Source organism: Rhizobium viscosum (genome assembly GCF_014873945.1).
GTDB classification, from domain to species: domain Bacteria; phylum Pseudomonadota; class Alphaproteobacteria; order Rhizobiales; family Rhizobiaceae; genus Rhizobium; species Rhizobium viscosum.
Genome location: NZ_JADBEC010000001.1, coordinates 1122544 through 1575899, shown reverse-complemented (window position 1 = coordinate 1575899; position 453356 = coordinate 1122544). Strand labels below are relative to the sequence as shown.

The following is a 453356-nucleotide window of genomic DNA, read 5'->3' as shown; positions in this document are numbered from 1 at the left end:
CTGCTTAATCCTTCATCTGACCCTCCAGACACCCTTACCCCACCGGCCTTCATGCGTCATCACATCAGGCATTTCATTCATCGCCACGAGCCGAAGGGCGCGTTCCATGCACATCTGAAGTCCGGAATTGGTGCCGTCATCGGCATGGTTTCGGTCGGCACACTTGCTGTTACGACCGGCATTCCGCTGCTGATCGCGCCCTTTGGCGCAACGGCGGTGCTGATCTTTGGGCAGCCGAAGAGCCCGCTTGCCCAGCCGGCAAATGTCATTGGCGGTTACGTTCTTGCTGCTGCGGTCGGCGCCGCAGCCGCTTTCTTCTTTCCGGGTCTCTGGTGGGTCGCGGCGATCGCCGTCGGTATCGCAATCGCGGGCATGCTGGCGCTGAGGGTCACGCATCCGCCGGCAGGTGCCGTGCCGCTTGTTGCTCTCGGCTCGCATCTCGGCGGATTGACGCTTTTTGCCGTGGTGCTGTTTGGCGGCGTCCTGCTGGTTGCGATCGCCGTCGTGCACCACTTCATCCCACCGCGGCATCAATATCCGTTGCGGGCGCCGTCGCCGTAAGGCTCAGGCTTTTCTTTTGAGGCGGCAGAAGAAGAAGCCGTCCGTATCCGTCGAGGCCGGCGTCAGCGTGATCGTCTTGCCGTCGGAAGAGCGTGGGCGCGTCCCCGATTTGCCGTACAGGCTGTCCCAGGTGGGCAGGGCGCTGACGATTTCGAAATCGCCGTTCTCGGTGGCAAAGCGCCGCACCTGCTCTTCGTTCTCCTGCGGCAGCACCGAGCAGGTAACGTAGATCAATTCGCCGCCGGGCCGCACGAAGCTGCTCGCCTGCGTCAGCGCGTCCTGCTGCTGGGCGGTGCGCTCGTCGAGGTTCTTGGCCGTCAGCCGCCATTTCGTATCCGGGCGTCGGCGCCATGTGCCTGTGCCGGTACAGGGCGCGTCGACCAGCACCTTGTCGCAGCGGCCGCGCAGGCTGGACAGGCCCCTGACATCGTCATGGACCTGAACGTTGCGTGTGCCGGCGCGCTTCAGTCGCTCGATGATCGGCGCAAGACGTTTACGGTCGGCATCATAGGCGTGAACCTGGCCCTTGTTGTGCATGGCAGCAGCCATGGCGAGCGTCTTGCCGCCGCCGCCGGCACAATAATCCAGCACCTGCTCGCCATCCCCAGGCAGCACGAGATCGGCAACGATCTGCGATCCCTCGTCCTGGACTTCGAACCAGCCTTTCTGGAACGAAAGCTCGGCGGTGACGTTAGGAAGACGTGAGGCACCTTCGCCGGCGGCTATCCGGATGCCGTAGCGCGCGATCTTCGCCTCGTTAGCGCCGGCGCGTTCCAGCGCCTTGACGGCCTTTTCGCGGGTGGCCTTCAGGATATTGGCGCGCAGATCAAGCGTCGGGCGTCCGGCAAGCGCCTGCGCCTCGGAAAGCCATTCGCCGCCGAAAGCCTGTTCGAAGGAGGATTGCACCCATTCTGGAATATCGCCCTGCACGTGCGGGGCTGCGTCGGAAAGAGAGCGGCTCGCAAAGGTCGCGAGTGCAGCGGCCGAAAGCGGCGTCGGCGCGAACTTGTCGTCGGCAAGTTCGGCGGCCAGCGTTTCCGGCGTAAAACCCCATTGGCGGAACATGACGGCATGGGCAATGGCAACGGCGCTGTCGTCGTCCATCAGATAGGCATGGGACAGTCGCATGCGCAGCGCATCGTAGACGATGTTGCCGATCGCCGCCCTGTCGCCGGAACCGGCGAAACGGTGGGCGAGGCCCCAGTCCTTCAGCGCATCGGCGACAGGCCTTTTACGGGCATCGATATCAGCCAGAACCGAAATCGCCCCTTCGAGGCGGCCGCCCAAACGCATTCAAACTTCTCCTGTTGCCTTGGCTAGTGAACGACCCGCGCGGAGAAAACCTCAGGAAGCCTGATCGGCAGGGCAGATTGTTCAAAAGTCTCAACCGCGTGGTTACCCGCGATTGACGGCAAGAGCAAGCGCCGCATCCGGCGCAGGGATTTCGCGGAGGACGTAGCCTCAGCTGATGACTTGGTAGCAGACCTTCGCAGTGCCCGAGGAGACCATGCCGATATTCTGCGCGGCTGCGCGCGACAGATCGAGCACGCGACCGCGGATGAACGGACCACGATCATTGATGCGAACGACGACGCTGCGGCCGTTGTTGCGGTTGGTGACCTTCACCTTGGTGCCGAACGCGAGAGAGCGATGTGCGGCAGTATAGATGGCCGGGTTCATGCGTTCCCCAGAAGCAGTTTTGGAGCGAAGTGCGTACCACGAAGCACCGCCACATCCGTTAGCAGCAAATCCTTCGGCCGGGAGGATGAAAGAACAGGCTGCAATGGCTGCGGTAGTGATTAGAGAACGGCAGATTTTCTTCAAAACGGATTGTCCCTCAACTGTTGAACTTGCGCCTTCACAGGCGGTGAGGCTTCAATCCGGGGAAAAGTGGCGAAAAAGTGCCGAGGGCGATCACGGAACGTTACGGTCTGTAACATTTGTGATTCCGATAACATTGCGGTAGCAGGACACCGCTTCGCCGAGTTGTGGAAAAAACCTAATGAAATCAGCTAAAATCCGAACGATTTTTTCGGGAAAACGGTAAACATTTGATAGCCGTCAGAAATCACAAAAAATTTTTGCTCACACCGCCATATTTGCTGCCACATTTGAGCAAATTTAGAGGCCGTTAACCATAAATCGGAGCGAAATTCAGTTCGCTAAAATAAGAAAGTAGGAAATTTCTACTCTTTTTGAGTTATAGCCCTCTCACCCGAATGGGAGGGTGTCGTTAGCCCGCCACCCGTCATTTTGCCTGAGCTGGGCAAGCGACATCGGATAGTTCGGGAAGGCAAAACGAAAGCCCGTGGCCTTCAGTTTGGCATTGGAAACCCGCTTGTTCTCTCCATAAAAGGAGCGGGCCATGGGCGTCATCTCGGCCGTCTCGAAAGGTTGCTCTGGCGGCGGTGCGACACCCATCAGGCGGGCGGCTTCGACGATGACATCCTGCGGCGGGCCGGGCTGATCGTCAGTGACATTATAGATGCCACCGAGCGCATGCTCCGACAAAAAGCGGGTGGAAGCGCCGATGTCCTCCACGCGGATGCGGTTGAAGACCTGGTCCTTTTTGATGATGCGGCGCGCCGTGCCGCGATCCAGATTGATGAAGGCGTTGCGTCCTGGTCCATAAATGCCGGAAAGACGCAATATCGCGGCCGGCACATCGCGGGCACGCCCGAGCGCAAGCCAGGCGTCCTCAGCGTCCAGACGCTCTTTGGAGCGGCCCGAGACCGGTACACAAGGGGTTTCCTCGGTCACCCAAGAGCCTTTGTGGTCGCCATAGACACCGACCGTGGAGAGATAGCCGATCCATTGCAGGTCAGGCAGAAGCACAGTGCTGTCTTTGCCGAGCAATGCAAGCAGCGGATCGGCATCGCGCGGGGCGATCGACTGTACGAGATGCGTAACGCCGGCCATCGCCGTACGCAGATCGTCGCTCAGGGTCTCGCCGTCGAAGATGAAGGCTTCGATCCCGGATCTCCGCAGCTCTTCCGCCTTTTCCTCCGAACGGGTCGTGCCGGAGATGCGCATCCCGGTGTCAGCAAAAGCTCTGGCGATCGCCGTACCGGAATAACCGCAGCCAAAGATCATCACATGCATCAGCTCACCTCCGCCAATCGCCATTCATTGAGGACGTCTTCGTCCGACTCATTTTGCCTTTGTGCTGCAAAGGCTTCGAATTCGCCAGCCTCCATGAGCCGCGACAGCGCCCAAACTGCCATGCCGCGCACGACCGGCGAGGCATCGGCGGCGAGCGCACGACATCGCTCGATCAGGCTCCGCTCGCCGGAATTGCCGGCGGCGATCAGCACATTGCGAATGAAGCGGTCACGCCCGATGCGCTTGACCGGTGAACCGCTGAAGAACGTGCGGAAGGTTGGGTCGTCGAGCGACAAGAGGAAGGCGATCGAAGGCTCCTTCAGATCCTCACGTGCCTTCAGCTTCATTTCCGACGCTTCGTTTGCGAACTTGTTCCAGGGGCATGCGGCAAGACAATCGTCGCAGCCGTAAATACGGTTGCCGATCAGCGGCCTGAACTCGGGATCGATCGACCCCTTGTGCTCGATCGTGAGATACGAGATGCAGCGGCGCGCATCGATCTGGTAGGGTGCAGGAAAGGCAGCCGTCGGGCAGGCGTCGAGGCAGGCGCGGCAGGAGCCGCAATGATCGGTCTCCGAGGCATCTATATTGAGATCGGCTGTCGTGAACATCGATCCAAGAAAAAGCCAGGAACCGTGCTCGCGGCTGACGAGATTGGTGTGTTTGCCCTGCCAGCCGAGACCGGCCGCCGCGGCCAGCGGCTTTTCCATGACGGGTGCGGTATCGACGAAGACCTTAACGTCCGCGCCAGCCTTGGCGGCGAAGCGCGTGGCTATCTCCTTCAGTCGGCCCTTGATAACGTCATGATAGTCGCGATTGCGGGCGTAGACGGAGATTGCCGCCTTGTCCTTCTTGCCGAGAACGCCGCGCGGATCCTCGGCCGGCCCGTAATTGAGGCCGAAGACGGCAACAGAACGCACATCGCTCCAGAGCGTGCGTGGATCGCCGCGGCGCTCGCGCGTTTCCGCCATCCATTCCATCGTTCCGTGCCTGTTGGCATCGATGAATTGGCCGAGCCGCTCCTTTGCCTCAGGGATCGAATCCGGACGGGTGACACGACAGAGATCGAAGCCGAGAGCGGCCGATTCCGCCTTCAGGAAGGCGGTCAAATTGTCGCGGCGCTTCCGCTCCTTGATATCTTCGACTTTCGGTTCGGGCATCAAAAGCCCTCGTCAGAAATCCAGATCGGCGTAATGGGAAACCGGCGTCAGACCACGCACGCGCTCGGTGAGCAGCGGACGGAACGAGGGGCGCGATTTCAGCCGCTGGTACCAGTCCTTGGCGAGCGGCGATTCCGACCAGTCGATCTCGCCGAGATAATCGAGAATGGAGATCGAGGCTGCGGCGGCAAGATCGGCATAGCTCATCCGCTCGCCGGCGAGCCATTGGCGCGAGCCGGCTAGCCAGGTGAGATAACGCATGTGCTGGCGGATATTGGCGCGTGCCGTGCGCAACATCTTGGAGTCAGGGGCGCCGCCGCCCTGGTCGGCCGTCATTTGCAGCTTGTAGACGCGCTCGCGGGCCAGCGGCTTGGTGACGTCGTTTTCCATCTTCTGCATGAACCATTCCGTCAGGCGACGGATTTCCGCGCGTTGGAACGGATCCTCGGCGAGCAGCCGGCGGTCACGCTTCAGCACGCCATGCGTCTCGTCGAGATATTCCGAAATGACGGTCGCGCCACAGAGCGCCCGCATGCTGTCATCGACATAAACAGGCAGCGTGCCGGCCGGGTTGAGCGCCAGGAAGTCGCGGCGCTTCTCCCAGGTCTGTTCCTCGATCAGCTCCGCCTGATAGCCGTATTCCGCCAGAATGAGCCTGACGAAGCGGGATGCGGACGACATGGGATGATGATAAAGCGTGGGCATCGATACTCGGACTTTTGATTGTGGTGCATGGGCTCAAGGGCTCGCCACTTATACCGCCCTAGTCATGACTCATTAGTTGAAGCTATAGGAGCTTGCCCCCGCCAATACAAGCGAATCGGCTCACCTGCCTGACAAGGGACAAAACATGGCTGCCTGAATCATCGCAACTCCCCCTCTCGCCTTTTCTTGCCTCCCGCTCTGGCGAATGATGATTGTGCAGTGCAATATAGCCTGACCGCTATTCCAGTCCGACCGAACCCCAAACCGGAGACACTTTATGGACTATATAAACTCTATAATTCTGGGCATTATAGAAGGGATCACAGAGTTCCTGCCGATTTCGAGCACTGGCCACCTGATCATTGCGGAACAGTGGCTCGGCGCCCGCACCGACACATTCAATATTGTCATTCAGGCAGGCGCGATCCTCGCCGTCACGATCATCTACTGGCGTCGGCTGCTCGATCTGCTGCTTGGCTGGCGCGATCCGCAACACCGCGATTATGCTTTTAAACTGATCGTCGCCTTTCTGATAACGGCGGTCCTTGGACTGGTGGTCAAGAAACTCGGTTTCGAACTGCCTGAGAACGCAACGCCGGTTGCCTGGGCGCTCATCATCGGCGGTATCTGGATGATCTTTGCCGAATGGGCCGCTGCCCGCCGTCCTCCGAGCTCTCACATCACCTGGCTCGTTGCCATTCTGGTCGGTATCGCCCAGGTCGTTGCCGGCGTCTTCCCCGGAACGTCCCGCTCCGGCGCCACGATCTTCGTCGCCATGCTGGCCGGCACGGCTAATCGCGCTGCGGCAACTGAATTCGCCTTCCTCGTCGGCATTCCGACCATGTACGCGGCAAGCGCCTTTTCGCTGCTGAAAACTTTCGAGGATGGCGGTGCGGCGAACGAGGATTGGACAGCGCTCGGCATTGCCTTTGTCGTTTCGACGATCGTTGCCTTCATCGCCGTCAAGTGGTTGCTGGCCTACATCAGGAGCAACCGCTTTACGGTCTTTGCGATCTATCGCATCATTTTGGGTATTGTGCTGCTCGGCATGGCGATGACCGGCATGATCGCCTGAGTCGCTAGACCTGCGAGCGATCGAATACGTCGCTCGCACCGGGAAAAAATTAAAGCCGGTTCGAAAGGACCGGCTTTCTGTTAGTGGGTAATGGAGGCCGTCGAGCAGGGATCGACGCCGTAGGCCGGCGAGCAACCGCCCTTCACCGCTGCGACGGAGCCCGGCGCAATGAAGGAGCCTGCGAGGATGACCAGTGCCGCACACGCAAAAAGAAGCGCGATTGACTTACCCATTAGAAATAGCCTTTCACAGTGATTGCCGCACGCCTGCGAGGCGCTTGAGTCTGTCTGAAGACGCGCGGGGGTGTTTAGTCAGTGGAGTGGGAAATAGCAATAAATGTTCCTGCTAAATTTGGTGTTAATTCCACTAAATTTCCTATGCGTCTTTTATGCAACGTCACACACTCTGAAACGCGTCGTAACACGCCAAGCTTGCGCCGGATTTGCACTTCATGGAAAAGAAAACGCCGCCCGTGAACGTTCACGAGCGACGCTTGAACTGTCATCTATCGATTGTCAGGCAGCCTTGCCGGAGCCGGTATACTGACCGTGCGGGCGGTACTGTACGAGGTAGGAGTCGAGCACCGAAGTCGCCATCGTCGGCGCGATGCCAAGGCCCTTCAGCGTGCGGCCCTCGGCTTCGGCTTCCCTCGAAACGACATTGTCGTGCTTGAGAAGCTTGACTTGGTCCGGCGTGATCGGCGGCGTGATGAACGGCACGAGCGAGGCGATGCTGCCGATCATGGATGCGATGCCGAAGGGCAGGGAAACGAGCCGGTTTTTGCGGACCGTGACCTTGAGCATGGTCTCGAGACATTCGCGGAAGGTGAGGACTTCAGGACCGCCAAGCTCATAGACCTTGCCAGGTTCGACCTTGCCGTCGACAGCACGGGCAACAGCCTCGGCAACATCTTCGACATATACGGGCTGGAACTTCGTCTTGCCGCCGCCGACGAGCGGCAGAACCGGGAACATGCGGGCCATGTCGGCGAACTTGTTGAAGAAGCTGTCCTCCGGACCGAAGACGATCGACGGACGGAAGATCACCGTATCCGGCTTGATCGACAGGATGGCCGCTTCCGCGCGGCCCTTGGTCCGGCCGTAATTGGACTGCGAGCTGGAATTAGCACCGATAGCCGAAAGGTGGGTCAGCGTCGCACCGGCATTGCGGGCAGCTTCCGCCACGGCGCGACCACCGAATTCCTGCACGGCATCGAACGTGTTGCGGCCGCTCTCGAAAAGGATGCCGACGCAGTTGATGACATGGTCGGCGCCTTCAACGGCCCGGTCGATCGAGTTGCGGTAGCGCAGGTTGGCCTGGACAAAGGAAATCTGACCGACATTGCCGAGCGGCTGCAGGAAACCGGCAAGGTCGGGACGGCGAACGGCGACGCGGATGCGATAGCCGCGCTTGGCAAGCGCCCGCACGACGTGTCTGCCGATGAAGCCGGACCCTCCGAACACGGTAACGAGTGGCGGCAGGTTGGCAAGGGTCATGGCAGGCTCCTCGAAAGGCTTTGGAAATGCTGTGATGGGTTTCGTCTTAGCCGAATACCGACGCGACGAAAAGGGCCATCGCGCCGCAGTTTTTACCCATTCGAAACTGGCTCAGACGCCTTCGACCACGACCATTTCCGCGTCGGCCACCTCATGGCGGATTTTTGCGGCCGCCTGGTATTCGGGCGAATTATAGCAGTCGACGGCATGCTGCATCGAGGGAAATTCGATGACGACGTTGCGGGCGCGCGCCTTGCCTTCAAGCTCGGTGATCGCACCACCGCGGGCGAGGAAGTTCGCGCCGTATTTCTCGAAGGCCGGCTTTGCAGTTGCGACGTAATCCTTGTAGCGCTCGAGGTCGCGTACATCGACGCGGGCGATCCAGTATCCCTTGGCCATTCTTGTCTCCCTCCCAGCGGACATGTCAGCGGTTCGCCGGCCAGAGCGCGGCAACCATTTCATTGAGGATTGCACGGGCCGCTTCCCGCGGCTCCGGTGCCTTGACGATCGGGCGTGCGACGACGAGATGGGTGGACCCGGCCTTCAGTGCATCCTTAGGCGTCATCACCCGCTTCTGGTCGCCCTTCTCGGCACCCGTCGGGCGGATGCCGGGTGTCACGATCGCCATATCAGGCCCAACGATCTCGCTAACAGCAGCGGATTCCTCGGCGGAGCAGACGATGCCGCCCATGCCTGCAGCACGCGCCTGTTCGGCACGACGCGCGACGAGCGTCTTCGGATCATATTGGTAACCTGCCTCGAGGAGGTCCTCGGCATCCATCGAAGTCAGCACGGTCACGCCGAGCAGACAGAGGCCGGAGCCCTTCGCCGCCTCGACGGCCGCCTTCATCGCTTTCGGATAGGCGTGCAGCGTCAGCATCGACATGCCCATCTTGGCGATATTTTCGACACCTGACGCAACCGTGTTGTCGATGTCGAGCAGTTTCATGTCGAGGAAAATCTTCTTGCCGCTGGCGGCAAGGTCGCGGGCAAATTCCAGCCCGCCGGCAAAGACGAGCTGATAGCCGATCTTGTAGAAGAGAATGTCGTCGCCGAGCGTGGAAACCAGTCTTTCCGCTTCGCCAATCGTTGGAACATCCAGGCCGACGATCAACCGCTCGCGTGCGTCCATCTCAAATCACCCCCGCCAGTCTTCGATGGGTGTCCAGTCGCATGATAAACGCCTGTCCGCAAGACCGAAAGCATAGAGATTGCCGCCGCCGCCCGGTTGGTCGCGGTCACGCGCAATCGGTACGCCTGCAAGATGGCATTTGAGCAGGGTTCCAACGCCGCCGTGCCCGACAAAGGCGATCGGCGCATTCGCATCATGGGAGGACAGGATCGCTTCGACTGCCGAGCTAATGCGAGCCTGAGCATTTGCGGCGCGCTCCCATCCCTTGAAGCTCTCCAGCGGGTGGGCGAAGAACCAGTTGGCCGCCTCTTCGAATTTGTCGGGCGGCAGGAAACCGGTGGCGGAGCGGTCGTTCTCGTGCATGCCATGCACGATCTCGATTTTCCCGCCTGAGGCCGCAGCAAGGATTTCCGCCGTCTCGATCGCCTTCGTCTCATCGCTGGAGACGATGCGGGTCAGCCGCTTCGCCCAGTCGCTCGAGGCGGCCTTGCGGGCGCGCTCGGCGCCGATCTCGGAAAGACCCCATTGGGGAACGGGAACCTGCGGGTCGATCTTGACCTGAGGGTGGGTGATATAAAGTCCGAACATTTATCCGCGCCGATAGATCCAGAGTTGAGCTGGCGGAATATTGCGTACGATGAAATCAAAATGATGAATGCTGTAACGATCGGCATTGGCGACGATCGGCGAAACTGCGCCATAAGAGATCTGCACCATCGGCCGACCAGCCGGCATGCGGTCGAGCAGGCTTTCCAGGAGCGCGATGCGCGCCTGCATGGGAAAGTTCAGGAGCGGTATGCCTGAGATAACGGAATCGAATTTCTGATCCTTGAGCGAGCCGAGCGTTTTGTCGAGATCGAAGGCATCGCCATTGATGAAGCTCACGCCGGGGTAAAGCCGCATAAGGTGCTCGTAGAAGTCCGTCGAATATTCGATGGCGACGAGCTTTTCCGGTTTCACGCCATGGGCAAGGATCGCCTTGGTGATAGCGCCGGTGCCGGGACCGAGTTCGAGCACGGGCAGGTCCGAATGCGGATTTGCGACGCTTGCCATCCTGCGGGCAGTGATCGAGGAGGTCGGAACGATGGAGCCGACGGTCTTCGGCCCCTGCATCATGCCCTTGAAGAAGCGGATCTCCTCGTCAAACTTCCTGCCGAGCCGTTGTTTGAGCCGCAATGCCATGCCGTCCTCCCATGCCTGCTGTCAACTTTCCCTTAATTGCAGGAGGGGGAAGCAAAAACAAGAGGCGATGTCGCGATCAGGAAAGTTTTGAAGGCAAAAGCGACGCGCGTTTAAACGCGCATCGGCATCAGCACGTAGAGAGCGTCATCGCCGGCTGTGTCGCGCACAAGTGTCGGCGAACCGGCGTCGGCCAGAAGGAAGATCGCCTCGTCGCCGGAAAGCTGCGCGGTGATGTCGAGCAGGTACTTGGCATTGAAGCCGATTTCCATCGGATCCGTATCATAGCCGACCGCGACTTCTTCCGTAGCACTACCGGAATCCGGATTGTTGACGGTGAGCAGAAGCTGACCATCGGAGAGCGCGAGCTTCACGGCGCGGCCACGTTCGGAAGAAATGGTGGAGACGCGGTCGACGGCCTGTGCGAAGCTCGTGCAGTCGACACGCATTTCCTTGTCGTTATTGGCCGGGATGACGCGCTGATAATCCGGGAAAGTACCGTCGATCAGCTTCGAGGTCATGACGATGGAGCTGAGGGTGACCCGGATCTTGGCATCGGAAACTTCGATGGTGACGATTGCGTCAGGCGTATCGACCAGCTTCTGCAATTCGCCGACCGTCTTGCGCGGAATAATGATGCCCGGCATGCCTTCCGAGCCGGAGGGGGCATCGACATCGGCGCGGGCGAGACGGTGGCCGTCGGTCGCAACGGCGCGCAGCTTCAGGTCGCCGCCGCTCTCGATTGTGTGGAAGAAGATGCCGTTCAGATAGTAGCGGGTTTCTTCGGTCGAGATCGCAAACTGCGTGCGGTCGATCAGCATCTTCAGGTCGCTCGCCTTCAACTTGAAGGAATGCGTGAAGGTGCCGGCGGTCAGATCCGGGAAGTCGGATTCCGGCAGGCACTGCAGCGAGAATTTCGAACGGCCCGACTGAACGGTCATCGAACCGCCGTCCTGGGAGGTAGCAAGCAGCACTTCTGCGCCATCGGGAAGCTTGCGAACGATGTCGTAGAGAAGATGGGCGGGAACGGTGGTGGCGCCGGCCTGTTCGACATTGGCAGGCGTCGCTTCGGTGATTTCCAGATCGAGGTCGGTCGCCTTCATGTCTAGGCTCTGTCCATCGGCCTTCAACAGCACGTTTGACAGGATCGGGATCGTGTTCCGGCGTTCGACCACGCGGTGCACGTGGTTCAGCGACTTCAAAAGGTTTGACCGCTCAATAGTAATACGCATGGGATGCTACCGCTCTCGACCTTTATTGTCCGGGCGTCATAAGGCGCCGCGTCACTGCTTTCCCCTTCGGGAGAGGGGAGTGGACGGGCAAAATGGCAGAACTTTGCCAGCGATTGCAAGAGGCATGGCCGCCCACAGGCCCGCAAATGCCGTTTTGCAGTGCAATGCTCACAGAAATCGCGGCCCCTTGTCGAAGAAGCACCGCTCGCTCATAAAGGGAACGGGCCGGCGGGACGAAAGCGAGTGACATGACGGAAGAGACGACAGTGGAAACCGGCACCCGGCGCGGTTTTCGCCTGCACAATATCGCGGTGCCGGCGCGCCCGCTCGAACCGGCTCTCTATCTCGTCGCAACGCCGATCGGCAATCTCGGCGATATCACGCTGCGGGCGCTGGAAACGCTTGCCGGCGCCGATGTCCTGGCTTGCGAGGATACACGCGTCACCCGCGTCCTGCTCGATCGTTACGGCATTCAGAACCGCCCCTTCGCCTATCATGAACATAATGCCGATGAGGCCGGGCCGCGGCTATTGCAGGCGCTCGACGCCGGCAAATCGGTGGCGCTCGTTTCCGACGCCGGCACACCCCTTGTCTCCGATCCCGGCTATCGGCTGGCGCAGCAGGCGATCGAGGCAGGTTACCGCGTTATCCCCATTCCCGGCGCTTCGGCGCCGCTTGCGGCCCTCGTCGGTTCGGGCCTGCCGAACGAGGCCTTTCTCTTTGCCGGTTTCCTGCCGACCAAGGACAAGGCCCGCCGCGACCGTCTCGCAGAATTCGCAAACGCACCGGCCACGCTGATCTTCTTTGAATCGCCCCATCGCATCGGCGCAACGCTTGTTGCGGCAGCCGATATACTCGGTGGTTCACGCGAAGCTTCGGTCTGCCGCGAACTGACGAAAACCTATGAGGAATTCCGCCGCGGCACGCTCTCCGAGCTCGCCGCCTATTATGAAGAGCATGACAATGTGAAGGGTGAGATCGTTCTCGTCATCGGCCCGCCGAAGGGCGAGCCGGCAACTGAAGCAGATGTCGACGCCATTCTCGCGGATCTCTCAAAATCGCTGCCGACGGCCAAGGCCGCGACTGAGGCTGCCCGTTTGACCGGCCTGCCGCGCAAGGTGCTCTACCAGAAACTTCTCGACATGAAGGCAGCGAATGGCTGACGGCGAAGCCACGCTCCGCAGGAGAAAGGCGCTGCGTCGCGGCTCGCGGGCAGAATATATTGCCGCCATTTTCCTGATGCTGAAAGGATATCGCATCCTCGCGATGCGCTACAAAACGAAGCTCGGCGAGATCGATATCATCGCCCGCAAGGGCGATCTGTCCGTCTTTGTTGAGGTCAAGGCGCGCGCCGACGAAATGGGCGCGGTGGATGCTGTGTCCTACGCCTCGCAAAAACGCATCCGAGCTGCGAGTGATCTCTGGCTCGCCCGCCAGCGGGACTATGCCCGGCTCTCACAGCGCTATGATATCGTCGCGATATTGCCAGGCAAACTGCCTCGTCATTTCCCGGATGCTTTCTAGGGGAGGGGGCTAAATTCCGGTGGCGCCTGACTGACGAACAAGCTTTCGTTAAAATTTTAGTGTCTGCTTGAACGGGCTTTTATGACTCTTTTGTTATCCACGGCTCAGCTAGGGGTAGCAAACTGGGGGTAATTCATGGCCTTGAAGATGATGCTTGCAACCGCCGTCGCCATGGCTGCGCGGTCCGTGCCTTATGCCGCGTTGAAGCCATCAGGCAAATCTTTCATTGCACAAGCAAGCGACCGCATGGTGCTGAAGTCGACACCGATCAATCCGGACTGGATCATCAGCGGCAATCCGCAAGCGCGCACTGCAGAACATTCCCGCGGCCATGACGAAGCATCGCTGACGGCGATCTGGGATTGCACATCGGGCGAATTTCGCTGGCGTTTCGGCTGGGACGAGACAGTCATGATCCTCGAAGGCGAGGTGCACGTCACCACCGAAGATGGCCTGGAACGCACGCTGCAGGTAGGCGATGTCGCTTTCTTTGCCGGCGGCACCTGGGCCAACTGGCGGGTCGACAATTACGTTCGCAAGGTCGCCTTCCTGCGCAAGCCTTTTCCAAAGCCGCTCGCCATTGCCTATCGCCTGCGCAACCTCTTGCGAAACGGCGGCAGCACAGGCATCGCGGCCTGAAAATTGCGCCAGCGGAGGCACGCGAAGCCATTGATTGCCGTTGCGTTTGACGCCTGACCGACCTACATCTGAGCGGCATCAGCTCAAGGGACGGAAATGGCCAAGATCAAGAACGTAGCGGTCCAGATGGACCATGTCTCCGGCATCAATATCGCAGGTGATTCCACCTTCGCCATGAGCCTAGAGGCGCAGGCGCGTGGCTACAGGCTCTTCCATTATACGCCCGAGCGCCTGAGTTTCCGCGACGACAAGCTCTATGCCGCCGTCGAGCCGATGGTGCTGCGCGACGTCAAGGGCGATCACTATGAGCTTGGCGCACCCGAACGGGTCGATCTGTCGACCATGGATGTCGTCCTGCTGCGCCAGGACCCGCCTTTCGACATGTCCTACATCACCTCGACGCATCTGCTGGAGCGCATCCATCCGAAGACGCTCGTCGTCAATGACCCGGCCTGGGTACGCAACTCACCGGAAAAGATCTTCGTCACCGAATTTTCCGACCTGATGCCGAAGACGCTGATCACCAAGGACCCCGGCGAAATCCGCCGCTTCCGCGACGAGATGGGCGACATCATCCTGAAGCCGCTCTACGGCAATGGCGGCGCCGGCGTTTTCCATTCCACCAAGGACGATCGCAACCTGTCCTCGCTGCTCGAAATGTTCGGCCAACTCTTCCGCGAGCCTTTCATCGCTCAACAGTACCTGCCTGACGTGCGCAAGGGCGATAAGCGCATCATCCTCGTCGACGGCGAATTTGCCGGCGCCATCAATCGTGTCCCCGCCGAGCATGACAGTCGCTCCAACATGCATGTCGGCGGCCGCGCCGAGCCGACCGAACTGACGGCACGCGAAAAGGAAATCTGCGAACGCATCGGCCCAGCTCTGCGCGAACGCGGCTTCCTGCTCGTCGGTATCGATGTGATCGGTGATTACATGACCGAGATCAACGTGACTTCGCCGACCGGCATCCGCGAAGTGAAGAAGTTTGGCGGCGCCGATATCGCAAGCCTGTTGTGGGATGCGATTGAGCGCAAGCGCGGCTAAACCAAAGCCAAGAGCACTTCCGGACTACAAAAAGTGTTCTTGTCGTTCCGCCTTTGATCGCCTCCGTTCCAGGATTGCAACCCGCTGCAATTTGATTGCAGCGGATAGCTGAATTCGTTCGCTTATCGTTCTTGTTTTATTCCGATTTCCATGCCAGATTGTGACCGCCTTCATAGGTTGGGTATCGGGGTCACGAGGCAGGGGCATGGTCGCGCGCGTCAGCACGGTTGCATTTCAGGGCATTGAAGGTGTTCCGGTCGAGGTCCAGGTCATGGTCGCTCCCGGTAAAATGGGAATCCAGATCGTCGGGCTTCCCGATAAGGCGGTTGCGGAGAGTCGCGAGCGGGTGCAGGCAGCCCTGCACGCTTCCGGCCTGGCGTTGCCATCCAAGCGCGTGACGGTCAACCTCGCACCCGCGGATCTTCCCAAGGAAGGCAGTCACTTCGACCTTCCGATCGCACTCGGTCTGATGGCAGCCCTCGGTGCTATCCCGGCGGATGCCTTGTCCGACTATGTCGTCGTCGGCGAACTTAATCTCGATGGCACGATTGCCGCAATCGCCGGCGCTCTGCCGGCTGCAATCGGTGCCAACGCCAGTGGAAAAGGCCTGATCTGCCCGGCCGAGAGTGGCTCGGAAGCCGCTTGGGCCGGTTCCGACGTCGACATTCTGGCGCCGCGCAGCCTGATTGCGCTCGCAAATCATTTTCGCGGCACGCAGATCCTTTCGCGCCCGGAACCGTCCATTCGCCCGAATGCCGCCAATCTGCCTGATCTCGCCGAGATCAAGGGACAGGAAAGCGCCAAGCGAGCGCTGGAAGTGGCTGCTGCCGGCGGCCATAATCTCTTGATGGTCGGGCCGCCCGGCTCCGGCAAGTCGATGCTGGCCTCGAGACTGCCCTCCATCCTGCCGCCGCTTTCGGCTGCGGAATTACTGGAAGTCTCGATGATCCATTCCATCGCCGGCCAGTTGTCCGGCGGCAAGCTGTCCGATCGCCGGCCCTACCGCACGCCGCACCATTCCGCGACGATGGCAGCCCTCATCGGCGGCGGTCTACGCGCCCGGCCGGGCGAAGCCTCGCTTGCCCATCATGGCGTGCTTTTCCTCGACGAGTTTCCGGAATTCGCACCACAGGTACTCGATGCCTTGCGTCAGCCGCTGGAAAGCGGCGAATGCGTCATCGCGCGTGCCAATCACCGCGTCTCCTATCCCGCGCGGATCCAGCTTATTGCGGCCATGAACCCCTGCCGCTGCGGCATGGCGGGCGAGCCCGGCCATACCTGTGCCCGCGGGCCGCGCTGCATGACGGATTATCAGGCCCGCATTTCCGGCCCGCTGATGGACCGCATCGATATCCGCATCGACGTGCCGGCCGTTTCTGCCGCCGATCTCATCCGGCCGACGGTCGCCGAAGCGAGCGCCGATGTTGCCCGTCGCGTTGCGCGTGCCCGCGACGTCCAGCGCGAACGCTATGCTGTTGCAGGCGCTGTGGGTATTTCCACCAATGCCGGATGCTCGACGGCGATGATCGAAAAATTCGCCGAGCCGGATGCGGCAGGATTGCAGCTGTTGCGAGATGCCGCGGACAAGATGAAGTTTTCAGCGCGCGGTTACCACCGCGTCCTGAAGGTCGCCCGCACCCTTGCTGATCTCGACGGCAATGAAATGGTAGGACGTATTCACCTCGCCGAGGCGATTTCCTACCGCGTTGCCGGTGCGCGGCTGACGGCAGCGGCATGAGGTTGGGTGATTAGTGAGCAGTGATTAGTGAGTGGCGGCTCACAATGATTGGCAAGCCAAAGCGATTTGCGGCAGGCACCGAAAGCAGCCTCATTCACCACTCACTACTCACGAATTCCCGTCTCAGCTTCCCAACCCTTCAAACAATGCCGTCGAAAGATACCGTTCCGCGAAGGACGGAATGATGACGACAATGTTCTTGCCGGCGTTTTCCGGACGGCGGCCGACCTCGATCGCGGCAGTCAGTGCCGCACCTGAGGAAATACCGACCGGCACGCCTTCGAGTCTGGCGACGAGCCGCGCCAGCTGGAAGGCCTCATCATTGCTGACGGTGACGACCTCGTCATAGATGCTGGTATCGAGGATTTTTGGGGCGAAGCCGGCGCCGATACCCTGGATCTTGTGTGGGCCGGGCGTACCGCCTGACAGTACCGGTGAATCGCTGGGCTCGACGGCCACGACCCGGATGTCCGGCTTGTGGCTCTTCAGCACCTGGCCAACGCCGGTGATCGTACCGCCGGTGCCGATGCCGGCAACGAAAATATCGACATTGCCGTCGGTATCGTTCCAGATTTCCTCGGCCGTCGTCTTGCGGTGGATCTCAGGGTTGGCCGGGTTTTCGAACTGCTGCGGGATGACGGCGTCGGGCAGTGAAGCGGCGAGTTCCTCCGCCTTGGCAATCGCCCCCTTCATGCCCTTCGGTCCTTCGGTCAGCACCAGCTCGGCGCCGAGCAGTGCCAGCATCTTGCGGCGCTCGACGGACATGGTTTCCGGCATAGTGAGGATCAGCCGATAGCCTTTGGCAGCCGCAGCGAACGCAAGCGCGATGCCGGTATTGCCCGAGGTCGGCTCGATCAGCACGGTCTTGCCGGGCGAGATCTTGCCCTGCGTTTCCAGGCTCTCGATCATGGCAACGCCGATACGATCCTTCACCGAGGCGATCGGGTTGAAGAATTCCAGTTTGGCGAGGATGTTGGCGACTACGCCCTTTTCCTTGGCGAGCTTGTCGAGGCGAACGAGCGGCGTATCGCCGATTGTGTCCGTTATCGAGGAATAGATGCGGCCGCGGCCCGGTTTGTGCGACATGGTGCTCTCCCTTTGAAATCCATTCTGAAATCTGCAGAGAGAATAGGGTCAAAGTGGCGATGAGACCAGAGTGGCTTGATCCCCCGACCGTTCTAGCCAGAGAAAAAATCCTTTGAAAACCGTCCGTTGCCGAATGTTTATTTCAGGCGGCGCGCGTGGCGATGAAGGCTGCCGTGCCTGCGAGGATGCTTGCGGCGACGCGGTTCAGCGCCCGCAATGCACGCGGTTGCTTCAGCATCGTGCGAGCTCGCGATGCCAGCATCATGTAGGGAATGAGCACGATCATCAGTACCGCGAAAGTCACGGCAAGCAGCATCAGATAGTCGCGCATGCCAATGCTGCCGAGATCGATCAAGGTCGGCACCAGCGCCACGTAGACAGCATGGTCTTCGGATTGCCGAGCGTCACAAGCAGGCCGGAAAGGAACGACATGCCCGCACTGCTGGATTTCTTCGCGGCGATATCCTGCGGCAGCAGGCCGGCAGTCCAGAGCTTCCAGGCGATGTAGCCGAGATAGAGGGCTCCGGCGATCTTGATGACGAGGAAGATCTCAGTGAAGGTCTGTGCCACGAAGGCAAGGCCGAGGACGACAGCGGTAAGATAGGTCATGTCACCGAGCACGAGGCCGAGCCCCATGAAGAAAGTCTCGCGGAAGTTCGAGCCGAGTGCACGCGCCACGATCGCCGTGATCCCCGGGCCGGGAATGGCGGCGGCGATAAAGAGGGCTCCGGCATAGGCGATCAGGACGGTAAGGCTCATCTTCGGATCCACTGGCTAGCGCAGCCTCTATAGCCGCGCAAGGCAGGTCTCATCAATCGCCTGGCGCTGATCTGTCCATAACCATAAAGAATAGGTCGGTTGAACCATGATCTACTTGGAAAGCACTTCGGCCTTGCTATTTTCCCTGTCGCAAGCGGCCGCAGAAACGGCCCGCCAGGGCCATCCACCGGCCGACGGCGCAGAAGGTTTTCATCACCAAGGAGAGAATGCATGTCGCCTACCTCAGCTGAAGCCCGCAGACGTTCGCCGCTCAAGACCCCTTCCGACCTGCCGACCAACGCGATCACCGACATTTCGGCCGCGCTGACCGCGCTGCTCGCCGATGTCTTTGCGCTTTATGTGAAGACTAAGAACTTCCATTGGCACATGTCCGGCCCGCATTTTCGCGACTACCATCTGCTGCTCGATGAACAGGCGGAACAGATCTTCGATATGACGGACGAGGTTGCCGAGCGCGCCCGCAAGATCGGCGGCACGACACTGCGCTCAATCGGCCAGATCGCCCGCCAGCAGCGCATTCCGGACAATGATGCCGACTACGTCACCCCTGAGGACATGCTGTCAGAGCTGCGCGAAGACAACCTTCACCTCGTTTCCATCCTGCGCGAAGTGCACGAAGTCTGCGACGAACATAATGACGTTGCGACCGCAAGCCTGATCGAGAACTGGATCGACCAGAGCGAGCGCCGCACCTGGTTCCTGTTTGAAACGACGCGTCAATCGAAGTAACAAATAGGGCGAAGTAGCGGCTCAGCTTCTGGTCACAGGCAGGCCAATGAGTCTGCTCGGTGACCAGCCGAGATTCATACCGGCGGCGGCAAGCAGAATGACCGCCGCCCCGATGATCTGCATCGGCTGCAATGCATGGCCGAAGGCGAGGCGGTCGACCAGGATCGCAGCGACCGGATAGATGAAGGACAGAGCGCCGGTCAGATGCGTCGGCAGCTTCTGGATCGCGCCATAAAGCAGCACATACATCAGGCCGGTATGTATGACGCCGACGGTGATCAGGATCAGCCATGATCCCGCGTCGATCGGAAGGTTCGTAAAATCGGTCATCGGCGCCAGCATGACGATTCCGGTGGAAACCTGGATCAGCGCGATCAGATGCGGCGGCGTGCCGCGCAGCCATTTGGCGGCAAGCGCTGCCAGCGCGTAGAAGAAGGCGGCACCCAGCGCCATCAGGATGCCGAGACCGTAGCTGCCGGAGACGGCATCGGTATCTGGTTTCGCCTCGACGATAGCAGCCATGCCGGCAAAGGAAAGCCCGAGCCAGAAGAGCTTGGTGCCCGTGATCTTCTCCCCGAGAAAGAGTGCGCCGAGCGCAAGCAGCATGAAGGGCTGGGTGTTGTAGACCGTCGTGGCGATCGAGATCGAGGCGTGCGAATAGGAGGCGAACAGCAGCAGCCAGTTGGAGACGATTGCTATGCCGCCGAAGACAGCTATAGCGAGCGACCGCAGGCTGATGATACCGGGCCTGAGCAGACCGAGCGCGGTGCAGATGACAAGCAGGGTCAGCGCGCCGAAGAAGCAGCGCCAGAAGACCACGCCGCTGACCGGCTGGCCCGATATGACGACGAACCAGCCGATCGTTCCCGAGATCAGCATCGCTGCCGTCATCTCTGCTGTGCCTCTTCTGATGTCACTCTGCATCGCCATCTCCATTCGTTAGCGGGAAATTGTATTGCGGCATCGCAGCATTTTCTATAAGCTGAAATAGGGAAAGGCTGGATAAACCTAATCTTGTTAGGAGTTTTTGCCATGTTGGCTAACGAGATGCAGGCAGTCGACGATATTGACCGTGCAATGATAGAGGCGCTGGCAGGAAACTCGCGTATTTCCCTAAAGGAGCTCGCGCAGGCTGTAGGACTTTCTTCGCCGAGTGCCGCGGAACGCCTGCGTCGGCTTGAGGATCGCGGTGTGGTGACGCTCTTCACCATCGATCTCGATCCGGCAGCGATTGGCTACCCGCTTCAGGCGATCGTGCGAGTGCGCCCGCTGCCCGGCCAGCTCCACATCGTCGAGCGTATCATTCAGGACACGCCCGAATTTATCGAATGCGACAAGGTGACCGGAGATGATTGTTTCATCGCCCGTCTCGTCGTCCGTTCCATGGGCGAGCTCGACAGCATTCTCGACAAGGTCGCCGAGCGCGCGGAGACCAATACGTCGATGATCAAATCCTCGCCGGTCAAGCGGCGCCTGCCGCCCCTGATACGAAAAAAATAGCCTCAGAAATCCGCCATTGGCGACAGCATGGCGGGATGATCGGGGCTCATCTCCTCCAGTCCACGCAGCATCAGCCGTGTTCCGCCTCCGGAAGGCGTCGCCTCGCCGGACCATCCGAGCTTGTCCGGCCGGAACAGCGTTTCGACTGTCGTTGCCTGGATGTCCAGACCGGAAAGGATTGTGGCGAGTGAAGGAATCTCCGCCGCGACCACGTCGAGAAGAGCGACGTGGTCTGGTGCCGGCATCTTCCATGCGATGACGGCCTCGCTCTCTTCCAGATAGCTCAAGCGGACGTCGGGATCGAGCTGCGTGTTGATGAGGAACATCGCGGCGCTGCTGGCGACAGCGAGCGTCTCCGAAACTGGCTTGCGGTTCCTCAGCAGGCCCTGAAGCAGAGCGAGATCATCGGCATCGCGCGGCTGAAGAGGTCGTGATGAGGCGGCCCCTTCAGACTTTGGTGCAGCGCCGGCATACTTGTGAAGCGGAAGTGAGCGGAAACCGTAGGGCTCGTAAAGCGCCGGCTTGTCCGTGTAGAGGATGATGGCCTCGAAATCCCGCGCTTCACACCAGGCAAGCGCCTTGCCCGTCACATCGCGGTAAAGGCCGCGGCCGCGCCATGGCGGGCGGACCGCACCGGACTGAAAGGCGGCGGCTTTGACGAGCCTGCCGTTGAGGACAAAAGGCATGGCGAAGGCGGAGAGATTGGCGGCGAGCAGGCCTTCATCCGTAAACCAGCCGAACGGCATGCTGGTCGGGTCTGGGCCGCCAAGTTCGCGCAGCGGATCGATATCGATGCCGAATGTATCATCGAGCAGAGAAACGAGAGCGCTCCAGGCCGCCGGATCGCTGAAATAATCCTGCCGGAAGGTAAGCTCGTCGGAATCGGCGACGCTCATACCCCGGTCGACCCGAAGCCACCGGCGCCGCGCGCAGTTTCGGTCGTCTCCGAGATTTCGGCAATGCGGGTCTGGATGAATGGCGCAATCACCATCTGCGCGATGCGCATGCCGCGCGTGATGGTGAAATCCTCCTCACCATGATTGACCAGAATGACCTTCACTTCGCCGCGATAATCGCAGTCGACGGTGCCGGGCGCATTGAGGCAGGTAACGCCGTTCTTGGCGGCAAGACCGGAACGCGGGCGCACCTGGCCCTCGAAACCCTCGGGGATTTCGAAGACGAAACCCGTCGGAATGAGCGCGCGTTTGCCGGGCGCCAGCACCAGCGGCTTGTCCTCGTCGATAGCCGCCCGCAGGTCCATGCCGGCCGCACCGCGCGTTTCATAGGCAGGCAGATCCAGGCCCTTGCCGTTCGGCAGGCGGATCAGATTGAGGGTCGGGCGGGTGTCTGTGTGAATGGTCATGCGGCATTACTTCGTGCCTCATGCCGCAAGGTCAATTGCAATGGCGCGCTTTAATCGCTAGATACGCCGCAATTCCACAGGATTCACATCATGGCCGAAAGTCTCGCCGAGGCGGTCTCCCGCCGCCGCACATTCGCTATTATCGCGCACCCGGACGCGGGTAAGACGACGCTCACCGAAAAGCTGCTGCTTTTCGGCGGCGCCATTCAGCTCGCCGGTGAAGTGAAGGCGAAGAAGGATCGCATGCAGACCCGCTCGGACTGGATGAAGATCGAACGAGAGCGCGGCATCTCGGTCGTCACGTCAGTCATGACCTTCGAATATGAAGGCAATGTCTTCAACATTCTCGACACCCCCGGTCACGAAGACTTCGCCGACGATACCTACCGCACGCTGACGGCAGTCGATGCCGCGGTCATGGTCATCGACGCCGCCAAGGGTATCGAGCCGCGCACGCTGAAGCTTTTCGAAGTTTGCCGCATGCGCGACATTCCGATCATCACCTTCATCAATAAGATGGACCGCGAAAGCCGCGATCCCTTCGAGATCCTGGATGAGGTCGAAGAAAAGCTCGCGCTCGACACGGCCCCGATCACCTGGCCGATCGGCCGTTCCAAGACCTTCTGCGGCTCCTATCACCTGAAGGAAAATACGGTGCGAGGCTCCGACACCGAAGTCGACGTCACCGTCGTCAATGGCCCGCAGAGTGTCGCCGACCGCCTGCCGGAAAATGAGCGCGATGCCTTCATCGAAGAGGTGGAACTGGCGATCGAGGCCTGCCGGCCCTTCGATCGGGAATCCTTCCTCGAAGGCCATATGACACCGGTTTTCTTCGGCTCCGCCCTGCGCAATTTCGGTGTGCGCGACCTCATCAACGCGCTCGGTGATTTTGCTCCGCCGCCACGTGATCAGGTGGCCGATGTCAGAACCGTGCATGCCGCCGAAGACAGGATGACGGCCTTCGTCTTCAAGATCCAGGCGAACATGGACCCGAACCATCGCGACCGCATCGCCTTCGCCCGCATCTGCTCGGGCAAACTGGAGCGCGGCATGAAGGCCCGCCTGGCACGTACTGGCAAGCAGCTTGGCCTTACCGCGCCGCAGTTCTTCTTCGCCTCGCAGCGCCAGCTCGCCGATACGGCCTTCGCCGGTGATGTGGTCGGCATTCCCAATCACGGCACGCTGCGCATCGGCGATACGCTGACGGAAGGCGAGAACCTTGTTTTCCAGGGCGTGCCGAATTTCTCGCCGGAAATCCTGCGACGCGTGCGCCTGGAAGACGCCATGAAGGCCAAGAAGCTGAAGGAAGCGCTGCAGCAGATGGCTGAAGAAGGTGTTGTCCAGCTCTTCCAGCCGGAGGATGGTTCGCCCGCGATCGTCGGTGTCGTCGGCGCGCTGCAGCTCGATGTCCTGAAGGAGCGCCTGATGGCCGAATATGGCCTGCCGGTCTCCTTCGAAATGTCGCGCTTCTCTGTCTGCCGCTGGATTTCGTCCGACCAGGCTGCCGAACTCGACAAGTTCCTCACCGTCAAGCGCGGCGATATCGCCCGCGATCTCGATGGCGATCCGGTCTTCCTGGCGCAGGACGGTTTCTCGCTGCGCTATGAGGCGGAACGCTATCCGGCGATCAAGATGGTGGCGATCAAGGAGTATCACGCGGCCAAGGCCGCCTGATCATCCCGCCAGCCGCTCGGCAAGGAACTCGACGACCGCGCGCGCGGAGGGCAATTGCCCCCGTCGGTGCGGCATCAGGATCATCGTGGTAATGCTGTCGGCGGTCCAGCCGGGCAGCAGACGCACCATCCGGCCGCCCTTCCGGTCGTTCGCTTTGCGCATGCAATCGAGCATCAACAGGAGGCTGAAAGCAGCGGTCGCTTTCTGGGGGAAATCGAGCTGGAAGAGGCGCTCGGCCTGCTGCACCAGGCTGCTTGAACATCCCATGGTGCCGCCTTGTCCAAACAAGGCGGCATTTTATCCGGCAGCGATGATTTCGATTTCCACCAGCCAGTCCTTCTGAAGCGTTTGAACGACGACGGCCGTGGTCGGTACGATATGATCGCCGAGTGCGGAGAGCCGCGCATTCTGGTTTGCTTCGGCATAGTCAGCATCCCCAAGATAGCTGGTCAGCCGCACGATATTGCTGATATCCATATCGGCATCCGCAAGGATCGCCCGCAGGTTCGCCCAGATGAAGTCGAGCTGGACCGACAGATCTCTGCCCGGCGCACCCGCCGCATCGAGGCCCATCGTGCCGCTCACGAACAGAAAGCGGGCGGGATTTCTAACCTCCATCGCGTGGATATAATCTGATGTTGCCGCATAGATGCCGCTGCTCGGACTGTGCTTCACGAGTTTCATTGAAAGTCATTCCTCGAATATCTGAAAGCTTGGCGCTATTATTGCCGAATATTTTTCGACACTAAGGCGGATTTTCCGAATGATAAAAGAAACGAATGGCATTCGAGGCGGCAGACGAGGGCCCGAGCAGCTGGACCTTTTCGACCGAAAGATATTAGGCGCGCTGGCAGAGGATGCCCTGCAGAGCTATGCGGTCCTTGGTAAAGCCGTCAATCTGTCACCGCCTGCCGTGCATGAGCGCGTCAAGCGGCTGCGCCGGTCTGGCGTCATGAAAGGCGCGCACGCTGCGCTCGATGGCACGGCGCTCGGCAAGCCGCTGCTGGCCTTCGTGCATGTCGAGGCTGCGGGCTGGGGTAAAAGCGAAAGGCTGATGCAGCTTTGCCGCTTTCCCGAGGTGGAGGAGATGCATTCGGTTGCCGGCGACGCCAGCGTTATCTTCAAGGTGCGTACGGGGAGCCCTCGCGCACTGGAAGCCTTTCTCTCGCAAGTTCATGCCGTTCCCGGTGTGACAGGTACAAAGAGCTATGTGGCCCTTTCCACTTATCTTGAACGGCCGGTTCAAGCCGAGATGACGTCGGACTGGCCGGAATACCCGTTACCGGCTTAAGGGCGGAGCGCTTCATCCTCCGCTTGCTGGGTTTTGCAAGACGACTGGCCTGTGCGCCTTGTCAGGCAAACTGCTCAGGCGGCGAGATCGCCGAGGAAGTCATCGCACCAGCGCGAGACGTCGTGCTCCAGCAGGTGGTCCATCATCCGCAGCCAGCGGTCGCGGCGCTCATCAAGCGGCATGTTGAGTCCCCGCGCCAGCGCATTGGATGTGCCGACGATGTCATAGGGGTTGACAAGCAGGGCGCCGTTCAATTCCCGTGCCGCTCCGGCAAAACGGGAAAGCACCAGCACGCCCGGATCCTCAGGGTCTTGCGCGGCAACATATTCCTTGGCGACGAGGTTCATGCCGTCCCGCAACGGCGTGACGAGTCCGACTTTGGCAAGCCGATAGAGGCCGGCGAGTACCGGGCGGCTCACGGAGCGGTTGATATAGCGGATCGGCACCCAGTCGACCGTGCCGAGTGCGCCGTTCACGCGGCCGGCCTGTTCGGCGACCATCCGCTGCATCGCCTCGTATTCAGGCACCTCGGAGCGGGATTTCGGCGTGATCTGCAGGTAGGTGACCTGGCGCCGGTGCGCTGGGTTGTTGGTGACGAAATGCTCGAAGGCATCGATACGTTGGGTAATGCCCTTGGAATAATCCAGCCTGTCCACGCCGATGATAAGGCTGCGGTCTTCGATACTATGACGTGCCTTCAACACCATGCTGTGCGTGCCGGCCTTCCTGGCGAATTCGGCGAAGGCGGCCGTCTCGATGGCGATCGGATAGGCGCCGCCGCGAAACGTGCGCTCGCCGGCGACAAAACGCCCTTCGCCGATCATGTCACCCATCTCCTCGCGGCGCAGGCAGCCCGCGAAGTTTTCCAGGTCGTGATCAGTCTGAAAGCCGACAAGATCATAGGCGGCAAGCCCCCGCATGATTTCCTCATGAACGGGCATGGCGAAGAGTACGTCGGCCGGTGGCCAGGGAATATGCAGGAAGAAGCCGATCTTGTTCTTGATGCCCATCTGCCGAAGTTCGGCGGCGAGCGGGATCAGGTGATAATCGTGGACCCAGACGATGTCATCAGGCTTGATCAGCGGCGCCAACCGGTGGGCGAAGAAGCGGTTGACGCGGAAATAGCCGGCCATCTCGGTGCGCCCATATTCTGCGAGATCCAGCCGGTAATGACAGATAGGCCAGAGCATGCGGTTGGCGAAGCCGAAGTAATATTCGTCGACATCTTTGGATGTCAGGTCGGTCAGCGCATAGGTGATGTTGCCGCGCTGCTCGATCGCAAGTGGACCGGGTTCGCCCTCGTCGTTGACCTTGCCCGACCAGCCCATCCAGACGCCCCCTCGTTTCCCAAGGGCGGCCTCCAGTGCGACAGCGAGTCCGCCGGCAGACGCCGCCCCTTTCTTCTCCGGAACAGGCACGCGGTTTGAAACGACGACAAGGCGGCTCATGGCAAATTCCTTTCATTAGAAATAACTGCAAAAAAACAATCAGCCGGCAAAACGCGCGACGATCTCGCGGACCATCTCCGCGGAAGGCAGAGTGCCGCGGGCGGCAGTATCTGCAGACGGCGGGCCGACGCGGATGGAGTAACCGCCAAGCCGGTTTGCCATGCTGAACATCGTCTCATCGGTGACATCGTCACCGATGGCGATCGGATGACGACCGCGGAAGGCTGGAGCTGCGAGAAAGCTCTCCAATGCATCGCCCTTGTTGGCTCTGGCGGGCCGGATTTCGAGAACCATCTTGCCGTGCTGCAGGGTCCAATCCGGCCCCGCACGTTTCAGGAAGTGCTGCATCAGTTCGGTCAGTTCCGCCTGCCGTGCCGGCGCAAGGCGGAAATGGGCGGCGACGGCCGCGCCCTTATCCTCGATGAGGATGCCGGTCCAGCCTGCCGTTTCTGCCCGAAGCTCGATCTTCAGTCTCTCGAACTCGGCCGTTGGCTCCATCTTGAAGATACTGCCGTCGGGGTTGCGGCGTTCGGCTCCGTGTAGTCCGGCGATGGGAAACGGATAGGGGGCGAAGAGGCGGTCGGCATAGGTAAGCCCACGTCCGGTCACGAGAGCCAGTGCCCCGCCGAGTCTCTGCGACAGCGCGTCGAGCTGCGCAGGAAGCGATGGCGGCACGAATATCTCGTCCGGCGTCGGCGCGAGGTCGAGGAGCGTGCCGTCGATATCGAGGAAGAGTGCACCGTTTTGAAGATAGGAAGAGAGTGTGGAGAGGGTTTCGTCCTGCCGGGAAGCGCTGCCGGATGGCGGAGCTTCTGGTAGCTGATTGCTGTTTGCCATGCCGGAGAAACTAGGTCAGCACGCCCCTCCGGCAACCCTCGATCGTCTTCAATCTGCCGGCGCGCTGGCGGGATGCTCGGCATAAAAGGCCTTTGCATCCGCCGTGAATGCGGCGCGCTGGCCGGCGGTCGTGTAGAACATATGCCCGCCGCGATAGAGCTTCAGTGATATGCGATTTCCCGCCAGCGACGGCGGCAGGTGATCGACCACATAGCGGCTGACGCCGTAGGGCGTCACGAGATCGCTGTAGCCATGGGCGATCAGCAGGTGGAAGGACGGGTTGGAGGCAAGCATTTGCCTGATATCGTCGGTGGCGCTCGCCTGGAACCGTGAACCGCCGCCGCGACCGCTGCCCCATTCCCACCGCTGGCTGATATCATTTTCGAGCAGCGTGTAGGTCATCTCGGTCTTGAAGCCGAGTTCATTGCGGGCGTAGTCGGCGAAAGCGCCGCCATAGGCGCGGGTAAAGCCGTCAAGGATCGCATCGTCGCCCCGGTCGTAGTCGGATTCCGGATAGGGGTCGGGCGTCGCGAAGGCAGCGTCGTATGGGCTCATTACCTCGCCCGCCTGCTTGCCGGAATGCTTGGCGTAGGCATCGCCGAGGAAGCCGCGATTGCGGGTGACGACTTCGGGCGGAATGCCCGTAAGACCGGAGATCTTGTTGTAGAAGGCTGTTGCCGCTTCGCCCGTCGGTGCAGGACCGGCAAGCGTCGTGAGATATTCGCCAAGCGCGAAACTCTCGGCATCGCGCTGGCCGGATTCGCTGAAGCTTTTGCGCCGGTCGGCCTCGGCAGCTGCCAATGAAGGGAATTCCAGCGCAGCACCCAGCGCGAACTGGTCAGCATTGAACATCAACTGACCTTCGAGCAGCGGCGAAAGCATGATGGTGCCGGCGATGATGATGCCCTGGCTCTGCTGCAGGGCCGAGGCGACCTTGGCGGCGCGAAAGCCGCCATAGCTTTCACCGAGCAGATATTTCGGTGAATTGCCGCGGTTATTACGTGCGACGTAGAGGGCGATCACCTTCGCCATCGTCTGCGCGTCGGTGCCGACATTGTAATAGTTCGAGGCGTCGTCCGCCTTTACCGTGCGGCTCCAGCCGGTACCTATAGGGTCGATCAGCACGAGATCGGTGAAATCGAGCCAGCTATACGGGTTGTCAACGAGCTTTGCATTGGCGCCGTCGCGGCCATCAGGCCCGAAGTCGAGTATCTTCGGCCCTACAAGGCCGAGATGCAGGAAGGCGGAAGCCGCACCAGGCCCGCCGTTGAACACGAAGGTGACTGGCCGGTCCGGCCCGGCATCCTTGGCAACATAGGCGGTGTAGAAGATCGCAGCGTTCTGCCCGCCATCCTGACCGAAGAGATCAAGCGTGCCTGCCGTGGCCGTATAGGCGATCTTGCGCCCGTCGTCCGTCGTCAATTCGTGATCGGTAACGGAATCGCCCGGCAGCAGCTTGAGGACGCCCTCGCGGGAAGAGCCCTGTGCCGAGGGGGCATGACGCTCGCCCGCCTCCTGCGCAAAGGAGAAAGCGGGTGCGAGCGTAGCGGTCAGCGCGGCGAACAGAAGCAGGGATCGGAAGCGCAAGGATTTTCCTCCGGCGGGTCAGAATGCGGCTGAGATAGGGTAGCAGCCGCATTCCTTCGATGGAGATCAAGAGATGGTGATACGCAAGTGAGCCTGGCTCAGTCGCCCTTCTCGATCGTGCGCGCATTTACGTGCAGCGCCCGTCCGGCCCGCCACCCATTGAAGGCGGCGCCAAGGCCGAGTGCGACGAAAAGCACTGCGCACCAGGCGAAGCTTCCCGTCCAGCCGCGGATCAGACCGACGATGAACGGGCCGATGGCGGCAAGCAGATAGCCGACGCATTGCGCCATGCCCGAAAGGTGAGCGGCGACATGCGGATCGCGCGAACGCAGGACGATGGCTGTCATCGCCGCAGCGATCAATCCGCCCTGACCGATACCCTGCAGGACGGCCCAGACCCAGACAGTGGAAAGCGGCGCAAAGAGGAGGCCGAGAAGTGCGGCGACGGCGAAGGCGCAGAGGGTCACGTTGATGAGGCGCTGATCCTTACCGCGCACCGCGATATGCGGCACGACGAGACAGGCGGCGGCCTGTACCATGACTGAGACCGAGACGATGCCGCCGGCCACAACACCGTCAAGACCGCGTTCACGCAGGATCGGCACCAGCCAGCCGAAGACGCAATAAGCAAGCGCCGATTGCAGGCCCATGAAAAGCGTGACCTGCCAGGCGAGCCTGTCTCGCCACAGACCTTCGACACGGAAACCGCTGCGCCGCGCCTGTCGACTGCTCGCAAAGACCTGCGGCAGCCAGATCAGCCCAACGATGAGGGCAGGCAGAGCCCAGATGGCGAGCGCGCCTTGCAGCGAGCCGCCGAGCGCATGTTCGATTGGTAGCGTCAGGCCGGCCGCACCGGCGGCGCCCGCGCAGAGCGCCATCGTATAGAGGCCGGTCATCAGAGCCGCATTCGTGGCGAAGTCGCGTTTCACCAGTCCGGGCAGCAGCACGTTGCCGACGGCGATCGCAGCACCGGCAAGCGCGGTACCGAAAAAGAGCAGAGAGACGGAGGAAACGCCGCGCAGCGCCGTACCGAGCGTCAAAAGCATGAGCACGCCGAGTAATGTCCGCTCCGAGCCGATGCGCTGGGCAAGCCGCGGCGCCAGCGGCGAGAAGGCGCCAAGGCAGACGACCGGAAGCGTCGTCAGAAGACTGGCGCCGAGCGGCGACAGGCCGAGTTCAGAACGGATTTCCGGCAGCAGGGCGGAAGCGCTGGAAAACACGGGCCGCAGATTGAAGGCGATCAGTACGAGGCTGATCCCCAGCAGGAAACGGGCCGTCGGGCTCTGTTTCTGCGGCGGCAGCGGCGCCGGCACGCTGTCGATTTCGGCATCGATCATCGTCTCGTCGACGGCGTCGAACGAGGATGTGGCATTCTGTATGGGCATCGTCATGAAAGAAGCATCCGGTCGAGCGCGGAAAGGATGGGTGCCATGAAGTCGCGCACGGCTGCGTCGGCCTTGTCGGGGCTGCCGGTTTCGATGGCGTCGACGATCGCCTGGTGTGCTTGCATGTCAGGCTCGGGAATGGCCTTGTCGAGTGTGGCGGCAATCGTCTCCGCGATCGAGGTGGAGAAGAAATCATAGATCTCGATCATCGCCCGGTTGTTGGAGGCAGCGATGACCGCCCTGTGGAAAGCAAGGTCGCGTTCGATGAAGCCTGCCGGATCGCCGCCTTCATAATTGCCGCGTTCGGCAAGCAATGCGCGAAGCCCGGCGATGATGGCGGGTGTCTTGCGAATGGCGACGAGCCGCGCGCCCTCGACATCGAGCGCGCAGCGGGCCTCGAACTGGTCGCGCAGGCTGGCGCGCCGCGCCATGGTGAGCGGTCGGCTGCTGTCGGTGGTCGAAAGCACATAGGTGCCGGAGCCTTGCCGCGTTTCCAGAAGACCCTGCGAGACGAGAACGCGCACGGCCTCGCGCACAGTGCCGCGGCTGACCGAAAGCATGGCCGAAAGCGAGGTCTCGTTCGGCAGTTTCTCGCCGACAGCCCAGCGTTTGGCGAGTATCTCGCTGCGGATCGCTTCGGTGGCCGTGTCGGCAAGGTTGGTCTTATTGAGAGGTTGCATGGGCTTTATTCGTAAAGTCATCAGATGATTTTACGAATAAAGCCATTCCGCTCGAGCGTCAACGGGCAATGAAGGCAATAAAAAAGGGCCGCTTTCGCGACCCTTTCCATGAGGTTTGGCCTGTAACTGGCCCGGACCGTCTGATGCGGCCCTAGGAAGGTGGGTTTAGAGCGAGGGCTGCCTCGCCTTCATCACCACTTCCATGCCTGTTACGAGGTCCGAAAACTCATTAGACATTGGATCACCTTCCTTTCGTTACGTTGACGATGAATCAAAACTAGCCCGATTCCCTTGAGATGCAAGAAAAAATCGCATGGCTGTTTTTTAGCCGGCGTCTGGTTATGTCGTTCAATTGCCTGGTTTTCTGCTGCAGCGATCACGCAAGTCCCTACGACTTTTGCGGAAAGTGATCTGAGATAGCGTCAAGAATTCGTCATCTTCGCCTTGCAAATCGGGTGGCTGTTAAGCCCTTATTAGCCGTAGCAACAGACAATCGAAGACGTTTTCAGCATTCCTGTCGCGGCATGCGGTGGGCCGGAGCAAGAGCATGTGTCGCTGGGCAGCCTATCGCGGAGACCCTCTCTATCTGGAGGAACTGGTATCTTCGCCTGCCCATTCCCTGATCGAGCAATCCCATTGCGCCACCCGCGCCAAGACGGCAACGAACGGCGATGGTTTCGGCATCGCCTGGTATGGTGACCGGCCCGAGCCGGGGCGCTACCGCGATATCCTGCCGGCATGGTCCGACTGCAATCTGAAGAGCCTGGCGCGGCAGATTCGCTCGCCGCTGTTCCTTGCGCATGTGCGGGCCGCGACCGGCGGCGGCACGCGGCGTGACAACTGCCATCCCTTCACGCATGAAACCTGGTCCTTCATGCACAACGGCCAGATCTCCGGTTTCGAGCGTCTGCGTCGGCCGATGGAAACCATGCTGGATGACGAGCTCTTCAATGCCCGCAGCGGCACGACGGATTCCGAGCTTCTGTTCCTGCTCGCTCTGCAGTTCGGCCTCCGCGATGCGCCGATCGCCGCTGTGGCCCAGACCATCGCCTTTGTCGAAGGTTTGGCGGAGAATATTCTGGGCTCCGTGCTGTTGCGTTTCACCGCGGCCTTCTCGGACGGCAAGTCTCTTTACGCGGTCCGCTATGCCACCGACCACAAGGCGCCGACGCTCTATGCCTCGCCGCTTGCCAAGGGCTACTGCCTCGTGTCGGAGCCTTTGAATGATGATGGTGATGCCTGGCAGGAAATACCGGATGGGAGTGCTGTGATCGTCAGCGCCGATGGTCTGGGGATCACGTCTTTCCAGCCGGAAAAGCCTGCGGCTACGAGGCCGGAGCCTCTTTCTATCCCCGCATAAGCTGTTCAGCGATCAGCGCGGCCAGCCGTTCCGCCACCTCGTCCTTGGATAGATCCGGCCATTGCTCGATGCCGTCGCGGCGGATGAGCTTCACACTGTTGCGTGTACCCCCCATGATACCGGTCGACGGCGAGACGTCATTGGCAACGATCAGATCCGCGCCTTTGCGCTCCAGTTTCAGCTTGGCATTGGCCTCGACATCCTGTGTCTCTGCCGCAAACCCGATCACGAGTTTCGGTCGTGTCGTATGATGGCCGACGGTTTTGAGAATATCCGGGTTCTCCGTTAGCGCCAGCGTCGGAATGGATTCGCCCGGATGCTTCTTGAGCTTCTGGTCGGCGGCCGAAGCCACCCGCCAGTCGGCGACCGCAGCCACCATGACGGCGACATCCGCGGGAAGGGCAGCGAGCACGGCATCGCGCATCTCCTCGGCACGCTCGACATGCACCATCCGGACGCCGACGGGATCGGGGATCGTCACCGGGCCGGACACCAGCGTCACATCCGCACCGAGCCGCGCCAGCGCTGCGGCAATGGCATGACCCTGGCGGCCGGAGGAGCGGTTGGCGATGTAGCGCACCGGATCGATTGGCTCATGCGTCGGACCCGAGGTGACGATCGCTTTTTTGCCGGCAAGCGGTTTCGGACCATCGTCGAGCAGGGCGTCAGCAGCTGCGACAATCTCCAGCGGTTCCGCCATGCGGCCTGTGCCGGCTTCCCGACTTTCCGCCATCTCACCAGCGGCAGGGCCGATGAAACGGATGCCGTCGCGCCGCAGCGTTTCGATATTGCGTTTCGTCGCCGGATGCGTCCACATTTTCGGGTTCATCGCGGGTGCGGCAAGCACCGGCTTGTCTGTAGCAAGCAGCACCGTCGAGGCGAGGTCATCGGCAAGCCCATGCGCCATCTTCGCCATGAGATCGGCGGTTGCAGGCGCGATCAACACCAGATCGCAGTCGCGCGCCAGCCGGATATGGCCGACATCCTGCTCGTCCTGCCGCGAAAAGAGATCGGTGAAGACATGGTCTGCCGCAAGGGCACCGACGGCAAGCGAGGTCACGAATTCCTGCGAACCCTTCGTCATGATCGGCCGCACGGAAGCGCCGTGTTCCCGCAGGCGTCGGATAAGATCGAGGCTCTTATAAGCGGCGATGCCGCCCGAGATGATGAGGAGGACGCGTTTGCCGCTGAGAGCCATGGTTTTTTCCTCCGCTTTTTTGACTACGCGAAACCCTAAGCCTTTGGTGGAAAACATGCAATCGCGGCACTCACGCTTGTTTGACCCGCTTCGGCGTGAAGATCGCAATCGCCATGCCGACGCCGATCAACTGGAGGATGGCGCCGCCGGCTTCGGGCACGGTCGGCATGCGCTGTTCGAACAGAAAGCCGTAGAAAAGGCCGAAGACGGTTTCTGCGACGATCAGCTGGGCGGCAAGCGCCAGCGGCAGAAGGTGCGAGGCAATCATCCAGCACAGCGTGGCGAGCCATGAGCCGGCAATGCCCATGACGGCTGCCCAGAGCACGAAGTGAAAGGTCTGCGCGCCGGTGAAGCTGACTGTCTCCCCGAGCGAGGTGAAGGGCAGGAGGACGAGTGCGCCGATGCCGGCGCCGATCCCCTGCAGAGCGGTCCAATGCATGGCGCTTGGCGTATCCTGCGACTGCATGACGGCAGCGCTCATCATGCCATAGGTGACCCAGAGCGCCAGTCCGATCAGAGCGGCGACGATCCCGAGCAGGATCCCCGTCTGATCGCCGGCGGATGTCGTGGCGAAGATCGAGACATTCACCCAGCCGATGCCGATGGCTATCAGGATCAGCGGTATGGCCAGTGCTCTCCAGCCGATGACCTGATCCCTGAGATTGGCGATGATGGCAAGCAGTACGGGCATCGTGCCGATGACGAGCGGTGGGATGGCAGTGCCCGCGTAACGCACGGCATAGGAAATACTCATGAAATAACCGACATAGCCGACGCTGCCGAGCGCGATGCCGGTCAGAACAAGTGACCGCCGCAAACCGACTGGACGAAAGCGCGGATTGATCATCAGGATAAGGCTGACGACGGCAAAGAGCCCGTAGCGTGCCACTGTCAGGTCGATCGCCGTATAGGGCGCGACGACGCGCGGGGCGACAAAGCTTAGGCCCCATAGGGCACAGGTGGCCAGACCGCAGAGGATGCCGATCAGCATGTGAGACTCCGAGGAGATGGGACTGGGCTCCGGCAGGAAAGGGATGTGGAGCGGTCGCGAAGAGATATCACCTAGCCGATATGCCCTATCGCGAGCGGAAACAAGAGTCTGCCTGAGACATGGCGGAGACGGGCTTGGCAAAACGAGTCGCAATTGCTGCTTTGGTGTCATCAATCATATGACGTAAGCGCACTTCAGTCAGAGATAGTGCGGCAGCATAGTGGGCCAACCCAAATAAAGGAGTTGCCCCGTGTTTGCTGTAACCGGAATGACAGGACAGGTCGGTGCCGCCGTTGCCGATCATCTGCTGAAGAATGGCGCCGAGGTTCGTGCCGTCGTCCGAAATCCCGAGAAGGCCGCCGGCTGGAAAGAGCGGGGCTGCGAGATCGCTGTCGCCGACATGAATGACGCTGTATCGCTGACTTCAGCGTTCAAAGGCGCGGAAGGTGTCTTTCTCGTCATCCCGCCGCTTTTCGATCCCACGTCGGGCTTTCCGGAGGTGAAAGGCATGCTGGCAACGCTGAAGACCGCGCTTGAGGCGGCAAGGCCCGGAAAACTCGTCTGCCTGTCGACGGTCGGCGCACAGGCCATGCAGCCGAACCTGTTGAGTCAGCTCGGCATCGTCGAGAAGGAGCTTTCGACACTCTCCATACCGGTCGCTTTCCTGCGCGCCGCCTGGTTCATGGAAAACGCCGCCTGGGATGTCGCGCCCGCACGCGAAACCGGCGTCATCCCGAGCTTCCTTCAGCCGCTCGACCGTGCCGTGCCGATGGTTGCCGTGGATGATATCGGCGTGCTCGGTGCGAAGATGCTGCGCGAGAACTGGCAGGGCGTGCGGGTGGCGGAATTGGAAGCGCAGGAGCGTGTCAGCCCGGCCATGATTGCCGCCGCCCTCGCCAAGGCGCTCGGCAAACCTGTGACGGCGGAAGTCGTGCCGCAGGAAAGCTGGGAGCAACTATTCCGTGCCCAGGGCATGAAGAATCCCGAGCCTCGCATCCGCATGCTCGACGGCTTCAACGAAGGCTGGATCGACTTCGAGGGCGGCCGCGAGAAATCGCTGAAGGGCACAACCAGCATTGAAACAGCAATCCGCCGCCTCGTAGATGGCGCATAAACGAAAAGGCCGCGATGGATGAACCGCGGCCTTTCTCAGCATATGAGATGTTACATCACCCTTAGGTGCGGGTGATCGATACACCGCCATCGACCAGCGAGGCCGTGCCGGTGACGAAGCTTGCATCGTCGGATGCGAGATAAAGCACCGAGCGGGCGAGCTCTTCCGGCGTTGCGACGCGCTTCAGCGCATGCAGGTTGGTGATGAAGGACTGTTTATCCGAGGTATCATTCATTTCGCGATACATGTCCGTATCCACGGCACCGGGCAGGACGGCGTTGATGCGGATGTTCTGCGGGCCGTATTCGGCGGCGAGTGCCTGCGTGAGTCCGATGAGACCGGACTTGCTGGCGGCATAGGCTGCCACACCCGGGAAGGAGAAGCTGTAGCCGACGAAGGTCGAGGTGAAGATCACCGAGCCGCTGCCATGCTTGATCATTTCGGCGATCTGATGCTTGGCAGCGAGGAAGGAGGCCGTCAGGTTGATTGCCAGCGTTTCGGCAAAGCCTGCTTCCGAAACTTCGGTGCTCGGGCCTGCCTCGCCGATCGTGCCGGCATTGTTGAAGGCGATATCGAGCTTGCCGTAGTTCTCGACGGCGGCTGCGACCAGCGCCTTGTGATAGTCTTCCGAGCGCACGTCGCCGGCCACGGCAACAGCATCACCACCGGCAGCCTTGATTTCGGCAACCAGGCTCTCGAGTTCGGCCTGGCGGCGGGCGCCGATGACGACCTTAGCGCCTTCGGCCGCAAAAAGCTTGGCGGTAACGCGACCGATGCCCGAGCTTGCGCCGGTGATAATTGCGACTTTGTTGATCAGACGATTCATTGTTCCATCTCCTGAATTTGGGTTGGATCGGCATTGCCGTCCCGTTTCGATGACTGGAAGATGGCATTCTTCTTTCGTTCGGATTAGTCTCCTGATCGCGGAGTTCGAATTCGGAAAAGCCGAACGATGATGAAAATCGAAGGGATTGCGGCTTTCGTCGCCGTAGTGGAGGCGGGCTCGGTGAGCGAAGCCGCCCGGCGGCTGCGCCTGTCGAAGTCGGTCGTCAGCGAAAGACTGGCGGAACTGGAAAGGGCATTGGGCGCTATGCTCGTCCATCGCACCACGCGCAAGCTGACCTTGACGGAGGATGGAGCCGCTTTTTTGGAGCGCGCTAGGCGTATCGTCCGCGAGATGGAAGACGCCGCGGCCGAGATGGCCGAGCGCCGCGGCACGCTTTCCGGCCCGCTGCGCATCGCAGCCCCCGTCACCTTCGGCCGCCTCCATCTCGGGCCTGCCCTCTATCCGTTTTTGAAGGCACATTCGCAGATAGCGCTGACGCTCGACATGGATGACCGGCGCGTCGATCCGGCTTCGGACGGTTATGATGCGATCATCCGCCACGGCGCTATCGCCGATTCTCGGCTCGTCGCCTGGAAGCTCGCCCGCAGCCGCCGGCTGCTGGTCGCCTCGCCCGATTATATCACGCGTCACGGAAAGCCTGCCTCATTGTCTGATCTCAACGATCATCGCGGTGTCTTCTATACCAACCGCGGTGCAGCCGACTGGCGATTCCAGACGGATGACGGCACCGTCATCATCCGCGCGATGCTCGGCCTCGGCATCAACAATGGCGACATGCTGCATGACGCGGCAATATCAGGCCTCGGCATTGCGCTTCTGCCGACCTTCATTGCCGGCCCCGCCATTCGCGACAGTCGGCTGATCGAGATCGATGTCGGCGCCAGGCCGGAGCCGGAATTCATCTACATGGCCCATCCCGAGGGCCGAAACCCTTCCGCCAAGCTGCGCGCCATAGCCGACCATCTGAAAAAGACCTTTGGCGATCCGCCCTATTGGGATCCGGACTGCTAATTCAGAAGGCCCATGAGATTTTCGGTCACGGGGGAGCGCTGGCTGCGCAGCACCGCAAGTGCCAGCCGCGCCACAGCCGGTGGCCCTTCGATTGGCCGGTAGGCGACGCCGGCAAGTTTGATCTGGGATATCGACGCCGGCACGATCGAGACGCCGAGATCAGCCGCAACGAGGTTGACGACCGAGGAGATCTGCGGCGCCTCCTGCGCGACCGTCAGTTCGAAGCCCGCCTCGCGGCAGGCGCGCACCACATCGTCATAGAGGCTGAGGCCGACAAGACGCGGGAAGAGGATGAAGGGCTCCTTCGCCAGCACGGCCAGCGGCAGCGCCTTCTGCTTTGCCAGCGGATGGCTGGCCGGTACGGCGACGACCATCGGTTCATCCGGCAGTCGCTTCAGCCTGATCCCATCGGGATCGTCGAGGCCGGGCCGCATGAAGGTCGCATCCAGTTCGCCACGTTCCAGCTTCTGCACAAGGCCGAGCGTGTTCATCTCCGTCAATGAGAGCTGCACATCCGGCCATCTGGCCTGAAAGCGGCGAATCGTCGTGCTGACGATGGGATTGAAGGCGGAGGAGGCGGTGAAGCCGAGCGACAGCCGGCCGGTCTCGCCACGATTGGCGCTCTGCGCTGCAAGCCGTGCTTTCTCGGCTGCTGCAAGTGACGCTTTCGCCTCCGGCAGGAAGGCGGCGCCCGCTGCGGTCAATTCCGCCCCATGCGGCACGCGATGGAAGAGCATGGCTCCGATTTCAGTTTCGAGGTCACGGATCTGCTGGCTGAGCGGCGGCTGGCCGATGCCGAGGCGCGAGGCTGCCCGCGTGAAATTACCCTCCTCCGCCACCGCCAGAAAATACCTGAGATGCCGTAGCTCCATCACTATCTCCAAAACCTATCAAGATCGCCTGTCCCATATATTGGACAAATGGAGGCGGTCTGACTAGATCGGGAGGCAGGAAGGAATTGATAATGTCCGACTCTGCAATCCAAGACGTTGCCGGCCTGCAAACGACCGAAGAAAACCACCGCAAACACTATCTCACGCGTGGCACCAGCGCTTACCACCGCGCCAGCCTGGCGCTCTTCCTCTCGGGCTTTGCCACCTTCTCGCTTCTCTATTGCGTGCAGCCGCTGCTGCCGATCTTCGCGCAGGAATTTGCCGTCAGCCCGGCCGAGAGTTCGCTGGCTCTGTCGCTCTCCACCGGCTTCCTGGCAATCGCCATCGTCTGCGCCGCCGCCGTTTCGGAAGGGCTCGGTCGGCGCAGCCTCATGTCGATCTCGCTGGTCGGCGCCGCCGTGCTGACGATCGCCACCGCCTTTGCACCGAACTGGCATCTGATGTTGCTTATCCGCGCGCTGCAGGGCTTCGTGCTTGGCGGCGTTCCGGCCGTCGCCATGGCCTATCTCGCGGAGGAGATCGACCCGCGCGGCCTTGGTGCCACCATGGGCCTCTATGTCGGTGGCACGGCCTTCGGCGGCATGTCGGGCCGCGTGCTGACGGGCATCTTCGCCGAATATCTTTCCTGGCGGCCGGCTCTGTTCCTGATCGGCGCCATCGGCCTTGCCGCCGCGATCGGCTTCATCGCGCTCTTGCCACCATCGCGCAACTTCGTGCGCCGCGCCGGCTTTGAACCGCAATTCCACTTGAAGGCATGGGCGGGGCATCTGAGCAATCCGGCGCTGCCCTTCATCTTCGCTATCGCCTTTTTCGCGATGGGATCTTTCGTGACGATCTACAATTACGCCGGCTTCCGCCTCGTCGCGCCGCCCTACGACCTCAGCCAGACCGAACTCGGCCTGATCTTCACAGTGTACTTATTCGGTATCGGCGCCTCCTCCGTCGGTGGCGTTCTAGGCGATCGGCTCGGACATTTTACCGTGCTCCTAGCCGGTATCGTCATCACTGCCGCAGGCTGCGCTCTGACGCTGTCGGCCTCCCTTCCGCTCATCATCCTCGGCATCATCGTGCTGACCAGTGGTTTCTTCATGACCCATTCGGTGGCAAGCGGCCTCGTCGGCAAACTCGCTGTTTGTACCAAAGGCCACGCCTCCTCGCTTTACATGCTCGCCTATTATATTGGCTCCAGTGTCATGGGTTCGGCTGGCGGCTGGTTCTGGACGATGGAGGGATGGGCGGCGATCGTGATCTTCACGGTGACCATGATGGCATTCGCTCTCCTGTCAGCACTCGTCGCACGCCGGCTCGCTCGACGCTCGACTTGACTTCCCGTTTGTAACGATTAATTTAACCATAGAGTTAAATACGAGCCGGAGGAGCATTATGAAGAAAACCTATCATGGAAGCTGCCATTGCGGCGCAGTCGCCTATGAGGCCGAGCTCGATCTTTCAGCGGGTACTTTCAAGTGCAATTGCTCGATCTGCCGCAAGAAGCGCAGCTGGCTGGCTGTCGTGCAGCCCAATGACTTCCGGCTGGTCTCGGGCGAGGACCGGTTGCGCAAATATCAGTTCGCTTCCGGCTCGATCCATCATCTCTTCTGCGAAAATTGCGGCGTCGCGTCCTTTGCCCGCAACGACAATGAAACGATCGGCCCCTTGGTCGTCGTCGCCGTCAGTTGCCTTGACGATGCCAGCGCCGAAGAGCTTGCCGCCGCCCCGATCGCCTATTTCGATGGCATGCATGATCGTTACGACGCAGCACCTGCCGAAACGCGGCATCTGTGACGACGGCCGTCAGCCAAGCCGGATATAGGGCACATCCTTCTTCGCCACCTCGTCCAGCGCCTCATCATAACCCGCATCGGCATAACGCATGACGCCGAGCGCCGTATCGTTGGTCAGCGCATGGTCGAGCCGTTCGTCGGCGGCCTCAGAGCCGTCGGCAACGACGGTAACGCCGCAGCTCGTCATGTAACCGGCATAACCGCCGCCGCCCGAATGGACGACGACGAGATCGGCCATCGAGGAACAGAGCATCATCGCATCGATGAGCGGCCAGTCGGCAATGGCATCCGATCCATCCTTCATCCGCTCGGTCATGATGTTGGGATGCGCCATCGCGCCGGCATCGAGATGGTCGCGCGAGAAGGCGACAGGAGCCTTGAGCTCGCCGTTGGCGACCAGTTCGTTGACGCGCCGCGCCAGCGCCGTGCGCTCGCCGTGGCCGAGCCAGGCAATACGCGCTGGCAACCCTTCGAAAGGAATATGCTCGCGCGCCAGCCGGATCCAGTTGGTGATGATCTTGTTGTCGGGAAACATCTCCAGGAGCAGGTCGTCGATGCGGGCGATATCGCTCTCCTCGCCCGACAATGCCATCCACCGGAACGGGCCGATGGCGCGGGCAAAGAGCGGGCGCAGATAGGCTTCGGTAAAGATCGGAATGTCGAAAGCGTTGGCAACGCCGCCCTCGCGGGCCTGCGTGCGGATGAGATTGCCATTGTCAAAGACTTCAGCGCCGCACTTTTGGAATTCCAGCATCGCGGTGACATGCTCGACGATCGAGGCACGGCTGGCAGCCATCAGTTGGCCCTGGCCATCGTCGCGCAGTCCCTTCACCTGATCGATGCTCATGCCCTTCGGCACATAGCCATAGACAAGGTCATGCGCCGAGGTCTGGTCGGTGACGACATCGGGCACGATGCCGCGCCGGGCAATTTCCGGATAGATCTCAGCGGCGTTGCCAACGAGGCCGACAGACAGCGCCCGCCTTTCCTTGACCGCGGCATCGATCATCGCGAGCGCGCTGTCGAGATCGGGGGCGATCTCCTGAAGGTAACCGATCTGCTGGCGCTTGCGGGCGCGTTCCGGATCAATGTCGACGCAGAGGATCGCAGCCCCGGCCATGCGGCCCGCCAGCGGCTGCGCCCCACCCATGCCGCCGAGCCCTGCCGTTAGCACGAAACGGCCTGAGAGGTCGCCGCCGAAACGGCGCTCGGCAATGCGCATGAAGATTTCGTAGGTGCCCTGGATGACGCCCTGGCTGCCGATATATTGCCAGGCGCCGGCCGTCAGCCCGCCCCAGCAGATCAGCCCCTTGCGCTGCAACTCGTAGAAGACCTCGGCCTTCGCCCACTGGCCGACGATGTTGCAATTTGCCATTATGACGAGCGGCGCCTTAGCATGGGTCTTCACGAGGCCAATCGGCTTGCCGGACTGGATGAGCAGCGTCTGATCCTCGTCCATTTCGGTCAGCGCCTTGACGATGCCTCGGTGCGCCGCCCAGTTGCGTGCCGCCTTGCCGAGCGCAGCATAGACCACGAGATTATCGGGGTCTTCGCCGACTGCGAGCACATTTTCCAGAAGCCGCAGCAGCGCTTCCTGCCGCCAGCCCCTGGCGCGCAGCTCCGGCCCACCAGGAATTGGAAATTTCGGATGGCGTGGATTGGCCTTCGGCATCTTGGGTTCCTCGTCTTTTGTCGTCGGCGCCTGAAGCACCGTTCATTCACTTGGCAGGCAGCGGCTCCACATACGCAAGCGCGGCGTCGATGAGGCGACGGCGCATGGTGTCGTCACCATAGACATTGGCATTGGCCCGCACCCAGCCATGCATGATCCGCTCGCCAGAGAGCATCTGGATCACGCCGGGCTGCGCCAGCGCCCAGCCATCGTTGCCCTTGCCCAAGCGCAGCAACATGCCGTCATGGCGTGCGCAGCAGAGCAGGTTACCATTGAGCATGAAGGCCCAGCCGCCGAACATGGACTTTTCGCTCAGGCCCGTCCGGTCGCCGAGTTCCTCACGCATCAGTTCTTCCAGACTGGGATCGCGTGCCATGGCTCAGGCCCTCGTCTCCAGTGCATAGCGTGCTATCTCGATACCCATCGCCTTTTCGACGGGCGGATAGACGGTCGGATCGAGCACGCTGGCCGAAAGCGGAATGATGTCCTTCGGCACGTGCAGGACAAAGACATGCATGCCGCCCTTGAGTTGCCCGACGGAGAGCGGTTCACCCTCCTCGGAGAGTGTGGTGATGACGGCGGGGAAGGTTGCGACACGTGTGCCGCTGGCATCATCGACCGCCATATATTCGTTCATTACATGCAGGGTGACGGCCTTGTCGCCAGCGCCGACCGTGATCGTGCCGATGTCGAAGGCTTCCTTCGTATAGACCACATCCTTCTTGGTGATTGTACCCTCGGCCAGGATATGGCCGCCTGTCGTCTTGCAGATCGCGTCGATGATCGCCGATCCGCCTCTCTTTTCAGCCTCGATGATGGCTTCGCCGAGCTTCAGTGCCATCGAGATGCCGCCGAGCGCGGCATTCTTGCGCACATAGGAGGCGCGCAGCGGATTGCGGCAGCTGGCGATGAAACCGCCGGACTGATCGGCGGCCGCCCGCAGCACCGGCGAAATCTTTGCCGTCGCACCCTTCACGACCAGCTCGATATAGCGGTTTTCGGCACGGTTGCCGCCCACAGCCGTCTGAATCATCTGCTCCGGCGAACCCGCCATGCCGATAGAGCCCATGTCGCCGGTCGGATGCGCGCGGATATCGCCAACCGCATCCACGACCTTGGTGCCGAGGATGGCCGAAGGCAGCCAGCCGTTCAGTGTCGAGGATTTGCCGTTCTGGCCGATGATGAGACCGGAGAGCTTTTCGCCGAGAGCCTCCTGCAGAAGCTGCACGGCTTTCACATAATCAATACCCTGCATTTCCCAGGGCGTGGTAGAGGCCGGCGCGCCGATCGCGGCCGCCGTCGCGACCCAGTCGTTATCGCCGAGTTCCTCGATGGAGACGAGTTCAGGCTTCCCGACATTGACGGCGGCATAACCGAGCATGCGGCCGTGATCGGCCCAGCCGCCGCCGCCGGCGGCATAGACGGAACCGCCCTTGACGGCGGCTTCCACGTCCTTCTCAACCAGTATGCGTCCCATTATCCTTCTCCGTCGTAAGTGTCCTGTCCATCTCGCGCACCGCCTCGAAAAGCACGGCGGCGCCGAGCGTTATGTCGTCATTTTCGGCCCATTCATCCGGGGAGTGGCTGCGGCCTTCTCTGCAAGGCACAAAGATCATCGCGGCCGGCGCCACGCGGGCGATCCAAGCGGTATCGTGGCCAGCGCCCGAGGCCATGAAGCGATGTTTGGCGCCGACAGTCTCGCAGGCCCGTTCCAGAGTCGAGAGCAGGCCCTTGTGGCTCGGTGTCGGGAAATTGTCGGAGATACGGTTCGGAGGGGCGATCGTCACGCCAAAGGCCAGAGCGAGCTTCTCCGTATGGCCGTCCAGCCAGCGGCAGAAGGCTTCCATGTCGGCTCGGATTTCGGCGCGCCCGTCGATCAGCAACACGACACGCGACGGCACGACATTGGCGGCATTCGGCTCGATGCGGAATTCGCCGACGGTCGCTGCAAAATGGCCGGGCGTCTTGGCAAGCTCGCTTGCAGCATTGCGGATATCGAGCACCAGCTGCGAGGCAGCAACCAGCGCATCGGAGCGCGTATCCATCGGCGTCGTACCGGCATGATCCGCGCGACCCTCGACAGTGATCTCGATGCGGGTAATGCCTGATATCGCCGTGACGATGCCGATATCCTTGCGTTCGTTTTCAAGGACGGGGCCTTGTTCGATGTGCAGTTCCAGAAAGCCGGCAATATCGGGCTTGTTCTGGTGGGTCAGAATCCCTGGCGATCCACCGACCTCGGCAATCGCTTCGCCAAGATCGCGGCCGTCGACCGCGCGGGAAAGCCATGCCTGCGGCAATTGCCCCGTCATGCCGCGGCTGCCGATGCAGGAAACGCCGAAAATGCTGACCTCCTCGGCCAGGAAGTCGACGATCTCCAGATCATGATCGAGGTGAATCTCCTGTTCCCGCAACGCCCGCGCAACCTCCAGAGCTGCGGCAACACCCGCAATGCCGTCGAAACGCCCGCCATCGGGTACCGTGTCGGAATGCGAGCCCAGCATGATGATGCCTGAACCGGGTTTTGCGCCTTCGCGCCGGCCGATCAGATTGCCGGATGCGTCGATACGGGTATCCAGGCCGATCGCCTGCATGCGCGCCTCCAGATAGGCGCGGCCCTCAAGGAAAAGCGGCGAAAAAGCCCGCCGTGTCCAAGGATGCCCTGGCTCGGTAATATTGGAGAGGGCTTCGATGTCAGCGGATATCCGGCCGGGATTGACGGGCAGGTTGCGGCTCATGCCAGCACCTGTCTGGCAAGCGGTCGCACGAAGCGGCCGGTACCGGGTTCGGCCAGAACCTTCGATCCCTCAGTGATCTTCTCTCCGCGCAGCCATGCGGCCGAAACCGTCCACGGCAGGCGGATGCCGTTATAAGGGCTCCAGCCGACGACATTATTGCCGCTGGACGAGGCGTCGTAGACCATTTCCTTCGGCTCGAGCACGACGATATCGGCATCTTTGCCCGGTGTCAGCGCTCCCTTGATATGGTCGAGGCGGAAATGCCTGGCCGGGTTTTCGGCCATCAGCTTCGCCGCCCAGGTCAGCGGTACGCCGCGTTCCAGCGCGCCTTTGACGAAAAGCGGCACCATCACTTCCAGACCTGGAACACCTGACGCATTCGCCAGCATGTCGGGATTGGTCTTGCGGTTTTCGGACCAGCTCACGTGATCGGTCGAAACCAGCCAGACGTTGCCTTCGGCAACCTTGCGCCAGAGCGTCTCGACTTCGGCGCGCGGCCGCACTGGCGGATTGATCTTCGCCTTGCCGCCGAGCCGCTTCACATCGTTTTCTTCGTCGAGCGTCAGGTAGTGAATGCAGCATTCCACCGTCGCCTCGAAACCGTCGCGGCGATAGGCCCGCGCGATGTCGTAACCGCGCCCGAGCGAGCAATGCACGACGTGAGAGGGGCAGCCGGTATTGGCGCCGGTCTCGAAGATCGTGTGCATGGCAAGCAGTTCGGTAATCGGCGGGCGTGACAGGCCATGCGCCCGCCAGTCGGTGATGCCGCTTGCCTTCACCTGTTCCATATAGGTGCGGACTGCCTCGTCATCCTCATTGTGCACACCGGCTGTGAGCCCAGTCGGGGCAATCGCTGCAAAGCAGGCGTCGAGCAGGGCCGGTGGGATGCGCGGGAAGCGTTTGGGATCGGTGCCGAAAGTTGAAAACTTGAAGGCGGCAACACCCGCTTCCACCATCTCGGCAATGCGGGCAGCCCCCTCCGAGGGATCGACGGTGCCGTAGAGCGCAAAATCGACCCGCGCCTGCGGGTCGGCATGATCGACCTTCTTCTTCACCGCCTCAGCCGAGCAGACGAGGTTGCCTTCGTCATAGGGCATGTCGACGATGGTGGTGACACCACCTGCTGCTGCCGAGCGCGTCGACCAGATGAAATCCTCCTGGTCCTTCTGCGAAAGCGAATGGACCTGCGCGTCGATCGCACCCGGCAGGATCAGTGCCTTGCCAAGCAGGTACCGTTCCTTGGCGGCCGGCGGCACGCTGATACCGACTTCGGCGATCTTTCCGTCGCGAACGGCGACATAGCCGCCCTCGACAATGCGCTCCGGCAGCACCACCGTGCCCTGCAGAACGAGATCGAAATCCATGCCGCGTCTCCCTCGATACGTCGAAATTCAGATGATAGCCGGTTCCCGCGTCAGCCGTTCCTCAATGCGCTCGAGCGAACCGAGTGCAAAGAAATCATCGAAGGAGGCGATTGGCACCTGCTCGATCAGCTTGGAGAGGAATGCATCCGAGCCGAGTTCCTCCTCGATTGCTTCGACCTCGGCCGAAAGCGGCCGGTCTACCGTGTAGAAGGCCGCATGTTTGCGCACGACCTCGTAGAGCATACCGGCAACGCCCTTCGGCGTGTCGCCGATAATGTCGATCGCCTGTGCCGAAAGCAGGGCTTCCAAGGCAGCGAGACGCTTCAGCGCCCGCATCTGCCGGTCGAAACGCTCGATGACGAGCGGCAGGAAGGCCGCCTCGTCCTCAAGGCCCGCCGCAACAACGAGCGATTGCGCCGAAACCGGGTTCGACATGGAGAGTACGCGCGAAAAGATTTCGCCTGCAAGCTTGATGATTGGTCCGAAGCCGGTCGCGATTCGGCCGGGAGGCACAAGATTGACCGGCAGACCGCGCCGCTGGCCATTGCCGAGCAGGACACAGCGGTTGAAGGCGTTGCGCGCCGCATGCGCCATGCAGAGCGCGGCCGATTCCAGCAGGATGGTCACGTCGAGCGGCAGGGAGCCGCCCGACGTCATCACCCGACCCTCGACGACGACGGGATTGTCGTCGGAGCGGCCGGTGGCGGCGAGAATCTTGTGGCCGGTTGAAAGCAGGTTCTCGATAACGGCTCCGAAGACCTGGGCGATCATGCGCAGGCTCAGCGCATCCTGCACGTGGGTCGCGACCGGCCATTCCCATTCGTCCGAGGCATTGCACAGCCAGGCGCCGATCAGGGCCTCTCGCGCCGTGCCGACATGGCGCACAGCCCGCCAGGGATCGCGGGATGCGCCGAGCGCACCCGAGGCCATCATGCCGGTTGCGAGCAGCACACGGATTGATGCAGCAGCATTGCGTGTGGTTTCGGCGGCGGCGGCAAAGCTGACGGCGTTGACGCTGAGCGAGGCGAGGCTGTCGCGGGGCGCCATCTTCACCGGCTCCATGCCCGCTGCCTGGAAGGCTTCGGCCGCCTGCATGCGATTGCCGCGATAGATCGCTTCGCCGACGCCCGTCAGCACCGCGCCGATCTGACCCATCAGGCCGATATCAGCGCAACCGATCGAGCCGGTGCGGCGCACGACCGGGATGAGGTCAGCCCTCAGCATGCGCATATAGGCGTCGATGAGATCGGGCGTACAGCCGACCTGGCCGGTCAGCGCCGTGTTGACGCGCATCGCCATGGCATTGCGCACGACATTGCAAGAAAAAGGTGTGCCGGTGCCGAAGTGGTGGGCGCGTACCAGACCGAGATTGAAGGCGTCGAGATCTTCGGGCGACCATTCGACATCCTTCATGGCGCCCACACCCGTGGTCGCGCCGTAAACGGGCATGCCGGATTCGATGGCATCCTCGACGATCGAACGCGCGATCCTCACGCGCTGCATACCGATCTCCGAGGCGGAAAGCGTAACCCTGCCGGAGCCGATCCTCACCATTTCGGCAAAGCTGAAGGGCTGGCCGCTCAGTTCGATTCCGGGGCGTTCATGCTTCATGTGCTCATCTCCATGGAGGCGAGACTAAGCGAGCCTCACGTCTGGCGGGATATCCCAAATGCCGAACACATCATGCTTTTGTTGCTTTCCGATCAGCTCACCATCCAGGCAATATAGAGAAGCGTGAGCGCAATGATCCAGAGGGCCACTTTTGCCGAACGGTTATGACGGGCTTCCGCCTTGCCGATGGCTTCTGCTGTCTGCTCGTCGAAGCGCAGTCCATGTTCGCTCATATGCAGAAGCTGATGGTGGAATTTCTCGGTCTGGGCGGCGATCTCGGGAGCGGCTTCGGCAAGCTTCACGGCGGCCTTCAGCCCGTCCTTGAGATCGGTGACGATGCGTTTGGGGCCGAGATTGTTCTTGATCCAGTCGCCGACGACAGGCTCGGACGCCTTCCACATGTTGAAACGCGGATTGAGCATGCGCGAGACGCCTTCGACGACGACCATCGTCTTCTGTAGCATCACAAGCTCTGGCCGTGTCTGCATGTCGAAAAGTTCGGTCACCTCGAAGAGCAGCGTTAAGAGCTTGCCCATGGAGATCGTCTCGGCCGGCTGGCCGTGGATCGGTTCGCCAATCGCCCGGATCGCCTGCGCAAAGCTCTCGACATTGTGGTGGCCGGGCACATAGCCGGCTTCAAAATGCACTTCCGCCACCCGGATATAGTCGCGGGTGATGAAGCCGTAGAGGATTTCGGCAAGGAAGCGGCGCTCCTTCTTCCCGAGGCGCCCGACAATGCCCATGTCGACGGCGACGATCATGCCGTCGGAATCGACGAAAAGGTTGCCTGGATGCATGTCTGCGTGGAAGAAGCCGTCGCGCAGCGTATGGCGCAGGAATGACTGGATCAGCGTGTCAGCAAGCGCGTTGAGATCGTGGCCGGCAGCCCGCAACCCTTCGACATCGGACATTTTGACGCCGTCGATCCACTCCATGGTGATGACGTCGCGACCGGTGCGCTCCCAGTCCACCTTCGGTACGCGGAAGCCCGGATCCTTTTCTGTATTCTCGGCAATCTCAGAAAGGGCCGCCGCCTCAAGGCGCAGGTCCATCTCCACTTTGGTGGTCTGTTCCAGCGTCTTCGTCACCTCGACCGGCCGCAGACGCCGGCTGGCCGGCATGAAGCGTTCCTGCATGTGGGCGACGAGATACATTGCCTCGATATCATGGGCAAAACGCGCCCGAACACCGGGTCGCACGACCTTGACCGCGACTTTCTTGGGTCCACCAGATGTGCCGACTTCTGCTGCATGCACCTGCGCGATGGAGGCTGCGGCAATCGGATCGCCGAAGCTCGCGTAGAGATCAGTGATCGATCGCCCGAGCGAGCCTTCGATATTGGCCTTGGCGGCTGCCGCCGGGAAAAAGGCCATCCGGTCCTGAAGCTGTGACAGGTCGTCGGCGAACTCGACGCCGACGACATCAGGGCGCGTTGCAAGGAACTGGCCGATCTTCACATAGGATGGACCGAGCCGCTCGACAGCCTGTGCCAGCCGGTCGCTGCGCTTCTGATATTTGCTGCGCTTGCGCGCAAACATGCCGACAAAGGATTTCGCCAGGCTGACTGATGGCGGCAGGCCCTCGGAAGGCAGCGCCGAAATGACGCCCTCACGCACGAGAATCCAGCCGACCCTTGCGAGCCTGAAATATGCCCCGAAAGCACTCATGCGGATCAGAGCTTCCAGCCGGAATGCAGCGCTGCGATGCCGCCTGTATAATTGGTGTAGGTCACGCGGGAAAAACCGGCCGTGCGGATCATCGCCGCGAAATTCTCCTGGTTCGGGAACTTGCGGATCGATTCCACGAGATATTGGTAAGGCTCTGCGTCACCGGTGATCGCCTTGCCGAACTTCGGAATGGCATTGAAGGACCAGGCATCATAGACCTTGTCGAGAAGCGGCAGTTCCACTTCCGAAAATTCGAGCACCAGCAGACGGCCGCCGCGTTTCAAGACGCGATAGGCTTCCGAGAGCGCGACCTCGATCCGCGGCACGTTGCGGATGCCGAAGGCGATCGTGTAGGCATCGAAGCTGTTTGCCTCAAAAGGAAGGTCCTCGGCATTGGCTTCCACGAAGGTGAGGTTGTCCGAAAGCTTCTTCTTCTCCGCCCGCTCGGCGCCGACGCCCAGCATCGAGCCGTTGATATCGAGCACGGTAGCGTGCGCCTGGCGGTTCGAGGCTTCAACGATGCGGAAGGCGATATCGCCGGTACCACCGGCGACATCGAGCACCTTGTAGCCCGGCTCCTTGCGCGGATTCAGCGCCGCGATCATCGCATCCTTCCAGGCGCGGTGCATGCCCATGGACATGACGTCGTTCATGATGTCGTAGCGCTTGGCGACCTTGTGGAAGACCTCGTTGACGAGGCCTTGCTTTTCACCGGTCGGCACCTCGCGGAAGCCGTAGGATGTTTCCATGCCGCCATTGGCGGAGGTCCGGCTGTCTGACATCAAGTTACTCCGTTCACATCAAGAATTCGCGCGGCGACCATAGCGAAAGCGAGGGCGCGGCGCTATCTGTGGGCCACAGTCCGCCCGCGGCACGTTGGCGCTATAGCGCACATCGCGGGCGGTTGAAACACGTTAGATATAGATGGGTTAAGATGCCGGAATTGCCAGAAGTCGAAACGGTGAAGCGCGGTCTGACGCCGGCAATGGAGGGTGCGCGCATCGAGAGGCTGGAATTGCGCCGCGGCGATCTGCGGTTTCCCTTTCCGCAGGGTTTCGAGCAACAGGTGTCCGGCCGCAAGATCGTCGGCCTCGGCAGGCGGGCCAAGTACCTGCTGATCGACCTCGACAGCGGCAAGACGATCATTTCCCATCTCGGCATGTCCGGCTCCTTCCGGATCGAACAGGGGCCGCTCAGCGGCACACCTGGCGACTTCCATCACGAGCGTTCCAAGGATGAGAAGCATGATCACGCCATCTTTCATCTGGATGGCGAGGGCGGCCCGCGCCGCGTCATCTACAATGACCCGCGCCGCTTCGGCTTCATGGATATTGCCGATCGCTCTGAACTCGACGCCAACCCCTTTCTGTTCGGTCTAGGCCCGGAACCGACAGGCAACGAATTGTCAGCCGGCTACCTGGCCAAACGTTTCGATGGCAAGGCGCAGCCGCTGAAGAGCGCGTTGCTCGACCAGAAGAACATCGCCGGGCTCGGCAATATATATGTCTGCGAGGCGCTCTGGCGGTCGCATCTGTTGCCGACGCGCGCAGCCGGCACGCTGGTGACCAGGGCGGGTAAGCCGAAGGAGGCACTGGACCTGCTGGTCAGCTCCATCCGCGATGTCATCGCAGATGCGATCGCTGCCGGCGGATCGTCGCTGCGCGATCATATCCAGACAGATGGTTCGCTCGGCTACTTCCAGCATTCCTTTTCCGTCTATGATCGCGAAGGTCTTGCTTGCCGCACGCCGGGCTGTGGCGGTACGGTCTCGCGCATCGTGCAGGCTGGCCGGTCCACCTTCTATTGCGCCGCCTGCCAGAAATAGGAGAGCGTCATGGCCTATGAAACCCTTCTTGTTGAAACCCGCGGCAATGTCGGCCTCATTACGCTGAACCGGCCGCAGGCGCTGAATGCGCTGAATTCGACCGTGCTCAAGGAGCTGAAGCTGGCCTATGCGGCCTTTCATGCGGATGATGCCATCGGCGCGATCGTGCTGACCGGTTCCGAGCGAGCCTTTGCCGCCGGCGCCGACATTAAGGAAATGCAGCCGCTCGATTTCGCCGAAGTCTATAAGAGTGATTTCATCAGCGGCTGGGACGAGATCGCCAAGGCCCGCAAGCCGATCATCGCCGCCGTCAGCGGCTTCGCGCTTGGCGGGGGGTGCGAGCTTGCCATGCTTTGCGATTTCATCATCGCCTCGGAGACCGCAAAGTTCGGCCAGCCGGAGATCACGCTCGGCGTCATTCCAGGCATCGGCGGCTCGCAGCGTCTGACGCGGGCGGTCGGCAAGGCCAAGGCGATGGACCTGATCCTGACCGGACGGATGATGGACGCGGCGGAAGCCGAGCGCGCGGGACTCGTTTCGCGTGTGGTGGCGCCCGAGCGGCTGCTGGACGAAGCGATGGAGGCCGCTACAAAGATTGCATCGCTGTCGCGCCCTTCTGTGCTGATGGCCAAGGAGGCGGTCAGCCGCGCCTTCGAGACGACGCTGGAAGAGGGCCTGCGTTTCGAGCGCCGTCTGTTCCAGAGCCTTTTTGCGACCGAGGACCAGAAAGAGGGCATGGCCGCCTTTATCGAGAAGCGCAAACCGGCCTTCAAGAACAGGTGAGCGGACGGCATGCGGAAAGGGGCTTTTCCTTGAAAATGCGCGTTGACGTGGCGCGGCTTTAGCGTTATATGCCCGCCCACGGTTCGGAAAGCCGCTCAGGTTTTCCGCTAATGCTCCCGCATTGCTGAATTGAGTGGCCGCAGGGCCAGCGCGGCAATGGCGGAGTTTTGTTCGAATTCTTGAGAGAGGCATCCATGGCCAATACAACTTCGGCGAAAAAGGCGACCCGCAAGATCGCACGCCGCACCGCAGTCAACAAGGCTCGCCGTTCGCGCGTTCGTACCTACGTTCGCCAGGTCGAAGAGGCACTCGCCGCTGGTGATGCCGCCAAGGCAAAGGAAGCCTTCATCGCCGCTGAGCCCGAGCTGGCGCGCGCCGCAAGCAAGGGCGTCCTGCACGCCAATACGGCATCCCGCAAGGTCTCGCGCCTCGCTGCTCGTGTGAAGGCTCTTTCGGCTTCTGCGAACGCCTAAATATCTCATTAACGAATTGCTCGTTATGATTAGCCCGGTAATTTTACCGGGCTTTTTCGATTCCGCTGTCCGCCGTAGGTATGGTTAATCCGGCGACGATTTCGTGTCAGAGGCATGACAGGAAAAATTGTTTTAAAACAATGGCTTACGCAAGGATCTTTTTAAGGCTTGCGACTCTGGTCACGCAACCCGTGGCCTCAAATGAGTCAAGAAGATTTTTTCTTTTTTCTTTTTATGCGTGTCCAAAATAACCCGGTCGGGGAATCTCCTTGATTCAAAAGCGATTCTTTTTTGACGTTGGTGTGACGCCCTAAAGGCCCCGCCGGAGTCAATGGCCGCGTCTTAATTTTGCGTAAAATTCATCGTTGATCTTGCCTTTTGATCCTGCCTAAATGGCGTCCAGCAAAGGGCGCGGACATCACCTGCAGAAGTCAGTCCAAACTGCCAAGTCGGCAGGATGATGACTCAGTGTCGCTTGCAACGGAGCGGACAGCTTCCGTTTTCTCACGCACTCGACGGCATTGTACCGTGACGTGGCTGTCACGGGACGGGGACGTTTTGTGCGCTCCGCGGTCACACGTTCTGCGTGAGGCCAGGAGAAGGGCAGGGGAAAGTGTAACATTGCGTTCGGGCTTGCGGGCGAAAAACGAGGATCGGCCGCCAGCCTGACATAGAGGCTTTGAGACGGTTGTCGCATGATCGCGACCACCGCAGGGTTTTTGTGTCAGTCCCAGTGGGACAGTGTTTGAGTGAACCGGCATGCGAGAGCGGCTCATGAGGATGCCGCCGGCTTTGTCAAAGCGGGGAATGATCGGGCGGCTGTCAACGAATGACCGCCCGAGGAAATGAAAGGCGGCATTATGCAGATGAATTCGATGACGACGGGTGCACTGGATAACGGGGAAGCTGCACCGCAGTCTTTCGGTTCCATTCACCTGAGCGCAACGGAAGAAAAGGGCGAGATGAAGCATGGTGTTCTCTTCGAACGCGTCAGTGCGCGTCTGAAGGCACAAGTCGGTCCTGACGTTTATGCAAGTTGGTTTGCACGGCTTAAGCTTCATTCGGTTTCCAAGAGTGTCGTCCGTCTCACCGTTCCCACGACCTTTCTGAAGTCGTGGATCAACAACCGGTATCTCGATCTCATTGTCGGCCTGTTCCAGGCTGAAGATCCCGAAATCCTGAAAGTCGAGATCCTTGTGCGCACGGCAACGCGCGTCGGCACGAAGGCGCTGGACGATGCAGTCTCCGTCGAGCCGGTCACCCAGCCCACCCAGCTTCGCCGACCGGCATCTGCCCAGCCGGCGGGGCAGATCGTCCATCAGGCTGTCTCGGCCGCCGCTGCGGCGCGCCCGGCAAGTGTCGGTTCGCCGCTCTTTGGTTCGCCGCTGGATTCCCGCTTCACCTTCGACACTTTCGTTGAGGGAAGCTCCAACCGCGTGGCGCTTGCCGCCGCGAAGACCATTGCGGAAGCAGGTCAGGGCGCCGTGCGCTTCAACCCGCTCTTCGTCCATGCGACCGTCGGCCTCGGCAAGACCCATCTGCTGCAGGCGATTGCTAATGCCGCGGTGCAGAACCCGCGTGGCCTGCGCGTCGTCTATCTGACGGCCGAATACTTCATGTGGCGTTTCGCGACAGCGATCCGCGACAATGATGCGCTGACGCTGAAGGATTCGCTGCGTAACATCGACCTTCTGATCATCGACGACATGCAGTTCCTGCAGGGCAAGATGATCCAGCATGAGTTCTGCCACCTGCTGAACATGCTGCTCGACAGCGCCAAGCAGGTCGTCGTCGCAGCCGACCGAGCGCCGTGGGAGCTGGAATCGCTCGATCCGCGCGTCCGTTCGCGTCTGCAGGGCGGCGTTGCGATCGAACTCGATGGCCCCGACTACGAGATGCGTCTCGAAATCCTGAATCGTCGCCTCGCCGCTGCCCGTCTGGAGGATCCGTCACTGGAAATCCCGACCGATCTGCTGCAGCACGTCGCCCGCAACATCACGGCAAGCGGTCGCGAACTGGAAGGCGCTTTCAACCAGCTGATCTTCCGCCGTTCCTTCGAGCCGAATCTGTCGATCGAGCGCGTGGATGAACTGCTGGCCCATCTCGTCGGTTCCGGCGAGCCGCGTCGTGTGCGCATCGAGGATATCCAGCGTATCGTCGCACGTCACTACAACGTCTCGCGTCAGGAACTGGTCTCGAACCGCCGCACGCGTGTCATCGTCAAGCCGCGCCAGATCGCCATGTATCTGTCGAAGACACTGACGCCGCGCTCCTTTCCGGAGATCGGCCGCCGCTTCGGCGGACGCGATCACACGACGGTTTTGCACGCCGTGCGCAAGATCGAGGAACTGATCTCGGGAGACACGAAGCTGTCGCATGAGATCGAGCTTTTGAAGCGCCTCATCAACGAATAAGCGGTGCATAGCCACCGCGTTTCGGCAGCCGGGAGCAATCCCGGCTGTTTTCTTTTATGAGCTTTTTATTCTATACAGCCCCCACGTGAGAAAAATGCGCCGGTGAGGAACGTCGGCGTTCGGGAGGATATCAATGAGTTTTGAACGGATTGCCGTGATCGGCCTCGGCAAGGTCGGACGGCTGGCGGCGACGCTTTTACATGAGGGCGGCTTCGAGGTCGTCGGCGTCGATGCACAACTGCCCGTAGGCGACCTGCCCTTCAAATGCCGGGCCGGCGATATCACTGATACCTCTGTCATAGGCGAGCTGCTGTCGAGCGTCGAGGCGGTCCTGTCCTGCCTGCCCTATCATTTGAATATCGAGTTGGCTCGGGCCGCCCATCTCGCTGGCATTCATTATTTCGATCTGACCGAGGATGTGCCGACCACCAATTTCATCATCGAGCTTTCCAAGACCGCCCGCGGCCTGATGGCGCCGCAATGCGGCCTGGCGCCCGGCTTCGTCGGTATCGTCGGCGCAAGCCTTGCCGACGGCTTTGATCGCTGCCGCTCGATCCGCATGCGTGTCGGCGCCCTGCCGCAGCACCCGACCGGACTTCTGGGCTATGCCTTCAACTGGTCGCCGGAAGGCGTGGTCAATGAATATCTGAACGATTGCGAAGTCATCGAGGGCGGTGTGCGCAAGCTCGTCTCGCCAATGGAATGGCACGAAACGATCTATGTCGGCGGCGTCAAGCTGGAGGCCTTCACCACCTCGGGCGGCCTCGGGACGATGTGCGACACCATGCTCGGCAAGGTCGATAATCTCGATTACAAGACGATGCGTTATCCCGGCCACATGGAACTGATGAATTTCTTCTTCCATGAGCTTCTGATGCGTGACAAACGTCAGCTCGCCGGTGAAATCCTGACCAACGCCAAGCCGCCGGTCGATGACGATGTCGTCTATGTACATGTCGCGGCTGAGGGTACGATCAACGGTTCCTTGCGCCGGAAGGAATTTGTCCGCGCCTACTATCCGATCGAGATTGCAGGAGCCCGGCGTACGGCGATCGCCTGGACGACGTCGGCCTCGGTGGTTGCGGTCATCGAAATGGTCCGCGACGGCCTGCTGCCGGCGAGCGGCTTCTTGCATCAGGAGCATATCCCGCTCGAGATGTTCCTGAAGACGCCGACAGGCAGCCTCTTCAAGGCAGGCGCTACCAGCCGCGACTAGAGCAATTCCAGCAAAAGTGGGAACCGGTTTTGCGTCCGGAATTGCAGAGAAAATAATAGGCTAGAGCATTGAAGGCGAATCTGTTTTCGCCGGAAATGCTCTAGGTTTTTGCCTCCGAAAGCAGCCAGCGCCGGAAGGCCGCGACCGCCGGCCGTTCCAGCGCTGTGCCCGGATAGACCAGATGGTAGGCAAGCTTGCTTGTCAGTCCCAGTGGAAACGGCGCGACGAGTCTTCCTTCGGCAAGTTCCTTTTCGATGAAGGAGCGGCGCATCAGCGCCACGCCGAAACCTGATTTCATCGCCTCGAAGGCGCCGTTGCCATCACTGAAGATCGGGCCACGGGAGGCATCCACCTTGGTAGCGCCCGCCGCGGCCAGCCAGAGCTGCCAGTCCCGGCGATAGACGTCGTGGATGAGCTGATACCCTGCGAGCAGATCGGGTGAAGGATCGTCGCCGAGGGTTGCCGCAATCGCCGGCGAGCAGACCGGCACCAGCTCGTCATCTACCAGCCGCTCGCTGATTAGTCCCTCATAACCGCCAAGCCCATGGCGGATGGCGAGATCGATCCCGTCGCGCTCGAAATCGAACATGCGATGGGAAGCACTGATGCGAACATCGATATCAGGATGCGTGTCCTCGAAGCGCTGAAGCCGCGGCAGCAGCCAGTGCGTTGCAAAACCTGCGGTACAGGTCAGTGCCAGCGCATTGCCGCGCCGCCGTGCGGTCAGCGATGCAGTCGCCTCGCGCACGAGCTGGAAGGCGGTGCGCAGTGCCGCGAAATAGTCCCGGCCTTCCGCCGTCAGCAGAATCTGCCGGGTTCGCCGCTCGAACAGTGACACGCCGAGCGAGGCTTCGAGATCGCGGATCTGCAGGCTGATGGCGCCTGGCGTGACGTGTAGCTCCTGCGCCGCCTGTGTCATGCTCAGATGACGTGCCGTCGCCTCAAAGGCGCGCAAGGCCGATAGTGAAGGCAGGGGATCGATCATGCTTTAGCTCAGCTCAATCGTACGAGAAGAAATGCTCGTTTGTCAGGTGCAGGAAATACTAATAAAAACCGATAGGTCTGGCAAATCCACGCAGGTGAGCTGGAAAGAACGTTTTAGTAGAACTCGATGAAGGAGATTGTCATGTCCATTCAGAAGTCCATGGGAGCCGTAGAATGGGCCATGCTGATCGTGTTGTCGCTTCTCTGGGGCGGCTCCTTCTTCTTCAACGGCATACTCGTAAAGGCACTGCCGCCGTTCACCATCGTGACTGGACGCGTTCTGCTTGCCGCCATCGCACTCAATCTGATCGTCCGAGCGATGGGCCACACCATGCCGCGAGACAGGCAGAGCTGGATCGCGTTCTTCGGCATGGGACTCATGAACAATATGATCCCTTTCTGCCTGATCGTCTGGGGTCAGACACATATTGCGAGCGGCCTCGCCTCGATCCTCAACGCCACGACACCGCTCTTTGCCGTGGTCGTTGCCCATGTGCTGACGGCGGATGAAAAGCTGACGGCAAACCGTCTGTTCGGCGTGATCGTCGGTTTTGCCGGTGTGGCCTACATGATCGGTTTTGACGCCTTGAAGGATCTCGGCTCGAACGTGCTTGCCCAACTCGCGGTTCTCGGCGCGGCATTCTCCTATTCGCTGGCCGGCATCTGGGGACGGCGGTTCCGCCGGATGGGCCTTGCGCCACTCATTCCGGCCGCCGGGCAGGTGACTGCTTCGACCGTCCTGATGCTGCCGATCGCGCTGATTGTTGACCAGCCCTGGACGCTCGCCATGCCCTCCGCCGAGATCTGGCTGGCGCTATCGGCTCTTGCGATTCTCTCGACGGCCGTGGCCTATGTGCTCTTCTTCCGCATCCTGGCAACGGCGGGCGCTACGAATCTGATGCTTGTGACCTTTCTGATCCCCGTCAGCGCGATCCTGCTTGGCGCGGCAGTACTCGGTGAGCAGCTGCAGCTCAAGCATCTGATCGGCATGGCTTTGATCGCGGTCGGCCTTGCGGCGATCGATGGAAGGCTCGTCAATTTCAGAAAGAGGCGCGCTGCTTGACGTAGCTTAGAGCAATTCCAGCAAAATGTGCAGCGGCTTGCGCCCGGAATTACGTGAAAACAAAGAGATAGAGCAGTCCCTGTTTCGAAGAATAACGGGAATGCTCTAGCAGGCGAGGTCCGCGACGACGGAATCAAGGATCAGCATGCCCGCCGGCGTACAGCGCAGGCGGGAATTGCCGATCCGCTCGATAAAGCCGTGTTCCAGTAAAAATTCTTCGCGCTTCGGATCGGGATCGCGGCCGGAAAGCTGCTGCCAGCGGGCAAGATCGACGCCTTCCTTCAGGCGCAGTCCCATCAGCAGCAATTCATCGGCCTGCTCATCGAAACCAAGGCGCTCTTGCTCGATGATACCGTGCCCGTCGCGTTCAACGAGGTCCAGCCAGGCTTCCGGCTTGCGCTCCGTAGCGGTTGCGATCTTTTCCGGCCCGCGCGTCAGGCGGCCATGCGCGCCGGGGCCGATGCCGGCATAATCGCCATAGCGCCAGTAGGTGAGGTTGTGGCGGCTCTCCGCGCCGGGCCGGGCATGGTTGGATACCTCATAGGCCGGCAATCCTTCACGCTCGGTGATCTCCTGCGTGGCCTCATAGAGTGCGGCGGACTGGTCCCCATCGGGCACAACAAGCTTTCCGGCCTTGTGGAGGCCGTAGAAGGGTGTGCCTTCCTCGATGGTGAGCTGATAGAGAGAAAGGTGATCGACTGCGTAGGAGATCGCCTCCTTCAGTTCACTCTCCCATTCCTCCACCGTCTGGTTCGGCCTGGCGTAGATTAGATCGAAGGACATGCGCGGGAAGATGTCGCGCGCCAGCCTGATCGCCTTCAGCGCGTCGGCAACGTCATGCAGTCGCCCGAGGAATTTGAGATCGCGATCGTTCAGCGCCTGCACGCCGAGCGAGACGCGGTTGACACCGGCGGCGCGATAGCCGCGGAAGCGTTCCGCTTCTACACTGGAGGGATTGGCCTCCATCGTGATCTCGATACCGTCGGGCACATGCCAGTGCCGCGAAATGCCGTTCATGATCGCGTCGACGGTTTCCGGCTTCATCAGCGACGGCGTGCCGCCACCGAGGAAGATGCTGGTCACCGTCTTCGGTCCGCTTATCTGGCGGGCATTGGCGATCTCCTTCAGGAAAGCCGCGACATAGCGCTCCTGATCAACCGATTGATGGCGAACATGGCTGTTGAAATCGCAATAGGGACACTTCGCCGCGCAGAAAGGCCAATGCACATAGATCCCGAAACCGGGCTCGCCGGTATCGGGAAGAAGTTTTGCATCGCGCATCAGCGCAGGCGGTTCGATCATGTTCAAAGCTTGGCCTTATGCTTCCAGGCAGGTTTCGACAAAGAGCTTAAAGGCGCGGGCGCGATGCGACAGCGCCTGCGGCTTGCCGATGTTCCAGCCGTGCTTTTCTTCCGCGCTCATCTCGCCGAAGGTCACATCATAACCTTCCGGCTGGAAGACCGGATCATAGCCGAAACCCTGCATTCCGCGTGGCGGCCAAGCGACCGTGCCTTCCACCTCGCCGCGGAAAAGCTCGGTGTGGCCATCCGGCCAGGCAAGGCAAAGCACGCTGACGAAACGCGCGGTGCGCTGCTCGGGCTTCGTGGCGCCGGCCTTTTCCAGTGCCTTCTCGACCTTTTCCATGGCCATGTTGAAATCGCGGGTGCCGTTGCTGGTCTCTGCCCAGTCGGCGGTATAGACGCCGGGATCACCGCCAAGCGCATCGACGACGAGACCGGAATCGTCTGATAGTGCCGGCATGCCGGAGGCTTGAGCCGAGGCGAGCGCCTTGATCGTGGCATTTTCCTCGAAGGTCGTGCCGGTTTCCTTGGGCTCGATGAAATTGAGCTCGGCAGCCGATTTGGCGGTGAAGCCGAGCGGCCCGATCAGATCCTGGATTTCGCGGATCTTGCCCTGATTATGGCTGGCGACGACAATAGTCTTGGTTTCAAGCTTACGCATAAAATATCCTTATCCCATGCCCCAGATTTTTGCCTCCGCGCATTCCAGGCTATTGCCCGAGGGATCGCGGAAATAAATCGATCGGCCGCCTTGCGGCCAGTGAACCTCGGATTCGATGCCGATGCCGGCAGCTTTCAGCTTCTCCGCCATCGCATCAAGATTATCTCCCGAAACCCTGAAGCAGGCATGGCCTTTTCCGATGGTGCCGTGTGGCGGAACCTGCAGGCTGTCAGGCGCCGGCGGCTTCACCGTTTCCTCCGGGTTGAAGATCAGGAGCACGCCCGGTCCGCAGCGGAAGAATACATGGCGGTTGCCCGAACGTGCGATCTTCTCAAGGCCCAGCACACTCCCGTAGAAGCCTTCTGCCGCATCGAGATCGGTTGCGTAGAGTGCAGTTTCAAGAATGCCTTCGATGGGTTGCGCCATTGCCCGCCCCTTGTCCGGCCTTGCCCCCGGAAGCAGGGACGAGGAAATTCACTAACGAGGCTTGGATGGAAGCCTCAGGCGATCGCCTGCTTCTGCAGGTCCACCAGTTCGGTAATCCCTGCTTTGGCAAGGCCCATCAGCGAAGAGAATTCTTCCTCGGTGAAAGGCGTGCCTTCTGCAGTGCCCTGGATCTCTACGATGCCGCCGGCGCCCGTCATGACGAAATTGGCATCGGTCTCGGCCGAGGAATCTTCGAGGTAATCGAGGTCGATCACCGGTTGGTTGGCGAAGATGCCGCAGGAGATTGCTGCGACATGGTCCTTCAGCACACGATCGGCTTTGATCATGTTGCGGGTTTCCATCCAGCGTAGGCAATCGTAAAGCGCAATCCAGCCGCCGGTGATCGAGGCCGTGCGCGTGCCGCCATCCGCCTGGATGACATCGCAGTCGAGCGTGATCTGGCGTTCGCCAAGCGCGGTCAGATCGACGACGGCGCGCAGCGAGCGGCCGATGAGGCGCTGGATTTCCTGCGTGCGGCCGCCCTGCTTGCCGGCTGCGGCTTCACGCTTCATGCGCTCGCCCGTCGCACGCGGCAGCATGCCGTATTCGGCGGTAACCCAGCCCTTGCCGGTATTGCGCAGCCATGGCGGCGTCTTGTCTTCGAGGCTTGCCGTGCAGAGCACGTGCGTATCGCCGAACTTCACGAGGCAGGAACCTTCCGCATGCTTGGAAAAATTGCGCTCGAAGGAGACCTTGCGCATCTGGTCTGTTTTTCTGCCTGAAGGCCGCATTCTCTTCTCCTGAAACATGATGCCGAAAACGTGAGCGCTTTCAGGCAATGTCTTTGCATGCATTGTATCGTCGCCCGCTTCTACGATTGGCTGCGTGCATTTGCAAATTCCCTTTTGCCACGGGGGGCAGATTGGCTATATTTGCCTGATATCATTCAGTGCGGGTGCGAAAAGTTCATGAGCTACAGGTCGACATCAATTTCGGATGCCGTGGCTGCGCTGGATGAACGATCGAAGGAAATCTTCCGGCGCATCGTCGAAGGCTATCTGGAGCACGGTGAGCCGCTCGGCTCCCGCAATCTCTCGCGTCTTCTGCCGATGTCTCTGTCGCCTGCCTCCGTTCGCAATGTCATGAGCGATCTGGAAGAGCTCGGTCTCATCTATTCGCCGCATGTCAGCGCCGGACGCCTGCCGACCCAGATCGGGCTACGCTTCTTCGTCGATGCCTTCATGCAGGTCGGTGACCTCTCGGCAGAAGAACGCGCGAGCATCGACCGCCAGGTGCGTTCTGAAAGCCGCGACAATCCGGTGGAATCGATGATGAACGAGGCGAGCCGTATGCTCTCGGGCATTTCGCGCGGCGCCGGCCTCGTCATCACCTCCAAGAGCGACCCGGTTCTCAAACATGTCGAGTTCATCCGCCTGGAGCCTACCAAGGCACTGGCCGTGCTCGTCGGCGATCACGACCAAGTGGAAAATCGCATTATAGAACTGCCCGCAGGTGTCACTTCGTCGCAACTCACCGAAGCCGCCAATTTCCTCAACGCGCACATGACCGGGCAAACGCTGCCGGAATTGCGCTTGCAATTGAGCCGGTTGAAAGATGAGGTTCGCCATGAGCTCGACGCGCTGTCGCGCGACCTCGTGGAGCGCGGCGTCGCCGTGTGGGCCGGCAACTCGGACGAGACCAAGCCGGCACAGCTCATCATCCGCGGCCGCGCAAACCTGCTGGAAGGCGTAGGCGGCGCGGAAGATCTCGACCGGCTGCGCCTGCTCTTCGATGACCTAGAGAAGAAGGACAGCTTGATCGAGCTCCTGAACCTTGCCGAAAGTGGGCCGGGCGTGCGCATCTTCATCGGCTCTGAGAACAAGCTCTTCTCGCTTTCTGGCTCCTCGCTTATTGTGGCGCCCTATCGCGATGACGACGACCGCATCGTTGGCGCGGTGGGCGTGATTGGTCCCACGCGGCTCAATTATTCCCGCATCGTGCCGATGGTGGACTATACAGCCCAACTCGTATCGCGCCTTTCGCGCGGATCTCTCTGATCCCTTTCGCGAAACCGGCGGAATTTTAGCTTCTTCGTCACGCAGACTTGATTTTTTCCGGCCAAACATCGATATCGGGCGCATCTGAGAATACACGAACCGGAGACCGTCATGACTGATGAAACGACGAAGAACGGACCTGACGCGGCTGCGGCGGAAGCCACAGCCGACGCCGCCGCAAACGTCGAGAATGAAGCCGTGAAGGAAGCAGCTGCAGGCGAGCCGGATGCGCTTGAGCTTCTGAAGGCCGAGAATACCGAATTGCGCGACCGCTACCTGCGGCTCGCTGCCGAAATGGACAATCTGCGCCGCCGCACGGAGCGCGAGGTCAAGGACGCCAAGTCCTATTCCGTCGCAGGCTTCGCCCGCGACATGCTGGCCGTTTCGGACAATCTGCGCCGTGCGATCGACGCCATTCCGCCGGAAGCCAGGGCTGCCGCCGACGCTGGCCTGACGACATTGATCGAAGGTGTCGAGATGACCGAGCGTTCTATGCTCTCGGCTCTCGAGCGTCACGGCGTTCGCAAGCTGGAGCCGGTCGGCCAGAAGTTCGACCCGAACTTCCATCAGGCTATGTTCGAAGTGCCGAATGCTGAAGTGCCGAACAATACGGTCGTGCAGGTCGTGCAGGCCGGTTTCTCCATCGGCGAGCGCGTATTGCGCCCGGCCATGGTCGGCGTTGCCAAGGGTGGTCCGAAACTCGTGGAAGCAGAAGCCAACTCGGTTCTGGACGAGAAGGACGCTTGAGAGATCAGGATATCTGACAATTAAAAAAGGCCGCGTCAGCGGCCTTTTTGTTTCCGTTGGATAGTAACGGATCAGATCCGCGCGAAGCGCTCGATCAGGAGATCGAAGAAGCCGTCGGCATCCACATGGCGCATGACCTTCGCATTACGCTTGCGGTCGGTCACATGCCACCAGTCGACGACGGTCATGCCGACGGTCAGTTCGGATTTCACCTCGATCTCGACATTGCAGTCCCGGCCCTTGAAAAGTTCGGGTTTCAGCAGATAGGCGACCGTCGTCGGGTCGTGCAGCGGGCCGCCATCCGAGCCGTATTTTTCGATGTCGAAGCGTTCAAAGAATTCCAGCATCTCCACCATAGCCTTGGCAGGCGCCGTGCCGATTTCGGCCATGCGCTTCACGCGGTCTTTGCGGGTCAGAAGCTGATGCGTCACGTCGAGCGGCATCATGACGATGGGCACGCCCGAGCGGAACACGATATCGGCGGCTTCCGGATCAACATAGATGTTGAATTCAGCAGCCGGCGTGATGTTGCCGCCCTCAAAGAAACCGCCGCCCATCATGACAAGTTCGCGGATGCGCGACGCGATATCGGGCGCCTTCTGAAAGGCCAAGCCGATATTCGTCAGCGGTCCGAGCGTGCAGAGCGTGACTGTGCCTTCCGGCTCGCGTCGCAGCGTTTCGATGATGAAGTCGACGGAATGCTGCGCCTGCAGCGGCATCGTCGGCTCCGGAAGCGTTGGGCCATCGAGGCCTGTCTTGCCGTGCACGTGTTCGGCGGTGACCAGCTTGCGGGCGATCGGCCTGTCGGCGCCGGCAAAGACCTTGATATCGGTCCGCTCGCAAAGCTCGCAGATGATGCGCGCATTGCGGCTTGTCAGAGACAGCGGTACGTTACCGGCGACAGTGGTGATGCCCAACACGTCAAGCTCGTCCGGGCTGCCGAAGGCCAGCATGATCGCAGCAGCATCGTCCTGGCCGGGGTCGGTGTCGATAATGATTTTTCTCGGTTCTGCCATCCGGGTAGTTCCATCCTCTGGTGCGCGTCGCTCTAGCATGCACCTTTTCATTGTCTTCACGCTCCCGTCACAAATCAACACAGTGCGCCGGGGCATGTTTTGATGCGGGGCGTTGCGGCCTTTGTCAAGGAAGCGGTCCTATGAGCCTTTACCTTAAAATGCGGGAGGCCCGGTCGGCGGCGATCGCGCCTTGCAGCAGGCAATCGTCGTTCCCATATTAGCGGTATCCGGATGCTCCATATGAGGTCCGGAGAGGTCGCTTGCATCAAGGACTTTGGAAGATGAGCCGTATCACCCCTTTCGCCAGCCCGCTGCTTCTGGGCTTCGATGCCATGGAAAAGACGCTTGAGCGGATTTCCAAGGCGAGCGATGGTTATCCACCCTATAATATCGAGCGCATCGCCGCAGGTCATGACGCGCCGGAACGGCTTCGCATCACGCTTGCAGTCGCCGGTTTCAGCGAGGAAGAGCTTGACGTTTCGACCGAGGAAAACCAGCTGCTGATCCGTGGCCGGCAAGTCGATCAGGGTGAGCGCGACTATCTCTATCGAGGCATTGCGGCGAGACAGTTCCAGCGTACCTTCGTTCTCGCCGATGGTATGCAGGTCCTAGGCGCAAGCCTCAAGAACGGTCTGCTCTCGGTGGATCTAATTCGCCCGGAACCGGCGCGCATGGTCAAGAAAATTAACATTTCGGTTTCACAGTAGCACAACGGTTTGTTGAACCGTTGGTCCCTTCTCTTGGAGGAACAGGAATGTTGATGAAAGAAGCTACGTCGCGTCTCACCAAGTCCGAACTTGCCGGCATCGGCAATGGCGAGGTCGCCTATATCCGCAAAATACGCAATGAAGAGGTCGCCAAATGCTTCCCTGAGGCGCCGGATATCGATCCGAGCGTTGATCTCTGGGCACTGTTCGGCGCCGATGGTACGCCGATCCTGCTGACGGACAATCGCTCCAGCACCTTCTTCAAGGCAGCTGAAGACGAACTGAAAACGGTCAGCCTGCATTGATCGAAACCGGCCCGCCGAGCACGGCTGGCCGCCGAGTGCATGTGCGAAGATCGTAATGGGCGATGCAAGGGACTGACGTCAGTCCCTTGCCCATGCGCTAGCTGCTTTGCGGCATTTCCCTATTCTCTAAAAATGCCATTCAACGGCAACGCCGCCGAAACTGACCCGTCCAGCAGGTCAGACGCGTTTGAAGGTGAGATAAGCCGAAGAGCGGCCCTCACGGCGCGCCTTGGCTTCGTAGCGGGTGCTCGGCCAGCCCTCATAGGGTGTCAGCCAGTCGGCGGCATTCTGCGCCGTCCATTCGAAGCCGCCATGGTCGCGGCATTTCAGCAGCGTCCAGTTCACGTAGGTGTCGATGTCTGAGGCGAAGCAGAACAGCCCGCCCGGCTTCAGCACGCGGTGAAAACGGTCGAGATTGGTCTTGGAGACGAAGCGCCGCTTCCAGTGCTTCCGCTTCGGCCAGGGATCCGGATAGAGCAGGTCGATCTGATCGAGGCAATGATCGGGAAGCCAGTCGAGAAGCTGCGTCGCGTCATCATTATAGACACGCACGTTACGCGCACCTGTCTCGTCGACGCGTGCAAGCAGCTTCTGCATGGAGTTTACAAAAGGCTCGACGCCGATAAAGCCCGTCGAAGGCGTTTCCAGCGCGCGGTGGATGAGATGTTCTCCACCGCCGAAGCCGATTTCCAGCCGCATCTTCTCGACCGGATCAGGGAAAATGCTTTTCGGCGGCTCCGGGGGAGCCGCCGAGAGATCGATGATGAATGCCGGAAGCAGGGTAGCGAGCCGATCGGCCTGCTGTTCACGCAGGGCTTTTCCCTTGCGGCGACCGAAGAAGGCCTCGGTCGCCCGACCCCGGCGTTCCATATCCGTCATGCAGCAGCCTTGGTCTTGACGGCGTCCTTGAGCGCCTTCACGAGATCCGTGCGCTCCCAGGAGAACGAGCCGTCGCGGCCAGCCTTGCGGCCGAAATGGCCGTAAGCCGAGGTCTTGGCATAGATAGGCTTGTTGAGATCGAGATGACGGCGGATGCCCGACGGCGACAGGTCCATGTTCTGACGGATCGCGGCTTCAACCTGATCTTCCGAAACACCCTTGCCCGTGCCGTGCAGGTCGACATAGATCGACAGCGGCTGTGCGACGCCGATGGCATAGGAGAGCTGGATCGTGCAACGGTCGGCAAGGCCGGCAGCTACGACGTTCTTGGCCAGATAGCGTGCCGCATAGGCAGCCGAACGGTCGACCTTGGTCGTGTCCTTGCCGGAGAACGCGCCGCCGCCGTGCGGAGCAGCGCCGCCGTAGGTGTCGACGATGATCTTGCGGCCGGTCAGGCCGGCATCACCATCAGGGCCGCCGATGACAAACTTGCCGGTGGGGTTGATGTACCACTTGCAATCGTCGGCGATCTTCAGGTCGCCGAGCGCTTCGCGGATATAGGGTTCGACGACGCTGCGGACCTTCTTCGAATCCCAGCTGTCGTCCAGATGCTGGGTGGACAGAACGATCGAAGTGGCTTCAGCCGGCTTGCCGTCGACATAGCGCACGGTCACCTGGCTCTTGGCATCGGGGCCGAGCTTGGCGACTTCGCCATCGCCCTTCTTGCGGGCGGCAGCGAGCAACTGAAGGATCTTGTGGGAATAGTAGATCGGCGCCGGCATGAGATCCGGCGTTTCCTTGCAGGCGTAGCCGAACATGATGCCCTGGTCGCCGGCGCCTTCGTCGCCCTGCTGGTCGGCCGCGCTGTCCACGCCCTGGGCGATGTCGGCCGACTGCGAATGCAGAAGTACGTCGATCTTGGCCTTCTTCCAGTGGAAGCCGTCCTGCTCGTAACCGATGTCCTTGATGGCGCGGCGAGCCGCCGCCTTGAACTTCGACGGGTTGATGACGTCGTTGCCGTCCTTGTCCTTCTTCATCAGGCTCGGCGGCAGGCGAACTTCACCGGCGATGACAACGCGGTTGGTCGTCGCGAGGGTTTCGCAGGCAATGCGCACGCCCCACGGATTGATGCCGGTCTTTGCCGCTTCGCGGTAGACCAGATCGACGATCTCGTCGGAGATGCGGTCACACACCTTGTCCGGGTGACCTTCGGCAACAGATTCGCTGGTAAAGAGATAGTTCGCGCGCATTCCGGGATTCCCCTCAAAGAACAAAAGCGGTCTAGTAGGTACTCACTTCGTGCCCAGATGACAAGCACAGAAGGACATAAATATATCTTTATATCCGCGGTGAAATGACAAATTTTGCCTTAAAAACGCAAAAAGGCGGCCTTCTGAGCCGCCTTAAGCATTCCGAGCGTGGGGGCGCTCAGTCGGAGTCGGCTTCCGCCGCCAGTGCCTTCACCAGCTCGACGACTTTGCGACGAACCTTGGGATCGGTGATCTTCACAAATGCGCGGTTGAGCTGGAGTCCTTCCGAAGAGGAGAGGAAATCGACGACGTAGTTCGAACTCGAGGTTTCCGACATGCCAGTCAAGGAACCGGAATGTTCGCCGGGAGCGTCTTCGAAGAAGAAGGAAACGGGAACGTTGAGGATGCTTGAAATGTTCTGGAGGCGGCTGGCACCAACGCGGTTGGTACCCTTCTCGTATTTCTGGATTTGCTGAAAGGTGATGCCGAGGCTTTCGCCGAGCTTCTCCTGGCTCATGCCTAACATGGTACGGCGAAGTCGAATGCGGCTACCGACATGGATGTCGATAGGATTCGGCTTCTTCTTATTTTCAATCATGGTCGTGCCCTAGCAAAGAAAAATTCAACTCTGTTCTAACCGGCATGCCCTGACCTCATTCCGTAACGCCACGTTGCAAGTCGCGATAACCCACCCTGAAGCATACGTTACTAACGCCGATTGCGACCACTATGCAATTTTAGGGGTTTTTGGTCAATTCGGCCTGAAAATAAAACCCCTGCGTGAAATTAGCGCAATGATCATCAGTAACGTTTCAGTCAACCAGAAGTACGTTTGGCGGGGGTATGGCTTTCCTGTGTTTTTTTCCAATCCATCGAGAGTTGCATCAATAAAGCCAATTTCGTCCAATTTTAGACCTGAAACGATTTCGCCGCGCGCGTCTACAACCGCCGAAATTCCACTATTTGCATCACGAATCAGCGGCAGGCCGGTCTCAACCGCTCGTACGCGTGCCTGCTGAAAATGCTGGTAGGGACCCGGTGTTGAGCCAAACCAGCTGTCATTCGTGATGTTGAGAATGGCGTTTGCTTGGCCGATGTCGCCGGTCATTTCGTCCGGGAAGATGATTTCGTAGCAGACGAGTGGATAGAATTTCAGCCCGCTCGGAAGCTCGAGCAGATGACGGCTGGCGGCGGCCGAAAAACCGCCCGGCATCTCCACCACATTCTGGATACCGAGCTCGTTGAGCATGTCTTCGAAGGGAAGATATTCACCGAAAGGAACGAGATGCACCTTGTCGGAGGCGGCGACGATCTGCCCCCGCCCGTCAATCACATAGATCGAATTATAATAGCGGGTGGGATAGCCGGGGCCGAGTTCTTCAGCGCGCACGGCGCCTGCGATCAGGATCTGGTCGTCGTCAAGTGTATCGGCAATCCTTGTCAGCGCATCCTTGTTGTCGGTGAGGATGAAGGGGATCGAGGTCTCCGGCCAGACGATGATGTCAGGCTTCCTGCCGCCTTCCCTGGGAGCCTCCGTCGAAAGCTTGAGATGTGTCTCGAAGATCGCCTCGCGATCCGCATCATTGTCCATCTTGACCGATTGGTCGATTGCCGGCTGGACCAGGCGAATCACAGGCCGCTTGTCCTCGGGTAACGCCTCGGGCTTCGGGGTGAGATAAAGGATATAGGCGCCGTAACCAAGATGCGCCGCAAAGAGGATGGCCGCGAGACTGATGCCGAGTTTCGCTCCCTGCCGCGTTCCGAGTAGGGCAGGGGCAGCAAAGACGAAGACCGACAGAGCCGTCACCCCCATGGTGCCGATCACATGCGCGGACTGCATCATGACAGGCATGGGCATCATGGCATAGCCGATGGCGTTCCACGGAAAGCCGGTGAAGATGAAACTTCGTACCCACTCAAGCAGGCCGAAGCTGGCAGCAAGTGCTGCAATCCGCCCCATACCATCGGACCAGAGGATACGGGCAAGCGCCGCAGCCAAGCCGTAGAAGATGGCAAGGCAGGCCGGTAGGCCGAGGATCGCGAGCGGCAAAGCCCAGGCAAACTCATCTGAATCGACCAGAAGTGCATGCCCAAGCCACCAGAGCCCGGCAACGAAATAACCGAAACCAAACAGCCAGCCCGTGGCAAATGCCGGCCAGAGCCTGCCGGCAAGGCTGCTTTCAGGCGAAGCGGCCGCCCCGTCGATCAGCCAGACGAGCAGCGTGAAGGAAACGAACATCGCCGCGAAGAAGCCGACGGGAGGCAGCGCCAGGACGCCAAAGGCGCCTGCCGCAATTGCAAGCAATGACCGTTTGACCCCCCAGACGAGGATAATCCTGTCCGCAAGCCGCTCCATGCGCACTCCCATCAAAGCCGCGAATCAATCCAATCGCAGTCTTTCAAAAAAGCGCGCGCTTGTCGTCTTGCAGCATCGGCCCGAAAATCGAAATCGATTTGCGGAAAGCCTGATACGGCGTCCCGGTCAGTTTGCGGTCGATTCGGCCGACCGATCATCGTTTCCGTCGCCGATGGGTGGCCCGTCGCCATCCGTCTTGGCGCGGCGGCGGATTGCCTGGCGCTTGCGGGTGATACGCACCCGCTTGATGCGGCGCGGATCGGCATCGAGGATGTGGAATTCGAAATCCGGCAGGGCCTGGACGACTTCTCCGCGCACGGGGATGCGCCCCAGTGCCGAGAAGATCAGGCCGCCCAGCGTATCGACCTCATCGATCTGCTCACTGATGTCGAAATCCGGACCGATGGCTTCGGCAATCTCCTCGAGCTCGACGCGGGCGTCGGCAACGAAGACGTCTTCCGAAACGCGTTTGAACATGACTTCCTCATCGTCATGTTCGTCGTCGATATCACCGATCACCATCTCCACGATGTCTTCATGCGAGGCGAGGCCGTCAGTGCCGCCATATTCGTCGATGACCAGCGCCATCTGTGTGCGGTTCACCTGCATGCGACGCAGAAGATCGGATGCCAGCATGGAAGGCGGGACGAAAAGGATCTGTCTGATAATGCCTGTTTCGGCGAGCGTCTTCTGCAGGTCGACGCGTCCGAGATCGAAGTTCGGCTTGGCCGAACGCGGCGCCTTCTGGATATTTTCCGGAGAGACCTCGATGGCGGGCGCGCCCGCCGCAGGCTTCGTGCCGCTGCGGCGCTTATTGCGCGCCTGCTTGGCGACATAGGAAAGAAGATCGCGGATATGCACCATTCCGCGCGGGTCGTCGAGCGTTTCGGCATAGACCGGCATGCGCGAACGGCCGCTTTCCTCGAAGAGGATCATCAGTTCGCCGATCGTGATATTCTGGTCGACTGCCTCGATATCGGCGCGCGGCACCATCACGTCGGCAACGCGCACCTCGCGGAAGCGCAGGATATTGTGGAGCATTGCCCGCTCGTCGGGCGAAAAGGCGTCGGCTGCAGCCGGGTCGGTCATCAGCGCGTCGGCGATGTCTTCGCGCAGGCGTGAACCTTGTTGCGGTCTTAAGATGCGCGCAGCGCGTGACCAGAAGGATTGCGGTCGGTGTCGACTACTGCCACCCTCATCGGAAGAGGAGGATTGGTCGGAGTCCCTGGCGTCTGACGCCGGCTTCGTTGTAAAGTCGCTCATGGTTCCATTTTAAGGTCTTGACCCTCGTAGGGGTCAGATAGGCCGAGTACTGCCAAAATGCGAGTCTCCAGCCCCTCCATAATTTCGGCTTCGTCATTATTCATATGGTCGTAGCCGAGCAGATGCAAGAAACCATGCACCATAAGATGGGTCAGATGATCGCCAAAGCTCTTTTCGAGCTCTTGCGCCTCCCGCTCCACCGTCTCCCGGGCAATGATGATATCGCCGAGCATCGGACCGGGCATGTTGCCGGGTTTGACCGGAAAGGCCGGAAACGACAGCACATTGGTCGGCTTGTCCTTGCCGCGCCATTCCGCATTGATATCCTGGATCGAGGCATCGTCGGTGAAGACAAGCGAAACTTCCGGCGGCATCTTCGGGAAGGGTTGCTTTTCCTCTTCCCGCAGGTAGGCAACCGCCGCACCCAACACACGTTCGCCAAGAGCATGCAATACATCTTCGGCGGGCCAGCCCGTGTCCTCGATGCTGATCTGTATGTCGAGCTCGGCCATCAGTCCTGCCGGCTGGCCTCTTCGTTTGCTGCGGTATAGGTCGCGTCATAGGCCTTGACGATGCGGCCGACGAGCGGATGGCGAACGACGTCGACATCCTTGAAGCGCACGATCGAGATGCCCTCGACGTCGTTCAAGAGGTGCAGCGCCTCTACAAGGCCGGATTTGACGCCACGCGGCAGGTCGATCTGGCTCGGGTCGCCGGTGATGATCATGCGCGAATTTTCGCCGAGACGAGTCAGGAACATCTTCATCTGCATCGAGGTGGTATTCTGCGCCTCGTCTAGGATGATGGCGGCATTGGCAAGTGTACGGCCGCGCATGAAGGCGAGCGGCGCGATTTCGATGACGCCGGCAGTGATCGCCCGCTCGACCTTGTCACCGGGGATCATGTCGTAGAGCGCGTCATACAGCGGGCGGAGATAAGGATCGACCTTTTCTTTCATGTCGCCCGGCAGGAAGCCCAGGCGTTCGCCGGCTTCGACGGCCGGGCGCGAGAGGATGATCTTTTCGACCGCGCCGCGCTCAAGAAGCTGGGCGGCATGAGCGACGGCGAGATAGGTCTTGCCGGTACCGGCCGGACCAACGCCGAACACCATCTCCGAACGCTCGAGCGCCCGCATATAGGCATCCTGTGTCGGCGTGCGCGCGATGATCGTCTTCTTGCGCGTCGAAATCTGCGCCATCGTCAATTTGGCTTTTTTCTCCATCGTCGGCAGCGTGAGCTGGTCGTCGGCGGCAACCGCCATGCGAATTGCGCCTTCCACATCTGAACGCTCCACACTGCCGCCTTTCTGGAGTTTTTCATAGAGGTAATCGAGTGTGCGCCGCGCCTGATTGGTGGCCAGCACATCGCCGGTGATGACAACGGAGTTTCCGCGCGCCCGTGCGTCGATATGGAGCCGCTGTTCCAGCAGCTTGAGATTCTGATCGAACTGTCCGAAAAGTTCGCTGGCGAACCGGTTGTTCTCGAACGTCAGGACGAAGTGATTGGCGTCGCTCGCAATGCGTGGGTGGCGCGGTGAAGTGGAAACCAATTCCTGTCCGTTCAAGCGGTCGAGCTCCTTGGGTTAGACCTCAGCCTCTGCGCGTTCGGCAAACAGGCTGTTGGTTCCGGTTCCTGTGATTCGCACTTTAATAATGTCACCGATTTGCGATGCTTTTGCATCAACATTCACGGACTGCAGCCACGGTGAGCGGCCAATAAGTTGACCGGGCATACGGCCGGGCTTTTCCAGGAGAAGATCGATTTCCTTGCCGATGCAGGACTCGTTGAATTCCTGCGTCTGCTTGAGAAGCAGCGCCTGCAGGCGTTCCAGCCGTTCTGCCTTGATATTTTCCGGCACCTGGTCCTTCAATTCCGCTCCGGGCGTACCGGGCCGCGTCGAGTATTTGAACGAGAAGGCCTGTGCATAACGAACCTCCTCAACGAGTTTTAGTGTATCCTCAAACTCCCGGTCTGTCTCCCCCGGAAAGCCGGTAATGAAGTCGCCGGAGAGCGCGATATCGGGGCGGGCTTTGCGGATGCGATCGATGAGGGAAAGATATTCGGCTGCCGTGTGGCGGCGGTTCATGGCCTTTAGAATGCGGTCCGAACCGGCCTGGACCGGAAGGTGCAGATAAGGCATCAGCGTGCGAAGGTCGCGATGGGCCTCGATCAGCCGGTCGTCCATGTCGCGCGGATGGCTGGTGGTGTAGCGAAGCCGTGCAAGGCCGGGGATTTCGGCAAGCCGGTAGAGCAGGTCGCCAAGGCTCCACTCTTCACCCTTCGGTCCGACACCATGCCAGGCATTGACGTTCTGGCCGAGCAGGGTGATTTCGCGCACGCCGCCATCAACAAGTTTCATCGCCTCCTCGACGATCTGCGAGACCGGCCGCGACACCTCGGAGCCGCGCGTATAGGGCACGACGCAGAAGGTGCAGAACTTGTCGCAGCCTTCCTGAACCGTCAGGAAGGAGGTCACGCCACGGGCACGGATCTTGGGTGCCTCGGCGATCGGCAGGTGTTCGAACTTGTCTTCGATCGCATATTCCGTATCGACGACGCGGTGGCCTTCCTTCGCACGACGCAGCGCTTCCGGCAGGCGGTGATAGGTCTGCGGGCCGATGACGACATCGACGGCCGGCGCACGGCGCAGGATTTCCTCGCCTTCCGCCTGCGCTACGCAGCCGGCAACACCGATCATCATCTCGCGGCCGTCGGCCGCCTTGCGCTTCTTCATCTCGCGCAGGCGCCCGAGCGCGGAATAGACCTTCTCGGCCGCCTTCTCGCGGATGTGGCAGGTGTTGAGCAGGACGAGATCGGCCTCTTCCATGTCCTCGGTCGGCTCATAGCCGTCGCGGGCAAGAGCATCGCTCATGCGCGTCGAGTCGTAGACGTTCATCTGGCAGCCATAGGTCTTGATGAAAACCTTGCGGCTGTTGGAGCCATCGCGGAGAGAAGCCTCCGGGGCCTGAAGAAGGGCGTTGTCCTGGGTCATGGCGGCTATTTAGTGGTTTTTACCGCGCGAGAAAAGGGACTCTCGGCTCAGCCGATACTACGGCCGCGCAGGCTGCTGTTCAGCAAGTTGCGGATGCGAGCGGAGATCGTGGTGCTGACCGCCTTGCGATTGGTCTTCTCGCCATATTCGATGGCCTCGCCAAAGGAGATTTCGGCATCGATCGCGCCGCATTTCAGGATGTCCTTCAGATGAGGCAAGAGCTCAATGTCGCCGGGCCAGGCCGCAAGCGGACGATGGTAGCGGCCCATGGCGATACCATGCACGTGAGTATAGGCAATCGCCACCGGCTGGACCATCACCGCGCCAGTCGGGGAATGGGGCACAGCCATGGCGGCTGCACCGAAGAGCGACGATTTGACCTCCAGCAGGCGGTTACCATCGGACGTCGTCCCCTCGGGAAACAGCACGACGATTTCACCGTCTGCCATGCGGCCTGCGATCTCGCTCGCCTGGTCGCCGGTGCGGCGTTTTTCCTCACGTACCACGAAGACACTTTTCTGCAGCTTGGCAAGCGTGCCGAAGATCGGCCAGTCGCGCACTTCGATCTTGGCAATGAAGGCGACGTCGGCCACCGCCGACATGACCATGATATCCATCCACGAGGAATGGTTGGAACAAAGCATCAGCGGCCGGCGGCTTTCAAGCGTACCACGAACCCGAATGCGGATGCCGAGACAATAGCAGATAATACGATGCCAGCGCCGGGGCAGGGTGCGCCTGAGTTTCCAGTCGAAACGCAGCGCCAGCACCTGTAGCGGCATGAGCAGGATGCTGACGACAATGATGGCGGTAATGGCGAAGGCGATGCGCAGCCAGACGATCAAATACGGCGCTCCCGGACTGCCATGATATCAGATTTCGTCTTTCTTCAGCGGGATGCCATAGAGTTCCAGGCGGTGATCCACCAGCTTGAAGCCGTGCTCGCGGGCGATCCGCTCCTGCAGCGCCTCGATCTCCGGCGAACGGAACTCGATGACGACACCTGTCTTCAGATCGATCAGATGGTCGTGATGCTCTTCCGGCACCGTCTCGTAGCGGGAGCGGCCGTCACGGAAATCGTGGCGGGCGATGATACCGGCATCCTCGAACAGCTTCACCGTACGATAAACCGTCGAAATCGAAATCTTGGCGTCGACCTTGACGGAGCGGCGATAGAGTTCCTCGACATCCGGGTGATCTTCGGAGTCCTCGAGAATGCGCGCGATCACCCGGCGCTGCTCGGTCATGCGCATGCCGCGTTCAGCGCAAAGCTCCTCAAGGGTTTTGGCTACCTCAGTCATGGCTGCCTTCTCGTTATTCCTGCCGAGAAGGGAACTACCGAAGAACGCGCTTCATGACAAGCGCCGTGGAGGTAGCCCCATTGGCATCCTTATAATAGCCTTTGCGTTCGCCAGCCACCTCGAAGCCAAGCTTGCGGTAAAGGCCGAGGGCGGCGGTATTGCCGTTATCGACTTCCAGGAACATGCTCTCGCCGCCACGAAGGCGTGCTTCGCGCATGGCGGCCTGCATCAGCCGCCAGCCGAGACCGGAATGCGCGACCTTCGCCTGCACGGCGATCGTCAGGATTTCCGCCTCGCCCGCCACCTGGCGCGCCAGGATGAAGCCCGGCAGCGTCTTTTTGAGGATGGCATTGGTCTGGCGGGCGACAAAGCCGAAGACGGTGTTCTGCGATAGCAGGCTGTGGAATTCGCCGTCACCCCAGGGGCGGGCAAAGCGCTCGCCATGCAAGACGGAAACGTCGAGGCAATCCTCCGGTTCCATGGCGACGATTTCGAATTCCGGTTTCAGCGACAGATAGGCTTCCAGCATCGTCATACTCTTGCAATCGCAAACCCGGCCTGCGGTTTGGCATCGGGTCCGCGCAGATAAAGGGGCTTCGGCTTTCCGGCATTCGGGTTCGCGGCAGCACCGAGACGCGCCACGATGGAGATCGGGAAGGAGTTGGCGTATTCGCCCGTTGCATCCAGCTTCAGGATCGGGGTCGCCGAACCGGTGATCTCGCCGTCGAAACCGGCGGCAAAGGCCTGGGCATCCGCAACGCTGACCGCGCGCGCTTCATCGAGCGGCGAACCGTCTGCTGCGAAGGGCTGGAAATAGATTTCGTCCCGCTTGGCATCCATCGCCGCGAGCACTGCGCGGCCAGGCGTCTTTTCGCGCTGGGCGGCGGCCATCACTTCCAGCGTGGTGATACCGACGGCGGGAACATCGAGGGAAAGCGCGAAGCCGCGGGCTGCGGCTACGCCGACGCGGATACCGGTAAAGGAGCCAGGGCCGATGGTCACCGCTAGGCGGCCGACATCCGAAAGTGCAACGCCCGCCTGATCTAGCGCGCGGTCGACGATGCCCATCAAATGTTCAGCATGCCCCTTGCCGATCATGTCCGATGCCTCCCCCAGCACCGCATTCCTGCCGCTGTCATAGATAGCGGCAGCGCAATCCACACCTGCCGTGTCGAGCGCCAGAACGATCATGCCATCAATTTCCGAATAAACTATTGTCGCCTATCTATAAATCCGTCTGGCCGAACCCTAGATGAACGGCCGTCCGTATCAGAGATTTTTAAGCGGCAATCACTTCCTGCACTTCCGGAACGAAATGGCGCAGCAGGTTCTGGACGCCGTGCTTCAGCGTTGCCGTCGAAGACGGGCAGCCAGAGCAGGAACCCTTCATATTCAGATAGACCTTGCCGTCCTTGAAGCCACGGAAGGTGATGTCGCCGCCATCCTGGGCAACAGCCGGACGCACACGGGTCTCCAGCAGTTCCTTGATGGTCAGTACGATCGATTCGTCGCCTTCATCGAAGAATTCATCGCCGGCATCGATGTCTTCCGAGAGGATGGAGGCATCGCCCATGACCGGCTTGCCGGACATGAAATGCTCCATGATCGAGCCGAGAATAGCCGGCTTCAGATGCTGCCATTCGGCATCGTCCTTGGAGACGGAGATGAAATCGTAGCCGAAATAGACGCCGGTCACGCCCGGAATCTCGAAGAGGCGGGCGGCGAGCGGCGAAGCCTGGGCTTCGTCGGTATTGCGGAATTCGGCTGTACCGTTTTCCATGACGACCTTGCCGGGAAGGAATTTCTGCGTTGCCGGGTTCGGCGTGGCTTCGGTCTGAATGAACATCTCGCTCTCCATGCGGCGGGCGTTGCCTCTGCCGTCTTTAGAATTCTTCAAAAGAAAATAAGCCTATTGTCCGACCGATTCAAGAGACTGATACTCAAGAAATGGCTTAACAGAGGGCATCGATTTCTTCATTCGTCAGCGTGTCGGGAAGCACGGTGACGGGAATGGGAAAGGCAGCTCCACGTCCTGCGACGGACGAAACCAGCGGCCCCGGCCCCTCCTTGGCGGAACCTGCGGCCAGCACGAGGATGGCGACGTCCCGGTCTTCCTCGATCACCGCATTGATCTGCTCGGCCGAATTGCCCTCGCGGATGACGATCTCTGGTTCGATGCCGATCGTCTCGCGCACGATTTGTGCGATCTTGGCGACAGTGGCTTCCGCCTCCTCGCGGGCTTCCGCCCGCATGATCTCCTCGACGCCAAGCCATTGCTGGAAATCGCCTTCCGGGATCACGTAGAGAAGGACGAGGCCGCCATTGGAATTCTTGGCACGCCGTCCCGCATAATGGACGGCGCGTTGGCATTCGGGTGTCCCGTCTATCACCGCCATGAATTTGCGGCGATGACCTTCGAGCCGTGAGAGTCGCTTTGATACCATGATGCGAACTCTGACACCTGAGACCAGAAATTTGCAAGCCCCCGTTTTGCACGGGAGCTCTGCATGTCGATCTGATTAGTAGAGGAAGCCGATGATCTCGCGAAGTTCGCGCATCGTCACGTCGGCGCGTGCTCGCGCGCGTTCATTGCCGTTGCGGAGAATCGCATCGATATGGCTCGTATCGCTCATCAGGCGGCGCATTTCGCCCGTTATCGGCGACAGCACCTGGACAGCGAGATCGATCAGCGCCGGCTTGAAGACAGAGAACTGCTGGCCGCCAAATTCGGCGAGGACCTGTTCCCTCGTCTTGTCGGCGAGTGCGGCATAGATCGAAACGAGGTTTTCAGCCTCCGGCCGGTTTTCGAGACCGGCGATTTCGCTCGGCAAGCCATCCGGGTCGGTCTTGGCCTTGCGGATCTTCCTGGAGATCGCATCCTCGTCGTCCATCAGGTTGATGCGCGAAAGGTCCGACGGATCGGACTTCGACATCTTCTTCGTACCATCACGCAGCGACATGACGCGCGGCGCCGGCCCGCCGATCAGCGGTTCGACCATCGGGAAATAAGCATGCACCGGCTCATCGCCGACGGTGATGTCGATCCCGTAATTCGTCTTACGGATGTGCGAGGCGTAATCGAGATTGAACTTCATCGCGATGTCACGCGTCAGCTCGAGGTGCTGCTTCTGATCTTCGCCGACGGGCACATGCGTGGCGCGGTAGACGAGAATGTCGGCGGCCATCAGGCTCGGATAGGCGTAGAGACCGAGCGAGGCCTGCTCGCGGTCCTTGCCGGCCTTGTCCTTGAACTGCGTCATGCGGTTCATCCAGCCGAGGCGGGCGACACAATTGAAGATCCAGGCGAGTTCGGCGTGCTGCGGTACGGCGGACTGATTGAAGACGATATGCTTTTCAGCGTCGATGCCGGAAGCGATGAAGGCGGCTGCGATCGAGCGCGTCTGCGACAGCATGTCATCGTGGACGAGCTGCGCTGTCAGTGCATGCAGGTCGACGACGCAATAGATGCAGTCGTTGCCGTCCTGAAGCTGCACGAAGCGGCGGATTGCGCCGAGATAATTGCCGAGATGCAGGTTGCCCGTCGGCTGAACGCCGGAGAATACGAGCTTCTTGAATTCACCCATGATGCTGTCCTCGATTAGGCTGGTGGAGGGCCCCAGGGCCAAAGGCCCATGTTGCTAACGCGGGCGCTTATGCACGGGCTCCCGGCCGCAATCAAGAGGCCGCGGGCGCGGCCTGTTGAATGAGATCGAAGGTGTTGCCGTAAGGATCCGAAAAAACGGCCACGGTACCGTAAACCTCATGTCGCGGCTCCTCCAGAAAGCGCACGCCGGCATCAAGCATCGCTGCGTGATCGCGCACAAAATCGTCGGTCTTGAGGAAGAAGCCGACACGCCCGCCGGTTTGATTTCCGACGGCGGCTTGCTGTGCTTCATTTGCCGCCTGCGCCAGCAGAAAGGCGGCGCCATCCCCGCCCTTTGGCTTGACGACGACCCAGCGCTTGCCTTCCGGCTGTACTTCATCCTGAAGGCATTCGAAGCCGAGAGCCTCACAATAGAAGGCTTTGGCACGGTCGTAATCGTCGACGACGAGGGTGACGAGAAACAGAGATTGGATCATGAGATCTCCAGATTCGGAAGTTTATTCCATTCGTTTGCAGAAAAATGCCCAGTTTTACGCCAAATTGATCAGTATGTTTAGCTAGAATTGAGTATAAAATTTCACAGAAAAGCTTTCTTTGAACTGAAAATCCTCTCGCCGGGCTGGCGGCCCAAGGGGCCGTCGGGATAACCGATCGGAGGGACCATGCAGAACGCTAGTTTGCTCGCCATGGCAGGCCTTTTCGCCCTACAATCAGCAACGACAGCCGTCGGTCAAGATAATCGACGGCAGACGACCCAACTTCCCAAACACGAGACGCGTATTGCTTACACGATGCAAACTGTCAGCGTTCGCGCAGGCTGTTTCCCGGAGCGATTGCGGGCGGTCTTGTCGCATATCGCGGCAAAGACCGGACGCCGGCCGATGATAACCTCAGGCTTCCGGCCACATCCCCGCCGCCACGGCTCCATGCACGGGAAATGCCTGGCGGCTGACATCCGGATTCCCGGCGTGTCGGAGCGCACGATCGTCGCCGCTGCGAAAACCGCACCCGGCATCGGAGGGATAGGCACCTATTGCAATGGCATCGTCCACGTCGATGTCGGGCCGCAGCGACGATGGGTGGATTGCTAAAGCAGTTCCAGCAAAAGTGCGCAGCGGTTTCGCACCCGGAATTGCGCGAAAAGGGCGTTAGGCATCTTTCACCGGCGCCGGCTTGCGGTTCAGGTTGCGGCGGATCATGCCGAGGTCCGCCCCGCCGATCAAAAAGGCGGTCGCGAAATAGACGACCATCGAAATCGCAATCAGCAGACCAAGCGTGCCGACCTTGGTCAGAAGCGGTGCGCCCGAGGCAAGCCAGGGCGCCCAGTGCTGCTTGAGGTAGAAGATGACGGCGGCCATGACGGCGGACGCGACGATCAGCAGGACGGCGCGTTTGGCAAGCGCCCATTCCCATGTCAGATGGCCGCGGCGTAGAAGTGTGGTGAAGAGCAGCACGGTGCTGATCCAGCCTGCTGTCGCTTCCGCTACCGCAATGCCCGGTGCGCCCATATAGGGAAAGAGTGTCAGCGCCGTAGCACAGTTGACCGCGACGGCAACCGCCGAGAAACGCATGGGCGTCTTGGTGTCCTCGCGGGCATAAAAGCCCGGTTGCAGCGCCTTAATCAGCACGAAGGCCGGCAGACCGATCCCGTAGATCGCCAGGATCGAGCCGACGATGAGGGTGTTCTGCTCGTGGAAGGCGCCGCGCTCGTAGAGCACGCGGATGATTTCGTCCGACAGGATCCACAGCGCAAAGCCGGCCGGGATCGTCAGGAACATCACGAATTCGATCGAGCGGTTCTGCAGGAAGGCCGCCTCGCGCAGCGCCCCGCCCTTGAGTGCGCGGGCGAGTTCGGGCAGCAGCACCACACCGACGGCGACGCCGACGACGCCGAGGGGAAGCTGGTAGATTCGGTCGGCATATTGCAGGGCGGCGATGGCGCCTTCGCGCGAAGAGGCGATTGCCTGGCCGATGAGCTGATTGATCTGCGTAATACCGCCTGTGACGGCCGCTGGAATGGCAAGGATCAGCAGCCGCTTGACGTTGGGCGTCATCTTCGGAAAGCGGAAGCCGATGCTCATGCCGGCATGCAGCACACCGAGATAGACGACGGCGAGCTGCAGGACGCCGGCCGCCAGCACGCCCCAGGAAAGATACCAGGCCGTCGCCAACGGTTCGGCGCCGGTATAGAGCGCGTAGAACAGCGCGGCGATCATCACCACGTTGAGAAAAACGGGCGCGACGGCTGCGGCGAAGAAGTGATGCAGCGAATTCAGCATGCCGCTCATCATCGCCGTCAGCGACATGCACATGAGATAGGGGAACATCACTGCCGCCATGCGGATGGTGATGCCGAATTTCTCGGGATCATCAGCAAAGCCCGGCGCGATGACGAAGCGCACCAGCAGTGGCATGGAAAGCTCCATGACGATGGTGATGAGCAGCAGTACAGAGAACAGAACACCGAAGACTTCTTCCGAAAAGCGCTTGGCGCCGTCAGTGCCGTTCGCCTCGATCTCCTTTGCGAAAAGCGGCACGAAGGCGGCGTTGAAAGCGCCCTCGGCAAAGAGCCTGCGGAAGAGATTCGGGAAACGGAAGGCGGCATAGAAGACGTCAGCCATCGGCCCGGTGCCGAGAGCAGCTGCCATCAGCGTTTCGCGGGCAAAACCAAAGATGCGGCTTCCGAGCGTGGCGCCGCCGACCGTGGCGAATTTCTTGACGAGGCTCATACGGGGGAACCGGCTTTCTTTTCGGCGGCAGTCGCGGCAGGGGCGATGATGCCTGACGGCATGCGTTCGCGCAGTTCGTCCTGCTCCTCGGCCATGACCGCTTTCATACGGGCAGTGATATTGGCGCGCTTGCTGTCACCGGAGATCTTCTGGCCGACGAGATCGGTGACGTAGAAAGTATCGATGACCTTTTCACCGAAGGTGGTGATGCGCGCCGACTGGATGTCGAGCGACAGATCGGACAAGACAGCGGTCATTTCCGACAGCAAGCCCGGCCGGTCGAGGCATTCCACCTCGATGACGGTGAACTTGTTCGACAGGCTGTTGGTGATCGTCACCGACGGCGGAATGATGAAGGCCTTGCTCTTCTTGCGGTTCTTCGCGCGGGTCGCGATCACTTCGGGCAGGCGTTTGCGGCCGGAAAGCACGTCCTCGATCATGCGGCCGATCGTGCCGGCGCGCCGAAGCTCGTCCTCATCGTTCGGAAACTCGCGGCTGACATGGATCGTGTCGAGTGCGCGTCCGTCGGAGGTCGTGAAGATCTGCGCATCGACGATGTTGGCGCCAGCCGCCGCACAAGCGCCGGCAATGACGGCGAGCAGGCGTGGATGATCGGGCGAGAGGACGGTGATTTCGGTAATCGCATGGAAGCTGTCCGTGCGCACTGAGGTCGCCAGTGCCTGGCCAGCCTTGTCCGCCTGGCGAATGAAATGCGCATGGCGGATCTGATCCTCCAGCGGCACGGAGAGCAGATAGGGCTGGTAGTGCAGCTTGGTATAGGTGCGGCGATCCTTTTGGCTCCAGTCGGAAAGCGCGGCGTAGAGCGCTTCGGCCGCAGCCTGGGCGCGTTCCTTGCGCGATACTTCCGAGAAGCCGCCGGCAAGCAGCAGTTCCGTCTCGTAATAGAGCGTGCGCAACAACTGGCCCTTCCAGCCGTTCCAGACACCCGGCCCGACGGCGCGGATGTCGCAGATCGTCAGGATGATCAGCATCTTCAGGCGGTCGAGAGACTGAACGCGGTCGGCGAAATCGGTGATCGTCTTGCGGTCCGTCAGGTCGCGCGTCTGGGCGACCATCGACATGGTCAGATGTTCCTCGATCAACCAGACGACGATCTCGGTCTGCTTTTGCGACAGGCCAAAGCGGGCACTGAGCTTGCGGGCGACACGCGCGCCGGCAATTGAATGGTCTTCCTGCCGGCCCTTGGCGATATCGTGCAGCAACACGGCGACATAAAGCGCCTCGCGGTCCTCGATATGCGGCATCAGCTTGTTGGCAAGAGGATGCAGCTCCTCCGCCTTACCCTTGTCGATCTCCGAGAGAACATCGATGGCGCGGATCAGATGCTCATCGACTGTATAGTGATGATACATGTTGAACTGCATCATCGCGACGATCTTGCCGAACTCGGGAATGAAGCGGCCAAGCACGCCTGCCTCGTTCATGCGCCGCAGGATGAGTGCGGGATCGCGCCTGGAGGTGAGGATCGACAGGAAAAGCCGGTTGGCCTCGTCATTTTCGCGGAGGTCGTTGTTGATGAGGCCGAGCGAACGGGTGACGCGCTTCAGCGCATCGGGATGGAATTCCAGCCCGTTGATATCGGCCACATGGAACAGGCGAATGATGCTGACCGGATCGCGCTTGAACACATCGGGATTGGCGAGCGTGATGCGGCCGCGATCCTCTACGAACTCGACGCTGCCGGGGATCTTGCGATTGCGATGGGTAAAGCGGCTGATGACGCCCGTCAGTCCCGGAATCGATTTCGCCTGCTGGTCTTCGAGTGCCGCGCAGAGGATGCGCGTCAGGTCGCCGACATCCTTGGCGACCAGGAAGTAGTGCTTCATAAAACGCTCGACGGCCGATAGGCCGGGGCGGGAATGATAGCCGAGCGCCTCTGCGATCTCGCGCTGGATATCGAAGGACAGGCGCTCCTCCGCTTTCCCGGTTAGGAAATGCATGTGGCAGCGCACGGCCCAGAGAAAGTCGTCGGCCTTTTCCAGAAGCCGGTATTCCTGCTTCGACAACACGCCGAGCGGCACCAGATCGGCGGGGTCGCGGACATGATAATAATATTTCGAAATCCAGAAGAGGGTATGCAAGTCGCGAAGGCCGCCCTTACCCTCCTTGACGTTCGGCTCGACAAGATAGCGCGTATCGCCGGCCTTACGGTGGCGTTCGTCGCGTTCGGCAAGCTTGGCGGCGATAAATTCCGGTCCTGTGCCGGTGACGATTTCCTTGTCGAAGCGGGATTCCAGCTCCGTTTCCAACGACTGCAGCCCGCAGATAAAACGCATTTCCAGAATGGCGGTGCGGATGGTCATGTCGGACTTGGAAAGCGCGATACATTCATCGATGGTGCGGGTCGCGTGGCCGACCTTGAAGCCCATGTCCCACAGCATATAGAGCATGAACTCGACGGCCTTGTGCGTCTCTTCCGCCGGCTTCGGCAAGAAGAGGAAGAGCAAGTCGATATCGGAACCCGGAGCCAGTGTGTCGCGCCCGTAGCCGCCGACCGCCGTGACCGCGAACTTGTCCTTCTGCTTCGGGAAGACATGGGCGGTGGCGAAATTATAGAGGGCGGTGATGATCTGGTCCTGCAGCCAGGAAATGCGATGAGCGCAATCAAGCCCGCCGCCTTGGGCGTTGAGCAGTTCCCGCGCCTTCCTGCGTCCTTCGACGCTGGCTTTCTTCAGAACGGCAAGAAGATCGTTCCGTAGCACGTCGGGACGATTGCGGTTGGCTTCGGCAATGGCGTCACATTGACCCTGCAGCAATTCCACATCGAGAATTTCGGAAAAATCGATATCGTGCGTCGCCATCGGCCGGGGAGCTGCCTCTTCGGTCCGGGCCGCTTGCTCATGGCGCGCCTCGTGTTTGATCTGCATGCGCTATAGCCTCTTTGCCCGCGGATTGACACGGGCCTTCATATTCCATGAACCTTTAAATTTGGCGAAATGGTGTTGGCAAGCCGCTGGTGACGGACGCTTTGCCGCAAGCCTCAGGCTGAAGCCTGCGTCAGCAGCGTATCGAGAACCTGCCGGGTCTCGCTCATAATGCCGTTAAGCGTCGCCTTGTCGCATTCACGGTAGCCGGCATCGACGATCGCGCCGCTGATCTCGCCGATCTTCAGGCAGGAACCAGTGATCTTCGCCATGCCGATCGGCGTGTTCCAGCCGCGCGCCTCCAGATTACCATCAGATTGTTTCATGATCTCGAGCATCGAGACGATGACGGAGAGGCGCTGGGTTTCCTGAAGCAGTTTTTCCATGAACACGGGCGCTGCTCCTATTTCATCTTCTTTTTAAGGTCGTAAAGCGCATCGAGCGCCTCGCGTGGCGTCATGTCGTCGAGGCTCATCGCCTTCAGGGCTTCTTCGACCTTGGAAGGCCCGCGCGATGTTTCCTCGCGGCGCACCGCGACCTGGAAAAGTGGCAGGTCATCGATCAGCTGGCTTGCCGGGTTCTTGCGATCGGCATCTTCAAGCCGGGTCAGCACATCACGTGCCCGAGCCACGACAGAGGCCGGCAGGCCGGCAAGCCGCGCCACCTGAATGCCGTAGGAGCGGTCGGCCGCACCCGGACCGACCTCGTGCAGGAAGATGACATCGCCGTCCCACTCCTTCACGCGCATCGTCGCGTTCGATAGCCGGGCAAGCTTTTCCGAAAGCACGGTCAGCTCATGGAAATGCGTGGCGAAAAGCCCGCGGCAGCGATTGGCCTCGTGCAGATGCTCGACAGCGGCCCAGGCGATGGAAAGGCCGTCGAAGGTCGCGGTACCGCGGCCGATCTCGTCGAGAATGACGAGGGAACGATCGGTTGCCTGGTTGAGGATTGCAGCCGTCTCGACCATCTCCACCATGAAGGTGGAACGCCCGCGCGCCAGATCGTCGGAGGCGCCGACGCGCGAAAACAGCCGGTCGACGATGCCGATATGCGCTGACGCTGCCGGCACGAAGGAACCCATCTGGGCGAGAATGGCGATCAGCGCGTTCTGGCGCAGGAAGGTCGATTTACCGCCCATATTTGGGCCGGTCAGCAGCCAGATCGCGCCGTCCTTGCCATCGGAGACAGGCGACAGATCGCAATTATTGGCGACGAAAGGACCAATGGACTGGCGCCGCAGTGCCTGTTCGACGACGGGATGGCGCCCGCCCTCGATTGCAAACATCTTCGAGCCATCGACCAGCGGCCGGCAATAGGCCTGTTCCTCCGCAAGCAGTGCCAGACCTGCTGCGACATCGATGACGGCAAGGGCTCGCGCACCAGCCTTGATCGCTTCTGCCTCTGTAACAGTCGCCTCCATCATCCGGTCGAAAGCTTCAAGCTCGATTTGCAGCGCGCGGTCGGCGGCGTTGGCGATGCGGCTTTCGAGGTCGGCAAGCTCCGTCGTGGTGAACCGCATGGCATTTGCCATCGTCTGCCGGTGGATGAAGCGAGCCTTCGCCTCGGCCGTATCAGTCATCGGCCCGGCATTGCCTGCGGTGACTTCGATGAAATAACCGAGGATATTGTTGTGCTTGATCTTCAGCGACTTGATGCCGGTCTCTTCGGCATATTGCAGCTGCAGGCCTGCAATGACCCGGCGCGACTGGTCGCGCAGCGCCCTGACATCGTCGAGGTCGGCATTGGCACCATCGCGCAGGAAGCCACCATCGCGTTTCAGAAGCGGCAGTTCTTCCGCGAGGTTTTCGGCAAGCAGAGCTTCGAGTTCGGATGGTAGAGCCTGCAGCCCCATGCGCGCCTGTCCCAGCTCCTCCGGCAGCATCGCGCTTCCCAGCAGATCGGCGATCTGAGCCGCAGCACCAAGCCCCTGCCTGATAGCCCAGAGATCCCGCGGACCGCCACGGTCGAGCGCCAGGCGGGAGAGGGCCCGCGGCATGTCGGGTACATGTTTCAGCGCGTCGCGCAGGTCGCCGCAGAGCGATGGTTCCTGCATGAGGAAGCCGATCGAATCCAGGCGCTCATTGACGCGGGCGGGATCGGTGAGCGGGGACATCAGCCGTTCGGCAAGCAGGCGCCCCCCACCGCCAGTGGTCGTGCGGTCGATCGCCTTCAGTAGCGTGCCGTTGCGATCACCGGAGAGTGTGCGCACAAGTTCCAGATTGGCACGGGTGGCCGGATCGATGAACAGCGTCGAGGCGCCGCTCTCCCGTTCCGGTCTGCCGAGCGGCGGCCGTTCGGCAATTTGCGTCTTCTCCACGTAGGCGATGGCTGCCGCCGCGGCCGCCAGTTCGGCGCGCGAAAAACTTCCGAAGCCGTCGAGCGTCGAAACCTCGAAATAGCGTGCTATGCGCGTTTCTGCCGTCGCGCTGTCGAAAAGCACAGCCGGCTGCGGAACGGCGGTGCGGCCGAGTACATCGAAGACCGATTTCAGTTCGGCGTCATAAAACATCGTATCGGGAACGATGAGCTCGCGCGGATCGATGCGCAGGATATCGGCGAGCAGTCGCGATGCTTCCGTTTCCGCCAACCGGAAGACGCCGGTGGAAATATCGATCCAGGAAAGCGCCAGCACAGGCTCGGAAGAACCGCGGATGCGCGACAGCGTCATCAGATAGTTCGATTCCGAGGGCGAAAGCAGCTTCTCCTCGGTAATGGTGCCCGGCGTGACAAGACGGACGACATCGCGCTTGACGACGGATTTCGAGCCGCGTTTCTTGGCTTCTGCCGGATCTTCAACCTGCTCGCAGACGGCGACGCGGTAGCCGAGCGAAATCAGCTTCTGCAGGTAGTCGTCGGCCGCATGCACAGGCACGCCGCACATCGCAATGTCCTGCCCCATGTGCTGGCCGCGCTTGGTGAGCGTGATGCCGAGCGCGCGTGAAGCCTCGAGCGCATCCTCGAAGAACAGCTCGTAAAAATCACCCATGCGATAGAAGAGCAGCGAATCCGGATTGTTCGCCTTGATCTCTATATACTGTTCCATCATCGGCGTCGCCGAGGCGCGGCTTTCCTCAGTCGCAAGCTCGGCTGCCGAGAAGGCTTCGTTTCTGCTGTCTATTCGTGCGTTCACGGAGGTGCAGTTTTTCCCAAAAAAACAGGTGCCAACCCTATCCGCGCGCCGCTATAGATGACAACAGCAATTGGGAAAGAGGAAAACGTCACCCACAGACGTTTGGAGGAGGCATGTCGCAGATGGAGAAGAAAGAACGGCCGGTGACCTCTGTTACCGACAAGGAAGCGCTCGAATTTCACGCGATGGGTCGGCCCGGCAAGCTGGAGATCAATCCGACCAAGCCGATGGCGACGCAGCGCGACCTCTCGCTGGCCTATTCTCCCGGTGTCGCGGTGCCGGTCAAAGCCATCGCCACCGATCCGGCCACTGCCTACGACTATACGACCCGCGGCAATATGGTTGCCGTCATCTCCAACGGAACGGCCATCCTTGGCCTCGGCAATCTCGGAGCGCTGGCTTCCAAGCCGGTCATGGAAGGCAAATCGGTCCTCTTCAAGCGTTTTGCCGATGTCGATTCCATCGACCTTGAAGTCGATACGGAAAATGTCGACGAATTCATCAATTGCGTGCGTTTCCTCGGTCCGTCCTTCGGCGGCATCAATCTGGAAGACATCAAGGCGCCGGACTGTTTCGTCATCGAAAGCCGTCTGCGCGAGCTGATGGATATTCCCGTATTCCATGACGATCAGCACGGCACAGCAATCATCGCCGCCGCCGGCCTTATCAATGCGCTGGAGCTGACCGGCCGCGATCTCAAGACCACTAAGCTCGTCTGCAATGGAGCGGGTGCTGCCGCTATCGCCTGCGTCGAACTCATCAAGTCGATGGGTTTTGCGCCTGAGAACATCATCCTCTGCGATACCAAGGGCGTCATCTATCAAGGGCGCACCGAAGGCATGAACCAGTGGAAGTCGGCGCATGCGGCAAAGACCGATACCCGGACGCTGGAAGAAGCGATGAAGGGCGCCGATGTGGTTTTCGGCCTGTCGCAAAAGGGCGCCTTCTCCGAAGAAATGATCGGCTCCATGGCCGACCGGCCGATCATCTTCGCCATGGCCAATCCCGATCCAGAAATCGCGCCGGAAGAAGTTGCCCGCATCCGTGATGACGCCATCATGGCGACCGGCCGTTCGGACTATCCGAACCAGGTCAACAACGTGCTGGGCTTTCCCTATATCTTCCGCGGCGCCCTCGATGTCCGCGCCTCGACCATCAATGATGCGATGAAGATTGCCGCTGTGAAGGCACTCGCCAGCCTTGCCCGTGAAGACGTGCCCGATGATGTTGCTGCTGCCTATCAGGGCAATCGTCCGCGCTTCGGCGCACAATACATCATTCCGGTTCCCTTCGATCCGCGCCTGATTTCAGCCATTCCGGCCGCTGTTGCCGAAGCGGCGATCGAAAGCGGTGTCGCCCGCAAGATCATCACCGACATGGCTGGCTACAAACGCGAGCTGTCGGCTCGCCGTGATCCGATCGCCTCCACACTCGCCAGCCTCTATGAGCGCGTGCGCCGCCATCCCAAGCGCGTGGTCTTCGCTGAGGCTGAAGAAGAGCAGGTGATGCGTGCCGCCATGTCTTACGCCAACCAGCAGCTTGGTACCGCGATCCTGCTCGGCCGCGAGGATCTGATCCGTGCAACGGCCGAACGTGCCGGTATCGACCTCAATCGTCCCGGCCTCGAGATCGTCAACGCCCGTATCTCGACCCGCGTCGAGGCCTATATCGACTATCTCTATGCCCGCCTGCAGCGGAAGGGCTACTTGCACCGCGACGCGCAGCGCCTGATCCACAATGACCGCAACCATTTCGCTGCCACCATGGTGGCGCTCGGCGATGCCGATGGCATGGTGACGGGCATCACCCGCAACTATTCGACGGCACTCGAAGATGTGCGCCGCTGCATCGACCATAAACCTGGCCATCGCGTGATCGGCGTATCCATTGCACTTTGCCGCGGCCGCACGGTCTTCGTCGCCGACACTGCGGTTCATGATATGCCGACGGCCGAGGAGCTTGCCGATATTGCCGAGGAGGCCGCAGGTCTCGCGCGCCGCATGGGCTACCAGCCGCGCGTCGCGTTGCTCGCCTATTCCACCTTCGGCCATCCGTCGGGCGAGCGTTCCGAGCGCGTGCGCGAAGCCGTAAAGATCCTCGACAGGCGCCGCGTCGATTTCGAATATGATGGCGAGATGGCCGCCGACGTTGCGCTGAACCGCAAGGTGATGGAACAATATCCCTTTTGCCGTCTCTCCGGTCCGGCCAACGTTCTCGTCATGCCGGCATTCCACTCGGCATCGATCTCGACGAAGATGCTGCAGGAACTCGGCGGCTCGACGGTCATCGGCCCCATCCTCGTTGGCCTCGATAAAGCGGTGCAGATCACCTCGATGGGCGCCAAGGACAGCGATATCGTCAACATGGCTGCGATTGCGGCCTATGCTGCCGGCTCTTGATAAATAAGAGAGAGCGGACCGCTTATGCGGTCCACTCTCAGACCGGCTTAGCCTGCAAAAGCGATCAGATTTCCATCCGGATCGCATACGATGAATGTTCTCGCACCCCAGGGCTCCAGCCTCAGCGGCTGATGAAACGGGACGCTGTTTGCGGTGTATTCGAGAAAAAGCGCCTTCACATCATCAAGCGTGATCGTCGCGGACAGGATGTCCCTCTCGCGCTGACGAAGTTCGGGATGGAAGGCAGGCATGTCGACGTGGCGAAGATTGAGCCTCGCCGCACCGCGAACGACTTGCGCATAAAACGGCGGTTCGCCGTAGGTAAAGGCGATCGTGAAGCCGAGCTTCTGTGAATAGAAATCGCAGGCGGCCTGGATATCGTCCACAAAAAGCTGCGGCTGTGCGTCAAGCAATGTCGGTTGGGAAGCGGATTTCCGTTGATCGGTTGCACTCATCTCCGTGAGCCCTTTTTTCAGCGCCGCCCAGCTTTCAAATCCCGCCTGTGCAGCCACCAGTTCCTGCGCATCCGCGAGCTTGAACCCAAGATCGAGGATTTGTTGGTCATCGAGATGGCGGTAGCGGGCAAGCCAATGGCGGATCTCTGCGGCGACAGGATAATAACGATCCTGGTGCCAGCGCTTGAATTGCTTGGCTTTCTTCCTGAGGTTTTCAAAATTTGGCATGGCGCAAGGTTTGGTCTTGTAGGCGGGCATAGCCCAGCCGGCACCATTGCCGATGCGCCCTACGGAAAACGCCGAATGAGAATGAATGGATGAGGCATCGCCGTCAAGCGGTGGCCGTCAGCTCGCGAAGCGCCCAGCGTCCGCGCCATAATAATTGAGATACCGGTCGGAGATACTGGAGATCGGCAGCACGATCAGCACGTCGGTCGTATTGAACGCCTGGTCGACGACCGCACTGGAGCCGACCATCGCGCCAAGGCGCAGGTAACCCTTGATGAGCGGCGGTAACGCCATCAGCGCCTTTTTCGGATTGACGCCTTCGGCCGGCATCAGGTCCATATCGCGCGCGAGATGCGGCAGGGCGCCGACGGCCCATTCGCCTTTGGCGAGCACGCTGTGATAGAGGAAGGATAGCGCCAGCGCGTGGCTTTCAGGATGCACGCCCGGGAAGGATGCGCAGCCGAACATGGCGCTCATGCCGTGCTTCAGCGCATAGGCCCAATTACCCTGCCAGAGCAGTTCGACCGTGCGCTTGGTGCGGTATTCCGGCAGCACACAGGAGCGTCCGAGTTCCATGAAGCGCTTGTCGGGATGGCGCGCAATGAGCGCGTCGATCGCAAATTCCGAAGCCGAGTAAAAACCGCCATTCGCCATGGCGACATCTTGCCTCAGCAGGCGATAAGTGCCGACAATCTGGTCTTCAGCATCGCCCTCGATCGAGCGGTCGAGAACGAGAAGGTGGTCGCAAAAGGCGTCATAAGCATCGAAGTCCCGCTCGCGGCGCATCGCTTCCGCAGGCAGCTGGGCCTTCATTTCCTCAACGAAAACACGGTAGCGCACGGCCTGCGCAGCATCGATCTCACGCGCGCTGCGGGCAAGGCGGGTCTCCAGATTGCCGATGCGGCCGAGAACATCGCCTTCCTTCGGGGCGGCAGCCGTCGACGGCCGAGCGGCCTCGGCAGCAGCGTCACAATTAAGGATGTCAACAGACATGGCGATTCTCCCGTCTCCGGCTTATCACACGCCATAAAACACTTATGTACGACAGGAAAGTGACATACCGAATTTGTGCACGCAAGAAACGTGCCGTTTTCCCCAGCTTTAGCGCGCCTCAGCCCGTCGGGCTGAAAGAGCAACAACCGCCTGCACTTCGGTGAGCAACCTGACCGGATCCACCGGTTTTACCATGACGCGATTGGCGCCGTTGAGCAAGACCTGTCGCCGCGATTCATCGCTCTTGTCCGCAGTCAGGACAATGACCGGTACGGGCTGAAGATCAAGCCGTCGTTCGTGTCCGCGCAGGCGTCCGAGCATGTCGATGCCGTTGCCGCCAGGCATGGAGAGATCGCTGATGATGATGTCGGGCCTGTCGTCACCCAGCGCAAAATCGAGCAGGGTTTCGAAATCATCCACATGCCTGACGGAATGGCCGCCTTTTTCCAGCATGACGCGCACCAGCATGGCGTTGATCGGATCGTCCTCGCCGAGGAGGACGGAAAGACCGCCGCCCATCGCCGTCCGTTCTGCGATGGAAGGGCCGAGCCCGGGCTGATTGTCGTTCAGCGCATCGCGCTTTTCCATACCGCGCATGCGTCCGCGCAGCACGTCGATCAGCGACTGCTCGCGCAGCGGCCGGATCAGCCACGCATCGAAGAGGTCGAGCGAATAGGAGTTACGTTCTTCCGGATTGACGAGCAGCACCTTGCGCAGGCCGAGTGCGGCGATCTCCGTGCGATCGGCGATATGCAGCGAGAATTCGTCCGACATGCGGTGATCGACGATGATATCGGTCGGCCGGTCGCCGCTGCGGGCAAGCGACAGCAGGCTTTCGCGCGCCGCCTCGCCACCAGCGACGAGGTGGCAACGCCCGCCGAGCGTCCTGATCGTTTCGGCGATTGCCGTGCGCGCTGCACCGGCCGGAGCGAGCAGCACGATGCTGTTTCCCGCCAGCAATGTATTTCGGGTGGCTGTATCCTCTTCCGAAAACTCGACAGGAAAGCGGATGGTGAACTGGCTGCCCTTGCCCCTCTCGCTTGCAACTGTCAGCGAGCCGCCGAATTCGCGTATGATGCGGGCGGAGATTGCAAGGCCGAGGCCTGTGCCGTTGCTCTTCTGGACAAGCGAGCCGCCCTGTTCGAATTCCCCGAATATGCGCGCCTGTTCCTCCGCCGTCATGCCAGGTCCGGTATCCGTGACGGTAATCGACAGCTCGCCGGCCGCCCTGGAGACGCGAATGAAGACGCCGCCGGTCTGCGTGAATTTCACTGCATTGCCGATGACGTTGAAAAGCACCTGTCGCAACCGTGCCGGATCGAAGCTCATCAGCTCCGTCACATCGGCGGAGACCGTAGCGCCGATCTCGATACCCTTTTCATGGGCGCGATGCGCCAGCATTTCCACGACGCTTTCGACGAGCTTGCGCAGCGATTCCGATCGCGGGCGGAGCTGGAAACGGCCAACCTCGATGGTGGAGAAGTCGAGCAGATCCTCGACCAGTTGCGTCAGTGCATGGCCGGACTGGCGGATGCTGGTCAGATAGTTTTGCTGTTCCTGCGTCAGCTTTGTTTCAGAAATCAGATGCGCCATACCGAGAATGCCGGATAGGGGCGTGCGGATTTCGTGGCTGACAGTGGCGAGCAGCCGAGATTTGGCGGCGCTGTTATATTCCGCCTTCTGCCGCGCCTCCTCGCGGCTTTCGGCCGCAAGCCGCTCTTCAGTCACGTCGCGCGCGATGCTCTGCAGAAGCAGTCGTCCGTTTGCCGGATCACGAGTCACGACATCGTGCCAGAGAAAGATGCGCTGTCCGGCCGGTGTCGAAATCTCCACATCGTACCGATGCGGCTGCGGGCCGGGACGGAAGGCAAGGCCGATCTCCTCACAGGTCTGGCCTTCGGGTTTGGCGCGCCCGGTCAAGTGGCGGAATGTCTCGTTGGCGCCGATGATGCGCCGGTCCATCATGCGGGTGACGACGATATCGCCAAGCACGTCATGGACCGTGCCGAGCAGGCCGGTCGCATCGACGCGGTCCGGCGCTTCCGGGCTACGGCCGCTGGACCGGTTTCCGTTTCTGAAAAGAAGGGCAAGATAGCCTGCAATCGCGGCGATCAGGATAAGGCCGAGGCCTGCCATGAGCGGGCCGCCCCAATGAGAAAGCAATAGCAGCAGGATCGCCGAAATGAGACCTGCTCCGCCGAGCCAATGAAAGAGCAATGGATGCAGGGAGCGAAGGGTAGCCGGCGACATCAATTCACCCGCCGTCCGGCCTCGACAGGCCCTAACGGCGGCTCCGCCGAATGCGGCGGACAATCGTTCCTGTAACTGCGCCATACTTTGCATGCAGTTCAGCTAACATATTGCCCGTTCCGAATGTTTTCAGGAATCTGCTAAAAATTTAGTGATCCGCCTTTTTCGGCTTCTGCAGCATCTCATCGAGAATTACGCAGCCGGCACCGACAGTGATGAAACTGTCAGCGAGATTGAAGACAGCGAAAGACCAGGTTTCTGTGTGGAAGAGGATGTAGTCGATCACATGGCCATAGGCGAAACGGTCGATGAGATTTCCAATCGCTCCCGCAATGATGAGAGCGTAGCCAAGATGCGCCAGCCAGCGGTCCTTGGCCGTGCGATGCCAGAGATAAAGCACGAAGGCAACGATGATCAAACGCATGCCGACGATGAACCATCCATCCATGCCTGACAGCATCGAGAAGGCGACGCCGAGATTATAGGTGCGATAGAGAGCGAGCATCGGAATGACCGGCACCGCCTCCTGAAGCGGTAGGTAATGATCGACGGCGATCTTGACGATCTGGTCGAGGATGACGGCGATCACGATGAAGATCAGGATCGGCAGCGGTCGCGAAAAGAGCGCCGGGCGTGCGGTCGCAAGATCGGTCATTTGCCCTCGGACAGTGAGAGGAGATGGCGGCGCGCCTCGAAAAGCATGACGGCTGTGGCAACACCGAGATTGAGGGAATCGGCGCGGCCCTGCTGCGGAATGCGGGCAAGTGCATCCGCTTCCTTGGCAAGCTGCTCCGGCAGGCCGGATTGTTCGTTGCCCATCAGGAGCACGACCGGCTTCTTCTTGTAGTCGATCGTACGGTAATCGACCGAGCCCGCGAGATGGGTCGCAACGACGGAAACGCCGGCCTGCTTTTTCCAGGCGATGAATTCCTCTGCCGTTGCATGGGCGACCGAAACGGCAAAGACCGAGCCCATCGTGGCGCGCACCGTTTCCAGTGAAAAAGGATCGGTCGTCTCGCCGACAAGGATGACACCGGAGGCTCCGGCCGCATCGGCGGTCCGGATGATCGTTCCGAGATTGCCGGGATCGCGCACGCGGTCGAGCGCCACCCAGGTCTCGCCCTCCTTCGGCCGAATATCCCTAAGCTTTGCCCAGCGCGTTTCGAAAATGCCGACCACCATCTGCGGATTGTCACGCCGAGTGATCGAGGAGATCACCTTTTCGCTGACTTCGAGCACGAGCCCACCGGAAGCAACTGTCTTCGCCGCCATCTGCTCGACGAGCGGTTTGCCCTTGGCGGCTTTGGCGTAGACGAGCGTGCGGATCGTCCAGCCGAGCTCAATCGCATCGATGACGAGCTTCAGCCCTTCGGCCATGAAGGTGCCGCTCTCTTCGCGCGACTTCTTGTTGGTCAGCGCCTTGATATCTTTGATGATGGGGTTGGCGAGCGAGGTGACTTCCTTCACCTGCCCCACCTTGCGAGGGCCGCGATCATGGAATTCGTTCATTTCGGCACCCAGCGGGAAAAGAGGGAGGTGGAGAGCGCCCGGCCCGGCGTTTTGCCATCAAGGCCCGCCTCGCGGATGACGAGTTCGCCTGACTCGACCACGCCGCCGGCCCCGCGCATCGTCTCGCGCATCAGCTCATGAATGGAATAGAAGCTCGCCCGGATCGAATAGGCCGTCAGCACGAGGCCAACCGCCTTCGGCGACAGGATCTCGCGGCAGATATCCAGCATCAGGGGCAGGTGCTCGAAAAGGTGCCAGACCTCACCATTCGGCCCGCGGCCGAATTTCGGCGGGTCGGTGAGGATGATGTCGTACTGACTGCCGCGCCGTTCCTCGCGCAGGATGAATTTCATCGCATCTTCGCAGATCCAGCGGATCGGCAGCTTTTCCATCCGCCCCAGCGCCTGGTTATCGCGGGCCCAGCCGATCGCCTTCTTCGAGGCATCGACATGGGTGACTTCTGCACCGGCAGCCGCGGCGACCAGTGAGGCAACGCCCGTATAGCCGAAAAGGTTCAGCACCTTCAGAGGCCGTCCGGCGCTTTCCACCTGTTGCTTCATCCAGCTCCAGTGGACGATCTGCTCGGGGAAGACCCCGACATGCCGGAAAGAGGTGAAGCGGCCGAAGAAATCGACGCCGAGCAGGTTGAGCGGCCAGGTTTCGCCAAGCGCTTCCTTCGGAAAACGCCAGCGGCCGGTGCCTTCTTCATCCGTATCGCCGGTGAAGGCAGCATCGACCTTCTCCCAGACATGGGCGGGCAGAGATGGCTGCCAGAGCGCCTGTCCCTCGGGCCGCACGATCCGATAAGGGCCGTATTGTTCAAGCTTCTGGCCGTTGCCGCTGTCGATCAGATGGAAATCGCCCGCACCCGTAGATTCCAGAATGACAGGCACCCGCTCTGCCGGCCGCTCGCCGTGGCGTGCCGTGAGCGGGCGTTCGATTGCCGCTGGAACGGCTGCCGGGGGGCGCTGTTCGCGCGCTGGTGCCGTCTTAGCGACCGTCTTTTCCGGCTTTGCAGGCCTCACATCGGAGCGGCGTCCGCCCGAGGGGCCTGTCGCTACCTTCGCGCCAGGCCGGCGTTCTCTTTGTTTCAACGTGGTCTTCCGCGCCTTAAATTCAATTGAGCCAGTGCAAATAGCATTCCGCCCGACCTTGGCAAAGCGCTTTCCCATTATGATATGGTCAGACCATGGAAATGGGGAACTGCTGATGGACTTAATCGGGGAGGAACGCATCGCCGCGCCGCGGGATGTCGTATGGGCGGCCATGAATGATCCCGATATCATTAGGCAATGCATTCCGGGCTGCCAGAGCGTCGAAAAGCGGTCGCCAACCGAATTCGTGGCAACCGTCAAGGTCGGCTTCGGCCTGTTTTCGGTGACCTTCAACGGCGATATCAGGCTTTCGAATGTCGACGCGCCGCGTAGCTACACGATTTCTGCGGAGGGGCGAGGTGGCATTGCCGGTTTTGCCAAGGGCGAGGCCGACGTCACGCTGGTCAATGAGGGCCTGCATACGCTGTTGCGCTACGAAGCCGACGGCGATACGGGTGGCCGAATTGCCGAACTCGGCGGCCGGCTGATCCGCGCCACACTGGAAAGGCTCGCCCGTCGCTTCTGGGGAAATTTCAATGCCGCCGTCATCGAAAAGACGGCCGGCTAGGCACATGGGCTTGGCATGTCAGATAATCCCTTTTACGCAAGATCGATGACCTGGAAAATCCGACCCAACTGCCCCGAAGACGTAATGCAGCTTGCTGATATCTACCTGTCCGTCCGACGCCAGACCTTCACTTGGGTCGACCCCGGCAAGTTTCATAGGGAGGATTTTGCCGCACATACCAACGGCGAAGTCGTTTCTGTCTGCGAGGGGGCTGACGGGAAGATAGCCGGCTTCATCTCGGTCTGGGCGGCGGATGATTTCATCCACATGCTCTATATCCTGCCCGAATTCCAGGGCAAAGGCGCGGGAACCGCGCTGCTGCAATCGCTCCCCGGCTGGCCAGAGCATAAATATCGGCTGAAATGTCTCATCAATAACCGCGACGCCAAGGCCTTCTATCTGGCGCATGGCTTTCAGGTAACCGGCAGAGGCGCCTCACCCGAGGGCGATTATGAAGAGTTGAGTTTCACCCCGGCACCTGCGAAATAGCGGTAATCATCGCGAGGGCAATTGCCCGGCGATCTCCTCCGCGCGTGTCTTGTGACGATCTGCTTCGCCCTGCCAGCGGATTGCTTCCTTGGCTTCGACGCGTGCGCGCTTGCGGTGCTTGCCCTGGTTGAACCAGGTCGCAGCAGAGCCCACCAGCATGCCGATGATGAAAGCGATAAGCAGGAAAACGAAGAACGGCGCTGCCAGGGAAAGAACCTGATCCTCCGGCCGAAACGGATTGAATGCAAGCGTCACACTCTGCCGGTTGGCGACACAGAAGATGATCAGGATGACACCAAGCGGCAGCAAAATCAAAAGGTTGATGTTCTTCTTGGTCATGTCGTTCTCCGCGCCGGTTTAGCGAAGGCAAGCTTCGTGGACGCCAGAATAGAAGGGCAGCGGCGAAGTTCAAGTGCGGCTTGATGCCTGATACCGAGGATCAATCCTCTTCGTCGGCCTGTCCGGGGTTCAGGCGCTCGCGCAGTTCCTTGCCGGTCTTGAAGAAGGGGACCCACTTCTCCTCGACGAAAACGGTATCACCAGTGCGCGGGTTGCGGCCGGAGCGGGAAGGGCGGTTCTTTACTGAAAATGCGCCGAAACCGCGCAGTTCGACGCGGTTGCCGGCGGCAAGCGCATCAGTGATCTCGTCGAGGACCGCATTGACGATATTTTCGACATCGCGGTGGTAGAGATGCGGATTGCGTGCCGCAACAATCTGCACCAATTCGGACTTGATCACGGTCGCCCCCTTAAATTATTGATTTCTTATTCAATCCTGGCCAACCTGCCAAACTGAAAGCAGCCCGTCAAGGAGCAACTTTGGGGGCAGGATGCCGTTAAGATCCTGACTTTTGACAAGATCACCATAACCGAGGATCGTAATCAACCGCGAAACAGCCCCAGCGAGCAGAAACGGCGTGTTGCTCTTCTTGTCCCAGTCGACGACCGGCAGCTTGTCGCTGACGTTTCGCGAGGTCAGATAGGCGCGAATTTCGGGCTGTCCACCGACGGCGTCAATGAGCTTCACCTTGAGCGCCTGCCGGCCCGTATAGATCGTTCCGTCGGCAAGCTTCAGCACCTCGTCGTGCGGCAATTTGCGCCGGTCGGCAACGAGGTTGACGAACCAGTCATAGCTGTCGAGAACCATGTTGCGGATCATGGCCTTGGCTTCTTCACTGGTATCGTGGAACGGCGAGGGCTCGGCCTTGAGCGGAGAGGATTTGATCTCCTGCAGTGAGACGCCGAGCTTGTCGAGCAGCGGCTGGACCTGCGGGTATTGGAAGATGACGCCGATCGAGCCGGTGATCGAGCTTTCGCCGGCGATAATCGTATCGCCGGCCGTCGCAATCATATAGCCGGCGGAGGCAGCAAGTGTCCTGACGTCGGAGACGACGGGCTTCTTCTCCGCAATCGCCCGGATCGCCTTGAAGATCTTTTCGCCGCCAAAGGTCGTGCCGCCGGGCGAGGAGATCGAGATCACGACCGCCTTGACCTGATCATTCTCCTTGATCTTTTCCAACCGCTCGAGGAGCTCGTCATCATCGGTGATCAGGCCGGAGATCGTCACGTGGGCGATATGGGGCCGTGCGGTGCTGCCTTCGCCGAACGCAAAATTATAAAGCGCAAAGCCGAGCGCGACGAGCAGCACGACCGCGGCAAGGCGCCAGAAGCCAAGTCTGCGGCGCAGCAGCCGGCGGTCTGCGATGATCGAGCTGTCCATTCCAACCTCCAGAGACGAAATCCAACGGCGGTGCCCGCCGCTGGGGAGATAAGGTGCAAGCTGGCGCGAGAAAATGCCCCGGGAACCTGCTATTTTCAGTTTAGTTGCTTGTTGCAGAAAAAAATCCATATTGGCAAGCCAATGTAATAATGCGAAACGAACTGTGATTGGCGCCCGGCATTGCTATATAAGCGGCACGATCATCACACACGGACCAGGCATATGCTCGATACCCTCAGGAACAACGGGAAGCCCGCATACGCGGGGCCAAAGGACAGTGCCTATGGCCTTGCCCGGTTCCATTCCGCGCGTGTCCGCCGGCTGAAGTTCTTGCTGCCGGGTGCAGCCATTATCATTTCCCTCATCTTCATTGCGGTCTCGGTGATCCGCACTTACCTGCCGGAAACCATCAAGATCGAGGGCGCCAAAATCGAGAATGGCAAGGTCGTGATGGAAAAGCCGGCAATCGCCGGCCGCAACTCCGATGGCATCAACTATTCGATGCTCGCCGAACGCGCGCTGCAGGATATCCGCAATCCCGACTTCATCACGCTGGAGACGATCAAGGCTGCCGTGCCGATGAATGATGGCTTGATGGCCCGCGTTACCGCGGCGACGGCGGATTTCAATCGTGCCACGGATAGCCTGCATATGACGGCGCCGTTCACGCTCGTTTTGAGCAGCGGTCTCGTTGCGCATTTTCAGTCCGCCCACCTTGATATCAAGGGCGGAAACATGTCGACGGACGATCCCGTCAGAATTACCAAGGACAATGCTTCGATTGTTGCGCAGACCCTCAATATAACAGATAAGGGGCGCGTGATCACATTCGAGGGGAATGTTCGCATGAATGTTGATTCATCCACCATCCATAAACAGGGCACCTAAAGAGCCGGGTCAAATGACAAAAGATTGTCGCATTTCAACTTGCAAGACTGGCGTAGCTTTCATCACCGGCACGCTTGCCTTCGTCCTGTCGGTCGCGGGAGCGACCGCCCAGTCGACGACGATGCCTGGCATGAAGCTTTCGAGCGATCAGCCGATCCAGATTGAAAGCAACAAGCTGGAAATCCACGATCAGGAACATACGGCGCTCTTCACCGGCGACGTCAAGGTCGTCCAGGGCACGACGACGCTGCAGGCCGGCAAAATGACGGTCTATTACAAGGACAAGGCGAAGCAGCCCGCAACGGGTGGCGCTGCAGCACCTGCTGCCCAGCCAGCACAGACCGCCGCAGAACAGTCGAATTCGCTTGCCTCGGGCAGTGCAGACATCGACAAGATCCTGGTGACCGATAAGGTCTACCTGACCTCGGGAACGCAGACTGCGACCGCCGATGATGGCAATTTCGACATGACCTCGCAGACCTTCATCCTCACCGGCAAGAAGGTCGTGCTCACCGACGGCCCGAACGTCTTTACCGGCTGCCAGCTCACGGTTCACATGGCGACCGGTCAGGCAGAGCTTGAAAGCTGCGGTGGTCGTGTCCAGATTCAGCTCGACCCGAAATCGCAGCCGAGTCAGCAGCCAAAGCAGAACTGAGAAGTCGGCCTTTCACGTGAAGTTATTCTCCTTATCCACCAAGTCCGGCAGAGCCGCGACGGAAGCCGCCGCTCCTGTCGACAAGGCCCGTTATCAGGGCACGCTGATCGCACGCGGTCTGACCAAGACCTATGCGACGCGACGTGTCGTCAATGGTGTTTCGCTGGTCGTGCGGCGTGGTGAGGCTGTGGGTCTCCTCGGACCGAACGGCGCCGGCAAGACCACCTGTTTTTACATGATCACCGGCCTCGTGCCTGTTGATGAGGGAACGATCGAAATCGACGGCAACGACGTGACGACGATGCCCATGTATCGTCGCTCCCGCCTCGGCGTCGGCTACCTGCCGCAGGAAGCCTCGATCTTCCGCGGACTGACGGTGGAGGAGAATATCCGCGCCGTCCTCGAGGTTCATGAAAAGGACAAGGCGGCGCGTGAGCGCAAGCTTGACGAACTGCTCGAGGAGTTTCACATCGCGAAGCTCCGCAAGAGTGCCGCCGTGGCTCTCTCGGGTGGTGAGCGCCGGCGCCTGGAAATTGCCCGCGCGCTTGCGACCGACCCGACCTTCATGCTGCTCGACGAGCCTTTTGCCGGCGTCGACCCGATCTCTGTTGCCGATATTCAGAACCTCGTGCATCATTTGACGGCACGCGGCATCGGCGTTCTCATCACCGACCACAATGTGCGTGAGACGTTGGGGCTGATCGACCGAGCCTATATTATCCATGCAGGCGAAGTGCTGACCCATGGACGCGCGAACGATATCGTCAACAATCCGGAAGTGCGCCGGCTCTACTTGGGCGACAATTTCAGTCTCTGAACCGGTCCTGGACGACAGAAAATTGCGGCTGCGACATAGGTTCCGCTTGACCAAATAGGATAAAAAAGCAATTTTTGGGCCAACTCGGAATTCCGTGGCCTGAAACCTTGATCAGACGCGGTTTCCAGGAGGAGTCGAGGGAGTTTCGCGTCCGCCATGGCCCTGTCTGCCAATCTTTTTCTGCGACAGAACCAGTCCCTGGTGATGACACCGCAACTGATGCAATCCATCCAGTTGCTGCAGATGACGCATGTCGAACTCACTCAGTTCATTGCCCAGGAAGTGGAGAAGAACCCGCTTCTGGAATTTCCGTCGGGCGAGGGCGAGACCGGCGAACGCGGCGAGGCTGCAGACGAATCATACCCCCAGCAAACGGATGATGCGGGTGATGGCGAATATGAGGATCGTGGCGAAACGCTGTCCGGCGACTGGTACGATAATGGCAGCTCAAGCCGGCTGAGTGACGAGCTGGATGCCAATTACACCAATGTCTTTCCCGATGACGGCGCGCCGCAGCGACTCGACGCACCCGAACTCATCAGCCAGTGGAAATCCATGCCGGGCAGCACTGAGGGTGCTGACAATTACGATCTCGATGATTTCGTCGCCGGTCAGGTCTCCTTGCGCGACCATCTTGCCCAACAGATACCCTTCATATTGCCCGATATGGCCGATCGCCTGATTGCCCAGAATCTGGTCGATCAGCTCGACGATGCCGGCTATCTGCAGGCAGATGTGGCGGAAGCCGGCGAGCGTCTCGGTACCGATGCAGAAGACATCGAGCGCGTGCTCTCAGCGTTGCAGACGCTCGATCCGCCCGGCGTCTTTGCCCGTAGTCTTGCCGAATGTCTGGCGATTCAGCTTCGCCAGAAGGATCGTCTCGATCCCGCCATGCAGGCGCTGGTCGAAAATCTTGAACTGTTGGCACGGCGTGACTTTGTTACCCTGAAGCGCCTTTGCGGCGTCGATGAGGAAGATCTGCTCGATATGCTCGCCGAAATTCGCCAGCTCAATCCGAAGCCCGGCAGCGGTTTCGAGACTGGCGTTTCAGAGGCGATCATGCCTGACGTCGTGGTCCGCCCCTCCTCGGATGGCGCCTGGCTGGTCGAACTCAATCCGGATACGCTGCCGCGGGTCCTCGTCAATCAGTCCTATTTTTCGCGCGTTGCGAAGAACGGCGAGGATCACGCCTTCCTCTCTGAGTGCCTGCAGAGCGCCAATTGGCTGACGCGCAGCCTGGATCAGCGCGCCAAGACCATCATGAAGGTCGCAAGCGAGATCGTGCGGCAGCAGGATGCCTTCCTCCTGCACGGCGTCGATCATCTGCGGCCGCTGAACCTGAAAACGGTGGCCGAGGCCATCAAGATGCATGAATCGACGGTCAGCCGCGTCACCTCGAATAAATACATGCTCACGCCGCGCGGCCTCTTCGAGCTCAAATATTTCTTCACCGTCTCGATCAGCGCCGTCGAGGGCGGTGACAGCCATTCCGCTGAAGCAGTTCGCCACAAGATCCGCGCGCTGATCATGCAGGAAAGCCCCGATGCGGTACTCTCCGACGATGACATCGTCGAAATGCTCAAGAAGGGTGGCATAGATCTCGCCCGTCGCACGGTCGCCAAATACCGCGAGGCGATGAACATTGCCTCTTCCGTTCAACGCCGCAGAGAAAAGCGCGCACTGGCCAAGGTCGCCGGTTTCTGACTTGCAACGTCGGGGCGAGCCAATGATTGTCGCCTGGAACCGTTGATGGCGCAGATATCCTTATTTCATGGGATATTCAGCGCACGTTTTCCGCGTATGCTAGGCCTCTCTGTGCCGGGCTATTGACTTTCCGGGAGGCTGTCGCTAGAAGCCCGCCGCAATCGGAGCGGCGAAGGGCATCCGTACATTATCCCCATCATCCTCAAGGCACCAGGGACACGCAGACTTGAGCTCATCTTGCTTGAGATTGCGCGAAGTGCTTGGATGAGGTTGAGGCTTGGCGTAAACTGATACTCGCAAACGACCATAAGAAGGGAAACTCCATGAGTGTGCGTGTATCCGGTAAACATATGGAAATTGGTGACTCCTTCCGTCAAAAGATCGAGGACCAAATTGGTTTGGCCGTCACGAAATACTTCGACGGGGGATATTCCGGTCAGGTGATCGTGGAAAAGTCGAACTCTCGTTTTTCCGCCGATTGCAAGCTCCATCTCGATAGTGGCGTCGTGCTGCATGCGGCAGGCGAGGCCATGGATCCGCAGATTGCCTTTGATGCGGCATCCGAGCGTATCGAGAAGCGCCTGCGCCGCTACAAGCGGAAGCTCAAGGATCACCACGCTGGAAATCATGTGAACGGTAACGGCTTTGCAGAAGTCGCTTATACCGTCATGGATGCGGTTCCCGATCATGAAGACGAGGTCCCGGACGATTTCGCTCCGGCCATCGTCGCCGAAAGCACCAAGCAGCTCAAGACGATGTCCGTCGCAACCGCCGTCATGGCGCTCGACATGACCGACGAGCCGCTTCTCCTGTTCCGCAGTCCCGGCAAGGAACAGCTCAACATCGTTTACCGTCGTCATGACGGAAATATTGGCTGGATCGATTCGGCCAATATCAAAGGCTGAGATCAGGACGGGGGAGCAGCGCAAGGTGCTGCTCCCCCGGACGCCTGATCTTGGCGACAGAAGGAAAAAGAAATGGCATTGGCAGATTTGCTGCACCAGGATGCGATCATTCCCGCTCTCAGGGTAAATTCCAAGAAACAGTTGCTTCAGGAATTGGCAGCAAAAGCCTCCAGGACTACGGGGCTTTCCGAGCGGGAAATTTTCGATGTGATCCTGCAGCGCGAACGTCTGGGCTCGACCGGTGTCGGCAACGGCATCGCCATTCCCCACGGCAAGCTCGTCAATATCCACTCCATTGTCGGTATTTTCGCCCGGCTGGAACAGCCCGTCGATTTCGAAGCGCTGGACGACCAGCCGGTCGATCTGGTGTTTCTGCTTCTGGCGCCGGAAGGCGCCGGTGCCGATCATCTGAAGGCGCTTTCGCGCATCGCCCGCGTCCTGCGCGACCACGATCTGGTCGCCAAGCTGCGCGCGACCGATTCCGCTTCGGCGATTTATGCCTTCCTCAATGAAGAGCAGACGTCGAACGCTGCCTGACGACCGGCGATCTACCCGGAATGCAGAAAAGGCGCCTGAGCGATCAGGCGCCTTTTTCTTGTCGTGCGATCAGCAATCAGAACTCTTCCCAATTGTCCTGGGCAACAGCGGCTGAGCCGCGAGACTGGGCAACGGCCCGGCGCGGTGCCGGAGCGGCCGCGCGTGGTGCCGGCGCAGCCGGTGCGCGCATCTGCTGTGCGGTGGAGCGCAGTGCTGCCGCGGTATTTCCCTGGCCGGAGACGCGGAAGCGGGCGACCAGTGTCTTCAGCGTCTGAGCCTCGTCGTTCAGCGTTACGCTGGCTGCAGTGGTCTCTTCCACCATCGCGGCGTTCTGCTGCGTGACCTGGTCCATCTGGTTCACGGCCTGATTGATCTCCTTCAGGCCGACGGCCTGTTCGCTGGCCGAGGCCGAGATCTGACGGATGAGGCCGTTGATGCCCATCACCTGCTCGGCGATCTTGTGCAGCGTCTCGCCCGCTCGGCCAACGAGATCGACGCCTTCCTTGACCTGGACGGCCGAGGTGTTGATGAGCGTCTTGATCTCCTTGGCGGCATTTGCCGAACGCTGAGCGAGTTCCCGGACTTCCTGTGCGACGACAGCAAAGCCCTTGCCTGCTTCACCGGCGCGGGCCGCTTCGACACCGGCGTTCAGAGCCAGAAGATTTGTCTGGAAAGCGATCTCGTCGATAACGCCGATGATGCGCGAAACTTCCGTTGAGGACTGTTCGATACCGTGCATGGAGGCAATCGCCTTCTGCACCACTTCACCTGATTTCTCGGCGTCCTCGCAGGCGAGATTGACGTTGTCAGCTGCCGTACGGGCGTTCTCGGCGCTGGAATTGACCTGGGCGGTCAGCTCGTTGAGCGCTGCTGCCGTCTCTTCCAGGCTTGCCGCCTGCTGCTCGGTACGCTTGGCAAGGTCGGATGCGCTATTGCTGATTTCGCCCGTACCGGAGCCGATATTGACGACGCTGAGGCTCATCGTATTGATGGTCTCCTCCAGGCTTGCCAGAGCGGCATTGAAGTCCTGCTTCAGCTTGCCGTATTCGCCGGGGAATTCCTCTGTAATGCGATGGCCGAGATTGCCTTGCGACAGTTCGGAAAGGCCTGCACCGACGATCGAGACGATGTGACGTTGCAGGCTGACCGATTGTTGGCGCTCCGATTCCGAGCGGCCGCGTTCGGTTTCGGCAGCAAGGCGCTGATTGTCGGCCTCGGCTTCAAGACGCTGCGTATCGGCAAGCGTGAAGCGGAAGCCTTCAAGAGCCTTGGCGACCGAGCCGATTTCGTCGGCGCGGTTCTGGCCGGCGACCGTTTCGTCGTATTTTCCGTCGCTCAGTGCCTTGACGCTGGAAACCAGGCCTGCGAGCGGGCGCTGAACAAACGAGCGGACGGCGAAGTAGAGGGCGAGCAGCACGGCACCGAGCACAATGATGCCGTTGACGATCATCATGAAGGTCTGGTCCTGAACAGGCGCATTCATCGCCATGTGCGGAACGTCGACCAGCACGACCCAGTTGGCATTCAGGCCGGGCACTGCGAAGGGATAGACGACGCGGTCGAACGGATCGAGCCCATCGAAGCTGAGATTCTTGACGAGGCCGACCTTCATGGACGAAAGCGCAGCCTTCACGTCAGCCGAGCCAGGGTTGTCGCCATAGGGCTTGGACATCAGGTCGGGGCTCGGAGCGACGATCCAGTTGCCGTTCTGGGCGATCAGCGTCACGCGACCAGAGCCGAAGGGGCGCAGCGCCTGCACCTTGTCGGTGAGCGACTTCAGCGAAATATCGACGCCTTCCACGCCGATCATCTTGCCTCCGGACATAACCGGATAGGCAATGGACGTCAGCAGGGTCGGAACGTCAGTGCCTTCGGCGAGGTAGGGCGCAGTGATCGCGCCCTTGCCGCTGTTGGCAGCAAGCTTCCACCATTCGGCGGTATAATCGTTGTCAAAGGTCGAGAACTGGATGTCGCCGGTCCTGTTCTTCGACCAGTAGGGCGTGAAGGCGCCGACTTTGTTCGTGCCTTCGTCGTTGTTGTTGGCGATTTCCGTGGTCTTGCCGTCGAAGGCGCCAAGCTGCTCGCAGAACCAGCTGCCGAAGGCGAAAGCGTTCTGTTCGAGATTGGCCTTCAAAATGCTGATGATGCCCTTGCGGTCGAGGATCTTGCCTTCATGCCCGCGTCCGACGACGCCCGACATGGTGCGGGCAGCGCTCGCGAGCTCCCCGACATTGACTGCAATCTCATTGGCGATCGATTTGGCTTCCGAGTTGGCCTGATCCAGCGTCAGGGTCTGGACGCGGTTACGGGTCTGGTCGATGAGGAAGAGGTTCGAAACGACAAGCACCAGTGCAATGGCGGCACCGGTAATGACGATGAGCTTCGCCGCAAGCGATTTCATTCTGAAAATGAACATAGGTTCCTCGGGGCAAGGACGCACCGAAGGGCCATTCTCCGGCGCAGCGGGTAAGGCACGCTCTATCATGGAGCTGCCATTGGGGGTGACCGCCTCGACGATGAGCGAGGCGGTGATCGCCCGAAGGATCGCCAGAAACCTCTTAAATTTGAATGAAATTCTATATGTCTCGGCAGCAAATCCTGCACACCACCCCAAAACTGGGGGCCGTGTTTCATAACCAGTTCGCGGCTGGACTGGACTATATTCTGTCTGCGACTTCGGCTGCCAGCGGAATGGAGGGCTGAGCCCCCGGCTTCAGGCAGGCAAGCGAGCCGGCGACCGCTGCGCGGCGCAGCGCCGAGTCGAAATCCAGCCCCTCATCAAGGCTTGCTGCGAAATAGCCGCAGAACGTATCACCGGCGCCGACGGTATCTACAGGTTCGATGACAAGCCCCTGCGCGCGGGAAATCTGGCCATCCCGGATCGCGATGACGCCATCGCCGCCAAGCGTAACGATCAGCGTCTGACCGGTCTCTGCATGCAGCCGCTCCAACGCCGCCTCACGGTCGCCGGCAGTCATGTTTTCCTGTCCCGCCAGCCGCTCGAACTCGGTTTCATTAGCAATGACGATGTCGGCCAGCCGGCCGAGGCGCGGCGCATCCGGAATAAGCGGAGCAAGATTGAGAATGCTGGTAATGCCCTTGGCGCGAGAGGCAGCAAGGGCACGTTCGACCGCCTCGACTGGAATTTCGAGCTGCAGCATGAGTATATCGCCCTCGTTCATAGCGTTGACGGCAGCCTCGGCATTGTCGTCGCTCACCTTGCCGTTCGCGCCGGGAATGACGGCGATCATGTTCTCGCCGTCGCCGCCGACAAGAATGAGGGCCGTGCCGGTCGGCCCCTCGACACGGTTGACGAGTGAAAGGTCGGTACCCGCGCTGTCGAGCAATTCAAGGGCGCCCTCGGCAAAGGCATCCCTGCCGACAGCACCCGCCATATGGACATAGCGGCCTGCTCGCCGGGCAGCGAGCGCCTGATTGGCGCCTTTGCCGCCGGCAGCCGTTGCGAAGCTGTTGCCGGCAACTGTTTCGCCGGGCTTCGGCAGGCGCTCGGTGGTGGCAATAAGGTCCATATTGATGGAGCCGAAAACTGTGATCATGGCATGTCCGTCCCTTGCTTCGGGCCGCGACACTGCCGAAGCGATCACTCCTCGTCAACCACCCTGAGCTTGAGCAGTCCAGTTCGGCTTTCGACGGATTTCGCTGCTGGCTCGCTCTCGCGAGCCGGCTTGCTGTCGCCGCTTGCCTCGAACTCCAGCGCCTCGATCTTCGCGCCACGCTTGGTGAGCTTGTCTGCCGAGGTAATAATCTGGTCCACGTCGCGCTGTGTCTGGGAAAAATGTCCCTGCAGCTTGCGTACGCGCTCGTCGAGCCGGCCGAGATCGTCCATGAGGAGAGCGACTTCTCCCTGGATGACATGCGCCTGCGCCCGCATGCGCTGGTCTTTCAGCACGGCCTGAATGACCTGGATCGACAGCATCAAGAGCGAAGGCGAGACGATAACGACGCGCGCACGGTGAGCCTTCTGCACGATCGCTTCAAAATTCTCATGGATTTCCGCGAAGATCGATTCCGAGGGAACGAAGAGGAAAGCCGTGTCCTGCGTCTCGCCCTGGATCAGATATTTCTCGGAAATATCCTTGATATGAACTTCCATGTCCCGGCGAAACTGCTGGCTGGCAAGCTTACCAGCGTCCGCGCCGCCCGCATCGCGGATCGCGTTCCACGCCTCAAGCGGAAATTTGGCGTCGATGACGAGCGGCGGTGCCCCATTCGGCATTCTGATCGTGCAGTCCGGTCGCGAGCCGTTGGAAAGCGTCTGCTGGAAGGCGTAAGCGCCCATCGGCAGGCCATCGGCGACGATCGTTTCCATACGCGACTGGCCGAAAGCCCCACGCGTCTGCTTGTTGGAAAGAATGGCCTGCAGCCCGACGACATCCTTGGCGAGCGTTTGGATATTGTTCTGGGCAACATCGATCACCGCCAGGCGCTCCTGCAGCTTCTGCAGGTTGTCATGCGTTGATTTCGTCTGCTCGGTCAGCGTCGAGCTCATACGCTGCGACATGCCGTCGAGCCGCTGGTTGATTGCATGATTGAGCTCGGCCTGGCGTGCGCCGAAGACCTCCGTCATGGTCGAGATGCGTCCCTGCATCTCCGCCTGTATTTTCAGAAGCTCCGCCATGCGCGCCTCGCTTTCGGCGGCGCGAAGACTGGCCTCTTCCGCTTCATCGCGACGGATGCCGGCATTGCGCAAGGCAAACACGATTGTCACGAGGATGAGAACGGCGAGCGCACCGCCGGCAAGTGCAAGCACGCCGGGGCTCAGCATCGGCAAGGAAATGGTGAGTGAGTCGGATGTCATGGTCATGCTGCACCATAACAAAATAAGCGGCAATATCCAGATCAAAACGTGAACAATCCACGCCGTATCACCAATGCGAACGACGCTAATTTGCTGTAGCAGAAGAAAAATCGGCCGCGCACTTAACGATTGCTAAACCATATTCGCCAAATCTGGCGCTGCAATTTCCCTCCGCATTCGCGCCAGATAGAGATCCCCCATGACTTCCCACCAGACCGACAATGCCCTCAGGCAGCGCCTTGACTTCATTGAGCTTGACGATGAGGCGCGCAGGAACCTGCGGGAATTGCGGCCGGCGATCTCGGAACTGCTCGGCGGCGCGCTCGACAAGTTCTATGGCAAGCTTGCAAAGACGCCGGCGGTAGCAGGCTTCTTCTCCAACAAGGCCCATATGGGCCACGCCAAGAAGCGCCAGCAGGAGCATTGGGGCAATCTTTCGAGCGGCAATTTCGACGAGAGTTACGTGAATGGTGTCACCGCCGTCGGCCGCACCCATGCCCGCATCGGCCTGGAGCCGCGCTGGTATATCGGCGGTTATGCGCTTGTCATGTCGGAGCTCGTCCGTGGCCTGATGGAAAAGCAGTGGCCATCGCTCTTTGCCCGCCAGCAGGGAAAGGCGCTCGCCGAAAAGCTGACCGCCGTGATCAAGGCGGCGATGCTCGACATGGATTATTCCATCTCCGTCTATCTGGAAGCGCTGGAGGAAAAGCGCCACGCGCTGGAAGAAGACCGCGCCCGGGCCGAAGCCGATCAGGCACTGGCACTGGATCATCTGCGCCGTGGCCTCGAAGCCCTGTCGCGCGGCGACCTCGAAGCAACGCTTCCCTCGGATCTGCCCGGTAATTTTCGTGAGATGGCAGAGGATTATAACAGGGCTGTCAGCGCGCTCCGTGATTCCTTCACCTCCATCCGCACGACGTCCAGCCACATTCTCGAAGGTGCCGATGTAATGTCCAAGGCGACGGACGACCTCGCCTTGCGTACGGCGCAGCAGGCAGCCGGCGTCGAGGAAAGCTCGGCTGCGCTGCAGCAGCTCTCCGTCAGCGTCAGCCAGACCGCCGCCAATGCCGAAAAAGCGTCCGGCGCAGTGCGCGAAACGCAGGAGAAGGCCAAGAATTCCGGCGAACTCGTCACCAGCGCCGTTTCGGCCATGGCGGGTATCGAGAAGTCCTCCACTGAAATCGCCAAGATCATCGGTGTCATCGATGAGATCGCTTTCCAGACCAACCTGCTGGCGCTGAATGCCGGCGTCGAAGCTGCGCGTGCCGGTGATGCGGGTAAAGGCTTTGCGGTCGTCGCACAGGAAGTCCGTCAGCTTGCCCAGCGCACGGCCGATGCCGCCAAGGCGATCAAGAACCTGATCTCCGAAAGCTCGACACAGGTGAATGAGGGCGTCAACATCGTCAGCAGCACCGGTGAGGCGCTGAGCGACATGATCAGCCGTATCGACATCATCAACAGGTTCGTTGCCGATATTGCGGCTGCCGCCCGCGATCAGGCGACCGGCGTCAATGAGGTCAGCGTCGCGATCCGCAATATGGATACGATCACCCAGCAGAATTCCGGCATGGTCGAGCGTACGTCGGCCGAAACCCGCAGGCTGAAGGACGAGGTCGAAAACCTCATCGAACTGCTGCAGCGTTTCCGCGCTCGCGTTGAAGGTCGACAGGTTGCCGGTACTGGCCGCCGCGCGGCCTGAATAATCCAGGCAAAATCCGGGCAGGCGCTGCAAAAAACCGCAATCCCTGCCCGGCGGATAATTCCCTAGTTTGAAAAGATGGGTTATGGGAACGCCATGACCATCAAGCCACTCATCATTCTTCCCGATCCCGTTCTCCGTCAGGTTTCCAAGCCGATCGAGCGGGTCGACGCCGATCTCCAGCGCCTTTCCGACGACATGTTGGAAACCATGTATGATGCGCCGGGCATCGGCCTTGCCGCGATCCAGATCGGTGTTCCGCGCCGCATGCTCGTCATCGATCTGTCGAAAGAAGGCGAGGAAAAGCAGCCGCTCGTCTTCATCAATCCGGAGATCGTCAGCTCCTCGGACGAACGTTCCGTCTATGAGGAAGGCTGCCTTTCCATTCCCGACTATTATGCGGAAGTGGAACGCCCTGCGAATGTCACGGTCAAGTATCTGGACCGCGAAGGCAAGGAACAGAGCGTCGAGGCTGATGGCCTTTTGGCGACGTGCCTCCAGCACGAGATCGATCACTTGAACGGTGTGCTCTTCATCGATCATATTTCGCGGTTGAAGCGCGAAATGGTGATCAAGAAGTTCACCAAGGCTGCAAAGTCGAAGGCGCTCTGAGAGGGCCGACAGCAGCAACATACGAAAGCTTTCGAACGGGCTTGATGGTGAGCCCGTAAACCCGTTTGAAGACGGTTGATCCTCAATTGGCGAGATAGAATGTCTCTTCGTATCGTTTTCATGGGAACGCCCGACTTTTCCGTCCCGACGCTGCGTCTGCTCGTCGAAGCCGGCCATCAGATCGTTGCCGTCTATACCCAGCCTCCGCGGCCGGGCGGACGGCGCGGGCTCGATCTCCAGAAGTCGCCGGTGCATCAGGCGGCCGAGCTGCTCGGCCTGCCCGTCTTCACGCCGGTCAATTTTAAAGATCCGGAAGAGCGTGAGCGCTTCCGTGCCTTGGATGCCGATGTCGGCGTCGTCGTTGCCTATGGCCTGCTGTTGCCCGAGGCTATCCTCACCGGCACGCGTTACGGCTGCTATAATGGTCATGCCTCGCTGCTGCCGCGCTGGCGCGGTGCTGCGCCCATCCAGCGGGCGATCATGGCCGGCGATGCCAAGACCGGCATGATGGTCATGAAGATGGACAAGGGCCTCGATACCGGCGATGTCGCGCTGACCCGCGAAGTCGAAATCGGCTCGAACATGACGGCGGGCGAATTGCACGACAGGCTGATGCAGACAGGTGCCAAGGCGATAGCTGAAGCCATGGTCAAGTTGGAGATGGACGATCTGCCGCTAACCCCGCAGCCGGCCGAAGGCGTGCTCTATGCCGCCAAGATCGACAAGGCGGAAACGCGCATCGATTTCAGCCGCGATGCCAAGGACGTTCACAACCATATCCGCGGCCTCGCGCCCTTTCCGGGCGCCTGGTTCGAACTTGAAAGCAACGGCAAGGCGGAGCGCGTCAAGGTGCTGGGCTCGGAGCTCGCGGTGGGCAACGGCGCGGCTGGAACGCTTGTGACTGATGATCTCGTCGTTGCCTGCGGCACCGGCGCCGTTCGCCTCACAAAGCTTCAGAAGGCTGGCGGCAAACCGCTCGCCGCTGCCGACTTCCTGCACGGCACGCCGCTTGCTGCGGGCACGAGGCTCGTCTGATGCCGCGATACCGCATGATCGTCGAATATGACGGCGGCCCTTACGTCGGATGGCAGCGACAGGACAACGGACCTTCGGTGCAGGGCGCGATTGAAAAGGCGATCTTCTCGGCAAGCGGCGATACCGTTTCCGTCCGCGGTGCGGGCCGCACCGATTCCGGCGTCCACGCCATGGGGCAGGTCATCCATGCCGATCTTTCGAAGGAATGGTCGCCCTTCAAGCTGCAGAATGCACTGAATGCCCATCTGAAGCTTGCGGGTGACAAAGTGGCGATCCTTGATGTCGAGACCGCAAGCGAATTCTTCGACGCCCGCTTCTCCGCGCTCCGCCGGCACTATCTCTACCGCATCATCAGCCGCCGCGCGCCGCTGGCGCTGGAGGCCGGCAAGGCATGGTGGGTGCCGAAAGTGCTGGATCACGAGGTCATGCATGCGGCCGCCCAGACGCTCGTCGGTAGGCACGACTTCTCGACTTTCCGTTCGGCTCACTGCCAGGCAAACAGCCCTGTGCGCACGCTCGACCGGCTGGATGTGACCCGCAATGGCGAACTGATCGAGATCCGTGCCACCGCCCAGAGCTTCCTGCACAACCAGATCCGCTCCTTTGCGGGAACTTTGAAGCTGGCGGGCGAGGGCAAATGGACGCCCGAGGATGTGCGGGCAGCACTTGAGGCGCGTGACCGCAAGGCCTGTGGCCCCGTGGCGCCGCCGGACGGGCTCTATTTCATGCAGGTGGATTATCCCGAGGTGATCACCGATCGCCGCAAACCGGTGGATGAAAACGATGAAGGTGACGATCTATCATAATCCGGCCTGCGGCACGTCGCGCAAAACGCTGGCCATGATCCGCTAGTCCGGTGAGACCCCGGAAGTCGTCGACTATCTGAAGACGCCGAGGATGCGATGACGAAGTCGTCAATCCACGCAGATCAAGCCGGATAGATGCCGAGGAAGTTCTGCAGATATTCCGACAGCACCATCGATGGCACCAAGAGCACCAGCGTCAGAGCGCCGACCATCACGGCATGACCATGGCAGATCATCCTGAGGATGCGTGCCAGCACGAAGACCTGCGCCAGCATGAAGATGAGAAGCAGCATCGACACGAGGCCGATCAAGCCGGGCAGGAAGAAGACCAGCGCCAGCAGCAGCCCGTTAACATAGGCAAGCGGCACGTTAAGCCAGTTGACGCTGACGACGACGGGCGCGAAGCGCTCACCCATGCGGAAGGCAAGCAACAGCAGGCCGGCAAAGACAAGCGGCACGAACCAGTTCGCAAGCTCGACTAGCCCTAGCCGGAAATAGAAGGGAAAGCCGACATCGGCCTCCGGGGGCATGGACCGGAGAAAGGCATTGCGCCACCATAGCCAGGCGATGCCTGTCGGCGGCAGGCACCAGATGATTGCCCAGAAAGACCGGTTGACACCGCGATCCGATATGTCGAGGAAGCGGAAACCGCGCGGGTCGAGTTTGATCAGCAACCAGATGCCGGCGAGATAATATTGAACCTCTCTAAAGCCCGGCATTCGCAAACCATCGTTCGATAAAGGTCTCGTAGATCGCCGTCAGCGTCTCCAGATCCGCAACGGCGACGCGTTCGTCGACCATGTGCATGGTCTGGCCGACAAGGCCGAATTCCACGACCGGGCAATAATCCTTGATGAAGCGCGCATCAGAGGTGCCGCCCGTCGTCGACAGCGCCGGCGATGCGCCGGTGATGGCTTCGACCGCCGACGACAGCGAGGCGATCAGCGCATTGTTGCGTGTCAGAAAAACATGGCTCGGGCGATCGGCCCAGATGATCTCGTATTTGACAGGTTCGCGGCCGGGTCGGAGCGCACCCTCGGCCGCCGCCGCATCGAGGCGCCGGATGATCTCGGCCCGCAGCGTATCCGCCGTCCACGTGTCGTTGAAGCGGATGTTGAAGCTCGCCGAAGCCCTGGCCGGAATGACGTTTGTCGCCGGATTGCTGACATCAATGGTCGTCACTTCGAGATTGGACGGCTGGAAATTGTCCGTGCCGGCGTCGAAGGGCGGATCCATCAGCGCTTGGGCCAGTTGCAGCATGCCGCGTACCGGATTGTCGGCAAGATGCGGATAGGCCGCATGGCCCTGCACGCCGTGCACGACGATCTTGCCGGAGAGTGAGCCGCGCCGGCCGATCTTAATCATATCGCCGAGCTTGTTCGGGTTCGTCGGCTCGCCGACGACGCAGGCATCCCATGTCTCCCCGCGTTCGGCCGCCCACTGCAGCAGCTTGCTCGTACCGTTGATCGATGGGCCTTCCTCGTCACCTGTGATCAGGAAGGAAATCGAGCCCTTCGGGGCACCATGCTTTTCGACATGGCGGGCAACGGCAGCGGCAAAACAGGCAATGCCTCCCTTCATGTCGACTGCACCGCGGCCGAAAAGCTCGCCATTGGCAATCTCGGCTGCAAAGGGCGGATGCCTCCAGGCGGCTTCGTCACCGACAGGCACCACATCGGTATGTCCTGCAAACATCAGATGCGCCCCCTCGGTGCCGAGGCGGGCATAGAGGTTTTCGACATCAGGCGTGCCAGCTTCCGTCGCGACCATTCGGTCGACCTTGAAACCGAGCGGAGACAGCATTGCTTCCAGCGCGGAGAGCGCGCCGCCTTCTGCCGGCGTCACGGACGGGCAGCGGATCAGGGTTTGAAGATTGGCAACAGGATTCGTGGCGGTCATGGCGGTCGAATTATCCGGTGGGAATGGCAAAGGCGTGGCAAGGCGTGAGGCCGCCTCGCCTAAAAGACGCCGATTGTTTACCGAATCAATCTCGGGCTGTCATCAATCTCGGAGCAGTTCGTTGATGCCCGTCTTGGAACGGGTCTGCTCGTCGACGCGTTTGACGATCACGGCGCAATAGAGGTTAGGCGCCTGCTGGCCGTTTGCCATCGTCTTGTCCGACGGCAGCGAACCTGCAACGACGACCGAATAGGGCGGTACTTCGCCATAGCTGATCTCGCCGGTCGCGCGGTCGACGATCTTGGTCGACTTGCCGATGAAGACGCCCATGCCGAGCACCGAGCCTTCGCGCACGATGCAGCCTTCGACAACTTCCGAACGGGCGCCGATGAAGCAATTGTCTTCGATGATCGTCGGGCCGGCCTGCATCGGCTCCAGAACGCCGCCGATGCCGACGCCGCCGGAGAGATGCACATGTTTGCCGATCTGTGCGCAGGAGCCGACAGTCGCCCATGTGTCGACCATCGTGCCCTCGCCGACATAGGCGCCGAGGTTGACGAAGGACGGCATCAGGATGGCATTCGGAGCGATATAGGCCGAGCGGCGCACGACCGCATTCGGCACGGCGCGGAAACCGGCGGCGCGGAACTGATTCTCGCCCCAGCCTTCGAACTTCGACGGCACCTTGTCCCACCACGTTGCCTGACCGGGACCACCCTTGACGACTTCCATGTCATTGAGGCGGAAAGACAGCAGCACGGCCTTCTTGAGCCACTGATTGACCTTCCAGGCGCCGTCGGCGCCGCGCTCGGCCACACGTGCCTTGCCCTCGTCGAGCAGGTTAAGAGCCGCCTCGACCGCATCGCGGACCTCGCCTTTCGTCGACGTGTTCACATTGTCGCGATTGTCGAAGGCAGTTTCGACGGTCTTTTCGAGGGATGCGAGGTCGATGGCGCTCATGGGAATTCCTTAAACTTCGATCTTTATCGTGGAGACAGCGGAGTCTCCGGAATTGCGGTTGGCGGGCTGTAACCCGATCTACAGCATGCGCCCGTAAAATGGAATGATTTTTCGGACAAGATCATATCTGGATTCAAGGCGTTATAGCGACATATCCGATCACTTGTGACCGGTGATACTGAAAGGCATTTCGATATGGCAAAGGCAAGAAACGGCGGCGGACGGCGCAAGGACGGCGTCTGGGATCCGTTGAAGAGCAGTTCGAGCGATAGGCAGCGCGCGGAAGCGGTTCCGAAGACGCCGCAGACGCTCTCGCCGGCCTATCGTCTTGCTTATGTGGATGAGGATTTCCTCTGCCGCGAGGAGCTGCGCCCGATCCGCCTGCAGCTCGAACTGCTGAAAGTCGAGATGATGATGGCCGAGCGCGGTATCAAATCGACCGTCGTCATGTTCGGCGGCGCCCGCATTCCGGCTCCCGGCCAGAGCGCCTGGGCAGCCCGCAACGAAACCCAGCGTGCAAACCTCGAAGCCGCATCGGTCTATTACGACGAGGCTCGCAAATTCGCCCGCCTCTGCTCGCGTTATGCAGCCGGTTTCGATTTCCACGAATATGTCGTCGTCACCGGCGGTGGCCCCGGTGTCATGGAAGCGGGAAACCGCGGTGCGGCGGATGAGGGAGCCCCTTCGATCGGCCTTAACATTGTGCTGCCGCACGAGCAGGCGCCGAATGCCTATGTGACGCCCGAGCTCAGCTTCAACTTCCATTATTTCGCGATCCGCAAGATGCATTTCATGGTGCGCGCCAAGGCGGTCGCAGTTTTCCCCGGCGGCTTCGGCACGCTGGACGAATTCTTCGAATGCCTGACGCTGATCCAGACCGGCCGCATGGAGCGCATCCCGCTGCTGCTCTTTGGCTCGAAATTCTGGCAGAGCATCATCAACTTCGAGGCGCTTGCCGAATTCGGGACGATCGCCCCCGAAGACGTGAACCTGATCAGCTTCGTCGATACTGCCGATGAGGCCTGGAAGATCGTGCAGGACTTTTACGAACACCGCGAATAGAGCAGTTCAAGTCAAACTGTTCAGCAGCTTTACGCCCGGCACAAACGAAAAACCCTCCTCCCGTGGACGGGAAGAGGGCTTCGGGTGAAGGGCAAACCCCTCGCAATATCCAGGGAATGCTTTGTTATTCTCTTCAAAGGAAGGGCTGGTCCGGCATGTCGTCGATTGAGATTACGCCGTCCTTGTTGCGGTCCATGCGATCGAAGAATTTGTTGAAGGCGGTTTCCGCTTCCTGCTTGCTGATCTGGCCGTTCTGGTCGGTGTCGATGCGGCCCATCATCATGGTGATTGCCTTGAAGTGGGCATTGCCATGCATCCAATGGTGACCGTCGTGGCCGTGACGGCCATGGTCTTTGTCGTCGCCGGCCTGCGGCGTCGCATTCTGATCCGCATCGCCCTGCTTGGCCGATACCGCTTCACGACGCGCCTTGAACTGTGCTTCGCGGTATGCGCGGATTTCGCCCGGCGTCAGCGAGCCGTCATGGTTGGTATCGATCGCGGCAAAAATCTTCTCCATGCCATCGGTCGCCTCCTGCTTGGTAATCTGCCCGTCCTTGTTGGTGTCGAACTGCTTCAGCATGCGCACGAAGGCGATTTCGCGGAAGGCCGCGCCACGCGGACCGCCCATCATGCCATGCTCCATTTTTCCATGGTGGCCTGGATGAGCAGCCTGGTCGCCTGGTGCTGCGAAGCTGGCCCCGGCGGCTGCGCCGAGAAGAAGAACAGAGGAAAGCGCCGTCAGGATAAGCTTGTTGCGGTACATGTCAGTGCGTCCTTTCGTAGGATGTCCCTCGGTACGAAAGGTAGGACCGAACCGTGCCACGGCCCAGTTAAACATCTGTAAGATGGATGAAACTTTGGTAAGTTAGGTCGTAATCTTTTTCAAGAAATCAGCGAGATCGTCGGTGACGAAATCGATGTGGTCATCTTCGCCGCTGGTTTTCTCCCACCATTCGACGACGGTCTCTTCCAGATTGCGCGGCACGAGCAAAACGGTCTGCATGCCGAGTGCCTTCGGTACGGTGAGATTACGCGGCAGGTCTTCGAACATCGCCGCCTTGTTCGTCTCGATCTTCTTCAGCGCCGTGAACTTGTCATAGGTCGCCTGCGCCGGTTTCGGCAGGTAGTCGGCGGCGACGATGTCGAAGATATCGTCGAAATGATCGAGAATACCGAGCGCGCTGGCTGCTGCCTGTGCATGCGGGACACTGCCATTGGTGAAGATGAACTTGCGGCCCGGTAGGGCCTTGATGGCTTCGGCAAGGTCCGGCTGCGGGGTCAGCGCCGAATAGTCGATCGCATGTGCCTTTTCGAGGAAATCGTTGGGATCGACCCCGTGATGGATCATCAGTCCCTGCAGCGTCGTGCCGTGATCGTAGTAGTACTGCTTCTGCAGCTTGCGGGCCTCTTCCTGCTCCATTTGCAGGAGCGCCGAGACATAGGCCGTCATGTTCTTGTCGATCTGCGCGAAGAGATTGACATGATGCGGATAGAGCGTGTTGTCGAGGTCGAAGACCCATTCGGTCACATGCTCGAAATCGTTCTTGGTAGGCGTGCGGTCGATCTTTGTCATAGCCGCCCTTATGGCATGGTCGCGGCCGGAAACCAAAGGCTTTTGCTTGCAGGGCCGGCCTGCCAAGGCTCTCTCAAAAATGCCGCCAGATTTTCACAACTTCAGAGAGATTTTGGCTGACTTTCGCCATTGATCGCTGGTGACCTCTGCCTGCGTCAGACAGGGGGACCCGTAAGGGTGAAGTCGCATGAAGATCGTTCTGATAAACCCACCGCATACCGCAATCGGCAGCCGTATTCCCGATGATCATCTTCCGCCGCTTGGCCTTCTCTCCGTCGGCGGTCCGCTGATCGACGATGGTCATGCCGTCAGCCTCGTCGATGCCGACTTCAGGCCGATGCCCATTCCGGAAATCGTCAGCATGGTTATGGCCGCCAGCCCTGATCTGGTCCTGATCGGCCATTCCGGATCGACCTCGGCCCATCCGACCGCCCGCACCATCGCTGAAGCGCTCAAGCGCAGCGATCCTGCCATTTCCATCATCTACGGCGGCGTGTTCCCGACATATCACTGGCGGGAAGTGCTGGCCGAGACTTCAGCCTTCGACATCCTCGTGCGTGGCGAGGGCGAGGAAACGATGCGGCGCCTCGCCGATGCCCTCGCCACAAACCGTCCGCTGGCAACCATTCCCGGCATTGCCTTTCGCGATGGCCACGGCGAGATCCTGGCAACCCAACCGGCACAGGCAATCGCCGATCTCGATGCCTATCGCATTGGCTGGGAGCTGATCGACCACCGGAAATACAGCTATTGGGGCGGCAAGCGGGCTGTCGTCATGCAGTTTTCCCGCGGTTGTCCGCATCTCTGCAACTATTGCGGCCAGCGCGGTTTCTGGACCCGCTGGCGACACCGCTCGCCCGAGCTTTTCGCCCGCGAGATCGGCAGGCTTTACCGGGAAGAGGGCGTCGAGCTGATCAATCTCGCCGACGAGAACCCGACCTCTTCGCGAAAAGCCTGGCTGGCTTTCCTTGAAGCGATGATCGCCGAGAACGTCCCGGTCCAGATCGCCGGCTCGACGCGGGCGGACGATATCGTCCGCGATGCCGATATCCTGCATCTCTATCGCAAGGCTGGCGTCGTGCGCTGGCTGCTCGGCATGGAAAATACCGATGAGGCAACACTTGCCCTGATCAAAAAGGGCGGCGCCAAGGCAAGCGACCGCGAGGCGATCCGCCTTTTGCGAAAGCACGATATCCTCTCCATGGCGACCTGGGTTGTCGGTTTCGAAGAGGAGAGACTAAGCGATCTCTGGCGTGGATTCCGGCAGCTGCTCTCCTACGATCCGGACCAGATCCAGGCGCTTTATGTCACGCCGCACCGCTGGACGCCGTTCTTCCGCATCGCCCGTGACCGGCAGGTGATCGAGACCGATACCCGCAAATGGGACTACAAGCATCAGGTGCTGAAGATGCGCCACCTGAACCCGCTGGTGCTGGTCCTCTGTGTCAAGCTGATCGAGGTCGCGGTGCAGGCGCGGCCGAAGGCGGTGATGCGCATCCTTTTCCATCGCGATCGACAGCAACGCCATTCCATGCGCTGGTATACGCAGATCGGCCGCCGCGTCTGGTTTCACGAGCTCTTCGAATTCCTCTTCCGACGTCGCCATATCAAGGACGGACCAACGCTTGAGGCCTTCTGGGGTGCACCGCAGGATGCGGAGGAGGAATCGATGCTGCGCCCGCAGCGGCATGTGAGGAGCCTCGACGCTGCGGAATAAAATAGACGCCCGATTTTCGGCGGACGGCTGAGGCGCGGAGTGCTAGAAAGCGGACATGCTTTTCGAACGCCCCGATGATGACACCCTCTATGATGCCCTGATCGCGCGCAGTGCTGATTATGAGGGCCAGGCCTATGTCTGCGTGAAGACGACAGGAATCTTCTGCCGGCTGACCTGCCCGGCGCGCAAGCCGAAGCGGGAAAACACCATCTTCTTCGACACGATCGCCGCCTGCATGCATTCGGGCTTTCGCCCCTGCCAGCGCTGCAAGCCGCTGGAGCAGCCGGGCCGCGAGCCGATCGTTGACGAGCTGCTGGCGCGGCTCGACAGCGATCCAGAGGTGCGCTGGACCGAAGATGAACTCGTGCGCCGGGGCTACGACCCTTCAACCGTGCGCCGCGCCTTCAAGCGGGCGCTCGGCATGACCTTCCACGATATCGTCCGCTATCGCCGGCTTGGCGAAGCGGCACGGCAGCTCGCCGATGGTGCGCGGGTGATCGATGCGCAGTTCGATGCAGGATATGAATCGGGAAGCGGTTTCCGAGCGGCTTTCCAGCGGCTGGTCGGCAAGGCCCCGGCGCTGTCGCAAAACCGCGAACTGCTCTTTGCCGACTGGTTCGATACACCACTCGGGCCGATGATAGCAGTCGCCGACAAGACGCATCTGCATCTCCTGGAATTTCATGACCGCAAGGCGCTGCCGACCGAACTCGAAGCGCTGCAGAAGCGTGTCCGCTCCTCGGTCGCGATCGGCCGCACGCCTGTTATCGACCAGATCGAGGCGGAGATCAGGGACTATTTCGAAGGGCGGTTAACCACTTTCAAGACGCCGCTGGCACTTGGCGGCACGCCCTTCGAAAAGCATGTCTGGGCAAAGCTCGTCGAAATTCCCGTCGGCCAGACACGCGCCTATGGCGATCTCGCAAGAGAGATGGAAAGGCCGGAGGTGGTGCGTGCCGTCGGCCGCGCCAATGGCGCCAACCAACTCGCTATCATCGTGCCCTGCCATCGCATCCTCGGCGCGGACGGATCGCTGACGGGCTACGGCGGCGGGCTCTGGCGCAAGCAATGGCTGCTTCGGCACGAGGAAAAGATCAGTGCACATAACATGGAGAGGACAGCATGAACCAGATTGAGAAGGCCGAGCTTTTCGGCACGCTGCATCGCAAGGGCAATCCCGTTATTCTCTACAACATCTGGGATGCCGGAACGGCCAAGGCCGTGACGGAGGCCGGTGCGAAGGCACTTGCGACCGGAAGCTGGTCCGTCGCGGCCGCCAATGGCTATGGCGACGGCCAGAAGCTGCCGATGGATGTGCTTATCGAGACGGCGCGCTCGATCACGGCCGTCAACGACCTGCCGCTCTCGGTCGATTTCGAAGGCGGCTATTCCACGGAACCCGCCGGTGCCGCGGCCAATGTCGCAAAGCTTATCGAGGCAGGCGTCGTAGGGATCAACTTCGAGGACCAGCGTGTCGGCGAGACCGGCCTTCATCCCATCGAAGCGCAGGCGGCTCGCATCCGCGCCGTCAGGGAAATGGCCGAGGCACGAGGCATCGATTTCTTCATCAATGCCCGCACCGATCTCTTCCTCCAGGAAGGTGACGGCTCCAGGCACGCAGGGCTGGTCGACGCAGCGATCGAGCGCGGCAAGGCTTATGCGGCGGCAGGCGCCAGCGGCTTCTTCGTGCCGGGTCTGATTGAACCGGCCTTGATCGAAAAGGTCTGCGCCGCATCCTCGCTGCCGGTCAATATCATGATGAAGGCCGGTGCACCCGACCCGGCTGATCTCGCAAGGCTCGGTGTTTCGCGCATCAGCTATGGTCCGGGGCCTTATCGGGCGATGATGGAAAAGCTGAAGGAAGCGGCAGCAGCGATCTATTCGGCCAACTGATCGTTGCCGGTGGAGTTTCGCTGCATGGCGATGGCTTGAGCGATGAAATTGCGAACGGTGGGGGAGCGCTCGTCACGCCGGGTGGCGAGTGTCAGGCGTGCCGCTGGCGCTTCGCCTTCAATTGCGATGTAGCGAACACCGGGAACATTGATCTTCATCATTTCAGCCGGCACGATCGAAACGCCAAGGCCGACTGCGATCAGGCTGGCGATCGAGGTAATCTGCGGCGCCGGCTGGCCGAGCTGTGGTTCAAATCCCGCTCGCCGGCATGCGGCGATGATGTCGTCGAAGAAACCGGCACCCGCCTCGCGTGGAAAGAGGACAAAGCTCTCTCCGGCCAGTGCGTCGAGGCGCAATGTCTGCGCCTCTGACAGCGGGTGCCTTGTCGGAAGCACGATGACCATGGGGTCTTCTGCCAGCAGCTGACATCGAGCCTGCAGCTTATCGCCACTGCCCGGGCGGATAAAAACGGCGTCGAGTTCTTCCCCATCGAGCCGCTCCAGCAGTTGCGTGGTGGGCGCTTCCTCCAGGCCGAGTTCGACGGCTGCGTATTTCTCGCGAAAGGCGTTCACGATGGCGGGCACGACCGGATTGAACACCGCAGAGCTGGTGAAGCCAACCCGTAGCCGCCCGCTCTGGCCGCGCGCCGCCCGGACGGCGGATTGCTTGGCCTGCTCCGCCTGAAACAAAATCGCCTGAGCCTCCGGCAGGAAAGCCCTGCCTGCTTCGGTCAGTTCCGCACCGTTCGAGAGGCGGCGGAAAAGGGCCGCGCCAATCTCGTTTTCAAGATCGCGTATCTGATTGCTGAGTGGCGGCTGGCCGATACCGACCTTCCGCGCCGCGCGGGTGAAATTGAGCTCTTCTGCGACAGCGATGAAATAGCGAAGATGACGAAGCTCCATGCGATACTTTTAAGATATCACATGAAGCTCTGCAATATATTGGAACTATCTCCCCTGCGCCGCCACATAACGGAACGCGCAGCCTCCATATGGCGGTGCGCCAGGAAAGGAGTTCACGATGAGTTCAATCGAAAAGCAGTTTCTCATTACCGGTGTCAGCTCGGGCTTCGGCCGTGCTTTTGCGCAGGCTGCATTGGAAAAGGGCCACCGTGTGGTGGGAACGGTGAGGAATGATGAAGCAATGGCTTTGTTCGAGAACCTGGCGCCGGGTCGTGCGACGGCAGTTCGCCTCGACGTCACCGATATAGAGGCAATCGAACCGGTCGTTGCTAGTATCGAGAAAACAATCGGCCCGGTGGACGTCCTCATCAACAATGCCGGCTATGGGCATGAGGGGACATTGGAGGAATCGCCGATCGAGGAAATGCGTCGGCAATTCGAGGTCAATGTCTTCGGCGCCGTCGGAATGATGAAGGCCGTTCTACCGTTCATGCGCGAGCGCCGGGCGGGTCACATCATCAACATCACATCGATGGGCGGGTTCATCACCATGCCGGGCATCGCTTACTATTGTGGCAGCAAATTTGCGCTCGAAGGCATCAGCGAGGTTTTGGCGAAGGAAGTGAAGGCGTTCGGCATCGCAGTCACTGCGGTAGCTCCCGGCTCATTCCGCACTGACTGGGCCGGACGATCGATGATCCGCACCGACAGGTGCATCGCCGACTATGATTCGCTCTTCGATCCCATCCGCAAGGCACGCGAGGAAAAGAGCGGCAAACAGGCAGGCGACCCTCGCAAAGCGGCCGCCGCCGTGCTGGCACTGGTCGAGGCTGAAAACCCGCCCGTGCATCTCCTGCTCGGCGCCGACGCGCTGGCGCTCGTCCGCGACAAGCTCACGAGCCTGAGTTCGGAAATCGATGCCTGGGAAGATCTGACGCTCTCGACGAGCTTTGCCGAAGCATAAGAAAAGGCGCCCGGGAGGGCGCCTTTTTCGATCAGGGAACGATCAGCGTGCCGACGCCGTGCTCGGTGAATATCTCCAGCAGCACGGAATGGGCCGTCTTGCCGTTCAGGATGACGACGCCCTGCACGCCCGCCTTGATGGCGTCGATGCAGGTCTCGACCTTCGGGATCATGCCGCCGGAAATCGTGCCATCGGCAATCAGCGCATGCGCTTCGGCGACGGAAAGCTCCTTGATGAGCTTGCCCTGCTTGTCGAGCACGCCGGGCACATCCGTCAGGAACAGCAGGCGGGTGGCGTTCAGCGCGCCGGCGATCGCGCCTGCAAACGTGTCGGCATTGATGTTGTAGGTCGCGCCGTCGCGACCCGGAGCAACCGGCGCGATGACCGGGATCATCTCGGAACGGGCGAGAAGGTCGAGCAGCGTGCGGTCGACTTCCACGACTTCGCCCACGAAACCGAGATCGAGCACGCGTTCGATGTTGGAATCGGGATCCTTGACGGTCTTGCGCGCTTTTTCGGCGAAGACCATGTTGCCGTCCTTGCCGCAGAGGCCGATCGCCCATTCGCCGGTCTGGTTGATGAGCGCGACGATTTCCTTGTTGATCGAGCCGGCGAGAACCATTTCGACGATCTCGACCGTCTTCTGGTCGGTAACACGCAACCCGCCTTCGAATTTGGATTCGATACCCATCTTCGTCAGCATCGCGCCGATCTGCGGGCCGCCGCCATGCACGACGATCGGGTTGACGCCGGACTGCTTCAATAGTGCGATATCGCTGGCGAAGGCCTTGCCGAGCTCGGGATTGCCCATGGCATGGCCGCCGTACTTCACGACGATCGTCTTGTTTTCGTAGCGCTGCATGAAGGGCAGCGCTTGGGCGAGAAGACGTGCCTGGATTTCGCTTTCGGACTCGTTCATGGGGACCCCGCAGAATTGATCGCGGCCTTTTATCTCAAGTTTTTGACAGAGGGAATAATCCGGCACGCAATAGTTTTTCGTATCTAAGGCCGACCTGGGAACCTGCCAGCGCATATTGAAACTATCGAACTGAAACTATCGTACCGGAAATCGTTCATTCGAGGGCGACATGACTGGGGATTTTGCAGATTTAATCGGCCGCGTAGCGCTCGGCGACCGCAAGGCCTTTGCCGCGCTCTATAACCAGACCAGTCCGAAACTTCTGGCGATCTGCCTTCGTATCCTTGGAAGCAGGAACGAGGCGGAAGAGGTGCTTCAGGAGGTCTATATCAAGATATGGCAGCGCGCCGGCGTCTTTACGGCCGGCTCCTCGACATCGGTCGCCTGGCTTGCGGCAATTGCCCGCAATCAGTCGATCGATGCGATCAGGGCGCGCAAGCCGGTCGCTGATGAAATCGACAGAGCGCTCGATCTTGCAGATGGCGGTCCGGATCCTGAAGCGCAAGTCGTGATTAAGGATGAAGGAAGGCGGATTGACACCTGCATGGAAGAGTTGGAAGCTGATCGTGCGGTCGCGGTGAAACGGGCTTATGTCGAAGGGCTAAGCTATCAGGAACTGGCCGATCAGTTTGGTGTCCCGCTGAATACGATGCGGACATGGCTAAGACGCAGCCTGCTGAAACTGAGAGAGTGCATGGAACGATGACATCGCCGGACAAAAGCAAGGGAGACCGCTCCCGGGATGAGGTTCTCGCCGGCGAATATGTGCTGGGCGTCCTCTCTCTTCAGGATCGCAGGATTGTTGAGGAGCGCATGCGCCGAGACCGGCAGTTTGCCGCCATCGTCAGCCGCTGGGAGGTCAACCTCTCCAGCTTCAACGACGAATATGGCACGGCCACTCCGAGCAGTGAGACCTTCAAGCAGATCGAGGCGCGCCTCTTCGCCAATGCGGAAAGTGAGCCGCGCTTTTCGCACGGCCTCTGGAATTCCGCCGGTTTCTGGCGCTCGCTGACTTTTGCCTCGCTTGCGGTCACCTTGGGCGTCATCGCCTTTGCCTCCGGTCTCGTGCCTCAGCCTCCGGCATCGCCGCCGCTGGTGGCGGACCTCTCAGGACAGAACAACCAGGTCAATCTGACGGCCTCCTACGATATCCAGAGTGGCCGGCTGAAGATCGTGCCGGTTGCGGCCGGCAAGCCGGAGGAGAAATCTCTGGAGCTCTGGCTCGTACCGGGTAGCGGCACGCCCCGTTCTCTCGGCGTTTTCCAGCGCGGTATGAACGGCGAATTGCTGATCCCGACGGATATGCGCGGCCAGATTTCCGATGGCGCGACGCTGGCCGTCAGTCTCGAGCCATTCGGCGGTTCGCCCACACATCAGCCGTCAGGCCCCGTCATCGCCAGCGGTTCGATCCACAGGCCGTGAAAACAAGATCATTTTCCTGAAACTCTTCTGCAGCGTCTTCCGTAGTTGCTGATATCCGGGCGGCGCAGGGCATAAAGCCGGCGGCCGCGACCGGATGCAGAGGAGAAAAATCATGATCAAGTCCGCATTGCGTGCTGCAGCGCTCGCCGCCACCTTTTCCGCTATCGCATTCGCTGCTCAGGCAAAGAACCCGATAGTCGGCGGTGCTGCGATGTATGCGAACAAGAACATCGTCGAGAATGCCGTCAACTCCAAGGATCATACCACCCTGGTTGCTGCCGTGAAGGCTGCCGGCCTTGTCAGCACGCTGGAGGGCAAGGGGCCTTTCACCGTCTTCGCGCCGACCAATGAAGCCTTCGCTGCACTGCCGAAAGGCACTGTCGATACGCTTCTGAAGCCGGAAAACAAGGCTAAGCTCGTCAAGATCCTGACCTGCCATGTCGTTGCCGCAGACGCCATGTCGAAGACCGTCGCCAAGATGATCAAGGACGATGGCGGCGAGCACGACATCAAGACAGTCGGCGGCTGCGTGCTCAAGGCAAAGGAAAGCATGGGCAAGATCACGCTGACGGATGAAAATGGCGATGTCGCGCACGTCACCATCGCCGACGTCAAACAGTCGAACGGCGTCATCCACGTCGTCGACGAGGTGCTGCTGCCGAAGATGTAAATTCAAATACCGGCTGTCAGAGGCGCCCTTCCGGGCGCCTCTTTTATTTCCAGTTGCTGACGCCGACCGTGTCGGCAATCGCCTGCCGCAGTTCGTCCAATCCTTCGTTCTTTTCCGAGGAGGTGGAAAGCACGGCCGGATAGGCGGCGGGACGCTTGCGGATCCTCTCCGATGTTTCGGCCAGCAGCTTTGGCACGGCAGGCGCTTTGATCTTGTCCGTCTTGGTCAGCACGATCTGATAGGAGACGGCCGCCTTGTCGAGCAGCGTCAGGACGTCATCGTCGTTCTTCTTGATACCGTGGCGGCTGTCGATCAGCACATACACGCGCTTCAGCGTCGAGCGGCCGCGCAAATAGTCGAAGACGAGCTTCGTCCAGTTATCCACCTGCTCTTTCGGCGCCTGTGCATAGCCATAGCCCGGCATATCGACCAGCGCCATTGGCGGCAGGTCGTTGCCCTCGCCGGAATAACCGTCCGGAACGAAGTAGTTGAGTTCCTGCGTACGTCCAGGCGTATTGGAGGTGCGCGCCAGACCTTTCTGACCGACCAGCGCGTTGATCAGCGACGATTTGCCGACATTCGACCGGCCGGCGAAAGCGACTTCCAAGGGCCCCTCCGGCGGAAGGAATTTCATGGAAGGCACGCCGCGGATGAAGATCCAGGGGTGGCCGAAGAGCGGCTTTGCGATTTCAGTCATATGAATTCTGCAATCTCCGGGTTCGGTAATGAAACCGGCTTCATGTTTTTAAGACCTATTGTCAAGGTTCGCATCGTTGAGCGTTTCTGCGGCCCGAAACAAAAAGCCCCGCCGAAGCAGGGCTTTTCGACTATTTCGATGGCGCCGGTTTTCGCTTGAACAGGCCCTTCAGATTGTCGAAGAGCTCGATCTTCACGCCGTGACGCTTCATGATCACCGACTGCTGCAGCACCGAGAGCGTGTTGTTCCAGGCCCAGTAAATCACGAGGCCTGCCGGGAAGCTTGCAAGCATGAAGGTGAAGACCAGCGGCATCCAGTTGAAGATCATCGCCTGCGTCGGATCCGGCGGGGTCGGGTTCATGCGCATCTGCACGAACATCGTGACACCCATGATCAGCGGCCAGACGCCGAGATGCAGCAAGGCCGGCGCTTCGAAGGGCAGCAGGCCGAAGAGATTGACGATCGTCGTCGGATCGGGCGCCGAAAGGTCCCTGATCCAGCCGAAGAACGGTGCGTGGCGCATCTCGATAGTGATGTAGATCACCTTATAGAGCGAGAAAAAGATCGGGATCTGCAGCGCCACCGGCCAGCAGCCGGCAATCGGGTTGATCTTCTCTTCCTTGTAAAGCTGCATCATCGCCTGCTGCAGGCCCATCCGGTCGTCGCCGAACTTGGCCTTCAGCTCTTCCATCTTCGGCTGCACGCGCTTCATGTTCGCCATCGAAGCGTACTGCTTGCTGGCGAGCGGGAAGAACAGCGCCTTGACGACGATGGTCGTGCACAGGATCGCCACGCCGAAATTGCCGAAGTAGCGGAAGAAGAAGTCCATCAGCTTGAACATCGGCTGCGTCAGGAACCAGAACCAGCCCCAATCGATCAGGCGATCGAAATTCGGAATGGAATATTTCGCTTCATATTCGTCGACGACGGGCACTTCCTTGGCGCCGGCAAAGACGAGGTTCGTGACGTCGACCGTCGCTCCGGGAGCGATCGACAGGCCTTCACCCTTGAAATCGGCCTGGTAGCGCGGCTGACCGTCCGTGAAATGCGAGAAGCGGGAATCGAAGGGAACGGTCTGGCTCGGGATGAGAGCCGCAGCCCAATACTTGTCGGTAATGCCGATCCAGCCGCCGGTGACCGTCGGGTTGGACTGGTTTTCCTTTTCGATCGCCGTGTACTTGCTCTCGGAAATGCCGCTGCCGGCGCCGAGCACGCCGAGGAAGCCCTCATGCAGCACGTAGACCGAGGGCGTCGTCGGCTTGTTGTAGCGCGTCACGCGTCCGTAATTGGACAACGATACCGCGGCGTCGCCGCTATTGGTGATCTTGTCGACGACAGTGAACATGTACCGATCATCGACGGAAATCGTCCGCGTAAAGGTCAGGCCCTTGTCATTGGTGTAGGTCAGCGTCACCGGCGTCTTTTCGGTGAGCTTCGCACCCTCAGGCGCGGTCCAGATGGTAGATGGGCCGGGAACGGCGCCTGTCGCGTCGGTACCGATATAGCCGAATTCGGTGAAATAGCCGTCCTTGGTTTCAGCCGGCGAGAACAGCGTGATGATCGGGCTCGAGTCGTCGACGGTCTCGTGATAGGCCTTCAGCCTCAGATCGTCGAGGCGCGCACCGGCGAGGTTGATGGAGCCGGAGAGGGCAGCCGTGTCGATGGCAACACGCGGCGTTTTTGCCAGAGCTTCCTCGCGGGTAGCCGTCGCCGTGGCCTGGCCGGTGGGAGCTGCGCCGTTCGGCTGCGCGCTCTGGCCGCCGGCGGCAGGCTGCTGCGTCTGCTCGGTCTGCTGCTGTGCCTTCTGGGCTTCCTGCGCCTTGCGCTGAGCCTCGATGCGCGGGTTCATATAGAGGAACTGCCAGCCAAGGACGATCAGCACCGAGAGAGCGATCGCAATGAAGTAATTGCGGTTGTTTTGCATCATACGTTCCTGGGGCGCTCGTCTTTTGGGCGCCGGTGTTTCGACCTGGTTTCCACGCGGACTTTCAGTTCCGCGGCCAGTTCATCGAAGGACGCTGTCAAGACGTCCCTGCGAGCGACAACCACATAGTCGTGTCCGGGCTGCATTGCAAACCCTGCATGAAGCCGCACCGCCTCTTTCAGACGTCGCCGCATGCGGTTTCTTTCGACCGCGTTGCCATGTTTTTTGGTGACTGTGAAGCCGACACGGGCTTCGCTGTCTTCTTCTTTGCGGTTCAGGACCTCGAGAAGGAAGAGAGGGCCGCGGCGCTTTTCGCCTTCGCGGACTGCAAGAAATTGCGGGCGGCTCAAGAGCCGCCCGACAATCTGTTTGTCTTCTTTGGTCTTCAAGTCGCCCGTCATTTTCTATCGGGCAATTCCGGCCTTAGGCCGAAAGACGCTTGCGGCCGCGTGCACGGCGAGCAACGATGACCTTGCGGCCGCCCTTAGTGGCCATACGCGCACGGAAACCGTGGCGGCGCTTGCGAACAAGCTTCGAGGGCTGATAGGTACGCTTCATTTATTTAAACACCGCGGAGTGCGGCCCTTCTTGAATTTGCATAATGCAAGGAGCGTGGTTTTTCGAACGGACGGGGGCCTGAAAAGACCTTGAATGACCGGACGTGCGGCGGCTTATACGGATGAAGCCTGCCAAAGTCAATTATGACAGGCAGATTCCTCGGATCTGCGTGGCAAGCGCAAGATTTCGCACTCTAGCGTTAACGAATGCGGCTATTCACTATATGGTTGTATATTTCATCCATAAGCTTCCGAAAGCTTTCAGCCGCAACTTTTATTCCTTGAAGATGCTCGGCTTGAGACGAAGCATAACGTGCGCAACAGTAAATATGGGTAATTTCTTGTAGTCGGTATTGTTAATATTCGAAATACAACATTAACGAATTTACCCGATCTTTCAGTACATCGGCTGGGAATTCGCTTTCCAGCCATTGTGCGAAGCGAGGGAGCGTTCAGTGAAAATTCGCGGCAAAATCAATCTTCTTGTCTCCGTCATGGGTGGCGTTGCGCTTTTGATCGGTGCCACCGCGCTGTCGGCGATGAGCAAGTACAACGCGAACCTGACGGCTTATGAGCATGCTGCGGCCCGCGCCTACGCCGGCGAACGTCTCAATCGCTTCGTCACCGCCGTCGTTATGGAATCGCGCGGCATCTATGCTGCAAAGAGCCTGGAACAAACGCCAGCCTTCGCCAAGGGCCTGATGGCCGGTCTGGACGAGATCGACAAGGTCATCGCCGGTTGGGCACCACTTGTGCCTGACAGCGAGAAGGATACTTTCGCCAAGCTCATCGACCGCGCCAAGGAATTCCGTACTTTCCGCACTGAGACAGCCCGTCTCGGCACGCAGGTGAGCCCGCAGGCCGCCAACGAGCAGGGCAACAATGATGCCAACCGCGCCAACCGCAAGGCTTTCCAGGCCGAGATCGATGCGATCGTCAACACCGACAAGGCCGAGCTGACGGCCGTCAACGACGAGATCGAAGATTTCCGCAGCTGGATCCTGATGCTGGTGCTCAGCATTACCGGCATCGGTATCGCGGCAGGTGTCGGCATGGGTTTTTACATTGGCACCAGCCACCTGAGCCGGCCGATCAAGAAGGTGACGCAGGCGATCAAGGAGGTCGCAGACGGCAATTTCCAGGTCGAAGTACCCTTTGCCGGCCGCAAGGACGAAATCGGTGAGATGGCAGCTGCCGTTGCCGTCTTCAAGGAAAACGGCCTCGTCATCCAGCGTATGAACGCCCAGGAAGCGGCAATGCGTGCAAAGAGCGACGACCTGCAGTCCAGCATGTCCGTCGTCGTGGCGGCCGCTGCCGCCGGTGATTTCAGCCACCGTATCGACAAGGATTATGAAGACGAGAGCCTCAACCAGTTCGCCGGCAACATCAACAGGCTGCTGTCGAGCGTCGATGCCGGCGTCGACGAAACCCGCCGTGTCATTGCAAGCCTTGCTGAAGGCGACCTGACGCAGACCATGCGCGGCCAGTTCCAGGGCGCCTTTGCCGAACTGCAGAAAAACGTCAACAGTACGTTCGTGACGCTGCAGACGACCATGCGCGAGGTGCGCGAGACGACCGAAGCGATCAACGGCAATACCAATGAACTCAGGAACGCCAGCGACGATCTTTCCAAGCGCACGGAACAGCAGGCTGCCGCACTGGAGGAAACCTCCGCCGCTCTCGATGAGATCACCGCCGTTGTGCAGAACTCGACGGAACGCGCCCAGGAAGCGACCGTCATGGTCTCCGAGGCGAAGGACAATGCCGGTCGCTCCGGCGTCGTGGTCCGCAACGCCGTTGATGCCATGGGTCGTATCGAGCAGGCCTCTCGCGAAATCAGTCAGATCATCAATGTCATCGATGAGATCGCGTTCCAGACCAACCTGCTGGCGCTGAATGCCGGCGTCGAGGCCGCGCGCGCTGGTGAAGCAGGCAAGGGCTTTGCTGTCGTCGCCCAGGAAGTGCGCGAGCTCGCCCAGCGCTCGGCAACGGCCGCCAAGGATATCAAGGCGCTCATCACCAAGTCCGGCGACGAAGTGCAGGTCGGCGTCAAGCTGGTTCAGGCGACTGGCGAGGCGCTTTCCGAGATCGAGACGCGGGTCATCGCCATCAACGACCATATCCATTCGATCGCAACGGCGGCAAAGGAACAGTCGACCGGCCTCAAGGAGGTCAATACTGCCGTCAACCAGATGGATCAGGTTACCCAGCAGAACGCTGCGATGGTGGAAGAAACCTCCGCTGCGACCCACAAGCTGTCAGCCGAAGCCGATGGCCTCGTGCGCCTCATCTCCCGCTTCAAGGTTTCGAACGAGGCGTCCGTTGCCGTTGCCCGCCAGCAGCATCACCAGCCAGTCGCCTCTCCGGCGCGCCGCGCTATCGGCCGCGTCGCCCGTGCTTTCAGCGGCAGTACCGCTGTTGCGGAGCAGAACTGGGAAGAGTTCTGATAGCATTATGACCGGGATCGTAACGCCGCCTGCGGGCGGCGTTTTCGTTTGTGACGACTTGCCGCTCCTCGCAAAGATTTGAAAGCGGAGCATTCTGGTCTAATATAAGAACGCATTCTGATGGCGGCCTTTCGCCGCACGGACAAGACGAGATGCCGGTTCAAGACCAGGGCGAGACTTCCAGAGCGGAAAACATCGTGGCTAGTGAGGCTGCCAAGGGTTCGTATCCGCGTGCCGGCATGTTCAGCCGCCTTTCCGGCAAGCTGCTCTGGCTCACCGTCTTCTTCATTATGCTGGCGGAAATCCTGATCTTCTTTCCCTCCATCGCGAGCATGCGTGTCCGCTGGCTGGAGGATCGGCTGAATACGGCCGCCGCTGCCGCAATCGTCATCGACGGCCTGCAGCCGGTGGATCTGCCGCGTGCGCTGCAGAAGGAGACGCTGGAGGCGACCGGCACCAAGGCGATTGTACTGCGCAAGGATGGCACCTCCCGCCTGCTTGCCATGAGCGAAATGCCGACTTCCGTCGATGAATCCTACGACCTCACCGACATCCCGCCATTGACCGCGATGCGCGATGCGTTGGACACGCTGATCTTCGGCGGCAACCGCATGATCCGCGTCTATGGTGCGGTAGGCGAGACCAATACCGGCGTTGAAGTGGTGATGAAAGACCGGCCTCTGCGTAAGGCGATGTTGGTCTATGCCCGTAATGTGCTGCTGCTGTCGATCCTGATCTCGCTCTTTACTGGGACACTGATTTTCTTCGCCATCAACCGTATTCTTATCCGTCCGATCCGCAAACTGACAGGCAGCATGCAGCAATTCGCTGCCGATCCCGAAAATCCGCTGCACGTCTATGTCGGCGATGGCGGCCGCGACGAACTGGCTGTTGCCGGCCGCAATCTTACATCCATGCAGCTCGAACTGCAGAAGACGCTGAAGCAGCAGAAAAATCTTGCAGCACTCGGCCTCGCCGTCTCGAAGATCAACCACGACATGCGCAACATCCTGGCATCCGCCCAGCTCATGTCTGACCGCCTCGTCGATGTCGACGATCCCTTGGTGAAAAGCTTTGCGCCGAAGCTGCTGCGCACCATCGATCGCGCGGTCGGCTACACGACCGAAGTCCTCTCTTATGGCAAAGCAACCGAATCGCCACCGCGCCGCCGCCGCCTCCGCCTTTATGAGCTTGTGCAGGAGGTGAAGGACATCCTCGCCATCGAGCCACAAAGCGGCGTCGAGTTCATCGAGCAGATGGGACCCGATCTGGAAGTGGACGCCGATAGCGAGCAATTGTTCCGGATCATCCACAATCTCTGCCGCAACGCCCTGCAGGCGCTGACCTCGGGCGAGCAGGGGGCTGGGATCGTCAGGCGCATCACGGTCGCTGCCCAGCGCGTTGGCAGCGTCGTCAGCATCACGGTGGACGATACAGGCCCCGGCATGCCGTTGAAGGCGCGCCAGAACCTGTTTGCGGCCTTCCGCGGCTCGGCCCGCTCCGGCGGCACCGGTCTTGGTCTCACCATCGCCCGCGAGCTGGTGCTGGCCCACGGTGGCACGATCGCGCTTGTGGAAAAGCCCTCGGTCGGCACGCAGTTCCGCATCGAAATTCCGGATCGCCCCGTTTCGCTGGAAGATTACCGCAGCCGGTCGCACGCCGAAAAGTGATGCAATTTCCGCAGGGGAGCCTTGCCGAACCAAAGTCGCGATTTTTTTCGAATTGCTCTTGCATTGCCCGAAAAGACCCTTTAGAGAACCGCCCACGCAAGCGGCATGGCCGCCACTGCAGACGCACCCGTAGCTCAGCTGGATAGAGCACCAGACTACGAATCTGGGGGTCAGGAGTTCGAATCTCTTCGGGTGCGCCATTTCCTCCGAATCTACGACTGCAGGCGAACGACTCTCCCAGACCGCGATGGCGAACTTCATTGTCGTAAGGCGGTGTGCGTAGCTCTCGGCGTCCGCAATATGAGATACTCTTCAGCACCGGAAACGGGTCGGGCGCGAATCGCTCGCTCCGGCCTCGCTCGCGCCCGATTGGTGCGTGAAGAGGTGATCTTCTTACCAAAGGCGGGGCAACAGCCGGTAGCGTACATTTCGCTGATAGGCTTCGTAGCCCTCCAATTCGTCACGCAGCATTCTTTCCTCGTCGAGGATACGCAAAACCAGGATCGGAATCGTGGCAATCACGAGAATGATGCCCCACCAGGAGCCAAGTGCTAGCGGCGTTCCAAGCACCATGATGAGGACGCCGACATACATCGGATGTCGGACGATGGCGTAGGGGCCGGTGGTGATCACCTTCTGCCCTTCCATCTTCTCAATGGTGGATGCTCCGTAGCTGTTTTCGCGGAAGACACGCAGATCGATCATCAGCCCAAGCGCAACGAGGGCGTTTCCGATGACCGAGAGCCAGGTCGGAACTTGTGACCAGCCAAAGCGGTGGTCGAGCGCCGAAACAATCAGCATAAGGCAGAAAAACGCAAACGACACCGTGATGATGATCTTCTGCACCGGTCTGGTCTCTGCCGCCGGTCCGGCCCTGACACGTCTTTCGAGCAGTGTGGGGTTAGCCAGTGCGAGATAGACGCCGATCATGGTGGTCGAAGCACTGAATACGGCGACGAACGTCCATCCTTGCCAGTAAGTCAGGGTGCCGGCAGGTATGAAGATGAGACTGCAAAAGACGATAAGGCCAACAATAGTCGTTTTGAGGGTGCGCAAGAGCAGTTGCATCATGTCCTCCGCTGGTTTTTACAGGCCCATCAGCGAGAGCCCCACAACTGCCCCCATCAGGCACCAGCCAATATGCCGGCCGCGGCTGGCGACGGCGTTGCCGATTGCTGCATAACTGTAGGCAACGATTGCAACCATGATGATGCATCGCCGCGCGTTTTCAGATCCAAGGGCGGGCGCCGCGATGAGCAGCGCGCCGATGCAGATCCAGTCGATGGTGCTTGCCTGCCAGACCATACGGAGCAGGCGTCGCGTTCGCTTCGACTCGATGTGAGCTTTCGGAAACACCTGCAGTTCGGCAATAGCGCCATGCCCGATAGCGACGAGGATCGCCAATGTGCCGGCGATCTGAAGTGTCAGGTCTCTCATGCGTCACCTCATTCGATCGATAAGACCTCAGCCTCCCGTTGCCGTGTCAGCGCGTCCGTGTCGCAATCCCAACCAGGCGACATCCAATACGACTTCAATGATCTCTTCGCGCGTCGGTCCCGGATTATCGAGCCACCATACGGCAATCGCGTGGAGGCCCTCCTTCAGAAACTCTGTGGTGCCCCGTAAATGCCACGACGACGTTCGACCGGGCAGGAGCTCGGCCAGCAGGACAGAGATGCCTCTGGATGCGCCGGCCTGGACCTCGCGCGAGAGCTTCGCCGCAACCGGGTCTCCCGCCGGAACCGTCAGCAACACGCGGGCGGCATCGGGTGTTTGCTCGACGAATTCAAGGAAGGCGTCGATCGACCGGCGGAACTTTTGCTCTGGGCTGCCGTCGTCTTGCGCGATCGCCTTGCCCCTGGCGATCAGGCTGTCGCGGATCGACTCGAGTACCGCCAGGAAAAGCGCCTGTTTCGAAGGAAAATGATCGTAGAGCACCGGCTTGGTGATCTCCGCGCGCGTCGCGATGCCGTCCATTTTCGTGCCGTCGTACCCGTCGCGCGCAAATGCAGATACGGCGGCCTCGATAATTATGCCCCGCCGTTCTTCCGCGCTCAGACGCTTGCGTACCCTTGACTTCATCGGGGCCAATACTAACCTACCCTGGAGTAGGTTAGCAAGTCATGAGGTGAGCCATGCGCATTTTCGTTGCAGGCGCGACGGGCGCCGTCGGACGCCGTCTGGTTCCCCGCTTGGTTGGCAGCGGGCATAGCGTGATCGGATTGACAAGAACACCCGCGAAAACTGGCTTTCTGCGGGAGCTCGGCGCCGAGCCGGTGGTCGCCGACGCGCTAAATGAGACAGCCATTCACGCCGCGATCGTTGCCGCACGTCCGGATGTGATCGTGCATCAACTCACAGATTTGAAAGGTGCTTCGGACCTGCGCAAATTCGACCGTGCCTTCGCAAGCAGCAACCGCCTGCGCACCGCCGGAACTGACTATCTGCTTGCAGCCGCACGCGACTGCGGCGTGAAGCGGATGGTCGCGCAAAGCTTCTGCGGCTGGCCTTATGCGCGGGTTGGCGGATACGTGAAAGCCGAGGATGATCCGCTCGATCGGGATCCACCACAGGAGCTCCGCGGCACGCTCGAAGCGATCCGTTATCTCGAGCATGCCGTTACGACGGCACCGGGAATCGTCGGCGTCGCGCTACGCTATGGTGGATTCTATGGCTCCGATACAGGCCTCTTCGATCCGCCCGTGATCGAACGGATCCGCAGGCGCCGCATGCCGCTGATCGGCGGCGGCACGGCGTGGTGGTCTTTCCTGCATATCGACGATGCCGCGGAGGCGACCGCACTCGCCGTCGAGCGTGGTGAGGGCATCTACAATATCGTCGACGACGATCCCGCGCCCGTGCATGACTGGCTCACCGAGATCGCTGCAATGCTTGGCGCAAAACCGCCATGTACCGGCATGGCTTGGTCGCCTTGCCGCCGGGCAGCACATCGTCGTCATGATGACACAGTCGCGCGCGGGATCGAACGCCAAGGCCAAGCGAGAATTCGCGTGGTCGCCGCGCCATCCATCGTGGCGGCAGGGATTTGCCGAAATCATCCAAAATGAAGTGCGGCCGGCGGCATAGGTAAGCCGTGCATCCTCGGAGTGGGCTGGCGCCAGCTTCGGAATCAGAGTGCTCCAGCCGAAACGTAGTTCTCAGAGACCGAGGCCGTGCTCGTCTCTAGTGGCTTACGGCCGATCGTTTCGTAGAACAGATGCGAGGTCACGAGCCTGCCTGGATCGGCCAGGTCATACCGCAGCGCTGCGATCAGGTCGTTCAGTTCACTCTCGTCGGCGAATTTCTCATGGATGAGCGCATCGCTGCAGTTGGTTACAAAATCCAGCAGGATCGTGCGCCTCGCATGTCCTGGTGGATATATATTCACGATTGGACTCACCTCGATTTCAACGAGCCCGACATCGCGTAACAGGCGGTGGGTCTTCCGGCCGATGAACAGATCGACCCCGTGCGTTTCGGCATAGGCGGCATAGATCTCCAGCGAACGGTCCCATGCCTGCGACGGCGGATCGCACAGAAGCACACCGAAATCGGCTTCGTAGCTCGCAACAATGCCGCCCGGCCGCACCAACCCAGCCATTTCTGCGACGATGCGCTCCGGCTCCGGCACATTCACGAGAACGAGGCGGGCGGTGACGAGATCGAAGGCGCCGGAAGGAAGTCCGCTTGCCTTGGCGTCGGCCTCGACGATCTCGACATTGGCAATCCGTTCCGCCGCGATCAACCGGCGCGCGGCCTCTGCAAACACCGCATTCCTTTCGACGCCGATGACCTGTCCTTGGATGCCCACGCGCGCTGCAAGGATATCCAGAAGTCCGCGCGGACCGCAGCCAAGATCGACCACCCGAGCGCCCCTGGTGACCTTCAGACGATCGACAAAGCGCTCCGCCTCCGGCACGAGCAACTCGGTCTGTTCCAGGAGCCGGCGGCTTTCGGCTTCGCCGTGCCCAAGCAGGTAGAAATCTTCCTTCAGCATGTCCCCTGTCCTTCGACTGAGATGCCCTGCAGCATCGGTCAACGGATGGCGCATCACAATCGGCCTCGGGCGCGATTTACTCTTCCGGAATGCGGGAGAATATGAGCGAGCTGCAGCGCGCCCTGGAGGCTGCCTTGGGCGTCACCGGGAAGGGCAGTTGGACCGGCACGGTCTGTCTCCTCAGGCCGCTGGCCTACAGCCGCTCGCGCTTCAGCCGGGCCGCCAGCTCATCCACGAACAGGCGTGTTTTGGCGAGAGGTATCTTGCCGGACGGCCACACAGCGTAAATTGGAATCTTGCTATCCTCGAAGTCTTCGAGGACCAGTTCCACGGCGCCCTCATCGACGAGGCTGCGGATTTGCCATAGCGGCGTGAGCCCGATGCCGAGTCCGCCTGCCACGGCGGCATGTGTTGCAGCCGCACTGTCGCTGCCGAAGCGACCATGCACCCGCACGGCTTTCCGTCGCCCACCGATCCGGAACGTCCATGTCTCGCCAGATCCTTCGGCATGGCGCAGAATGCATTGATGCCGTATCAGATCGTCGGGATGCTCGGGGCGGCCATGTGTCGCAAAGTAGGCAGGCGATCCGAAGACCACGGCGCGAAGATCGCCGAGGCGCCGTGCCTTGAGGCTGGAATCGGCCATATCCCTGATCCGCACTGCCAGGTCTAGGCCCTCTTCCAGCAAATCGACCATGCGGTCGGAGACCTTGAGCTGGATCTCGATTGCCGGATGGCGCTCCATGAAAGCCGTGATTGCGGGTAGCACATAAGTGGGCGCGAAGAGGACCGGGGCCGCTATCCTGAGCAGGCCGGCCGGCTCGCTGCGCGCATCGGCAGCTTCTAACCTGGCATCGTTGATTTCGGCCAACGCTGGTTTGACGCGATCGTAGAAGGTTCGTCCGGCTTCCGTCAGATATGAGTGGCGGGTGGTGCGCCGCACCAATTCGACGCCGACGCTCTGTTCCAGTGCCGCAAGCGAGCGGTTGATGGACTGTAGCGACCGGCGCAGGTGACGCGCCGCGGCGGTCTGGCCGCCCTTCTCGGCGATGGCCAGGAAGGCCTCGAGGTCATCCAGTCGCTCCATACGCATTCTCTCGTTTTGCGGAAAAGTATATCGCATTCGCTGCCAATTGTCGCGTCGCAGGACCCTCTCCATCTACGGGTGACGCCCCGGCCCTGTGCCAGATGTCGTTCATACAGGCGGAGACTTCACTATGAGCAAAACATTCGAAGCGTCGCGAATTCCTTATATCAGCGACCGAACTGGCGGCGCCGAATAGGCGCTGTTGCGCTGCGGGCCAGGTTTCGTGCTGAATGCCGCGCCATGCCCGCGTCAAAGAGCTGGAAGCTCTCGACGACCACCTGCTGCGATATCGCGCTGAGCCGCAGCCACTGTGAACTCGGCCATACGGCCAGAGTTCGGACCCGCATGGGCAGCTCCAGCACGCCGGGCGTCAATCGCCACACAGGCATTCTCTCTTACGGAGGCATCTCATGACACTCAATAGACGTAAACTACTCGGCGGCGGCCTCACCTGTGCCGCGGTATTTGCCACGGACGCGACGACGCCAACAGGAGCCGTCGATAGCCCTGGGCTCCCGGCTGGTACATTCACCCGCAGCGCCAAGGCGATCGGCGAAGCGTCGGAAGATTTCGGGCACATCATCCACCGGCCGCCTCGTGCCGTGTTCAGGCCGTCCTCCACCGCCGAAGTCGGAACAGCGATCCGATGGGCGGGGGACAGGGGGCTGAAGGTTGCGGCCCGTGGGCAGGGTCATTCGACCTATGGCCGCGCCATGGCGGAGGGCGGTATCGTGATCGACATGCGCGGGATAAACGCCATCCAGCATGTGGATGCGGATCGCATTGTCGTCGGCGCTGGCGCTACGTGGCGCGAGGTGCTTACGGCAACCCTGTCTAAGGGCCTTACTCCGCCGGTTCTCACGAATTATCTGGAACTATCGGTCGGCGGTACGCTCGCCGTTGGCGGCATCGGCGGAACGACGTCACGCCACGGCATGCAGGCCGACAATGTCCTCGAACTGGATGTCGTGACGGGGGATGGCCGGGAACTCACCTGTTCGGCCGACCTCAACCCCGATCTTTTCGATGCTATCAGGGGCGGGCTTGGCCAGTGTGCCGTCATCACGCGGGCGACGCTGCGCCTGATCCGAGCGCCCGGGCGGGTGCATCGGTTCCAGTTGTTCTATCCCGATTTCAGGTCGTTGACCGCCGATCAGCGTCTTATGCTGGCAGACGGACGCTTCGACCAGCTGCAGGGGGCGATCCTTCCTGATGGAGCGGGCGGCTGGCGTTACCAGCTCGACGGGGCCATCTTCCACGACGGCGACGCGGCACCGGATCTGGAGGTGCTCGACGGATTGTCGGATCAGCGCGACGGGGCGGTGGTTTCAGACCTCACGTACCTTGAGGACGCCAGCGCCTTTGCCAGGCTGGAGGCCCTCCTGCGGTCGAACGGCCAGTGGGCCAATCCGCATCCCTGGTGGCTCACCTTCCTGCGCGGCTCCCATGCTGAGCGTATCGCCGCCGAGATTCTGCAGGATCTGACCAGCGATGATGTCGGCCCCTTCGGGCGCATCACTTATTATCCACTCCTGACAGGCGCCTTACTGAGCCCTTTCGTCCGAATGCCGGCCGAGGACGTCGCCTTTCCCTTCAACATCATCCGTTTTCCTTCCTCGAACGCTGCCGCCGGGAGCAAGGCCATGGTTGCGAAGAACCGTGCGCTTTATGAGCGCGTCCGCAGCGAGGGTGCAGTTCTGTATCCGGTCAGCGCTTTCCCGATGACAGGCGATGACTGGCAGGATCACTTCGGGCCGGCCTGGCCGCGCCTGCGCCAGGCCAAGGAGCGTTATGACCCCCGACATACGCTAACTCCCGGCTACCAGGTTTTCTAATTGCTTGCCTTTGCTGAGGACCGCGGTCGAAGGCTGGTACCGTGGCCGGACATCCATCTTGAGGCCACGGCCCCAAGCTCTGATGGACGTCACGATACCAGCTCCCCACCTCCGCGCCTAGTTTCGCGCAACCTTCGGCGTCTATCTGCGGAAGCGATGGATTGTGTCGGGCGAGAAGCCGGAGGGTTGGATGATGACGAGAATTGTTGGTGTCGTTGGTCTCGTCGCGACGATGGCTGCTCTGGCAGGCTGTATCGATCGCGCCAATGCGCCTGTGCTCGTGCCGGTCGCGTCACCCGTCAATCCGCCTGGTGTCACCCACAGCCTCTGTATGTCCGATGCCAACGCCATGTATGATGAGGCAAACAAGCAGTACGACCTGCGTGCGCAGATGACCGGGCACCGCGACGCGATGGAACGGGAAACCAATGCAAGCAGCGCGGCTCACAGGCAATATGTCTCCTGCGTCGCAAGCCAGGGCTATCGTCCTTTGTACGCGAATTGAGAATGGTGAATTCACGCAGCCGATGAATTGTTGCAGGAGCCCACTCGACCTGCTTCTGCAAATCGCAAATTTTGATTTTTTGTGTCTTTCAGTCACGCCGGATCGCCTGCAATCACAAGTGCAGGAAGCTACGTGTGATGGCGGAACTTCGCGCGCATAGAACGCATTTTTCTTAGGTAAATCCAGTAAGGAGGGTTTATCATGAAAATGCTTAATCTAGCCCCGTCCGCCTTTGCGATCAGCGCTCTTCTCGCCCTCTCGTCTACCGTTCCCGCGCTGGCGGCGCCCGTTCAGCAGGCCCGGATCCCGGTCCCGTCGAATGTGGAAATGGTGCAATATAAAGCACATGCCGGCTATTGGCATGGCTTTCATGGGTTCCGCACGGAACGCCCCGGTACCCGCCGTCACTCCGACGGCTACTGGTATCCGCTTGCTGCGTTCGGCGTCGAAGCCGGCACTACGGGCTCGATTGTCCGCCAACCCGAAAATCGCCCTGCACCCAAAACTATGTGCAACCCCACGTTTACCGGCACGATCGGACCCGGCAGCATGCCGTGCGATAACGGCTACTGAGCCGGCAAAGAAAAAGGCGGCCAAAAGCCGCCTTTTTCGCGTCCGTATTCGGAACTCACGTATCCGTGATCGCTGTTGCGGCCCAGTAGAATATGACAAATCCGCTTCCTAGCTCCTTGGCGTAAATTCCAACCATCCTCCCAAGGAGACAAGAAATGGTCAATATCGTGAAGAATGGCCTCGTGGCCGTAGCCCTTGGCGCAATCGTCAGCGTTTCGGCTTTCGCATCTGCCAACGCAGCCCCGGCGCAACAGCAGCAGGTCGTAAAGCAGCAGAAGAACACGAACGCTCGCAAAGAGCCGCGTACCACCGGATCCGTCAATGGTGCTTCCACCAGCTCCGAATCTTACCAGTACGGCCGGAAGAAGTCGCTCAATATGGCTTGCAGCCTGCGCTTCAACCCGACCAGCAGTTCGGGCTGCAATTACTGAAGCCGCTTGCAGACATAGGCGAGGGATGGCGCCGACATCCCTGTCGCGAAAAGAGGGCAGCCTTCACGGCTGCCTTTTTCGTTCTGGGGGAAAATGGCACATCACAGCATCGAAGGGGAACGGTGAGGTCGCAGCAGGCCTGCCACAGCCTTTATTGGTCGCGGCTCCCCTTGTGCGGGCATGTCTTTAGCCGTGTAAATTGCATCAGGTTTGGCGCGTCGCAGCTATCGGATTACACTTCGTTGCACAAAATGCAAAAATACAGTAAGTACAAATATGCATGAATTATTGTGCGAAAAGCCATGCGTAAAGACGATGGATTGACGGGCCCGCCTTGGAATTGCCATGCTGCGAGAGATCGTCGCTTCGCTAGTCAATCGCATTTCAGACGGTAGGAAAATCATGATCGCAAAGACTGCATGCTCCGATTTCCTGCATTTTTTTCGGTCTTGGCTGAACAACCCGCTGAGGGTTGCGGCCATTGCGCCCTCCGGTGATTCGCTTGCGCGGATCATGACCAGTGAGATCGCAGCGCTCGACGGTCCGATCATCGAGCTTGGACCAGGCACCGGCGTCTTTACCCGCGCGCTGCTTGCGCGCGGTATCAGCGAATCCGATCTGACGCTGATCGAATATGGTCCTGAATTCATCGGGTCGCTTCAGAAGCGTTTTCCAGATGCACGCATCCTGCAGATGGATGCCGCTCAGTTGGCGCAGGCTGATATATTCGAGGGTGAACCCGTCGGCGCCGTCGTCAGCGGCTTGCCGTTGCTTTCCATGTCGCCGCGCAAGATCGCCTCGATCCTTGCCGGTGCCTTCGTCTATATGCGGGCCGGCGGCGCCTTCTATCAGTTTACCTATGGGCCGCGCTGTCCCGTGCCGCGTCCGATCCTTGACCGCCTGGGCCTGAAAGCCACGCGCATCGGCGGCACGGTGCGCAACCTGCCGCCAGCCTCCGTTTACCGGATTTCGCGCCGCAAACCACTGGAGCTTTCGCGTGAGCGTTTCAAATATCGCAGCAGCGGAGCGGATATCGAGATCGCCGCTTTCTCCGAAGCGGATGACTGAATGACACCTGATGGAAATGACAGAGAAGAAACAGGCTGAAGCCGTCGAGGGCAGGCGCGACCGCAAGCGGCGCCAGACCCGCGAACGCATCGAGCAGGCAGCGATGAGCCTCTTTCTGGAGCGTGGGTTCGACGCGACGACGATTGAGGAAATCACCGAAGCCGCAGATGTTTCGAAGCGTAGTTTCTTTGATTATTTCCCGTCGAAGGAAGAGGTCGTCTTCGCCTGGCAGGATTCCTTTGCTGATCGCCTGATGGCGGCGATTGCCGCACGCCCGGCCGCCGAATCCTCCATCAAGGCGGTTGAAGAAGCTCTTATCGTCACCGTAACCGGATCGCTTGACGAGCGCGTTCTGGCGCTCGGTCAATTGATCCATTCCACGCCGACCCTCAAGGCCCGCGATCAGCTCAAATATGCCAAGCTGGAGCAGAAGCTGACCGAGGCGCTGATTGCCCGCAAGGGCGGTGATCCGGATGTGCGGACACACATGCGCCTGCTTTCGGCTGTTGTCATCGGCGCGCTGCGCGTTGGCGGTGAGCTCTGGCAGCAGCGCGTATCCGCTGCTTCGACCGAAAGCGTCGCGATGGAAGCCTTCGCACGTAAGATCCTTGGTGAACTCTGGAAGATGCTGGCCGAATTCGGTGAAGAAGCAAAGTCCGGGTTCTAGGTAATTTTCACGCCTGGACGATTACCCTTCTTGTCGCCGCGGTGCTTCGGATCGATGCCCGTTCCGGGATGTTGGTGACGCGCGCGAGCCGTGCATCCAATTCAAGGTGAATGTTTTTCGCCGGTGGCTGTCATGCAAGCGGTGCTGCACTATATGCGCAAACGCAGCAGCGGCCACTGCTCACATGTCACCTCGATGGGCGGGATCATCGCCATGCCGGGCATCGCTTTTCATCATGGCAGCAAGTTCGCCCACGAAGGCATTTCCGAGAATCTCGGCAAGTGGGGTGGGAGCTTCGGCATCCAAGTGACGGTCGTCGAGCCGGGCGATCCAAAAAGGCAGCTTCTGCAATGCTGACGCTCATTGCATCCGACAATCCGCCGGACCATCTGTTGCTTGGCGTGACGCGATTAGCTCCGTTCGCGAAGGGCTGGGGCCCTCGAGACCATATTTGACGCTTGAGAACAGGTCTCCAGCTCCGCCGATTTTGAGTGATTTTATTGACCAAGAGAGGAAGAGACGATGACTGATTACAATGCAGCGAAATCCGGCACCTTCAAGATCGGCGGCGATCTGGAGGTCAACCGCCTCGGCTTCGGCGCCATGCGCATCACCGGCGACGGTATCTGGGGCAATCCTGCCGATCACGATGAATCGATCCGCACGCTGAAGCGCCTGCCGGAACTCGGCGTCAACTTCATCGATACGGCCGATTCCTATGGTCCCGACATTTCCGAATGGCTGATCAAGGAAGCGCTCCACCCCTACAAGAAGGGCCTCGTTGTCGCCACCAAGGGCGGCCTCACGCGCCACGGTCCGAATATCTGGCTGCCGCTCGGCCGCCCGGAATATCTGATCCAGCAGGTACATAAGAGCCTGCGCAATCTCGGCGTCGAGCAGATCGATCTCTGGCAGCTGCATCGTATCGACCCGAAGGTTCCGGCCAAGGAGCAGTTCGACACCATCAAGTCGCTGCTCGATTCCGGCCTCATCCGTCATGCAGGCCTCAGCGAAGTCTCGGTCGCCGATATCGAAGCCGCCTCCAAAGTCTTCAAGGTCGCGACGGTTCAGAACCGCTACAATCTCGTCGACCGCACCAGCGAGGATGTGCTCGACTATTGTGCCAAGCACAATATCGGCTTCATCCCCTGGTATCCGCTGGCTGCCGGCGATCTCGCCAAGCCCGGCTCGCTGCTCGACACGATCGCCAAGAAACACAATGCCGCCCCGAGCCAGATCGCATTGGACTGGGTGCTGAAGCGCAGCCCCGTCATGCTACCGATCCCTGGCACATCCAAGGTCAAGCATCTGGAAGAAAACGTCGCCGCGGTAAACATCACGCTGTCGGACGAAGAGTTCACTGCCCTCGACGCCGAAGGCAAGAAGCTCTTCAAGGCCGCCTGATAAGCATAGGATCAGTCATGAAACGGCCGCGGCGTCAGCTGCGGCCGTCTTCATCGCCCGCGGATGGCCGGGCCTGTATGGATCCGCGCGTGGGCAATTTGCGGAATATTTTGATCAATTGATCAAAGATGCCGTAAAATGAGGCGCACGTGTGACGCCAACGAGGCAAGCATTGCGCCCAATGCATTGCTGCATTGCGGTAATTTCGCTATTCTCCATCAAATGAATTGGGTATTAATGATCTCGAAGGCAGCGCACTCCTCCTCCCAGCGCTCCCTTTCATCGGACTGACAACACTCCTCCTCCCAGTTGTCAGTCAGGATCAAGAGCCCGACGCACCTCCTCCCGCGTCGGGCTCTTTTCTTTTCAGGCTCAAATCTCTCCTAAAACCTTCGTGAAATTGACTCCGCCCTTGGCCTCAGACTATCTGGAAGCGCGCGGGCAAGCGCATGTCGGTGGCTTGGCGCGATGACGCCTGAACATGCGGAGATGTCATGATCGGCAGATGCGGCGTTTCGTGCAAAGCTCTCGCAGCCCTGCTCGTCTTGTGCCTTGGTCTTGTTTCCTGCGGGCGGCCGATCGGTGTCATGCAGGCGGCTGGCACTGTCCCACCGGGTACGTCGCGCGTTGATTTGCTGGTGGCGACCACGCGTGCTGCTGATGAAAATCCCGCCGTTCTCTTCTCCGGTGAGCGTGGCACCGGGTTGATGGTCGATGCCGTCGATATCTCCATTCCGCCGGACTCCAATCGCAAGGTCGGGCAGGTGCAATGGCCGCGTCGTCTGCCTGGCGATCCTCTCAAGGATTTCGTCACTGTCGCTGTCGATCCGCTCAATGGAGAGAAGGCGGGCGAGAACTGGTTGAGAACGCATATGCCGAAGAGCAAGCGCGTCCTCATCTTCGTTCATGGCTTCAACAACCGCTACGAGGATGCAGTCTATCGCTTCGCGCAGATCGTCCATGATTCGCATGCCGACGTTGCGCCTGTTGTTTTCACCTGGCCTTCGCGCGCCAGCATCTTCGACTACAATTACGACAAGGAAAGCACCAACTATTCGCGCGATGCCCTGGAAGAGCTGCTGCGGCGCACAGCCAACAATCCGGCCGTCGGCGATATCACCGTCATGGCCCACTCCATGGGCACGTGGCTGACGGTCGAGGCCCTGCGCCAGATGGCGATCCGCGACGGCCACGTCGCCTCCAAGATCAACAACGTCATTCTTGCCTCGCCGGATCTCGATGTCGACGTGTTCGGCCGCCAGTTTATGAGCCTCGGCAAGGACAAGCCGCATTTCACCATCTTCGTATCCCGGGATGACCGGGCGTTGGCGCTTTCGCGTCGCATCTCCGGCAATGTCGATCGTCTCGGCCAGATTGATCCTTCTGCCGAGCCCTATCGCAGCAAGCTGGAAGCGGCCGGCATCACCGTGCTTGACCTGACCAAGCTGAAGACCGGCGATCGCCTGAACCATGGCAAATTCGCCGAAAGCCCAGAAGTGGTGAAGCTCATTGGTGACCGCCTGATTGCCGGCCAAACCATCACCGATTCCGAAGTCGGGCTCGGTGAAGCGGTCGGCGCAGTCGCCATGGGAGCGGCTCAGACCGCCGGCGGCGCGGTCAGCCTTGCGGTCAGCACGCCGATCGCCATCTTCGATCCCCGCACCCGTCGCAACTACGACGATCAGGTTCGCCGTCTTGGCCAGTCGATGAACAATACGGTCGGATCCGTGGGCGATAGCGTCGGCGCGGGGCTGCCCGAAGAGGCTCAGTAAAAAATCATAGGCATTCGCTTCGTTGTGATATATCACATCTCCAACGGCAATCGACTCTGCCGTGCGGTGGACAAGACATGGCGAATGAAACGAATAAGACGGTAGCCGTTGTCGGCGCCGGTGTGATCGGCGCTTCGATTGCTTTCGAACTGCAGCGGCGCGGTTTTGAGGTAACGCTGATCGACAAGGGTGAACCGGGCAAGGGAACTTCCTACGGCAATATGGCGAGCATCGCGCTCGACTTTGCAGCCGGCTCTGGTCCCTCGACCTGGAAGAAACTGCCGCGCTGGCTGATCGATCCGGAAGGCCCGGTCTGGCTGCGGCCAGGCTATGCGCCGAAAATCCTGCCCTGGTTCCTGCGTTTCCTCGCCGCCGGCCGTCCTGCGCGTCTCAGGGAGATCGAGGATGCGGGCATGAGCCTCTCCAGGATCGCCCTCGGCGATATCAGCAACATGCTCGATGCCATCGGCGCGCCCGAACTGATGACCGAAGAAGGCTGCCTTGCGATCTACGAGACAGAGGCCGAATTCAACGCGGACCGTGGCCATCTCGAACTGATGCGACGCTACGGCCTCGAATTCGAAGTGCTGAGCAACGGCGCGATCCAATATTACGAGCCGACGCTGTCGCCGAAAGTCGCCAAGGCGGTTCTGCTACCGGATAACAAGTCCATCCGCGATCCCTATAAGCTTGTTGTAAAGCTCGCCGATGCCGCAAAGGCCGCAGGAGCCAACTTCGTGTCCGGCCAGGTGAAGAATGTCGAGCGCAAGAGTGATGGCAGGACTGCCGTGCTCCTCGAAAACGGCAGCCGCATCGAAGCTGATAAGGTCATCCTGGCCGCCGGCGTCCATACGCGTTTCCTCGCAGAGGCCCTCGGCGAGCCGATTCCGCTCGAAACCGAGCGTGGCTATCATACACAGATCATGCAGCCCGGTATTTCCATGCGCTATTCGGTGATCTGGCCGCATCGCGCCTTCATGGTCACGCCGACGGCAGGCGGTATCCGTGTCGGCGGCAATGTCGAGCTGGCCGGACTGACGGCCGCCCCCGATTTTCGTCGCCCGCGCGTGCTCGTGCGCCATGCGCAGCGCATCCTGCCCGATCTCAAGGTCCAGGACACCAGCGAATGGATGGGGCACCGCCCGGCGCTGCCGGATACGATCCCGATCATCTCGCCCTCTTCGAAAATGCCTGGCGTCTTCTATGCCACCGGCCACGGCCATCTGGGTCTCACCTATTCGGCAACGACAGCGCGGCTGATCGCGGATATGGTGGCAGGCGTCAAAACATCGGTTGATATCAAACCATTTCGTATCAGCCGGTATTGAGAGCAATCATGTCGGCGCTTGGGCGCCGACCAGAATATCTGCGGCGATGGCGGCATCCCGCCTCATGTCTGACTGGAGTTTGAAAGATGAGATGGAAGCGCACGATCCAGCTTCTGGATGTTCATGCCGAAGGTGAGATCGGCAAGGTCGCGATCGGCGGCGTGCCGAAGATTCCGGGTGAGACGGTCGCCGCTCAGCTTCACTGGCTGAACACTGATCCCAAGGGTCAGGAACTTCGTCGCTTCCTCTGCCTTGAGCCGCGTGGTGCGCCGATCGGTTCGGTCAACCTGTTGCTGCCGCCGAAGCATCCCGATGCGGATGCGGCCTTCATCATCCTGCAGCCTGACCAGGCGCATGCGAGCTCCGGCTCGAACTCCATCTGTGTGACAACCGCTCTCCTGGAATCCGGCATCGTCGAGATGAAGGAGCCGGAAACCATCGTCACGCTGGAAACCGCAGCCGGCCTGGTGAAGGCGACGGCTACCTGCCACGACGGCCGCTGTGAGAAGGTGAAACTCACCATGGTTCCGTCCTTCGTCCACGAACTGGATGTCGAGATCGACACACCGCACTGGGGAAAGATCAAGGCCGACATCTGCTATGGCGGCATTTTCTACGCGCTGGTCGATGTCGGCCAGATCAACTCGGCGATCGAAAAGGCCAACGCTGCGGCACTCGTGCAGGCCGGCATGGTGCTGAAGGATCTCATCAATCGCCAGATGCCCGTCGTCCATCCGGAAATTCCGGCAATCTCGGGCGTCGCCTATGTCATGTTCCGCGATATCGAGGCCGACGGCACGGTGCGCACCTGCACGACCATGTGGCCGGGCCGCGCTGATCGCTCGCCCTGCGGCACGGGTAACTCCGCCAATCTCGCCACGCTCTATGCTCGCGGCAAGGCCAAGGTCGGCGATGTCTTCAAGTCGAAGTCGATCATCGGCTCCGAATTCGAAGTCGGCCTGCAGGCGGTGACGGAAGTGGCTGGAATACCGGCCGTCATCCCGACGATCACGGGCCGCGGCTTCACCTTCGGTCTGTCGCAGGTTGCCCTCGACCCCTTCGATCCGCATCCCCTCGGCTTTGCCCTGACGGATGTCTGGGGGCCCTCGGCCGGCGAGATCTGATCTCGCGTCTCAGGTATCAATAGACGAAGGGATCGACCTCGGCTTTGGCGACTTCGTCAGCGGCCGAAGGATAAATCACGCCCTTGCGCAGGATGATATTGGCATAAAGCCGCGGCTCGCTGGTCTGGATGACCGCGTGAGCCGCGCGCACCCGACCGTAGAAATCCTGCCCAACGAGGGGGACGACCTCGCGATCCGGCTCATGCCTGGCGCAGCAGGCGATCATTTCCTCATGCACCGGGTTGAGCGTGTCGCGCTCGGCCTTCACGGTCGAGCGGAAGATCGCTTCGTCCACAAAGTCGTCGATCGGCAAAACGCTCAAAACGGCATCGAGAACCGGAATGAGATGATGTCCGTCGAGACGGATCAGCCGCCGCGCATGCTCGATGCCCGGATAGTTGCCATCGACGATGGCGATTTCATCGCCATGGCCCATGCCGCGCAATGTCGCGAGCAGGTCCGGGCTCAGCAGCGGGTCAAGCCCTTTCAGCATTGTCGATCTCCTTGAAAAGTACATTCTGGTCGGTGAGATAACGCGCGAAGATCGGCAGGCTGGCGCCGCCGATGGCACGTGCCTGCGCGCCGACCACGCCTTCGACGATATCAGGCATGACGACGCCTTGCAGGTCGAGCTTTTCAGCTTCGTGGATCGTCGCCTGCACGATGCGCCGGCGCACCCAGTCCGGAAAGCCGCCATCGATGACGGCGGCGCTGAAGTCGATGATCGAGGCCGCGGCCACGATCGCCTGTGCCAGCGCCTTGGCCGTATCCTGGATCCAGGCCTCCATCGGTTCGCCGAAATCCACCCAGTCATCGGCCGAATACCAGAGCGGCTGCGGGTCGATGCCGCGCTCGCGCAGCATGTTTTCCAAGACGAAGATGGAAGCGATCTCCAGAAGCTGCAGCGTCTCGCCGTTCTTGCCGCGCACCGGCAGCGGACCGATGGCTCCTGCCGTTCCCGTCTTGCCGGAAAAGATTGATGAATTCAGAACGATCCCGCCACCAATGAAGGATCCGATGAAGAAATAGACGAAATCCGGATAGGACGGGCCGATGCCGAACACCAGTTCCGCACCGCAGGCGCTGGTCGCGTCGTTCTGCAGGAAGACCTGGTAGGAGACCTGCCTGGCGATTTCTGACTGCAGATCGAAATCGCGCCAGACCTCCATCGCGCCCTCGGGTGCGCCCACCTCATCGGCCCAGTTCCAGAGCTCGAACGGGGCCGCGATGCCGAGGCCGGCGATGCGGCTGCGCTCGCGCTCGTCCAGCTTGCCTTCCAGTTCCTTGATCCCCTGGGTCACGAAGGACAGGATCTCGTCGGGCAGGGGATAGGCATAGATCCTGTGCAGCTGCAGCCGGATTCTGCCGACAAAATCCATCAATACGAGGTCGGCGCTGCGCCGGCCGATCTTTACGCCGAAGGAATAGACGGCATCCGGATTGAGCCGCATGGGTATGGATGGCTGGCCGACGCGGCCGCGGACAGGCTCGCCGCGCGAAAGCAGCCCTTCCTTCTCCAGCACCCGCATGATGACGGAGACGGTCTGGGCCGAAAGTCCGCTGCGACGTGCGATATCGGCCTTCGACAGGGCGCCGTAGAGGCGCACCAGCGATAGCACGAGCCGTTCGTTATAGGCGCGCACCCTGATCTGGTTCGCGCCTCCGGACGGATTCAGAATTGGCGGTGGGGCCGGCATCGAATCCGGACCATCCAAGGACGACATTGGCCACTCCTCCCGATTAACGGCCTATGCCCGATTTCCCGCCAGCATGCCACATCGAATTAATAATTCAATTGGATTTATTTATTGACAAGCCGTTTTCTTTCGCTCTTAATTGCCATCGTCAACGGCACGGGACGGCTTTGGGAGGGGCTCATGTCACATTCTGCAAGTCTCGCCGTGCATGAATTCCGGCACCGCCTTGGGGGCGGGTCGGCTAATCTCTGGGAGGAATTCATGAAGAAATCAGTTCTCGCTTTCGGCGCTCTCGCGCTCGGCGTTGCCTTTTCCGCTCCGGCGATGGCGGCAGATGTTTCTGCATGCCTGATCACCAAGACCGACACCAACCCCTTCTTCGTCAAGATGAAGGAAGGTGCTACGGCCAAGGCCAAGGAACTCGGCGTTTCGCTGAAGTCCTATGCCGGCAAGATCGATGGCGACAGCGAAAGCCAGGTCGCAGCGATCGAAAGCTGCATTGCCGACGGCGCAAAGGGCATCCTGCTCACCGCTTCCGACACCAAGGGCATCGTCTCTTCGGTCAAGAAGGCGCGTGATGCCGGTCTGCTGGTCATCGCGCTCGACACGCCGCTCGAGCCGGCCGATGCCGCCGACGCCACCTTCGCCACCGACAACCTGCTCGCCGGCAAGTTGATCGGCCAGTGGGCTAAGGAAACGCTCGGCGACAAGGCCAAGGACGCCAAGGTCGGCTTCCTTGACCTGACCCCGTCGCAGCCGACGGTCGACGTTTTGCGCGACCAGGGCTTCATGATCGGCTTCGGCATCGACCCGAAGAACCCGAACAAGATCGGCGATGAAGATGACAAGCGCATCGTCGGCCATGACGTGACGAACGGCAACGAGGAAGGCGGCCGCAAGGCCATGGAAAACCTTCTCCAGAAGGATCCGAGCATCAACGTCATCCACACGATCAACGAACCGGCCGCTGTCGGTGCCTATCAGGCGCTGAAGGCTGTCGGCATGGAAAAGAACGTGCTGATCGTATCGGTCGACGGCGGTTGCCCGGGTGTCAAGTCGGTCAAGGAAGGCGTCATCGGCGCCACCTCGCAGCAATATCCGCTGCTGATGGCGTCGCTCGGTATCGAGGCGATCAAGAAGTTCGCCGATAGCGGCGAAAAGCCGAAGCCGACCGAAGGCAAGTCCTTCTTCGACACCGGCGTTTCGCTCGTCACTGACAAGCCGGTCTCCGGCGTCAAGTCGATCGACACCAAGGAAGGCACGGACAAGTGCTGGGGCTAAGCCCCACCTGAATAAGTGTGAGAAGTGGCCGGGGCTTGATCCCCGGCCGTTTTGGGCGGACCATATGCCGTCGCCCGACAAACCGGCTGAACAAAGACCGGAAGACTATCGGCGACGGCTTTCGCGTGAGTTCGGCGCGCGGCTGCGAAGGAGGAACCATGACCGGAGCACAGGAATTTGAACGCGTCCTCGACGAAAGCGACAAGAGCGTTGCTTCGTTCGAGCACGAGAATGTCTCGCTGATCAAACGCGCGCAGCATTTTCTGCACTCGACACCGGCCGCCGTGCCGTTGATCGTGCTGGTGCTGGCGATCATCATCTTCGGGATAACGATTGGCGGACGGTTCTTCTCGTCCTACACCCTGACCCTGATCCTGCAGCAGATCGCCATCGTCGGCATTCTCGGTGCGGCCCAGACACTGGTGATCCTGACCGCCGGCATCGATCTTTCGATCGGCGTCATCATGGTCATCTCGGCCGTGATCATGGGTAATGTCGCCATTACCTATGGCATACCGACGCCGATCGCCGTTGTTGCCGGCCTGCTTGTTGGCGGCCTGTGTGGATTGCTGAACGGCTTCCTCGTCGCCTTCATGAAGCTGCCGCCATTCATCGTCACGCTCGGCACCTGGAACATCGTCATGGCGACGAATTTCATCTATTCCGCCAACGAGACGATCCGCGATACCGACGTGGACGAACAGGCGCCGCTGCTGCATCTTTTCGCCGCGAGCTTCAAGCTCGGCAGTGCCGTGCTGACGCTCGGCGTCGTCGCCATGGTGCTGCTCGTTCTTCTACTCTGGTATGTGCTCAACCACACCGCCTGGGGAAGGCATGTCTATGCAGTCGGCGACGATCCGGAAGCAGCCAAGCTTTCCGGCATCCAGGCCAAGAAGGTATTGCTGACCGTCTACACCATATCGGGCGTCATCGCCGCCTTCGCGGCCTGGGTCTCGATCGGCCGCAACGGCTCGATCTCCCCGTCCTCGGCCGTCACCGATTACAATCTCCAGGCGATCACCGCGACCGTGATCGGCGGCATCTCGCTGTTCGGCGGTCGTGGCTCTATTCTCGGCACGCTTTTCGGCGCCATGATCGTCGGCGTCGTGTCGATGGGGCTCAATATGCTCGGCGCCGACCCGCAATGGAAAGTCCTGCTGACCGGCGTGCTGATCATCGCCGCCGTCGCCATCGATCAGTGGATCAGAAAGGTTTCGGTGTAACCATGGCTGTCGAACCCATTCTCACCGCCCGCGGCCTCGTCAAGCGTTATGGACGTGTGACAGCGCTCGACAATGCCGATTTCGACCTCTATCCGGGCGAAATCCTCGCTGTCATCGGCGATAACGGTGCCGGTAAATCCTCGCTCATCAAGGCGATATCTGGAGCCGTCACCCCCGACGAAGGAGTGATCACCCTGGAAGGCCGGCAGGTGCATTTCAGGTCGCCGATGGAAGCGCGCGAAGCAGGCATCGAAACCGTCTATCAGAACCTTGCCCTTTCGCCGGCACTGTCGATCGCCGACAACATGTTCCTCGGCCGCGAGATCCGTAAACCGGGTCCGCTGGGTTCGTGGTTCCGTATGCTCGACCGGCCGACGATGGAAAGAAAGGCACGCGCCAAGCTTTCCGAACTCGGCCTGATGACCATCCAGAATATCAACCAGGCGGTGGAAACGCTTTCCGGCGGCCAGCGTCAGGGCGTGGCCGTTGCCCGTGCGGCCGCGTTCGGCTCAAAGGTCATCATCATGGACGAGCCGACTGCCGCTCTCGGCGTCAAGGAAAGCCGTCGTGTGCTGGAACTCATCCTCGACGTGCGCGCCCGCGGCATTCCGATCGTGCTCATCTCGCACAACATGCCGCATGTCTTCGAGGTGGCGGACCGCATCCATATCCATCGCCTTGGGCGCCGCTTGACGGTCATCAATCCCAAGGAATACACGATGTCCGATGCCGTCGCCTTCATGACCGGCGCCAAGGCAGTTCCTGCGGAGCCCGTCGCTGCATGAATGCAAGAATAGACGAAATTGTCGGCGAGGTTCTGAACCGCGCCGGCAACATCAGGCGCTTCCTCATCGCGATCGCCGGCCCACCTGGCGCCGGCAAATCCACTATGGCCGACAATGTCGCCAGCGCCCTGAAGGCCAAGGGCGAGAGCGCCTCGGTGCTTCCCATGGACGGCTTTCATATGGACAACGCCATTCTCATCGAGCGTGGTCTGCTGGCCCGCAAGGGCATTCCGGAAACCTTCGATGTACGCGGCTTCCTCGATATCGTCAAAGCCGTGCGCCCCGCCGATCAGGAGGTCCTCGTTCCCGTCTTCGACCGTTCGCGTGAGCTTGCCATCGCCTCTGCCCGGCCGATCGATCCCCAGGACCGCTTCATCATCATCGAGGGCAACTATCTGCTCTTCACCCAGGGCAAATGGGCCGAACTCGACGGCATCTTCGATTATACGATCATGCTCGCCCCGCCGATGGAGGTCCTGGAAGAGCGCCTCTGGGATCGCTGGCGCGGTTATAAGCTGACCGAGGAAGAAGCAAGCGCCAAAGTCTATGGCAACGACCTGCCGAACGGTCGCCTCATCCTCGAGAATCGCCGGCCTGCAGACATCACATTGGAAATCGCGCTGGCCTGAACAGTTGTTTCCGGACCGGTCTTGGTGCTATCGAAGCGAAACCCGCATCGCTTCGGAGGCTCCCATGCAATCGCTCACCATCCGCCGTCCTGACGACTGGCATCTGCATCTGCGCGACGGCGCCATGCTGGAAGGTGTGATCGGGGATACGAGCAGCACCTTTGCGCGCGCCATCATCATGCCGAACCTGGTGCCGCCCGTTGTCACGACCGCCGATGCGACCGCCTATCGCGAACGCATTATGAAGGCGCTTCCGGCCGGCCATCGCTTCCAGCCGCTGATGACGCTTTATCTCACGGAACATACGAGCGCCGACGATGTGGAAGAGGGCAAGAAGAGCGGCCTCATCACCGCCGTGAAGCTCTACCCGGCCGGGGCTACGACAAATTCGCATGGCGGCGTGCGCGACATGGAAAAGGCGATGCCGGTGCTGGAGCGCATGGCGAAGATCGGCCTGCCGCTCTGCGTCCACGGCGAAGTGACGACGCCCGATGTCGATATCTTCGATCGCGAGGCCGTCTTCATCGAGACCGTGCTGGACCCACTGCGCAGGCGCCTGCCGGAACTGAAAATCACGATGGAGCATGTCACGACGGCTGACGGCATCGACTATATCAAGTCGGCCAAGGCCAATCTCGCCGGCTCGATCACCACGCATCACCTGATCATCAACCGCAACGCCATCCTCGTCGGCGGTATCCGCCCGCATTATTACTGCCTGCCGGTCGCCAAGCGCGAGAACCACAGGCTAGCGCTGCGCGCTGCGGCGACGAGCGGCGACGCCAGGTTCTTTCTCGGCACGGATTCTGCCCCACATGTGGATCCGCTCAAGGAATGCGCCTGCGGCTGCGCGGGGATCTATACGTCGATCAATACGATGAGCTGCCTCGCCCATGTCTTCGAGCAGGACGGTGCGCTCGACAGGCTGGAAGCCTTCGCCTCCCTGAACGGCCCGGCCTGGTATGGGCTAGAGCCGAACGAGGAGCGCATCACGCTGGAGCGGCAGGATGCGCCTGTCGTCTTCCCAGCCAGGATCGAAACCGGCGCCGGTCCGGTTACCGTCTTCGATCCGATGTTTGCATTGCATTGGCAGATCAAAGCCTGAGAACCTGTATAGGCTTAAATATTATTCTTCTTATAGTTGCCGCCGAATGTTGAGTTTGTAACGTTCGGCTGCGAAATTCATGTTTTTTAACGGAATGCGTAAGACATTCGTCAGCAATGACGAGATAGATTTCAGAACGTTATCGGCGCGGCAGGAGCCGCGGAGATTTAAAGCATGATGCTTGACTATAACTCATTGCTGCTGGCGCTTGGCGTTTCAGCAACCTGCCTTGCCGTGACGCTCATGGGAAGCTGGCTTGTGCGCCGGGCCGAAACCTTTCTTCTCACCGGCGCATTCGGCCTCGTTCTCGTCGTCGCCGGCATTTTCGCCTATGCCTTCTATGTGGAGCAACCCGAGCGCATGCTTGGTGCAGGCAGCTTCGTGCTGTTTCATGCCGGTTTTGCCACTATCTGGGGCGCTGGCTATCAGTTCCGCACCGGCCGGCTCCCGATATCAGGCATCGTCGTCCGCGCACTTGTCGCCATGGCCATATCCATTCCGCCGATGATCGCCGGGCTGGACGGTCTGGCCTTCATGGCCGATAATCTCGCCATCGCCTTCTTGCTCTTCACCACCGCCCGGCAATATTGGCTCGACCGTGCCGAAGCACCTGCGCCGATATCAGGCATCACCGCCCTCTATACCTTGACGGCGGTTTCCTTCGTCCTCTGCGCGGCCGTGTTGATCTGGGACGGCAAGCTGGTGCTTGGCGCCGCACCCAGCAATTGGGCGGAAGACCTCAGTATCGCCGTGTGCATCGCCGGGATGACCGGCATCGGCGCCCTGTCGCTGGCGCTGCATCAATGGCGGCTTGCCGCCCGTCACCGCATCGATGCGATCACCGATCCGCTGACCGGCTTGCTGAACCGCCGCGCGCTGTTCGACCAATATGGCGTCCGCGCCATGGGTGTTTCGACCGCTGTCGTCGTCTTCGACATCGACCATTTCAAATCGGTCAACGACCGCTACGGCCATGCAGCCGGCGACCATGTCCTGAAGGTCTTTGCCGGCGAACTTTCGGCCAATTGCCGCAGCGGCGATACAGCCGCCCGCCTCGGCGGTGAGGAATTCGCGCTGGTGCTGAAGGAGATCATGCCCGGCCGCGCCGAGCTTGCCGCAGAGCGCATCCGCAAGGCCTTCGAGGAGCGCGACATCTATATCGACGACGAGGTGCTGAAATGCACCGTCAGTGTCGGTGTCGCGCCCGGCCGCTCCAAGCCGCTGGATTTCGATGCCATGCTGGGGGAGGCGGACAAGGCGCTCTATGTCGCAAAACGCGCCGGCCGCAATCGTGTCGAACTCGCCAGCCACTTGCATTCGGTGCCGTCAGAGGATGCGCGATCGGCCTCTTGATCCTTCTTGCGACCTTTCGTAAGTTGACAGCCGGCCGGATGCAGCCAGCCGCCCCGCGATGCGCAAGCATTATGGTGAATGCGTCCAAATCCACCTTCACATCCTTGCTCTTGGCAATCGATGGCGAACGGGTCAGCAGACGCGGGCACTGATCTTCCTGTTTGCCGCCAACGGAAGGATGAACTCATGCGCGATTTTCGCGATGCCAAGCTTATGGCAAAAACCCTGCGGCAGGCGCTTGCCGACCGCGATATTTCCCTCACTCATAGCGAAACCCTGGAGATTGTCGCCAGACAATTCGGCTTCGACCAGTGGAACATTCTCTCTGCAAAGCTGGACGAGGTTGAAGGGGCGAAATCTCCGATCGGCATCCAGCCGCCCGTGCCGATCTTCCGCATCTTCTCGGTCGAGAAAGCCATGGAATTCTACTGTGGCTTTCTGGGTTTCACGCTCGACTGGGAACATCGTTTCGGCGAGAACACCCCACTCTATTGCCAGGTCTCGCGCGAAAACATGCAGCTGCACCTGAGCGAACATTCCGGCGATGCCAGCCCCGGCGCGGGAGCCTTCGTGCGGGTGAGGGATGTCAGAACCTATCAGGCAGAACTCGCCGCCAAACACTATCGTTACATGAACCCGGGTGTCGAGGAGGCGCCCTGGGGCCTCGAAATGGGCGTCATAGACCCCTTCAATAACCGCATCACCTTCTGCCAGCAGAACTGATTGGCGAGGGTGGAGGGATACTCCCTCCGCCCTTTTCAAATGATCATGAGCGCCCGCACGAAAGCGACCGACGACAGCAGCGAGGCGATGGTGCGCACATGGTTCCACCAGGTCCAGTCCCTGAGATAGGTCGTCCAGAGCTGCACCGCTTCGGGGCCGTTGCCGCTCACTTTCGCGAGCGCATCATTCATCGGCACATTGAAGACGATGGTCGAGAGAAAGGACGCGACGATATAGAGCGCCGCGCCGGCGAGCATCATCGAAGAGGCGCCGCCGCGCCAGTTCATGAAGGCCAGCACGCCAATCACGACGCAGAGGATCGCCGTCGGCACGAAAAGCAGCATGAAGGGCGAGCGGACGATGGTCACGTTGATGGAGTTCATCGCAGCAATACCCTGCTCGGCCGGGATGCGCGAAAAGGCAGTCATGATGAAGGTGGAGAAGGCAAAGAAGATGCCTGCGACAAGGCCGCTGCCAACAGCGGCGGCAACGAGGGAAATGACGAGAACGATCTGCATGGTCAGGCGCTCCACAATCCGGTTGCCGCGGTCTCCCGCACATATTGGCTGAAATCCCTTGCGGGGCGGCCGAGTATCTCTGTCACGCCACCCATCACCTCGGAATTGCGCCCATCGAGCACTTCTCCGAAGAGTTCTTCCAGAAGCGCCACGATCTGCTCGGGTATTCCCGCAGCGGCAAGTCCGTCCTTGAAATCCGCCATCGATACCTGCGCATATTCTATCGGACGGTCCGCGGCTGCGGCAATCTCGGCAACGGCTTCGCGGAAGGTCAGGGCGCGAGGGCCGGTCAGCTCATAGATCCTGTTGCGATGCCTGATATCGGTGAAGGCCGCCACTGCCGCATCGGCAATGTCGTCGGCATCGGTGAAGGGCTCCTTGATATCGCCAGCCGGCAGCTCCAGCCTGCCGGCAATGAGCGGCTCCACGAAAGCGCCCTCGCTGAAATTCTGGCAGAACCAGGAGGCGCGCAGGATCGTGTAGTCGATCCCCGCTGCCTTGAGCGCTTCTTCGCTCCGCTGCGCACCGTCTTCGCCGCGGCCGGAAAGCAGCACGATATGCTGCAGCCCGCACTCCCTTGCGAGCTTTGAAAGCGCCTCGATGGCCTCTGCCGCCCAGGAGACGGAAAGGTCCGGCTGGAAGGCGACATAGGCGCTCGTTGCACCCGTGAGCGCATCGCACCAGGTCGCGCGATCTTCCCAGTTGAAGGCCGGTATCGTGGAGCGGGACGCCTTGCGCACGTTAAGTCCCAGCTCTTCCAGCCTGTCGGCAATGCGGCCACCGGTTTTTCCCGATCCGCCGATCAGAACGATTTCGGAATTCTGCATATCGAAACTCCTCTTCGGTTCAGAACAAGAGAAACTCTCTCATTTGCAAAATGAGATAAACTCTCTTATTTTCCTTGTCAACAGTCGAAGGAAGCGGAAATGGCAGAAGAAGTGATCGCACGGCGCAGGCGCCAGCAGGAGCCGACCGGCCAGCCGCGCCGCATCCCGAGCCAGCAGCGCGGCCGCGAGCGCTTCGAAAAAATCCTGGCGGTCGCCTCCGATCTCATCGAAAAGAATGGCAGCGATGCCTTGAAGATGAGCGAGATCGTTGAAAAGGCTAAGCTTTCCTTCGGTGCCCTCTATCAGTATTTCCCCGACAAGACCTCGATCATCCGCACGCTGGCGGAGCGCTTCAACGAGCAGGGCCGACAATGCGTAGCCGACGAACTGGCCAAGGTAAGGGACCCGGATAGTCTTCGAATATCTCTCGGGGTCATCGCAGATGAATATTACGCCTTCTTCCGGCGAGAGCCTGTGATGCGCGATATCTGGCACGCGACTCACACGGACAAGCTGCTTCAGCAGGTCGATGCCGAAGACATGGAATTCCATGCGCAGGCCCTTCATTCGGTGCTCAAACAGCTATGGCCGAAGCGGCCGGAGACTGAGCTTCTGGCCATCGCCCGGCTGACGATGCAGCTTCTTGCCGCCGCGGTCCGTTACGCCGTTTCGCTGGATGAGAAAGAGGGCGCGCAAGCAATAACGCTCTTCAAGAAGATGCAGGTCGCAGATATCGGTCGGCTGCTTGGCTGACAGCCCTCTTCTGTCTGGAAACCGACCGCTCTTGCTGCTATTGCCGCTGGAACGTCAGTCGAAGGAGAGAGCCGCATGATCCAGACCACATTTCCCGACCGCGCCGTCATGGCAGAATTGCTGGCAAAGATGCTCTGGGAGATCAAGGCGGTGCATTTCAACGCCGAGACGCCCTATAAGTATGCCTCCGGCATCATGAGCCCCGTCTACATCGACTGCCGCAAGCTTCTCTCCTTCCCGCGTGTCCGCTCGACCGTGATGGATTTTGCCGCCAGCACCCTGCTGCGCGATGCCGGCTTCGAACAGTTCGATTGCATCGCCGGCGGCGAAACGGCAGGCATTCCCTTTGCCGCACTGCTTGCCGATCGCCTCGGCCTGCCGATGATCTATGTCCGCAAGAAGCCGAAGGGCCACGGCCGCAATGCGCAGATCGAAGGCGACATGAAGGAAGGCGCCCGCGTTCTCCTCATCGAGGATCTGACGACGGCCGGCGGCAGCATGTTCACCTTCATCGATGCTATCAGAGCTGCCGGCGGCATCGTCGATCACGGCATGGCTCTGTTCTTCTACGGCATCTTCGCGGAGGCACATCAGCGCTTTGAAAATGGCAAGGTCCAGTTCCATCATATCGCCACCTGGCGCGAAGTGCTGGCGATCGCCAAGCAGCAGAAGCTTTTCGACGACAAGACACTGCAGGAAGTCGAGGCCTTCCTCGATGCGCCGCTCGCCTGGTCGGCAAGGAATGGTGGCGTAAGTGAGCTTTCGCTCTAGCCTTTTGACAAAAGCTCGCTTAATCGATTGAGAAACGTGCAAGTCCTGTTGGGAGGAATTCGATGATTTTGTGCTGCGGCGAAGCCCTGATCGACATGCTGCCGAGGGATACGACCCTGGGCGAAAAGGGTTTTGCGCCCTATGCCGGCGGCGCGATCTTCAATACGGCGATTGCGCTCGGCCGGCTCGGCATTCCGACGGCTTTCTTCACCGGCATTGCCGATGACATGATGGGCGAAATCCTGCTCGATACGCTGAAGGCGAGCAATGTCGATTACAGCCCTTGCGCCATCACGCCGCGCCCCTCCACGATCGCCTTCGTCAAGCTCGTCAACGGTCAGGCGACCTATGCCTTCTACGACGAGGGCACGGCCGGCCGGATGATCACGACAGACGACCTGCCGACCCTTGGCGCTGACTGCGAAGCCCTGCATTTCGGCGCGATCAGCCTCATCCCGAGCCCCTGCGGCGAAACCTACGAGGCGCTTCTCGACCGTGAAGCCGCCACGCGCGTCATCTCGCTCGACCCGAATATTCGCCCGGGCTTCATCAAGGACAAGGCCGCGCATATGGCCCGCATCAAACGCATGGCCGCCAAGTCTGACATCGTGAAATTCTCCGACGAGGATCTCGAATGGTTCGGCCTCGAAGGTGATCATGACGCGCTCGCCGCCCACTGGCTGAACCACGGCGCCAAGCTCGTCGTCATCACCAAGGGTGCAGAAGGCGCCACCGGCTATACCAGCGCCCGCAAGGTTACCGTCCCGAGCGAACGCGTCACCGTCGTCGACACCGTCGGCGCCGGCGACACATTTGATGCCGGCGTCCTCGCCTCGCTGAAGATGGATAATCTGCTGACCAAGGCACAGGTCGCCAATCTCGACGAGCAGACCCTGCGCAACGCGCTCGCCCTCGGCGCCAAGGCTGCCGCCGTCACCGTCTCCCGCGCCGGCGCCAATCCGCCCTGGGCACGCGAAATCGGCCTCTGAGACCGGGGACAGATCCGCTCTCTCATCTGCCTGCTGACGACTGTAAGGGTCGAGACGCAAGTCTCGGCCTGTCTTCCGTTCTTTCTGCCGTAAGAACGGAGTGGGCCGGCAGCTCCCGGCTATTCCTTCGTGCGGGCGCGCGCCTGGCTTTCCTTCTTGATCGGCCGACCCACCGGGCAGACCTCCTGCACGAAGCCGTTCAGCGTATTGACGAGATTGTTCTCTATCAGGGAATAGTGGACGAACTGGCCCTGCTTCTCCCTCCGGATCAGCCCCGCGGTTTCGAGGATGGAAAGGTGCTGCGAAACGGCCGGCTTCGACATGCTGAAGCGCTCGGCGATCTCACCGGCCGTCAGGCCCGATGCCGAGAGATAGGCGAGAATCTTGCGGCGTGGCGCACTTGATAGCGCGTGGAATACCCGCTGGGCGGCGCCGACGGCACTGTCTTCTGCCGCGTCATCGAAAGTCTCTTCGTCCAAGTCCGGTCTCCGGGCCCTAGGCATCAACATCGATCGATCGTATAATTAGGCAATTAATGTATTGCTTAATTATTTTTCTCGATGCAAAGTAATTAGGTAATTCCTTAATTAACGAATTGACGGGCGATATTCAAGTGTTGAATGCGCCCGAGGGGAGGCTTTTGCCATGAGCAGTATTTCCACCGGACGCATGATCGACGAAAACAGCGATCCAGTGAAGGGCAGGGTGGTCTGGATGCCCGCAAAGTCGATCTGGGTTACTGCCATGACCCTGATCGCCATTATCGGCGGACCGTTGACCTTCACATGGAGCGCGCTTGCCGTCTTCATCGTCCTGACCGCCGTCACGATCTGCCTGGGCCATTCGGTCGGCATGCACCGGCTGTTGATCCACCGCTCGTTCAGCACCCCGATCTGGATCGAGCACCTTCTCGTCTATCTCGGGACGCTGGTCGGCATGGCTGGCCCGTTCGGCATGATCTACGCGCACGACATTCGCGACTGGGCGCAGCGGCAGAAAGACTGCCATGACCTCTTTGCCCACAGGCGCTCCTTCTTCACTGACGCCTTCTGGCAGATGCATTGCGCGGTGGTATTGGATCACCCGCCGCGTTTCGTCATCGGGGCGCGGGAAAGGCGCGATAACTTCTATCGCTTCCTGGAGGCGGCATGGATGGCGCAGCAACTGCCGCTGGCGCTCCTGCTTTTCGCGCTCGGCGGATGGCCCTGGTTGATCTGGGGCATTGCGGTACGCATATCGGTATCGCTAACCGGTCACTGGCTGGTCGGTCATTTCGCCCATCGGGACGGCCATCAGGGCTGGAGTGTCGATGGTGTCGCGGTGCAGGGCTATAACCTGCCGCATTTCGGGCTGGTAACCTTCGGCGAGAGTTTCCACGGCAACCATCACGCCTTTCCGGAATCGGCGCGGCTCGGTATCGAACCGGGCCAGCTGGATCTCGGCTGGTCTTTCATCCGGTTGCTGGCAGGGCTCGGTCTGGCTTCGGCAATCAAGCTCCCGCACATGATTGCTCCAAGACGTGGGCTGAGGCGCGTCAAAGCATCCGACACTGCCGGCGACGCCGTCAATCCGCCCTGGGTACGCGAAATCGTTCTCTGAACCTCATTCGATCCGGTCGAGAAAGGCCCTGATTTCGCGATTGAAGAGATCAGGCTGCTGCAGCGGCGCGAAGTGGCTGACGCCCGGCAACAGGACGAATTCCGCATCCGGGATTGTCTTCGCCAGATAATCGGCATGCTCGAGCTTGATGAATTCGTCATGCTCGCCAAGCACGATGGACACTGGCACCCGGATGCCTGCCAGCTGCTCGGCCGAGTAATTCGGCTCCGTCGCCATCATCTTTGAGACATCGCCGACAAAAGCCTCGAACGCATCAGGCGTCTCGGACAGCGCCTGATAATCCTTCCTGTGACGGCTGAAGCAGCGGTCGATGACGGGCGTCGCCTTGAATTCCCTGGTGCCGCTGGGATCCATATTGCAGGCGAAGAAGAAGACGCCGCAGACGCGCTCCGGCTGTTGGTCGGCCAGGATCAGGGACGTGCAGGCCCCATCGCTCCAGCCAACGAAGGCCGCTTCCGCGATCCCGGCATGATCCATGACGGCCAGCACATCGGAAGCCATCAGGTGATAGGTATAGGGACGGTCGTCACGGGTGCTGCGGCCATGACCGCGGCTATCGATCACCACGACCCGATGACCGGCCTCTACAAGATCGGGAACCTGATAGCCCCAGTTCCCGCTATTGCCGAGCCCGCCATGCAGAAGGATGACGGCCGGGCCGGCGCCGTAACTCGCATACCAGATGTGCGCGCCTTTGTTCTCGACGAAGCGCTGCTCGTTCGAGGGCGGCAATGGCAGCGCCCCCTCGGCTTCGAATTTCACCAGCTCATCATCCGTTGCAGTCATTAGTTCCTCCGCTGTCACTCTCTCCATAGACGACGAGATGCACTGCAATTCGACAGGGTCAAATAAAAAAGCCCACCCGCATCACGGATGGGCTTCGATAGCAGCGCGGTCGCCGGGATTACTTGGCGAGCTTTGCCAGCGCGGCGACCAACCCTTGAGTCGAGGAATCGTGGCCGGCAGCGCTTTCCTTGCCTTCGACGACGGGCAGCAGGCCGGTCGCCAGTTCCTTGCCGAGTTCGACGCCCCACTGGTCGAAGGAGTTGATGCGGAAGAGCACACCTTCGACGAAGACGCGATGCTCGTAGAGCGCGATCAGGCGGCCGAGCGCATAGGGGGTCAGCTTGTCATAGACGAAGGTGATCGACGGGCGGTTGCCGGTAAAGACGCGGTGCGGGGCGATGAAGTCGGCCTTTTTGTCTTCCATGCCCTTGTCGGTCAGCTGCTTCTTGGCCTCCGCGAAGGTGCGGCCCTTCATCAGCGCTTCCGACTGGGCGAGGACATTCGACATCAGAAGCTGATGCTGGTGGCGCAGCTCCGGCTCGAAGCCGTTGGCGGCGATCATGAATTCGGCCGGGATGATGCTCGTGCCCTGATGAATGAGCTGGTAGAAGGCGTGCTGGCCGTTGGTGCCAGGCTCACCCCAGACAACCGGGCCGGAATTGCCGTCGACCGGCGTGCCGTCGATGGTCACGCCCTTGCCGTTCGATTCCATGTCGAGCTGCTGCAGATAGGCCGGGAAGCGTGACAGGCGCTGGTCGTAAGGCAGGATGGCGCGGGTCGGGTAACCCAGAACATTGCGGTGATAAAAGCCGATGAGGCCGAGCAGCATCGGCAAGTTTTCGGTAATCGGCGCTTTGCGGAAATGATTGTCGATGGCATGCGCGCCGTCGAGGAACTTGCCGAAATTCTCGGGGCCGACAGCAATCATCAGCGGCAGACCGATTGCCGACCAGATCGAGTAGCGGCCGCCGACCCAATCCCAGAAACCGAAGACGCGTCCGCTTTCGATGCCGAAGGCCGAGACCTTGTCGAGCGCCGTCGAAACGGCGGCGAAATGGTGCTGAACAGCAGCTTCACCCAGTGCACTGGCGATGAATTTGCGCGCCGTCTGCGCGTTCGTCATCGTCTCGACGGTGGTGAAGGTCTTCGAAGCGACGATGAAGAGCGTTGTTTCCGGCTCCACCAGCTTCAGGATATCGGCGATGTGGGCGCCGTCGATGTTGGAGACGAAATGGGCGCGCGGGCCGTCATGGAAGGGGGCAAGCGCCAGCGTTGCCATAACAGGGCCGAGATCCGAACCGCCGATGCCGATATTGATGACATCGGTGATCTTCTTGCCGGTCGCACCCTTCAGCGCGCCCGAGCGTACGCCGTCGGCAAACTTGCCCATGGCGGCGAGCACGGCATTGACGTCAGGCATGACGTCCTTGCCATCGACCAGGACAGCCGTGTTGGAACGGTTGCGCAACGCAGTGTGCAGAACGGCGCGGTCTTCGGTGAAATTGATCGCCTTGCCGGAGAACATCTCCTCGCGCTTCTTCTCGACGCCGCCTTCTTCGGCGAGCTTGACCAGAAGCTTCAGGATCTCGTCGTTCACGGCCGTCTTGGAAAAATCCATCAGCAGGTCGTCAAGCGATACGGAAAAGCGCGAAAAGCGCTGCGGATCGGCTGCGAATGCGGCGCGCAGATCAGTGGCCTTGGTGGCAGCCGCGGTGCTCTTCAGTTGTTCGACGATGGCATTCATGGGAGACTCCTTTGGAGGCGGAGAGGGTTGCGGAAACTATTCTCTTTCCCGCAGTCAAATCAAGTTCAGCCATCTGACCAAATATGAAAAAAGCCACCCGCGACAAGCGGATGGCCCTCAATTTCACGAGACCGTCAAATTCAGCCGCGCAGGTCCTTGCGCAGGATCTTGCCGACGGGGCTCTTCGGCAGCTCGGTGCGGAATTCGATGAAGCGCGGTCGTTTGTAGTTGGTGAGATTGGCCACACAATGGGCCTTCACATCGGCTTCGGTAAGAGCAGGATCCTTGCGCACGACGAAGAGCTTGACCGCCTCGCCGGAATGCCCGTCCGGCACGCCGATCGCAGCCGCCTCCAGGATGCCGGGATGCATGGCGGCCACTTCCTCGATTTCGTTCGGATAGACGTTGAAACCGGAGACGAGGATCATGTCCTTCTTGCGGTCGACGATCTTGGTATAGCCGCGCTCATCCATGAAGCCCATGTCGCCGGTGCGGAAATAGCCATCCGGCGTCATCACCCGGGCTGTCTCTTCCGGCTTGTTCCAGTATCCGGCCATGACCTGCGGGCCGCGGATGCAGATCTCGCCGATCTCGCCAAGCGGCAGCGAATTGCCGGCCTCGTCTCTGATGTCGAGCTCCGTCGAGGGGATGGGAAGGCCAATCGATCCGGTGAATTCGGGTGAATCAAAGCGATTGGCGGTCGCAACAGGTGACGTCTCGGAGAGACCATAGCCCTCGGTGACATGCGAGCCCGTCACCTTCAGCCAGCGTTCCGCCACCGGCCGCTGCACGGCCATTCCGCCGCCGAGCGACATGACGAGCGAGGAGAAATCGAGCTTGGCGAAATCGGCATTGTTGAGCAGCGCGTTGAACAGCGTGTTGAGGCCGGGGAAGATATGGATGTTCGACTTCTGGAATTCCTTCACCAGCCCTGGAATGTCGCGCGGATTGGCAATCAGCACATTATGGGCGCCGAGCGACATGCCCATCAGCGAATTCACCGTCAGTGCGAAGATGTGATAGAGCGGCAGCGCGCAGAGGAAGTTCAGGACTTCAGGCTGCTTCTTTTTGTCGAAGGCGGATTTCAGCCAGAGCTGCAGCTGCATCTTGTTGGCGAGCAGGTTCTGATGCGTCAGCATCGCACCCTTGGCAATGCCTGTCGTCCCGCCCGTATATTGCAGGAAGGCAATGTCCCTGCCGGTAAGCGCGACAGGGGCAAGCGTCCTGTTCGCCCCCGCCGATAGCACCTGCATGAAACTTTTGTGTTGAGGAATAGACCAGGAAGGAACGAGCTTCTTCACCCGGCGGACGACGAAATTGACGATATGCCCCTTGGGCCCAAGCATTTCGCCGAGAGAGGTGACGACGACATGGCGAAGATCCGTCTTGTTGATGACCTGTTCGACGGTGCGCGCGAAGTTTTCCAGAACGAAGATCGCCTTGGCGCCGGAATCGTTGAGCTGGTGCTCGAGCTCGCGCGGCGTATAGAGCGGGTTGACGTTCACGACGACAAGTCCGGCGCGCAGGATGCCATAGACCGCGACGGGATTCTGCAACACGTTCGGCATCATCACGGCGACGCGGTCGCCTTTCTGCAGGCCTGCACTTTGCAGCCAGGCCGCTACCTTGCGGGTTTGCACTTCGAGCTCGCGATAGGTCATCGTCTTGCCCATGCTGGAAAAGGCTTTGCGATCGGCAAAACGGGCACAGTTCTTTTCCAGAAGATCGGGAAGCGATGCGAATTCCAGAGGGGGGATCTCAGCCGGAACGATGTCCGGATAGGTGGCAAGCCATGGTTTTTCCGGTTTCGCACCACCAGGGTGGACGGAAATACTGTTCATCGTGTCTCTCTCCCATTCGGCCGCCGAAACCGGATGACCCCTGTCGATCGGAAGATCCTCCATCCTCCGTCAAGGCAGCTTATGCCATTGCTCGAGCGGTTCAAGCGGATTGAGGCTACAATAACCTTAACGTAAACGTCAATATCGCGAGTGTCGCATATGAACGGCATGCGGCAGGGAACTTTGAGGCATAGGGCACGTTTTCTCGATGTGGAAGAACCACGAGGAAACGACAAGGAGGTGCACAATGCTGAATCAGGATACTGACGCCACCAGACGCGACCCTGACGTGAAGGATACCCCGACGCTGATCGCCAGCGACCGGGTTGAAGGCACCCGCGTCTACGGCGCCGATGGCAGGCACATCGGTTCCATCGAGCGCCTCATCCTCGGGAAGCAGGACGGCCGCGTTGCTTACGCTGTTCTGAGTTTCGGCGGCTTCCTCGGCATTGGGAGTGATCACTATCCGCTGCCGTGGGAAAAGCTGACCTACGATACCCAGCTGGACGGTTACCGCATCGATCTCACCAAGGAGCAGATCGAAGGCGCACCGAGCTACGCGGATGACGATGACACCTGGTACAACGATAATGGCCGCCGCGTGTATGATTATTATGGCGTGCCGCCCTACTGGATGTAACGTCGCCCGCGAGGACGAGCCGGAAGAGGCCCCGCAAGAGCGGGGCCTTTCAGTTTGCGCTCACGAGATCGTTGGCGCAGCGCAGGACCGGCCCGACCGCAATGTCTTCGATCGTCAGATGTTTATCTTGGTCGTGACGTGGAAGACATGGCTTTCACCGGGCATGAGCGTCACCAGCATTGAACCCGCCACCGCCACAGAGTCGAGCCGATCCGCCATCAGGCAGAAATACTTCAGGAAGCCCCGTACCTTACTGGGGAACGCACGCGAGAATGCCAAGCGCTATGTCCGGCCCGCTCCCCGCCCAATCGACACAGCCGTCGTATAATTGAGGCGGGGCCGGACGCCTGTTGCGTGATGAATATTGACAATATCTGCTACGCTACCCACAGTATAAGAAGAACGAAAGGGTATATGCCAATGGCATCCGGTAGCATTCACGTGAAGGTCAGCGGGCAGCTCCAAGACCACATTCAGCAGCAGATCGGCGAAGGGGGGCTGTATGAAAACGCCAGCGAATATATTCGCGCGTTGATCCGCAACGACTTGCAGACTCGGGATGAAGCATGGGAGGCCTTGCAAAAGGAACTCGCTCCGGCCATGCGTGCCGATGATAGCGAATTCGTCGCCGTGTCGGCTGAGGACGTTATCCGCCGCAACAAGCGCCGCTGAGCATGGCGCGCTATCGGTTCTATCCGCGCGCTGATGCAGCACAGGATAAGATATGGCAGGATACCAGCAGCGCATGGAGCGAGGTGCAGGCGGACACCTACATTCGCGGCCTCCACGCTCACTTGGAGCGGCTTTGCGCCAGCCGCCTCCTCTGGCGACGTTTGCCGCAAAGGCTTAGCACTCCACCAGATATCAGGCGCGAAGCCTACTTCAGCCATTACGAACGTCACTACATCTTCTTCCGTGAGTTGGAAGACGGCGATCTTGGTATCATGAGCATTCTTCACGAGCGCATGGATTTGCCGGTGCGGTTGAAGGAGGACTTGGCCGCGCTGATAGCCAGGCAGGAAAGGGCCGACAAAACCTAGAACGGCTATCGCGAGGGGGTAACGCATCTGAAGTCCGGAAGAGGCCCCGCGGGGCCTTTCAGGTTGCCCTTTCAGTTTGAGCTGACGAGATCGTTGGCACAGCGCAGGACCGGCCCGACCGCAATGTCCTCGATCGTCAGATGTTTATCGGTTGTGACGTGGAAGACATGGCTTTCACCGGGCATGAGCGTCACCAGCATGGAATCCACGACGGCCGCGGGGTCGAGCCGATCGGCCATCAGGCAGAGATCCTTCAGAAAGCTCCGCGCAGTCACCGTGATGTCACAGCCACCTGACGATCTTATCAGGGATATGGAGAGTTCCGGCGAGGGAAGCTTCAGGTCGATATCCTCAACGAAATAATGGAAGGCACGCTTGTCCAGCATCTGGACGACGATGACTTCCTCATCTGCCGAACCGGGCGTTGCGATATCCTCTGGCAAAGGGAATTCCTTCGCTTCGAACCGGTCGCAGAGCAGCCGCCAGAATTCGAATTCCGCCAGCATCGTACCATCAAGCCGCATACGCTTGCCGCTGATCTTCGAGCGCCAGAACAGTGTCTGCTCATTGACCGCGACCGCGGAAAGGCCCTCACCACGCGGCTGGATCGTCAGGAGGCGGGGATGGAAGGCCTGTTGCATCGCATACCAGAGCGGCTTGCGCCGGCCGGCAGAATCGAGCGCGGCCCAGGAGGTGACCGGCCAGCAATCGTTGAACTGCCAGACGACGGCGCCTTTGCAGATATCGCGATGCGAGCGCATGTGCTCGACTGCAAAGCGGATGGCACGGGCCTGATTGAGTTGCGTCGCAAAATGCCAGTCGTCCATCGTCTGCGGCACGGGCAGGTGTCCGGCAAGGCCCTTGATGAGCTTGTCATTGCCCTGCGTCGCCTTCTGATGGTGGAAAACGCCGTGCGATTCCGGCGTCAGCGGTTCGTCATGCACACTTTCCTGAAGCGTCGCCCAGGCCGGCGGCGCCTGCCAGCCGAACTCGGAGCAGAAGCGCGGAATATAGTTGCGATAAACCTCGTAGCCGACGTCGTTCCAGACATCCCAGATATGCTTGCAGCCATGCGCGTCGTCATTCGGCTCGATCTCCATGGAGCCGGAATAGGGGCTGCCCGGATAATAGGGCCGATCAGGGTCGAGTTCGGTGCAAAGCGCCGGCAGCACATCGAGATAGTAGCCGAGCCCCCAGCTGACACCGTCCTTGATGATCGGCCGCCAGCCCCACTCGTCAAAGCCCCAGATATTCTCGTTATTGCCGTTCCAGATGACGAGCGATGCATGCGGCATCAGCCGCACCACATTGTCCCGCACCTCGGCGACGATCTCGCTGCGCAGCGGCTCTTCCTCCGGACAGGAGGCGCAGGCAAAGAGGAAATCCTGCCACACGAGCATGCCGGCCCGGTCGCAGGCCTCGTAGAATTCGTCCCGCTCGAAGATGCCGCCGCCCCAGACGCGCAACAGATTGATGTTTGCGGCCTTCGCCTCCTCGATCCGCGCCGCATAGCGCTTCGCCGTCACGCGCGAGGGAAAGCAATCATCCGGTATCCAGTTGGCGCCACAGGCAAAGATCGGCACGTCGTTGATGACGAAGGTAAAGGCCGAGCCATGCGCATCCGGCGAAGTATCGAGCCGCAGCGACCGGAAGCCGATCTGCTTCGAGTAGCTGTCGAGGATATCGCCCCTCTCGTCTTCCAGCCGGATCTCCAGCGGATAGAGCGGCTGCGCGCCAAGATGATGCGGCCACCAGAGCTGCGGCGAGGGCACGCGAACCTCGAAGGAAACCTCATCGGCATCCGCTTCGACCGTGACCGTCTGCGTCACGCCGCCGATTTCGGCCGTGAGTTTCGTTGGCCCGGCCTCACCGTCTCTTGCGAGCCGCGCATGCACCCTGACCAGCCCATCGCCGCCCGCAAGCGCCGCCGAAACCCTTGTAGCGGCAAGCCGCGCCCGATCCCAGCTTTCCAGCCGCACCGGCTTCCAGAGCCCGGCCGTGACAAGCGTCGGACCCCAGTCCCAGCCGAAATTGCAGGCCATCTTCCGCATCAGATTGCCCGGCCCCGGATAATTGTTGGGCCGGTAGCCGTAATGTTTCTCCATCTCCGCGCCATAGGCATAGGCGGAATGGAAGGTGATGCTGAGTTCGTTCGTGCCTGCCCGCAGGAGAGACGAAACATCGAAGCGATAGGTGCGATGCATGTTGAAGGTGCGGCCGATCTCCCCGCCATTCAGGCGGATTGTCGCGATCGTATCGATACCGTCGAAGACCAGTTCCTGCACCTGGCCCGCATCGGGCTCGGCCTCGAAGTCCAGCCGGTAGACCCATTCCGTCTTGCCGATCCAGTCATTGGTGATCTCATTGATATCGAGATAGGGATCGGGGATCAGCCGGTTTGCGAGCAGGTCGAGATGCACGCAGCCAGGCACCGTTGCCGGAATCGAAACGGGCAGACTGGTTCTTCCTGTATCGTTACAGGAAAGCGTCCAGCCGTTATGGAGATCTCTCCCTACGATCATGTCAGCCTCTTATCTTTTATTGAAAACGGCCGTAGCGCTGCAGCACTTCGATCTTGTAGCCGTCAGGATCGGTGATGAAGAAGAACAGCCCGAACAGCTTGCCGTCGCGGTTGAGTTCCACGAGCTTGCCGGGGTTGAGGCCGAGATCCGTCAACCGCTTGTGCTCGACCTGCACTTCCTGAACGGAAACAGCCAGATGCCCATAGGCATCGCCGAGGTTATAGGGCTCTATACGGCCCTTGTTAACAGTCAGCTCCAGCTCGAAACCGGTCTCTTCATTGCTCATATAGATCAGCGTGAAGGTCTCGAAATCGACGCGGTCGGCAACCTTAAGCCCGAAGACCTTGCTGTAGAAATCGACCGAGCGCGCCTCGTCCAACACGCGGATCATGGAATGGATCATCTTGGCCAAGGCGGTCTCCCAATCGCTGATATCTCCGGCAGCCTTGGTAGCCGTCCTCTCAAGCCGGACGCAAGCCCATTCTGCGCGTGATCGCGCCTTCCAGCATGCCGACGACATCATAGATCAGCACCGCCATCAGGCCGACGATCAGGCCACCTTGCAGAATGAAGGCGGTATTGTCGGAGATCAGGCCGGCGATGATGACCTCGCCGAGACCCTTTGCCGCAACCGTCGAGCCGATCGTCGCCGTGCCGATATTGATGACGGTTGCGACCTTCAACCCTTCGAGGATCAGCGGCAATGCGAGCGGCAACTCGACCTTGAAGAGCCGCTGCGTCCCGTTCATGCCCATGCCGTCGGCAGCATCCAGTACCTGCGGCGACACCTGCTTGAGGCCGGCGACCGTGTTTTCGAAGATCGGCAGCAGACCGTAGAGAAAGAGCGCAATCAGCGTCGGCGCAGCACCGAAGCCGGTGGCGGGAACGGCAAGCGCAAGCACCGCGACGGGTGGAAAGGTCTGGCCGGCATTGGCGATCGCCCGCGACAGCGGCAGGAAATCGGCCCCGCTCGGCCGGGTGACGAAGATGCCGCCGAGCACGGCAAGCACCGCACTGCCGACAATGGAAATGAGGACGAGTTCCAGGTGCCCGAGCGCCAGCGAAGCGAGGCTGTTCTGCGTATAGACCGGCGGCGCATTGTTGTTGGTCAGCGGAACCAGCATGAAGGAGAGCCACTCGGTCCTGAAAATCAGGATGAGCAGCACCACCAGCGCCAGCGCGCGAAACAGGTTGGCGACGAGAAACTTCATGCCTTGCGGCCCAGTTCGAGCAGCCGCTCCATGGAAATCGAACCGACAGGCGCCTTGTTCGCATCCTGCACGGAAGCCTCGTCGACGCCCTGCCAGATCATTTCTGCCAGCGCGTCGCGGAGATTGAGTGACTGCGCCAGCGAATAGGGAAGGCCGGGTTTTGCGGGCTGCATGCTGTCCTTCAACGGCGTCAGCGACATCAGCTTCAGCGCCCGGTCGGATGTGCCGGTCAATTGCTGCACGAAGGGATCGGCCGGTTCCGTCAGGATCTTCTCCGGCGTCGAGCATTGCAGCAGCTTGCCGCCACTCATGACGGCGATCTGGTTGCCGAGATGAAAGGCCTCGTCCATGTCATGCGTGACGAGGACGACCGTGGTGCCGAACTGTTTCTGGATCGCCAGCAGGTCGTCCTGCGCCTTGCCGCGGATGACGGGGTCGAGCGCGCCGAAGGGCTCGTCCATCAAGAGAAGTTCCGGCTCGGCCGCCAGCGCCCGGGCAACGCCGACACGCTGCTGCTGGCCGCCCGAAAGCTGATGCGGGTATTTCTCCGCAAAGGTTGCGGGGTCGAGATTGAAGAGGCCGAGCAGTTCCGTCACCCGGCTGCCGATGCGGGCCGTATCCCAGCCGAGAAGCTCCGGAACGGTCGCAATATTCTGCGCCACCGTCCGGTGCGGAAACAGGCCGTGTCCCTGGATGGCATAGCCGATCTTGCGTCGAAGCTCGGTCGCAGGCACGTCCATGATATTCTGTCCGCCGACGAAGATCTGACCCTCGGTGATCGGCACCAGCCGGTTGATCATCCGCATCAGCGTCGATTTGCCCGAACCCGACGTGCCGACGATAACGGTGATCGAACCCTTCTCGACGCTCATGGAGACATTGTCGACGACGGTTGCCGAGCCGTAGCGCTTGGTGACATTTCTGATTTCGATCATGCTCATGCGGCTGGCCCCTGGATGCTTTCGATGACCGCATCGAGGATGACGGCCGAGGAGAAGGCGAAGAAAACGGTCGGCACGGCGCCGAGCAGGACGAGGTCCATGGCCGTCTGGCCAAGCCCCTGGAAGATGAAGATGCCGAAGCCGCCGCCGCCGATCAGCGCGGCGATCGTCACCATGCCGATCGCCTGCACCAGCACGATGCGGATGCCAGTGAGGATGACCGGAAAGGCAAGCGGCAGGTCGATACCGGTCAGGATCTGCCGGCGCGTCAGCCCCATGCCGGCCGCAGCATCGCGCACCGAGGGATCGACGCCTTCGAGGCCGACGACCGTATTGGCGACGATCGGCAGCAGCGAATAGAGCACGAGCGCGATCAGCGCCGGCGCCGTGCCGATGCCGCGAATGCCGATATCGGCCGCAAGCGGCACGTTCGCGGCGAGATAGCCGAGCGGCAGCATCAGTATGCCGAACAGCGCAAGGCTCGGAATGGTCTGGATGAGGCTCAGCGTCTGCAGCACGATGGCGCGCAGCTTGGGCACCCAGAAACAGAGGATGCCGAGCGGCAGCCCGAGAACGATGGCTATTGCAAGCGAGCCGAAGGCCAGAAGCAGATGGGAATAGGCCTCGGTCCAGAACTGCGCCGAGCGCGTCGAGAATTCCCTGAGGATCGACAGGCTATCGAGCAGGCCGGAGGACAGGCAGATACCGAGCAGGGCCGCATAGGCGACGAGCGCCGCCACCCGCATCCACGGTGTCAGCCGAATCTTCACCAGTGCGTCTGAAATGATGAGGCCGATGACCCCGAATAGGACCCAGAAACTGCCGCCGGGCGTCATGCGCGCCACGGTGCTGCCAGGTGGGGTCGCGGCCGTTGCCGTGAGCCCGATCGCTGTGATCAGGGCGGCAAGGCAGAGCGTGCCGAGCCCGAGCCGGACGATGGCATTGCGCAGGAAGAGCGTTGCCAATGCGGTGGCAACGAGAAGCACCAGCAGGATGATGACGGAAGTCTGGGGAAGAAGCTGCGTCAGCAGCATCGGCTTGCCGGCGGCGATACGGTTTGCCTTCACGTAGATGAAAGGCAGAAGAGCCGTCGCCGCAATGCCGCCTGCCACCAGTACCACGCCGAGCCGGTCCAGCTTGCGGACCGCTAAGGTTTCTTCCATCGATCCAACCCTGTCCGGAGAGTGCCCCGCCCGTGAACTGAGCGGGGCATCAGGCAATTACTTCAGGAAACCTTTTTCCTTCAGATAGGCTTCGGCAACGGACTTCGCCGGCTCGCCATCGACCTGGATCTTGGCATTGAGCTTGCGCAGCTCGTCTGCCGTCAGGCTCTGGAAGATCGGAGTAAGGATTTCCTGGATCTTCGGGTTTGCCTGCAGCACGGCCTCGCGGATGATCGGGGTCGGCGCATAGACCTGCTGCACGCTCTTGTCGTCTTCAAGAACCGTCAGCTCGGCAGCCTGGATCGCACCATCGGTGCCGTAGACCATGGCGGTGTTGACGCCGTTGGTCTGGTCGGCCGCAGCCTTGATCGTCGCAGCCGTGTCGCCGCCCGAAAGCACGACTTCCTGATCCGGCTTCAGCGTGAAGCCATAGGTGGTCTGGAAGGCGGGCAGGGCGCCGGCCGAATTCACGAATTCGGCTGATGCCGCAAGCTTGGCGGCACCGCCGCCCGAAACCCACTTGCCGAAGTCGGACATAGTCTTGAGGTTGTTCGGACCGGCAACGTCGTTGCGCACCGCAAGCGCCCAGGTGTTGTTGGCCGGCGAGGGCGTCAGCCAGACAATCTTGTTGGCGTCGTAATCGAGCTTCTTGGCTTCCTGATAACCCTGCTCGAGGTTCTTCCACGCAGCATCATCGGCCTTGTTGAAGAAGAAACCGGCATTGCCGGTATATTCCGGGTAGATGTCGATTTCGCCAGCGGTGATCGCCTTGCGTACGACAGGAGTTGCGCCTAGTGCGATACGGTCCTGCGTCTTGATGCCGTTGGCTTCCAGTGCGAGTGCGATGACGTTGCCGAGCAGCGTGCCTTCCGTGTCGATCTTCGATGAAACGACGACGTCTGCGGCGTGAGCCGCGCCGGCCGCAAAGGCGGCAAGCGAAACGGCAAGTGCGAATTTCTTCAGCATGATTATCCCCTTGGTTGAACACCGTTAAACGTCGCGAAAGCCCCGGACGCGAAGCTAGCGCGCACCAATTCCTGCCGGCAGGCAAGCCAGAGGCCATCATGCCGGAAATACGTGCGTCATGGAAATAGTGTGCATCACCGAAAAATCGATGCAGTCCCCCTCCAGTATTCGCTCTCGCGGCGCGATTATGGCGGCGAATGCAGGTCCGTGCGCGGAATTGCATTCCCTTTTCCAAGGCCGGCGCGATTTGTTTTTGTCCCCTTGCGTGTTTCCACGGTGTTTCCGGTGCTTTTGATCGGTTCTTTCGCCGCCCGGATTTCTTATTGAGGGAACGATAGCCTGCACCTCTATGGGCAGGGATATCTTTTTTCACGAACACGTCATATCCTCCGCCTTTTCAGTAGTTTCCGGAGAAAGCCTTGCATCTCGGCGCCCTCTTCATCGCAAGCCAGGTCCTGTCCTCAGGCTCGATGCGCGAAACGGCGCGTCGCTTCAACATCTCCGTCTCGACCGTGTCGGCAGCGATCGATAATCTGGAGACGGAGCTTGCCCTGAAACTCGCCGAACGTTCCTCGGGCGAGCTGGTCATTCTGCTTGCCGGAGGCAGGGTTCTGGAGGGATTGGCGCCGATCCTTGCTGCAACAGGGCAGCTTGGCGAAAAGCTTGGTCATCGTGAACCGGACGCTTACGGACAATGGGCCGCCCGCATCCCCGTCAAGCTCGTCACCATGGAGCGTTATCTGGAGGTTGCCGATCAAGGCAGCATCAATCGCGCGGCTCGCCGCCTGCGCCTTGGTCAGCCGCAGCTTTCATTGCAGATTGCCAATCTTGAGAAATTCTTCGGGGGCAGGCTCTTCGAGCGTCAGGCCCAGGGCTCGGCTCTGACGGAGGAAGGCCGTTTCGCCTATACCGTCTTTTCGACCATCAGCCTCGCCTGGAACGAACTGAAATCCGCGGCCGACGAACGCTATCAGCGCACCGCTCGCTCCCTGCGCATCGGTGCCATCATCCCCACGGGCTCGGAAAGCTGGGTTGCGCGCTGCCTCGGCAGCCTTGTTGCCGAGTGGAATGCCGGCCGCAACAAGAACGCTTTATCACTGGTCTCGATGACTGCGGACGATCTGCGCGAGGCGCTGAAATCCGGGCGCATAGACGTCGCGATCCTCGATTCCGTCTTCGGCCTGGAAAGCTTTCGTCATCGCGAATTGCTGCGCACCGATATGGTGGCGATCGCCCCGCTCGACAGCGCTGAAGCAACCGCCGCGGAGCTCGTCGCCAGCCATCCGATCTGCACGCCAAGCCCGCGCACCGGCATCGGCCATGCCGCCATGACCTTCGGCTACGACCGCACCCTGCATCGCCGCCTCCGTGACCGAGACATCACCGCGGCGGATTCTCTGCCGGTCATCGTCGATCTCGTCGCCAATCACGGCTATGTCTCCTTCCTCGGCCGGGTCAGCGCCATGCCGATCGCCGACCGGGTGCGCATCGTCGAACTCGGCGAGCCGATGCTGATGTCCTACCACGTGGCCTTCAATCATCGGAAAGCGGCCGCTGACGCTTGCGACCTGCTGATTGCCACCGCGGCTAAAATTGTCGCAGCGCCTGTCGCGCAAAGTCCCGTCCTCACCTAAATAAGCCGCGGCGGAACGAGAAGGATGAAACGGAGAACTATATCTACTCTATTCCCTCTATGGTTCTCCGAAATAGATATATGAGCAAATGGCTCAAGTTGCGTGGGAAGCGGACAGGCAGCTTTTGACGATAAAAAGCAGATAGCTGCCGTTGCCGGTCAGGACTCGATCCGTTCGAGAAATGATCGCATAAGCGAAATAACCTCATCGAGGTTGGTTTCCAGCAGCCAATGGCCGCCATCCAGGAGATGCAGCTCGGCATCTGGCAGGTCGCGTAGATAGACTCGCGCTGACTCTTCGGGCATGTAATGATCTTGTGGCCCCCACACGATCAATGTCGGCGGCTTGTGCTGTTGAAGATATCGGCGGTGCTGAGGAAACCATTGGCGGTTCGCCTTGAGGCCAAACAGAATGTCTGCGGCGGCGTCCCTCCGCCGCTCGGTCATCAGCGACCAGTGCAATTGCCAAAGGTCCGGCGCGATGAATCCAACCAAATCTGCACGTACATCATTTAAGAACTCGTCGCGGAAGTTTTCTTCAGTGACAGCCTTTCTCATCGCCGCACGCATCTCTTGATCGGGTAGCGACCAGGATTTCTCGATATCGGCATACTTCGGGCCAAGCGCATCTTCATAAGGTATGTCACCGTTCTGAATGATCTGGGCCACAACCCTCTCAGGCCGCATTATCGCCAGCCTAACCCCGATCGGCGAGCCGAAATCATGAAGGTAGATCACGAAGCGCTCGATCTTTAGCTGCGTCACGAACTGGTCGAGCCACATGGCATAGCCGTCGAAGCTATAGTCGAAGTCATCGGGTGTACCGCTGTAGCCGAACCCAGGATAGTCAGGAGCAATCAGCCGCCATTTGTCGGCTAGTCTCGGCATCAGATTGCGAAATTCATAGGATGAACAGGGATAGCCGTGCGGCAGGAGAACGACGGGCGCGCGTTCTGGTCCGGCCTCTCGGTAGAAAGTGTCCACCTGTCCGATCTGGATCCTGCAATGTTTGACGCGCGTGTCCATGTGTGTAGATAAAGCGCTTTTCAGGGTTAGGGTTCCAAGGCATCTGCATCGCTTGAGCATCTGCATGGTTTGGTGGTGGATAAATGACGGGCGGCTCTGACGGAACAATGACCGGAAGCTGCCGTTAAGGAACGATATCGGAAGGGAAGGTCGTTGTGATCCGAGGGCCGTTCGATTTCACGCAGCAGCATTAAAGCAAGGTGGCAGTGACGATGGTGGGCCAGGGCTGCGACCGAATTACGATGCCAACTACTATGGGGCGTTCGTCCGCGATCCAGACGGTCACAAAATCGAGGCTGTGACTTACGCAGCAAAATAGTCGCTAACGGGAGGCGCCGATGCCGACCATTCCCTATGCAATTGTCGAAGCCCCCTCCACGCTGGGCCTGGCGACGGATGGTGTGGAGCGCTTGCCCGACCAACTCCTGGACCTCGGTATTGCGGAGCGCATCCATGCGCGCCGTGCCGGGCGGCTGGCAGTGCCTCAGAAGGATCCGGCACCCGATCCCGAGACAGGCACCTTGAATGTCAGGGCAATTGCAGCGTGGTCGCCCAAGCTCGCCGACGCTGTGGAAGCGCTGCTTGACGCAGGCGAGTTTCCGGTGGTGCTGGGGGGCGATTGCACGATCGTGCTGGGCTCGATGCTCGCGTTTCGACGGCGCGGCCGCTATGGCCTGTTCTTCATCGACGGCAACGCCGATTTCTTCCAGCCCGAGGCGGAACCCAATGGTGAGGGCGCCTCGATGGACCTCGCGCTGGTCACCGGTTACGGCCCATCGCTCCTGACCGACATCGAAGGTCGCGGTCCTCTGGTCCGCCCTGAAGACGCTGTCGCGTTCGCGTATCGCGATCATAAGGATCAGGAGGAGTACGGAAGCCAGCCGCTCCCTAAAGAGCTCAAGACGATTGACCTTCCCGCCGTACGCGCGATGGGCATCGAGGCCGCCGTGCGCGAAGCGGTCGATCACCTGACGCGAGAGGAACTGGATGGCTTCTTCATCCACCTCGACGCCGACTGCCTCGACGATGTCATCATGCCGGCTGTCGATTTCCGTGTGCCGGGCGGATTGTCGTGGGACGAGCTAAGGGCTGCGCTCCGGATTGCCTTGGCGAGCGGCAAGGCAGTCGGGCTCGAGATCACCATCTACAATCCGCGCCTTGATGAGGACGGCAGCGCCGGGCGAGGTTTGACCGATGTGTTAGCCGAAGCGCTCGGAACAGCAGCGCCATGAACACGGCATAACGTCTACTTTCCAGCGAAGGGGGCGCGCTCTGAGCGGTCGAGATGAGGTCGGGAGCCGCCGTTATTACGATGCATTGGTTTGATCCCGGCAAAATAATCAGGCTATAGCGTAGAATCGGCGGTTTTGTATGCCGCTTGGTGGGATGTTCGGTAACCGGCGGCAATATCGCACCATGGCGGACAATCGGCGGTGTTTAGCGGAAGAAGAGGGATTCGGACGATGGCGGTTTTGCTGGAAGTATGCGTCGATAGCGCCCAGGGCCTCGCGGCGGCGATCGAGGGTGGCGCCGGCCGTATCGAGCTCTGCTCGGCGCTGGAGCTCGGCGGCCTAACGCCGCTGCCGAGCCTGATGCGAATTGCTGCGGAAGCGCCGATCCCCGTCTATGCGATGATCCGCCCGCATGCCGGCCCCTTCATCTTCGATGCGACGGACGAGAAGGCGATGCTCGCCGATATCGATGCTGTCAGGGCGGCGGGGCTTGCCGGTGTCGTCATCGGCGCCAACCGGCCTGATGGTACGCTCGACATGCCGCTCATTCATCGTCTGAAGGCGCATGCTGCCGGCCTTGGTTCGACGCTGCATCGCGCTTTCGATCTCGTGCCGGATCCGGATGCGGCACTGGAGCAGGCGGTCGAACTCGGCTGCGAGCGCATACTCACGTCAGGCTGCGTGCCGAAGGCAATGGATGGGCTCGATACGCTGAAGCGGATCTCCGCCAAGGCCGCCGGCCGTATTTCCATTATGCCGGGCAGCGGCGTGCGTCCGACGAACGCTGTCGAAATCCTGCGGGCAACAGGCGCGCATGAGATCCACGGCTCCTGCAGCTCTGCCGTTGCCAGCGCCGATCCGCGCGCCGTCTCCTTCGGCTTCGATGTGCCGACCTCGAACCGCACGGATGTCGAGGTCGTCAGGCAGATGCGCGCGGCTATCGACGCGGCTTAAGCCGCAACCTTGATGACCGCCTTGATGAGGCCGCTCTTCTCATGCGCCCAGCGGGCGAGATCGCGCGGCGCATCGGCAAGCGTCGTGCGGTGGGTGATGAGCTTGTCGACCGGAACGAGGCCCTTGGCGATGGAATCCGCGACATGCTCGAAATCGACGCGCGTCGCATTGCGGCTGCCGATCACCATCATTTCGCGCTTGTGGAATTCCGGATCGGAGAAGCGGATATCGTCCTTCACGACGCTGACCAGCACCAGCGCGCCGCCATGGGCGACAAAGCTGAAGGCTTTCTCCATCGATGGCCCATAGCCCGTCGCGTCGAACACCACATCGAAGCCATCGCCATCCGTTTTCGCCTTCACGGCATCAGGGGTCTCGTCATTGGCGACAATGCCTGACGTGAACCCGAAGCGTTCGGAGGCCATCTGCAACCGTTCAGCACTCGTATCCAGCAGCGTCACCTCATGGCCGGCAATGCGCGAAAAGATCGCCGCGCCGAGGCCGATCGGACCTGCGCCGATAACGAGCGAGCGGGAACCGGCTGATGCCATGGAGCGGCGCACGGCATGTGCTCCGATAGCCAGGAATTCGGTGGTCGCCGCGGCCTCCAGGCTGAGGCCCTTTGCGGCATAGAGATTGCTCGCTGGAACACTGATCTCTTCGCAGAAGGCGCCGTCGGTATGAACCCCGAGAACCTTGATATTGGTGCAGCAGTTCGGCTTGCCCTGCCGGCAGGCGACACAGCTACCGCAGGAAAGGTAAGGATTGACGATCACAGGCGTGCCCGTCGCCATCGCCACCCCGTCGCCGGTCTCCAGCACCGTTGCCGAGATCTCGTGCCCCATGACGCGCGGATATTCGAGGAACGGGTGCTTGCCTTCGAAGATATGATAATCCGTGCCGCAGATGCCGACATGGCTGACGGCGAGCCGCACCCAGCCGGCAACAGGTTTTTCGGGAGAGGGGCGCTCGACGAGATCGAGGACGCCGGGTTCGCGGCAAAGGACTGCTTTCATGGTGGCTCTCGCATTGCTGGAATGAAGAAAGCCGGCCTTTGGGCCGGCTTCGTTTTGTATCTCGCTCAGCCCGCCCGGCGCCGGCGAAGCTGATCGAAGTAGACGATGACGATAATCAGCAGGCCGGTGATGATGCGCTGCCAGAACGAGTTGACGTTCAAAAGGTTTGCGCCGTTGTTGATGGTCGCCAGAATGAAGGCGCCGATCAGCGGGCCGTGCACGGAGCCGACAGCTCCGAAGAGAGACGTGCCGCCGATGACCGAGGAGGCGATCGCCTGCAGTTCCCAGCCGTCGGCCTGTGTCGCGTTGCCGATCGCGATACGCGAGGCGAGCAGCACGCCGACGAAAGCCGCGAACGAGGCCGACAGGATATAGGCTAGGTAGATCATCCCCTTGACGTTGACGCCGGAAAGGCGCGCGGCTTCGGCATTCGAACCGACCGCGAAGAGATAGCGGCCCCAGCGGCTCAGATGCAGGAAGACGAAGGAGGGGATCGCAACCAGGATGACCATCCAGAACAGACTTGGCACGCCAAGGAAATCGGCGCGGGCGAAGTTGCTGAAGCCCTCGTCGGTGATGCTGATCGTCGAGCCGTTGGTGATCAAGAGGCCGATGCCGCGCAGCGATGTCAGCGTCGCCAGCGTGATGATGAAGGGCGGCAGGCCCATATGCACGATGCCGAAGCCATGGAAGGAGCCGATCGCGACACCGATGGCCAGCGTCAGCAAGATCGCCGCCCAGAGCGGTACGCCCGCCTGCAGGAGCCAGGCGATGATGACGGTGCAGAAGCCGACGATGGCGCCGACCGAAAGGTCGATGCCGGCGGTGATGATGACGAAGGTCTGGCCGAGCGCCAGGATTGCTGTCATCGCACCTTGGCGCAGCAGGTTGGAAATGTTGAGCGGCGTCCAGAAGCTCTCGGTGACGAAGCCGAGCACGACCCAGAGGAAGATCAGCAACCCGATCAGCGTCAGGCCGAACAGAATGTTCATCTTCCGGCGCGGCGGCGGCGCGACGATTTCGGTGGGGGTGACAGTCATGAATTTTCTCCCTCTTATTCTTCTGGCTCAGACGCCGATCGCTTCGCTGAGCACTTCTTCATGCGTCGCCGCGTGGAAATCATGGCTTGCAACGAGCTTGCCGCTGCGGAAGACGTGCAGCCGGTCGGCCAGTTCGTAGACCTCGGGCAGGTAGGAGGAGATCAGGATGATGCCTGCCCCCTCCTTCAGCAGCTTGGCGAAGAGCCGGTAGATTTCCGCCTTGGTGCCGACGTCGACGCCGACGGTCGGCTCGTCGAAAATGAAAAGCCGGGCGCCGTGGCTCAGCCACTTGCCGATGACGATCTTCTGCTGGTTGCCGCCCGACATGCTGGAAGCCGGAACACGCCGGCTCGGCGTCTTGATGCTGAGATCGCGAATTTGCTTGTCGGCATTCGTCGATTCTCGTGCGTGATTGATAACCGGGCCGTTGCTGAGGCGTCCGAACACCGGCAGGTTGATATTGAGGCCGATCGGCAGGTTGAGGCAGAGCCCCTGGTCGCGCCGGCTTTCGGGCGCCAGCGCAATGCCGAGCTCCATCGCGGTGCGTTCGTTCCTGATATCGACGCGCTTGCCCATCCAGTGGATTTCGCCCGCACTTGTCGGCTGGCGCCCATAGAGCCCAAGCGCGAATTCGCTGCGCCCGGCGCCGATCAGGCCATAGAGCCCGACGATCTGTCCTGCCTTGACGCTCAGCGACACGTCCTCGAAGCCGGGTCCTGTCAGACCCCTGACGTCGAGGATCGACTGGCCGATCGGAATGTCTTCCTTATGGTAGATCTGCTCGATCGAGCGGTTGATCATCAGCGCGATCAGCTCGGCCTCATTGGTCTCCCCGATCAGGCGCGTGCCGACATGGGTGCCGTCGCGAAGCACCGAGACGCGGTCGGCTAGTTCGAAGACTTCTTCCATGCGGTGGCTGATATAGACGATGGTGACGCCTTCGCCCTGCAGACGGCGGATCAGCTTGAAGAGCTGTGCGGATTCCTGGCGGGTGAGATAGGCGGTCGGCTCGTCGAAGATCAGGAACTGCGTGCCGCGCATGGCCGCACGCGCGGTGGCGACGAGCTGCTGCTGACCGATCGTCAGCGAGCTCAGAAGCGCACCGGCCGGCAGACCGAAGCCGAGATCGTCGAGGACGGACTGCGCCATCTTCTCCATCTGCTTCCTGCGCATCAGCCCGTAGCGGTTGACCTCGTCGCCAAGGAAGAGGTTGGCGGCCACGGTCAGGTGCCGGCAGAGCACGACTTCCTGGTGGACGGCGTTGATGCCGCGGGCGATCGCCTCGTTCGGCGTCGACAGCCCCACCGGATGGCCGCACCACAGTACCTCGCCGGCCGTGCGGGTGATGACGCCGGTGAGCAACTTGATGAGGGTGGATTTGCCGGCACCGTTTTCGCCGACAATGGCATGGATTTCACCGGCAAGGAAGGTCAGCGTCGCCGGCTTCAGCGCCTGCACGTGACCGTAATTCTTCTGCAGGCCCTTCAGTTCGAGGATAGGCGATCCGGCGGGAATTCGATTGGCTTCTTTCAGCGTGGCGCTGTCATCGTGGCGATGACTGACCTCTTCCAGTCCGACCATGGACCTCTCCTCCTCTTGTCACGTCTGCTCCATCCCTGGTGAACCATACCATGGATGAGAAAGGCCGCGCCGGTTTTTGAAACCGCCGCGGCCGCCTGTCTTACTTACTTGATCTTCGGGTTCAGGAGCGCGTCGATCTTCGGCTCGGCCATATTCGCCTTGGTGACGAGGTTTGCGCCGGTATCGACGTTCTGCTCGACCTTCTCGCCCTTGGAGACGGCAAGAGCGGTCTTCACGCCGTCATAGCCCATGCGATAGGGGTCCTGAACGACGAGGCCGGCGATCGCGCCATCCTTGAGGAAGCCGACCGTCTTGTCGTCGCTATCGAAGCCGATGACCTTGATCTTGTCGCCGAGCTTGTTTTCAGCAATCGCCTGGCCGACGCCCTGCGCCATGATGAGGTTCGAGGCGAAGACACCGACGAGCTTCGGGTTTGCCGTGATCAGGTCGGTCATCATGTTGAGGCCGGTCGTTGCCTGGCCGTCGCCGTACTTGTCGGCAATGACCTTGAGGCCCGGATGCTTGGTCTTCACCTGATCCAGGAAGCCTTCGCGGCGCTGTTCCAGCGAGCCGACGCCGGGAAGGTTGGTCAGGATGACGACTTCGCCTTCTTCCTTGCCGGTGGCGGCCTTGATGGCGGCTGCAAGACCGTCAGCAGCGATACGGCCGCCCTGGACGTTGTCGGTGGTCAGGAACGACTTGAATGCCTTGGAGTCGGCGCCGGAGTCGATGCCGATGATCGGAACCGATTTGGCAGCTTCATCGATCGGCTTGCCGAGAGCCTTGAACTCGGTCGGCGAGATGACGATAGCAGCCGGCTTGCCGGCAACGGCGTTCTCGAGAATGCTGATCTGACCGTTGATGTCGGATTCAGCCTGGGCGCCGAGCTCCGGCACGTTGACGCCGAGATCCTTGCCGGCCTTGCGCGCGCCGGCCAGAACGATCTGCCAGTAGAAAGACGTCGTATCCTTGACGATGATCGGGATCGTCACCTCGGCGGCAAAAGATGCTGCCGGCATTGCCGTGGCGATGACGGCAGCGCCCGCAAGTGCCGTAAAGGCGCGGCGAGACAGGATGGATTTCACGATGCTCATAAGGGTTCTCCTCTCAGGGTGCGTTCTCCTCCAATGAAACCGGACCGCTGAACGCTGGCGGACGATTTTTATCGATAAAAAACATTTACGATGAGAAGCTAGCTGAGGTGCAGGCAAATTGCAAGTGTGCTGATTTCGCCTTTTTAACCCGCTGAATTGTCTCCCAAGCAATTGTTTTTATTTTAGTTACATGAAGACCTAAAATAAGGTCCTCAGTCGAATTGCACCTCGTGCGGGTGCACGACGCCCTTCTTCAAAATCAGGTTGCCGTAGAGCCGGAACTCGGTGGTCGCGACGATATAGGCGGCCTTCCGCGCCATCTCGTAGAAGGCGAAGCGTTCGACCGATGCGATGGAAAAATTGCCGGCGCGCCGGGTGACGATTTCCTGGAATTCGGCGCAGACTTCCGGCACCGCCTTGGGGTCGCCAACCACTTCCATCCGCCATGCCGATTGCGGCACGAACGTATCGAGCGGCATGTGGGTAAGGATCGCCTCGGCCATGGCTGTCGCGCTGACGCCGTCGGCGCGGATGACGTCGGGCCCCATGCTGCTTGCAGGGAAATTGGCATCGGCAATGACGATATCGTCGCCATGCCCCATGCTCTTCAGTGCGTAGAGCAGATCGGGGCCGAGAAGCGGATGAATACCTTTAAGCATGGTGTCTCCTTAGACCCGTACGGCTTCTTCGCCGAGCGGCGCGGCGACGAGCGTATAGGGTTCGAATTCGGGATAGATGTCGGCGGGAAGCTGCGGCTCGAAATTCTCCATGTTGCGCACGAGGCTCGAGGGCTTCGCCGTGCCGATCAGCACCGAGGAGACGACCGGGTCGCGCAGCGGAAACTGCAGGGCAGGGGCGGCAAGCGGCAGGCCGTGGCGTTTCGCCACCTCTTCGATCGCACCGACCTTGGCGAGCACGTCCTCGGTCGCCGGCATGTAATCGAAATGCGAGCCCGGCACCGGGCCGGTTGCGAGAATGCCGGAATTGAAGACGCCGCCGACGACGAGCGAGGTACCCTTTTCCCGGCAGAGCGGAATGAGCTCGGCAACCGCCGACCGGTCGAGCAGCGTGTAGCGCCCGGCCATCAGGATGACGTCGATATCACCATTGCGCATCACGTCGAGGCAGACGGGCACTTCGTTGACACCGAGGCCGAAAGCCTTGATCGCACCAGACGATTTCAGCTGTTCCAAGGCCTTGATGCCGCTGTCGAGGAAGTTCTTCAGATGTACGGCATTCTTGGCCGCACCATGCGTATAGGCGCCGATGTCGTGGACAAAGAGGATATCGATGCGGTTCAGGCCGAGGCGCGCATAGCTGAATTCCACCGAACGCATGATGCCATCATAGGAATAGTCGTAATCGGCATCGAAGGAGAGCGGATCGACATAGCTGTAGTCAGGAACGGTGCCTGTCGGCACCGGGCGCAACAGACGGCCGACCTTGGTGGACAGCACATAATCGTTTTCCGGCTTGCCGCGCAGGAAATCGCCGACGCGTCGTTCGGCAAGCCCGAGGCCATACCACGGCGCCACGTCGAAATAGCGGATGCCGTGTTCCCAGGCCGTTTCCAGCGTTTCCATTGCCTGCTCACGCGGGCAGGCGCGGTAAAGGCCGCCGAGGGCTGCGGCGCCGAAGCTGATTTCCGTCACCTCAAGCGCCGTCTTGCCAATCTTCCTCGTCTTCATCATTCCTCCTCGTGAAGACCGAAATTCAATAAGTAATTTAGAGCGTGGCCCCAAGATGCCACGGAACGAATTCGTTATCGCCGTAACCGAAGATTTCACTTTTGGTCTTCTTGCCGGAGGCCGTATCGACGATCAGATCGAAGATCTCGCGACCCTTGCCGCTGATCGTAGCGTCACCCGTGACGATCGTACCGCAATCAATGTCCATGTCCTCTTCCATAGACGTATAGAGCGCCGAATTGCTGGCAAGCTTCAGCGAGGGGGCCGGACGACAGCCGAAGCAGCTGCCGCGGCCGGTCGTGAACGCAATCATGTTCGCCCCACCGGCCACCTGGCCGGTCGCCGAAACCGGATCGTAGCCGGGCGTGTCCATGAAGACGAGGCCAGGCGCTGTGACGCGTTCGGCATAACCATAGACGGCGGTCAGCGGCGAGCGGCCGCCCTTGGCGACGGCGCCGAGCGACTTTTCGAGAATGGTCGTCAGGCCGCCGCGCTTGTTGCCTGGAGACGGGTTGTTGTCGAGCGACGCGCCATGCAGCGCGACATAGTCTTCCCACCAGGCGATCTTCTCGTCGAGCTTCTTGGCGACCTCTTCGCTGACGGCACGGCTGCGCAGCAGATGCTCCGCGCCGTAGATTTCGGAGGTTTCCGAAAGGATCGCCGTACCGCCGGCAGCCGCCAGCAGATCCGCTGCGACACCGAGCGCCGGATTGGCAGTAATGCCCGAAAAACCGTCGGAGCCGCCGCACTGTAGCCCGATGATGATCTCGCCGATCGACATCGGTACGCGCTTTTCACGGCCGACATCGGCCGCAATCTCGCGCAACACGCCCATGGCACGCTCGACCGCGCGGCGCGAACCGCCGGCATCCTGAATGTTGAAATGGCGCTTGGAGGCGCCCGCACCACTCTGGCCGTAAAGGGTGAGCTGGTTGACCTCGCAGCCGAGGCCAATCATCAGCACGCCGCCGAAATTCACATGGCGCGTATAGCCGGCAAGTGTCCGGTGCAGCACGTTCATGCCGTCACCCGTCGAGCTCATGCCGCAGCCCTGGTCGTGCACGATCGGCACGAAGCCGTCGATGCCGTCATAGTGTGGGAGGATCGTACGGTTGGCCTCGTCGGCAATTGCCCGGCAGACCGTGGTGGAACAGTTCACGCTGGCAATGATGCCGATATAGTTGCGCGTCGCCGCCCGTCCGTCGGCGCGGCGGTAACCCATGAAGGTGCGCGCCCGGTCGTCCGCACTTGCTTCTTCCGGAGCGGAATTGGCGGTTGCGGCAAGGCGATCGTTTTCGAAATGCAGATTATGGCTGTGAACGTGGTCGCCGGCTTTCACATCCGCTGTCGTGCGGCCGATCGCCTGGCCGTATTTCACGACCGGCGTGCCAAGCGGAATGTCGGTAAGAGCAATCTTGTGGCCGGGGTCGATCTTCTGGCGCGTCGTAGCGCCGGCAACGGGCGATCCTTCGGCAATCGGGGCCGTTGCGACCGCGACATTGTCTCCGGCCGACAGGATGATCCAAGGCTGTCTGTCCAATTTCATCTCCCTGACGAAACGTTCGCTTCTGCGCCCGTTACATCGACGAATGCGCATTGATTTTGTTTTTTATCTACAATAAACATTTTCAAGTCAACGGGAATATTGATCCTGTGGACGAGGGAGGCAAACAGCCGCAGGCGATCCAAAACTAAGATAAAGGTCGCTTGAAGAGGCTCCTGGTCCGGCTGTGCCCGTTCTTGGCGGCGGGTATCATTGCCGTGTCGCCAGGACCGTCGGGTTTGGGCGGAAAGCGGGGTCTGATGGCAAGGCAGAATACGGTCTTCAAGGAAGCCTATAACCGATATGCGGCGGCATTGCGTATGGACACGGCGCTGCCCTCGGAGCCGGAAATCGCAGCCCAGCTTGGAGTCAGCCGCAGCACGGCGCGCGCCATCCTCACGCGTCTTAGCGATGAGGGCATCATCCGCTGGAACAAGCGCCAGAAGATCGTGTTGCGCCAGCCTGTTGACCGCGACTTCTTCCCCTCGGAGGAAACGGATTCACTGCACGACATCATCGAACGCAGCTTCATGCAGCGCATCCTGTCCGATGAGGCAGCACCCGGCATGCAGATCAACGAACTGGAGCTTGCCCGCGAGATCGGCACGGGCACGACCAGTGTGCGTGAATTCCTGATCCGCTTCTCGCGCTTCGGGCTGATCGAAAAGCGGCCGAACAGCCACTGGACGCTAAAGGGTTTTACCCGCGAATTCGCCTTGGAACTCGCCGATGTGCGCGAAATGTTCGAGCTGCATTCGGCTGCCGAGTTCGGCAAGCTTCCTGCCGACCATCAGGCCTGGGCTGCTCTTGCGACCATCAAGGAAGAGCACCTCTCCATGCTCTCAGACATCAACAACCGCTTCAAGGAATTCTCGGTCCTCGACGAGCGCTTCCATCTCTTGATCCACCGCGCCTCGAAGAACCGTTTCATCGCCGATTTCTATGACGCGATCGCCATCATCTTCCACTATCACTATCAATGGAACAAGACGGCCGCCCGCGAACGCAACGAGCGCGCGATCCACGAACACCTCGATTATATCGCAGCACTCGAAGCTCGCGATCAGGCCAGGATCCAGGCCGCCTGTCGCATCCACCTCCGTTCGGCCCGCCAGACATTGTTGCAATCGCTGCCGCAGGGCGCCACGGAAAGCGCCTGAGCAAAGCATCTGAAAAGATGATCATGAAGGAGGTGCCGTGAGGGGGCCGCATCCACCAATCCCAACCGATCAGCCTATCTCTAATGCGACGCAGCCTCGCTCGCAGCACTACCAGCACCCTGCGCCTTCACGCCGCGGCTGATCGGAATGAGCCAAGTGGTCGCAAAGGTCAGCGCCGCCACGACCACGACACCCCAGAAGCTCCAATGCAGCGCCGCATCGAAGATGCCGCGCACTGCCGCATCGCCCGCGAGCTCCGAAAGACCGGTCGGCTCGTTCAGGACATGATGCAGGCGGTTTGCCGCATCGCCCGTCGCGTAATGATTGATACCGGCATTGAGGATCGCGCCGAGCACGGTGGCGCCGAGCGTATTGCCGAGGCTGCGGGCAAAGATGATCGAGGCGGTGGCGCTTCCGCGCATCGACCACTCCACGCTGTCCTGCACCAGAGCGAGGCTGGTGAGGTTGATGAGCCCCATGCCGAAGCCCATGAAGAAGGAGCCGGCGCCGGCCACCGCCGGATGGCTTTCCGGTGTCAGGAACAAGAGGAAGAAGGCGCCGAAGGGAAACATGAAGCTGCCGACCCGCAGCGTATTGCGGATGCCGAATGCCCTGAAGAAGCGGCTGGAGAGCATCACCGACAGCGGCCAGCCGACGACAAGCATGGTCAGCGTGAAACCGGCGACGATCGGCGAGCGGCCGAGCACGCCCTGCACATACATCGGCAGGATCGTCGAAAGACCGATCAGCGCCATGCCGGCAAGCAGCATGCAGGCATTGCTGGTCGCGACAAGCCGCCGGCTCCAGAGCGCGATCGAAATGATCGGTTCCGGCGCCCGCTTCTCCTGCCGCACGAAGAGAATACCGGTCACGACGAAGACGATGGCGAGCGCAATGAGAACCCAGGCCGGTGCATCCGTCTCCGTCAGGATCGTTAAGAGCGCGACGATGGAAATCGAAAACAGGATGGCGCCGAGATAATCGATCTTCGCTTGCCTGTGTGCCACGTCCTCCTTCAGGAAGATCATGAAGGCGATGATCGAGAAGATGCCGATCGGCAGGTTGATCCAGAAGATCCAGGCCCAGGAGATCGTATCGACGATGATGCCGCCGGCAAGCGGTCCGACGACCGCAGAGGTCGCCCAGACTGTCGCCATCACGCCCTGCACCTTGCCGCGTTCCTCCAGCTTGAACAGGTCGCCGATGATTGTCATCGTCACCGGCTGGATCGCGCCCGCACCTAGGCCCTGCACCAGACGGAACACGATGAGCGAGGCCATCGACCAGGCAAGCCCGCAGCAGAGCGAGCCGACGAGGAAAACCAGGATGCCGCCAATCAGCACCGGCTTGCGGCCGAAAATATCCGAAAGCTTGCCGTAGATAACAGTGGTCGTCGACTGCGCCAGCAGGAAGGCTGAAAAGACCCAGCTGTAATAGGTGAAGCCGCCGAGCTGGCCGACGATCCTCGGCATGGCGGTTGCCACGATCGTGGCTTCGATCGCCACCATGAAGGTCGCGAGCATGATCGTGGCAACCACGAGCGTGCGGTTGGATTGCTTCGATGGTGCGGACATGATGAACCTTTCGGAGCTTTCTCCGTGACGAGAAAACTGCTCTCGGCTGGCGGGGCAGGTGCAACGCGGAGTGTCGGCAGTCTTTTATGCTCCTGCTGATAGCAGGTAAAGCGCAAGTGATATGCTTTCTTTTTTGTCGACGCTTTAAACCGCTTCCGACCCCGGCAGATTTCAAATACAAGGCATTTCGCGAAGGAAGTTTCGGTGGGTATCCGCCGGAAAAAGAGCTCTGGCGGGCCTGGGCTCTCGGATGTCAGGATTGCATTTCCGGCAGGTTATTCCCAATTGAAAACCTGATGCAGGCCTGTGAACCGCTCCATCGCGGCTGCGAAGGATTTCGGTTCCGGGTACGGAAATTGGCGAGCTATGATGACGCATGTTTTGGCTGCGAGCGGCGGCGTTAAACAGGTAATTTGCATCAATTGGGGGACACGATACGGGCCGACCTTTATCAACCGGCTATATGCGGCGGTGGCGCGCAACATCACGCCGCCCTTCACCTTCACATGTTTCACCGACTGCCGGGACAATCTCCATCCCGGCATCCTGTGCGAGGACCTGCCGCCTCTGGATGTCGAAATGCCCGTCAATACGAGGGGCATCTGGCCGAAGGCGAGGCTTTGGGGGCCGAAGCTCGGAAGCCTGAGCGGGCCGGTCCTCTATCTGGACCTCGACCAAGTCATCGTCGCTTCTCTTGATGACTTTTTTGGAGTTGGAGGGCCTGACGATGTCATCATGGCCCGCAACCAGACAACGCCTTTCGAAAGGCTCGGCCAGAGCTCGCTCTTTCGCTTTCCGGTCGGCAAGCTCCTGCCACTGCAGGAAAAGTTCAGGGCCAACCCGCAGAAAGTGGCCGATGAATATCAGTATGAACAGCGCTTCGTCACCCGCAATGCGCCCGGCGGCGTGAAATTCTTCCCGCGCAACTGGGTTCTGCATTTCCGGCAGGACTGCCACTGGGCCTTTCCGCTGAACTATTTTCTCGCACCGCACCTGCCATCCAGCGCCCGCGTCGTCCTCTTCCCGCGCGGCTTCCACCCGCAGAATGCCATCGAGGGCAAATTTGGCCCGAGAGGTCGGGCCGAAACGAGGCTCGCTCATATCAAGGGCGTCTTCGACGTCAGCAAACGCGACGGCAAGCAACCCTTCCGCTACCTGCGCCACTACATATTGCCGACACCCTGGGTTGCCGACCATTGGCATGAGTAGGAACGTTAGTTCCGGAGCAGAGCGGAACAATTTCCCGCGCCGAATGTTGTCAGCCCAGGGGAAAAATCTTGGGTGCTCTCATGCGTCCTCTTCTGATCGCAACATTGCTCTCGTATTCATCTTTGACCGCCAACGCGAATGCGTCCGACGCGGACTTTCTGAACTCGCTTGCAGGCGACTGGGATGGAGGCGGAATGGTCCTGACCAAGATTGGCGGCAAGAAGGTCAATGTGTCGTGCAATCTGAAATCCAACGCGAGTGCTTCTGCAATTTCCATGAACGGCACCTGTCGCGCTCTCGCCATCCTCACAAGAAGCTTCTCGGCAAATGTGAAGGCGGCCGGTCAGCGCTACACCGGCAACTACACGGGGCCCTCGGGCCAGCCTTCCAGGCTTGTCGGCAGCAGGAAAGGCGATGCCCTCAACTTCAATGTCACCTGGGCTCGCGTCACCAATGGCGACCGAAGCGCAATCATGATGATCGAAAAGGTGGGCCAGAACGGGCTTCGCCTGCAGACCGTCGATCGCGACCTTGCCTCGGGCCGATCGGTGGTGACGAGCCGCATCGATCTGCAGCGGCAGTAACCCGTGTCTCGGATTTTGTGATGCCCCCCGGCCCGTCGGGACTTACGACCGCTTCCTGATGGCGGCGTAAATGATGTTGCGGTTGGCACCGAACCAGACCGTCTTTTCGGTGTCTTCCGTCGCACTACGATGGGAAATACGCCACATGTCGGCTTCGGAACGCTGGAGGAGCTCCCAGTTCATGTAGGATTCCATGTACCCGTCATCGGCCATCTCGTCGGAAAAGTTGGCAAATAGAAAGACGCCGCCCGGCTTCAGCATGTCCATGCAAATCTGCGTGAGCCGGATTGCCACTTTGTCGGTGAGATAATCGTACAGTCCGGCTGCGTAGATCAGATCGAACGTGCCGATCCGATGTTTTCGTGCGAGCAAGCCGCGCACGGATCCATTGACAGGCTCGACGGAAGTTCCATGGAATTGGCTCGAGATCGAGCCGATACTTTCCGGATCCTGATCAAGAGCTACCCAGCGTTTAAGGCGGCCTTCCGCAAGTGCCTTTGATGCCTCCGCTTCGCGCAGGTGACCGGCAGCGATGGCCAGGACTTCGGTATCCGAACCCGTTCGCGCAGCGGTCTCGTCGACGTAGCGGGTCAGGATGTCGCGACGTTCTCTTACTGCAACCGGGCCGGGAGCGTTTATCGTGTAGTCGAAGATATCCAGGCCGAGACGGGTGGATCTGGCCACTTCTTCGGCCACTGCCGGATGCCCGTAAATGAAGTCGATAAGACTGGCATCACCGGAATAGCCGCGAGGTTTGTCAAAGGACCAACGAGTGAACGGGCACTGCTGGAGGATCTTTGCCGAGGGATGGTCCTGAATGATCGGGATGAGCTTCTGCCACACGGCAGCGCCGAATTTATGACGGACTTCATGAAGCTGGCCGATCAGCCACCTGACTGCATCAGGCAGGTTCTTGCCCGCGGAGAACCGTTGTATTGCGATGTTGATGACGATCGCAAACTCAGCCTCCGCGGTTCGCAGGAGGTCTGTTTCGTCATCTCGGTTCGGTGAGGGAAGCTTATTGCTGAAGGACTCCGGCGTGATCAGGCTTTGGCCATCAAGAGAAAAGAGCGGCTGAGCCACTGAAACCTCACTGGTGAATAAGAGCTTAAAACATTGCGTAAAATCCTCATCATTTTCACGCAAGTCAAGCGTTAAGGTTGGGCCTCGGAGGCAATGCACGTGTTAGCTTTAGAAAATATTAGGGAACCCGAGAGATAGACCGCCCGCTTTGGGGCCATTCGAGCGTTATCGGTTGATGTGGAGTCTGGGTACAGCTATCCAGCTTCAGTCGGCAGTCTGCGGAGGGCAACTGCTGCAAGATGTTGGGTGGCAGGGGCATGATGCACGTGTTAGCCGAGACCGCAGCTGCTACCGTGTGGCCGACGCTGTCGCCAGAGCGGTTGCGTTGCCTTTATGAGGAGAAGAGCGAGAGCGGCCGAAAGAGCGCGACGCGTAAAGGCCTCTGGACAGCGGTCGCTGTTTACCTCGCATATTCCTTCACGGACTATCTTTTTATCGGCGATGTCGTCCGGTACACGGTCGCCGGCCGGCTGGCGGTTGGCGTCAGTGCGTTATGCGTGCTGGAATTCCTGCTCTACCGCAAAGCAAAAGCCGATACGGTCGACATGGCCGCGGCGGTGTCGGTGCTCGCAGCCTATCTTGTCTGGCTTCTCACCGCCCAGATGACCGCGGCCGGGGATGCGTTCTCATATTATATGGTGTTTGGCGCGATCTTCATGATGAGCGTCAACTTGTTCTTCAGTTTCCGGTTTCCGGTTGCTCTTGCGGCCTCCGCAACGAACGTGCTCATCTTCACTGGCGCCCTCTATCTGTTTGCGCCCATGTTGCTTCTCCACAAGCTCATCCTCGGCGCGTTCTGTATTTCCTGCTTTGTTTTCACGTCTTACGTGAATCTTCAGCTCAACAGGGAGCGCTACAAAGTCTTCCTCAATGCATTTGAAGCGAGTTTGCAGCAAGCTGCCGCCGACGAAAGAGGCAGGGCTCTTTTGCACCTCTCGAACACGGACTCGTTGACCGGCCTCGAAAATCGCCGGGCAGTGGATCAACGTCTGCGTGATCATTGGCAACGCTGGCAGGACGACAGGGTGCCCTTTGCCGTCCTGCTTATCGATGTGGATTATTTCAAACGCTATAACGACTGCTACGGCCATCAGGAAGGTGACCGCTGTCTCATCGCTGTCTCCGAGCTTCTTCGAAGTGTGGCCGAGTCCTGGGACTCGATCATCGGGCGATACGGCGGTGAGGAATTCATCGTCATCACACCGATGCCGAATTCAGAACGAGCGGTCGAGCTTGCAGAAGCAATGTGTGCCGCCGTTATGTCCTTGGCCTGGCCACACGAACACAGGCGGGACGGGACCACTGTCATCACGGTGAGTGTCGGCGTGTCCTATACGCGGGACGAGAGCAAGCAGGTCGAGAAGGTCATTCACGAAGCGGATCGCGCGCTTTACGCCGCCAAGGCTGCGGGCCGCAACACCCTGGTTGTCTTCGATCCCGAAGATCCCGAGAGCAGCGATGACAGCGAGGATATAGCTGCGACCCTGAAGATCGCGCTCGATCACGGCCTTGTCTCTCTCGTGTACCAGCCGATCCGCAACGTCCAGACGGGCAAGACGGACGCTGTCGAAGCCTTGATGCGTTTGAGCATGTTGGATGGAACGTCCGTACCGCCTGTCAAATTCATCCCGGTCGCCGAAAGAACGGGTTCAATCGTCGAACTCGGCCGGTGGGCAATCCGCACTGTTTGCCGGGACTTGCTGGCGGCCGACCTCGTGCAGGTCGCGAGCGTCAACGTTTCCCCGATCGAACTCAAGACGCCGGGTTTCGCCACCTATGTGGCGGCAACGCTGGCAGAATTCGGCGTGACGGGCGCCCGGCTTGCTTTCGAGATTACCGAGGGCGTGGAGTTGGAAATCGACCAGGACGTCGTTCGTTGCATCAGCGACCTGAGAAAGCTCGGTGCTCAGGTCTGGCTTGACGATTTTGGCACAGGCTTCGCAGGTCTCTCGTGGCTCCGTCTCATAGAGTTCGACACCGTCAAGATCGATCGATCCTTCCTCCATGACTGCAATACGGAAAGAGGCAAGAGGATGTTGCTCGACATCATCAGCCTGCTGCGTAATCGCGGCGTGCAGATCCTCATTGAAGGCGTCGAGACCATCGAACATCAGCGGCTGATGCAGCAGTACGGGATCAACCAGATTCAAGGCTATTTCATAGGAAGGCCCGCGCCGGCAGCCCAGCTCGAAGCTGATAACGTGCTGCAGTTCAGCATGATCAGGAACCTTGACTCAAAACGCCTGTTCCGGAATGGGTCATAGGTTCAGCCCGCTTCAGGGCCTCCACGGACGACGGCTGCCGTGCCGGGCCGGCCCGGCCCACCTTGCCTTCCGTGCGGCGAGCCGCCGATAGAGTGAACGTCGCCCTGCGTCGGCTGTATCGCGTCGAACTGCATCGCATTTGTTATGAACAGCCGTCGTCGCGCATTCTGCCTCTGATCGGTCTCAGCGGAACGACCATGACTGGCAGCGCAATCACCCGCACACTGTCGAGCACGAGTCAGGGATGGCAAGTTTCCCGGTCCGATACGGGCGTCGGGACGGGCGCGTCTCACCGCCTCGAACGGCTGCGCCGCCGGTAGGATTATCGCCGTCAGGGGTTTTCGCGAAATTCGAAATGTCAGCCTGTGCCGCGATACCAGAGCGCAGCTCATTCGGCGAGTAGCAAATCTACCGATGATCTCGGTCAAGGTGGGATCGGCCCACCGCTTACGGTCAACGGGCATCCAAACGGCCAGATCAATGACCTGCTGCGGTGGGTCTACGTCGCAAGCCCGAACTCAAAGACGTGACCAGAAAGCACGGCATATCCTACACCAACGTATGGTTATGGAACACACACTAACGGGATAATTTTCATCCATCGCATCACTGCCTTCCCCGGTCGGGTCGGCCGGTTGGCTGAACCTAACTTTGCTGGAATCGCTAAATCCCGGTGCAGCCCAAACCGCCAGTTGGCGATTCAGGGGCAGGAGCCCCCATGACCATGAATGTCACCAATCATCCTGCGAACACAAACCTGAAAACTTCAGATGAGAGCGATCAAGCGGAGACAGGGACACCTGTTCCGCCGACGCGAAAGCCGAAATGGCGAATGCTGGTGCTGGGTACGATAGGGATGGTGGCGCTTGGTGCAGCGGCCTATGGCGGCTGGAAATACTGGACAGTGTGGCAATTCGAACAATCGACGGACGATGCATATGTGCAGGCCGATGTGGTCGCGATAGCGCCACAGGTGGCGGGCTATATCCAGACGCTTCTTGTCAATGACAATCAGCCGGTCAAAGCCGGTGACGTTCTCGCTACGATTGATCCGCGCGACTTTCAGGCGGCGGTCGATCAGGCCAAGGCGGATGTCGCCGAGGCCGAAGCGGCCATCGGCAGTATTGCCGCCCAACTTAGCGAACAAAAGGCCCTGATCGATGAAGCGCAAGCGACGATCAATACCGACCAGGCATCCGAGGTGTTCGCTGAACAGAACAACCAGCGCTTTATGACCCTGTCAAAAACGGGTTCGGCAACAGTGGAAGAGGCCCAACAGGCGGCGTCGCAGGCCGATTCGGCGAAGGCCGTCGTAGTCAAGGACAAGGCTGCACTGGTCGCCGCGCAGAAGCAGATCGCCACGCTCGATGCTCAACAGTCCGAAGCACAAGCAACTCTTGGTCACAATCGTGCCGCGCTGGCTCAGGCCGAACTCAATCTGGGATATACGGTGCTACGAGCACCCGTCGACGGAGTTGTCGGCGCGCGGGCAGTCCGGGTTGGCCTCTACGCCCAGCCTGGTCAACAGTTGCTGGCCGTGGTTCCGCTCCAGGCGGCCTATGTCGTCGCCAATTACAAGGAGACCCAGCTCGCCAACGTCAAGCCAGGCGAACCGGTCAGGATCGACGTGGATACATTTTCAGGTATCACCGTGCGCGGCATCGTAAACAGCCTAGCGCCGGCAAGCGGTCAGGAGTTCGCCTTGCTGCCGCCCGACAATGCGACCGGCAACTTTACCAAGATCGTCCAGCGTGTTCCCGTCAAGATCACCATCGACAAGTCGGATCCACTTGCCGGCCGCCTGCTTCCGGGGATGTCGGTAACGACCACAATCAAGGTTGGACCGGCCGTTGATAGCAACCCTCCTGGGAACGCAGGCAAGTAATTCTTGGGAGGTCTACGGCGATGGCGGGCATGGAGACATCTGGAGTTGAGCGCGAGGCGGGCGCCAGCATGCGCACTTGGATCGCGGTTGGCGGCTGTATGGTGGGGGCGCTGATTGCCGTCCTCGACATTCAGATCACCAATTCCTCGCTTCCACAGATCGAAGGCGGAATCGGTACCGGTTCCGACAACGGCACCTGGATCTCGACCGCCTATCTGATCGGCGAAATCATCATGATCCCGCTGACGGACTATCTGAGCCGCGTCTTCACCTTCCGCCGCGCCTTGCTGGGCAATCTCGGCCTGTTCCTGTTGTTTTCCGTCTGCTGCGCCTTTGCCACGAACCTATCGGAAATGATCATGTTCCGTGGATTGCAGGGCCTCACGGGCGGGGTGATGATTCCGATGGCCTTCACTCGCGTGTTGACGACGATCCCGCGGCGCCAGCAGCCGACGGGGTTAGCGGCTTTCGCGCTGACTGCGACCTTCGGACCAGCAATCGGACCGACCATCGGCGGCTACCTGACCGAAAACTACGGATGGCAGTATATCTTCTTCATCAACCTTGTCCCCGGGGCGTTGATGTTTGGCTTGCTCTATCCGACGCTGGAACGAACCAAGATGAACCTCGCATTGCTGCGTGACGGCGACTGGCTCGGCATCGCATTCATGGCGGTTGGCTTGGCATCGCTGCAAACAGTGCTCGATGAAGGCAACAAGGACGACTGGTTCGGGTCACCCTACATAGTGTACTTGGCCATCCTGGCAGCCATTGCACTGACGATTTTCATCATCATCGAGTTGGTCGTCGAGAAACCTGCTGTCCAACTACGTCTGCTTGCGCACCGAAATTTTGGATTGGGTACGCTCGCCAATATCATTGTCGGCTTCGCCCTCTACGGCTCGGTGTACGTGCTGCCTGCGTACCTAAACGGAGTTCAAGGCTACAATGCCGAGCAAACGGGCTTGGTGCTGGCCTGGGCCGGCCTGCCGCAGCTTCTGATCATCCCCTTCGTGCCTTTGCTGCAAAAGCACTTCGATCGGCGTGCCATCGTGTCCGTCGGCCTGGCTATCTTCGCAGCGAGCTGCTTTCTGAACACGCATCTGAGCTTCGACGACGGTGGTCCCCAGTTCATGATTACCAACATCGTGCGTGCAATTGGTCAGGCCGTGGTGATCGCACCGTTGATCGGTATCGCAACTATTGGAATCCCCAGAGAGCAATCAGGAGCGGCATCCGGGCTGTTCAACATGATGCGAAGCCTCGGTGGCGCAGTGGGAACGGCCACACTGGCAACGATCATCACCAAACGTGAACAATTCCATTCCAATATCATCGGCCAGTCGGTCACGCCCTATGGAAACAACGTCGGGCAGTTTCTGACGGACATGCAGCAGTATTTTTTGGCGCATGGCGCCGGTGATATCGGTCATGCGCATCATGAGGCCGAGATCTTGCTAGGCACGCTCGTCCAGCAACAATCCTTCGTCATGGCATTTTCCGACACATTCTATATACTCGGAGTGCTGCTGTCGCTCGCAGTCGTCGTGGTCCTTTTGACACGAGGGCCTTCGCCGACTTAGGTAAGTTCGGAGATGAGCCGACGCCAGCGATCACGCCTGCATCGCGCGCTTCGATATCGAACTCGAACAATGGTTGGTCGATCGCCAATGGTTCATCAAGCTCAACCTGCTTTCGGGCGAGCTGGAGATCCATCGTGACAGCGGCATCGTTCCCATGGGCGACGCGCGGCTGGCGGAAATTCGCTTCGAGCTCGCCCGCGCGGCCCAGGGCAGGGAGCCGTCCAAGGACAACATCGTCGATGCCCTGGTGCTGATCGGCGAGCGGCGAGCCTATCATCCGGTGCACGACTATCTCGCCCGTCTTCAATGGGATCGAAAGCCGCGCATCGACACCTGGCTCGTCGATTATTTCGGCGCCGAGGACACGCCGCTCAACCGCGCCTTCGGCCGCAAGATCCTTTGCGCTGCTGTTCGCCGCGTCAGGCATCCGGGCTGCAAATTCGATCACATGCTCGTCGTCGAGGGTCCCCAGGGCATCGGCAAATCCTCGGCCATCCTGGCGCTCTGCCATGACAGCGACTGGTTCACCGACCAGCTCGAAATCGGCGCCGATGCCAAAGTGACCATCGAAAAAACCGCCGGCCACTGGATTCTGGAAATGCCCGAACTCGACGGCCTGAGCCGCCGCGACACCAACCGCGTCAAATCCTTCATCCCCACGATGATAGATAGCGCCAGGCTCTCCTATGGCCGCTTTACAACCAAACGCCAACGGCAATTCATCCTCTTCGGCACCACCAACGAAAGCCGCTACCTGACCGACACCACCGGCAACCGCCGCTTCTGGATCGTCCGGGCAACGGCTGCCGATCCCTCGGGCATTGCGGCGGCGCGAGACCCGTTATGGGCGGAGGCTGCGGAGAGGGAGGCGGGTGAGAACCTGTGTCTGGATAATCAGGCATTGCGGAATGCAGCGGCTGGTGTTGCCCATGAATCGTCGGATTTCGGGCCGTGGCTGGAGATCCTTCGCGAGCGCATTCCGGAGGGTCCGCTGAAGATCAAGGCGACGGATGTCTGGAAGATGGTCGGCTTCGATGGTCCGGAAACCATCAATAAGCTGACGAAGGTTCATCACGCCCATATGCGTGCGGCGATGGTCGGCCTGGGGTTCGAGAAGAGGGACAACGGCCTTCGCTTTCGCGACGGCGAGAAAAAGACGGCCTATGTTCGCGGCGATCCGGAGGGGGCCCGGGAATGGAGCCCTGACAGGCATGAGCCGGCATATGGTTACGGCTCGACTTTCTGACGCGCACCGACCCTGACAACCCGGCCATCGAGCCGGGTTTCTTGTTTCCCTAGGGATGGCGAACCTCCTCCAGGCCTGGAACCTCCTCCAGTGAACGCAGATTTTGGAGGAGGTTCATGGAGGTGGAGGGCGTATGGCGGAGGTGACCTCATCCGGATCAAGTTGTTGATTATAAATTGTTATCACCTGCTGGAGGAGGTGGAGGAGGTTGTTTGCTGAAAGGTGCCGGAAGCGGTTTTGCCGGCTTGTACAGGGCGAAATACAGGGTGCTTCCGGCCACTCTTGGAAAATGCGTTCTAACCTCCTCCACCTCCTCCGCGGATCGATGGCTGCGTCAACTTTATCCTGTGCTCGCAAACGTCGCATTCAGCATTTAGCACGCGGAATAAGCGATTTGTTAACGCGCAAAATTTAGAGTTGTGACAATTAATGTCTCGTATTTAGGTTGCTCAGGCATGATGCCCCAAGCTCTTCCGTGCCGCGAATTCCGATGGAGGGAGTTCCGGTACCAGAGGAACGAAAATGACCGCGATCTCTTCAGCGAACAATGCGGCACTGCTCATCCTGCAGCAGACGAACGCATCCTTGCTTCCCACCAAACAGCAAGCCGGGAAATCGGCTGCCGATACAATCGCAGCCATCGCTAACGGCGTTTCCAGTCAAACAAGCGCCGTAAAGACGCAGGCCTCATCGACAATCAACAGCGCGCTGCTCGACGTCAAAGAGAGCAACGACGGGATCGTCTCGAGCGCACTCGATTTCCTGGATTCGGACAACTTCAAAACCAGCGATGCCAGTGTTACCGACGTCATCAAGAAGCTGATCAATGACGATGGGGACAAATTTGCCTCGCTTGTGAAAGCCGAAAAGGCGCAGCATCCCAATATCAGCGATGACAATGCGATCGCCAACGCCATTCAGCGCCTGATCCGGGACAACAGATCCAAGTTCGGCGACGGCGAATTCGTGATCGGCTTCAAGCTTGGAAGCGGTGGCGGGATCATCTCGAACATCGAAGACAAGAATGGAAACAGCACCAGCAAGACCCTTACGGCAGCATTGAAGGCGGCCCAATCCTCGCTGACCGAGGCGGCGGAAGTCATCAACAGCTCGGATGGAACCAATACCGACGCCTTGAAGGCGGCATCCGCAGCTCTGAACAACAGCAATTTTGGCAAGGCCACGAAGGACTTTGGGGCTTGGGTCGACGAGTGGATGAATGCGTTTGGCTTTCGAGGCTGATTATAATCCTGATATCTATGAAAAGGCCCAGATCGAATGTCGATCTGGGCCGATTTCGTTCAGGGGAACCTCGTCGCGGGCCAGCGTCAGTGACACCAGCGCCTGGCAATTGGCGCGCTTGCCCAGCATCGACGCATATTACGGCGCGACCTCTACCGAGTGGTCGCCCTTCTTTGGAAGGCCCGTATCGTCGATCACCAGAAATGCATCTGGGGCCCCGACTATTCTGTCAGCTACACGGCCAATTCCGCCTCAAGAGGGCAGGCGTCCCAAATGCCATCCGAGATGAAATGATGTAGGCGTCGTAGCGATCAGGCGCAAGCCGTTGCGCCCTCGGTTTGATACTCTTGCGGTCTCTCTGCCTGATCAGGCCAGAAACATAGATTGGGCACATCTGCCGACGCTTCTTGTGGTCAAGCTTCTCAACGAACGGCTTCGCCATTCCGTCAGTGCAACATCCTGCTCTGCCATCCTTCGTGCCCCTGTTGGAATACCAAAGATGGTCGATCATCGTTAACCGAGGATTCATCTGCCAAAGTAGTACTATGGTTCCACCAGTCCCAAGCGGACTAAGACAGGAGCGGAAGAGATTCTAAGTTTCGGATAAAGCCGTCCCTTCAGCTGAACCTTTAACCATTAAGAAGCTTTATTCACAAACATAAAATCGTGCGGACTTAGCTGTTCCTGTAACCCGTATCCCATTGAATTCAGGTAAATCGTCAGCTTTGCAATATTCCTACACTCAATACACATATATTTGAACCTAAAAACCTCATGATCTATTCCTTTAAGAACCTCTATTTCTGCGCCCTCTACATCTAAAGACAAGAAATCAATTTGTTTAGGTGCGTTAGACGTGATTAAAAGCTCGTTCAAAGGTTTAGCGACTGCACCGAATGTGAAAATCCTATCAGTGCTTGCTAAAAATTGTTTCCCTATCTCAGCGTGAGCCATTGGGTCCGGTATATCAGACTCAAGTCCAATTGGAGCAGACATAAGGTTTGCAAATGCCATCTCGACAAAGCGATCTTTGTAGTCAAATGAAACGCACGCATTGCAAAAAATATGATTACTTGTTGCTCGATTAGCAAGGCACTTTAGATAGTTATGAGGTGTTGGTTCAACTAATACACCCCTCCAGTTTTTATGGCGCTCGAAATATAAAGTGTTGGACTGATCGACCCCATCATTCGCACCTAACTCCACATAAAATCCATCATTATATGGGATATACTTTTCAATCTTCGCATCCAAACCGTTTAGGCCGTAATACATCTTCGTTAAACTCGCATATTTTAGTTGCGTTTCTTATTGTTGGTGAGAAGGTAGTGCCGTATCATCCACTATTTTTCATCAGTTCACCGAATTTAGATTAGTCCAGAACTTGGCGGCCATAGTTGCTGTTGATTTGCTGTAATAACGCTGGATCATCGGCAAGCTTGAGCCAATTTGTCGAGCCAAGGTATGAATCTCGATGATTCTGTCAATAGTTCTTGGGCGGTACAGGTGTGTCTAGCACTACATTGGCAGATTGAGGCAACGTTGTTGAGATTGTGTCTGCACCTTTGATCGCAGGTGCCGATGACAGATATAAACACAGAGCTTTCGCTGTTTTTACAGCCGTTTATCGATCGGTTTGGGCGGAAAGCGCTGCGCCATGTGCCCGCTTTACATCGCCGGCCTGATCGGTTCGGAAGACCGCAAAAGCATCGAGCCGATGGGTCTCGCGTCTGCAGGGAAGCTTGATCGTCGCGGCTTTTTGATGGGGGTGTAGCTGCTTGGGGCAATGGCCAGCGGAAATAGAATACACCGTGCCGGGACTTGAGAATGTGGGGCGGGCTGTACAAAGAAATGTCTCGCCGGAATGTCCCACCTGTGGAAACCAGTGTTCAAGTCTTTGATTTTAAAGAAAAATGGTGCCGCTTACGTGACTCGAACACGTGACCCCATCATTACGAATGATGTGCTCTACCGACTGAGCTAAAGCGGCAATCCGGCGGGCGAAGCGTTCGGCCCGCGATTTGCATGGGGCTGATACAGGCATTGTCTGAAGATTTCAAGCACCCTCTTATGCCCCGTGGCAAAAAAGCTGAAGCCTGTGGAAAGGCCCCCATTCAGTGGAAAGGCTTGGCACGTCACAGCGCCAGCCGGGTGCGGGCGGCCTGATATTCCGCTTCCAGCCGGTCGACCAGCTTCGCAACCGGTTCCACCGCCTTGATCGCGCCAATGCCCTGGCCGCTGCCCCAGATGTCCTTCCAGGCCTTTGCGCCGCCCGTCGCCTGTTCGAAATCCATCTTCGAGGGGTCTGCGTCAGGCAGGTTGTCGGGGTCGAGGCCGGCGGCACGAATGGAGGGCCTCAGGTAGTTGCCGTGCACGCCGGTGAAATAGTTCGAATAGACGACATCGGCGGCGGCACCTTCGACGATCGCCTGCTTGTAGGCATCGGAGGCGCGTGCCTCCTCGGTCGCGATGAAGGGGGTGCCGATATAGGCCATGTCGGCGCCCATTGCCTCAGCGGCCAGAATGGCGCCGCCGGTTGCAATTGCGCCTGCCAGCAGCAGCGGGCCGTCGAACCAGGAGCGGATTTCCTGCACCAGTGCGAAGGGAGAAAGCGTGCCCGCATGCCCGCCCGCACCCGCCGCAACGGCAATCAGCCCGTCCGCACCCTTGCGGATCGCCGAATTGGCATGGCGGTTGTTGATGACGTCGTGCAGCACGATACCGCCATAGGAATGCACGGCCGCATTCACTTCCGGCACGGCGCCGAGCGAGGAAATGACGATTGGCACCTTGTATTTCACGCAGAGCATCAGATCGTGCTCCAGCCGCTTGTTCGACATATGGACGATCTGGTTGACCGCAAAGGGGGCCGCCGGCCGCTCCGGATGCCTGGCATTATAATGGGCGAGATCCTCGGTGATCATGGCCAGCCACTCGTCGAGCTGGCTTTCCGGCCGCGCGTTCAAGGCCGGAAAGGCGCCGATCACGCCGGCCTTGCATTGCGCCAGCGTCAGCGCCGGATGGGAGACGATGAAAAGCGGCGAGCCGATAACAGGCAGTCTCAGATTGTTCTTGAGGATCGGGGGCAGGGCCATGCTTTCACCGCTTTTTGACGTTTACGAAAACGTCAATTGATTAGCAGAGGCAGCGCCCGAGGAAAAGAGCGGGAACGGAAGAAGCGCGCACTCTTTTCCGTAATCCTGTCCACTTTCATATTATCTAATGAAAGCGTGCGGAGTTTGCCGTAGCGGCCCTTATCCCCCGCCGATGCGCTCCGGAAAGGCTGCAAGGCTTGCGGTTTGCCGCACTTGCCGCTACCGAATTTTGACAGGCATTCAATCTTTTGGGGTTGATGCGGCACGAAACGTGAAGGGCCTGATGTGAGCGGACTAGAAACGGCTATCAGAACTGCGCTGGAAAATTCCGACCGCGACAGCGCGGAAGTTCGTGCACGCATCTATCAGTCCGCGCGTCAGGCGCTGGAAGCCGGCCTGCGCAAGCAGGATGTTACCGATGCCGATATGGTCGCCCATCACCGCCACCGCCTCGAAACCACGATCCACACCATCGAGAGCGAAGAGCGCGCCCGCCTGCACCCGCGGCAGGGGCCTCCGGAAGTTCCGGTCCCGCCTGTCGTGGAGATCCCCGAGCCAGCGCATCACGCGGAAGAGCCCGCCTATCGTGCGGAAGAGCCCGTCTATCGCGAGGGCAGGGATGACAGCCTGGCCGTTACAGGCGAAACGCGCGGCTATGAGCCCACCTCCCGGCGCACGAACGATGCGAGCCTCCATGACGTCCACGCCAGCAGCGCCGACCAGCTGGGGGCGGCCCCCGATGGAGAGATGCGTGGCGAAATGCGCGCAACGCCGGAGAAGCGCGGCGGCATGGATTTTCGCCCCGAACGGGCCGCTGTCCGCCGCAAGCCGCGCAAGTTCTTCTCGCGCCTGCTCGTCTGGTGCGTGGCTCTCGCCTTCATCGGCACGGGTGCCTGGTGGGTTTATAGTTCCGGCCTGCTGATGACGGCGGCTGAGCGCGACACCAGCGTCGCCAATCCGCCGGCCAGCACGCAGCCGGAAGATTTCGATGGCGAGGAGAGTGCCGGTAACGGCGCCCACGCGGATGGCGACCAGCCGGTCGCGATCGACCCGCAAAACAGCTTCTCGGCAGACTGGATCGAGGTCTTCAAGCCCTCGGATGCCGACAAGATCCAGGGTGGCCCGCGCGCCCGCACGGAAAATGTCACGGAAACCGAAGGTCCGGCCGTCCGCCTGACCTCTGAGAGCGGCAATACGGATGGCAATGTCTCCATCACCATTCCAGCCAATGTCCTGCAGCAGCTCGCCGGCAAGTCCTCGACCATTGCTCTGACCCTGCAGTCCACCACGGACGAGCCGACACAGATCACTGTCGAGTGCGATTTCCAGTCGCTCGGCAACTGCGCCCGCCATCGCTTCAACGTCACGCGTGAAAAATCGGATGCGCTGCTGCAGGTGCGCTTCGACCGCTCCCTGGCGCCGAATTCTCCAGGCCGGCTGATGATCAACAGCGATGTCGACGGCAAGGCCCGCGGCATCAATCTCTTTGCCGTGCGGATCCTGCCGGGTCAGTAAGCGGCCCGGCTATTAGAGCAATTCCAGCAAAAGTGTGCAGCGGTTTTGCGAAAGAGACATGCGTAAAAACAAAGAGTGAAAGCGTGTCAAGCGAATCTGAGAGATCGCGACACGTTTTAGCAGGCCGTTGAAGAAGTCCACTTGCGAGCGACGAAGTCTGCTTCGTCGCCGTTGTGGAAGCAGATTTGTCCGATGACGGATCCGTCTGGTTGGATTTCGACCCATCCGTCGCCTTTGGCTTCGTCCATTTCGTCGTTGCCTTGCCAGGAGAAGGCGACGTGATTGCCGTCGCCGGCTCCGAAGATTTGTCCGGTGACGCAGCCGAAGGCGAATTCGCCGGAGCCGTTGGCCGCGAATTCGATGTAAGCAGGCTCCATCATGTCCGGATAGTCCTCGACATAGTCGGGCATCGCGACGATTCGCCAGCGACCGGCGAGGCTCATGCCGGCACCGCCAGGAGCTTGGGCAAGCGGACCAGATTGTAGGCTGCCAGGTTCAGGGTGAAGGCCGCGCCCACACGGGCGCATCCTCGCAGCTTGACCTTGGCCGTACCGGCCGATGGCTTGATCCAGCCAAACACCTCTTCGATCCGCTTGCGGCAGCACTGGCTGGCTGCATAGCCCGGATGGCGCTTCGTACGGCCATCGATGGCCGTTACGCGTGGCTTGCCGTTTTTGCTCAGATGGCCGTCGATGGTGATGTGCGGTGTGACTTTGCGCTGGCGCAGATCCTTTACGAACTGGCCTACATCATAGGCCTTGTCGGCCGCGAGCGTGATGCGCCGCCGCGATGGCCGACGTTCCAACATGGCAAGCGCAGCCTCGCGCTCGGCTTTGCCCGTAGCCTGGGTGACGCCGCCATCCACAACCAGCCCGTGGCGGTTCTCCATCAGCGCATGGCCCATGTAGCACAGCTTCGCCGATTGCCCATCGCCCTTCTTATAGAGTCGCGCCTGCGGGTCACTCGTGCTCTCGTGCGTATCGTTGGAGCGCTTCTCCTTGTGGAAGCCGCGCTCAGCGTTGCGGTCTGCGCTATCCGGATCGTTGTCGCCGCCGTCCTTGCGGCGGAAGCTCTTGATCGAAGCCCAAGCTTCGATCAGCGTCCCATCTACTGAGAAGTGATCCGACGACACCAGCCGCTTCACCCTTGGCTGCGCCAGTACCGTGCGCAGAAACTTTGCTGCGATCTCACCTTCCAACAGCCGATCCCGGTTCTTGGTAAAACTCGAGTGATCCCAGGCCTGCTCGTCAACGCCGAGCCACGAACCAGCGGAACAGAAGATCGAACTCCATTCGCTCCATCAATTGACGCTCGGAGCGAATGCCGTAGAAGGCTACAACAGCATCGCACGCAGCAAGCGCTCCAGCGCGATCGAGGGGCGGCCGAGCCCAGGCGGATAAAGCACCGCAAAATCGCCATCCATCGCCGCAAGAGCCGCGTTCACGATCTCCCGTATCACCCGTAGCGGATGATCGCGCCGAACCCGCGCCTCAAGGTCAACATAGGAAAACAGCGTGCCTGTCCGTTCATCCAATCCGCGCATCCACCGTCCCCAAATCGTGCGGGCGGCAGTGAATCATGCTCCAGACAATCGCGCCAGCACGTCTTCAACAGCCTGTTAGCTCACATTTGTCAGCACTGGTGCTCCAGTTTCTAATCTGAATATTTTCAGTTGTCCCATGATGTCCAGTTCGACATTCTCGCCGGAAACATTGAAACTCCACGGGGGTTCCACGAAGACCGACCAGAGCTTCTCGCCGGTCTTTCTCCAGACCCCAAACTCCAACTCCGCAGACATGAGGACGTAATCCTCTTGCCGCGTCCAGCACCAGAAGCCGAAATTGGTGTGATCCTCGAAGATCCTTTCCCGCCGCTCGATATCGTAACCTAGAAGCTGTTCTCCGGCGCCGATGAACAGGATCGAGGTCTCCGGAACGACAAGAAAGCCGGGATGGAATGTTCCTCTGGCATCCTCGTATCTGTTGACGATGACGATCTCGGGCCACCGGTGCGTGCCGCCTCCTTGGTAGACGCCCAGGAACAGCGTGCGCCCTTCTGGGGTAATTGGTTTGACCTGATCCACGAAGGCGGCGTGTTTGACGTAAGCGTCGTAAATGCGCGGCAAGCTTCCGTCTTCAATCAGCAGTGCCCAGTTTCCAATCGAAACGGTATGCAACGAGCGACCCTCCCTTAAACGATCATTCTGCGCCCAGGAAGTCTATTTCAGGAAGCCGGGACCGGAGCCGATGATCTTGTCGTCGAGGTCGCCGATCGCGTCCTTGTCCTTGCCGTCGTAATCCATGGTCTTCAGCATGTGGCGGATGAGGTTGAGCCTCGCCCGGTGTTTGTCATTGGCGCGGATCACGGTCCAGGGCGCAAACTGCGTGTGGGTTTCCTTCAGCATGCGGTCGCGCTTCTCGCTGTAGTCGCCCCATTTGGTCAGTGCGGCTATATCCATCGAGGAGAGCTTCCAGACGGCGAGCGGATCGTGCCGCCGGTCATGGAAGCGCTTGATCTGCATTTCCCGGCCGATATCCAGATAGAACTTGAAGAAGAATATGCCTTCATGGGCGATGACCTTCTCCACCTGCGGCGCCTGATTGAGAAAGTCCTCGTATTGCCGTGGCGTGCAGAAGCCCATGACCGGCTCCACGCCGGCGCGATTGTACCAGGAACGGTCGAAGAGCACGAATTCGCCCGATGTCGGAAACTGTGCGATATAGCGCTGGAAATACCATTGGCCCTGTTCCCGCTCGGTGGGCTTGGCGAGCGCCACGGTGCGGGCAAGGCGCGGGTTCATGTGAGCCGAGGATGCCTGGATCGCGCCGCCCTTGCCGGCCGCATCGCGCCCTTCGAAGAGCGCCATCACCCGCTTGCCCGTCGCCTGCAGCCAGAACTGCACTTTCACGAGCTCGGCCTGCAGCTTCCTGAGTTCGTCGAGATATTCGTCGTCCTTCAGCTTCTTTTTGTAGGGATAGTCGGCCGATTCCAGCGCATGTTCATCCACCCAGTCGGGCAGCACGGGATCATCGATATTGAAGACGCGTTTCTTGCCCCTGATCTCCAGCTCCACAATCCTGCTTTCGACGCCCGCGGCCATCGTCTCCTCCTGCGCTTGCTGATTTCGCTTTTCAGAAGGCGAGCATATTTATCATTGAAAATCAAATCCTCTGCGTAAGCAAAGCGCAAACCGATGCCGTAAGCTGCGGCTTTTCGTACAAGTTTCAGAAACGGAAAACTTCTGTCATGAAACGCAGCTATCAGGCAGAGTTTGAATATAAAGAAAAACGAATCGACGCCGCGAGGGGCAGCTTGGAAGACGAAATGCCGTGGACGAAAAGCCTGTTGGCGCGCATCCGGCGCGAGCGCCCGGTTTTGCTGGCGACGCTGCTGAGCGCGCTTGTGGCACTTGCTGCCGGCATGAACAAATGGATCGTGCTCGCCCTGCTGCTCGTGATGGTCGTCACCTCGCTCTTCAACGAGGCGCCGGTCATCAAGCCTGATGTCGCCGAGCCGGTCGAACCCGAGCCCGAAGTGCTCCCGAGCCGCCTGCCGGAAGTTTCCGCCACGCTCGCCGGCCTCGATATCCCGGTCATGGTGCTCTCGGAAGATGCCTCGGTGCTGTTTCAGAACCGCGCGGCCGAAAAGGCCTTCGGCGAAGTGGCGCTCGGCTCCCATATATCGGCGCGGCTGCGTTCGCCGGGCGTGCTGGACATGGTGCGCGAAACCATCGCCACCAACGCCCCTAACCAGATCGAACATTCCGAGCGGCTGCCCTCGGAGCGCGTCTATATCGTTCGCAGCGCGCCTGTCGAATTCAAGGACGACGAGGGCCGCAACGAGCGCTACTACATCCTCTCCTTCCGGGATATTTCCGAAGTGCGCCGCATCGATCGCATGCGCTCGGATTTCGTCGCCAATGCCAGCCATGAGCTGCGCACGCCGCTCGCCTCGCTGCGTGGCTTCATCGAGACGATCCAGGGCCCGGCCAGGAACGATCCGAAGGCACAGGCGCGCTTCCTCGGCATCATGTTCGACCAGACGACCCGCATGAGCAGGCTCGTCGACGATCTCCTGTCTCTATCAAGGCTTGAGCTCAAGTCGCATATCGCGCCCGATGAGAAAGTGGATCTCGTGCCGCTTCTCGGCCACGTCAGGGATTCTCTTCTGCCGCTCGCAAGGGATGTCGGCGTCTCGATCAACCTGCATCTGCCCGAGGGCAAGGTCGAGGTGCTGGGGGATCGCGACGAACTCGTTCAGGTCTTTGAAAACCTGATGGAAAACGCCTGTAAATATGGCCAGGAAGGCGAAGTTGTCGATGTCTGGCTGAAGAACGGATCGGGCCAGCCGGTGGAGGTCAGCGTCGTCGACAAGGGGCCGGGCATTCCGGCCGAGCATGTGCCGCGCCTGACGGAGCGCTTTTATCGCGTCAGCATCGAAGACAGCCGTTCGAAAAAGGGTACGGGCCTCGGGCTTGCCATCGTCAAGCATATTCTGACGCGCCATCGTGCACGGCTGGTCGTTAAATCGGAGGTGGGCAAGGGAACGGAGTTTACCGTGCGTTTCTGACGCAATATGTCGCACACAATTTATCGACGTTCTATTTAAGCATTTAAAATCAATAATTTAATCTGTCATAAATGTTTCATCGGTTTGACATAAAAGGAGGGCGCTTAAGGCGCTAAGAGAGTCCTGCCGATGAAAAAAGGCAATGCGAGGGCCTCTTCGAGGCCGCACTCACACAAGCCCAAATGCCGGGAGATTCAAATGAACACCTTTAAACTTACTGTTGCCGCGCTCGCTGCAACCGCCGCTTTCGCTGGCGTTGCCGTTGCCCGCGACCAGATTCAGGTTGCTGGTTCGTCCACCGTCCTGCCGTACGCAAAGATCGTTGCCGAGTCCTTCGGCGAAACCTTCACCAAGTTCAAGACGCCGGTCGTCGAATCCGGCGGCACGGGCGCTGGCCTGAAGGAATTCTGCAAGGGCGTCGGTGAAGACACGATCGACGTTGCCAATGCTTCGCGCCCGATCAACAAGAGCGAAGCCGAAGCCTGCAAGGCTGCCGGCGTAACCGACATTCAGGAAGTCAAGATCGGCTACGACGGCATCGTCTTCGCAACCGACTCGTCCAACCCGGATGTCGCCTACGTTCCGGCCGATATCTACAAGGCCCTCGCTGCCCAAGTCGTTGTTGACGGCAAGCTCGTCGCCAACCCGTACAAGAAGTGGTCTGAAGTCAACCCGAAGCTTCCGGCTGTTGATATCGCCGCCTACATCCCGGGCGAAAAGCACGGCACCCGCGAAGTCTTCGAACAGAACGTTCTCGCTGCAGGCTGCAAGGCTTCCGGCGCTCAGGAAGTCATCGCCAAGGAAATCGCCGACAAGGCTGCCCAGGGCAAGGCTTGCGTTGCAGTTCGCAAGGACGGCGCTGCTGTCGACATCGACGGCGACTATCCGGAAACGCTGGCACGCATCGCTGCCAACAAGACCGGCGTTGGCGTATTCGGCCTCTCCTTCTACGAAAACAACGCCGACAAGCTCAAGGTTGCGACCATGAGCGGCATCGTTCCTTCCACGGAAACCATCGCTAACGGCACCTACCCGGTTTCCCGCCCGCTGTTCTTCTACGTCAAGAAGGCACATCTCGGCGCCGTTCCGGGCCTGAAGGAATATGTCAACTTCTTCGTATCCGACCAGATGATCGGCCCTGACGGCCCGCTCGCTGAATACGGCCTCGTTGCCGCTCCGGATGCAGAGCGCGATGCGATCCGCAAGGACGTTGAGGCTGGCAAGACCATGTAATGACTTTGCCGGCGCGACACTTGGGGGTGTCGCGCCGGCATCGCCTTATCCGCCCGGTTCCATTGCGGTGTCGGGCGGATGAAAACTTCTTCTCCATGATGTCGAAGCCGATGGCATGCTCCTGGAGCTGCCGGGCTCTTTGGGGGCTGTGGGCCTGGGGACGTAACGAATGAGCACATCCATCATACTCTTGTGCCTGGTGGTGATCGGCGCCGTTGCCTATGTGGCCGCGCGCAGCCGTGCCAACGCGCTTTCCGGCGGCAGATCTGCTGCCCTGCATTCGCGGCCGGCCTATTATGGCTCCTATGCCGCGATCTGGGCCGTTCTGCCTTCCCTGATCGTTCTGTTTGCCTGGCTGGCTGTCAGCCCGGGCATCATCTCTTCCTCCGTTCGCGGCGCCTTTCCTGATGACGTGAAGGCGCAACCGGCCGTCCAGCAGGACCTTGCCTACAGCATGGTCGCCACGGTTGCCCGCGGCATGAACATGCTGACCTCGGATGAGGTTTCCTCCCTGTCAGGCAATCCTGCCGGTCTGCAGGCAAAGCTCAGCGAGAAGGGCGTACCGCTCGCCGGTGAGCCGCAGCCCTACATGATCTCTGCCGCAAAGACCCTGAACTCGGAGAGCATGACCAGCCGCACCATCATGACGGCGATCGTCCTGCTCATATCCATTGCAGGTGCTTTCTACGCGCTGCGCTCGGTTGCCCCGCGCTTCCGCGCCCGCAACCGTGTCGAGCGTGTCATGCTCTGGGCGCTGCTCGTTGCATCCTCCATCGCCATTCTGACGACAATCGGCATCGTTCTCTCGATGCTGTCTGAAGCGGCCCGTTTCTTCGCAGTCGTTCCCTTCGCCGACTTCTTCTTCGGAACGGTGTGGGATCCGCGCTTTGCCGGTGCGGGCAGCTCCTCCTTCGGCCAGTTCGGGCTCATCCCGCTTCTGCTCGGCACGCTCTATATCGGCCTCGTCGCCATGCTGGTCGCCGTGCCGGTCGGCCTCTTTGCCGCGATCTACATGGCCGAGTATGCCTCTCCGAAGGTCCGCTCCATCGCCAAGCCGCTTCTCGAAGTGCTCGCCGGCATTCCGACGATCGTCTACGGCTTCTTCGCGCTCGTCACCATTGGGCCGTTCCTGCGTGATTTCTCGGCGCAGATCAGCGGTCTCCTGACCGGCAACTATACGAACTTCATCCAGGCACAGAGCGTCATCACCGCCGGCATCGTCATGGGCATCATGCTGATCCCCTACGTGTCCTCGCTGTCGGACGATATCATCACTGCCGTGCCGCGTGCCCTGCGCGATGGCTCGCTCGGCCTCGGCGCCACACGCTCCGAAACCATCAAGAAGGTCGTTCTCCCGGCCGCTCTGCCCGGTATCGTCGGCGCCCTGCTGATGACGGCTTCCCGCGCCATCGGCGAAACCATGATCGTCGTGCTGGCCGCCGGTGTCGCCGCCCGTATCCAGATCAATCCTTTCGAGCCGATGACGACCGTGACCGTCAAGATCGTCAACCAGCTGACCGGCGACCTTGAGTTCACCTCGCCGCAGACGCTGGTTGCCTTCGCACTCGGCATCACGCTGTTCTGCATCACGCTTTGCCTCAACATTTACGCGCTCTACATCGTGCGCAAATACCGGGAGCAGTACGAATGACGAATATTGTTTCCCCCGTCGCCGGCGTTACCGTTTCCAAGGCCCCCGCACGTCGCGATATCGGCATCAAGCGCCGTTACGCCGCCGAGCGCCGGTTCCAGGCTTACGGCATCGCCGCCATCGCATTCGGCCTCGTCTTCCTCTTCATCCTGCTGTGGACGGTCATCAGCAACGGCTATACCGCCTTCCAGCAGACCGCGATCACGCTGCCGATCGAGTTCACCGAGAAGACCATCGACCCTGATAACAAGCGCGCGACAGATCCTTCGGTTCTGGTTACGGCCAACTATCCGGTTCTCCTGCGTGACGCGATCGTCAAGCAGCTCGGCCTCAATGCGTCGAGCCGCCCAGATGTGCGCGACGCAACCGCCATGCTGTCCAAGGGTGCACCGATCCAGTTGCGCGACATGGTCGTCGCCGACCCCTCGATCATTGGCAAGACCGTCAATGTTACGGTGCTTGCAGATGCCAATATCGACAGCGCCAACAAGGGCCAGATCGACCTCAAGGTCGATGAGAAGAACCGCAAGGTCAACGACAAGCAGGTTGGCTGGATGAACCAGCTGAAGGCGAGCGGCGTGCTTCACAAGACGTTCAACACCGGCCTCTTCGTCAACGGCAATTCCAGCCGTCCGGAAGCCGCAGGCCTCGGCGTCGCCCTCATCGGCTCGCTCTACCTGATGCTGATCGTTCTCGCACTTGCGCTGCCGATCGGCGTTGCCGCCTCGATTTACCTTGAGGAATTCGCGCCGAAGAACAGGCTGACGGACCTGATCGAGGTCAATATCAACAACCTCGCTGCCGTTCCGTCGATCGTCTACGGTCTGCTCGGCCTGTCGGTCTTCATCAACTTCGCCGGCCTGCCGCGTTCGGCATCGCTGGTCGGCGGCCTGGTGCTGACCCTGATGACGCTGCCGACGATCATCATCGCCACCCGCGCCGCATTGCGCGCCGTGCCGCCGTCGATCCGCTCGGCAGCCCTTGGCCTCGGCGCCTCGAAGATGCAGATGGTGTTCCACCATGTGCTGCCGCTTGCAATGCCCGGCATCCTCACCGGCACGATCATCGGCCTTGCCCACGCGCTCGGCGAAACTGCGCCGCTGCTCCTGATCGGCATGGTCGCCTTCGTCGCCCAGGCGCCGACCACTCCGCTCGATCCCTCCACGGCACTTCCGGTTCAGGTCTACATGTGGGCCAACGAAGCCGAGCGCGCATTCGTGGAAAGAACCTCGGGTGCCATCATCGTCCTGCTCCTGTTCCTGATCGTCATGAACATCGGAGCTATCCTCTTGCGTCGTCGCTTTGAGCGCCGCTGGTAAACGGAGTAAAGATCATGAACATGTTGACGGAAGCCGCAGTCGAGAAGGCGCTGGACCAGAAAATGAGCAACGTCCCGTATAAGATGATCGGTCAGGATGTCTCCGTTTATTACGGCGAGAAGCGTGCGCTTTTCGATGTCAATCTGAACATCCGCGAAAACACCGTGACTGCCCTGATCGGCCCGTCGGGCTGCGGCAAGTCCACCTTCCTGCGTTCGCTGAACCGCATGAACGACACGATCGATGGCTGCCGCGTCACCGGCAAGATCACGCTCGACACCGACGATATCTACGATCCTGATATCGACGTCGTCGAACTCCGCGCCCGCGTCGGCATGGTGTTCCAGAAGCCGAACCCGTTCCCGAAGTCGATCTACGAGAACGTCTCCTACGGCCCGCGCATCCACGGCCTCGCCAAGTCCAAGGCCGACCTCGACCAGATCGTCGAGTCGAGCCTGCAGCGCGCCGGCCTCTGGAATGAGGTCAAGGATCGTGTGCATGAATCCGGCACCGGCCTTTCCGGTGGTCAGCAGCAGCGTCTGTGCATCGCACGCGCCGTTGCCGTCAGCCCGGAAGTCATCCTGATGGACGAGCCGTGCTCGGCGCTCGACCCGATCGCGACTGCCAAGGTCGAAGAGCTGATCCACGAGCTGCGTGAGAACTACACCATCGTCATCGTGACGCATTCCATGCAGCAGGCCGCTCGCGTATCACAGCGTACGGCCATGTTCCACCTCGGCAACCTGGTCGAGGAAAACGATACCGACAAGATGTTCACCAATCCGGACGATCCGCGCACCCAGGACTATATCATGGGCCGGTTCGGCTGATTTTGGCGATGTGAAGCCTTCCCGATTTTCGAGGACAAAGCCCCATGGCATCGACACATATTTTTTCCGCCTATGACGACGATCTGAAATTCCTGTCCCGGCGCATTTCCGAGATGGGCGGCCTTGCCGAGCAGATGGGCGCCGACGCCGTCCGTGCGCTTGTTAACGGTGACACCGCACTCGCCCAGAAGGTCATTTCCGACGACGTGATCCTCGATCACGCGGAGCGCGAGATCAACGACAAGGCGATCGTCACGATCGCCCGTCGCCAGCCGATGGCCTCCGACCTTCGTGAGATCATGGGTTCGATCCGCATCGCCGCCGACCTCGAGCGCGTCGGCGATCTCGGCAAGAACACGGCCAAGCGCGTCATCGCCGTCCAGAGCACCGGCGTTCCGCGCAAGCTCGCCCGCGGTCTCGAGCATCTCTCCGAACTGGCACTCGTCCAGCTCAAGGAAGTGCTCGACGTCTACACCAATCGCTCGGCCGACAAGGCCAAGTCCATCCGCGAGCGCGACGATGAGATCGACGCGATGTACACCTCGCTGTTCCGCGAACTCCTCACCTACATGATGGAAGATCCGCGCAACATCACGAGCTGCACGCATCTTCTCTTCTGCGCCAAGAACATCGAGCGCATCGGCGACCATGCGACCAACATTGCCGAGACGATCTACTACATGGCAACTGGCGCCCAGCCGGAAGGCGAGCGTCCGAAGGACGACAGCGCCAATACCGTTGGTGCGGTGACGGAGTAATCCTGAACTGCCGATTATGTGCGCGCCCCGCTGGGGCGCGCATGGGTCGCAGCCCATTCCGAGTTCCTGCATGGTCCCCCCGCTTAAATCACCCCCGGTTTAAGGATCATGCATTAGGAGACTGACACGCATGATCCCAAGAGTTGCAGTTGTTGAAGATGAAGAGGCGCTGAGCGTGCTTCTCCGCTACAACCTCGAAGCTGAAGGTTTCGAGGTGGATACGATCCTTCGTGGCGACGAGGCCGAAATCCGGCTTCAGGAGCGCACGCCGGACCTGCTCATCCTGGACTGGATGCTGCCCGGCGTCTCCGGCATCGAGCTCTGCCGCCGGCTGCGCATGCGGCCGGAAACCGAGCGCCTGCCGATCATCATGCTGACGGCACGCGGCGAAGAGAGCGAGCGCGTTCGCGGTCTCTCGACCGGCGCCGACGACTATGTCGTCAAGCCCTTCTCCACGCCGGAACTCGTTGCCCGCGTCAAGGCGATGCTGCGCCGCGCCCGTCCGGAGGTGCTGTCGACGGTTCTGAAATGTGGTGATATCGAGCTCGATCGCGAAACCCATCGCGTCCATCGCAAGAGCCGCGAAGTCCGCCTCGGCCCGACCGAATTCCGCCTGCTCGAATTCCTGATGTCGTCGCCGGGCAGGGTCTTCTCCCGCTCGCAGCTCCTCGATGGCGTCTGGGGCCACGATATCTATGTGGACGAACGCACTGTCGACGTCCATGTCGGCCGCCTGCGCAAGGCGCTGAATTTCTCCAACATGCAGGATGTCATCCGCACCGTCCGCGGCGCGGGATATTCCATGGAAGCTTAATCCGAGTGATCGGAGGTCCAGACGGGTCGCTCGCTTGCCGGGCGGCCCGTTTGCATATCTGGCACCCCTAGCTCATGAAAGCCGACACCAGGCGCAGAAAGCGAACCTCGAGAGGATCTGCTTTCTACAGACGGATGCGCACAAGAATTCGATCAAGAGCCTTTTGCAAAGCCGCAGTGCCGCCGAACTCGCGAAAGTCCTCGAGCACCTGTTCATTCAATCCGCCCTTGGTCGAATGCTCGCCGATGAGTTCATCAAAACTCGCCACAGGTTTTGATCGGGCAGCATGGGCGAGGCCGGAAAACAATTGACGGAGGTAGGCGTCGCCAGCCGTTCCCGAAAGCCCCTTGCTCTGGAGCCAGGTCGACGTCGCGTCCAGGATGCCGAAATAGCTGGCCATCAGGCAGCTTGCCACCGCGAGAAGCTCGAACTCCTGCTTGTCTTCAACCTGGATCGCCGTTCCGAGCGCCGAAAAGAGGGCGTGGGAAACCTCGTCGGGCGGGTAGATCGCGGTCGCCCCCTGGAGATCTGCAACGAACGGAAGTGGAATTGCCAGGCTCAGGCGAACCGGCTCATCGATCCACGCCAGCAGTTGATCCATTGGCGTGGCCGCGACAAAGCTGATGACATGGTGGCCCGGCCGAAATCGGAGCGAGCGGATGACCTCCTCGGCAATTTGCGGCCTCACTGCCAGAAATACGAGATCGGAGCGGTCGAGAACATCCTGGTTGCCCAAAGCGATCGATACATTCCGGTTTGCCTCCGCGAGGCGGGCCGCGACGCTTGCGCTGCGCGGTGACAGCACGATCGGTGTGTCGCGAAACGCTGTCTTGCCCAATCCGGTGACGACGGCGTCGGTAATCGTGCCCGTCCCGACGAATCCGATTGTCATCCGCTTTGGATCGATCTCCATTGGCACCCCCGAGCGACTGTTTGCGCCGTGCTACTCGACAAGAATACCGCATCTGTATCAGAAAATCGCGCTACGGCGCCATGACCACCATTCCATGCCAGTCTGGGGCTGAGACGCTTGGTGGCCTTGGCCACATAAGTTCGCATTGTCCGGCATGGCGAACGGACGGCAGAGATCGGCCTCCGACAAATAGTCGTGGTCAGGAGCCGTTTTCCAGCCCTCCTGTGCCGGCTAAAAAATCACCCCTCCGCGCAAGGCGAGGAGGGGTGATGGTACTTTGCGTCTGTTGGAAAATCGTGGGTCAGCCGACCCGGACAGCCTTGCGGCGCTCGCTGACCGGCTGGTAGGCGAGGCGCTGGTGATAATTGCAGTAGGGCGAGGAATCCGGGGAGTCGCAGCCGCAGAAATAGAAATCGTCCTTCATCGGATCGCCGACCGGCCACTTGCAGGTGCGCTCCGTCAGTTCCGTCAGGCCGAGGCGGCGGGAGATCGGCACGACCACGTTCTTGGCCGGCACGTATTCCATTTCCTCGACCGTTTCGATCTCGATCTCTTCCTTCAGCATCGTTGCGCCCTGCTGGCGGGTAACGGTGCGGGTGGTGATGCGAGACGCATAGTTCGGCGCGCGCGGAGCCGACGTATTGCGCTTCGGTGCGCGCGCGGCGGTTGCCGTGCCGCCGGCCTTGGCGCGGCCGGGAAGACTGAGCCGGTGAACCTTGCCGATAACAGCGTTTCTACTGACGCCGCCAAGCTGCGCAGCGATCTGGCTGGCGCTCAGCCCCTCCGACCAAAGCTTCTTGAGCTTCTCGACACGCTCGTCTGTCCAGTTCATTGCCCTGTCTCCACCTTTCGCGTTGGTGATGGCAGAATCCCTCACCGTTGCCTCGGAAGTCTCCGAAGCAAGAAACGCCTGATCAATTTTGGTGACTAGTTCCGCCGCATGCAGTCTAGTAATTGAACTTTAACCTAGTGTGAGCCTGACTCTGTGACAAGAGTCGCAGGAATCCGATGAATCCGAATTCGAGGTTTTCCCCAACTTGCTTCCCGAGAGAGTCATTTCTGCAACATTAGCTGTTGATAGACCTGTAAAGCCGATTGCAGGCTTGACGCATGCGCTAAATCCTCAGTTTTGTTGACATTGCAGTGCGAAAAGTAAATAGTGATCCAGGCCGCCGAAAGGCGGCATTTTTAATTTTTCGGACCTGGTTTTCTTAGCCGGAGTCCGGTGCCTCAGAACCTGATCAGGAGATCGCGCCATGGCTGAAGCCTCGCCGCTTTATGACACCTATTCTCGTGCCCCATTGCGGTTCGAGCGAGGCGAAGGCGTGTGGCTGATCACCGAAACAGGCGAGCGATATCTGGACTTCGGCGCGGGCGTTGCCGTTACCTCCGTGGGGCATGGCAATCCGCATGTCGTGGCCGCCCTCAAGGATCAGGCCGACAAGGTCTGGCATCTCTCCAATATCTATGAGGTGCCGGGACAGGAGAAGCTCGCCAAGCGCCTGACGGATGCCACTTTCGCCGACAAGGTGTTCTTCACCAATTCGGGCGCCGAGGCGCTCGAATGCGCCATCAAGACGGCACGCCGGTACCAGTTCTCCAAGGGTCATCCCGAGCGCTTCCATATCATCACCTTCGAAGGCGCCTTCCATGGCCGCACGCTGGCGACGATCGCCGCCGGCGGCCAGGAAAAGTATCTCGAAGGTTTCGGCCCGAAGACCCCCGGTTTCGATCAGGTGCCCTTCGGCGATGTCGAGGCTGTCCGTGCCGCTATCACCGACAAGACGGCCGGCATCCTCATCGAGCCGGTGCAGGGCGAGGGCGGCGTCCGTCCGGCGACGTCGGAATTCATGAAGGCGCTCCGCCAGCTCTGCGACGAGCATGGCCTGCTGCTCATCCTCGACGAGGTCCAGACCGGCGTCGGCCGCACCGGCAAGCTCTTCGCCCATGAATGGTCGGGTATAACGCCTGATATCATGGCGGTCGCCAAGGGTATCGGCGGCGGCTTCCCGCTTGGCGCCTGCCTTGCGACCGCAGAAGCAGCCTCGGGCATGAAGGCCGGCACGCATGGTTCCACCTACGGCGGCAATCCGCTGGCCATGGCCGTCGGTAACGCGGTCCTCGATGTTATCCTGGCCGAGGGCTTCCTGCAGCACGTGCGCGATGTCACTCTGATCTTCCGCCAGGGCCTTGCATCGCTCAAGGATCGTTATCCCGATGTGATCGAAGATATCAGGGGCGAAGGTCTGCTGCTCGGCGTCAAGGCTGCCATTCCCTCGGCAGAACTCTTGAAGGAGATCCGCGCAGCACACCTTCTGGCAATCCCGGCAGGCGATAATGTCATCCGCCTGCTGCCGCCGCTGGTCGTAACCGCCGAGGAGGCGCGCGAGGGTCTTTCCCGTCTCGAACGCGCTGCCGAAAGCATCCGTGCCGCCAAGGTCAAGAAGACCGCTTGATAGGACATTGCCCCGCCCGCCGGCGGGCGTAGCAGGTAACGAACAATGGCTTCCCCCAAACACTTCCTCGATCTCTCTGCAGTCACCACGTCCGACCTCAGAACCATCATGGACGATGCCAAGCTGCGAAAGCAGGCTTTCAAGGCAGGTAGCGGTGACAAGCCGCTCGCCGGCAAGATGCTCGCCATGATCTTCGAAAAACCGTCCACGCGAACCCGCGTCTCCTTCGATGTCGGCATGCGCCAGCTCGGCGGCGAGACCTTGTTCCTGTCCGGCACCGAAATGCAGCTCGGCCGCGCCGAGACGATCGGCGACACCGCCAAGGTCCTGTCGCGTTATGTCGATGCCATCATGATCCGCACGACCGACCACAGCCGTATGCTGGAGCTTGCCGAGCACGCCACGGTGCCTGTCATCAACGCGCTGACGGACGACACCCATCCCTGCCAGATCATGGCCGATATCATGACCTTCGAAGAGCATCGCGGCCCGATCAAGGGCAAGACGATCGCCTGGACGGGCGACGGCAACAACGTGCTGCATTCCCTCGTGGAAGGGGCTGCCCGTTTCGGCTACCGCATGAACATGGCCGTACCCCTTGGTTCCGAGCCGAAGGATCACTATCTGAACTGGGCCCGCAATGAGGGCGCCGAAATCATGCTTTACCATGATGCTGACCGTGCGGTCGCCGGCGTCGATTGTGTGGTGACCGATACCTGGGTCTCCATGAATCAGGAACATCGGGCTCGCGGTCACAATGTCTTCCAGCCTTATCAGGTCAACGCGCATTTGATGGCGCAGGCCGGCAAAGATGCATTGTTCATGCATTGCCTCCCCGCCCATCGCGGCGAGGAGGTGACGGATGAGGTGATCGATGGCCCGCAATCCGTGGTCTTCGATGAGGCGGAAAACCGCCTTCATGCGCAGAAGTCGATTCTTGCTTGGTGCCTGGGCGCGATCTGAACCATAATCGGATGTCGCGAGTCCTAAACTCGCGGCTGCGCAAGCAGCCGGTGCGCTAGCCGGCTGCTCTGACAAAACAGGAGTGAAAGCCATGGCAGAAGCTGCCGCCGCCCTCGGCGAGTTCGATTTCGCCGGCGATGATCATGTCGTCCCCTTCCAGGTGGAAGGGCTGGATGTGCGCGGTCGCGCCGTCCAGCTCGGCCCGATGCTGGATTCAATCCTCGAACGCCATCACTATCCCACGCCCGTCGCCCGCCTTCTGGCAGAGGTGGTGGTGCTCACGGTGCTGCTCGGCACCTCGCTGAAATTCGAGGGCAAGTTCACTGTCCAGACCAAGAGCGACGGTCCCGTCGATCTCCTGGTTGCCGATTTCTCCACGCCGGAAAACGTCCGGGCCTATGCCCGCTTCGATCAGGCCTCGCTCGACAAGGCGATTGCGGCAGGCGAAACCGAGCCGGAACAGCTTCTCGGCAAGGGCGTGCTCGCCTTCACCATCGATCAGGGCAAGTTCAGTCAGCCCTATCAGGGCATCGTGGCACTTGACGGTACCTCGCTGGAAGACATTGCCGGTGTCTATTTCCGCCAGTCGGAGCAGATCCCGACACGCGTGCGCCTTGCCGCCGCTGAACTCTTCGACCGCGACGAGAACGGCAAGCCGCGTCATCGCTGGCGGGCAGGGGGCCTCGTCGCCCAGTTCCTGCCGGAAGCGCCGGAGCGCATGCGCCAGCCCGATCTTCATGGCGGCGATGGCGACACTGCCCGCGCGCATGTCGAGGATGATGCCTGGACGGAAGCCCGCTCGCTCGTCGAAACCGTCGATGCCGATGAACTGACCGATCCGCAGGTCGGCACTGAACGCCTGCTGTTCCGCCTCTTTCATGAGCGCGGCGTGCGTGTCTACGATCCGCGTGCCGTCTTCGATCGCTGCAGCTGTTCGCGGGAAAAGATCGGCGGCGTCCTGAAGGGTTTCAGCGCTGAGGAGATCGAGGAGAGCCAGGAAAACGGCGAGATCGCGGTCACCTGCGAGTTCTGCTCCACGACCTACCGCTTCCCGGTGCACGAGGTTGCCGCGGCGGAGTGACTGGGAACGGCTCTAAAGCATGTCGCGCAAAAGTGTGCGGCGGTTTTGCGATAACGACATGCGTGAAAACAAGGAGCTAAAGCGTGGGAAGCGAATCTGAAAGATCGCGACATGCTTTAGTTCAGCACCCTGAGCAGGCCGGGTGAATCCAGGGAGAAGGCGGGTATGTCGACATCGAACATCTCGCCTTCGTCCGTTTCCATCTGATAGTGGCCGAACATCAGGCCGGACGGCGTATCCAGCGGGCAACCCGAGGAATATTCATAGGTGTCGCCCGGCTGCAGCCGTGGCTGCTCGCCGACGACGCCGGGGCCGCTGACCTCGTCGATCTGCCCGTTCTGGTCGGTAATGTTCCAGTAGCGGTTGACGAGACGCACGGCGATGTCGGAATTATTGCTGATCACCACGCGATAACCCCAGACGTAACGATCGTCCTCCGGATCGGATTGCTCCTCCAGATAAAACGGCTCGACGACGACTTCGATATCTCGTGTGAGGGCGCGATACATGCCTTACACCTTAGTCAGGATATGTTACCCGTATCTTATACGAGGCCTCTCCCGTCAAGAAACGGTACAGTGATCGCGGCCTCACCACCCCCGGTTGGACCGCCTTTCGTTCATTAAGCCTAACTCTCAGTGTTAATTTCAAGGCAAATGCTGCGGTCGCGGCATGATCCTTGGCGCTCTACTCTTTGAAACCCTTCCACGGCCCGAAAATCGATGCCGATTTTCGGGCCGATGGAGAAGAAGATCAGGCCGAGACCTTGGCCAGAGCGCGGGCGAAATCCTCGACCAGATCGTCGGTGTCTTCGATGCCGGCCGAGAGGCGTACCGTGCCCGGCGAAATGCCGAGTTCGGCGCGGGCTTCGTCCGTCAGGTTCTTGTGCGTGGTCGTGGCCGGATGGGTGATCAGGCTCTTGGAGTCGCCGAGATTGTTGGAGATCTTGACGATATCAAGCGCGTTCTGCAGCGCGAAGGCCGCCTCCTTGCCACCCTTCAGCTCGAAGCAGACGAGTGTCGAGCCGCCCGACATCTGCTTGGCGATGATATCGGCCTGCGGATGGTCCTTGCGGCCGGGATAGATGACCTTGGCGACCTTGTTCTGCTCGGCCAGGAAGTCGGCGATCTTCGCGGCATTCTGTGTCTGCTGCTTGACGCGCAGCGGCAGCGTCTCGATGCCCTTCAGCAGCGTCCAGGCATTGAAGGGCGACATCGCCGGGCCTGTATGGCGGAAATAGTCGTGCAGGTTCTCGTCGATCCATTCCTTGTCGGAGAGAACGACGCCGCCGAGGCAGCGGCCCTGGCCGTCAATGTGCTTGGTTGCGGAATAGACGACGATATGGGCGCCGAGTTCTAAGGGCTTCTGGAAGAGCGGCGTCGCAAAGACGTTGTCGACGACGACCTTTGCGCCGATCTGGTTAGCAAGCTTGGCGACACCGGCGATATCGATCACTTCCAGCGTCGGGTTGGTCGGGCTTTCCAGGAAGAACACCTTGGTCTTCGGTGTAACAGCCTTTTCCCAGTTTTCGAGGTCGCGACCGTCGATCAGCGTGCAGTCGATGCCGTATTTCGGCGCCAGCGTCTCGACCACCCAGCGGCAGGAGCCGAAGAGCGCGCGCGCCGCGACGATATGATCGCCCGCCTTCAGCTGGCAGAGGATGGCGGCTGTGACGGCGGCCATGCCGGATGCCGTGGCGCGGGCATCTTCAGCGCCTTCCAGCATGCACATGCGCTTTTCGAACATGTCATTGGTCGGGCTGCCATAGCGCGCATAGATGAAACCTTCGGTCTCGCCCTTGAAGCGCGCTTCGGCGGCTTCAGACGTCTCGTAGACGAAGCCCTGCGTGAGATAGATTGCCTCTGAAGTCTCGCCATACTGCGAGCGCAGCGTTCCGCCGTGGACGAGTTGGGTTGCCGGGCGCCAGGTCTTGCTCATGCCATCACCACTTTCAAACAACAAAAAAACCGGCCGCAAAAGCAGACCGGTTTCACACCCGGTCTTTTTAGCCACTTATTTAACGTGGCTGCAAGCCGACCGGCCAAATCACCACGGGATAAATTTGCAATACTGCCGTTCTGCGCTTGCGTCAATTCCCCGACTTTGGTTTTGTCAGGACCGGATTATGGATGGAGCATGATGGCTCGCGAAACTGGAATTTTGGCTGACCGCGCAATTGCCGCGCTGTTTGAAACGGGGCGTCTTCAAAGCGAGCGCGAGCTTGATCGTGACCAGGTCCAGCCCGCCAGCCTGGATCTGCGGCTGGGCGCCAAGGCTTTTCGCGTGCGCGCCAGCTTCATGCCCGGTCCTTCCCATCTCGTCTCGGACAAGCTTGACCGCCTGAGCCTTCATGTCATCGACCTCAGCGAAGGCGCGGTGCTGGAAACCGGCTGCGTCTATATCGTACCGCTGATGGAGCATCTCGATCTGCCGGCCAACATGTCGGCTTCGGCCAATCCGAAGAGCTCGACCGGCCGTCTCGATATCTTCACCCGCGTCATCACCGATTACGCGCAGGAATTCGACAAGATCCCGGCAGGCTATTCCGGCCCGCTCTATCTCGAAATCAGCCCGCGCACTTTCCCCATCGTCGTGCGCCGCGGCTCGCGACTGTCACAGATCCGCTTCCGCGTTGGCCATTCGGTTCTGAGCGAGCCGGATCTTCTGAAGCTGCACGAGACGGAAACGCTCGTCGCCGCCAAGCAGCCGAACGTCTCCGGCGGCGGCATCGCGCTGTCGATCGATCTGACGGGCGACAAGGACGGCCTGATCGGCTATCGCGGCAAGCACCACACCGCCGTCGTCGACGTCGACAAGAAGGCACAGCACGATATCTACGATTTCTGGGAGCCGCTCTACAGCCGCGGCCGCAACGAACTGATCCTCGATCCGGATGAGTTCTATATCCTCGTCTCGCGCGAGGCCGTACATGTCCCGCCTGACTATGCGGCGGAAATGACGCCCTTCGACCCGCTCGTCGGCGAATTCCGTGTCCACTATGCCGGCTTCTTCGATCCCGGCTTCGGCCACGCCCCCGCCGGCGGGCGCGGCAGCCGCGCAGTGCTGGAAGTGCGCAGCCACGAAGTGCCCTTCATCCTCGAAGACGGCCAGATCGTCGGCCGCCTGATCTACGAACACATGCAGGAACAGCCTTCGAGCCTTTATGGCTCAGGTCTCGGCTCCAACTATCAGGCCCAGGGTCTCAAGCTCTCGAAGCATTTCCGCATCTGATCTGCGGTGATGCCGCGACTTGACAGCGGCGGCCATCTGTTGGAAGTCTCAAACGGTTGGCGGGTGTAGCTCAATGGTAGAGCAGCAGCTTCCCAAGCTGAATACGAGGGTTCGATTCCCTTCACCCGCTCCAACTGCTCCTCTCAATCACGTCCGAAAATGTTGATCGGCCGATATTGGCGGTGTGCGATCGCCAGCGTCCGATCCGGGCGGATGATATAGGTCTCCTCGACCTGCCGGCCGTACTGGTCGATGAAATTGTGCGGGAAGGTCGATCCAATAGGGGATTTCGTGAGTTTGGTGCGCGGCTGGCCGTTGTAGGTGATGCTGCCCGGAATAGGCTCGATGCCCGGGCCGTTATACTCGACAGTGGTGCAGCCGGCGAGCGCCAGCGCGCTGATCAGGCCAAGTGCGATCAGTTTCATGTTGGATGCCTTTCTTTCCGCAGCACGGTGCCATTCTACCGCAAATCGACGAAAGCTCACGACACAAACGGCGCCGGTGTCTTCAACCCTTCGAGAAGAGCTTTGCGACCAAGTTTACTGCTTGGTGAAAGTGAATCGGCCGACCATGTTGCCGCTCGTGGCGCGATCTGCTAGAGCAACGCTGTCGAAAAAGGCAGGACCGGATAAGGTAAGCCCGGTCCCTTCCATCATCGGAAGCTCTGCTCCGTGTTTCACACGAGAACCCGCGACGTGGCCCGCATGCGATGCGGCGTCCCGGCGGCATGCGGAGCGTTAGAGACGCACTCCTCCGGGATTTTATTCTCAAAGGAGACAACATGCGTTTGAACCATCTTGATTTCTACGTGCCCGATATTGCCGCTACGGCGGATTTTTTCCTGCGTTATTTCGGTCTGGAATTGCGGGAGATGAACGAACGGATCGGCCGGGCGATCCTTCATGACGACCAGGGAACGGAGATCGTCTTGAGCCGCCCGCTGCCGAAATTCGGCGGTGCCGATCAGGTCGAGTTGCGATGGCAGACCTATCATATCGGCTTTGTCCTTGCTGAAAGATCGGATGTCGATCAGCTCCATATTCGCCTGGCGGCGGATGACGCCGCCGTTTCCGGACCGCCCGCTGCCATTCGCGGCGGCTGGCTCTTCTATTGCACCGCGCCCGGCAATCTTCTTGTCGAAGTCGGCTGGCGTCCATCATCCTGAACAAGAACCTGAAACGAAATGGGCGGCCGAAGCCGCCCATTCTCATTCAATCATGTCATCAGCTCAGAATTCCGTCCAATCGGCTTCCTGGCTGCTGGCGGGGGCTGAGCTATTCGCACTGAAAGCGCTGGCGAGCTTCTGGCCGAGGGCGCGTGCGGGCGAAGCCTTCGGGCGTGCGGTGCTTTCGGCAACGCGGACCGGGGCTCTGGCGGTCGGCCGTGCGGCAGCGCGCGGCGCGGCCGGTGCCGTCGAGATCGGCGCGCTTGCGACGAAGCCGCCGGTGCCTGTCAGGCGGAACTGGCCGAGCAGGTTGTTCAGCGCCGTCGCTTCCGTGGCAAGGCTATGGCTTGCCGCAGTGGATTCCTCGACCATGGCGGCATTCTGCTGCGTGCCCTGGTCCATGGTGTTGACGGCTGTATTGATCTCCTGCAGGCCGGTCGACTGCTCGCGGGCGGCCTCGGCGATTGCATGGACGTGCTGGTTGATCTCCTGCACCTCGTGGACGATCTCATCGAGCGCCTTGCCCGTTTCGCCGACCAGCGAAACGCCGGTCTGCACATGCGTGCCTGACGTGTTGATCAGCGCCTTGATTTCCTTGGCGGCGTTTGCAGAGCGCTGGGCGAGTTCACGCACTTCCTGAGCGACGACGGCAAAGCCCTTGCCGGCTTCACCGGCGCGGGCTGCTTCGACACCGGCGTTCAGCGCCAGCAGGTTGGTCTGGAAGGCGATATCGTCGATGACGCCGATGATATTGCCGATCTCGACGGAGGACTGCTCGATCTGATGCATGGCAGCGACCGCCTTGCGGACGACGTCGCCGGATCTCTCGGCACCAAGGCGGGTGCGGGCGACGAGTTGGCTTGCCTCTTCGGCACGTTTTGCCGCGTCCTTCACCGTTATGGTGATCTCCTCGAGGGCTGCTGCCGTTTCTTCGACGGAAGCGGCTTGCTGTTCAGTGCGCTTTGAAAGCTCGTCGGCAGACGACCGGATCTCGTTGGCGCCGGCGCTGATGGCACGGGCGTTGGAGCCGACTGTGTGCAGGGTTTCGTTGAGCTTCTCGACCGAATTGTTGAAGTCCTGGCGCAACTCGTCGAGATGCGCGACGAAAGGCGTTTCGATATGCGAGAGTAGGTCGCCCGCCGAGAGCCGGCGCAGGCCGTCTCCGAGCGCATTGACCGCACGCTCGAGATCGGCGGCTTCCGCGGCCTTCTGCGTTTCGCGTTCGCGGCGCTCGTTGTCGCTGAGGCTGCGGTCGGCTTCGGCGCGCGCCTCGATCTGGGCACGCTCGATCGCGTTGTCGCGGAAGATCGAGACGGCCTTGGCCATCTGGCCGACCTCGTCGCCGCGGTCGAGACCGCCGATCTCGCTCGCGGTATCGCCTTCGGCAAGCCGCGTCATGCGCAGGCGCAGCTGCATCATGGGGCCGGCGATGCCGATCTGTGCCACGGCCACGCTGATGCCGACAGCTGCGAGAACCGCAATGCCGATCAGAATGAAACAGAAGACGATCCGCCCGTTAACGGAAGCCGAAAGAGCGTCGCCGCCGTCATTGAGCATCGCCATCATCGCATCGTTGTTGGCGATCATCTTCGGCGTCAGTGCGTTGAGCTTGGCGTTGATCAGGCCGACATTCGCCAGGGCGCCGGCGCTGTCCTTGGCCTTGCTCTGCTCGATGATCTTGTTCGCCAGAGTTTCGATTTCATCGATACCTGCCTGGATTTCATCTATCGCCGCCTTGCGGCTGGGCACAAGCGCCAGCGCCTGCTTCATGCGGTCGCGTGCCTGCGGCAGCTTGCTCGGTGTGGCGAGCGCCGTTTGGAATTCCGGCGTATCGGGCTTCATGTTGGTAAGCAGGCTCACCTGCAGCACCGAGGCGACGACCGATGCGCTGGCGCGCGCGCTCTGCATCGAGGCCAGCGCCTCGTGATCGATGAAGGCGCTGTAGGTCGCGTCCGCTTGGCGGAACTCGGACATGACGTAGACCAGTCCGGCCATGGTGATCAGCCCCAGGAGCGCCACGACCGATATGACTTTTGTGCGGATTTTCAGATGTTTCAGCATGGAAATGTCACCCGATTGGCCGGGTGTGTTGCGCACCCGGCGCTTTTGAAATCATTTGTTGCGGAACAATTCTTCGGTATTGCGGTGGCGGGAGATACCTTGAGAGGTTCGACATGCGCATCATGCGGTCGGCCGGTGAGGTCGGTGTCGTCGCAGCAAATAAGAGCGGATATTGCTTAATTCCGCGCTAACAAGGGCATGTGACTGCTGTTAATTTCAAGGGGCGCGGTTGTGATCCTCGCAGGGATCGCAAGATGCGTTCCCCGGAATATTGAAGTGATCTGTGTTGGATGGCGCTCTTGAAAAGTCAGCTTTGAAGGCAGAGCGAGCTTCTGTTTTGCGCCTCTGGCAGCGAGCGGAACGGCTCGGCCATATTCCCCACAAGGGATGATTCTGTTACAGCTCGGCGGAGCGGCAAACCCGTATGTAATCTCTAGGCAGGTCATAATGGTGCAATCTAAACCGGCGTTTATGGCTCGCGTAGGGATTTTCATCCTCTGCCTGTTCTCGGTTGTCCTGCTTTCGGCTTTTTCCGCTTTTGCGCAGCAATCGGGCCTGTCCGTGCCTCTGCTCTTCGATTCCCGCGAGCGGCTGGCAAAGCCTGATCTCTCCTCGCTCGTGCGCCTGCGTTTCCTGACCTCGGTGGACTTCCCGCCTTTCAATTTCACCGACCAGAACGGCAAGCTCTCCGGCTTCAACGTCGATCTCGCCCGCGAGATCTGCACCGAGCTGGAGATCGCCGACAAATGCCAGATCCAGGCGCTGCCCTTTGCCGACCTGCAGAAAGCGCTCGCCGGCTTACAGGGTGATGCCGTCATTGCCGGCCTTGCCGTCACGCCCGAGCTGCGCCGCGAGTTCCTCTTCTCCCGCCCTTATCTGATGATGCCGGCCCGCTTCGTCCGCAATACGGCCGCCTCGGTGACCGGAACGACGGCTGCCGGCCTCGCCGGCCATTCCGTCGGCGTCGTCAAGGGCACCGTGCATGAGGCGATGCTTGCGGCCTTTTTTCCGGCCATCAAGGCTCAGCCCTTCGACAATAAGGAAGCGCTGCTGACGGCCTTGAAGGAACACAAGATCGATGCTGCCTTTGCCGATGCGCTGCAGCTTTCCTTCTGGGTCGCTTCGTCAGCCTCGGACAAATGCTGCGCCCTGTTCGACGGTCCGTATATGTCCGAGCATTTCCTGGGCGAGGGAATGACGATCATGCTGCGCCAGAACGACAGCGTGCTGACGGCAGCGATCGACCATGCGCTGGCAACGCTCTCGCGCAACGGCCGCCTGCAGGAAATCTATCTGCGTTATTTCCCTTACGGGCTCTACTAGCAATTCCAGCAAAAGTGTGTAGCGGTTTTGCGTCCGGAATTGCGCAAAAACAAATAGATAGAGCATTTCCGTGTTTCGAAGAAAAACGGAAATGCTCTAAACCCGATGAAGCTTTAGCCCTTGCGGAAGCGGGCGATCGCGCTGCGCTCGATGGCGGCGCAGGTCAGCTTGTCGAGGCCGAGACGGTCGCGCAGCAGGCTGAGCAGCCGCAATTCTTCGGCCTTGACGGAAAGGTCGGCCGAGGCGACTTCGACTGCAAGTGCATAAGCCGTGTCATAGAGGCGGGCAGGCAGCGTATCGCGAACGGTCTCCAGCACGACGTCAAGCCCTTCAGGACCGGCCAGCAACGAGGCGCAGTCGCGGGCGATGGAAATCAGATTGTCGTCGTCGAAATCGCGGAAAACCGGCAGGAAGCCGATGAGCTGACCGATCCTCTCCATTTCCCGGTCGTTCATCGTGCTGTCGACAGCGGATGCCATCACCATCACATAGATCAGCGCGTCATGGGCGGAAAGCGGCTTATTCATGTCTGATTCCCTCTTCGATGAGCGGAGATTAGGAATTGGCGGTCTCTATTACAAGGGAGCGGCGGTTTCAGGCCGGGGCGCCGCCGCCGGCCGGCGGCGCGGATCCTCGCCGTGAATGCCTTGTTTTGCCAGTTTTGCCTTTTCGCCGGCAGCGGCAAGCGGTGAGCCCGGCTGCGCCTCCACCCAGCCGTTTTCAACCAGCCATGTGCCGATATCCTGCTGCCCGAGCCGGCAGGCCGCACTTGCCATGTCCTCCCATGCATCGGAAGGCAGATCGCAATCGATCGTGCGGTTGCGCAGGTAAAGCCGCAGCGCCGTCTTCGCCATCATGCCGCACGGCCACTGCTTGCCATCCGATCCGCAGCTCTTGTCGGCGGGCGTCTCGATGATATTGGCAATCTGCAGCCTGCGTTTGCCGAAGGAGAGAATACCGGCGCTCTCCACCGTCGGTCGCAGCAGTTCCACGCTGTCCTTTCCGGCGGGCGCAGCTGATGGCGTCTCCGTCGGTGTCGGAGTGCTTTGCGCGGTTGCCCCCGCTGGCGCATTCTCGGAAGAAGCTCTTGCTGGAGTTTCGGATGGAGCCGCTGCCGGCTCGGTTGGCGCAAACTCCGTTGCCCGGGCGATCAATTCGGCATCTTCATCCGTGAGCGATGCAGGCGGCTTTGCCACATCGGCGGTCGCATCGGGCAGGGCCGCGGCGACATTTCCGGCATCGGCATCAGATGCCGGCCCCCCGCTGCCATTGAGCCGCGCTTGCCCGGCCAAGAGCAGGCCGACCACGACCGCCATCCCCGCGATACCTGTGATCAAGGCTGCAGGGCGCATGATTATTTTCCTATTGGCTGGCCCAGATGATACGGGCAATCCATTCGATGTCAGAAAGCTCGATTGTCCGGTTAGGGTGTTCGGGATTGAGCGACAAAAGTTCGATGGAGCGCGGGCTCTGGCGCAGAAGCACCTTGGCCATGACCTCGCCCTCGCGTGTCTTGACGACGACACGGTCGTTGCGGCGCACCTGCGCGCCGGGCTCCACGATCAGCACATCGCCGTCGCGATAGAGCGGCATCATGCTTTCGCCCTGGACCTCGAGCGCATAGACGCCAGCCTTCTGCGAGGGGCCAGCCGGAAATTCCACCACATCCCAGCCCTGGCCCGCAGGAAAGCCGCCATCGTCGAAAAAGCCGCCGGCGCCCGCCTGCGCAAAGCCGAGCAGCGGAATGGAGCTCCCCTGCGAGGCAAAAATACCTTCCGGCATGCTGGCGGCGGCAGCACCCCCCGGCCGCATGAAGCCAAGGAACTGCTCCATGCTCGCCCCCGTCGCCTCCAGCACCTTGGCGATGGATTCCGTCGAAGGCCAGCGCAGGCGCCCGTCTGCCGAGAGCCGCTTGGATTTGTTGAAGGAGGTCGGATCGAGACCCGCCCGCCGCGCAAGACCAGACGGCGTCAGGTCGTGCCGTTCGGCAAGCCTGTCGATCGCTCCCCAGATCTGGTCATGTGACAGCATATGCGTCCGGTTCCGCGGTCCATCCGGCCGCTTTCTATCGCCGGCAGATTAACCGAGGCACTTCCCCGAGTAAAGCGAAAATGAGGAATAAAATCCTGTCTCGAGGATGCGCAGGCTCAGGCGACCATCGCCATGTTGATCTTGCCGAGCTGGATGACCGCCTGCGTGCGGCTATCGACGTTGAGCTTCAGGAGGATTGCCGAGACATGTGCCTTGATCGTCGCTTCGGAAACGCCGAGTTCGTAGGCGATCTGCTTGTTCAGGAGCCCTTCGCCGAGCATGGTCAGCACCCGGCTCTGCTGCGGTGTCAGCGTGTGCAGGCGATGGATGAGGTCGGCGACATCGGGGTCCTGTTCCTGTCCGTCGCGATAGTTCTCCGGCGTGGCAATGTCGCCCGCGAGCACTGTCAGGATGCCGTGGCGGATATCCTCGATGCCCGAGGATTTCGAAATGAAACCGGAAGCGCCGAGCTCCAGCGCCCGGCGGATTGTCGTGGTGTCATCGGTCGCCGAGATGATGACGATCGGCAGGCTGATGAATTCGGAGCGCAGCGCCATCAAGCCGGAAAAACCGCTGACTCCAGGCATGGCAAGATCGAGCAGCATCAGGTCCGCATCCGGGTGCTCGCCCGCAGCCGTTCTTGCCGCGGAGAAATCCCCGGCTTCGATGATCGCCTGCCGTCCTTCCATGCCGGTCACCGCCTGCCGCAACGCGTCGCGGAAAAGCGGGTGGTCGTCAGCGATGATGATGGTCTGTTCCTGCATCGAAAACTCCCTCCCAAGAGTTCGATCCCGTCGGTCCTGTCCGGCTCCCCCGCACGAACATGACTCCCTACTTATATGAATATAACCAGATCAACTCCGCTGCGGAAGGGGATTGGCCTTGTCTTCCGCCTGGAATTCCCGAACTATACCCATGAAACTGCGCATCATCCGCTCCATGATGCCGATCGAGCGGTCGACTTCCGCATCCGTCGGCAAGGCGGGCCGGGCGGCTATATTCTTCTCCAGCGCGCTCACCCGATCGGCAAGCCGGTCGAGTTCGTCCTCATAGGCGGCGCGTTCATCGGCCGCCATGCGGCAGACCAGCGCCCCGTCTTTTTCGGTGCAGAGCGACATCGCCCCCGTCTGCCGGTCGAGGCGCACGAAATGGTCGCCGCTGCGCTCGAGCTGGAAGCGGGCTGCGTCTGGCTCCGCCGCCAATGCCGCAAGCGGCAGAAGACCGGCGGCAAGCGTGATTGCAAATGCCTTCATCGTCTCATCCTCCGCAAAGCGTGGTGCCTGTCCGTTTTTGCGCCCTGAGGCGTGGACATCGCCGTCTCTTTGGGGCAAAGCCCTCATCAGGAAGGCCAGCCCCCTCTCAACAAGGCGAGCCAACAGGATCATCATGACCGCGACACCGACCCTTTACAAGATCGTGCCGGAGGCGCTCTGGCAGGAAGCCAGACAAACCGGCGTTTTTCATGGCGCCGGCATCGATATCAAGGACGGCTTCATCCATTTCTCGACCGCGGACCAGGTCAAGCAGACGGCAGCCCTGCATTTTGCCGGCCAGACCAGCCTTGTCCTCCTCGCCATCGACGGTCGCAATTTCGGTGACAAGCTGGTCTTCGAACCCTCGCGGGGCGGTGCTCTCTTCCCGCATCTTTATGCCGATCTGCCGCTTTCGGCCGTACTCTGGGAAGCGCCTTTGCCGCTCGACGATGCCGGCCTTCACATCTTCCCGGAGCTTGCCAAGTGATCGATCCTTTCAAGCGCATCGCCCGCCGGGGTCTCTTCCTCTTCGATCCGGAAACTGCGCACGGCATGTCGATCGCGGCGCTGAAATCGGGCGTCGTGCCTGCCTGCCGCATCGCGCCGGACCCGCGCCTGCGCCAGACCGTTGCAGGCATCGACTTTGCCAATCCGCTCGGCATGGCAGCAGGCTATGACAAGAATGCGGAAGTGCCGGAGGCGCTGTTGAAGCTCGGTTTTGGTTTTACCGAAATCGGCACGGTCACCCCGAAGCCGCAGTCCGGCAATCCGCGCCCGCGCATCTTCCGCCTGGTGGAGGATGAAGCCGTCATCAATCGTCTCGGCTTCAACAATGAAGGCCATGAAGCGGCCTTCCGCCGTCTCTCGCAGATCGGTCGTGCGGGGGTCGTCGGCGTCAATATCGGCGCTAACAAAGATAGCGAGGACCGGATCGCCGATTATGTCGCCGGCATCCGCCGCTTCTATTCGGTCGCCCGCTATTTCACCGCCAATATTTCCTCGCCCAACACGCCGGGCTTGCGCGACCTGCAGGCGCGCGAAAGCCTCGCCGCACTCCTGTCGGCAGTCTTGACCGCGCGTGACGAGGAAGCGGAAAAGGCCGGCCGGAAAATCCCGGTTTTCCTGAAGATCGCTCCGGATCTCACCGAAGAAGGAATGGACGATATTGCCGCCGAGGCGCTCTCGCATGTGCTCGACGGTCTGATCGTCTCCAATACGACGCTTTCGCGCGACGGCCTGAAAGATCAGGTTCAGGCGAAGGAGACCGGCGGCCTCTCCGGCGCGCCGCTGTTCGAAAAATCGACGGCCGTGCTCGCCAAGATGCGCAAGCGCGTCGGTCCGGCCCTGCCGATCATCGGCGTCGGCGGCGTCTCCTCGGCCGAAACGGCGCTGGAGAAGGTCAGGGCAGGGGCCGATCTCGTGCAGCTCTATTCCTGCATGGTCTATGAAGGCCCGGGCCTGCCCGGCACGATCGTGCGCGGTCTGTCGAAGTTGCTCGACCGCGAAAAGGTTGCCTCGATCCGCGATCTCAGGGATATCAGCGCCGATTACTGGGCGGCCCGAAACGTCTGAGCCGCGCGCGGCTTGATCAGTACCGCCAGGAAGAAACCGCGGAACAGCAGGAAGGCATTCATCGCCAGCCACAGGCCATGATTGCCGAAGAGCGGCACGAAGACGGCGAGCATGGCGAGATATCCTGCAAAGGACATCAGCATCCGGTTGCGCATGTCGACGGACCATGTCGCGCCGATGAAGACGCCGTCCATCAGGAAGGCAAGCGCACCCGTCAGCCCCGTCACCGCCGCCCAGGGCAGATAGGTCTCGGCCGCTGCCTGGACCTCTGGCGAACTGGTCAGCCCGGAGATCAGAGAGGGGCCGGCGAAGTAGAAGAAGGCGGAAATGATCGCCGCCAGCCCGAAGGACCAGACGGTCGTGAGCTTCAGGCCGCGGTCGAAGGCAGGCCGGTACTGCGCGCCGATCGCCCGGCCGGTGATCTGCTCGGCGGCATTGGCAAGTCCGTCGAGATAATAGCCCGACAGGAGGAAGAAGTTCATCAGCACTGCGTTGGCCGCCAATGTTATGGCGCCGAAGCTGGTGCCAATGCGGGTCATGATCGCGAATGAGCCGATCAGCACAAAGGTGCGGATCAGGATGTCGCGGTTCAGCGCGAAAAGCTCGGCGAGTTTACTGCGCGAAAAGATTTCCGTCCGGTTTGGCCGGTGTGCCCGATCGAAGCCGCGCAGCACGATGAAGAGACCGGCAAGCGCGCCCGCCGTTTCGCCCGCCATCGTGCCCCAGGCGACGCCCGAAACGCCCCAGTCGAGCGAAAGCCCGAGATAGATGGAAAGCAGGATGTTGATGCCGTTGATCAGCGCCTGCAGCAGCAGCCCCGTTCGGCCCTGGCCGCGGCCGAGCACGAAGCCGAGAAGGGCGTAATTGGCAAGCGCTGCCGGTGCCGCAAGGATGCGGATCGAGAAATAAGTGCTGGTTGCCTCGGCAATCCGTCCCTCTGCCCCCATCAGCTTCAGCCCAACAAGGATCAGCAGCGGTGACAGCACGAGAAGTGCCAGGCCGGAGCCGAGCGCGGAGACGATCGCCCGCCAGAAGACGGCCTGCTGTTCATGTGCGTCACGCCGCCCGAGCGCCTGCGCCGTCAGGCCGGTGGTCGAGGCGCGCAGGAAGTTGAAGCTGCCCATGATGAGGTCGAACAGCATGGCGCCGATGGCGAGCCCCGCCAGCGCTTCCGGATCGCCCATATGGCCGACCACGGCGGTATTGGTGATGCCGAGCAGTGGCGTGGTCATGAAGCCGAGCGTCATCGGAATGGCAATCGACAGCACCAGCCGATGCGTCACGTCGAATGCCAATGCGTTTCTGGGTCTGCCGGTATCCATTATTCGCCTCTTGGGGAGAGAGGCGGAATCGCCTCAGCTGGAAAGCACCATGGCCCAATAGGGCAGGTTCCTGGAAGACGTATTATGTGCAACGGCAACGCCGAGACCACTATAGCGCCCGAGCATATTTTCCAGATGGTGGGGAGAGTTGATCCAGGCTGTGACGACCGCATCGACGCTCTGCTGGCCAGAAGCGATATTTTCGGCGGCCGGCAGGGCAACACCGCTCGCCTTCACGCGGGCGCCGAAACTGTCCGTCATGCCCATCAGATGCTTCATCCTGCCCGCACTTGCCATGCGCTTGGCCTGGAAGATCGCGGCGGCACTTGCATGCGGATCGACGCTGAGCGGCGGCAGGCCGTTCTTGGCGCGAAGCTGGTTGACGAGCGGCAATGCGGAAGCGGTCTCGTCTGCGGCATTGGAAGGCGTGGTCGCAAATTTCGGGGTCGTCGTGCAGCCGGCAACGCCGGCCACCAGTGCAAGACCTGAAAGCTGCAGCAAGCCGCGGCGTGAAAGGATGATTGAGCTCATGTTATTTGCGATAGCTGAAAAGACGGATGATGATGAAGATCGGGATGACGATGGTGGCGCCGAGGATCAGATAGTCGCCGACGCGGCCAAGCGCAGAGAAGCCCTGCCGCCATAGATGGATCACGAAATCACGGAAGTTGTAGATAAGTTCCCAGGGCGTCAGCCCGAAGATGGCCATGACGAAGCCGACAATCAGCGAAACCACCAAAAGTTTGATGATCGTGCGGCCAATGGAATCGCCGAGAAACCTGTTCACCTGATCGGACATGCGCCATCTCCTGTTTGCCTTGAGATACGGTCGCGGCGATTCGCCCGCAAGCCTTTTCCGCCAAGACAGCACCGCCTCTGAAATAGGACTTGAGTTTTTTTGTGGCCGAAGCCAAATGCCGCCAGCCAAAGGGTCCAATCATGCAGCCAAGCCAGCTTTCCTCCGGCGACGTCATCGCCGACCGTCGCGCCGATTACGCCAAGATGCTCGATGAGGGCGGCGAAGCGGAAGCGGCGGCCGAACTGATGGAGCAGGCACTGGAACTGACGCCGGCCTGGGCCGCAGGCTGGTATCGCCTTGCCACATACCGCGAAAAGGCAGGCAAGGCAGACGCTGCCGTCGAAGCCTATCGCCGCACGTTGGAACTCGACCCCGAGGATATTTTCGGCGCAGGTCTCAAGCTCGCCTTGCTCGGCGATGCGGAAATGCCGGCGCACCCGTCGAGCCGCTATGTCGAGCGCCTCTTCGATGATTATGCCGATCGCTTCGAGACATCGCTCGTGGAGAAACTGGACTATTCTGTCCCGCAGAAGCTCGCCGCCCTCGTCGCATCCACCGGCCGACATTATCACTGCGCCGTCGATCTCGGCTGCGGCACGGGCCTGCTCGGCCCGGAAATCCACGCTCGTGTCACCCGCCTCGAAGGCTTCGACCTGTCGCAGAACATGCTTGCGAAGGCCGCCGAAAAACATGTCTATGACCATCTCGGCCAGGCCGATCTGTCACTGACATCGGAAGCTTCCGGCATCTTTGCCGACAGCGCACCGCACCGCGCCGATCTCGTCACCGCCGCCGATGTGCTGATGTATCTCGGCAATCTGGAAAGCATTTTTGCGATCGTCGACGACCTAACGGCGCCCGGCGCCGATTTCGTCTTTTCGGTCGAGGATGGCGGCGAGGGTGATGGCTTCATCCTAGCGCCGTCGCTGCGCTATGCCCACTCACAAACCTATGTCGAAGGGCTCGCAGCAGCCCACAGCTTCGAAATCCTCGAGACAGTCAAAACCGTCATTCGCAAAGATGGCGGCAAACCGGTTTCCGGCATTCTGTTCCTTACGTGCAAGACCGACTGAGCGCATATTTCTTGCGATTTTAAAATAGGTCAGCATTGCTTACGTATTTCGCTTGCGTGCAACCTTGTAAGACCTGATAATCCAACCATTCCGCGAGAAGCGACGCGCCGCCAAAGCGTAGCACGTGCCGCATCCATCCTTACAATCCCTCTTCCTCCGGCCTGTCCGGAGCCGCCGCTATTGGAGATCGTGTCATGAGCCAGCTCATCAGTGCCTTCGGCTTCTGGAACACCACTGCGACGCGCCACACGCCGGTCGAGGATGTGCAGGGCATATTCTCCGGCAGCCTCGTTTCCGCGCTCGGTCTTTATGTGCTCGCCAGCGCCGGCCTTCTGACCGGCAGCACCGCGGGCATCGCCTTCCTGCTTCACTACGCTTTCGGCGTGAATTTCGGTCTCGCCTTCTTCCTGCTTAACCTGCCCTTCTTCTATCTCTCATGGAGGCGCCTCGGCACGGCCTTCACGATCAAGACCTTCATTGCCATTGGCCTGACCTCGGCTCTAACCAGCCTGCAGCCGAAGGTCATGGAAATCGCCACCATTCATCCGGCTTGGGCAGCTCTTCTTGGTGGTCTGCTGCTTGGCTATGGCCTTCTTGCGCTCTATCGCCATCGCGCCAGCCTCGGCGGCGTCGGCATTCTCGGCATCTATATGCAGGAGCGTTTCGGCATCCGCGCTGGTCTCGTCCAGCTTGTCATCGACATGTGTGTTCTGGCAGCCGCCTTCTTCGTCACCACGCCGCCGGTCGTCTTCTATTCCGTGCTCGGTGCGATCGTTCTCAATCTCTTCGTCGCGATCAATCACCGGGCCGACCGCTACATCGCGCTCTAGGTTCTAACCTTACAAATCTGTAAGCCATTCTAAACAAAACGTAACTTGCCCGTGATCGGTCCTGGCGCGACACTTCTCCTCGCGCCGGATATGATGAGGTGAGCTATGTCAGATTTGGAAAAGCTTGTCAGACGCCGCATGCAGGAAGAATACGCCAAGGGTTCTTCCGCAGAGGAAATCGTCAAGGTCGTTCGCGACATATTCAACAGCGTCGACCTCTCGGGCAAATGGCCTGGAGCCGTTGCCGCGCGGGCCACGACCGGTCACGAGTGACCATGTAGTCAACCGACCCGAAACCTTCGGGTCGGTCACCGGGATAAATTCCCTGTAAGCAGAATCTATCAGGCTGCCTTCTGTGGCGCATCGATCGGATGCTGGCTGCGGAAGCCGACGGCAAGCCGGTTCCAGATATTGATCGTGCCGATCGCAACCGTGATCTTGGTCATTTCTTCTTCGGAGAAATGCGCCTTCAGGGCTTCGTAATCGGCGTCCGGTGCACCGGTTTCTGCAATCTTCGTCACCGCATCGACCCAGCCGAGCAGGGCGCGTTCACGGGCGTCGTAGACCGGCGATTCCCGCCATACGCACATCAGGTTGATCCATTGTTCGGAAAGCCCGTGATGGCGCGCTTCCTTCGAATGCATGTCGACGCAATAGGCGCAGCCGTTGATCTGCGAGGCACGAAGCTTGATCAGGTGAATGAAGCGCTTATCCAGTCCAGATTCCTGTACATACTGTTCCAGAGCGGCGACGGCCTTATAGGCATCCGGAGCGGCTTTGCCGAAGTTGAAACGTGCTTGCATGGTATTTCTCCTTGTGTTGGGGTTTGTGTTGGGGCTCAGCGAGCCACTTTTCTTTCATGCATTTCCATGAAGGCGCAGCCTCTGGCGGCGATCCCGCCGTCATCATCCGCGGAAAGCTCTGTCAGAATGTCGGCGATGCTGGTGTTTGCGAGTTCGGCGCGATAGGCGCGCTCGGCTCTCAGCATTGCCGCCGTGACCTGGCAAGGCTTGGTGAAATAGCGTTGCGGCAGCGGATTCGGTCCGCGTTGGCGGATCTCCGAACAGCGGAAGGCAGGCGCTGGCCCTTCGACCGCGAGCACGATATCGAGCAGCGAAATATCATCAGGCTTCTTCGCCAACCGATAACCGCCCTTCGGGCCCGGCACCGTCTCCAGAATTCCGGCTCCCGAAAGCGCCTGGAGGTGCTTCAAGAGATAGCTCGTCGATACACCGTGATATTCGGCAAGCGCTGCGGCCGATAGCACGCCGCCCGCCGAAAGCCCTGATAGGACCGCCGTACAATGAATGCTCTGTTCGACGCCATCACCAAGCTTCACAGCCGATCTCCTTTAATCATGGATATTATTTATCTACGATTATGCCAGGGAGTCAATACCGCTTCTATTCGTCCGCGTTTGAACTACATTTGCCCCGTGGATCAGATCGATGCCGAGACCAGCCTTGCCTTGCCCCCACCCTTCCTCCGCTGGTTTGCGGAAAAGGGCTGGCGCCCGCGCGCCCATCAGCTTGAATTGCTGGCCCGCACTGAGGTCGGCGAGAGCACGCTGCTGATTGCGCCAACCGGCGCCGGCAAGACGCTCGCCGGCTTTCTGCCGTCGCTGACCGACCTCACGCGCCGCGGCAAGATCCCGCCGGGCTCAGCCTTCACGGGCATCCACACGCTCTACGTTTCGCCGCTGAAGGCGCTGGCCGTTGATATCGAGCGCAATCTCATGAAGCCTGTCACCGAGATGGGCTTGCCGATATCGATCGAGAACCGCACCGGTGATACGCCCAACGCCAAGCGCCAGCGCCAGAAGCTCAACCCGCCCGACATCCTGCTGACGACGCCGGAACAGGTCGCCCTGTTATTGGCCAACCGGGAGGCCGAACGCTTCTTCAAGGATTTGAAATACGTCATTTTCGATGAACTCCACTCGCTCGTCACCTCAAAGCGCGGCCATATGCTTTCGCTCGGCCTTGCCCGCCTACGTCGGCTGGCGCCCGATCTGAAGACCATCGGCCTCTCCGCTACCGTTGCCGAACCCCTGGATTTGCAGAGATGGTTGGTGGCGCAGGAGGAGGGCAGGGAGAACCATGCCGGCCTTGTGCTCGTCGAAGGCGGCGCCAAGCCCGATATTTCCATTCTCGATACGCAAGAGCACATTCCCTGGTCCGGCCATGCCGCCAAATACGCGATCCCGGATGTCTACCGACAGTTGATCGACCATCAGACAACGCTGCTCTTCGTCAATACCCGCTCGCAGGCCGAAATGCTCTTTCAGGAGCTCTGGACGGTCAACGAGGAGAACCTGCCGATCGCGCTCCATCATGGTTCGCTGGATGTTGCGCAGCGCCGCAAGGTCGAAGCCGCCATGGCCGCCAACCGGCTGCGGGCCGTCGTCGCCACGTCGACCCTCGACCTCGGCATCGACTGGGGCGATGTCGATCTCGTCATTCATGTCGGCGCGCCGAAAGGTGCTTCACGTCTCGCCCAGCGCATCGGCCGCGCCAATCACCGCATGGACGAGCCGTCGAAGGCGATCCTCGTTCCCGCCAACCGTTTCGAGGTCATGGAGTGCCAGGCAGCGCTCGATGCGAATTACATCGGTGCACAGGATACGCCTCCCGTCGGCCGCGGCGGGCTCGATGTGCTCGCCCAGCACGTGCTCGGCATGGCCTGCGCCGAACCCTTCGACATGCTGGAACTCTATGACGAGATTACCAGCGCCTCGCCCTATGCCGATCTTGCCTGGGAGACCTTCGAGCGCGTCGTCGATTTTGTGGCGACAGGCGGCTACGCCCTGCGCACCTATGAGCGTTATGCCCGCATCCGCAAGACCAAGGAAGGTCGCTGGCGCGTCTCCAATCCGCAGGTCGCACAGCAATATCGCCTGAACCTCGGCACCATCGTCGAGGATCCGATGCTGAATATCCGCATGGCCAAACGCGGCGAGGGCGGCAGGCTCGGCCGCCCCGGCGCCGTGCTCGGCAAGGTTGAGGAATATTTCCTCGAGCAGCTTGCACCGGGCGATACGTTCATCTTCTCCGGCAAGGTGCTCCGCTTCGAAGGCATCCGGGAGAACGAGGCGCTGGTCAGCCAGGCCTATTCCTTCGATCCGAAAATCCCTTCCTATGCCGGCGGCAAGTTCCCGCTCTCTACTTACCTTGCCGATCAGGTCCGCTCGATGCTGGACGATCCCGATCGCTGGCACCGCCTGCCGGATCAGGTGCGAGACTGGCTCTCGTTGCAGAAAGAAAAATCTCTCCTGCCGAAACGCGACGAGCTGTTGATCGAGACCTTCCCCCGCGGCAGCCGCGGCTACATGGTCATCTATCCCTTCGAGGGCCGGCTTGCCCACCAGACGCTCGGCATGCTGCTCACCCGCCGGCTGGACAGGACAGGGGCAAAGCCGCTCGGCTTCGTCGCGACGGATTATTCCCTTGCGATCTGGGGTCTGGAAGACCTCGGCCTGATGATCGCCAATGGCCGCCTCAGTCTTTCCGATCTCTTCGACGAGGACATGCTGGGCGACGATCTGGAATCCTGGCTGAACGAATCCTTCCTTCTGAAGCGCACCTTCCGCAATTGCGCCGTGATTGCAGGCTTGATCGAGCGACGCCATCCGGGCAAGGAAAAGACCGGCCGGCAGATCACCGTCTCCGCCGACCTGATCTATGATGTGCTGCGCACCCATGAGCCTGACCACATCCTGCTGCAGGCGACGCGACAGGATGCGTCTACTGGTCTTTTGGATATTTCCCGGCTTGGCGATATGCTGAGACGAATCAAGGGCCACATCACCCACCGGGCGCTGGACCATATTTCGCCGCTTGCCGTGCCGGTCATGCTGGAAATCGGCAAGGAGTCGGTGCCGGGCCAGGCCCACGATGCCCTGCTTGCCGAAGCCGCCGACGATCTGATCGCCGAGGCGATGGCCTGAAATTTTAGGAATGACTGAAGTGATGAACCGCCTTGCGCTCGCGCGCGACATGAACGGCCTTGCCGCAATACCGGGCGTCGAAACCGCCATTCACGGTGTTGCCGCCGTCTGCGATCCGCTTGGCGCGCTCTATCTGCCGGATGCCGGCATTCTCGTCGTTTCCGACCTGCATCTGGAAAAAGGGGCGGCCTTTGCCCGCCGCGGCATGATGTTGCCGCCTTACGATACGCTGGCGACGCTCACTGTGCTCGCCGCCGTCATCTCTCGCTACGATCCGAAACTCGTCGTTTCGCTCGGCGACAATTTCCACGACCGCGTCGGCTCCGAACATCTGCCGGATGCCTTCCGCACGCTGATCGTCGAAATGGCCCGCGGCCGCGAATGGATCTGGATCAACGGCAACCATGATCCCGACGGCACCGTCAACCTGCCGGGCAGCTGTTCCGACGAGCTTCACTACGCCAGCCTGACCTTCCGTCATGAGCCGCGCGACGGCTTGCAGAAGGGTGAGATTGCCGGCCATTTGCATCCCGCAGCTACCGTCCGCCGCCGTGAAAAATCTGTCCGCCGTCCCTGCTTTGCTACCGATGGCGCCCGCTTGCTGATGCCCGCCTTCGGCGTCATGAGCGGTGGTCTCGACCTCGGGCACAAAGCGATGAAGGACCTCTTCGACAAGGCGTCGCTGATCGCTCATCTGCTCGGCCGCGACCGGATTTATTCCGTCCGCTTTGAGAATTTACGGGGCTAGTTCCCGTCAATTACACCCCTGCAACTGCTGCTGATAGCTGCCAGCCATCCGCGCAAATTTCTGCGCCGTCTGCTGCAATTGGCCATTGTTGCGCCAGTCGCCGCGCTTGTATCCGGTCGGGCCGGAATAATAGGCGAGGTAGAGATTGTAGGCGTCGTTCGGTTGAATGCCCGTCGCCTGGCTGTTGCTGTAGTGGTACCAGCCGATGAAATCGATCGCGTCGGCGAAGTTGGTACGCGTTGCGGCCCAGTTGCCGGTCTCCGACTGGTAGTGGTCCCAGGTTCCGTTCAGCGCTTGCGAATAGCCGTAGGCCGTCGAAGGCCGCGTCCAGGGAATGAAGCCGAAGAGTTTCGTGCGCGGCGGCCGCGCATAGGGCTGGAAGCCGGATTCGACATACATGGTTGCCATCAGGATCGGCACCGGCACGCCGTATTTTTTCTCGGCACGCTCTGCAGCTCCTTGCCAGCTGGTGAAGAGGCCGTCCTTCTGGTCGAAGACGGCGCAGATATTTCTCGTCTGGCGGGGCGCTGTCGCGCAGCCGGCAAGCAGGGCCAGCCCGATGACCGCGAGCACGATACGAGTACGCATGATACAAACCTCTCGTTTCCGAGAGATTACTAACTCGTAAACGTTAAAGAGCGGTTTTTATGCGAATACGAGATGTTCCGACGGCTTTTTACCAGGCCAGGGATTGGTGCCGTCCCGCAGCCAGAGCAGAGTATCGAGCCAGAAGCCGGCAGCGTGGCGCGCGTGGAAAAGATCGAAATGCCCGATCTTCGAAAATCCAAGATCTTCAGGCGTCAGTAGCACTTCTTCCACCTTTGCGTTGCGATAATGGGAAAGACCGCGCCTGATGGCGTGGACGGTCGCAATATCGTCATCGGTGACGGCAAGGCTCAGGATTGGCGCATGAAAATTTTCAAAGGGCTTCGACGCGCCGGCCCTTTCGGCAGCCGACGGATAAGGGTCGATCCACCCCCGCTGGAGCGCCCAGTCGAGCGCAACGCCCTTCGGAAGATCCTCGAGCCAGCCGAGACGCCACCCCGGAAAATAGCCGAGCAGCAAGGTCGCCGTTGGCATGAAAAGATGCCATTTCAGGAACAGCCGCCAACGGTGCGCAGGGGCATAATCTCGCCAGTTCCCATATTGTGCGCCGACTGCAAGCATGCGCGTAATGCGATCGGCATGCGCCGAAAGGCCGGGCAGAAAGCCGCCGATGCTGTGGCCCACGACGAAAAGCGGCCGGCCGGGCCGCTGGCCTTCCATGAAAAGCAGCGCCGCATCGAAATCCCGCTCGCCCCAGTCCCGCCAGCGATAGCCGGAGCCCCGTAATCGTTCCGGGCGCGACAGGCCGATGCCGCGATAATCATAGGTCAGCACGTCAAAGCCGCGTTCGGCGAGAAAGCGCGCATAATAGTGATAATAACGTGCCGCAACGCCGGTTGCCGGATTGATGACGACGCTGCCGATGCTGCGGTCGCTGATTGCACTCCAGAGATGGCCGCGAAGTTTGACGCCGTCGCCGCAGCCGATAACGACAGCTTCCGCCTCCCGTGCGGGGTCGCTCTTCCTCCGTTTGCTTGCAGCCGGCATATATCTCTCCCTTGCCTGCACTTTGGCCGGGACAGTAGGCGACGGTTGATGTTGAGGATACTCACTAGTCGGTATACATTGTCGACATGGCCAAATCCGCTTCCGACACACGCGAACGCATCGTCGCCGCTGCCGCCAAACTGTTCTACAGCGAAGGCATCCGGGCCGTGAGCGTCGATGCCGTGGCGGAGAAAGCTGATGTCACGAAACGCACCCTCTATTATCATTTCGACAGCAAGGACGACCTGATCGCCGCTTATCTGGAAACCCGCGACCAGCCCAATCTTGCGGCCTATCGGCGCTGGTTTGCGGAAACGGATGGGGATCTGGCGGCGAAGGTGAAGGGTATCTTCGACAATCTGGCTCGCTCGGCCCGGCATCCGAAATGGAGGGGCTGCGGTTATCTCAGAACGTCGGCTGAACTTGCCAATATGCCCGGCCATCCCGCCATCAAGGTTGGCGCCGCGCATAAGAAGAATGTCGAGCAATGGCTCGCTGCTCTCTTCGAAGAGCAGCATCTTGTCGAGGCGCCAAAGCTCGCCCGCCAGGTCGTTCTGCTGCTCGACGGCTCCTTTGCCGCCGTGCTCCTGCATCGCGATCCGACCTACATGGAAACAGCAGGCGAAGCGGCCGCAGCCCTGGTGACCGCAGCCAGTAAAGACAAATGATCAGGCTGCCCTGACGGGCTCGTAGCGCAGGATCACCGCGCCGCTCTTCGTCACAGACGAGTCGAGCAGCTTCAGCGGCTGCTGTGCATCCGCGGGCTTGAAGTGCGGATTGCCGCGGCCGAGAATGACAGGCACCAGGCAGATGCGGATTTCATCCACCAGTCCCGCCTTCAGCAGGGTATCGGCAAGCTCGGCGCTGCCGAAGATGAGGATCGTCTTGCCATCCTCTTCCTTCAGCCGCCTCAATTCGGATACCGGATCAATGACGACGCGTGTATTGTTCCAGTCCGCCTTTTCCATGGTCCGCGAGACGGCGATCTTGGCAATGCTGTTCATATAGGCCTTGATCTTGTTTTCGCTCTCCGCGCTCGGCCAATAGGCGGCCATGCCCTCATAGGTCTTGCGGCCGAAGACCAGAAGGTCGCTTTCCTCGCCAAACTGCTCGGCATATTTTTCGAGCTCCGGCCCCCAGGCCAGATTGTGGAACTCAATGTCCCACGGCTTTGCCCCTTCGAAGTAACCATCCAGCGTCATCAGGTTCCAGACAACAAGCTTCCTCATCTCATCCTCCATGGATCATGTCTTTCAAAACCAGTTGCTATCAACAACTGGTTTTGAGCCTAACTCGACTGATAGCAAAATGCAAGCAGTCGCGAGCAGAGAGTTTGAATAAGGGCTCCGGCGGGCATCGGGACAAGCGTCTGCCACCGGGCGCGACATTGTCCCCGACGTTTGATAAAGCCTGTTTGAAAGTCATCGCCGGATAGCGGAAATCCGCCGATCAATCCTTGCGGAAGATCAGGCTGGCGCCCCATCCCGTCAGCACGGCCAGCAGCACCGCAAAGCAGCCGTAGAAAATCGGCTGCTCATGCGCCGCATCGGTAATCGTCTGCTCGATGCCCGTCTTGATGACGCGCAGCGGCTGCGATTTCTGCGTCACGAATTTCCCGCTCTTGAACAGATAGGCGCGCACCGTATGCACGCCGTTCGGAATGTTGGCCGGCAGCCGCAGGCTTGCCTTGAAGAGGTTGGAGGACACGAAACGAACGCCACTCGGATCGCGCTCGTAAAGCCCGCCCGACTGCTGCAGACGCCTGAAGGCGTTGCGGAATTCATTGAGACTGTTGAAGTTGCCGGCAAAATCGATCGGCCGCAGCGGAATATGGTCGATGCCGATACCTTCTCCGGTCAGGTCGAGCGGCGTCGTGATATCGTCGATGGAGCGCGAACTCGACATCGAATAGGAATGCGGTACGTCGGCAAAGGTCATTGACGAGGTATTGATCCAGATGCCGAAGACCCGCTCCTTCTTGCGCACCGTGGCGTCTTCGCGCGGGCCTTCCAGAACCACGATGACGTCATACTGGCCGATGGCGAGCAGCAGGTCGTCGGTATTGGTCACTGCGCCGAAAATCGTCAGGTCCGCGCCGCGGAAATCGGAAGTAATGGCGATCTCGCTGGTGGAGGTGCCGATTTCCAGCCCTTCGCGCTCGGCCCGGGTCGTTCCCTGTCCGGGCAACAACACCTGTGCCGAGGCGGCGACAGGCATGAAAAGAGTAAGGAGCAGGAGGAGCCGAAGCATCAGTTCCCCACTCCCATGACCACCGAATAGATGTCTTGCGGTGTCACGACCAGCGCGACTGCGAGGCGCAGTCCGACGGCAAGAACCAGCAGGCCGAGCAGGGCGCGCAACTGTTCGCCACGCAACCGCTGGCCGACGCGCACGCCATATTGCGCACCGATGACGCCGGCGAGCATCAGGAAGAAGGCAAGCACGATATCGACCGAATAGTTGGTCGCCGCCTGCACGATCGTCGTATAAGCGGTCACGAAGATGATCTGGAAGAGCGAGGTCCCGACGACCACGTTGGTCGGGATGCGCAGCAGGTAGATCATCGCCGGCACCATGATGAAGCCGCCGCCGACACCCATCACAGAGGTAAGGATGCCGATCGCAAAGCCGAGTGTCACGATCGGGATGACCGAGAGATAGATTTTCGATTTCTTGAACCGCACCTTCAGCGGCAGCTTGTGCACCCAGTGCTGATGGCCGGGCCGGCGTGGGGCAGGCGCTTCATTGCGGGCCGCACGGCGCATGGCGTTAATGCTTTCCCAGAGCATCAGTCCGCCGACGGTGCCGAGGAAGACGACGTAAAGCAGGGAGATGAAGAGGTCGAGCTGACCGATGGAGCGCAGCAGCGAGAAAATCCAGATGCCAACCGTCGCGCCCGAAAGACCGCCGACAAGCAACACCGTGCCGAGCTTCACATCCAGCGTGCCGCGCCGGAAATGCGTGATCGCCCCCGATATCGAGGAAGCCACCACCTGGTTGGCGCCTGTCGCGACGGCGACGACCGGTGGGATGTTGTAGAAGATCAGGAGGGGCGTGATCAGGAAGCCGCCGCCAACGCCGAACATGCCGGACAGGAAACCGACGGCAGCCCCCATGCCGAGAATGATGAAGATGTTCACCGACAATTCTGCGATGGGCAGATAGATTGTCACAGCCGACCCCGATTATTGCCGCTCCCGCCGGGGCGGCACTCTCACGTCCCCATTCGAATGGCGCATCCTACTGTGAAATCGTTTCCAGAGGCTTTCGATGGAAAAAAGCCATGGTCAACTGGATGCGAGTCCCGATATGTCCCGCATAATCCGGCTTTTTTCAGGTTTTGTGACAGTCGGCGTGAAAGTGCGCAAAGCCCTGCGGCAGGGTACCGCCGGGCTGTCTCAGATGGCTTTCGCGCCTGGTTTGTTACGCTCCAGAAGCGCCTTCACCGTCTCGTCGTTGACCTTGCCGGTCGGTTCCTGGCCGATCGACTTCTGGAAGTTCTTGATGGCGGTCACCGTCTTGGCGCCCATCTCTCCGTCCGGCGGGCCGGCGTCGAAACCGTTATTGTTGAGGATCGCCTGGATGTTGCGGATGGCCTTCTTCATGTCGACGGTTGCCGTCTTCGGCGCGGCGCCGCTTGCCCATGCGTCCGGGATCTCGATGCCGTTCGCCTTGTTGTCGAGCGGCTGCGGCTTCCAGAGGTCGGCTTTGGCACGGGCGCGTTCGAGCTGATCCGGTTTCATGGCTTTCGCCACTTCGTCGCGCTTCTGGGCGGCATCCTTATCGCCGGATCGGGCGGCGATCGCAAACCACTTGTAGGATTCTTCCAGATCCGCCGGCACGCCATTGCCGCGGGCACAGAGGATGGCGAGATTGAACTGGCTGTCGGTAATGCCGAGGTCGGCTGCTTTCTGGAACCACGTGGCGGCCGTCGCATAATCCTGCTGGCCGAGCGCGCCGGAGGCGTAGAGCACGGCGAGATTGTGCATGGCACTGGCATTGCCCTGGGCTGCGGCCTGTTCGTAGAGAGCCTTGGCTTTCTGCACGTCGCGGTCGACGCCATTGCCCTTCTCATACATGCTGCCGAGACGGTATTGCGCCGGCGCAAAGCCCTTGTCGGCGGAAAGCTGATACCAGCTCGCGGCCTGCTTCTGGTCGGCGGCGAGGCCGTTGCGGCCGTCGGTATAACGCGCACCGATCTCGAAAAGCGCCAGCGCATCGCCGTTGCGTGCGGCGTCGGCGAGCGGCTGTGGCTGGATCGTGTCGGGAACGATGATGGAAGCAGCAGCAGCAGGGGTTGCCGGCATCGTTGCCGCCGGTGCGGCGGGCGCGTTCGGGACGAAGCCGGACATCTCCTGTGCCGCCGGTGCCTGGTCGAAGGATTCGGCCCCTTCGCCGTCAAGCGGCGCCGCATCGGTCAGATGGTCGGGTGTCGCCTGTGGCTCTGCTGGAGCGGCCGCCTCGGGTAGTGTTGTCTTCGGCGTCATCGCCGGTGTCTGGGCGCCGATTTCCGGCGCGATTGCTTCCGGCGCAACCGGTGCAGGGGCCGCCATGTTGGCCTGCGGCGTTTCGGCCGCACCGGTCAGGGCCGAGACTTCAGCCGGGGGCGGGGCCTTTTCGCCCGTCGTCAGCGTGCGGGCAAGCGGGAAGGCCATGATGGCAAGCAGTACGGCGCCGACCGCCAGCAGGATCGGCCGGCGGAAGCGCGAGAAGGCGCCACCCTTGCCGGCTTTGTCAGGCTTGGCGGCACGACGCTCGGCGCGCGTAGCAGGCTTTGCGTTGCTGTCGATCTCCATGGCGGCAGCCTGCGCGGCGCGGCGTGCCGCGGCGATGTAGTCGGCCCGATCGTTTTCGGTGGCCGGCTTGCCGCGCTGGGCGTTCTGGCTGGCGCGCACGCGCTCCAGGATCTTCTTCACGTCAGGTGCGCCCGAGCCCGGTTCCAGCAGCTCGTTTGCCGCTTCTGCCGGTACTACGTCGACGGGATCGATCGACGGAGCGGGATCGATGACCGTGCGCTCGGCGACCGCCCTTGCTTCCGGCTTCCGCGATGGCATCAGCTTGCGGCCAAGGCTTGCGAGCAGGCTGCCCTTGGCGGGAACAACCGGCTTTTCCGCCTGGCTGGTAGCTTCGATGGCGATCGCGCTGGTGCTATCGGCCAACGCTGCTTCCGGCACGCGCGACGGGGCCTCTTCGACAATGGCGGCCGTGCGCAGCACAGGCGAAGCCTTCGGCGCCTGCATCACCGGAGCTTTAGCCGGCTCGTGGCCTGCGTCGACCAGTGCATAGGGATCGACGTCGAAATCGACGTCTGCAGCCGGCATCCGGGTGGCGGCCGGGCGCACCCGCTCTTCCATCGTGTCCAGCCTGTCGGCAATGTGCAGCAGCGTCTCGTGCAGGGCCTGGAAGGTCTTGTGGGTGCGCTCCTCGCTGTCGCGGCTCAGATCTTCGAGGTTCCGCAGATCTTCGGCGAGTGCGATGAGGGCCGACATGTCGGCTGCTTCAGGCGCAGCGCCCTGCGCTCCGCCATTGCGTGAATAGGCATCCACTACGGCTTCCGCTGCCTGCCGTGCCGCCTCGATGATATATTCGTCGTTGGTTGCGATGTAATCTTCGATTGCGCCCATGCGACGGTCGAGATCTGCTGATACTTCGGCGTTTTCGCGCGGCGTATTCAGGAGCTCGGAGAGATTTGCAATCTGCTCCTCGAGGTTTTTCAGCGCGCGCGTGTCGGTCGGCGCAGCCGCCGTGCTTTCTTCCAGCCGCGCGGCGATGTCGCTGAGCCGCCCTTCAAGACGCTGAAAGGCGCTGTCGTCGATAACAGCCGCCGGGGCGGGGCGGATTTCCATCTCGTCGATGCGGCGTGCGAGATAGTCGAGCCGCTTGGCGAGCGCATCATTGACCGAGCCGCTTTCCAGCGCATCGATCTTGCGGGAAATGTCGGAGAGCGCGCCGGTCAGGTCCGGCTGCGGCGCGGCCTTCTGCGTGCGTTCGAGCAGATAGGAAAGGTGCTCCAGACGCTCGTCGAGACGCGAAGTGGCTTCGGTCTTGGCGAGGTCTTCAACGCGGGCCGTCAGCGCTTCCAGCCGATCCGCCATGTCGTCGGCTGGGCTGGGCCGGCTCATGGTGGCCCGGCCCATCAGCTCGATCTGGTCGCCAAGCGCGGAAAGGCGGTTTTCCAGCCGCTGCATCAGTGCCGGGTCGGCACCCGTGGCAGTCCGTCCGCTGGCAGCGATCGCGCGGCTGATCTCGTCGAGCCGCGTGTCCATGGCGGCGAACTGTTCGGACATGATCCGGTCGTGCGGCTGGATCAGATTGCCGAACTGCTCGACAGCGGAGGCGATGGTGATGAGCTTGTCTTCCAGTGCCTGCACGGCCGGGCTTTCACCCATGCCGCCAAGATGCCGCTTGATGTCGTCAAGCCGGTAGGCGAGCGACACGAGCTCTCCCTGCAGTCCGGCCGTGTCGAGCTCTGCCAGGCGGTTTTCCACATTGTCCCAGCGCTGCTCCATGTGGCGCATCGAATCCTCGCGCGCCAGCCCGTCCATCAATGAACGCAGCTCTTCGAATTCGTTGCGCAAGCCGGTAGCCTCCGGTCCGGCCGAGCGGCTGGTGAGCTGCGCAATGCTCTGCGACAGACGGCCCATGTCGGCGCGGATGTCGTCGGCGAAATGCCGGTCCTGCGCGCTCGCCTTGATCTCGCGCAGTTCCGTGCGCAGCGTATTCATCTCGCGCGTGACACCTTCGGAAATATCGCGCTTCAGGTCCTGCCGCAGGTTGACGAGTGCCTGGGCGATTTCAGTCATCGTGTCGTCGGAGGCGCGGAAGGCGGGTGCCGCCGGCTGCGGCGCCGGAGCGCGCTGCAGGGCAGGCGCGAGAGCCGGTTCACGCAGAAGAGCCGGTGCCGCTTCGCGCGTATAGGCGCGCTCGCGATTCTCTCTGGTGGCGTCAAGCGCGCGCTGCCGCTGGCGGATTTCCGCAAGCGGATCGGCTGCGCGCGGCGCATAGGAACTGGTATAGGGATCACGTTCGGGCGTCGGATTGCGGGGCCGCTGTTCGCGCCCGCTGCCCATCAGGCCTTCGATCCGCGCTTCCAGCCCTTCGATGGTGCGGTTCAACGCGTCGAGCGAGGTCCTGTCGGAATGCCGGGAAGAATGTGATCGCGATCCGTTCATGTTCTTGCTCGCTTCGATTGCCCGGTCCGGGCCCGATCATTGCCTTTTCCGAAGCGTACCGGGGCACACGTCGGAGAGCGCCATCCGTAAGGAAATAGTCAATTAGACTTTCCTCAAGCTGGATAGTTTTTGGCGGCACTCCTGAAACGCGAGACAAAGAAAAGGAATGCAGATCGCCAATGCTCACCGCGCACCTTTTACGAAACGTGGTAAAGAACTCGTTAACCCGGATGAGAATTTTTTAACTTTTGCGCTCTTCGTGCCAATTCGGGGCGCGCAAATCTTCAGATCGGCCGCTTGTACTGCAGCTCGATCTTCACGCCTTCTGGTCCGTAGATGAACACCTGTCCGAGGTCGGTTTCCGGAATATCGCGATATTCATATCGATAGCCGCTCTCCTTGATACGGGCGAGCGCCGGTTCGAATTCGAAGAGGCTGAAGGCAACATGATTGAATATGCCGGGCGGAAAGTCGGTCGCTCGTGACGCAAACAGCAGATGAATCACCGGCTTGTCGTCGAGATATAGCCAGTGGCCCGGCATCGGGAAGGGGGGCCGATAGCCCTCCTTTACGCCGAGAATGCTTTCGAAAAAGCGGATCATGGTCGGCGCATCGCGAGTATCGATTGTCACATGATCCAAACCCGGCATTGTCCCCTCCCGAACTGTAAGCCGGCTTAATCCTATCGCTTCCGGTGTATTCGTGAAAGTGAATATAATATGTCAGGCTGAAAGACGGTAGGATTAGAAGTTCTCCGTCCAGGGCCGCAACTCCACCTCCTGCGACCAGGCGCTGCGGTGTTGCAGCAGCACGTCGATATAGGACTGTGCGATCGCATCTGGCGAGAGCGTGCCGTCGGGCTTGTCTTCTTTATCCCGCCTCGTGGTAGAGCGCACGGCGCCGTCAATGATGAAATGCGCCACATGGATCCCGAGCGGTCCAAGCTCGCGGGCGGCACTTTGCGCCAGGCCACGCAGGGCGAATTTTCCCATCGCAAACGGTGCAGATTGCGCAAAACCCTTGATACTGGCAGTCGCCCCCGTCAGCAGGATCGCGCCGCGCGCTTGCGGGATCATGCGTCGTGCCGCCTGTTGGGTGACGAGAAAACCGCCGAAGGCACTGGTCGCGATTGCCCGTTCCACGTCGGCAGGATCAAGCTCGGCAATCGGCCCGCGCACCCGGCCACTGGCGTTGTAGACCACGATATCGGGCTCGCCGATCTCGGCATCCACGCGTTCGAACAGTCCGGAAACCGCTCCCGGCTGCGAGGCATCGGTGGCGAAGGCCTTGGCCCCGGTTTCATCGAGCAGCAACCCGAGCTTGCCAATATTGCGTGCCGCGAGGCCCACCTTCACGCCGCGCTCTGAAAGCATGCGGGCAAGCGAACCGCTGATGCCGGAGCCAGCGCCAACGATGAGCGCGCTGCGATAGGGAAACTCGGCCATGATCTTCTCCTTCAGGATGAGCCTTCCGGAAAAGTAGGCAGTCGCGACCCATCAAAAAACCGTCGGCCGGAAATATTTCATTCCTCTGGTGCGTCGATCGAAAGCCCGCAGATGCGCGAGAGATGGGCAAGCGGCAGCCCCGTCTCCGCGGCCCAGCGGTTGAACCTCTGCTGGATCAGCTGCTGGTCCTTCTTGGCGGTTCCAGATGCCGAGAGCGGCACGCCCGCATCCTTCAGGCAGGCGAGCACGTCTGACGTCATGATAAAGCCGTCGCGACCGATACCGCGCAGGAAATATTGACCGGTGGCTCCGCCCAGCCGGTTGCCGCGTTTGGCGAGCACGTCGAGCAGGCCGATATGATCTTCACGCGGCCAGTTCGCGAAAAAGGCGCCGGCGCCGCCCGCCTCTTTCGCCAACTCGCGCACGAAGGCTGCGTTGGCGCGCACCGACATGATCTTCGCGCCGTTCTTGACGATGCGGTCATCGCTCGTCAGGCCATGCCAAAATTCGTCGGGGGCGATGTTGAGGGCGGCAGGATCGAAACCGTCGAAAGCTTCCTCGAAGCCCGGCCATTTGTTATCGATGACCTTGTGCACGAAGCCGCTGTAGAAGATGCGCTTCGTCATCTGCGACAGGATGCGGTCGTCGGGCAGGGCGCGCAACGCCTCATGGTCAGGAATGACCGGCAGCATCGCCTTCAGCGCGTCAGCGCCGCCTTTTCTCTGCTCGGCGCGCTCGCGGATAATATCGAAATCACTCAAGGCTCGGCTCCCGGAATGGACATTGCTGATGCAAGCCTAGTCCGGGAGCGACCTTGTCTTCAAGCCGTCTGGCTTCGAGATCGTCGCTCAGGCGGCGACGGATTCACGAACGTCGTCGAGCAGGAAATGCACGACCAGATAATCGGTCTTGTAATGGCGCCCGCTGTCGCCGACTTTTTCTTCTGAGCCGCCATCGGCCGGGTGCCAGGGGTGATAGTGCGGATTGGTGGCGATCAGCGTCACCGCCTTGCCGGCATACGGGCCTTCGGCCGGCCGGAAGCGCATCTCGGCGAGCGGCCAGATGCGCTCGTAGGTTTCCATGGGAATGCGCACCCTCAGCGCCCTGCGCGGAGCCGGCGGCTCATCATGCGCAACCACTCTTTCGCCATTGACCGGTTCCACAGTCACAGGCTCGATGGTCACGACCTCCGCCGTATCGAAGATGGAATTGAACTCCGCAGGCCACGCTCTCTTCATGAACAGCTCCTCCCAGGCTTTTCCAAAGTCGTTGGGATGAGTGTAGCGCGCTTGGCCGGAGAAGCAACGGACTATTACCGTTCTATGACAACGGCAGTGCATAGTTCACCCCTCTATGCCACCTCACAAAATTGCGCACATGCAGAATTTGACGTTTACGCAAACGTCAATATTTTGTAAGAGAGTGTCAACGCCGGAGCAATCCGGTTGCCGAATTGGAGGAATTCGAACGATGCCAGTCTACAAGGCCCCGGTGAACGACACGCTCTTCGTGCTGAACGACGTGCTGGGTCTCGAGCGTTACAACAATCTCCCGGGTTTTGCCGATGCCACGCCTGACATGGTGGAGGCCATTCTGGGCGAGGCGGCGAAGGTGGCCGAGGAAGCTCTGTTCCCCCTCAATTATTCCGGCGATCAGGAAGGCTGCCTGCGCCATGGTGACGCCACGGTCTCGACGCCGAAGGGTTTCAAACAAGCCTATCAGGCCTATCGCGAAGGCGGCTGGATCGGCCTTGCCGTGCCAGAGGAATTCGGCGGCCAGGGCCTGCCCTACACGCTGCACGCTGCCGTCGGCGAATATACCTCGGCTGCTAACATGTCGCTGATGATGTATCCGGGTCTGACGCAGGGCGCTATCGCTGCGATCCTCGTCCACGGCACTGAAGAGCAGAAGAGCAGCTACCTGCCGAAGATGGTGGACGGCAGCTGGTCCGGCACCATGAACCTCACGGAGCCGCATTGCGGCACCGATCTCGGCATGCTGCGCACCAAGGCAGTGCCGCAGGCCGATGGCAGCTACAGGATCTCCGGTCAGAAGATATTCATCTCCGCCGGTGAGCATGACCTGGCCGACAACATCATCCACCTGGTGCTGGCCCGCATCGAAGGCGCGCCTGAGGGCACCAAGGGGATCTCGCTCTTCATCGTTCCGAAATTCCTCGTTGGTGAAGACGGTGGTCTTGGCGCTCGCAACGGCGTTTCCTGCGGCGCCATCGAACACAAGATGGGCATCCACGGCAACGCCACCTGCGTCATGAACTACGACGAGGCGGCCGGCTATCTCATTGGCGCCGAAAACCGCGGCCTCAACGCTATGTTCGTGATGATGAACGAGGCCCGCCTGATGGTCGGCCTGCAAGGTATTGCCATTTCCGAGATCGCTTATCAGAACGCCGCCAGCTACGCCCGTGACCGCATCCAGGGCCGCTCGCTGTCCGGCCCCAAGGCGCCGGACAAGAAGGCCGATCCGATCATCGTCCATCCCGACATCCGCCGCTCGCTGATGACCATCCGGTCGTTCAACGAGGCCGGCCGCGCCTTCCTGCTCTGGACCGCGCTCAAGTCCGATATCGCCCATCGCGCCACCGACGAGATGGAGCGCCAGACGGCCGACGATATTCTCGGCCTCGTCACCCCGATCCTCAAGGGCGTGATGACCGACAAGGGCTTCGATCATGCCGTCATGGCCCAGCAGGTCTTCGGCGGCCACGGCTATATCGAAGAGCATGGCATGAGCCAGTATGTGCGCGATGCCCGCATCGCCATGATCTATGAAGGTGCAAACGGCATCCAGGCGCTCGATCTCGTCGGCCGCAAGCTGGCGCTGAACGGCGGCCGCGCCGCAATGGCGCTCTTCAAGGAGATTGGCGATTTCTGCGAGGAAAACCGCAACGACGAACAACTCGCCTTCTTCACCAAGCACCTGAAGAAGGGCTTGAACGACGTGCAGAGCGCGACCATGTGGTTCATGCAGAATGCCATGGCCAAGCCCGACAATGCCGGTGCCGGCTCCACCGATTACATGCACCTCTTCGGCCTCGTCATTCTCGGCTATATGTGGGCGCGCATGGCGAAAGCCGCCAACGAACGCCTTGCCGCCGGCGATGCCAGGGAGGACTATCTGAAGAACAAGCTGATCACCGCGAAATTCTTCATGGAGCGCGTGATGCCTGAGACTGCATTGCGCAAGGCCCGCATCGAAGCCGGCGCTGACACGATGATGGAACTCGCCGCCGAAGCGTTTTGATTGCTTTTCCCTTCTCCCCAGTGGGGAGAAGGTGGCCCAAGGGGCCGGATGAGGGGGCCACAGGCGCTGCCTTCTCCGGCTCCTGCCTGCCGGAAGAACAATGCACCGGCGCGTCCGCGCCGCCAGGGAGATGAGACAATGACCGAGGTTTTCATTTACGACCACGTCCGCACGCCCCGCGGCCGCGGCAAGAAGGATGGTTCGCTCCACGAAGTGCCCTCTGTGCGCCTCGCCGCAAAGACACTGGAGGCGATCCGCGACCGCAACGGTCTCAACACCGAAACTGTCGACGACATCATCATGGGCTGTGTCGATCCGGTCATGGATGCCGGCGCCGTCATCCCTAAGGCCGCTGCTTTTGAGGCCGGTTATTCGACGAAAGCACCGGGCATGCAGATCTCCCGCTTCTGCGCCTCCGGCCTCGACGCCGTGAATTTCGGCGCCGGCAAGATCGCCCAGGGCGCCGACGATATCGTGATTGCCGGCGGTGTCGAAAGCATGTCCCGCGTCGGCCTCGGCATGTCCGGCGGCGCCTGGTTCATGGATCCCTCCGTCAACTTCCCCGCCTATTTCATGCCGCAGGGCGTCTCCGCCGATCTCATCGCCACCAAATACGGCTTCTCCCGTGATGACGTCGATGCCTATGCCGTCGAAAGCCAGAAGCGTGCGGCGAATGCCTGGAACAACGGCTGGTTCAAGAATTCCGTCATCCCGGTCAAGGACCAGAATGGCATCACCATCCTTGCTCATGACGAACATATGCGCCCCGGCACGGATATGCAGGCGCTCGGCTCCCTCAATCCCTCCTTCCAGATGCCGGGCGAGATGGGCGGCTTCGAAGCCGTCGCCATCCAGGCCCATCCGGAAGTCGAGCGTGTCAACTACGTCCACCACGCCGGTAATTCCTCCGGGATCGTCGATGGCGCCGCTGCCGTCCTGCTCGGCTCCAAAGCCGGTGGTGAGAGCATGGGCCTGAAGCCCCGCGCCCGCATCAAAGCCTTCGCCAATATCGGTTCCGACCCCGCCCTCATGCTGACCGGCCCCGTCGATGTCACCGAAAAGCTCCTGAAGCGCACGGGCATGACGCTTGCCGATATCGACCTCTTCGAATTGAACGAGGCCTTTGCCGCCGTGGTGCTGCGCTACATGCAGGCCTTCGACATCCCCCATGACCAGATCAACGTCAATGGCGGCGCAATCGCCATGGGCCATCCGCTCGGTGCCACCGGCGCCATGATCCTCGGCACCGTGCTGGACGAGCTGGAGCGCCGCGACCTCAACACCGCTCTGGTCACCCTCTGCATCGGCGCCGGCATGGGCACGGCAACCGTTATCGAACGCGTCTAAGGGAGAGAGACGATGAGCTACACCAACTTCACCGTCGAGACCGATGCGGATGGTATTGCCCTGGTCACCTGGGACATGCCCGGCAAGTCGATGAACGTCTTCACCGAGGAGGTGATGAACGAACTCGACGCCATCATCGATGCCACAGTCGCCGACAGCGCCGTCAAGGGCGTCGTCATCACCTCCGGCAAGTCCTCCTTCTCGGGCGGCGCCGATCTCTCGATGATCAAGTCGATGTTCACGCTCTACCAGCAAGAGAAGGCTGCAAATCCTGAGGGTGCTGCGCAGAAACTCTTCGATCTCGTCGGCCGCATGACCGGCCTCTTCCGCAAGCTCGAAACCTGCGGCAAGCCCTGGGTCTCCGCCATCAACGGCACCTGCATGGGCGGCGCGCTGGAAATGTCGCTAGCCTGCCATGGCCGAGTCGCCTCCAATGCCAAGAGCGTCAAGATCGCCCTGCCGGAAGTCAAGGTCGGTATTTTCCCCGGGGCGGGCGGCACGCAGCGAATCTCGCGTCTGACCGATGCCCAGTCCGCCCTGCAGATGATGACGACGGGTCAGTCGCTGAACGCCTCGCGCGCCAAGGCCATGAACCTCGTCCATCAGGTGGTCGATCCGGACCAGCTCATTCCTGCTGCAAAGCAGATGATCAAGGATGGCCTGAAGCCCATCGCCCCCTGGGACGAGAAGGGCTTCAAGGTTCCAGGAGGCGGCATCTGGACGCCCGCCGCAGCCCAGCTCTGGCCGGCAGCTCCAGCGATCCTGCGCCGCGAAACATCAGGCAATTACCCCGGCGCGCTCGCCATCCTGAAATGCGTCTATGAAGGCCTGCAGGTGCCCTTCGATACCGCGCTGAAGATCGAGCAGCGTTATTTCACGCAGGTGCTGCAGACCACCGAAGCCTTCTCCATGATCCGTTCGCTCTTCATCTCCATGCAGGAACTCGGCAAGGGCGCCCGCCGCCCGGCCGGCGTGCCGAAGACGGAGCTGAAGAAGGTCGGCGTCGTCGGCGCCGGCTTCATGGGCGCCTCGATCGCCTACGTCACGGCCGCCGCCGGTTTCGAGGTCACCCTCATCGACCGCGATATCGAGGCTGCCACCAAGGGCAGGGGCGTCGGTGAAGGCCTCGTCAAAGATTCAATCGGTAAGGGTCGTCTTACGCAGGAAGAAGGTGCCGCACTTCTCGCCCGCCTTACACCCTCCGCCGATTACGCCGATTTGAAAGATGCCGATCTCGTCATCGAAGCCGTTTTCGAGGATCGCGCCGTCAAGAAGGCGGTCATCGAGCAGGTGGAAGCCGTCATCCCGGAAACGACGATCTTCGCCTCCAACACCTCGACGTTGCCGATCACGGGCCTTGCCGAAAATTCCAAGCGCCCGGATCAGTTTATCGGCGTGCATTTCTTCTCGCCGGTCGAGAAGATGATGCTGACCGAGGTCATCCTCGGCAAAAACACCGGTGACCGTGCGCTCGCCGTGGCGTTGGACTATGTCGCCGCGATCAAGAAGACGCCCATCGTCGTCAACGATGTCAGGGGCTTCTTCGTCAACCGCTGCGTCTTCCGCTACATCCACGAAGCCTATGACATGTTGATCGAAGGAGTGCCGGCGGCGATGATCGAGAATGCCGCCAAGATGGCCGGCATGCCGGTCGGCCCGCTGTCGCTCAACGACGAAGTGGCGATCGATCTCTCGCAGAAGATCCTCAAGGCCACCGTCGCCGATCTCGGCCCCAAGGCCGTTGACGAGCGCCACCTTGCGCTCATCAACAAGCTGGTGGACGAACTCGACCGCCGCGGCCGCAAGAACGGCAAGGGTTTCTACGAATATCCGGCCAAGCCCGCAAAGAAGTTCCTCTGGCCGGAGCTGAAGATCCTCTATCCGCAGAAACCGGCCGACGAAATCGACGTCAACACCCTGAAGCAGCGCTTCCTGGTCACGATCGCGCTCGAGGCCGCCCGCACCATGGAAGAGGGCATTGTCACCGATCCCCGCGAAGCCGACGTCGGCTCCATCCTCGGCTTCGGCTTTGCGCCCTATACCGGCGGTGCTCTGAGCTATATCGACGGCATGGGCGTGAAGGCCTTCGTTGAACTCGCCGAAAAGCTGGCTTCCAGCTATGGCGACCACTTCAAGCCGACACCGCTGCTGAAAGACATGGCCGCCAAGGGCGAAACCTTCTACGGTCGTTTCGATCCCTATCCGGCCGCTGACAAGGCCGCGTAAAAAAGAAGCGCCGGCGCTTAATGCCGGCGCTGGCAACTGCCAAGTGGCTCAATGGGACGAAGCCAGCTCCTCACACTCCCCTCATCTCTATGCGTGTCACAGAGATCCATTCACCGCGCGTCTGCGCGGTGAATGGATCTAATCAAATCGATAAATGCAAACTCACACCTCAGACCTGAAGTGTGCGAAGCTTCCCATAATTTGCCCGAAACACTTAGCTCTTGCGCTAACTATCACGTTATGATACTTAGCCTTATGGATTACTATTCACATCAGCTCGACAGCATCTTTTTGGCGTTAGCCGATCCGACCCGCCGTGCCGTCATCGGCCGGCTCGGCACCGGCCCGGCCAGCATCAGCGATCTCGCAAAGCCCTTCGACATGGCCCTGCCGTCCTTCATGAAGCACATCCGCCTGCTGGAGGAGACGGGCCTTATCGAAACGAGAAAGCAGGGTCGTGTCCGCACCTGCACGCTGGAGAAGAAGCATTTCGCGATGGTCGAAGGCTGGCTTTCAGCCCAGCGCACCATCTGGGAAGCCCGCACAGCCAGGCTCGAAGCTTTCGTCACCGCCACGCAATCGAAGGAGGAAGAGTCCCAATGAAGCCAAATGTGAACCCCGACCTCGATCTCACCATTTCGCGTATCATCAAAGCGCCATCATCCGCCGTCTGGAGCGCCTGGACCGATCCGGCAAAGTTCGAAAAATGGTGGATCCCCGCACCGGCGCTCTGCCGCGTCGCCACCATGGAAGTAAAACCCGGCGGCGCCCTCGTGACCGAGATGAGCGAGGATGGCGGTCCCTTTCAACACCATCTCAGCGCCTGCTATCTTGATATTCAAGAGGGCCGCCGCATTGTTTTCACCAATGCGCTCCTTGGCGGCTGGCGCCCTGCGCCAACCCCCTTCATGACAGCCATCATCACCTTCGCCGATCATCCCGAAGGGACCGACTACAACGCCCTCGTCATGCACAAGGACAAGGAGACTCGTGGTAAGCATGAAGAATTGGGCTTCTATGACGGCTGGGGCACGGTCGCCGCGCAGCTGGCAAAGCTGGTGGAGAAATAAAGAAAATTCATGCCCGGTGTAGCAGGCCGGGCTATGGCTAACTGGGAACGGCGGAGAATACCCGGTGACACGGGTCTCTTACCCCACCAGCCGGTGATCCGTTGTGTGGACCTCGTCGAACATCTCGCTCAGCATTTCAAGGATCACATGGACCTTCTCGGATTTGACCGAGTAGTAGATCGTCTGCGCATCGCGCCGCGTCTTGACGAGATCCCTGCTGCGAAGCTTGGCAAGGTGTTGGGAGAGAGCCGATTGGCTGATTCCGATAATATCGGCGAGGTTGTTGACCGCCACCTCGCGCTCGGCAAGCGTCTTCAGCATCCGCAATCGATGGGCGTTTGCCATGACCAGCAGCAGGTCGGCTTTCTTTTCAAAACTATCTGTATTCATCGCTTTCCCTTCACAATTTAGCGGACGGCAATTTATATGACTAATTAAGAATTATCTTAATAGTGTGGCCGGAACAAATTTTTCCTGCTGCTTTTGGGAAGCGTCCGGATGGGCTGCGTTCTGTGCTGCAATTGCGCGGCGCCGAATTCGCATTTGATCAGTCATCCGGTTCAGAAATCTCCCGCGCGCGCCTATATGCCTGTCAGGAATCATGACAAGAAGCGTGCAGGCACACTTCAGTTTAAGCGATGGAATCATGAAGAAGATCGGTTTTCTCTCGTTCGGGCATTGGACGCCCTCGCCGCAATCCCAGACGCGCTCGGCCGGCGATACGCTGCTGCAGTCGATCGATCTTGCCGTCGCAGCTGAAGAACTCGGTGCGGATGGCGCCTATTTCCGCGTCCACCATTTCGCCCGTCAGCTTGCGTCGCCCTTCCCGCTGCTGGCCGCCGTCGGCGCGAGGACCAGCCGCATCGAGATCGGCACTGCGGTCATCGACATGCGCTACGAGAACCCGCTCTACATGGCGGAAGATGCCGGCTCGGCCGATCTGATTTCCCGCGGGCGCCTGCAGCTCGGCATCAGCCGAGGCTCGCCGGAGCAGGTTATCGATGGCTGGCGCTATTTCGGCTACAACCCGCCGGAAGGTCAGAGCGATGCCGATATGGGCCGCCGCCACGCCGAGGTCTTCCTCGAAGTGCTGAAGGGCGAAGGTTTCGCGGAGCCCAACCCGCGGCCGATGTTCCCCAATCCGCCCGGCCTCTTGCGGCTCGAACCGCATTCCGCCGGTCTGCGTGAGCGCATCTGGTGGGGTGCCGGCTCGAACGCTACGGCCGTCTGGGCCGCCAAGCTCGGCATGAACCTGCAGAGCTCGACCTTGAAGGACGACGAGACGGGCGAAGCCTTCCATATCCAGCAGGCCAATCAGATCCGCGCCTATCGCGAGGCCTGGAAGGAAGCCGGCCATCAGCGCGAGCCACGCGTTTCCGTCAGCCGCAGCATCTTCGCGCTGGTGAACGATCGCGACCGCTCCTATTTCGGCTACGGCAATGAAGGGCAGGACAAGATCGGCTTCATCGACGAGAATACCAGGGCGATCTTCGGCCGCTCCTATGCCGCCGAGCCCGATGCTCTCATCGAGGAACTGAAGAAGGACGAGGCAATCGCCGAGGCCGATACGCTGCTGCTCACCGTCCCCAACCAGCTTGGCGTGGAATACAATGCTCACGTCATCGAATCGATCCTGAAATACGTCGCCCCGGCGCTCGGTTGGCGGTGATCATATCCGGTGGCGGATGCTATACCGCCGCCGTTTTCCTCGTTGTCCGCATCAGCATCAGCCCGGTGAGGCTGACGAGAATGATGGCGGTCGCGTAGATGTCCGTCGTCGCACCATAGCCGATCGACTTGACGAGGAAGCCGGCAAGGATTGCCGGCAGGCTGAAGGCGAGATAGCTCTGGATGTAGAAGGCCGAAAGCAGGCCGGCCTGTTCTTCCGGCTTGGCGAGCGGCATGATCGTGCCGATCGAGCCGAGAAAATTGGTGCCGAAACCGGCACCCGTCAAAAGAGTGCCGACGAGCAGCAGCGGCACATTGGCAAGATGCACGCCCGCGACGACCGTCGCGATACCTAGCGTCTGAGAAGCAACGCCGAAGACGAGATTGCTCTTGGGGCTGCGGCTTCGGCGCAGGAATACGGCGATTGCGCCTGATACCATCAGCGCTGCCACGACCGCGCCGCCGGTCAGCGGCGCACGGCTGCCGGTGGTCGAAGCGACCAGCGAAGGCACGAGCGACAGGTAGAAGCCGCCGAGCGTCCAGTTGGCGATATTGATCGGCGTCACCAGCGACAGCGGCTTCTTCACCTGCTGCGGAATGAAAATCGTGGGCTTTAGCGATTTGAAGACTCCAGCGCGTGTGCCACCGGTTTCTCGCGTCAGCCACAGAGCGGCGGCCTGTACCACAAAGGCTGCAAGCAGCAGGACGTAGATGAGATGCAGCGGCTCCGGGCCGTACTGAATCAGCGCGCTGGTGCCGATCGCACCGATCGCCATGCCGGAAAGCGGCGCAATGGAGTTGACGATCTGTCCTTTGGCCCGGTCGACATCGACGAGTGCTGCACCGAGGGAAGCGCCGGCAATACCGGTGGCGATACCCTGAACAGTGCGCGCACCGATCAGCCATTCCGGCCCGCTGGCAACGGAAAACAGCCCCATGGCGATGATTTCGAGTACCAGCGCGCCGAAAATGACCGGCCGCCGTCCGAGATGATCGGAGATGGAGCCGGCAATCAGCAGGGCTGCGAGCAATGCGAAGGCGTAGACTGCGAAGATCACGGTGATCAGGATGGGAGAAACGGCAAAGCTTTCCTGATAGATGCGATAGAGAGGCGTCGGCGCTGCCGATGCGCCGAAGAAGATGGCAAGTGTCAGAGCATGGAAGCCCATGGGCGACGAATTCTTGATGGATTCGGATGCGGCGACCATATAAGCTCCTTAAAGCTAATCTATTGCGTTAGCTCTATCTAGGGTGCGCAAAGTCTAAAAGCAAATAATTTGCGTTTATGAGTGTATGAAAGTTTCTGAACTGTTGGCAGAGTTTTGCACCCGAAATTGCGTAAAAGGACCTGAAGCGTGCTAGAGCAATTCCAGCAAAAGTATGCAGCGGTTTTGCGTCCGGAATTGCGTGAAAACAAAGAGATAGAGCACTTTCGTGATTCGAAGAAAAACGGAAATGCTCTAGGCGAATCTGAAAGATTGCAGCACACTTCACGGCGGAGAAGGTTGGGTTCGAAATGGCAGTGAAAGAGAATATCCGTCCGGGTGGCAGAAGCGCGCGTGTCCAGGCTTCCGTGCATGCCGCCGTGCGTGACCTCCTTGCGGAGGTGAGCCGAACAGAAATCACCGTTCCGCTGATCGCGACGCGTGCAGGTGTCACGCCTTCCACCATCTATCGCCGCTGGGGTGACCTGCAGGAATTGCTGGCCGACGTCGCCGTCGAGCGTCTTCGTCCCGACATGGAGCCGGTCGATACAGGAACTGGCGCCGGTGATCTGCAGGCATGGGCGGAGCAATATGCTGAGGAAATGTCCTCCGGCCCCGGTCGTGAATATGTCCGGGATGTGCTCTCTGCCCAGACAGGCGACAACGCCAATAAATGCTGCAATTTTACCCGACAGCAGATCGAGACGATTGCCGAGCGGGCGAAGGGGAGGGGCGAGAACTTTCCCGCAGTCGATGCGGTGATGGATCGCGTGGTTGCGCCCATCATGTACCGTATCCTGTTCGGCGACGTTCCGACGGCCGCCCGCGTGCACGAGCTTGTCGGCCACGTCTTCGCCCGGCGCAAGGCCGCCTGATCTTCACTCGGCGGCGGTGCGCTTCAAGCCGGAAATCTGCGTGATATAGGCGCGCAGTGCTGCCGGGCGCACCGGCTTGTGCTGCACGGCGATGCCGTGCTTTTCCGCCTCGGCCCGCACCTCCGGCGTCCTGTCGGCCGTGACGAGCAGCGCAGGAATCTCCATACTGAAATGCTGCCTGAGATGCAGGATTGCTTCCACTCCCGATCCGTCGGCAAGATGATAGTCGGCAATGACGAGATCCGGGGGCTGACGCATCGAAAGCGCCTGGACGGCAGAGAGCGAATCCACGGCTGCAGTATCGCAGCCCCATCCGTCGATCAGCAGCCGCATGCCTTCGAGGATCTTCGGTTCGTTGTCGATGCAGAGGATTCGCAATCCCTTCAGCGGCTGGGCCGTGCGATCGACGGGAAGGACGGCTGCCGCGGCTTCCGCGTTCTTCGCGATATCGAGCGGTATGAGGATGCGGAATTCCGTACCCTTGCCATGCGTTGAATAAAGCTCGACCTTGTGATTGAGCACGCGGGCTATCCGGTCGACGATCGAGAGGCCGAGCCCGAGGCCCGATGCGGTCTTGGCACCCTCATCCAGTCGCGCGAATTCCTTGAACACTGTCCGGAATTTCGAAGGCGGAATGCCGATGCCGGAATCCATCACCTGGATCATCACTTGATTGCCACGTCGCCTTACCCCGACCAGCACCTTGCCGCTGACGGTATATTTGATGGCATTGGAAACGAGGTTCTGTACCAGACGGCGCAGCAGGTTCGGATCGGAGCGCACCTGCAGCGAAGTCGGCATGACCTTGAGCTTCAGTTTCTTTTCGCGGGCGATCGGAGCAAAATCGGTTTCGATGCGCTCGAGCAGATCGGAAAGCGGCACGGACGCCAGCCGCGGGCGCATGGCGCCGGTATCGAGCCGGGAAATATCGAGCACGGCGCCGAGAATGGATTCGACCGATTCCAGCGCGGAATCGATATTACGCACGATTGGGCTGTTTTCCGATTGGGCCATGCGTTCGACAAGCGCTGAAGAATAAAGCCGGGCCGCATTGAGTGGCTGCAGAATATCGTGGCCGGCGGCCGCAAAGAAGCGGGTCTTGCCGATATTCGCCTCGTCCGCCGCCGCGTGTGCCTCCGCAAGCTCCTTGTTGACGCGGGTGAGTTCCGCGGTGCGCTCCACCACGCGCTGTTCCAGCGTCTCGTTTGCCTGCTTCAGTGCCCGGTCGGCGGCCACACGCTGGGTGATGTCGGTGAAGGTCGCGACGATACCCTTGTCCGGCATGGCGTTGGAACGCACTTCGATGATGCGCTCGCCGCCGCCGAGCACCAGCGGGAAGGGTTTGTCGAGCGTCAGGAAATGCCGCACCGCCTGGCCCTGGTCGCCCGGCGCGATATCGCCGCGCTGGCTGAGGATACTGACGATTTCCGATAGCGGAAAACCCACTTGGCCGGCATTTTCCGGCAGGTCCAGCAATTGCCGGAAGCGGCGGTTCCAGATCGTCAGCCGATTGGAACTGTCGAAAACGGCGATGCCCTGATCCATCTGCGCGAGCGCCGTCTGCAGCATGTCCTGATTATATTGCAGTGCTTCGCTCGCCTGATCGAGCAGCCAGGCCGTATCCGAGGAAGCATCCTCGATCTTCTGCAGGATCAACGACAACACGAGCCGCGCCGAGGAGGAGCCGATGGCGCTGCCGAGAAGCTGCTCGGTGAAATGGATAAGTGCCATGTCCGCCGGCTGGTCGTCCTCCAGCTTCCGGCCAGACGTCTGCTCATAGGTCGCAAGCGAGCGCTGCATGCGCTCCTCGCCGAGATAGCGGGCGATCGCCGTCTTGAGATCTCCGACGCTGATGCGGGTCTTCCAGCCCCGCGTGGCAAATTGCGAGCGCGAATGGCGCTTGACGAAGATGCCGGCCTGGATGCGTTCCAGCGGCTTGGCATTGCGCGTCAGCGAGCCGACGATGAAGGCGGCGGTATTGACGAGCAGGCTCATTGCCGTCGCATTGACAAGCGAATCGGCATCCGGACCGGTGAAGAGTGTCGTGCCGGGAAAGATGAAGCCGAGGAAACTGCTTGCCACATAGGAATAATCCGGGCCGCCGAAGGAGGGCAGGAAAAGCAGGTAGACCCAGATGGTGAAGCCGGAGGAGAGGCCGAGGATGGCGCCGCGTGCGTTCGCGCGCCGCCAGATCATGCCGCCGAAGAGGGCAGGCGCAATCTGCGCGATGGCGGCAAAGGAAAGCAGGCCGATCGAGGCAAGCCCCGCAGTGCTGTCGGTCGAACGATAATAGGCGTAGCCGAGCAGCAGCACGGCGAAGATGGCGCTCCGGCGGATATTGAGCAGGCTCTTTGCGAAGTCGTCGCGCTGGCTCGCAAGGCCCGCGAGCTTCCGGCGCAGGAAGAACGGCATGACGATGTCGTTCGACACCATGATGGAGAGCGCCACGGAATCGACGATCACCATGGCGGTCGCCGCCGAAAAGCCGCCGATGAAGGTGATCAGCGAGACAACCGGCATTTGCCCTGCAAGCGGCAGGGTAAGAACATAAAGATCGGCATTGCCGTTGCCGCCGAAGATGAGCAGCCCGCCGATGGCGACCGGCAGCACAAAGAGATTGATGGCGATCAGATAAAGCGGGAAGAGAAAACCCGCGAGCCGGAGTTGCTTTGCCGTGCGGTTTTCGACGACGGTGACATGGAACTGGCGCGGCAGCATGATAATGGCGAAGGCCGAAAGCAGCGTCAGTGTGATCCATCGGCTGAGCGGGGTCTGATAGTCGAGTGCGGCGGTGACCAAGGCGTTCTCCGATCCTTTCCGCCACAGGTCGCTTGGCCCATCGAACAGGAACCAGATGACGCAGATGCCCGCCGTCAGGAAGGCAACGAGCTTCACCATCGATTCCATCGATACCGCGAGGATGAGCCCGTCCTGATGCTCGGTCGCATCGGTATGGCGGGTGCCGAACATGATGGCGAAGCAGGCAAGCACCAGCGTCACGATCAGCGGCAGGTCGAGGAAGTAGAGGTTGCCGCTGCCGATGCCATAATCGGACGGATTGACCATGGCCGTGACCGTCGCCGAGATGGATTTCAGCTGCAACGCGATATAGGGGATGGTGCCGATGAGGCAGATCATCGCCACGATGGTTGCGACAGTGGAATTCTTGCCGTAGCGCGCCGCAATGAAATCGGCGACCGATGTCAGCTTTTCGGCCTTGGCGAGTTCGATAATGCGTTTCAAGAGCGGCATGCCGAGTGTGAAGACGAGGATCGGCCCGATATAGATGCCGGCAAATTCCAGCCCGTGATGGGCAGCTAAGCCAACGCCGCCGAAATAGGTCCAGGACGTGCAGTAGATCGCCAGGCTGAGCGCATAGACCACAGGCCGGCCGCCTTCCGGCACGCCGAATTTCCGGCTCCGGCGGTCGCCGTAGCTTGCTACTGCGAAAAGCAGCAGAAGGTAACCCAAGGCAAACGCAAATATGACCCAGCCTGGAAGCATTGACCCTCCGCCGGCGGACTATCCGCCATCCTCCCGGAACAGTTCCGAGATTAGGGCAATTCAGCATGTTTGAAAATTCCCGCGGCCTTGGTCTTAAGTTCTACGCGGAAGAGGGCAGCGTCCGAATATTTCCAATTGCCGATTGATTAATTGAGATGAAGGTGTAGCTAATGAAAACAACGGCATGTCTTTGAAACTGCATCAAGGGGAGACAGATCGGATGCTCAACGAGTTCAAAGCTTTCATCGCCCGCGGCAATGTCATGGATCTCGCAGTCGGTGTCATCATCGGCGGCGCCTTCGGGGGCATCGTCAAGTCGCTGGTCGAAGACATGATCATGCCGATCGTCGGTGCGATCTTCGGTGGTTTCGACTTCTCCAACTACTACATTCCGCTGTCGAAGGAGGCTTTTGGGCAGCCAACCCTTGCACTTGCCCGCAGCCGCGGGGCCGTTTTCGCGTACGGCAATTTCATCACGGTCCTCATCAATTTCCTCATCCTCGCCGTGATCATTTTCCTGATGATCAAGGCTGTGAACATTCTGCGCGAGCAGGTCGAGCGCAAGGAAAAGGAAGCGCCGGCAGAGGTTCCGCCGCCGCCGGCCGATGTCGCGCTGCTGACTGAAATCCGCGATCTTCTCGCCAAGCGTCCAGCCGTCTGATCCGGTCTTAAGCCCGTCCGCTCCGGCCGGGCTCATCCATCACGAAAATCGATATGCCATCACGCATTGTCATAGGATTTGCGTCCGCAAATCCGCTATGAAGGCGTGAACTGGAGATGTGCATGTCGATTATAAGCAGCCTCAGCCCGCGCGCCGTCGCAGCGCCAGAAAGCGGGATCGTCGAAGTCGTCAATTATGCCCGCGGCCGTGAGGGCCTCTTGCCACTCTGGGTCGGCGAGGGTGATCTTCCTACTCCCGATTTCATCAATCAGGCCGCCATGCGGGCGCTCGCCGCCGGCGAGACCTTCTATACCTGGCAGCGCGGCATTCCGGAGCTGCGCCAGGCGCTGTCGGATTACTATTTCAGGCATTTCGGCATCCGACTGCCATCAGAGCATTTCTATGTCACCGGCTCTGGTATGCAGGCGATCCAGATCGCCGTTCAGGCACTGACTTCGCCCGGTGACGAATTCGTCTACCTCACCCCAGCCTGGCCGAATATCGCTGCTGCCTTGGAAATCGCCGGCGCCCGCTCGGTTGGCGTCGAACTGCAGTTCGAAGGCGGTACCTGGACTGTCGACCTCAACCGCATCGAAGCGGCGATCACGTCGAAGACCCGCGGTCTCTTCATCAACACGCCGTCGAACCCGACCGGCTGGACCGCGACGAAGAAGGATCTGGCCGATATCCTGGCGCTCGCACGCAAGCATGATCTCTGGATCATGGCCGACGAGATCTACGCGCGTTATTTCTATGCCGGCGGCCGCGCGCCCTCCTTCCTCGACGTCATGGAGCCCGGCGACAAGGTCATCTTCGTCAACTCCTTCTCCAAGAACTGGTCGATGACCGGCTGGCGTGTCGGCTGGATCGTCGCGCCGCCCGAAACCGGCCAGGTGCTGGAAAATCTCATCCAGTATTCCACTTCGGGCGTCGCGCAGTTCATGCAAAAGGGCGCCGTCGCCGCCCTCAATGAAGGTGACGCCTTCGTGCAGTCCAACATCGACAAGGCAACCCGCTCCCGCGATATCCTCTGCGATGCATTGATCGCCACCAACCGCGTCGAAACACTGAAGCCCGATGGCGCTCTCTACGCCTTCCTCAAGATCGACGGCGTCACCGACAGCCGCAAGGCTGCGATCGACATCGTCGACAAAACCGGCGTCGGCCTTGCCCCTGGCACGGCCTTCGGACCCGGAGGCGAGCTTTTTCTGCGCGCCTGCTTCCTGCGCGATCTGGCGCAGGTGGCAGTCGCGGCCGAGCGGCTCTGCGACTATATCCTGAAGCTCTAGGCGGAGCGTCGCATCGCTTCCGGCAGCACCGGTAGCAGCGTCACATTCCGGCCCTCGACGATGATGACTTCGCCGTCTCTCAGCGGCTGAAAGGGCGTGCCGGCTTCTTCAAGGAAGTTGACGGTCTTTTCGGCAGCTTCGGCCTCGTCATGCGCCGAGCGGTAATGCGGGACGATGGAGAAATCGACGAGGCCGAGACCGTCCCACAGGATTGCTTCATCGTAATCAGGCGCAAGCTGGCGCGGGTCGTCCATGATATCGATGCCCCTGAGCGAGGGCGTTGCAACGACCGCCCCGGCGCTGAAGCCGCCATAGACGATAGCATCCTCGCGTAGCAATTCTCCGATGATGCGATCGAAGCCGCTCTGCCGCATGGCGCGCCGCAGAAGAAACGCATTGCCGCCGACGGCCCAGACGAGGTCGAAACCGGCGAGCGCCGTTTCTAACGCGTGTGGTTGCCCAAAATAGTCTCGCAAATCCAGTTCTTCCGCCTCGATCCCCCAATCGGCAAGTTCTTTCTTGGGATCGTAGATATTGGTCTCGTACGCGCGTCGGGCTTCGGCCGGAATGAAGTCCAGCGCGTTCTGGATGACGGCGGCGCGACGTCCGCCATTGAGAAGTTTCCTCAGCCGGAAGGCGCTGGCGCCGAGCCGGTAGGATGACAGGTATAGTCTCATCGTTGCCGCTCCCTGTTTTGGAGAAGCGGGTTACCAATCGGCATTGAGAGAAGATCTTGTGCCACGAGAAGTCCTTTGCATGGAGCGGACATCGGGGCAGAAACAGAAAACCCCGCGCGTGTCCGGCGGGGTTGGGTCGGGTGCAGTGAACAGTTTCAGGTCACAAGCCGACGCCCCCACCGCAAAGGGTGGTCGTCATGCCCATCGTCATAGCCTGGAACGCGAAATTGTTCATTTCGCTAATTAGCCCCGCCGCGTGCTTGATGTCAACGAACTCGGGGTCACGAGGCGTTTTCGTTCCAAAACCGGCTGGTCGATAAAATTGTAGCAAAGCCTGAAATGCGCCTCTAACCACATGTCAAAACATACCGGCCGCAAAGGCTTTCCGAGGCCGTTTGATAATAAAATCGGAAAGGAAAAACCCGTTCTGATGTTCCCGAAAAAATATAAAACAGGGAATGCAGACATGGCGGTTCTGGTGACAGGTGGGGCTGGATATATCGGCAGCCACATGGTTTGGACGCTGTTGGATGTCGGTGAAGATGTCGTCGTGCTCGACAACCTCTCCACCGGCTTTCGCTGGGCCGTGGCGCCGGCCGCGCGCTTCTATCTCGGCGATGTCGCCGATCCGGATGTGCTGAAGAAGATCTTCATCGAAAACGATATCGAAGCTATCATCCATTTCGCCGGCTCCGCTGTCGTGCCGGTCTCGGTCTCCGACCCGCTTTCTTATTACGACAACAATTCCGGCAAGACACGTGTCCTGCTGAGTGCTGCGATCAAGGCGGGCATCCGTAACTTCGTCTTTTCCTCGACAGCCGCTGTCTACGGTCAGCAGAAGGGCTCTGCGCTCGTGAAGGAGACGGCGCCGCTCAATCCGGAAAATCCCTATGGTCAGTCCAAGCTGATGACCGAAATGATGCTTCGTGACGCTGCCGCCGCCTATGACTTCGGCTACGTGGCGCTACGCTATTTCAACGTTGCAGGCGCCGATCCGCAACTGCGCACCGGCCAGTCGACCTCGGGCGCGACCCATCTCATCAAGGTCGCCTGTGAGGCCGCACTCGGAAAGCGCGACAGCGTCGCCGTCTATGGCTTCGATTACCCGACCCATGACGGCACCGGTGTGCGCGACTACATCCATGTGAGCGATTTAACGGCGGCGCATTTGAAGGCGCTCCAGCATCTGCGCCAAGGCAGGGGGCCACTTGTCGCCAACTGCGGCTACGGAAACGGCTATTCCGTGCTCGATGTGTTGAACATGGTCACCCGCCTGAACGGTCACTCGTTCAAGATCAACATGGCGCCACGTCGGCCGGGCGACGCTGCAAGCGTCGTCGCCGATGCCACGCTTGCCCGTCGTGTGCTGAGCTGGGTACCGAAATACGATTCCCTGGAAACCATCGTCCGCAGCTCGCTCGATTGGGAACTCTTCCTGATGAACAGGAGTGTCGACGATCTGCACAGCATTCATCGCGCGCTGGCTGCGGCTTCTTTCTGAGATGCAACCCAACATTTACCATCCCGGCGCAGTGCGGATGGCCTGACGTTACGTGAATAAGGAATAATCAAGCTTTCTCTGGCTCGGTTCAGCCAAGGGAAAAGGGATCATGAAGAACTTCATAGCGTCACTACGGCTGCAAAAAGATAATCCGAAGTTTCTGGTGGCGCAGTTCGAAGCTTTGTCATCACAGATTCCGATTCTGTACGTTCTCCTCGTCATCAATGCGCTGGCTGTGGCCATCACCCACATCAAATCGGCGCCTCTTTGGCTTTCACTCTACATCCCCGTTGGACTGAGCATTGTCTGCGTCTTCCGCCTCTGCTGGTGGGAAATATCAGGCAAGGAGAATGTTACGCCGGAGCGTGCGCTGCGGCTGATGAAGGTAACGCTAGCAGGCGCGGTTATCCTCACGATTGGCTTCGGCGGCTGGGCCATCGCGCTCTATCAATATGGCGATGCCTCGCAGCAGGGCCAGATCGCCTATTTTCTGGTCGTAACCGGCATTTCCTGCGTCTTTTGCCTGATGCATCTGCCGCTCGCCGCGGCAATCACTACGGTCATCACTTTCACCGCCATGATCGTGACCTTCCTCTTTTCCGGCAATCCGGTTTTCGTCGCGACGGCAGTCAGCGGCCTGTTCCTCGTGCTGCCATTCCTGCGCGTCATCAACAGCTACTTCCAGAATTTCGCGCACCTGGTGCGGCTTGCTGAAGAGCTCAAGCAGAAACAGGCCGAAGCCGAGGAGCTGAACCTCGTCAACAGCCGCAACGCGCTCCAGGACCAACTGACCGGCCTTGCCAATCGCCGAAGCTTCTTCCTGTCGCTCGAAAAGATGCTGCTGAAGGATCCGTCTTCACCGCCTGTCATCGGCATCGTCGATCTCGATGGCTTCAAGCCGGTCAATGATGTCTTCGGCCATGCGGCTGGTGATCTCGTGCTGAAGGAGACGGCACGCCGCTTCGTCTCACTGTTGGGCGATCAGGGCATCGTCTCACGCCTTGGCGGCGATGAATTCGGCATCATCTTCCCCTCCAGCATGACGCTCAGGGCCGTCTCTGATCTCGGCGTGGCGCTATGTGCGACGGTGCGTGAACCCTATGACATCCCGGACGGCTCGGTGCGCGTTTCCGGCTCCTGCGGCATCGTCTATCCTGAGGCGGGCGAGTACACGGCCGAAGATCTCTACGAGAAAGCGGATTTTGCGCTCTATCAGGTCAAGAGCAAGCGTATCGGCGGCGTGGAATTCTTCTCGCCGGAACACGAAAAGATCCTGACACAACGCTACCTGATCGAGCTGGAGCTGCAGACCGATAGTTTCGCCAGGGAGTTGAAGCTCGAATATCAGCCGATCATGGAGCTGCGCAGCGGCCGTGTCGTCGGTTTTGAGGCGCTTGCGCGTTGGGACAGCGCCCGCTTTGGCCGCATCAGCCCGGATGCCTTTATTCCGGCCGCGGAACGCACCGCCGTGATCGGCCGCGTGACGCGCATTCTCTTCGGCCAGGCGCTCGACGCCTTGAAGATCATGCCGGCGCATCTGCGCGTCTCCTTCAATCTCTCGGCCCGCGACATCTGCGATCACGAAACCTCGATGGCCTTGCTCGCGATGATCAACCGGTCGGGCGTCGATCCTAAACGCATCGAATTCGAGATCACAGAGACGGCGCTGCTGTCAGACTTCGATACCGCCGATCAGGTGATCGGCATGCTGCGTGCTGCCGGCATCTCGATTGCACTTGACGATTTCGGCACCGGCTATTCGAGCTTGAGCCATATCCATCGCCTGGCCTTCGACAAGCTGAAGATCGACAAGGCCTTTGTGATGAATTTCGACCGCGATGCACGCTGCATGAACATCACCCGTTCCGTTGCCAACCTCTGCCAGAACCTCGGCATCGCCTCTGTGGCCGAGGGTGTCGAAAGCGAGGATGTGGCCGAGTCGCTGAAAGGCATCGGCGTAAGATTGGCGCAGGGTTATTATTTCTCCCGGCCGCTGCCGCTGGAGCTGGCGATCGACTACGCCGTCAGGCGCGATGTCGCGGTTTCGCAGTCCCTCTCTGCCTGATTGATCAGCAGCCAATCTAACCAGGAAAGGCTCTAGAACCCCGACCCGACCCGGTTTATTCATGGGGCAGGAGTGAGGTGGATCATGGACAACAGTAATCAGAGCGAAGTCATTGTCGAGCGACGGGGCACGGCAGGCATCATCCGGCTGAACCGCCCAAAGGCGCTGAACAGCCTGACGATCCCCATGGTGCGCGCGATCACCGCCGCGCTTGATGAGTTCGCCGCCGATCAAACCGTGGCAAGTATTGTCGTAATGGGCGAGGGCGAGCGCGGCTTCTGCGCTGGCGGCGATATCCGCGCCATTCACCTGAGCGGGCGCGCCGGCGATGGTCTCGCGGAAACCTTCTGGCGCGAAGAATTCCGCCTCAATCACCGGATCGCCACCTATCCGAAGCCCTATGTGGCGCTCATGGACGGCATCACCATGGGCGGCGGCGTCGGGCTTTCCAGCCACGGCCGCCATCGCATCGTCACCGAGCGTACCCGTCTTGCCATGCCGGAAACGGGCATCGGCTATTTTCCCGATATCGGCGCCACCTGGTTGCTGCCCCGCACGCCGGGCGAAAGCGGTACGTGGATGGCCCTGACCGGGCTCGACATCAATGCCGCCGATGCAATCCATACCGGGCTTGCCGATTTCTATATGCCTTCCTCGCGTCTCGAAGAGGCAGTCCAGCGTCTGACGAACCTGCCTGGGGGAAGTTCGTCTGATGATGTCGACGCGGTGCTGCGCGAGCTCTCAGAGCAGCCGGGTGAGGGCAGGTTGCAGGCCAATGCCGCGATGATCGACCGTGCTTTTCACTTCAACCGCGTCGAGGACATCGCATCCGCACTGGGGGCGGAGGAGGGTGAATTCGCCGCCGAAACTCGCCGTGTGATGCTCACACGTTCGCCGACCAGTCTCAAACTTGCCCTGCGGCTGCTAAGAGCCGGCCGCCAGAGCCGCACGCTCGGCGAATGTCTTGCCCGCGAGCTCGGGGCCTGCATGCACGTCCTTCTTGGTCCGGATTTCTATGAGGGCGTTCGCGCAGCCGTCATCGACAAGGACCGCAATCCGAAATGGTCGCCGCCGGCGATCGCCCTGGTCAACGATGAAATGATCGGCCGCTTCTTCGAACCGGCCAAGCCGCCGCTTTCTCTCTGATTGTGCTGGTCGGGAAAGGCGGCTTTTAACGCCACATGCCGCGCATGCGCGCGCCGACATCGATGCGCACCTGCCGCGCCTGCTGGGCAGCCGCCGTATCGGTCTTGACCTGCGGCCAGCCGCAGACCTCGAAGAATTGCAGCAGCGTGGCCGGAATGAAGCGGCTGCGCGACGCATAGACATGCCGATCGCCCTGCGAATTCTGCCCATAGGTGAAGAAGCGCTGCGGCACGACGAGGTCGAGACTGTCCTTGGCGCGGGTCATCGCCACATAGAGGAGGCGCCGCTCTTCCTCGATTTCCGCCGTCGTCCCGACTGCGAGATCGGAGGGAATGCAGCCGTCGATGACGTTCAGCATGAAGACCTTGGTCCATTCCTGCCCCTTGGCCGAATGGATGGTCGAGAGGATGAGGTAGTCCTCGTCGAGCAGCGGCACGCCCGCCTGATCCGAGGTTGCATCCGGCGGATCGAGCGTAAGCTCGGTCAGAAAGCGCTCGCGAGAAGCATAACCGCCGGCGATTTGTTCGAGCTGGATGAGATCGGCAAGCCGGGCACTCGCATCCTCGTACAGCCGTTCCAGATGCGGCTCATACCATTGCCGCACCAGTTCGATCTCTGCGGGCCAGCCGGCCTTGCCGGTCTTCAGCTCCTGCATGGTCGAAACGAAGGAGGTCCAGTCGTCGCCCGAGCGCGGCGGCGCAGGCATGGCGGCGAGCGCCGTAACCGGGCTCGGGTCCTCAGCCATATGGTCCAGCACCTTCTGCGCCGTAGAAGGCCCGACCCCCGGAAGGATCTGCATCAGCCGGAAGCCCGCCACCCGGTCGCGCGGGTTCTGGGCAAAACGCAGTGCCGCCAGCATGTCCTTCACATGCGCGCTGTCGAGGAACTTCAGGCCGCCGAACTTCACGAAGGGAATGTTGCGGCGGGTCAGCTCCACTTCCAGCGGGCCGCTGTGATGCGAGGCCCGGAAGAGCACGGCCTGGCTTTTCAGCTTCACGCCCTCCTCGCGATTGTCGAGGACCTTGTCGGCCACATAGCGCGCCTGATCGTTCTCGTCGCGCACCGTCACCAGCCGTGGCCGTTCCGGCGATTCCCGCTCCGTCCAGAGGTTCTTGGTGAAACGCTCGGAAGCAAGGTCGATCACCGCGTTGGCGGCGGCAAGGATCGGCTGCGTCGAACGGTAGTTGCGGTCGAGCGTGACGATATTGGCGGCCGGGCTGAAGGAGGCCGGAAAATCGAGAATATTGCGCACCGTTGCCGCGCGGAAGGAATAGATCGACTGTGCATCGTCGCCGACGACGGTCAGGCCCTGGCCGGTCGGTTTCAACGCAAGCAGGATCGAGGACTGCAGCTTGTTGGTGTCCTGATACTCGTCGACAAGCACATGGTCGAAGCGGCTGCCGATATCCTCGGCAATCATGGGCTCGGCCACCATCTGTGCCCAGTAGAGCAGCAGGTCGTCGTAATCGAGCACATTCTGGCTCTGCTTGGCCTCGACATAACATGCGAAAAGCTCGCGAAGCTGCTTTTCCCAGGTTGCGCACCAGGGAAAGGCGTCGCGCAGCACCAGCGGCAGTTCCGCCTCCGAATTCACCGCCCGCGAATAGATCGCGAGGCAGGTACCCTTCGTCGGAAACCGGCTCTCCGTCTTGGAGAAGCCGAGCTCGTGGCGCACGAGGTTCATCAGGTCGGCGCTGTCTTCCCGGTCATGAATGGAGAAGGCTGGGTCGAGGCCGATCTGTTCGGCATAGTCGCGCAAGAGGCGCGCGCCGATGCCGTGGAAAGTGCCGCTCCAGGCGAGCGCATCGGCCATGATGCCGGAATTCTTGCCGAGAACCTCGCCGCAGATACGCTCGACGCGCCGGCCCATTTCGGCCGCCGCCCGGCGCGAAAAGGTCATCAGCAGGATACGGCGCGGATCGGCGCCCTTGAGAATGAGATGCGCGACGCGATGGGCAAGCGTATTCGTCTTGCCTGAACCGGCGCCGGCGATGACCAGCAGCGGCCCGGCCACATGGCTGCCGTCTGTGAGTGTGCCGTGCTCCACGGCCATGCGTTGCTGGGGATTGAGTCTTTCGAGATACATCCAGCCGTCCGGTTGGGCTCCGCGGGAGAATCAGCGCCTGCGAATAAAATCAGATGTTCCTTGGATGTTCTCGATTGGCGCCGCTGTCAAGCACGCGCGGGCTGCCCATGCACTATTACGGGAAGTCCGGCACGATCCGGCGCCGCACCAGCTTCAGGCTGCGGTCGGGCTGGAGGATATATGTTTCGTAGACGCGCTGGCCCTGCTGATCGTAGAAGGCATTGTGGACGGCGCTGCCGATCGGCGATTTCGTCAGCTTCGTGCGCGGCTGCCCGCCATAGGTGATGCTGCCGGGAATGGGCTCCAGCGCAGGCGCGTCCGCGGTGGAACAGCCGGCCAGTAAGGGTGCAGCCAAAAGGGTCGTAGCGAGAAAGGCAGGCACCAGCGCTTTCATCATTATCTTCCTCGGCCGCAATTACATGGGACTTCTGCCGATGCTCCGGTAGGGACCGGAGTATCGGGGCACCATCATCACGGCGACTATGCATCCAGCCGGCTGCCTATGGCAACAAACGTCGTCTTCCTGCGTTAGATCTCTATTAGGTAATGTCAGGAACGGTCATGGTGCTGCACGGCTCGCCACCCCACGAGGAAGCCTGGAAGGAGGGCTACAACACGGCCGCTATGCGCACGTCCGTGGAAAGCGCCCTGCATGCCGCGGCCGATCTCGATGCGACCGAAATCATCGTCTCCACCATAGGCCCCTCCATCGTTCTCGAAGGTTTCGTGAGCCGATGGGGTGATAGTGAGCGGGCTCTGGCAATCGCCGAGGACATTGTCGGAAGCGGTTACGTGCATTGCCGCCTGCTGGTGAGATAAATCGCGATCCGCAGCAGGAATTTCCAAGGAACCAACTCCCTGTCCCGCGTGTTGAAAAGCTGATTTCAATTCTGGAGACAATAATGCAAACGCTTATACGCCTGTGGGCCGCGGCCCTGCTCCTGGGGTGCGGCGCCTTTACCGGCTCCGCCTATGCCTCACTCGAAACCGATATGAATTATTCGGCACTGCCGAAAGACGAAATAGCGTTGAACGAATATACCAGCGCCACCATCTGCGAGCCCGCCGAACCGCATTACCTGCCGTCCTTCATCCGTGCCGCAGATGGCACAATCATAGGTGTGGGATATATTCAGGTGGAGGATGAGAATACTTCGGGTTGCTGATAAAATATTCGAAGTTTCTTCCGGACGAGGCTCGTCTGCAGTCTCCCGTAGTGGGTGACGAGCCTCTAGCCATCATCATGATGGCTGACGTCGTTCTATTGATGAACAGTTGAATGGCGCAATGTCTTTCGAGACAAAGCCCTGCGCGAGTTCCGAGCAGGGTTAAGTGAAAATTAAGCATTGCTTCGTTTCGGAACGGATCGGACTTTCATTGTCCGATATCGCGGCCGAAAGCTTAATGCACTTTAAGCTTTGCTTCCTCTGCCGCCGCCATAAACTCCGCGCGGGCCTCTTCGACGGTCTTTCTTCCATCGAGGGCGGCGCGGCAGGCGCTGCGTGCCTTGAGATATTTCAATCCGCGTACAGCAGGCCAATGTTCGGCAAGGCATGCCAAGGCATCGAACGGTCCGTTAACCGTACGTGCTCCTGCGCCTTCGAAACCTACCTTGATCGGACTATTCCATCGTTCAGTTGCCATCGACGCTCCTCCAGCATGTCCCGATAGAAACATTGAATGAAGCCTTCGGGTTCCCTCTCCAAAGGTTTCAGAATGCTAATATTCTAGCGAGATTTTTGCCGGCAGCAATGGTGCCGATTGGCGCGGAGGATAATGCTAAAGGAGAAAACTGGTGCTGCCGAGTGGGATTGAACCACCGACCTCACCCTTACCAAGGGTAAAGGCGGGTATCTGCATCATCCGACGCACGCTTCGACGAAGTACGCTTGAGACGTCCCGGATGGCTTCTTCAATGAGGCGAGGTGGGGGGCTATTCCGCGCACCAATCATTCTTGTGGTGTGGCCCGCCGCTCACGAGCGAACCCCTCCGACAGCAATTTGGCCCCGATATCTTTGTTTGGTAGATGTTGATAAGCGGCCGATGCTTGGGAGTGTTGTCGTAACCCTTGATCTCGATCCATAGGCTATGTTCTTCCAGTAGCTCTCTCAGCCTTCCCTCGGAGATCAACGCCAGCTTCCGTTCCCTGATGTATTTCGCGTGCGATCCGATCTCCGGAGTATCTATTCCCTACTGGAATGGCACTCCTCCTCCCAACAATCGCATAAGCTGACCGTCGCAGCGCACAGTGTCGCCATCAATCGCGGTTAGCGACAAACACATCATCATAGTCGCCATTATTGCGGGCGGACCGGAATGTATTTCGGTTGATATTGGTGACTAATTTTAAGCCTATTCGGTCTCTGGGACCTTGGGCACCGCCGGCTTCTTCTTGATCTGCCGTTTTATGCGATCTTTGGTATTTACAGCCCCGTCACGGATTAATTGAGCAGCTTCCTCGAAGGGATGATGTGGTTCTCTGCCAAAGTCAAATCCCGTTGGCAGAAGAAGGTGCGAGAATGTTCGCATGCTTTTCTCATGTCCTTGGCCGAGGACAATAGCATCCCTCCGCGAGCTGTAAAAAGTAATCAATCGAGAATTGTATCTGTATAGTTGCATTAAGATTTGCACCAAGAAAATAAGCATGCCAAGTATACTAACACGTAAAATTGTACTGCTTACATTAAAGCTTTTACCGTCGTCGGTTCGCTTCTCTATCACGTTTATCATCGCAGCGGTCAGTTTGTCCCTCCCGTCAATGTACGACTTGAAACGTGCATTCTTTTGCTCCTCCGTCAATGTGATCACGGGCTGCTCACGAGTTGAAAAAGGTGTTGTGGACATGGATGCATCTCTTGTCGGATTGCCTTGCTCAATAAGCGCCCAAAGACTGGATCCATAGCTGTCGAGAGATGATAGATACCCAGAAAAGAGTATCAGAACGACGCCCGATACAATCACGAAAATCATAGACCAGTATATAAGCAGAGACCTAGCCTCTAGAATTCTTATTCGTACATTTAAGTTGTTTGCGACCTGAATATAAGTTTCCTCGACGTCAGAGCCTTCTAAATAGTCAAGGTGACTTTCATTTTCTGTTTTGATGTAGAGGAAATAATATGTAGTTATTGACGCCATGATAATAATAAATGTCAACAAGAATTGAATAGCCTGTCTTCCTGTATCATTAAAAGATAGATCAATAGCAAAATAATCGGCTGTCCACGTAAATATCATCCCTCCAAAAATAACAAAAAAAATAGAGAAAACAGTCGAGATAATGGTGATGAGTATCGCCGGATTACGAAAAATCGACAATTTCAAGGGAGGCCTCCCTGATTAAACAAATCCTCATATCAGAGATATTGTACACCACTATTTAAAAGTGTAAATAATACAGAGAATCGGTTTGCAGATGGTTTCCGGCTTCTCATTTATTCAACATCGCAATCAACAATTGGATGGCCGCTTCGGAGGCAATCGCGACAATTGAGATATCACCGCTGTTCCCTCTCAATCTATCGCCGGCTGCCTGGCCGTGAGCTGACCGGTAGTCCGGCTTTCAATGCGGGACAACCACGACGAAAAAGATAAAAAACTCAAGGCGGGAAATTTCGTCTCACTTTTCCGTAACCATTTAAAACAGATCGGTTCTGGTGCGTCGGCATGGAGCCACACTTCCTCCGAAGATTGGAGTGATCGGTGTTGGGGCCGGGGTTGTCGCAGCGTTTGCCATCGCAGCTAGCACGAAGCGGATGCTACCGGGGCGCCCTTGGAGCGGGCCTATGGGTTTTCCCTAAAGTGAGCTTGCATCTGCAACAACCGTTGCTTTTGAGTCGGCCAGTTAGCCCACTCGTGAAACTCATTGAGACGACCTATGTATTGGGCGATGTCATTCACAATGACAGCCAACTCGGCGAGCGAATAGGTCTTGTCCGAATTCTTATGCTTGAAAACAACAGCCTCATCTGAAAGCTGGCTTGCGGAAAAAATCTGGCCATGTGCGATACTGTCTCTCACTGCTTTCAGATTGAGACACTTGGATTTAAGTCTGGCGAACTCCTTCACTACGTTCGGCCTGGCGGCATACTTCTCCTCGACAGCCCTTTCAAGGAACGTAATTTTAGTGCGGAATGCGTCGTCACCAGGGCTGCCGATCGCATTGGCAGGTAGTTCGTGATGCAGCGAAAGCATCCATATTAGCTGGTCTAGCTTTGAATCCAGCACCGTCCACATTAGGACGATTTTGCCTAGCAGCGGCCATGCTTGATCCGGCACTCGAACAGTAAAAGGAACCGCCATCGGCTGAGCGGTTGCTTCAAATCGGGCGCCGCGATCAAGCCAATATTGAGCGATGTCTTCCGCCAAGCACCTGCGCTCCTAACCATTCAAATAGAGAGGGGTACAACATGCAGTATCCCGCTACTCTTGACCTAGTCTGTCTGCGTCGAGATGCCTTGCTGTCGGTGATGTAAGATATTCACCAAAGTTCGGCCGACGCTGTGACCGATTTACAAATTTGTCAATGGATGGTGAAGGAGGTGAGAAACTCGCGTATCTTGCTAGGTTTCTTTGCGCTCTGAGCCGCCGCTCGCGCGTTTTTCGCTTCATCGGCTGCTGCTTCTGCGTCTCTTTTCTTGAGATCTTGGTACCAATCGGGGTTGCGATTATGCTCACGCAGGAACCTATTCTTGATCAGGAAATCTCGATTTCTATCTAGCAAGCCCCATCGTTCCTCTTGATTTGGGCCAATCATTCTTATTGCCCCGGAACGCACTAGTAGTTTTTTAAGTTCGTCATCGCCGAAGCCGCCGATGGTCTCTCGGATAATATTCCATGTCCTCGTGGACTGGGTCTCGATCATCAGCAGGGCGATGATCGCACGCTCTGCAGAAAATTCAGTCCGAAAATCAAACTCGGCTTTCCTCTTGATCGAAGCGAGCGCGACCCTCGATGTAATGAATGAAGTAATCAAAGAAATAAAAGCCGCAACGATGGCGGCTACTACGGCTGCGTTGTTTGATAGCCAATCCAAGGATGTGTGCAACATGCAGCCGTTTCCCCTTCAAGACTTTTCGTTGCCGGTTGTATATTTAATAAGATCAGTATTTATGAGCGAGTCAAATGAAATTTTCTGGCACTGAGCCACGCGTTACGCGTACGCGAGGCAATTTCCTGGGTTAGCGCTAACGCTTGATTGGGACGCGGGTCCAGACTGAGACGGTCGGAGAGATCTGAGGTGCCCTCCCGGGGTGGGGTCCGGTTATCCCATCTCTTCACAAGGGCATCCACAAGATGTTGTGGTCAGCGTTCGGTTACACCTCGACTCTTGACGGAATCAGGTGATTCGCTCTTAATGATTTCCGATGTTGCGGCGGCGACTGGACCGGAGGTAACGAGCCCGGTTCTCAAAAAAATCCGAGGGATTTAACGGCTGGGATTGCTCGGCCGAGCGATGGCTTGCGTCTCGCGGTTGGCCCGTAAGATACAATCTGTACTGCTAAAAATAAGCTGTTAACACTATATTTAGTGTTTGCAGCACACCTTGCCTCGGGTTAACGAATGGTAAACAATGTAATGTTGAGGACTCGGAAGTGCAGATATACTGTGACGAAAGCGGAGGTTTCGACGAGGATAAACACTCCCTCATTCTCTCTGCCGTGCGTATCTCTGCGCACGATGCCGGCCGCATGATGAAGAAGTTTCGAAAGGCCATCGGTGCGAAGGACGAGGTTAAGGGCGGCCTTCTGGACGATGCACAACGAGGAAAGTTTTTCGACATGCTTGGCGAGGAAGAGCACTTTTCGGCTGTGGTCACATGCCACAAGTCTAGCTCACTTGGCTCGGTTGTTTCGAACGTCCATCCAGAGTGTTCGGTTCTCGAGCAAATGGTGATTGAGGCTTGTATGCCTCTGATGGTCTCCGGCACTCAGGCTCGCATCATTGCAGATGGCGGAAGGTATTCCAGACAAGTCTACGACCAAATAGCAGCCAAGATTGCAGCGACGATTGGGAAATTCAACGCCGCACCAGCTATCGACTTTGTTCGCAGTGACATCACGGCAGGCGTACAGATTGCTGACATCATTGCAAACACCATCTACAAGGCAACGCGTGATCACCACGCCAATGTTGCCGAAACTTCGATATGCTCGGATCTGATTAGAGGCGGCAGGCTGCTTGTGTTTTCGGCTAAGCTGGATGTTTTGAAGCCTCGATGGCTTGCTACAGGATAAATTAAAAGGGCTGCCAAAAGGCAGCCCTAAATAGTAGCGTCGACGTTGTAGCGTAAATCCACATCGAGTAACTAACGGTGCCGGTTGGCCCCTCCTGATGGGCGTTACAGCGCGCTCCTCTCACGAGGAAACTTTCCCTGACGCGGTTAGAATATGGTGGAGTCTGACGACATCGTCAAATTCATTTTACATTTTTTGCGTTCGAATTTTCGTCATGAATAATTCATTGCGAATTTCAAAACGCTTTATTTTGGTTCTTTCCCCTCCCGTAGACCGTGGAATAGGCAAAGCCCGTGGAAACCGCGTCACGTGCCCTGGCCCTGGCCATTCCCGACCGGGTGTTCCTGTAGGTAGGTAGTCATCAAGCCAGCCCTCGATGGCAACCCGCCAGTAGTAAGTGAACGCAAATAGAACAAGCTGCACGTATTTTGCACGTATTTTTCGCGCAATTCGCGTTCTGTTCTGCAATTTCGACGTGGTTCACGCAACCGGTGAGGGCGATTGCCCTTCCGTATCGCACTGATTTCTTTGAGGAAAACTGGTGCTGCCGAGTGGGATTGAACCACCGACCTCACCCTTACCAAGGGTGTGCTCTACCACTGAGCTACGGCAGCAGGACCAGACGCGTGAAGCGAAAACGCTCAACTCGCGTGAACGGGGCGGCTATTGCCACAGGTTCGGCAGGAGTGCAAGCCGCAAATTCCAACTTCTCTGGGAATAACGTTCGCAGCACTTTTGGAATGACGCGAATTCGGTTACTTCTGGGACATGAACGAAGAGACTGAAAAGGCCCGGCAGAGCCGGAAAGCGGCCATGGAAGCCCAAGCGGCATTGCGCCGCGAACGGGCTGCCGAAAAGCTGAGAGAAAATCTTTCAAGACGCAAACAGCAGGTGCGTGCTCGCCGGTCCGGCCAGGCGGACGAGACGGATGGCTTGCCGGCGGCAAAGCCTGCTGCCGCAAAAATGGACGAATCGTAATGTTCGGTCCGCGACGAATTGAAGCGTGCGGGGATTTGCTCTAAAGACCCCCACTTCTTGCCTTGCCCCCACAGGCAAAACTTTTGAGGAAAGGCGGGCCTCGCCCGTAAGTGCACATGGATCGTATCAGAATTGTCGGCGGTAATGAGCTCAATGGCATCATTCCGATTTCCGGCGCCAAGAATGCCGCGCTGCCGCTGATGATCGCCTCGCTTTTGACGAGCGATACGTTGACGCTGGAAAACGTGCCCCACCTCGCCGATGTCGAATTGCTGATGCGCATCCTCGGCAATCACGGCGTCGATGTGGCCGTCAACGGCCGCCGGGAGCGTCAGGAAGATTCCTACGCCCGCACGATCCATTTCACATGCCGCACTATCGTAGACACCACCGCGCCCTATGAGCTGGTCTCAAAGATGCGTGCCTCCTTCTGGGTCATCGGTCCGCTGCTCGCCCGCGAGGGCCATTGCCGCGTTTCCCTGCCAGGCGGCTGCGCCATCGGCACGCGTCCGGTCGATCTCTTCATCGATGGCCTGACTGCGCTCGGCGCGACCATGGAGATCGATGGCGGTTATATCAACGCCAAAGCACCGCAGGGCGGCCTCATCGGCACGCATTATACTTTCCCGAAAGTATCTGTTGGCGCGACGCATGTGCTGATGATGGCGGCAACACTTGCCCGCGGCACGACCGTGATCGGCAACGCCGCACGCGAGCCCGAAGTCGTCGACCTCGCCAACTGCCTGAACGCCATGGGCGCCAAGGTTTCCGGCGCCGGCACCCCGACCATTACCATCGAAGGCGTCACCTCGCTCTCGGGCGCGCGCCATCGCGTCCTGCCTGACCGCATCGAGACCGGCACCTATGCCATGGCCGTCGCCATGGCCGGCGGCGATGTCGTACTCGAAAATACCGATATTGCCCTACTGGAAACGGCGCTGGAAACGCTGCGGCGCGCCGGCGCGGAGATTTCGTCGACCAACAATGGCATGCGCATCAAGCGTAACGGCGCCGGCATCCAGCCGGTCGATATCGTCACGGATCCCTTCCCAGGTTTCCCGACCGACCTGCAGGCGCAGTTCATGGCGCTGATGACCCGCTCTTCCGGTATCTCGCATGTCACGGAAACCATCTTCGAAAACCGCTTCATGCATGTGCAGGAGCTTGCCCGCCTTGGCGCGAAGATCTCTCTGTCGGGCCAGACGGCCAAGATCGAGGGTGTCCAGAGGCTGAAGGGCGCGCCTGTCATGGCGACCGATCTTCGCGCTTCCGTTTCCCTCGTCATCGCCGGCCTTGCCGCCGAAGGCGAAACCACGGTGTCCCGCGTTTATCACCTCGATCGCGGCTTTGAGCGGCTGGAAGAAAAGCTGACCCGCTGCGGCGCCATCGTCGAACGCGTCAGCGAATAAGAAAAGGGCGCATATGCGCCCTTTATCCTGGTTGCGTATTTGGCCGTCGCGCCTTATTTCCGTTGTCTGACAGATCGCCGCCGTTGCGGTTGAAAGACACGGGATAGAGGCTGGATGACCGACCTGAAGCTTGTTGCGCTCGATGCCGAGGACCTTGCGGTCATTTCCGCACATGTGCAGGACAGCGTTTTCAAGGTGGCCGATATCGACTGGTCGCCGCGCGACAAGCAATTTGCGCTCGCCGCCAACCGTTTCGTCTGGGAAGAGGCGGCCCGCAAGCGCAAGGGTTTCGAACGACGCCGCGCTGCCCTCGTTTTCAAGCGTGTGCTTTCCGTCCGCTCGATCGGCATCGATCGTTCGCGGCGTGACGATGTGCTGTCGCTGCTCGCTTTGCGTTTCGAGCAGAAGGGCGAGGGACCAGAAGGCACGCTCGAGCTTTCGCTCTCGGGCACGGCCTCGATCGTCCTCGATGTCGAATGCATCGAAATGCAGCTTGCCGATATCGGCGGCGCCTGGGAAGCAGGCGCCAAACCGCGCCACCCCGGCACCTGAGCGCAACAGTTTCGAGTAAAGAAGGAATTCCAGCCTTGGCAATCTGGCTCAATCAGGTATCCGACGGTTTCGAGCAGCGCTTCGCGGTCTTTCTGACCACCAAGCGCGAGGTCTCCGAGGACGTCAACGCCGTCGTGCGCGCCATCATCGATGATGTGCGGGCCCGCGGTGACGTCGCGCTTGCCGAATATTCGAAGAAGTTCGACAGCATCGATTACGCCACCGTACCGATGCGCGTCAGCGATGAGGAAATCGAAAACGCCGTAGAGGTCGTGCCTTCGGAAGTGCTCGGCGCGCTGAAGGTCGCGGCTCTCCGCATCGAATCCCACCATCGTCGTCAGCTTCCAAAGGACGATATCTACGAAGACAATATGGGCGTCGGTCTCGGTTCACGCTGGACGGCGATCGAAGCTGTTGGTCTCTACGTACCGGGCGGCACGGCGAGCTATCCGAGCTCGGTCCTGATGAACGCCGTACCGGCGAAAGTAGCTGGCGTCGAGCGCATCGTCATCGCCGTGCCTGCAACCGGTGGCTCCGTCAATCCGGCGGTGCTGGCCGCCGCGAAGCTTGCCGGCGTGAGTGAAATCTACCGCGTCGGCGGTGCGCAGGCGATTGCCGCCCTTGCCTATGGCACGGAGACGATTGCGCCGGTTGCCAAGATTACCGGCCCCGGCAATGCCTATGTCGCAGCCGCCAAGCGCCAGGTCTTCGGTACAGTCGGTATCGACATGATCGCCGGCCCTTCCGAAGTGCTCGTCATTGCCGACAAGGGCAATAATCCCGATTGGGTCGCCGCCGATCTGCTTGCCCAGGCCGAGCATGACGAAAGCTCGCAGGCGATCCTGATCACCGACGATGAGGAATTCGGCAAAGCGGTGGAAGCAGCCGTTGAGCGGCAGTTGAAGACGCTGAACCGCGCGGAAACCGCAGCGGCAAGCTGGCGCGATTTCGGCGCGATCATCCTCGTCTCCGATCTCAAGCATGCCATCCCGCTCGCAAACCGTATCGCCGCCGAGCATCTGGAACTTGCCGTCGCCAACCCCGATGCCTTCGTGGACAAGATCCGCAATGCCGGCGCGATCTTCATCGGCGCCCATACGCCCGAAGTGATCGGCGATTACGTCGGCGGCTCCAATCACGTGTTGCCGACGGCGCGTTCGGCCCGCTTCTCTTCCGGCCTTTCGGTTCTCGATTTCGTCAAGCGTACCTCGATCCTGCGGCTCGGCCCGCAGCAGCTCCGTGATCTTGGCCCGGCAGCGATCGCGCTTGCCGTTTCCGAAGGCCTCGATGCCCATGCGCGATCGGTCGCGATCCGCCTGAACCTCGAAAGGTGAGGGAATGGTGAAGGGCGACTTCCGGCTCTGCGACGTTGTCCTTGACGATACGATCGGCCGTTCGACTCCTGATGTCGAGCATGAGCGGGCGGTCGCGATCTTCGACCTGATCGAAGAGAATTCCTTCACACCATCAGGCCATGCCGGCGGTCCGTACCGGCTGAATATTTCGCTTGTCGATTCCAAGCTGGTCTTTTCCATCACCACGGAAAAGGGCGATGATGTCGCAACTCATATCCTGTCACTGACGCCCTTTCGCCGGATCGTGAAAGACTATTTCATGATCTGCGAGAGCTATTACGAGGCGATCCGCTCGGCCTCACCGAGCCGCATCGAGGCGATCGACATGGGCCGACGCGGCATTCATAATGAAGGATCGCAGACCCTGAAGGACCGTCTCTCTGGCAAGATCGATGTCGATTTCGACACCGCGCGGCGTCTCTTCACGCTGGTCTGCGTACTCTATTGGCGCGGATGACGGCGATGGAGCCGCACGTCGAAACGGAGGACGGAAAGCGGCCGGGCGCCATCCTTTTCATGTGCGGCCTGAATGTCATCCGCTCGCCGATGGCGGAAGCAATCGCCCGTAGCATTCTGCCTGCCAATACCTATATAAAGTCAGCCGGCGTTCGCGCCGGCGAACGCGATCCTTTCGTCGATGTCGTGCTGGAAGAAATTGGGCTGTCGCTCGGCCGTCGCCAGCCGCAGACGCTGGAGGAGCTTGAGGACGATTATTTCGACCTCATCATCACGCTCTCACCGCAGGCCCATCACGCAGCACTCGAGCTGACCCGCTCAAGCGCCGTTGACGTGGTCTATTGGCCGACCATGGATCCGACGGTCGCGACCGGCACGCGCGAGCAGATATTGGACAGCTATCGCGAGGTTCGCGATCACCTCGCCGGCCTTATCGAAAGCCGGCTACTCAAGAGAAAAGGCATTGCCGCGCAATCGGCGTGAAACAAAAGTCAGAAAGCCCGATCTACGAGGTTCACAAATCCCCGTTGATTGTGTAGTTTCCGCGCAAATTTTCAGGCGCCTTGCGCCTTTTACCCAACACACAGGAAGAAAACCCTTATATGCCGAAAGAAGAAGTCCTCGAATTCCCGGGCATCGTGACCGAACTTCTGCCGAATGCGACATTCCGCGTGAAGCTCGAAAACGAGCATGAAATCATTGCCCACACCGCCGGCCGCATGCGCAAGAACCGCATCCGCGTTCTCGCCGGCGACAAGGTTCTGGTCGAAATGACGCCCTACGACCTGACGAAGGGCCGCATCACCTACCGCTTCAAGTAAGCTTGGTCTGCGAAGCTCCCCCGAGCTTCCGCTCCCGCCTGCCGATGGTCGAGGTTCCATGGCGCTGAAATACAAGCTCATTCTGGCCTCGGGCTCGCCCCGCCGCGTCGATCTGCTCAATCAGGCCGGCATCGAGCCCTCGCGCCTGTTGCCGATGGATATTGACGAGACGCCGAAGAAATCGGAGCATCCGCGCTCGCTCGCCCGTCGCCTCTCCGGCGAAAAGGCGGAGGCGGCACTTGCCGTCATCAAGGGCGACATCACCTGGAAGGGCAGCTATATCCTGTCCGCCGATACGGTGGTCGCCGTCGGTCGCCGCATTCTCGGCAAGGCGGAATTTGCCGATGAAGCCTCAAACTCGCTGCACCTGCTCTCCGGGCGCAACCACGTTGTCTATACCGGCATCTGCCTGATCACGCCTGACCGCAAGGTGCGACAGAAGATTGTCGAGACCAAGGTGCGCTTCAAGCGCCTGTCAAGCTTCGAGATCGAAAACTACATTGCCTCGGGCCAATGGCGCGGTAAGGCCGGTGCCTACGGTATCCAGGGGCTGGCAGGCACCTTCGTGCAGAAAATGGTGGGTTCCTACACCAATGTCGTGGGACTGCCGCTTTATGAAACCATTCTGCTTCTGACCGGCGAAGGCTTCGATGTCCACAGCCGTTGGCCCGAGGGCTGATCTCCCGCTGGAGCATGTCGCGCAAAAGTGTCCAGCGGTTTTGCGATAACGACATGCGTGCAATAAAAAACTAGAGCGCCGCGCGTCCATTCGGACGCACAAAGGACGCTCTACCTTGTTGAATCTACACATCAGGCTTTCCGAAAATCGGAACGATTTTCGGGCCGCTGCTGTAGGAGGAAACCATGTCTGATAAGACGAAGACCGACGGCAAGGTCGAGCCGCTGCGCAAGACGCGCCCCTGCCCGGAATGCGGCAAACCGTCGAACCGCGAACACTATCCCTTCTGTTCCAACCGCTGCCGCGAAGTGGACCTGTCGCGCTGGCTGACGGGCTCCTACGCCATACCCGTGGCCGATGACGAGACGAAGGCGGATTATCCCGACGAGGAAAACTAGAGCGATTCCAGCAACGTTCTACGGGCTTTCCACAGCGAAGCCCTTATTTTTCCTCGCAAATCACCAAAATCTGCGGGACCGTCAAAAAACTATCATTTGATGCTTGCCATGGGCGAACAAGATGCTATAACCCCGCTCGCTTCCGGGGCGAACCAAGGCCCTGACATTCTCAAGCAGGATGTTTCCTAAGAAGCGTGGCTAGCCCAGGTAGCTCAGTTGGTAGAGCAGCGGATTGAAAATCCGCGTGTCACTGGTTCGATTCCGGTCCTGGGCACCATTCAATCTCTGAAGCATTTTGATCTAAATAAATATGGCATTGTAGGGTGCGCTGTATCCACCTTTGTGCGCTCAGTAGGCACGATTCCGTGAGTGGCTACGCCTTCTGAGGCTCGTCATCATGCAGGAACCAAATATTGATCCCCGGAGGAGAAAGTGTCTTCCAACTGGTTGCGGTCTAACTTGTCTTGGATTGTGCGTGCCATAAGTTGAACCCTGCGCCATCTTCACCTCCTTCGCATAATCCTAACTAACCTTCGGACCTTAGTCCGTTTCGGATGGACGTATTTCTGCGCATGATCCGAAATTGGATCGCAACAATGGGGAGGAATACTGTGATCTACGAAAAGCGGAATGTTGCCGACAGCCCGAAAGAACGGACGCTCTTCGAAAAGGAAGCGGCCGATGCCCTCAACAAGCACTACCGGCGTCCGATCGCTATCTGGTTTTCTTGGCAGCCAGGCCGGAAGCCCAACACCATCGATCTGCGGGCTACCCCCCAGATGCTAGCTCAAGCTGAGAGCCGAGGTCCAAGAGGGATTCCGTGATCTGAGAAGCCGCGCCGAACGGACTACGGGATGATGCTTATCGCAGTCTCCCGACACACTCTGCGTTAAGGTTCGATGGCCGCTTCGGCTCTTGTCGGCTGCGACGCCCACACCGTATCACTCAAACGGGAATGTCGTGCGGCTCTTCAACCGGCCGGAATTCCGGCTGACGAGAGAATGGCGAAGGTCCGAGGTCGAAGCTTGAGAACCAGCCCGGTGGTCCATATTTTGTTTCGTCGCTCGAATCCGGTGGTGGAAACAGTCCCGCAAACTTCGCGTAGGATATCATCACGCCAAAAAACAGCGTGAGGACGAGCGCGACTTTCTTGGCTCGGGAGACATCATCTTTTTGCATTTGTTTGCCTGCTCACAACGACATCGAACCAGTTGGTACGAAAATCGTGTCAGGAAATTGTCGAAACGAATATGTGATCGCAGCCGGGCCTCTTGGCCGTTGCATTCTGTTGGAATGTCGCCGGAATTTTCTCTCCAGTATGTGATGGACGGAACCTCTCGCGACCATTTCCGTTTATGGCCCATGGCCCGTCAAACATTCTGGAAAGGTTATCTCAAGCTCTCGCTTGTCACCGCGTCCGTTTCACTGACGCCAGCGACGACGGAGTCGAGCAAGGTGCGGTTTCATGTATTGAACCGCGCAACGACAAACCGCGTCGAAAGCCGCTATGTCGATAGCGTCACACACAAGCCCGTTGCCGAGAGGGATCAGATGAAAGGCTATCCGCGTGGCGAGGACGACTATGTTCTGCTCGAGGATGAGGAGATCGAGGAGGTAGGGCTGGAAAGCACCCGCACAATCGACATCGATACTTTTGTGCCGCGCGGGTCGATCGACTGGATCTGGTACGACAAGCCGCATTTCCTGGCGCCGGAAGACAAGGTCGGCATTGAGGCCTTCTGCGTGATCCGCGAGGCGATGAAAGCCAACGATGTCGTCGGCATCGCCCGGCTGGTGCTCTACCGGCGAGAGCGCGCCGTGCTCCTGGAACCGCAGGGCAAGGGTATCATTCTCTGGACGCTGCGTTATGGAGACGAGGTGCGCGAACCGGCCGCCGAACTCGATATGAAGGCGAAGATCGATAGCGAGTTGCTGACCTTGATGAAAAAGCTGGTCAAGGAAGAGACGAAGGAATGGAGCCCTTCGATGGTGCAGGATCCGGTTCAGAAACGGCTGAAGGCGTTGATCCGCAGCAAGGAAAAGAACCTCAAGAAGGCTGTCCCGGCTCGCAAGCCTGCGCCGGTCAAATCGACGGGCAATGTCATCAATATCATGGACGCGCTGAAGAAGAGCCTGGACGCAGAAGGCGGCCGCGGGAAGTCGCGGTAGCCTCAAGTGATCTCCCTTCCGCACAAGGGGAGAGACTTTCGATCAATGCATAACCAGAGCTCTATCGCTTCCGCTTTTGCAGCGGCTTGGCAGCCGCAAAGAACCCATCCCAGGGATCTTTGCTAAGCGCATCGAGCCGCGCTGGCGTATTATCGACGGTGAAATAGGCAGGGCCGATTTCGGTGGTCAGTTCACTCCATTCCAGCGGCATGGAAACGGCTGCGCCCGGGCGAGCGCGCGCGGAATAGGCGGCAACAGCGGTATTGCCGCGGCCGTTCCGGAGATAGTCGATGAAGATCTTGCCGCTGCGCTTCGCTTTGGTTGCGGTTGCAAGATAGCGCTCGGGATCATCTTGCGACATGCTGTCTGCCAGCCATTTGGCAAAACCCTTCACGTCCTCCCAACCGGCCTTCGGTTCAAGCGGCGTCACCACATGCAAGCCTTTGCCGCCGGATGTCTTGACAAAGGCTGCAAGGCCTTCACCTTCGATGCGCTCCTTCAATTCGTAAGCCGCCGCTATCACATTTTCCCATGGCACATCCTCGCCGGGATCGAGGTCCATGGTGACCATGTCGGGTTTTTCCCAATTATTCGTCGTCGTGCCCCAGGGATGGATTTCCAGCACGGCCGATTGCACCAGCGCCACGAGACCGTCGAAATCGGTAATGCGCAGCAGCTTCTCGCCACCCTTGTCCTTGGGGTCGGTAATTTCGTCGATATGGTCGTTCATGCCTTTCCAGGCATGTTTTTGGAAAAAGCGCTGATGGCCGGAAATCCCATCGGGCAGGCGCAGCAGCGCTAGCGGCCGGTTGACGACATAGGGCGCCATCAGGCGCCATACCTGCGCATAATAATTGGCGAGGCCTTCCTTGGTGACGCCCTCGTCCGGCCAGTAGATGCGGTCGGGATGAGTGAGCTGCACTGCCGATTTCGGCAGGTTTTTCGCGGTCGTCTGTTCCATCTCGCGCACAACGTCCTTTGCCGGCTTGTCCTCTCGCAATCCGCGGAAGGCCGCGTGGCGCAGATTACCATCCGCCGACCATGCGCGGAACTCCACTTCGGCAACGAGTTGCGGCTTGACGTAATGCAGGCCGCGCCGCTCCTCGGCGGTCAGCTTGTCGTCGAAGGAATTCTGCTTCATCTCCATCGCCGAGAGCCGCTCGTAAAGCATCTGCGCCGTCGCGACCGTGTAACCAGTGCCGACGCGGCCGACATGCTTCAGCGCGCCATCCTCGTAATAACCCATGGCGAGCGAGCCGATGGCATTCTTCATCGCGCTCGAGGGCACGTAGCCGCCGATGACGAATTCCTGCCGATGCGAGCATTTCGACTTGATCCATTCACCGTTGCGGCCGGAAATATATTTGCTGTCGCGCTGCTTGGAGACGACGCCTTCGAGGCTGAGCCGGCAGGCGTGATTCAGCACCAGCCCGCCATTCTCGTTGAAATGCGTGCTGTAACGCAGCTTGCCGGCATCTTTCGGGACTACCGTCTCCAGCAGATGTTTGCGTTCGAGGAGACTTGCATTGAGCAGGCTGTAGCCGTCGAGATAGAGCAGGTCGAAAGCATAGAAGACGAAGCGGTCGCAACGACCTTCGCTGAGGTCATGCTGCAGGGCGGAGAAGTCAGATGCGCCGGTATCGCGCTCGACGACGAGCTCACCATCGATGACGGCCGTTTCAATCGGCAAGGATGCAAAGGCATCGACAAGGTCCTTGCCGAATTTCTCCGTCCAGTCGAGGCCGCCGCGCGTCAGCATCGTCACGCGCCCGTTCTTGATCTTCACCTGCAGCCGGTAGCCGTCGAACTTGATCTCATGGATCCAGCGCTCACCGGCCGGTGGCTTCGGCTTCAGCTTGGCGAGCGCGAGCTCGATGAAGTCGGGTATATCGGCTTTTTTCGCGCCCTTCGGCCAATCCCGCTCTTGCGGGGACTTTGCCTTTCTGGCCGGCGCCTTGACCTTTGTGGCAACAGCCTTGCCACCCTCCGGTCTGGAGTGCCAGGTGGCGTTGGGATTCTTCGCCACCTCTTCGAGTCGCCGACCGGTTTTGGCGGATTCGGGGCGCTCTTCGAGGATATCGGCTTCATCCTCACGGCGGGCTTCCTCGTCGTCGCCCTTGATGAGCAGCCAGTTCTCGCGCTTCTCGCCGGGTTTTCCATGCATGCGCACCAGATGCCAGCGCCCCTTCAGCTTCTCGCCATCGAGTTCGAATTCCATATGCCCTTTGCGATAGGCCTTGTGCGGATCACCTGTTGGCGTCCAGCTGCCGCGATCCCAGACGATGACCGTGCCGCCGCCATACTGGCCCTTTGGAATGATGCCTTCGAAATCGCCATAAGAGAGGGGATGATCTTCGACATGAACGGCCAGGCGCTTATCTTCGGGGTTGAGGCTCGGTCCCTTGGTGACGGCCCAGCTTTTCAGCACGCCATCCATCTCAAGGCGGAAATCATAGTGCAGGCGGGTGGCGTCATGCTTCTGGATGACGAAACTGTTGCCTGTCGTCCGGCCTTTCCGGCCGCGCGGCTCCGATGTGATGTTGAAATCGCGTTTGGCCTGATAGGTTTCGAGCGCCATGATCAGCTCGCTTTTCTGCTTGTTCTATCAGAGGTCTTGCGTGCGGCAGGCTTCTTCGCCGGCGCCTTGCCGCCCATTTTCGCACTTTGGCGCAGCGCCTCCATGAGATCGACTACCTTGCGCTCCGGCTCGCGCTTGTGTTTCGGCGGCGCGCGCCCTTCGATCTTGGCTTTCACCAGCTCGACGAGCGCAGCCTCGTAGCGGTCGTGATATTCACTCGGGTCGAAACGGCCCTCTTTGGTGCCGATGATATGGCCGGCGAGCTCCAGCATCTCCTTGTCGAACTTGATATCGGGAATGTCCTTGAAGACGGAGCTTGCCGAGCGCACTTCATAGTCGAAATTCAGCATGGTCGCGATGATGTGGTCGTCATGCGCGCGGACGAGCAATGTGCGGTTGCGGCGGAAGAGCACGGCTTCGGCAAGGGCTGCCACCTCGCTGTCAAGCATGCCTCTGGCAATCAATGCGAGGGCTTCCGCATCATGCTCGTCGACTGGTGCCAGATAGTAGGGGCGGTCGAAATAGAGCTTGTCGATCCCGTCGAAGGGAATGAATCCCTTCACGTCCAGCACCTTGTCGCTTTCGGGCATGATCTGCGAGATCTCATCACCTTCAATGAGGATGTAGTCGCCGCTCTCCATCCGATAGCCCTTGACCTGATCATCGCGCTCCACCGGCTTGCCGGTTTCGCTGTCGACGAACTGCCGCTCGACGCGATGGCCGGTCCTGCGGTTGACGATGTTGAAAGAGACGCGGTCGGAAGAGGAAACGGCCGTATAAAGGCCGACGGCGCAAACAAGGTTGCCGACCTTCAGATGGCCCTTCCAGCTTGCGCGTCCCGCCATCGCTTCCTCCGTCTAGAGCCTGCTGTTGCTTTTGTCGGTTTCGATCGGCTGGAATTTCCAGCCGCTTCCATCCGGCGCGGGATAGGCGAGCAGAGCATCGCCATTGCCGATTTTCTGGCGCGCGGCTGCGTTTCTTGCGCGATCCATCGCCTGTTCTGCCGTGGCGTAGGGCTCAGACAATGTGTCGCCGAGCTTGTAGGCCCAGCCATTGTCATGCGGAACGATCTGATAGGTGATGTTGGCCATGCGCTTTCCTCCTTGTCAGCCGTTCTGGTCATTCATTGCCGGGGCGAGCGGCTGCGCCGCTCGTCAAGCGCGATGATCTTTTCAAGCGATGCGATATCCTCGCTGGTGACGACAGGAACCGGATCGGCGGCGATCGCTTCCAGCACTTCCTTGGATACCGCACCGTTGCGGATTGCCCATTCCAGCGTCTCGCGTGTCTCCCGCTCGGCCCTGAGCTGGGCGTAGAGCGCGACAATCAGCCGGTCGCGAGCATCCATACTTTTGTGCTTGCGGTCGATGTGGCGGACACCGGGCATGGGGAAATCGTGCCTCTTCATGAGGTTGCTCCGGGAAAAACTGCTGAGAGGTAGAAAGGTTCCGTTCGGCAGCGCCCAGCGAAAATCAAATCACCGCATTGCGACTTTGAGCCGGAAACACTATCTGAAACCTATATTTGACAGAGGATTTCAAAATGGCCGATCTCAAGGCTCGCCCCCGTCCCACAGGTGCAAAAGCCGTTCTTGGTCGTACGGGTTTCCCGCATGTCACATCGGTCACCGGCGGTGAAATTGATATCGTCACCAGCCCATCACAGCCGGGCTTCAACCCGCTCGACCTGCTCTATTCCTCGCTTTCGGCCTGTCTCGTGCTGAGTGCCCGCATGGCGGCAAGCCAACTCGGCATCCTCGATAAGATCACCGAGATCACCGCTGATGTGACCGGCGAGAAGGCGACGGAAGGGCTGTCGCGCGTTGCCAAGTTCAACATCGCCTTCTCCATCAAGGGCGATATCGATGAGGAAACGCGCCACAAGATCGCACATATGGCCGAAGACGAGATCTGCACCGTCAGCAACACTATCAGGGGCACTCCGGAATTCGCAGCCACGATCTCCGGCTGATCAGGTCGCCGCAGATTTCTGCATGAAAATTATAGACAATGGGATCGGAGCATTGCATGGCCTTCGTGCTCCACTTATGCTCCGGCATCGATTGAAATGACGCCGGCTGAGATGCAGTTCCAGACAGAACCTTCGACCGAACAGAAATCCCGGCGGCGGCTCGTTGCCATTGTCGGTGGCGGCCTTTCCGGGACCGGTGTCGCCTATCATTTGCTGAAGCTTACCGGCAACGATGCGCCGGATATCGTGGTCTTCGAGCCGCGCCCCATGCTGGGCCGCGGCCTTGCCTACGACACCGCCGATCCGGCGCACCGCATCAATGTGCCGGCCGCCAAGATGAGCCTGCAGCCGGATGATGTGGAAGAGTTCCAGCGCTGGATCGAGGCGAACCATGCCGTGCGCGACGATCCCGAAGCTGCGCGCGAGAACGGTCAGCTTTTCCCGCGCCGACGCGTGTTCGGCGATTATGTCGGCTCGCTTCTGAAGCCCTTCCTCAAGTCGGGCGCAATCACTCATCGCCGCGCCACAGTGACTGCCATCCGTCGCGAGCGCGATGGCTGGGTGATCCTCGACGATAAGGGCGGGCTGACGGAAGCCGATATCGTTGCCATCGCCACCAGTCATCCGCCGCCGGTCGCACCGGGCAGGCTTGCCGCTATTCTTTCAAGCCACCCTCGTTTCGTTGCCGATACCACGAAACCAGGCTCCCTTGAGGTCGTGCGGCCGCAGGACAGAGTCCTCGTCATCGGCAACGGGCTGACGGCGGCAGACGTGATCGCCTCGCTTGCGCGCAACGGCCATGAAGGTCCTGTTGTGGCGATTTCTCGCCGCGGCCTGCGCTCTCGCGGCCATGCTGCCGCTCCGCAGGAACCCTTCGGCGATTTCATCACTGATCCCGCATCCTCGGCAGTCGCGCTGTTGCGTAAGATCCGGCTGACCATTCGCCAGGCAGCCGGGCAGGGCTTGAGCTGGCATGCCGTCATCGATCAGGTGCGCTCCCAGGGGCACGATCTCTGGCGCGCTTTGCCGGTCGCCGAACGGCGTCGCATCGTCCGGCATCTCAGGTCCTACTGGGATGTTCACCGTTTCCGCATCGCCCCGCAGGTGGAGGCGGTGCTCGATTCAGCAATCGAAACCGGCCGGCTGGAAGTGCTTGCGGCATCCGTCGCCGATGCCAAGGTCGAGGGTGAAACGATCCGCGTCACCCTGCAGCCGCGGCATGCCCGCGAAAGATTGGAGCGGACATTCGATGCCGTCATCGTCACGACCGGTCCCGCACATGGTGGCATTTTGCAGACGCAGCCTTGGCTCGCGGAACTCGAGCGCGAAGGCTATCTTGTCCTTGATCCGACCGGTCTCGGACTTGCTTGCTCCGAACGTTCCGAAGCGCTCGGAGTGGATGGTATGGCAATTCCCTCGTTGCTCATTTCCGGTCCGCTTGCACGTGGAACCTTCGGTGAATTGATGGGATTGCCGCAGATCACCGAACATACGGTCTTCGTTGCCCGCGAGATTACAGACAAGCTGCAGGCCGCGGCCTCGAGATAATTGGCGACTTATTTCTGATCGATCTGTCGTTCTCTGACTGTCATCGAGGCGCGACTCCTGATAATCGCTGCTTCAGTCGTGGCTTGCGAGATCAGCCGCGCAGAGAGCATCGAGATCATGTCGCAGGCCGCTTCCTCCGTTTCCGAAACTCCATCCTCCAGCCGCCTCCCGCTAGTCGCCCTTATTGTCGGCGGCGCGGCGATCGGCGGATCGCCGATCTTCGTGCGACTTTCCGAGGTTGGGCCGATGGCAACGGCTTTTTGGCGTGTGGCGCTGGCGCTGATCCCGATCTTCATCTTCTCGCTTTTGCAGAAGGATACTGGCCCCAAGCCAAGGAGCCTTGCCGATTATGGTATGCTCATCCTGCCGGGCGCCGTGTTGGCGCTTGATCTGTCGGCCTGGCATCTGTCGATCACCATGACCTCGGTTGCCAATGCGACACTGCTCGCAAACCTTGCGCCGGTTTTCGTGACCGCCATCGGCTTTCTGTTCTTCGGCGCCAGGGTCACCCGGGTCTTCCTGCTCGGCCTCGTCCTGGCATTGGCCGGCGTGGTCGTGCTAAAGGGCGGACCTGCTGCCTTTGGAAATGGCGACCTGCGCGGCGATGGCGTCGCCATGATCGCAGCCGTCTTCTACGCCTGCTATATCCTGGCGATCGGCGCGTTGCGCAGCCGTTTCAATACGATCCGCATCATGCTGTGGAGCACAGCCTCTGCCGCAGTCGGCGTCTTCCCGCTTGCGTTCTTCTTCGAAGGCCACATGCTGCCGGTAAGCTTTTACGGCTGGTCAGTGGTCTTCGGCCTTGCCTTCGTCAGCCATGCGGGCGGGCAGGTGGCGATCGCTTATGCGCTTGCCTATCTGCCGGCAGCCTTCTCCTCGCTGACCCTGCTTCTCCAGCCGGTCGTTGCGGCCATCCTCGCCTGGGCTCTGCTCAACGAATCGATCACGGCAATGCAGGCCTTGGGCGGCCTGATCGTTCTTGCCGGCATCATGATCGCAAGGCGAGGATAATTCCGCTTAAAGGAAGCTTGACCATTGGCTGCTAGACCTGTCCGGGAGTTCGGACAGGATCGGTCATGGCGAACCTTGATCAGGTATTTTCAGCTGAAGTTCACAAGACGGAAAAGCCGCAGGAAGTCGCTGTGCGGCAGGCGTCGACGGCCCCTCTACTCGTCTTCATGACCCTTGTCGCCATCCTTGTCGCCCTCTTCAAATTTCCGCCACTGCTCGATTATGCGAACCACTATGCCCGCATGTGGCTGCTTGCCGGCGGCATAAAGGAGACACCTTTCCCCGAAATCTATGCGATCGAGTGGAACCGCACTTTCACCAATGTCGGCATCGACCTGCTGGCCCGCTTCATCGGTCCCGTCATCGGCGTCTCTCTGCTCGCCCGCATCCTGCTGTTCCTGGCGATTGTCCTGCCGCCGCTTGGCGCCATCGTGCTGCATCGCCGCCTGTTCGGTGGCAGCTACTATTGGCAGATCGGCATGCTGTATTTCGCCTGGTGCGCCACGCTGATCGGCGGTTTCATCAATTTCCAGATCGGCCTCGGCCTTGCATTGCTGTTTGCAACCCTGGACCACCGCCTGCAGTCCGGTTCTGCGGTCAGGCTCTTCCTGTGGCGGATGGCGGTTTCACTGCTGCTCACCGTCGTCCATATATTCTCCGTTGGCTTCTTTCTCGCAATCGTCTGCGGACTAGAATTTTCCTGGCGCTTTGATGTTCTCACATCCCGCACGGCACTGTTGCGTCTCGTCGGCAGGCTTGCGGCCGCAATGCCTGCCTGCCTGTTGCCGCCGCTTGTGCTGGCACTGACCGCTGCCGACCTCCCGGGCAGTCATGCGGGCGGCATCCTGGCGGCTTGGAACGACGGCCCGGTGCTGCTGATTTTCAATCTGCTGTCGGCCGTCTGGACCTACGTAGCGATCGTCGATGTCATTTTGCTTGTACCGATTCTGCTCGTTTGCAGCAGGGCGATTGCCGCAAAAGACATGCGCGTTCATGCAGGGCTTGTGATCACCGCGGCAGGTCTTCTTGTCCTATCCATTCTTTCACCACGTCATGCTTTTGGCACCGGCTGGATAAGCTGGCGCTTTCCCATCATGGCCGCCCTTGTCGGGATGGTGATGATCTGCCCTTTCCAAAAGATCGGCCGGCGTCAGGCTACCATCCTGTTCCTCGCCTTGAATGTCGTCGTCTTTGGCCGGACGGCCTGGATCGGTTTTAACTGGTGGCGGGGACAGGCCGATGTTGCGAGCGTCGAGAAGGTACTTGAAGATATTCCCTCGGGCGCTGCGATCCTGCCGCTGCAGCACGATCCGGCCTTTGCCGAGATAAAACTCGATCAGCGGCATTTCGCACTTACCGAGGATACGTTCCGGCATCTGCCGACATTGGCCGTTCCACTGGTGCATGCTTTCGTCCCGACGCTCTTCAGCGCGCGGGGCAAGCAGCCTCTTGCCGTCCTTCCATCCTGGTCAAATCGCTCCGTACCGGAGGGAAATCTCTTTTCAACCGGCGTGCTGTCCTGTCCAGGTCTGATGGCGGAGGCCGCCAGCTTCACGCCTTATCTTGTCGACTGGCGCAGCAAGTTCGATTTCATCCTGGTCGTCAACGCCGATACCGTCGATCAGAATGTCGGCGACGTCATGCCGACAGGTACCCGTCTTCTGAGAGACGCAGGATTTGCGAGGCTTTACGGGATCGATCGCAATGCGCCACCGGCGCCGGACGCCGTGCCGGCATCATGCCCGGACAGTTTCCACTGGTAATTTACTGGGTTCCCTGCAGTTTGTTTTCCTGCAGCAGCCATTTCTGAATGATCGGCACGTCGGCATCGCCGAGATCGTGACCGCCGGGGATGACGTCGGAATCGACGGTTGCGCCCGACGTCTTCAGCCGCTCTTCCAGCTCGCCCGCATATTTGCCATAGGCATCCATCTTGCCGCTGATGACGAGCAGATCCGTGCCTTTCAGATCGGCATGCGGATAAGCGCTGAGGACCGGCATCGAACGCAGCAGCACAGCCTTGTGCACGAGATTCGGATGCAGGTAGAGCAGCGAATTCAAAAGGTTCGCGCCATTGGAATAGCCGACATAGACAACCTTCTTCGGATCGAGGCCATAGGATTTGACCGCACCTTCGATGAAGGCGGCAAAGGCTTCGGCTTCGTTCTTGATGTCGTCCTGGTCAAAGGAGAAGGGCGTGATGCGCTTGTACCAGCGCGGGAAGCCTTCCTCGGTCGCCCGCCCACGCACACCGAGAAGGGTGGCGCGCGGAGCAACCTTGTTCAGCAGCGGCATCAGTGTCGTCTCGTTGCCGCCGGAGCCATGTAGTAGCACGAAGACGCTGCCGTCTGGATCGGGCGGGGTATAGAAACGATGGATGAAAGGCAGGTCGCGATAATTGATACGCGGCTGGCCGGGCATGGAAAATTGCGGCAGCACGACTTTCAGGTCGCTGAGATTGGTGATCGAATCCTTCGGCGGAATGAAGAGCTTGGTCCCGAGTGTAGCTTTCGGCTCATCCACCATCATGCCCGGCTGGTTGGTGGCAAGCTCTATCAGCGTACCGCCGGGCTCACGGGCATAGAGCGAGCGGAAGTATTTGCGATCGTGCAGATTGGTCGCCGATGCATTTTCCTTTTCGAGTGTCTTGTGGACGGCAAGCACGGCTTCGTCGTCATCTGCGCGGAAAGCCACATGGTCGATCGTGCCGGTTCCCGGCGCGCCGGACCAGAAGCCACGCGCATCGCGGACGTCGATGATATCGCCCGACTGCGAGACGAGGCGGTCGATCGTGCCACGATTTGCCTGGAACCTGTACCCGAAATGGCTTTCGATGAAATGGCGGCTCTCTGCTGGCTTTTCGGTCAACATGGTCGCGCCCCGCACGCGCTGCACGGCATGCTCGACCGGCACATCGCTGCCGTCCCACACGGCCGGCGATTTCAGATCCTTGGCGCCGGCAAGCTTGACGATGACATTGTCGGGGTCCTTCAACCGCAGCGCCGGCTCGCCGAACTCGTCCGCGGGGCCTTCCGAGCGGAAGCCGAAGCGCATGGCACGCGTCAGCCAGTAACCGATGCTGGAGGGATCGATCGCCAGCGACATTTCGCTGACCTGACCGTATCCAGCACGGCCGGGCGCTCCATCCTCCCAGACGAGGAAGGTGACGAGCGAGCCCGGAGTGCCTTCGGCGTCGCCATAGAAGAGATGAAGCTGTGTGGCGTCCTCGAAGCCGGCCGTCTGCTTGACGAGCCGCATCCCGAGGAATCCGGCATAGAAATCCACATTCGCCTGCACCTTGCGAGTGATCAGCGTGATATGGTGTATGCCTGAAGCCATGGATGAAAGCCCGAATTGAAAAGAGGCCAGGAGCGAGAGTATGAGGGTCGTTGCTAGCGTCATGCCGTTGCCAATGGCCTTTTCCCTAATTTTGTTCCGCAAAAAGTACAAGTGCATCACCGCGCGGCAGGAGCTCCAGCGTGTCGACCTCCTCCAATGCTTCTTCGAGTTGTTGCAACGTCGGCGGCTTGACCATATAGGCGAGCGCGCCGAGGTCTTTTGCCCGTTGCATGTCGCTTTCGTCGCTTGACGTGCTGAGCACGCAGACCGGAATCCGGTTCAGCCGCTGATCGGCTGAGAGTGCGTTCAGCACCTCAAAACCATCCATGATCGGCATGTTGATATCGAGCAGCATCAGGTCGATCTGGGGTTCGTCCGGAACGCCGGCGCGCTGTTCCAGAAGCCGCATCGCCTCGCGGCCGTTGGTCGCCACATGCAGGTTGAAATTCACCTTCTCGCGCCGCATCAACTTGATCTTCAGAAGCTGGATATCCGCCGGGCTGTCTTCCACCAGCAGCACTTCGGCGAGCCTGCCGCGGCTCTCGGTCATATGGTCGGATGCTTTTGCCGTCTGCGGCTGCCCGCGGATGACCGGCTGATCGCCTGATATCTTTGCGAGCGGTACTTCGAGCAGGAAGGTCGCACCCCTTCCGGTCTTCGCCTCGCACCAGATCGAGCCGCCATGCAGCTGCGCGATGCGACGGCATATGGCAAGCCCGAGCCCCGTGCCTTCGATGCCGCGGCCGACGAGACGCTTGAAGGGCTGGAAGATAAGCTCCCGATGATCAGGGTCGATGCCCGGCCCGTTGTCAGCGACCGTCAGGCGGCATATCCCCCTGTCTGCTATGGCCGAAACGCGCACCTCCGGAACGGTATTCTCACAATAGCGGATCGCATTGGAGACGAGGTTCTGTAAAAGCTGGATCAGCAGCGTCGCGTCACCCATCACCTCCGGCAGCTGCCCGCGGATGATGATCGCCTGCCGGCTTTCGATCTGCTGGTGCAGATTGTGCTCCACCTGATCGAGCACGGCCGACAGCGGGACCGGCTTCAGCTCGAGCTCGCTCGAAACCTCCAGCCTCGTGAAGCCCGAGACCTTGACGATCAGATCTTCCATGTGGTCGGCGGCGCTCAGGATATAATCGAGAAGCTCGCGGTCTTCGGCCGGCAATTCGGCCGAGCCGTGCAGGATGCGGCTGAAGGACTTGATTGTGCGCAGCGGCTCTTTGAGATCATGCGCCATGGCTCGGGTGAAGATTTCGAGCGACTGCCGCTTCTGCTCGAGCTTTGCCTCCAGCGCGCCATGCATCAGCGCGTTCTGGATGCAGCGATGCAGGGTCTCGGGCGATAGCGCGTCCTTGGTGAGGTAGTCACGCGCGCCGCCCTTCATGACCTCGACGGCAACAGTCTCGTTGCCCTGGCCAGTCAGCATCACCACATTGGCGGCAGCATCCTGGGCGAGGATTTCCGAGAGCACGCCAAGCCCGTCACGGCCGGGAAGCGAAAAATCGAGCAATATGCACTGCGGGCGCCTCTGGTGGTTGAGGGCAATGCCCTCTTCACCGCTCTCGGCCTCGATGACCGTATAGTTCGTGCCGGAGACGCGCGCCAGCATGCGGCGATAAAATTCCCGGTCGTCTATGTTGTCGTCGATGATGAGAACGCTGCATTCTTCCGCCAAACGTCACCCCTCTAAAGGCAGGATTGCGATTTCGAACCAGTATTCCTTGAGCCGCTGGATGGCGGCGAACAGTCCGTCGAGATCGACAGGCTTCTGTACATAGGTGTTGGCGCCGAGCGCGTAACAGCCCTCGATGTCGCGCTCGTCGTCCGACGTCGTGAGGATCACGACCGGGATCTTGCGCCAATGCGCATTGGATTTGATCGCTTCCAGGGTCTTGCGCCCGTCGAGGCCCGGCATGTTGAGGTCGAGCAGGATGAGGCCGGGCTTCGGCGCCATCGTGGCGAGCACGTCGAGCGCTTCCTGACCGGAGGCGGCCCAACGGATGGGGTTGCGCAGATTGGTGCGCTTGAAGGCGCGCATCGTTGCTTCGAAATCGTCCTCGCTATCCTCGACGATGAGGATCGGTTGCATGTCACGCAGCAGCATTCTGGCCCTCGCGTTTCCTTCCCAGGGTAAAATAAAACGTCGTGCCGATGCCGACGTCCGACTCCAGCCATATCTCACCATTGTGACGCCCGATGATCTTGCGCACGAAGGTGAGCCCTGCGCCGGTGCCGTCCTCCGAATCCTGCGATTTTTCGAGCCGTTTGAAAATGCGGAAAATATCCTCGTAGAATTCTTGGGGTATGCCCTTGCCGTTGTCTTTCACGTAGAAGACGTTGCGGGCCGTCGTTCCGTCCTTGCCGACATAGCGTTCCAGATAGCCGACGCTGACGAGCGGCACGGGCTTATCGTTGTATTTGATGGCATTGGTGACGAGGTTGCGGAATACCTCGGTCAGGCGCGGCGCATCGCAGACGACCTCCGGCAGCACGCCGTCGATGACGACCTTCGCATGCCGCTCCTCCAGAAAAAGCTCCATGGTAGCGACGACGTCGCGGACGATCGAACCGATATCGGTCCTTTTGACCGCGAGCTGCTGGCGACCGATGCGTGAGAAATAAAGAAGATCGTTGACAAGCTTTTCCATGCGCTGACTGAGCCGGACGAGCCGATTGAGCCGGCGTACGCCGTCTTCATCGAGCTTCTCCTCGTAATCTTCGAGCAGAAAACGCGAATGATTGTGCAGGCCGCGCAGCGGTTCTTTGAGATCATGCGAGGCGATATAGGCGAACTCATCGAGATCATGGTTGGAGCGTTCGAGATCCGCTGTGTATTCCTCAAGCTGGGTAAGCGTCGTCTTCATCCGCTCTTCTTGCCGCATGCGCTCGCTGATATCGCGCACGATGCCGACGAAGGTCTTGCCCGAGCCGGCGACGACGGCGCTGACCGAGAGGTCGATCGGGAAGACCACGCCGTTCCTGCGTCGGCCGGAAACCATACGCGTCGTGCCGATGATGCGTTCCTCGCCGGTCCGCCGGTAATTGCCGAGATAGGCGTCATGTTCGGAATGATAGGGTTCCGGCATCAGCATCTTGATGTTGTTGCCGATCGCTTCCTGCGATGTATAGCCGAACATGCTCTCGGCAGCCGGATTGAAGCTCAAGATTCGCCCCACTTCGTCGATGGCGATTACGGCGTCAGGCGTATTGCGCACCAGCGCGCTGAATCGGATTCGTTCGGTTTCCAGGTGCTGGCTGTTGCGCATGAAATAGAAGACGAGAATGGCAATCAGCCAGAGCGTCGCCGCCGTGATTGAGCGATTGGTGGCTTCCCGCCAGTATTCGTTCTCAGCGTGGTTGACGGCGAAGAAGCCGAGCAGGATCAGGACGGTGCAGACAAAAGCGAAGAAGATCGGTGCGTTGCGATTGCCGAACCAGAGCGCCGTCAGCACGAGCGGGACATAGAGAATACCGTTTGCCACGCCAAGCGGCGTATAGAGATCGACGATAACGCCGGTAAAACAGATCGATGCCGGTATCCAGAGAGGGATCTGTGCTCTGTTGGTTGGCAACATCCACCAGGATCTGGCAAGAAGCCCGCAACCGAAAGCCACCAGACCGATAGCCGTAGGCAGGGCCATCGCGGCATAGGGACCCCAGCGATATCCCTGTTCTGCATTGGTGACGTATCCGGCAAGCGCGATCATGCCGAGCGTGATCGCGATATAGCTGGTGAGTTCCTGCACGAGCTGGCCGTGCAGCTCCTTCCCATAGAGCGTAAAGAGAATGGAAAGATTTGATATCAGGAAGATCAGCGCCGTGTTCGGCCCCATGCCGCCGCCGATCTGTTCGACAAAACTTGGAGAGATGAAAAACTGCGTCAGGAACACATCGACATTATGTATCGTTCGGCCGAGCGTGATGATCTCTGTCAGGCGCACCGCGGAAAGCAGGGCAGCAAGGCCGCAAGCAATGACGGGCACGATGCGGTTAGGTTTGCCTGTCTCCATCGACGTGGCAAGCCCGATACCCGACAGCACGAAGCAGATGGCGGTATTGAATGCCATGGACGGAAAGCCGGGCACGATCGAGATGATGATTTCGACCTCCAGCAGCCACCCGGTCAGCGCCGTTAGGCCGAGCAGGACCAGCAGGTAGCCGATGACAAGCGCGACCATGCGGTAGCGACCGCCCTCCGCCCCGTCTCGTCCTGATGTAGCAGTATCCCGCACCTGCATCACCTCTCCGCCATGTCTTGTTGGCGAGCCATCTTTTCCGAAATCGCCGAATACTCAATAGGCAGATTGTTTGGCAAAACATGCTTTTTCGATAGTAAATCCCCAAAGGTCGATATCGAATCTTAGTGAAGTGGCGTTAATGTCTCAGTGAAGGACAGTGCAGAACATCAGAAACAATATCCGGATTGCGGTGCCAGATGTCGATCTTGTTTTACGTCGACGATAGCGGAGATGACCTCTTCTATCTCGAATATATCCGAAAGAAACAACAGGTAGATGTTGATCTATTCTGCTTTTCCACCGCACAAGCTGCAATCGAGGCGCTTGAGGAGCGTCTGGAACGAGGCGAAGGCGTTCCGGATATACTGATCGCCGATCTCTACATGCCCCTCGACAGCGGCAGCGGTCTGATCGCGCGACTGCGACAGGATGATCGCTTTTCCGCCATGCAGCTCGGCGTCTGCAGCGGTTCGGATGCGGTGGAGGACCGAGAACGCGCGCTTGCCGCCGGCGCCGATTTCTACCTGGAGAAGCCGTTGGACTTTGCCAGGATCGGCAGAAATCTTTGATTGCATGCACATAATTTATGCGCGCAAAAGTTTAAAATGCCTGTAGGAAAGCACAATTGACAAGCCTGGCAGTGCATTTCAAACTGCAACCGGAGAAAAGAAAACCAAAAAGCACTGAGAGAGCCGCCCGATCCTTGTTCGCCGCCACGAACGTCAGCCAACCCCTTAGCTGAATGGCCCGACCGGCTCTCCCGCGCTTACTTCTGGCACTGTCTTCCGCATCCATGGATGTTGAATACGGAGAGATTGGGATACCTAGGTAAGAGCTACTATTCGAGTAAACTGTCCTACGCATCACCTGTAGTTGAGATGTTTCCGCCTGCGATATCGAAAGTCCCCATTTCGTTATCGGTCATCAACCATCTCGCAATTTTTGTAGCTGTTCGCGTTTTAGACGTATATCCCAAGATTTCGGGATCGTCGGAATGAGAATTGGGGAGGAGGAAGGGTGGGAATGACCAGTGCTGCCGCAGTTCCCTTTCATGCCGGTCCGGAACTTAGCCGGGCTATCAATCGCACGGATTTTTTTCGCCTCCTGAAGGCGGCCGCACAGCATTACGATTTCGACAATTTTACCCTGGCGCGCATCTCGGAGGCTGCAACTCCTTTCAGCGAACGTGATGTCGTCATTACCAATGTCGCCGAACGACGCATGAGCCTCTTTGTCAAGACTCTCAAGGAAGCGCTCGGAACTGCCAAGGCACGGACGGCGCAGTTTTTGACGACGCCAGTGCATGGAAAAAGTGCAGCGTTAGAAGGCTACCCGTCAGACCTCGTCTTCAATGAATTCAGCGGCAACACATTCCTTTTCATTCCACTGTTTACGCCGGAAGGACGTCGCTACTGCCTAGTGCTCAGCGGCCAGCGTCAGGAGCCGGACCAGGGCGAGGTGGCCGATATTCTGCTCGATGCGATGCGCATCTTCGACAAGCTCTATGAGGAAATCCTGACGCAGGAAATATCCGGTCGGCTCACGCAGCGCGAAACCGAAATCGTCAAATGGACGAGCGAAGGCAAGACCTCTGCGGAGATTGCCATTATCCTTGGCCTTTCGGAACACACAGTCAATTCCCATATCACGGCCGCAGTCAGGAAGCTTGATGCCGTCAACCGCGTTCATATGGTGGCGATTGCGTTGCGAAACGGTCTGGTTTCGTGAGCTGGTTTCATGTCGGGGAAAGCTGAAACGATGAGTGCGGAAGCAACGCGCAGGAATGCGGTAAAGGTATTGTTCGTCGATGACGAGTTTATCGAATTCCGTTCGCTCAAAAAGAAGATCGCCGATCTCTCCGAACCACGTGTCGATATCGAATATTCTCAATCGATCGGCGATGCGCTGGACAAGATAAAGGCCGCTCGCTTCGATCTCATCCTTCTCGACAACCGCCTGTTGCCGAATGCGGATTTTCGCGAGACCGTGCCTGAACTCAGGGGCATCGGCTATACCGGCCCGATCGGTGTCGTCTCGACCGATATATCAGGTAACTATTTCCAGGAATTCCCGGATTACGGTGTCGATTTCCGCATCGGCAAAGATGAGATCGACGTCCAGACGCTACAGCACATCATTCGAGAATACGTAACCTATGATGTTCCGGATTTCTGGAAGGATGACTACAGCATCTGACTAGGACGCTCTAAGCCGGCAGGCGGATCGCAAAGCGGCTGCCGCTCTCATCGGAATGGTCGAGCCTGATGTCGCCGCCGAACGCGCCGAGCAGGTCCCGCGTGGTCGTCAAGCCAAGCCCCGGCCCTGGCACGCTGCCGGCTTTCGGCAGCTTCCAGAAGGCATCGAAGATCTTCTCCCGGTAGGCAGGTTCGATGCCGCAGCCATTGTCGGCAATGATGATGCGCCAATCCGCACCTTCCCGTGTGGCTGTCAGGGTGACATGCGGCGCTGCAGCGCCATGATATGTCAGCGCATTTGAGAAGAGGTGCCTCAGAACAATGGTCAGAAGTGCGGCATCGCTGCGGATGAGAGGCAGATTGTCCGCATCAAGTGTTGCGCCGCTCACTGGAAATTCCTCCAGCGACTGCTTCCAGGCCTCTTGCGCGACATCGGTGAGGCGCACCTCGCCGATGGTGATCTGCGGCGTCGTTCCCGCAAGGCTCATCAATGCCTTGGTCAGCCGCTGCGCCGTCTGGGCCTTGTCCATAATCATCCTGAGGCTCTGCAGCTGTTCACTGTCGAGCGTCGGCTCCAGATCGTCGAGCAGCATTTCCGCATACATGGCGATATGGCGGAGCGGCGATTGCAGGTCGTGCGAGGCGGTCGCGAGGAAGCGTTTGATACGCTCCTCCTGATCCTCGGTGGAACCGGTTTCCGGCTTTTTCGCCGTCGGGTTGGAAGACATGTGGCTGTGCTCCCGATCTCTTTGAATTTAACATAGAAAGAGGGCGCCGGCTGTGCAACCGGCGCCCTCTCCAAGCCCACCTTAAATATCGACGGTTCAGCCTGCGGTCTTGCGCGGCTGACCTGCATCCGGCGGAATGATTTCCACGGCTGCATCGTTCGAAGCTGCGGCTGCCTTGGCGTGGCGGCGGCGCCAGTCGCCGAGGAAGAGCAGGATCGGTGCCGCGATGAAGATCGAGGATGCTGCGGCAACGAGAATGCCGAATGCCATCGGAATAGCGAAGCTCTCGACCGCGCTGCCGCCCCAGATCGCCATCGGCAACAGCGAGAGAAAGGCCGTCGCATTGGTGTAGAGGCTTCGAGCCAGCGTCTCGTTGATTGACTTGTCGATGATTTCGCGCAGCGGCATTGACTTGTAGAGACGCATGTTTTCACGCATGCGGTCGTAGACGACGACCTTGTCGTTCACCGAATAACCGACCAGCGTCAGGATCGCCGCGATGGCCGTCAGGTTGAAGTCGAGCCCCGTCAGCGCGAAGAAGCCGATCGCTTTGGTCACGTCGAGTATGAGGGTGACGATAGCGCCGACCGCGAACGGCCATTCGAAGCGGTACCAGATGTAGAACAGCATCGCGAGGCTGGCGATGACGACCGACAGGATACCGGCCCAGGCAAGCTCGCCGGAAACCTTCGGACCGATGACGTCGGTACCGGTCACGGTCGCCGACGGGTCGATCTTGACGATCTCGGCCTTGAGCTTGGTGACGGCTGCGGTCTGCGCCTCTTCACCACCCTCCTGGCGCTGTGCGCGCACCAGCATGGTCTTGTTGTCGCCGAAGGACTGCAGCGCAACTTCGCCGATGCCAAGGCCGTTCAGACCTTCACGGAAGCGGCCGAGATCGGCAGCGTCCTGCGTCTTCACCGACATCTGGATACCGCCACGGAAGTCAACGCCGTAGTTGAGGCCCGGATAGATGAAGAGGGCGATCGAAGCGACCGACAGCAGCGCGGAGACGGTTACGCCGAAGAAGCGCGCCTTCATGAATTGGATATGCTTGTCGTAGGGGCTGAAGGGGATCAGCGGCTTGATATTCAGGACCTTCATCTTCCGGCGACGGGTGATCTCGATCATCGTGACGCGCACGAAGGCGACCGAGGTGAACATCGAGATGATCAGGCCGAGCGCCATGGTCACGGCAAAGCCGCGAACCGGGCCGGAGCCGAACCAGAATAGGATGGCGGCAGCGATCAGCGCCGTCATGTTACCGTCGATAATGGTCGAGTAGGCGCGGCGGAAGCCGGTATCGATCGCCGCAAAGGCACTCTTGCCCTTACGCGTTTCTTCACGGATGCGCTCGTTGATCAGGACGTTCGCGTCGACCGCAAGGCCGATGCCGAGCACGACGCCGGCGATGCCGGGCAGCGTCAGGGTCGCGCCGACAAGTGTCAGCGCCGAGAAGGTCAGGATCGTGTGGATGAGAAGCGCGATATTGGCGAGAATGCCCCAGGTACCGTAGAGCACGAAGATGAAGGCGGCGACGAGCACGAAGCCGACCACGCCAGCATAGAGGCCCATGCGGATCGCATCCGCGCCGAGGTCGGCGCCGACGGTGCGTTCTTCGATCACGGTCAGCTTGGCGGGCAGGGCGCCGGCACGCAGCATGGCCGCCAGCGTGTTGGCGCTGTCGGTGGTGAAGTTGCCGGAGATCTGGCCCGAACCACCAGTGATCGGCTCGCGGATGACGGGCGCGCTCAGCACCTTATCGTCGAGGACGATCGCGAAGGGGTTGCCGACGTTCTGACGTGTAATATCGGCAAAGCGGGTTGCACCGGCGCTGTCGAAGCGGAAGGTGACGACCGGCTGCTGGTTCTGGTCGAAGCTGACGCGGGCATCCGAGAGGCGGTCGCCGGAAATTTCGACGCGGTCGAGAACAGGATAGGAGTTACCCTCGTCGTCCTTCATGATCGTGACGCCCGGGCCGGCCTGGCCGTTCGGGGCGAGCATGTGGAAGGACATCTTGGCGGTGGAGCCGAGAAGTTCACGGAGGCGGGACGGATCCTGCGCGCCCGGAAGCTGGACGAGAATGCGGTTGGCGCCGATGCGCTGGATCGTCGGCTCGGCAACGCCGACCTGGTCGACGCGCTGGCGGATGACTTCAAGGCTCTGCGTGACCGCATTGTCGACATTGGTTGCAATACCGGCCGGCGAGAAGCCGATGGTGATGTTGCCGCCGTCGGCCGTGACCGCAAGGTCCGACTGGCCGGCGCTGATGCCGCTGGAGATCACATTGCCGAGCGTGCGAAGCTGGGTGACGGCCGCATCGCTCTGCGACGGGTCGGCGAGCGAAACAACGATGTTGTTATTGTTGCGGACAACCGACTTCGGCTGGATGTTCTTTTCGCGCAGCACGCGGCGTGTGTCCTGCAGCAGCGAATTCAGGCGCTCCTTCGTGAGGTCGGCTTCGTCCACCTCAAGCACGAGATGCGAGCCGCCGCGAAGGTCGAGGCCGAGGGAGACCTGGCTGTGCGGCAGCCAGGAAGGGATGCGCTGCAGCACGCTCTGCGGCAGCGCGTTCGGCAGGGCGATCAACAGGCCGAGCACGATGATCACCGTATAGGTGAACACCAGCCATGGTGAATTGCGCATGTTTTAAGTCCTTGGATAATGCTTGGGCCGGCGCAACCGCGCTGCGGCATGTCTACATGTCTATTGGATCAGAAGCACCCGAAGGCGACGTGATTTAGGCAACCTGCGGCGGCGCGCGGGGCTGGTGAGCCCGGCCAGCGGCAGGGCGCAGCGGGGCCTCGAATTCAGGAGCCGGAGCGGCTTGGCGCCGGTCGGCGAATTGCAGCGCCGGAGCGGCATTGAGAGACGCCGGGCCGGCGGCATGGAGCTGTTGTTTCGGTGCAACCTTTCGATCGCTGATCAAAAGCCCGCGGATGGCGTCGCGCGCAGTGATCTGCGTCTGCTGCGAATCTCGACTTGAAGACGAGAGGCTGTTCGGCGCGGATGAAGGGCCGATGACGATATTGCCGCCGAAGAGCAGGCCGAGATAGGCGAAAATCGCAACGACGACGGAAGCGGCAATATGGTTTACCAGACGGCGCTGACCCAGCTCCGTCTCTCCCGTCTCGGCAATTTCACTCCCAAATCGGCTCAAAGGCGCCAATCTCTCATTCTTTTTCCGGCGGAGGCTCCACCGGCGGCAGGATTGTACCAGCCGAAGGTCCGTCTTCATAGGGTGCACTGTCATGATGCACTTGGGCGAGCCGGTCAACCATGCCAAGCGCAATTTCCCGTTCGCCCATGATGACGGTATCGGCGCCGTATTGCCGCAGTTCCTCCACTTCGGCATCGGAATGGGCACGCGCGACGATCAGGATCGAAGGATTGACCGCGCGGCCCTGCTCGGCGATGCGGCAGGCTTCGAAGGCGTTCGGGATGGCGATGACGAGGCTGCGCGCGCCGGCGAGATTGGCGAGATCGAGCGTTTCGCGGACGACAGCATTGCCTGAGAGCACTTCGGTACCCTGGCTCCGTAGTTCGGTAATGCGCTTGTCGGAATCCTCGATAACGAGGAAAGGCGTGCCCGATGACTTGAGATTCTGGCCGACAATGCTGCCGACGCGGCCATAACCGACGAGAATCGCATGGCCGTTGAGAGCCGTCGGATGAACCTCGTCCATGTCAGTCTGTTCCTCTGCATGCGCGGGTCGGGCATCAGTGGCCGGAACAGCAGCTTCGGCTGCCGGCTCTTCATGCTTGGGGCGTTCCAGCAATGGCCGCATACGGTCGCAGACGAAGAAGAGCAGCGGGTTGATGATGATCGAGATGATCGCGCCGGCAAGGATAAGGTCGCGCCCTTCCGCTGGCAGCAGGCCGAGCTCGACGCCGAGGGCGGCGAGAATGAAGGAAAATTCGCCGATCTGCCCGAGGCTCGCCGAGATCGTCAGCGCCGTACTGACCGGCTTCCTGAAAAGCAGCACGATCAGGAAGGCTGCGATCGACTTGCCGATCACGATGATGAAGACCGTCGCAAGAACCGGCAGAGGCCGCTCGATCAGAATATTCGGATCGAACAGCATACCGACGGAGACGAAGAAGAGCACGGCAAAGGCGTCACGCAGCGGCAGGCTTTCCTGCGCAGCACGGTGGCTGAGCTCGCTTTCGGCGAGAACCATGCCGGCAAAGAAGGCACCGAGCGCCAGCGACACGCCGAAAAGCTTGGATGCGCCAAAGGCGACGCCAAGCGCGATTGCCAGCACGCCGAGACGGAAGAGTTCGCGCGAACCGGTGTGAGCGATGCGGTGCATGGTCCAGGGGATGAGTTTGCGGCCGAAGACTAGCATCAGGGCGACGAACAGCGCCACCTTGACCAGCGTCATGGCGATGATGCCGCCGACGCCGAGATCAAGGCCGAAAAGCCGGTTGAGGCCCGCCGAGAGAGGTTCGACCGGGCCATGACCATCGCCGGTGATGCTGGCCGCTGCCGGGATGAGAACCAGCGCCAGCACCATGGCAAGGTCTTCGACGATCAGCCAGCCGACGGCGATACGCCCACGCTCTGTCTCAATGAGACGCCGCTCCTGCAGGGCTTTCAGCAGCACGACCGTCGAGGCGACCGAAAGCGCCAGGCCGAACACGAGGCTGCCGCCCGTCGGCCATCCCATGAAAGCGCCAAGACCCCAGCCGAGCAGCGTGGCAAAACCGATCTGCACGACCGCTCCCGGCACCGCGATGCCGCGCACGGAAAGCAGGTCCTTGAGCGAGAAATGCAGGCCGACGCCGAACATAAGCAGGATCACGCCGATTTCGGCCAGCTCGGGAGCAAGGCTCTGATCTGCGACGAAACCCGGCGTGTGCGGGCCGGCTAGAACGCCTGCGACAAGATATCCTACGAGAGGCGGTAGCCGCAGGCGATTGGCGATCGCGCCCAGGATAAATGCCAGCACGAGGCCGCCGACGATTGTCGAAATCAAAGGCGTATCGTGGGGCATCGCTCTCTCCCGGTCTGGAAATCCTGTTCAAAACATGACATATATGATCTATATTGACCAATATGGGTGGTTTGGAATTATGGGTCAAGGCGCAAAAGAAACAATTCTGACGCCCGCTTTGTGCCGCGCGGCTCGTGGTCTGCTTGATTGGACGCAAGCGGACCTCGCCGAGAAGGCCGCCGTTTCCCGTAGCACGATACGCGATTACGAAGGCCGTCATCACGAAATCCATCGTGCGACGGAGGCGCAGCTGCGCCTTGCCTTCGAGGAGGGTGGCGTAAAATTTATCGAAATAGAAGGCTGCGGAACCGGTATCTGCCTGCCGGTCCCGTGAACTGAGCCGCTTTAGGGCTGTTTCAGGCAGGCCGCACCGACCTTGTAGACATAGATCGTATCGCCTCTGTAGTTGCCTTTTTCCGGCCGCCAGCTTTTCAGCATTTCCGGCGTTTCGTTCGCGCAGTTCAGCGGCTTGGAGGTCAGGAACAGAACCTGCCCGCTGGTATCGGCCGGGAGGGCGAATTCCTGTTCGTAATAGCTGTCCGGCAGGCCGGCCGGCGGACGGGCATAGATCTTGAAAGGTGCGGCTCTCAGCGTGTGGAAGAGATCGGCGACCATGTCCCTGTTGTCGGTGACGACGATACCGGTACCGGCCTGCGCGGCAAGATCGGCAGCTTCGCGGCTGACTTGGGCTCGGCCGAGATAGCGTTCCATGACTTCCTTGCCGTTGGGCAGCACCAGTTGATGCGAGAAGATCGTTGCGAAAGGGAAGAGCAGGCAGGCAACGCCATTGATAGTGAACGAGGTTCGGAGACCCTTCGGCCACAGGCGGTGAAGCAGCCAGACAGCCAGCACGATGCCCGCCACATAGGCCGTGACTGCCCAATTGGCATAGGCCTTGGCAATGGTCGCCTGCAGGGTAATGAGCAGCACGACCGGGATCGACAGCCAGACGAGCATCTTCTCGCGCGGCTCGCTGCGGCCGCGGATCATGTTCCAGACGGCCCAGAGCATGGCGAAGAAGACGATCGGGCCGACGACGCCGAACTGCGCGGAGAAGAATTCCAGCCCCCCGCGAATATTGCCGCCGAGATCGTTCCAATGGGCGATATCCTGCGTGTGGCGCACCGTCGTATTGTTGTGCTGGAGGTTCCACCACAGGTTCGGGAACGCGATGACCGCGGAGGTGACGACCGCGATGATGAAATCGCGCACCGAAATCCGCGCCGCCGGAATGAGCAGCATTGCAATTGCTCCGCCAGGCACAAGGAAGAGCACGGCATATTTCGTAAGAAACGCCAGCCCGACACCGACACCCATGAGAAGTGCAAGTCCGACGGAGCGACGCTGCGTCAACTCGAAATAGGCAATGAGCGCAATGGCTATGAAGAAGAGCAGGATGACATCGGTGGAGAAGAAGACCGAAGAGAGCGCAACCGCCGGCAGCGTGATATAGGTCGCGCCGACCCAGCCTTCGATCTCAGGTCCGATGAAGCGCTTTGCCATTTTCATCAGCACCAGCGCGGTCGCCATGTGGAAGAGGGGGCCGGGAAGCCGCAGCCAGTAAATGTCGCTGGAGCCGGCAAGCTCGGTGAAGATCCTGAGCACCCAGGCGATCATCGGCGGCTTGGAATAATAGCCGAAATCGAGATTTTGCGACCAGAACCAGTATTGCGCCTCATCGACGAACAGGTCCGTCGTATCGAAATGCAGCGTGACGATGCGGAAAATCGTAAACGCCAGAATGATGAGAAGGCCGGTCCGAGCTGACATTAATTGGTTACTTCCGCTGACACAGGAGCGCGTGTCGATACACCAACGGTATCGGGCTGCCAACGAGAAAGGTGAGAAGCGTCGGAAGAGCGGCGTCTTAGAAGACGCGAAGGGTGCGGCTGTCGCGGTGTGCCGCGATCGCATCGAGGAGGGTGATGGCCGCGGCGATCGCGATCGCGATCAGGCAGGAACCCATTCCGAGAACTATCATTTCTCTTTCCTTGTTGACGTGATGTCAGGCTCTTTAAATCGGCTCTATAACATAGAGCTTGCGCGTGCCTTGTAGCAGCGATGCAACTCCGCGCCAGTATTTACTACGCGAAGTCTGGCTAATTGTTTCAAAAGCTACAGGCGCGAAGGGCTTATTAACCTTCAAGCAAGGAATTAACCATAAACATTGGGTTACACGTCGGAATGGGAAGATGCACTCGTTCCCACCAGGCATGACGCCGTACCGCCGTACCGGGTCGATCCGGTATCCATCTCTTCAGGCAGCTCCGAAACAGAATTGCTGATCAGGAGGCTTCAGTCCATCGGTCGTGACCGATGGCGAAGACGGTCTCCGCGCATAGCGTTCTTCAGAGGTGTCAAAAGTTTTTGGCCGGGTTCGCTCGGAAAGTGGTTGGGGACAGGCGTTGAGGCAGGATATGCCATCAGATCAGGCTCGTGGAGCACAGGCAGGCAGCCTGCGTGACCGCCTGCGCTTTGCCGGTCTCGACACTGACCAGTGCGAGATGGTCCGCCGCAACCGGCCCGCCCTTGAAGCCCATCTGAAGGCCGGCCTGCGCGATCTCTTTCATCGTTTCCAGTCCTTCCCGGATGCCGCACGCAATTTTGAAAGCGAGCGTCAGATCGAGCGCCTTCACGACCTGCAGTCTTCACACTGGGATGTGTTGACGGATGCGCGTTTCGACAGCCTCTATGCAGAACGTGTCAAGGTTCTCTCCGATACCGAAAGCAAGATCGGCCTCGACCCCCGCTGGCACGTGGCAGGTCACGGCGTCATGCTGGAACACGTGATTTCCGGTCTGGCCGATGAACTGGCCGGCCGCCCGGTACTGCCGTCGGCCAAGCGGCGTGCACGCGAGATCACCGACCTGATGACCTCAATCATCCGCATCGTCATGGTCGACGTCGAAATCGCCGTCTCGCTGCGCTTCAATGCGCTGCGCTCTGCGCAGCAGCGCGCACTCGCCGATCAGCGTGCCGAAGATGAGGCGGAAGTCGCCCGCATCTTCAGCGATGTCATCGAAGCCCTGTCGGTCCGTGACTTGACCCAGCGCGCACCGGTCGACGGCGCTCACACCGACATTGCCGCCGCGCTGAACGCCGCACTCGACAACCTCCAGACAGAATTTGCCGCGATTGCCGAACGCAATGCAAAAGCGGAAGCGGCAACGCAATCGCTCGCCGATGCATCCCGCAGCTTTGCCGGCAATGCCTCCGGTCAGGCCGGACGCCTGCAGCTTTCCGCCGCCGCTCTCGCCGGCATCGCCGAGCGGGTCCGCGAAGGTGCAGCCGGCAGCCGCGCCGCCGAACAGGCCGCTGCCGCGACGCGTGCGGCCGTCGAGGAAAGCGGCGAGGTGGTCGGCCGCGCCATCAGCGCCATGGCCGATATCGAACAGTCTGCGGAGAAGATCGGCCAGATTATCGGTGCGATCGACGAGATTGCCTTCCAGACGAACCTGCTCGCTTTGAACGCCGGCATCGAAGCTGCCCGCGCCGGCGAATCTGGTCGCGGCTTTGCTGTCGTGGCGCAGGAAGTGCGGGCGCTCGCCCAGCGCTCCGCAGAAGCTGCCCGTGAAATCAAGACGCTGGTGACCACCACCAAGACGCAGGTGGATGCCGGCGTGCAGATGGTTGGCCGCACACAGGATTCGATTGCCAGCATCGTCCGCCAGGTAACCGACATCAACGCCGCAATCGCCGGCATCGCGAGCGAGACGGGTGAGCACGCAGCCGGTCTGGAAGCCGTGACCGCGGACGTTAAGGGTCTCGGCGGCGAAGTCGCCGACAATGCCGACTTTGCGGAACGTTCGGCCGAGGGCGCCGATCATCTCCACACCGTCATCCTGGAACTCGGCCAGACGATCCGCGAATTCCGCATCGCGCGGGAAAATGCCCACGCAACCCGGCCTCATCAGGTGCGTGTTTCCGCCTCCCGGACGGTTGCGATCACAGCTCGCCCGAGAGTGGTCGAAGACGATTACGAAAATGACGATTTCAGCATGCTTCAGCCTCTCGCAAGCGCCGGAGGTGGGCGGAATGTTTACTAACCTATCGGATTATGACGCCGGCTCGCTTTCGCGGGTTGGGGACAAAGGGACAAGGAAAAGCTGATGGCAGCAAAGAAGAGTGCCAGGACGCTGGAGTTGCCAGCGATTCTCGATCTCAATGAGGCTTCCGCATTGCGCGACAAGCTTCTCTCCATGCGAGGAAACCCCGTGGCGATCGATGCTTCGGCAGTCGAACGCGTCGGCGCTCTTTGCGCCCAGGTTCTGATGGCCGCCGAGAAGACCTGGGACCAGGACAAGCAGTCGATCACCTTCTCGAAGGTGTCCGACGCATTTCAAAAAACCATGCAGCTGGTTGGCGTCAATATCGACCATCTGCTTGCCAAGGAGATCCGGCAATGAAGAAGAAAGTATTGACGGTGGACGATTCCCGCACCATCCGAAACATGCTTCTCGTAACGCTGAACAATGCAGGTTTCGAGACGATCCAGGCTGAAGACGGCGTTGAAGGCCTCGAAGTTCTCGAAGAGTCCAATCCTGATGTCATCGTCACCGACATCAACATGCCGCGCCTCGATGGCTTCGGCTTCATCGAAGGTGTCCGTCGCAACGAGAAGTACCGTGCGATCCCGATCCTGGTGCTGACCACCGAAAGCGATGCGGAAAAGAAGAACCGCGCCCGCCAGGCTGGTGCCACCGGCTGGATTGTCAAGCCCTTCGACCCCGCCAAGCTGATCGATGCCATCGAGCGTGTAACCGCTTAAAGCCCAGGATTTGCTCCTATGGATATGAACGAAATCAAAGAGATCTTTTTCCAGGAATGCGAGGAACAGCTCGCCGAACTGGAATCCGGTCTCCTGAAAATGAATGATGGCGATCGCGACCCGGAAACAGTCAATGCGGTCTTCCGCGCGGTCCATTCGATCAAGGGCGGTGCCGGCGCCTTTGGCCTGGATGACCTCGTCGCCTTCGCCCACGTCTTTGAGACAACACTTGATTGCGTTCGTTCCAACAAGCTTGAGCCTAACCAGGACGTCCTGAAGGTCATGCTGAAATCGGCAGACGTGCTCGCCGACCTGACCAATGCTGCCCGCGATGGCGGCAGCGTCGACGAAAGCAGAAGCCGCGGTCTCGTCAAGGAGTTGGAAGCGCTTGCTCACGGCGAGCTGCCGTCTCCCTCGGCAGTTTCCGAGGCGCCCGCACCGAAGCCGGCCCCGAAGGCCGCTCCTGCCCCGGTCGCTGCAGCCCCGGCTCCCAAACCGACCGATGATAGCGGCTTCCAGCCGATCCCCTTCTCCTTCGACGATTTCGGTGGCGAAGAGAAGCCGGTCGATCTGCCGGCCTATGAAATCACCTTCAAGCCGCGCTTCGAGCTCTATTCAAAGGGTAACGACGCCACCCTTCTGCTTCGTGATCTCTCCCGCCTCGGCGAGATGAGCATTTATTGCAACGCCGATGCTCTGCCGGGCCTTGAGGAGCTCGATCCGGAAGGCGCTTATTTCTTCTGGAACATCACGATCAAGACGGACAAGGGCGAAGACGCCATCCGCTCGGTCTTCGAATTCGCCGAATGGGATTGCGATCTAACCGTGAAGCCGGCAGAGGACAGCAAGCCGGGCGAGACCAATGAAGAACTGCCAATGATCCCGGTTCCGTTCGATCTCTCGATCCTGGACGAGGGCGGTGCCTCCGAGGCGCCGGCCGCTGCCGGAACCAAGGCAGACGACACGGCTGCCGCTGTTACCGCCGCTGAAACGGCGACCAACGTCACGCAGATGGCTGCTGCTGCGGCCCGTGTCGAAAAGAAGGAATCGGCGGCCGCCGCTGCCGCTGCAGCGGCAAGTGCCGCAGCCCAGAACAATGCCGCTGCCGGCGCCGGCCAAACGATCCGCGTCGATCTCGATCGCGTCGACCGCCTGATCAACCTCGTCGGCGAGCTTGTCATCAACCAGGCGATGCTCTCCCAGAGCGTCATCGAAAACGACACGACCGGCACGTCCTCGATCAACATGGGCCTCGAAGAGCTGCAGCAGCTCACCCGTGAGATCCAGGACTCGGTCATGGCGATCCGCGCCCAGCCCGTGAAGCCGGTCTTCCAGCGCATGTCGCGCATCGTCCGCGAAATCGCCGACATGACCGGCAAGTCGATCCGCCTGATCACCGAGGGTGAAAACACGGAAGTGGACAAGACGGTCATCGACAAGCTGGCCGAGCCGCTGACGCATATGATCCGTAACGCTGTCGACCACGGTATCGAAACGCCCGAAAAGCGTGCTGCCGCCGGCAAGAACACCGAAGGCACGGTCCGCCTGACGGCAAAACATCGTTCGGGTCGCATCCTGATCGAACTGGCCGACGACGGCGCCGGGATTAACCGCGAAAAGGTCCGCCAGAAGGCGATCGCCAACGACCTGATCTCCCCTGACGCCAATCTGTCGGATGAGGAAATCGATAACCTGATCTTCCTGCCGGGCTTCTCGACGGCCGATAAGATCTCCGACATCTCCGGTCGCGGTGTCGGCATGGACGTCGTCAAGCGTTCGATCCAGGCGCTCGGCGGCCGCATCAACATCACCTCGAGGCCGGGTCAGGGCTCGGTCTTCACGATGAGCCTGCCGCTGACGCTCGCCGTTCTCGACGGCATGGTGGTCACGGTCGCCGGCCAGACCCTGGTCGTGCCGCTGACGGCAATCGTCGAAACCCTGCAGCCGGAAGCCGCCGCGATCCATTCCTTCGGCGCCAACCACCGCCTGATCTCGATCCGCAATTCCTTCTGCCCGCTGGTCGATGTCGGTCGCATCCTGAACTTCCGCGCAACCCAGGCCAATCCGGTCGAAGGTGTCGCCCTTCTCGTCGAATCCGAAGGCGGCGGTCAGCGCGCCCTCATGGTCGACGCGATCCAGGGCCAGCGCCAGGTCGTCATCAAGAGCCTCGAGGCGAACTACACCCACGTTCCGGGCATCGCCGCTGCAACCATCCTTGGCGACGGCCGCGTGGCCCTCATCCTGGACGTGGATGCGGTGGTCGGCGCCTCGCGCGGTCAGTCCCTGAAGGCTGAAATGTCTCTGGCGGCAGTAGGATAAGAGGCAATGTCGTACACGGCAAAAAATCTGACCCTGGGCGGAAACGAGCTTATCGCATTTCGCATCGGCGATCAGGAATTCTGCGTGAACATCATGGCAGTCCGCGAGATCCGGGGCTGGACCCCGGCAACCGCGATGCCGCACTCGCCGTCCTATATGATTGGCGTCATCAACCTGCGTGGTGCGGTGCTGCCGATCATTGATCTGTCGGCCCGACTCGGCATGAAGCCGGTCGATCCGACCGCCCGCCACGTCATCATTGTCGCTCAGGTCCGCCGCAAGGTCGTGGGCTTGCTGGTCGAAGCTGTTTCCGACATCCTGACCGTCACTGACGATGACATCCAGCCGACACCCGAGATCTCCTCGGACCTTCAGCGTCAGTTCGCCCGCGGCATTCTCTCCATCGAAAAGCGGATGATCTGCCTGATCGAACTCGAAGCCCTGTTCCCCGACACCGAAAGCGAAGCCGCATGAATGCAGTTGGCGTAAAAGATCAGAGGCAGTCTGGTGCCGACGAGGTTCTGGCGAGCGGGGAATACCCGCTGACGCGCCGCGATCTCTCGGAAATCGCCGCCATGATCTATGCGGATGCCGGAATCTATCTCAATGAGACGAAGGCCTCGCTGGTCTACTCTCGTCTGTCGAAGCATATCCGCAACCTCGGCCTTTCGGGATTTCGTGAATATTGCGAGCTTGTCGCCTCGCCGGCAGGTGCCGCCGCCCGGCGCGAGATGCTGTCGCACCTGACGACAAACTTCACGCGCTTCTTCCGCGAAAACCATCATTTCGAACACTTGCGCGACCATGTGCTGCCCGATCTTCTGAACCGGGCGCGCGCCGGCGGCCGTGTTCGGATCTGGTCGGCTGCGTCCTCGGATGGGCAGGAGCCCTATTCGATCGCACTGACCGTTCTGTCAATGATGCCGAACGCCGCCGACTACGACTTCAAGATTCTGGCGACCGACATCGACCCGAAGATCCTGGCGATTGCCCGGACCGGGGCCTACGACGAAAACGCGCTGGAAACCGTCTCGCCTGCCATGCGTAAGCAATGGTTTACCGAGGTCGAGATGCAGGGACGCCGCAAGTTCCAGGTTGACGACCGCGTGAAGCGCCTCATCACCTACAACGAGCTGAACCTGATGGCTCAGTGGCCGTTCAAGGGCAAGTTCGACGTCATCTTCTGCCGCAATGTCGTCATCTACTTCGACGAGCCGACGCAGATGAAGATCTGGCAGCGCTTTGCCGGCCTGCTGCCGGAGGGCGGCCATCTCTATATCGGCCACTCCGAGCGCGTCTCGGGCGAAGCCAAGAACGTCTTCGACAATATCGGCATCACCACCTATCGCTATACGACCAAGGGTATCGGGAGGAAGGCATGAGCGCTCCGGCAAGAGTTCTCGTCGTTGACGACTCGCCGACCATGCGCGGCCTGATCTCGGCCGTTTTGAGTTCGGATCCCGAAGTCGACGTCATCGGTCAGGCCGGCGATGCCCTGGAGGCACGCGAGGCGATCAAGCGGCTGAACCCCGATGTCGTGACGCTCGATATCGAAATGCCGAACATGAACGGCCTCGATTTCCTTGAAAAGATCATGCGCTTGCGGCCCATGCCTGTCATCATGGTCTCGACGATGACGCATCGCGGCGCGGAGGCGACACTCGCAGCCCTCGAAATCGGTGCCTTCGACTGCGTGGGCAAGCCGCAGCCGGGCGAGCCGCGCCCCTTCGGCGACCTCGTCGAGAAGGTAAAGGCTGCCGCCCGCACACAGCGCAACTTCGCCAAGCCGGCCGCGCCTGCCACCGTCACGCCGACCGCAGTTGCCGATTTCCGCGTCGGACGCAAGATCGTGGCGATCGGTTCTTCGACCGGTGGCGTGGAAGCCCTGATCGCAGTGCTGCAGAAATTCCCGGCGAACTGCCCGCCGACCGTTATCACCCAGCATATGCCGCCGACCTTCACCAAGAGCTTTTCCGAACGGCTGAACCGTCTCTGCGCGCCGGTCGTGGAAGAAGCGACCGACGGCGCACGTCTCGAGATCGGCAAGGTCTATCTTGCGCCTGGCGGTGAGCGTCATCTGCAGGTCTCCAATGCATCGGCGCCCTGCTGCCGGCTGGTCGAGCGGGGGCCGGTCAATGGCCATCGCCCATCGGTCGATGTGCTCTTCGATTCTGTTGCCGAGCTCGCCGGGCGCAATGCCGTCGGCGTGATCCTCACCGGCATGGGACGCGATGGAGCGGCCGGGCTGTTGAAAATGCGCCACGCGGGGGCAAGAACGCTCGGTCAGAACGAAAAAACCTGCGTTGTTTACGGAATGCCAAGAGTTGCCTACGAACTTGGCGCAGTTGAGCAGCAGCTACCGCTGACTGCTATCGGCGAAGAAATACTGAAAATGACAGCCGCCCGAAAGGAAGGGACCGAATAATGTCGATCGCGGAGAAAATCAAAGTTCTGATCGTTGACGATCAGGTTACGAGCCGCTTGCTGCTCAGCGACGCGCTGACGCAGCTCGGCTTCAAGCAGATCACCGCTGCCGGCGACGGCGAGCAGGGTATGAAGATCATGGCGGAGCAGCCTCATCATCTGGTGATCTCCGACTTCAACATGCCGAAGATGGATGGCATCGGCTTCCTTCAGGCCGTCCGCAGCAATCCGAACACCAAGAAGGCGGCCTTCATCATCCTCACCGCACAGGGCGACCGTGCGCTGGTGACCAAGGCAGCACAGCTTGGTGCAAACAACGTTCTGGCAAAGCCCTTCACCATCGAAAAGATGAAAGCGGCCATCGAAGCCGTGTTTGGAGCCCTGAAATGATCACTGAGGGTGCGGCCCGCCGCGTGCACATCATTCAGGGTGAATACAAGGTCTTGAGCGATCCGGATGCGGTGCTTTCGACCATCCTTGGCTCGTGCGTGGCAGCCTGCCTCAGAGATCCCGTCGCAGGTGTTGGCGGCATGAACCACTTCCTGCTGCCGGGAACAGGCAACACCCCGATGACCGGCGGCGATGCCACACGCTACGGCGTGCATCTCATGGAACTGCTGATAAACGGCCTCCTGAAAAAGGGCGCGCGGCGCGACCGGCTGGAGGCCAAGATCTTCGGAGGAGCGAAGACGATCTCGACATTCTCGAATGTCGGCGAGCAGAACGCGGCCTTCGCCATGCAGTTCCTTCGAGACGAAGGCATTCCGGTGGTCAGCTCCAGCACAGGCGGTGAGCATGGACGAAAGATCGAATATTGGCCGGTGTCCGGCCGTGCCCGGCAATACCCCCTGACCGGCGCCGAAACCCAGAGAACCGTCGCTCTCGAGCAGCGTCCGGCCGCTCCGCAGAAGCCCGCCGAGACCAGTATCGAATTCTTTTGATGGCGAGGATTTTTATATGACTTTTACACCGATCATCGAGCCGCCATCGCCGGTTGAGGCGCTGAGCGACGTATTGATGCGCATTGTCTCCGAGCTTCACGACGTTGCCTACCTGATGGAACGGATCGAGCCACAGCTGATCGAACTGGGCGGCTCCGAAATCCTGAACTCCCCCGACAGCATGAAGGTGATGCAGGGCATCGATCTCGCCGTGCAGAAATCGCGCGGTCTCGCCGAATTCATCGACACCATCACCGGTGAAATTCCGCAGAACTGGTCGATCGATGTTGCCACCGCGCTGAGCCTTGTCAAGCTTGCCGAAATGCAGAAGGCACTCGGCGGCGGTACCCGCCACGGCCACTCCCAGCCGCTCAGCAAGGCTGCCGGCGACTTCGATTTCTTCTAATTCTGTAATTCATCCCCGCATGCGCCGAACGAAACGCTCGCACAAGTTTCGGCGTCTATTCGTCAAATGAGGCAATAAGCCTGCTTTGTCTTTGACGGATCGTGCGAGAACAGAATGAATCTGTTAAATCAATTAGTTCAGATTATTAAGAACTTTGGTTCGCTTGGGCGGACGCGTTTAATGATCCTTGGTGGGGTCGGCGCCGCTTCCATCGCAATCATCCTGGCGGCGGCAATTTTCGTCAACAAACCCGCTCAGGAAACGCTGTATGTCGGCCTCGAAACCACCGATCTAAACCAGATCAGCATGGCGCTCGCCGAGGCAAACGTCGATTTTCAGGTCGGATCGGACGGCGCTAGCATTACCGTACCGGCGGGCATGACGGGCAAGGCCCGGCTGCTGCTTGCCGAACGCGGCCTGCCGAACAGCGCCAATGCGGGTTACGAGCTCTTCGATAACGTCGGTTCGCTCGGCCTCACCTCCTTCATGCAGGAAGTGACCCGCGTCCGCGCCCTCGAAGGTGAAATCGCCCGCACCATTCAATCGATCTCGGGCATCACCGCCGCGCGTGTCCACATCGTCATGCCCGAGGTCGGCAATTTCCGGAAGGCCGAACAGAAGCCGACGGCCTCAGTGATGATTCGCGCCAGTGCCGCGACAGGGCGAAACGCCGCCACCTCGATCCGCCACCTGGTCGCCTCGGCTGTGCCGGGGCTTGATGTCGCTGACGTGACGATCCTCGATTCCGCCGGCCAGCTTCTCGCCTCGGGTGACGACGCCGCCAACGGCACGCTGAACCGCTCGCTCAATATTGTCCAGAATGTCCAGCAGGAAGTCGAATCGAACATCGACAAGGCGCTCGCCCCCTTCCTCGGCATGGACAACTTCCGCTCCAGCGTAACGGCCAACCTGAACACCGACGCCCAGCAGATCCAGGAAACCACCTACGATCCGGAATCCAAGGTCGAGCGCTCGGTCCGCTCCACGAAGGAAGCCCAGCAGTCGCAGCAGAACCAGGCCGACAACGCGACGACGGTCGAGCAGAACATTCCGCAGGCCGCACCTGAAGCCGGCGGCGCGACCGGCCCGCAATCGCAGGACAAGTCCGACAAGCGCGAAGAACAGACCAACTACGAAATCAACAGCAAGACCACGGCCACGACGCGCAACAGCTATCGGGTCGAAAAGCTCTCGGTCGCCGTCGTCGTCAACAAGGGGCGCATCGCCAAGATGGTGGGCGAACCCGCAGACCAGGCCAAGATCGATGCCTATCTCGCAGAGATGAAAAGCATCGTTGCCTCGGCCGCCGGCCTCGATACCAACCGCGGCGACGTGGTCACCGTCACCGCGATGGACTTCCTCGAGAACCAGCTCCTTGACGATGCCAACAGCGGCGTCCATGTCATGGACATGCTGAGCCGCAACCTCGCAGGTATCATCAACTCGCTGGCCTTCGTCGCGGTCGCCTTCGTGGTGGTCTGGCTGGGCGTGCGTCCTCTGATCCGCACCGTCAATGGCTCGGGTTCATCCTCCGCCGCAGTTTTCGGCGACGCCACCCCGGAATCGGCCGGTCTGGAACTGCCGGACTTCGCACCGGCGGGCGCTGCCGCGGGCGGCGCGCTCATGGATGGCTTCGGCTCCGACTTCGGCTTCGACAGCACCGAGGATCTGCTCAGTCTCGGCGACGACGACGGCAACTTCAACCGCCGCGTCAAGGAAGGTCCGGAACGCAAGCTCGCCCGTATGGTGGAGATCAACGAGGAACGCGCCGCGAAGATCCTCAGGAAATGGGCCATCGACGAAGCCGCATAATGAAAAGGCCGGGAAACCGGCCTTTTTCTTTCTCATCTGTGGATGTATCGGCCGGTAACAAGAACGTTACCGGCGCTCGCGACCGGCTCGTAAGGAGCCGGTTACTCTATTGCATGGAGTTCTGATGTAGAGATCGCCGGGTAGCGGGATGACGCCGTTCGCATGAGGCTCAAGCCTTGCATAAGATGGCCAGCGTAAGTATGTCTCCAGTAGAACGATGGATTGTTGCTTACGTGCGTTTGAAATTTGCTTTCGCCGGGCATTCGGTTGCGGCGCTTCCTTCGCCGGAACTGTGATAATTACGTCATTCAGACCGATAATTCCGTTCGTCGTCACTCGCGCATAAGGCGAGGAACGTTGCGGCCAATGCCAGAATCATCCTAGTTTCATATATCTTCGCGAGAGTGGAGTGGTGATCGAATCACCGCATGGAAGGTCGCAAAAGTAAATCCCCAGAAGTCGGAGATGGTGATTTACGATGGTTGGCTTACCCTTAGGTGATTCGAAGTGGGATTCGCGTGGGGCATGTGTTTGAATCCCTTTCACAAAACAGAACTTCTTTGCGAGAACCGACAGTTTCTCAGCCGCAGGTCACTGCCAATGGATATGGACATATTTCAGGCGAATAAAGGCGAGAAGCAGATGGCGAACTTCGTCGGCGCCAATGTGCCGGATCTTTTGCCGCGCGACGAACTGATCGATCGCCTTCGCGTCATCGCCGAAACCGGCAAATTGCACGCCGGCTTGCGGGCGCTGACCGAATATGTCGGCGCCATGCACTATCTGATGGCACGCTGCGATCTCATCCAGGAAAGTGGTCTGGACTTTATCGTTTCGTCCGACTGGCCCTTCGATCTGGTGAAGGAGGTCGCCAATGACCTGGTTGCGGGTTATGCGCGCTCGACCGAATTCGAGAAGTGCATGCAGGTGCTGCAGCCGGGCTTCGCACTCCTGCCGGACAGCGCCGATGTGCCGCACGGCGCGAGCCGCCAATATTGCTCACTGACCTTGAATGTCGGCCGCTCTCGCTTGGTGCTGATGTTCTTGTTCAGGGAAGGCTTCGTTCTTTCGCCGGAGCGTCTCCGGGACGTAGGCCTGCTTGCAGGTTATTTCGCAAGCTTCCTTCGGTGCGGGGGCACGAAGGTCGATCGCGATTTTGAACTGACGGACCGGGAGCTGGAATGCCTCTTCTGGATTGCGGAAGGCAAGACAAGCGATGAGATCGCTATGATCCTCGGCATCTCCCGGAATACTATCAATAACTATATCACCAGTGTGATGCGAAAGACTGCAACGAAGACGCGTTCCGAGGCGATAGCCTTCGCTGTTCGCAACAATCTCGTTTGAGGGGAATTATGGGGCATCAACCAGGCAGGGCGATAGGCAACACGGACCAGATGCGCATGGTACGTGTGAACAGGATTTCCAGCCGGTCTGACCTTTTCCCGCGCCTGATTGCCATGCAGAAGCTTGCGGATGCGCAAGGCTTCGCCGTCTTTCGTGTCACCGGCTCCGGCGTGCCGGCAAAGCAGCGACTGATCTGCGAGCTGGAAAACTGGGGTCCCTCGAATGCCGGCTTCGGCAAGGGCCTCGTCGATGCCCATGGCGAGGCTTTGCTCGACCATATCGATCGCTCACTGCTGCCCTTGTTCTGGGCCGGTAGCCATGATCGTGCAGCTCCTGGCCCTGCGGATTTCTCTCCCTTCATGGTAAGGCTGAAAGACGGCATAGTGCCTTTCTCCGGTCTCGCATTTCCAGTGCGCCTTGGCGCCATCGGCAATGGTTTCGTGCTTTTCACCGGCGACGATATCGATCCCTCGAGCGATACGATCATCGAACTGCATGGCCGGTGCTGCAATGTCATGATGGACCTGCTGTCGCTCGATGAGCGGCGTGCGGCGGCGACCGAAGCGCTAAGCGAGCGCGAGATCGCCTGCCTTCAGCTTGCCGGCGACGGCCGCATCAGCGAAGAAATCGCCGACAAGCTCGGCCTGTCCGTCCACACCGTGAACGCCTATCTCGGCTCGGCGACCATCAAGCTCGATTCGGTCAACCGCATCCAGGCGATCGCCAAGGCGATCCGCCTCGGCTACATCAGCTAGAGCAATTCCAGCAAAGTGCGCCGCGGGTTTGCGTCCGAAATTGCGTGAAACCAAAGAGATAGAGCAATTCCAGCGAAAGCGTGTAGCGGTTTTGCGTCCGGAAATGGCGTGAAACAAAGAGTTTAGAGCATTTCGTAATTCGAAGAAAAACAGAAAGGCTCTGAGAACGGCGAAGCCCGGCGCCTTCCGGGCCGGGCCTGAAATTTCCCAAGCGTAAAATGCTTTAGCCGGCGAGCGCCTGCGGCTTTGCCACGATATAGCGCGCTTCGTGCAGGCTTCTTTGGAGAAAAGCCGTGTTTGCGTCCGGATCGCTGGAGGCATTCTGGAAGGAAATATGATTGATCTCGATGCCGGCATGGTCTTCGGCCAGCGTCAGCTGCGCATAGACGGTCACGCCGCGCGGCTTGATTTCGAGATCGAGCACAACTTCGGGCTTACCGCCCCATTCCAGCGTGTAATTTCCCCCCAGGCCGAAGTTGACAGTGCCGGGATGGAAAAACAGTTCCGCTGCGGAAGCGACGAGGTCGGCGAGATTGCCGTAATACTCGAAACGCAGCAGAGAAATGAGATCGGATGCGTCCAGAAGCCTGAGCTCGGTTGCGACCGGGCTGATCGCTTCTGCAAGGATTTTTTCACGCTGGGCAGAGTAGGGGCATTTTTTCATTCGACTTATCTTACCCGTTTGTTCTTGGCCTCCGCGGCGTAAACCCGATGAATGAGTTCCGCGACGGCCTTATAGAAGACTGACGGTATGACACTATCCACCGAGACTTGCGCAAACATGGAGCGTGCGAGAGGTGGATCCTCGAAGACGGGGATGTTGTTTTTCTCAGCGATCTCTCTGATTTTCAACGCAATAAGGTCCTGGCCCTTGGCAAGAACGACCGGGGCATCGTTTTCCTCGCGCACATAGCGCAGCGCCACGGCATAGTGCGTCGGGTTGGCGATAACGAGGGTGGCGCGCTGGACACTGGCGATCATGCGCCGGCGGGCGCGGTCGCGCATGACGGAGCGCTGCCTGCTCTTGACGAAGGGGTCGCCCTGCGACTGCTTGTTTTCTTCCTTCACCTCGTGCTTCGTCATCTTCAGTTCGGTGAACCAGTGATAACGCGTCCAGAAGACGTCGGCGATCGCAACGATCGCGGTGGCGACCAGCATGACGATGATGATCTTGCGCATCGCCGTCATCATGCGAACCATGATCGTCGTCGGATCGGAGAACATCGCATCGATCGAGCCGAAATATTCGCTTCTAAGGACGAAGAAGAGAATCACTCCGACGACAACCACCTTGAACAGCGACTTACCGAATTCGACGAGGCCCTGAACGCTGAAGAGCCGCGACCATCCCTTGATCGGTGAAATACGCGAGGCCTGCGGACGGATGCGTTCGAGAACCGGCGTCGGCAGGTTCTGAAAGACGGAGGAGGCGATGCCGAACACCATGAACATGATGAAGGCAGGGGCCAGAAGCGCAGCCACGGCCCAGCCGAGCTTCGCAAACAGCGAGATGACGTCAGGCCCGGTCTCGATCTTCCACTGATCTGGCTGCTCGAAGATGTCACGCAGGGTCTCGGCCATGTGCGACGTTGCGCTGGGAAGGAAGAAGACGAGGTAGATGAAGGTCGCGAGAATCGTCGTGAAGATCGAAATTTCACGCGAGTGGGGGGTGTTACCTTTTTCGGCAGCATCAGACCGCTTTTTCGCGGTAGGGGCTTCTGTTTTGCTGTCCTTGTCTTCATCGGCCAAGTGTGCGGCCCTCCGTCAAAGAAAAAGGCCGCGACTGGAGCGCGGCCCATTTCCCAGAAGGGTAGTCTTGTGCGTGCTGCTGATCAACCGCCGCCTTGTGGGCGAGGGGTCTTGTCAACAACTGCGATTGCTTAGGCGGCCGCCGGGCCGCCTTCCTTTTCCTTGAGCTCGATCTGGCCGGCATTGGCCAGGCGGATCGCCTCCTGCGCGACGGCGCGCCGTGCAATCGCGATCTCGCGCGGATTGACGCCGGCCATGCCGCTCTGCAGATCCGATTCGATCATGCGGCGCTGGCGCGGACTGATGGAGGAAAGGACCGATTCGCGGATTTCGGCCGATGCGCCGCGCAGTGCGACGGTGAGAACGTCGGACGAAATATCGTTGAGCAGCATGACGCGGCTGCGCTGCGGCATCAACATGAGGTCTTCGAAGAGGAAGATCTTCGGGCGGACCTTGTTGACCGCCTCGCGGCTGATCGATTCGAGCGAGGTGAGCAGCGTGTCGACCTGCGGCTTGTCCATCTCGTTCATCAGGTCGGCGACCTTGGTGGAGCCTGATGCGTTGCGTTCCGCGTCGATCTCGGCAAGCAGCGTCATCACCTGGTTTTCGATGATCTGCGCGGCCTTTGGGCTGACGCCCTTCATGTTGACCGTACGGTTCATGATGTCGGCGCGGCGATTGTCAGGAAGCTGCATGAGCACCTTCGCACCGAAGGAAGAAGGCATCATGGACAGGATATAGGCAACGGTCTGCGGATGCTCGCGCAACAGGAACTTGGCGACGAAGGCAGGTTCCGCCTCGGCGAGGCGGTCCCAGATGGAGGTTTCGTAGGCCTGGAAAGCGGTACGACGGCCAAGCAGGCTGTCGACTTCGTCAGGCGTCAGCCCTTCCTCGAGGATGGCCTCGATCGCCTTGGCGTTGTCCATCAGACCGGCGCCTTCGGTGAAGAGATCTTCGAATTCGCCGACGAGCTGAAGCAACTCGTCCGGCGGAATGGCGCGAAGGGCCTGGGCAGATCCGATGATGGTCTGCAACTCGGCCTGCGTGAAATATTTCAGCAGTCGGCCGGCGACCCCCTTCCCCATAGCGAGAAGAACTGCCGCCGCCTTTTCAGCCTGGGTCAACGGTTTCCCGGCAAGTGCGCCGCCGAAATCGTCAAAGTCCATCATGGTCTAACCTCTCCGTCCCACACAGGGATCAGGCTTTTTTCGTGCTCAAAACTTCTATCAGTTTTACACCGAAACGCGTGTCGTCGTTATCAAGAACCGTAATCTCGCCGCGCGCAATCCTGCGGCCGTTCACCATTATCTCGACCGGCTCGCCGATCTTCTTGTCGAGCGCAATGGTAGCACCCTCGGTGAGGTTCATCAGGCCGGAAACCTGCATGCGGCTCGTCCCGAGCACGATCTGGACGTCGATAGGAATGTCCATGATCAGGTCGAAGTTCGAGTTCAGTGCGCTGCCGAGCGGTGCCGGAGCGGACTGGAAGGAGTTGCCGCCGAAGCTCGGCGCGGCGTCAAGATTGGGAAAACCTGCTGCACCCATGCCGGCGGCATTGTCGCCGAAATCGCCACCCCCGAAATCGCTTCCTGCGAAATCGGCACCGCCGAAGGACGTTTCGCCGGCATCACCGCCGAAGGGCGAAAGGTCCGTTCCTGCTGCGAAAGCATCGTTCTGCAGGTCGTCGCCGAACTGCGAAAGGTCGCCGTCCGAATCTTTCCTCAGCACGCCGCGCAGATCGTCGATAGCCTGATCCAGATCGGCTTCATTGCCCGGCATGTCCAGGGAGAGGTCACTATTCTGCTGTGTCTTCTTCGTAGCCATGAAATCACTATTCCAGTTGAAACTTGCCTCAAACTGCCTTTGTGGCACCGAGAGCGAGAGAACCGATTAATTCATTAAGTGCCGGATCAGCTCATCATCCGAATTCATGGTGTCTTTCACTCGCACCATGTAGTTGTCGCCTGAACGCCCGAACTCGCACACATACAATTCCCGGCTGTTGGCGCTGACTTCGACGCGTACGTCGCCGCTGTCGCGGAAAGGAATGACGTCACCGGCCATCAGCTTGGAAATCGTCCGCAATGTCAGGTCCTGCAGGTGGATCTTCGCTTCGAGCGTCACGTGCGAGCGGCGAACCTGGTCGCCGATCTGCTCGGTGAACTCTGGCGATTTGCTGGGCTGCTTCTTCGGTTTCGGGGCCGAAACCGTGGTCTTGAGCAGCGCCGTCTGCGGCACGATCAGGCTGAATTCGGAAACGATGCCGGCAAGCGTGATCGACATGTTGATCGCAGCAGCAAATTCGTCGGTGCGATCTTCCGGCGGACGTACACGGGCCTCATGCGCGAAGGGAGCCGAGAGGCTGGGTTCGAAACCGCCGGGCGCGTTGACGGCCGAACGCAGCACCTTGGAAATCTTGTCGAACACCATGCCGGCGAGGTCGAGCTCGATAACGGAGAGAAGCCGGTCGGCCGGCTCCTCGATCGTTTCGGCAGCAGCGCCAAGCAGATGTTCCATCAGGGTAATGATGAAACTGTTGCCACAGGCGATGGTGATATTCTGGGACCAATTGCGCAGCGTCGCATCGACCAGCGTCATGTTGGTGCTGAGATCGTCGATCAGATGATTCTTGTAACCGATCTCGCAGCCAAGATAGCCGACTGTCACATCGAGGCCGGTTTCGCTTTTCAGGACATCGGGAAAGAATTCGCTGTAGATGTCGCCGAAGGAACTGCAGAGCTTGGCAACCCTGCCCCTGTCGCCGAGACCGCCGGTCAATTTGGCAAGAAGGGCGGGATCCATTGTCTGCTTGTCATGCGAAGCATTGCTCATAGTCATTTAAGCTGCCTTGTTTTCGCCACCTGGGTTCATCATTTCCTGTTCCACTGCGTCGATCGACGGGCGTTCATACGCCGAGATCGTCTTGCGGCCGTATTCGAGGGCGACCTGCGGCACCGAGCCGTTCATGTAAGCAAGCAGGGTCTGCTTGACGACGACATAGAGCCGGTGCTGCTTGGAGCGGACGACCTTGATCTGCGAGACCAGGGGGGAGCAGACGCAGTAGGAAAGCAGAATGCCGAGGAATGTGCCGACGAGTGCCGAACCGATGAGGTGGCCGAGCACTTCCGGCGAGTCGTTGATATGCGCCATGGCCTTGATGACGCCGAGAACCGCCGCGACGATACCGATGGCGGGGAACGAATCGCCCATGATCTGGATCGCGTGGTAAGGCTTCATCTTGTCATGGAGGATGGTGTTGATTTCTTCGTCCATCAGCGCCTCGATCTCGTGGGAGCGGGCGTTGCCGATGATGATCAGGCGCACGTAGTCGCAGATGAAGGCCGTCAGTTCCTTATTCTTCAGAACTGTCGGGGCTGACTGGAAGATCGTCGATTCCGCTGGATTGTCGATATGCGCTTCGATTTCGTTGCGCGATTTCGTACGCAGGTCGCGCATCAGCGAATAGAGCACGCCGAGCGTATCGAGATAATTGCGCTCCTTGGGAACGGAGTGCTTGAAGGCCTCGCCGAGCGCCTTGCCGGAGTCCTTCACCACCTTCATGGGGTTCGCCATGATGAAGCTGCCGAGGCCGGCGCCGCCGATGATCAGGAATTCGAAGGGCTGAAAAAGAGCATCGATTTCGCCGCCCATGGCCATGAAGCTACCGACGATACAGCCGCAGACAACTACAAATCCGATAATAATATTCATCGTCAGCCCAATCTGAACGTTGCTTTTCTTTGCGACGGATAGGGTTTGTGCCTTGCGTGAGGCTGATGAACGCGGCTTTTGCGTATTCATTTGCGCTGCCAGCTTCGCGCAAGGATTTGCCTTCACATTGAACGTGACGAGTGGGCCTATGCGCGCCCATGTCTGAGATGCCGCTCAGCGGAACCCGTGGCCGAACGAAAAGGAGCCCGGTGTTTCGTCCCGTTTATCGCCAATGTGGAGCTTACCGACATGCAATCCGGTCTTTACGTTTCCCTGTCGTCGCAGATGGCCCTCGAAAAACGCCTTACGACGATCGCCGACAACATGGCCAACGTGAACACGACCGGTTTTCGCGGCACTGAGGTAAAGTTCGATGAAATGTTGGCGAACAACGAGAACAAGACGAACACCAAGGTCGCCTTTGTCTCCCAGGGCAACGACTACCTGGACACCACTCATGGCGAAATGCAGCACACCGGCAATATGCTTGACTTCGCCATCAAGGGCGATGCCTGGTTCTCTCTCGATACGCCCGCCGGCCGCGTTCTGACGAGAGACGGCCGCTTCACGATCCGTGATACCGGCGAGCTGGTTTCCGTCCGCGGCTATCCGGTTCTCGATGCAGGCGGTGCGCCGATCGTGCTCAACACCGCCGGCGGCGAGCCGAAGGTCGGAACTGATGGCATCATCTATCAGAATGACCGCCAGGTCGGTTCACTCGGCCTCTTCGAAGCCGATATCAGCAAGGGTTTTCTGCGCTACGAAAACAGCGGCATCATGACGACCGAGCAGCCGCGCGCCGTCGTCGACCGCTTCAATGTCGGTGTCGAGCAGGGCTATCTCGAAAATTCCAACGTCAATGCGATGCACGAGATGACGCAGCTCATCGAGGTGAATCGCGCCTTCGAAAGCGTATCGTCGCTGATGCGCGACAGCGAAGACTCGTTCAAGGAAGCAGTTCAGACGCTCGGCGGCAGCCGCTAAGGCAGGGTGTGAAGCATGAACACCACCCTGTTGACCGAGGACGCGCTCTCGCCGAAGCTCACATATCTCGGCGACCTTGCAAAGCGCTACACGTCGCCGGAATTCTCCGTGACCCATGGCGGTCGCGTGCACACCATCGCCGCCGGCCACTATACCGTCCGCGGCCTTTCCCGGCATGTGCGGCTTGGCGAGTTCGTGGCGCATAAATCCGCGACGGGTGTCCATCTTGGCGAAGTCGTCAGGGTAGAGCCGGACCTGGTTTACGTCTGCCCGATCGAACCAGGCGAGCCGATCGGCATCCACGACATCGTTATCCGCAAGGGTGCCTTCCGCATCTCTCCGTCGGACAGCTGGTGCGGCCGCACCATCAATTCTCTCTGCGAGCCGATCGACGGTCTCGGCCCGATCACCGAGGGCCTGGACCGCCGTTCGATCTCGAACACTGCGCCGCCTTCGATGACGCGTCAGCGCGTCGAAAACGGCTTCAAGACCGGCGTGCGGGCGATCGATATCTTCTCGCCGCTCTGCCTCGGCCAGCGTCTCGGCATTTTCGCCGGCTCCGGCGTCGGCAAGTCGACATTGCTGTCGATGCTTGCCCGCGCCGACGCCTTCGACAAGGTGGTGATTGCGCTGGTCGGCGAGCGCGGTCGCGAAGTCCGCGAATTCATCGAGGATACGCTCGGCGCCAATATGAAGAAGGCGATTGCCGTCGTCGCTACCAGCGATGAGAGCCCGATGCTGCGCAAGATGGCGCCGCTAACGGCCGTAACCATCGCCGAACACTTCCGCGACAGAGGCGAAAACGTCCTCTTCATCGTTGATAGTGTCACGCGTTTCGCCCACGCGATCCGCGAAGTGGCGACTGCTTCCGGCGAGCCGCCGATTGCGCGCGGCTATCCGGCTTCCGTCTTCACTGAGCTGCCGCGTCTTCTTGAGCGCGCTGGTCCCGGTCCGGAAGGCGCCGGCACCATCACCGCGATCATCTCCATCCTCGTCGATGGCGACAATCATAACGATCCGATCGCCGACTCCACCCGCGGTATTCTGGACGGTCATATCGTTCTCCAGCGAAGCCTGGCGGAGGAGGGGCGCTACCCGCCGATCGATCCGCTCGCATCCATCTCGCGTCTTGCACGCAAGGCCTGGACTCCGGATCAGGAGAAGCTGGTTTCCCGCCTAAAGGTGCTGATCCACCGATTTGAGGAGACGCGCGACCTGCGCCTTATCGGAGGCTACCGTCCAGGCGCCGATCCTGATCTCGACATGGCGGTCAAGCAGGTGCCGATCATCTATGACGTCCTGAAACAATCTCCGGGAGACCGCGAATCGCTTGATGCCTTCGCCGATCTTGCCGGTGCTCTCAAGGCCGCCGCCGGCGTACCCACTCCGAGTGCGCCTATTCAAAGGAGGGCCTGATCATGGCCGATTTCGAAGACGAACGGATCGCCGCGCTGAAAGAGCGCAACAAGGGAGCGCTGCTCGACCGCGCGCTGACCTTCTTGGGTCTGGCACTTGCCGGCGCCTCCGCCTTCTTCCCCTGGTACGTCTTCTTCAACGCGGACAAGTTCGGCATCAGCGTTGCCGATAGCAATGCTTCTCGTGAATTGCCGAACTGGCCGGCGCGCAACGTCTTCAGCGTTTCGCCACTCGCCATGGTCAACAAGAACGATGAAGGCAAGAAAGTCCCACCGATCGACAACATGACGACGGCAACCGTTTCCGAGCTCGGCAAGGAGCGCAACGGCGATGCCTCGATGGAGGATCAGCCTTTCCCCGGCAAAGGCTCTTTCCGCCTGCTGCATGTGGCCAACGGCCGGGCGCTCATTGAAGATCCTTCGGGCATGTATGTCGTGCGCGTCGGATCGATCCTGCCTGACGAAAGCCGCCTTGCCACATTGGAACAGCGCGACGGCAAGTGGGTAATCGTTACCTCCAAAGGTGAGATCTACCAGAACAACTAGTTCAGGCAAAAAGACAAATCGCTGCGAGCCCGTGTCGGAAAACGGTCGGGCGGCGGTTGGTCGGTGTCTGCAAGTAACCCCGAAGAATGGCCTGTAAAGCCTGCATTTACCGTAAGTCCCACGCAAGATTACCGCCCTAGGTTCGGCGTAGTAAAAACGGAGAGTTTCATGCAACCGATTCAACTTTTCGACTTGGCTTCAAAGCAGGCGGAATGGCTGACGATCCGTCAGGAGGTTGTTGCCGGCAACATCGCGAATGCAAACACGCCGAAGTTCCGTGCGAAGGATGTGACGCCTTTTCAGGCGGTGCTCGACCAGTCGGACGTCACCATGGCACGCACCAATCCGATGCATCTGAGCGGCAACGATTTCAGCACGAGCGGCGACATCGACGTGAAGGATGCAGCACTCGATCAGGAAATCGGCGTGCAGGAATCCGGCAACACCGTCGGTGTCGCGGAAGAACTCTCCAAATCGGGCGAGATCAAGCGTCAGTACGACCTGAACACCTCGCTCGTTAGTTCCTTTCATCGAATGATGTTGATGACCGTAAGGAAGTAGGCGCATGGATCCGCTTTCAGCAGCAATGAAAATCGCAGGTTCCGGGCTCGAGTCGCAGTCGACACGTCTGCGTATCGTCTCGGAAAACATCGCCAACGCCCGTTCGACTGGCGACACTCCGGGTGCCGATCCCTATCGCCGCAAGACCATCACCTTCGGCCAGCAGATGGATCGCGCCAGCGGTGTCGAGACCGTCAACGTCAAGAAGATCGGTGTCGACGAGGGCGATTTCACCAAGGAATACGACCCCAGCAATCCGGCTGCGGACGAGAAGGGCATCGTCAAGATGCCGAACGTCAACATCCTGATCGAGATGGCCGACATGCGCGAAGCCAACCGTTCCTATGACGCCAATCTGCAGACGATCAAGCAGACTCGCGACCTCATTTCCTCGACGATCGATCTCCTGAAGAGCGGACAATAATGATCAGCAGCGTACAGAACGTAACCAATCTCTCGATGACCCGCGCGCTCGGCGCCATCGATACCGAAAATTCCGCCTCCTCCTCAAGCGTGACGTCGTCTGCCGCAGCCGGCGCATCCGGCGGCCTGAGCTTCGCCTCCGTCATGGGCAACATGGCGAGCGAAGCAGTTAACAGCCTGAAGGGCGCGGAAAACATGTCCTTTGCCGGCATCAAGGGCACGGCCTCCACGCGCGAAGTCGTCGATTCCATGCTGCAGGCGGAGCAGACGCTCCAGACTGCAATCGCTATTCGCGACAAGGTCGTCTCGGCCTTCCTCGAAGTCACCAAGATGCAGATGTAACTGATTTGAGGACGAACACATGAGAGCGCTCGCCATCGCAGCAACGGGCATGGATGCCCAGCAGACCAATCTGGAAGTCATCGCGAACAACATCGCGAACATCAATACGACCGGTTTCAAGCGCGCCCGCGCCGAATTCACCGATCTTCTCTATCAGACCGAGCGCGCCAAGGGTGTCGCCAATCGCGCCAACCAGGCTGTCGTTCCCGAAGGCGCCAACATCGGTCTCGGCGTCCAGACCTCGGCCGTGCGCAACCTGCATCTGCAGGGTGAATTGACCCAGACCGGTAACGACCTCGATGTCGCGATCGTCGGCAAGGGTTTCTTCCAGATTCAGTCGACCGATGGCACGACGCTCTATAGCCGTGCCGGTGCGCTCAACAAGAACGATCAGGGCCAGCTCGTCAACATCGACGGTTATGAAGTCATCCCCGGCGTCACTATTCCGCAGGGTTCCACAGAGCTGACGATCAGCCGCTCTGGCGAAATCACCGCCAAGCTGCCCGGCCAGACCACTCCGACCACTCTCGGCCAGCTTACGCTCGCCGACTTCGTCAACGAGGCAGGCTTGCAGCCGATTGGCGACAACCTCTTCCAGGAAACGCCGGCATCCGGCGAAGCGGTCATCAGCAATCCCGACGAAGACAACATGGGCTACCTCAAGCAGGGCTACCTGGAATCCTCCAACGTCGACCCGGTCAAGGAAATCACCGAGCTGATATCGGCCCAGCGCGCTTATGAAATGAATTCCAAGGTGATCACGACAGCTGATGAAATGGCATCCATCGTCAGCAAGAACCTGAAGTAAGAGGGAAGGGCCGAACATGATGTTTCGCCGGGCAGGACACATCCAAGGATGGGTGGCTGCGGCCACGATCGCAATCGCTGGCATGGTCATGCCGGCCGCAGCGGATGCCGGCATGGGTTATGCCGTCGTCCCGACGACGATCATCTATCCCGGCGACACGATTTCGAGCGCTCAGCTTCAGGAAGTCGAGGTCACCAATCCCAACCTCGCCGGAGATTACGCAAAGTCGATCTCCCAGGTCGAGGGGCTGGTTTCCAAGCGCACGCTCCTGCCGGGGCGGACGATTTCGATCTCCGCCCTGCGCGAGCCCTATACGGTCACGCGCGGTTCCAATATCCGCCTGGTCTTCCAGCTTGGCCAGATGACCATTTCCGCTGCCGGATCGCCTCTTGAAGATGGTGCGACCGGCCAGATGATCCGTGCACGCAATATGGACTCCGGCGTCATCGTCAGCGGCACCGTGCTCGCTGACGGCACGGTCCATGTGAGGGCAAAATGAAATTCTTCTTTCGCATTCTGAGCCTGATCGCGGTTCTGGCGATGAGTCTGACCGATGTCGCGCCCGCCTGGGCGCTGACGTCCCGCATCAAGGACATTGCTTCGCTGCAGGCCGGCCGTGACAACCAGCTCATCGGTTACGGCCTCATCGTTGGCCTGCAGGGCACCGGCGACGGTTTCCGTGCTTCGCCTTTCACCGAGCAATCCATGCGCGCGATGCTGCAGAACCTCGGCATTTCCACGCAGGGCAGCCAGTCGAATGCCAAGAACACGGCGGCCGTCATGGTCACCGCCAACCTGCCGCCCTTCGCAAGCCCCGGCAGCCGCATTGACGTGACGGTCAGCTCGCTCGGCGATGCGACGTCGCTGCGTGGCGGCACGCTCATCATGACTTCGCTGTCTGGCGCCGATGGCCAGATCTATGCCGTCGCCCAGGGCGCCGTCATCGTCTCCGGCTTCCAGGCGCAGGGGCAGGCCGCGACCGTGACCGAAGGTGTGACAACGGCCGGTCGTGTGCCCGGCGGCGCCATTATCGAGCGCGAACTGCCGTCCCGCTTCAAGGATTCGGTCAATCTCGTCCTGCAGCTTCGCAACCCGGACTTCTCCACCGCGATCCGTATTGCCGATATCGTCAACGGCTACGCCAAGGCACGCTTCGGCGGCCCGGTCGCGGAAGCCAAGGATTCACAGGAAGTCGTCATCGAAAAGCCGCGCGAAGCAGATCTAACGCGCCTGATGGCCGATCTCGAAAATCTGGTGGTCGAGACCGACACGCCGGCCAAGGTCGTCATCAACGAACGCACCGGCACGATCGTCATCGGCTCGGACGTTCGCGTCTCGCCAGTCGCCGTCAGCTACGGCACGTTGACCGTGCAGGTGACCGAAACGCCGCAGATCATCCAGCCGGAGCCCTTCTCGCGCGGTGAGACCGCTGTCCAGCCGCAGACGGATATCCAGGCGCAGAAAACGGGCGGACGAGTCGCTATCATCGACGGTCCTGACCTGCGCACCCTCGTTGCCGGTCTCAACAATATCGGCGTCAAACCGGATGGCATCATCGCCATTCTCCAGGGCATCAAATCTGCAGGCGCCCTGCAGGCGGAGCTTGTGCTGCAATGAGCGAGATCACGAACCAGAACCCGATCGTCGAACTGTTGCGCCGGCTGGCATTGCCGGCCGCAGGCCTCGTGCTGCTTTCCATTCCCGGCGCCTTCGCCCAGGAAGTGGCGCCGGCAGGCGACATTACCTCGACGGACGAGGTCAAGCAGTTCTGCACGAATATTGCCGATCCGGCCCGTGATCAGCGCTATCTCCTGCAGAAACAGGAGCTCGAGAAGCTGCGCGCCGATATCGACAGCCGCGTTGCCGAGATGGACAAGCGCAAGGCCGAATACCAGGACTGGCTGAAGCGGCGTGATGATTTCCTCAAGCAGGCCGAGGCAGGCCTGACGGATATCTACAAGAAGATGAAGCCGGATGCTGCAGCCCTGCAACTGCAGGACGTCAGGCCCGAACTGGCCGCCGCCGTCATCATGCGGCTCGGGCCGCGCCAGTCCAGCCTGATCCTGAACGAGATGGATTCCACCAAGGCCGCAACCATCGCCGGCATTATAGCAAGTGCGTCTGATCCCAATACCTCGAAGGATCCTTCATGAATAAGCGTTTACCGGCTGTGATCGCCGCTGTCGCCCTCCTTGCCGGCTGCCAGTCCACGGCAGTCAACGAGATCGGCCGCGCGCCTGCCATGAGCCCGATCGGCAGCGGTCTCGCCTACGGCCAGACGCCGCAGATGGGGCTCTATCCGAAGCAGCCGCGCGCGGTGGCCCAGGGATATTCGCTGTGGAGCGATTCGCAGGCCGCGCTCTTTAAGGATGCGCGCGCGCTCAACGTCGGCGATATCCTGACGGTCGATATCCAGATCAACGACAAGGGATCCTTCGACAACGAGACCAATCGCAGCCGCAAGAATTCGAGCGGCATGAATTGGGATGTCAACGCCCAGGTCTTCGGTTGGACCCCGCAGTCCAAGACGGATCTGACCTACGGTTCCGACACGAGCACGGACGGCAAGGGCAAGATCGAGCGCACCGACAAGCTCAACCTTCTGGTTGCTGCGGTAGTGACCGGCATTCTCGAAAACGGCAATCTGGTTATCAGCGGTTCGCAGGAAGTTCGCCTGAACCAGGAACTGCGTATCCTCAACGTCGCCGGTATCGTACGTCCGCAGGACGTCAATTCCGACAACCAGATCTCCTACGACAAGATCGCCGAAGCCCGTATTTCCTACGGTGGTCGCGGCCGCCTGATGGAAGTGCAGCAGCCGCCGCGCGGCCAGCAGGCCGTCGATCTCTTCTCGCCGCTTTGAGGCTGAACCAAGATGGCAGACAACGAAACAGGCGAAGGCAAAAAGAAGTCGGGCGGCATGGTGATGACGATCATCGGCCTCGCCGTGTTGACGCTGGTCGGCGCCGGCGGCGGCTGGGCGGTCGGCAACATGGTGGCCCCGAATATCCGCAGCGCCACCGAAGCCGAACAGGCGAAGGAGGCCGAGGCCAAGAAGAAGGCCGAAGGCGGCCTGCCGAAGATCGCCACCGAGGCCAACAACATCGTCGTGCTCGACCCGGTTACTTCGAACCTGGCTTATCCCTCGGAAAACTGGATCCGACTCGAGGTGGCGCTGATGTTCAACGGGCCGCCGGATGTCAAGGTCGCCGAGGATATTCACCAGGATATCCTCGCTTATGTCAGGACCATTTCCCTTCAGCAGATCGAAGGGCCACGCGGCTTTCAATATCTCAAGGATGACATCCAGGAACGTGTTGACCTTCGCTCTCAAGGGCGCGTATCGAAGGTCATGTTCAGGACCTTTGTCATCGAATGATTCGACTCATAGTTTTCCTTGCCGCCATGATGGCGGTGCCGGAACTGGCGGTGGCCCAGCAGCTGCCGACTGACCTATTGAATATCCCGGTCGACGGCTCCGTCGCCGCCTGGATCATCAGGACATTCGGCCTTCTGACCGTGCTTTCGGTCGCGCCGGGCATCCTCATCATGGTGACGAGCTTCCCGCGCTTCATCATCGCCTTTTCGATCCTGCGTTCGGGCATGGGCCTGTCGTCGACCCCCTCGAACATGATCCTTCTCTCGCTTTCGCTGTTCATGACCTTCTACGTCATGTCGCCGACCTTCGATAAGGCCTGGCAGGACGGCGTTCAGCCGCTGCTTGCCAACCAGATCGATGAGGCAACGGCAGTTCAGCGCATCGCCGAGCCGTTCCGCACGTTCATGTCGGCCAATACGCGCGACAAGGATCTGGCCCTCTTCGCCGACCTTGCCCGCGAGCGTGGCCAGAACATCCAGACGACCGAGCCCATCGACTATCGTATCCTGCTCCCCGCCTTCATGATTTCGGAGATTCGGCGCGGTTTCGAAATCGGCTTCCTTATCGTCCTGCCTTTCCTCGTCATCGACCTGATCGTTGCGACGATCACCATGGCAATGGGTATGATGATGCTGCCGCCGACCTCGATCTCGCTGCCGTTCAAGATCCTCTTTTTCGTGCTGATCGATGGCTGGAACCTTCTCGTCGGCAGTCTCGTGCGCTCCTTCAGCTGACGGGCAAGGACTGGTTTACGGTCAGTCGCCGCGTTCCCTTTCTCACGAACACAAAGCCCGCCGGATCGCACCGGCGGGCTTTGTGTTTGTAATGATGACAGCCTCAATCGTTCGAGCCGAAAGGCTCGGTGCGCGGCGGCAGGGCCGGAACGTCGATGTGATCAGGGGTGAGGCCGTTTTTCCGCCGCTCGATGATCAGCTCGTAGCCGTGCTCCAGATGATGGCAGAAACGTTCGGCATCGAAGAGCGGCGCGATAAAGCGCTTTTCCTTCAGGTGGCTCTTATAGTCGGCGACGCGTCCGGGATTGAGCGCGAGCTCGACGGCGAGATCCTCATAGGCCTGGAGGTCGTCGGCGACGAGTTCCGGCAGATCGATGGCCCTCAGCAGGCTTTCGCTGACGCGCGAGGCGAAATTGGTGCCTTTCATCGTCAGCACCGGCAGACCACCCCATAGCTGTTCCGAGGTGGTGGTGTGACCGTTGACCGGGAAAGTATCAATACCGAGATCGGCTGCCTGCTGGCGGCTAATATGCAGCTCATAGGGCGCACGCGGGCAGAAGATGATCCGCTTCGCTGAGACACCGTTGGCCTGGAAGCGTTGCAGCAGGTTGTCCTTGTTGCGAGGCGTATTTGCCATCAGCCAAAGCACGCTGTTTGGTGCGCGCTTGAGGATCCTGCACCAGCTATCGACTACCTCGGAAGTGATCTTTCGGTTACCGTTGAACGAGGCGAAAATGAAGGCGTCTTCCGGAAGGCCGAGCTCCTCGCGCGTCACCGGCTTTGGCCGGGGACGGTTTGCCGGGTCGTTCGGCTGGTAGCTTTCCGGCATGCGCAGGAATTTCTCGTGATAGAAGGGCTTGGCCACGTCGGGCAGCACCGAGTGGTCGCCAATAACGTAGTCGAGGTCGACATTGAGCGTGCTGCCAGGAAAACCCAGCCAGGCCACCTGGATCGGTGCCAGCGGCTGGTTGAAGGACGAGGCGCGGCTTCCTGAGGTGTGGCCCTTGAGGTCGACCATGATGTCGATGTTCTGGGCGCGAACGGCATTCAGGACAGCTGCGTCCGACAGGCCGTATGTATCGACGATCTTGCCCCACCGGCTGCGATCGGTGACGTTCTTCTCCAGAAACTCGGGTTGCGTGTGATCGAAGAGCGTAATTTCGAACCGGTTGCGATCATGAAGCTCGAGAACCCGCTGCAGCAGCTTCATCGTCGCGTGACCGTCCCACAAGTCGGAGGACATATAGCCGATGCGGATCTTATCGGACCAGGTATGCGGCAGGCCGCGTCGATAAGCCACGCGCACCGGGTCCAGCGGCTGCGTGCCGATCGTCGCATAGCGATTGAAATCCTCGTTGCCGCACCAATGCAGATGATAGAACGGGTTGTCCTTCCTCAGCGTATCGACCTCGCCCTTGGCAAGGGCGGCGTCGATAGGCGCCCGATGTTTGTTCGCCTCATCGAATTCGTTGAATTCGCGCACGCAGACGAGATACAGAAAACGGAAGGCGAGGTTGCCCGGGAAGCGCCGGAAGAGGTTGCGGGCGAGCTGCTGGTTCGTCTCGTCCATGAGGTCGTCACTGAGCAGCAGCGCGGCGAGACGCATATGATCCGGGTTCATGCTTTCGGACAGGATCTTCTTGAAGGGGCGCAGCAGATCCCGTCGCTGCCGCCGTACATAGATCGTCGCGATAATGAACGCGAGTTCCGCATCCTCCTGCGCCTTGCCGAGATTGCGCATCGCGATCAGCAGGGCGTCGTCCTCGTTGCCGGCCTCCAGATGCAGCTTCGCGGCAATCTTCAGGAATTCGAAGGCGCCTTGGGGTGCGCAGTCGGCCGCCAGGCCATAAGCCTTGGCCGCGTCGGATTTGAAGCCGAGTTGCAGCAGGTTCTTGGCCAGGAGAGCGTAAGTCTTGGCATCCTTTTGGGTATCGATGAGCTGGTTGAGCGTCGCGAGGGACTGTGTATAGCGGCCCGCCTGATAATCCCGGGATGCCGCCGAGAACGAAACTTTGCTGTTCAAAACCTAACTCCGTGAGGAAATGTTCCGGCATGAAATGTGATCGACGGGATAAGCAATCAGGCTCCCGCAGAATGCAGGTTACCCTCCGATACTATCCCGGCTTTTGCCATACTGGCATTCGAAGCTTGCTTGAAACCGGTGCGGTTGAATACTCGCTTTCCGAGAAAAGCCGACACTTCAAAGCAGAATTCAAACAACGTTAACTATACAACTGGAGCGGCTTGGCGAGGAACTCCGCTTTTAAGAAGTTGGCAAGCATTGGCTGCGAGATTGCGCTGGACATGACGGGTTTGGGCCAAGAGACAAAGGCACCGAGTAGCATGAAGCTGGTCCGTCATCGCCGGTATTCATAGTCCGGTATGTCCTCCTTTTTTGTATCTAGTTTTCTAGGGGACACACTTATGACGAGCATTAACACGAACAATTCCGCCCAGGCCGCTCTCCAGACGCTGCGTGGCATCAACCAGGGCCTCAACAGCACGCAGAACCACGTTTCCACGGGTTACCGCGTCGGCAAGGCTTCCGACAACGCCGCTTACTGGTCGATCGCAACGACCATGCGTTCGGACAACAAGGCCCTCGGCGCTGTTTCTGACGCGCTCGGCCTCGGCGCTGCCAAGGTTGACACTGCCTACACCGCCATGGACAGCGCTATCGACGTCGTCGGCGAAATCAAGGCAAAGATCGTTGCCGCTACCGAAAACGGCGTCGACAAGAAGAAGGTTCAGGAAGAAATCGACCAGCTGCAGGACCAGCTCGTCAGCATCGCTCAGTCGGCTTCCTTCTCCGGTGAAAACTGGGTTGCTGGCGCTAACGGCACGAAGAGCGTTGTTTCTTCCTTCGTTCGTGACGGCTCGAACGGCGTATCCGTCAAGATGACCGATTACGTCCTGAACAACGGCTCGGCCGGTAACGTTATGTTCGGCATGAGCGGTGGCCAGGTCGACACCTCCACGGGTATCCTCGGCACTGCCAACGGCTCGGCCGGCTCGGTCTACTCGCTCGACATCACCAACATGACCATTGGCGACCTCGGTCAAGCTCTGACCAACGTCGAAAACGCCCTGAAGGCCATGACCTCTGCCGGTGCAAAGCTTGGTTCGATCTCGACCCGCATCAACATGCAGGACGATTTCGTCAACGCTCTGTCTGACTCGCTCGACTCCGGTATCGGCCGCCTGGTCGACGCCAACATGGAAGAAGAATCCTCCAAGCTCTCTGCTCTCCAGACGCAGCAGCAGCTCGCGATCCAGTCGCTCTCGATCGCCAACTCCTCTTCGCAGAACATCCTGTCGCTCTTCCGCTAAGAGCGGTCCAGCCACATCGCGAAAAACGTCGAGGCCGGGTAACTCCCGGCCTCGAATGTTTTAATTTTCGGTTAATGAAAACCTTTCTAAGTATCAGATATTTTTACAAAATTTCTCTTTTGAATTTAGTTTTCCTTAACCATCTTGCTGTTTTCTAAGGCCATCGAAACGGCGAGTTAACCCTAACGAGAATGGTTAACAGGCATGAAGCTGATCGCTGTGGGCCGGCCCAAATCCGGAATGTCCCTTCTTCAAATCTGCCAAAAGGGGCAAGAAAACTATGACGAGCATCAACACCAATAACGCAGCAATGGCAGCTCTCCAGACGCTGCGTGGCATCAACCAGGGCCTGCAGAAAACCCAGGACCATGTTTCCTCCGGTTTCCGCATCGGCAAGGCTGCTGACAACGCCGCTTACTGGTCGATCGCAACGACCATGCGTTCGGACAACAAGGCCCTCTCGGCTGTTTCTGACGCGCTCGGCCTCGGCGCTGCCAAGGTTGACACTGCCTACACCGCCATGGACAGCGCTATCGACGTCGTCGGCGAAATCAAGGCAAAGATCGTTGCCGCTACCGAAAACGGCGTCGACAAGAAGAAGGTTCAGGAAGAAATCGACCAGCTGCAGGACCAGCTCGTCAGCATCGCTCAGTCGGCTTCCTTCTCCGGTGAAAACTGGGTTGCTGGCGCTAACGGCACGAAGAGCGTTGTTTCTTCCTTCGTTCGTGACGGCTCGAACGGCGTATCCGTCAAGATGACCGATTACGTCCTGAACAACGGCTCGGCCGGTAACGTTATGTTCGGCATGAGCGGTGGCCAGGTCGACACCTCCACGGGTATCCTCGGCACTGCCAACGGCTCGGCCGGCTCGGTCTACTCGCTCGACATCACCAACATGACCCTCGGCGACCTCGGTCAAGCTCTGACCAACGTCGAAAACGCCCTGAAGGCCATGACCTCTGCCGGTGCAAAGCTTGGTTCGATCTCGACCCGCATCAACATGCAGGACGATTTCGTCAACTCGCTCTCCGACTCGATCGACTCCGGTATCGGCCGCCTGGTCGACGCCAACATGGAAGAAGAATCCTCCAAGCTCTCTGCTCTCCAGACGCAGCAGCAGCTCGCGATCCAGTCGCTCTCGATCGCCAACTCCTCTTCGCAGAACATCCTGTCGCTCTTCCGCGGCTGATAGGATCGCGAAACATAACCCGCCGGGTAACCGGCGGGACCTATACAAATCGAGCCGCGCTTCGATGGAGCGCGGCTTTTTTAATTTCCGTTAACGATTGATTAACCATATTGCTGTTTTCTGCGTCTCAACGAGACGGCGAGTTAACCAAATTTAAGAACGGGTTAACAGGCATGAAGGCTGATCGTCGTTCCCGGTCGCTATCCGGAATGTCCCTTTATTTTAACGTCTGCCAACAAGGGGCAATCATTTCATGACAAGCATTTTGACCAACGTAGCGGCCATGGCCGCTCTGCAGACCCTCCGTGGTATCAGCAATAATCTTCAGGATACTCAAAATCGCGTATCTTCCGGCTATCGCGTTGAAAAGGCAGCAGACAACGCAGCTTATTGGTCCATCGCAACGACCATGCGTTCGGACAACAAGGCCCTTTCGGCAGTCTCCGACGCTCTCGGTCTCGGTGCCGCAAAGGTCGACACGGCCTACACCGCCATGGACAACGCCATCGATGTCGTCAGCGAAATCAAGTCCAAGATCGTCGCCGCGACTGAAAAGGGTGTCGACAAGACCAAGATCCAGGAAGAAATCAGCCAGCTCCAGGCTCAGCTCATGAGCATCTCCCAGTCGGCTTCCTTCTCCGGTGAAAACTGGGTTGCCGGCAACACGACCAAGAGCGTCGTTTCCACCTTCGTCCGCGACGGCAACGGCAATGTCTCGGTCAAGACGACCGACTATGTCCTGAACGCGGCCTCCAACGGTAACGTCCTGTTCGGCATGACCACGACCGGTACCATCGATTCGAGCACCGGCATCATCGGCACCTCCAACGGCACGATCGGTTCGATCTACACGATGAACATCACCTCCTTCGGTCAGGCGGAAATCGCTATGGCACTGACGGCAATCGAATCGGGCCTGGAGGCAATGACGAAGGCAGCTTCTCAGCTGGGCTCCATCTCCAACCGCATCGAGCTGCAGGAGAACTTCGTCGCGGCCCTTGGGGACTCGATCGACTCAGGTGTCGGCCGTCTCGTCGACGCTGACATGGAAGAGGAATCAAGCAAGCTCACGGCATTGCAGACGCAGCAGCAACTGGCAATCCAGTCGCTCTCGATTGCAAACTCCAGCGCCCAGAACGTCCTCACGCTCTTCCGCAGCTAAGGCCGCGGCTGAAGCTGGACCAAACCTTGTGCCGCGAATTCGTGGCGTCTTGGAAACCGCGCCGTTTCGGCGCGGTTTTTCTTTTTTTTCAATGATTTGCAAGAACGTCGTTTCTGCTGCTCGGGCCCCGTTTCAGCTCTTGCGAAAGTGGTTGATATCGGGTTAACGTTGCCGGAAGTTGATTTGTTTTGCGACGCACCGGTGTAGGGAAACCCGCCCGGCGGCATGAAGCCAGTTCAGTCGCTGCCGGCAAAACCGGCCTGCCCCTTCACCTTTCCGAGACCATGTCGATGACCGTCAAGATTACCAACGCGGCCGCGGTGAGTGCGCTGGCAGTGCTGCGCAGCATCACTAAAGAATCAACCGACGTACAGCAGCAGATTTCTACCGCAAAGCGGGTCGCGACTGCGGCCGACGATGCGACCTATTGGTCGATCGCGAGCGTCATGCGGGGCGACAGCACCAATCTCGGCACCATCGGCGATGCGCTCGGCCTCGGCGCAGCAAAAGTTGATTCGACCTATACGGCGATGAACTCCGCCATCGATCTTCTCGGTGATCTCAGAGCCAAGCTGGTTGCCGCGCGTGAGCCGGGCGCCGATAAGGACAAGATCAACGCGGAAATCACCGAATACAAGAACCAGCTGCAGACGATGGTCGAAGGAACAGCCTTCGCCGGCGAAAACTGGCTGTTGAACGGCCAGCCTGCGGCACCCCCGCAGTGGACGATCATCGGCAGTTTCGTGCGCGCCCCGACAGGCGAATATCAGGCGCAGACCATCGACTTTCCGTCGTCCCAGACCATTCTGATAGACAGGAACAATGCCAATGGCGGCCTCTTCACTAAGGATGTCAACGGCAATGCCGACGGTACGCCGGTGCGCAATTATTATCTCCTGAACGCGAACTCCGCGACGCCGGCGACCGGCACGGCAATCTCCATCAGCAAGTCGACCACCGACTCGCAGCTCACGGATATGCTGACGGCCACCGACGCCATCCTGAAGCAGCTTACGAATTCGGCAGCAGGGATTGGTATCATGAAGGCCCGCATCGACGATCAGATCGACTATACCGCAGACCTGTCCGACGCTGTCGACAAGAGCGTCGGCGCCCTCGTCGACACCGACATGGACGAGGCCTCGACCCGCCAGAAGGCTATCGAAACCCAGAAGCAGATGGCTGTTGAAGCGATCTCCATTCTGAACACCTCCGCCAGTAAAATTCTCATCCTGCTTGAATAATGATCGGCGCGGGGGCGGCACCATTCATCCTCGCGCAAGTTTGGGTTTCTAGTTTCCGGCATGAAGGCAGCGTCCGAATCCATGCCGGCGACAGGCCCTGAGCCTCTCCCGAACCGGAACGGCATGCCGGCAAGGACGATGGTCATTTTTCAAGTGGGGGCATGCCGCGTGCTTCCCGAATACTGGACGGTTTTTTATGAGCATTATGCTTTCCCGGTATTTGAAGGATTTCGGTGAGCCGAGTCCCTCGGCACCGATCATCGATGTGGATGATTTCTCGGCCGAAACCGCCTCTGCTTTTGCCGAGCTGCCGAAAGAGCCCGAAATCGACGTCGAGGCGGAGCGGCGCGAGGCCTATTCCGAAGGCTTCACGGCAGCAACCGTCGAACTGACCGAAAAATACGAAGACGAAGCCCAGACCGCGGCCGAAGCGCATGCCCGCGAGATCGAGGAGTTGAAACTTCGCTACGAGATTGAGGCCGCGGCAGTGATCGCTTCGCGTATCCGCGACATGGCCGAAGAGATTGCCACGCTCGTCAGCGAAGTGACCGCGGCGGCCATCACGCCGATCATGACCGAAGCACTTGCAAAGAAAGCGACCGAAAATCTTGCCGTCCTGCTGCGGGAGGCGATCCTCGACGGCGCGGCGGCGCCGATCGTCGTGCGTGGTCCGGCCAAGCTGTTCGATATCCTCAAGGATGAACTTGGAGAGCATGCCGCATTGGTTCGCCACAATGAGGCTGATGAGGTCGACCTTGCTGCCGAGATTGGCGAAACCGTGCTCGTGACCCGAATTTCCGCCTGGGCGGCTAGCTTGAAGAAAGTTTCCGAATGAGCGACGGCGAAAACCACCACCACGGCAAGAACGAGATCATCATCGTCAAGAAACATGGCGGTGGAGATCATGACGGCGCCCATGGCGGCGCATGGAAAATTGCCTATGCCGACTTCATGACGGCAATGATGGCCTTCTTCCTGGTCATGTGGTTGGTGAACGCTGCCAATGAGGAAACCAAGGCTTCGATCGCGACCTATTTCAACCCGATCAAGCTTTCTGATGAAAAGCCGACGGAAAAAGGCTTGAAGAAGCCCGTTGACCAGGCTGAAGGCGAACAGAATCAGGAAAAGTCGAAGAATAAGGAAGAGAACCCGAACCAGGGTAAGTCTGCGGCCGATGGCGAAGACCAGACTTCAACCTCCGGCGACAAGACCAACTATTCGGAGGCCGATTTCTTCGAAAACCCCTATTCGGTTCTCGCCGAGATCGCCCAGGAGGTCGGCCAGCAGGCAAATGTCAGCGCCAAGGGCGACGGCGGTGCGGCGGATTCGGGCCCGGCGACCGGTGCCGATGGCGGCGAAGCCTATCGCGACCCCTTCGATCCGGATTTCTGGACCAAGCAGGTCGAAGTTACCACCGCCGGAAAGCCGCAGCAGCCTTCGCCGCTCGATTCGCAGGCTGAACCGAATGAGCTTGCCAAGGCCGAGAATACCCAGCCCTCTACTCTGCTGAGCAAGGATCCCAACAGCGCTGCCGTCGCCGCTTCGACAGAGAAACAGGCGGACAAGTCCAAAGACAAGCAGGCGGACAAGACCAAGGACGCCGACAAAAAGGAAGAGGCTAAGCAAGCCGAAGACAAGCAGCAGGCCGAGGAACTGCAGCAGGAGATTGCACAGCAGATCGCGGGCGTCGCCGGCAAGCTCGCCGAGGGTCTGACGGTGACCGCGTCCGAGGGCGGCCTGCTGGTGAGCATTTCCGACCAGAACGACGACTCCATGTTCAACATCGGCTCTGCCGTGCCGCGCCAGGAAATGGTCCTGGCGATGCAGAAGATCGGCGAGATATTGAAGGAGAGGGGCGGCGCCGTCGCCATTCGCGGTCACACGGACGGACGGCAGTTCAAGGGCGATCTCAATGAGAACTGGCGTCTGTCGATGGACCGTGCCCAGAGCGCCTATTACATGCTCGTTCGCGGCGGCCTCGATGAGAAGCGAATTTCCCAGGTTTCCGGCTTCGCCGACCGTCGCCTGAAGCTGCCCGAGGATCCCTATAACGCGTCGAACCGCCGGATCGAGATTCTCGTGCAGGCAGATCAAGGATAGTCGCATGACGCGCAGGCAGCATCGCTATTTCAGATATGCGGTCTTCGGCCTGGCGATGATGTCGCCCGCCGTCGGTCATGCCGCGGATGCGGACGATCTTGCGCCGTACAAGATGCTGCGCTCCCTGCAGTTCGTTCAGGACTCGGTTGTAGCCGGCGATCATTCCGCCGGTGAAATGCAGCGCTTCATGCTTGGCAAGATCGATCAGCGCCTGCGCAACGTCGACCCGTCCGTCTACGATGACGACCGCAATGTCGATGCCGCGTTGATCTATGTGATGAGCGGCGGCAATCCTCAGACGCTGGAATATCTAGCCGCCCATGACGTCAACGGCTACTTCGACAATCGCGTTACCGACGTGTTGCGGAAATATCTGGGCGGCAAGGGCCTGCTCGTTTCCAAGACGCTGGAAGAGACTGCCAAGGAATATGAGGGCAAGAAGATCGGCCCGTATCTGGCGCTGATCGGCGGCAATGTGCTAATCGCCACGAAGCCAGTGGACGCTCTTACGCTGTATGACAGGGCGCGGCTCAATGCACCCGGCACGATCATCGAGGAGGCGGCACTGCGCCGCTCGGTCGCCATCTGTGTGGAAACCGGGCAGGTCGACAAGGGACTTGCCTATTCGCAACGCTATGTCCGCCGCTTCCTCCATTCGCCCTATGCCAGCCAGTTCGCAGATCTTTTCGTGAAGCTGATCGTCAGCCACGATCACGATGTCGATCCGCAGACGGTCGTCGATATCCTGTCCTTCATGGACGCGCCGCGTCAGCGCGAGGTCTACCTGCGCGTCGCGCGCGCCGCCGCGATTGCCGGAAAGCCCGATCTCGCCCGCATGGCTGCCCAGCGCGTTCAGTCGCTAGGCGAGGGGACGGACAATCCGTTCGGACCGCTGGCCGATTTCTATAATGGCATGGCGAACGTCCCGACCGACGATATTGACCAGGCCGCCAAATATATCGCCAATATCTCCGGTGCGTCGCTCTCGCCGCAGGACCAGGCGTTGCAAGCAGCCGCACGCTCTGTTGCCGAGCAGATATTGAGGGCTCCGGATCCGGCAAGCCTGACGCAAGGCTCCACCCCTAATAATACTAATCAAGAAATTACTTCTGAACAGGCTGCAGCCCCCACGGCTGCGCAGCCGCAAGGAGCGCACGGCGTCTCCAAGGAACCTGTTGTCGAAGGTGAGGCTTCTGCTGGCACGGGAGGCCAGGATGTCGACCCTTCATTCACCTCTTTCGTGACGACCAATCGATCCAAGCTCGACGAAATCGACGGTCTCCTGGCCCAAGAAGGCAAGTAAGATGATGATGGATATCAGCGTCTCGGGCGGAGCGCCCGGCACGGATGCGTCTGCGTCCGTAAGATCCGGTCGGGGGACCGGTAAAGGCGAGGCTGCGGATCAGAATGGCGGCTTCTCGGATGTCCTCTCCAAGGCCGGCAACAATGATCAGGATGCGGATACCGTCGATACGGCCGATCAGCAGGGCGCCAGTGACGGTGCCGAGACCGTGGCGCAGAATCTGCGCGGCCGCAATCCGAAGCCGCTGATCGATCTGAACGACGCCTCGCTCCAGGGACAGGTGGACGTGCAGTCTGAAACCATTGCAAACACCGGCAAGATGCCTGTGAAGTCTGTAAGGGACAGGGACAAGGACGCAGGTGCGTTTGGACTGGGCAAGTCGGGGAGCAAGGATCAGGTAGCCGAGACCGCTGCTCAGGCAGTGGGCAAGCCTGGCAAGCAGGTCAAGACCAGTGCGCTTGGCGGCGACGCCACTGTCGATGCAGGCGCGGACGCGGAGCCCGGCGATGGCGATATCACCGATGTTCTCGGCCTGCTGAAGAAGGAGCCCGGTGATACCGCGGCAGTTCTGCAGGCTTCTGCTCATCATGCCGTCGCGAAGGCGGATGACGCTACGGCCGGCAAGAAAGACGCCAAGGATGAAGGCATAAACGGTACCAAGGCTGATGCGCATGTGTCGGATGCATTGGCAGCCGTTGCCTCGCATGGCAACGACGCGCGCGTGCCGGGAACGGAGAATGCCGAAGGCGTCGAAGGCAAGACGTTCAGGATCAGCCGCGCCGATGGCCGCGGCCAGTCGATGGATATGCATATCGGTGCCGAGCAACCCGGCGAGAAGTCGGGAAAGTCGAGCGTCGAAAATGTCTCCGTTCTGGAATCACGTCGCTATCTCGGTCTTGTTCAGAACCCGAATTCCGCAAACGTGACAGCAGCGCTTTCGGGTGACAAGGAATGGGCGCAGGCCATGCAGCCGAGTTCTGCTCTGTCGAACGCCGCCGAATGGACGAGCACCGGCAAGGTGGTGAACACTCTCAAGATCCAGATGAGCCCGATCGATCTTGGTCTCGTCACGGCCACGATGCGTCTGTCGGGCGATACGCTGAACGTCGATCTCAAGGTCGAGACCGGCGCGGCCTATCGCCAGCTCAAGGAAGATCACGGCAAGATCCTCGAGGCGCTGCGCAGCCAGGGCTATGCGGTCGATAACGTGACCATCAGCATGGCCCCAGTAGAGCGAGCTGATGCCGGCAATCAGGCAAACAGCCAGGGACAGGCTTCCCAGCAGCAGCAACAGTCGCTCGCCCAGCAAGGCCAGGGCGGCGAGGCGCGCGAGCGCCAGAACCAGACAGCGCGGCAGACGGATGGAGGCTTCAATGGTGCGAGCGGCAACGGTGTTGAGAACGCTTCTGCTGTCGACGCTGGCGGCAGCCGCCCTGGCAGCGTTTACCTCTAGCGCATCCGCCTCCACAGGCGCCTGCGAGCGCGAGATCCAGTCTGCTGCGGCCAAATACGGAATCCCTGAGGGCATTCTCTATTCGGTCGGCTTGACGGAAACCGGGCGCAAGGGATCGCTCTATCCCTATGCGATGAACGTCGAGGGCAAGGCTCTGTTTCCAGCTTCAGAGCAGGCCGCGTTGCGGCAATTCGACACCGCCAGCAGGGGCGGTGCGAAGCTTATCGATATCGGATGTATGCAGATCAATCACTATTTCCACGGCGAGAACTTCAGCTCCGTGGAGGAAATGTTCGATCCTCACCGCAACGTGGAATATGCCGCGAAGTTCCTGCGCAACCTGCACGACCGTCACGAAACGTGGACGATGGCGGTAGCCAGATACCACGCGGGACCGAACAACAATCCGGCGCAGAAGCAATATGTCTGCCGCGTCATCGCAAATCTGGTCGCCACCGGCTACGGCAAGTGGACTCCCAATGCGAGTAATTTCTGCGGAAATTAATTCAATTAATAATTGAATTCACCAATTATGACCGAACTGTGTCAAAGTGTGGCGAGAATCCGGCGCGATTCCTGCTTGCAAGGCGTAATTAAGCGAGCGTTAACTTTTCCACGAAATTTTTGTGTGCATAACGTGATCGACCTACTATATGTAGATCAAATCGGTACCCAATTCTTAATCAATTATTAATTTCCGCCATTAACTTTCACGAGTAGCCGCTGATTCGCGCGATTCGTATCCATAGATCATCGATGTGCCACACTGATTCGGAGGCGGACGAATGATCGTAGTGGTTGATGAGCGTGAGCTCGTGAAGGATGGTTACACTTCTCTCTTTGGCCGTGAGGGCATTCCCTCAACCGGCTTTGATCCCAATGAATTCGGCGAATGGGTGCAGACAGCGGCTGATTCAGATATCGCTGCGGTCGAGGCATTCCTGATCGGCCAGGGACAGCGCGCCATGGAACTGCCGCGTGCGATCAGGGATCGCTCGATGGCGCCCGTGATCGCGGTCAGCGACCAGCCGTCGCTCGAAAACACGCTTGCCCTTTTCGACTGCGGCGTGGACGACGTTGTACGCAAGCCGGTGCATCCGCGTGAGATTCTCGCGCGCGCCGCTGCAATCCGTCGTCGCCTGAAGGCGATCGCAAACTATACCGACATCGGCGCCATCCGCGTCTTCTCCGACGGGCGCGATCCGGAAATCAACGGCGAAACTTTCGCCTTGCCGCGCCGCGAGCGCCGCATCCTCGAATACTTGATTGCCAATCGCGGCCGTCGCGTCACCAAGACCCAGATCTTCAATGCGATCTACGGCATTTTCGACGAGGAAGTCGAAGAAAACGTCGTTGAAAGCCACATCTCTAAGCTGCGCAAGAAGCTGCGCAAGAAGCTCGGTGTCGATCCGGTCGATTCCAAGCGTTTCCTTGGCTATTGCATTGATTGGAATTGATTTTTCGGCGCGGGTCGTGCCGCGCGGGAAAGCCGGAATATTTCGATCGGCGACCCGGCACAACAGACAGCTTCACGCAAGGCCCGCCAAATACTGTTGCACTTAACAGGTAAAACGAGGTTTTCAGATGAGCATTTTCGGCAGCATGAAGACGGCAGTATCGGGGATGAACGCGCAGGCGAACCGCCTCAGCACCGTCTCCGATAATATCGCGAATGTGAACACCAGCGGCTACAAGGCAGTTTCGACCGCGTTCTCGTCGCTGGTCCTGCCATCGGGCTCCGGTAACTACAACTCGGGCGGCGTGACGACGACGGTTCGCCAGGCTGTTTCCGACCAGGGCGACATTTCCTACACGACCTCCGGTTATGACCTCGCAATTTCCGGCGACGGCTTCTTCATCGTCCAGGGCGGCGATGGCGTTCCCGTCCTGACGCGCGCCGGCGACTTTACGAAGGACGACAGCGGCAACCTCGTCAACTCGGCCGGCTTCACGCTCATGGGCTATCCGTGGGGTTCCTCGGCTCCGGCAGTCGTCGTCAACGGATTTGATGGTCTCGTTCCGATCAACGTCCTCGGTGACCAGAAGCTGGAAGCCGTTCCGACCGCAAACGGTACCTGGACCGGCAACCTGAAGCCCGGCGCAAAGATTGTGACGGCTCCGGCCAACCTGCCGAGCGCAAACTCCGCTACGGTGAGTTCCGACACACAGAAATACTCGATGGTCACCTACGACAAGCTCGGTAGTAAGGTGATGTACGACATCTACTACACGAGGGTTCCCGATCCTGCAGCGGGCACGACCCGGTGGGAAATGGCAGTCTACCGCAATGCCGACAAGGCGACGACGGGCACGAGCTCGTTCCCCTATACGTCTCCGGCGGTCAATGTCACCACTATCGAGTTCAATGACAAAGGCCAGATGACGGTCCCGGCGGCTCCGTCGACGACAAACATCGTCGATCCGAAGACGGGCCTCACCATTAAGATGAAGCTCGATCTTTCCCAGGTTGGCGACAATTTTTCTGGTACAGGTAACGTCGACGGCCAGGGCGCGAATTCGCCGGTCGATATCACCATCGATGCTGATGGTATCGTGTATTCCAAGTATGATGACGGCAGCACCAAGCCGGTCTTCCAGATCCCGCTTGCTAACGTTCCGAGCCCGGACCTGCTGACGCTGATGTCCGGCAATGTTTACTCGGCCAACGGCAGATCGGGCGTGACCGTCACCGGTTTCCCGCAGACCAGCGGCTTCGGCAAGATCCAGTCGGGCGCTCTCGAAGGCTCGAACGTCGACCTTGCCGGCGAACTGACCGAAATGATCGAATCCCAGCGCAGCTACACCGCCAACTCCAAGGTGTTCCAGACGGGTTCCGATCTCATGGACGTCCTCGTCAACCTCAAGCGTTAATAAGGGTAACGGGTAAGCCATGTCGCTCACTTCAGCACTTAACACCGCGCAGAGCATATTCAACAATACGGGCGCGCAGAGCAGCATCGTATCGAACAATATCTCGAATGCCGGCAACAAGGACTATGTGCGCCGGCAGGCGATGCTCACCACCTCGCTGAACGGCGCCCAGGTGGTCAAGATCAGCCGCGCACAGGAAGATGCGCTGCTGAAACAGTATCTCAAGGCGTCCTCACAGGACAGCGCTCAGCAGACCCTGTTGAGCGGCCTTGAAGATCTGAAGTCGATCATGGGTGGCAACGATAACGAAACTTCGCCTGAAACTGCCCTCCGCACCTTTCGCGACAAGCTCGGCACTTTCCGCGCCACCCCGGGCGATCTTATTGCTGCCCAGGGTGCGATTACGGCAGCACAGGACGTCGTGACCTCGCTGAACAATGCCTCCAAGGCGGTGCAGCAGCAGCGTGCAGATGCCGACAAGCAGATCAAGAACCAGGTCGACTCGCTGAACAGTCTCTTGAAGCAATTCGAGACGGCCAACAACGCGGTCAAGAAGGCAACGGCAGGCGATGAGGATCCTTCGAGCGCTCTCGATGAGCGTGAAAAGGTCCTCAAGCAGATTAACCAGATCGTTGGCGTGTCTACAGCGACACGCGCTAACAACGATATGGTGCTCTACACAGGTGACGGCACGACGCTGTTCGAGACGATCCCGCGCACGGTCAGCTTCGAGCCGACGCAGTCCTATGCGGCTGACACAGTCGGCAAAAAGGTCTTTGTCGATGGTGTGGCCGTCAATATGGGCTCGGGCTCGACGACCAATGCGAAGGGTAGCCTGGCTTCGCTTCTGCAGATCCGCGACGATATCGCACCGACTTTCCAGAGCCAGCTTGATGAAGTCGCTCGCGGCCTTGTGAACCTTTACCAGGAGGATGGCAATCCTGGCCTCTTCGTCTGGACAAACCCGACGACCGGCACTGCAGGCGGGGTTCCGCCGGCTGGTACTGTCATCAAAGGCATCGCCGGAACGATTGCGATCAACGACCGTGTCGTCACCTCCAAGGGCGGCGATCCGATGCGGTTGCGTGACGGAAACATCAATGCGAGCAGCACGGCCGCGAACCCGACGGGTTCGAGCGGTTATACCGCGGAACTCGACCGTCTTTATACGTCGATGGATTCGGGGATTCCATTCGATCCGAATACCGGTCTGGACACCAATGTCAGCATCCTGACCTTTGCCACCAATTCTATCGGCTGGCTCGAACAGAACCGCAGCAACGCGACGACCGCGGCGGAAAATACCCAGGCTGCCGCAGCACGAACCGATGAAGCTTATTCCAACGAAACCGGCGTCAACCTCGATGAGGAACTGACGCTCCTTCTCGACATAGAGCAGTCCTACAAGGCGGCGACCAAGATTTTGAACGCCGTTGATGAAATGTTGAAAGCATTGCTGGATATTGCGAGTTAAGCCATGAAGAGCTCATTTATTTCAAGTTCGGCCATCCAGAACGCCATGCGGTTGACGATCCGCCAGGCGCAGAACCAGATGACGAAGGCGACGATGGAAGCGACCACCGGCACCTACGCTGATATTGGTGTGTCGCTTGGGGGTTATGCAGCCAAGAGCATCGACTTCACGCGCGAAGTCGACCGTATCAAATCGATCAAGCTGAGCAATGCTCTCGTCGACGCCCGCATGGAATCGGCTCAAACCGGGCTCGATAAAATGAAGAAGGCGGGCGATAGCTTCCTCTCCAAGCTGACCGCCCTACAGAGCAGCCACGATCCGGGCAGCATCACCGTCGCAATCCAGTCGGCCACGAGCGCGCTCTCCACGATGATGGACACGTCGAACTCGATGGTGAATGGCGAATACCTCTTCGCCGGCATCAACACTGACATCCAGCCGCTGACGGATAAGACGGCCGCGACTTCGGCAGCGATCGTGACAGCTCTGACTAACTATGCGGCAACCCTGCCGACGCCGAAGCCGGTCAACCAGCTCACCGGCGCTGAGATGAAGGCCTTTATCGAGACTACGGTCGAGCCGATGTTCAGCGAAGCTGCCTGGACGGATCCGACCACCGGCTGGTCCAAGGCGTCCAGTCAGAACATGACGAGCCGTATCAGCAATTCGGAAGTCGTTGAATCCTCGACCAATGCCAATTCCGAGGGCATGCGTTACTTCGCTCTGGCGACAGTAGTGACCTCTGCGCTGATGGGCCAGAACCTCAGCACGGACGCGATGAGCGCGGTTTCTTCAAAGGCGATCACCTATACGACTAGAGCCACCTCGGGTATCGTCACTCAGGGCAGTCAGCTTGGTCTGTCACAGGAACGTGTCGAGAAGGCGAATGACGCCCTCGATGCCCAGGCAAATATCATGCAGACCAAGCTCGTCGATATCCAGGGCGTCGATCCCTATGAGGCCTCGACCCTTGTCAAGACTTTGGAAACACAGCTCGAAACCGCTTACACGATCGTATCGAAGATCCAGCAGTTGAGCCTCGTGAACTACCTTTGATGATCAAAGGCGCGCAATATAAAGAAGGATGCATGAATGTATCAGTTCTCTTATGCCGAGGTCATGCAAGACTCGGTTGCCGACGCGAAAGAGCGGGAATGGCAGGTTCTCGAACGTTCGATCGAACTGCTTTCGGTGGCGCGCGACAAAGAGAAGTACAGCCGGGAGTCTATTGAAGCTCTCTTTTATACAAGAAGAGTGTGGATCAGCTTCATCGAGGATTTGAAACATCCCGACAACCAGCTGGAAGTCGAGCTCAGGGCCAACCTCATCTCGATTGCAATCTGGATATTGAAAGAATGCGACCGAATTAGAAAACGTCAGTCGAATAACTACCAGGGCATCATCGACGTTACCACCATCATCAGGGATGGACTTAAATGAAAAGTACACTTCGCATTTCTCTGAAAGCCGGAGAAAGAATCTTCATCAACGGCGCTGTCCTGCGTGTCGACCGTAAGGTCGCACTGGAATTCCTGAATGATGTGACGTTTCTTCTCGAAAATCACGTGCTTCAGCCGGAAGGCGCGACCACGCCGCTTCGCCAGCTCTACTTCATTGCCCAGATGATCCTCATCAATCCCGAGGGCAAGGAACATTCGACGGCGATGTTCCGCAAGTCGATCACGATGCTGCTCACCTGCTTCAAGAACGAGGAAATCCTCGCCGAGCTGAAGCGTATCGACGCACTCGTTTCGACCGGCCGCGCCTTCGACGCGCTGAAGGCGATCCGCGGTCTCTACGCGATCGAAGACGGCATTCTCAACAATCACGAGTTGCCCCCGACAATGGTCGAGCAGATTCGCAGGGAGATCGCACCATGGCGGTAGATGGAACTCAGAGCGTAGGTGGAGGCAGCAGCACGTATGGCTCGTCCAATACCGCGCAGCAGAAGGCCACGCTGAACTACGACAACTTCCTTCAGTTGCTCGTCGCGCAGATGAAAAACCAGGATCCGACCGATCCGATGGATGCCAGCGAGCAGATGTCGCAGCTCGCAAGCTTCTCACAGGTCGAGCAGACGATCCAGACGAACTCGAAGCTTGACACGCTGCTGACGAGCTCCAGCCTGACCCAGGCAAGCGCCTATGTCGGCAAGTACATGGAAAGCGCCGACGGCAAGACCAAGGGCATGGTCGAATCCGTCAAGGTTTATTCCGACGGCCTCATTGCAACGCTCGACAATGGCGGTAAGATTCTCATTCAGGCAGGTATCTCGCTTTCCGATTCGGCGCCGACCAAAACCGCGGATAACGACAGCGATTCGGATGGATCCGGAGATGACTCCGGCACCGATGAAACGGATGGCGTCTAACGCCCAATTTGTTTGGATGAGGCCACAAAATACCAGTCCGGCTAAGCCGGGCTGACCGCTTTCAAGGCGATATGAGGTTGCCTGACGATGAATGAAGCTGATGCACTCGACCTGTTCCAGGCTGCGATCTGGACCGTTCTCGTTGCCGCGGGGCCTGCGGTCATTGCGGCGATGGTCGTCGGTCTCGTGATCGCGCTGATCCAGGCGCTCACACAAGTGCAGGAAGCGACACTCACCTTCGTCCCGAAGATCGTCGCCGTTCTGGTGACGGTCGGTATTTCTGCCCCTTTCGTGGGCTCCCAGATTTCCATTTTTACCAATCTGGTCTTCTCGCGAATCCAGTCCGGCTTCTGAGCCAACTTCGCGCAAGCTTCGCCATTTAACTGTCGATCCGAACTGGGCGGACTCCGATGTTCGCCTCCTCTCATGAAGAGACGGAATCGTTATGGCGCAACCACCTGCACTACCCCTTCCGAAAGTCGCTCCGAGCATGCGTGACATCGGCTTTGCCATGGGCATCGTCGGTATCATCTGCATCCTCTTCCTGCCGATCCCACCGTTTCTGATCGACATGGGTCTGGCATTCTCGATCGCCTTCTCGGTGCTGATCCTCATGGTCGCATTGTGGATACAGAAGCCGCTCGATTTCTCGTCCTTCCCGACCATTCTTCTGATAGCGACGATGACGCGACTGGCGCTGAACATTGCGACGACGCGCGTCATCCTTTCACATGGCAACGAGGGGCACGATGCGGCCGGCGGCGTCATCGCCGGCTTCGCAAGCCTCGTCATGTCCGGCGACTTCGTCATCGGTCTGATCGTCTTCCTGATCCTCATCACGATCAACTTCATCGTCATCACCAAGGGCGCGACGCGTATCGCGGAAGTCGGCGCGCGTTTCACCCTGGACGCCATCCCCGGCAAGCAGATGTCGATCGATGCGGATCTTTCGGCCGGTATCATCGACGAGAAGGAAGCGCAGCGCCGCCGCAAGGAACTGGAAGAGGAAAGCTCCTTCTTCGGTGCCATGGACGGTGCGTCGAAATTCGTTCGCGGTGACGCGGTCGCAGGCCTTCTCATTACCGCTATCAACGTCTTCGGCGGCATCATCATCGGTTACTTCCGCCACGGCATGCCGATCGGCGAAGCGGCCGACGTCTTCGTCAAGCTGTCGGTCGGTGATGGCCTCGTCTCGCAGATGCCGGCTCTCATCGTCTCGCTCGCCGCCGGCCTTCTCGTTTCGCGCGGCGGCACCACCGGCTCCACCGACCAGGCGGTCGTCAATCAGCTGAGCGGCTATCCCCGCGCGCTCTCCGTCTCGGCCGTGCTGATGTTCGTCCTGGCCCTGATGCCGGGCCTGCCGTTTGTCCCCTTCGTGATCCTCGGCAGTCTTCTCGCCTTCGGCGCCTGGTTCATTCCGCGTCAGATCGAAGCCGAGAACAAGATCCGTCGTGATGCCGAGGAAAAGAAGGTTGTCCAGAACAAGGAGCTCGAAAAGGACTCGGTCAAGTCGGTTCTCCGCACCTCCGAAATCGAGCTTGCTCTCGGCAAGATGGTTTCGACCCGCCTTCTGGGCGCCCATCAGGAGCTCGCCTTCCGCGTCGGCAAGATGCGCAAGAAGTTTGCGACGCAGTACGGTTTCGTCGTGCCGGAAATCAAGGTCACTGATGATATCGGCATCCCCGAAAAGTCGTACCAGATCCGCATCCACGGCACGACGGTCGCCTCCAACCTGCTGCGTGTCGGCGAAGTTCTCGTCGTCACTGGCGCCGGCCGCAAGCCGAGCATTCCGGGCGACGAAATCCGCGAACCCGCATTCGGCATGCCGGCTGTTTCGATCCTCGAAAACTTCGCCGAAGATTTGAAACGCGAAGGCTTCCAGCCGATCGACAACGTCTCGGTCGTACTGACGCATATGAGCGAGGTTATCAGAAACAATCTGCCGCAGCTTCTCTCCTACAAGGACGTGAAGATCCTGATCGATCGTCTCGACCCTGAGTATAAGAAGCTCGCAGACGAGATTTGCTCGTCGCACATGTCCTATTCAGGCCTGCAAGCGGTGCTGAAACTGCTTCTTGCCGAGCGTGTCTCGATCCGCAATCTTCACCTCATTCTGGAAGCGGTTGCCGAACTTGCCCCGCATGTCAGAAAGACGGAGCAGATCGTCGAGCACGTCCGTATCCGCATGGCCCAGCAGCTCTGCGGCGACCTTGCCGACAACGGCGTGCTGCGCGTCCTGCGGCTCGGAAGCAAATGGGACCTTGCCTTCCACCAGGCGCTCAAGCGCGATGCCAAGGGCGAAGTCGTCGAATTCGACATCGACCCGCGCACTCTGGAAGAGTTCAGCGAGCAGGCCACGAAGGTTATCCGTGAATTCATGGACAGAGGCCTGCCATTCGCCCTTGTCACGTCGCCGGAAACACGCTCCTATGTCCGCATGATCATCGAGCGACTCTTCGCAACGCTTCCCGTCCTCTCGCATGTGGAACTCGCCAAGGGCATCGAAATCAAGATTCTGGGCTCGATTTCATGATTTCAGACCCGCAAGGGACAGTTCTGGCGCTGTTTCTGGTTTTTTGCCGGATCGGTGGTTGCGTGCTGACCCTTCCGGGTTTTTCTTCCGCCCGTGTTCCGGAGCAATTGCGCGTCTTCATTGCCGCCGGACTTTCGCTCGCGGTGCTGCCTGTGCTCTGGGACACGGTCTATCCGTCCGTTCACACGAGTTCCGGCACCTATATCGGCCTCATTTTCAGCGAATCGCTGATCGGTGTGATGTACGGCATGCTTGCCCGGCTCTATACGCTCGGCCTGCAGTTCGCCGCCTCGATCGTCTCGATGATGGTTGGCTACACGCAGCCGAGCACGTCCGATGTCGTCGAAGACTCTGCCGAAATCAGCCTGACGGCCTTCATCACGATGACTGGCCTGATGGTTCTCTTCATCATGGACTTCCATCACATCGTCTTCCGAGCACTGATCGATTCCTACACGACCATGCCCTTCGGCGGGTTGATGCAGATGCGCTCCACGCTCATTACCTTCACCGATACGCTGGAGCAGACCACCTACATCATGCTGCGGCTTTCGAGTCCCTATCTGATTTACGGGTTGATCTTCAACATCTCGATCGGCTTCATCAACAAGCTCGCGCCGCAGATCCCGGTCTACTTTATCTCCACGCCTTATCTGCTGATGGGCGGCCTCTTCCTGCTCTATTTCTCGATTGCTGCATTGATCAGCCAGTTCGGCCAGTCCTTCGCCGCAATATACGTGGGAAGGTGAGGGGCAATGATTGAGAAGAAGCGTTCCGACAAGCTCAAGCGTCTGGTCGCAGTGCAGCGGCATCTTGAAAAGATGGCGGAGTACGATCTCGCAGAAACCAGCCGCCAGCGCGCCGAAGTCAATGCAGCTATGGATGTCGCCATTCTTGCGCTCGGTTCGCTGGACCCTATCCATCGTGCTTTTTCGCAGAGCTACGCCGATCGATTCGGCAGGCTGAGCATCAAGGACCAGCAGTTGACCGGCATGCAGCAGGTGCACGAAATGCGCCTGACGCGCGAGCGTGCCAAAGGTGACCGGCTTGAAGAAAACATGCTCGATGCCCTCCAGGCAGAGCGTCGCGAGGCGGATGACAATGCTGTCTACGACGTAATCGATCAGCAGTTCGCAACGCCAGCCTCCAGCAAGCTTCAAAAATAATAATCGCCACGATCTTACATTAGAGGATTGTAACGTGGCTATTTCACCCCCCAGCGATCTGGTGATGGACGTCGTCAAGGCGGCCGACCCCATGGAGGTACAGGCTGCCCAGGAAAAGCTGAAGGCCAACCGCGCGGCCTTTGCTGCGACAAGCCTGGCCGACAGCGGTAACGGCTTTTCTTCCGCAGTCGACATTCTCGACCACGTCAAGCAGAAGAGCGGCCTGAACAATATTCAGAACCGTACCAAGACCGAGGAAGTGCCGGAAACCTACCGGAAGTTCGAGGCGATGGTTCTGCAGAACTTCGTGAAGTCCATGCTGCCGAGCGATGCCGAGAATGTCTTCGGCAAGGGCGCAACGGGCGACATCTGGAAGGGCATGATGGCCGAGCAGCTCGGCAACGTCATGGCCAAGGGCGACGGCATCGGCATCGCCAAGCAGATGTATGCCGAGCAGCTCCATCGCCAGGAAGGCAAGATCGTCAATGCCTCCACGGATGAAGATGATCGCAAGACCGCTATGAGCATGATCGACGAATTTCAGCGCAAGACCTTCGGCACTCCGACTGCCGACAATAAGTCCGCAACAAGCGACGCATAATCGAGGATAAAATGGAAATAGTTTCGAACGAATACAGGATCAAATCCGTTCTCGGACGCCTCGAAATGATAATCGACAATGAGAACACCCGGATCGGCAATGATCCGCAGTTCGATCTCAAGGTCTCCAACGCGCATAAGAGCCGGTGCCTGTACGAGCTCTCGATGCTTTTCCGTGACACCGATCCGGCCGAACTTGCCGCTTCGCATCTGGACCAGCTTCATGGTCTGAAAAAGAAGCTGGTGCTGAACGCCCGTCGTGTCGAAGCGCATCTGGAGGCCGTTCGCGCCGTTGCCGATCTTCTGAAGAATGCCGTACAGGATGCGGATGCTGACGGCACCTATTCCCAGGAACAGTTTGTCGCGCGGGATGCCTGATGATCAAGCTCGTCCTCACAGGTGTCTGGGTTTGCGCCGTCACGTTGGCATCGGTCTATTTCTCGGTGAACATGGCGACTGCGCCAGCGCCGGCTGTTGCGGATACCAAGCAAAGCGCGCTCGAGCTGGTGAAGGGCGAGACGATCACAGTGCCTGTCATCGGTAACGGTGCTGTCAACGGTTATTTCCTCGGTCGCATCTCCTTCATGATGCATAAGGATATGATCGCGGGCCTCAACCTGCCGATCACGGAGATGACGACCGACGAGCTCTTTAGCCTGCTCGTCGGCAACAAGATGATCGACGTCTCCAACATCAAGGCTTTCGATCCCGGCGCTTTCCGCGAAGAGATCAAGAAGGGCATGAACGAGCGTCTTGGCGGCGAATATGTGGCCGAAGTCATGCTGGAACAGCTTGACTACCTTTCGAAGGAAGACGTGAAGGAAAATTCCGGTGGCAAGCCGCAGAAAGTTGGCGCGCCGGTCAAGATCATCGACACCGCGCCTGCATCCGAAACGCCGGCTCCATCCGCCGGTCACTGATCACCATCGACCGATCAGTTGAAAACGGCGCCGAAAGGCGCCGTTTCTGCGTTCTCGCCTTGGTTAATGAACCACTTATGCGCGCAGGAAAATCCAAGGCTTTTTCCTAAGGGTTGTTTGAAACCGAGTTGATATAAACGCGGCACAAGCTTGGGAGGATGCCACCACGGGGTTGGGGGAGGTCGCTTCAGGCAGGACGCTGCTGGTCCCTACAAGACCTCCGCTGCGGAAACGTGGGCTTATTTTCCGGGATGTCGGGCGCATGACGCACCCTCGGCAGGAGGTTGGAATGAATCTGATTGCAAACTTCGCGGTGCTTGCATCGCGGCGGACGATTTTCGATCTGCCGGTCTGCGATCTCGGCTGGGACGACGCGCTGGTTTTCATCAACGAACTGGCTTCCATTCCCGTCGGGCAGACCGTGGTTTGCTTCGTCAACGCCCACAACATGCTGACGGCCCTGCGCGACGACGAGTACTATCAGATCATGTCGCACAACCTCGTTCTGCCTGACGGTATCGGCCTCAATATCGCATCCCAGGTCACGCATGGTTCGCCGTTTCCCGCCAATCTGAACGGCACCGATTTCGTGCCGGCCTTCCTGACTTTCATGGAAACACCGCGCCGTATCGGTCTGATCGGCGGCGCGCGCGCGGTCGTTGAGAAGGCGGCCGAGAACTTTTCCAGGCACGCGCCCTGGCACGAGTTCTTCGTGATCTCCGACGGCTTTTTCGACAAGGCCAATCCCGAACCCGTTATCGCCGAGGTGGAGCGCCAGAAACTCGATATTCTGATCGTCGGCATGGGCACGCCGCTGCAGGAAAAATGGGTCTACCAGAATATCCGCGCCGATCACGCACGTCTCGTTCTGACGGTCGGTGCACTTTTCGATTTCGTTTCGGGCACTGTGCCACGCGCGCCGAAGACCGTGCGCATGATGCGTCTGGAATGGGCCTACCGCCTGGTGCAGGAGCCGGCGCGCCTATGGCGCCGCTATATTCTCGGTATTCCGGTCTTCCTCTTTCGGGTCTTCCAGTATCGCTTCAGCCGGCGCGCACGCATTCTCAGTCAGCCGGTTGAACGGGCGCACGCCGCGGACGAACAGAAGAGAATCGAGCAGATGAAAAAAGCCGGCTGATTGCAGATTTCTGCAGGTTCCGGTTAACCATTTCTTTGCCATGTATATTTAGAGTAGCTTAATCCTCCGCGTCAGCGCGGTTGAGCGAACTCGGCCATCATGCGCATGAGATGTGACGCAAATGCACGATTCCAGGGCGAAAAACAGTTTCCATGATCGCGCAACCACCTCTTTGCGCGGCCAGCGGCAAAGTCATGCCGAAAAGAACACCCATCCGCCGGAGATCCGTCCGTCCGAAGCTGAGCTGCTGCGCGCCATAGGTCGGTTGCTCGACGAACAGCGTGCGAAAGCGCGGCAGACTAAACCGCTGGTGGACCGGATCGAAACGATCCTGGGCTCACGTCTTCAGGCTGCAAACGATATCGCTTCCGTTTCCGCACCTGAACCCTCTCGTCCTGCACCAGAGCCAACGACGCAATTCGTCCAAGTTCACCACGTCGTTCCCGTTGAAAAAACACCCATTTTGCCGGTTTCACGCGAAATACGGCGCTCGAACTGGGGCAGAAGCGCTCTCATCGTTGCCGCCCTCTCGTTCGGCGGCGCCGCCACCCCTATCCTGATGCCATCCTCACCTGCGCTTTACACCGCAGAAACGACGCTCGCCGTGGATGCGGGCGCAAGTAACCGGGCTGCGCTTGTTGGGGAAACCGTCAAAAGACTGTCTTCGGTACCTGTCATCACCTCTGCCGTTGCTGCACTGAAACTGGACCGCGATCCGGAATTTGCCGGCAACAACGCCAATGCACTTGGTGTCGCCTTCGATCTTCTCTCCGGCAGTGGTGTGGCCGCCGATCCGGCATCGCGCGCAGAGGCCGCGCTGAAATCTGCCGTGACGATCATTCCCGACGACCGCACTGGCGTGATCCGTCTGATGGTAACGACAGGCGATAGCGACAAATCGACGCGTATCGCCATGCGGCTGTCCGATGCGGTGACCGGCGGCAGTGCCACAGGCAAAGCGGCCGAGACGGCCACTGCCCTGAAGAAGGAAAATGATCAGGCTCAGGCAGAGCTCATAGCTTTCGGCCAGAAGAATGGCGAGGGCAATGTCAAGGTCGCGATGCAGCTGCAGCGCCAGATCGCCGGGCTCGATAGCGATCTGAAGAATGCCGACGACAATATCCTGAGCGCCAAGGAACAGGCCGACAAGCTGAAGGCCGCCAAGCTCGCGGACGTGCTGGAAGGCTCGCTCGCCCCGGATATGATCTCGCCCGCCCTGCAGGATCTGCGCGACAGATACGCGATTGCCAAGACTGCACTCGCGCAGCTTTCGGCAGACCTCGGACCGCGCCATCCGCGCCTGCTCCAGCAGCAGTCCGAGGTCGACGGTCTGAAGGACAGCATCGGCAAGGAGCTTGTGCGCCTCGCCCAGAACGCAAATGGGACAGCCAAGGCTGCCGTCGATGCGCGCAGGCAACTTAGCGACCGCCGCAATGCGCTGATTGCCCAGAGCCGTGACACTGGCGTCGATCTCGCCAAGCTGACCGAATTGCGGGAAAAGGCATCTGCCGCCCGCTCGCGCCTGGAAGAGGAGGTTTCCACGACAGGTGCCATCGGTGATGGCCGGGTTGCGGTTCGCAAGCCCGCTCTGGTGCTGCCGGTCTCCCGCGGCAGTAATTTCGATTTCAACGCCCTGGTCGGCGGCCTTGCCGGTTTGGCGGCAGGCCTCGGCCTCGCCTTCGTGCCGCGTTTCTTCCGGCGGCAGCCCGAACGGACGCCGATCACAGTTCCCGTTCAGGCTCCAATTCTCGCCCCTGCGCCCGAACTTGCTCAGGCCCCGGCGTTGACGCAGGTATCAGAGCCGGCACCCCTCCCGCAGGCGGCAGACGAGGTCGATGCGCTGCGCTCGCAGATCGCCAGCCTGCGCGATCGCCTCCACGCCCACCAGGTGTCACGGTAGGCGACTGCCTGACCACAGATTGCTCTTGCATTTGCCGTTTTTAAACGGGATAGGGCGTTATCGGGAAATCATTCCCGCCGCGGGCGAATAGACTGGCGCGAAACTGGGCGGAGAAGACGCGTGACAACAGTAATCGACGGCAAGCAGGTTGCCGCATCCGTAATCGAAACCGTGAAATCGGCAAATGCTGCGCTTGAAGCCGCCAAAGGCGTGCGGACGGGTCTCGCCGTCATCATCGTCGGTGACGATCCTGCCAGCCACACCTATGTCAGCTCCAAGAGCCGCATGGCCAAGGAATGCGGCTTCAAATCCATCCAGCACACGCTGCCTGTCGAGACCAGCCAGGAAGAGCTTGCAGCCCTCGTCGCCGCGCTCAATGCCGATCCCTCGATCCACGGCATTCTCGTGCAGCTGCCGCTGCCGAAACATCTCGACAGCGAGCCGATCATCCAGTCGATCCTGCCGCAAAAGGATGTCGATGGCCTGAGCGTCGTCAATGCCGGCAAGCTTGCGACCGGCGACCTGAAGACCGGTCTCGTCTCCTGCACGCCGGCCGGTGCCATGGTCTTCGTCCGCCGCACCCATGGTGAGGACCTGTCCGGCCTCAATGCCGTCGTCATCGGCCGCTCCAACCTGTTCGGCAAGCCGATGGCGCAGCTTCTGCTGAATGCCAATGCAACGGTCACCATCGCCCATTCGCGCACCAAGAACCTCGCCGGCATCTGCCGCAACGCCGATATTCTGGTGGCGGCCGTCGGCCGTCCGGAGATGGTTAGGGCCGGCTGGGTCAAGCCCGGCGCCACCGTCATCGACGTCGGTATCAACCGCATCGCAGCCCCCGAGCGTGGCGAGGGCAAGACTCGCCTCGTCGGCGATGTCGCCTTTGCCGAGGTTTCTCCGGTTGCTGCCGTCATCACCCCGGTTCCGGGCGGCGTCGGTCCGATGACAATCGCCATGCTGATGGCCAATACGGTGATTGCCGCCCATCGTTCGGCAGGGCTGACGCCGCCGATATTCTGATAAGAGCAATTCAAGCAAAAATGTGCAGCGGTTTTGCGTCCGGAATTCCGCTAAGTAACTGATCAGATTTGCGGGACGGGCCCTGTCGAGGCCCTGACGATCAGTTCGGTCTTCCAGAGTTCCTGCTCGGGGAAGGGGCCTGCCTGTTTGACCGTGCCGATGAGCCGCTGCGCGATACGCACGCCGGCGGCCCGCAGTGACGAGCGTGTCGTCGTCAGCGGCACGGAGAAATTCTCCGGCTTCAGGAGCGGCAGCACGTCGTCATGGGCGATCAGCGAAATATCCTCGCCAAGTTTCAGCCCGGCCTGATTGACGGCACGGATTGCGCCGAGAGCCAGAACCGTACTGGAGCATAGGATTGCAGTCGGCCGATCTGGTAGCTGCAGGAAACGCTCCATGGCGATCAGCCCTTCCTCGTCCGTCATGACCGTATGGCTCGTGCAGTCGTCCGCCAGCTCCAGCCCGCGTTCGCCGAGCGCCGCAATGAGGCCGTTCCTGCGGCGAATGGCGAAGTCGAGATGCGCCGGCCCGTTCATCAGCGCAAAGCGCGTATGGCCAAGCTGCAGGAGAAGCCTCGCCGCCTCGTAGAAAGCCGCCTCGTTGTCGATGTCGAGATAGGGATAGTCCGGCTCTGAACCGAAGGAGCGCCCATGCACCACGAAGGGCATGGAAAGCGATTTCAGCATGGCGAGCCGCGGGTCGTGCCCGCGCATATAGGCCACGAAGAGCGCATCCACATTGCCGCTGATTGCCAGGCGCCGCAGCGCTGCGACCTCATCATCCGGATCCGCCGGCATGATGACGAAGTGAAAGTCATGGCGCACCGCTTCCTCGCCGAGACCAGTCAGGAACTCGCCGAAATGCACATCCGACTGATGGCCAGGTGCTGTCGGCATGACAAGGCCGATCGAACCGGCCTTGCCGGTCGCGAGCCGCTGGGCGGCCTTATTCGGCCGGTATCCGGTTTCCTTGACTGCCCGGAGCACGCGTTCCCGGGTCGCCTCGTTGACCTCGGGATAGCCGTTGAGCGCGCGGCTCACAGTTGTCTGCGAAAGCCCCAGCAATTCCGATAGCTGTTTGAGATTCACCTGCTATGCTTCCTCCCGGCCTGCCCTGTGGCCGTCAAATAGTGGCCGCCGCCTCCCAATGGCTTCCAAAGCGCTTTCAAATATGTAGCATCTGTTGCGCTTGACTCAAGAAAAATCGCTCCATATTCCCCAATAAGCCTTGCCGCAACGCGAGATAGTAGCGGTATTCCCGCTGTTTTCGCAAAATGGCTTGACTTCATTCTGCTGAAAGTGAATGAGTTGCGTTGTCAAAGCGCTTTGAGATTTCCTTTGAATGAAATTCTGCGCTATCGGATTGTGATGGGAGGTTGATCACATGAAAAAGTCATTCTTGATGGGCGTTGCACTTGCGGCGCTTTTTGCGGGCGCTGCATCGGCAGCGGATCTGAAATTCGCGCCAGGTCAGGACTCCAAGTTCAACTGGAAGAGCTATGACGACTTCAAAGCTGCTCATGCCGACCTGAAGGGTCAGCAACTGACAATCTTCGGCCCCTGGCGCGGCGAAGACGAAGCCTTCTTCCAGAGCATCCTCGCCTATTTCGTCGAAGCGACCGGCATCGACGCCAAGTATTCCTCCTCTGAAAACTACGAGCAGCAGATCGTCATCGATACACAGGCTGGCTCCCCGCCGAATATCGCCATCCTGCCGCAGCCCGGTCTGCTGGCCGATCTCGCCAGCAAAGGTTATCTGACACCGCTCGGCGACGATACCTCCAAGTGGGTCAAGGACAACTACGGCGCCGGCGACAGCTGGGTTGGTTACGGCACCTACAAGGGCAAGGACGGCAAGGACGCCTTCTTCGCTTTCCCTTACAAGGCCGACGTGAAGTCTCTTGTCTGGTATGTTCCTGAAAACTTCGAGGAGGCAGGCTACAAGGTCCCGACGACCATGGAAGAGCTGCACGCCCTGACCGACCAGATCGTCAAGGATGGCGGCGTTCCCTGGTGCATCGGCCTCGGTTCTGGCGGCGCGACCGGCTGGCCGGCAACCGACTGGGTCGAAGACATCATGCTGCGCATGCAGAAGCCTGATGTCTACGACAAGTGGACCACCAACGAAGTGAAGTTCACCGATCCGGCCGTCGTTGCTGCCATCGATGAATTCGGCAAGTTCGCCAAGAACGAAAAATATGTCGACGGCGGTGTTGCAGCTGTTGCTTCGACCGACTTCCGCGACAGCCCGAAGGGCCTCTTCGCCGTTCCGCCGAAGTGCTACCTGCACCACCAGGCTTCGTTCATCCCGTCCTTCTTCCCTGAAGGAACGAAGCTCGGCACCGATGCAGACTTCTTCTACATGCCGACCTATGCTGCACATGCCGATCTCGGCAAGCCGGTTCTGGGTGCAGGCACGCTCGTCACCATCGCCAAGGATTCTCCGACGGCTCGCGCCTTCGTCGACTTCCTGAAGACGCCGGTCGCTCATGAGCTCTGGATGGCGCAGTCGAGCTTCCTGACCCCGTACAAGGGCGTCAACGTCGATGCATACGCTAACGAACAGATGAAGAAGGAAGGCGAGATCCTGACCTCGGCTACGACCTTCCGCTTCGACGGTTCTGACCTGATGCCCGGCAAGATTGGCGCCGGGGCCTTCTGGACCGGCATGGTGGATTTCGTCGGCGGCAAGTCCGCTCAGGACGCCGCAGCCGAAATCCAGAGCGCATGGGACGGCATCAAGTAATTTCCTGCCATTTCGTGCCGCCGGGCGACCGGCGGCATCACCGGAATGAACGGCCAGGCTCCAGAGGGGGAGCCCGGTTGTGCCGGATCCTGTGGTCAAACGCACAAGCAAGATTGACGGTGTCCGGCATTAGCCCTTCAAAATAAGACAGGGAAGCAGGGGAGGGACGAAATGCTGTCGCAGATAGTGTCCGCTTTGGGCGTCGTGGTTGTCGCCGTTTTTGCATGCTCGGCCTATTTCTTTTTCTCGAACAAGATCCTCGATCTCGCTTTGCCGGTGAAGGACGGTGATATCCGTCAGGCCTCGCGCAATCTGAACCGGCGCGCGATGATCCGCCCCTGGCTGTTTCTCTTCCCGGCGCTCTTTCTGCTGATCGTCTACCTTGTCTATCCTGTTGTCGCGACTTTCATTCTGTCCTTCTACGACCGGTCGGGCAATGAGTTCGTCGGCGCGACCAATTACTTGTGGGCCTTGAACGACCGCGAATTCCGCCAATCGATTTTCAACAACATCCTCTGGCTTGCCGTCGTGCCTGCCGCTTGCACCTTCTTTGGTCTCGTCATCGCCGTCATGACCGACCGCATCTGGTGGGGCAATATCGCCAAGAGCATCGTCTTCATGCCGATGGCGATCTCCTTCGTCGGCGCTTCCGTCATCTGGAAGTTCATCTATGAATACCGCGGCGGCAACGATGTGCAGATCGGCCTCCTGAATGCCATCGTCCAGACATTCGGCGGCACGCCGGAGGTCTGGATCTCCGTTCCCTTCTGGAACAATTTCTTCCTGATGGTGATCCTGGTCTGGATCCAGACCGGCTTTGCCATGGTCATCCTTTCGGCCGCATTGCGCGGCATCCCGGAAGAGACGATCGAGGCGGCTGTCATCGATGGCGCCAATGGCTGGCAGATCTTCTGGCGAATCATGGTGCCGCAGATCTGGGGTACGATCGCCGTCGTCTGGACGACGATCACCATCCTCGTCCTCAAGGTCTTCGACATCGTGCTCACCATGACCAACGGCCAGTGGCAGACCATGGTGCTGGCGAACCTGATGTTCAACTGGCTGTTCCGCGGCGGCGGCGATTCCGGCCGAAGTGCCGTCATCGCCATCATCATCATGCTCGCCGTCACGCCGATCATGGTTTGGAACGTGCGCCGCGCCAATGCCGAACTGAAGGGACGCTGAGATGACGAGAGCTGCAAGCTACTTCAAGATCGGCCCCGCCCGTCTCTTCGTCCACTTCTGCGTTCTCGTCATCGTCATCATCTGGCTGGTGCCGACGCTTGGCATCTTTGTCAGCGCGCTGCGCGACAGGGACCAGATCACCGTCTCCGGCTGGTGGACCGCCTTTGCCGGCTCCACGCAGACTGTGGCCGCACGCCTCGGCACGCCCGACCAGCAGAAGCAGGAAGGCGATATCTTCGTCATCACGGGCAATGTGCTGGCAGACCAGCCGGGCCGCTCGGTCAAGGCCTTCGGCGTACGCGTGCAGCAGCCTTCCGCCTTCGAAGCCGGTCAGACCGCCGATCTTGGCGACGGCGCAAGTTTGCTCATCAACAGCGACGGCAGCTACCGTTACATGAAGAATGTCGCCTTCGCGCCCGACGAACGCCCACGCCGCATCTATGTCGCGGCATCGGCTCCGCCGGAATTCACGTTGGCGAACTATAAGACTGTTCTGACAAGTGAGGGCATCGGCCAGTCCTTCATCAACTCTCTGACGGTGACCATTCCGGCGACCATCATCCCGATCCTGATCGCCGCCTTCGCCGCCTACGCTCTGAGCTGGATGGAATTCCCCGGCCGCGCATTGCTGATTGCACTCGTCGTCGGCCTCATCGTCGTGCCGCTGCAGATGTCGCTTATCCCGCTGCTCCGTCTTTATAACGAGATCGGCACCGCGATCGGCCAGCCCTCGAAGACCTATCCTGGCATCTGGCTGGCGCACACGGCCTTCGGCATGCCGCTCGCCATCTACCTCCTGCGGGCCTATATTGCCGGCCTGCCCAAGGAGATCATCGAATCCGCCCGCGTCGACGGCGCCAGCGACTTCGAGATCTTCACCCGCATCGTTTTGCCTCTGTCCTTCCCCGCGCTCGCATCCTTCGCGATCTTCCAATTCCTGTGGGTGTGGAACGACCTGCTCGTCGCCATGGTCTTCCTCGGCACCGACAAGGACCACCTCGTGCTGACGGGAGCGCTGAACGCGCTGCTCGGCTCGCGCGGCGGCAACTGGGAAATCCTGACGGCGTCGGCCTTCGTCACCATCATCATCCCGCTGCTCGTCTTCTTTTCGCTGCAGCGTTATCTGGTGCGCGGCCTGCTGGCTGGGTCGGTCAAGGGAGGCTGATCCATCCCAAGACGCAATTTCAAACAGGATATTCCATGAGTCTGGCTTCCCAATCCAATCTGATCGCCGACAAGGACTGGTGGCGCGGCGCAGTGATCTATCAGATCTATCCGCGCTCCTACCAGGATTCCAACGGCGACGGCATCGGCGACCTGAAGGGCATCACCGCCCGCCTGCCGCATGTGGCAAGCCTCGGGGCCGACGCGATCTGGATTTCGCCCTTCTTCACATCGCCGATGCGGGACTTCGGTTACGACGTCTCGGACTACGAAAACGTCGACGCCATCTTCGGTACGCTGATCGATTTCGACACGCTGATAGCGGAAGCCCATCGCCTCGGCATCAAGGTGATGATCGATCTCGTCATCTCGCACTCCTCCGACCAGCACCCCTGGTTCGTCGAAAGCCGCACGAGCAAGACCAACGCCAAGGCCGACTGGTATGTCTGGGCCGATGCCAAGCCGGACGGCACGCCGCCGAACAACTGGCTGTCGATCTTCGGCGGCTCTGCATGGGCGTGGGATCCGACGCGCATGCAATACTACATGCACAACTTCCTGACCTCGCAGCCGGATATGAACCTGCACAATCCGGAAGTTCAGGACCGCCTGCTCGATGTCGTCCGTTTCTGGCTGAAGCGCGGTGTCGACGGTTTCCGCCTCGACACGATCAACTTCTATTTCCACGACAGGCTTCTGCGCGACAATCCGGCGCTCGCTCCCGAACGTCGCAATGCGTCGACCGCTCCTGCCGTGAACCCCTATAATTTCCAGGAGCACCTCTACGACAAGAACCGCCCGGAAAACCTCGAATTCCTGAAGCGCTTCCGTGCGGTGCTGGAAGAGTTCCCGGCCATCGCCGCCGTCGGAGAGGTGGGCGACAGTCAGCGTGGCCTCGAAATCGTCGGCGAATATACGTCCGGCAATGACAAGATGCACATGTGTTACGCCTTCGAATTCCTGGCGCCCGATCCGCTCACGCCTGAGCGCGTCGAGGAAGTCATGAAGGATTTCGGTGCGGCCGCTCCCGATGGCTGGGCCTGCTGGGCCTTCTCGAACCATGACGTGATGCGCCATGTCAGCCGCTGGGGTTCGCTGGTCGCCGATCACGATGCCTTTGCCAAGCTCTATGCCTCGTTGCTGATGACGCTGCGTGGTTCTGTCTGCCTCTATCAGGGCGAGGAGCTTGCGCTGACCGAAGCCGATCTCGCCTATCAGGACCTGCAGGATCCCTACGGCATCCAGTTCTGGCCCGAATTCAAGGGCCGTGATGGTTGCCGCACGCCGATGGTCTGGGACAGCCAGGTCGCCCAGGGCGGCTTCTCGACGGTCAAGCCCTGGCTGCCGGTGCCGGTCGAGCACATCCTGCGCGCCGTCAGCGTGCAGCAGGGCGACGAGAATTCCGTGCTGGAGCACTACCGCCGCTTCATCGCCTTCCGCAAGCAGTACCCGGCTTTCGCCAAGGGCGAGATCGAGTTCGAGGATCCGCAGGATGACGCACTGATCTTCACGCGCGAATTCGGCAATGAGACGCTGCTCTGCATCTTCAATATGGGACCGGCGGAAACCAATGTCACCCTGCCGGCAGGCGAGTGGCAGGCTTTGACGGGGCACGGCTTTACCAGCAACAATTACGGCGACAGGATCGATATTCCGGCCTGGGGGGCGTATTTCGCCCGCCTCGCTTAAGGATCAGGAGGGGAGAGGGAAATGACTGGACTGACGCTTAAGGATATCCGCAAATCCTATGGCTCCGTGGACGTGCTCCACGGCATCGACCTGGAGATCAACCAGGGCGAATTCATCGTTTTCGTCGGCCCCTCCGGCTGCGGCAAATCCACGCTTCTGCGCATGATCGCCGGCCTGGAAAACATCACCGGCGGCGAGATGTATATCGACGGCATGCTGGTCAACGATGTGCCGCCCTCCAAGCGCGGCATCGCCATGGTGTTCCAGTCCTATGCGCTCTATCCGCATATGACTGTTTTCGACAACATGGCCTTCGGCATGAAGATCGCCGGCGAAAGCAAGCAGGAGATCGACCGTCGCGTGCGGGCAGCGGCAGACAGCCTGCAGCTCACAAAATATCTCGACCGCCTGCCCAAGGCGCTCTCGGGCGGTCAGCGCCAGCGCGTGGCGATCGGCCGAGCCATCTGCCGCAACCCGAAAGTCTTTCTCTTCGACGAGCCGCTGTCCAACCTCGATGCAGCGCTGCGCGTCGCAACCCGCATCGAGATCGCTCGCCTGAACGAACAGATGGCCGATACGACGATGATCTACGTCACGCATGACCAGGTCGAGGCGATGACGCTGGCGGATCGCATCGTCGTTCTATCGGCCGGCAATATCGAACAGGTCGGAGCACCACTGGAACTTTACGAGCGCCCCGCAAACCTTTTCGTCGCCAAGTTCATCGGTTCTCCGGCCATGAACGTCATCCCGGCAACGATCACGAACGCCGGTGAGAACACGACGGTAACACTGACCGGCGGCAAGTCGGTGACGGTCGATATTGCCACTGCGGCTTCGGAGAAGGGCAAGCAGGCAAGCTTTGGCGTTCGTCCGGAGGATCTGCGTATCGCAAGCCCCAACGAGGATTACCTGTTCGAAGGCGAAGTCTCGATCGTCGAGGCGCTCGGCGAAGTCACGCTTCTCTATATCGAAGGCCTGGTTCAGGGCGAGCCGATCATCGTCAAGCTGCCTGGCATCTATGATGTGAAGAGGGGCCAGAAAATGCATTTCGTCGCTGACAGGCAGAAACTGCATCTCTTCGATGCCGCGGGTCATACCTATAGGAAATGACCATCCATTTTTGGTGGAATCCTTCTTCTTGAGGCTGTGGAGGGGAAGGATTCTCACTTTCTGTTAAACATGCGGTGCTAGCCTTTTTCTCATCAAGACTGAGGGGACTAAGGCCATGGCCGCATCGAATCCAACACCTCCGAAATCACACTTCCTGGCGAAGGAAGAATCTTTCATGTACGACCGCGAATCGCGGTTCAAGATGGAAGACACGATGAACGCGGCGCGCATCGAATATACGGAGAAAGGCGTCATGCACGCCGCCTCGCGCCGCTGCGATATCGTCCGTATATCCATGAGCAGCGCGATCCTCGCGATCCTCACGCAGTATACGCTGCCGAAGCAGTTCTATCTGGATATTCCGGACGCCCGCATCACCAAGGTGGGTTGCCTGCTGATGAAGACCTTCCCGAACAACACGATCGAAGTTCGCTTCCTGCGCCTGCTGACGCAGAAGGAGCTGAACAAGATCTTCGTCTACAGCACGCACCCGGCTCACAAGGATTACGTCCTCGATATCCGCGCGTAACAGTCTCGCGTCTCGCTGGATATGAAAAACCCGCGGTTCCGGCCGCGGGTTTTTCTTTTGCATCGATGAGGGGATGTCAGTGCGCGTGGAAGAGCACGCTGGCACCCTGGTCGGACGGACCGACCGCGTGACGGAACGGCGCGAAGAGCTCGCGGCCCATGCCGAATTCATTGTCCGAAAGATCGATCGTCACTGGCTCGCGCTCGGCCATGTCCGCCGCATCGACGAGAACTTCGAGCGTGCCCCTGATCGCATCGAGACGGATGATGTCGCCGTCCTTGATGCGGGCGATCGGGCCGCCATCGACCGCTTCGGGCGTGACATGGATTGCCGCCGGCACCTTGCCGGATGCGCCGGACATGCGCCCGTCGGTCAGGAGCGCCACGCGGAAACCGCGGTCCTGCAGCACGCCGAGCGGCGGCGTCAGCTTATGCAGTTCCGGCATGCCGTTGGCCTTGGGACCCTGGAAGCGCACGACAGCGATGAAATCGCGGTTGAGCTTGCCTTCCTTGAAGGCGTCCTGCAGCTCCTGCTGGCTGTGGAAGATGATAGCCGGCGCCTCGATGATGTGGCGCTCGGCCTTGACGGCGGAAATCTTGATGACCGCCTTGCCGAGATTGCCGCGCAGCATTTTCAACCCGCCATTCGCCTGGAAGGGCGTCTCGATGCTGGCGAGCACCTTCGGATCGTGGCTCTTTTCCGGCGAAGGCTGGCGCACGACAGCACCGTTGTCGCCAAGCAGCGCATCGACAGTATAGGCCTGCAGCCCGTGGCCAAAGACGGTGCGCACGTCGTCATGCACCAGGCCCTGCTTCAACAGTTCCTTGATGAGGAAGCCCATGCCGCCTGCCGCCTGGAAGTGGTTCACGTCGGCAAGCCCGTTCGGATAGACTCGGGCAAGCAGCGGCACCAGTTCCGAAAGCTCGGCAATATCCTGCCAGGTCAGCACGATGCCGCCGGCGCGCGCCATGGCGACAAGGTGCATCGTGTGGTTCGTCGAGCCGCCCGTCGCGTGCAGACCGACGACGCCGTTGACGATCGAGCGTTCGTCGATCATTTCGCCGGCCGGCGTGAACTCGTTGCCGAGAGCGGTAATGGCAAGCGCCCGCTTGGTGGCTTCGCGCGTCAGCGCTTCGCGCAGCGGTGTGCCTGGATTGATGAAGGAGGAGCCCGGCATATGAAAGCCCATGATCTCCATCAGCATCTGGTTGGAATTGGCCGTGCCGTAGAAGGTGCAGGTGCCCGGGCCGTGATAGGACTTGGATTCGGCTTCCAGCAGTTCCGCACGTCCGACTTTGCCCTCGGCGAAGAGCTGGCGCACGCGCGACTTCTCGTCGTTCGCCAGGCCCGACGTCATCGGTCCGGCCGGAATGAAGATCGACGGGAGATGGCCGAAGGAGAGGGCGGCGATCATGAGGCCGGGCACGATCTTGTCGCAGACGCCGAGAAAGAGCGCCGCATCGAACATGTTGTGCGACAGGCCGACGCCTGCTGCCATCGCTATCAGGTCGCGCGAGAAGAGTGAGAGCTCCATGCCCGGCTGGCCCTGGGTGACGCCGTCACACATGGCCGGCACGCCGCCGGCAACCTGTGCAATACCGCCGGCCTGCGCTGCCGCCTCGCGGATGATCGCCGGATAGGTCTCGAACGGCTGATGGGCCGAGAGCATGTCATTATAGGCGGTGATGATGCCGAGATTGGGCACGCGGTCGCCCGCAAGTGCATCTTTCTCGGCGGGGGAACAGATGGCAAAGCCGTGGGCGAGGTTGGCGCAGCCGAGAACCGAACGGTTGACGCCTTGAGAGGCGGCAGCGCGCAGGCGCTCAAGATAGCGCTCGCGGGTCGGCTTCGAGCGTTCGACAATGCGATTCGTGATCGCAGCAATGCGTGCGTGAGCGGACATGGAAAATCCCTGCCTTGTTCTGGTTCGTCTCTATCTGTTCGTCGGCTCTGGCGGCCCTTGAGGCCCTGTCAGGGAGCCCAATAGATCTCGACCGGGGAAGTGGCCCGGCGCAGAATGGCGCGGATCGGCATTTCTGCCTCTTCACCGTTGCCTTTTGCCTTGGCGAGAACGTCTTTTTTGCCTTCGCCCTCAATGTGGAGAATAAGCAGTTTGGCATCTTCAAGGGCGGAGAAGGTGAAGGTCAGGCGCGGCTCGCCGGCCCCTTCCGCGTCCATGGTGATAACGCCGCGCGGCGTCTGCGGGTCAAGCGCAACGCTCAGATTGTTGCCGCCCGGGAAGAACGAGGCCGTATGGCCGTCGCCACCCATGCCGAGAATGACGACATCGAAGGGGATGCCGATCTCTGCACTCTTTGCCGTTGCAAGCTTTGCGGCCTCCTCGACGGAGGCGGCCGGCTGGTAAAGCGGCACGAAACGTGCCGCTTTCGCCTTGTTCTGGAGAAGATTGGCATCGACCAGCAGATGGTTCGAGCGCGGATTGTCGGCGGGCACGAAGCGTTCGTCGACGAGTGTGATCGTCACCTTGGTCCAGTCGATATCGCGCGTCGAAAGCGCCTGGAAGAAGGCTTTCGGCGTGGAACCGCCGGAAACGGCGATGCTCGCTTCTCCTCGGGCCGCGATGGCTGCCGTAAGCGCTCCGGAAACCTTGTCTGCAAGGTTGGCGGCGAGTTCGGCGGCATTTGCGAAGGAATGTAATGTCGATGCCATATCTTCAGACCCTTGGACTTAGATATCGTCGTGCCAGGTGCGACCGTCGCGTTCGATGAGCGCGATGGCCTGACTCGGACCCCAGGTGCCGGCCGTATAGCCTTGCACCTGCTGGCCGGTCGATTCCCAGCCCTTGAGGATCGGATCGACCCACTGCCATGCCGCCTCGACTTCGTCGCGGCGCATGAACAGCGTCTGGTTGGAGCGGATGACGTCCATCAGCAGGCGCTCGTAGGCATCGGGGTTGCGGACGTTGAAGGCCTGGGCGAAACTCATGTCGAGCGAAACATTGCGCAGGCGCATGCCACCTGGACCCGGATCCTTGATCATCAGCGACTGCTTGACGCCTTCATCGGGCTGCAGACGGATGATCAGCTGGTTCTGGCTGATGCGGCCGGCGGCCTGATCGAAGATCGCATGCGGGATCGGCTTGAAGGTGATGACGATTTCCGACATGCGCCCGGCAAGGCGCTTGCCGGTGCGGATGTAGAAGGGAACACCTGCCCAGCGCCAGTTGTTGATCTCGGCCTTGATGGCGACAAAGGTTTCCGTGTTGGAAACACCGCCTTCGAGCTCTTCGAGATAGCCCTTGACCGGGCCGCTGCCGGAGGCGCCGGCGCGGTACTGGCCGCGGACGGTGGCCTGCTCGACGTTCGAGGCGTTGATTGGCTTCAGTGCGCGCAGGACCTTGAGCTTTTCGTCGCGAACGGCTTCCGAATCCATCGAGGAAGGAACTTCCATCGCGGTCAGGCAGAGGAGCTGCAGGATGTGGTTCTGCACCATGTCGCGCAGCGCGCCGGCCGTGTCGTAGTAGCCGGCGCGGCCTTCGAGGCCGACGGCTTCGGCAACGGTGATCTGCACGTGGTCGATATAGTTGGCGTTCCACAGGGGCTCGTAGAGCGCGTTGGCAAAGCGCAGCGCCATCAGGTTCTGCACCGTCTCCTTGCCGAGATAGTGGTCGATGCGGAAGATTTGCTCTTCCTTGAAGGCGCGGCCGATACTGTCGTTGAGTTGTAAGGCCGAGGCGAGGTCACGGCCGATCGGCTTTTCGACGACGATCCGGGTCGACTTGGTGATCAGCTTGTGGTCGTGGATCTTCTGCGAGATGTCGCCGAAGATTCCCGGAGCGACAGCGAGGTAGAAGGCGCGCACGCGATCCTTGCCCTCGTCGAGCAGCTTCTTCAGTTGATCCCAGCCGCTGTCCGTGCGGGCATCGACGGAAACATAGAAGAGACGGGAGCAGAACTTTTCGACTTCCGCTTCGTCATATTCGCCCTTTTTCAGGTGCTCCTTGAGCGCATCCTTGGCGAACTTACGGTATTCCTCATGCGAGAGCGGGCTGCGCGAAGCGCCGATGACGCGGGTCGGCTCCGAGAACTGGCCCTCGATCTGGCGATGATACAGCGCGGGCAGAAGCTTTCGCTCGGCAAGGTCGCCGCTGCCGCCAAAGACGACGTAATCAAAAGGCTCAACGGGAATGATTTGGCTGCTCATGAGCTTGTCTCTCAATCAGGCTTGGTTGGTGGCCGTTTTAATCTAATCGATTTAAAAAAGCCAGTGTGCGGTGCAATGAATCTGTCGGTCATCGGTTTTAGAGCGAATTGCCTGGAGAGGAAATCCGCAATCGAACTAAAACTTGTCGCGGAGGGCAAACCACGACAAGGCAAGGAAAAGCAGTGGCGCCCGCATGCGCGCGCCACCCGGAAAAGCAGGAATATCGAGCGCCTTGAAGAGATCGAGATCGGCTGATTTTCCCAGCACCATTTCTGCGTAAAGCTTGCCACAGTAATTTGACAGCATGACGCCATGGCCCGAATAACCGCCGATCGAGGTGACGCCAGGCATGACCTCGCGCACGAAAGGCTGGCGCGGCATGGTGATGCCGACCGATCCGCCCCAGGCATGGGTGATCTCGATATCCTTGAGCGCGGGGTAGATTTCGGCGATCTGCCGGCGGATATGCTGCGAAATGTCACGCGGATTGTCCGCCGTATACGCCTCGCGTCCGCCGAAGAGCAGCCGCCCGTCCTTCAATTTGCGAAAATAGCGCACGACGAAACGCGAATCCGCCACCGCCTCGCCACCCGGTATCACATCAGGAAATCGGTCGAGAGGAACGGTCGCCCCGATGAAGGAGCGGATCGGCATGACATGGCTTGCCGTCACGGGCTCCAGATTGCCGATATGCCCGTCGCAGGCAATCAGCGCACGGTTGGCGGTGATGGTGCCCCGTTCGGTCTCGATCAGGACCCTGCCGCCAGCCTGGCTGATGGACGTCGCCTTGGTCATTTCGAAAATATCGGCCCCGGCATTGGCCGCCACCCCGCCAAGTCCGATCAGCAGCTTCAGCGGATGGATATGACCGGTGCCGACATCGCGGACGCCGCAATAGAAGCGTTTGGAGCCAAGCCGCTCCTGGGTCTCCTCGCGGTCCATGAAACGGATATGCGGATAGTCGTAGCGAAAGGCTGCGATTTCCGCATTCTCGTAATAATCCCGTTTGTAGCTTTCCTTGTGCGCGACATTGAGCTGGCCGGGCACATAGTCCATGTCGATCTGATGCTCGGTCGCAAAATCCATCAGATGCCGCTTGGCATCCTCGGCAAGATCGAACAGCGCCTTTGAACGCTCATAGCCGATCTTCTTTTCGAGCTCTTCCGGCCACCAGCGCTGGCCGGTGCCGAGTTGCCCGCCGTTGCGCCCCGAGGCGCCGTCGCCAAGTCGGTTTGCCTCGATGAGCGTCACGGAGACGCCGGCCCTGGCGAGATTATAGGCGGCCTGAAGACCCGTATAGCCGCCGCCGATAATGGCGACGTCACATTGCCTCGAGCCGTCGAGCGCCGGATAATCCGGCCGCTCACCGACTGTCGCTTGATACCAGGAGACGCCTGGCGCGATCGGGCTTTGCCATATCTCTTTCGTCATGGCGCGCCCTCACACGTTCAGAAGGAGGAATTCCCGCTCCCAGGGGCTGATCACCTGCATGAAGGTTTCGAATTCGCCGCGCTTCACGCCGGCATAAAGCCCGATGAACTCTGCGCCGAAGACCTCTTCGAAAGCCGGCTCGTCTTCCAGCAGTGCGACGGCTTCGAGAAGCCCACGCGGCAGGTCGATCGAGCCTTCATTGGCCGAATCCTCGGTCGGAGCCGTCGGCTCGATTTCCTTCATGATGCCGAGCAGACCGGATGCCAGCGAGGCGGCGAGCGCCAGATAAGGGTTGGCATCCGAACTCGGCAGCCGGTTTTCCACGCGCCGTGCCTGCGGATCGGAGACAGGCACGCGGAAGGCAGTCGTGCGGTTGTCATAACCCCAGGCGTTATTGACCGGGCAAGACATATCCGGCTGCAGGCGCCGGTAGGAATTCACGTAAGGCGCCAGCATGGCAAGCGCGCTCGGCACGTATTTCTGCATGCCGCCGATGAAATGGAAGAATTCCTTCGAAGCCGAGCCGTCACTGTTCGAGAAGACGTTCTTGCCGGTGTTGATGTCCACCACGGACTGGTGGATATGCATCGCCGAACCCGGCTGGCCCTGCATCGGCTTGGCCATGAAGGTGGCGTAGATATCGTGCTTCAGCGCTGCCTCGCGGATCGTGCGCTTGAAGAGGAACACCTGGTCGGCAAGTTCGATCGGATTGCCGTGACGGAGGTTGATTTCGAGCTGCGCCGGTCCTTCCTCGTGGATCAGCGTATCGATCTCGAGACCCTGCTTTTCCGAGAAGTGGTAGATGTCGTCGATCAACTCGTCGAACTCGTTGATGCCGGCGATCGAATAACCCTGGCCGCCGAGAATAGAACGACCCGAACGTCCCTTGGGCGGATGCAGCGGATAGTCCGGGTCGTCATTCGTGGCGACCAGGTAGAATTCGATTTCCGGCGCCACGATCGGCTTCCAGCCGCGCTCGGAATAAAGGCTGAGAATGCGCTTCAATACGTTGCGCGGCGTGTAGGGAACTTCCTGTCCGTCGGAATTGACGATGTCGCAGATGACCTGCGCGGTTGGGTCGGTTTCCCAAGGAACCACGGACAGGGTAGAAAGGTCGGGCACGAGCTTCAGGTCGCTGTCGCGCGGCTCGTAGCGGAAGCTTTCAGTCTCCTCCGGATATTCGCCTGATATCGTGTGGCGATAGATCGCCGAAGGCAGTGCGAGCGATGTGTTGGAGGTAAACTTGGACGACGGCATCATCTTGCCGCGCGGCACGCCGGCAAGGTCCGGTGTGATGCATTCGATGTCTTCGATACCGCGTGCCCTCAGCCACTGCGCCGCTTCCTTCCAGTTCGCAACACCGCGCAGAGATCCGGGATCGGGAGGGGATTTCTTCGAGGCGGGTACGTTTCTGGCAGGCTTCAGCGTCGTCTTTTTTGGGGACATGACACACCGGTTTGCGTTGATCGTAACGCCATCATAGCCGGAGTTTGGCAATTGGCGAGGGGGTGGAAGGCGTTGACTTTCGTCCTTTGATGGAAAAAGAAGACGCGATTTCAGCAGGGAAAACGGATTTTGCAGCGCAAGAGCGATGTGATCGTCATCGGGGCGGGTGCCGCGGGCATGATGTGCGCCATCCGCGCCGCACAGCGCGGCCGTTCCGTCACCGTGCTGGACCACGCCCGAGCACCGGGCGAGAAGATCCGCATCTCCGGCGGCGGCCGCTGCAACTTCACCAATATCAATGCCGGTCCGAAGAACTTCCTCTCCGCCAATCCGCATTTCTGCAAGTCGGCGCTTGCCCGTTTCACACCGGCCGATTTCATCGCCATGGTGGATCGGCATGGCATCGCCTGGCATGAGAAGACGCTCGGCCAGCTTTTCTGCGACAACAGCGCCAAGGACATCATCTTCATGCTTCTCGACGAGATGCGTGCGGCAGGTGCCGTCTGGCATCTCGGTGTCGAAATATCAGGGGTTGAAAAGACCGAAGGCGGCTTCCGTGTCTCGACCTCGGAAGGCCTCTTTGAAGCCGCCTCGCTGGTCATCGCAACGGGCGGAAAATCCATTCCGAAGATGGGAGCAACCGGCTTTGCCTATCGCATTGCCGAGCAGTTCGGCTTGGCCGTTACCGAAACGCGCGCCGCCCTTGTGCCTCTGACGCTCGATCCGACCTTGCTCGAAAGCATCGCGCCTCTGTCAGGCATCTCCGCGCCCGCAGAGATCCGCCACGGCAAGACTGCCTTTCGCGAAGCGTTGCTCTTCACCCACCGTGGTCTCAGCGGCCCCGCCATCCTGCAGATTTCCTCCTACTGGCGGGAGGGCGATGCGATCACCATCGATATCGAACCGGATATCGATATTGCCGCCCATCTGAAGAAAGCCAAGCAGGTAAATGGGCGCCAGTCCGCACAGACCGCACTCGGCGAGATCCTTCCGAAGCGCCTGGCGCAACATATTGTCGAACGCGAGGGCGTCAGCGGCAACATGGCCGACCTCTCCGACAAGCTGCTGACCAGGCTTGCCGATGCCGCACAGAACTGGTCCTTGAAGCCTTCCGGCTCAGAAGGCTACCGCACCGCGGAAGTCACGTTCGGCGGCATCGATACGGCCGCCCTTGATTCACGCAGCCTCCAGGCGAAAGATGTTGCCGGCCTTTATTTCATTGGTGAATGTGTCGACGTGACCGGCTGGCTCGGCGGCTATAATTTCCAATGGGCGTGGGCCTCCGGATTTGCCGCCGGTGAGGCATTGTAAATGCTAATCTTTGTAGGCGTGAAACCTTTTCGCCGATTCAAGACTTCTTAAGATTGCCTGCGCCATCCTGTCTCAATGGCAGGTTGGCAAAGCCGTTCCTAAATTAAGCTTTACCGACAAGCCGTTTTGTTGGATTGTTGTGCTTAGATAGAAGTGAGGTTTCGCAATGAACAGAAACACTCGACGCGCCCGCGCCATTGTAGTTGCCCAGGCAAAGCCTGATCCAAAGCTCGTTACTCTGCGCTATCTGATGCTCGCCGCCGGTGCAACCGCCGCCAGCATTGCAGTTCTTCTTTCCCACTTCATCTGATCTTTCCGCAGCTTGAAATGGAAATGTTCGGTCGCGCGACTGATGTATCGCGATTCCGCGACGTGTAATTTGCAACTATTGTGCGATCACGGCTAACGCGTTCTCACCGCTTATCCGAAAATTAATATATAATCTGACACATTGTGGACGAATATTTGGGTGTTTCCGGTCTTGCCGGAGATGAACCGGCAATGATTGCCGCCCGTTCAAGGGTTTTCCCAACTGTTAGTAGATCAGCTCGATATGCACCCGGCTGGCGCCCGAAGGCTGCCGGCGGGAGGAGTGGTGTATGAAAGGCACGGCGCGCCATGTTCATTGATAAGATTCTTTCTCGTTTCAAGATTCAGACCAAGGTTCTGATTTTTGTTCTGCCATTCGTCATCACCATTTCCGCCGTCGGTCTGACTGGTCTTTATGCCTCCGGTCTGCTGCAGGGCCGGATGGAGATTTCCAACAGCGTTCTCCAGTCGCTGAGCGGGTTCAAGGATCTCTACGCCTCGATGGACGACTTCCTGCAGACGACCAACGAGAAGGCGCGCGACAAGCTTCATGCCGATATCAAGACCCAGGGGCAGACGCTTGACACCACCATGGCGCAGATCGGCGACAATGCCGGTCATGAAAACCTGCAGGCTGCCATCGAGGGTACGAACGACATTTCGGATACCGTCGGCAAGCTCTGGACACTGCATGAGCAGGAAGTTGCCCTTCGTAAGCAGATCGATGACGCCCAGAAGGTGATGATCACTAACCGCTTCAACGTCAGCTACGACGCCAAGCAGCTGGAAGAAAACATCCGCACCGACGAAGGCAACGCGACGGCAACGCTGCGCGCTGCGGATCGTCTGCTGAAGGGCGGCGATACGCTTGCAGCCGCCATGAATGATTTCAATAAGGCGCAGACTTCGCCTGACAAGCTGAAGGTCGTGACCGATGCGCTGCCTCAGATCATCAAGGCGCAGCGCATGATCGAGATCTCCGTACCGCAGAACCAGAAGAGCATGACGCAGTCGATGGCGCAGACCGTCAGCGACTTGAAGGCTCAGGCGGCAGCACCCGAGGCTGGCACGGATGAGGGCGTTGCCAATCTTGGTCGTCTCGTTTCCCGCTTCCGCCAGATGTCGACTTACACGCAGCTCACCGCCACGCAGATGATGCGCGAGGCAACGACGACCTTCGTGGAGCTCGACAGCCGCATCGCCCAGACCAACTCTGTGTTGGAGGATACACGGCGCCTTGAAAGCTCCATCTATTCGCTGCAGCTCGTGCTCGCCGATTTCAACGCCAAGCCGAACAAGGAAAATCGCGTTCGTCTGAACCAGGAAATCGCCACGCTCAACACCATGTTGAACACCCTTCAAGCCAGTGCCAAGGGCATGAATTTCGCCGGCGACATCGTTGACGCGATTACGCCTGCTCTCGCTTCTATGGACAAGGGTGCACAGAGCCTCGTCGATGTGATCAATCAGCGTACGACCGATTACGCCGCGGCGCGACAGCAGCTCGACGGCGTCTGGGGCCAGCTGACCAGCTTCGCGGAAGAGCAGAAGCAGACTGCCGGCACCGAGCGCGATCAGGCCAATAGCATCTCCGTCGGCACGACCGCGCTCGGCATCCTGGTCTCCATCGTCGGCGGTATCGCGCTGGTGCTGACGCTGCAGCGGCCGATCGCCCAGATCACTGCCGCCATGCGTCGCATCGCTGAAGGTGCGCTCGACACGAACATCTCCGGTGAGAAGCGTTCCGACGAAATCGGCGACATGGCCCGCGCCCTCGGTATCTTCAAGGAAAATGCCATCTCCAAGATCCGTATCGAGGAGCAAAGCGACGAAGAGCGTCAGGCCGCCGAGCACGAGCGCCAGCGCAACGATGCCGAAAAGCGAGAGATGGACCGCCAGATCGAATATGCCGTCAATGAGCTCGCCGCCGGTCTCGAGCGCATGTCGCAGGGCGATATCTCGACGACGATCGATACGCCCTTCATCGGCCGTCTCGAACAGCTCCGTCAGGATTTCAACGGTTCGATGATGCGCCTGCAGGCCACGATGAGCCAGATCCGCGACAACGTGCAGATGATCCAGGGCAACGGCAATCAGATGGCCCAGTCCGCCGAGGATCTCTCCAAACGCACCGAGCAGCAGGCTGCGTCGCTGGAAGAAACTGCCGCCGCCGTCGACCAGATTACCGTCACCGTCCGCTCGTCTGCCGAGCGCGCCAAGGATGCCGACCAGATCGTCCGTCAGGCCAAACGTAGCGCCGACGACTCCGCCGTCGTCGTCAACAATGCGATCGACGCCATGGGCCGCATCGAGGACGCCTCGCGCCAGATCGAGCAGATCATCGGCGTTATCGACGAGATCGCCTTCCAGACGAACCTCCTGGCGCTCAACGCCGGCATCGAAGCCGCCCGCGCCGGTGAAGCCGGCAAGGGCTTTGCCGTCGTCGCCATGGAAGTGCGCGAGCTTGCCCAGCGCTCTGCCGCTGCCGCGCAGGAGATCAAGGGCCTCATCAACAAGTCGACGAACGAGGTCAATTCCGGTTCGCAGTTCGTACAGGAAACCGGAACGGTTCTCGCCAAGATCAGCGCCCAGATCGTCACGATCAGCCAGCACGTCGAAATGATCGCCCGCGCAAGCCACGACCAGTCGAGCGCGCTGCAGGGGGTCAACTCCACCGTCAACCAGATGGACCAGATGACCCAGCAGAACGCTGCGATGGTGGAAGAAACCACTGCCGCAAGCCGCGAGCTGGCAAACGAGGCGGACGCGCTGCTGCATCTCGTGCAGCAGTTCAAGATCGACGGCGGCAGCGACGTGCACATGTACCGTGCCGCCTGATTCCGATATTCAGCCTGCAAGACAAATGGCCCCGTTTGGGGCCATTTTTGTTTTCGCTAAAATCGCTCTCAGATTGTATGAAAGTTTAGTGGATTGAAATTTTCTGCCTCGATGGCGACTGCTATGCTCGTCAAGTCATACTAAATTTGAAAAAACGCAAGTAAAGCGCCTCGCGCGGTCCCGTGTTAAGGGAAAATTTTCCCTAACGTATTCTTATGAACCTGATACCGATTGTGTTTGCCAGAGGTTCCAGATGCTGCGTTTCTTTTCGACATCCATCGTGCGCCAGATCGTTGCGATCACGCTGCTTCTGCTTGCGATCAGCACCGCAGCGATTGTCGGCGTGACCTATTACAATCTCGGCAGCTATGTCATGGATAGCGCGGTATCCGACGCGAAGGATGCAAGCCGCTCCATGGCGGTTCTCTATGGCGCAAGCGATGCTGATGTCCGCATCGATGTGAAAGACAACGTTCTGTCCGGCGTCACCGAAGACAAGATCCCCGCCTTCGGCGACTATTCGCTTGTTGATCGCACGGCGCAGTCGATCGCCGGCGTTGCCACCATCTTCGAAAAGCAGGGAGGCGATTACGTCCGCGTCTCCACCAATGTGAAGAAGGAAAATGGCGACCGTGCCGTCGGCACCAAGCTTGCTGCCGATCATCCCGCTCAGCCTGTGCTCGCACAGGGTAATGCCTATTACGGTCCGGCGGACCTCTTCGGCCGCAAGTTCATGACGGGTTATTTCCCGGTCAAGAATCCCTCCGGTGCCACGATCGGCATCCTCTTCATCGGCATACCCATGGAAGTCTACTATGAGCGGATGAACCAATTGCAGATGCTGGTTCTCAGTGTCGGTGCGGTGGTGATGCTGCTCGTCGGTGTGCTGGCCTTCTATGCGATCCGTCGTTCCGTCAGGCCGATGCAGGCACTGACATCAAGCGTGCATGCCATTTCGTCGGGTGATCTCATCAGCGCCGTCCCCTGCGTCGAAAAGAAGAACGAATTCGGCGACATCGGCCGTGCACTCGCTCTCTTCCGCGATAGCGCAGTCGCGCGACAGGAGCTGGAGACGCAGGCCGCCGAACAGCGCGCCCTGAACGATGCCGAGCGCAGCCGCAACGATGCGGAGAAGCGCGCGCTCGACGGCCAGATCGATTTTGCCGTCAATCAGCTTGCCGCCGGTCTGGGCCGCCTGTCACAGGGCGACGTCTCGCAGACCATTGAAACTCCCTTCGTCGGCCGGCTCGAACAGCTCCGTATGGACTTCAACACGTCCCTCGAGCGCCTCCAGGATACGCTGACGCGCATTCGAGCAAGCGCCGCTTCCATCCAGCGCAACAGCGGTTCGGTTTCCGCCTCGGCGGACGAACTCTCCAAGCGCACGGAATCGCAGGCCGCAAGCCTCGAGGAAACGGCCGCTGCCGTTGAAGAGATCACGGTCACCGTCCGCTCCTCGGCTGAGCGCGCGCACGAGGCAAACAATGTCGTTGCCGCGACCAAACGGACGGCGGACAGTTCCGGTACTGTCGTGAGCGACGCTGTCGCTGCCATGGGCCGCATCGAAGACGCCTCGCAACGCATCGAACAGATCATCGTCGTCATCGACGACATTGCCTTCCAGACAAATCTTCTGGCTTTGAATGCTGGTGTCGAGGCGGCGCGCGCCGGCGAAGCCGGCAAGGGCTTTGCAGTCGTCGCGCAGGAAGTGCGTGAACTCGCCCAGCGCTCGGCCAATGCCGCCAAGGAGATCAAGGCGCTGATCGACCAGTCGACTCGTGAGGTGAACGCTGGTTCGGACCTAGTGCAGAAGACCGGCAGCGTGCTCGCCTCGATCAGCCACGAGATCATAGCGATCAGCGGCCATGTCGAGACCATCGCTACGGCAAGCCGCGACCAGTCGGCCGCCCTTCAGGACGTCAACAGTTCCGTCAATGCGATGGACCAGATGACGCAGAAAAATGCCTCCATGGTTGCCGAAGCCACGCAGGCAAGCCGCCAGCTGGCAGAAGAGGCCGACATGCTGATGGCGCTCATCGAGCAGTTCCGGCTTGCCGAAGGCGCCGCCGCTCATGGCCGCGTGAGACAGGCGGCCTGATATTTGCATTCATTTCTGCTGGGCTGCACTTTCGTGCGCCCGGCGCCTCTATTTCCCGGCTCGGTTAGCCACGCGACAAACCGCACCAAGGGGCTGCTTGCGACCGTATTGTAAAACGCGTCTTCGTCTTTAATCCGGTCGTGTCTCGTTCGATGCAGCAATCTTGCCCGCTGCATCCGACCGGCAATGTCGGCGATCAGAAAACTCTCGATCATCGTGATGTCCTTTCGTTTGTGGACATCAATTGATCTACACATCAAAATTCGCTTCTTAAACAGGTGAAACCCCATTATGTTTTTCACCCATGAAAAACAGCAACTGGGATTCCTATCAGCTTTTCCTGCAGGTCGCCCGCACTGGCGGCCTGACGGGCGCAAGCGCCGCCACCGCTTTGAGCCCGGCAACAATCGGCCGGCGTATGCTCGATCTGGAGCAGGAACTTGGCCGCACACTCTTTCGCCGCAGCCAGACAGGCTACCGCCTGACATCAGATGGCCAGATCCTCGTCGATCATCTGCAGGAAATGGAGGCTGCCGCCCGCAAGGTCGACGCATGGCGGCAATCGTCCGAGGGTGGGGGCACCGTCAGGATCACGGCCGGCACATGGATCTCCTGGCTTCTGACGGAGAATTTTTCGGCAATCCGCATGCCGGCAGACGCGTTTGCCATTTCCCTGACCATCGGCGAAGCGCGGGCGAACCTGAATTACCGGGAAAGCGATATCGGCATCCGCGCCTTCGAGCCGGACGAGAGCAATCTCGCTGCCCGTCTGCTCGGCGAAGTCGCCTATGCGGTCTATGTCAGGCGCAATGCCAGCCGGGACGATGCCAGATGGATTGCCGTCGGCGCGGAGGATGCTATCTCCTCTTACCTGCGCTGGCCCTATCAGAATGCAGGATCTGCCATCGTCGCGACGGTCAACCGTCCGCGCTCCCTGCCGGATCTGGTGCGTGCGGGTGCGGGAAAGGCAGTGCTGCCCTGTTTCGTCGGCGATCTAGATCCCGAGCTGGAACGCTGCGGTGGGGAGCTGCCGGAACTGCGTCACCGCCAGTGGATCGTCATGAATGCCGAGGATCGTCACCGCCCGGAAATCCGTACGGTCGCCGACCGCATGACGAAGCTTTTAAAAAGCTATACCGACCTCTTCGCCGGCAAGCGCGCCAGCCGCGGTTAGCGGAAATTGCGTTACGGCATCAGCCGCCGCACGAGCCCCACTTGGCTGTTTACGCCGAGCTTCGAATAGATGTTCTTCAGATGCGAACGCGCCGTCTCGTAGCTCACATCATTCGTCCGTGCGACTTCGCGCAGCGACAGGCCCGCCGCGATGCCGGCAGCGATCCGCATTTCGGCTGCCGTCAGCTGGTCGATGCAGAGCAGGGCGTCATTGAGATCCGGACGCAGCGGCAGGCTCGTCCGCTCGATGATCATCGCCACCGTCGGTCCCTCGAGAAATTCGGTGATGAAGTCTGACTGCATCTTCACCAGCGTGCATTTGAAGCTGGTGCTCTTCATCCTGATCAGCGTGCTTGCCGGCGAAAATGCCTGCAAGCGGTGGCGCAGCAGCGCCGACAAGCGGGAGGCAAGCTCACTGTCATTGATCATGATCCGCCCGGTCGAGGTCACGCCGATCGCTTCGCCCTCGGCAATCATCCGCTCCGCCGCGCTGTTGATCGAACGGATATTCTGATCCTCGCCGATATAGACGATACCAACGCCGATCGCGTCGAAGAGCGCCAATCCGTTTTCATTATTATCGGGATCGCTGTGTTCGCGGCGAATGAAATCGAAGGCGCGGCGCAGATGCGGCGCCAGGTCGCTGAGCAGTTCGGCATTCCTGCGATTGAAATCCGGATCGGAAGACGAGGTCAGCGTCGAAAGATTGAAGGAGCGTCCGCGTTCCCGCATGATCGTCACGCCGACGCTGCTTTCGCAGCCGATCCAGCGAAGGTAATCGCTGTAGAATTCCGTCTTCAGAAGCTCATCGCGCGGCAGCATTTGATCGGCGATCACGCCAAGGCCGATCGGCCGGGTAGCGGCGCGCGGCATCCACGGATTGATGGCGGCATAATAGCGGTTATAGGCCTCGCTTTCCTTTTCCGCGAGACCAGAGGAGAGGGAGAGACCGCCGGTGCGCGCGACGGCATCGTGGAAAAACAGCGTCGACTTGGCATCCGGCATCGTCGCGGCCAGCGCATCGAGAAAGGCTTGCCACGACGTCTCGCCGAAGAGCGCGCCATAGATCAGATCGGTCAGAACTTCGAGTTTTGCGTGCGGCGAACCGGGCATATGCAGTTCCGTTCGAAGATATGCTCAATTATGCCGCGACTCCGTTGTACTGACAATTGCGTCAAATAGCGTAGGTCCGGTGGTCTTTACCACCGGACCTTAACCTAATTTCTGTTGGCGACGATGACGGGGATCAGCAGATCTCCCCAGTTGCCGTCACCGCCATGATGCCGGGCAGAGCGTACCAGCTCCACCGAAACACCGGCCTCGACCGCCTTCATCACTGATAGATTCAGCCTGTGCAGATCGTTGGCGAGCATGCGGATCACCGTCTGCTGATCGTCCGTCATGCTGCTTGCCTGCTCTTCCGTCCGTTCGCGGACGCGCGCAATGGATGCCATGTCGTTTCCTCCTCTACTCGGCAGCCGGTTTGAACTGGGCGTGTTCGGTTGATTCCCCCATGGCCGTCGTCGAGGCGCGGCCACCTGAAATCGCCAGCGACACGGCGTCGAAATAGCCGGTGCCGACTTCACGCTGATGTTTGGTGGCGGTATAGCCGCGCGGCTCCGCTGCGAATTCCGCCTGCTGCAGCTCGCAATAGGCCTCCATCTGCCGCTCGCGATAGCCGCTGGCGAGCTCGTACATGCCGTAATTCAGCTGGTGGAACCCGGCGAGCGTGATGAACTGGAACTTGTAGCCCATGGCGCCGAGTTCGCGCTGGAACCTGGCGATGACAGCATCGTCGAGGTTTTTCTTCCAGTTGAAGGAGGGCGAGCAATTATAGGCAAGCAGCTTGCCGGGATGGACTTTGTGGACGCCCTCGGCAAAGCGGCGCGCCTGTTCCAGGTCCGGCTTCGACGTTTCGCACCAGATGAGGTCGCAATGCGATGCATAGGCGACGGCACGCGCAATGCAGGGTTCCAGCCCGTTGCGCACCTGATAGAAGCCCTCGACCGTTCGCCCGGCATCATAATCGACGAAAGGCTGGTCGCGCTCGTCGATGTCAGACGTCAGAAGCTTGGCCGCTTCGGCATCAGTGCGGGCAATGACGAGCGTCGGCACGCCCATGACATCGGCCGCAAGCCGCGCCGCGTCGAGGTTGCGGATATGGGCGGCGGTCGGGATCAGCACTTTGCCGCCGAGATGGCCGCATTTTTTCTCCGAGGCCAGTTGGTCCTCGAAATGAACACCGGCCGCACCCGCCTCGATATAGGCTTTCATGATCTCGAAGGCGTTGAGCGGCCCACCGAAACCGGCTTCGGCGTCGGCGACGATCGGTGCAAACCAGGTCTCGACCGAAAGCCCGTTGCCTTCGGATGTCTCGATCTGGTCGGCGCGCTGGAGCGTGCGGTTGATGCGTTTGGCAAGCTCCGGTCCGGCATTGGCGGGATAGAGCGATTGATCCGGATACATGGATGACGCGGTATTGGCGTCGGCGGCGACCTGCCAGCCGGAAAGATAGATCGCTTTCAGCCCGGCGCGCACCATCTGCATGGCCTGGTTGCCCGAGAGCGCGCCGAGCGCGTTAACGAAATTCTCCTCGTGCAGAAGCTGCCAGAGACGCTGAGCTCCCATTTCGGCCAGCGTGTGGCGGAGCGTGACGGAGCCGCGAAGACGCTCGACATCGGCGGCGCAATAGGGTCGCTCGATACCGTCGAAACGACCATTAGGTGCATTGCGAATGAGTTTGTAAAAATCTGTCATGTCAATCTCCTCTCAAGAACTCTGAACGCCTGAGCGTTGATGACAGGATTTACAAAGCTGAGAGAATTATCCAGAAAAACCTTTGATCTCAGGTAAGGAAAGAGGTTAGGATGAGGAGGATTTACAGACTTCTTTTGTAATTTTGTAAAAACTTGTAAATTCTGGCATGTAAAGGATGTGACAATGGCGGAACGGAAGATATTTGCGGGGCCGAAAGTCAGGCGCATCCGCAATGCGCTGGCATTGACGCAGACCGCCATGGCCGAGGCGCTGGAAATCTCCCCCTCTTATCTGAATTTGATCGAACGCAACCAGCGCCCGTTGACGGTGCAACTGCTGCTCAAGCTCTCTTCCGTCTACCGCATCGATCTTGAGGAACTGCAGGGCGAAACCGCCGGCAGCCTTGCTCAGTTGAAGGAGGTGTTCGCCGATCCGTTGCTATCGGGTGAGCTGCCGGGCGATCAGGAGCTTGTCGAAGTGGCCGATGCCGCACCCAATGCGGCTGGCGGCATGATCAAGCTCTACCGCGCCTATCGCGAGCAGGCCGCCCGGCTTTCCGATCTGACGGCCTTGATGGCGGGCGAGGGCCGCGCACCGGTCGCTCCCGGGCGCTTGCCTCTGGACGAGGTGAGGGAGGTGCTGGAGCGGCGCCCCGCTTATTTCGCTGACATTGAGGCGGCGGCGGAAAGTTTCGCCAACGGACTGGCTGCCGGCGGCAGTCTGAAGGACTGGCTGAAGAATGAGCGCGGCGTCGCCACCCGCATCCTGCCCGTCCATGTCATGCCGGATCTGCGCCGGCGCTTTGATCGTCACTCGATGCGCCTTTTCCTGTCCGAGCGCCTTTCGGGGGCCGATCAAGCACAGGAAATCGCCATCGAAGTGGCAAGGCTCGCCCTGCGGTCCCAGATCGAAGCCGCGCTTGAGGAACTGCCTTTGGCATCGGACGAAGCACGGCGCATCGCCCGCTTCGAACTGACGCGCAGTGCGGCGCTGGCGCTGCTGATGCCTTACGAGGCTTTTCTTCTCGCCGCACAGAATAGCCGATACGATATCGATCTCGTCCGCGCCCGTTTCGCTGTTTCCTTCAGCCAGGCGGCATCGCGCCTCGTCATGCTGCAGCGTCCCGGCGCTGCCGGCATTCCATTCTTCCTGATGGAAAGCGACGCTGCCGGCCACGTCATCCGCAAGGCAGGCGCCCAGGGCTTTCCGCAGGCGCGCTTTGGCGGCAACTGTCCGAAGCTCAATATCCACGCCGCCTTTCTTGAGCCGGGCAGGGTATTGGTCGAGACGGTTGCCATGCCTGATGGTTCGGCTTTCCTGACGATCGCGCGCACGCTCGAAGGGCCGGTGGTGGCGTTCGGCGAACGGGCTCGGCGTAGGGCTCTGTTGATCGGTTGCGATGCCGCCCTGCGCGACAGTCTGGTCTATGGCGGAAGTGATGCTCTACCGGTCGCGGTTGGCCCCGCCTGCCGTCTTTGTGAAAGGCGCGGATGCCTTTCCCGGGCCGAGCCGCCACTGACACGTCCACTCGCCCTGGACGAGACTTCTGCCGGTCTCGGAAGCTTCGATTTCCAGTGATTGTGAAATCATTGACGCCGCAGGATTTTGCGCTTGTAGGCTTAGAAATTCCTTTCTAGTCTGCAGTCAAACCAGAGGGAAGAAGAGGTGTCCGGGGGCGCGATACCTTTAAAAAAACAGGAGATATCATGAGGTCAAGAATAGCCAATCTGACGGCAGTTGCCGTTGTCGCTCTCCTTGCCGCCGCGCCGGCCTTCGCCCAGGAGCGTGTGGTCAACGTCTACAACTGGTCCGATTATATCGACAGCTCGATCCTCGAGGACTTCACCAAGGAAACCGGTATCAAAGTCGTCTACGACACGTTCGATTCTAACGAAACCGTGGAAACCAAGCTCCTTGCCGGCGGCACGGGTTATGACGTCGTCGTTCCGACTGCCGACTTCCTGCAGCGCCAGATTCAGGCCGGCGTCTTCCAGAAACTCGACAAGTCCAAGCTGCCGAACCTTTCCAACATGTGGGATGTGATCCAGCAACGCACCGCCGAGTATGACCCGGGCAACGAATACGCCGTCGACTACATGTGGGGTACGGATGGTATAGGCTACAACACCAAGAAGGTTGCCGAAATCCTGGGCCCTGATGCCAAGCCCGGCCTCGAAGTGATCTTCGATCCCAAGGTTGCCGAAAAGTTCAAGGACTGCGGCATCTACGTGCTCGACACGCCGAAGGACGTGATGACCACGGCGCTGCGTTATCTCGGCCTCGATCCGAATTCCACCAAGCCGGAGGATTTCAAGAAGGTCGAGGATCTGCTGACCGCCGTCCGTCCCTATATCCGCAAGTTCCATTCGTCCGAATATATCAACGCTCTTGCCAATGGCGATATCTGCATCGCCTTCGGCTATTCCGGCGACATGCTGCAGGCCCGAGACCGCGCGGCCGAAGCCAAGAATGGGGTGGAGGTCAATTACTCGATCCCCGCGCAGGGTGCGCAGATGTGGTTCGACATGATGGCGATTCCCGCCGATGCCAAGCATGTGGCCGAGGCACATGAATTCCTGAACTACATGATGAAGCCGGAAGTCATAGCCAAGGCGAGCGACTTCACCTTCTATGCGAACGGCAACAAGGCCTCGCAGCAGTTCGTCAGCAAGGGCGTTCTGGAAGATCCGGCCGTCTATCCGACGGATGAGGTGATGAAAGGCCTCTTCACTGTACGGCCATGGGATCCGAAGACCCAGCGCACAGCGACGCGAATCTGGACGAAGGTCGTCACTGGCCAGTAAGCCGATGCCAGGCCCGGACGGAAACGTCCGGGCCTTTCAATTCCCGGCCCGGGTGGAGGCCGGCTGAACCTTGCACTTTCGGGGAATTATATGAAGTCTCTCGGCAATATCCGCCGCGCTTTTGCGCCCTGGACCGATCCGTCTGCAAAACCCTTCATCGCTTTCAAGAATGTCACCAAGCGCTTCGGCGATTTTACCGCCGTCAACGATCTGTCGCTGAATATCTACCACCGCGAATTCTTCGCACTGCTCGGCGCATCGGGCTGCGGCAAGTCTACGCTTTTGCGCATGCTCGCCGGTTTCGAACAGCCGACATCGGGTGAAATCGTTCTCGACGGCACGGACCTCGCCGGCACGCCGCCCTACAAGCGGCCGGTCAACATGATGTTTCAGTCCTACGCTCTTTTCCCGCATATGACGGTCGAGAAGAACATTGCCTTCGGCCTGAGGCAGGACGGCATGCAGAAGGACGAGATCGCCGAGCGCGTGTCGCAGATGCTAAAACTCGTGAAACTCGAGCAATTCGCCTCCCGCAAGCCGAACCAGCTCTCGGGCGGCCAGCGCCAGCGCGTGGCGCTCGCACGCTCGCTCGCCAAGCGCCCGAAAGTGCTGCTGCTCGACGAGCCGCTCGGTGCGCTCGACAAGAAACTGCGCGAGGAAACCCAGTTCGAACTGATGGACCTGCAGCAGAACCTCGGCCTAACCTTCGTCGTCGTCACCCACGACCAGGAAGAAGCGATGACCATGGCCGACCGCATCGCCGTCATGAGCCACGGCAAGGTCGTGCAGGTCGCAACGCCGGCTGAAATCTACGAGGCGCCGAACTCCCGCTTCGTGGCTGACTTCATCGGCGACGTGAATATCTTCGATGGCAAGGTGGCTGCGGCAGAGAATGGTGCAATCGAAATCGCCGTCGAAAGCGGCTTCACGATCCGCATTGCGGGCAACGAAAGCCGGGCTGTTGGCAGCACAGTCGGTTTCGCCATTCGCCCGGAAAAGATCCGCGTCACACGCGCAGCACCCGCCAATGCCTCGGTCAATGCCGCCAAGGGCGAGATCTGGGATATCGCCTATCTCGGCGACATGACCGTCTTCCATATCAAGCTGCCGAGCGGCAAATTCGTCAGAGCCTCTTCCCTCAACGCACAGCGTTCCGTCGACGACCCCTTCACCTATGATCAGGAAGTCTGGGTCTCTTTCGATGAGGATGGCGGCGTGCTGCTGAAGGATTGAGCCCATGCAGACCCTCGCATCGCGCTTCTACAGCCGCCTCGTCATCATCATTCCCTATGCTTGGCTGCTGCTCTTTTTTCTCGCGCCGTTCTTCATCGTCTTCCGCATTTCGCTGTCGACGACGGCGATCGCAATACCACCCTATGAGCCGGTTTTCTCATTTGCCGACGGCTGGAGCGGTTTCTGGGGCAAGGTCGCGACCTTCTCCTTCGACAATTACAGTTATCTGATCGACGACCCGCTCTACTTCAACGCCTATCTGTCGAGCGTCATCATCGCGGCGATTTCCACCTTCCTGATGCTGTTGATCGCCTATCCCATCGCTTACGGCATGGCGCAGGCGCCTCGCACGATCAGGCCGACGCTGCTGATGCTCGTGATCCTGCCCTTCTGGACGAGCTTCCTGATCCGCGTTTATTCCTGGATCGCCATCCTGAAGCCTGAGGGGTTGCTGAACCAGCTTCTCCTGTCACTACACCTCATAGACAGCCCGCTGATCATCCTCAACACCAGCACGGCCGTCTACATCGGCATTATCTATTCCTACCTGCCCTTCATGGTGCTGCCGCTCTATTCGGCGCTCGAAAAGATGGACGGCACGCTGATCGAGGCGGCCCAGGATCTGGGCTGCACGCCGATTCAAGCTTTCTGGCGTGTCACCTTCCCGCTATCGATCCCCGGCGTGATTGCAGGCTGCATGCTGGTCTTCATCCCCGCCGTCGGTGAATTCGTCATCCCGGATCTTCTGGGTGGTTCGCAAACGCTGATGATCGGCAAGACACTCTGGAACGAATTCAATGCCAACAGGGACTGGCCGGTCTCCTCGGCGGTCGCCACCATCCTGCTGCTGATCCTGGTGATCCCTATCGTCTTCTTCCAGAATGCTCAGGCCAAGGCCGAAGAGCGGGGGAAATAAGCCATGCTGAGATGGACCCGTTTCAACATCATCTCTGTCGTGCTGGGTTTTGCCTTCCTCTACCTGCCGATCGTGCTTCTGGTGGTCTTCTCCTTCAACGAGTCGAAGCTTGTCACCGTCTGGGGCGGCTTCTCAACCAAATGGTATGTCTCGCTGCTCTCGAACCAGGCCTTGCTCGATGCAGCCTGGGTGACGATCCGTGTCGGCCTGCTATCGGCCACATTCGCAACCATCCTCGGCACCATGGCAGCGCTGACGCTGGTGCGCTACACGCGCTTCCGGGGGCGCATGCTCTTCTCGGGCATGGTCTATGCACCGCTCGTCATGCCGGAGGTCATCACCGGCCTGTCGTTGCTGCTGCTCTTCGTTGCAATCGGTTTCGACCGCGGCTTCTGGACCATCACGCTGGCGCATACGACGCTGACCATGTGTTTCGTCGCCGTCGTCGTCCAGTCACGGCTTCTGAGCTTCGACCAGTCGATCGAGGAGGCAGCCCAGGATCTCGGCGCACCGCCGGTGCGCACTTTCTTCGAAATCACCCTGCCGATCATCTCTCCGGCCGTTTTTTCGGGTTGGATCCTGGCTTTCACCCTTTCGCTGGACGACCTCGTGATCGCAAGCTTCACGTCAGGACCGGGCGCAACCACCCTGCCGATGAAGATCTATAGCCAGGTACGCCTCGGTGTGACGCCCGAAATCAACGCGGTCTGCACCATCCTGATCGCCGTCGTGGCCGTTGGCGTCATCTGCGCATCTGTCGTCACCAAGCGTCGCGAAGTGCAGCGCGAGCGCGATGAGAGGGCTGCGGCGGCGACCGCGTAGAGTAATTCCAGCAAAAGCGTGTAGCGGTTTTGCGTCCGGAATTGCGTGAAGACAAAGGGACGGAGCATCTGCGTGTTTCGAAGAAAAACGGAGATGCTCTAGAACTGACCAGGAAAGCGCTAAGGCTGGGTTTTCGTGGGTGCGTTGAACAGCGGCACCGGCGAAATGACAGGGTTCGGCCACGAGCCGCCGATGAAGAAGGGCAGGCGCGGCAGATCGACCGCTTTTGCCGGATCGATCGCCTCCAGCACGCCTGACAGCGCAAGTCCGTTCGACTGATAAGTGATGACGCCTGATAGCGTCAGCGTCTGATCGGAGCCGGCAAATCGCGCATCGTGAATTTCCGCTGTGCCATTGGCAAAGTCGGCCCGAAAATCGAGCTTGCTGAAGGCGAAGGATCCGTTTCCAGTGGAGCTTAGCGCGAAGAACGGCTTCTGCGCTGCCTGGGTGCGGAGTGCGTAGACATCGACACCGGGAATGGAGCCCGCTGCCGTCCAGAACCGGAGCTTGCCGGTTACATCGGCAAGTCCCGTCGTCCAGATCGCCTTCGGCGTCTCCAGCGAAAGGTCGAGGGAGCCGATCGCATGCGGCAGCGGCCCCTTGAGCTGCAATTTCTCGGCCAGCGCATTGAAGTCCGCATTGCGGATCGAAAGCTGCAATTTGCCGCCACCATCGAAATCGCGGCGGGTCGCCTCCAGATGGGCAGTCATTTCGCCGCCCTCGAACTGGCTTTCGCCGATATCGAACTTCGCCTCCTCGCCGGCGACGATCACGCTGGCGCCGACATAAGCAAGCGAGAAGATACCCATCTGCGCCTGTCGCGCCGAAAGCCGCACATCGAGATCGAGAAGCTGCAGCGGTCCGAGAGGGCTCGGTAGCAGCATGTCGCCCAGGCCGCCGGCGGCAAGTCGGAGCGCAAAAGCATCGAGGAACGGCTTGAGGTTCATCTGGTCGAAGGCAAGCGTCCCGCCGATCTTCGGCCGCTTGCCGGTCGCGACGGTGAAATCCATCACGCCGGTGGCGCTCGCATCGTTCAGCGTCATGCTGACATTGTTGAAGCGGAAGCCGTTTGATACTGACGACACATCCGAGGTCATCGAAGCACTCTTCAACGACTCGATCCCCGGGATCGATCTGCCGGACCATTTCAGGAGGGCCGGCACATCCGGAAAGCTGGCGTTGATATTGCCGGAGACCGAGGAGAGGCTCACCATGCTGCCGACGCCCTGGAAACGCGCGGTCATCAGGTTGGAAGCGATCGAGGCCTTCATCTCGGCATTCCTGCCGGCGAAGACGAGCAGTGGTGCGGCCGAGGCAAAATCGACCTTCAGGTCCTGGCCGTTGAAACGGGCGATGAGGACAGCCGAAATTGGCCTCGACAGCTTCGGCCAGGCGATATCGGCTGCGACGCTGTCGAAGTGGTAGATATTGCCCGTCCGTGTGTCGGTCAGGGTCAGCGTGCCGTCTTCCACCGTCACGGCGCCGATATCGGCGTCGAGCTTCGGAGCGAGAATCTCGGTGCCGTTGTTGTCCTGCACACCTGCGATGGCCCGCGCCAGAAGGCCGGCATAACTCCAGTCGATCAGGCCGTTCTCGTCACGCGTCAGCGAGAGGTTGGGCCTCAGCAGGTGAAATTCGTGGAAGCGGGTGCGGCCGCGTAGCGCATCGATCAGGCTGAAATCGGCTGAAAGGCTCTCGATGCGGCCGAGCAATTTGTCGCCGCTTCCGCGCGGCTGGCGGATAGTGACGTCGTTGAGCGTAATGCGTGGCGTCGGCCAGAATTCGAGGACCGGATTGCCCTTGATCTCCGCGTGATAGCCCGTCCATTTCGATAGGGCATCCTCGATGCCCGAGCGCACGAAGCCGGTGGAAATAAGATAGGGAGCGGCGATCCTGAGCGCGAGGAAGAAGGCAAGCCCGATTAACAATATGATGGTGGAGACACGGGCAAATGCCGGCAGCCAGCGTGAGACGGGGCCGATCCTTTTTCGCCATCTGCCTTGTCTTGACGTACCCATGAGCTCCGCCGGAACTTCAGCCGGTTACCCCGTTATTTTCTGATTTTGCCGGATATATGAAATACCGGGCATATGCAAATCCCACGCACGGCGGATCGCGTCGCTGCACACTTTATAATGCAATGCAGCATGCTATAAGTTCCGCATTGGGGAGGAGGATTGAATGCAGGAAAATCAGCCGCTTTGGAAGCCCACGAAAGATGGGATCGAAAATAGCCCGATCCATGCTTTTATGCAGCGCTGCAATGGAGACTTCGGTCTCGCCTTGAAAGGCTTTGAGGATCTGCATGCCTGGTCGATCGCCGATCGGGAGAGTTTCTGGTCGGCTTTGTGGGATTTCTGTGGCGTGAAGGGAGAGCGCGGCGCGGATATTCTCGTGAATGGCGACCGCATGCTGGAAGCGCGCTTCTTTCCTGAGGCGCGCCTGAACTTTGCCGAAAACCTGCTGAGCGCAAGCGGGCCGGGCGATGCCATCGTTTTCCGCGGTGAGGACAAGGTCGAAGACCGCTGGTCATGGGATCGCCTGCGCGCGCTTGTATCGCAGCTCCAGCAGGGTTTTCGCGTACTCGGCATCGGCGAGGGCGACCGTGTCGCTGCCATGATGCCGAATATGCCGGAAACGATAGCAGCAATGCTCGCGGCAGCCTCGATCGGCGCCATCTGGTCCTCCTGTTCGCCCGATTTCGGCGAGCAGGGTGTGCTGGACCGTTTCGGCCAGATCGCGCCGAAGCTGTTCATCGCCTGCGACGCCTATTGGTACAATGGCAAGCTCCAGGACGTGAAGCAGAAGGTGGCAAACGTCGCAAAGAGTCTCGGCGCACCGACCATTGTCGTTCATTATGCCGGCGATGCCGAAGAGGTCGCGCGCGAGACCGCCGGTGGCAAGACGCTTGCCGAATTCATCGCTCCCTACGAGCCGATGCAGATCGACTTCGTGCAGCTGCCCTTCGCCCATCCGGCCTATATTCTGTTTTCCTCGGGCACAACAGGCGTGCCGAAATGCATCGTGCATTCGGCCGGCGGTACACTTCTCCAGCATCTGAAGGAGCATCGCCTTCACTGTGGCCTGCAGCCGGGGGACAAGCTTTTCTATTTCACCACCTGCGGCTGGATGATGTGGAACTGGCTGGCAAGCGGCCTTGCCTCCGGTGCCACGCTCTGCCTTTTCGACGGATCGCCTTTCGCGCCTGATGGCAATGTGCTCTTCGACTATGCGGCCGAGGAGAAATTCGCGATTTTCGGGACCTCGGCCAAATATATAGACGCCGTGCGCAAGAGTGGACTGACGCCGCGCACGAGCCATGATCTGTCGAGCTTGCGGCTGATCACGTCCACCGGTTCGCCGCTGTCGCCTGAAGGTTTCGCCTTCGTCTATGAAGGTATCAAGGAAGACGTTCAGCTTGCCTCGATTTCCGGTGGCACCGACATCGTGTCCTGCTTCGTGCTCGGCAATCCGCTCCAGCCCGTCTGGCGCGGTGAGATCCAGGGAGCAGGCCTCGGTCTTGCCGTCGATGTCTGGAATGACGAAGGCAGGCCGGTCCGTCGGGAAAAGGGCGAGCTGGTTTGCACCAAGGCCTTCCCATCAATGCCGGTCATGTTCTGGAACGATCCTGACGGCGCCAAGTACCACGCCGCCTATTTCGAGCGCTTCGACAATGTCTGGTGCCACGGCGATTTTGCCGAATGGACCGAACATGGCGGCCTGATCATTCACGGCCGTTCGGATGCGACGCTCAATCCTGGCGGCGTGCGCATCGGCACGGCGGAAATCTACAATCAGGTTGAGCAGATGGACGAAGTGGCCGAGGCGCTCTGCATCGGCCAGGACTGGGATGACGACGTGCGCGTCGTGCTCTTCGTCCGTCTGGCGGCTGGCGTCACCTTGAGCGAGGATCTGATCAAGGCGATCAAGACCCGCATCCGTGTCGGCGCCTCTCCCCGCCATGTGCCGGCCAAGATCATCTCGGTCGCCGATATCCCGCGCACCAAGTCCGGTAAGATCGTCGAACTTGCCGTGCGCGAGGTCGTCCACGGCCGGCCGGTGAAAAATCAGGAGGCACTCGCCAATCCCGAGGCGCTCGAGCTCTTTGCCGGGCTGGAAGAGCTGAAGGTTTGATAGCGGCTGCTAAACTACAAGCTTTTGTCGTTGATCAATTCTGTCCTTTGGAAACCTTTCGTTAAGAAAGGTTTGTCAAAGGTGAAGCCAACTTGGAGACCATACATGAAGAGATGGTCTGGAACTGCGGTTCCCGAAACATGACGTTGATCGACTAAGCTCTTGTTTTACCAGCACCAACTCTCGAAGGCAGCCATTGGCTGCCTTTTCTTTGAAGAGTAATTCCGGCAAAAGTGTCCGGCGGTTTTGCGTCCGGAACGCGTGAAAATAGATGCCTCAGCCCGCCAGCACGCGTTGCGACGGGAAGGTGATTTCCACCAGCGTGCCTTCGTTCGGCGCGGAATTGATCGAGAAAATCGCCCTGTTGGCATCGACCATCGCCTTGGTGAGCGGCAGGCCGAGACCGGTGCCGTCGCCGCGATGGCGCGACTGCGTGGACGAAACTTGGCGGAATGGCTTCATCGCCTGATCGAGCTCGCTGCGCGTCATGCCGATGCCGGTATCGCGCACCCGCATCGCCACGCTGCCGTTCGCCTCATAGGAGGTGGAAACGACGATCTGTCCGCCTGATGGCGTAAAGCGGATGGCGTTCGACAGGATGTTCAGTGCGATCTGCTTGATCGAGCGCAGGTCAGCAACGACATCGGGCACCGACTGCGAAAGGGCCGTGCGGATGATGACCCGCTGGCTGTTTGCCTGCGGCTGCACCAGTGCCACTGCTTCCGAGATCGCGTCGTTGAGGCCGACGGAGGCGAAGTCGAGATCCATCTCGCCCGCTTCGATCTTAGAAATATCGAGCAGGTCGTTGACGATGTCGAGGACATGCCGGCCGGAGCGGCCGATGTCGTTTGCGTATTCGATATAGCGCGGGTGGCCGATCGGCCCGAAGCGTTCGCTCGCCATCATATCTGAAAAGCCGATGATGGCGTTGAGCGGCGTACGGATCTCATGACTGACGCGCGCAAGGAAATCTGTCTTGTGGGCATTGGCGGTTTCGGCTGCACCCTTGGCATTGCGCAACTCGTCTTCGGTGCGCTTCCACTGGGTGATGTCGCGGATGACGGCACAATAGCCGTTGGATGAGGTCAGGCGGCCCATGGTCATGAACAGCGGCACGAAACCGCCGGCGGCCTCGCGGCCAATTACCTCGCGTCCGTCGTTCAGCACGCTTGCCACTCCGTGGCCGGAAAGCCCGTGCAGATAGTCGAGCACCGCCTTCTGGCTCTCATGCGCAAACAGCATGACGAAGGGTTTGCCGCGCGTTTCCTCCTCGTCGTAGTTGAAGAGGGCGCTTGCCGAGCGGTTCATCGAGCGGATATCGCCTTCCGTGCCGATGACGACGACGCCGTCGGTTGCCGTCTCCAGGATCGAGCGCAGCTCCTCCACCTCGACTTGCAGCTTGGCGACCTTTTCCACCATCCGGTCGGAGCGCTGGTCGAGCCGGATAACCTCGCCTCTGCCTTCTTCCCGGTTTTCGACCGGCATCAGCGCCAGCATGAGGGCATTGGAATCTTCCCAGCGAACCGATTGCAGACGGGCCGTGACCGGTACAAGCCTGTCGTCAGCTTTGACGAGCATCATCGTGCCCGAACCGTTTTCGAGGTCGTGGCGCTGCAGCAATGCATCGATGCCACCTACTTCGGAGAGGGCCTCGACGGAATCGTAGCCCGTCAGCCGCAGGAATTCCGGATTGCCATGGATCAGCTGATCGCCGGCATGGATCAGCACAGCAACAGGCAGCAGATCGACGGTCGCAGCCGAAAGGCCGTCCGTCATCTTCACACGTGGCGGAATGAAGCTGGTCAGAACCTCGATCTGGCTGACCGTCTCCTGCAGGCCTTCGGTCACGTTGTCTTCCGCCTCAGCAGCAGGCGGTTCTGCTGCGGCTTCGTAGATCGCTTCCTGTGGTGCAGCCTGCTCGACGACGGAAGTTTCGGCAACAACTTCCTCGGCGACCGCTTCCTGCTCAGCATCAGGCTCCGGCTGCGCGGCCGGCTCTTCGCTACGCGCGCCGAAGGCTTCGAGGCGCTTGGCGATCTCGCGGAAATTCGCCTGCTCGGCAGCCGTCAGACCGCTGCTGGCACTGTGCAACTGCACGATCTTGTCGGTGAAGCGGCGGCTCGGCGTTTCGGAAAGGCGCAACGCCGGCGGCTCTTCCCGCTGCTCGGCAGCATCAGGCTCAGCGGCGGACTGTTCCTTGGCGACAGGTTCTGCTGCTGCCGTCTCCTCCGGGGTGGTTACTTCTGTCGCGGCTTCCACTTCCGGTCCGGTGTCTTCTTCGACAGCAGGCACTGGATTCACTGCATCTTCGGCCTGCGGCGCAGCTTCGACAATTTCTTTAGAATGCTCTTTCGGCAGTTCAGCTTCTTCAGCCGTTTCATCGACCGGGCCAAGATAGGCGGCATCATGGCCGATGCCGTCTGGTCCGAGCGTCAGTCCGAGTGCCAGAGGATCTTCCTGGGCGTCCGACAGGCGCACCACGCCAAAGCCGCGGAAACCATCGAAGTCGCGGTTGCGCGTATAGGTCGGCAGGGCGGCGAGATCGACAGGCACGACGAGGCTCGTGCCCTCGATCGGCCAGTAGATCGTCTTGCCGGACCAGGTATCGCGCCGCGCCAAGGCTTCGGAGAGTTTTGATTCCGGATCGAGATTGAAGAGGGCGGCAACGTCGGAGAAAGCGCTGCCGATGATGTTGCTCGCATGTGGGCCGACGGCCTCGGCGAATTCATGCGAAACTTCGCTGAAGCGGCCTTCCGCATCGATCTTCCAAACGAATCGAGTGGCGCGGCTGTTCGGCCTGAAGACGAAGCTGCTCTTCGGAGCGCTTTCAGGCGCTTCCGAAACCACCGGTGCTGCCGCGAAGTTTTCGGCGACGGAAGCGGCCGGCTCAACCTGCTCGGCGACAGGAGCTTCTGCGCTTGGCTCCATGGTTTCATCCGCCGAGACAAAAGCTTCGCTCGGCTGATCCAGCTGCTCGCCGGAGTCTTCGACGACGGCCGTTTCAGGCTCGGAAATATTCTCGTCTACCAGCGGTTCGGATTGGGATTTGACCTCAACCGATTCCTCGGCTTCGCCGGTGATGTCCTCCAGTGTCTCCTCGACTTCTTCGATACCGGAAACGGCGTCGATCGCTTCGGCTTCGGTAAAGCCGGCCACATGTGCGGCGACACCGGCGATTTCATCGGCTGCGGCGTCTTCTGATGTAATTTCCTGCGGGGTTGACTCTTCGGCATCGGTAGAGGGTTCGATCGGATCGAGGTGTCCGATCGCCGTTTCGACGGCGAAGAGAAGGTGGAGTGCGGGCTCGTCGTTGAGTTTGCCGACGGCAGCCGGCAAATAGCCACGGCCGGTTGCGACCGGTCGCTTCACCAGCCGGTCCGGATGGGCTCCGGCAAGCGTGATGAGCGTCCTTGCCGCCTGTTGTGTAATGCCGAGCGAGGCGAAACCTGGCGAAGCGGCAATAACGTTACCCTCTGCGCCGATCACGGCCATATGCGTATCCGGGTCATCGAGGCCCTGCAGCATCTGCGCAGCACTTGCGCCTGCCATCAGCGGACGCGTGGAGACCGGGACGGAAAACAGGATGGCCTCCTCGCCCGAAGCGAGACGGATGAGCTCCGATGATGCCGGGGCCTGAACGCGCTGGAAGCCCTTGGCGATGCGGATGACGAAGGTTTTCTGGTCGCCGACTTCGCCAAGCTGGCGGGCAGTCGCCTCGAGCTGCCGGAAGGTGATGTCGGCGCGGCTGACGCCCTGATCGAGCAGATCATAGACTTCCGTATGGCCGAAAAGCTCAGCACCCGCGCCGTTTGCCCATAGCAGGCGCGAAAGGTCGCCCGAGAACAGAACCATGGCCTCGCCACGCGAAAATCGTTCACGAACCCGCGCATGAACGGCAATATCGATGAACGGATACTGGACTGCGGGCATGATCGAACCTGTCGCTTTCGGCCTTTTAGAATTAACTGCTTATTAATAACTGCAGGTCTGCGACCGGTCCAGAAGAGCAGGGAGCTTTCGGCCGGAAAGGTTAACGCATTGTGCGGCGCACAATGATGTTGCAATGCACAATAAAATGCCCTATATAAGACTTATCCAATTTATCGCGGGCATGAGATCTGCCCATCTTAGAGGAACACGATCCGATGGCTACCATAAAGACCGATGACGTTTTTTCAATCGCCTCTTTCGACCCGAGCAAGCTGGCTGAGTCCTTCCGTGACTTTGCCGAAAAAGGTGCTCAGCAGTCCAAGGAAGCCTATGCCAAGCTGAAGTCTGCAGGCGAAGAAGCCGGCAAGACGCTCGAAGCAACGGTTCAGACCGCACAGGCCGGCAGTGTCGAAATCGGCCTCAAGGCAATCGACGCGCTGCGCGTCAACGCTGAAAGCTCGCTCTCGCACATGGAAGCGCTTCTCGGCGTCAAGTCCGTCGCCGAATTCGTCGAACTGCAGACCTCTTTCCTGCGCAAGCAGGCTGAGCTGACCGTCGAACAGGCGAAGTCGCTGCAGGAAACCACCAAGCAGGTAGCCGAGAAGGTTGCAAAGCCTTCCAAGGAAGCTGCTGAAAAGGCAATGGCATCCTTCAAGGTTGCCTGACCTGCCAGGCTCGATAGACAATAAAGGCTGGACCGCACGTTCAGCCTTTTTGTATATTGAGCGCAAATCGGGGCTTGAATTAAAGTTCAAGTCCTCGTATGTGACCCCCGTCGCGCCGAGCGTGACATTGTGCGGTTGTAGCTCAGTTGGTTAGAGCGCAGGTTTGTGGCACCTGAGGTCGGAGGTTCGAGACCCCCCAACCGTACCATTCTCTCCCATAAGTTGGTTTCCTCTGTCGGCAATGCACGGCATCGGCGCTTTTTGTCGCTAAAATGATGCCTGCTCGCATTTTGCTATTGCCGTTAACATTAGTTTACCTATTTATGTGCGGTGCGATGCAGCAATTGCCCATTGTTTTCGCTGCGTTGCGAAATGCTGGCGGCTTGCCGCCTGGGGGTAGGGACAGTCCACCGAGGCATTAAGGAGAAATTGATGTCCATTTCTGTTCAGAATATTGAGGAATCCACCGCTGTTTCCCCGATTGACGTGGCTGCAGCGGTTAGGGACGCACGCAGTGCGGTTGGCTACAGCATTGAAGACCTCGCAGTCACCTGCGGTCTGGCCAATGGGGAAATCCTCGAAATCGAAAATGGTGAAAGCGCCGATCCGGCAAAGCTGAAGCGTATCGCCGCAGCCCTGCAGGTTCCGGTTTCCGCCTTTCTGCATATTTGACAAGGCGACGGGGCCGATCAGCTTTATCTGATCGGCCGTCGTCCCCTCCAAGGACATATTGGAACTCTTGCCCTTCCGCGCCGTTCAGTGGTGACGGGAGTATGTGTATGTCCAAGACCCTTCTTTACGGCGCAACGAAGATCGATGAGACGAATGCCGCTTACGCGGCTGTCGCCAGTCTCGAACAGTTCCAGTGGAAGAACCGCGTCTTCATTGTGATTGCCGACCGGGACAATTCCCGCGCAGCCCGCCAGGAAAACCAGTTGCTTGCCGATCGCGCCGCCCTTGAGGAGCGGGATATGGTCATTCTCAAGCTTGCCGGATCGAGCATAAAGCTGCTCTTCGGAAGCGGCGACGGGCTGGACGGCGAGGCGCTCCGGCAGGAGTTGGACATGCCTGACACAGGTGAATTTGCTGCCTTCCTGCTTGGCAAGGATGGCACCGTGAAGTTGAAGGCCAGCGAGCCGATCACATCGGGCGAACTCTTCGCCATCATCGACGGCATGCCGGTGCACGCTGGCGAAACCGTCAGGCACGACAAATAATCCAATATCGAAATCGTAAAGGAACCGGCCATGTCCGTCCCGAACGAACCTATTCCCGACCAGCCGCCGATGCCTTCACCGGGGTGGAAGCCGGAGCCACCGGTCAAAGAGCCGGAACCGGATCGCCTGCCGGATGAAACGCCGCTTCCCAACCCTGATGAGAACGAGGAACCGGCAAAGCATCTCTGAACCATTCCAGCAAAAATTTGCAGCGGTTTTGCCTAAACCGATGTCTCAGAGAAAGATCTGCCTTTCCTCGTCAACGAGTTCCTGCAGGAAATCGATGACGCTGCGCACGCGCACCAGATCGCGCGCGCTTTCGTGGTAAGTCGTCCAGTAGGCGCGGCGGATGGACACCTGCGGCAGGATGCGTACCAGTTCCTCATATTGCCGGGCGATATAGTCGTGCAGGATGCCGATGCCGGCACCGGAACGTACAGCCTCGGTCTGGCCGATCGCCGTCGAGATCTCGAACCCCGCATCCCAGCTGCGCATCACCTCGCCAGAGAAATTCAGGGAAGCAGTGAAGATCAGGTCTTCGACGTAGCCGATGCGCGGATGGGCCTTCAAGGCATCGACATCTTCGGGTTTTCCATGCTGCGCCAGATAATCCCGCGACGCGTAGAGACCGAGGGTGTAATCGGTCAGCTTGGACGAGACGAGCCGTCCCTGTTCCGGACGCTCCAACGTGATCGCGATATCCGCTTCACGCTGCGACAGCGAGAAGGAGCGCGGCACCGGCACGAGCTGGATCTTCAGTGCCCGATGGCGCTCGATCAGCCTGCCCATACGTGGTGCAAGAAAGGAAACACCGAACCCGTCGGGCGCGCCGACGCGCACCGTTCCCGCAATGGCCGTATCGGTGTGGCCGAGATTGGCCTGCGCGGCAAGCATCTCCGTTTCCATCCGCTCAGCCGAGGCAAGAAAGACTGCGCCCTCTGCGGTCAGCTCGCAGCCATTCGTCCGGCGGATGAAAAGCCGTGTTTTCAGCGCCTCTTCGAGTGAAGTCAGCCGGCGCGAGAGCGTGGCGTGATTGAGCCCCAGCCTCTTCGACGCAGCGAGGATCTGCCCTGTGCGGGCGACGGCCAGGAAAATGCGAACGTCGTCCCAGTTCATGGCTTTGCCCAGTTCATTGCTTGGAACGCATCGCGATCGGGTCGACGTCGATGAGGGTCAGTGATGTCACCATGCCTGATGTTTCGTTTTTATATTTAAGGAAATGCGGCGTCTGCAGATGAGCTTCGTATGCTTCCCTGTTGGCATAGACTTCGAGGATGCGGATCTTGTTCGGATGATCCCTGATGGAAACGGCATTCAGCGAAAGGACACCATCTTCCAGCGCGATGGATGCTTCGATTTCCTCGGTCAGCAGCGCACGATAAGTTTCGATCGTACCCGGATCGATCTCCAGTTCCGCCATTCTGACAATAGGTTTTCCGCTCATCGGTTCGACCTCCCTTTGACTTGTCCGCGTGCCGTTCCAGTTTTGAAGCAGGAGCGCCAGTTATAGAGATGGAACTACAATATACGCACAACGGTTGCTTATCCTAGCGCATTGATTTGTGCAAATTGAAGTGCGATTGTTACGCCATCCAAAGATCAGGAGGAACACCCATGCGTGAGATCGGTCATTTCATCGGCGGCAAGAGGGTTGCCGGCACCAGCGGCCGCACCAGCGATGTCTTCAACCCGGCGACCGGCGAAGTACAGGCAAAGGTCGCGCTTGCAAGCGTCGAGGAACTGCGCGCCGCCGTCGAAAACGCCAAGGCAGCGCAGCCGAAATGGGCCGCGACGAACCCGCAGCGCCGCGCCCGAGTCTTCTTCAAGTTCGTCGATCTCCTGAACCAGCACATGGATGAACTTGCGACGCTGCTTTCCAGCGAGCACGGCAAGACGGTCGAGGATTCCAAGGGCGATGTCATCCGCGGCCTCGAAGTCTGCGAATTCGTCTGCGGCATCCCCCATCTTGCCAAAGGTGAATTCACCGAAGGCGCAGGTCCGGCCATCGACATGTACTCCATCCGCCAGCCGGTCGGCATCGGCGCCGGTATTACGCCTTTCAACTTCCCGGGCATGATCCCGATGTGGATGTTTGCCCCGGCGATCGCCTGCGGCAACGCCTTCATCCTGAAGCCCTCCGAGCGCGATCCGTCCCTTCCGATCCGTCTCGCCGAACTGATGATCGAGGCCGGTCTGCCGGCAGGCATCCTCAACGTCGTCAACGGCGACAAGACCGCAGTCGACGCGATCCTCACCGATCCCGATATCAGCGCCGTCTCCTTCGTCGGCTCCACGCCGATTGCCCGCTACGTCTATGGAACGGCTGCGATGAACGGCAAGCGCGCCCAGTGCTTCGGCGGCGCCAAGAACCACATGATCATCATGCCGGATGCCGATATGGACCAGGCGGTCAACGCCCTGATGGGCGCCGGCTACGGTTCGGCTGGCGAGCGCTGCATGGCTGTCTCGGTTGCCGTTCCGGTCGGCGAGGAAACCGCAAACCGTCTCGTCGAAAAGCTGGTGCCGAAGATCGAGTCCCTGCGTATCGGTCCTTACACCGACGACAAGGCAGACATGGGTCCGGTTGTCACCAAGGATGCCTATAACCGTATCCAGGGCCTGATCAACAAGGGTATCGAAGAAGGCGCAAAGCTTGTCGTCGATGGTCGCAATTTCAAGCTGCAGGGTTATGAGAACGGCTATTTCGTCGGCGGCTGCCTGTTCGACAACGTCACGCCCGAGATGGAAATCTACAAGACCGAGATCTTCGGACCGGTTCTGTCCGTCGTTCGCGCCCATAATTATGAAGAAGCGCTCTCCCTGCCGATGAAGCACGAATACGGCAACGGTGTCGCGATCTACACCCGTGACGGTGACGCCGCCCGCGACTTCGCCTCCCGCATCAACATCGGCATGATCGGTATCAACGTTCCGATCCCGGTGCCGCTCGCCTATCACTCCTTCGGCGGCTGGAAAGCCTCGAGCTTCGGCGACCTCAATCAGCATGGCACGGATTCGATCAAGTTCTGGACCCGGACCAAGACCGTTACCGCCCGCTGGCCATCAGGCATTAAGGGCGACGCTGAATTCGTCATGCCGACGATGAAGTGATCCAAATAACCTTCGCCATTTTGGACACGGGCCCGAGAAGGGCCCGTTTTCGTTTTAAACGCTGCGGCGAGCAGTCGCGGGAAACGTGAATGTGAATTTCATATTTTGGAATTGTTCAAAACTGCGAAAGCCACTATATACGGTTCACAAACGATTCAGGAGATCGGCATGCGGTTGACGAAGCAGACCAACTATGCGGTTCGCATGTTGATGTATTGTGCAGCCAATGAAGGACATTTGAGCCGGATTCCGGAGATTGCCAGAGCATACGGTGTTTCCGAGCTCTTCCTTTTCAAGATTCTGCAGCCCCTCAACAAGGCAGGCCTTGTCGAGACCGTGCGCGGCCGCAACGGCGGTGTGCGCCTTGGCAAGCCGGCGACCGATATCAGCCTTTTTGACGTGGTAAGGGTCACCGAAGACAGCTTTGCCATGGCGGAATGTTTTGAAGACGGCGCGATCGAGTGCCCGTTGGTCGATAGTTGCGGCCTGAATTCGGCGCTGCGCAAGGCACTGAATGCCTTCTTCGACGTGCTGACCGAATATTCGATCGACGATCTGGTCAAGGCGCGGCCGCAGATCAACTTCCTGCTCGGCCTTACCGGCGACCAGGATTATCGCAAGCCTGCCGTTCCGGCGCCGGCCGCCTGAGAGCGGAACAATCTGATACCATCATGAACCACGGTCATTTTCGATGGCCGTGGTTTTTCATTGGTGGTTCACGGACTGTTGATATATCAGAGCGATCTGAAACCGTTTTCAAAGCCGTTTCGCGACGCGAAATTATACCAAATGCGACGGGAATCGGATTAAATCTGCCTCAATCTTGCGAATTTTGGCCTATTTTTGACCGAAAATTTCTAAAATTACTTTTCTGGAAAAATTTTCTGCGGATGCCGTTGCTTTCAGCAAATAAATATCGTTCCATCGGCCCGCAGATCGCGGTAATGAGCGCCCGATCTCCAAAGATCAAAAAAGAACAAACCTGGGAAACGACATCATGAAAAAGTTCTCTGTCCTGCTCGCAGCGACAGCCCTGGCTTCGGTCATGGCTACCGCCGCGTACTCCAAGACGCTTGTCTATTGCTCCGAAGGATCGCCGGAAGGCTTCGATCCGAGTCTCTACACTGCGGGCACCACCTTCGATGCTTCTTCGCGTGCGGTTTACAGCCGCCTCGTTGAATTCAAGCATGGCGGTACGGAGATCGAGCCCGGCGTCGCCGACAGCTGGACGGTTTCCCCCGACGGCAAGGAATATACCTTCAAGCTGCATCCCGGCGTGAAGTTCCAGACGACCGACTTCTTCACCCCGTCGCGTGATCTGACCGCCGACGATGTCGTCTTCTCCTTCGAGCGCCAGATCAAGTCCGACAATCCGTGGAACAAGTATGTCGAAGGCGGTTCCTACGAATACGCCGCCGGCATGGGCTTCCCGGATCTCATCAAGTCGGTCGAAAAGGTTGACGACCTGACGGTCAAGTTCACCCTCAACCATCCGGAAGCACCGTTCCTGGCCGACCTCGCCATGGACTTCGCATCCATCGTTTCCAAGGAATATGCCGACAAGCTGGCTGCCGACGGCAAGATGGCCCAGCTCAACCAGCAGCCGGTCGGTACGGGCGCCTTCACCTTCGTCGCCTACCAGCCGGATGCCGTCATCCGCTACAAGGCCAACGAAAGCTACTTCAAGGGCAAGGAAAAGATCGACGATCTCGTTTTCGCGATCACTCCGGACGCCGCCGTCCGCGCCCAGAAGCTGAAGGCAGGCGAATGCCACCTGATCCCCTATCCGAACGCTGCTGACGTTGCCGAGCTGAAGAAGGACACGAACCTGACTGTTATGGAACAGCCGGGCCTGAACGTCGGCTTCCTCGCCTACAACACCCAGCAGGCTCCGTTCGACAAGCCGGAAGTTCGCCGCGCGCTGAACATGGCGATCAACAAGCAGGCGATCATCGACGCCGTTTTCCAGGGCGCTGCCCAGGTTGCCAAGAACCCGATCCCGCCGACCATGTGGTCGTATAACGACAAGGTCGAAGACGACAAGTACGATCCGGAAGGCGCCAAGAAGGCTCTCGAAGCCGCTGGCGTGAAGGATCTGTCGATGAAGATCTGGGCAATGCCGGTTTCCCGCCCGTACATGCTGAACGCTCGCCGCGCTGCCGAACTGATGCAGGCAGACTTTGCCAAGGTCGGCGTCAACGTCGAGATCGTCACCCATGAATGGGCCGAATACCTGAAGCTCTCCTCCGACGTGAAGCGCGATGGCGCCGTCATCATCGGCTGGACTGGCGACAACGGCGACCCTGATAACTTCATGGATACGCTGCTCGGCTGCGACGCTGTCGGCGGTAACAACCGCGCTCAGTGGTGCAACAAGGACTACGACGCACTGATGACGAAGGCCAAGGAAACGGCTGACGTTGCTGCCCGCACGAAGTTCTACGAAGAAGCACAGGAAATCTTCAAGAAGGAAGCTCCCTGGGCTCCGCTCGACCACTCGCTGGTCTTCGTTCCCGTGAGCAAGAAGGTATCGGGCTTCCATATGGATCCGCTCGGCATCCACCGCTTCGACGGCGTTGATATCGCCGAATAAGAAAAATGATAAACTGCCCGGCTAAAACCGGGCTTGACCGGCGGTCAGGCATCCACCTGACCGCCGGAAACTATTGGACAACCTTGCTATGTTGCGATTTCTCATCGGGCGCCTCGCAGTCCTGATACCGACCTTCCTCGGCGTTTCGCTCATTGCCTTCTCGTTCATCCGCCTGCTTCCCGGCGACCCCGTCATGTTGTTGTCGGGCGAACGAACCATGGCACCCGAACGCCACGCGCAGATCATGCACGATCTCGGTTTTGACCGGCCCATGTATGTGCAGTATTTCGATTATCTCGGAAAAGTGCTGCATGGCGATCTCGGCACCTCGATCGTCACCAAACGCCCGGTTCTCGGCGAATTCTTCACGCTTTTCCCGGCCACGCTTGAGCTTTCGCTCTGCGCCATCCTGGTGGCCATCCTTCTCGGCGTACCGGCCGGCGTCTTCGCCGCCGTCAAGCGCGGGACGTGGTTCGACCAGAGTGTGATGGGCGTTGCCCTCATCGGCTATTCGATGCCGATCTTCTGGTGGGGTCTGCTGCTCATCATCTTCTTCTCCGGCTATCTCGGCTGGACGCCGGTTTCCGGCCGCATCTCGCTGATGTATTTCTTCAAACCCGTCACCGGCTTCATGCTGATCGACAGTCTTCTCTCCGGCCAGAAGGGCGCATTCTCATCGGCCGTCAGCTATCTCATTCTGCCGACCGTGGTGCTTGCCACCATCCCGCTTGCAGTTATCGCCCGCCAGACACGCTCGGCGATGCTCGAAGTGCTGGGCGAGGATTATGTGCGCACGGCCCGCTCCAAGGGTCTGGCGCCGCTGCGTGTCGTCGGTATTCATGCGCTCAGAAACGCCATGATCCCTGTTATCACCACGATCGGCCTGCAGGTCGGCGTGCTGTTGGCGGGCGCCATCCTGACCGAAACGATCTTCTCCTGGCCGGGCATCGGCAAGTGGATGGTCGATGCGGTCTTCAAGCGCGACTATGCAGTCGTTCAGGGCGGTCTTCTCCTGATCGCCGGCATTATCATGCTGGTGAACCTGATCGTTGACCTGACCTACGGCTTCATCAATCCGCGTATCAGGCACTAGGAGCGGTCCATGAGCACGGCTACTGCAAAATCCGACCAGCCCTCCGCCCTTACGGAATTCTGGTACTATTTCTCGCGAAACAAGGGCGCCGTCATCGGTCTCTTCGTTTTCCTCGTCATCCTTCTGATGGCGATCTTCGCACCGCTCGTCTCGCCGCATGCGCCGACCGAGCAGAACCGCCAGCTTCTCCTGTCCGTCCCCTTCTGGATGGATGGCGGCAGCTTCTCCTATCCGCTCGGAACGGATGCCGTCGGTCGCGATATCCTTTCGCGCCTGATCTTCGGCGCACGGTTTTCGCTGTTCATCGGTGTCGTGGTCGTCACGCTGTCGGTGGTCGCGGGCGTGCTGATCGGCCTCGTTGCCGGCTATTTCCGTGGCCGCGTCGATATCGTCATCATGCGCCTCATGGATATCATCCTGGCCTTCCCGTCGCTGCTTCTGGCCCTCGTGCTCGTCGCGGTGCTCGGTCCCGGCCTGCTCAATGCCATGATTGCGATCTCGATCGTCAACCAGCCGCATTTCGTGCGCCTGACACGCGCCGCCGTAATGGGCGAGCGTGAAAAGGAATATGTCGTGGCCTCCCGCGTCGCCGGCGCCGGCACCTTCCGGCTGATGTTCAAGACGATCCTGCCGAACTGCCTCGGACCGCTGATCGTCCAGGCAACCCTTGCCTTCTCCGCCGCTATCCTCGATGCAGCCGCCCTCGGCTTCCTCGGCATGGGCGCTCAGCCGCCGACACCTGAATGGGGCACGATGCTTGCGGAATCCCGCGAGTTCATATCGCGCGCCTGGTGGGTTGTTACATTTCCGGGTCTTGCGATTCTCATCACCGTTCTCGCCATCAACCTGATGGGCGACGGCCTGCGTGATGCGCTCGACCCCAAGATGAAGAGGTCCTGAGATGGCGCTTCTCGAAATTGAAAATCTCGTCGTCGAATTTCAGACTTCGACCGGTCCTTTCCGTGCCGTCGATGGCGTTTCGCTGAAGGTCGACGCGGGTGAGGTTCTGGCGATCGTCGGCGAATCCGGCTCCGGCAAATCGGTCTCGATGCTCGCTGCCATGGGCCTTCTGCCCTGGACGGCAAAGGTGACGGCCGACAAGATGGTCTTTGACGGCCAGAACCTGCTCGGCATGTCCGGCGCCAAGCGGCGCGAAATCATCGGCAAGGATATGTCGATGATCTTCCAGGAGCCGATCGCGAGCCTCAATCCCTGCTTCACCGTGGGCTTCCAGATCGAAGAGGTGCTGAGAATTCACCTCGGTCTCGACAAGGCGGCGCGGCGCAAGCGCGCGATCGAGCTTTTCCAGGCGGTCGGCATTCCCGATCCTGCCGAGCGGCTCGGCCACTTCCCGCATCAGATGTCGGGCGGTCAGTGCCAGCGCGTCATGATCGCTATCGCGATTGCCTGCAACCCGAAGCTCCTGATCGCCGACGAGCCGACGACCGCACTCGACGTGACCATCCAGAAGCAGATCCTCGATCTCCTGATGCGCCTGCAGACCGAACATCGCATGGGCCTGATCATGATCACTCACAATATGGGCGTGGTCGCTGAAACGGCCGACCGGGTGATCGTTCAGTACAAGGGCCGCAAGATGGAAGAGGCCGACGTGCTGTCGCTCTTCGAAACGCCGAAGAGCGATTACACGCGGGCACTGCTCGCAGCGCTTCCGGAAAACGCGACGGGCGACCGGCTGCCGACCATCGGCGAGCTTTTCAATCCGAACAAGACTGTGGAGGGAGCGGCCTGATGACGCCAGTTCTCGAAGGAAAGAACATCGTCCGCGACTATTACCTGCCGGGCGGCATGTTCAAGAAGGCGCGAACCGTCCATGCCGTCAAGGGCGTGAGCTTCAGCGTGGAAGAGGGCAAGACGCTGGCGATCGTCGGCGAAAGCGGCTGCGGCAAGTCCACGCTTGCGCGCATCATAACGATGATCGACCCTGCCACGGCAGGCGAGCTTTTCATCGATGGCAAGAGGGTCGATATCTTCCAGGGTGACCTCACGCCGGAAATCCGCCGCAAGGTCCAGATCGTCTTCCAGAATCCCTACGGATCGCTGAACCCGCGCAAGAAGATCGGCGACATCCTGATGGAACCGCTGATCATCAACACCAACACGCCGGTTGCTGAGCGGCGCGACCTGGCAATGGCGATGCTGAAGAAGGTCGGCCTGCAGGACGTTCACTTCAACCGCTTTCCGCACATGTTCTCGGGCGGCCAGCGCCAGCGTATCGCCATCGCCCGCGCACTGATGCTGAAGCCGCGGCTTCTGGTTCTCGACGAGCCGGTCTCCGCACTCGACCTGTCGGTGCAGGCGCAGGTGCTCAACCTGCTCGCCGACCTGCAGGACGAACTGAACCTGACCTACGTCTTCATCAGCCACGACCTTTCGGTCGTTCGCTACATGGCAGACGACGTCATGGTGATGTATTTCGGCGAGGCAGTCGAATACGGCACACGGGAGCAGGTTTTCAACGATCCGCAGCACAACTATACAAAGACCCTGTTTGCAGCGACGCCGCGGGCGGATGTCGATACGATCAAGGCACGTCTTGCACGCAAGGCCGCTGCCGTCTCTGCGGCCTAGTCGGGCCGTAGATATCTCACGCTGCAACGATGACCGAGATGAGCGATGACCGAAAATAACGGAACTCTCCATGCAATCATCGTCATGGGCGTCAGCGGTTCCGGCAAATCTTCGATCGGCGAAAAGATAGCGGCAGGCCTCGGCCTGCCGTTCGTCGAAGGCGATGCGCTGCATCCCGCCGCCAATGTCGAGAAAATGTCGAGGGGCATTCCGCTCTCCGATGAGGACCGCGTGCCCTGGCTCGACCGGATCGGCAAGGAGATGAAGGCGTCGCTTACAAAAGGCGAGGGCATCATCGTCTCCTGCTCGGCGCTGAAGCGCAGCTACCGCGATCGCCTGCGAACCGCTGCCGGCGGCGACCTCTATTTCGTCTATCTCGAAGGTTCGAAAGAACTGCTGACCGAGCGCATGGGTCACCGCAAGGGGCATTTCATGCCGACCTCGCTCTTGGAAAGCCAGCTGCAGACGCTGGAAGTGCCGACCGGCGAGCCCGGTGTCGTCACCGTCGATATCGACGACACAATCGACGATATCGCGTCGAAAGCCCTGAAAGCTCTCGCCGCTCTCGGTGTTAGAGCCTTTCCTGGCTAGATTACAGCATTCTGTTGGCTCAAACGGAGTCGGATGGTCGACCGGCTGGCGCGCGTCGTAGCCAGATCTACGGCCAAGCCGGCCGGTCGATCAGGCGGCCCGTTTCAGCCAACCCCGGTGGTTTGCTTGCAAACCAGCTAGGGCCGGGCATCTTTCCGCCATATCAAAGGCGATCGGCTCGGACGTACCAAGGGGTATGCCCTTCGCCAATCGCCTTTGCCCTGACGAAAACCTGCTCCGGCAGAATGCTGCAATCTAGCCAGGAAAGGCTCTAAGGGTTGAACCGGCTGGGCGAATAGGCCGAGATATTGATGAACGGCGTTTCGCCGCTCATCAGTTCCGCCAGCACGCGTCCCGTCACCGGCCCGAGTGTCAGCCCGTGATGGGCATGGCCGAAGGCAAACCACAGGCCTTGATGGCGCGGCGCCTTGCCGATGATGGGCATCATGTCAGGCGTGCAGGGCCGCGCACCCATCCATGGTTCCGGATCCAGTCTCTCACCCAATGGAAATATCGTTCGCGCCACCGCTTCGGCCCGGTCTAGCTGCACCGGCGTCTTCGGCGCATCCAGTGTCGCGAACTCGGCACCGGTCGTCAGCCGCACGCCCCGGTTCATCGGCGCCAGGAAATAGCCGCGCTCGGAATCGAGCGTCCAGTTGTTGAGCACTGCATTGCCCTGCACCCCGTAATGCATGTGATAGCCGCGCTTGACGCCAAGCGGGAAGGAATAGCCGAGACGGCGCGTCGCAACCGCTGCCCAGGGGCCGAGCGCCATCACGGCATCGTCGGCCTCCAGCGAGCCTTCCGCCGTCATGATCTTCCAGCCTGAGCCGGCCTGCCCGAGCGAGGCTGCATCCCCGGTCACGAACCGGCCGCCGAGGCTTTCGAAATAGGTGCGGTAGGCACGCGTCAGCGCATGCGGATCGAGCACCGACCAGGGGTCGATCCAGCGAAGGCCCCCGACAAAATTGCCCGTGATATTCGGCTCCAGTCGAGCGATATCGGCCGAATTCAGGCTCTCATAGCTGACGCCGAACTGATCCTTCCAGAGGGCAGCTTCCTCAAAGGCCTCGTCACGCTTGGCCTCGGTGCGGAAGATTTTCATCCAGCCATCCCTGCGGATCAGAGCCTCGGCATGTGACGCCTCGATCAGGTCCTTGTGCTCGGTGATCGAATTCTCGATCAGCGGCGCATAGGCCTTGGTGATCATTTCGTGCCGTTTCGGATTGGAGTTCCACCAGTAGCGAGCGAGGAAGGCAAGCTGGCTCGGCAGCGCCTTCAGGTGATAATGCGCATCGATGCGGTTGTTCAGCGCATAGCGCAGCAGCAGGCTGAGCTGCTGGGGAAAACCGTAGGGCATGACGCCTTCGCGCTGGATCAGGCCGGCATTGCCGAAGGAGGTTTCGTTACCCGGCTCCTTGCGGTCGATGAGTGTAACCTGCCAGCCGCGGCGTTGAAGATGAATGGCCGTCGAAACCCCGACGATGCCGGCGCCGAGCACGATTGCGTTTTTCGTCATTTTCCCCTGCATTCCGCTGTGTTTTAGAGCCTAAAATGCCCATCTCAATGCTGCGGCGCAAACGAAAAATCGCATTTCATTTCAAAATCATTGCGCTTTTGAGTGCGGCATTTTCGGCCCTGATGCGAACAGTCAGGACGGCCGCATTGAGGAGCGAAAAGACGAGCGCATAAAGCGGCATGCCGAAGGCAAGGGGCAGGGCGGCGATCTCGCCGATGACGATCATATAGTTCGGATGTTTGAAGAAGCGGTAGGGGCCGCCTTCGACGAGCGGCGCACCGGGCAGGATGATGATACGGGTCGTCCAGCGTCCCCCCAGCGTCGCCAGCACCCATAGTCGCAGCACTTGCAGCAGCATGAAAACACAGAACCAGAAGAGCTGGATCTGCTGTCCCGTCGCCAGCATCCAGAGCCCGACGAGCCAGCCCGTATGGAGCGCCACCATATAGGGGTAATGATCGGGCGCGATCTCGCGCGCGCCCCTTGCAAAGAGCGCCATCGTGTTGCGGCGCGCGATAACCAGTTCCGAGAGCCGCTGGGCGGTCACGAAGGTCAGCAGTGCGATGGAAGGCCACATCATGCGACCCTCCGCAATGTCACGCAGCTTGCCGTAAAGCCCGGCCCCATGGCGATCATCGCCGCCCGGTCAGGCAGGCCTCTGCTGATAGCGCGCTCCAGAACGAAGAGCACCGTCGGCGAGGACATATTGCCGTAATCTGCAAGCACCGACCGCTCGATGTCGAGCGCATCGGTCTCCATGGAAAGCGCGCTTTCCATTGCCGTCAGCACCTTGGTGCCGCCGGGGTGACAGATGAAGCGGTCGATATCGCCGCGCTTTAGCCCGCTGCGCGCCAGGATGCCATCGATTGCCGGGCCGAGTTCCTTCTCTGCAAAGGGCGGTAGTCCCTGCGCCAGCAGGATGCCGAGCCCGGTATCGTCGATCTTCCAGCCCATGATATCGAGCGTATCGGGAAACAGGTGATCACCGGCCGATTCCACCTCTGCCATACCGCCTTCGCCTGATCGCAGCACGCAGGCTGCAGCCCCATCGCCGAAGAGGGCGGTGGCGATGATGTTCGGCTTCGTCAGCTCGTCCAGACGGAAGGCGAGTGTGCAAAGCTCTATGGCGACGAAGAGTACCACGGCACCCGGGCGGCTGCGCGCCAGCCGCGAGGCGATGCCGAAACCGGAAACGCCGGCAGCGCAGCCGAGACCGAAGACGGGTACACGCTCGATATCCGCGCGAAACCCGAGCCGGCCGGCGAGCCGCGCATCGAGGCTGGGCGTGGTAATACCGGTGGAGGAGACCGTTACCACGCAATCGACCTGATCGACAGTCAGCCCGGCCTGATCAAGCGCGCGCTTTGCCGTTGCAACGAACAGCGCACCGGCGACCTCTTCATAGGCCTCCATCCTGTCCTGCCAGCCATGCGTTTCTTCGAACCAGGAGAGGGGGCGGGCGGCATGACGCTTTTGGATGCCGGCATTCTCGAAGACGCGCGCGAGGTGGCGGAACTCCTTGAAGCGGTCGGCAAACAGCCGGGCCGAGGCCTCGGCAGCCTGGCTCTGGGGGATGATATGGTCTGGCACTGCGGTGACGAGACTTAAGAGTCTGACGGATTGCAACACAATATTCTCCTTGTCGTTCCCGGCGGAACCAGGGGAAAACACGTTGGCTGGGGAGTTTATTCGACATGCCGCTATTCACGAAGCAGTGATCGGAAAAATTCTGAAGACGGCCGAATAAAGCAGCCGGCAGCGGTGTTCACTCCTCGCAACGTCATTTTCCGAGGAGTTATCCCATGACGACAAAGACCTTCCGCATCGCTTCCCTCGTGCTCGGCAGCTGCATTGCCGCTTCTGTCTTCTCCGGTCCCGTCTTCGCGATCGGCGACGACAGCAGCACCATGCCGGTCTGCAAGAAGGGCGAGATCTACGACAAGAAGGCAAAGAAATGCGTCAAGCAGCAGAGCGCCAACGTGACGGACGAAAACCGTACCGATTACGCTTACTCGCTCGCCAAGGCCGGCCGCTATGAAGAAGCGCTCGCCATGCTCGACACGGTCCAGGACAAGAACAATGCCGAATGGCTGAACTATCGCGGTTACGCCACCCGCAAGCTCGGCCGCACGGATGAGGGCATCTCCTACTATCTGCAGTCGGTGAAGCTCGATCCGCAATATGCCAAGGTCCGCGAATATCTCGGCGAAGCCTATGTCATCAAGGGCGAGCTCGACCTCGCCAAGGAGCAGCTGACCACCATCAAGGCGATCTGCGGCACCGGCTGCGAGGAATATCAGGATCTCAACGCTGCCATCCTCGATCCGTCGAAGATCTAAAGCAATTCCAGCAAAAGTGTGCAGCGGTTTTGCGTCCGGAATTGCGTGAAACAAAGCTGCACACCTGCGTGAGGCAAGGAGAGATAGGGTTGATTGAAGGGTATTTCCGGATGTCGGTCGCGCACACCACATTTCCTGCCTATAGTCGCGCCAGAACTGAATCGCCGGCCCGGCCGGCGGTTCCGAAACAGCCAATACGCGCGGAGGCGGCCATCGCGAGCGAAGCAGATATCAGGAGCGGCCTGACGGAACACCTCGCCCGTCTGTGGCGCTATGGCCTCGTTCTTTCGCACCAGCGTGATGTGGCCGACGATCTCGTACAGGCGACCTGTGTTCGCGCGCTGGAGCGGGCTGATCAGTTTATAGCAGGCACGCGGCTTGACCGCTGGCTGTTTTCGATCCTGCATTCGATCTGGCTGAATGAGATCCGTGCCCGCCGCGTCCGCCAGGGACAAGGCTTCGTCGATGCCGACGAGACGCTGAGTTTCGATGGCGCCCGCGACACCGAAACGCATGTCATGGCGAACCAGGTCTTGAAACAGGTGAATGCGCTGCCCGACGCGCAGCGATCGGCGGTTTTCCTCGCCTATGTGGAAGGGCTTTCCTATCGCGAGGTCGCCTCCGTCATGGATGTCCCGATCGGCACCGTGATGAGCCGGCTGGCAGCCGCCCGCGCGAAGCTCTCCGAAACCGTATCGGCAGGGGGATTTGAATGAGCACGAAGCACAGAATGCCCTCCGACGAGGAACTGACCGCTTTTATCGATGGTGAAGTGAGCGCCGAAGAGGCTGCCCGCATCGAGGCTATGATCGATGCCGACGAGGCTGTCGCCGAACGGCTGGAATTCCTGGCGCGTGCAAGCCTGTCCTACAGGCAAGCCTTCGCGCCGCTGCTCGATGCCGCTCCGCGGGCAAAGCTCGAAGCCATGCTGTCGGCCATTCCCGCCGCCCAGCCCGCAAGACCGGCTGCCTTCGTGAGCCGTCGCGGCTTTCTCGGCGCGCTTGCTGCTTCGGTCGTTGCCGGCATCGCCGTCGACCGCGCCATGATCGGTGTCGGGGCGAGGCTCTCGGGCAAGGATGAAAACAGCGAATGGCGCGCCGTCGTTGCCGAATATATCTCGCTCTATACGCCGGAAACGCTCGCCGGTCCCGTTCCGCCCAGAGATGTGCAGGCAGCGCAGCTCGCCAGTCTTGACGGAAACCTCGGCCTGCAACTCTCGCCGGAACAGGTTGCCCTGCCGGATATCGATTTCAAGCGCGCCCAGATCCTGCAATATGATGGCAAGCCGCTTGCCCAGATCGCCTATCTGGATCCCGAAACCGGTCCCATGGCGCTCTGCATCGTCACCTCCGACGGCGGCCCCAAGGCCCCCGATATCGAAGGCCGCAAGGGCATGAATGTCGTCTATTGGGCGAACGCCACCCACGCTTTCATGCTCATTGGCCATGCACCTGTCGACCGCATGACCGAGATCGCCGATGCTGTCAGGAGCAAGATTTCCGTCTGACTGCAAACTGACGATACGGGGCTGTAATCCATCAGTTCACCGCGCTCGCAAGCCAAAGATTTGCCTGTGATACGCTGCCATCCGTTGCCGGCGGCCGGGCGTTGACCTCGATGACACCGGAGGTTTTCGGCTTCAGGGCTCGCCTCGGCGGCGCCTTGGCTGGCAACGGCGCGCCCACCGCCGTTGCGGGTGAGCAATTCCCGGACGTGCTGCTCTCGACATGCGGCTTGCCGTCAGCGCTGCTGAAGTAACGGACGCTGCGGGTGCAGACGCCGTTGCCGGACATGGTCGAAACCATCGAATAGCCCTGCATGCCGGCCGGCAGCCTGTTGAGGCCGACATCAGTCAGATTGCCCGGCGATGCCTGCATCATGCTGTCGGCCTGTTGCATCATCGCAGCAGCCTCGCGGTCCATCGCCGCGGATATCAGGTCCAGATCGGCGAAAGGAGCGGAAGGCCAGAACGGATCGAAAAAGCCCGAATCCGGCTGATTGTCGAACCGGATTTGCGGCGGTCGGTCGCCGGCGTAACGAATGCGTTCGAGCGAACCATCGGGTAATCGCACGACGAGCACATGGGTATCGGTTGATTTGTGGGCGAAGCTCTCGGCCACAGCCGGGCCGGTAAGCGCGGCGGCTGCGATTGCCGCGGCACTCACGAGAATTGCGATATGAAGCCTTTGCATAAGGGCCTCCTGAGATGGGAAGAACACCAATCCAACTGTCCGCACGAACCAAGTGCAGCGGCACGGCCGTGAGGATCATTGTGGCGCAGGCCGAATTTGTGGCGCGCTGCTGCGGCGTGGCGACGCAGAAAGCGGGCACCGAAAGCATATCGCGCAAAAGTGTTCAGCGGTTTTGCGATAACGACGTGCGTAAAACAAAGAGCTAAAGCGTAGCAGCGATCTAAAAGATCGCGACACGCTTCAGAACGGCTGTGTCTTGTCCGAAACCTGGCTGGCCTGATTGGCCGGGACGAGGCGGTTCAGGCAGTTGATGTAGGTCGTATACATCTGTTGCAGCCGCGACAGGGGCACCACCCAAGGTCCTTCATTTCCGGCAAAATCCAGCTCCATATCCGGCGTGCCGACAAAGGAATTCTTGAGCATCTTCTTGATCTGCGCCACGCCCGTCTTCTCGGTTGCCGGCAGGATGCGAAGCGTCTTGCTGTCGAAGGCTTCGGCCGCAACAGCCTTGGTGCCGGAATATCCGACGAGCGTCACCTTGGTCGTGGTGCCCTCGGGAATGTCCCAGCCATCCTTCGAAACGAGCCACATGACGCTGTCGAGGCTCTGGCGGAATTCGACCGTCTTGCCGAGTTCGTTGTTCCAGACCAGCCGGCAATAGGACGGCTTCTCACCGACGAACCCGACCGACCACTGCCGGGCATCGCCCATCCATTCTGTCTCGACAGGGGCCGTCTCGCTCCCCCGCGCCGTCTCGCTCCGGGCCACGGCCGGAAGAAGAAGTGCTGTCAGCAATAGGGCAGAAAAGGTCTTCATGGCTCGAACCGTCTCCAAGTCGTGGGGTGATTCTACCGGCGGAAGGTTGAGGTTTTGCTACCGTGCGGTAGGTCGAAGCCCTGATTCATCTCACCACGCAGCCCTCTGGATCGGCGGTGATGATCGCAGCAAGCGCAGGAGGCTTCGTGCGGCAATGTGGGCGGCAGGCCTTGGGCGAGTGGGCGGATGGTCGCAGTGAGTTCGAGCATGCCCGCAGAGGATGAACGGGTCTTCTGAAGTGTGTGAGCGCACGGTCCCGGAGAGCCAAGCCTTCCGGCGGTTTTCTTTTGCGCCGACCGGCAGAATTGCTTACGGTGGTTACGATTGCTTACACACATTTTGTAATCGAATTTCTATAATGATTTCATGCATTTATTGTTTCGATTACGGAATTACGCAGATAATGGTGAACTCAGGTGGAGAGACAGCCGGTATTTCAGGGGCTGTGGGCTATACCCATGAGAGTTTGAGACAGGCCGTAATTTTCGTAATTTTGTAATCGTGGTCGTAAAGGCTGTGATTTTACTATGTAATCGCGATTACGAAATTTGCAGGCGAATGGCAGCTATTACGAATTCGGGTATGACACCGATGACACCCAGCGGTTCGCGGATGATCTCGGCGCCGATATCAGGACGAATAGCCTTTACGAGCGCGTCACGACGATTGATGTCAGGCGCGCCCCAATCGCTGTCGATGGGCAGGGGCAGGTCGCCAAGATGCCAAAACGGTATCCGGCCCGACTGAAAAATCAAGGAATTAAGGGCTTTTAGGGAGAATTGGCTGGGGAACCTGGACTCGAACCAAGATTAACGGAGTCAGAGTCCGTCGTTCTACCATTGAACTATTCCCCAGCAGGCGCTGCCGAAGCATGGCTTGGCTGCTGTGCGGCGCTTATAACCAAAACGACGCCGAATGCAAATACCCGTTTTGAAAAAATTCGATCCCTCTACGGCGGGTGAAAATCGGGTGGTTAAAATCCGGAATCAAAAAGAATTTGGTGATTTCGCCGGTCGCTGATATCGTCGCGCCAACGCAAAAATCGAATGAGCGCCTGCTGCATACCTTTCTGGACTTGCGCGGCGCGATGGAAAACGAACGTGGAAGACCCCGAAGGCGGCGCAAAGCCGCAATTTGACGGGGCGTCGGCGGCAGGGCGCAAGGACGGCAAGAAGTCCAGGCGCCGCAAGGGCAAGCGAGGCGGGCAATCCCGCAGCGCCGCTCATCCCGCTTCGCATGATCTTGCCGGCCATGCCGGCGAGGCAGCGCGCCCGAAGGAAGACACGGAAAGCCCGGCCCGCAAGCGGAAACGCCGCCGTCGTGGCGGGCGTGGCACATCTCAGCCCGATACTGCTATCCAGTCGCCGCCTGTGGTTCAGGCCGTCGCTCACGGCCATGGTCCGCGCCCCGATGGTGATTCGCCCTCCAGCCGGCGTAACCGACGCAAACATCGCAGCAAGCGAGGTCTGCAGGGCAGGCCGCTGGCTCCTGTGCCGGCGCCGCCGTCTGCAAGGACCGAACATCGTGCTGAAGCGCCGTCGCGCCCTTTGCTGCAGGATGCCGAAGCGGCAAATCGCAGGAGCCGTCAGCCAGGTCATGAAGATGAACGGGCAGTGCGCGAACATCCCTGGCCGGACGAACTCTATGCCGCGCTCGATCTCGGCACCAACAATTGCCGCCTGCTGATCGCCCAGCCGACGCGCCCCGGCCAGTTTCGCGTCGTCGATGCCTTTTCCCGTATCGTGCGCCTCGGCGAAGGGCTTGCAGCCAGCGGCAGGCTGTCCGACGAGGCGATGGAGAGGGCGGTCGATGCGCTCAGAATCTGCGCCTCCAAGCTCCGGAACCGCGAGATCCGCCGCATGCGGCTGATTGCGACCGAGGCCTGCCGCCAGGCGGCCAACGGCGAGGAATTCCTGCACCGCGTCGTGGTCGAGACCGGGCTGGAGCTCGAGATCATCGATCGCGAAACCGAGGCGCGGCTTGCCGTATCCGGCTGCTCCTCGCTGGTCGGCCGCGAGGCACGCTCCGTCGTCCTCTTCGATATCGGCGGCGGTTCCTCGGAAATTGCCGTCATCCGCATCGGCGACAACCGCTTCGCCCGCCTTGCCAATCACATCACCCACTGGACCTCGCTGCCCGTCGGCGTCGTCACCCTCTCGGAGCGTCATGGCGGCCGCGATGTGACACCCGATGTTTTCGAGGGCATGGTGAGCGAGGTTGCGGGCATGCTGTCGAATTTCGATTGCCCGGAGATCGAGTTTACCGAGGACGGCGATTTCCATCTGATCGGCACTTCGGGCACGGTGACGACGCTTGCCGGCGTGCATCTCGACCTGCCGCGTTACGACCGCCGCAAGGTCGATGGCATATGGCTGTCGGATAATGAAGTCTCCGCCATGCAGGCGAAGCTTCTCTCCTGGAATTTCGAAAGCCGCGCCGCCAATCCCTGCATCGGGCCGGATCGCGCCGACCTGGTACTTGCGGGCTGTGCCATTCTGGAAGCAATCCGCCGCCGTTGGCCGAGCCCACGCATGCGTGTTGCCGATCGTGGGTTGAGGGAAGGCCTTCTCACCGAGATGATGGCCGATGACGGCGTCTGGCGGCGGCATCGCAACCGTCGCGGCCAGCGGGGAAACAAGGGGTAGGCATGACCAAGGCACCGATCGGCCGCAAGCTCGGCCAGCGCGTCAAGAAAAAGAAGCTGAAGGCCTCCTCCCGCCAGTGGTTGCAGCGCCATATCAACGATCCCTATGTGCAGCGCGCCCAGCTCGAAGGCTATCGTGCACGTGCAGCCTTCAAGCTGCTGGAGATCGATGAGAAGCACCATATCCTGAAGGGCGCAAAGCGCATCATCGATCTCGGTGCTGCCCCCGGCAGCTGGTCGCAGATTGCCGCAAAGGTGACAGGATCGACGGATGAGGATGTCCGCGTTGCCGCGATCGACTTTCTGGAAATGGCCCAGCTTCCGGGCGTCAAGATCCTCCAGCTGGACTTCCTTGATCCCTCGGCTCCTGAGAAGCTGATGGAGGCCGTCGGCGGCACGCCCGATCTGGTGATTTCGGATATGGCCGCCCCCACGACTGGCCACCACCGCACCGACCATCTGCGCACTATGCACCTCTGCGAGGTCGCAGCGCATTTTGCCGTCGAGGTGCTGGGGGAGGGCGGGCATTTTCTGGCCAAAACCTTCCAGGGCGGCACCGAGCGGGATCTGCTCGCCATGCTGAAGCAGCATTTCCGCCAGGTCGTGCACGTCAAACCTGCTTCATCTCGTGCCGAATCGGTCGAGATGTTCCTCCTGGCGAAGGGTTTCAAAGGCCGCAAGGCCGAGTCGGAGCCCGAGGACGCTTGATCTTTGCGCCAGTCCTGCGGATGATGATTTCCCAGGACTGGATACCATCGATCCCATGCTTCTTTACGTTACACTCGGAACCAACGATCTTTATCGCGCCCGGCATTTCTATGATGCCGTTCTGCCGGTGCTCGGCTACCGGCGTCAGCGCCATTCGGAGGAGGAGATCGGCTATGCCGCCGATGGCGACACACGCTGCCGCTTCTGGGTCGTAACCCCTTTCAACAGGCGCCGGGCGACGAATGGTAACGGCTCCATGGTGGCTTTCGAAGCGGAGACGCGGTCGGCAGTCGATGCCTTTCACGCAGCGGCGCTTGCTGCCGGCGCTGTCGATGAAGGCGAGCCGGGTTTGCGCTCCTATCACGCACATTTCTACGCAGCCTATGTCAGGGATCTCGACGGCAACAAGCTGTGCGCTGTCTGCGAGAAAGCCGAAGAACCGCCCTTTATTTGACAGCCTGCTCGGCGTTGATCGTCGGCGGCACGCGCTTGGCGCGGTGGCCGGACACGGAAGCCCCGGCGTCCTTGGCCATGCGGGCAAAGGGAATGGTTGCGATCACGGTCAGGCCGGCGATGACGAAGAAGGCAATGTGGAAATCGATGACCTGCAGCTCGGCTCCGCGGAAATAGATCGAGGTTTCCAGGATCGAGGCGGCAAGCGCAACACCGAGCGCCAGGCTGATCTGCTGCATCACCGAGGCCATGGATGTCGCCTGGCTTGCCTGCGCATCGTCGATATCTGCAAAGGCCAGCGCATTGACGCCGGTGAACATGAAGGAGCGGGAGAAGCCGCCGAGCAGCAGCACGCCGATGATGACGAGATGCGGCGTTTCCGGCGTGAAGAGGCCGGTCACGGCTGTCACGACTGTCGTCACCGCACCGGCGCACAGAAGCGTGGTGCGGAAGCCGATCGCCTTGTAGACGCGGCGCGCAATGAACTTCGTGGTGATCGCGCCGATCGCGCCGGCAAACGTAATGAGGCCCGATTGAAAGGGTGTCAGGCCAAATCCGAGCTGCAGCATTAGCGGCGTCAGAAAGGGCATGGCGCCGACACAGATGCGGAACAAGGTGCCGCCGCTCGTCGATGCACGGAAGGTCGAATTCTTGAACAGGTTGAGGTCGAGGATCGGCGTTGGGTAGCGCCTGGCGTGGCGCACATAGAGCACGCCGCAGATGATGCCGATTGCCGTGGCCGAGACGCCGATGATCGGCGGCAGGGCCGGAAGGCTGACGACCGAGAGACCGAAGACGACGCCTGCCGCCGCAAGGCTGGTCAGGATGAAGCCGTTGAAGTCGAGTTTCGGCGGCGCCGTCGCCTCTATTTCCGGCAGGAAGATCGTTGCGAGCCAAACGCCGATGACGCCGACCGGCACGTTGATCAGGAAGATCCAGTGCCAGCTGAAATAGGTGGTGATGAAGCCGCCGAGCGGCGGACCGGCAAGCGGGCCGACAAGGGCCGGGATCGTCAAGAGCGCCATGGCTGAGACCAGTTCGCTCTTCTGCGTCGTCCGCACCAGCACGAGGCGCCCGACAGGCGTCATCATCGCGCCGCCCATGCCCTGCAGGAAGCGCGCAAAGACAAATTCGATGAGATTGGAGGAGAAGGCGCAGAAGATGGAGCCGACGACGAAAACACAGATCGCCAGCCGGAAGATATTCTTTGCGCCGAACCTATCCGCCATCCAGCCGCTGATCGGAATGAACACCGCAAGCGCCACCATATAAGAGGTCAGCGCCAGTTTGAGCGTGATCGGTCCGACATGCAGATCGGCCGCAATCGCCGGCAAGGCCGTCGCGATCACAGTCGAGTCCATCTGTTCCATGAAGAGGGCAACGGCAAGGATCAGCGGGACGATGCGGTTCATAGGCGAATGCCTTGATGGATGCGGAGGGGGCTTGGGAGGCCCGTGCTGTGTAGTCCCAGTTATGGGCTGTGCCAATCCCTCAATCGGTTTCCGCTACACGTTTGGATCACGACTGCGTGAGACGGCTTGCCCGAGACTTTCGCCTCTCAAGATTGACATATGCTTACCCGGCCGGGGCCAGAAATCCTGTATCAAATCCGGCTGGAATATCGGGGGCGTGCGGGGACACACCGCACAGTGTCGAGGATGGATATATGACGATTTTTCATGGAATAAAGCGCCGCACCCTTTTTGCCGCAGGCCTCGGTCTGCTCGCCGCGCCGGTCATCCTGAGAAGAACGGCCTATGCGGCCGCAACTGGAGAAACAGGCAATATGGAAGTTACCCCGCAGCCGCAGATCAATCAGTTCAAGCTCGGCTCCATCAAATTCACTGCCGTCCGCGACGGTTTCAACGTGCTCGAAAGGCCCTATGAAACCTTCGGTTCCAACCAGGACCCGCAGACCGTCCAGGCGCTTCTCGCCGCCAATTTCTTGCCGATCGACAAGTTCGCAAACAGCTATGCGCCAACAGTTGTCGATACGGGCTCCGATGTCATCGTCGTCGATACCGGCTTCGGTGCAGCCGGCCGCGAACGCGGCCTGGGCCAGTTCATTGCCGGACTGAAGGCGGCAGGTTATTCGCCTGACGACGTCACCGTCGTAGCCCTGACGCACCTGCACGGCGACCATATTGGTGGTCTGATGGAAGGTGGTGCTCCGGCCTTCAAGAATGCCCGCTATGTCATCGGCCAGGCCGAATATGATTTCTGGTCGGACAAGGCGCGGGAAGGCACGCCTGCCGAAGGCGGCCACAAGGCGGTGCTCGCCAATGTCGTGCCGCTCGCCGAAAAGGCGACCTTCGTCAAGGAAGGCGACACCATCGCGTCTGGTCTGACTGCCATGCTCGCGACAGGCCACACGCCCGGTCACATGATCTTCCACGTCGAATCCGAGGGCAAGCGACTGATCATGACGGGTGATACGGCGAACCATTACATCCTGTCGCTGCAGCGGCCGGACTGGGAAGTACGCTTCGACATGGACAAGGCGCAGGCGGCAGCGACCCGCAAGAAGGTGTTCGACATGATCGCGACCGACAAGATCGCCTTCCTCGGCTATCACATGCCGTTCCCGGCGGTCGGTTTCGTGGAGACGCAGGAGACCGGTTATCGCTTCGTGCCGAAGACCTATCAGTTCGACATCTGAGCTCAAGCATGTCGCGCAAAAGTGTGAAGCGGTTTTGCGATAACGGCATGTGTGAAACAAAACATGTCGCGCAAAAGTGTGTCGCGGTTTTGCGAGAACGACATGCGGTACGCTTTATCTGCATGGCTCCCATGCCAAGCCCGGCCACGTGCCGGGCTCTTTTGCTATTTCCTTCCTGTCATAGACGTGTTACCAGCCCTCGCCAACTTCCATAAACTCATGCACACCGCCGGTGCGGACGATTCGTACCGGGTGGGTTGCATTTTTCTTTCTTGAAGGAATTTGGCCATGGCTCGCATCATAGAAACGCCAACCGGACTGGACGCACTCACCTTCGATGACGTGCTGCTGCAACCCGGTCATTCCGAAGTCCTCCCCGGCCAGACGAGCGTCGCAACGCGCCTCGCGCCCGACTTCGAGCTGAATATCCCGATCATATCAGCAGCGATGGATACGGTGACCGAGGGCCGCCTGGCGATTGCGATGGCGCAGGCCGGCGGCCTTGGCGTCATTCACAAGAACCTTACCCCCGTCGAGCAGGCCGAGCAGGTTCGTCAGGTGAAGAAGTTCGAAAGCGGAATGGTCGTCAATCCCGTCACGATCGGCCCGGACGCAACGCTTGCCGATGCGCTGGCGCTGATGAAGATGCACGGCATCTCTGGCATTCCGGTCGTTGAAAAATCCGGCCGCCTCGTCGGCATCCTCACCAATCGTGACGTCCGTTTCGCCTCCGACCCGAAGCAGAAAATCTACGAACTCATGACCCGCGAAAATCTCGTGACGGTCAAGGAAAGCGTAGACCAGCAGGAGGCCAAGCGCCTGCTGCACTCCCACCGCATCGAAAAGCTGCTGGTCGTTGATGGCGAGGGCCGTTGCGTCGGTCTGATCACCGTCAAGGATATCGAGAAGGCGCAGCTGAACCCGAACGCCTCCAAGGATGCGCAAGGCCGCCTGCGGGCAGCTGCTGCCGTCGGCGTCGGTGACGATGGTTTCGAGCGTGCCGAGCGGCTGATCGATGCCGGCGTCGACCTGCTCGTCGTTGATACGGCGCACGGCCATTCCGCCCGCGTTCTGGAAGCGGTTGGCCGCGTCAAGAAGCTTTCCAACTCCGTTCGCATCATGGCCGGCAATGTCGCGACCTATGATGGCACCAAGGCGCTGATCGATGCCGGTGCTGACGCCGTCAAGGTCGGTATCGGCCCGGGTTCGATCTGCACGACGCGCATCGTCGCCGGCGTCGGCGTCCCGCAGCTTGCCGCCATCATGTCGGCAGTCGAGGCTGCAAGGGATCAGGATATTCCTGTCATTGCCGATGGCGGCATCAAGTTCTCGGGCGACGTGGCCAAGGCAATCGCATCGGGTGCTTCCGCCGTCATGGTTGGCTCGTTGCTTGCCGGCACCGATGAAAGCCCGGGCGAGGTCTATCTTTACCAGGGCCGCTCCTTCAAGGCCTATCGCGGCATGGGTTCCGTCGGCGCGATGGCGCGCGGCTCGGCAGACCGTTACTTCCAGGCGGAAGTGCGCGATACGCTGAAGCTCGTGCCCGAAGGCATCGAAGGCCAGGTCCCCTACAAGGGCCCGGTCTCCGGCGTCCTCCATCAGCTCGCAGGTGGTCTCAAGGCTGCCATGGGTTATGTCGGCGGCAAGGACATCAAGGAGTTCCAGGACCGCGCTACTTTCGTGCGCATCTCCGGCGCCGGCCTGCGCGAAAGCCATCCGCATGATGTGACGATCACCCGCGAAAGCCCGAACTATCCGGGCGTCGGCGTCTGACAATGAAAGCGGGCAGCGCAATTCCGCTCTGGATCATCGCGCTGCTCGCAGCCCTCTGCCTCGTCGTTCTCGGCTGGACCACCTTCGGCTACACCGTGCCCTTCGAGCATGAGACCGGCCAGGCGGTGCTCGATACCTATTTCTCCGGTTACGATGTATCTGCCGTCTTTCACATGCAGACGCTGCTCGATCAGAACGAGACGGCAAACCGCATTCTCCGGGCCATGTATCTCGGCCCGGAGCTCATCTTTCCGGCTCTGCTGACAGCCCTTCTATTCCTGATCTTCCTGCGGCTAGGCCCGATCGAGACATGGCGCGGCAAGCAGGCGCCGCGTCTTCTGGGCCGGATCACCTATATCCTGCCCTTCCTCTACGGCTTTGCCGATTACGGCGAAAACATCTCGAGCCTCGTTGCCTTCAGCGACAGCGGTGCCGCGGGCTTTGCTGCCCAGGTCCTGCCGTGGATGACCAAGTTGAAATTCGCCAGCCTTGCCGTCTGTGCCATCCTGATCGTGCGCGGCGCGCTTCTTCACCAATCGCGCGAGAGCTGATTCCTATCGCGGCCAGCGCCAGATAGGGTGCGAGAGCCTTGCCGCAAGGAAATCGCCGAGCACCTCCACTTTTGCCGGCCGGGCACGCGCCGATGGCGTGACGAAATAAACGGCGCCTTTCGGCAGCGTCCAGTCGGTGAGGATTGCTTTCAGGCGCCCGTCGGCAAGATATTCGTAAGCCATGAATTCCGGCAGTTCGACAATGCCGAGACCACGCAATGCCATGGGGATCAGGGCTTCCGAATTGGTGGCGCGCAATGGCCCGGTCGGCACCACGATTTCCTCTTCTCCTGCCTTGTTGCTGAAACGCCAGATATCCTGCCGCGGCCGGTAGGCATAACCGAGGCAATGATGCGCCGCGAGTTCTCGGGGATGCCGCGGGCAGCCGTATTTTTCGAGATAGGCGGGCGCCGCGAGAATGAAGGGTGCGACCGGCGTCAGCCTCTTTGCCACCAGCGAGGAATCGGGCAGGACGGCGATGCGCAGCGCCGCATCGAAACCTTCCCCAACCACATCGACGACGGCGTCGCTCATATGCATGTCGATCGAAACTTCGGGGTAGAGTTCGAAGAAATCGGGCAGGATTGGCGCCAGCCACTGCCGCCCGAAGACCATCGGCACGGCAAGGCGGATCAGCCCGCGCGGCTGGCTGGAAAGTTCACGCGCCGCATTCTCGGCCGCTTCCGCCTCGGCATAGATGCGCTGGGCGCGGTCGACGAGCCGCAGCCCGAAATCGGTGAGTGCCAGCTGCCGGGAGGTGCGGTTGAAGAGCCGCGCCCCGAGCCGGTCCTCCAGCCGGCTGATCGCCCGCGAAGCCGTCGGCACGGAAACCCCGAGTGTCTTGGCCGCGCGGGCGAAGGAACGCTCCTCCGCCACTTTTGCGAACATGGCGAGACCCTCGAAATCCGGAAAACCCATCGTTTCATTCCTGCAATGATATCTTTCATTTCTTTCTATTCAGAAACGAAAGGCCCGTCCACATCTTCAATCCAGTCGAACACAACAGGAGACGACGACAATGACAAACAGACTGAATGGAAAGATCGCGCTTATCACAGGCGCTACCTCGGGCATCGGCCTGGCCACCGCAAAGCGTTTCGCAGCCGAAGGCGCGCGCCTCTTCATTACCGGTCGCAGAAAGGATATGCTTGATGCGGCCGTTACCGAAATCGGCGGCAACGTCACCGGCGTCCAGGCCGACTCGGCAAAGCTTGCCGATCTCGACCGCCTCTATGAACAGGTGAAGGCAGAAGCCGGCCGCATCGATGTACTCTTCGTCAATGCCGGCGGCGGTTCGTTCGCTCCACTCGGCGCCATCACCGAAGAACAGTATGACGATACCTTCGGGCGTAATGTGAAGGGCGTGCTCTTTACGGTGCAGAAGGCGCTGCCGCTGCTCGGGCATGGTTCCTCTGTCATCCTGACCGGTTCCACGGCGGGGGCATCAGGCACGCCGGCCTTCAGCGTCTATGCCGCGTCGAAGGCAGCGATCCGCAACTTCTCCCGCAACTGGATCCTCGACCTGAAGGACCGCGGCATCCGCATCAACACGCTGAGCCCTGGTCCGACAGAAACGACAGGCCTCGTTGAACTCGCGGGCCAGGACAAGGCACAGCAGCAAGGCTTGCTGGATTATATGGCGTCGCAGGTTCCGATGGGTCGCGTCGGCCGCCCGGAAGAAATCGCCGCAACGGCTCTCTTCCTTGCGACAGAAGATTCGAGTTTCATCACCGGCGCCGAGATCTTCGTCGACGGCGGTATCGCCCAGGTCTGACCCTGAAGCCGGCCCGCTCCATGGCGGGCCGTCTCGGCTCTGGCATCCATCCGGCCTTTCCGTTACTGGTCGCGCAGTCGCGTAAACGAAGGAAATAATGATGACCGGCTTCGAGATGTTCTGGCCTTTGCTTGCCCATGTTCTGCTGGTCTATATTCTCTATGGGCTGCTTGGCCTGCGCCGCCGCAAGGTGGTCCAGGAGGGCCGGATGAAGAAATCCGACTATCGCGAAAACCGCGACGAACCGGTCGAAAGTCTCTATGTCAAGAACAGCCTCGCTAACCAGTTCGAGCTGCCCGTGCTCTTCTATGCCTGCAGCATTCTTCTTTATATCACCGAGGCGGATAATCTGGTGGCCGTCGTGCTTGCCTGGCTTTTCGTCGCCCTGCGATATGCGCATGCCTATGTGCATGTCACCAGCAACGACCTGCGCTATCGCAGCCCGCTCTTTGCCGCCGGTTTTGTTGTGCTGGGGGCCATGTGGGCCTGGCTCGCCGGCTGGATGCTGTTCTCCTGATTCAGGCGATCTTCTCCAGCTAGGCCGGTAACACAGTTTTGTTCCTGCGTTATCGGCTGCTGACCTATGTTCCCCCTTGCCGATTGGGCATGGGGTGGGAACAGAGGAGGTCTGTCATGGAAAAGCCCGTCATTACGCAGGCAATGATCAATGCCTATGATGAATATACGCATCTGACGCTGGATCGCCGGAGCTTCATGGATAAGCTCACGAAGCTTGCCGGCTCGGCAACCGCGGCTGCGGCAATCGCGCCGCTGCTTGCCGCCAACAAGGCGGCCGCCGAGGTCGTCGCCGAAAACGACGATCGCCTGAGCGGCCAGGATATTACCTATCCCGGCAGCGGCGGTGACATGAAAGGTTATCTGGTGCAGCCGAAGAATGCGTCCGGCAAGCTCGGCGCGGTCATCGTCATCCATGAGAACCGCGGCCTCAACCCGCATATCCGCGATGTCGCCCGCCGCATGGCGCTCGAAGGCTTCGTGGCACTCGCGCCGGATTTCCTCTCGCCGCAGGGCGGCACGCCTGAGAATGAGGATCAGGCACGTGAGATGTTCGGCAAGCTTGATGCGGCCACGACCGTCGCAAACGGCGAGGCGACCGTCGTCTATCTTTCCAAGCTCGAGGCTGCGAACGGCAATGTCGGCGCGATCGGCTTTTGCTGGGGCGGCGGCGCGGTCAACAACCTCGCGGTCAAATCGCCCGAACTGAAGGCAGGCGTGGCCTATTACGGTGCGCAGCCGCCAGCCATGGATGTCCCCAACATCAAGGCGGCATTGCTGCTCCACTATGCCGGCCTTGATGACCGCATCAATGCCGGCATCGACGCGTACAAGAAGGCGCTCGAGGAGAATGGTAAAAAATTTCAGATCTATGTCTATGAGGGGGCCAACCACGCCTTCAACAACGACACGTCCGCTGCCCGCTATGACAAGGCGGCGGCCGATCTCGCCTGGGGCCGCACGGTCGAGTTTCTGAAGCAGAACCTCGCCTGACCCAGGCTTCGGCATTGTGCCGCAGGACGGCACAGGCTTGGTGGCACGGCTCAGCTGGCCTTGCTGAATGAAGTGTTAAGAGGTCTTTTTACACAGGCCAAAACGGGGCGTAACGCCCCGTTTTCCGTAGGCTCTTGCCATTGCCTAAAATCCGACCATTTCCATTTACGACGGATGAATACCTGCATGTCATATCGGCCCGAAGCGCCGGTATGACAGACCGCTTCCGCCGCTCAATAACGAGACAGATGGGAACCACATGGGCGCGGACATTTCGGATCGTATTGCTCTTCGCAGGAAGCCGAAACAGGAGCGCAGCATCCAGCGGCTCGATCTCATCCTCAACGCCGCAGCCACCATCATCGCCGAAAAAGGCGTCAGCGCCATGCGGATGACCGAGCTAGCCATCGCCGCAAAAGTTCCGATCGGTTCGGTCTATCAGTATTTCCCGGAAAAGGCGGCGATCGTCAAAGCGCTGTTCGACCGCCATGCGCAGGCGATCCAGCAGAAGACGGCCGAAATGTTCGCGGATGTTCGGTCCTTCGACGAAGCGCTCGACCTGATCTCGGCGATGATCGACTGGTATTATGCCGAATACTGCAACGATGCCGCCTATCTGGGCGTCTGGATGGGCACGGAGACGGATCAGGATCTCCTGCGCCTGAACATCGAGCATAGCGGCCAGGTCGCCGAAATCCTCCAGGAGGCTGTGCGTCGTCTGGCGCCGGAATTCTGCGATGAGCAGATGAAAGCGCGCACTTACCTTTTCAGCCACCTGATCGGCGCGGCGATCCGCCTTGCGGTGCTGAGCGAAGATGGCGAGCGCATCCTCGAGGAATGGAAGCGCGTGATCCGCGCTTCCCTATTCGCTCCGACGTCCGCTTCGGCAGCTTGAGACGCCCTACCAGCTCGGCATCATGCTCGCCGCAGCCTTGAGCCGTGGATAGTGACGGGCGTAGCCTGTCTTCCCATCCTGCTCCAGCCCATCTTCGATGACGGTCGGCGTGATATTGTCGAGGCAGGCGGTGATATGGGCCGTAATCGCGTTCATCAGCGACAGCGAGACACCGGGCCGCTTCATGATGCCGATCTGCACCGGCGGCAGCGCCGGGAAGCCGTCTGCCTGGCTCAAGACCTTCATGCCTGTCCGCAGCGCCGATTCCGGCATGACCGAAACTGCCATGCCGGCGAGCACCGCGGAGGCGACCACGGTGCAGGACCAGCTCGTGAACAGGACCTGATATTCACGGCCCACGGCATCGAGTGCCGAGCAGGCGAGCTGGCGCCATTGGCAATCGCGCCGGCCAACGGCAAGCGGCACCGGCGCATCGTCGCGGATCGGATGGTTGGCGGAGCTCACCCAGCAGAGCGGCTCCGTCCGCACCACATCCGAAATGCGCTCGCGCGGATTGTGGGTGACAAGCGCGATATCGAGCTCTCCCTTGTGCATGCGTTCGGCCAGATCGACCGAAGGTTCGCAGACGATATAGAGCTCAACATTCGGATGCGTCTTGGCAAAGCGGCCGATGATCTCGGGCATATAGCGGTCGGCATAGTCGTCGGGCGTGCCGATGCGCAACGTGCCTTCCAGCCTGTTGTCGTCGAAGGCGGCGATCGCCTCATTGTTCAGGCGGATGATGCGGCGCGCGTAATTGAGCAGCTTTTCGCCTTCGACCGTCAGCCGGTTGCCGCGGCCGTCCTTGATGAAGAGCTGCTTGCCGATGCGTTCCTCCAGGCGCCGCATCTGCATCGAGACGGCGGACTGTGTCTTGTAGACCTTGTCGGCAGCCTTGGTGAAACTGCCGGAGTCCACGATTGCGATGAAAGTCTGCAACTGGTCGATATCAAGAGGCGCCGACATGATCCCATCCACCCATAAAGATCTCTGATGTTAATCATTAGAAACATTCGTTGGACTGATCAATAGGTCTTTGGCATCTTCGGGATGCAAATCAAGCAAAGTGAAGGACAGACACCCTGCCTGTCCAACCTGTGACCAGCTTTGCCCTTCCTGCACGACCTCGCAGGCGGGGTGGGCTGTTCTGCGCCCCGAAGAAAGGAGAGTTCGATGCGCACTCATGAACAGACACTAGAACTCGACTGCGGCAAGCTCGCCCCGACGTTCATGCAACGTCTTATGGCTGGCCTTGCGCCGCTGGCAAACGCCCTTCGCATTGTGCGCAATCGCTCGCAGGTGAACGGGCTGCATGAGCTCGATGACAATCAGTTGCGGGATATCGGCCTGACACGGGCCGATGTCACCTCCGCATTTCTGGCTTCGACCTTCTTTGAAGATCCGTCGGAGCATCTGACGCAGGCGGCCAAGCGCCGCTGGCATATTGCGGTCATGCGCCCCTACAGGGACTGAACGCACGTGTTTCCCCGCAGGGTGATAGCCAATAGCCCTGCTGCTTAACCCGGTGATCGGCTTTCCCAAGCCATCTCCGGGTTTTTTTATTTCTTGCCCGTTGTAGAGGGGCCTGTGGGGGCGGGATCTTCGGGAGAGGTCGCGGATCTGGGTCGATAGGCCTCGAAGATCGCCTCGAGGCTCTTTTGATAGCTCTTCTGCACTTCGAGACCACTGTCGAACATGGCATTCAGCATCTCGGTATAGCTGTCATTTTCGGCTTTTGGCTCTTCCTTCGGCGGCTCCGGAGCCTTTGCAGCCGGCTGCTGAAGCCCTGCCATCATATCCTGGAATGCCTTGGCGAAGGGATTGTCGAGGAAAGGGTTGACGGGTTGTTGCGGCTGAGGCGCAGGTTTCGGCACGCTGAACATCAACTGCATGGCCTGGGTGAACGGATTATCGAAAATGCTGGGTTCGGGTGCCGCCTTCGGCTTCGGCGCAAAACCGGTACTCTCAAGCCATTTCTGGATCGTCTCGCCCATGGCGGTATTGACGAAAGGATTGACCGGCGAAGCCATCTGACCGGTTGATTGCTTGAAGAGCCCGCCCATCAGCGTGCCGGCCATGACCGGCAGCATCTGCTTGTAGATTTCCTGGCCGATGCCGGTCATTTGCGCTGCCTGTGCGGCAATGGCACGTGAGACTTCCTTCGATCCGAAAAGCTGGGAAAGGACGTTATTGCCGTCGGAAATGCCTTCGGGGGTGAAGGCTTTGCTCATGTCTTCGAAATATTTGGCATAATTGCCAGATGCCACCGCCTGCATGAGGCCGACGAAATCATAGGGGTTGCTGGTGCTGCGCTTCAGGCCGGCGGAAAAGGCCGGCATCAGCGCGGCCATCGCCTTCGTCGCCTGTTCCTGTGCGAGATTGAACTGCTTGGCAACGGCATCCATCGCCGCCCCGTTCTGCGCCTGCATCATCATGTCGAAAAGCGGCAGCATGAAAGTCCCTCTCCCAGATTCGCGGCGCATATTCGTGCCACTATAGCTCGAAATGGGAATGCGCAAACGGCTTTTTGGAAGGGGCCAATCGCCTCTTAGTATTGATATTCCTGGAAGACCGGCTCGACCGAGCCGTTCCAGCGGCCGTGATAGAGTGCCAGCAGGTCCTCGGCGAGCGTCGCCTTCTTGGCCAGAACCTCGTCAAGCGGCGCCAGGAAAATGCTCTCATCGACGCCGTCGCCGTTGAGCCTGTTGCGCGCCTTGAGGCCGGCGCGGGAAATATTGACGACCTCGCGCGCCGTCTCGATCAGCGCATGGCCGCGGAACGCGGCCTTGAGGCCTTCGTCCGGCACCACATTGCGCAGCGCATTCACTTCGGCAAAGCCCCAGTCCTTCGTCAGTTCGTCGGCGGCCTGGAGAGCGGCGTCATCATAGAGCAGGCCGACCCAGAACGCCGGCAGGGCACAGATGCGCCGCCACGGGCCGCCATCGGCACCGCGCATTTCGAGGAAGCGCTTCAGGCGCACGTCGGGGAAGAGCGTCGAAAGGTGGTTCGTCCAGTCGCCCATCGTCGGCTCGTAGGCAGTGATCTCGCCCTTCAGCGCGCCGTTCATGAACTGGCGGAAGGTGACATGGGTCGCCCGGTGATAGTGGCCGTCGCGCATGACGAAATACATGGGCACGTCGAGCGCCCATTCGGCATAATCCTTGAAGCCGAAATCGTCGCGGAAAGTAAAGTCCAGGAGGCCGCTACGCTGGTTGTCCACGTCGCGCCAGACATCGCCACGCCAGGAAAGCGCACCGTTCGGCTTACCTTCGGTGAAGGGCGAGGAGGCAAAGAGCGCGGTTGCCAGCGATTGCAGCTTCATCGACACACGCATCTTGCGGCGCATGTCGTCTTCCGAGGAGAAATCGAGGTTCACCTGGATCGTACAGGTGCGATACATCATGTCGAGCCCGCGGGTGCCAACGTCGGGCATGTAGCTGGTCATGATCTCGTAGCGCGACTTCGGCATATGCGGCGTTTCCGCATAGGTCCATGTCGGGCTGCCGCCGATGCCGAGGAAACCGATGCCCATGGGCTCTGCGATCTCGCGCACCTGCGCCAGATGCTGGTTGGATTCCTTGCAGGTCTGGTGAATGTTTTCGAGCGGCGCGCCCGAAAGTTCGAACTGGCCGCCGGGCTCGATCGAGATGGCGCCCATGCCGCTCTGCTCACCAAGGCCGATGATGTTGTCGCCGTCCGTGATCGGCTCCCAGCCGCTCTTGGCCTGCAGGCCTTTCAGCAGCGCCGAAATACTGGCTTCGCCGAAATAGGGAACCGGGCTGTTGTCTTTGCGAAAGAAGACGAACTTCTCATGTTCCGTGCCGATGCGGAACCGGTCCTTCGGCTTGTTGCCGGCGGCGAGATAGTCAGTCAGCTCCTGAACCGAAGAGATCGGCGTCTGGTCGGTAGTATCGCGAGCCATGAAAGTACCTGTATTCGAAGGCGCTGGGGCCGGGGCAATTGGAAGGGTGATTAGTGCCCAAGCCAGCTAAGTTGCAAGTGAAATTGTTTCAACAGGTCATCAAAAAAATAGCAGCACTTTCCGCGCAATCGGCCTTCGGCAGTTAGTTCCAGTCGCCTATGGCAGCCTGTATCACTGCCATAGCCGCGACCGCTGCCGTATCGGCGCGCAGGATGCGTGGCCCGAGGGGGATAGCGGTCACGAAATCGAGGCTGCGCAGGCGCGTTCGTTCCTCCTCCGAAAAGCCGCCTTCCGGGCCAACCAGCAGCGCAATCTTCCGTTCGGTCACTTTGGAGAGCCGCGGCAGCGGGTTCTGGCCGGCGTCGCCCTCATCGCAATAGATGATGCGCCGGTCCGCAGGCCAGCGGTCGAGCAGATCGGCAAGGCGTACGGGCTCGGCCACATCGGGAATGCCGAGGATGCCACACTGTTCCGCGGCTTCGGTGACATTGGCGCGGATCTTGTCGAGATTGGTGATCTTGCCCTGTACATGCTGGGTCATGACCGGCTGCAACAGGCCGGCTCCCATTTCCACTGCCTTCTGCACCAGATAATCCATGCGGCCGACCTTCAGCGGCGCAAAGAGATAATGAAGGTCGGAAGGAGCGGGCTGCGGCCGGGTTGCCTCGATCGCCGTCAGCAGGATGCGCTTGCGGGTCGGGAAGGAGAGGCTCGCCTTCCACTCCCCGTCGCGGCCGTTAAAGAGCAGGACTTCCGTACCCTCTTCCATGCGCAGCACGTTGGCGAGATAGTTGAACTGCTCCGAATTGGCCTCGACGGCGGCATCTTTTGATAAGGGAGCATTGATGAAAAGCCGCTGCATGCGGAAGTTGGCGCGCATTCTGAGATCCTGACTCATAGGAAGAGCGCGAACATAGCCCAATAAATGACCGCTGCAAGCGCGGCCGAAACCGGCACGGTAATGACCCACGCCCCGACGATCGTCATGAAATGCGACCGGCGGACCAGATAACGCCGCCGGGCTTCATGAACGTTGGGCTCCGGCTCGTCGATCTCGAAGCTTTCAGCCTTGCGGCGTATGAATTCGATACGGCGCTTCGAATTGCGCGTGTACCACTCGCGGAAAAAGCCGACACCGAACACCGAGCCGACGGCGATATGGG

At 60.0% G+C, this 453356-nt stretch carries 441 protein-coding genes, 7 tRNA genes, 9 pseudogenes and 1 riboswitch (1 of these 458 running past the window's edge); of the genes and pseudogenes, 248 read left to right on the top strand and 209 right to left on the bottom strand.

The window, feature by feature from the left end; translation table 11 throughout:
* Positions 1-51: 51 nt before the first annotated feature.
* Positions 52-561: an HPP family protein gene (locus H4W29_RS07920; protein ID WP_113182201.1), complete on the top strand. Its 510-nt coding sequence runs from the start codon at positions 52-54 to the stop codon at positions 559-561.
* 3 nt (positions 562-564) lie between these two features.
* Here H4W29_RS07920 and H4W29_RS07915 read toward each other — a convergent pair whose 3' ends face one another.
* The 5 genes from H4W29_RS07915 to H4W29_RS07895 all read right to left on the bottom strand — a co-directional run bounded on the left by H4W29_RS07915 (position 565) and on the right by H4W29_RS07895 (position 5528).
* Positions 565-1854 carry an RsmB/NOP family class I SAM-dependent RNA methyltransferase gene (locus H4W29_RS07915; RefSeq protein WP_192728439.1) on the bottom strand — a complete coding sequence of 430 codons (1290 nt, stop codon included), beginning with the start codon at positions 1852-1854 and terminating at the stop codon, positions 565-567.
* Between the two features lie 168 nt (positions 1855-2022).
* Positions 2023-2385, bottom strand: coding sequence for a septal ring lytic transglycosylase RlpA family protein (locus H4W29_RS07910; RefSeq protein WP_192728438.1), 363 nt, complete (start codon positions 2383-2385; stop codon positions 2023-2025).
* A 387-nt stretch (positions 2386-2772) separates the two neighbouring features.
* Positions 2773-3663, bottom strand: coding sequence for an SDR family oxidoreductase (locus H4W29_RS07905; protein WP_192728437.1), 891 nt, complete (start codon positions 3661-3663; stop codon positions 2773-2775).
* Positions 3663-4823 (bottom strand): tRNA epoxyqueuosine(34) reductase QueG, encoded by a 1161-nt coding sequence (gene queG / locus H4W29_RS07900; protein WP_192728436.1) that lies wholly within the window; start codon positions 4821-4823, stop codon positions 3663-3665. Before queG ends, H4W29_RS07905 begins: the two co-directional genes overlap by 1 nt.
* A 12-nt stretch (positions 4824-4835) precedes the next feature.
* Positions 4836-5528 carry a glutathione S-transferase family protein gene (locus H4W29_RS07895; protein WP_192728435.1) on the bottom strand — a complete coding sequence of 231 codons (693 nt, stop codon included), beginning with the start codon at positions 5526-5528 and terminating at the stop codon, positions 4836-4838.
* Positions 5529-5805: 277 nt separating this feature from the next.
* Between H4W29_RS07895 and H4W29_RS07890 the strand changes: the two genes are divergently transcribed.
* Positions 5806-6603 (top strand): undecaprenyl-diphosphate phosphatase, encoded by a 798-nt coding sequence (locus tag H4W29_RS07890; RefSeq protein WP_192728434.1) that lies wholly within the window; start codon positions 5806-5808, stop codon positions 6601-6603.
* An 80-nt stretch (positions 6604-6683) separates the two neighbouring features.
* On the opposite strand, the gene H4W29_RS07885 is transcribed toward H4W29_RS07890, so the two are convergent.
* The 7 genes from H4W29_RS07885 to dnaN all read right to left on the bottom strand — a co-directional run bounded on the left by H4W29_RS07885 (position 6684) and on the right by dnaN (position 11642).
* Entirely contained in the window at positions 6684-6836 is a 153-nt protein-coding gene (locus tag H4W29_RS07885) for a hypothetical protein (protein ID WP_165911864.1), read from the bottom strand.
* Between the two features lie 282 nt (positions 6837-7118).
* A complete protein-coding gene (locus tag H4W29_RS07880; RefSeq protein WP_192728433.1) occupies positions 7119-8099 on the bottom strand; it encodes a complex I NDUFA9 subunit family protein in 981 nt (326 codons plus the stop codon).
* Positions 8100-8210: 111 nt separating this feature from the next.
* Positions 8211-8498 carry a DUF1330 domain-containing protein gene (locus tag H4W29_RS07875; RefSeq protein ID WP_184394488.1) on the bottom strand — a complete coding sequence of 96 codons (288 nt, stop codon included), beginning with the start codon at positions 8496-8498 and terminating at the stop codon, positions 8211-8213.
* A 25-nt stretch (positions 8499-8523) separates the two neighbouring features.
* Positions 8524-9231, bottom strand: coding sequence for an orotidine-5'-phosphate decarboxylase (pyrF, locus tag H4W29_RS07870; RefSeq protein WP_192728432.1), 708 nt, complete (start codon positions 9229-9231; stop codon positions 8524-8526).
* 6 nt (positions 9232-9237) lie between these two features.
* Positions 9238-9819, bottom strand: a complete 582-nt coding sequence (locus H4W29_RS07865) for a histidine phosphatase family protein (RefSeq protein WP_192728431.1) — start codon at positions 9817-9819, stop codon at positions 9238-9240.
* A complete protein-coding gene (gene pmtA, locus H4W29_RS07860; protein WP_192728430.1) occupies positions 9820-10413 on the bottom strand; it encodes a phospholipid N-methyltransferase PmtA in 594 nt (197 codons plus the stop codon).
* Between the two features lie 110 nt (positions 10414-10523).
* Entirely contained in the window at positions 10524-11642 is a 1119-nt protein-coding gene (gene dnaN / locus H4W29_RS07855; protein WP_192728429.1) for a DNA polymerase III subunit beta, read from the bottom strand.
* Positions 11643-11890: 248 nt separating this feature from the next.
* Here dnaN and rsmI point away from each other — a divergent pair, with 248 nt between their 5' ends.
* The 5 genes from rsmI (at position 11891) to H4W29_RS07830 (ending at position 16587) form a co-directional block, all read left to right on the top strand.
* Positions 11891-12805 carry a 16S rRNA (cytidine(1402)-2'-O)-methyltransferase gene (gene rsmI, locus H4W29_RS07850; protein WP_192728428.1) on the top strand — a complete coding sequence of 305 codons (915 nt, stop codon included), beginning with the start codon at positions 11891-11893 and terminating at the stop codon, positions 12803-12805.
* Positions 12798-13166 carry a YraN family protein gene (locus H4W29_RS07845; RefSeq protein WP_192728427.1) on the top strand — a complete coding sequence of 123 codons (369 nt, stop codon included), beginning with the start codon at positions 12798-12800 and terminating at the stop codon, positions 13164-13166. The genes rsmI and H4W29_RS07845 overlap by 8 nt, the downstream gene beginning before the upstream one ends.
* Before the next feature lie 135 nt (positions 13167-13301).
* On the top strand, positions 13302-13805 hold the full coding sequence (locus H4W29_RS07840; RefSeq protein WP_192728426.1) for a cupin domain-containing protein: 504 nt from the start codon (positions 13302-13304) through the stop codon (positions 13803-13805).
* Positions 13806-13901: 96 nt separating this feature from the next.
* The gene (gshB, locus tag H4W29_RS07835; RefSeq protein ID WP_192728425.1) at positions 13902-14849 is read left to right on the top strand and encodes a glutathione synthase; all 948 of its coding nucleotides are present in this window, start codon (positions 13902-13904) and stop codon (positions 14847-14849) included.
* 205 nt (positions 14850-15054) lie between these two features.
* Entirely contained in the window at positions 15055-16587 is a 1533-nt protein-coding gene (locus tag H4W29_RS07830; RefSeq protein WP_192728424.1) for a YifB family Mg chelatase-like AAA ATPase, read from the top strand.
* 123 nt (positions 16588-16710) lie between these two features.
* On the opposite strand, the gene cysK is transcribed toward H4W29_RS07830, so the two are convergent.
* Positions 16711-17673 carry a cysteine synthase A gene (gene cysK, locus H4W29_RS07825; RefSeq protein ID WP_192728423.1) on the bottom strand — a complete coding sequence of 321 codons (963 nt, stop codon included), beginning with the start codon at positions 17671-17673 and terminating at the stop codon, positions 16711-16713.
* Positions 17674-17815: 142 nt separating this feature from the next.
* Positions 17816-18432: pseudogene (locus H4W29_RS07820) on the bottom strand (LysE family translocator).
* Between the two features lie 231 nt (positions 18433-18663).
* Here H4W29_RS07820 and H4W29_RS07815 point away from each other — a divergent pair.
* The gene (locus H4W29_RS07815; RefSeq protein WP_192728422.1) at positions 18664-19182 is read left to right on the top strand and encodes a Dps family protein; all 519 of its coding nucleotides are present in this window, start codon (positions 18664-18666) and stop codon (positions 19180-19182) included.
* 21 nt (positions 19183-19203) lie between these two features.
* Here the strand turns inward: H4W29_RS07815 and H4W29_RS07810 are convergent, their stop codons facing one another.
* The gene (locus H4W29_RS07810) at positions 19204-20118 is read right to left on the bottom strand and encodes a DMT family transporter (RefSeq protein WP_192728421.1); all 915 of its coding nucleotides are present in this window, start codon (positions 20116-20118) and stop codon (positions 19204-19206) included.
* A 96-nt stretch (positions 20119-20214) separates the two neighbouring features.
* On the opposite strand from H4W29_RS07810, the gene H4W29_RS07805 reads away from it, so the two are divergent.
* A complete protein-coding gene (locus H4W29_RS07805; RefSeq protein WP_376776545.1) occupies positions 20215-20682 on the top strand; it encodes an Lrp/AsnC family transcriptional regulator in 468 nt (155 codons plus the stop codon).
* A gap of 2 nt (positions 20683-20684) precedes the next feature.
* Here H4W29_RS07805 and H4W29_RS07800 read toward each other — a convergent pair whose 3' ends face one another.
* Entirely contained in the window at positions 20685-21578 is an 894-nt protein-coding gene (locus H4W29_RS07800) for a GNAT family N-acetyltransferase (RefSeq protein WP_192728420.1), read from the bottom strand.
* Positions 21575-22045 (bottom strand): dUTP diphosphatase, encoded by a 471-nt coding sequence (gene dut / locus H4W29_RS07795; RefSeq protein ID WP_192728419.1) that lies wholly within the window; start codon positions 22043-22045, stop codon positions 21575-21577. Before dut ends, H4W29_RS07800 begins: the two co-directional genes overlap by 4 nt.
* A gap of 90 nt (positions 22046-22135) precedes the next feature.
* Between dut and H4W29_RS07790 the strand changes: the two genes are divergently transcribed.
* Positions 22136-23719, top strand: coding sequence for a peptide chain release factor 3 (locus H4W29_RS07790; protein WP_192728418.1), 1584 nt, complete (start codon positions 22136-22138; stop codon positions 23717-23719).
* Here H4W29_RS07790 and H4W29_RS07785 read toward each other — a convergent pair.
* Positions 23720-23854: pseudogene (locus H4W29_RS07785) on the bottom strand (LysR family transcriptional regulator); the annotation flags it as partial.
* Positions 23855-23860: 6 nt separating this feature from the next.
* Here H4W29_RS07785 and H4W29_RS34305 point away from each other — a divergent pair.
* A pseudogene (locus H4W29_RS34305) lies at positions 23861-23977 on the top strand (glutathione S-transferase family protein); the annotation flags it as partial.
* 39 nt (positions 23978-24016) lie between these two features.
* Here the strand turns inward: H4W29_RS34305 and H4W29_RS07780 are convergent.
* Positions 24017-24403, bottom strand: coding sequence for a RidA family protein (locus H4W29_RS07780; protein ID WP_192728417.1), 387 nt, complete (start codon positions 24401-24403; stop codon positions 24017-24019).
* A gap of 79 nt (positions 24404-24482) precedes the next feature.
* Here H4W29_RS07780 and H4W29_RS07775 point away from each other — a divergent pair, with 79 nt between their 5' ends.
* Complete coding sequence (locus tag H4W29_RS07775) at positions 24483-25010, top strand: Lrp/AsnC family transcriptional regulator (RefSeq protein ID WP_192728416.1); 528 nt, start codon at positions 24483-24485, stop codon at positions 25008-25010.
* 74 nt (positions 25011-25084) lie between these two features.
* Here the strand turns inward: H4W29_RS07775 and otsA are convergent, their stop codons facing one another.
* From otsA to H4W29_RS07750, 5 genes are all read right to left on the bottom strand, one after another.
* On the bottom strand, positions 25085-26458 hold the full coding sequence (otsA, locus tag H4W29_RS07770) for an alpha,alpha-trehalose-phosphate synthase (UDP-forming) (protein WP_192728415.1): 1374 nt from the start codon (positions 26456-26458) through the stop codon (positions 25085-25087).
* A 39-nt stretch (positions 26459-26497) separates the two neighbouring features.
* Positions 26498-27295, bottom strand: coding sequence for a trehalose-phosphatase (otsB, locus tag H4W29_RS07765; RefSeq protein WP_192728414.1), 798 nt, complete (start codon positions 27293-27295; stop codon positions 26498-26500).
* A gap of 48 nt (positions 27296-27343) precedes the next feature.
* Positions 27344-28882 (bottom strand): S10 family peptidase, encoded by a 1539-nt coding sequence (locus tag H4W29_RS07760; RefSeq protein ID WP_192728413.1) that lies wholly within the window; start codon positions 28880-28882, stop codon positions 27344-27346.
* A 98-nt stretch (positions 28883-28980) separates the two neighbouring features.
* Positions 28981-30273 (bottom strand): CynX/NimT family MFS transporter, encoded by a 1293-nt coding sequence (locus H4W29_RS07755; protein WP_192728412.1) that lies wholly within the window; start codon positions 30271-30273, stop codon positions 28981-28983.
* Entirely contained in the window at positions 30270-30947 is a 678-nt protein-coding gene (locus H4W29_RS07750; protein ID WP_192728411.1) for a FadR/GntR family transcriptional regulator, read from the bottom strand. The genes H4W29_RS07755 and H4W29_RS07750 overlap by 4 nt, the downstream gene beginning before the upstream one ends.
* A gap of 547 nt (positions 30948-31494) precedes the next feature.
* Here H4W29_RS07750 and H4W29_RS07745 point away from each other — a divergent pair.
* Positions 31495-32307 (top strand): class II glutamine amidotransferase, encoded by an 813-nt coding sequence (locus H4W29_RS07745; RefSeq protein ID WP_192728410.1) that lies wholly within the window; start codon positions 31495-31497, stop codon positions 32305-32307.
* Here H4W29_RS07745 and coaBC read toward each other — a convergent pair.
* Positions 32294-33505, bottom strand: a complete 1212-nt coding sequence (gene coaBC / locus H4W29_RS07740; RefSeq protein WP_192728409.1) for a bifunctional phosphopantothenoylcysteine decarboxylase/phosphopantothenate--cysteine ligase CoaBC — start codon at positions 33503-33505, stop codon at positions 32294-32296. The two genes, H4W29_RS07745 and coaBC, sit on opposite strands and share 14 nt — an antisense overlap.
* Positions 33506-33575: 70 nt before the next feature.
* The gene (locus tag H4W29_RS07735; protein ID WP_192728408.1) at positions 33576-34496 is read right to left on the bottom strand and encodes a DMT family transporter; all 921 of its coding nucleotides are present in this window, start codon (positions 34494-34496) and stop codon (positions 33576-33578) included.
* Positions 34497-34746: 250 nt separating this feature from the next.
* Between H4W29_RS07735 and H4W29_RS07730 the strand changes: the two genes are divergently transcribed.
* Positions 34747-35610: an NmrA family NAD(P)-binding protein gene (locus tag H4W29_RS07730; RefSeq protein WP_192728407.1), complete on the top strand. Its 864-nt coding sequence runs from the start codon at positions 34747-34749 to the stop codon at positions 35608-35610.
* A 61-nt stretch (positions 35611-35671) separates the two neighbouring features.
* Here H4W29_RS07730 and H4W29_RS07725 read toward each other — a convergent pair whose 3' ends face one another.
* On the bottom strand, positions 35672-36436 hold the full coding sequence (locus H4W29_RS07725) for an SDR family oxidoreductase (RefSeq protein ID WP_192728406.1): 765 nt from the start codon (positions 36434-36436) through the stop codon (positions 35672-35674).
* 126 nt (positions 36437-36562) lie between these two features.
* Between H4W29_RS07725 and H4W29_RS07720 the strand changes: the two genes are divergently transcribed.
* A complete protein-coding gene (locus H4W29_RS07720) occupies positions 36563-37468 on the top strand; it encodes a LysR family transcriptional regulator (RefSeq protein ID WP_192728405.1) in 906 nt (301 codons plus the stop codon).
* On the opposite strand, the gene H4W29_RS07715 is transcribed toward H4W29_RS07720, so the two are convergent.
* On the bottom strand, positions 37465-38340 hold the full coding sequence (locus tag H4W29_RS07715; protein ID WP_192728404.1) for a LysR family transcriptional regulator: 876 nt from the start codon (positions 38338-38340) through the stop codon (positions 37465-37467). The two genes, H4W29_RS07720 and H4W29_RS07715, sit on opposite strands and share 4 nt — an antisense overlap.
* 92 nt (positions 38341-38432) lie before the next feature.
* Between H4W29_RS07715 and H4W29_RS07710 the strand changes: the two genes are divergently transcribed.
* A complete protein-coding gene (locus tag H4W29_RS07710) occupies positions 38433-39686 on the top strand; it encodes an MFS transporter (RefSeq protein WP_192728403.1) in 1254 nt (417 codons plus the stop codon).
* 58 nt (positions 39687-39744) lie between these two features.
* Positions 39745-40146 (top strand): GFA family protein, encoded by a 402-nt coding sequence (locus tag H4W29_RS07705; protein ID WP_192728402.1) that lies wholly within the window; start codon positions 39745-39747, stop codon positions 40144-40146.
* Positions 40147-40155: 9 nt separating this feature from the next.
* On the opposite strand, the gene ertB is transcribed toward H4W29_RS07705, so the two are convergent.
* The 8 genes from ertB to ubiE form a co-directional block, all read right to left on the bottom strand.
* Positions 40156-41817 (bottom strand): thiourocanate hydratase, encoded by a 1662-nt coding sequence (gene ertB, locus H4W29_RS07700; RefSeq protein ID WP_192728401.1) that lies wholly within the window; start codon positions 41815-41817, stop codon positions 40156-40158.
* Between the two features lie 46 nt (positions 41818-41863).
* Entirely contained in the window at positions 41864-42193 is a 330-nt protein-coding gene (locus H4W29_RS07695) for a TfoX/Sxy family protein (protein ID WP_192728400.1), read from the bottom strand.
* Between the two features lie 3 nt (positions 42194-42196).
* On the bottom strand, positions 42197-43294 hold the full coding sequence (ertC, locus tag H4W29_RS07690; RefSeq protein ID WP_192728399.1) for a thiohydantoin desulfurase: 1098 nt from the start codon (positions 43292-43294) through the stop codon (positions 42197-42199).
* Complete coding sequence (locus H4W29_RS07685) at positions 43275-44555, bottom strand: Zn-dependent hydrolase (RefSeq protein ID WP_192728398.1); 1281 nt, start codon at positions 44553-44555, stop codon at positions 43275-43277. The genes ertC and H4W29_RS07685 overlap by 20 nt, the downstream gene beginning before the upstream one ends.
* Positions 44552-45919: a hydantoin-5-propionate amidohydrolase gene (ertD, locus tag H4W29_RS07680; RefSeq protein WP_192728397.1), complete on the bottom strand. Its 1368-nt coding sequence runs from the start codon at positions 45917-45919 to the stop codon at positions 44552-44554. Before ertD ends, H4W29_RS07685 begins: the two co-directional genes overlap by 4 nt.
* A 27-nt stretch (positions 45920-45946) precedes the next feature.
* Positions 45947-47530, bottom strand: a complete 1584-nt coding sequence (locus tag H4W29_RS07675) for an aromatic amino acid lyase (protein ID WP_192728396.1) — start codon at positions 47528-47530, stop codon at positions 45947-45949.
* A gap of 92 nt (positions 47531-47622) precedes the next feature.
* The gene (ubiB, locus tag H4W29_RS07670) at positions 47623-49197 is read right to left on the bottom strand and encodes a 2-polyprenylphenol 6-hydroxylase (RefSeq protein WP_192728395.1); all 1575 of its coding nucleotides are present in this window, start codon (positions 49195-49197) and stop codon (positions 47623-47625) included.
* A 5-nt stretch (positions 49198-49202) separates the two neighbouring features.
* A complete protein-coding gene (gene ubiE / locus H4W29_RS07665; protein ID WP_192728394.1) occupies positions 49203-49979 on the bottom strand; it encodes a bifunctional demethylmenaquinone methyltransferase/2-methoxy-6-polyprenyl-1,4-benzoquinol methylase UbiE in 777 nt (258 codons plus the stop codon).
* 152 nt (positions 49980-50131) lie between these two features.
* Between ubiE and mutM the strand changes: the two genes are divergently transcribed.
* From mutM to H4W29_RS07640, 5 genes are all read left to right on the top strand, one after another.
* Positions 50132-51022 (top strand): bifunctional DNA-formamidopyrimidine glycosylase/DNA-(apurinic or apyrimidinic site) lyase, encoded by an 891-nt coding sequence (gene mutM, locus H4W29_RS07660; RefSeq protein ID WP_192728393.1) that lies wholly within the window; start codon positions 50132-50134, stop codon positions 51020-51022.
* A gap of 9 nt (positions 51023-51031) precedes the next feature.
* Positions 51032-51805 carry an enoyl-CoA hydratase gene (locus H4W29_RS07655; RefSeq protein WP_192728392.1) on the top strand — a complete coding sequence of 258 codons (774 nt, stop codon included), beginning with the start codon at positions 51032-51034 and terminating at the stop codon, positions 51803-51805.
* Between the two features lie 194 nt (positions 51806-51999).
* On the top strand, positions 52000-52278 hold the full coding sequence (rpsT, locus tag H4W29_RS07650) for a 30S ribosomal protein S20 (protein ID WP_007814867.1): 279 nt from the start codon (positions 52000-52002) through the stop codon (positions 52276-52278).
* An 860-nt stretch (positions 52279-53138) separates the two neighbouring features.
* Positions 53139-54692, top strand: a complete 1554-nt coding sequence (gene dnaA / locus H4W29_RS07645) for a chromosomal replication initiator protein DnaA (RefSeq protein ID WP_192728391.1) — start codon at positions 53139-53141, stop codon at positions 54690-54692.
* A gap of 133 nt (positions 54693-54825) precedes the next feature.
* Positions 54826-55908 (top strand): saccharopine dehydrogenase family protein, encoded by a 1083-nt coding sequence (locus H4W29_RS07640; RefSeq protein ID WP_192728390.1) that lies wholly within the window; start codon positions 54826-54828, stop codon positions 55906-55908.
* 100 nt (positions 55909-56008) lie between these two features.
* On the opposite strand, the gene gcvA is transcribed toward H4W29_RS07640, so the two are convergent.
* Positions 56009-56893: a transcriptional regulator GcvA gene (gene gcvA, locus H4W29_RS07635; protein WP_192728389.1), complete on the bottom strand. Its 885-nt coding sequence runs from the start codon at positions 56891-56893 to the stop codon at positions 56009-56011.
* 141 nt (positions 56894-57034) lie between these two features.
* Between gcvA and H4W29_RS07630 the strand changes: the two genes are divergently transcribed.
* Positions 57035-57955 carry a DMT family transporter gene (locus tag H4W29_RS07630; protein ID WP_192728388.1) on the top strand — a complete coding sequence of 307 codons (921 nt, stop codon included), beginning with the start codon at positions 57035-57037 and terminating at the stop codon, positions 57953-57955.
* 105 nt (positions 57956-58060) lie between these two features.
* Here the strand turns inward: H4W29_RS07630 and hemW are convergent, their stop codons facing one another.
* From hemW to rph, 4 genes are all read right to left on the bottom strand, one after another.
* Positions 58061-59257 (bottom strand): radical SAM family heme chaperone HemW, encoded by a 1197-nt coding sequence (gene hemW, locus H4W29_RS07625; RefSeq protein WP_192728387.1) that lies wholly within the window; start codon positions 59255-59257, stop codon positions 58061-58063.
* Positions 59258-59272: 15 nt separating this feature from the next.
* Entirely contained in the window at positions 59273-59917 is a 645-nt protein-coding gene (rdgB, locus tag H4W29_RS07620) for an RdgB/HAM1 family non-canonical purine NTP pyrophosphatase (RefSeq protein ID WP_192728386.1), read from the bottom strand.
* A gap of 9 nt (positions 59918-59926) precedes the next feature.
* Positions 59927-60343, bottom strand: a complete 417-nt coding sequence (locus H4W29_RS07615) for a VOC family protein (RefSeq protein ID WP_192728385.1) — start codon at positions 60341-60343, stop codon at positions 59927-59929.
* 74 nt (positions 60344-60417) lie between these two features.
* Positions 60418-61134, bottom strand: coding sequence for a ribonuclease PH (gene rph, locus H4W29_RS07610; protein WP_183727899.1), 717 nt, complete (start codon positions 61132-61134; stop codon positions 60418-60420).
* Between the two features lie 177 nt (positions 61135-61311).
* Between rph and hrcA the strand changes: the two genes are divergently transcribed.
* Together hrcA and grpE are read left to right on the top strand one after the other, a co-directional pair.
* Positions 61312-62400, top strand: a complete 1089-nt coding sequence (gene hrcA / locus H4W29_RS07605) for a heat-inducible transcriptional repressor HrcA (protein WP_192728384.1) — start codon at positions 61312-61314, stop codon at positions 62398-62400.
* A 111-nt stretch (positions 62401-62511) separates the two neighbouring features.
* Positions 62512-63147 (top strand): nucleotide exchange factor GrpE, encoded by a 636-nt coding sequence (gene grpE, locus H4W29_RS07600; protein WP_192728383.1) that lies wholly within the window; start codon positions 62512-62514, stop codon positions 63145-63147.
* A gap of 71 nt (positions 63148-63218) precedes the next feature.
* Here grpE and H4W29_RS07595 read toward each other — a convergent pair whose 3' ends face one another.
* Complete coding sequence (locus H4W29_RS07595) at positions 63219-64163, bottom strand: nucleoside hydrolase (protein ID WP_192728382.1); 945 nt, start codon at positions 64161-64163, stop codon at positions 63219-63221.
* 281 nt (positions 64164-64444) lie between these two features.
* Here H4W29_RS07595 and H4W29_RS07590 point away from each other — a divergent pair, with 281 nt between their 5' ends.
* Positions 64445-64870, top strand: coding sequence for an Hsp20 family protein (locus H4W29_RS07590; RefSeq protein ID WP_192728381.1), 426 nt, complete (start codon positions 64445-64447; stop codon positions 64868-64870).
* A 47-nt stretch (positions 64871-64917) separates the two neighbouring features.
* Positions 64918-65175: a BQ00720 family protein gene (locus H4W29_RS07585; RefSeq protein WP_007814896.1), complete on the top strand. Its 258-nt coding sequence runs from the start codon at positions 64918-64920 to the stop codon at positions 65173-65175.
* Between the two features lie 177 nt (positions 65176-65352).
* On the opposite strand, the gene trmB is transcribed toward H4W29_RS07585, so the two are convergent.
* From trmB to H4W29_RS07505, 16 genes are all read right to left on the bottom strand, one after another.
* Positions 65353-66054 carry a tRNA (guanine(46)-N(7))-methyltransferase TrmB gene (gene trmB / locus H4W29_RS07580; protein ID WP_192728380.1) on the bottom strand — a complete coding sequence of 234 codons (702 nt, stop codon included), beginning with the start codon at positions 66052-66054 and terminating at the stop codon, positions 65353-65355.
* The gene (metK, locus tag H4W29_RS07575) at positions 66051-67304 is read right to left on the bottom strand and encodes a methionine adenosyltransferase (protein WP_192728379.1); all 1254 of its coding nucleotides are present in this window, start codon (positions 67302-67304) and stop codon (positions 66051-66053) included. The genes trmB and metK overlap by 4 nt, the downstream gene beginning before the upstream one ends.
* 178 nt (positions 67305-67482) lie before the next feature.
* Positions 67483-67902 carry a helix-turn-helix domain-containing protein gene (locus H4W29_RS07570; protein WP_192728378.1) on the bottom strand — a complete coding sequence of 140 codons (420 nt, stop codon included), beginning with the start codon at positions 67900-67902 and terminating at the stop codon, positions 67483-67485.
* Between the two features lie 153 nt (positions 67903-68055).
* The gene (lnt, locus tag H4W29_RS07565; protein WP_192728377.1) at positions 68056-69660 is read right to left on the bottom strand and encodes an apolipoprotein N-acyltransferase; all 1605 of its coding nucleotides are present in this window, start codon (positions 69658-69660) and stop codon (positions 68056-68058) included.
* A 126-nt stretch (positions 69661-69786) separates the two neighbouring features.
* Positions 69787-70923, bottom strand: coding sequence for a hemolysin family protein (locus H4W29_RS07560; protein ID WP_192728376.1), 1137 nt, complete (start codon positions 70921-70923; stop codon positions 69787-69789).
* Positions 70920-71435, bottom strand: coding sequence for an rRNA maturation RNase YbeY (gene ybeY / locus H4W29_RS07555; protein ID WP_192728375.1), 516 nt, complete (start codon positions 71433-71435; stop codon positions 70920-70922). Before ybeY ends, H4W29_RS07560 begins: the two co-directional genes overlap by 4 nt.
* Positions 71435-72487 (bottom strand): PhoH family protein, encoded by a 1053-nt coding sequence (locus tag H4W29_RS07550; protein WP_192728374.1) that lies wholly within the window; start codon positions 72485-72487, stop codon positions 71435-71437. The genes ybeY and H4W29_RS07550 overlap by 1 nt, the downstream gene beginning before the upstream one ends.
* Positions 72488-72505: 18 nt before the next feature.
* Positions 72506-73915 carry a tRNA (N6-isopentenyl adenosine(37)-C2)-methylthiotransferase MiaB gene (gene miaB / locus H4W29_RS07545; protein WP_192728373.1) on the bottom strand — a complete coding sequence of 470 codons (1410 nt, stop codon included), beginning with the start codon at positions 73913-73915 and terminating at the stop codon, positions 72506-72508.
* A gap of 47 nt (positions 73916-73962) precedes the next feature.
* Positions 73963-74760, bottom strand: coding sequence for a lyso-ornithine lipid O-acyltransferase (olsA, locus tag H4W29_RS07540; protein WP_192728372.1), 798 nt, complete (start codon positions 74758-74760; stop codon positions 73963-73965).
* Positions 74761-74787: 27 nt separating this feature from the next.
* Complete coding sequence (locus H4W29_RS07535) at positions 74788-75216, bottom strand: Fur family transcriptional regulator (RefSeq protein ID WP_007814920.1); 429 nt, start codon at positions 75214-75216, stop codon at positions 74788-74790.
* A gap of 34 nt (positions 75217-75250) precedes the next feature.
* A complete protein-coding gene (locus H4W29_RS07530; protein ID WP_192728371.1) occupies positions 75251-75751 on the bottom strand; it encodes a GNAT family N-acetyltransferase in 501 nt (166 codons plus the stop codon).
* The gene (gene tsaB, locus H4W29_RS07525) at positions 75748-76407 is read right to left on the bottom strand and encodes a tRNA (adenosine(37)-N6)-threonylcarbamoyltransferase complex dimerization subunit type 1 TsaB (protein WP_192728370.1); all 660 of its coding nucleotides are present in this window, start codon (positions 76405-76407) and stop codon (positions 75748-75750) included. The genes H4W29_RS07530 and tsaB overlap by 4 nt, the downstream gene beginning before the upstream one ends.
* An 88-nt stretch (positions 76408-76495) precedes the next feature.
* A complete protein-coding gene (locus H4W29_RS07520; RefSeq protein ID WP_192728369.1) occupies positions 76496-77062 on the bottom strand; it encodes a NifU family protein in 567 nt (188 codons plus the stop codon).
* 106 nt (positions 77063-77168) lie between these two features.
* Positions 77169-77660: a universal stress protein gene (locus tag H4W29_RS07515; RefSeq protein WP_007814929.1), complete on the bottom strand. Its 492-nt coding sequence runs from the start codon at positions 77658-77660 to the stop codon at positions 77169-77171.
* Positions 77661-77735: 75 nt separating this feature from the next.
* Positions 77736-78800 carry a tryptophan--tRNA ligase gene (gene trpS, locus H4W29_RS07510; protein WP_192728368.1) on the bottom strand — a complete coding sequence of 355 codons (1065 nt, stop codon included), beginning with the start codon at positions 78798-78800 and terminating at the stop codon, positions 77736-77738.
* Positions 78801-78891: 91 nt separating this feature from the next.
* The gene (locus H4W29_RS07505; protein WP_192728367.1) at positions 78892-79296 is read right to left on the bottom strand and encodes a VOC family protein; all 405 of its coding nucleotides are present in this window, start codon (positions 79294-79296) and stop codon (positions 78892-78894) included.
* Between the two features lie 186 nt (positions 79297-79482).
* Between H4W29_RS07505 and H4W29_RS07500 the strand changes: the two genes are divergently transcribed.
* Positions 79483-79911, top strand: coding sequence for a YcbK family protein (locus tag H4W29_RS07500; protein WP_192728366.1), 429 nt, complete (start codon positions 79483-79485; stop codon positions 79909-79911).
* 57 nt (positions 79912-79968) lie between these two features.
* Here the strand turns inward: H4W29_RS07500 and murJ are convergent, their stop codons facing one another.
* From murJ to mutS, 4 genes are all read right to left on the bottom strand, one after another.
* Positions 79969-81549 carry a murein biosynthesis integral membrane protein MurJ gene (murJ, locus tag H4W29_RS07495; protein WP_192728365.1) on the bottom strand — a complete coding sequence of 527 codons (1581 nt, stop codon included), beginning with the start codon at positions 81547-81549 and terminating at the stop codon, positions 79969-79971.
* Positions 81546-84437, bottom strand: a complete 2892-nt coding sequence (locus H4W29_RS07490; RefSeq protein WP_192728364.1) for a [protein-PII] uridylyltransferase — start codon at positions 84435-84437, stop codon at positions 81546-81548. Before H4W29_RS07490 ends, murJ begins: the two co-directional genes overlap by 4 nt.
* Before the next feature lie 113 nt (positions 84438-84550).
* Entirely contained in the window at positions 84551-84826 is a 276-nt protein-coding gene (locus tag H4W29_RS07485) for a hypothetical protein (RefSeq protein ID WP_192728363.1), read from the bottom strand.
* 11 nt (positions 84827-84837) lie between these two features.
* Positions 84838-87564: a DNA mismatch repair protein MutS gene (gene mutS, locus H4W29_RS07480; protein ID WP_192728362.1), complete on the bottom strand. Its 2727-nt coding sequence runs from the start codon at positions 87562-87564 to the stop codon at positions 84838-84840.
* A gap of 113 nt (positions 87565-87677) precedes the next feature.
* Here mutS and H4W29_RS07475 point away from each other — a divergent pair, with 113 nt between their 5' ends.
* Positions 87678-89963 carry an NADP-dependent malic enzyme gene (locus H4W29_RS07475; RefSeq protein WP_192728361.1) on the top strand — a complete coding sequence of 762 codons (2286 nt, stop codon included), beginning with the start codon at positions 87678-87680 and terminating at the stop codon, positions 89961-89963.
* Positions 89964-90010: 47 nt separating this feature from the next.
* Here H4W29_RS07475 and H4W29_RS07470 read toward each other — a convergent pair whose 3' ends face one another.
* The 6 genes from H4W29_RS07470 to H4W29_RS07445 all read right to left on the bottom strand — a co-directional run bounded on the left by H4W29_RS07470 (position 90011) and on the right by H4W29_RS07445 (position 96492).
* On the bottom strand, positions 90011-90646 hold the full coding sequence (locus H4W29_RS07470; RefSeq protein WP_192728360.1) for a bleomycin resistance protein: 636 nt from the start codon (positions 90644-90646) through the stop codon (positions 90011-90013).
* Between the two features lie 117 nt (positions 90647-90763).
* Positions 90764-91639, bottom strand: a complete 876-nt coding sequence (olsB, locus tag H4W29_RS07465) for a l-ornithine N(alpha)-acyltransferase (protein WP_192728359.1) — start codon at positions 91637-91639, stop codon at positions 90764-90766.
* Between the two features lie 108 nt (positions 91640-91747).
* Positions 91748-93982, bottom strand: a complete 2235-nt coding sequence (locus H4W29_RS07460; protein ID WP_192728358.1) for a hybrid sensor histidine kinase/response regulator — start codon at positions 93980-93982, stop codon at positions 91748-91750.
* A gap of 55 nt (positions 93983-94037) precedes the next feature.
* Positions 94038-94544: a signal peptidase II gene (gene lspA / locus H4W29_RS07455; protein WP_192728357.1), complete on the bottom strand. Its 507-nt coding sequence runs from the start codon at positions 94542-94544 to the stop codon at positions 94038-94040.
* Positions 94541-95398: a TrmH family RNA methyltransferase gene (locus H4W29_RS07450; RefSeq protein WP_192728356.1), complete on the bottom strand. Its 858-nt coding sequence runs from the start codon at positions 95396-95398 to the stop codon at positions 94541-94543. Before H4W29_RS07450 ends, lspA begins: the two co-directional genes overlap by 4 nt.
* Entirely contained in the window at positions 95395-96492 is a 1098-nt protein-coding gene (locus tag H4W29_RS07445; RefSeq protein ID WP_192728355.1) for a class I SAM-dependent methyltransferase, read from the bottom strand. The genes H4W29_RS07450 and H4W29_RS07445 overlap by 4 nt, the downstream gene beginning before the upstream one ends.
* A 115-nt stretch (positions 96493-96607) precedes the next feature.
* On the opposite strand from H4W29_RS07445, the gene H4W29_RS07440 reads away from it, so the two are divergent.
* Both H4W29_RS07440 and H4W29_RS07435 read left to right on the top strand, forming a co-directional pair.
* Entirely contained in the window at positions 96608-97060 is a 453-nt protein-coding gene (locus tag H4W29_RS07440; protein ID WP_192728354.1) for an SRPBCC family protein, read from the top strand.
* Positions 97061-97105: 45 nt separating this feature from the next.
* Positions 97106-97549 carry a GNAT family N-acetyltransferase gene (locus H4W29_RS07435; protein ID WP_192728353.1) on the top strand — a complete coding sequence of 148 codons (444 nt, stop codon included), beginning with the start codon at positions 97106-97108 and terminating at the stop codon, positions 97547-97549.
* 6 nt (positions 97550-97555) lie between these two features.
* Here the strand turns inward: H4W29_RS07435 and H4W29_RS07430 are convergent, their stop codons facing one another.
* From H4W29_RS07430 to sppA, 3 genes are all read right to left on the bottom strand, one after another.
* A complete protein-coding gene (locus H4W29_RS07430) occupies positions 97556-97888 on the bottom strand; it encodes a LapA family protein (RefSeq protein ID WP_192728352.1) in 333 nt (110 codons plus the stop codon).
* Positions 97889-97988: 100 nt separating this feature from the next.
* Entirely contained in the window at positions 97989-98288 is a 300-nt protein-coding gene (locus H4W29_RS07425) for an integration host factor subunit beta (RefSeq protein ID WP_003544934.1), read from the bottom strand.
* Positions 98289-98318: 30 nt separating this feature from the next.
* A complete protein-coding gene (gene sppA, locus H4W29_RS07420) occupies positions 98319-99269 on the bottom strand; it encodes a signal peptide peptidase SppA (protein WP_192728351.1) in 951 nt (316 codons plus the stop codon).
* A gap of 222 nt (positions 99270-99491) precedes the next feature.
* On the opposite strand from sppA, the gene lptC reads away from it, so the two are divergent.
* From lptC to ptsN, 6 genes are all read left to right on the top strand, one after another.
* A complete protein-coding gene (gene lptC / locus H4W29_RS07415) occupies positions 99492-100157 on the top strand; it encodes an LPS export ABC transporter periplasmic protein LptC (protein ID WP_192728350.1) in 666 nt (221 codons plus the stop codon).
* Between the two features lie 13 nt (positions 100158-100170).
* Complete coding sequence (locus H4W29_RS07410; protein WP_192728349.1) at positions 100171-100812, top strand: LptA/OstA family protein; 642 nt, start codon at positions 100171-100173, stop codon at positions 100810-100812.
* 16 nt (positions 100813-100828) lie between these two features.
* Positions 100829-101629, top strand: coding sequence for an LPS export ABC transporter ATP-binding protein (lptB, locus tag H4W29_RS07405; RefSeq protein WP_183823351.1), 801 nt, complete (start codon positions 100829-100831; stop codon positions 101627-101629).
* A 156-nt stretch (positions 101630-101785) separates the two neighbouring features.
* Positions 101786-103333 (top strand): RNA polymerase factor sigma-54, encoded by a 1548-nt coding sequence (gene rpoN / locus H4W29_RS07400; RefSeq protein ID WP_192728348.1) that lies wholly within the window; start codon positions 101786-101788, stop codon positions 103331-103333.
* 323 nt (positions 103334-103656) lie between these two features.
* Positions 103657-104238 carry a ribosome hibernation-promoting factor, HPF/YfiA family gene (gene hpf, locus H4W29_RS07395; protein WP_192728347.1) on the top strand — a complete coding sequence of 194 codons (582 nt, stop codon included), beginning with the start codon at positions 103657-103659 and terminating at the stop codon, positions 104236-104238.
* A 72-nt stretch (positions 104239-104310) separates the two neighbouring features.
* Positions 104311-104775 carry a PTS IIA-like nitrogen regulatory protein PtsN gene (gene ptsN, locus H4W29_RS07390; protein WP_029868958.1) on the top strand — a complete coding sequence of 155 codons (465 nt, stop codon included), beginning with the start codon at positions 104311-104313 and terminating at the stop codon, positions 104773-104775.
* Positions 104776-104851: 76 nt separating this feature from the next.
* Here ptsN and H4W29_RS07385 read toward each other — a convergent pair whose 3' ends face one another.
* The 3 genes from H4W29_RS07385 to H4W29_RS07375 all read right to left on the bottom strand — a co-directional run bounded on the left by H4W29_RS07385 (position 104852) and on the right by H4W29_RS07375 (position 109600).
* A complete protein-coding gene (locus H4W29_RS07385; RefSeq protein WP_192728346.1) occupies positions 104852-107191 on the bottom strand; it encodes a methyl-accepting chemotaxis protein in 2340 nt (779 codons plus the stop codon).
* A gap of 241 nt (positions 107192-107432) precedes the next feature.
* Positions 107433-108332 carry a ribokinase gene (locus H4W29_RS07380; RefSeq protein WP_192728345.1) on the bottom strand — a complete coding sequence of 300 codons (900 nt, stop codon included), beginning with the start codon at positions 108330-108332 and terminating at the stop codon, positions 107433-107435.
* Between the two features lie 44 nt (positions 108333-108376).
* Complete coding sequence (locus H4W29_RS07375; protein WP_192728344.1) at positions 108377-109600, bottom strand: DNA recombination protein RmuC; 1224 nt, start codon at positions 109598-109600, stop codon at positions 108377-108379.
* 193 nt (positions 109601-109793) lie between these two features.
* Here H4W29_RS07375 and H4W29_RS07370 point away from each other — a divergent pair, with 193 nt between their 5' ends.
* The 5 genes and pseudogenes from H4W29_RS07370 to H4W29_RS07350 form a co-directional block, all read left to right on the top strand.
* Positions 109794-111293: a globin-coupled sensor protein gene (locus H4W29_RS07370; protein WP_192728343.1), complete on the top strand. Its 1500-nt coding sequence runs from the start codon at positions 109794-109796 to the stop codon at positions 111291-111293.
* A 96-nt stretch (positions 111294-111389) separates the two neighbouring features.
* A complete protein-coding gene (gene def, locus H4W29_RS07365) occupies positions 111390-111905 on the top strand; it encodes a peptide deformylase (protein WP_192728342.1) in 516 nt (171 codons plus the stop codon).
* Between the two features lie 99 nt (positions 111906-112004).
* Positions 112005-112940, top strand: coding sequence for a methionyl-tRNA formyltransferase (fmt, locus tag H4W29_RS07360; protein ID WP_192728341.1), 936 nt, complete (start codon positions 112005-112007; stop codon positions 112938-112940).
* On the top strand, positions 112940-113746 hold the full coding sequence (gene truA / locus H4W29_RS07355) for a tRNA pseudouridine(38-40) synthase TruA (RefSeq protein ID WP_192728340.1): 807 nt from the start codon (positions 112940-112942) through the stop codon (positions 113744-113746). The genes fmt and truA overlap by 1 nt, the downstream gene beginning before the upstream one ends.
* Positions 113724-113789, top strand: a pseudogene (locus H4W29_RS07350) (arsenate reductase (glutaredoxin)); the annotation flags it as partial. The gene truA and the pseudogene H4W29_RS07350, both read left to right, overlap by 23 nt.
* Before the next feature lie 79 nt (positions 113790-113868).
* Here the strand turns inward: H4W29_RS07350 and H4W29_RS07345 are convergent.
* The 3 genes from H4W29_RS07345 to dapD all read right to left on the bottom strand — a co-directional run bounded on the left by H4W29_RS07345 (position 113869) and on the right by dapD (position 116605).
* Positions 113869-114465 carry a hypothetical protein gene (locus tag H4W29_RS07345; RefSeq protein ID WP_192728339.1) on the bottom strand — a complete coding sequence of 199 codons (597 nt, stop codon included), beginning with the start codon at positions 114463-114465 and terminating at the stop codon, positions 113869-113871.
* Positions 114452-115645 (bottom strand): succinyl-diaminopimelate desuccinylase, encoded by a 1194-nt coding sequence (gene dapE / locus H4W29_RS07340; RefSeq protein ID WP_192728338.1) that lies wholly within the window; start codon positions 115643-115645, stop codon positions 114452-114454. Before dapE ends, H4W29_RS07345 begins: the two co-directional genes overlap by 14 nt.
* A gap of 102 nt (positions 115646-115747) precedes the next feature.
* Positions 115748-116605 carry a 2,3,4,5-tetrahydropyridine-2,6-dicarboxylate N-succinyltransferase gene (gene dapD, locus H4W29_RS07335; protein ID WP_192728337.1) on the bottom strand — a complete coding sequence of 286 codons (858 nt, stop codon included), beginning with the start codon at positions 116603-116605 and terminating at the stop codon, positions 115748-115750.
* Between the two features lie 195 nt (positions 116606-116800).
* Between dapD and H4W29_RS07330 the strand changes: the two genes are divergently transcribed.
* Positions 116801-117667: an LOG family protein gene (locus H4W29_RS07330; RefSeq protein WP_192728336.1), complete on the top strand. Its 867-nt coding sequence runs from the start codon at positions 116801-116803 to the stop codon at positions 117665-117667.
* A gap of 133 nt (positions 117668-117800) precedes the next feature.
* Here H4W29_RS07330 and H4W29_RS07325 read toward each other — a convergent pair whose 3' ends face one another.
* Together H4W29_RS07325 and H4W29_RS07320 are read right to left on the bottom strand one after the other, a co-directional pair.
* A complete protein-coding gene (locus H4W29_RS07325; RefSeq protein ID WP_192728335.1) occupies positions 117801-118430 on the bottom strand; it encodes an EF-hand domain-containing protein in 630 nt (209 codons plus the stop codon).
* A gap of 102 nt (positions 118431-118532) precedes the next feature.
* Entirely contained in the window at positions 118533-119240 is a 708-nt protein-coding gene (locus H4W29_RS07320; RefSeq protein ID WP_192728334.1) for a pyrimidine 5'-nucleotidase, read from the bottom strand.
* A gap of 187 nt (positions 119241-119427) precedes the next feature.
* On the opposite strand from H4W29_RS07320, the gene bchE reads away from it, so the two are divergent.
* Genes bchE through H4W29_RS07305 form a run of 3 tightly spaced genes read left to right on the top strand, consistent with a single transcriptional unit; the run spans position 119428 to position 122850 of the window.
* A complete protein-coding gene (gene bchE, locus H4W29_RS07315) occupies positions 119428-120957 on the top strand; it encodes a magnesium-protoporphyrin IX monomethyl ester anaerobic oxidative cyclase (RefSeq protein WP_192728333.1) in 1530 nt (509 codons plus the stop codon).
* Positions 120958-121012: 55 nt separating this feature from the next.
* On the top strand, positions 121013-122083 hold the full coding sequence (locus tag H4W29_RS07310) for a bifunctional transcriptional activator/DNA repair enzyme AdaA (protein WP_192728332.1): 1071 nt from the start codon (positions 121013-121015) through the stop codon (positions 122081-122083).
* Positions 122080-122850, top strand: a complete 771-nt coding sequence (locus H4W29_RS07305; RefSeq protein ID WP_192728331.1) for an isocitrate lyase/PEP mutase family protein — start codon at positions 122080-122082, stop codon at positions 122848-122850. Before H4W29_RS07310 ends, H4W29_RS07305 begins: the two co-directional genes overlap by 4 nt.
* On the opposite strand, the gene H4W29_RS07300 is transcribed toward H4W29_RS07305, so the two are convergent.
* On the bottom strand, positions 122835-123752 hold the full coding sequence (locus tag H4W29_RS07300; RefSeq protein ID WP_192728330.1) for a LysR family transcriptional regulator: 918 nt from the start codon (positions 123750-123752) through the stop codon (positions 122835-122837). The two genes, H4W29_RS07305 and H4W29_RS07300, sit on opposite strands and share 16 nt — an antisense overlap.
* A 118-nt stretch (positions 123753-123870) precedes the next feature.
* Here H4W29_RS07300 and H4W29_RS07295 point away from each other — a divergent pair, with 118 nt between their 5' ends.
* Positions 123871-124716, top strand: a complete 846-nt coding sequence (locus tag H4W29_RS07295; protein WP_192728329.1) for an oxidoreductase — start codon at positions 123871-123873, stop codon at positions 124714-124716.
* A 31-nt stretch (positions 124717-124747) separates the two neighbouring features.
* On the opposite strand, the gene argB is transcribed toward H4W29_RS07295, so the two are convergent.
* The gene (gene argB, locus H4W29_RS07290; protein ID WP_037100983.1) at positions 124748-125635 is read right to left on the bottom strand and encodes an acetylglutamate kinase; all 888 of its coding nucleotides are present in this window, start codon (positions 125633-125635) and stop codon (positions 124748-124750) included.
* A 169-nt stretch (positions 125636-125804) separates the two neighbouring features.
* Between argB and H4W29_RS07285 the strand changes: the two genes are divergently transcribed.
* The 3 genes from H4W29_RS07285 (at position 125805) to H4W29_RS07275 (ending at position 127727) form a co-directional block, all read left to right on the top strand.
* Entirely contained in the window at positions 125805-126341 is a 537-nt protein-coding gene (locus H4W29_RS07285; RefSeq protein WP_192728328.1) for a sigma-70 family RNA polymerase sigma factor, read from the top strand.
* Positions 126338-127057: an anti-sigma factor gene (locus H4W29_RS07280; RefSeq protein WP_192728327.1), complete on the top strand. Its 720-nt coding sequence runs from the start codon at positions 126338-126340 to the stop codon at positions 127055-127057. The genes H4W29_RS07285 and H4W29_RS07280 overlap by 4 nt, the downstream gene beginning before the upstream one ends.
* 112 nt (positions 127058-127169) lie before the next feature.
* Positions 127170-127727 carry a fasciclin domain-containing protein gene (locus H4W29_RS07275; protein ID WP_192728326.1) on the top strand — a complete coding sequence of 186 codons (558 nt, stop codon included), beginning with the start codon at positions 127170-127172 and terminating at the stop codon, positions 127725-127727.
* A gap of 43 nt (positions 127728-127770) precedes the next feature.
* Here H4W29_RS07275 and yihA read toward each other — a convergent pair whose 3' ends face one another.
* From yihA to rpmH, 4 genes are all read right to left on the bottom strand, one after another.
* Positions 127771-128424 carry a ribosome biogenesis GTP-binding protein YihA/YsxC gene (gene yihA, locus H4W29_RS07270; RefSeq protein WP_192728325.1) on the bottom strand — a complete coding sequence of 218 codons (654 nt, stop codon included), beginning with the start codon at positions 128422-128424 and terminating at the stop codon, positions 127771-127773.
* 130 nt (positions 128425-128554) lie between these two features.
* Complete coding sequence (gene yidC, locus H4W29_RS07265) at positions 128555-130348, bottom strand: membrane protein insertase YidC (RefSeq protein WP_192728324.1); 1794 nt, start codon at positions 130346-130348, stop codon at positions 128555-128557.
* The gene (gene rnpA / locus H4W29_RS07260; RefSeq protein ID WP_192728323.1) at positions 130348-130749 is read right to left on the bottom strand and encodes a ribonuclease P protein component; all 402 of its coding nucleotides are present in this window, start codon (positions 130747-130749) and stop codon (positions 130348-130350) included. Before rnpA ends, yidC begins: the two co-directional genes overlap by 1 nt.
* Positions 130750-130771: 22 nt before the next feature.
* Positions 130772-130906, bottom strand: a complete 135-nt coding sequence (rpmH, locus tag H4W29_RS07255; RefSeq protein ID WP_016552555.1) for a 50S ribosomal protein L34 — start codon at positions 130904-130906, stop codon at positions 130772-130774.
* Positions 130907-131360: 454 nt separating this feature from the next.
* Here rpmH and H4W29_RS07250 point away from each other — a divergent pair, with 454 nt between their 5' ends.
* From H4W29_RS07250 to H4W29_RS07240, 3 genes are all read left to right on the top strand, one after another.
* Entirely contained in the window at positions 131361-133352 is a 1992-nt protein-coding gene (locus H4W29_RS07250; protein WP_192728322.1) for a methyl-accepting chemotaxis protein, read from the top strand.
* 152 nt (positions 133353-133504) lie between these two features.
* Positions 133505-135022, top strand: coding sequence for a sensor histidine kinase (locus tag H4W29_RS07245; RefSeq protein ID WP_192728321.1), 1518 nt, complete (start codon positions 133505-133507; stop codon positions 135020-135022).
* A gap of 123 nt (positions 135023-135145) precedes the next feature.
* Positions 135146-135222 (top strand) — tRNA-Arg (locus H4W29_RS07240).
* A 193-nt stretch (positions 135223-135415) separates the two neighbouring features.
* On the opposite strand, the gene H4W29_RS07235 is transcribed toward H4W29_RS07240, so the two are convergent.
* The 3 genes from H4W29_RS07235 to H4W29_RS07225 are packed head-to-tail and all read right to left on the bottom strand — an operon-like array spanning position 135416 to position 137104.
* Positions 135416-136093 carry a methyltransferase family protein gene (locus tag H4W29_RS07235; protein ID WP_246517137.1) on the bottom strand — a complete coding sequence of 226 codons (678 nt, stop codon included), beginning with the start codon at positions 136091-136093 and terminating at the stop codon, positions 135416-135418.
* Between the two features lie 15 nt (positions 136094-136108).
* Positions 136109-136459 carry a hypothetical protein gene (locus H4W29_RS07230; protein WP_192728320.1) on the bottom strand — a complete coding sequence of 117 codons (351 nt, stop codon included), beginning with the start codon at positions 136457-136459 and terminating at the stop codon, positions 136109-136111.
* A gap of 27 nt (positions 136460-136486) precedes the next feature.
* Entirely contained in the window at positions 136487-137104 is a 618-nt protein-coding gene (locus tag H4W29_RS07225; protein WP_246517288.1) for a TetR/AcrR family transcriptional regulator, read from the bottom strand.
* Between the two features lie 53 nt (positions 137105-137157).
* On the opposite strand from H4W29_RS07225, the gene H4W29_RS07220 reads away from it, so the two are divergent.
* The gene (locus H4W29_RS07220) at positions 137158-138090 is read left to right on the top strand and encodes an NAD-dependent epimerase/dehydratase family protein (protein ID WP_246517135.1); all 933 of its coding nucleotides are present in this window, start codon (positions 137158-137160) and stop codon (positions 138088-138090) included.
* 62 nt (positions 138091-138152) lie between these two features.
* Here the strand turns inward: H4W29_RS07220 and H4W29_RS07215 are convergent, their stop codons facing one another.
* Together H4W29_RS07215 and H4W29_RS07210 are read right to left on the bottom strand one after the other, a co-directional pair.
* Positions 138153-139019, bottom strand: a complete 867-nt coding sequence (locus H4W29_RS07215) for a methyltransferase domain-containing protein (RefSeq protein WP_210332151.1) — start codon at positions 139017-139019, stop codon at positions 138153-138155.
* A 193-nt stretch (positions 139020-139212) separates the two neighbouring features.
* Complete coding sequence (locus H4W29_RS07210) at positions 139213-140106, bottom strand: LysR family transcriptional regulator (protein WP_192728318.1); 894 nt, start codon at positions 140104-140106, stop codon at positions 139213-139215.
* Between the two features lie 240 nt (positions 140107-140346).
* Here H4W29_RS07210 and H4W29_RS07205 point away from each other — a divergent pair, with 240 nt between their 5' ends.
* From H4W29_RS07205 to H4W29_RS07150, 12 genes are all read left to right on the top strand, one after another.
* Positions 140347-140520, top strand: a complete 174-nt coding sequence (locus H4W29_RS07205) for a hypothetical protein (RefSeq protein ID WP_192728317.1) — start codon at positions 140347-140349, stop codon at positions 140518-140520.
* Entirely contained in the window at positions 140517-141941 is a 1425-nt protein-coding gene (locus H4W29_RS07200) for an FAD-binding protein (RefSeq protein ID WP_192728316.1), read from the top strand. The genes H4W29_RS07205 and H4W29_RS07200 overlap by 4 nt, the downstream gene beginning before the upstream one ends.
* Positions 141942-142131: 190 nt before the next feature.
* Positions 142132-142446 (top strand): hypothetical protein, encoded by a 315-nt coding sequence (locus H4W29_RS07195; protein ID WP_192728315.1) that lies wholly within the window; start codon positions 142132-142134, stop codon positions 142444-142446.
* A 201-nt stretch (positions 142447-142647) separates the two neighbouring features.
* Complete coding sequence (locus H4W29_RS07190) at positions 142648-143019, top strand: cell surface protein (protein WP_192728314.1); 372 nt, start codon at positions 142648-142650, stop codon at positions 143017-143019.
* 155 nt (positions 143020-143174) lie between these two features.
* Positions 143175-143450 (top strand): hypothetical protein, encoded by a 276-nt coding sequence (locus H4W29_RS07185; RefSeq protein ID WP_192728313.1) that lies wholly within the window; start codon positions 143175-143177, stop codon positions 143448-143450.
* Positions 143451-143852: 402 nt separating this feature from the next.
* Positions 143853-144518: a class I SAM-dependent methyltransferase gene (locus tag H4W29_RS07180; RefSeq protein ID WP_192728312.1), complete on the top strand. Its 666-nt coding sequence runs from the start codon at positions 143853-143855 to the stop codon at positions 144516-144518.
* Positions 144519-144534: 16 nt separating this feature from the next.
* A complete protein-coding gene (locus H4W29_RS07175) occupies positions 144535-145185 on the top strand; it encodes a TetR family transcriptional regulator (protein ID WP_192730686.1) in 651 nt (216 codons plus the stop codon).
* 132 nt (positions 145186-145317) lie between these two features.
* Positions 145318-145542, top strand: a complete 225-nt coding sequence (locus H4W29_RS07170) for an SDR family NAD(P)-dependent oxidoreductase (RefSeq protein ID WP_246517133.1) — start codon at positions 145318-145320, stop codon at positions 145540-145542.
* 165 nt (positions 145543-145707) lie between these two features.
* Positions 145708-146589: an aldo/keto reductase gene (locus H4W29_RS07165; protein WP_192728311.1), complete on the top strand. Its 882-nt coding sequence runs from the start codon at positions 145708-145710 to the stop codon at positions 146587-146589.
* 494 nt (positions 146590-147083) lie between these two features.
* Positions 147084-148361 (top strand): alpha/beta hydrolase, encoded by a 1278-nt coding sequence (locus H4W29_RS07160; RefSeq protein ID WP_192728310.1) that lies wholly within the window; start codon positions 147084-147086, stop codon positions 148359-148361.
* A gap of 77 nt (positions 148362-148438) precedes the next feature.
* A complete protein-coding gene (locus H4W29_RS07155; protein WP_192728309.1) occupies positions 148439-149689 on the top strand; it encodes an NAD(P)/FAD-dependent oxidoreductase in 1251 nt (416 codons plus the stop codon).
* 86 nt (positions 149690-149775) lie between these two features.
* Positions 149776-150813, top strand: a complete 1038-nt coding sequence (locus H4W29_RS07150) for a 4-hydroxyproline epimerase (protein WP_192728308.1) — start codon at positions 149776-149778, stop codon at positions 150811-150813.
* A gap of 16 nt (positions 150814-150829) precedes the next feature.
* Here H4W29_RS07150 and H4W29_RS07145 read toward each other — a convergent pair whose 3' ends face one another.
* Positions 150830-151306, bottom strand: a complete 477-nt coding sequence (locus H4W29_RS07145) for an RbsD/FucU family protein (protein WP_192728307.1) — start codon at positions 151304-151306, stop codon at positions 150830-150832.
* On the bottom strand, positions 151290-152537 hold the full coding sequence (locus H4W29_RS07140; protein WP_192728306.1) for an ROK family transcriptional regulator: 1248 nt from the start codon (positions 152535-152537) through the stop codon (positions 151290-151292). Before H4W29_RS07140 ends, H4W29_RS07145 begins: the two co-directional genes overlap by 17 nt.
* Before the next feature lie 234 nt (positions 152538-152771).
* Here H4W29_RS07140 and H4W29_RS07135 point away from each other — a divergent pair, with 234 nt between their 5' ends.
* From H4W29_RS07135 to H4W29_RS07105, 7 genes are all read left to right on the top strand, one after another.
* The gene (locus H4W29_RS07135; protein ID WP_183728099.1) at positions 152772-153791 is read left to right on the top strand and encodes a sugar ABC transporter substrate-binding protein; all 1020 of its coding nucleotides are present in this window, start codon (positions 152772-152774) and stop codon (positions 153789-153791) included.
* A gap of 158 nt (positions 153792-153949) precedes the next feature.
* Complete coding sequence (locus tag H4W29_RS07130; RefSeq protein WP_192728305.1) at positions 153950-155014, top strand: ABC transporter permease; 1065 nt, start codon at positions 153950-153952, stop codon at positions 155012-155014.
* A 2-nt stretch (positions 155015-155016) separates the two neighbouring features.
* Complete coding sequence (locus H4W29_RS07125; protein WP_192728304.1) at positions 155017-155799, top strand: ATP-binding cassette domain-containing protein; 783 nt, start codon at positions 155017-155019, stop codon at positions 155797-155799.
* A complete protein-coding gene (locus tag H4W29_RS07120; RefSeq protein ID WP_192728303.1) occupies positions 155796-156428 on the top strand; it encodes a nucleoside triphosphate hydrolase in 633 nt (210 codons plus the stop codon). Before H4W29_RS07125 ends, H4W29_RS07120 begins: the two co-directional genes overlap by 4 nt.
* A 64-nt stretch (positions 156429-156492) precedes the next feature.
* The gene (pyrC, locus tag H4W29_RS07115; RefSeq protein ID WP_192728302.1) at positions 156493-157533 is read left to right on the top strand and encodes a dihydroorotase; all 1041 of its coding nucleotides are present in this window, start codon (positions 156493-156495) and stop codon (positions 157531-157533) included.
* Between the two features lie 174 nt (positions 157534-157707).
* Positions 157708-158886: a GGDEF domain-containing protein gene (locus H4W29_RS07110; protein WP_192728301.1), complete on the top strand. Its 1179-nt coding sequence runs from the start codon at positions 157708-157710 to the stop codon at positions 158884-158886.
* Between the two features lie 186 nt (positions 158887-159072).
* Positions 159073-159609, top strand: a complete 537-nt coding sequence (locus H4W29_RS07105) for a glyoxalase superfamily protein (RefSeq protein WP_192728300.1) — start codon at positions 159073-159075, stop codon at positions 159607-159609.
* A 35-nt stretch (positions 159610-159644) separates the two neighbouring features.
* Here the strand turns inward: H4W29_RS07105 and H4W29_RS07100 are convergent, their stop codons facing one another.
* On the bottom strand, positions 159645-160127 hold the full coding sequence (locus tag H4W29_RS07100) for an anthrone oxygenase family protein (protein ID WP_192728299.1): 483 nt from the start codon (positions 160125-160127) through the stop codon (positions 159645-159647).
* Between the two features lie 2 nt (positions 160128-160129).
* A complete protein-coding gene (locus H4W29_RS07095) occupies positions 160130-160954 on the bottom strand; it encodes an SDR family oxidoreductase (RefSeq protein ID WP_192728298.1) in 825 nt (274 codons plus the stop codon).
* A 99-nt stretch (positions 160955-161053) separates the two neighbouring features.
* Between H4W29_RS07095 and H4W29_RS07090 the strand changes: the two genes are divergently transcribed.
* The 3 genes from H4W29_RS07090 (at position 161054) to H4W29_RS07080 (ending at position 163467) form a co-directional block, all read left to right on the top strand.
* Positions 161054-161707: a TetR/AcrR family transcriptional regulator gene (locus H4W29_RS07090; protein WP_192728297.1), complete on the top strand. Its 654-nt coding sequence runs from the start codon at positions 161054-161056 to the stop codon at positions 161705-161707.
* Between the two features lie 75 nt (positions 161708-161782).
* Entirely contained in the window at positions 161783-162478 is a 696-nt protein-coding gene (locus tag H4W29_RS07085; RefSeq protein ID WP_192728296.1) for an orotate phosphoribosyltransferase, read from the top strand.
* Positions 162479-162540: 62 nt separating this feature from the next.
* Positions 162541-163467 (top strand): carbohydrate kinase family protein, encoded by a 927-nt coding sequence (locus H4W29_RS07080; RefSeq protein ID WP_192728295.1) that lies wholly within the window; start codon positions 162541-162543, stop codon positions 163465-163467.
* A gap of 119 nt (positions 163468-163586) precedes the next feature.
* Here H4W29_RS07080 and H4W29_RS07075 read toward each other — a convergent pair whose 3' ends face one another.
* Positions 163587-163946 carry a metalloregulator ArsR/SmtB family transcription factor gene (locus tag H4W29_RS07075; protein WP_192728294.1) on the bottom strand — a complete coding sequence of 120 codons (360 nt, stop codon included), beginning with the start codon at positions 163944-163946 and terminating at the stop codon, positions 163587-163589.
* Positions 163947-164112: 166 nt separating this feature from the next.
* Between H4W29_RS07075 and H4W29_RS07070 the strand changes: the two genes are divergently transcribed.
* Complete coding sequence (locus H4W29_RS07070; RefSeq protein WP_192728293.1) at positions 164113-165066, top strand: acyl-CoA desaturase; 954 nt, start codon at positions 164113-164115, stop codon at positions 165064-165066.
* Between the two features lie 3 nt (positions 165067-165069).
* Here H4W29_RS07070 and H4W29_RS07065 read toward each other — a convergent pair whose 3' ends face one another.
* The 3 genes from H4W29_RS07065 to H4W29_RS07055 all read right to left on the bottom strand — a co-directional run bounded on the left by H4W29_RS07065 (position 165070) and on the right by H4W29_RS07055 (position 169458).
* On the bottom strand, positions 165070-165873 hold the full coding sequence (locus H4W29_RS07065; RefSeq protein WP_192728292.1) for an alpha/beta fold hydrolase: 804 nt from the start codon (positions 165871-165873) through the stop codon (positions 165070-165072).
* A 118-nt stretch (positions 165874-165991) separates the two neighbouring features.
* Positions 165992-167617: a glucose-6-phosphate isomerase gene (gene pgi / locus H4W29_RS07060; RefSeq protein ID WP_192728291.1), complete on the bottom strand. Its 1626-nt coding sequence runs from the start codon at positions 167615-167617 to the stop codon at positions 165992-165994.
* 140 nt (positions 167618-167757) lie between these two features.
* The gene (locus H4W29_RS07055) at positions 167758-169458 is read right to left on the bottom strand and encodes a long-chain fatty acid--CoA ligase (RefSeq protein ID WP_192728290.1); all 1701 of its coding nucleotides are present in this window, start codon (positions 169456-169458) and stop codon (positions 167758-167760) included.
* A 247-nt stretch (positions 169459-169705) separates the two neighbouring features.
* Between H4W29_RS07055 and H4W29_RS07050 the strand changes: the two genes are divergently transcribed.
* Positions 169706-170098 (top strand): PRC-barrel domain-containing protein, encoded by a 393-nt coding sequence (locus tag H4W29_RS07050; RefSeq protein WP_192728289.1) that lies wholly within the window; start codon positions 169706-169708, stop codon positions 170096-170098.
* A 114-nt stretch (positions 170099-170212) separates the two neighbouring features.
* Here H4W29_RS07050 and H4W29_RS07045 read toward each other — a convergent pair whose 3' ends face one another.
* Positions 170213-170377 (bottom strand): hypothetical protein, encoded by a 165-nt coding sequence (locus H4W29_RS07045; RefSeq protein ID WP_192728288.1) that lies wholly within the window; start codon positions 170375-170377, stop codon positions 170213-170215.
* Between the two features lie 141 nt (positions 170378-170518).
* Between H4W29_RS07045 and H4W29_RS07040 the strand changes: the two genes are divergently transcribed.
* Both H4W29_RS07040 and H4W29_RS07035 read left to right on the top strand, forming a co-directional pair.
* Positions 170519-170770, top strand: a complete 252-nt coding sequence (locus H4W29_RS07040; protein WP_192728287.1) for a ribbon-helix-helix domain-containing protein — start codon at positions 170519-170521, stop codon at positions 170768-170770.
* Positions 170771-170772: 2 nt separating this feature from the next.
* Positions 170773-171138: a type II toxin-antitoxin system RelE/ParE family toxin gene (locus H4W29_RS07035; RefSeq protein WP_192728286.1), complete on the top strand. Its 366-nt coding sequence runs from the start codon at positions 170773-170775 to the stop codon at positions 171136-171138.
* A gap of 71 nt (positions 171139-171209) precedes the next feature.
* Here H4W29_RS07035 and H4W29_RS07030 read toward each other — a convergent pair whose 3' ends face one another.
* The 6 genes from H4W29_RS07030 to osmF are packed head-to-tail and all read right to left on the bottom strand — an operon-like array spanning position 171210 to position 177941.
* The gene (locus H4W29_RS07030) at positions 171210-173660 is read right to left on the bottom strand and encodes a glycoside hydrolase family 2 protein (protein WP_192728285.1); all 2451 of its coding nucleotides are present in this window, start codon (positions 173658-173660) and stop codon (positions 171210-171212) included.
* A 16-nt stretch (positions 173661-173676) separates the two neighbouring features.
* Complete coding sequence (locus H4W29_RS07025; RefSeq protein ID WP_192728284.1) at positions 173677-174072, bottom strand: VOC family protein; 396 nt, start codon at positions 174070-174072, stop codon at positions 173677-173679.
* Positions 174073-174121: 49 nt separating this feature from the next.
* Positions 174122-174871, bottom strand: coding sequence for an ABC transporter permease (locus H4W29_RS07020; protein WP_192728283.1), 750 nt, complete (start codon positions 174869-174871; stop codon positions 174122-174124).
* Positions 174868-175812: an ABC transporter ATP-binding protein gene (locus H4W29_RS07015; protein WP_192728282.1), complete on the bottom strand. Its 945-nt coding sequence runs from the start codon at positions 175810-175812 to the stop codon at positions 174868-174870. The genes H4W29_RS07020 and H4W29_RS07015 overlap by 4 nt, the downstream gene beginning before the upstream one ends.
* Positions 175809-176975, bottom strand: coding sequence for an ABC transporter permease (locus H4W29_RS07010; protein ID WP_192728281.1), 1167 nt, complete (start codon positions 176973-176975; stop codon positions 175809-175811). The genes H4W29_RS07015 and H4W29_RS07010 overlap by 4 nt, the downstream gene beginning before the upstream one ends.
* A gap of 57 nt (positions 176976-177032) precedes the next feature.
* Positions 177033-177941 carry a glycine betaine ABC transporter substrate-binding protein OsmF gene (gene osmF, locus H4W29_RS07005; protein WP_192728280.1) on the bottom strand — a complete coding sequence of 303 codons (909 nt, stop codon included), beginning with the start codon at positions 177939-177941 and terminating at the stop codon, positions 177033-177035.
* Positions 177942-178360: 419 nt separating this feature from the next.
* Here osmF and H4W29_RS07000 point away from each other — a divergent pair, with 419 nt between their 5' ends.
* Positions 178361-179575, top strand: a complete 1215-nt coding sequence (locus H4W29_RS07000; protein ID WP_192728279.1) for a LysR family transcriptional regulator — start codon at positions 178361-178363, stop codon at positions 179573-179575.
* A 158-nt stretch (positions 179576-179733) separates the two neighbouring features.
* Here the strand turns inward: H4W29_RS07000 and H4W29_RS06995 are convergent, their stop codons facing one another.
* Positions 179734-180600 carry an alpha/beta fold hydrolase gene (locus tag H4W29_RS06995; RefSeq protein WP_192728278.1) on the bottom strand — a complete coding sequence of 289 codons (867 nt, stop codon included), beginning with the start codon at positions 180598-180600 and terminating at the stop codon, positions 179734-179736.
* A 175-nt stretch (positions 180601-180775) separates the two neighbouring features.
* Between H4W29_RS06995 and H4W29_RS34300 the strand changes: the two are divergent.
* The 3 genes and pseudogenes from H4W29_RS34300 to H4W29_RS06985 form a co-directional block, all read left to right on the top strand.
* Positions 180776-180919, top strand: a pseudogene (locus H4W29_RS34300) (VOC family protein); the annotation flags it as partial.
* Positions 180920-180938: 19 nt separating this feature from the next.
* Entirely contained in the window at positions 180939-181832 is an 894-nt protein-coding gene (locus H4W29_RS06990) for an arginase family protein (RefSeq protein WP_192728277.1), read from the top strand.
* A 231-nt stretch (positions 181833-182063) separates the two neighbouring features.
* Entirely contained in the window at positions 182064-182786 is a 723-nt protein-coding gene (locus H4W29_RS06985) for a copper homeostasis protein CutC (protein WP_192728276.1), read from the top strand.
* On the opposite strand, the gene H4W29_RS06980 is transcribed toward H4W29_RS06985, so the two are convergent.
* The 7 genes from H4W29_RS06980 to H4W29_RS06950 all read right to left on the bottom strand — a co-directional run bounded on the left by H4W29_RS06980 (position 182783) and on the right by H4W29_RS06950 (position 190745).
* Positions 182783-183802, bottom strand: a complete 1020-nt coding sequence (locus tag H4W29_RS06980; protein WP_192728275.1) for a zinc-binding alcohol dehydrogenase family protein — start codon at positions 183800-183802, stop codon at positions 182783-182785. The two genes, H4W29_RS06985 and H4W29_RS06980, sit on opposite strands and share 4 nt — an antisense overlap.
* A gap of 65 nt (positions 183803-183867) precedes the next feature.
* Positions 183868-184842 carry an ABC transporter permease gene (locus tag H4W29_RS06975; protein WP_112541743.1) on the bottom strand — a complete coding sequence of 325 codons (975 nt, stop codon included), beginning with the start codon at positions 184840-184842 and terminating at the stop codon, positions 183868-183870.
* Between the two features lie 27 nt (positions 184843-184869).
* The gene (locus H4W29_RS06970) at positions 184870-186423 is read right to left on the bottom strand and encodes a sugar ABC transporter ATP-binding protein (protein ID WP_192728274.1); all 1554 of its coding nucleotides are present in this window, start codon (positions 186421-186423) and stop codon (positions 184870-184872) included.
* Positions 186424-186527: 104 nt separating this feature from the next.
* Entirely contained in the window at positions 186528-187517 is a 990-nt protein-coding gene (locus H4W29_RS06965; RefSeq protein ID WP_192728273.1) for an ABC transporter substrate-binding protein, read from the bottom strand.
* A 212-nt stretch (positions 187518-187729) separates the two neighbouring features.
* The gene (locus tag H4W29_RS06960; RefSeq protein ID WP_192728272.1) at positions 187730-188176 is read right to left on the bottom strand and encodes an RbsD/FucU family protein; all 447 of its coding nucleotides are present in this window, start codon (positions 188174-188176) and stop codon (positions 187730-187732) included.
* 9 nt (positions 188177-188185) lie between these two features.
* Entirely contained in the window at positions 188186-189205 is a 1020-nt protein-coding gene (locus tag H4W29_RS06955) for an aldo/keto reductase (protein ID WP_192728271.1), read from the bottom strand.
* A gap of 37 nt (positions 189206-189242) precedes the next feature.
* Positions 189243-190745 (bottom strand): UxaA family hydrolase, encoded by a 1503-nt coding sequence (locus tag H4W29_RS06950; protein ID WP_192728270.1) that lies wholly within the window; start codon positions 190743-190745, stop codon positions 189243-189245.
* Positions 190746-191008: 263 nt separating this feature from the next.
* On the opposite strand from H4W29_RS06950, the gene H4W29_RS06945 reads away from it, so the two are divergent.
* Positions 191009-191908 (top strand): GntR family transcriptional regulator, encoded by a 900-nt coding sequence (locus tag H4W29_RS06945; RefSeq protein WP_192728269.1) that lies wholly within the window; start codon positions 191009-191011, stop codon positions 191906-191908.
* Positions 191909-191988: 80 nt separating this feature from the next.
* Here the strand turns inward: H4W29_RS06945 and H4W29_RS06940 are convergent, their stop codons facing one another.
* Complete coding sequence (locus tag H4W29_RS06940; RefSeq protein ID WP_192728268.1) at positions 191989-193482, bottom strand: MDR family MFS transporter; 1494 nt, start codon at positions 193480-193482, stop codon at positions 191989-191991.
* Between the two features lie 366 nt (positions 193483-193848).
* On the opposite strand from H4W29_RS06940, the gene H4W29_RS06935 reads away from it, so the two are divergent.
* Together H4W29_RS06935 and H4W29_RS06930 are read left to right on the top strand one after the other, a co-directional pair.
* A complete protein-coding gene (locus H4W29_RS06935) occupies positions 193849-194691 on the top strand; it encodes a glycosyl transferase (protein WP_192728267.1) in 843 nt (280 codons plus the stop codon).
* Positions 194692-194771: 80 nt separating this feature from the next.
* Positions 194772-195275 (top strand): hypothetical protein, encoded by a 504-nt coding sequence (locus H4W29_RS06930; RefSeq protein WP_192728266.1) that lies wholly within the window; start codon positions 194772-194774, stop codon positions 195273-195275.
* Positions 195276-195317: 42 nt separating this feature from the next.
* Here H4W29_RS06930 and H4W29_RS06925 read toward each other — a convergent pair whose 3' ends face one another.
* Positions 195318-196358, bottom strand: coding sequence for a class I SAM-dependent methyltransferase (locus H4W29_RS06925; RefSeq protein WP_192728265.1), 1041 nt, complete (start codon positions 196356-196358; stop codon positions 195318-195320).
* Positions 196359-196615: 257 nt separating this feature from the next.
* Here H4W29_RS06925 and H4W29_RS06920 point away from each other — a divergent pair, with 257 nt between their 5' ends.
* The 5 genes from H4W29_RS06920 (at position 196616) to H4W29_RS06900 (ending at position 204578) form a co-directional block, all read left to right on the top strand.
* Complete coding sequence (locus H4W29_RS06920; RefSeq protein ID WP_376776579.1) at positions 196616-198622, top strand: putative bifunctional diguanylate cyclase/phosphodiesterase; 2007 nt, start codon at positions 196616-196618, stop codon at positions 198620-198622.
* Between the two features lie 718 nt (positions 198623-199340).
* On the top strand, positions 199341-200507 hold the full coding sequence (locus tag H4W29_RS06915; RefSeq protein ID WP_192728264.1) for an HlyD family secretion protein: 1167 nt from the start codon (positions 199341-199343) through the stop codon (positions 200505-200507).
* Positions 200508-200527: 20 nt separating this feature from the next.
* Positions 200528-202090, top strand: coding sequence for a DHA2 family efflux MFS transporter permease subunit (locus H4W29_RS06910; protein ID WP_192728263.1), 1563 nt, complete (start codon positions 200528-200530; stop codon positions 202088-202090).
* Between the two features lie 73 nt (positions 202091-202163).
* On the top strand, positions 202164-203336 hold the full coding sequence (locus tag H4W29_RS06905; protein ID WP_192728262.1) for a VapE domain-containing protein: 1173 nt from the start codon (positions 202164-202166) through the stop codon (positions 203334-203336).
* Between the two features lie 522 nt (positions 203337-203858).
* Positions 203859-204578, top strand: a complete 720-nt coding sequence (locus tag H4W29_RS06900) for a hypothetical protein (protein WP_192728261.1) — start codon at positions 203859-203861, stop codon at positions 204576-204578.
* Positions 204579-204638: 60 nt separating this feature from the next.
* Here the strand turns inward: H4W29_RS06900 and H4W29_RS06895 are convergent.
* Positions 204639-205049, bottom strand: a pseudogene (locus tag H4W29_RS06895) (transposase); the annotation flags it as partial.
* A 165-nt stretch (positions 205050-205214) separates the two neighbouring features.
* A complete protein-coding gene (locus H4W29_RS06890) occupies positions 205215-205853 on the bottom strand; it encodes an FkbM family methyltransferase (protein ID WP_192728260.1) in 639 nt (212 codons plus the stop codon).
* Between the two features lie 306 nt (positions 205854-206159).
* On the opposite strand from H4W29_RS06890, the pseudogene H4W29_RS34295 reads away from it, so the two are divergent.
* Positions 206160-206298, top strand: a pseudogene (locus tag H4W29_RS34295) (IS701 family transposase); the annotation flags it as partial.
* 194 nt (positions 206299-206492) lie between these two features.
* On the opposite strand, the gene H4W29_RS06885 reads toward H4W29_RS34295, so the two are convergent.
* Together H4W29_RS06885 and H4W29_RS06880 are read right to left on the bottom strand one after the other, a co-directional pair.
* Positions 206493-206568: transfer RNA gene (locus H4W29_RS06885), tRNA-Thr, on the bottom strand.
* Positions 206569-206713: 145 nt separating this feature from the next.
* Positions 206714-207673, bottom strand: coding sequence for an NAD(P)H-dependent flavin oxidoreductase (locus H4W29_RS06880; RefSeq protein ID WP_192728259.1), 960 nt, complete (start codon positions 207671-207673; stop codon positions 206714-206716).
* Between the two features lie 285 nt (positions 207674-207958).
* Between H4W29_RS06880 and H4W29_RS06875 the strand changes: the two genes are divergently transcribed.
* A complete protein-coding gene (locus tag H4W29_RS06875; protein ID WP_192728258.1) occupies positions 207959-209188 on the top strand; it encodes a hypothetical protein in 1230 nt (409 codons plus the stop codon).
* A gap of 116 nt (positions 209189-209304) precedes the next feature.
* Here H4W29_RS06875 and H4W29_RS06870 read toward each other — a convergent pair whose 3' ends face one another.
* The 5 genes and pseudogenes from H4W29_RS06870 to ppk2 form a co-directional block, all read right to left on the bottom strand.
* Positions 209305-209631, bottom strand: a complete 327-nt coding sequence (locus tag H4W29_RS06870) for a hypothetical protein (protein WP_192728257.1) — start codon at positions 209629-209631, stop codon at positions 209305-209307.
* Positions 209628-210470, bottom strand: a complete 843-nt coding sequence (locus tag H4W29_RS06865; protein ID WP_512700533.1) for an IS5 family transposase — start codon at positions 210468-210470, stop codon at positions 209628-209630. Before H4W29_RS06865 ends, H4W29_RS06870 begins: the two co-directional genes overlap by 4 nt.
* Positions 210436-210731: pseudogene (locus H4W29_RS34915) on the bottom strand (transposase). Before H4W29_RS34915 ends, H4W29_RS06865 begins: the two are co-directional and overlap by 35 nt.
* Positions 210732-210806: 75 nt before the next feature.
* Positions 210807-211364, bottom strand: coding sequence for a hypothetical protein (locus tag H4W29_RS06860; RefSeq protein ID WP_192728256.1), 558 nt, complete (start codon positions 211362-211364; stop codon positions 210807-210809).
* 42 nt (positions 211365-211406) lie between these two features.
* Complete coding sequence (ppk2, locus tag H4W29_RS06855) at positions 211407-212288, bottom strand: polyphosphate kinase 2 (RefSeq protein ID WP_192728255.1); 882 nt, start codon at positions 212286-212288, stop codon at positions 211407-211409.
* 245 nt (positions 212289-212533) lie between these two features.
* Here ppk2 and phoR point away from each other — a divergent pair, with 245 nt between their 5' ends.
* From phoR to phoB, 7 genes are all read left to right on the top strand, one after another.
* Positions 212534-213757 (top strand): phosphate regulon sensor histidine kinase PhoR, encoded by a 1224-nt coding sequence (gene phoR / locus H4W29_RS06850; RefSeq protein ID WP_192730684.1) that lies wholly within the window; start codon positions 212534-212536, stop codon positions 213755-213757.
* 198 nt (positions 213758-213955) lie between these two features.
* Positions 213956-214990 (top strand): substrate-binding domain-containing protein, encoded by a 1035-nt coding sequence (locus H4W29_RS06845; RefSeq protein ID WP_192728254.1) that lies wholly within the window; start codon positions 213956-213958, stop codon positions 214988-214990.
* A gap of 169 nt (positions 214991-215159) precedes the next feature.
* The gene (pstC, locus tag H4W29_RS06840; protein ID WP_192728253.1) at positions 215160-216641 is read left to right on the top strand and encodes a phosphate ABC transporter permease subunit PstC; all 1482 of its coding nucleotides are present in this window, start codon (positions 215160-215162) and stop codon (positions 216639-216641) included.
* Positions 216638-217960 (top strand): phosphate ABC transporter permease PstA, encoded by a 1323-nt coding sequence (pstA, locus tag H4W29_RS06835; protein WP_192728252.1) that lies wholly within the window; start codon positions 216638-216640, stop codon positions 217958-217960. Before pstC ends, pstA begins: the two co-directional genes overlap by 4 nt.
* Before the next feature lie 14 nt (positions 217961-217974).
* A complete protein-coding gene (gene pstB, locus H4W29_RS06830) occupies positions 217975-218790 on the top strand; it encodes a phosphate ABC transporter ATP-binding protein PstB (RefSeq protein ID WP_192728251.1) in 816 nt (271 codons plus the stop codon).
* A gap of 44 nt (positions 218791-218834) precedes the next feature.
* Positions 218835-219548 (top strand): phosphate signaling complex protein PhoU, encoded by a 714-nt coding sequence (gene phoU / locus H4W29_RS06825; protein ID WP_192728250.1) that lies wholly within the window; start codon positions 218835-218837, stop codon positions 219546-219548.
* A gap of 130 nt (positions 219549-219678) precedes the next feature.
* Complete coding sequence (gene phoB, locus H4W29_RS06820; protein ID WP_003570612.1) at positions 219679-220362, top strand: phosphate regulon transcriptional regulator PhoB; 684 nt, start codon at positions 219679-219681, stop codon at positions 220360-220362.
* Between the two features lie 124 nt (positions 220363-220486).
* Here phoB and H4W29_RS06815 read toward each other — a convergent pair whose 3' ends face one another.
* Positions 220487-221275: a pyrroline-5-carboxylate reductase gene (locus tag H4W29_RS06815; protein ID WP_192728249.1), complete on the bottom strand. Its 789-nt coding sequence runs from the start codon at positions 221273-221275 to the stop codon at positions 220487-220489.
* A 301-nt stretch (positions 221276-221576) separates the two neighbouring features.
* Positions 221577-222107, bottom strand: a complete 531-nt coding sequence (locus H4W29_RS06810; RefSeq protein WP_007821268.1) for a GcrA family cell cycle regulator — start codon at positions 222105-222107, stop codon at positions 221577-221579.
* Between the two features lie 424 nt (positions 222108-222531).
* Here H4W29_RS06810 and H4W29_RS06805 point away from each other — a divergent pair, with 424 nt between their 5' ends.
* The 3 genes from H4W29_RS06805 (at position 222532) to H4W29_RS06795 (ending at position 225775) form a co-directional block, all read left to right on the top strand.
* Positions 222532-223731 carry an aspartate aminotransferase family protein gene (locus H4W29_RS06805; protein WP_192728248.1) on the top strand — a complete coding sequence of 400 codons (1200 nt, stop codon included), beginning with the start codon at positions 222532-222534 and terminating at the stop codon, positions 223729-223731.
* A gap of 45 nt (positions 223732-223776) precedes the next feature.
* Positions 223777-224694: an ornithine carbamoyltransferase gene (gene argF, locus H4W29_RS06800; protein WP_192728247.1), complete on the top strand. Its 918-nt coding sequence runs from the start codon at positions 223777-223779 to the stop codon at positions 224692-224694.
* A 91-nt stretch (positions 224695-224785) separates the two neighbouring features.
* A complete protein-coding gene (locus H4W29_RS06795; protein WP_192728246.1) occupies positions 224786-225775 on the top strand; it encodes an Hsp33 family molecular chaperone in 990 nt (329 codons plus the stop codon).
* A 116-nt stretch (positions 225776-225891) separates the two neighbouring features.
* Here the strand turns inward: H4W29_RS06795 and apaG are convergent, their stop codons facing one another.
* Together apaG and H4W29_RS06785 are read right to left on the bottom strand one after the other, a co-directional pair.
* Complete coding sequence (gene apaG / locus H4W29_RS06790) at positions 225892-226284, bottom strand: Co2+/Mg2+ efflux facilitator ApaG/CorD (protein WP_112541673.1); 393 nt, start codon at positions 226282-226284, stop codon at positions 225892-225894.
* Between the two features lie 244 nt (positions 226285-226528).
* A complete protein-coding gene (locus H4W29_RS06785) occupies positions 226529-227713 on the bottom strand; it encodes an O-succinylhomoserine sulfhydrylase (RefSeq protein ID WP_192728245.1) in 1185 nt (394 codons plus the stop codon).
* 46 nt (positions 227714-227759) lie between these two features.
* Positions 227760-227838: riboswitch (SAM riboswitch) on the bottom strand.
* Positions 227839-227911: 73 nt separating this feature from the next.
* On the opposite strand from H4W29_RS06785, the gene H4W29_RS06780 reads away from it, so the two are divergent.
* Both H4W29_RS06780 and H4W29_RS06775 read left to right on the top strand, forming a co-directional pair.
* Positions 227912-229006 (top strand): 2'-deoxycytidine 5'-triphosphate deaminase, encoded by a 1095-nt coding sequence (locus tag H4W29_RS06780; protein WP_192728244.1) that lies wholly within the window; start codon positions 227912-227914, stop codon positions 229004-229006.
* Between the two features lie 59 nt (positions 229007-229065).
* Positions 229066-229139: transfer RNA gene (locus tag H4W29_RS06775), tRNA-Gly, on the top strand.
* 10 nt (positions 229140-229149) lie between these two features.
* On the opposite strand, the gene H4W29_RS06770 is transcribed toward H4W29_RS06775, so the two are convergent.
* Positions 229150-229431, bottom strand: a complete 282-nt coding sequence (locus tag H4W29_RS06770; protein WP_192728243.1) for a hypothetical protein — start codon at positions 229429-229431, stop codon at positions 229150-229152.
* A gap of 356 nt (positions 229432-229787) precedes the next feature.
* Between H4W29_RS06770 and H4W29_RS06765 the strand changes: the two genes are divergently transcribed.
* On the top strand, positions 229788-230171 hold the full coding sequence (locus H4W29_RS06765) for a VOC family protein (RefSeq protein WP_192728242.1): 384 nt from the start codon (positions 229788-229790) through the stop codon (positions 230169-230171).
* 63 nt (positions 230172-230234) lie between these two features.
* On the opposite strand, the gene H4W29_RS06760 is transcribed toward H4W29_RS06765, so the two are convergent.
* Positions 230235-232232, bottom strand: a complete 1998-nt coding sequence (locus H4W29_RS06760; protein ID WP_192728241.1) for a methyl-accepting chemotaxis protein — start codon at positions 232230-232232, stop codon at positions 230235-230237.
* 447 nt (positions 232233-232679) lie between these two features.
* On the opposite strand from H4W29_RS06760, the gene H4W29_RS06755 reads away from it, so the two are divergent.
* Entirely contained in the window at positions 232680-233555 is an 876-nt protein-coding gene (locus tag H4W29_RS06755; RefSeq protein WP_192728240.1) for a transporter substrate-binding domain-containing protein, read from the top strand.
* A gap of 113 nt (positions 233556-233668) precedes the next feature.
* Here H4W29_RS06755 and H4W29_RS06750 read toward each other — a convergent pair whose 3' ends face one another.
* From H4W29_RS06750 to H4W29_RS06730, 5 genes are all read right to left on the bottom strand, one after another.
* The gene (locus tag H4W29_RS06750; protein ID WP_007821246.1) at positions 233669-234082 is read right to left on the bottom strand and encodes a tellurite resistance TerB family protein; all 414 of its coding nucleotides are present in this window, start codon (positions 234080-234082) and stop codon (positions 233669-233671) included.
* A 48-nt stretch (positions 234083-234130) separates the two neighbouring features.
* Entirely contained in the window at positions 234131-234907 is a 777-nt protein-coding gene (locus H4W29_RS06745; RefSeq protein ID WP_192728239.1) for a thermonuclease family protein, read from the bottom strand.
* A 10-nt stretch (positions 234908-234917) separates the two neighbouring features.
* Positions 234918-235586 carry a S24 family peptidase gene (locus H4W29_RS06740; RefSeq protein ID WP_192728238.1) on the bottom strand — a complete coding sequence of 223 codons (669 nt, stop codon included), beginning with the start codon at positions 235584-235586 and terminating at the stop codon, positions 234918-234920.
* Between the two features lie 116 nt (positions 235587-235702).
* Positions 235703-236350 (bottom strand): response regulator, encoded by a 648-nt coding sequence (locus tag H4W29_RS06735; RefSeq protein WP_192728237.1) that lies wholly within the window; start codon positions 236348-236350, stop codon positions 235703-235705.
* Between the two features lie 90 nt (positions 236351-236440).
* The gene (locus H4W29_RS06730) at positions 236441-236839 is read right to left on the bottom strand and encodes a hypothetical protein (protein ID WP_192728236.1); all 399 of its coding nucleotides are present in this window, start codon (positions 236837-236839) and stop codon (positions 236441-236443) included.
* Between the two features lie 133 nt (positions 236840-236972).
* Here H4W29_RS06730 and H4W29_RS06725 point away from each other — a divergent pair, with 133 nt between their 5' ends.
* Positions 236973-237326 (top strand): DUF952 domain-containing protein, encoded by a 354-nt coding sequence (locus H4W29_RS06725; RefSeq protein ID WP_192728235.1) that lies wholly within the window; start codon positions 236973-236975, stop codon positions 237324-237326.
* The gene (locus H4W29_RS06720; RefSeq protein ID WP_192728234.1) at positions 237323-238411 is read left to right on the top strand and encodes a quinone-dependent dihydroorotate dehydrogenase; all 1089 of its coding nucleotides are present in this window, start codon (positions 237323-237325) and stop codon (positions 238409-238411) included. The genes H4W29_RS06725 and H4W29_RS06720 overlap by 4 nt, the downstream gene beginning before the upstream one ends.
* Here H4W29_RS06720 and H4W29_RS06715 read toward each other — a convergent pair.
* From H4W29_RS06715 to H4W29_RS06705, 3 genes are read right to left on the bottom strand one after another with little or no spacing between them, the layout of a single operon-like run.
* Positions 238387-239733 carry an MATE family efflux transporter gene (locus H4W29_RS06715; RefSeq protein WP_192728233.1) on the bottom strand — a complete coding sequence of 449 codons (1347 nt, stop codon included), beginning with the start codon at positions 239731-239733 and terminating at the stop codon, positions 238387-238389. The two genes, H4W29_RS06720 and H4W29_RS06715, sit on opposite strands and share 25 nt — an antisense overlap.
* Before the next feature lie 33 nt (positions 239734-239766).
* The gene (locus tag H4W29_RS06710; RefSeq protein WP_192728232.1) at positions 239767-240264 is read right to left on the bottom strand and encodes a CAP domain-containing protein; all 498 of its coding nucleotides are present in this window, start codon (positions 240262-240264) and stop codon (positions 239767-239769) included.
* 1 nt (position 240265) lies between these two features.
* Positions 240266-240532: a DUF6460 domain-containing protein gene (locus tag H4W29_RS06705; RefSeq protein ID WP_007821228.1), complete on the bottom strand. Its 267-nt coding sequence runs from the start codon at positions 240530-240532 to the stop codon at positions 240266-240268.
* A gap of 140 nt (positions 240533-240672) precedes the next feature.
* On the opposite strand from H4W29_RS06705, the gene H4W29_RS06700 reads away from it, so the two are divergent.
* From H4W29_RS06700 to H4W29_RS06690, 3 genes are all read left to right on the top strand, one after another.
* On the top strand, positions 240673-241605 hold the full coding sequence (locus H4W29_RS06700; protein WP_192728231.1) for a class I SAM-dependent DNA methyltransferase: 933 nt from the start codon (positions 240673-240675) through the stop codon (positions 241603-241605).
* A gap of 194 nt (positions 241606-241799) precedes the next feature.
* The gene (locus H4W29_RS06695) at positions 241800-242435 is read left to right on the top strand and encodes a YitT family protein (protein WP_192728230.1); all 636 of its coding nucleotides are present in this window, start codon (positions 241800-241802) and stop codon (positions 242433-242435) included.
* Positions 242436-242540: 105 nt separating this feature from the next.
* Positions 242541-242708, top strand: coding sequence for a hypothetical protein (locus H4W29_RS06690; protein WP_192730817.1), 168 nt, complete (start codon positions 242541-242543; stop codon positions 242706-242708).
* A 68-nt stretch (positions 242709-242776) separates the two neighbouring features.
* On the opposite strand, the gene H4W29_RS06685 is transcribed toward H4W29_RS06690, so the two are convergent.
* Entirely contained in the window at positions 242777-243238 is a 462-nt protein-coding gene (locus H4W29_RS06685) for a carboxymuconolactone decarboxylase family protein (RefSeq protein ID WP_183801769.1), read from the bottom strand.
* A 35-nt stretch (positions 243239-243273) separates the two neighbouring features.
* Positions 243274-243774 carry an RrF2 family transcriptional regulator gene (locus H4W29_RS06680; protein ID WP_192728229.1) on the bottom strand — a complete coding sequence of 167 codons (501 nt, stop codon included), beginning with the start codon at positions 243772-243774 and terminating at the stop codon, positions 243274-243276.
* A gap of 96 nt (positions 243775-243870) precedes the next feature.
* On the opposite strand from H4W29_RS06680, the gene H4W29_RS06675 reads away from it, so the two are divergent.
* Both H4W29_RS06675 and pdeM read left to right on the top strand, forming a co-directional pair.
* Positions 243871-246381, top strand: coding sequence for a ligase-associated DNA damage response DEXH box helicase (locus H4W29_RS06675; protein WP_192728228.1), 2511 nt, complete (start codon positions 243871-243873; stop codon positions 246379-246381).
* Positions 246382-246403: 22 nt separating this feature from the next.
* Positions 246404-247129, top strand: a complete 726-nt coding sequence (gene pdeM / locus H4W29_RS06670; RefSeq protein WP_192730683.1) for a ligase-associated DNA damage response endonuclease PdeM — start codon at positions 246404-246406, stop codon at positions 247127-247129.
* Between the two features lie 6 nt (positions 247130-247135).
* Here pdeM and H4W29_RS06665 read toward each other — a convergent pair whose 3' ends face one another.
* Both H4W29_RS06665 and H4W29_RS06660 read right to left on the bottom strand, forming a co-directional pair.
* Positions 247136-247717 (bottom strand): transglycosylase SLT domain-containing protein, encoded by a 582-nt coding sequence (locus tag H4W29_RS06665; RefSeq protein ID WP_007821215.1) that lies wholly within the window; start codon positions 247715-247717, stop codon positions 247136-247138.
* A 57-nt stretch (positions 247718-247774) separates the two neighbouring features.
* Positions 247775-248722, bottom strand: coding sequence for an alpha/beta hydrolase family protein (locus tag H4W29_RS06660; RefSeq protein WP_192728227.1), 948 nt, complete (start codon positions 248720-248722; stop codon positions 247775-247777).
* A gap of 86 nt (positions 248723-248808) precedes the next feature.
* Between H4W29_RS06660 and H4W29_RS06655 the strand changes: the two genes are divergently transcribed.
* Positions 248809-249390, top strand: a complete 582-nt coding sequence (locus H4W29_RS06655) for a TetR/AcrR family transcriptional regulator (protein WP_192728226.1) — start codon at positions 248809-248811, stop codon at positions 249388-249390.
* Here the strand turns inward: H4W29_RS06655 and H4W29_RS06650 are convergent, their stop codons facing one another.
* From H4W29_RS06650 to H4W29_RS06615, 8 genes are all read right to left on the bottom strand, one after another.
* Positions 249391-249951 carry a dihydrofolate reductase family protein gene (locus H4W29_RS06650; protein WP_192728225.1) on the bottom strand — a complete coding sequence of 187 codons (561 nt, stop codon included), beginning with the start codon at positions 249949-249951 and terminating at the stop codon, positions 249391-249393.
* 220 nt (positions 249952-250171) lie between these two features.
* The gene (locus H4W29_RS06645; RefSeq protein ID WP_192728224.1) at positions 250172-250972 is read right to left on the bottom strand and encodes a TIGR02186 family protein; all 801 of its coding nucleotides are present in this window, start codon (positions 250970-250972) and stop codon (positions 250172-250174) included.
* Positions 250972-251895, bottom strand: coding sequence for a sulfite exporter TauE/SafE family protein (locus tag H4W29_RS06640; RefSeq protein ID WP_192728223.1), 924 nt, complete (start codon positions 251893-251895; stop codon positions 250972-250974). Before H4W29_RS06640 ends, H4W29_RS06645 begins: the two co-directional genes overlap by 1 nt.
* A 225-nt stretch (positions 251896-252120) precedes the next feature.
* Positions 252121-255894 (bottom strand): peptidoglycan-binding protein, encoded by a 3774-nt coding sequence (locus H4W29_RS06635; protein WP_192728222.1) that lies wholly within the window; start codon positions 255892-255894, stop codon positions 252121-252123.
* A gap of 284 nt (positions 255895-256178) precedes the next feature.
* On the bottom strand, positions 256179-256544 hold the full coding sequence (locus tag H4W29_RS06630; RefSeq protein ID WP_192728221.1) for a VOC family protein: 366 nt from the start codon (positions 256542-256544) through the stop codon (positions 256179-256181).
* 93 nt (positions 256545-256637) lie between these two features.
* Positions 256638-257339, bottom strand: a complete 702-nt coding sequence (locus H4W29_RS06625) for an SDR family NAD(P)-dependent oxidoreductase (protein WP_192728220.1) — start codon at positions 257337-257339, stop codon at positions 256638-256640.
* 77 nt (positions 257340-257416) lie between these two features.
* Positions 257417-258100, bottom strand: coding sequence for a DNA-3-methyladenine glycosylase I (locus H4W29_RS06620; protein WP_192728219.1), 684 nt, complete (start codon positions 258098-258100; stop codon positions 257417-257419).
* Positions 258101-258187: 87 nt separating this feature from the next.
* Entirely contained in the window at positions 258188-258577 is a 390-nt protein-coding gene (locus tag H4W29_RS06615) for a hypothetical protein (protein ID WP_192728218.1), read from the bottom strand.
* Positions 258578-258809: 232 nt separating this feature from the next.
* Here H4W29_RS06615 and H4W29_RS06610 point away from each other — a divergent pair, with 232 nt between their 5' ends.
* The 5 genes from H4W29_RS06610 to H4W29_RS06590 all read left to right on the top strand — a co-directional run bounded on the left by H4W29_RS06610 (position 258810) and on the right by H4W29_RS06590 (position 265246).
* A complete protein-coding gene (locus H4W29_RS06610) occupies positions 258810-260603 on the top strand; it encodes an acyl-CoA dehydrogenase C-terminal domain-containing protein (RefSeq protein WP_192728217.1) in 1794 nt (597 codons plus the stop codon).
* 138 nt (positions 260604-260741) lie between these two features.
* The gene (locus tag H4W29_RS06605; protein WP_192728216.1) at positions 260742-261950 is read left to right on the top strand and encodes an acetyl-CoA C-acetyltransferase; all 1209 of its coding nucleotides are present in this window, start codon (positions 260742-260744) and stop codon (positions 261948-261950) included.
* A gap of 12 nt (positions 261951-261962) precedes the next feature.
* Positions 261963-264176: an FAD-dependent oxidoreductase gene (locus H4W29_RS06600; RefSeq protein ID WP_192728215.1), complete on the top strand. Its 2214-nt coding sequence runs from the start codon at positions 261963-261965 to the stop codon at positions 264174-264176.
* 255 nt (positions 264177-264431) lie between these two features.
* Entirely contained in the window at positions 264432-264779 is a 348-nt protein-coding gene (locus H4W29_RS06595) for an ArsR/SmtB family transcription factor (protein WP_192728214.1), read from the top strand.
* The gene (locus H4W29_RS06590; RefSeq protein WP_192728213.1) at positions 264776-265246 is read left to right on the top strand and encodes an SRPBCC family protein; all 471 of its coding nucleotides are present in this window, start codon (positions 264776-264778) and stop codon (positions 265244-265246) included. Before H4W29_RS06595 ends, H4W29_RS06590 begins: the two co-directional genes overlap by 4 nt.
* Positions 265247-265324: 78 nt before the next feature.
* Here the strand turns inward: H4W29_RS06590 and H4W29_RS06585 are convergent, their stop codons facing one another.
* Positions 265325-265636 (bottom strand): ArsR/SmtB family transcription factor, encoded by a 312-nt coding sequence (locus H4W29_RS06585; RefSeq protein ID WP_192728212.1) that lies wholly within the window; start codon positions 265634-265636, stop codon positions 265325-265327.
* 256 nt (positions 265637-265892) lie between these two features.
* Here H4W29_RS06585 and H4W29_RS06580 point away from each other — a divergent pair, with 256 nt between their 5' ends.
* The gene (locus tag H4W29_RS06580; protein ID WP_192728211.1) at positions 265893-266915 is read left to right on the top strand and encodes an LLM class flavin-dependent oxidoreductase; all 1023 of its coding nucleotides are present in this window, start codon (positions 265893-265895) and stop codon (positions 266913-266915) included.
* Positions 266916-266934: 19 nt separating this feature from the next.
* Here H4W29_RS06580 and H4W29_RS06575 read toward each other — a convergent pair whose 3' ends face one another.
* Positions 266935-268122 (bottom strand): MFS transporter, encoded by a 1188-nt coding sequence (locus H4W29_RS06575; RefSeq protein WP_192728210.1) that lies wholly within the window; start codon positions 268120-268122, stop codon positions 266935-266937.
* Between the two features lie 308 nt (positions 268123-268430).
* On the opposite strand from H4W29_RS06575, the gene H4W29_RS06570 reads away from it, so the two are divergent.
* Positions 268431-268994 (top strand): TetR/AcrR family transcriptional regulator, encoded by a 564-nt coding sequence (locus H4W29_RS06570; protein ID WP_192728209.1) that lies wholly within the window; start codon positions 268431-268433, stop codon positions 268992-268994.
* Positions 268995-268997: 3 nt separating this feature from the next.
* Here the strand turns inward: H4W29_RS06570 and H4W29_RS06565 are convergent, their stop codons facing one another.
* Entirely contained in the window at positions 268998-272498 is a 3501-nt protein-coding gene (locus H4W29_RS06565; protein WP_192728208.1) for a PAS domain-containing hybrid sensor histidine kinase/response regulator, read from the bottom strand.
* 220 nt (positions 272499-272718) lie between these two features.
* Between H4W29_RS06565 and mscL the strand changes: the two genes are divergently transcribed.
* A complete protein-coding gene (gene mscL, locus H4W29_RS06560) occupies positions 272719-273159 on the top strand; it encodes a large conductance mechanosensitive channel protein MscL (protein WP_192728207.1) in 441 nt (146 codons plus the stop codon).
* Positions 273160-273281: 122 nt separating this feature from the next.
* Positions 273282-274448 carry a pyridoxal phosphate-dependent aminotransferase gene (locus H4W29_RS06555; RefSeq protein ID WP_192728206.1) on the top strand — a complete coding sequence of 389 codons (1167 nt, stop codon included), beginning with the start codon at positions 273282-273284 and terminating at the stop codon, positions 274446-274448.
* Here the strand turns inward: H4W29_RS06555 and H4W29_RS06550 are convergent.
* Positions 274445-275125 (bottom strand): Type 1 glutamine amidotransferase-like domain-containing protein, encoded by a 681-nt coding sequence (locus H4W29_RS06550; protein WP_192728205.1) that lies wholly within the window; start codon positions 275123-275125, stop codon positions 274445-274447. The two genes, H4W29_RS06555 and H4W29_RS06550, sit on opposite strands and share 4 nt — an antisense overlap.
* A 466-nt stretch (positions 275126-275591) precedes the next feature.
* Between H4W29_RS06550 and galE the strand changes: the two genes are divergently transcribed.
* The 3 genes from galE (at position 275592) to H4W29_RS06535 (ending at position 279837) form a co-directional block, all read left to right on the top strand.
* On the top strand, positions 275592-276626 hold the full coding sequence (galE, locus tag H4W29_RS06545) for a UDP-glucose 4-epimerase GalE (protein ID WP_192728204.1): 1035 nt from the start codon (positions 275592-275594) through the stop codon (positions 276624-276626).
* 109 nt (positions 276627-276735) lie between these two features.
* Positions 276736-278691, top strand: coding sequence for a putative bifunctional diguanylate cyclase/phosphodiesterase (locus H4W29_RS06540; protein WP_192728203.1), 1956 nt, complete (start codon positions 276736-276738; stop codon positions 278689-278691).
* A gap of 84 nt (positions 278692-278775) precedes the next feature.
* Positions 278776-279837 (top strand): enoyl-CoA hydratase/isomerase family protein, encoded by a 1062-nt coding sequence (locus tag H4W29_RS06535; RefSeq protein ID WP_192728202.1) that lies wholly within the window; start codon positions 278776-278778, stop codon positions 279835-279837.
* Between the two features lie 25 nt (positions 279838-279862).
* Here H4W29_RS06535 and H4W29_RS06530 read toward each other — a convergent pair whose 3' ends face one another.
* Entirely contained in the window at positions 279863-281923 is a 2061-nt protein-coding gene (locus H4W29_RS06530) for an ATP-dependent helicase (protein ID WP_192728201.1), read from the bottom strand.
* 115 nt (positions 281924-282038) lie between these two features.
* Positions 282039-282317, bottom strand: coding sequence for a hypothetical protein (locus tag H4W29_RS06525; RefSeq protein ID WP_192730682.1), 279 nt, complete (start codon positions 282315-282317; stop codon positions 282039-282041).
* 167 nt (positions 282318-282484) lie between these two features.
* On the opposite strand from H4W29_RS06525, the gene H4W29_RS06520 reads away from it, so the two are divergent.
* Positions 282485-282742 carry a BON domain-containing protein gene (locus H4W29_RS06520; RefSeq protein WP_192728200.1) on the top strand — a complete coding sequence of 86 codons (258 nt, stop codon included), beginning with the start codon at positions 282485-282487 and terminating at the stop codon, positions 282740-282742.
* Between the two features lie 83 nt (positions 282743-282825).
* Positions 282826-283089 carry a hypothetical protein gene (locus H4W29_RS06515; protein ID WP_192728199.1) on the top strand — a complete coding sequence of 88 codons (264 nt, stop codon included), beginning with the start codon at positions 282826-282828 and terminating at the stop codon, positions 283087-283089.
* 235 nt (positions 283090-283324) lie between these two features.
* On the opposite strand, the gene H4W29_RS06510 is transcribed toward H4W29_RS06515, so the two are convergent.
* The 4 genes from H4W29_RS06510 to H4W29_RS06495 all read right to left on the bottom strand — a co-directional run bounded on the left by H4W29_RS06510 (position 283325) and on the right by H4W29_RS06495 (position 286974).
* On the bottom strand, positions 283325-283567 hold the full coding sequence (locus H4W29_RS06510) for a DUF982 domain-containing protein (RefSeq protein WP_183823143.1): 243 nt from the start codon (positions 283565-283567) through the stop codon (positions 283325-283327).
* A 709-nt stretch (positions 283568-284276) separates the two neighbouring features.
* Positions 284277-285248 carry a hypothetical protein gene (locus H4W29_RS06505; RefSeq protein WP_192728198.1) on the bottom strand — a complete coding sequence of 324 codons (972 nt, stop codon included), beginning with the start codon at positions 285246-285248 and terminating at the stop codon, positions 284277-284279.
* Between the two features lie 459 nt (positions 285249-285707).
* On the bottom strand, positions 285708-286292 hold the full coding sequence (locus tag H4W29_RS06500) for a hypothetical protein (protein WP_192728197.1): 585 nt from the start codon (positions 286290-286292) through the stop codon (positions 285708-285710).
* 154 nt (positions 286293-286446) lie between these two features.
* Complete coding sequence (locus H4W29_RS06495) at positions 286447-286974, bottom strand: hypothetical protein (protein ID WP_192728196.1); 528 nt, start codon at positions 286972-286974, stop codon at positions 286447-286449.
* A 544-nt stretch (positions 286975-287518) separates the two neighbouring features.
* Between H4W29_RS06495 and H4W29_RS06490 the strand changes: the two genes are divergently transcribed.
* Positions 287519-288160 (top strand): DUF3800 domain-containing protein, encoded by a 642-nt coding sequence (locus tag H4W29_RS06490; RefSeq protein ID WP_192728195.1) that lies wholly within the window; start codon positions 287519-287521, stop codon positions 288158-288160.
* Between the two features lie 539 nt (positions 288161-288699).
* Here H4W29_RS06490 and H4W29_RS06485 read toward each other — a convergent pair.
* Positions 288700-288774, bottom strand: a tRNA-Thr gene (locus tag H4W29_RS06485).
* Positions 288775-288928: 154 nt separating this feature from the next.
* Between H4W29_RS06485 and H4W29_RS06480 the strand changes: the two genes are divergently transcribed.
* The 11 genes from H4W29_RS06480 to H4W29_RS06430 all read left to right on the top strand — a co-directional run bounded on the left by H4W29_RS06480 (position 288929) and on the right by H4W29_RS06430 (position 295632).
* Positions 288929-289138 carry a hypothetical protein gene (locus H4W29_RS06480; protein ID WP_192728194.1) on the top strand — a complete coding sequence of 70 codons (210 nt, stop codon included), beginning with the start codon at positions 288929-288931 and terminating at the stop codon, positions 289136-289138.
* A 116-nt stretch (positions 289139-289254) separates the two neighbouring features.
* Positions 289255-290547 carry a UDP-N-acetylglucosamine 1-carboxyvinyltransferase gene (gene murA, locus H4W29_RS06475; RefSeq protein WP_192728193.1) on the top strand — a complete coding sequence of 431 codons (1293 nt, stop codon included), beginning with the start codon at positions 289255-289257 and terminating at the stop codon, positions 290545-290547.
* Positions 290548-290661: 114 nt separating this feature from the next.
* Positions 290662-291099, top strand: a complete 438-nt coding sequence (locus H4W29_RS06470) for a DUF2948 family protein (protein WP_192728192.1) — start codon at positions 290662-290664, stop codon at positions 291097-291099.
* 35 nt (positions 291100-291134) lie between these two features.
* Complete coding sequence (hisD, locus tag H4W29_RS06465; RefSeq protein ID WP_192728191.1) at positions 291135-292433, top strand: histidinol dehydrogenase; 1299 nt, start codon at positions 291135-291137, stop codon at positions 292431-292433.
* A 4-nt stretch (positions 292434-292437) separates the two neighbouring features.
* Complete coding sequence (locus H4W29_RS06460) at positions 292438-292911, top strand: UPF0262 family protein (protein WP_192728190.1); 474 nt, start codon at positions 292438-292440, stop codon at positions 292909-292911.
* Positions 292908-293393, top strand: a complete 486-nt coding sequence (locus H4W29_RS06455; protein WP_192728189.1) for an arsenate-mycothiol transferase ArsC — start codon at positions 292908-292910, stop codon at positions 293391-293393. The genes H4W29_RS06460 and H4W29_RS06455 overlap by 4 nt, the downstream gene beginning before the upstream one ends.
* 119 nt (positions 293394-293512) lie before the next feature.
* On the top strand, positions 293513-293731 hold the full coding sequence (gene infA / locus H4W29_RS06450) for a translation initiation factor IF-1 (RefSeq protein WP_003545338.1): 219 nt from the start codon (positions 293513-293515) through the stop codon (positions 293729-293731).
* A gap of 58 nt (positions 293732-293789) precedes the next feature.
* Complete coding sequence (locus tag H4W29_RS06445; RefSeq protein ID WP_192728188.1) at positions 293790-294410, top strand: Maf-like protein; 621 nt, start codon at positions 293790-293792, stop codon at positions 294408-294410.
* Positions 294411-294595: 185 nt separating this feature from the next.
* The gene (gene yacG / locus H4W29_RS06440) at positions 294596-294808 is read left to right on the top strand and encodes a DNA gyrase inhibitor YacG (protein ID WP_192728187.1); all 213 of its coding nucleotides are present in this window, start codon (positions 294596-294598) and stop codon (positions 294806-294808) included.
* 201 nt (positions 294809-295009) lie between these two features.
* Positions 295010-295085, top strand: a tRNA-Phe gene (locus tag H4W29_RS06435).
* A gap of 334 nt (positions 295086-295419) precedes the next feature.
* Positions 295420-295632 carry a hypothetical protein gene (locus H4W29_RS06430; RefSeq protein WP_192728186.1) on the top strand — a complete coding sequence of 71 codons (213 nt, stop codon included), beginning with the start codon at positions 295420-295422 and terminating at the stop codon, positions 295630-295632.
* 121 nt (positions 295633-295753) lie between these two features.
* On the opposite strand, the gene H4W29_RS06425 is transcribed toward H4W29_RS06430, so the two are convergent.
* A complete protein-coding gene (locus H4W29_RS06425; RefSeq protein WP_192728185.1) occupies positions 295754-295987 on the bottom strand; it encodes a hypothetical protein in 234 nt (77 codons plus the stop codon).
* Positions 295988-296170: 183 nt separating this feature from the next.
* Here H4W29_RS06425 and ku (H4W29_RS06420) point away from each other — a divergent pair, with 183 nt between their 5' ends.
* Positions 296171-296977 (top strand): non-homologous end joining protein Ku, encoded by an 807-nt coding sequence (gene ku / locus H4W29_RS06420; RefSeq protein WP_192728184.1) that lies wholly within the window; start codon positions 296171-296173, stop codon positions 296975-296977.
* A gap of 61 nt (positions 296978-297038) precedes the next feature.
* Here ku (H4W29_RS06420) and ligD read toward each other — a convergent pair whose 3' ends face one another.
* The 4 genes from ligD to H4W29_RS06400 are packed head-to-tail and all read right to left on the bottom strand — an operon-like array spanning position 297039 to position 300942.
* Entirely contained in the window at positions 297039-299555 is a 2517-nt protein-coding gene (gene ligD / locus H4W29_RS06415) for a DNA ligase D (RefSeq protein WP_192728183.1), read from the bottom strand.
* A 2-nt stretch (positions 299556-299557) separates the two neighbouring features.
* Positions 299558-300400, bottom strand: a complete 843-nt coding sequence (gene ku / locus H4W29_RS06410) for a non-homologous end joining protein Ku (RefSeq protein ID WP_192728182.1) — start codon at positions 300398-300400, stop codon at positions 299558-299560.
* 12 nt (positions 300401-300412) lie between these two features.
* Positions 300413-300646, bottom strand: coding sequence for a DUF2188 domain-containing protein (locus H4W29_RS06405; protein WP_192728181.1), 234 nt, complete (start codon positions 300644-300646; stop codon positions 300413-300415).
* 32 nt (positions 300647-300678) lie between these two features.
* On the bottom strand, positions 300679-300942 hold the full coding sequence (locus tag H4W29_RS06400; RefSeq protein WP_192730681.1) for a hypothetical protein: 264 nt from the start codon (positions 300940-300942) through the stop codon (positions 300679-300681).
* A gap of 155 nt (positions 300943-301097) precedes the next feature.
* On the opposite strand from H4W29_RS06400, the gene H4W29_RS06395 reads away from it, so the two are divergent.
* The 4 genes from H4W29_RS06395 to H4W29_RS06380 all read left to right on the top strand — a co-directional run bounded on the left by H4W29_RS06395 (position 301098) and on the right by H4W29_RS06380 (position 305848).
* Positions 301098-301526 carry an OsmC family protein gene (locus H4W29_RS06395; protein ID WP_192728180.1) on the top strand — a complete coding sequence of 143 codons (429 nt, stop codon included), beginning with the start codon at positions 301098-301100 and terminating at the stop codon, positions 301524-301526.
* 96 nt (positions 301527-301622) lie between these two features.
* Complete coding sequence (locus tag H4W29_RS06390; protein WP_192728179.1) at positions 301623-303074, top strand: FAD/NAD(P)-binding protein; 1452 nt, start codon at positions 301623-301625, stop codon at positions 303072-303074.
* Positions 303075-303191: 117 nt separating this feature from the next.
* Positions 303192-304085, top strand: a complete 894-nt coding sequence (locus H4W29_RS06385) for a DMT family transporter (RefSeq protein WP_192728178.1) — start codon at positions 303192-303194, stop codon at positions 304083-304085.
* 65 nt (positions 304086-304150) lie between these two features.
* Positions 304151-305848, top strand: a complete 1698-nt coding sequence (locus H4W29_RS06380; protein ID WP_192728177.1) for a hypothetical protein — start codon at positions 304151-304153, stop codon at positions 305846-305848.
* Position 305849: 1 nt separating this feature from the next.
* On the opposite strand, the gene H4W29_RS06375 is transcribed toward H4W29_RS06380, so the two are convergent.
* From H4W29_RS06375 to H4W29_RS06360, 4 genes are all read right to left on the bottom strand, one after another.
* Positions 305850-307424, bottom strand: a complete 1575-nt coding sequence (locus H4W29_RS06375; RefSeq protein ID WP_192728176.1) for a VOC family protein — start codon at positions 307422-307424, stop codon at positions 305850-305852.
* Positions 307425-307509: 85 nt separating this feature from the next.
* Complete coding sequence (locus H4W29_RS06370; protein WP_192728175.1) at positions 307510-309105, bottom strand: response regulator; 1596 nt, start codon at positions 309103-309105, stop codon at positions 307510-307512.
* 3 nt (positions 309106-309108) lie between these two features.
* A complete protein-coding gene (locus H4W29_RS06365) occupies positions 309109-309534 on the bottom strand; it encodes a response regulator (protein ID WP_192728174.1) in 426 nt (141 codons plus the stop codon).
* Complete coding sequence (locus H4W29_RS06360; RefSeq protein WP_192730680.1) at positions 309521-311608, bottom strand: sensor histidine kinase; 2088 nt, start codon at positions 311606-311608, stop codon at positions 309521-309523. Before H4W29_RS06360 ends, H4W29_RS06365 begins: the two co-directional genes overlap by 14 nt.
* 257 nt (positions 311609-311865) lie before the next feature.
* Here H4W29_RS06360 and H4W29_RS06355 point away from each other — a divergent pair, with 257 nt between their 5' ends.
* The 3 genes from H4W29_RS06355 to H4W29_RS06345 all read left to right on the top strand — a co-directional run bounded on the left by H4W29_RS06355 (position 311866) and on the right by H4W29_RS06345 (position 313864).
* The gene (locus H4W29_RS06355; protein WP_192728173.1) at positions 311866-312237 is read left to right on the top strand and encodes a response regulator; all 372 of its coding nucleotides are present in this window, start codon (positions 311866-311868) and stop codon (positions 312235-312237) included.
* A 454-nt stretch (positions 312238-312691) separates the two neighbouring features.
* Positions 312692-313396 carry a response regulator transcription factor gene (locus tag H4W29_RS06350; RefSeq protein WP_192728172.1) on the top strand — a complete coding sequence of 235 codons (705 nt, stop codon included), beginning with the start codon at positions 312692-312694 and terminating at the stop codon, positions 313394-313396.
* Positions 313397-313426: 30 nt separating this feature from the next.
* The gene (locus tag H4W29_RS06345; RefSeq protein ID WP_192728171.1) at positions 313427-313864 is read left to right on the top strand and encodes a response regulator; all 438 of its coding nucleotides are present in this window, start codon (positions 313427-313429) and stop codon (positions 313862-313864) included.
* 10 nt (positions 313865-313874) lie between these two features.
* Here the strand turns inward: H4W29_RS06345 and H4W29_RS06340 are convergent, their stop codons facing one another.
* The 4 genes from H4W29_RS06340 to ybaL all read right to left on the bottom strand — a co-directional run bounded on the left by H4W29_RS06340 (position 313875) and on the right by ybaL (position 319588).
* The gene (locus H4W29_RS06340) at positions 313875-314591 is read right to left on the bottom strand and encodes a sensor histidine kinase (protein WP_192728170.1); all 717 of its coding nucleotides are present in this window, start codon (positions 314589-314591) and stop codon (positions 313875-313877) included.
* A gap of 96 nt (positions 314592-314687) precedes the next feature.
* Complete coding sequence (secD, locus tag H4W29_RS06335) at positions 314688-317237, bottom strand: protein translocase subunit SecD (protein ID WP_192728169.1); 2550 nt, start codon at positions 317235-317237, stop codon at positions 314688-314690.
* 94 nt (positions 317238-317331) lie between these two features.
* A complete protein-coding gene (locus H4W29_RS06330; protein ID WP_192728168.1) occupies positions 317332-317751 on the bottom strand; it encodes a hypothetical protein in 420 nt (139 codons plus the stop codon).
* Between the two features lie 13 nt (positions 317752-317764).
* Positions 317765-319588, bottom strand: coding sequence for a YbaL family putative K(+) efflux transporter (ybaL, locus tag H4W29_RS06325; RefSeq protein WP_192728167.1), 1824 nt, complete (start codon positions 319586-319588; stop codon positions 317765-317767).
* A gap of 34 nt (positions 319589-319622) precedes the next feature.
* Here ybaL and H4W29_RS06320 point away from each other — a divergent pair, with 34 nt between their 5' ends.
* Positions 319623-319922, top strand: a complete 300-nt coding sequence (locus H4W29_RS06320; protein ID WP_192728166.1) for a helix-turn-helix domain-containing protein — start codon at positions 319623-319625, stop codon at positions 319920-319922.
* 11 nt (positions 319923-319933) lie between these two features.
* On the opposite strand, the gene H4W29_RS06315 is transcribed toward H4W29_RS06320, so the two are convergent.
* Positions 319934-321358: an ArnT family glycosyltransferase gene (locus H4W29_RS06315; protein WP_192728165.1), complete on the bottom strand. Its 1425-nt coding sequence runs from the start codon at positions 321356-321358 to the stop codon at positions 319934-319936.
* Between the two features lie 647 nt (positions 321359-322005).
* On the opposite strand from H4W29_RS06315, the gene H4W29_RS06310 reads away from it, so the two are divergent.
* The 13 genes from H4W29_RS06310 to visR all read left to right on the top strand — a co-directional run bounded on the left by H4W29_RS06310 (position 322006) and on the right by visR (position 334360).
* On the top strand, positions 322006-323634 hold the full coding sequence (locus tag H4W29_RS06310) for a globin-coupled sensor protein (protein WP_192728164.1): 1629 nt from the start codon (positions 322006-322008) through the stop codon (positions 323632-323634).
* A 63-nt stretch (positions 323635-323697) separates the two neighbouring features.
* Positions 323698-323994, top strand: coding sequence for an STAS domain-containing protein (locus H4W29_RS06305; RefSeq protein ID WP_192728163.1), 297 nt, complete (start codon positions 323698-323700; stop codon positions 323992-323994).
* A complete protein-coding gene (gene cheY1, locus H4W29_RS06300) occupies positions 323991-324356 on the top strand; it encodes a chemotaxis response regulator CheY1 (protein WP_003570362.1) in 366 nt (121 codons plus the stop codon). The genes H4W29_RS06305 and cheY1 overlap by 4 nt, the downstream gene beginning before the upstream one ends.
* A gap of 18 nt (positions 324357-324374) precedes the next feature.
* Positions 324375-326675 (top strand): chemotaxis protein CheA, encoded by a 2301-nt coding sequence (locus tag H4W29_RS06295; protein WP_192728162.1) that lies wholly within the window; start codon positions 324375-324377, stop codon positions 326673-326675.
* Positions 326676-326681: 6 nt separating this feature from the next.
* The gene (locus tag H4W29_RS06290; protein ID WP_192728161.1) at positions 326682-327149 is read left to right on the top strand and encodes a chemotaxis protein CheW; all 468 of its coding nucleotides are present in this window, start codon (positions 326682-326684) and stop codon (positions 327147-327149) included.
* The gene (gene cheR / locus H4W29_RS06285; protein ID WP_192728160.1) at positions 327146-328057 is read left to right on the top strand and encodes a protein-glutamate O-methyltransferase CheR; all 912 of its coding nucleotides are present in this window, start codon (positions 327146-327148) and stop codon (positions 328055-328057) included. Before H4W29_RS06290 ends, cheR begins: the two co-directional genes overlap by 4 nt.
* Entirely contained in the window at positions 328054-329100 is a 1047-nt protein-coding gene (gene cheB / locus H4W29_RS06280; RefSeq protein ID WP_192728159.1) for a protein-glutamate O-methylesterase CheB, read from the top strand. Before cheR ends, cheB begins: the two co-directional genes overlap by 4 nt.
* Entirely contained in the window at positions 329100-329489 is a 390-nt protein-coding gene (locus tag H4W29_RS06275) for a response regulator (RefSeq protein WP_192728158.1), read from the top strand. The genes cheB and H4W29_RS06275 overlap by 1 nt, the downstream gene beginning before the upstream one ends.
* Positions 329486-330040: a chemoreceptor glutamine deamidase CheD gene (gene cheD / locus H4W29_RS06270; protein WP_112541540.1), complete on the top strand. Its 555-nt coding sequence runs from the start codon at positions 329486-329488 to the stop codon at positions 330038-330040. The genes H4W29_RS06275 and cheD overlap by 4 nt, the downstream gene beginning before the upstream one ends.
* A 16-nt stretch (positions 330041-330056) precedes the next feature.
* Complete coding sequence (gene cheT, locus H4W29_RS06265) at positions 330057-330446, top strand: chemotaxis protein CheT (RefSeq protein ID WP_183728524.1); 390 nt, start codon at positions 330057-330059, stop codon at positions 330444-330446.
* Between the two features lie 114 nt (positions 330447-330560).
* Positions 330561-332258 (top strand): flagellar basal-body MS-ring/collar protein FliF, encoded by a 1698-nt coding sequence (gene fliF / locus H4W29_RS06260; RefSeq protein WP_192728157.1) that lies wholly within the window; start codon positions 330561-330563, stop codon positions 332256-332258.
* 600 nt (positions 332259-332858) lie between these two features.
* The gene (gene visN / locus H4W29_RS06255) at positions 332859-333605 is read left to right on the top strand and encodes a transcriptional regulator VisN (protein ID WP_192728156.1); all 747 of its coding nucleotides are present in this window, start codon (positions 332859-332861) and stop codon (positions 333603-333605) included.
* An 8-nt stretch (positions 333606-333613) separates the two neighbouring features.
* Positions 333614-334360 carry a transcriptional regulator VisR gene (gene visR / locus H4W29_RS06250; RefSeq protein ID WP_192728155.1) on the top strand — a complete coding sequence of 249 codons (747 nt, stop codon included), beginning with the start codon at positions 333614-333616 and terminating at the stop codon, positions 334358-334360.
* Between the two features lie 223 nt (positions 334361-334583).
* Here the strand turns inward: visR and H4W29_RS06245 are convergent, their stop codons facing one another.
* The 6 genes from H4W29_RS06245 to motA form a co-directional block, all read right to left on the bottom strand.
* A complete protein-coding gene (locus tag H4W29_RS06245) occupies positions 334584-335024 on the bottom strand; it encodes a BspJ family T4SS effector nucleomodulin (protein WP_112541535.1) in 441 nt (146 codons plus the stop codon).
* A gap of 5 nt (positions 335025-335029) precedes the next feature.
* Positions 335030-336109, bottom strand: a complete 1080-nt coding sequence (gene flhB, locus H4W29_RS06240; RefSeq protein WP_192728154.1) for a flagellar biosynthesis protein FlhB — start codon at positions 336107-336109, stop codon at positions 335030-335032.
* Between the two features lie 131 nt (positions 336110-336240).
* Positions 336241-337278 carry a flagellar motor switch protein FliG gene (gene fliG / locus H4W29_RS06235; protein WP_192728153.1) on the bottom strand — a complete coding sequence of 346 codons (1038 nt, stop codon included), beginning with the start codon at positions 337276-337278 and terminating at the stop codon, positions 336241-336243.
* A gap of 28 nt (positions 337279-337306) precedes the next feature.
* Entirely contained in the window at positions 337307-337933 is a 627-nt protein-coding gene (gene fliN / locus H4W29_RS06230) for a flagellar motor switch protein FliN (protein ID WP_192728152.1), read from the bottom strand.
* 66 nt (positions 337934-337999) lie between these two features.
* Positions 338000-338947 carry a FliM/FliN family flagellar motor switch protein gene (locus H4W29_RS06225; protein WP_192728151.1) on the bottom strand — a complete coding sequence of 316 codons (948 nt, stop codon included), beginning with the start codon at positions 338945-338947 and terminating at the stop codon, positions 338000-338002.
* Positions 338948-339820 carry a flagellar motor stator protein MotA gene (gene motA, locus H4W29_RS06220; protein ID WP_192728150.1) on the bottom strand — a complete coding sequence of 291 codons (873 nt, stop codon included), beginning with the start codon at positions 339818-339820 and terminating at the stop codon, positions 338948-338950. It lies immediately after the preceding gene.
* A gap of 249 nt (positions 339821-340069) precedes the next feature.
* Between motA and flgF the strand changes: the two genes are divergently transcribed.
* The 13 genes from flgF to fliP all read left to right on the top strand — a co-directional run bounded on the left by flgF (position 340070) and on the right by fliP (position 349012).
* On the top strand, positions 340070-340804 hold the full coding sequence (flgF, locus tag H4W29_RS06215) for a flagellar basal-body rod protein FlgF (RefSeq protein WP_192728149.1): 735 nt from the start codon (positions 340070-340072) through the stop codon (positions 340802-340804).
* Between the two features lie 15 nt (positions 340805-340819).
* A complete protein-coding gene (fliI, locus tag H4W29_RS06210) occupies positions 340820-342220 on the top strand; it encodes a flagellar protein export ATPase FliI (protein ID WP_192728148.1) in 1401 nt (466 codons plus the stop codon).
* A gap of 2 nt (positions 342221-342222) precedes the next feature.
* Positions 342223-342765, top strand: coding sequence for a flagellar protein (locus H4W29_RS06205; protein WP_192728147.1), 543 nt, complete (start codon positions 342223-342225; stop codon positions 342763-342765).
* A gap of 168 nt (positions 342766-342933) precedes the next feature.
* On the top strand, positions 342934-343326 hold the full coding sequence (gene flgB / locus H4W29_RS06200) for a flagellar basal body rod protein FlgB (RefSeq protein ID WP_007816099.1): 393 nt from the start codon (positions 342934-342936) through the stop codon (positions 343324-343326).
* A 4-nt stretch (positions 343327-343330) separates the two neighbouring features.
* Complete coding sequence (flgC, locus tag H4W29_RS06195; protein WP_192728146.1) at positions 343331-343750, top strand: flagellar basal body rod protein FlgC; 420 nt, start codon at positions 343331-343333, stop codon at positions 343748-343750.
* Entirely contained in the window at positions 343750-344091 is a 342-nt protein-coding gene (gene fliE / locus H4W29_RS06190) for a flagellar hook-basal body complex protein FliE (protein WP_192728145.1), read from the top strand. Before flgC ends, fliE begins: the two co-directional genes overlap by 1 nt.
* A 19-nt stretch (positions 344092-344110) precedes the next feature.
* Positions 344111-344899, top strand: coding sequence for a flagellar basal-body rod protein FlgG (flgG, locus tag H4W29_RS06185; protein WP_113298565.1), 789 nt, complete (start codon positions 344111-344113; stop codon positions 344897-344899).
* A 16-nt stretch (positions 344900-344915) separates the two neighbouring features.
* Positions 344916-345398 (top strand): flagellar basal body P-ring formation chaperone FlgA, encoded by a 483-nt coding sequence (gene flgA, locus H4W29_RS06180; protein ID WP_192728144.1) that lies wholly within the window; start codon positions 344916-344918, stop codon positions 345396-345398.
* Positions 345395-346516 (top strand): flagellar basal body P-ring protein FlgI, encoded by a 1122-nt coding sequence (locus tag H4W29_RS06175; RefSeq protein WP_192728143.1) that lies wholly within the window; start codon positions 345395-345397, stop codon positions 346514-346516. The genes flgA and H4W29_RS06175 overlap by 4 nt, the downstream gene beginning before the upstream one ends.
* Positions 346513-347052: a MotE family protein gene (locus H4W29_RS06170; protein ID WP_192728142.1), complete on the top strand. Its 540-nt coding sequence runs from the start codon at positions 346513-346515 to the stop codon at positions 347050-347052. The genes H4W29_RS06175 and H4W29_RS06170 overlap by 4 nt, the downstream gene beginning before the upstream one ends.
* Positions 347049-347762, top strand: a complete 714-nt coding sequence (gene flgH, locus H4W29_RS06165) for a flagellar basal body L-ring protein FlgH (RefSeq protein WP_183748968.1) — start codon at positions 347049-347051, stop codon at positions 347760-347762. The genes H4W29_RS06170 and flgH overlap by 4 nt, the downstream gene beginning before the upstream one ends.
* 12 nt (positions 347763-347774) lie before the next feature.
* The gene (locus tag H4W29_RS06160) at positions 347775-348278 is read left to right on the top strand and encodes a flagellar basal body-associated FliL family protein (protein WP_192728141.1); all 504 of its coding nucleotides are present in this window, start codon (positions 347775-347777) and stop codon (positions 348276-348278) included.
* A complete protein-coding gene (fliP, locus tag H4W29_RS06155; protein WP_007816083.1) occupies positions 348275-349012 on the top strand; it encodes a flagellar type III secretion system pore protein FliP in 738 nt (245 codons plus the stop codon). The genes H4W29_RS06160 and fliP overlap by 4 nt, the downstream gene beginning before the upstream one ends.
* A 103-nt stretch (positions 349013-349115) precedes the next feature.
* Here fliP and H4W29_RS06150 read toward each other — a convergent pair whose 3' ends face one another.
* Entirely contained in the window at positions 349116-351035 is a 1920-nt protein-coding gene (locus H4W29_RS06150) for an O-linked N-acetylglucosamine transferase, SPINDLY family protein (RefSeq protein WP_192728140.1), read from the bottom strand.
* 401 nt (positions 351036-351436) lie between these two features.
* Between H4W29_RS06150 and H4W29_RS06145 the strand changes: the two genes are divergently transcribed.
* The 26 genes from H4W29_RS06145 (at position 351437) to folD (ending at position 376786) form a co-directional block, all read left to right on the top strand.
* Complete coding sequence (locus tag H4W29_RS06145; RefSeq protein WP_192728139.1) at positions 351437-352342, top strand: flagellin N-terminal helical domain-containing protein; 906 nt, start codon at positions 351437-351439, stop codon at positions 352340-352342.
* A 280-nt stretch (positions 352343-352622) separates the two neighbouring features.
* Positions 352623-353531, top strand: coding sequence for a flagellin N-terminal helical domain-containing protein (locus H4W29_RS06140; RefSeq protein WP_192728138.1), 909 nt, complete (start codon positions 352623-352625; stop codon positions 353529-353531).
* Positions 353532-353784: 253 nt separating this feature from the next.
* The gene (locus H4W29_RS06135; protein ID WP_192728137.1) at positions 353785-354693 is read left to right on the top strand and encodes a flagellin N-terminal helical domain-containing protein; all 909 of its coding nucleotides are present in this window, start codon (positions 353785-353787) and stop codon (positions 354691-354693) included.
* Positions 354694-354983: 290 nt separating this feature from the next.
* Positions 354984-355937: a flagellin N-terminal helical domain-containing protein gene (locus tag H4W29_RS06130; protein ID WP_192728136.1), complete on the top strand. Its 954-nt coding sequence runs from the start codon at positions 354984-354986 to the stop codon at positions 355935-355937.
* A gap of 196 nt (positions 355938-356133) precedes the next feature.
* Complete coding sequence (locus tag H4W29_RS06125; RefSeq protein WP_192728135.1) at positions 356134-356772, top strand: hypothetical protein; 639 nt, start codon at positions 356134-356136, stop codon at positions 356770-356772.
* Complete coding sequence (locus tag H4W29_RS06120; RefSeq protein ID WP_192728134.1) at positions 356769-358037, top strand: MotB family protein; 1269 nt, start codon at positions 356769-356771, stop codon at positions 358035-358037. Before H4W29_RS06125 ends, H4W29_RS06120 begins: the two co-directional genes overlap by 4 nt.
* A gap of 4 nt (positions 358038-358041) precedes the next feature.
* Positions 358042-359340 carry a chemotaxis protein MotC gene (gene motC / locus H4W29_RS06115; protein WP_192728133.1) on the top strand — a complete coding sequence of 433 codons (1299 nt, stop codon included), beginning with the start codon at positions 358042-358044 and terminating at the stop codon, positions 359338-359340.
* A gap of 4 nt (positions 359341-359344) precedes the next feature.
* Complete coding sequence (gene fliK / locus H4W29_RS06110) at positions 359345-360793, top strand: flagellar hook-length control protein FliK (protein ID WP_192730679.1); 1449 nt, start codon at positions 359345-359347, stop codon at positions 360791-360793.
* Positions 360735-361298, top strand: a complete 564-nt coding sequence (locus tag H4W29_RS06105; protein ID WP_192728132.1) for a lytic transglycosylase domain-containing protein — start codon at positions 360735-360737, stop codon at positions 361296-361298. The genes fliK and H4W29_RS06105 overlap by 59 nt, the downstream gene beginning before the upstream one ends.
* Positions 361299-361578: 280 nt before the next feature.
* Positions 361579-362250 (top strand): transcriptional activator Rem, encoded by a 672-nt coding sequence (rem, locus tag H4W29_RS06100; RefSeq protein WP_113432395.1) that lies wholly within the window; start codon positions 361579-361581, stop codon positions 362248-362250.
* 127 nt (positions 362251-362377) lie between these two features.
* The gene (locus H4W29_RS06095) at positions 362378-363664 is read left to right on the top strand and encodes a flagellar hook protein FlgE (protein ID WP_192728131.1); all 1287 of its coding nucleotides are present in this window, start codon (positions 362378-362380) and stop codon (positions 363662-363664) included.
* A 19-nt stretch (positions 363665-363683) separates the two neighbouring features.
* Positions 363684-365138, top strand: coding sequence for a flagellar hook-associated protein FlgK (flgK, locus tag H4W29_RS06090; RefSeq protein ID WP_192728130.1), 1455 nt, complete (start codon positions 363684-363686; stop codon positions 365136-365138).
* Positions 365139-365141: 3 nt separating this feature from the next.
* The gene (locus H4W29_RS06085) at positions 365142-366194 is read left to right on the top strand and encodes a flagellar hook-associated family protein (RefSeq protein ID WP_192728129.1); all 1053 of its coding nucleotides are present in this window, start codon (positions 365142-365144) and stop codon (positions 366192-366194) included.
* A 36-nt stretch (positions 366195-366230) separates the two neighbouring features.
* Positions 366231-366578, top strand: a complete 348-nt coding sequence (gene flaF / locus H4W29_RS06080; RefSeq protein WP_029868528.1) for a flagellar biosynthesis regulator FlaF — start codon at positions 366231-366233, stop codon at positions 366576-366578.
* The gene (flbT, locus tag H4W29_RS06075; RefSeq protein ID WP_112541506.1) at positions 366575-367024 is read left to right on the top strand and encodes a flagellar biosynthesis repressor FlbT; all 450 of its coding nucleotides are present in this window, start codon (positions 366575-366577) and stop codon (positions 367022-367024) included. The genes flaF and flbT overlap by 4 nt, the downstream gene beginning before the upstream one ends.
* Entirely contained in the window at positions 367015-367509 is a 495-nt protein-coding gene (gene flgD / locus H4W29_RS06070) for a flagellar hook assembly protein FlgD (RefSeq protein ID WP_192728128.1), read from the top strand. The genes flbT and flgD overlap by 10 nt, the downstream gene beginning before the upstream one ends.
* Positions 367510-367596: 87 nt before the next feature.
* The gene (fliQ, locus tag H4W29_RS06065) at positions 367597-367863 is read left to right on the top strand and encodes a flagellar biosynthesis protein FliQ (RefSeq protein WP_007825014.1); all 267 of its coding nucleotides are present in this window, start codon (positions 367597-367599) and stop codon (positions 367861-367863) included.
* Between the two features lie 91 nt (positions 367864-367954).
* Positions 367955-370042, top strand: coding sequence for a flagellar biosynthesis protein FlhA (flhA, locus tag H4W29_RS06060; RefSeq protein WP_192728127.1), 2088 nt, complete (start codon positions 367955-367957; stop codon positions 370040-370042).
* Positions 370039-370791, top strand: a complete 753-nt coding sequence (locus H4W29_RS06055) for a flagellar biosynthetic protein FliR (RefSeq protein ID WP_192728126.1) — start codon at positions 370039-370041, stop codon at positions 370789-370791. Before flhA ends, H4W29_RS06055 begins: the two co-directional genes overlap by 4 nt.
* A gap of 6 nt (positions 370792-370797) precedes the next feature.
* Positions 370798-371208: a hypothetical protein gene (locus H4W29_RS06050; protein WP_183728627.1), complete on the top strand. Its 411-nt coding sequence runs from the start codon at positions 370798-370800 to the stop codon at positions 371206-371208.
* A 34-nt stretch (positions 371209-371242) separates the two neighbouring features.
* Positions 371243-371809 (top strand): rod-binding protein, encoded by a 567-nt coding sequence (locus H4W29_RS06045; RefSeq protein WP_007825009.1) that lies wholly within the window; start codon positions 371243-371245, stop codon positions 371807-371809.
* An 11-nt stretch (positions 371810-371820) separates the two neighbouring features.
* Positions 371821-372186, top strand: coding sequence for a hypothetical protein (locus H4W29_RS06040; RefSeq protein WP_192728125.1), 366 nt, complete (start codon positions 371821-371823; stop codon positions 372184-372186).
* A complete protein-coding gene (locus H4W29_RS06035) occupies positions 372186-372728 on the top strand; it encodes a hypothetical protein (RefSeq protein ID WP_192728124.1) in 543 nt (180 codons plus the stop codon). The genes H4W29_RS06040 and H4W29_RS06035 overlap by 1 nt, the downstream gene beginning before the upstream one ends.
* A 289-nt stretch (positions 372729-373017) precedes the next feature.
* A complete protein-coding gene (locus H4W29_RS06030; RefSeq protein WP_192728123.1) occupies positions 373018-373866 on the top strand; it encodes a WecB/TagA/CpsF family glycosyltransferase in 849 nt (282 codons plus the stop codon).
* Positions 373867-373987: 121 nt separating this feature from the next.
* Positions 373988-375766 carry a succinoglycan biosynthesis protein exop gene (locus H4W29_RS06025; RefSeq protein WP_192728122.1) on the top strand — a complete coding sequence of 593 codons (1779 nt, stop codon included), beginning with the start codon at positions 373988-373990 and terminating at the stop codon, positions 375764-375766.
* Positions 375767-375886: 120 nt separating this feature from the next.
* Complete coding sequence (gene folD, locus H4W29_RS06020; protein WP_192728121.1) at positions 375887-376786, top strand: bifunctional methylenetetrahydrofolate dehydrogenase/methenyltetrahydrofolate cyclohydrolase FolD; 900 nt, start codon at positions 375887-375889, stop codon at positions 376784-376786.
* Positions 376787-376848: 62 nt separating this feature from the next.
* Here the strand turns inward: folD and H4W29_RS06015 are convergent, their stop codons facing one another.
* Positions 376849-377874 carry a LacI family DNA-binding transcriptional regulator gene (locus H4W29_RS06015; RefSeq protein ID WP_192728120.1) on the bottom strand — a complete coding sequence of 342 codons (1026 nt, stop codon included), beginning with the start codon at positions 377872-377874 and terminating at the stop codon, positions 376849-376851.
* A 295-nt stretch (positions 377875-378169) separates the two neighbouring features.
* Between H4W29_RS06015 and H4W29_RS06010 the strand changes: the two genes are divergently transcribed.
* From H4W29_RS06010 to H4W29_RS05985, 6 genes are all read left to right on the top strand, one after another.
* Complete coding sequence (locus H4W29_RS06010; protein ID WP_192728119.1) at positions 378170-379531, top strand: ABC transporter substrate-binding protein; 1362 nt, start codon at positions 378170-378172, stop codon at positions 379529-379531.
* A gap of 171 nt (positions 379532-379702) precedes the next feature.
* Positions 379703-380716, top strand: a complete 1014-nt coding sequence (locus H4W29_RS06005; protein WP_192728118.1) for a carbohydrate ABC transporter permease — start codon at positions 379703-379705, stop codon at positions 380714-380716.
* Between the two features lies 1 nt (position 380717).
* Positions 380718-381881, top strand: a complete 1164-nt coding sequence (locus tag H4W29_RS06000; protein ID WP_192728117.1) for a carbohydrate ABC transporter permease — start codon at positions 380718-380720, stop codon at positions 381879-381881.
* A 35-nt stretch (positions 381882-381916) separates the two neighbouring features.
* Positions 381917-383569, top strand: coding sequence for a beta-galactosidase BglA (gene bglA, locus H4W29_RS05995; protein ID WP_192728116.1), 1653 nt, complete (start codon positions 381917-381919; stop codon positions 383567-383569).
* Positions 383570-383590: 21 nt separating this feature from the next.
* The gene (locus H4W29_RS05990; RefSeq protein ID WP_192728115.1) at positions 383591-384682 is read left to right on the top strand and encodes an ABC transporter ATP-binding protein; all 1092 of its coding nucleotides are present in this window, start codon (positions 383591-383593) and stop codon (positions 384680-384682) included.
* A 115-nt stretch (positions 384683-384797) separates the two neighbouring features.
* Complete coding sequence (locus H4W29_RS05985) at positions 384798-385211, top strand: hypothetical protein (RefSeq protein WP_183728680.1); 414 nt, start codon at positions 384798-384800, stop codon at positions 385209-385211.
* A gap of 76 nt (positions 385212-385287) precedes the next feature.
* Here the strand turns inward: H4W29_RS05985 and edd are convergent, their stop codons facing one another.
* From edd to H4W29_RS05960, 5 genes are all read right to left on the bottom strand, one after another.
* The gene (gene edd, locus H4W29_RS05980) at positions 385288-387114 is read right to left on the bottom strand and encodes a phosphogluconate dehydratase (protein WP_192728114.1); all 1827 of its coding nucleotides are present in this window, start codon (positions 387112-387114) and stop codon (positions 385288-385290) included.
* A 68-nt stretch (positions 387115-387182) separates the two neighbouring features.
* Positions 387183-387881, bottom strand: a complete 699-nt coding sequence (pgl, locus tag H4W29_RS05975) for a 6-phosphogluconolactonase (RefSeq protein ID WP_192728113.1) — start codon at positions 387879-387881, stop codon at positions 387183-387185.
* An 18-nt stretch (positions 387882-387899) separates the two neighbouring features.
* The gene (zwf, locus tag H4W29_RS05970) at positions 387900-389375 is read right to left on the bottom strand and encodes a glucose-6-phosphate dehydrogenase (RefSeq protein ID WP_183749003.1); all 1476 of its coding nucleotides are present in this window, start codon (positions 389373-389375) and stop codon (positions 387900-387902) included.
* A gap of 135 nt (positions 389376-389510) precedes the next feature.
* A complete protein-coding gene (locus H4W29_RS05965; RefSeq protein ID WP_192728112.1) occupies positions 389511-390806 on the bottom strand; it encodes an NAD(P)/FAD-dependent oxidoreductase in 1296 nt (431 codons plus the stop codon).
* 9 nt (positions 390807-390815) lie between these two features.
* Positions 390816-392252, bottom strand: a complete 1437-nt coding sequence (locus tag H4W29_RS05960; RefSeq protein ID WP_192728111.1) for a glutamine synthetase family protein — start codon at positions 392250-392252, stop codon at positions 390816-390818.
* 89 nt (positions 392253-392341) lie between these two features.
* Between H4W29_RS05960 and H4W29_RS05955 the strand changes: the two are divergent.
* The 5 genes and pseudogenes from H4W29_RS05955 (at position 392342) to H4W29_RS05935 (ending at position 399982) form a co-directional block, all read left to right on the top strand.
* Positions 392342-393563, top strand: a pseudogene (locus H4W29_RS05955) (BaiN/RdsA family NAD(P)/FAD-dependent oxidoreductase).
* Between the two features lie 166 nt (positions 393564-393729).
* Positions 393730-393873 carry a hypothetical protein gene (locus tag H4W29_RS05950; RefSeq protein ID WP_192728109.1) on the top strand — a complete coding sequence of 48 codons (144 nt, stop codon included), beginning with the start codon at positions 393730-393732 and terminating at the stop codon, positions 393871-393873.
* A 308-nt stretch (positions 393874-394181) separates the two neighbouring features.
* The gene (locus H4W29_RS05945) at positions 394182-396710 is read left to right on the top strand and encodes a methyl-accepting chemotaxis protein (protein ID WP_192728108.1); all 2529 of its coding nucleotides are present in this window, start codon (positions 394182-394184) and stop codon (positions 396708-396710) included.
* A gap of 253 nt (positions 396711-396963) precedes the next feature.
* Positions 396964-398808, top strand: coding sequence for a methyl-accepting chemotaxis protein (locus tag H4W29_RS05940; protein WP_192728107.1), 1845 nt, complete (start codon positions 396964-396966; stop codon positions 398806-398808).
* A 304-nt stretch (positions 398809-399112) separates the two neighbouring features.
* On the top strand, positions 399113-399982 hold the full coding sequence (locus H4W29_RS05935) for a LysR family transcriptional regulator (protein WP_192728106.1): 870 nt from the start codon (positions 399113-399115) through the stop codon (positions 399980-399982).
* Positions 399983-399993: 11 nt separating this feature from the next.
* Here the strand turns inward: H4W29_RS05935 and H4W29_RS05930 are convergent, their stop codons facing one another.
* From H4W29_RS05930 to aceA, 3 genes are all read right to left on the bottom strand, one after another.
* A complete protein-coding gene (locus tag H4W29_RS05930; protein WP_192728105.1) occupies positions 399994-401094 on the bottom strand; it encodes a helix-turn-helix transcriptional regulator in 1101 nt (366 codons plus the stop codon).
* Between the two features lie 104 nt (positions 401095-401198).
* On the bottom strand, positions 401199-401435 hold the full coding sequence (locus tag H4W29_RS05925) for an SMc00767 family acetate metabolism repressor (protein WP_007819322.1): 237 nt from the start codon (positions 401433-401435) through the stop codon (positions 401199-401201).
* Positions 401436-401448: 13 nt separating this feature from the next.
* Positions 401449-402738, bottom strand: coding sequence for an isocitrate lyase (gene aceA / locus H4W29_RS05920; protein WP_192728104.1), 1290 nt, complete (start codon positions 402736-402738; stop codon positions 401449-401451).
* A 183-nt stretch (positions 402739-402921) separates the two neighbouring features.
* On the opposite strand from aceA, the gene H4W29_RS05915 reads away from it, so the two are divergent.
* The 5 genes from H4W29_RS05915 (at position 402922) to H4W29_RS05895 (ending at position 408513) form a co-directional block, all read left to right on the top strand.
* Positions 402922-404316, top strand: coding sequence for a helix-turn-helix domain-containing protein (locus H4W29_RS05915; protein ID WP_192728103.1), 1395 nt, complete (start codon positions 402922-402924; stop codon positions 404314-404316).
* Between the two features lie 128 nt (positions 404317-404444).
* On the top strand, positions 404445-405542 hold the full coding sequence (locus tag H4W29_RS05910; RefSeq protein WP_192728102.1) for a polyamine ABC transporter substrate-binding protein: 1098 nt from the start codon (positions 404445-404447) through the stop codon (positions 405540-405542).
* Between the two features lie 90 nt (positions 405543-405632).
* Positions 405633-406775: an ABC transporter ATP-binding protein gene (locus H4W29_RS05905; RefSeq protein WP_192728101.1), complete on the top strand. Its 1143-nt coding sequence runs from the start codon at positions 405633-405635 to the stop codon at positions 406773-406775.
* Positions 406776-406779: 4 nt separating this feature from the next.
* The gene (locus H4W29_RS05900) at positions 406780-407691 is read left to right on the top strand and encodes an ABC transporter permease subunit (RefSeq protein WP_192728100.1); all 912 of its coding nucleotides are present in this window, start codon (positions 406780-406782) and stop codon (positions 407689-407691) included.
* Positions 407692-407694: 3 nt separating this feature from the next.
* Positions 407695-408513, top strand: coding sequence for an ABC transporter permease (locus H4W29_RS05895; RefSeq protein WP_183728734.1), 819 nt, complete (start codon positions 407695-407697; stop codon positions 408511-408513).
* Between the two features lie 119 nt (positions 408514-408632).
* Here H4W29_RS05895 and H4W29_RS05890 read toward each other — a convergent pair whose 3' ends face one another.
* Positions 408633-410531: an AsmA family protein gene (locus tag H4W29_RS05890; protein WP_192728099.1), complete on the bottom strand. Its 1899-nt coding sequence runs from the start codon at positions 410529-410531 to the stop codon at positions 408633-408635.
* A gap of 163 nt (positions 410532-410694) precedes the next feature.
* On the opposite strand from H4W29_RS05890, the gene H4W29_RS05885 reads away from it, so the two are divergent.
* Entirely contained in the window at positions 410695-412647 is a 1953-nt protein-coding gene (locus tag H4W29_RS05885) for an acetoacetate--CoA ligase (protein WP_192728098.1), read from the top strand.
* A gap of 276 nt (positions 412648-412923) precedes the next feature.
* On the opposite strand, the gene H4W29_RS05880 is transcribed toward H4W29_RS05885, so the two are convergent.
* A complete protein-coding gene (locus H4W29_RS05880) occupies positions 412924-416577 on the bottom strand; it encodes a sensor histidine kinase (protein WP_192728097.1) in 3654 nt (1217 codons plus the stop codon).
* Positions 416578-416792: 215 nt separating this feature from the next.
* Here H4W29_RS05880 and H4W29_RS05875 point away from each other — a divergent pair, with 215 nt between their 5' ends.
* From H4W29_RS05875 to H4W29_RS05855, 5 genes are all read left to right on the top strand, one after another.
* Positions 416793-417242, top strand: a complete 450-nt coding sequence (locus H4W29_RS05875) for a phasin (RefSeq protein WP_192728096.1) — start codon at positions 416793-416795, stop codon at positions 417240-417242.
* Positions 417243-417373: 131 nt separating this feature from the next.
* Positions 417374-417450: transfer RNA gene (locus H4W29_RS05870), tRNA-His, on the top strand.
* A 224-nt stretch (positions 417451-417674) separates the two neighbouring features.
* The gene (locus H4W29_RS05865; RefSeq protein WP_192728095.1) at positions 417675-417914 is read left to right on the top strand and encodes a helix-turn-helix domain-containing protein; all 240 of its coding nucleotides are present in this window, start codon (positions 417675-417677) and stop codon (positions 417912-417914) included.
* Between the two features lie 107 nt (positions 417915-418021).
* On the top strand, positions 418022-418459 hold the full coding sequence (locus tag H4W29_RS05860) for a DUF4174 domain-containing protein (RefSeq protein WP_192728094.1): 438 nt from the start codon (positions 418022-418024) through the stop codon (positions 418457-418459).
* A 30-nt stretch (positions 418460-418489) separates the two neighbouring features.
* Positions 418490-418648, top strand: a complete 159-nt coding sequence (locus tag H4W29_RS05855; RefSeq protein ID WP_192728093.1) for a hypothetical protein — start codon at positions 418490-418492, stop codon at positions 418646-418648.
* Positions 418649-418693: 45 nt separating this feature from the next.
* Here the strand turns inward: H4W29_RS05855 and H4W29_RS05850 are convergent, their stop codons facing one another.
* Positions 418694-419575, bottom strand: coding sequence for a LysR family transcriptional regulator (locus tag H4W29_RS05850; RefSeq protein WP_192728092.1), 882 nt, complete (start codon positions 419573-419575; stop codon positions 418694-418696).
* Positions 419576-419588: 13 nt separating this feature from the next.
* Positions 419589-419903 carry a putative quinol monooxygenase gene (locus tag H4W29_RS05845; RefSeq protein ID WP_192728091.1) on the bottom strand — a complete coding sequence of 105 codons (315 nt, stop codon included), beginning with the start codon at positions 419901-419903 and terminating at the stop codon, positions 419589-419591.
* A gap of 170 nt (positions 419904-420073) precedes the next feature.
* Between H4W29_RS05845 and H4W29_RS05840 the strand changes: the two genes are divergently transcribed.
* The 9 genes from H4W29_RS05840 to H4W29_RS05800 all read left to right on the top strand — a co-directional run bounded on the left by H4W29_RS05840 (position 420074) and on the right by H4W29_RS05800 (position 428439).
* Positions 420074-421570 carry a CoA-acylating methylmalonate-semialdehyde dehydrogenase gene (locus H4W29_RS05840; protein ID WP_192728090.1) on the top strand — a complete coding sequence of 499 codons (1497 nt, stop codon included), beginning with the start codon at positions 420074-420076 and terminating at the stop codon, positions 421568-421570.
* Between the two features lie 168 nt (positions 421571-421738).
* Positions 421739-422218, top strand: coding sequence for an iron-responsive transcriptional regulator RirA (gene rirA / locus H4W29_RS05835; protein ID WP_192728089.1), 480 nt, complete (start codon positions 421739-421741; stop codon positions 422216-422218).
* 23 nt (positions 422219-422241) lie between these two features.
* Positions 422242-422571, top strand: a complete 330-nt coding sequence (locus H4W29_RS05830; protein WP_192728088.1) for a hypothetical protein — start codon at positions 422242-422244, stop codon at positions 422569-422571.
* Positions 422568-424163, top strand: coding sequence for an ABC transporter substrate-binding protein (locus H4W29_RS05825; protein ID WP_192728087.1), 1596 nt, complete (start codon positions 422568-422570; stop codon positions 424161-424163). Before H4W29_RS05830 ends, H4W29_RS05825 begins: the two co-directional genes overlap by 4 nt.
* 88 nt (positions 424164-424251) lie before the next feature.
* A complete protein-coding gene (locus H4W29_RS05820) occupies positions 424252-425256 on the top strand; it encodes an ABC transporter permease subunit (RefSeq protein WP_192728086.1) in 1005 nt (334 codons plus the stop codon).
* Positions 425257-425265: 9 nt separating this feature from the next.
* Positions 425266-426156, top strand: coding sequence for an ABC transporter permease subunit (locus tag H4W29_RS05815; protein WP_192728085.1), 891 nt, complete (start codon positions 425266-425268; stop codon positions 426154-426156).
* Between the two features lies 1 nt (position 426157).
* On the top strand, positions 426158-427009 hold the full coding sequence (locus H4W29_RS05810) for an ABC transporter ATP-binding protein (RefSeq protein WP_192728084.1): 852 nt from the start codon (positions 426158-426160) through the stop codon (positions 427007-427009).
* Positions 427009-427848 carry a dipeptide ABC transporter ATP-binding protein gene (locus tag H4W29_RS05805; RefSeq protein WP_192728083.1) on the top strand — a complete coding sequence of 280 codons (840 nt, stop codon included), beginning with the start codon at positions 427009-427011 and terminating at the stop codon, positions 427846-427848. The genes H4W29_RS05810 and H4W29_RS05805 overlap by 1 nt, the downstream gene beginning before the upstream one ends.
* Positions 427849-427893: 45 nt before the next feature.
* A complete protein-coding gene (locus H4W29_RS05800) occupies positions 427894-428439 on the top strand; it encodes a gluconokinase (RefSeq protein WP_192728082.1) in 546 nt (181 codons plus the stop codon).
* 271 nt (positions 428440-428710) lie between these two features.
* Here the strand turns inward: H4W29_RS05800 and H4W29_RS05795 are convergent, their stop codons facing one another.
* The 3 genes from H4W29_RS05795 to H4W29_RS05785 form a co-directional block, all read right to left on the bottom strand.
* Positions 428711-429958 carry an NAD(P)/FAD-dependent oxidoreductase gene (locus tag H4W29_RS05795; RefSeq protein WP_192728081.1) on the bottom strand — a complete coding sequence of 416 codons (1248 nt, stop codon included), beginning with the start codon at positions 429956-429958 and terminating at the stop codon, positions 428711-428713.
* 76 nt (positions 429959-430034) lie between these two features.
* Positions 430035-430538, bottom strand: coding sequence for an isoprenylcysteine carboxyl methyltransferase family protein (locus H4W29_RS05790; RefSeq protein WP_192728080.1), 504 nt, complete (start codon positions 430536-430538; stop codon positions 430035-430037).
* Positions 430535-431587, bottom strand: a complete 1053-nt coding sequence (locus H4W29_RS05785) for a type III polyketide synthase (RefSeq protein ID WP_192728079.1) — start codon at positions 431585-431587, stop codon at positions 430535-430537. Before H4W29_RS05785 ends, H4W29_RS05790 begins: the two co-directional genes overlap by 4 nt.
* Before the next feature lie 173 nt (positions 431588-431760).
* Between H4W29_RS05785 and H4W29_RS05780 the strand changes: the two genes are divergently transcribed.
* The 3 genes from H4W29_RS05780 to H4W29_RS05770 all read left to right on the top strand — a co-directional run bounded on the left by H4W29_RS05780 (position 431761) and on the right by H4W29_RS05770 (position 433804).
* Positions 431761-432297 (top strand): tetratricopeptide repeat protein, encoded by a 537-nt coding sequence (locus tag H4W29_RS05780; RefSeq protein ID WP_192728078.1) that lies wholly within the window; start codon positions 431761-431763, stop codon positions 432295-432297.
* Between the two features lie 110 nt (positions 432298-432407).
* Entirely contained in the window at positions 432408-433013 is a 606-nt protein-coding gene (locus H4W29_RS05775) for an RNA polymerase sigma factor (RefSeq protein WP_192728077.1), read from the top strand.
* Positions 433010-433804, top strand: a complete 795-nt coding sequence (locus H4W29_RS05770; RefSeq protein WP_192728076.1) for an anti-sigma factor family protein — start codon at positions 433010-433012, stop codon at positions 433802-433804. Before H4W29_RS05775 ends, H4W29_RS05770 begins: the two co-directional genes overlap by 4 nt.
* 31 nt (positions 433805-433835) lie before the next feature.
* Here H4W29_RS05770 and H4W29_RS05765 read toward each other — a convergent pair whose 3' ends face one another.
* The 4 genes from H4W29_RS05765 to H4W29_RS05750 all read right to left on the bottom strand — a co-directional run bounded on the left by H4W29_RS05765 (position 433836) and on the right by H4W29_RS05750 (position 436159).
* Positions 433836-434489: a hypothetical protein gene (locus H4W29_RS05765; RefSeq protein WP_192728075.1), complete on the bottom strand. Its 654-nt coding sequence runs from the start codon at positions 434487-434489 to the stop codon at positions 433836-433838.
* A 240-nt stretch (positions 434490-434729) separates the two neighbouring features.
* The gene (locus H4W29_RS05760; RefSeq protein WP_192728074.1) at positions 434730-435305 is read right to left on the bottom strand and encodes a hypothetical protein; all 576 of its coding nucleotides are present in this window, start codon (positions 435303-435305) and stop codon (positions 434730-434732) included.
* A 539-nt stretch (positions 435306-435844) separates the two neighbouring features.
* Positions 435845-436060 (bottom strand): hypothetical protein, encoded by a 216-nt coding sequence (locus tag H4W29_RS05755; protein WP_192728073.1) that lies wholly within the window; start codon positions 436058-436060, stop codon positions 435845-435847.
* Positions 436061-436085: 25 nt separating this feature from the next.
* Positions 436086-436159: transfer RNA gene (locus H4W29_RS05750), tRNA-Gln, on the bottom strand.
* Between the two features lie 246 nt (positions 436160-436405).
* On the opposite strand from H4W29_RS05750, the gene H4W29_RS05745 reads away from it, so the two are divergent.
* Genes H4W29_RS05745 through H4W29_RS05735 form a run of 3 tightly spaced genes read left to right on the top strand, consistent with a single transcriptional unit; the run spans position 436406 to position 439111 of the window.
* A complete protein-coding gene (locus H4W29_RS05745) occupies positions 436406-437950 on the top strand; it encodes a Ppx/GppA phosphatase family protein (RefSeq protein ID WP_192728072.1) in 1545 nt (514 codons plus the stop codon).
* Between the two features lie 2 nt (positions 437951-437952).
* Positions 437953-438657: an RlmE family RNA methyltransferase gene (locus tag H4W29_RS05740; protein WP_192728071.1), complete on the top strand. Its 705-nt coding sequence runs from the start codon at positions 437953-437955 to the stop codon at positions 438655-438657.
* Positions 438658-438712: 55 nt separating this feature from the next.
* Complete coding sequence (locus H4W29_RS05735) at positions 438713-439111, top strand: VOC family protein (protein WP_192728070.1); 399 nt, start codon at positions 438713-438715, stop codon at positions 439109-439111.
* Here the strand turns inward: H4W29_RS05735 and H4W29_RS05730 are convergent.
* Positions 439104-440522 carry a DHA2 family efflux MFS transporter permease subunit gene (locus tag H4W29_RS05730; RefSeq protein ID WP_192728069.1) on the bottom strand — a complete coding sequence of 473 codons (1419 nt, stop codon included), beginning with the start codon at positions 440520-440522 and terminating at the stop codon, positions 439104-439106. The genes H4W29_RS05735 and H4W29_RS05730 overlap by 8 nt on opposite strands.
* Positions 440523-440776: 254 nt before the next feature.
* Here H4W29_RS05730 and H4W29_RS05725 point away from each other — a divergent pair, with 254 nt between their 5' ends.
* The 3 genes from H4W29_RS05725 to H4W29_RS05715 all read left to right on the top strand — a co-directional run bounded on the left by H4W29_RS05725 (position 440777) and on the right by H4W29_RS05715 (position 444093).
* On the top strand, positions 440777-441769 hold the full coding sequence (locus tag H4W29_RS05725; RefSeq protein ID WP_192728068.1) for an MBL fold metallo-hydrolase: 993 nt from the start codon (positions 440777-440779) through the stop codon (positions 441767-441769).
* 288 nt (positions 441770-442057) lie between these two features.
* Complete coding sequence (guaB, locus tag H4W29_RS05720; protein ID WP_192728067.1) at positions 442058-443542, top strand: IMP dehydrogenase; 1485 nt, start codon at positions 442058-442060, stop codon at positions 443540-443542.
* A gap of 2 nt (positions 443543-443544) precedes the next feature.
* Positions 443545-444093 carry a hypothetical protein gene (locus H4W29_RS05715; RefSeq protein ID WP_192728066.1) on the top strand — a complete coding sequence of 183 codons (549 nt, stop codon included), beginning with the start codon at positions 443545-443547 and terminating at the stop codon, positions 444091-444093.
* Between the two features lie 3 nt (positions 444094-444096).
* Here H4W29_RS05715 and H4W29_RS05710 read toward each other — a convergent pair whose 3' ends face one another.
* On the bottom strand, positions 444097-445011 hold the full coding sequence (locus H4W29_RS05710; RefSeq protein WP_192728065.1) for a LysR family transcriptional regulator: 915 nt from the start codon (positions 445009-445011) through the stop codon (positions 444097-444099).
* A gap of 100 nt (positions 445012-445111) precedes the next feature.
* On the opposite strand from H4W29_RS05710, the gene H4W29_RS05705 reads away from it, so the two are divergent.
* The 4 genes from H4W29_RS05705 to H4W29_RS05690 all read left to right on the top strand — a co-directional run bounded on the left by H4W29_RS05705 (position 445112) and on the right by H4W29_RS05690 (position 448271).
* A complete protein-coding gene (locus H4W29_RS05705; RefSeq protein ID WP_192728064.1) occupies positions 445112-445867 on the top strand; it encodes an SDR family oxidoreductase in 756 nt (251 codons plus the stop codon).
* 100 nt (positions 445868-445967) lie between these two features.
* Positions 445968-446384, top strand: coding sequence for an MAPEG family protein (locus tag H4W29_RS05700; protein ID WP_192728063.1), 417 nt, complete (start codon positions 445968-445970; stop codon positions 446382-446384).
* A 116-nt stretch (positions 446385-446500) separates the two neighbouring features.
* Positions 446501-447376 carry a dienelactone hydrolase family protein gene (locus H4W29_RS05695; protein ID WP_192728062.1) on the top strand — a complete coding sequence of 292 codons (876 nt, stop codon included), beginning with the start codon at positions 446501-446503 and terminating at the stop codon, positions 447374-447376.
* A 259-nt stretch (positions 447377-447635) separates the two neighbouring features.
* Positions 447636-448271, top strand: a complete 636-nt coding sequence (locus H4W29_RS05690; RefSeq protein ID WP_192728061.1) for a TetR/AcrR family transcriptional regulator — start codon at positions 447636-447638, stop codon at positions 448269-448271.
* Positions 448272-448277: 6 nt separating this feature from the next.
* Here H4W29_RS05690 and H4W29_RS05685 read toward each other — a convergent pair whose 3' ends face one another.
* Positions 448278-449237 carry a LysR substrate-binding domain-containing protein gene (locus H4W29_RS05685; RefSeq protein ID WP_113325684.1) on the bottom strand — a complete coding sequence of 320 codons (960 nt, stop codon included), beginning with the start codon at positions 449235-449237 and terminating at the stop codon, positions 448278-448280.
* A 207-nt stretch (positions 449238-449444) separates the two neighbouring features.
* Here H4W29_RS05685 and H4W29_RS05680 point away from each other — a divergent pair, with 207 nt between their 5' ends.
* Positions 449445-449744 (top strand): YjiS-like domain-containing protein, encoded by a 300-nt coding sequence (locus tag H4W29_RS05680; RefSeq protein WP_112541455.1) that lies wholly within the window; start codon positions 449445-449447, stop codon positions 449742-449744.
* 86 nt (positions 449745-449830) lie between these two features.
* Here the strand turns inward: H4W29_RS05680 and H4W29_RS05675 are convergent, their stop codons facing one another.
* The 4 genes from H4W29_RS05675 to H4W29_RS05660 all read right to left on the bottom strand — a co-directional run.
* Entirely contained in the window at positions 449831-450724 is an 894-nt protein-coding gene (locus H4W29_RS05675) for a DUF937 domain-containing protein (RefSeq protein ID WP_192728060.1), read from the bottom strand.
* Between the two features lie 95 nt (positions 450725-450819).
* Positions 450820-452193, bottom strand: coding sequence for a glutamate--cysteine ligase (locus tag H4W29_RS05670; RefSeq protein WP_192728059.1), 1374 nt, complete (start codon positions 452191-452193; stop codon positions 450820-450822).
* A 142-nt stretch (positions 452194-452335) separates the two neighbouring features.
* Positions 452336-453073 (bottom strand): 16S rRNA (uracil(1498)-N(3))-methyltransferase, encoded by a 738-nt coding sequence (locus H4W29_RS05665; protein WP_192728058.1) that lies wholly within the window; start codon positions 453071-453073, stop codon positions 452336-452338.
* Between the two features lie 14 nt (positions 453074-453087).
* Positions 453088-453356 carry the end of an inorganic phosphate transporter gene (locus H4W29_RS05660; protein WP_192728057.1) on the bottom strand. Its footprint extends 1228 nt past the window's final position, so only the last 269 of its 1497 coding nucleotides appear in the window; its start codon lies beyond the right edge, outside the window; it ends in the stop codon at positions 453088-453090.

Coding starts and splice junctions, on each gene's coding strand:
- H4W29_RS07920 (WP_113182201.1), top strand. CDS start 52: ATGCGTCATCACATCAGGCATTTCATTCATCGCCACGAGCCGAAGGGC.
- H4W29_RS07915 (WP_192728439.1), bottom strand. CDS start 1,854: ATGCGTTTGGGCGGCCGCCTCGAAGGGGCGATTTCGGTTCTGGCTGAT.
- H4W29_RS07905 (WP_192728437.1), bottom strand. CDS start 3,663: ATGCATGTGATGATCTTTGGCTGCGGTTATTCCGGTACGGCGATCGCC.
- queG (WP_192728436.1), bottom strand. CDS start 4,823: ATGCCCGAACCGAAAGTCGAAGATATCAAGGAGCGGAAGCGCCGCGAC.
- H4W29_RS07895 (WP_192728435.1), bottom strand. CDS start 5,528: ATGCCCACGCTTTATCATCATCCCATGTCGTCCGCATCCCGCTTCGTC.
- H4W29_RS07890 (WP_192728434.1), top strand. CDS start 5,806: ATGGACTATATAAACTCTATAATTCTGGGCATTATAGAAGGGATCACA.
- H4W29_RS07885 (WP_165911864.1), bottom strand. CDS start 6,836: ATGGGTAAGTCAATCGCGCTTCTTTTTGCGTGTGCGGCACTGGTCATC.
- H4W29_RS07880 (WP_192728433.1), bottom strand. CDS start 8,099: ATGACCCTTGCCAACCTGCCGCCACTCGTTACCGTGTTCGGAGGGTCC.
- H4W29_RS07875 (WP_184394488.1), bottom strand. CDS start 8,498: ATGGCCAAGGGATACTGGATCGCCCGCGTCGATGTACGCGACCTCGAG.
- pyrF (WP_192728432.1), bottom strand. CDS start 9,231: ATGGACGCACGCGAGCGGTTGATCGTCGGCCTGGATGTTCCAACGATT.
- H4W29_RS07865 (WP_192728431.1), bottom strand. CDS start 9,819: ATGTTCGGACTTTATATCACCCACCCTCAGGTCAAGATCGACCCGCAG.
- pmtA (WP_192728430.1), bottom strand. CDS start 10,413: ATGGCATTGCGGCTCAAACAACGGCTCGGCAGGAAGTTTGACGAGGAG.
- dnaN (WP_192728429.1), bottom strand. CDS start 11,642: ATGCGTATTACTATTGAGCGGTCAAACCTTTTGAAGTCGCTGAACCAC.
- rsmI (WP_192728428.1), top strand. CDS start 11,891: ATGACGGAAGAGACGACAGTGGAAACCGGCACCCGGCGCGGTTTTCGC.
- H4W29_RS07845 (WP_192728427.1), top strand. CDS start 12,798: ATGGCTGACGGCGAAGCCACGCTCCGCAGGAGAAAGGCGCTGCGTCGC.
- H4W29_RS07840 (WP_192728426.1), top strand. CDS start 13,302: ATGGCCTTGAAGATGATGCTTGCAACCGCCGTCGCCATGGCTGCGCGG.
- gshB (WP_192728425.1), top strand. CDS start 13,902: ATGGCCAAGATCAAGAACGTAGCGGTCCAGATGGACCATGTCTCCGGC.
- H4W29_RS07830 (WP_192728424.1), top strand. CDS start 15,055: ATGGTCGCGCGCGTCAGCACGGTTGCATTTCAGGGCATTGAAGGTGTT.
- cysK (WP_192728423.1), bottom strand. CDS start 17,673: ATGTCGCACAAACCGGGCCGCGGCCGCATCTATTCCTCGATAACGGAC.
- H4W29_RS07815 (WP_192728422.1), top strand. CDS start 18,664: ATGTCGCCTACCTCAGCTGAAGCCCGCAGACGTTCGCCGCTCAAGACC.
- H4W29_RS07810 (WP_192728421.1), bottom strand. CDS start 20,118: ATGGAGATGGCGATGCAGAGTGACATCAGAAGAGGCACAGCAGAGATG.
- H4W29_RS07805 (WP_376776545.1), top strand. CDS start 20,215: ATGTTGGCTAACGAGATGCAGGCAGTCGACGATATTGACCGTGCAATG.
- H4W29_RS07800 (WP_192728420.1), bottom strand. CDS start 21,578: ATGAGCGTCGCCGATTCCGACGAGCTTACCTTCCGGCAGGATTATTTC.
- dut (WP_192728419.1), bottom strand. CDS start 22,045: ATGACCATTCACACAGACACCCGCCCGACCCTCAATCTGATCCGCCTG.
- H4W29_RS07790 (WP_192728418.1), top strand. CDS start 22,136: ATGGCCGAAAGTCTCGCCGAGGCGGTCTCCCGCCGCCGCACATTCGCT.
- H4W29_RS07780 (WP_192728417.1), bottom strand. CDS start 24,403: ATGAAACTCGTGAAGCACAGTCCGAGCAGCGGCATCTATGCGGCAACA.
- H4W29_RS07775 (WP_192728416.1), top strand. CDS start 24,483: ATGATAAAAGAAACGAATGGCATTCGAGGCGGCAGACGAGGGCCCGAG.
- otsA (WP_192728415.1), bottom strand. CDS start 26,458: ATGAGCCGCCTTGTCGTCGTTTCAAACCGCGTGCCTGTTCCGGAGAAG.
- otsB (WP_192728414.1), bottom strand. CDS start 27,295: ATGGCAAACAGCAATCAGCTACCAGAAGCTCCGCCATCCGGCAGCGCT.
- H4W29_RS07755 (WP_192728412.1), bottom strand. CDS start 30,273: ATGACGATGCCCATACAGAATGCCACATCCTCGTTCGACGCCGTCGAC.
- H4W29_RS07750 (WP_192728411.1), bottom strand. CDS start 30,947: ATGCAACCTCTCAATAAGACCAACCTTGCCGACACGGCCACCGAAGCG.
- H4W29_RS07745 (WP_192728410.1), top strand. CDS start 31,495: ATGTGTCGCTGGGCAGCCTATCGCGGAGACCCTCTCTATCTGGAGGAA.
- coaBC (WP_192728409.1), bottom strand. CDS start 33,505: ATGGCTCTCAGCGGCAAACGCGTCCTCCTCATCATCTCGGGCGGCATC.
- H4W29_RS07735 (WP_192728408.1), bottom strand. CDS start 34,496: ATGCTGATCGGCATCCTCTGCGGTCTGGCCACCTGTGCCCTATGGGGC.
- H4W29_RS07725 (WP_192728406.1), bottom strand. CDS start 36,436: ATGAATCGTCTGATCAACAAAGTCGCAATTATCACCGGCGCAAGCTCG.
- H4W29_RS07720 (WP_192728405.1), top strand. CDS start 36,563: ATGATGAAAATCGAAGGGATTGCGGCTTTCGTCGCCGTAGTGGAGGCG.
- H4W29_RS07715 (WP_192728404.1), bottom strand. CDS start 38,340: ATGGAGCTACGGCATCTCAGGTATTTTCTGGCGGTGGCGGAGGAGGGT.
- H4W29_RS07710 (WP_192728403.1), top strand. CDS start 38,433: ATGTCCGACTCTGCAATCCAAGACGTTGCCGGCCTGCAAACGACCGAA.
- H4W29_RS07705 (WP_192728402.1), top strand. CDS start 39,745: ATGAAGAAAACCTATCATGGAAGCTGCCATTGCGGCGCAGTCGCCTAT.
- ertB (WP_192728401.1), bottom strand. CDS start 41,817: ATGCCGAAGGCCAATCCACGCCATCCGAAATTTCCAATTCCTGGTGGG.
- H4W29_RS07695 (WP_192728400.1), bottom strand. CDS start 42,193: ATGGCACGCGATCCCAGTCTGGAAGAACTGATGCGTGAGGAACTCGGC.
- ertC (WP_192728399.1), bottom strand. CDS start 43,294: ATGGGACGCATACTGGTTGAGAAGGACGTGGAAGCCGCCGTCAAGGGC.
- H4W29_RS07685 (WP_192728398.1), bottom strand. CDS start 44,555: ATGAGCCGCAACCTGCCCGTCAATCCCGGCCGGATATCCGCTGACATC.
- ertD (WP_192728397.1), bottom strand. CDS start 45,919: ATGGATTTCGATCTCGTTCTGCAGGGCACGGTGGTGCTGCCGGAGCGC.
- H4W29_RS07675 (WP_192728396.1), bottom strand. CDS start 47,530: ATGAAGCATGAACGCCCCGGAATCGAACTGAGCGGCCAGCCCTTCAGC.
- ubiB (WP_192728395.1), bottom strand. CDS start 49,197: ATGAGTGCTTTCGGGGCATATTTCAGGCTCGCAAGGGTCGGCTGGATT.
- ubiE (WP_192728394.1), bottom strand. CDS start 49,979: ATGTCAGACAGCCGGACCTCCGCCAATGGCGGCATGGAAACATCCTAC.
- mutM (WP_192728393.1), top strand. CDS start 50,132: ATGCCGGAATTGCCAGAAGTCGAAACGGTGAAGCGCGGTCTGACGCCG.
- H4W29_RS07655 (WP_192728392.1), top strand. CDS start 51,032: ATGGCCTATGAAACCCTTCTTGTTGAAACCCGCGGCAATGTCGGCCTC.
- rpsT (WP_007814867.1), top strand. CDS start 52,000: ATGGCCAATACAACTTCGGCGAAAAAGGCGACCCGCAAGATCGCACGC.
- dnaA (WP_192728391.1), top strand. CDS start 53,139: ATGCAGATGAATTCGATGACGACGGGTGCACTGGATAACGGGGAAGCT.
- H4W29_RS07640 (WP_192728390.1), top strand. CDS start 54,826: ATGAGTTTTGAACGGATTGCCGTGATCGGCCTCGGCAAGGTCGGACGG.
- gcvA (WP_192728389.1), bottom strand. CDS start 56,893: ATGATCGATCCCCTGCCTTCACTATCGGCCTTGCGCGCCTTTGAGGCG.
- H4W29_RS07630 (WP_192728388.1), top strand. CDS start 57,035: ATGTCCATTCAGAAGTCCATGGGAGCCGTAGAATGGGCCATGCTGATC.
- hemW (WP_192728387.1), bottom strand. CDS start 59,257: ATGATCGAACCGCCTGCGCTGATGCGCGATGCAAAACTTCTTCCCGAT.
- rdgB (WP_192728386.1), bottom strand. CDS start 59,917: ATGCGTAAGCTTGAAACCAAGACTATTGTCGTCGCCAGCCATAATCAG.
- H4W29_RS07615 (WP_192728385.1), bottom strand. CDS start 60,343: ATGGCGCAACCCATCGAAGGCATTCTTGAAACTGCACTCTACGCAACC.
- rph (WP_183727899.1), bottom strand. CDS start 61,134: ATGCGGCCTTCAGGCAGAAAAACAGACCAGATGCGCAAGGTCTCCTTC.
- hrcA (WP_192728384.1), top strand. CDS start 61,312: ATGAGCTACAGGTCGACATCAATTTCGGATGCCGTGGCTGCGCTGGAT.
- grpE (WP_192728383.1), top strand. CDS start 62,512: ATGACTGATGAAACGACGAAGAACGGACCTGACGCGGCTGCGGCGGAA.
- H4W29_RS07595 (WP_192728382.1), bottom strand. CDS start 64,163: ATGGCAGAACCGAGAAAAATCATTATCGACACCGACCCCGGCCAGGAC.
- H4W29_RS07590 (WP_192728381.1), top strand. CDS start 64,445: ATGAGCCGTATCACCCCTTTCGCCAGCCCGCTGCTTCTGGGCTTCGAT.
- H4W29_RS07585 (WP_007814896.1), top strand. CDS start 64,918: ATGTTGATGAAAGAAGCTACGTCGCGTCTCACCAAGTCCGAACTTGCC.
- trmB (WP_192728380.1), bottom strand. CDS start 66,054: ATGACGGATATGGAACGCCGGGGTCGGGCGACCGAGGCCTTCTTCGGT.
- metK (WP_192728379.1), bottom strand. CDS start 67,304: ATGCGCGCGAACTATCTCTTTACCAGCGAATCTGTTGCCGAAGGTCAC.
- H4W29_RS07570 (WP_192728378.1), bottom strand. CDS start 67,902: ATGATTGAAAATAAGAAGAAGCCGAATCCTATCGACATCCATGTCGGT.
- lnt (WP_192728377.1), bottom strand. CDS start 69,660: ATGGAGCGGCTTGCGGACAGGATTATCCTCGTCTGGGGGGTCAAACGG.
- H4W29_RS07560 (WP_192728376.1), bottom strand. CDS start 70,923: ATGAGCGACTTTACAACGAAGCCGGCGTCAGACGCCAGGGACTCCGAC.
- ybeY (WP_192728375.1), bottom strand. CDS start 71,435: ATGGCCGAGCTCGACATACAGATCAGCATCGAGGACACGGGCTGGCCC.
- miaB (WP_192728373.1), bottom strand. CDS start 73,915: ATGACCCAGGACAACGCCCTTCTTCAGGCCCCGGAGGCTTCTCTCCGC.
- H4W29_RS07535 (WP_007814920.1), bottom strand. CDS start 75,216: ATGACTGAGGTAGCCAAAACCCTTGAGGAGCTTTGCGCTGAACGCGGC.
- H4W29_RS07530 (WP_192728371.1), bottom strand. CDS start 75,751: ATGACGATGCTGGAAGCCTATCTGTCGCTGAAACCGGAATTCGAAATC.
- tsaB (WP_192728370.1), bottom strand. CDS start 76,407: ATGATCGTTCTGGCGCTCGACACGGCAGGTGTGGATTGCGCTGCCGCT.
- H4W29_RS07520 (WP_192728369.1), bottom strand. CDS start 77,062: ATGTTCATTCAGACCGAAGCCACGCCGAACCCGGCAACGCAGAAATTC.
- H4W29_RS07515 (WP_007814929.1), bottom strand. CDS start 77,660: ATGGTATCAAAGCGACTCTCACGGCTCGAAGGTCATCGCCGCAAATTC.
- trpS (WP_192728368.1), bottom strand. CDS start 78,800: ATGGGTGAATTCAAGAAGCTCGTATTCTCCGGCGTTCAGCCGACGGGC.
- H4W29_RS07505 (WP_192728367.1), bottom strand. CDS start 79,296: ATGATCCAATCTCTGTTTCTCGTCACCCTCGTCGTCGACGATTACGAC.
- H4W29_RS07500 (WP_192728366.1), top strand. CDS start 79,483: ATGCAGAACGCTAGTTTGCTCGCCATGGCAGGCCTTTTCGCCCTACAA.
- murJ (WP_192728365.1), bottom strand. CDS start 81,549: ATGAGCCTCGTCAAGAAATTCGCCACGGTCGGCGGCGCCACGCTCGGA.
- H4W29_RS07490 (WP_192728364.1), bottom strand. CDS start 84,437: ATGCAGATCAAACACGAGGCGCGCCATGAGCAAGCGGCCCGGACCGAA.
- H4W29_RS07475 (WP_192728361.1), top strand. CDS start 87,678: ATGTCGCAGATGGAGAAGAAAGAACGGCCGGTGACCTCTGTTACCGAC.
- H4W29_RS07470 (WP_192728360.1), bottom strand. CDS start 90,646: ATGCCAAATTTTGAAAACCTCAGGAAGAAAGCCAAGCAATTCAAGCGC.
- olsB (WP_192728359.1), bottom strand. CDS start 91,639: ATGTCTGTTGACATCCTTAATTGTGACGCTGCTGCCGAGGCCGCTCGG.
- H4W29_RS07460 (WP_192728358.1), bottom strand. CDS start 93,982: ATGCAAAGTATGGCGCAGTTACAGGAACGATTGTCCGCCGCATTCGGC.
- lspA (WP_192728357.1), bottom strand. CDS start 94,544: ATGACCGATCTTGCGACCGCACGCCCGGCGCTCTTTTCGCGACCGCTG.
- H4W29_RS07450 (WP_192728356.1), bottom strand. CDS start 95,398: ATGAACGAATTCCATGATCGCGGCCCTCGCAAGGTGGGGCAGGTGAAG.
- H4W29_RS07440 (WP_192728354.1), top strand. CDS start 96,608: ATGGACTTAATCGGGGAGGAACGCATCGCCGCGCCGCGGGATGTCGTA.
- H4W29_RS07435 (WP_192728353.1), top strand. CDS start 97,106: ATGACCTGGAAAATCCGACCCAACTGCCCCGAAGACGTAATGCAGCTT.
- H4W29_RS07430 (WP_192728352.1), bottom strand. CDS start 97,888: ATGACCAAGAAGAACATCAACCTTTTGATTTTGCTGCCGCTTGGTGTC.
- sppA (WP_192728351.1), bottom strand. CDS start 99,269: ATGGACAGCTCGATCATCGCAGACCGCCGGCTGCTGCGCCGCAGACTT.
- lptC (WP_192728350.1), top strand. CDS start 99,492: ATGCTCGATACCCTCAGGAACAACGGGAAGCCCGCATACGCGGGGCCA.
- H4W29_RS07410 (WP_192728349.1), top strand. CDS start 100,171: ATGACAAAAGATTGTCGCATTTCAACTTGCAAGACTGGCGTAGCTTTC.
- rpoN (WP_192728348.1), top strand. CDS start 101,786: ATGGCCCTGTCTGCCAATCTTTTTCTGCGACAGAACCAGTCCCTGGTG.
- hpf (WP_192728347.1), top strand. CDS start 103,657: ATGAGTGTGCGTGTATCCGGTAAACATATGGAAATTGGTGACTCCTTC.
- ptsN (WP_029868958.1), top strand. CDS start 104,311: ATGGCATTGGCAGATTTGCTGCACCAGGATGCGATCATTCCCGCTCTC.
- H4W29_RS07385 (WP_192728346.1), bottom strand. CDS start 107,191: ATGTTCATTTTCAGAATGAAATCGCTTGCGGCGAAGCTCATCGTCATT.
- H4W29_RS07380 (WP_192728345.1), bottom strand. CDS start 108,332: ATGATCACAGTTTTCGGCTCCATCAATATGGACCTTATTGCCACCACC.
- H4W29_RS07375 (WP_192728344.1), bottom strand. CDS start 109,600: ATGACCATGACATCCGACTCACTCACCATTTCCTTGCCGATGCTGAGC.
- H4W29_RS07370 (WP_192728343.1), top strand. CDS start 109,794: ATGACTTCCCACCAGACCGACAATGCCCTCAGGCAGCGCCTTGACTTC.
- def (WP_192728342.1), top strand. CDS start 111,390: ATGACCATCAAGCCACTCATCATTCTTCCCGATCCCGTTCTCCGTCAG.
- fmt (WP_192728341.1), top strand. CDS start 112,005: ATGTCTCTTCGTATCGTTTTCATGGGAACGCCCGACTTTTCCGTCCCG.
- truA (WP_192728340.1), top strand. CDS start 112,940: ATGCCGCGATACCGCATGATCGTCGAATATGACGGCGGCCCTTACGTC.
- H4W29_RS07345 (WP_192728339.1), bottom strand. CDS start 114,465: ATGCCGGGCTTTAGAGAGGTTCAATATTATCTCGCCGGCATCTGGTTG.
- dapE (WP_192728338.1), bottom strand. CDS start 115,645: ATGACCGCCACGAATCCTGTTGCCAATCTTCAAACCCTGATCCGCTGC.
- dapD (WP_192728337.1), bottom strand. CDS start 116,605: ATGAGCGCCATCGACCTCGCATCCCTCGAAAAGACCGTCGAAACTGCC.
- H4W29_RS07330 (WP_192728336.1), top strand. CDS start 116,801: ATGGCAAAGGCAAGAAACGGCGGCGGACGGCGCAAGGACGGCGTCTGG.
- H4W29_RS07325 (WP_192728335.1), bottom strand. CDS start 118,430: ATGTACCGCAACAAGCTTATCCTGACGGCGCTTTCCTCTGTTCTTCTT.
- H4W29_RS07320 (WP_192728334.1), bottom strand. CDS start 119,240: ATGACAAAGATCGACCGCACGCCTACCAAGAACGATTTCGAGCATGTG.
- bchE (WP_192728333.1), top strand. CDS start 119,428: ATGAAGATCGTTCTGATAAACCCACCGCATACCGCAATCGGCAGCCGT.
- H4W29_RS07310 (WP_192728332.1), top strand. CDS start 121,013: ATGCTTTTCGAACGCCCCGATGATGACACCCTCTATGATGCCCTGATC.
- H4W29_RS07305 (WP_192728331.1), top strand. CDS start 122,080: ATGAACCAGATTGAGAAGGCCGAGCTTTTCGGCACGCTGCATCGCAAG.
- H4W29_RS07300 (WP_192728330.1), bottom strand. CDS start 123,752: ATGGAGCTTCGTCATCTTCGCTATTTCATCGCTGTCGCAGAAGAGCTC.
- H4W29_RS07295 (WP_192728329.1), top strand. CDS start 123,871: ATGAGTTCAATCGAAAAGCAGTTTCTCATTACCGGTGTCAGCTCGGGC.
- argB (WP_037100983.1), bottom strand. CDS start 125,635: ATGAACGAGTCCGAAAGCGAAATCCAGGCACGTCTTCTCGCCCAAGCG.
- H4W29_RS07285 (WP_192728328.1), top strand. CDS start 125,805: ATGACTGGGGATTTTGCAGATTTAATCGGCCGCGTAGCGCTCGGCGAC.
- H4W29_RS07280 (WP_192728327.1), top strand. CDS start 126,338: ATGACATCGCCGGACAAAAGCAAGGGAGACCGCTCCCGGGATGAGGTT.
- H4W29_RS07275 (WP_192728326.1), top strand. CDS start 127,170: ATGATCAAGTCCGCATTGCGTGCTGCAGCGCTCGCCGCCACCTTTTCC.
- yihA (WP_192728325.1), bottom strand. CDS start 128,424: ATGACTGAAATCGCAAAGCCGCTCTTCGGCCACCCCTGGATCTTCATC.
- yidC (WP_192728324.1), bottom strand. CDS start 130,348: ATGCAAAACAACCGCAATTACTTCATTGCGATCGCTCTCTCGGTGCTG.
- rnpA (WP_192728323.1), bottom strand. CDS start 130,749: ATGACGGGCGACTTGAAGACCAAAGAAGACAAACAGATTGTCGGGCGG.
- rpmH (WP_016552555.1), bottom strand. CDS start 130,906: ATGAAGCGTACCTATCAGCCCTCGAAGCTTGTTCGCAAGCGCCGCCAC.
- H4W29_RS07245 (WP_192728321.1), top strand. CDS start 133,505: ATGCCGGTTCAAGACCAGGGCGAGACTTCCAGAGCGGAAAACATCGTG.
- H4W29_RS07235 (WP_246517137.1), bottom strand. CDS start 136,093: ATGATGCAACTGCTCTTGCGCACCCTCAAAACGACTATTGTTGGCCTT.
- H4W29_RS07230 (WP_192728320.1), bottom strand. CDS start 136,459: ATGAGAGACCTGACACTTCAGATCGCCGGCACATTGGCGATCCTCGTC.
- H4W29_RS07225 (WP_246517288.1), bottom strand. CDS start 137,104: ATGAAGTCAAGGGTACGCAAGCGTCTGAGCGCGGAAGAACGGCGGGGC.
- H4W29_RS07220 (WP_246517135.1), top strand. CDS start 137,158: ATGCGCATTTTCGTTGCAGGCGCGACGGGCGCCGTCGGACGCCGTCTG.
- H4W29_RS07215 (WP_210332151.1), bottom strand. CDS start 139,019: ATGCTGAAGGAAGATTTCTACCTGCTTGGGCACGGCGAAGCCGAAAGC.
- H4W29_RS07210 (WP_192728318.1), bottom strand. CDS start 140,106: ATGGAGCGACTGGATGACCTCGAGGCCTTCCTGGCCATCGCCGAGAAG.
- H4W29_RS07205 (WP_192728317.1), top strand. CDS start 140,347: ATGCCCGCGTCAAAGAGCTGGAAGCTCTCGACGACCACCTGCTGCGAT.
- H4W29_RS07200 (WP_192728316.1), top strand. CDS start 140,517: ATGACACTCAATAGACGTAAACTACTCGGCGGCGGCCTCACCTGTGCC.
- H4W29_RS07195 (WP_192728315.1), top strand. CDS start 142,132: ATGATGACGAGAATTGTTGGTGTCGTTGGTCTCGTCGCGACGATGGCT.
- H4W29_RS07190 (WP_192728314.1), top strand. CDS start 142,648: ATGAAAATGCTTAATCTAGCCCCGTCCGCCTTTGCGATCAGCGCTCTT.
- H4W29_RS07185 (WP_192728313.1), top strand. CDS start 143,175: ATGGTCAATATCGTGAAGAATGGCCTCGTGGCCGTAGCCCTTGGCGCA.
- H4W29_RS07180 (WP_192728312.1), top strand. CDS start 143,853: ATGATCGCAAAGACTGCATGCTCCGATTTCCTGCATTTTTTTCGGTCT.
- H4W29_RS07175 (WP_192730686.1), top strand. CDS start 144,535: ATGACAGAGAAGAAACAGGCTGAAGCCGTCGAGGGCAGGCGCGACCGC.
- H4W29_RS07170 (WP_246517133.1), top strand. CDS start 145,318: ATGCAAGCGGTGCTGCACTATATGCGCAAACGCAGCAGCGGCCACTGC.
- H4W29_RS07165 (WP_192728311.1), top strand. CDS start 145,708: ATGACTGATTACAATGCAGCGAAATCCGGCACCTTCAAGATCGGCGGC.
- H4W29_RS07160 (WP_192728310.1), top strand. CDS start 147,084: ATGATCGGCAGATGCGGCGTTTCGTGCAAAGCTCTCGCAGCCCTGCTC.
- H4W29_RS07155 (WP_192728309.1), top strand. CDS start 148,439: ATGGCGAATGAAACGAATAAGACGGTAGCCGTTGTCGGCGCCGGTGTG.
- H4W29_RS07150 (WP_192728308.1), top strand. CDS start 149,776: ATGAGATGGAAGCGCACGATCCAGCTTCTGGATGTTCATGCCGAAGGT.
- H4W29_RS07145 (WP_192728307.1), bottom strand. CDS start 151,306: ATGCTGAAAGGGCTTGACCCGCTGCTGAGCCCGGACCTGCTCGCGACA.
- H4W29_RS07140 (WP_192728306.1), bottom strand. CDS start 152,537: ATGTCGTCCTTGGATGGTCCGGATTCGATGCCGGCCCCACCGCCAATT.
- H4W29_RS07135 (WP_183728099.1), top strand. CDS start 152,772: ATGAAGAAATCAGTTCTCGCTTTCGGCGCTCTCGCGCTCGGCGTTGCC.
- H4W29_RS07130 (WP_192728305.1), top strand. CDS start 153,950: ATGACCGGAGCACAGGAATTTGAACGCGTCCTCGACGAAAGCGACAAG.
- H4W29_RS07125 (WP_192728304.1), top strand. CDS start 155,017: ATGGCTGTCGAACCCATTCTCACCGCCCGCGGCCTCGTCAAGCGTTAT.
- H4W29_RS07120 (WP_192728303.1), top strand. CDS start 155,796: ATGAATGCAAGAATAGACGAAATTGTCGGCGAGGTTCTGAACCGCGCC.
- pyrC (WP_192728302.1), top strand. CDS start 156,493: ATGCAATCGCTCACCATCCGCCGTCCTGACGACTGGCATCTGCATCTG.
- H4W29_RS07110 (WP_192728301.1), top strand. CDS start 157,708: ATGATGCTTGACTATAACTCATTGCTGCTGGCGCTTGGCGTTTCAGCA.
- H4W29_RS07105 (WP_192728300.1), top strand. CDS start 159,073: ATGCGCGATTTTCGCGATGCCAAGCTTATGGCAAAAACCCTGCGGCAG.
- H4W29_RS07100 (WP_192728299.1), bottom strand. CDS start 160,127: ATGCAGATCGTTCTCGTCATTTCCCTCGTTGCCGCCGCTGTTGGCAGC.
- H4W29_RS07095 (WP_192728298.1), bottom strand. CDS start 160,954: ATGCAGAATTCCGAAATCGTTCTGATCGGCGGATCGGGAAAAACCGGT.
- H4W29_RS07090 (WP_192728297.1), top strand. CDS start 161,054: ATGGCAGAAGAAGTGATCGCACGGCGCAGGCGCCAGCAGGAGCCGACC.
- H4W29_RS07085 (WP_192728296.1), top strand. CDS start 161,783: ATGATCCAGACCACATTTCCCGACCGCGCCGTCATGGCAGAATTGCTG.
- H4W29_RS07080 (WP_192728295.1), top strand. CDS start 162,541: ATGATTTTGTGCTGCGGCGAAGCCCTGATCGACATGCTGCCGAGGGAT.
- H4W29_RS07070 (WP_192728293.1), top strand. CDS start 164,113: ATGAGCAGTATTTCCACCGGACGCATGATCGACGAAAACAGCGATCCA.
- H4W29_RS07065 (WP_192728292.1), bottom strand. CDS start 165,873: ATGACTGCAACGGATGATGAGCTGGTGAAATTCGAAGCCGAGGGGGCG.
- pgi (WP_192728291.1), bottom strand. CDS start 167,617: ATGAATGCCATCGTCGAACAACTGAAGAGCACCGCGGCTGCCACCAAG.
- H4W29_RS07055 (WP_192728290.1), bottom strand. CDS start 169,458: ATGAACAGTATTTCCGTCCACCCTGGTGGTGCGAAACCGGAAAAACCA.
- H4W29_RS07050 (WP_192728289.1), top strand. CDS start 169,706: ATGCTGAATCAGGATACTGACGCCACCAGACGCGACCCTGACGTGAAG.
- H4W29_RS07040 (WP_192728287.1), top strand. CDS start 170,519: ATGGCATCCGGTAGCATTCACGTGAAGGTCAGCGGGCAGCTCCAAGAC.
- H4W29_RS07035 (WP_192728286.1), top strand. CDS start 170,773: ATGGCGCGCTATCGGTTCTATCCGCGCGCTGATGCAGCACAGGATAAG.
- H4W29_RS07030 (WP_192728285.1), bottom strand. CDS start 173,660: ATGATCGTAGGGAGAGATCTCCATAACGGCTGGACGCTTTCCTGTAAC.
- H4W29_RS07020 (WP_192728283.1), bottom strand. CDS start 174,871: ATGAAGTTTCTCGTCGCCAACCTGTTTCGCGCGCTGGCGCTGGTGGTG.
- H4W29_RS07015 (WP_192728282.1), bottom strand. CDS start 175,812: ATGAGCATGATCGAAATCAGAAATGTCACCAAGCGCTACGGCTCGGCA.
- H4W29_RS07010 (WP_192728281.1), bottom strand. CDS start 176,975: ATGGAAGAAACCTTAGCGGTCCGCAAGCTGGACCGGCTCGGCGTGGTA.
- osmF (WP_192728280.1), bottom strand. CDS start 177,941: ATGCTGAAGAAATTCGCACTTGCCGTTTCGCTTGCCGCCTTTGCGGCC.
- H4W29_RS06995 (WP_192728278.1), bottom strand. CDS start 180,600: ATGGACACGCGCGTCAAACATTGCAGGATCCAGATCGGACAGGTGGAC.
- H4W29_RS06990 (WP_192728277.1), top strand. CDS start 180,939: ATGCCGACCATTCCCTATGCAATTGTCGAAGCCCCCTCCACGCTGGGC.
- H4W29_RS06985 (WP_192728276.1), top strand. CDS start 182,064: ATGGCGGTTTTGCTGGAAGTATGCGTCGATAGCGCCCAGGGCCTCGCG.
- H4W29_RS06980 (WP_192728275.1), bottom strand. CDS start 183,802: ATGAAAGCAGTCCTTTGCCGCGAACCCGGCGTCCTCGATCTCGTCGAG.
- H4W29_RS06975 (WP_112541743.1), bottom strand. CDS start 184,842: ATGACTGTCACCCCCACCGAAATCGTCGCGCCGCCGCCGCGCCGGAAG.
- H4W29_RS06970 (WP_192728274.1), bottom strand. CDS start 186,423: ATGGTCGGACTGGAAGAGGTCAGTCATCGCCACGATGACAGCGCCACG.
- H4W29_RS06965 (WP_192728273.1), bottom strand. CDS start 187,517: ATGAGCATCGTGAAATCCATCCTGTCTCGCCGCGCCTTTACGGCACTT.
- H4W29_RS06960 (WP_192728272.1), bottom strand. CDS start 188,176: ATGCTTAAAGGTATTCATCCGCTTCTCGGCCCCGATCTGCTCTACGCA.
- H4W29_RS06955 (WP_192728271.1), bottom strand. CDS start 189,205: ATGAAGACGAGGAAGATTGGCAAGACGGCGCTTGAGGTGACGGAAATC.
- H4W29_RS06945 (WP_192728269.1), top strand. CDS start 191,009: ATGGCAAGGCAGAATACGGTCTTCAAGGAAGCCTATAACCGATATGCG.
- H4W29_RS06940 (WP_192728268.1), bottom strand. CDS start 193,482: ATGTCCGCACCATCGAAGCAATCCAACCGCACGCTCGTGGTTGCCACG.
- H4W29_RS06935 (WP_192728267.1), top strand. CDS start 193,849: ATGATGACGCATGTTTTGGCTGCGAGCGGCGGCGTTAAACAGGTAATT.
- H4W29_RS06930 (WP_192728266.1), top strand. CDS start 194,772: ATGCGTCCTCTTCTGATCGCAACATTGCTCTCGTATTCATCTTTGACC.
- H4W29_RS06920 (WP_376776579.1), top strand. CDS start 196,616: ATGATGCACGTGTTAGCCGAGACCGCAGCTGCTACCGTGTGGCCGACG.
- H4W29_RS06915 (WP_192728264.1), top strand. CDS start 199,341: ATGACCATGAATGTCACCAATCATCCTGCGAACACAAACCTGAAAACT.
- H4W29_RS06910 (WP_192728263.1), top strand. CDS start 200,528: ATGGCGGGCATGGAGACATCTGGAGTTGAGCGCGAGGCGGGCGCCAGC.
- H4W29_RS06900 (WP_192728261.1), top strand. CDS start 203,859: ATGACCGCGATCTCTTCAGCGAACAATGCGGCACTGCTCATCCTGCAG.
- H4W29_RS06890 (WP_192728260.1), bottom strand. CDS start 205,853: ATGTATTACGGCCTAAACGGTTTGGATGCGAAGATTGAAAAGTATATC.
- H4W29_RS06880 (WP_192728259.1), bottom strand. CDS start 207,673: ATGGCCCTGCCCCCGATCCTCAAGAACAATCTGAGACTGCCTGTTATC.
- H4W29_RS06870 (WP_192728257.1), bottom strand. CDS start 209,631: ATGAGCCTCGCCGGTCGCTGGCGAATCGTCGCGATGCCCGACTATGTC.
- ppk2 (WP_192728255.1), bottom strand. CDS start 212,288: ATGGCCGCGGGCGTCGAAAGCAGGATTGTGGAGCTGGAGATCAGGGGC.
- H4W29_RS06845 (WP_192728254.1), top strand. CDS start 213,956: ATGAACACCTTTAAACTTACTGTTGCCGCGCTCGCTGCAACCGCCGCT.
- pstC (WP_192728253.1), top strand. CDS start 215,160: ATGAGCACATCCATCATACTCTTGTGCCTGGTGGTGATCGGCGCCGTT.
- pstA (WP_192728252.1), top strand. CDS start 216,638: ATGACGAATATTGTTTCCCCCGTCGCCGGCGTTACCGTTTCCAAGGCC.
- pstB (WP_192728251.1), top strand. CDS start 217,975: ATGAACATGTTGACGGAAGCCGCAGTCGAGAAGGCGCTGGACCAGAAA.
- phoU (WP_192728250.1), top strand. CDS start 218,835: ATGGCATCGACACATATTTTTTCCGCCTATGACGACGATCTGAAATTC.
- phoB (WP_003570612.1), top strand. CDS start 219,679: ATGATCCCAAGAGTTGCAGTTGTTGAAGATGAAGAGGCGCTGAGCGTG.
- H4W29_RS06815 (WP_192728249.1), bottom strand. CDS start 221,275: ATGGAGATCGATCCAAAGCGGATGACAATCGGATTCGTCGGGACGGGC.
- H4W29_RS06810 (WP_007821268.1), bottom strand. CDS start 222,107: ATGAACTGGACAGACGAGCGTGTCGAGAAGCTCAAGAAGCTTTGGTCG.
- H4W29_RS06805 (WP_192728248.1), top strand. CDS start 222,532: ATGGCTGAAGCCTCGCCGCTTTATGACACCTATTCTCGTGCCCCATTG.
- argF (WP_192728247.1), top strand. CDS start 223,777: ATGGCTTCCCCCAAACACTTCCTCGATCTCTCTGCAGTCACCACGTCC.
- H4W29_RS06795 (WP_192728246.1), top strand. CDS start 224,786: ATGGCAGAAGCTGCCGCCGCCCTCGGCGAGTTCGATTTCGCCGGCGAT.
- apaG (WP_112541673.1), bottom strand. CDS start 226,284: ATGTATCGCGCCCTCACACGAGATATCGAAGTCGTCGTCGAGCCGTTT.
- H4W29_RS06785 (WP_192728245.1), bottom strand. CDS start 227,713: ATGAGCAAGACCTGGCGCCCGGCAACCCAACTCGTCCACGGCGGAACG.
- H4W29_RS06780 (WP_192728244.1), top strand. CDS start 227,912: ATGATGGCTCGCGAAACTGGAATTTTGGCTGACCGCGCAATTGCCGCG.
- H4W29_RS06770 (WP_192728243.1), bottom strand. CDS start 229,431: ATGAAACTGATCGCACTTGGCCTGATCAGCGCGCTGGCGCTCGCCGGC.
- H4W29_RS06765 (WP_192728242.1), top strand. CDS start 229,788: ATGCGTTTGAACCATCTTGATTTCTACGTGCCCGATATTGCCGCTACG.
- H4W29_RS06760 (WP_192728241.1), bottom strand. CDS start 232,232: ATGCTGAAACATCTGAAAATCCGCACAAAAGTCATATCGGTCGTGGCG.
- H4W29_RS06755 (WP_192728240.1), top strand. CDS start 232,680: ATGGTGCAATCTAAACCGGCGTTTATGGCTCGCGTAGGGATTTTCATC.
- H4W29_RS06750 (WP_007821246.1), bottom strand. CDS start 234,082: ATGAATAAGCCGCTTTCCGCCCATGACGCGCTGATCTATGTGATGGTG.
- H4W29_RS06745 (WP_192728239.1), bottom strand. CDS start 234,907: ATGCGCCCTGCAGCCTTGATCACAGGTATCGCGGGGATGGCGGTCGTG.
- H4W29_RS06740 (WP_192728238.1), bottom strand. CDS start 235,586: ATGCTGTCACATGACCAGATCTGGGGAGCGATCGACAGGCTTGCCGAA.
- H4W29_RS06735 (WP_192728237.1), bottom strand. CDS start 236,350: ATGCAGGAACAGACCATCATCATCGCTGACGACCACCCGCTTTTCCGC.
- H4W29_RS06730 (WP_192728236.1), bottom strand. CDS start 236,839: ATGAAGGCATTTGCAATCACGCTTGCCGCCGGTCTTCTGCCGCTTGCG.
- H4W29_RS06725 (WP_192728235.1), top strand. CDS start 236,973: ATGACCGCGACACCGACCCTTTACAAGATCGTGCCGGAGGCGCTCTGG.
- H4W29_RS06715 (WP_192728233.1), bottom strand. CDS start 239,733: ATGGATACCGGCAGACCCAGAAACGCATTGGCATTCGACGTGACGCAT.
- H4W29_RS06710 (WP_192728232.1), bottom strand. CDS start 240,264: ATGAGCTCAATCATCCTTTCACGCCGCGGCTTGCTGCAGCTTTCAGGT.
- H4W29_RS06705 (WP_007821228.1), bottom strand. CDS start 240,532: ATGTCCGATCAGGTGAACAGGTTTCTCGGCGATTCCATTGGCCGCACG.
- H4W29_RS06700 (WP_192728231.1), top strand. CDS start 240,673: ATGCAGCCAAGCCAGCTTTCCTCCGGCGACGTCATCGCCGACCGTCGC.
- H4W29_RS06695 (WP_192728230.1), top strand. CDS start 241,800: ATGAGCCAGCTCATCAGTGCCTTCGGCTTCTGGAACACCACTGCGACG.
- H4W29_RS06690 (WP_192730817.1), top strand. CDS start 242,541: ATGTCAGATTTGGAAAAGCTTGTCAGACGCCGCATGCAGGAAGAATAC.
- H4W29_RS06685 (WP_183801769.1), bottom strand. CDS start 243,238: ATGCAAGCACGTTTCAACTTCGGCAAAGCCGCTCCGGATGCCTATAAG.
- pdeM (WP_192730683.1), top strand. CDS start 246,404: ATGAACCGCCTTGCGCTCGCGCGCGACATGAACGGCCTTGCCGCAATA.
- H4W29_RS06665 (WP_007821215.1), bottom strand. CDS start 247,717: ATGCGTACTCGTATCGTGCTCGCGGTCATCGGGCTGGCCCTGCTTGCC.
- H4W29_RS06660 (WP_192728227.1), bottom strand. CDS start 248,722: ATGCCGGCTGCAAGCAAACGGAGGAAGAGCGACCCCGCACGGGAGGCG.
- H4W29_RS06655 (WP_192728226.1), top strand. CDS start 248,809: ATGGCCAAATCCGCTTCCGACACACGCGAACGCATCGTCGCCGCTGCC.
- H4W29_RS06650 (WP_192728225.1), bottom strand. CDS start 249,951: ATGAGGAAGCTTGTTGTCTGGAACCTGATGACGCTGGATGGTTACTTC.
- H4W29_RS06645 (WP_192728224.1), bottom strand. CDS start 250,972: ATGCTTCGGCTCCTCCTGCTCCTTACTCTTTTCATGCCTGTCGCCGCC.
- H4W29_RS06635 (WP_192728222.1), bottom strand. CDS start 255,894: ATGAACGGATCGCGATCACATTCTTCCCGGCATTCCGACAGGACCTCG.
- H4W29_RS06630 (WP_192728221.1), bottom strand. CDS start 256,544: ATGCCGGGTTTGGATCATGTGACAATCGATACTCGCGATGCGCCGACC.
- H4W29_RS06625 (WP_192728220.1), bottom strand. CDS start 257,339: ATGGCCGAGTTTCCCTATCGCAGCGCGCTCATCGTTGGCGCTGGCTCC.
- H4W29_RS06615 (WP_192728218.1), bottom strand. CDS start 258,577: ATGAAGAGAGCGTGGCCTGCGGAGTTCAATTCCATCTTCGATACGGCG.
- H4W29_RS06610 (WP_192728217.1), top strand. CDS start 258,810: ATGCCAGTCTACAAGGCCCCGGTGAACGACACGCTCTTCGTGCTGAAC.
- H4W29_RS06605 (WP_192728216.1), top strand. CDS start 260,742: ATGACCGAGGTTTTCATTTACGACCACGTCCGCACGCCCCGCGGCCGC.
- H4W29_RS06600 (WP_192728215.1), top strand. CDS start 261,963: ATGAGCTACACCAACTTCACCGTCGAGACCGATGCGGATGGTATTGCC.
- H4W29_RS06595 (WP_192728214.1), top strand. CDS start 264,432: ATGGATTACTATTCACATCAGCTCGACAGCATCTTTTTGGCGTTAGCC.
- H4W29_RS06590 (WP_192728213.1), top strand. CDS start 264,776: ATGAAGCCAAATGTGAACCCCGACCTCGATCTCACCATTTCGCGTATC.
- H4W29_RS06585 (WP_192728212.1), bottom strand. CDS start 265,636: ATGAATACAGATAGTTTTGAAAAGAAAGCCGACCTGCTGCTGGTCATG.
- H4W29_RS06580 (WP_192728211.1), top strand. CDS start 265,893: ATGAAGAAGATCGGTTTTCTCTCGTTCGGGCATTGGACGCCCTCGCCG.
- H4W29_RS06575 (WP_192728210.1), bottom strand. CDS start 268,122: ATGGTCGCCGCATCCGAATCCATCAAGAATTCGTCGCCCATGGGCTTC.
- H4W29_RS06570 (WP_192728209.1), top strand. CDS start 268,431: ATGGCAGTGAAAGAGAATATCCGTCCGGGTGGCAGAAGCGCGCGTGTC.
- H4W29_RS06565 (WP_192728208.1), bottom strand. CDS start 272,498: ATGCTTCCAGGCTGGGTCATATTTGCGTTTGCCTTGGGTTACCTTCTG.
- mscL (WP_192728207.1), top strand. CDS start 272,719: ATGCTCAACGAGTTCAAAGCTTTCATCGCCCGCGGCAATGTCATGGAT.
- H4W29_RS06555 (WP_192728206.1), top strand. CDS start 273,282: ATGTCGATTATAAGCAGCCTCAGCCCGCGCGCCGTCGCAGCGCCAGAA.
- H4W29_RS06550 (WP_192728205.1), bottom strand. CDS start 275,125: ATGAGACTATACCTGTCATCCTACCGGCTCGGCGCCAGCGCCTTCCGG.
- galE (WP_192728204.1), top strand. CDS start 275,592: ATGGCGGTTCTGGTGACAGGTGGGGCTGGATATATCGGCAGCCACATG.
- H4W29_RS06540 (WP_192728203.1), top strand. CDS start 276,736: ATGAAGAACTTCATAGCGTCACTACGGCTGCAAAAAGATAATCCGAAG.
- H4W29_RS06535 (WP_192728202.1), top strand. CDS start 278,776: ATGGACAACAGTAATCAGAGCGAAGTCATTGTCGAGCGACGGGGCACG.
- H4W29_RS06530 (WP_192728201.1), bottom strand. CDS start 281,923: ATGTATCTCGAAAGACTCAATCCCCAGCAACGCATGGCCGTGGAGCAC.
- H4W29_RS06525 (WP_192730682.1), bottom strand. CDS start 282,317: ATGAAAGCGCTGGTGCCTGCCTTTCTCGCTACGACCCTTTTGGCTGCA.
- H4W29_RS06520 (WP_192728200.1), top strand. CDS start 282,485: ATGGTGCTGCACGGCTCGCCACCCCACGAGGAAGCCTGGAAGGAGGGC.
- H4W29_RS06515 (WP_192728199.1), top strand. CDS start 282,826: ATGCAAACGCTTATACGCCTGTGGGCCGCGGCCCTGCTCCTGGGGTGC.
- H4W29_RS06510 (WP_183823143.1), bottom strand. CDS start 283,567: ATGGCAACTGAACGATGGAATAGTCCGATCAAGGTAGGTTTCGAAGGC.
- H4W29_RS06495 (WP_192728196.1), bottom strand. CDS start 286,974: ATGTTGCACACATCCTTGGATTGGCTATCAAACAACGCAGCCGTAGTA.
- H4W29_RS06480 (WP_192728194.1), top strand. CDS start 288,929: ATGAACGAAGAGACTGAAAAGGCCCGGCAGAGCCGGAAAGCGGCCATG.
- murA (WP_192728193.1), top strand. CDS start 289,255: ATGGATCGTATCAGAATTGTCGGCGGTAATGAGCTCAATGGCATCATT.
- H4W29_RS06470 (WP_192728192.1), top strand. CDS start 290,662: ATGACCGACCTGAAGCTTGTTGCGCTCGATGCCGAGGACCTTGCGGTC.
- H4W29_RS06460 (WP_192728190.1), top strand. CDS start 292,438: ATGGTGAAGGGCGACTTCCGGCTCTGCGACGTTGTCCTTGACGATACG.
- H4W29_RS06455 (WP_192728189.1), top strand. CDS start 292,908: ATGACGGCGATGGAGCCGCACGTCGAAACGGAGGACGGAAAGCGGCCG.
- infA (WP_003545338.1), top strand. CDS start 293,513: ATGCCGAAAGAAGAAGTCCTCGAATTCCCGGGCATCGTGACCGAACTT.
- H4W29_RS06445 (WP_192728188.1), top strand. CDS start 293,790: ATGGCGCTGAAATACAAGCTCATTCTGGCCTCGGGCTCGCCCCGCCGC.
- yacG (WP_192728187.1), top strand. CDS start 294,596: ATGTCTGATAAGACGAAGACCGACGGCAAGGTCGAGCCGCTGCGCAAG.
- H4W29_RS06425 (WP_192728185.1), bottom strand. CDS start 295,987: ATGCAAAAAGATGATGTCTCCCGAGCCAAGAAAGTCGCGCTCGTCCTC.
- ku (WP_192728184.1), top strand. CDS start 296,171: ATGGCCCGTCAAACATTCTGGAAAGGTTATCTCAAGCTCTCGCTTGTC.
- ligD (WP_192728183.1), bottom strand. CDS start 299,555: ATGGCGCTCGAAACCTATCAGGCCAAACGCGATTTCAACATCACATCG.
- ku (WP_192728182.1), bottom strand. CDS start 300,400: ATGGCGGGACGCGCAAGCTGGAAGGGCCATCTGAAGGTCGGCAACCTT.
- H4W29_RS06405 (WP_192728181.1), bottom strand. CDS start 300,646: ATGGCCAACATCACCTATCAGATCGTTCCGCATGACAATGGCTGGGCC.
- H4W29_RS06400 (WP_192730681.1), bottom strand. CDS start 300,942: ATGCCCGGTGTCCGCCACATCGACCGCAAGCACAAAAGTATGGATGCT.
- H4W29_RS06395 (WP_192728180.1), top strand. CDS start 301,098: ATGGCCGATCTCAAGGCTCGCCCCCGTCCCACAGGTGCAAAAGCCGTT.
- H4W29_RS06390 (WP_192728179.1), top strand. CDS start 301,623: ATGACGCCGGCTGAGATGCAGTTCCAGACAGAACCTTCGACCGAACAG.
- H4W29_RS06385 (WP_192728178.1), top strand. CDS start 303,192: ATGTCGCAGGCCGCTTCCTCCGTTTCCGAAACTCCATCCTCCAGCCGC.
- H4W29_RS06380 (WP_192728177.1), top strand. CDS start 304,151: ATGGCGAACCTTGATCAGGTATTTTCAGCTGAAGTTCACAAGACGGAA.
- H4W29_RS06375 (WP_192728176.1), bottom strand. CDS start 307,424: ATGGCTTCAGGCATACACCATATCACGCTGATCACTCGCAAGGTGCAG.
- H4W29_RS06365 (WP_192728174.1), bottom strand. CDS start 309,534: ATGCTGCTGCGTGACATGCAACCGATCCTCATCGTCGAGGATAGCGAG.
- H4W29_RS06360 (WP_192730680.1), bottom strand. CDS start 311,608: ATGGTCGCGCTTGTCATCGGCTACCTGCTGGTCCTGCTCGGCCTAACG.
- H4W29_RS06355 (WP_192728173.1), top strand. CDS start 311,866: ATGTCGATCTTGTTTTACGTCGACGATAGCGGAGATGACCTCTTCTAT.
- H4W29_RS06350 (WP_192728172.1), top strand. CDS start 312,692: ATGACCAGTGCTGCCGCAGTTCCCTTTCATGCCGGTCCGGAACTTAGC.
- H4W29_RS06345 (WP_192728171.1), top strand. CDS start 313,427: ATGAGTGCGGAAGCAACGCGCAGGAATGCGGTAAAGGTATTGTTCGTC.
- H4W29_RS06340 (WP_192728170.1), bottom strand. CDS start 314,591: ATGTCTTCCAACCCGACGGCGAAAAAGCCGGAAACCGGTTCCACCGAG.
- secD (WP_192728169.1), bottom strand. CDS start 317,237: ATGCGCAATTCACCATGGCTGGTGTTCACCTATACGGTGATCATCGTG.
- ybaL (WP_192728167.1), bottom strand. CDS start 319,588: ATGCCCCACGATACGCCTTTGATTTCGACAATCGTCGGCGGCCTCGTG.
- H4W29_RS06320 (WP_192728166.1), top strand. CDS start 319,623: ATGACATATATGATCTATATTGACCAATATGGGTGGTTTGGAATTATG.
- H4W29_RS06315 (WP_192728165.1), bottom strand. CDS start 321,358: ATGTCAGCTCGGACCGGCCTTCTCATCATTCTGGCGTTTACGATTTTC.
- H4W29_RS06310 (WP_192728164.1), top strand. CDS start 322,006: ATGCCATCAGATCAGGCTCGTGGAGCACAGGCAGGCAGCCTGCGTGAC.
- H4W29_RS06305 (WP_192728163.1), top strand. CDS start 323,698: ATGGCAGCAAAGAAGAGTGCCAGGACGCTGGAGTTGCCAGCGATTCTC.
- cheY1 (WP_003570362.1), top strand. CDS start 323,991: ATGAAGAAGAAAGTATTGACGGTGGACGATTCCCGCACCATCCGAAAC.
- H4W29_RS06295 (WP_192728162.1), top strand. CDS start 324,375: ATGGATATGAACGAAATCAAAGAGATCTTTTTCCAGGAATGCGAGGAA.
- H4W29_RS06290 (WP_192728161.1), top strand. CDS start 326,682: ATGTCGTACACGGCAAAAAATCTGACCCTGGGCGGAAACGAGCTTATC.
- cheR (WP_192728160.1), top strand. CDS start 327,146: ATGAATGCAGTTGGCGTAAAAGATCAGAGGCAGTCTGGTGCCGACGAG.
- cheB (WP_192728159.1), top strand. CDS start 328,054: ATGAGCGCTCCGGCAAGAGTTCTCGTCGTTGACGACTCGCCGACCATG.
- H4W29_RS06275 (WP_192728158.1), top strand. CDS start 329,100: ATGTCGATCGCGGAGAAAATCAAAGTTCTGATCGTTGACGATCAGGTT.
- cheD (WP_112541540.1), top strand. CDS start 329,486: ATGATCACTGAGGGTGCGGCCCGCCGCGTGCACATCATTCAGGGTGAA.
- cheT (WP_183728524.1), top strand. CDS start 330,057: ATGACTTTTACACCGATCATCGAGCCGCCATCGCCGGTTGAGGCGCTG.
- fliF (WP_192728157.1), top strand. CDS start 330,561: ATGAATCTGTTAAATCAATTAGTTCAGATTATTAAGAACTTTGGTTCG.
- visN (WP_192728156.1), top strand. CDS start 332,859: ATGGATATGGACATATTTCAGGCGAATAAAGGCGAGAAGCAGATGGCG.
- visR (WP_192728155.1), top strand. CDS start 333,614: ATGGGGCATCAACCAGGCAGGGCGATAGGCAACACGGACCAGATGCGC.
- H4W29_RS06245 (WP_112541535.1), bottom strand. CDS start 335,024: ATGAAAAAATGCCCCTACTCTGCCCAGCGTGAAAAAATCCTTGCAGAA.
- fliG (WP_192728153.1), bottom strand. CDS start 337,278: ATGATGGACTTTGACGATTTCGGCGGCGCACTTGCCGGGAAACCGTTG.
- fliN (WP_192728152.1), bottom strand. CDS start 337,933: ATGGCTACGAAGAAGACACAGCAGAATAGTGACCTCTCCCTGGACATG.
- H4W29_RS06225 (WP_192728151.1), bottom strand. CDS start 338,947: ATGACTATGAGCAATGCTTCGCATGACAAGCAGACAATGGATCCCGCC.
- motA (WP_192728150.1), bottom strand. CDS start 339,820: ATGAATATTATTATCGGATTTGTAGTTGTCTGCGGCTGTATCGTCGGT.
- flgF (WP_192728149.1), top strand. CDS start 340,070: ATGCAATCCGGTCTTTACGTTTCCCTGTCGTCGCAGATGGCCCTCGAA.
- fliI (WP_192728148.1), top strand. CDS start 340,820: ATGAACACCACCCTGTTGACCGAGGACGCGCTCTCGCCGAAGCTCACA.
- H4W29_RS06205 (WP_192728147.1), top strand. CDS start 342,223: ATGGCCGATTTCGAAGACGAACGGATCGCCGCGCTGAAAGAGCGCAAC.
- flgB (WP_007816099.1), top strand. CDS start 342,934: ATGCAACCGATTCAACTTTTCGACTTGGCTTCAAAGCAGGCGGAATGG.
- flgC (WP_192728146.1), top strand. CDS start 343,331: ATGGATCCGCTTTCAGCAGCAATGAAAATCGCAGGTTCCGGGCTCGAG.
- fliE (WP_192728145.1), top strand. CDS start 343,750: ATGATCAGCAGCGTACAGAACGTAACCAATCTCTCGATGACCCGCGCG.
- flgG (WP_113298565.1), top strand. CDS start 344,111: ATGAGAGCGCTCGCCATCGCAGCAACGGGCATGGATGCCCAGCAGACC.
- flgA (WP_192728144.1), top strand. CDS start 344,916: ATGATGTTTCGCCGGGCAGGACACATCCAAGGATGGGTGGCTGCGGCC.
- H4W29_RS06175 (WP_192728143.1), top strand. CDS start 345,395: ATGAAATTCTTCTTTCGCATTCTGAGCCTGATCGCGGTTCTGGCGATG.
- H4W29_RS06170 (WP_192728142.1), top strand. CDS start 346,513: ATGAGCGAGATCACGAACCAGAACCCGATCGTCGAACTGTTGCGCCGG.
- flgH (WP_183748968.1), top strand. CDS start 347,049: ATGAATAAGCGTTTACCGGCTGTGATCGCCGCTGTCGCCCTCCTTGCC.
- H4W29_RS06160 (WP_192728141.1), top strand. CDS start 347,775: ATGGCAGACAACGAAACAGGCGAAGGCAAAAAGAAGTCGGGCGGCATG.
- fliP (WP_007816083.1), top strand. CDS start 348,275: ATGATTCGACTCATAGTTTTCCTTGCCGCCATGATGGCGGTGCCGGAA.
- H4W29_RS06145 (WP_192728139.1), top strand. CDS start 351,437: ATGACGAGCATTAACACGAACAATTCCGCCCAGGCCGCTCTCCAGACG.
- H4W29_RS06140 (WP_192728138.1), top strand. CDS start 352,623: ATGACGAGCATCAACACCAATAACGCAGCAATGGCAGCTCTCCAGACG.
- H4W29_RS06135 (WP_192728137.1), top strand. CDS start 353,785: ATGACAAGCATTTTGACCAACGTAGCGGCCATGGCCGCTCTGCAGACC.
- H4W29_RS06130 (WP_192728136.1), top strand. CDS start 354,984: ATGACCGTCAAGATTACCAACGCGGCCGCGGTGAGTGCGCTGGCAGTG.
- H4W29_RS06125 (WP_192728135.1), top strand. CDS start 356,134: ATGAGCATTATGCTTTCCCGGTATTTGAAGGATTTCGGTGAGCCGAGT.
- H4W29_RS06120 (WP_192728134.1), top strand. CDS start 356,769: ATGAGCGACGGCGAAAACCACCACCACGGCAAGAACGAGATCATCATC.
- motC (WP_192728133.1), top strand. CDS start 358,042: ATGACGCGCAGGCAGCATCGCTATTTCAGATATGCGGTCTTCGGCCTG.
- fliK (WP_192730679.1), top strand. CDS start 359,345: ATGATGGATATCAGCGTCTCGGGCGGAGCGCCCGGCACGGATGCGTCT.
- rem (WP_113432395.1), top strand. CDS start 361,579: ATGATCGTAGTGGTTGATGAGCGTGAGCTCGTGAAGGATGGTTACACT.
- H4W29_RS06095 (WP_192728131.1), top strand. CDS start 362,378: ATGAGCATTTTCGGCAGCATGAAGACGGCAGTATCGGGGATGAACGCG.
- flgK (WP_192728130.1), top strand. CDS start 363,684: ATGTCGCTCACTTCAGCACTTAACACCGCGCAGAGCATATTCAACAAT.
- H4W29_RS06085 (WP_192728129.1), top strand. CDS start 365,142: ATGAAGAGCTCATTTATTTCAAGTTCGGCCATCCAGAACGCCATGCGG.
- flaF (WP_029868528.1), top strand. CDS start 366,231: ATGTATCAGTTCTCTTATGCCGAGGTCATGCAAGACTCGGTTGCCGAC.
- flbT (WP_112541506.1), top strand. CDS start 366,575: ATGAAAAGTACACTTCGCATTTCTCTGAAAGCCGGAGAAAGAATCTTC.
- flgD (WP_192728128.1), top strand. CDS start 367,015: ATGGCGGTAGATGGAACTCAGAGCGTAGGTGGAGGCAGCAGCACGTAT.
- fliQ (WP_007825014.1), top strand. CDS start 367,597: ATGAATGAAGCTGATGCACTCGACCTGTTCCAGGCTGCGATCTGGACC.
- flhA (WP_192728127.1), top strand. CDS start 367,955: ATGGCGCAACCACCTGCACTACCCCTTCCGAAAGTCGCTCCGAGCATG.
- H4W29_RS06055 (WP_192728126.1), top strand. CDS start 370,039: ATGATTTCAGACCCGCAAGGGACAGTTCTGGCGCTGTTTCTGGTTTTT.
- H4W29_RS06050 (WP_183728627.1), top strand. CDS start 370,798: ATGATTGAGAAGAAGCGTTCCGACAAGCTCAAGCGTCTGGTCGCAGTG.
- H4W29_RS06040 (WP_192728125.1), top strand. CDS start 371,821: ATGGAAATAGTTTCGAACGAATACAGGATCAAATCCGTTCTCGGACGC.
- H4W29_RS06035 (WP_192728124.1), top strand. CDS start 372,186: ATGATCAAGCTCGTCCTCACAGGTGTCTGGGTTTGCGCCGTCACGTTG.
- H4W29_RS06030 (WP_192728123.1), top strand. CDS start 373,018: ATGAATCTGATTGCAAACTTCGCGGTGCTTGCATCGCGGCGGACGATT.
- H4W29_RS06025 (WP_192728122.1), top strand. CDS start 373,988: ATGCACGATTCCAGGGCGAAAAACAGTTTCCATGATCGCGCAACCACC.
- H4W29_RS06010 (WP_192728119.1), top strand. CDS start 378,170: ATGAAAAAGTCATTCTTGATGGGCGTTGCACTTGCGGCGCTTTTTGCG.
- H4W29_RS06005 (WP_192728118.1), top strand. CDS start 379,703: ATGCTGTCGCAGATAGTGTCCGCTTTGGGCGTCGTGGTTGTCGCCGTT.
- H4W29_RS06000 (WP_192728117.1), top strand. CDS start 380,718: ATGACGAGAGCTGCAAGCTACTTCAAGATCGGCCCCGCCCGTCTCTTC.
- bglA (WP_192728116.1), top strand. CDS start 381,917: ATGAGTCTGGCTTCCCAATCCAATCTGATCGCCGACAAGGACTGGTGG.
- H4W29_RS05990 (WP_192728115.1), top strand. CDS start 383,591: ATGACTGGACTGACGCTTAAGGATATCCGCAAATCCTATGGCTCCGTG.
- H4W29_RS05985 (WP_183728680.1), top strand. CDS start 384,798: ATGGCCGCATCGAATCCAACACCTCCGAAATCACACTTCCTGGCGAAG.
- edd (WP_192728114.1), bottom strand. CDS start 387,114: ATGTCCGCTCACGCACGCATTGCTGCGATCACGAATCGCATTGTCGAA.
- pgl (WP_192728113.1), bottom strand. CDS start 387,881: ATGGCATCGACATTACATTCCTTCGCAAATGCCGCCGAACTCGCCGCC.
- zwf (WP_183749003.1), bottom strand. CDS start 389,375: ATGAGCAGCCAAATCATTCCCGTTGAGCCTTTTGATTACGTCGTCTTT.
- H4W29_RS05965 (WP_192728112.1), bottom strand. CDS start 390,806: ATGACGAAAGAGATATGGCAAAGCCCGATCGCGCCAGGCGTCTCCTGG.
- H4W29_RS05960 (WP_192728111.1), bottom strand. CDS start 392,252: ATGTCCCCAAAAAAGACGACGCTGAAGCCTGCCAGAAACGTACCCGCC.
- H4W29_RS05950 (WP_192728109.1), top strand. CDS start 393,730: ATGAACAGAAACACTCGACGCGCCCGCGCCATTGTAGTTGCCCAGGCA.
- H4W29_RS05945 (WP_192728108.1), top strand. CDS start 394,182: ATGTTCATTGATAAGATTCTTTCTCGTTTCAAGATTCAGACCAAGGTT.
- H4W29_RS05940 (WP_192728107.1), top strand. CDS start 396,964: ATGCTGCGTTTCTTTTCGACATCCATCGTGCGCCAGATCGTTGCGATC.
- H4W29_RS05935 (WP_192728106.1), top strand. CDS start 399,113: ATGAAAAACAGCAACTGGGATTCCTATCAGCTTTTCCTGCAGGTCGCC.
- H4W29_RS05930 (WP_192728105.1), bottom strand. CDS start 401,094: ATGCCCGGTTCGCCGCACGCAAAACTCGAAGTTCTGACCGATCTGATC.
- H4W29_RS05925 (WP_007819322.1), bottom strand. CDS start 401,435: ATGGCATCCATTGCGCGCGTCCGCGAACGGACGGAAGAGCAGGCAAGC.
- aceA (WP_192728104.1), bottom strand. CDS start 402,738: ATGACAGATTTTTACAAACTCATTCGCAATGCACCTAATGGTCGTTTC.
- H4W29_RS05915 (WP_192728103.1), top strand. CDS start 402,922: ATGGCGGAACGGAAGATATTTGCGGGGCCGAAAGTCAGGCGCATCCGC.
- H4W29_RS05910 (WP_192728102.1), top strand. CDS start 404,445: ATGAGGTCAAGAATAGCCAATCTGACGGCAGTTGCCGTTGTCGCTCTC.
- H4W29_RS05905 (WP_192728101.1), top strand. CDS start 405,633: ATGAAGTCTCTCGGCAATATCCGCCGCGCTTTTGCGCCCTGGACCGAT.
- H4W29_RS05900 (WP_192728100.1), top strand. CDS start 406,780: ATGCAGACCCTCGCATCGCGCTTCTACAGCCGCCTCGTCATCATCATT.
- H4W29_RS05895 (WP_183728734.1), top strand. CDS start 407,695: ATGCTGAGATGGACCCGTTTCAACATCATCTCTGTCGTGCTGGGTTTT.
- H4W29_RS05890 (WP_192728099.1), bottom strand. CDS start 410,531: ATGGGTACGTCAAGACAAGGCAGATGGCGAAAAAGGATCGGCCCCGTC.
- H4W29_RS05885 (WP_192728098.1), top strand. CDS start 410,695: ATGCAGGAAAATCAGCCGCTTTGGAAGCCCACGAAAGATGGGATCGAA.
- H4W29_RS05880 (WP_192728097.1), bottom strand. CDS start 416,577: ATGCCCGCAGTCCAGTATCCGTTCATCGATATTGCCGTTCATGCGCGG.
- H4W29_RS05875 (WP_192728096.1), top strand. CDS start 416,793: ATGGCTACCATAAAGACCGATGACGTTTTTTCAATCGCCTCTTTCGAC.
- H4W29_RS05865 (WP_192728095.1), top strand. CDS start 417,675: ATGTCCATTTCTGTTCAGAATATTGAGGAATCCACCGCTGTTTCCCCG.
- H4W29_RS05860 (WP_192728094.1), top strand. CDS start 418,022: ATGTCCAAGACCCTTCTTTACGGCGCAACGAAGATCGATGAGACGAAT.
- H4W29_RS05855 (WP_192728093.1), top strand. CDS start 418,490: ATGTCCGTCCCGAACGAACCTATTCCCGACCAGCCGCCGATGCCTTCA.
- H4W29_RS05850 (WP_192728092.1), bottom strand. CDS start 419,575: ATGAACTGGGACGACGTTCGCATTTTCCTGGCCGTCGCCCGCACAGGG.
- H4W29_RS05845 (WP_192728091.1), bottom strand. CDS start 419,903: ATGAGCGGAAAACCTATTGTCAGAATGGCGGAACTGGAGATCGATCCG.
- H4W29_RS05840 (WP_192728090.1), top strand. CDS start 420,074: ATGCGTGAGATCGGTCATTTCATCGGCGGCAAGAGGGTTGCCGGCACC.
- rirA (WP_192728089.1), top strand. CDS start 421,739: ATGCGGTTGACGAAGCAGACCAACTATGCGGTTCGCATGTTGATGTAT.
- H4W29_RS05830 (WP_192728088.1), top strand. CDS start 422,242: ATGAACCACGGTCATTTTCGATGGCCGTGGTTTTTCATTGGTGGTTCA.
- H4W29_RS05825 (WP_192728087.1), top strand. CDS start 422,568: ATGAAAAAGTTCTCTGTCCTGCTCGCAGCGACAGCCCTGGCTTCGGTC.
- H4W29_RS05820 (WP_192728086.1), top strand. CDS start 424,252: ATGTTGCGATTTCTCATCGGGCGCCTCGCAGTCCTGATACCGACCTTC.
- H4W29_RS05815 (WP_192728085.1), top strand. CDS start 425,266: ATGAGCACGGCTACTGCAAAATCCGACCAGCCCTCCGCCCTTACGGAA.
- H4W29_RS05810 (WP_192728084.1), top strand. CDS start 426,158: ATGGCGCTTCTCGAAATTGAAAATCTCGTCGTCGAATTTCAGACTTCG.
- H4W29_RS05805 (WP_192728083.1), top strand. CDS start 427,009: ATGACGCCAGTTCTCGAAGGAAAGAACATCGTCCGCGACTATTACCTG.
- H4W29_RS05800 (WP_192728082.1), top strand. CDS start 427,894: ATGACCGAAAATAACGGAACTCTCCATGCAATCATCGTCATGGGCGTC.
- H4W29_RS05795 (WP_192728081.1), bottom strand. CDS start 429,958: ATGACGAAAAACGCAATCGTGCTCGGCGCCGGCATCGTCGGGGTTTCG.
- H4W29_RS05790 (WP_192728080.1), bottom strand. CDS start 430,538: ATGATGTGGCCTTCCATCGCACTGCTGACCTTCGTGACCGCCCAGCGG.
- H4W29_RS05780 (WP_192728078.1), top strand. CDS start 431,761: ATGACGACAAAGACCTTCCGCATCGCTTCCCTCGTGCTCGGCAGCTGC.
- H4W29_RS05775 (WP_192728077.1), top strand. CDS start 432,408: ATGTCGGTCGCGCACACCACATTTCCTGCCTATAGTCGCGCCAGAACT.
- H4W29_RS05770 (WP_192728076.1), top strand. CDS start 433,010: ATGAGCACGAAGCACAGAATGCCCTCCGACGAGGAACTGACCGCTTTT.
- H4W29_RS05765 (WP_192728075.1), bottom strand. CDS start 434,489: ATGCAAAGGCTTCATATCGCAATTCTCGTGAGTGCCGCGGCAATCGCA.
- H4W29_RS05760 (WP_192728074.1), bottom strand. CDS start 435,305: ATGAAGACCTTTTCTGCCCTATTGCTGACAGCACTTCTTCTTCCGGCC.
- H4W29_RS05740 (WP_192728071.1), top strand. CDS start 437,953: ATGACCAAGGCACCGATCGGCCGCAAGCTCGGCCAGCGCGTCAAGAAA.
- H4W29_RS05735 (WP_192728070.1), top strand. CDS start 438,713: ATGCTTCTTTACGTTACACTCGGAACCAACGATCTTTATCGCGCCCGG.
- H4W29_RS05730 (WP_192728069.1), bottom strand. CDS start 440,522: ATGAACCGCATCGTCCCGCTGATCCTTGCCGTTGCCCTCTTCATGGAA.
- H4W29_RS05725 (WP_192728068.1), top strand. CDS start 440,777: ATGACGATTTTTCATGGAATAAAGCGCCGCACCCTTTTTGCCGCAGGC.
- guaB (WP_192728067.1), top strand. CDS start 442,058: ATGGCTCGCATCATAGAAACGCCAACCGGACTGGACGCACTCACCTTC.
- H4W29_RS05715 (WP_192728066.1), top strand. CDS start 443,545: ATGAAAGCGGGCAGCGCAATTCCGCTCTGGATCATCGCGCTGCTCGCA.
- H4W29_RS05710 (WP_192728065.1), bottom strand. CDS start 445,011: ATGGGTTTTCCGGATTTCGAGGGTCTCGCCATGTTCGCAAAAGTGGCG.
- H4W29_RS05705 (WP_192728064.1), top strand. CDS start 445,112: ATGACAAACAGACTGAATGGAAAGATCGCGCTTATCACAGGCGCTACC.
- H4W29_RS05700 (WP_192728063.1), top strand. CDS start 445,968: ATGACCGGCTTCGAGATGTTCTGGCCTTTGCTTGCCCATGTTCTGCTG.
- H4W29_RS05695 (WP_192728062.1), top strand. CDS start 446,501: ATGGAAAAGCCCGTCATTACGCAGGCAATGATCAATGCCTATGATGAA.
- H4W29_RS05690 (WP_192728061.1), top strand. CDS start 447,636: ATGGGCGCGGACATTTCGGATCGTATTGCTCTTCGCAGGAAGCCGAAA.
- H4W29_RS05685 (WP_113325684.1), bottom strand. CDS start 449,237: ATGTCGGCGCCTCTTGATATCGACCAGTTGCAGACTTTCATCGCAATC.
- H4W29_RS05680 (WP_112541455.1), top strand. CDS start 449,445: ATGCGCACTCATGAACAGACACTAGAACTCGACTGCGGCAAGCTCGCC.
- H4W29_RS05675 (WP_192728060.1), bottom strand. CDS start 450,724: ATGCTGCCGCTTTTCGACATGATGATGCAGGCGCAGAACGGGGCGGCG.
- H4W29_RS05670 (WP_192728059.1), bottom strand. CDS start 452,193: ATGGCTCGCGATACTACCGACCAGACGCCGATCTCTTCGGTTCAGGAG.
- H4W29_RS05665 (WP_192728058.1), bottom strand. CDS start 453,073: ATGCGCGCCAACTTCCGCATGCAGCGGCTTTTCATCAATGCTCCCTTA.